This is a genomic window from Synechococcus sp. KORDI-100 (assembly GCF_000737535.1).
In the GTDB taxonomy this organism is placed as follows: domain Bacteria; phylum Cyanobacteriota; class Cyanobacteriia; order PCC-6307; family Cyanobiaceae; genus Parasynechococcus.
Genome location: NZ_CP006269.1, coordinates 511,354 through 957,468, shown reverse-complemented (window position 1 = coordinate 957,468; position 446,115 = coordinate 511,354). Strand labels below are relative to the sequence as shown.

Here is a 446,115-nt window from a genome sequence, read left to right as displayed (position 1 = left end):
CCAAAAAAGCCCCGGCCAAGCGCAGCACGGCGAAGAGCGCTGCGAAAAAGACCTCTGCTTCCAAGAACGCTGCTTCTAAGGCAGCGTCGACGAAGACAGCCGCAACAAAATCGGCCACAAAAGCCAAAACAGCGTCCAAGAGCAAAGCCGCTGCGGTGACCCCCGCCACAACACCGGCCTTGAGTGCTGAGGAAAAGGCCAAGGCAGCAATCGCCGAGAAAGAGGCGAAGGCCAAAGCACTGGCCAGCATCAAGATCGGGCCGAAGGGGGTCTACACCGAAGATTCGATTCGGGTTTATCTGCAGGAAATCGGCCGCATTCGTTTGCTGCGACCCGACGAAGAGATCGAACTGGCCCGCAAGATCGCAGACCTTCTGCATCTCGAAGAGCTCGCCGCCCAGTTCGAAAGCGACAACGGAAAATATCCGGACACCAAGGAATGGGCCGCTCTGGTGGAGATGCCCCTGATCCGCTTCAGACGACGGCTGATGCTGGGTCGCCGGGCCAAGGAAAAGATGGTCCAGTCGAACCTTCGCCTGGTGGTGTCGATCGCCAAGAAGTACATGAACCGGGGCCTGAGCTTCCAGGATCTGATTCAGGAAGGCAGCCTCGGCCTGATTCGCGCTGCGGAGAAATTCGATCACGAAAAGGGATACAAGTTCTCCACCTACGCCACATGGTGGATCCGTCAGGCCATCACCCGTGCGATTGCCGACCAAAGCCGCACGATCCGACTTCCCGTTCACCTCTACGAGACGATCTCGAGGATCAAGAAAACCACCAAGGTTCTCAGCCAGGAATTCGGCCGCAAGCCAACGGAGGAGGAAATCGCCGAATCGATGGAGATGACCATCGAAAAACTGCGCTTCATCGCCAAGAGTGCCCAGCTGCCGATTTCCCTGGAAACGCCGATCGGCAAGGAAGAGGATTCACGGCTTGGCGACTTCATTGAAGCCGACATCGAAAATCCCGAGCAGGATGTGGCCAAGAACCTGCTTCGAGAAGACCTCGAAGGTGTTCTGGCAACCCTGAGCCCTCGCGAAAGGGATGTGCTGCGTCTGCGCTACGGCCTGGACGACGGTCGCATGAAGACCCTTGAGGAAATCGGCCAGATCTTCGATGTGACCCGCGAGCGCATCCGCCAGATCGAAGCCAAAGCCCTGCGCAAGCTTCGCCACCCCAACCGCAACGGCGTGCTCAAGGAATACATCAAGTAAACAATCAAATGTCTGGCAGGTAATTCATCCTATGCTGCACTCCTCTTATCATTGATTTGATCAAAGGAGTGCATTTATTTGAGGAGCTGAATCAGCATGCGGGCCTGAAATTCCCTGCGTTTGAAACAACAGCTGCGAAGCATTGGTCCGAAAAAGTATTTTTTTGGCATCCCCCAGCTAGGGGATGCCAAATCGCATAGCGATAGCGACACTGGAAGGTATTGCCAAATACATAGGTCCCAATGGCGACGCCTTTCACTTATACCGATCAGCTCGTTGGCAAGTCCCCGGTTAGAAGCAGGAACAGAGGTCCTTTGCTGCGGGACGAGGAATTGGAAGGGACATCAGGTGATGACCAACTGGAAGGGATTGGTGGCGATGACCTGATTGATGCAGGCGGTGGCTCAGATGAGGTCAGTGCAGGAGCTGGAAATGATTTCGTCGATGCCGGCAAGGGCGACGACACCATCAATGGGGGAAAGGGTGATGACGAAATTGAAGGTGACGCTGGAGACGACACACTCAACGGCAGGCGCGGAGATGATTTCATCACCGCCGATATCGGCAATGATCAACTGGATGGCGGAAAGGGAGATGACACCCTCGAAGCAGGCAAGGGAAACGACACACTTAATGGTGGAAAGGGTGATGACCTGCTCCTTGGAGGCAAAGGGGGAGATGTGTATGTGCTCTCCAGCGGTGACGACACGATTCAGGGCTACACCAAGGGTGACCAGATTGTGCTGTCCGATGAACTGGTCGATGCGGGCATCACCATTGATGATATCAAGCTCAAGGAAGACGCCAATGGTGCACGATTAACGTTCAACAAAAATGGCGTATCGGGAAATACGCTCGTCACAGAATCAAAGCTCGATCCCAGCATTAGCACCTTTGCGCAAGAAAGAGAAACCGATCCATTCAACCGCCCAGATTGGATTATTGAGCCAGACAAAGTCGAAAAAGAGGGCGATATTTATACATTCACTTTTACTACCAAGACAAATAAAAATTATGAGCCAAAAGACATTATCGATCCACACGCTAGCCCTCCACTTGCAGCAGAATTCGGAAGGGTTTTTGTTGGAAGCACTGACTTGCTGAGTGCTAATTACGATTTCAAAGACGCAGAAGTTTGGCAAGGAGCAGGACAAGACCAAAAATGGGCTGAAGCAGATGCTTTCTGGAATCAGTACGAATTCGTAGGCCTCGAGAAACAAGATCACATTAAAGATGAAGAATATTTTACGAACAAGAGTGGAGATCAGGAAGGTAGCTGGATTACCGATAACGTTTGGCGCGACCGGTTGATGCACAGAAGCACATATACAAAATGGTATGAGGCTGAAGTTCTAAAAGATATAGCCCGCCCATTCACGCCAAATACAACTTGGAGCGTCAGCTTAAAACCGAAAAAAGGCACCAAGGCGACCGGTGATATATCAATGCAAATGGTATTAAGAGACAGGAGCTTTAAATCAAAATCAGACCCACCAGTTTATCGACTCTACGAAAGCGAAGCGCAATCAACAGAAGGGGGTTGCGTTGATCTTGACCAAGACGTCAAAACTCCTGATTACTTCATCATCGAAGGGGGAATAGACAAAAGATACCAAGCCACGAAATTCGAGGCCGTTTTTGATAGCGGAGACTCGATTCCCGTCTGCGGCAAACAAATGTTTGAAGGGACTGACTTCGCTGATTCAATCAGCGGGGCTAAATCCAATGATGAAATCGTAAGCAAAAAGGGCGACGATACAATTTACGGAGGAGGTGGAAGCGATAATTTACATCTTGATGACAGCAACGGCAGCGTAGAGACAGTTGTTATCAATAAAGGTGACGGCGGACAAACAGGAATCAACAATTTCAATAATACGGGGAACGGAGATGATTTCCCACTGGATCGAGTGCGCTGGGAAGGCAAAAGCTACACATTCAATGATTTCGTTATAACGTCTGGCCTAAAAACCGAGTCCGCCGACGACGGCAGAAGCACTAAAGTAATTATAAGAAATGGTGTCCACTATCTTTTCAGACGGGTAAAGTATGACCCCACACTTTCAGACCCATACGCTAACTTAATTAAGCACACTTATCTCGATAAAAACAATAATGACACAACCATCAAGTCCGATGATTCAGAAATCGAAATCAGCAACAGCGATGAAAAAAATAATGTAATAGCTAAAGTCAAAGAAACATCAAACGGAAACTACAATGGTCAATATGTCGAGCTACTCAACAAGAACAAAAAAGCAGAATTCAAACCAGAAGGGGATCCATCAGAATTCGAGAACAACCTCCATTTAGTGGGCGGCAGCGAAGACGACGTCTTGGAGGGTGGCAAAAAGGGTGACACACTCATTGGAGATGGTGGTGATGATGAACTAACAGGCCGAGCTGGCAAAGACTCCCTGATTGGTGGCAATGGTGATGACCTGATCAAAGGACAGGGTGAAGGTGATGAATTGGCGGGTGGCAATGGCAACGACACGCTTGAGGGAGGATCCGGCTACGACACGCTTGAAGGCGGTGAGGGTCATGATGAACTGGACGGAGGCTCCTACAACGACACCCTTGAAGGCAATGATGGAAACGACACCCTCGATGGTGGTTCAGGTAATGACTCGTTGATTGGTGGACAGGGGAAAGACAAGCTCAATGGAGGGCTGGGAAATGATTATTACGACGGTGGTGGTGGATCCGACGTCTTTATCCTGAGCGAAGGCACGGATGTCATCAAGTCCTTCAAAGGATCACAGGGAGATACGATCACAGAATTTCCAAGCGAAGGAAAAATTGTTGAATTCATCAGAGCCAACGAATTAGAGGAACGACCTGAAGGACTAGATCAGAACTATCAATGGACTGATTCATCAGCACTGGTCCGATTCACCTTGTCGGATGACAAGGACGCAGAAATACACACCACATACATTCTTGATTTTGACCGGGACGATGACTTGGCCTGGGATACCGACATCAACATCAACACATTGGTAGCACCAGGCCTCATCGCGGCATGGGAAGGCTCGATTGCACCTGATGGTTGGTTCTTCCTGAACGGTGAAACCAAAACATTCGATGACAGTAAATATCCCTTACTGGCTGATAATCTTGACAGTAACAAATTACCAGACTTTAGTGGCAGATTTTTGGTTCAGCAGGGTTACACCGATGAGCTGCAGGCTGCGACCACGGAAAAAGATAAGCCTGCAGCCCTCGGTGCGGAACTACCCTATCTAACAGCTTTACCGAAAGGGCTCAATAAGACAGACACCGATAGCCACAGTTTTACTTACGGTAACAAGAATCAAACAAGAGGAAATGGCGGCAATAAAACTGACAGAAACGGTGCACAGCCACCAGATTCAAAGTACCGAGAAAAACAAAGCACACTCTCTGGCAGCCACAATCACAATCTTGAGTATTCAGGTGGTGATCAATCAACCCATCCAAAAGCCCGGGCCGTCAATTGGATCATCAAACACGACTATACAAATGAAAGACGAAACGAAATCATCCCTGAAGGGATCATCTTTGCTCGAGCACGGCACTCCACTGATCCAGGCTGGACGTCAGTATTCACCGACGATGTCTATCTGGTTGGCAGTGGAGAATCTGTTGGGAGCAAGGTAAGTTTTGAATTTGGTGAAACAATCAACAGCAGAACAGCAGATCCCAGAAATCCTTTTCAACTCAAAGGAGAAGACAAGGATCACTCGCATGGTGTTAGGGATGGTCACGGAGTACATGGAACCAGTGGTGGCAAAGCTTTATGGGGGGGAAAAACTGGCAAACCCCCTTATACCAAATACACAGATGACCACACGCATGAGATTCCACATAGTAGCCAGCAAAATGAAACTCACCCGGACAGTGTGAATGTTGAATGGGTTAAATTCAATGGAAAAAGGCAGAACAACAATGGGATTGAGCAGTTACTCCCCGATGGAATCGTTGCTGCATGGTTGAGCGATAAGGTGACCGAACCTTGGGCGTCGCGGTCAGACTGGGCAGGCCGCTATCTGCGAGGCACAGATGAAGGGCTTGGTGAATTGAATAAATACTCAACTAAAAATGTATGGAATTTTGAGGTCAAAGGCTCAGGAAGTCATCAGCATGGTGTTGGAGACGCAACAGGGTCTTCAGGCCATACGGGGGATTCTTATGATCCGGATGGCTCAGATTGGCAATCGACAGCTCATGACCATTTCCATGAAATCACGGGCGGAGATCGAACAACACGGCCAGACTCCGTGGTGGTCGAATGGATCGAACTGCAAGATGAAATCGTTCTAGATCTGTGCAACAACATCACTGAAGAGCCAGAACTAACTGGAACACTAAAGATTGAACCACTGTTGATTTCATACAGCAATGAAAACAACACCGGCGAGACCGTACGTGTTGGTGGATCGTCGCTCCTAGAAAAATACAGGTATGACCTCTCAAGCGACGATATACCCGTCACTGATTGCCCAAACCTCCCAACAGATGTTGCTTACAACATCTCAGCTGGATCCGGCCATGATGTGATTGAGGGTGGAACGGGATCCGATACATTGCGCGGCAATGCCGGCAATGACGTTATTCAAGGCCATCAAGGAGATAATACATTAATTGGCAATTCAGGCGAAGACGAATTGTATGCCGGCACCGGAAAAGATCGGATGGATGGAGGTGCAGACGATGATCATCTTTGGGGGTCTAAAGAAGAAGCAGGACAATCAAATACCTTCGTGATCAGTGAAGGCGATGATGTCTTCTTTGACTTCAACCTTGACTCGGACTTCGTTGAATTCGATGGCAGGGCAAGAGATCTGCGCTTTGCTCCAACAAGCTATGGCGACGATATTGAAAGCACCCTGATCACCAGGCTCGATGGCAAGGGCACGACCACCCTTGTTGGCATCTCAGTCGAAAACTTCCTTGGCCACAAGCCTTACCCACCCATCATCCTCCCGATTGATCCCGACGGACCAAAGGATGAAAACGGCAATCTCAAGCCGATCAAACAACCCATCTTCCGGCCTGGGGCTGGGGACGACGACACCGATGTCGACAATCTGCTGATCATTGGCACGAATGGCTCGGATCAACCAGAGTCGGATGCTCAATATCCGCGCAATACACAATTCGTTGGCGACAACAGAGACAACATCCTGCTCGGCCTTACAAAATCCGACGAACTCTTAGGCCGAGGAGGCAAGGATGTTCTCATCGGCGGGGAAGGTGGTGACCGCATGGATGGTGGCAAAGGAAACGATCAACTCCTCGGCAGCCAAGATGTCCATCAAGACACCTATGTCATCAGTGAAGGCGATGATGTCTTCTTTGACTTCAACCTTGACTCGGACTTCGTTGAATTCGATGGCAGGGCAAGAGATCTGCGCTTTGCTCCAACAAGCTATGGCGACGATATTGAAAGCACCCTGATCACCAGGCTCGATGGCAAGGGCACGACCACCCTTGTTGGCATCTCAGTCGAAAACTTCCTTGGCCACAAGCCTTACCCACCCATCATCCTCCCGATTGATCCCGACGGACCAAAGGATGAAAACGGCAATCTCAAGCCGATCAAACAACCCATCTTCCGGCCTGGGGCTGGGGACGACGACACCGATGTCGACAATCTGCTGATCATTGGCACGAATGGCTCGGATCAACCAGAGTCGGATGCTCAATATCCGCGCAATACAAAATTCGTTGGCGACAACAGAGACAACATCCTGCTCGGCCTTACAAAATCCGACGAACTCTTAGGCCGAGGAGGCAAGGATGTTCTCATCGGCGGGGAAGGTGGTGACCGCATGGATGGTGGCAAAGGAAACGATCAACTCCTCGGCAGCCAAGATGTCCATCAAGACACCTATGTCATCAGTGAAGGCGATGATGTCTTCTTTGACTTCAACCTTGACTCGGACTTCGTTGAATTCGATGGATCCCTTGATCAGCTTGAATACAAAGATGTTCTGTTTAAATATCAAAATAACGAAACACCTGCTGTTCCAAGCACAGTTATTTCCGTCATCTCTGGTGATCTAAAAGGGAATTCCGCAACCGTTGTTGGCATCACAAAAGAAAAGTTCGTCGATCCAAAACCACCGATTATTGATCCTGACGGCAATGAGCTCTTTCCGATCACTGACGGTGGCGGAAACGGCGGTGGTAATGGAAGCGGCTCCGGTGGGGGCGATGGCTCCGGCTCTGGTTCCGGCGGCGGTGGCAACAGCTTCCCCGGCGACCAAAATCAAGGCGGCGGGGATGATTCCACCATTGATGGTGAACCCATCCAGCCAGAAACTGGAGATGGCAATTCAGAAGACGACAACAGACTCCGTGTGATTGATGTCGAGAAGAAGCCTGCCAAGAGCACTTTCGATGACGTCATAAAGGGCACCAAAACAAACGAGACATTCAAGGGCAACAAGCAGAACGACAAACTCACCGGCAGACGCGGAGACGACACCCTGGTTGGAAAAGGCGGAGCTGATTACCTCTACGGAGGTCAAGATGCCGACAAACTTCGCGGCAGAAAGGGAGCTGACAATCTCCAGGGTCATAGTGGCCCAGACAACCTCAAAGGCGGGAAAGGCAACGACGTTCTCTATGGAGCAAAAGGCGGGGACACCCTCACTGGCGGCAGAGGCAGCGATGTCTTTGTCCTCTCTCCAGGAAAGGATGTGGTGACCGACTTCAACATCAACCAAGACGGCATCGGTCTGGTCAATGCTCTGGAGCTGACCTTCACGCAACAAGGGGATGACCTACGCATCGAGGGCAACGACAAGGTGAACACCTTGCTGTTGAACATTGATAAGGACGCGTTTCTCGCCAACTTCCCGGGCAATCTCCAGATTGTTCCCGCTGTGGAAGTGGATGTGTTTTAAGGAAGAACGCAACGAAAAACGGGGGATGCTTGTTGCTGCCCCCCTTCATGGGTCCATACACTCACAATCTGAACAACATGCTTTGGGTCTAAAGCCCAGGCTTGGCAAGGAATGAACTATTGCTTCTGAGGCTGCTACTTGAAGGAGCAGCCTCAAATTCATACCCACTCAAAATCACACCCTTGAGAACACATGGTTCAACAAGGGTGAGCGAAGGGTTGCGCTGAACGCATCAACAGTGCGCTTCAGCTCGTGGCACAGCTGCAACCACAGGATCCACTGCCATGACAGGGCTCATCGTTGGGATGCCCCTGCGCACAGGCATCGGAACAGAACTTTTGGCCATTGAGAACCACAGCAGCGGATTGCTCAACAACACAGGTGCAGGACGTGCAAGCACACTTGTCCATTTGTTTTAAACGTGAACTAACAGAATTTTAGCGCATTTCAAACCGTCGATACACCAGTGATGTGGCCAATTGTTGCCTGCCAATACAAACGAAGGGAATGATTCTCATTCTTTTTGTTGTTGATTTTTTGCCTTCATGTGGAAGCAGACGTTATGAACAACTGGCTTTAAATCGCCGTGCGCAAGGATCACCAATGCTCTCCATGCAAACCATTCTCTGCTTGCTATGGATCCGCTGACAACAATCCACTCGCCTCACATTGCTGCCTTGAGACTGCTAAAAATTAAAGCCATGCAAGAATGATCTCCACAAAACCAATCAACTTCAATCAGGAACGATCCAAGAACCGAGCGTTCAGGGAACACTCACGCTCAGGCCAATGTTGACAACAGCACCGGCAGAAGAGACCATAAAAAAGGCACACTAACGATTGATTCCAATGCTGACCGGATCTGATCTTCTTGCGAAAGTGAAAGACCTGGGAGACGTTTCCAAGTCTGATCTTGTCAAGGCCTGCGGCTATGTCTCCACCAAAAAAGACGGAGGTGAGCGCCTGAATTTCACCGCCTTCTACGAAGCACTTCTTGAAGCCAAAGGAGTCAACCTTGCCGTAGGCGGCGCCGCTGGCGTCGGCAAAGGTGGACGCAAACTCAGCTACACAGCCAAGGTGCAAGGCAACGGCAATCTCCTTGTTGGCAAGGCCTATACGTCAATGCTGGAGCTGAATCCCGGCGATGAATTCACGATCAAACTGGGTAAAAAAGCGATCCGCCTTATTCCTGCTGGCGAGACAGAAGAAGGAGACGAGTGACGCCACTCTGCTGAACAGTTACCCCACTGAACAGCTACCCCGCTGAACAGCCATTCCTATCAGCAGACTTCACGCTGAGCAGCCAGGCGACGCCATGTCGCTCGGCCGCTCAGCGTTTGTTCGTAGAAATGAGATCTTTATCGCTCCGTCTTCTGGCCGCACGGACCCGCAGCAGCAGCCAGACGATCGACAACCTCTGAACGACCAGTCAGCACGGTCCATCGAGATTCAGGGTCGACTGATCGAAACAGTGCAGTCTTCTTGTCAGGAGATCCTTGGTGGCAAGACAACCCGCTGGGGAGATTTCAAAGGGTCAAGCCAAGGAAACCGCTTGTGACTGCTGGCATTTCGAGATCGCAGAAGCCTTGCAACGGAGAGGAGACGCGCAAGGCTTCTCAGGGTTAGTCATGTGAGACGGGCAAGGGAGTGAGGTGGCAGCTCAACAGCTGACCAAATCAGCGCTGCGGCGTCTTGCCGGCCCAGGCGTGGTGGGTATAAAGCGTCAGGTGCAGACAAAAAAACCGCCCCCATATGCAGGGCGGTGATTCAAGCCAAAGCAATCCCCATCACCCGGCTGTCTGCACCAGATCTTGATCTGATGCTGAAATACTACACATAACCCCCTAGATATGGGGTGAACGAACAGTCACTTAAGACTGCGGTTAAGCAACGTAAAGATCGTGATCTGTGTTACGGCAACGCTGCATGTAGTGGCTAGGGGCTTTAAATTTGAGAACCCCATCATCCGGCCCGCTCTACAGGCGGGCTTTTTTTTTGCGCCTCCCCACATGTGGTGGCTGGTCAGGCACTGATCAGGGTTTCCTATTGCTGACTGGCGTCATGCTCCAGGAATCGACTGAATCGTCATGACGATTGGCAGCAGGGCCATGGCAAGGAAGCTGTAGGCGATGAGGGTTCCGGTGAGACGCTGGTTCATTGGATGACGTTCGCTGACCAAAGTCTCCAGTTAGACGATGAAACAAACATCCCCCGGCAGAGGGAAACCTTCGTCAGAGCTGATGCCGATGACCACAGCCGCCATTGTTCGTCAGGAGGCGTCCAACCCAGCGATCTCTGAATCCAGCCAATCAACAGACCATCAAGACATCATCTGATCAACCAATCTCCGATCAAGACACGATGCAATCAAGACAGGCTGTCATTGATCGTCTCATCGTCGGGCGATAACTTGACCAATCGAAGGGAGTGAGTGCATCCCAGACGCGCTGGAACAACAACAATGGTTGATGATGCCATCTATTGGGTCGACATCATTGAATTGGGGACGCGTCTACAAGATCACTTTGGCCTGACCGTTCGAGAGCACCCTTACTTTGATGTGGTTGATGGTGTGCACGCCGCCAATAGTTATCACTACACGGGTGAAGCCATCGATGTTCAGGATTGGAGAGAGGATGTCCTGAAGGGCGTCCACTGGAGAGAACGCACGCGACACTTCAAAGACGTTCTCACCGGGATCGGCGCCGAGGTCTACGGTCCTGGCGATCCAGGCCACGACACCCACGTGCACCTGGCAGCGGAGCAGGGCCTGTTTCAGTTCAACCCCTGCCAGTTCCACATCATCTTCTGCAGCGAAACCGATGGCCAGCGCTTCACCTTCAGCCGCAAGGATCAACGCCGCACCCTCAAGGATCTGTTCATACCGAAACAGATGTGCAGCAACTGATCACGACAGCATCTGATCAAGACAGCGGCTGATCACGACCGTGCCTGATCACAACAAACCGCGCCGCCAGGAGGGGCTTGCGTTGGTTTGTTCCATGTAAGTACATGTTTCACTTCCCTGAAGCGTGATTGGCTCCTATAAGAGCGGTGAGGGAATTGAGACGCCCTCCTCACACGGAAGAGATCAAACCCTGATCGCAGATCAGGGTTTTTTTATGACCAAGCGCATGGAGATGGTCATCCCTTTGACGTTTCCACCTCAAAGCTGTCGGTGAACTCCTGGAAAGCGCGCTTCAGACGTTCCACAGGTGTCTCCTCAAGAGGACATTCCTGCGCCGTCATCTCCGAATACGCCTGCACGAGCCTGGCATCAGGCTCAAGAACCGACGCAAGGGCCGTTTTGAACAACACCACATTGCGTTGTCTGGTGAGTCCAACCAGATAGGGCTCAAGAGTCCAGTTGGCTGTCTGCCCATCAGCCTGAGAGTCGTTCAACACCACACGACGTGGACGGATGAGCTGATAGGCAGGATCACCGTCGCGATCCGTGGTGTTCCTCAGGCGAGCCATCAACAGATCACCACTGGTTAATAGCAGCAGGCGGATGCTGCCCTCGGCCATCAAGGGGAGAAAATCGTCCCGCGACGATGGGGTTGAATCCGTCTCAGCCAGTGAGGCGGAATGACGGACTCCATTGACAACTGGACCCGGCATGGCCAATCACTTCGTTGGGAAGATGTTAAGCAGTGTTGAAAAGTCTCGACCCAACCTGAACACGAATCTGCTCGGGAATCGCGTCGCACCTGACTGCGTAGGCTTGCCTGCTGAATCGCGAGCCCCATGCCCCTCACCCATCTGCGGATCGCTTCTCGACGCAGTCAGCTGGCGATGGTGCAGACCAACTGGGTGAAGGCAGAGCTGGAACAAGCCCATCCGGATCTCACCATCAGCGTTGAAGCAATGGCGACCCAGGGAGACAAGATCCTGGATGTGGCCCTGGCCAAGATCGGTGACAAAGGGCTGTTCACCAAAGAACTGGAAGCACAGATGCTGGTCGGGCGGGCTGACATCGCCGTCCACTCCCTCAAGGATCTACCCACCAACCTTCCGGAGGGATTGATGCTTGGGTGCATCACCGAGCGGGAAGACCCTGCCGATGCCCTGGTGGTGAATGCCAAGAACAGCGATCACAAACTCGACACTCTCCCTGAAGGGTCGGTTGTGGGCACAAGCTCCCTGAGGCGACTGGCCCAGCTCCGGCATCACTATCCGCACCTGATCTTCAAAGATGTGCGCGGCAATGTGATCACCCGTCTCGAAAAGCTCGATGCCGGGGAATACGACTGCCTGATCCTCGCCGCCGCCGGTCTTGGACGTCTTGGCTTCTCCGATCGCATCCACCAACTGATTCCCGGCGATATCTCACTCCATGCCGTCGGCCAAGGAGCCCTGGGGATCGAATGCGTCGAAGACAAGCCCGACGTGATGGAGGCCATCAGGACGCTGGAGCACACGCCAACATCCCAGCGCTGCCTGGCGGAACGGGCCTTTCTGCGCGAACTCGAAGGTGGCTGCCAGGTCCCCATCGGCGTTAACACGTCGTTCGAAGCCGACGACCTGGTGCTGACGGGAATGGTGGCGAGCCTGGACGGCAAACGTCTGATCCGCAACCAGAGCCGCGGATCACGGACCAATCCGGAAGCGATCGGCATCGACCTGGCCAACCAGCTGAAAAGTCAGGGCGCCGGTGAGATCCTTCAGGAGATCTTCCAGGAGATGCGGCCTGAGGCCTGATCAGCCGCGAATCTCAAGCGTGGTGCCCACATCCACGGCATCGAACAACTTGTGAACGTGCTGATTCAACATGCGCACGCAGCCAAGACTGACCGCAGCACGGATCTGAACCCAGTGGGGCCATGGCGTCCCATGAATCCCGAACTCTCCGCGCCCGTTGCGGTGAAAGGCCATGTAGCGATCCCCGATCGGACTCGATGGACCGCTCAGCTCCTTGCGCTGACCTGATTTGTTGGACACATAAACAGGATTGACCTTCTTGTTCAGGATCGAGAATTCGCCGACCGGCGTTGGCGTCTTGGGATCACCGATCGCCACTGGCCAAGGCCCAAGCCGCTGCCCGCCACGGATCACACTGATCTGCCTTTTCCGCAGATCCAGCACGATGCGGGAGCTCGTCGGCGACGACCGAACCGCCACCTCGGCGGCCTGAACAGGCTGCTGCGCTGGGTAGATCACGGACAGGGAGAGCGCCGCGAGACCACCGATCAAACCAAGATTCATGAGACGCATAAGACCCTTTGGTCTCAACTTATGCATCGCCCGAAGGAAAAGCAGCTGTTTTGCGTCTCAGCCGTCCACTCTTAAGACTCTCTCCGTTTCATGTCTTTATTAAATGACTCCGATACATGGCACCGTCTCGTCTCTGTATCTCGTCTTTCCGTCTCGCCCCCGGTTCTCATCTCAGTCTCATCCCGGTCCGATCGCTCCGTGCCATCCCGCGGGGGCTCCGCTAAATCCATGAATCACTGGGGGTACGCTCGCTGATGCCAAGCAAGCCCGGTAAGGGTCTGGGCATGCCAGCAGCGTCAGCACAAAGCTCCTCACCTCCGGCTTTGGCCCTGCCAACGCTTCTGGAAGGAGACGAGAGGGTCCTGGCCACCGAAGCCCTGTCCTTCCCCTTCAAGGATCTGATCAGAAGCAAGCGCTGCTTTCTTCGGGCGGCATGGACCCTGAACCGCCAGGGGGTGGTTGTGCTGAGAGGTGCTGCATCAGCGGATCTGGTCGCCGCACTGAACCGTCAGGTCGCCCAGATTCTTGAGGATGCCTCCCAGCCGGAACGCTCAGGGATCGATGAGATCGCCTACCTGAATCTGCCCAGCCGCCGGGTCCTGAAGGGATACAACACCTTCGTGGACGCCGATCGGCCCGTGATCAACTATCGCGTTCAGCGACCGGATGGTCGCAGCGGCAGTGATGCAGGGATGGTCGACATCTTTCATCCCGAACGGCTCTCCTCGGCGATGAACGACCTGGTTCAGTCCTGCCTGCATGAACCACAGGTGCGACGGCTGGTGATGGCCTCCTGTCTCACGCCGGTGCGGGTCAAGTGCCGCAATCTTTACGTCAATCGTGGCGTCCAGGACACCCGCGGGTATCACTGCGACGGCCGCTCCCTGAAGTTCAAGTCGTTTGTGTTTCTCTCCCAGGTCGGCAGTCTCGACATCGGCCCTTATTGCTATGTGCCCAGCTCTCACCGAGAGAGGCGCAGCTGGAAACGCAGCCGTGCATTCAACGAACAACACGGCATTGGAACCTACGAGTTCAGCCAGCTGGATGACACCACGGCCCTACCCCTGTTCGCGTCCCCAGGAGACATGGTGATCTCCTCCCAACGAGGAGCTCACCGGGGCCACCCCCAGCATCCCGATGCCAGCAGAAGCGTGCTGGTGAACATGTACCAGCGCTGACCCCCAGAGACGCTTCCCTCGGAAACCTCCGCTCCCGATCAATCAACCAAGATTGGGTCGATCTCCTTGAGATAGCGAGCTTCGCAGCTCTTGATGATCTCAACCGCCTTGTCTGGACCGAAGAAGCCATTGACGGTGCAGGTCCCAGGCTTTTTGAGGTCCTTGTAATGCTCCCAGTAATAGGTGGTTTCCTTCTTCCAGTGCTCGCCGAGATCTTCGAAGCTCTTGATGTGATCGACACGCTTGTCGTCCGCCAGAACAGCGATCACCTTGTCGTCCACCTCACCGCCATCGTCGAAGGTCATCACACCGATGATGCGCGCTTCAACAATCGATCCAGGGACGAGGGGCTCGGTCACATTGACGATCTCGATGTCGAGGGGATCACCGTCCTCGTCCCAGGTGCGAGGGATGCATCCGTAGGCAAAGGGATAAGCCAGGGATGAGTAGCCAACCCGATCCAGTTTGAGATGACCGGTTTCGGTGATCAGCTCGTACTTGTTGATGGTGTTGGAGTTGAGCTCCACAATCGTGTTGAGACGAAGCTCCGCTTCATCAGCGAAGGCCGGAAGCACGTGCAGCAGGTTGGGCATGCTGCGGCTGGGAGCCTGCTCGAGATTGGCCATGAATGGCGGTCGATTGCGCCGGGATCTTACGCGGCGGCCGCCATGGCTTGCCTGAAGCAGTGATCTGGCCGTCAGGCCAGGGGCGATGCGGTGTTGGTTGAGAGGGCCTCCAGCTTCGACTCGAGGTAGCGCAGGAAGGGTTCACTGCTGAGGGGATGACCACTCACCTGCCGGACCAGCCCCTCCGCATTGAGAGCCCGTCCGACGGAATGGACTCGCGTTCTCAACCAGTCCAGCAGGAGCTGAACATCACCCGATTCGATGTGCTGCTCCGGGGCACCGATCTCCGCAGTCATCGCTTCACTCAATTGAGCACTGATGAGATGTCCCAGCAGATACGAGGGGAAGTAGCCAAACAGTCCCTCGGACCAATGCACATCCTGAAGACAGCCCTCGGCGTCGTCGCCAGGGGACACACCCAGCAGCTGCTGGTAGCGATCCCCCCATTCACGGGGCAGATCCTCCACAGGCAAGCCCTCCTCAAGCAGGGCGATCTCAAGATCCGTGCGAATCATGATGTGGAGGCCATAACTCAGCTCATCCGCTTCAACGCGGTTGAGACCCGGCGCCAGGGGATTGAGGTCTCGCCAGAAATCATCGGCACTTTTGAAGGGCGCTCCCTGTTCTGAGAATCGGCCCCACCACTGCTTGGCAAAGGCAAAACTGCGCGCCACTCGGTTTTCCCAGAAGAGCGACTGGCTTTCATGAACCGCCATTGATGTGGCCTGTCCAAGCGGCCAGGCAAACCACTGATGGGTCTGATTCGGCAGCCCCTGTTCATAAAGGGAGTGGCCCCACTCATGGGCTGTCGCCAGAAAACAGGAGAGGGGTTGCCCCTTCACGATTCTGGTGGTGAGTCGGTAGTCGGAGGGCCCGAGCGTGATCGAAAACGGATGGGGGGACTGGGCCACGCAACTGATGGCCGGATCCTGTCCCCATGAGGTCAACAGCTCCTGGCACAGTCTGTGTTGGCCGTTCTCGGACAAATCCCAGCCAAGCCTGCGGGGACGCGGGGAACTCGTTGCCAAGGCGACCAGCTCCGGCAGACGACGTCGCAACGGAGCCAACAGGTCCCTGAGTCTCGGCAGGGTCAGATCAGGCTCGAACGGTTGCGCCAATGTTTCCCAGCAACTGCGTGGCTCCGCCAGCTGAGCTGCCTGGTCCTGGCGCAGCTTGATCATCCGCTCCAATGCCGGAGCAAACAGGGAGAAATCAGAGGATCGGCGAGCCTGCTGCCAGAGGTTGTACCCCTCCGACTTGGCCATCGCCAAGGCTGCGACCAGCGCAGGGTCAAGGGCCCGCTGCCTGCGCAGATCCTGCTCCAGAAGATCAAGATTTCGGCCGCGATCGCTGGTGGCCTCCGTCTCTGAGGAGTCCGTCCACTCCTGCCGGGCAGCGTGAATCAACTCCGCGTAATGGTCTGCGCTTTGACGGGCATGGAGCTGGGTGGCCAAAAGTGACAGCTGTTCACCTCTCCACACCGATCCGCCACTTGGCATCCGGGTGTTCTGGTCCCAGTAGAGGGCGCTCTGGATCGAACCGAGAAGCTGCGTTTCCCTGAGATACGACCCCAGGCGATCCCAAGCCGAAGACGCGGCTTTCATCTGAACTACCGATTCGCCAAACGTTAACGAGACGCCTGCTCGGACGATCTGTCCCCGGCGGAATCAGGCTCGCCTTGATTCTCCCTGAGGCGCTTCAACCAGCGGCTGTAGGCCACGGTGCGTTCCTGATCGGTCCCATCGGTCACACGGTCGGAAAATCCTTCGAACGGAGGATGGGATTGGTTCTGCACAGTGAAGACGGATGCCTCTTCACCAGTGTGGGCACAACGATCCTGTGAATCAATGGTGGCCACATCAAGAGCGGCTGCTTCAAGGGGAGCTGTTCTCCACGGTCTTGCATTGCTGGCGATCCCGGCAGAGCGTGTCGAGATCCGGGCGCCCTGTGATCTGGAGCCTCCGATCAGCCCAGAGTCCATACACCGCATCAACCAGCGGAGCGATCAACGGCAGGCGCGTCGGGCGATAAATCCAGCCAAGACCGATCAATCGATAGGCCTCTCGAAAAACAGCAACGTCGCGGAGCACGGCGCCGGACCCATCGATGGCATGAATCCTGCCCATGGCTTGCCGATAGCCGATGCCGCCATGGGCCATCGGGTCGTAATCCGAGGCGTCGATATCCACAAACGCGAGTCGTTGATCGCGATCACGGGATCGGAGAAAACGAACCTCCCGAACGCACAGCGGGCAGCCACCGTCGTACAGCAGGGTGAGATCCGGAGTAACCATCAAGCTCGAATTCCTGCATCAAGACCTCTGCCTAGGTTGATGGAACCAGGCCTGGAACCGTGGCAGATCAACTGACAATGATCCGGCACGAGCTGGACGTTCCGACGCGCGGCAAAGGGTTCACGCGGCTGGACCCGATGATCAACCGGTGGTTGACCGGTACGGGCATCGGCGAGGGTGCTCTGCATCTCACCTGCCTCCACACCAGCGCCAGTCTCACGATCAACGAAAACGCTGATCCAAGGGTGTTGGAGGATCTGGCGAACTGGATGGATCGGGTCGTCCCCCGGGACCATCCCTACCGGCATCGCGATGAAGGTCCGGACGATATGCCGGCGCACATTCGCACTGCGTTAACGGCTCAGACGATGACGCTGAGCCTCGCCAGAGGGCAGCTGTGGCTTGGCACCTGGCAGGCTCTCTATCTCTGGGAACACCGGGATGCACCTCACCAACGCCGCATCGCCTGTCAACTGATTGGTGAGCAGGATTCAGCTGCTCAACAGGCCACCCAATTGAACGAGGACATCCTGAAGCGCCATGACCCTGAGGCGTGGGCCCGCGATGGAGGCGTGGAGACCGAGGTTGATCTGATGGTGGATCGACTGCACGACATCACATCGGATTGACTCCCCGGGGATCAAGGAGTTCGGCCGGCTTCTGGATAAAGATCGAGGTTGGGAAGGGCATCACAATGTTTTCTCTCTCCACAAAGTGAGAAGATCATGGTTGATCCGATCCACAGCCTTCAGAAAAAGGCCATAGGTGCGATGAAAGGCTCGGAAATCAAAAATAAAGTCGTAGCTGTAGTCAGAGATTTTCAGCAATTCGCAACTGCCAAAGGTGATCTGCTCATCAAGACAAACAAGCTGTTTGATCTGCTCAGGAACGGTCCTCCGCACAGCTTCTGGGGTCTGATAAGCCACACGCAAGACGATTCTGGACATCAGAACCTGAGCGATGATCTGCTTAAAACGAACAAAAATCTTTTTGCGCGTTTCCAGATAATCCTCCCACGTTAAAAAATCCCCATAGCCAAAACCAATGATCGTCAATTCATCTCCGTTCACCTGTTCAACATCGACTCGCGTATCAGATAAATCACCCGAACCCTCCAGGTACCTGTTAATGAAGAAGAGCAGTTGATTCACCTGAGCAGACGTCAGCGAAACACCAATCGGAACACGGATTTCAACACCCTGACGATGTTCGTAACCCGTCAGCAGTTGACGGTCTGAATAATTAACGATGATCGAATCATCTGCAATTGAGTTTGGAATAGCAACCGTACTTGTCAGTGTTTGAATCTCAATCGAACGCAACCCAATTTTGGTGACATATCCCAGATAGTCACCAATCCTGCAGAACTCACCAACACGCAGCGGGCGGTCCGTTTGAATCGAAAAACCCGCAAAAAGATTGCTGAGCAACTTGGACGCACCAAGCGCGATCGCCAGACCAGGCACGGACGACAACGCAAGCACAAGGCTGCCGGGGAGACCGAGCTGAATTAACATTCGGTACACAAGGAAAAGCGTCACGATGCCGTAATAGCCCGGCAGATAGGCTGGACACGACTACCCCAACGTTTCAGCTTGATCGACGAATCACTACCACGTACACGCAGCAAAGTTTCCGCACCCGATTTACCAAGTGCCTCAAAAAAGTAAAACGCGAGCAGACAAGCAGAGAGGCACCAAGCCACGTAAAAGAAGTACGTGGCAAAGACCAGAGGAACACCAGTGAAATTCAAATAGTCGTCAACAAAAACCTTGGAGATTGTCGTCAGCGGAAGAATCGGCAGAACATATAAAACACGGGTCCAAGCCACTTCATCATCCTTCCAGACACCATCAAGCCGCTCTTGAGCGGAAATTGTTGTCAGGATTGCAGCTCGATTCACATGGCTTGCAATCAATCTCGAAACCAGAAGGAAAACGATAACGATGTAGAGAGCAAATGTGAGTGTTGCAAATACAATCTGAAAAGCCGTCTGACCTGCAAAAACATCAACCTCGATGAATTCATGAACCCAGTCAGGCAGATTGAGATACCACTTCGGCGGCACAAGATGCCATGGCGTTCTAATGAAATTGCGATAAAAATCTGGGGTTGCGAATGGAACTCCTTTAAATGTTTCAGCTTTAGACTCGATTTCCTTGTACATCTTTGCCGCACTGGCAACCGTTGAAGGGCTGAAATACCAGTCATTTCCTTCCTGCTCAGCATCACTCGCCAACACGATTCCTGTACTTGGGAGGCGCCAGGTCAACACGTCACGCCTCACCAGACCTTGATTCATCAAACGCACACCTTCCTCATCCGGAATTTCAATCGGACGGCGGCTACTGGAAAACACATAATCCAAAACCAATTTTAGTTGTATGGCGGCCTCATCAACAAGATCATCTCTTACACTTTCTGGAAAATCCGAACCATTCAAGGCTTTAATAGCAAGCCCAAACAGGACATCAACATTTCGAATTCGGGTCTTCATTTCAGGTGTCCAACCGAAACCCGGGTCTTGCTTGGCGTCTCTGCGGATCGACTCGATTTCAGACCCAATACTCGCCATCACGGCGTAAAAATTCAACAGGGTTTCCTTGGGAGCACGATCTTCGACATGACCGATTGGTGAGTCGTCCCAGAAGAGAGCCAGACGCTGAAGCTCGTCATAAAACGGCTGGTCTTCAATCTTGATGATCGGATTGAGGACCTCCCCTTCGATACCAATGATGGTTGTTTTTTGAACCTCAGGGGTTTCTAATGAATTCACTTCATTGGTCTCGTCCTGATCTGTTCCATCCGCTTCATCTTGAACAAGATCGACCGTTTCCTCAACAGGTTGATCCTGCGCACCAGCATCGATTGAGATGGCCAGGGTGAACACAAGGCTGAGCAGACAGGCGGTGAAAAAGCAAAGAAAGCGTCGCAATGCTGTTGTCACCGATGGGAGCAAGAGATGTGTCCACATTTTCCCAGAGAGAGGACAACACAATGGGATGCGTCCCCGGTTTCACGTCCCATGGCCACCCTGCTCACAACGGATCAGCGACAGCAGCTCACGACAACGCTGCCGCTTTGGACGCTGAGCGACGATCGACTGAGACGTGATCTCGAGTTCCGTGATTTTGTCGAGGCTTTCGGGTTCATGAGCCAGGTGGCTCTCCTGGCTGAATCGCGCGGGCACCATCCCAACTGGAGCAACGTCTACAACCGCATCTCGATCGAACTCACCACCCACGACCTTGGAGGCCTGAGCGACCTTGATGCCGGCCTGGCTGCCGCCATCGATGCCTTGCTGCCAGCATGAGCTGAGTGGGATCACTGTTATGACCTCAGCCACCGCATCAGCCGGTGTCCCCGTCACCATCCTCACCGGCTTTCTTGGGGCTGGGAAAACCACCCTTCTGAACCACATCCTCAGCAATCAGGACGGCGTCAAGACCGCAGTGCTGGTGAATGAATTCGGCGAGATCGGCATCGATAACGAGCTGGTGGTGACCACCGCTGAAGACATGGTGGAGTTGAGCAACGGCTGCATCTGCTGCTCGATCAACGACGAGCTGATGGAAACGGTGGAGCGAGTGATCTCACGTCCAGAACAACTGGACTACATCGTGGTGGAGACCACGGGGCTTGCCGATCCCCTGCCGGTGGCCATGACCTTTCTGGGCAGCGAACTGCGGGAGCAGACGCGACTGGATTCGATCATCACCCTCATCGATGCCGAAAACTTCGATCAGGCCGTGCTGGACACGCAGGTGGGTCGGGCTCAGGTGATTTACGGCGACATACTGTTGCTGAACAAGGTGGACCTGGTCCCCCCTGAACGCCTCAAGGCTGTTGAGCAGGAGCTTCGCGATGTGAAGAACGACGCCCGCATCCTGCACTCGGTGAAAGGTGATGTTCCCCTGCCCCTGCTGCTCAGCGTTGGCTTGTTCGAATCAGACAAGGTGGCCGACTCTCCGCAGAGCCCCGACCACGACCACGGCCACGATCACGCGCACAGCCACGACCACGACCACGACCGTGACCACAGCCACGATCACGCGCACGGACACAGCCATGACCACGGGCACGGGCACAGCCACGACCATGGACTCAGCCACGACCATGGACACAGCCACGACCATGGACACAGCCACGATCACGGACATAGCCATGACCACGGGCACGGGCACAGCAACGACCATGGGCACCAACACAGTGACCATCTGGCCGTGGATGGCTTCACCTCTCTCTCCTTCAGCAGTGATGGGCCGTTTGCGCTGAGGCGATTTCAGAATTTTCTGGACAACGAGCTGCCGGCAGAGGTGTTCCGGGCCAAAGGGATTCTCTGGTTCGAGGAAAGCGAACGACGCCATGTGTTCCATCTGGCTGGCAAGCGCTTTTCCATTGACGACAGCGATTGGACCGGCGCGCGAAAGAACCAGCTTGTGCTGATCGGACGTGACCTTGATCACAACACCCTTCGACAGCAGCTTCAGGCCTGCGTTGCCCCGACAAGCTGACTATGTTGATGCGATGGTGATCGGATCCATGGCTGAAACACTCGCGCTCCTTGCTCTTGTGATGGCCGCCAGCCTCTTGATCTGGCTTCTGGAGGATTCCGATGACGACAATTCCGGCGGTGGTCTTCGTGAACCCGTCCTGATCCCGATTCCTGTGCGAGACCAGCCCCGTCGCTGATCGTGTGACTCAACAATCGCAAGCCCCCTGCTGATCCAGGGAGTTTTTTGTTGGTCCAGAACCCGGGGGCTGCCTGAAATCCTCTTCTGAAAAAAATGTCGCCGGCGCTGGAGAATCTGTCCCTCTGGTCCTGATCAGTCAGTTCGCCGCAACGACTCCAAAACCCGATCCTCCCTTCACGGACGCCAGAGCTGTTCCGTCCAGGAATTGCTGATCCAGAAGCAGCAGCGCTGCTGTATTCGCCCCGGCAAGGCGCAGACGCTTGCAGACAAAGCGGGCTTCTGCTTCCTCCTGCACCTGTTCCTCAACAAACCAATCGAGCATGGCTGTGGCACTGCGTTCATTGAGCTGTTCAGCAAGGCTGTAAAGCCTGTCAATGGAGGCCGTGACACCCTTTTCCAAGCTGGCAACAACATCAAACAGGTCCTTCACGGATGGCCAGCTCCGTTCCGGCGCTTCAACAGTGGGTAACTCAACTTGCTGATCACTGTCAACTAGAAATGCGATCATTCGATATGCATGACCGCGCTCTTCATTGCTCTTATTCAATATATAAGTGGAAAAACCAATCAGATCATTTTCGCGCAGCCAAATTGGCATCGCGAGATATGTGTGGCTGGCCTGAAATTCAGATGCCAAATGATCATTGATCGCACGCGTGAGATCTTTCATGAACAAAGGGGAAAATCAATGAATGGGTGATTCAAGAATCCAGAGCGGTTAAAAACCAATCTTTCTCAAGTCAATTCGTTGGGGTAATAACTTGACTGAGGCGTCGTCTTTTAAAGCCACGCGACAACGAGCGTGGGGCAGATAATCCTGTTCCAATGGACACCTGGCACGCAGAAGCAAGTCACCAAGTCGGATTCTGTATTCCCAGAGGTCACCGAGAAACTCTCGCCCGAGCACACTGGCCTGAGCTCCTGGTTCAGCAACCAGACCAATGGCCTGCGGATCAACCAGCACGCAGGATTCATCGGGCCAATCCTGCTGAAGCGCCTCAAGCTGAGCACGATTCCTGAAACTGCCGAGAGCACAAGAAAGCTCTCCTTTCCTGGGGGGCTGCACAGGAATGACATTGCTCTGCAGGACAAACGAGCCCACAAAAGCGGTTGCCGGGTCGCGCACAATCTCCTGGGGGGACGCGCATTGATGAAGGGAGCCGTCACGCATCACGGCCACGCGATCACAGATCGCCAGGGCTTCCCCTGGATCGTGGGTCACGATGACGCCGCTCGCACCGCAGGCCTGCAACACTCCGCTGAGTTCGCCGCGAAGGCGTAGACGCACCTCAACATCCAGGCTGGAAAAAGGTTCGTCGAGCAACACAACCCTTGGCGAGGGGGCCAAGGCCCTGGCCAGGGCCAGGCGTTGACGCTGCCCACCGGAAAGCTGATGGGGAAAGCGCTTCTCGAGCCCTTGAATCCCAAGCAGCTCAAACAGCCAGGACACACGGCTGGTGTCGGCACCCCTCACCAAACCGAAACAGGCGTTCTGCCAAGCCGTCAGGTGAGGGAAGAGGGCATAGTCCTGAAAGACCATGCCCACACCACGTCGCTCGGGTGGAACCAGTCGCCCTGCACCAGCCACCGGAGCCCCGTGCATGAGAATGGTCCCCTTGGCAGGATGTTCAAAACCTGCAATACAGCGCAGAAGGGTCGTTTTTCCGCAACCCGATGGCCCCAGAAGGCCGAGAAGCTCTCCTTCGGCGATATCAAGATCGATGCCCCTGAGTGACCAGACATCACCCGATCCGGGGTATCGGTGCCAGATCGACTGAAGCGCGACAGGATTCACCACCAGCAACGATTAATTGAGTCAGTACGGTGAATCATGAAAAGGAACGGTCCGGACGACCGCATCAATTGAGTTGATGCGATGTGCGATTTAAACCTTGACCGATTGTTGATCATCGACCTTCATTGATATGACATCTTTTAACTGTCAATCGACATTGATCGTGCCATTCAAGTAGACCTCATCTGAGCTCCCTAAAACAGCGTCGGAGCACCCCCGAATTTGTTCTCAAGCCGGTTTCGTTATGCGCTTCAGTGCAACCCGGCCGTTATCGATTGCGAGCCAGCGGCGACAACACGCTCACGCTTTTCCTGAAAAAAATCTTCCGACGGATCCACTGCCCTGGGACCCTGGTTCAAGCGGTTTCCTGACGGTGAAAACAAGTTTTTACGATACGAATGACTTTGCTCAGAGGCATCACTTTTGCCAGGCAAAGAAACAGAGTCAGCACCGCCTTACCCGGCGTCGAGCCATATTTCATCGACTAACGACAACATCAATTGGCATCAAATCATGCCAGATCAGATGCTGATCACCACTCCCTGAGTTGCTGTATAGAATCCGAAAAACAATTGACCGGTCGAGCTGAATGGCGATAACTCCTCTGATACGTTCCGGCAACAGAACTGTTCTTGTTGTTCTTTCCGCGTCAATCGCCCTTCTGGCAATCTGGCCTCTATTAAGTTTAATCAGTGAGGCCATTCAAGCCTCTGAAGGAAACGTTCTTCAACTCAGTGCTGATGGCGGCGAACAGATTCTTGGCACCCTTCAGCTTCTGATCGGCAGTGCCCTCGTCGGCACGGTGATCGGAGCGGCCAACGGCTGGCTTCTCAGCAACTGTCGTTTCCCTGGCCGCCGCTGGCTACGCATCGCCCAGCTGATCCCCCTGGCAACCCCCGCTTATCTGCTCTCGGCCACGTTGATCGACCTGGGCAGTCGCAGCGGATTTCTCATCCACGGCATCGGCTGGGGCATCACCGTGATGGCGCTCAGTACTTATCCCTACGTGTTTCTGTTGAGCACCGAAAGCTTCTCCGTCAGTGGTCGCCGCCAGCTTGAAGCCTGCCGAAGCCTCGGCGTTGGGCCGTGGCAAGCCTTCCGTCGCGTTGCCTTGCCGATTGCCCTGCCAGCCATCGGTGCGGGGATCGCCCTGATGGGAATGGAAATCGTGAACGAACTTGGAGCCGTCGAACTGCTGGGTATTCCGAGTCTTTCCGCCGGAATTCTCGAGGCCTGGCAGGCGGAAGGGAATCCCGCTGGAGCGATTGCACTGGCGCTGGTCACCCTGGTCATTGTGCTCGGTCTCGTCGCAGCCGAACGTCAGCTGCGTCAACGCAGCCGTCGTTGGAGCGACGGTGTTGGCGGAGGGGATGCAACGGCCTGGAACCTGAGCGGTCCTCGGGCCTTATCCGCGCAGCTTCTCGCTCTGCTTCCGCCCGCCCTGAGTCTCGGCATCCCTCTCTGCTGGGGCGCTCTGAACCTCGATCAGCTCAGCCAGCCTCAGGGAGACGATCTGTTTGTCATGGTCCTACGGACCTTTCTGCTCGGGCTTGCCGCAGCTCTGCTCGCCGTCCTGGCATCACTGATTCTTGCCCTGGCGAAACGCTGGATCGAGGCTGGCTGGCTGAAAGGCCTCACCTTCCTGGCCGGGATGGGCTACGCCATTCCAGGCACCGTGCTGGCCTTGGCTCTGCTGTTTGCCAACGCACCATGGCAGTTCAGTCCGATTGTTCTTCTGCTCTGGGGATACAGCGACCGATTTCTGGCCGTCTCCAAAGGTGGAATTGATGCCGCCTTGGAGCGCATCAATCCGTCATTGGATGAGGCTGCAACCGGCATGGGACTGAACTGGCTTCAGGTTCTTCAGAACGTGCATCTCCCCCTGCTGCGGGGTCCGATGACCGTTGGGCTGTTGTTGGTGTTCGTCGACACGGTGAAGGAACTGCCGCTCACGTTCGCGCTGCGCCCCTTCGATTTCGACACCCTGTCCGTGCGGGTCTATCAGTACGCCGGCGATGAACGGCTCGCCGAAGCTCTGCTGCCGGCCCTGATGATCCTGGTGCTGGGCCTGCTGGCATCGATGGCGCTGGTGCCAAGCCTCGATCAGGCCTCCAGCAAGGACTGACCGCTGCTGCGACGGATCGCCACCACACCGGAGCGGGGCGGCCGATCGGGCGCCTGGGCTGGCCAGTTGGAGCCAAGCGGGAGCCGGCGCAGTTGCTGAAAGACGTTGCCCTCACGATCCACCAGGTCATGAGCCTGGAACTCCTCATCGCCCTGCTGGCGAGATCCATGCAGCTCACCGGGATGCTGAATCGCAAGGAAGACTGTCTCCTCCGGGCGATCCAGACAGACGCCGGTGACCTCACACTCCATGGGACCGATGGCAAAACAGGCTGCCGACTCCTCCGAGTCAACCTGACGCGGTACAAACCAGCAGCTGTTGTTGCCGAACACATCCCCCGCTGACCCTTTCATCGAGCGATCCGTGACAACCCAGAGATTTCCTTTCGAGTCGACAGCCACATTGTCGGGATTGGTGAACCCCAGACCACCGGCCCAGGGGGTGCCCCCAGTCGCTGCCATCCTCCAGCGGAAACCGTTCTCACCCTGGTCGCTGAGACGCATCACCCAGCCGTTGGGCCAGCTGGACTGACCCTCCGGCCCCTGAAACACAGCAGGATCAGCACCTCCGGTGCTTCCCGGCGAACCGGACGTGAAGGCAATCAACAGATCACCACTGATGGGGTCGATCTTGGTGTCTTCCGGACGGGCGGTCGGAGTCGCCCCGATGGCGCTGGCCGCCAGGTGGGCATCCACCAAAATCGCCCCCTGCAACGCATCCCCATCGCCCCGATAAAGGCTGGCAAGGGTTGGGTAACGCTCGCGGTAAGCCTGAACGGACGCATCGTCGCGGAACAGCTCGGCAACGGCCTGCAGGCGATCGCTGTTGGGAAGCTCCACGGGGCAGGCGAGGTCCGCTTGATCAAACCGGCTTGGCAGGAATGGATCCACCGCGGTGTCTGGGCGCAGCGGCAGCCAAGTGCCCGTGCCATCGGCCTGGAAGCGGGCCACCTGCAGCTCACCGTCCTCCAGAAGACGGGAATTGGCCTTGTCCTTCACATCCGTGACCGTCTTGCTGCTGACGAAGCGGTAGAGATGGCCACCGCGTCTGTCGCAGCCGGAATACACCAGCAGGGGTTGGCCCGCTTCCGCACGCACCGCCACCGCCTCATGGCGAAACCGTCCCAGCGCCGTGTGCTTGACCGCCTGCTGATCGGGGGCGTCCGGATCGACTTCCACCATCCAGCCGTACTTGTTCCCCGCCAGGCCATAGACATTGCCGAGCCCGTACAACTTGCGCTCTCGGCAGAGGAAGGGACGCTGCCCGGGAGGGACAGAACTGCCGTCAGCGAACACGGGCTCCGGCACCTGGGACTGGAAATTTTCCTCCGCGCTGAGCACCGTGCCCCAGGGGGTGGTGCCGCCGCCGCAGTTGGCGAAGGTGCCGATCACCGCGCTGCCCAGTCCGTCGTTGTAACCCAGACGGCTGGCCGCCTCAAACACCTTGGTGGCCGGCCCTGTCGAACACAGCCGATCGGCCGGATGGTTGAGGCCGGCGATGCCATCGATGCGCCGGTCCTGGGGGCCGTTGGCGCGCACCCAGTGGCCCTTGCCATCGCGTTTCAAGGTCATCACACCAATCCCGAGATCGGTCATCGCCTGATCAGCGACGGCACGGATCTGCCCCAGACGGGGGTCCGTGGCGGCCAGGGCCGTGCAATCGATCACGCCATCCACTGGCGCCAAGGACCGCACCAGAGCTGTGTAAGGGAGAGGCTGACCCACCACCTCCTGAAAGCCATCCACCCAGGGCTTCGGGCTGATGTATTCGAAGTTCACGGTCATCGATGCCCGGTTCGCATCGTGCTGCACAAAGCCGAGGTGATCGTTGTTGAACCCGAAACGACTGCTGCCCAGGGCATCCCCCCATGCCGCGAGGAGATCGGAACGGAACCCCTCCGGCACGACAAGCCGGTCCTCAACAGTCATCTCGCGGTAGGTGGTCTGCTGTTGAGCTGCCGTCAGGCCATCACTGTTCACCGGCAGGGGAACGCGCACCGGTTGAAAGGGGAAAGCGCTGCTGTTTGGCGAAGCAGCGGACGCGCGGGCTGAAGAGCTACCCCCGGCCTTGGCCGCAAGCAAACCCACGCCCCCAAAGCCGAGCATGGACAGAACAGAGCGGCGGCGCAGCGTCATCGCATCAGTCAGGGCAGGCGTCAGTGCGGCGCGGAGCCATCACTGCGATCCAGCTTGACTGGAGTGGGTTGAAGTTGTCGTCACTCGCCAATACCAACGTAGTGCGTCCATCGCTCAACTGAGGACCAACAGCCAGGGCCTCCCAGTTGTCTGCAGGCAGACCGGCAGCCAGCAGATCCCACCCCAACACCGGCTTCAGAGGTGGAGCCGACCTGTCGGGGTAAGGAAGCAGAAGCAGCGTGGCGGACCAGGAGATCGGCGGCTGATAGCCGCGGATCAGACCCAGCACGTGATGGGAGGCAGGCAGTGCCAGGAGCTCGGTCAGCCCGTCGTTTTCTCCAACAGACGAGAGATCCATTGATCCACTCAGCCCCACGGCTCCATGGTGGCCGATCCGTGCGATCGGCACCGCCGCGGGGTCATCGCTCTGCAGCAATGGCCGTTCAGCGGCCAGCAGCAGCTCCGTCGGGCTCAGTGCCGTGAGCGATTCCGGTCCCTTGTTGACCGCCAGTCCCCGTCCCGGTGAGGCCTGCCAGCTGTCTGGAAGTGGAATGGTCTGCTGCTGCCGCCCCGTCGCCAGATCGATGCGGATCAATCTGGCCGGGCGTTCCGGCGTGCGTTGCCCCTCGCTGGCAATCCAGGCATTGTTCCCGTCCAGCACCAGACCTTCACCGTCAAATCCCTCCGGCAACGGTTGACCCGACCGATCTCGCAACTGCAAGCGCGGACCAGGCGTGAGCTTGGTCTGGGTTCCCCGAAGCAGCTTGGCCAGCCCGCCCCAGGGGATCAGATGTCCACGAGGTGAATCACTGAGCAACCAGAGACGATCCTGCCGGGGCTGGTACGCGGCAGCTGAGAAACCGCCGATCGGGCGTCCGTCCCTGGCTTCGCGGGGGAGGGCTTCCGTGCGGATCAAGTCCCAGCCGGCATCCAGCGGGCAGGGCAGCGGCAGATCCAGCGGCATCATGATCGGAAGACCTTGGTCCGGTTCAGTCTGCGTTCAAGATCCGTTGACACATTGATTTTCACAATCAGCACAGGGATTTAAACCATCGAAGCAAGCGATCTCGCCGTTGAATGTGCATGTCACCAGTAAGAGATTCGCTGATGGATCGGGCCTGGTCAGGCGTTGCAAGCGGCAATCCCGGTGCCTGATCGCAACGAGGAGCTGTTGCCAGCAGATGGTTTTCAGAGCGACTAAAACGAGCCCCTAAAGGGGGCTTAATATGGTTAACTCTGAGTAAAGACAATAAGTGGCAGACTTGGCTTCGATTCACGATCAACTTGAGGATTCTCTTCAGGACAACAATCAATTTCTTGTCGCCTCGCGATTAAGACGGGAACGAATCCTCTTTATCGGCATTCTGGCGTCGTGGATCACAGGATTGGTGGGCAGTGCCCTAATCATTATTTTGATCGCCAATGTGCTGACGATCAGCCAGGCGGGCTGGGGAACCACCTCCTGGGTTCAGCTGATGCAGGGTGTCCTTGGCGCTGTTCTTCTGGCCAGCTCTTTGAAGGGTTTGATCATCAAACTTGTTGCGTCGATCGACACAGCGAAATCCGGGCGGTTACGCATTTTTCTTGTTCCACTGCTGATCTGGCCAATCTTCTTGATTTATCGATTTCAGCTCTCCGATTTCAAAAGTTATCTCAGGCGAATTTCGGAGGGAAGCCTTGTGGAATGGCTGGGATTTGTTCTTTTTCTTGGCTCAAGCTTTCTGCTGTTCAAAGTGGCCTCCGAGGTTCGCGGACAGCGCTTGAGATTTCTGACTCAAGCTGGTGGATTTGGCCTTTTTCTGTTGGCCATGGAAGAAATGAGCTGGGGCCAGATGATTTTCAACTGGACGTCGCCAGAGGTGATGGATCAACACAACATGCAGCAGGAGACAAACTTCCATAACCTCTCTTTTCTGCATTACCACACCTGGACGATTGCCGCCTGCGTCTTCACCCTCCTGACCTTCACTGCCGTCATCGGATTCCTCTTAAGGCGCAATGGAACTCTGCGCCTGGGATCCATCGCCGACCTCCTGCTGCCGATCGGCTGCACAGCCAGTTATTTCGCCATTGCCGCATTGATGTACTGGGGTGTCGTGCTTGAAAAGCAAGGAATTGATTTGGTTTATTTCCATACTCGCGAACAGGAAATCGCCGAATTTCTGTTTGCCGTCGGCGTCTTCATACACGTTGTTTATCTGTTCCTCGACCTGCCGATGTCATCGCTCAAAACCCAACAATCAAGGCTGGAACAATCTCTTTAAGGCAAGCCTTATGGACGGGGGCTGAGGCGTCGCAGCAAGGCCCCATCCACAACCAGCGCGCCCCCGGCCAGCAGGTCCGCCAACGTTGAGATGACCCTGTAACTCAGCACCACCGCCAGCAGCGGTGCCTCCGCGACCGAACTGCCCAGCCGCAATAACAGCGTGGCTTCAAACACCCCGAGACCTCCAGGGGCCCCTGGCACCACCAGACCAACGGCGTAGGCCAGCGAAAAGGACGCCAGCCAGATGAACCAGGCCGGATCCGGCAGCCTGAACGCAAAGACGCAGCAATAAAAACCGAGGAAACGGCAGGCCACGAAGGCCAATTGCCAAGCCATCGGTGTCCATGGATACCCGCCGCGACCACTGCCGTAGGTCTCGATCTCAAGGCTTCCCCCGCCCTTGCTCTCGAACTGGCGGGCCTTGATGCGTTCAAGACGTTGCAGGATCGGTTCCCGCCAGCGCGGCACCATCAGGAGAGCGGGCAATGGCGCCACCAACAGCAATCCGTTCTGCCAGCCGCCAACAACGATCATCAGCACAGACGCTGCCGCGATCAGCAGCGGGTCCAGGATCACCGCTGCCAGCGCCGGTCCTGCCCCGATCTGGGATCGCAGGACACGCAACCGCTCAACAAGGTGCCAGATGCCGCCGGGCAGGTACTTGAGCAGATTGCTTCGCACGAATAAGGGAATCACGTCCAGCTGCGCTGGACGATGACCGAGCCAATCCAGCAACAGACGCCAGGCGGCTCCGTTCACGAGAATGCTGATCCAGCTGATCCCGAGACCCAGCAACAACCACCACCAGCCCCGAGCATCCAGGGTCTGCTCCCTGAGCTGACCGCCCTGTTGCACCAGGGCGATTCCGATCAGTACCAGGCTGGCGAGGGTGATCCACAACTTTGGCTGGCGCAGCCAGCGCATCACCAGTCCCACGACTCCTCGGTTTCAAAGGGCACGGACGCAGCGGCCAAACGCAACTCCTCGATGGAACATCCACTCGTTCGGCTCAGGCGTTGAAGATCATCCGCTTCTGGTTTCACACTGCAGCGGCCATCGGGTCGACGCATCTGCTTGGCGCGCAGGGTTCCCCAGGGCGTTTTGAGTGTTCCAGACCGGCGTGGCAAGACCCAGCGCCCCTGCTGCCGTTCGCGCAGGCCAAGACTGGATCCTGTCGCCAGCCAGACCTGGCGAAGCGATTCCGCCTTCTCGGGGCTGACCAACGCTGTCACCGCGTGGGCGGCCCGTCCCTTCTTCATCTGCAGAGGAACAACCGCGGCATCCAACGCACCAGCTTCTCTTAACCGTGTGAGCAACCAGGCCAGATCCTCCGGGGATGCGTCATCGATCCAGGCTTCCTGAACCACGAGTGGTTGCCACCGCAACCCGGATGGCACCTCCGCATCAACCTGCAAACGAGAGATTCGCAGCAGGTTGGGACGATCGAGGTCGCGATGTCCGAGGCCCACGCCAACCGCAAGGGGAACAAAGGTCGAGGGAGGGGCGAACCGCTCAGCCAAGGTCGCCATCATTGCCAGACCGGTGGGCGTTGTCAGCTCTCCAGGGGGGAATCCTTCCGAATGCTTGAGCGGAACAGCATGACGGCGGGCTAGTTCCATTACGGCGGGAGCAGGAACCGGCAAGACACCGTGGGCTGTCGGCACGGATCCATGCCCCATCGGTGGCGGGGTGCAGCTCACGATGGCCGGCTGAAGATGGCGCACGGCAGCGCAGACGCCGACCACATCCACCAGGGCATCGATGGCGCCGACTTCATGAAAATGCACGGCTTCAGCCTCACAGCCATGAACGGCAGCCTCGGCATCGGCCAGGGCACCAAACACCCTCAGCACCTGCGTCTGCAGCTCCCGATCCAGGTCCGCGTCCTGAATCTGACGGCGGATTTCAGCCCAGTGCCTTGCCGGCGGATCCGGCTCCAGGCCCTGGACGACGACGCGCCGTCCCCGCAGGCCACCACTGCGCGCCTCGAGAGCATCAAGCCGGTAGCGACCGTCGAGACCGAGGGCAATCAAGGGGCGCTCGATCACCTCCAGGGGCACCCCGAGATCGATGAGACCAGCCAGCAGCATGTCCCCAGCGAGACCGGTCGGACAATCAACGTGCAGTTCCACCGTCACCCGTCGTTCGTCATCGCATCAGTCGCGGCGCAAGGCTGAGCAATTCGCCGGCCTTGGTCTCAAGGTCCTGGTGACGGCGTTTCAGCTGCTGTTCAATCTCACGACGAGCACGCCGTTGTTCCCTCTGAGCGGTGGCCACATCGTGACCAGACAGACCCCAGAGACGTCCCAGGAGAGCTCGGTCATCAGCACCTCCGCGAGCGATGCCGTAAACGACCGTTTCGGCAGCAATGCCAGCCTGCAAGACCCGGCTCCAGCGGCGCAGGTCCTCGAGAGGCATGCGAACACTGTCCGGAACGGTGAATTCAGTCGCTCCGCTGCTGCGCAAACCAGCCTGAAGACAGGCCAAGGTGCCCACCATCACGCGCTGGACAGGGAGCTGCTCATCCTCAGCGATCAGGAGATGGCCGGCTTCATGAACAGCGATGCGTCGCAACCTGGCCTCGCCTCCGGGCAGCGCCTCGGCCAGAACATGACCTCCCATGCCCTGACAGGTGGCTGCATCGACACTCAAGGCAACCAATCCCCCTCCGACGAGGATCACAATCCAGGCGGGGGAGATTCCGATTGCCGGTCCGAAGGCTCCCAGACCGGTGACCACCGCAACGGCGACACCCGCTCTGAGCGCCCCTGTGGAGCCTTGCCCCTCCTCCATCAGACGCCGGCGCGGCCGCTTCTCTGGATGGATGGACCGCGTCCGGTGGCCTGACGGCCTCGACCGCCCTTGGATTTGCCTCCACGCGTCGGCATCGGAGCGATCACTTCAAATCGCTCCAGATGCAGGGCCTGGCCCTGACGGCGAAGCTCAAGGCTGACGAAGTGACGCAGGTGCTCGAGAGGCACAGTCCCTTTCGCCTGAATCTTGAATGGCAGCGGACGGCTGCCATCAGCCCTGGGTTGCTGGCGAATTTTCACCACCAGTTCGCCCGTTTCGGGCTTCGTGTAAATCAACTCTCCCCTGACGGAGAAGAAGTCGTCTCCTTCCGTGAGGCTGTCTTCCGCGCCGGCCTGATCAGGCGAAAGGGTGCTGGGCTCCCAGATCCCGGCAATTTGAAGGTGGAGATGCTCACTTTCGCGACAACGGGGGTAAACCACCCAGAGGTGGGGTTCATTCATGGCCAGATGTCGGCGCATCAGCGTGAGCACCCTCCCCAGCACAACGGTTTCGAGCTCGTTGCCATCAGCATCCAGCAGGATGCCGCGGGTGAGTTGATCGTCTTCCTTGGCCTTGTAGACGCCCCTGACGACACCAATAGCCCGGTATTGCAGCGGCTCAGTGACCGGGGGGATTGGATGATCGCGCATCGATTACTGGGCGGTGAAGTATCCCGCCAAACCATTCTAGCCGCGGCAAGGCAACCTCTACAGACTGGCTCGCAAGCTTTAAGCAGCGATGCCAGGACGACGGTTGGCCACGATCACCCTTCTGGCAGCAGGAGCCGGGCTCCTGGCATCACTGCCCTTGTGGATGCCAACCGCGACGGGAAAGAGCCAGGGAACCGACGGCGATTCAAGGGTCATCGAACTCATCCGTGAGGGACGCAAGAAAGATCTTGGTGATTCAGAGCGCCGGGAACTGCTCGAACGCCTGTTGGCATCGGGCCGGCAACGGGACTCCCAACGGTTTCTGGAAGCCTCAGCCGAAGCGCCATGGTCACGTCAGCAGCGTCTGCTGCTGATCGATTTGCAGCGTCGTAACGGTGATCTCAAGGCCGCATCTGAGGGGATGAAGCGACTGCAGCGGCTTCATCCATCCCACCCTGACGTGCTCAGCCAGCAGGGTCTGTTGACCCTCAAGACCGCTTCCCCTGAAGCGGCGCTGAACGTGATGGAACAACGCCTGAAGGCCGCCAGCGCCGATCAACGCATCAACCTTGGTTTGCTTCTGGCTGATGCGCAGCTCAGAAGCGGAAAGAAGGCCGCCGCGGTGGCGACGTATCAGGACCTCGCCAAAACCAATCAACAGGACACACGTTCTTTGATTGCCCACGCTCTCCTTGCACAGGAGATGGGAGATCACAAGACGCTGATGGGATTGCTGAACGAGGCCCGACGGCGGGAGGAGCTGGCTGGCCGACCGACGGATCGCATTGAAGAACTGGCAGCCAGCTGGGGGGTATCCGCCGCCCGACTCAGGGTGCTGGAGCCGAAACAGGGGCCATCTCAAACGCCTTGAGAGCAGCGTCCACCGCGTCCGACGGCGGTGTGGCGTCGTCCATCATTCCCGACTGACGCAGTCGGTTGATCAGGTCCATCGGGTTGGTGGCATCGAGCACGTCGGAGTTGTCTCCTGTCCCGTAGATCGCACGCTCCTCCCGGTTCTGAAACGGAGCTTCAACCTGAGCTGAAACACCAGTGGCCAGGCTGGGAATCACGACCACTGCAGCAAGGGTGGACAACACCAGACGGCAGACCATCGACCATTTCATGGGGGAGCTGAATGCTAAGCGTCATTGGCTGATGGGTTAAGTCCATGCGGATTGCCTCGTGGAATGTGAATTCGGTGCGGACCCGACTGGAGCATGTCCTGGCCTGGCTGGCATCCGAGCAACCCGATCTGCTCTGCCTGCAGGAAACCAAGGTGGACGATCCGGTCTTTCCGCTGAAACGGTTCGAGGAACTCGGTTGGCATGTCAGCGTTCATGGACAGAAGGCCTACAACGGTGTGGCCCTTGTGAGCCGGACACCGCTGGAGGATGTGCGCTGTGGCTTCCAGGCTGAGTTGCCGGACGATGCGGAAGCCAAGCGACTGGGAGAGCAGAAGCGCGTGATCAGCGCATGCCTCGATGGCGTGAGAGTTCTCAATCTGTATGTCCCCAACGGATCCTCCGTGGGGTCGGAGAAGTACCGCTACAAGCTCGATTGGCTCAGCTGTCTGCAGCGTTCATTGGCGGCGATCGCCGAACGGGATGAGCCGCTCTGTGTGGTGGGGGATTTCAACATCGCACCCGAGGCCAGAGACATCCATGACCCCGAGCGTCTGACAGGGGGGATCATGGCCACGGACGCCGAACGCGAGGCTCTCGACCTGGCCATGAATGGCCGGCTTCACGACGTCTTCCGGCTGTTCGAGTCCGAGACAGGCCACTGGAGCTGGTGGGACTACCGCACTGGGGCCTGGGATCGCGATCAGGGCTGGCGGATCGACCATATCTACCTGTGCGACGAGTTACTGAACCGGGCTCGCAGTTGCTCGATCCACAAGGATGAACGGGGCAGGAACCAGCCGAGCGACCATGCCCCGGTGAGCGTTGACCTGGACTGGCCCCCTGCCGAAGAAGACCTGGACGACGACCCATTGTTTTGAATCGCAACGATCTGATCCCATCGGCTGTTGTCTCAGAGGCTGTCGTCTCAAAGGCTGTTGTCTCAGAACAGATCCACACCGCTGGGCAGGGTCACCGATCGCCTGGCTGATTCTCCACAGGTTTTCGGTGTCGGCAGCACCTTGCCGGGATTCGCCCGCTGATCCGGGTCGAAAGCACGGCGCAGCAAGGCCATGGTTTCAAGATCGTCGGGGGCAAACATCCAATCGAGATAACAGCGTTTATCAGCCCCGATGCCGTGCTCTCCGCTGATGCTGCCACCAACGGCCAGACACTCCTGAAGAATCGCTGCTCCGAGCGCCTTGACGCGGCTTTCCACCTTCGGCTCCGACGCCGAATAAAGAATCAGGGGGTGGAGATTGCCGTCGCCGGCGTGGAACACATTCGCCACAGGCAGCCCGTGTTCGCGGCTGAGCCGCTCAATGGCCGTTAGAACGGCTGGGAGACTGCTTCTCGGCACCACGCCGTCCTGCACGTAGTACGTGGGCGTGATCTTTCCGACGGCGGAGAAGGCGGACTTGCGTCCTTTCCAGAGGACCGCGCATTCGGTGGGATCCTCCGCTCTGCGCAGCCCCCTGGCCCCGGCCACCTGGCACAAGCGCTCAGCCTGAACCGCTGAAGCCTGGACTTCCTCCTTCTGGCCATCCAGCTCGATCAGAAGAACCGCTGCCGCATCGCGCGGGTATTCGTCGTACCCGAAGAAATCGTTGACCGCGTTGATGGTCACGTTGTCCATGATCTCCATACCGGAGGGCAGGAGACCGGCAGCCGTCACCGCCCGCACCGCTTCACCGGCGGCCTCCATCGTGGAGAAATCGGCCAGAAGAACATTCACGCAGTCCGGGGCTCTGAGAAGTCGAAGCGTGATCGCCGTGGCGATCCCAAGCGTTCCTTCGCTGCCGATGAACGCCCCGCGCAGGTCCAGTTCCGGAACTTCCGCAAGGGAGCCTGCCAGGGTCGTGACGGTTCCATCGGGCAGAACCACTTCAAGGCCCAGCACGTGGTTGCTGGTAACCCCGTATTTCAGGCAGTGCACGCCACCGGAGTTCTCGGCGACGTTGCCGCCGATGCTGCAGACCACCTGACTGGACGGATCCGGGGCGTAATAAAACCCCTCACCGGCGACGGCACGGGTCACCCAGCTGTTGATCACGCCTGGCTGCACCGTGACGCAGTGGTTGTCCAGATCGACCTGCAACACCCGACGCATCCGACTGGTGACCACCAACAGCGCCTGCTCATCGACCAGCGCCCCTCCCGACAGGCCGGTGCCACTGCCGCGCGCCACGAACGGCACGTTGTGCTGGTGGCAGAGACGAAGGGCGACCGCCACCTGCTCCGTTGTCTCCGGCAACACCGCCAGAGGCGGGCAATGACGCTCCAGGGTCAATCCGTCACAGTCGTAACTGAACAACTCCTGGCGCCTCGAGAGTACCGATTTGACAGGTAGCTGGCGGCGCAAATCCCTTTCCAGAGCTGACCAGTCGTGGGACACGCGGGAGTGCTTGCTGCCCACACGCTAAGGAGTGACCCTGTACCTCGAGACACACTTCAGGCGCATCGGGTCATTCTTGGGTCAGGATGTTGCACGGTTTGCAACTGCCCTTTGGCGTCGGTCACCGTGACAAGTCCCGCGTTGAACACCAGCCGCTCTGAGGCCATCTTCAGTGCCGCCCAGGCCCTGATGCCCGGTGGAGTGAGCTCTCCAGTGCGGGCATTCAAGTCGGTTGGTGGTCAGCCGATCGTGTTCGATCGAGTCAAGGGGCCCTACGCCTGGGACGTCGATGGAAACAAATACGTCGATTACATCGGCAGCTGGGGACCGGCCATCTGCGGCCATGCCCACCCGGAGGTGACCAGCGCTCTTCAGGAAGCGATCGAGAAAGGCACCAGCTTCGGAGCACCCTGCGGCCTCGAGAACACCCTGGCCGAAATGGTGATTGATGCCGTTCCCAGTGTGGAGATGGTGCGTTTCGTCAACAGCGGAACCGAAGCCTGCATGGCGGTGCTGCGCCTGATGCGCGCGTTCACAGGGCGCGACAAGGTGATCAAGTTCGAAGGCTGTTATCACGGCCATGCCGACATGTTCCTGGTGAAGGCGGGGTCCGGTGTGGCAACCCTCGGGCTGCCGGACTCCCCCGGCGTCCCCCGCAGCACCACCTCCAACACGCTGACGGCCCCTTACAACGACCTCGAGTCGGTGAAGCAGCTGTTCGCCGAAAACCCTGGAGCGATCGCCGGCGTCATCCTGGAGCCCATCGTCGGCAATGCGGGCTTCATCACGCCGGAGCCAGGCTTCCTGGAAGGGCTGCGCGAGCTCACCAAAGAAAACGGCGCCCTGCTGGTCTTCGACGAAGTGATGACCGGCTTCAGGATCAGTTACGGCGGAGCACAGGCCCATTTCGGCGTCACCCCTGATCTCACCACCATGGGCAAGGTGATCGGAGGCGGGCTGCCGGTCGGCGCCTATGGAGGCCGCCGGGAGATCATGGAGATGGTCGCCCCCGCAGGGCCGATGTACCAGGCGGGGACGTTGAGCGGGAATCCCCTGGCGATGACCGCCGGAATCAAGACACTGGAGCTGCTGAAGCAACCCGGCACCTACGAAAAGCTGGCTGCCACCACCGAAACGCTGATCAACGGCATTCTCGAGATCGGTCGCGAAGCCGGGCTCCCCATCACGGGCGGCAGCGTGAGCGCCATGTTCGGCTTCTTCCTTTGCGAAGGACCTGTCCGCAACTTCGAGGAAGCCAAGTCCACCGATGCCGAGCGATTCGGCAGGCTTCACCGCGCCATGCTGGAGAGAGGCGTGTATCTCGCTCCCAGCGCGTTTGAGGCTGGCTTCACCTCCCTGGCCCATTCGGAGGCAGACATCGAAACAACGCTGAACGCCTTCCGCGAAAGCTTCGCTGCCATCGCCTGAGATCCGCATGTTGCTGCTGGCTGTTGCGTCGACACCACCACCAGCGCTGCTCTGCACGATCAAAACGGTGGAGAGTCACTGGCAACCCCGGCCGATCCGTTCCGTGCGCGTGCTGGAAGGGATGCAGTTCCGCCTGCAACCCGGACCACCGATCACCGTTGAGCCCCGTTATGTGATCGACAGCCGCTTGACGCTGCTGGCAGACGAACCACAGGCTCCGGTTCTGACCCGGCAACCGGATGGCAGCATCAACTACAGCTGGTCCTTTGAGGCCCCCCTTGGTGCCATCTCCAGCGATCCGGACAACCCGGTCACGATCAACGATTCGCTGGCCACGATCGAGGGACGCCTGACCATCCAGTCGGACAGACGATTCACCCTTGTGAATCTCTCCAGCGTCAGCGCTCGCAACGGAGGGTCGGTTCTGACGCGCCTTCGTGAAGAGGCCTCCGGCCGTTGTGATGAGCAGCGCTGAGCCCCTTCTCCCAATGGCAAGGCGCGCAGCCTTGAAAGCCCATGCTCCCTACTCGCGGTTTCGGGTGGGCGCCGCCGTTCGTTGCTCCAACGGAGAGATCGTCGAGGGATGCAACGTTGAGAATGCCAGCTATGGGCTGAGCATCTGCGCTGAACGCGTCGCCTTGTTCAACGCTGTCGCCCGTGGTCTGCGACCCGAGGAACTGGCTTTGAGCTGCCTTGACGCTCCTGCCGATGGTCCCGCTGGGCTGCGCATGCCCTGCGGGGCCTGCCGCCAGGTGATGCAGGAACTCCTGCCTGCTCAGGCGACAATTCACATCGACGGGGTTGGTTCACGCCGTTTGGCCGAGTTGCTACCAGATGCGTTTTCGCTAGTTGAAGAAGACAATTGTCAATAACGTCAGCACAAATTCCTTTGATGGCTGATGAACTGGCGACTGTTGCCCTGGATCATCGTGCTGATCGCGTCCCCAGGCCTGGCGCAGACGGACGCCGCCGACCCATGCCTGCAAGCGGCGGATTACAAGGGCTGCCGGGAGTACCACTCGGGAGGGCCCGTTCAGGGCAAGGTTGAGGTCGCCGCGCCAAGTGATCACAACTACAACCCTCGCTCTGTGCGCCAGCTGAAAATACGCGGCAGCTATGGGCGCTACCTGACGTTCACGGGCACAACGCTGAATGCGTACTCCGGGACACCTGCCAGCTACAACCCTGGTTCGCCAGGACGCAGGGTCTGCACAACCACCACGACACCCAACGGCCTCTACAAGACGACAAGCTGCCAGCAGGTTGGTTACGTGGCTCCCAGCTACAGAGCGGGGACACCGGGAGGAGTCGAGCGACGCAGTTTCCGGTATCAGCTCGACTGCAAAGATCTCACCTTCGACAGAAAGGGCGATTTCAGCGGATTCGGAAACAAAGGCTGGATGGCTGTGGGTGAAGACCCGACGGCCCAGGCGGTCGCCGATCGCTACTGCCCGATCATCGACAGTGTTGCCAAGCCCTTTGACATGGATGAGGACACCTGAGGGCTCAACTCCTGAAGATGGTTCGGCGGATCTAGCCCTTGGCCCAGAGGGCGAGAGCTTTTCTGGGATCCGACAGGGATTCGATGCTGTCGTAAAAGAAGTCCTGCCAGCCCTCGGACGGCAGACCGGCGAACAGCATCAGGTTCAGCGGATACTGCTCCGAATCGGTGCAGCGCCGGAAGTCGTCGCGAAACAGGAAGGTGGGTTTGCCCAGGGCGATCGCCGCGCCGAGCTCCACCATCACCCCTTCATCCGGCGGCGTCCCGTTCACGATGGCGAGAAGAGCATCGGCGTCGCGAACGTCCTGCAGGTCGCGTTTGGCCACCTCGCAGGCCCATCCGGGCTGGGACAGATCCACCTGGCCATTGCGAACGAATGGTTCCCACACCTCAAGCCCCAGACCCTCAAGTGCAGCGATGAACTCGGGCAGCAGCAAGCGTTTCCACTGCTCCGAGAATCCGTAAGGCGAGGCGAGATAGATCGTTGACCGTGCCATCAGTCCAGCCCGCGAGAGGCTCGAAACCGCTGTTCATCGGCACGGGCTCTCTGAAGGTTTTCCCAGGGAAACACCAGCCACTCCTGACTGTTGGTGACGTCAACAGCCTCCCACCAGGTTGGGGGGCTCTTGCTGACCCAAACAGCAAAGGCTGCATCGGGCCACTGCTGACGCAGGGCCGCGAGGGTCTGCCCCGTTTCGAACACCTCATCAACGATCAGACAACCGGATTCCGGAGCCATCAGCAGGGGCAACTCCAGGGCATGGCTAAGGGCCACAGCGAGGCACAATCCGCCACGGGGAACGCCGTAGACGCCAGGAAAGCGGCGACCTTGAAATCGTTCTGCGAAGGCGGAGACGACACCATCAAACTGCTGCCAGGTGAGCTCCCGCATCACTGGAGAATGACTGATTCACCCGGAAGGTACCGGATGCCGAATGAGATCCCCCCTCAGGAACAGCTGCGCAAGTGGTTCCGCAGTCACCTGCTGGGACGGGAGCTGGAACTGCAGGATCTCTATGAACTCCCACAGGGCGATCTCGACCTTCTGATGGCGGAGACGGCTGAAATCCGATCCGATCCCGACAATCGAGCCCGCAGTCACGGGCGTTGGTGCACAGCCGGCTACGTCCTTGAACTGGCCAGAATCATCGATCGCCGCCGCAGCGCTGAGTCCTGAGCGACAGGCATCCACAGATCACAATCAATCAACATTGCATCACCTGGCAATGATCATCATCGTGATGGCATCGAATATCAAGATCGAGAAACAAGCTCGATCAGCCAGATATCAAGCGGCCTTGAGATAAATTTTGCGCCCGGCTTCATCGAGGCGATAACGCCCCCCACGCGGTCCGATGTGAATCGTTTCAGAATCAACAACCTTCAGACGCCCACGATCATTGATCTCATCGTTGACTGGATCTGAGCTATCGGGCACTTGAATGCCAGCCTGATCAGCACTGTTATCGGTGACAGACGTCTTTGCCAGGCCAGCAGTGAAGTTGACGCCTGGCTTAAAGAGATTCAGCCCAGTTCTCAAAAATAAAAATGTCGCTATGCGCATCGAAACCGAGAATCTTATTGATTCATTATGGGGGGCTGTCAAGAAGACACGGCTCAATGTCTACAGCTTTAAAGAGACATGATCTCCAGATGTTGAGCCATACCCATGAAACCAAGCACAAGCAGTGCAACGGCGACAAACGAAAGTCCGATGGCCACATCGTTGTGCCTTTTGCGTTCTGAATAGCTGCGCATCGCTCTGATGGAGAGGAACAGAAACATAAGGGAAATGGACGTTTTTCCTTCAAGAAAACATAAATCTTGCAACTCCCACACCAAACTTCATCTCATTGTGTTGGCATCCCCCATGGGAGCCCTGAGCAGCCAAGCGCCCATTCAGCTGCCCCATTCAGCTGCCCCATCCCACTGGAATGACTAGAACTGAGCAAGCACTAGGACGCTTTCATGCGCTTGACAGCCTGTCTGGCAGCGACGCTTCTCTTCGCAGCCAATGCCTCTGCCCATCAGGGCACAGCCAGTGCACAAGGACCGACTGAAGAGTTCGCCACTGCCCAGGCGATGCGTCTTGTCCCCAAGGGCGCAACGATCACTGACACGAGCTGCACGAGCATTGATGTGGGCTTTGAAAGCCGCTACAAATGCACATTAACTTACGATAATACAAGCAAAGATTAGGCCTAAAAGTTACTTCGCAGCGAATCTGATCTGATCTGGCATCAGAAACAGGTATCAAATCCAAGTCAAGCTGTAATCAGCAGCGCACCTGTTTAGCGGTAATTTTCAAACTGCAATGGCACATCCAATTCATCTTCCTTGCTTTTCACCAGTTGAATTGCAGCCTGGAGATCATCCTTGCTCTTGCCAGTGATCCGTACACTTTCGCCTTGGATTGACACGGTGACTTTCTTCAGCTCATCCCGAACCAATTTGCTGAGCTTCTTGGCAATCTCCTGACTGAGCCCCTTGCGCAACTTCACAACCTGCTTCACCCGGTTGCCGCCAACGCTTTCGGGATCTTGAAAATCAAAGATCTTCAACGACAGATTGCGCTTCGTGGCCTTGGTTCTCAATACATCCTCCACAGCCTGAAGGGTCATATCGCTTGCCGTGGTGATCGAAAGCTCGGTTTCTTCCAGGTCCAACTCAGTGTTGGAATCCTTGAGGTCATATCGATTGCCAACTTCTCGACGCACCTGATCAAGGGTATTGACGAGCTCCTGCCGGTCGAAATCGGAGACCACATCAAAAGAATAGGTATTGGAAGCCACTCCTTGGTCCTCACGGGGTTGCTTGGTCCAACCTACCCAGGCAGCTCTTCCATGCCACAACCAGCAGCAAGCACCATCACCCCAACAACACAACGAGCTGGAAGAACGGCGCTGGAATGGCAGAGGACGAACAGAAACACATGGACATACCGTTCAGAGGCGATGGATCAATGAGCCAGACCAACCATCCTGAACATTGCAGACACGAATCTCCGCGTGCCTCACAACAAGGCAACAAACAAACCGGTGATCAAGATAATTTCAATCGATAACAAGCAAGGTTCAAAGAAGACTGGATCATCGCACTTCGCTACCCCTGTCAGAACCGTGACGAGGAATATCATGCCAAAAAGAGTCCATGATCATGCAGTATTTCAACCAATGATTGATGCCAAAAACCGATCATTGTTTATCTCGAAACTCTTAACGCCAGCCCACGACGTCTCGACGTCAAGATGACTGCTGATGTCCGATGGTCTGTAACAGCGACACCCACTCGCCAAAGGACCCAGCATCAGTGATATTCACCCGGATGATCGGGTTTCACCACAGTGACCTGGCCCACTGTCTTCCCACTGAATCTCAACAGTTCGTCGCCGCTGAACTCGAAACCCTGTCTCAACGCAATCTTGGCAACATCATCAGCCGTTGATGCCGCCAAGACGGTTTGCTTGAGGTCATCGTCCTGTTGCATTTTCAGGATGAACGCCTTGAGCTGATCGAGAGCCATCGCAATGGTGCACAGGGTCGTTACTTTGCCGCGAACGCCCTGAACGCGTGAACCCTGCAGGCAGCATTCAGGGCATACCAACATTGAGGTGTTCTCAGTCGCTCGCGTTTGTTCGAGTCTTCAGCTTAGAAAGGCGCCGCTTCAAGCCCTCGCCATGTCGCTGTTGCAGCTGTTCACAGCCACGGATGCCGCCCCTTTCTCCTGGTCCCTGGTGTTGTCTGGCGGAACAGTGATCGCCAGCATCATTCCCCTCGGCGCCGCACGCTCGGCTGCCAACTTCGAAATGAAGGACATGGCGGCACCCCGCGCGATGTTCGAACGCTTTCCAGCCTGGGGCAAACGGGCCAGCTGGGCTCACCAGAACAGCTTCGAGGCCTTCACCCTGCAGGCTCCAGCGGCATTACTGGCTCTGATCGCTGCGCAGCAAACCGGTCCGTTGCCCGCCATGGCCGTTGTCGCAGCCTTCGCCCATCCTGTGCTGCGGCTTGCCTATATCGCCGCCTACGTCGGCAATGTGCCTCCAGCTCGTGGGCTGTGCTGGGCCACAGGGCTTCTTTGCAGCGGCATTTTGTATTCAGAAGGCCTGAAAGCGCTGCTTGGCAGCTGAACCAGCAGCCCATCCCTAGGTTTGAAATCAGCGCTTTCGCAACGGGATGACTCGCAAGCATCGAGGCAGGCTGAGGTGGCTGATCGCTATTGCAGCGTTCAACGTCTCGATGGTGCTGGCAGGGTCGGCGCAGGCATCGGTCGCCCTCTTCACTCCGCTTCAACAGCAGATCGAGACCCTTCGACAGGAGCACGACATTCCCGGTGCATCCATCGCCGTGATCCAAAACGGCCGGATTGCCTGGGCGCGGGGGTTTGGCCTGGCGGATCTGGCCAGCGGTCGACCGGTCACGGCCGACACCCTGTTTCAGGCCCAGTCGATCACCAAGACCCTCACAGCCCTGGCCACGGTGAAGCTCCTTGCCGCCGAGGAGATCGCTCTGGATGAACCCGTCAACCGTTACCTGTCGGGTTGGACGATCCCAGAGAACGACTTCACCAAAAAGGTGCCGGTGAGTTTCCGCATGCTGCTGAACCACACCGGCGGTTTGAGCAATCCCTACCCCGACGGCTGCTGCGGGCCTGGAGAACCACTGCCGACCCTGCAGCAGGTGTTGCGAGGTTTGCCTCCCGCGACGAACAAACCCCTCACCGTTGAACGGATTCCAGGAACAAGCTTCAACTACTGCAACGGCTGCTACACGGTGCTGCAGCCGGCCTTGGAATCCATCAGCCAGCAATCCTTCCCCAGCTTGATGCAGGAGTTGGTGTTCACACCGGCCGGCATGGACAACACCAGCTTTGACAACACCTTTTTTCTCAACGACACCAGCACGATCGCCATCCCCCATGACGTTGATGGGAAGCCCCACGGGCGAGCACCGATGCGGCATCCCATCCTCTCCACCGGTTTGATGTGGAGCACAGCAAGCGATCTGGCCCGATTCAATCTCGCCTTCACGAAAGCGCTGAACTCCGGCCACCCGCTGATCGATCAGCAGTTGGCTGAACAGTTGAGTATCCCAAGCTCCACCGCTGAACGAAGCTTGGGGTTTGAACTCGGCAACCGCGACGCAGACGCCAAAGCAAGGGGCGGTTACCTCTTCCACTCAGGAACGGGCAACGGCGCCGTCAGCCTTTCCATCATCAGTCTTGATGGCAATCACGGGGCTGTGTTCTTAATCAACAAAGGGCCAAACCCCTGGCTGACGACAAATATTCCTCAGTACGCCTTCATCAAAAGCAGCCTAAAGGTGATTAATACCCAAGGGAATTGGCCTGATTAATGCAATGAACAGGAGAACGGCGCGTTAACACGATCAAGCTCTAATATCTGATCTAATTTGTTATGATTGTGCATCAAATTAAATAGCCTGATCAGGATCTAGCAATGCCGAAATCGCCAACATTGGCTCATGAATATGGACAACCCCCAAACAAATTCCCTGAAGATCTTTGATCTATTGGCACATCAGCACACACTCAAGAGGTCAACATTTTGATTGATCAATGAGCCATCATCTTGTATCCGTCATCGATGACGCCTGATTGTTTTTTGTCTTGTGATCAATTACTCAATTCTGAGTACAGCAGCTTGGCTGAAAGTGCGAGCACTCCAGATCAGACCCAGGATCGATTGTGCACACCCTGAGTGATCAGTCGAAATACAACAAACTCACCACCTTGCCCATATCTTCCGCTGTTCGCGCACTCGCTAGCAACGTTTCACTGTCGTGAAACGCAAGGCAGATCAACTGATCGCAACGGTTGATGATCTCCTGATTGCAGAGGCTGCTGGCCATCGGCAACGGCAGATCATCCTGTTCTGGTTTATCAATCAGGTGAAGCACCCTTTCAAGCAGGTCTCTGATCTCACACGGTTGGCGATCGAGGCTCTGGGGAAGCAACACTGTGAGCTTGGAGGGGTCCACCTCAAGCACGCCACGGATCACGGCGGCATTCACGCCCTGCGAACCCGATGTGATCAGGGAGTGGCCTTCCTGCACCAGGGAGCGGGCCACCAGCTCAATCAGATGAATCGCCACCACCGGGACGTGACGGCTACCAAGAATCGCGATCCGCCGCTGTCCCTTGTCCTGCAGCAAGGCCAGCTCTTGCGCGAGCGTATCGACCCGATCAAGGGCTGGGAGATCCAGAGACTGACCCAATCACTACCCATCGGCCCTCCCAGGAAACTAGCAGCGCTTAACCGGAATGAACCGTGAGGTTGAGGGCTTCGAACAGTCGATCGAGATGACAGTGTTCCTCCACCAGCCGGAAGGCATAGGTGGCCTTCACCGCTTCATGCAGGCGAACGTGACCGAAGGCCTGCTCGATCACCTCAACGGTGGCCAGCGTGTCGTGTTCCACCTTCAGCAACGGGACGTCGAGCTCTTCGGCACGACTGATCAACTGGGGCAGTGGCTCACCCGCGCCTGTGAGGATCAGGCACTGGGTGGACGCCTCCAGGGCCGCCAGTTGGATGTCGGTGCGATCAGCACCTGTCACCACCGCCATGTTGCGGCGACGCCGGAAAAACTCCATGGCGGAATTCACATTCATCGCTCCGATGCTCAGCGTCTCCACCAGCAACTCCTCCCGATCCGCGCAGCAGATCACCCGCGCATCCAGACGCCTCACCAGTTCCCCCACAGTGACGCTGCGCAGCAGCGGTGATCGCGGCATCACACCAAACACCTTGAGGCCGAGATTCTCAAGAGCAGGAACCACCTGACGTTCGAGGCTTTCCACCTCATCAGGGGTCACGGCATTCAGCACCACCCCCACCAGACGATCCCCCAGGATCTGCTTCGCAGACAGCAGGGCATCCACACTGCAGCTGTCCTGCCACAAATGCACCAGCACCACCTTGGCTTCAAGCCCTTCAGCCAGTTGCGGCAGGCTGAGCCCGAACAAGAGGCCTTCCTGAAGGCTGCCCGCACACTCCAGCAGGGTGAGGCCGTCCGAGGCCGACACTTCAGTCGTGAGCCAGTCAAACCCCTCTCCCGCGTCCAGCAGGCCTTGCCCCAGACGCTGGTTCGCCGTTGTGGGCGAGAGCAAATGCAGGGACGGGATCAAACGATCCGCAGCCATTCCCAGGGTCTCGCCCACGAAGCGGACGTCGTCATCGATCAAGGGCTGCGGCAGGGGTCCCTTGTTGGGATCCCACTCCAGGCTGGTCGCCAGCGGCTTGCCGAAACGGAACGGCAAACCTGACTGGATCAGCTGCTGAGCAATGCCAAGAACCAATGCGGACTTGCCACTGAAGGGCTCGCAGGATCCGATCAGCAGGGTCGTTCCCATGAACAGCCAATGGTTGGTCCTTAGTGGGGGAATCTAGTGGCCGGCAGCCGCTTCGTTCAGACCTCAACGGCGGGATCCGCACCAAGCAGCAGCCATTGCCAGAACCCATCCGGCAGGTCAACGCTGCCATGCTCCTCCTCACGGCAGTCCATCAGCCAACTCACAAGCTGATGGGTCACCAGCTCAAAGTCGTAGAGCAGATCCGGTCGCTCGGGGAAGCGCAGGTTGCACCGTGTGGTCTCCAATGGAGAGCGGACGGCCAGCCAGCTGAGGGTGTAGGGGTGACCAAGCCCTCCCTCCACCGAACGGAACCCTTGCAGCTGTTGCTGGTTCAGGAGCTGCAGCGCAGCAAGGAGCTCAACTTCACGGGCAACGCCTCCGCAATAGGGCGCGAACAGAGCCCGCAGTGCTGCGTCTGAGAGAGGTGGCAACGCCCGAGACCGTCGTTCCCCAAGGATGCCCCAAGCTGAAGCCATGGCCCAGACCCCTTCTCCCCCTGGCCCCTGGAGTGGCCGACGCATCGGCATCACCGGCGCTCGTGGAAGCCTCGGTCGTTCCTTGAGCCAGTCATTTCGTCAGCAGGGCGCCGATGTGACCGGCCTGACCCACAGCGAACCTCCCCAGCACGTCTCCGCAGATGGTCCTGATCGCTGGGTGCGCTGGTCCTGCGGTGAGGAAGCACAACTGGAATCCTGCCTGGCGGAACTGGACATTCTCGTGATCAATCACGGCATCAACCCGCAAGGGAATCAGACACCGGAGGATGTTGATCGTGCTCTGGAAATCAACGCCTTGAGCAGCTGGCGGCTCATGCAGCGTTTTGAACGGCTCGTCGCCCAGGCTTCCGACGACAGACCCCGCGAGCTCTGGGTCAATACGTCAGAGGCTGAAATTCAACCGGCCATCAGCCCTGTCTACGAGCTCAGCAAGCGGCTGATCGGTCAACTCGTGAGTTTGCGCGGCGCCAATCTCACCCCGGAACAACGGCGCAGACTGCGCATCCGCAAGCTTGTTTTGGGTCCGTTTCGCTCGGACCTCAATCCGATTGGCGTGATGACGGCAGGTTTTGTCGCCAGACAGATTCTCGTGATGGCCCGGCTGAACCTGTCCCTGATCATCGTGACGCCCAATCCGCTGACCTACCTCTTGATGCCTCTCAATGAACTGGGCCGCTGGACTTACAGCAAAGCGCTCAATCGCCGCGATCGGTGAGAATTTCACATCCATCGCTGGTCACCAGCACCGTGTGTTCCCACTGAGCGGACAGGGATCCATCCCTCGTCACCACCGTCCAGCGGTCGTTGAGGGTTCTGCACGCCTTGCTGCCGGCATTGAGAATCGGTTCGATCGCCAGGGTCATGCCGGGACGCAGGGTGACGTTTGGGAGTTCATCGGTCCGGAAGTTGAAGACTGAAGGCTCCTCGTGGAGATTGCGACCGACACCGTGACCGGTGTAGTCCTCCACCACACTGAACCCATTGGCCTTGACGTGATCTTCAACGGCACCGGCAATGTCGAGAAGCGTGTTGCCGGCTTTCACCTGAGCCAGGCCGGCCATCAGTGATTCGCGAGCCACACGGCTGAGCGTCTGCGCTAGATCACTGGCTTCGCCGACACAGATGGTGACGCAGCTGTCGCCGTGGTAACCCTCGAAGTAAGCACCGGTGTCGACCTTCAAGAGGTCCCCCTTGTGAATCACCCGCTTCTTGTTGGGGATTCCGTGAACGACCTCGTGATTGATGCTGGCGCAGATGCTGGCGGGGAATCCGTGGTATCCCTTGAAACTTGGCGTGGCACCCATTTCACGGATGCGACGTTCTGCGTAGGCATCGAGCTCACCGGTGGTCTGACCCGGCTCGACCATGGACATGATTTCCCGCAGCACAGTGGCGACGATCGCACTGGCCTGGCGCATGATCTTGACCTCCCGCGCCGACTTGATCTCGACACCACGACGCTTCTGAATGCGTGGACCTGTGGCTGTGGCCTGGGACGCCTTAGTCGTGGCCAGAAGTTCAGAGAACAGATTCATGAGCCACTCCTTACAAGCTCAAGCTATCAAGTTCGTATAGAAGAATGCCGCCCCATGTCTTTGTTTGCGAAGGCACGAGAGCTGCACTGGCGGATCGCCCCATTTGTTCTGCTGCCACTGCTGGTGACGGTCAGCACCGGCGTCAGCTACCGGCTTGCCAAGGACTGGTTCGGCTTCAGCAGAGATCAGGTCCACTGGCTCATGGTGGTGCATGAGGGAGAGTGGCTGGGACCAACCATTGAACCGATTGTCGTTTTGTTCAATGCGATCGGGTTGCTCTGGATGCTGACCACGGGAACAACGCTGCTGATTCAGCGTTGGCGTCGGCGGGTACAATGATTGTTTGGCGATACAACGCGGAGCTGGGATGGCAGCCGACCCCACGGACACGACGGTGACGACAGACACCCCAGAGGAGACAACGGAAGCCACAGCGGTTGCGACGGCAACGCCCTCGCCGAAGAAGCTGTCTGCCGAAGAGCTGATCAAAGGATTTGAAGCGGAGCAGCTCAAGAGCGAACTGCCTGAGATCTACGTGGGAGACACCGTTCGGGTGGGCGTTCGCATCAGTGAAGGAAACAAAGAGCGGGTTCAGCCCTACGAAGGTGTGGTGATCTCGAAACGCCACGGAGGGCTGAACGAGACCATCACCGTGCGCCGCATCTTCCAGGGCATCGGCGTGGAGCGGGTGTTCATGCTTCACAGCCCCCAGGTGGCATCGATCAAAGTTGAACGGCGCGGTAAAGTACGTAGGGCGAAGCTTTTTTATCTGCGGGAACGGGTGGGCAAGGCCACCCGCGTGAAGCAGCGCTTCGATCGCTGAGGTTTCGACCTCGTTCAATCCATTTGCCATCACGAATTGTGATGGTGGGGGTTCATCGCCTTGCGCCGTTAGTTCAGTTGGTAGAACGCAGGTCTCCAAAACCTGATGTCGGGGGTTCGAGTCCTCCACGGCGCGTCCGATGAGCCCTTGTGCAGTTTCCCGGTTCTCAGCATGGAGTTGGATCTACAACCTGGTGATGTTGTGAAGGTGCTGGAGTCAGCCGCTCTCGGCTGGGTCCGCGCCCGCGTCATCCGTGTCAAGTCAGGTGGTCGTGTGGTCGTGCAAAGCGATCAAGGTCGGGAATTTACCGCCCGGGGCAATCAGGTTCGCCTGATCGAGCCTGCCGGGTTCCGTCCCTGACGGAGCACCCTGAAAATCGTTCATATTCCCCGTCCCGTTGACAGTGTCAACGGGACGTTTTTGCTGCAGACAAGCAAGGATTGGCCTGATCGATGCGTCGTGTCGATTGGTTGACGGCGGGCATGGCAAGAGTCGATACTGCCTCTGTCGCACAGGCGACACAGAAAGACTTCACCGGGCGAGTTCCGTCGTCGAGGTCGCTCTGGGACCGTAGTTCAATTGGTTAGAGCACCGCCCTGTCACGGCGGAAGTTGCGGGTTCGAGCCCCGTCGGTCCCGTTCTCACCCCTGAATCAAGGCCATGGTGCGTGTTCGTCTGGCCCCAAGCCCTACGGGTACGTTGCACATCGGCACAGCGCGAACAGCGGTGTTCAATTGGCTCTTCGCCCGCCATCAGAAGGGCGCTTTTCTACTGCGCATCGAGGACACGGACAAAGAGCGGTCCAAGCCGGAATTCACCCAGAACATCCTCGAAGGACTGCAATGGCTGGGCATCGACTGGGACGAAGAACCCGTCATTCAGAGCGAGCGTCTCCAGCAGCATCAAGCCGCCATTCGGGGTCTCTTGAAGAGCGGCCTGGCCTACCGCTGTTACGCCAGCGAAGAGGAGCTCGAGGCGATGCGGAGCAGCCAGAAGGCCGCCAACCAGGCGCCCCGTTACGACAATCGTCACAGGCATCTCAGCCCTGAGCAGGAAGCGGCCTTTCAGGCGGAAGGTCGCCAGGCCGTGGTTCGCTTCCGCATCGCAGACGATGCCGACATCCGGTGGAATGACCTGGTCCGTGGTCCGATGAGCTGGCGCGGTGCCGACCTCGGTGGCGACATGGTGATTGCACGACGGGCCCCGGCGGATCAAATCGGCGACCCGCTCTACAACCTGGTCGTCGTCGTCGACGATGCCGCCATGGCGATCAGCCATGTGATCCGAGGCGAAGATCACATCGCCAACACAGCGAAACAACTTCTGCTGTACGACGCGCTTGGCCTGCCGACGCCTCAGTTCGCCCATGCGCCCTTGATCCTCAACGGCGAGGGCCGAAAGCTGTCAAAACGCGATGGGGTCACCTCCATCAATGACTTCCGCGCCATGGGGTACACCGCGGCAGCGATTGCCAACTACATGACGCTGCTGGGCTGGTCTGTGCCTGAGGGCATGAACGAACGCTTCAGCCTCGGCGAGGCCGCCGAGGTGTTCAGCTTCGATCGCGTCAACAAGGCCGGTGCCCGCTTTGACTGGGACAAGCTCAATTGGCTCAACGGTCAGGTTCTCCACGACCTGACGCCGGAGCAACTGCTTCAGGACCTTCTGCCGCTCTGGCTGGCCAATGACTGGACCCCACCGGACCTGGACGGGTGGACCCTTGAGCTTTGCGCCTTACTGGGCCCATCGCTCACGCTTCTGAAGGACGGCGTCGAACAGGCGCGTCCCTTTTTCGAGCTGCCGCCGCTTGAGGATGACGGCGTCAAGCAACTGGATCTCGAAGGAGCCAGACCAGCCATTCACGCCCTTGCAGAAACGCTCGAAACAGCCGCCTGGGATGGCGTGGACAGGGACCGTGCCCAGCAGCTTCTGGGCGATTCCGCAAAGGCTGCGGGCGTGAAGAAAGGGATGATCATGAAATCCCTGCGGGCTGCTCTGCTCGGTCGGATGCAGGGCCCCGACCTGCTCACGACCTGGGGCTTACTGGCTCGGATCGGGGAGGACCTGCCCAGGCTGCGTCGCTGTCTCAACGGACGCTGAGTCGGGTTCATCCGGCGATTCAATCAAGCCAAGAACACGCGCCAGCGGTTGAGCCGTAAGCCCTTGCAAGCCGACAGTCATCAAGATCGTCAGGAACACCAGACCCTGAAGGCGGCCAGCACCGAGGATGCCGGCCTGCTCGAGACGGATCGAAAAGAGAGAGGCCACGGAGGCGGTGACAATTCCGCGTGGAGCGAGCCATCCCATGAACACACGCTGGCGCAGATCAAGGGGGAGTCCCGTTGTGGCGATGCCGACGGCGATCGGTCGAACCAGCAACATCAGGGCAAGGACACAACTGACCCCACCCCACCCCAGCGGGCTGAGTTCAGCCCAGGACACATCAGCCGCCAGGAGAGGAAACAGCATGGTGATCGCCAACTGAGCCAGCTCCTGAATCAAGCCATCGAGGTCTGCCGTGTGCTGATTGCGTCGCCGTCCCACCACAAGACCAGCAGCCACGGACGCAGGAAGGGCTGATTCCGGCAGGAGCCACTCACTGATCCCATACATCAGAAACAACATGCCGAGACTGAGCTGCAGCGGTAAACCGCTGGCAGCCTGATCAGACTCCAGTCGCCGCAGGAGCTCCGACAGCAGCCAACCGACGCTGGCTCCGATCAGGGTGCCGCCCCCAAGACGAGACAACAGGCCGAAGGCGAGTTCTCTCCAACCATGCAGATCGCCAAGCACCAGTTCCAGCAGAAGCAGCGCCAGAACAGCCCCCACGGGCTCCAGGACCAACCCTTCGGCCTCGAGCACATCACCCAACGGGGGAGCCAGCCGGATCTGTCGGACGAGGGGAGTGACCACGGTTGGCCCCGTGGCCAGCACGATGGCGCTGTAAACCGCGGCGACTGACCAGTTCAGGCCGGCCAACCAGTGAGCGGCCAGCAGTCCTGCACCAAGTGAGATCAACAGGCGCAGGATGGCGATGCGCTGAACCGTGGTTTTGATCGTGTCTCCCGGAAGGCGAAGGTTCAGCCCGCCATCGAACAGAACCAGACTGACCAGCAGCCCCACCACCGTGCCGAGACCGGAGCCAAGGTCCAGGGGTTCGACCAGCCCAAGCCCTGAACGGCCGATCAGGAGCCCGGACAACAGCAGCAGGACAACCCCCGGCAGGCTCGAGACCGCCGCCAACAGCCGAGCGGATGCCCCGGCGAAGACGGTCACACCCCAGAGCAGACCCAGCCGCTCAGGCGTCATCGACGGATGAGAACTGAGGTTCCACGCGCACGCCGATCACCGCCTCAGGACGAACAACCAGGTACTCACCCTCGAGATCGCTGATCGGCACATTCACAAAGCCCCCTTGTCCCTCAGCGTTGACGATGCCCTGGTACCACTCCTGAAACATCTCCAGCTTCGGGAAATGAACCTGCTCGGTCTGCCCCCCGACAAGGTGAAGATGCACCGCATAGCGGCGTGGTGTGCGTGGCATCAGCGTTGAAGGAGAGCCTGTGGGGTTCCCTCAGGATGGCCGATCGATTCGGCTCCTGCCCAAATGAAGGGGCGAAGCGTCCGGTCAGCCGGTGCATAGAGGGGATGTCGTGGCTGACCCGACCTTGTCAGGCCGATGCAGAGCGGTGAGGAGGCAGCGGGGCAACGGCGTTGGCGTTCCCTGCGGAGCAGGTCCAGCCATGCCAACACCTCTTGATCGCGGCCCCGGCAGGAGCCGGATCCCCCCCAGCCGCACCAGAGGTCGATCGACGCCTGGCTCGCCCAGCGGCCGCACCAGCCTTTCAGCTCGAGATCGTTGGCTGCTCCGATCGGGTCCTGAACACGTCTCAGAACAGCAGGAGAGGCTGAAATTCGTGCGAACAGATTGAGCACCACCAGCGCGCTGTACCCCCAGCCGCGGCCGAAACCGATCAGTCGTCGCAGGGTCGGGTCGTCTCTTCGATCATCGGCAGCGGAGGGATTGAGACCGATGAACAGCAATGTTCCATGTCCGCCAGGCCAGCTCCGACGAAGCCACCAGCGGTAATGGCCATCTGCGCTGAATCCGGCATCAGATCCAGCTTCAGACACCGAGATGCTTACAGGAGAGATCCAGGATTCTGCTGCTGGCCTGGCCATCGCCGAAAGGATTGACTGCACGGGACATGGCTGAATAGGCCGCCGAATCCTCGAGGAGTCGCGAGGCTTCAGAGGATATCTCTGTGGGGTCGGTGCCCACCAGTCGAGCCGTCCCAGCCTCAACAGCTTCAGGACGTTCTGTGGTGCGGCGGAGCACAAGAACCGGTTTCCCGAGAGCCGGAGCCTCCTCCTGCAGGCCACCGGAGTCGGTGAGAAGCAATGTGCACCCCTTCATCGCCGCCACAAGACGGTCGTAATCGAGAGGTTCGGTCAGCACCACACGAGGATGCTCGCCAAGGAGTGCCTGCAGCGGTTCGCGCACGGTCGGATTCCGATGCAGCGGCAGCAAAAGCGCCGTGTCTGGGAAACGGTCAAGAACCCGCAGCATGCCCTCTGCGATGTCCTTGAGCCGATCACCCCAGTTCTCACGACGATGCACCGTGGCGAGAATCACCCGTTGGTTCTGCCAGTCGAGACCGTCGAAGTGGATCTCCGGGGCCGTCTCAGCCATCAACAACAGGGCATCGATCACCGTATTGCCCGTCACGGACACCTGACCAACCACGCCGGAGGCATGGAGGTTGGCCTCAGCCTTGGTGGTCGGAGCGAAATGCAGGGTTGCGATCTGAGAAATCAGGCGTCGATTGGCTTCCTCCGGGAACGGATCGAGAAGATTGTCGGTGCGCAGGCCTGCTTCGACGTGACCGACGGGGATCTGCTCGTAAAACGCCGCCAACCCTGCTGCAAACGCTGTTGTCGTATCCCCCTGCACCAGCACCAGCTGCGGCGGATAGGCCTGGAAGTCTTCCCTTAAACCATTCAACGCGGCGCAGGTCACATGGGTCAGGGTCTGGCGGGGGGCCATGAGACCGAGATCACGATCGGCCTCGAGGTTGAACAGAGACATGACCTGAGCGACCATCTCCCGGTGTTGTCCTGTCAGCACGACACGGGTCCGCAACGCCTGGCAGGCCTGAAAAGTGCGGATCACGGGAGCCAGCTTGATCGCCTCAGGTCGTGTTCCCAAAACGATCGTGACGCGCGGCTGATCGGCCATGAGGAAGCTGGAATCACCGGATCTTACGGGCGTTTTCAGGCATCCTGAAGAGATCAGACGCAGTGTTGCCTTGGCCCAGCCGGTCTTCCCTCCAAGCTTCCCGCCTCGACCTGCTGCACCCCCAGGTCGAGCAACAGCTTCCCCACCATCACCGCCAGGATCACAGCCACAGACAGTCCGGCAGACATCGGCTGCGGGGTCAGGTGAAGGGTCAGGTGACTCGTCACCGAGCCTCGAACAGATCGTGCGCCTCGCCCACGACGAAGGTCACTCCGATGTGCATCTGGGTGTTGGAGAAACCCCCCGTTACCGGGCAAGGGGAGAAATGCTGAGAACCGAATGGCCCATCACCGACCAGGACGTTTTCCAGAACTGGCTCAGGGAGATTCTTTCTCCTCAGCAGATTGATGAATTCTTCCGGGAGAAGGAGTTCGATGGTTCCCATGCCTTCCCGTTTGTGCGCATCCGGATCAATCTGCTGGATTCACTGCGGGGGCCCGCCATGGTCCTGCGGCTCATCCCCCAGACGATCCTGACGATGGAGCAGCTGAATCTCCCTGATGTGCTCAGGGAGCTGGCTGCGCGACCCAAGGGCCTGATTCTGGTCACCGGTCCGACCGGATCCGGCAAGAGCACCACCCTGGCGGCGATGATCGATTGGATCAACCGCAATGAAACGCGCCACATCCTCACGATTGAGGACCCGGTTGAATTCGTTCATGAGAGCAAGAACTCTCTGATCCGGCACCGGGAGGTGGGGATGCACACCTTGAAATTCCACAACGCGCTGAGGGCAGCTTTGCGCGAGGACCCGGACGTGATTCTGGTGGGAGAGATCCGAGACCAGGAAACCCTGTCCACGGCTCTGGAGGCCGCGCAGACAGGTCACCTTGTCTTTGGAACCCTGCACACCAATTCGGCGGTGAAAACGGTGGAACGGGTGCTGGGCATGTTCCCGCCCGAAGAACAGGAGAGCGTGCGGCGTTCGTTATCTGAATCGCTTCTGGGCGTGATCGCACAGGGCCTGATCCGCACCACGGATGGCAAGCGCGCTGCGTACCACGACATTCTGATCAACACCGACGCCTGCAAGGACTACATCCAGCGTGGAGCCCTTGATGAGGTGGAGGAAATCATGGAACGCAGCAGTTTCGATGGCATGGTCACCAGCAATCAGTCGCTGCAAGCCCTCGTCGAAGCGGGTCGTGTGGAGGCTGAAAACGCCGTTTCCGCAAGCCTCAAGCCAAACGAGCTGGCGCAGGCCTTGCGTGGTCGCAGCTGATGATCAACTGCCGCTGAACACCCGGACCAGAAGCACTACGGCGAGACCGACCGACAATCCGATCATGGCGAGACGGCCGTTCCAGATCTCCGCCTGGGGAGTGAATCCCCGTTTCCAGGAATTGAGTTCGTCTGAACCGACGGGTTCAACGAGATTGGTGTCAGTTTGTCCTGAGGGCTCAGCCATAGCGATGGACATGCCGTTGAGCGGAGCCACCATACGCAGCGAATTTCAAAACGGAGGTGGCGTTTTGTACAAGTCATCGGCCTGATCGAGAGACCAGCGGGGGGCCACCCCGATCTCCAGGGAGCTGGCGGTCACCGTTCTGGCCAATCGTGTGAGCGCCGCAGCGCCGATCATGGCCGCGTTGTCAGTGCAGAACTTCAAAGGTGCAATCGTCACTCCCAGATTGAGAGCCTCGGCCTGCTCTGTCACCAGAGATCTAAGGCGACGATTGGCCGCAACGCCACCCACCATCACCAGCTGATCCAGACCCTGATCACGGGCACATCGAAGCGAACGCTCGACCAGCACCTCAGCCACCACCTGTTCAAAACTGGCTGCCAGATCAGCGAGCGGCAACTCGGATTGATCGGAACGAAGTTTCTCAACCGTTCTCAGCATGGCGGTCTTGAGACCGCTGAAAGAAAAGTCGTAGGGATAGAAGCCACCCTCGGGGCGGGAGACCCGACCCTTCGGCAACGGGAAGCGCTGGGGATCCCCCGATTCAGCCGCCGTCTGGATCGCTGGACCGCCGGGGTAACCCAGCCCCAGCAGCCGGGCAACCTTGTCAAATGCTTCACCAGCCGCATCATCGTGGCTGCGGCCGAGCCTCAGCATCCCTCCGGAACGATCGACCCGGATGAGTTCCGTGTGTCCACCACTGACGAGAAGAACGAGGTAGGGAGCTTCGGGCGATCGATCAGCAAGTTGGACGGAAGCCAGATGACCTTCGAGGTGATGCACGCCGATGAACGGTCGCCCGTGCAAAGCCGCAAGGCTGCGGCCGGTCACAGAAGCCACCATGAGCGCTCCCGCCAGGCCCGGGGCCACCGTGGCCGCAACGGCATCGAGATCACCAACGGTGACACCGGTCTCCGCCAGCACTGTCTCCACCAACACCGGTAGAGCTTCCACGTGGCGACGGGACGCAATCTCCGGCACCACACCTCCCCAGCGGGCGTGCTCCTCAACCTGAGAAGCAATCCGAGAGGAGAGAACCTGGCAATCGCCATCCCGCGACGCAACAACGGCGGCGGCGGACTCGTCACAACTTGTTTCGAGGGCCAGCACCAACGCCATCGTGGTCAGGACCCTCCCCTACTGTCCGTCAGTGGACATCCTGCCCTTCCAGGGCATTTTTCAACAGGAATCGATCCGATGCGTCGTCTTTTCGCCATTGTGCTTTCGGCCCTGCTGGTGTTCGGCTTTGCCCCCATCGCCAAGGCGGATGTGGCGGGTCTGACGCCCTGCTCTGAAAGCGCCCGCTTCCAGCAGCGAGCCGCTGCAGCCAACACGCCTCAGGCCAAAGCCCGTTTCGAGATGTACAGCCAGGCATCCTGTGGTGACGACGGCCTGCCCCATCTGATCGTTGACGGCCGCTGGAGCCATGCCGGCGACTTCGTCCTGCCGGGCATCATGTTTCTTTATGTCGCCGGATGCATCGGTTGGGCCGGCAGGGAATATCTCAAGGCAACCCGTGGCAAGAACGCTGCCATGAATGAGATCCAGATCGACACATCGATCGCCCTGAAGAGCGTTCTCGCCTCAGCCACCTGGCCCCTCGCCGCCTTCGGGGAATTCACCAGCGGCAAGCTCGTGGAAAGCGACGACAAAGTGACGGTTTCCCCCCGCTGACCCTTCCATTCTTCAGCTCCCACACACCTTTCACCCATGAAGAAATTCCTCACAACGGCTCCCGTCGTCGCCGCTATCTGGTTCACCCTCACCGCCGGAATCATGATCGAGTGGAACCGGTTCTTTCCCGATCTCCTGTTTCACCCCTTGGGCTGATCAGATCTCAGAATTTTCGAAGCCCCGCAAGGGGCTTTTTTCATGGGCCGTTCCGAAAGGATTCAAACCAGCCCCATGAGCGTCTCCAGTTCAGCGAGCGCTCGTTCGATGTTGTCGTTCACGACAACAGCATCGAATTCCTCCTGAGCCTGAAGTTCCTGTTGAGCCCGCTGCAACCTTCGCTGGATGGCCTCGTCCGCATCGGTTCCTCGTCCCCGAATGCGGCGTTCGAGCTCCTCGAAACTTGGCGGTGCCAGAAAGATCTGAAAACCATTCGAAAAACTGCGGCGCACCTGACGGGCACCTTCCAGCTCGATCTCGAGCAGCACTGGACGGCCATTGCTGAGATGCTCCTCCACCGGCTGGCGGGGTGTGCCGTACCGGTTTCCTGCGAATTCGGCCCATTCAAGTAGTCCCCCCGCTTTCACCAGCTGGTCGAACTGCTCATGGCTGTGAAAGAAATAGCTTTGACCCTCCAGCTCGCCATCGCGAGGCGCACGGGTGGTTGCTGAGACCGACAACCAGATCGTTGGATGCCGCTCCAGGAGCTGCTTCACAAGGGTCCCCTTTCCGACGCCGCTGGGACCGGTGATCACGGTGAGCCGTCCGCTGTTGGCAGCCATCCAGGCCTGAGTCGGGGACAGCAGAGTAGGAAGGGGACGGCCCGGCGGATCTGAGCGACGCAGAGATGACCTCAGCAACGCTTCAGATGATGGATCTCACCACGCTCCGGGCGGTGCTGAATGACCTGACGCCCTCCCTGTTGCCGGGTCGTTTTGAAAAGGCCCAGCAGCCTGACCCACTGACCCTGCAACTCGGCTTCCGAACCTTGCACAACATGGTCTGGCTGGAGCTGAGCTGGCAGGCCGATGCGCCCCGTCTGGTGCAGATCCAGCCACCGGCTCGTCAGGGGTCCGGCAGCACCCTGGCGCAGCAGCTCCAGCACAGCCTGCGACAGATGGCCCTGGTGGGCATCCAGCAGTGCGGATTCGAACGCGTGGTGGACTTTCAGTTCAGTGCCCGACCTGGTGAGTCCATCCAGCGCTCCGTTGTCCTCGAGCTGATGGGGCGCCACAGCAACGTGATGCTTCTCGATGACCAACGGCGTGTGGTCACGATCGGACGACAGGTGCGTGATCACCAGTCACGCATCCGACCGATCGGTACCGGTGATGCCTACGTCCCGCCACCGCCATTGCGGGGCCTTCCACCGCATGCCGAGGAATCCCTGGATGCTTGGCGGCGCCGGCTCACGCTGGTACCGGTCTCTCTCAAAACAGCGCTGCAGCAGTGTTATCAGGGGATCAGCCCACCGCTGGTGGAGCAGTTGGCCGGACCGCTTGGCCGGGAACCGGTTCAGGAGATCTCCACGGACCAGTGGCAGCAGCTGCATCAGCGCTGGACGAGTTGGCTGCGGTGCCTGAGAGACAACACCTATGCGCTTCAGGTTGAGCCGAACAACCGCTACAGGGTCTGGGGACCATCAGCCGAGCCAACCCAAGCTGATGATCAGATCGCCGATCAACAGAATCTGGCGCTCGCACTGGGTGCCTGGTACCGAGAGCGGCTTGAGCAGAAGTCCCTGATTCAACGCCGCAGGGATGTGGAGCAGCGGCTGACTCGTTGGAGCCGCAAAGAGCGGACTGCCCTTGATGAGCAGCAGTCACGCTTGGCCGGGACCGCCGACAGCGCTGCTCTTCAAGAGAAAGCAGATGCGCTGCTCTGCCTTCAGGCTCCCAGCCGAGACCAGGTGCAGGAGGCTCAGAAGCTGTACCAACGGGCCCGCAAGCTGCGGCGATCGGTCGCCGTTCTGAATGAACGGATCCAGCACCACGAACAACGACTCCAGCTCATCGAAGCCAGCGAAGTCTTCATCGACGATCTGGCCACATCGCACTGGGAAGATCTGCCCCCGCGGCTGCTTGCGTTGGAGGATCTCTGCAGCGAATTGGACGACCTGCTCAATCCCCGGTCAAGACGGCAGGACGCGCGAAAAAAACAGTCCGGTGTCCCGCAACCCCTGGAGCTCACCGGCCCAGGCGGATTGCTGCTTCAGGTTGGCCGCAACCACCGTCAGAACGACTGGATCAGCCTGCGCCAGGCTCGTAGTGGCGACCTCTGGTTCCATGCGCAGGAATGCCCTGGCAGCCATGTGGTGCTGAAGTCCTCCAATGGACTGCCGGAGGAGGTCGATCTGCAGTTCGCAAGCGATCTCGCGGCCCACTTCAGTCGAGCTCGCGGCAATCGCCGCGTCCCCGTGGTGATGGTGCCTACCGACCGGCTCCAGAGGATTCCAGGTGCCGCACCAGGAACGGTTCGACACCGTGGTGGCACGATTCGCTGGGGTGAACCCGGCCGAGCCGAAGAGCGTCTGACAGCCCGCAGACTCCTAGCCTGACGTCTGGGATGGAACTCCCTCCAGCCCGGCTTTCTCGCCCGTGTCCGACCAGCCCGACGGCCCAGTCCTGAAACCTCCCCCTCCGATCCGTATCGGAGCTGATGGCGACACAGACCTGCCCAATGAGGTCGAGATGCCTCTGGTGGATCATCTGGAAGAACTTCGTCAGAGAGTGCTCGGCAGCTTGCTGGCGGTTGTCGTCAGTGCCTTGATCTGCCTGCTGGCGGTGAAGCCCCTGGTTCGGCTGTTGGAAGCGCCTGCCGACGGCATTCATTTTCTGCAACTGGCTCCAGGTGAGTTTCTCTTCGTGTCCCTGAAAGTGGCCGGTTATGCCGGTCTCACCCTGGCTTTGCCCTACGTGCTGTACCAGGCGCTCGCCTTCGTGCTGCCGGGCCTGACGCGACGGGAGGGGCGGCTGATCGCACCTGCCGTCGCTGGATCAGCCATTCTCTTTTTCGCAGGCCTGGCCTTTGCCTGGTGGGCACTCGTACCGGCCGCTCTCGGATTTTTGGTGAGTTACGGCGCCGATGTGGTGGAGCCGCTGTGGTCGATTGAGCGCTACCTCGACTTCGTCCTGCTGTTGATGGTGGCGACCGGCCTGGCTTTTCAGCTGCCCGTTCTGCAACTGCTGCTGGGGGTTCTGGGTCTGGTGCGCTGGCGCACCATGCTGGGCGCCTGGCGATGGGTGGTCCTCAGCGCAGCCCTGGCCGGGGCCGTGCTGACACCCTCCACGGATCCGATCACCATGCTGCTGCTGGCTGGCGCCATCACCGCCCTCTTTCTGGTTGGGATCGGGCTTGTCGCTCTGGCTGAAAGCATCAGACCAGAAACTCCCTGAGAAGCGTTTGTGCTTCAGGACCCTGGGCCTGCAATTGCAGACTCAAGGCCTTCCCAAGCCGTGGTTTGTCCCTGGTTGAGTCGAGCCACTGACGTACATCCGTCGCCAAACCAAGACGATTCACAACATCCAGCACTTCGGCCAGATGCTCCCGGTACGTGTTTTCGTCCATCGGGAACGACTGTTGCTCCAGATATGCCCACATCACCTGCAGGTAAAGACGCTGGCGACGAACCACCAGCTGGAGGTCGTAAGTCGCCTTCCAGCGCCGTCTTAGACAGGCAATGACCTCCTCGACGGCAAGGGGTTGGTCTGCTGGTTTGTTTGATTCCTCAAGCACAGATTTCGTGGAGCAGGACCAGCAAAACGCCAGTCGTTGTAAAGCGTGACAGGCAGTTAAGCGTCCATAATGGACGTCGATACGTGCTGGATGACCGTCCGCCATGACCCAACTTTCCTCGAGCGATGTGCCCGGAATGGGTCGTCGGCAGTTCATGAACCTGCTGACCTTCGGCTCGGTGACCGGAGTCGCCCTCGGCGCCCTTTACCCAGTGGTGAACTACTTCATCCCGCCCCGGGCTGCCGGATCGGGTGGCGGCACCAGCGCGAAAGATGAACTCGGCAATCCCGTCACGGCCAGTGGATGGCTCTCCACCCATGCCGACGGCGACCGCAGCCTGGTGCAGGGTCTTAAAGGCGACCCGACGTACCTGATCGTCGAAGGTGATGACGCCATCGGCAGTTACGGAATCAACGCCATCTGCACACACCTCGGCTGTGTCGTGCCCTGGAACAGTGGAGCCAACAAATTCATGTGTCCCTGTCACGGCAGCCAGTACGACGCCACCGGGAAGGTGGTCCGGGGACCGGCACCTCTTTCGCTAGCACTGGCGAATGTCAGCGTCGAGAACGACAACGTGTTCGTCAGCCAGTGGACGGACACCGACTTCCGCACCGGCGACAAACCCTGGTGGGCCTGATCTTTTCTTCCACGTCTGATTCCCTCATCCCCCGTTCCATGCGTCGTCACCTCTCCCTCCTGCTCGGATCTCTGGTTCTCGGCCTTGCTGTCCTGATTGCGCCTGCGGCCAGCTGGGCCTATCCCTTCTGGGCCCAGCAGAACTACGAAAGTCCCCGTGAGGCCACAGGCAAGATCGTCTGTGCGAACTGTCACCTCGCTCAGAAGCTCACGCAGGCGGAAGTCCCCCAAGCGGTGCTTCCGGACAGTGTCTTCAAAGCGAGCGTCAAGATTCCCTACGAAGACGGACTCCAGGAAATCGGGGCAGACGGCAGCGACGTACCCCTCCAGGTGGGTGCTGTCGTGATGCTTCCTGACGGATTCACCCTGGCACCTCAGGACCGCTGGACCGACGAGATCCGCGAAGAGACCGAGGGTGTCTACTTCAGCCAGTACAGCGACGACCAACCCAACATTCTTCTGGTGGGACCGATCCCAGGTGATCAACACCAGGAGATCGTCTTTCCTGTTCTCTCGCCCGATCCGGCCACCGACAGCAACATTCATTTCGGCAAATATCAGATCCACGTCGGCGGCAACCGCGGCCGTGGCCAGGTGTACCCCACGGGAGAGAAAAGCAACAACACCGCCTTCACAGCAGCCGCCAGCGGCACTGTTTCCGCGATTGAGGATGGGGAGAACGGCGCAAAGCTGGTCACCATCAACACCACCGAAGGTGACAGCACAACTGAAACGGTGCCCGTCGGCCCTGCTCTGCTCGTGAATGTTGGCGACAGCGTTGAAGCTGGTGCACCCCTGACCAATGATCCAAACGTGGGCGGTTTCGGCCAGGTTGATGCCGAAGTGGTTCTCCAGAATCCAGTGCGGATCTACGGTTTGCTGGCCTTCTTCGCTGCAGTGGCTCTGGCTCAGATCATGTTGGTTCTGAAGAAGAAACAGGTGGAGAAAGTTCAGGCAGCCGAGGGTTTCTGAGGCAATGTTCACCTCCCCGGGCCCTGAGCTGATTCAGCTCGGGCCCTTCACGTTGCGCTGGTACGGACTGCTCATTGCTGCTGCGGTTCTGATCGGACTCAACATTTCAAGCCGCCTCGCTCGCAGCCGCGACCTGGACAACGGTCTGATCAGCGATCTGCTTCCCATTCTGATTCTCGCGTCGGTGCTTGGCGCACGTGCTTACTACGTCGCCTTTGAATGGCGAAATTATTCCGACAACTGGATCAAGGCTCTAGCCATCTGGGAGGGGGGCATCGCCATCCATGGCGCTCTGATTGCAGGCACACTCACCCTGATCCTGTTTTGTCGCTGGAGGCGTCAGTCCTTCTGGGATCTTCTCGATGTTCTGGTGCCTTCCCTGGCCCTGGGTCAGGCAATAGGGCGCTGGGGAAATTTCTTCAACTCCGAAGCCTTCGGAGTCCCAACGGACCTCCCTTGGAAGCTGTTCATTCCATACCAGAACAGGCCTGTGATCTACGCCAATGCAGAGTTTTTCCACCCGACGTTCCTTTATGAATCCATCTGGAACCTTGCACTGTTTCTGCTGTTGATTGTGTTGTTCCGCAGGGGAGAGCAGGGAAAAATGACGCTCCCCTCCGGTGCTCTCGCCTGCACGTATCTGCTTGGATACAGCCTCGGTCGAATTTGGATCGAAGGGTTGAGGATCGATCCGCTCTGTCTTGGAGCGCTACCCCCAGCCTGTGAAGGAGGCCTGCGCATCGCCCAGTTGGTGAGCGGGCTGCTGATGCTGGCCGGAGTCGCCGGTCTTCTCTGGCTGTATGCCCGTCACCAGGACCTGCCTGATCCGGCAGGGGTTCGTTGAGCAGCCCTGTTTGCTTCGTTGGAGCCGGGCCCGGAGCGCCTGATCTGCTGACCTTGCGTGCGGCTGATCGACTCCGGCATGCCGATCGACTGATCTGGACGGATTCACTCGTCAGCCCGGCAATCGCAGAACTCGTTCCAGCCAAGTGTGAACGGATCAGGACCAGTCATCTGACGCTGGAAGACGTTCTTCCGCTTCTCATCGAGGGGTACAGAACGGGCCTTCGCGTCGTCCGGCTGCACGATGGCGATCCAGCGCTCTACAGCGCCATCAACGAGCAGATCTGCACCCTGAACGATGAGGGCATCCCCTTGGAGGTGGTTCCCGGGGTCAGCGCCTATCAAGCCGCGGCTGCCGCACTCGAGCGGGAACTCACCGTTCCAGGTGTGGTTCAGACCATTGTGCTCAGCCGAGCTGGTGGTCGAACCGGCGTCCCCGAGCGCGAGCAGCTGGAACGGTTGGCATCCATTGGAGCAAGTCTTTGTCTGTACCTCAGTGCTCGGCATGTGGAAGAGGTCCAGCAGATGCTTCTGCATCACTATCCCGATGACACGCCGGTCGCCATCGGGCACCGGGTGAGCTGGCCTGATCAATGGCTCACGATCGTTCCACTCAGGGAGATGGCTCAGACGAGTCGTGAACGCAGTCTCATCAGAACCACCCTCTACATCATCAGTCCGGCACTGGTGCCAGGCCCTGAGCGTTCACGTCTCTATTCACCGGACCATGTTCACCTGTTTCGACCAAACCGATGAGATGACGTGGTCTAACATTCAGCCGTTCGGGCGATTAGCACAGTGGTAGCGCACTTCCTTCACACGGAAGGGGTCACTGGTTCGAATCCAGTATCGCCCATCTGAAGAGTTTTCCTGGGGGGAAGATTCAAGCTGCTGGGCTAAAATTTTCTGTCAATAGCCTGAAAAACAGTTATTTTCATCGCAATTACGCTCCTGCGAACCGAAGGCGTTCATGGCTCCCCAGAACCATTCAGAGGATTCTGGGACGACACTTCCCTCTGAGAGCGGTCTGGCCCAGGTTGGCCAACTGATCAGGGCCCAGCGGCAGGCACGTGGACTTTCGGCCGAGCAACTGGCGGCCACCATGCACATGGGTGTCGAGCAGCTGACGGCCCTGGAACTCGGCGATGAGGATCGACTTCCCGAGCCGGTGTTCATCAAGGCGATGGTCCGCAGACTGGCGAGCCATCTGCGGATGAATGCCGACGATCTCGTCAAGAAACTTGGTCCCACAGCCTCGATCTCATCCCAGATCAGGGACCCGCTCACTGCGGCTCCGTGGCCTGCGCCGGTGTCAACGCCAAACCGACAGCGACGCTCTGTGTTGTTGCTGGTTCCAATTCTGCTGCTTCTCGGGGGGGGAGCTGGATACACCCTCTGGCAGGTCAAGCTCAGCGATGCCGATCAACCTGTTCCGCCTTCGGAGGTTCCAAGCAGCAAGCCGGTGACAGAGGACAGCACTGCCATCCAGCCAACTGCCGATCAAGACCCTCCAGCCGCACCCGAGACGATCACTGTTGAAATCAGCAGCGCTGAGCCGAGCTGGATCGCACTCCGTCGCGGCGGGACCGTTGAGTTTCAGGGGACCCTGGACGAACCGATCACGATCGATGACCCTGAAAACGTCGAGATCTATGCCGGTCGACCCGATCTGGTCATGGTCAACGTGTCAGATCAGGAACCGAGACGCATCAGCACGATTGATGATGTCCGCTGGCACGAACTCATCCCTGAACGCTGACGACCAGCCTGACCCCTGAGGCCTCGCGAATCACCTCTGCGCAATTGTCAAGGCTCCACTGCTCGAGGCTGAGGTTCTGGTTCAGTCGCTCGGGAACCAGCTCCAAGCGAAGCTCAGTCGGAGTGGTTTCAGCGCGCACGAAAGCGACGACGGGTTCCGGGCGGCGATCCATCGCCGCAGCCAGTCTCAGCAGGAGCGCCATCTCGTTGACGAGGCGTCGATTCTCGCGTGTGTCCAATGCCTGCCAGGACTCATGACGTTTCTTGGGCAGGCTGCGGCGGTGATAGCGAGCAATGGCCGCAACCATCAGGTGTTCCGCCTCGGAATAGCCCAGCAATTCCCCATGACGAATCAGATACCAGGAGTGCTTGTGATAAGCACTGAGGTTGATGTGCTGACCGCAGGCGTGCAGCATCGCTGCTGCCCAGAGCAGCTCACGGCCCTGACCTGGGTCTTGGTGCATCACCCCGCGGGTTTGGTCGTAAAGGCTCAGAGCATGGGATGCCACGCGCTCGGCACGGGTCTGGTTCACCGCAAAGCGCTGGACCTGATGAATCACTGTGCGCTGACGAATGCTGCTCTGGAAGCTGAACCGATCCTCCAGAAATCCATGGCGCAACATCCAGTCGACAATCAACCCCTCGCGAAGCGCCCGTTCGCTGAGAACCAGCTCCTCGGCTCCCAGCATCTGCATCGTGGTCTGCAGAATCAACGCTCCAGGGACGATGATCTCAGCCCTGCGCTCGTTGATGGGAGCGAGTTGTCGGCGCTGCTCCGGTGACATCCCCACCAGCTTTTCAACGACGCGATCAAGCCGCTGACGCGACATCCGGTAGCCATGCAGCTTGAGAGGGGGGCGATCGTCCTCACTGGCGGCCAGGGCACCGATGGCCATGGCCGTTCCACTGGTGGCGACCAACACCGGAACTTCACCCGGCTGGATCCGGCGACGCACCTTGTCGACGGCAGGTTCCAGAGAGCCTTGGATGAAGGCCTGCAGAAAAGCCCGTCCCCGGGGCGGAATCGGATCATCCTTGACGAAATCTCGCTGCAGACGCACCGCACCAACCCTTGTACTGGTGAGGGCTCTGGCATCGCGACCGTCCGCGAGAATCAGTTCGGTGGAGCCGCCACCGATGTCCAGCAGAAGATGGGGGCGGTTGCCGAAGGGCATGCCGGAGAGCACGCCCAGATAGATCAGTCGAGCTTCCTCGGAACCGCTGACAAGATCCACCTCGATTCCAAGACCATCTTTGATCTGCTGCAGATAGTCGCGGCCGTTGGACGCCTCGCGGACAGCACTGGTGGCGGCGGTCACGAGTTGCTCGACCTGGTGGCTGGTGGCCAGGTCCCTGAACCGCCTGAGGGTGTCATAGCCACGCTGCATCGCAGCCTCGGTGAGTTCCCCTGTGTCGGGGTCACGTTCACCGAGGCGCGTCGTGGACTTCTCGGCCTGGATGATCCGGAATGTCCGCAACGCGGTGTCAACCGAAGCCACAAGCAGGTGGGTCGAGTTCGTGCCGATATCGATGGCAGCGACCCGACGCAGTTGATCGCGTTGAACCCCCTCGATGTTGGCGTCAGGGGATGGCCGAGCTGGACGGGCAGGGTCAGAGGCCTGCGCTGTGGTCTCCGCATCCAGCATGGACAGCCCCCAGCCATCTGCGAGCCACTCTGACACCCGCATCCGGAGCTGGGAGGCCATGACTAGGGTTCTTCAAACCTCTGACGCTGTGACCAGTCCTTTTCGCCGGCAGGCCATGGGGCCCTGGGTCGAGCTGCTGCGCTGGAACAAGCCCACAGGTCGACTCATTCTTCTGATTCCGGCGGGCTGGGCTCTGTGGCTGAGCCCCTCGGCACCTCCCCACCTGCTCCTGATCCTGCAGATCATGGTTGGAGGTCTGGCCGTCAGTGGCGCCGGCTGCATTGCCAATGACCTCTGGGATCGGCGCATCGATGGTCGCGTTGAGCGCACCAGGTTGCGTCCTCTCGCCAGGGGCGCCATCAGGGTCCGCACTGCCTTGGCAATGCTGATCGCCTTGCTGGTGATCAGCCTGCTTGTGGTGCTCAGTCTTCCTGTGGACAGCCTGCGGCTTTGTCTCGCACTGGCGCTCATGGCTCTTCCACCCGTCCTTCTCTACCCGTCAGCCAAACGCTGGTGTCCCTTTCCGCAGGCCGTGCTGGCCCTCTGCTGGGGGTTTGCCGTACTGATCCCCTGGGCAGCAGCGGAAACACAGATCAGCTTCAGCTGGGGACTGTTCAGCACCTGGCTTGCCACCATGATCTGGACCTTCGGCTTCGACACGGTCTACGCGATGGCTGACCGTCGCGACGATGCGGCCCTCGGCCTGAGGAGCAGTGCCCTCACCCTCGGAGAAGCCGCTGTGACGACCGTGAGACTCAGTTACGGGGCCGTGAGTGTGCTGCTTGGCATCGCAGCGATGAGCGCCGGCATGAACTGGAGCGTCTGGCCGTTCTGGCTTGCGGCCAGTGTGCTGATGCAGCTCAGCTGCAGCCCCCTGGAGGGCGAGCAGGCCTCGATGGCTCTCTTCGGTCGACATTTCAGTCGACAGGTGCAGCTCGGCAGCCTGCTTCTGCTGGGCTTTGTCCTGGGTCGCCTCGCCTGATGAAGCCGCTGATCCCAGCCCCAGCGCTGACCAAAGGCGCCACCGTGGCCACCGTGGCAGCCAGCTCCGCCATCCCCGACAACGAACGTCTGCTGCAGGGGCTGGCTGTGCTGGAGAGCTGGGGGTTGATCTGCCTGGGTTCCGACGTCGTTGGACGACACTGGGGCTACCTGGCCGGCAGCGATGCTGACCGCCGCAGCGATCTTCTGACACCGGAATCGGCAGCGCTTTTCGCCTGTGCCAGGGGTGGCTGGGGAGCAGCTCGCCTGCTGGAGTCGGATCTTCCCTGGCGGCCAGGTTGGCTGCTTGGTTTCTCCGATGTCACGGCTCTGCTCTGGAGCCGTCTTGCCGCCGGGTATGACGGAGGCATCCATGGACCTCTGCTCACGACCCTGGCAGCGGAACCGGATTGGAGCCAGGAACGTCTGCGTCAACTCCTGTTCGGCGAACCCGTCAGTGACCTCAACGGAGTCGGGCTCGGCGGAGGCCAGTCAACCGGTCCTCTGGTGGTTGCCAATCTGACTGTGGCCACCCATCTCCTGGGATCCGGCCACGTTCCCGATCTCAAGGGAGCACTTCTCATCCTGGAAGACGTTGGTGAAGCTCCCTATCGCATCGATCGCATGCTCACGCACTGGCGACTCTGTGGAGCCCTGAAGGGTCTGGCCGGAATCGGTTTCGGACAATTCCTGGATTGCTGTGACGAGGACCGTCCGCAGAACTGGTGTTTTAGCCTTGATCAGGTGTTGAAGGAACGCACCGACGACCTGGGCATCCCAAGGGTCCTGAACCTGCCCATTGGCCATGGCGCCGGCAATGCAGCCCTGCCGATGGGACGGCTGGCGCGCCTCGACGGAGACACGGGCCAACTCAGCCTGGTCGCCTGAGAGCCAGCACGGCTTCGGCAACGGTGAGATCGAATGGCGTCGTCACTTTGATGTTGGAAGGCCCCGCATCGAGCACGCGGACCGGCCAGCCGAGTCGTTCGTAAAGCGAAGCATCGTCGGTGACACTCCAACCCTGGTTCAGGGCCTCGGCATGGCCCTGGCGGAGTTGGTTGACCACAAAGCCCTGGGGCGTCTGAGCGGCCCACAGCTCAGATCGCAGCGGGGTCTCCACGATCAGGCCATCAGCATCCACCCTCTTGATCGTGTCGGTGACGGGTGTGGCCGCAATGAGGGCAGCACCCTGCTCGAGGGCTGCGGCACAGCGATCGAACAGATCAGGCTCCGCCAGACAACGAGCTCCGTCATGGATCAGAACGTGGTTGGCCTGCGGAGGCAGAGCATCGAGACCACGCAGCACGGATTCCTGGCGGGTGTCACCTCCCTGAATCCACACGACGGTTTTCTGGGCGTTCTCGACCAGCGAGAGAATCGCGGGGCGATCCACCTCCTGCCCGACCAGTCCGATCCAGGAGATCCGCTCTGCCCTCAGCGCCGCCTCAAGTGTCCAGGCGATCAGCGGACGGCCGGCAAGCGGCAGCAGCAATTTGTTGCGATCCGCTCCCATACGCCGACCGCTGCCGGCGGCGGCGATCAACAGATGCACAAGCGACTCCTGCCGCAGGCAGGGGGATACGACCTCCATAAAATCAGTTGAAACGCTTTCGGGGGGCGGTCTGATGCGAGTTCTTGCCCTCAGCCCGGGGCCGCTATCGGATCAATTGGTTCGCATGCCGGCCCTCGCGAGCCTCTGCCGCACGCTGGGAGCCAGCCTCCAGGTGGCCTGTTCCCCGGCCTGCCGGGAAGCCTGGATGCTGCTTCCAGCCCTGGACAAACTGATCCCGATCGACTTTGACAACGATCCAGCCCTGGCCGACTGGGCCAATCTGCTTGGATCGATCCGAGAACCCGATTTCCAGATCTGCCTGAATTTCGTCGAAGGACGCCAGGTGAACCTGATGCTCTCGATGAGCCGCATCATGACCAGGATCGGACGCACGGGTTTCTCCTCCACCGAGCGCGTCGTCGATGGACCTGGCTGGTCGGCCCAACGCCTGGCCCCCTGGCTGGAGCCGCTTGGGGTGTCCCTTGATGCAGATGCTTTCCGACTCACCCTTCCGCAGCCGGTGCTCGATCAGGTTCGCTCAGACCATCCCGAAGGAGATGGTCCATTGCTGCTGATGGCTCCCCAGGGAGGCGCCACCGATTGGCCGGAGGAACACTGGATCGAACTGCCGAGCGCCATCCAAACGCGCCTCGCCACCCTGCGCTGCGACCGACTCCCGGCGGGTCTGCCCCTGATCCGCAGAGCCGCTGCCGTGGCCTGTGCGGATGTCGTGCTGACCAGTTGTCCGATTACCCAGATTTTGACGGTGTTCAGCGGCACCCCCCTTGTCGCTCTCGGTGCCGAACCAGGCCTGCTGCCTGAAAGGAGCGACTTGCGCTGCCTCGGAACTGCTTCAGAGCTGACGACGCTTCAAGAGGATGAGGTGCTCAAAGCCCTCGGCTTCTGAGTCCAACGATGTCGCGGCCATGGCGAAAGAATCAGGCGAGGCGACATCTCCAGACCCTGACAGCGCCGTGGCGCGGACCCTTTGCCGCCATGACCGCCGTGATCGTCGCCGGCGCAGCAGGATACCGCATCACGGAAGGATGGGACTGGGGGGACTGCCTCTGGATGGTGCTGATCACAATCAGCACCATCGGTTATGGCGAGATCGAACCGCTCTCGCCGCAGGGACGGCTGGTCACGGTCCTGATCGTGATTGGAGGACTGCTGGTGGTGCAGTTATCGATCCAACGCGTTCTGGGGCTGACAGAATCGGGATACTTCAGGCGTCTGAGGGAACTCCGTTTCCAGCGAACGCTGATGCGCATGCGTGATCACGTCATCCTTTGCGGATATGGCCGCATGGGCCAGGAGATCGCAGCACAGCTTCAGAAGGAGGCGATTCCACTGGTCGTGATCGAAACCGATCCAGACCGTCGTGATGTGGCGGAAACCAGAGGTTTGAACGTGGTGCATGCCGACGCCACCATGGACGACACCCTGCTTGATGCGGGTCTGGAGCAGTGCCGGAGCCTCGTTGCGGCACTGCCCGGGGATGCCTCCAATCTCTATGTGATTCTGAGTGCCAGGGATCTGCGACCTGACTGCCGGCTGATCGCCCGAGCCAACAGTGCCGAAGCATCATCCAAGCTGAGATTGGCCGGTGCCAGCGTTGTGGTCAGCCCCTACGTGGCCGGCGGCCGTGTGATGGCCGCATCGGCGCTGCGTCCGCTGGCGGTCAATTTCATGGAACTCCTGGCGGGATCCGACTATGAAATCGAGGAATTTCAGCTCAGCAGCGATCCACGGCAGCTGACGACCGTTCATCACCGATCGCTTCAGGAACTGGAACTGGGAAGCCGCAGTGGCGCCATGGTTCTTGCGATTCGGGATGGTGAACGTTTGATCGCCAATCCCAGCAGCGATGTGCAGCTCGGTCCAGGACAACTGCTGATTGTGCTGGGAAGCAAGGAGCAACTCGCCGTCTTTCAGGGCCTGCTGGGTGAGGCGGTGATCACCGTCGACAACATGCCTGCATGAACGCTCTTTGAGGATGGAACTGCGGATCCCTACGATCCTGCGAGCTCAAAGCTCTTCATGACCACCCCTGCTTCGATCGCCGGTCAGACCGCACTGGTGACGGGAGGCGGACGGGGCATCGGCCGCGCCGTCGCGCTTGCGTTGGCAGACGCAGGGGCTGAAGTGGTGGTGAACTATTCCAGTTCCGCAGGAGCCGCTGAAGAGGTCGTCGGCCTGATCAGGGAGGGAGGCGGCAAGGCCTACGCGCTGCAGGCGAATGTGTCGCTCGAAGACGACGTGGAAACCCTGTTCAAAACCGTGCTGGAGCGCAGCGGTCGACTGGATGTTCTCGTGAACAACGCCGGGATCACGCGGGACGGCCTGCTGATGCGCATGAAAACCAGCGACTGGCAGGCGGTGATTGATCTCAACCTCACAGGGGTGTTCCTGTGCAGTCGTGCCGTCGCACGTCCGATGCTCAAGCAGAAAAGTGGTCGAATCATCAACATCACATCGGTGGTGGGCCTGATGGGGAATGCCGGCCAAGCGAACTACGCAGCGGCCAAGGCGGGGGTTGTTGGACTGACCCGCAGCACGGCCAAGGAACTGGCCAGCCGCGGCATCACGGTGAATGCGGTGGCCCCCGGTTTCATCGCCACCGATATGACCAAAGGTCTGGATGCCGACGCCATTCTTCGTGACATCCCCCTGGGAACCTTCGGGACGCAGGAGCAGGTTGCTGGAGCCGTGCGTTTTCTGGCCGCCGATCCAGCCGCGGCCTACATCACTGGACAGGTGCTGCAGGTCGATGGCGGAATGGTGATGGCCTGAGCACTACAGCTCAAGCGGCTGCGCCAACTCATCGCGAAGACGGCGGATGCGCTGCAGCAACCTCAACCTTCGGCTTCGTGCCGTTGCCGTCAGAAAAATCCTGAGGGGGACATAGACGAGCGCCATCGATGCGGCGAGGCCAGCCATCAGAACAAAAAACAGCGCACCGGAGTCGGCCATGCCTCGACGTTAATCAGCCAGTGCTGGCACGGCATCACCCGGATCAGGGCCATTCGGCTTTCCCCACCATCAACGCTCTCCACGACGGCCTGTCCGCTGTGGGACATTGATCAATGGCGGATCCGAGACCATGGCCAAACTTCTTTCCTTTTCCGACGACTCCCGCAGCTCCCTCGAACGTGGTGTCGATGCCCTCGCAGACGCCGTTCGCGTCACCATCGGCCCCCGAGGCCGCAATGTGGTTCTCGAAAAGAAATTCGGCGCTCCTGACATCGTCAATGACGGCGACACGATCGCCAGAGAGATCGAACTCGACGACCCGTTCGAGAACCTTGGCGCCAAGCTGATTCAGCAGGTGGCTTCCAAAACCAAGGACAAGGCTGGAGATGGGACCACAACGGCCACCGTTCTGGCCCAGGCGATGGTCCGCGAAGGCCTGCGCAACACCGCAGCCGGCGCCAGCCCTGTGGAGCTCCGCCGTGGCATGGAAAAAGCGGTTGCGCAGGTGATCAGCAACCTGGCAGAACGGAGTCAGAGTGTGGCTGGTGACGCCATCAGACAGGTTGCCACCGTCAGCTCAGGAGGCGATGAGGAAGTCGGCGCCATGGTGGCCGAAGCCATGGATCGCGTCAGCGTCGATGGCGTCATCACGGTGGAGGAATCCAAGTCTCTGGCGACCGAACTGGAAGTCACCGAAGGGATGGCCTTTGATCGCGGCTACAGCTCCCCTTACTTCGTCACAGACGGTGACCGTCAGATCTGTGAATTCGACAATCCCCTGATCCTGCTCACGGATCGCAAGATCAGTTCCGTCGCTGATCTGGTCCCTGTTCTTGAAGAGGTACAGAACGGTGGATCACCCCTGTTGATCCTTGCTGAAGAAGTGGAAGGGGAAGCCCTCGCCACCCTCGTTGTGAACAAGAACAGAGGCGTACTTCAGGTTGCAGCGGTGAGAGCGCCATCGTTCGGGGAACGCCGCAAGGCCGCTCTGGCAGACATCGCAATCCTGACGGGAGGCACGGTGATCAGCGAAGACCGGGCCATGACCCTCGACAAGGTGACCCTGGCTGATCTGGGCAAGGCACGGCGCATCACGATCAGCAAGGAGAGCACCACGATCGTCGCCAATGACGACCATCGCAGTGCCGTTGCAGATCGCGTTGCCTCCATCAAGCGGGAGCTGGATGCAACCGATTCCGACTACGACAAGGAAAAGCTGAACGAGCGGATTGCCAAATTGGCTGGTGGCGTCGCCGTCATCAAGGTTGGGGCTCCCACGGAGACCGAACTCAAGAACAGGAAATTACGGATCGAAGATGCCCTGAATGCCACCCGCGCCGCCGTTGAGGAAGGCATCGTCGCTGGCGGCGGCAGCACCCTTCTGCAGCTGTCCGACAGCCTCGACACTCTGGCGGCAAGCCTCAGTGGCGAATTGCGCACCGGGGTCGAGATTGTCCAGAGGGCGCTGACGGCCCCTGTCCATCAAATTGCCGCTAATGCCGGACGCAATGGTGATGTTGTGATCGCCGAGATGCGCTCCACCGGACAGGGTTTCAATGCCATGACCGGCACGTTCGAAGACCTGCTGGCCTCAGGAATCGTGGACGCCGCCAAGGTGGTTCGTCTCGCTGTTCAGGATGCCGTGTCCATTGCTGCCCTGCTGATCACAACGGAAGTGGTGATCGCTGACAAACCCGAACCTCCGGCAGCCCCGGGACCGGACGGTGGCGGAGACCCCATGGGCGGCATGGGGGGTATGGGTGGCATGGGCATGCCTGGAATGGGCGGCATGGGAGGCATGGGCATGCCTGGAATGGGCGGCATGGGAGGTATGGGCATGCCCGGAATGATGTGATCAGCAAGCCATGCCCTGGCAATAGGCGGCCACCTGCAGATCCACTCCGGTGATCGCCGTTCCGACGACAACGTTGTCCGCTCCGGCCTCAAGGGCGGAGCGGGCAGCCTGCGGCGTTGCGATACCGCCTTCACAGATCAGACGGACGGATGGCTTCAGCTTTTGACGAAAACTCGGAAGCAGGGTGAGTCCCGGCGGACTGCAATCTGACGTCTCTTCCGTGTAGCCGAACAGCGTGGTTCCAACCCACTCGCAACCCAGTTCAGCAGCCTGCAAACCGTTCTCGACGGAATCGACATCGGCCATCAGCGGAGCCCGCAATTCGTCGCGGCATCGCTGAATCAGATCCTCGAGACGTTGGCCATCCGGCCGGAAACGGGACGTCGCATCAACGGCTACCACGTCGGCACCAGCGGACCAGACTGCTTGAATCTCGCGCCAGCCCGGCGTGATGTACACCGAGCTGTCGGGGAAGGTTCGCTTCCACAGTCCGATGATCAAAGCGTCTGGGCAGCGCCGGCGCACAGCTCCGATGTGTTCCGGACTCTCAAGACGAACACCCACAGCACCATTGCGCAAGGACGCCTCGGCCATCGCTGCGATGACCTCGGGGTCGCGCATTGGTGAACCTGGAGGTGCTTGAACGGAGACGATCAGTCCTCCATCCAGGTCTTCGGCTGTCATCAGCATCGTGGATCAGGATGCTTTGGGAAGCTGGTCGTCAGCGCCGGGAAGCCAGCGACGCAGCGAGCGGGGCGTGCTGATCGGTGGAGCTGGGATGGAAACCGCAGCAGGGATCGAACGAACCGGTTCAAAGGGCCGCGACGACATGGGCTCGGGCGATGGATCGGCTGCAGATGAATCATCCATGGACCGTTCGAGCTCTCCCTCTTCAAGCGTTGACTCGTCCAGCACGGGCTCTGTCGCACTGGGATCCTCCAACTTGAGCTGATCATGCTCCAGAGCATCGAGCTTGAGATGATCAAGCCCAGACGTTTCGTTCTCGGGCTGTTCAAACTCGGGCTGTTCAATCTGAGGCTCATCAATCGCGGGCTGATCGCTCACGGGCAGGTCATCGCTCAGAGCCTCCTCAGTCGCAACATCCGCGGTCGCCACCTCCGTGATCTCCAGATCAACTGTCCCCACATCCACTGTCCCCACATCCGCAGTCTCCGTCTCCGCGGTGTCCACCTCCGCGATCGGCTCGTCTGCCATCAATGGCGTTGGCACTGAGAGAACTGGCATCGAGTCGACCCCGTAGCGATGGGCCCACTGACTCCGCAAGAGGAGCAATCGCCGAGCATCGCCGTGCCGATCAGCCTCCTCAATCAAGCTGGCGAGAGCATTCCGTCGAGACGAGGGTTGCTGAAACGGGGAAGTCGGCACGGATTCAGGAGAGCTTTCGGTTGAGCAGAGGACGGATCAGGAGAAACAATCCGACTGTGAGCACCATCAGGACCGTCAGACAGTGAAAACCGGTGAGCTGTCCGTAAGGAGCCTCCAGCAGGACTGACGAGAGATCAACTGGACCGCTGTAAGCAGCCCGGATGGGTTCTATCGCGAAGGTAAGTGGATTCAGTGATGCAAGCCAGCCCAACCAGGACGGCATGAAGGACAGGGGTGCCAGGGCCGTGCTGGCGAACAGCAACGGCAGGTTGGCCACGAAAATGACAGCGATGAGCTCGATATGACCCGGCAGGGCAAAGGCCAGCCCGAGGCTCAAGGCAGTGACAGCGAACACCAGCAACAACAGGCTGAAGACCACGAGAGCGAGACCTCCTGTCCCTGGCCAGCCGTAACCGAGAATAGCTGCCGTTCCCATGATCGCCAGACTCTGCAGCAGGCTGATCACCGTGATGTAGATCACTGAGGCCAGCACGATCGAACTGCGACTTCGAAGTGGCGCCACCAGCAACCGGTTGAGGAATCCAAATTCACGGTCGAACATCACCGGCAGCCCGGCATTGAGAGCACCGCTGAATGCCGTGAACACGATCACTCCGGCGCCGAGGAAACGGCCGTAACTCAATCCGCCTGGCAACAGGCCGTCCGGAGCCTTCGCAAACAATGCGCTGAACAGAATCAGCCAGATCAATGGCTGCAGGATTCCTGCCACCAGGGTGGACGGTCGGCGAGCAAGCTGCAGGAACAGACGTCGGGTCAGGGCCAGGGTTTCCTGACTGAGTTCCGAGAGGGCACTGGGTGCCTTGGGAGCGACTGGGGCTTGAAGGCTCGGCGTGGTCATCGATCAGGCAGCACGGGTTGGAAGGTGGGCAACAAACATGTTCAACGCATCGACTGGCGCCGTTCCTGCTTGACGTCGCGCTGTCCTGCAGTGGCGAGTTCCGCATCCATTAGCGTGCGGCCCGTGGCCTGCAGGTACACATCATCAAGGCTTGGCCGGCTCTGTGCGAGAGCGAACACAGAGAGGCCTTCGTGCGCCAGACGATCACGCAGACGGGCGATGACAGGGTCGTCCTCGATCACAAGATTGAGGGAGTAGCCCTGGGCACGATTGATCACAACCTGACGAACCCCGTCGACCTGCTCGAGCAGGTCCCGAACCAGGAAAGCCTCCTCCTGGTTGCTGAACTCCCGGACCCGCAAGGTGACACGGTCACCCCCGAGGCGCCGTTTGAGCTCATCGGGCGCACCCTCGGCGATCACGCAGCCGTCATCAATGATGGCCATGCGATCGGCAAGGGCCTCAACCTCCTCGAGGTAATGACTGCTCAGCAGCACACTGGTGCCTTCTGAGACCAGTCGTTGAAGCAGCTCCCAGATGGCAGTCCGACTCTCGATATCCAGCCCGACAGTGGGCTCATCAAGAACGAGCAGTTTGGGTTGATGCAGAAGTCCGGCTGCCAGATCCAAACGCCTGCGCATGCCTCCGGAATAGGTGCCACAACGACGATCGATCCAGTCACCCATCCCAAGGCGGTCGATGAGATCAACGATGCGGGAATCGCGATCGATTGACCTCAGGTGGTGAAGATCGCCTTGAAGTTGGAGCAGCTCTCGACCGGTGAGAATCTTGTCGATCGCCACCTCCTGAGCCACGTAGCCAAGCATCTGTCTGACAGCTCTCGGCTGCTCAAGGGCATCGACACCAGCTACCAGAACCTTTCCGCTGTCGGGTGCCAGAAGGGTGGCCAGGATTCTGAGCATTGTTGTCTTACCGGCCCCGTTGGGGCCGAGCAGACCGAACAGACAACCCTCAGGAACCTTCAGAGAGAGATCCCGAAGAGCGACGACAGCGCCATAGGACTTGTGGATCTGACGCAGTTCAATCAACGCCATTGCGATGTTGTCGTCTGGTAATTCTGTCTGGGAAGTCGACTTTAAGAAGGCTCAACCGGTCTGCAGTTGGGTCACCAGCGACCAGACCTGCTGGTCAAAAAGACTGGCCTGGGACGTTCGACTGAGCACCAGCAACAGACAGATCCCGAACAGGTAAAGAATCGACCAGCGAAACAGACCTTTGGCGCCGGGCAGGCTGTCCGGATCTGACCCCAACCGATTCACCATCTGCAGAAGGCGTCCGTTGAACGGCAGCAACATCATTCCGTAGAAGATCCCCCCCGAAGGCAGGGCCCAGATGCCGAAACCGCTGAGGAGGACGGTGGCCCAGCCATACCGGTGAATGGCCCGTGCCGTGACGACGGGTCCCTTGACGACCGGAAGCATCGGGATGCCGACGGATCGATAATCCTCCTTAAGCAGCAGGGCCAGAGCCCAGAAGTGGGCTGGGGTCCAGACCATCACAAGAGCGAAGAGCCACCAGCCACCGAGGCCGATGTGCCCCGTGGCGGCAGCAGCGCCAACCAGGGGGGGGATGGCTCCTGCAACACCACCGATCACGATGTTCTGAGGCGTGCGCGGTTTGAGCAGTGCTGTGTACAGGAGGACATAGCTGCAAAGACCAAGCAGGGAGAGTCCGGCGGCGAGACAGTTCACCCCGCTGACGAGCAGCATGGCCGCCGTCAACGTGCAGGCGATCGCACCGATGAAGGCACTGGTTGGCGAGAGACGACCCGACGGCAGGGCCCGGCCGCTTGTTCTCGCCATGCGGGCATCAAGATCCTGTTCCCACAGGCAATTGAGGACACCGGCAGCAGCTGAAGCCAGCGCACCACCACCCAAGGTGCAGACGAGACGGGGAGAGGACAGGGGCCATCCCTCCGTCAGCGCCATCCCCCCGAGCGTTGTGGCGAGCAACAGGGGAATCAGACGAGGCTTGGCCACCTCAAGCCAGGGAGGGAGCTTGACCCTCTTGCGTGATGGAACCACCTCCTCACGGGTAGGCGTGGCAGAAACAGAGACCGAACTAGCCATGACAAGGCTCCATGGGGGTGTCGTCGAGGACGACGGGAAGAGGGGAAGTTGACGTCTGTGGACGCCTGGCCACCAGGGCGGCGAGCAGGGCGACGAGCAGAGCAGCCACCAATTGATGGGCGACGGTGACGCCGGGCTGAGACAGACCCAGGCGCATGGTCAACACACCCAATGCCACCTGGGCGCTGACAAGCAGGCTCAGGCCGAGCAGAAAGGGCCACTGACGGCGACTCCAACCCCCAGCGATCAGTGCCGTGACCACGAACAGAAGCACCAGAGATGCAACAGGAGTTGCCATCGAGCGATGCCACAGCAACCAGCGGCAGTTTTCACCGTCGAAAAGGCACCGCTGAGCGGCCCAGGACGTCGCCATCCGTGCTCCCAGCAGGCTCTGACTGACAACACCAACCAGGGCGAAACCGGAGAAGAGACGCCACCAGAGGGGGGAGTCATCCGCGGAGGGTTGAAGCAACCGCTGAGTCAGTCCACTCATCAGCACGACGAGGGTGAGAGCCAGGGCCAAATGAGCCGTCACGATGCCGGATGGCAACAACTGCAGGACGGTCAGAGCTCCAAGACCTCCCTGCAGTGCGACGAGACAGACCAGCCCCGTGCAGAGCCAGGGGAGCCATTGGGGAAGGAGACGTCTCCAGACAACCGAAGCAGTCGCCATCACGAGCAAGGCAACACCAACGACGAAGGCATCCAAACGGTGAAACCACTCCAGGAAAACCTGGACATTCATCTGCCGTCCCGGCAGCAGGGTGCCATAACAGAGGGGCCAGTCCGGACATGCCAGACCCGCCTCCATGACGCGAGTGGCACCACCGATCACCACAAGGGCAATCAAGGCAACCACGAGATGAGCAGACAGAAGGGCCAGACGCCGCCGAACTGGAGACGTGGATGAAACAGTCATCGAGGCATCTCCGCCCGGGGTGATTCCCGGAGCGTTAATCGGACCGTAGCGATTGCCTCCTAAGCGGCACGTTGTATGGACGACTGCAACATCCTGAAAAGAGAATTAATCCACTTTTGCTGACACGTGTTCAGTCAAATCAAGCGGAAATGGATCAAATCAGACGATTTTCAGGCGGCCTTAACAATCGCACCATGGAGTTCACAACCAGGCTCCATAGGCTGAACGCAGTCAGGGATGAAGGAATTGCAGATCCCTTCAGCAATCATCACTCTTGTCATCGGCATGGTCCTTGTCCTTGGCGGGATGTGGATTGGCCAGAACATCAATCTTCTGCCGATTGATGCCAGCGTGAATGCTCCGATCTACGACGAACTTTTTCAGGTTTTGTTCACGATTGGGGCCATTCTTTTCATCGGCATCATCGGACTGTTGGTGTTCAGCCTGGTGCGTTTCAGACGTCGACCGGGGCAGCTCGGCGATGGCATCGCCATCGAAGGCAATCTTCCGCTGGAAATTTTCTGGACAGCCGTTCCCGCCGTTGTCGTTCTGTTCGTCGGCCTTTACAGCTACGACATCTACGACCGGATGGGCGGCATGGTTCCCCTTGCCCATGACCACTCCGCAGGGATGACCGAGGCCGGGATGGCAGAGGAACGGATTTGGGGAGGAATCAGTTCGGGCACCGTCGATGCCGGCGTTGTCGATGCCTTGCCGATCGAGGTGACAGCCATGCAGTTCGCCTTTCTGTTCCATTACCCCGATGGAGACATCACAGCCGGAGAGTTGCACGTTCCCGCCGGCCGCCCGGTCACGCTCCGACTGGAGGCCAAGGACGTGATCCATGCGTTTTGGGTCCCGGAATTTCGTCTTAAGCAGGACGTCATCCCCGGCCAACCAACGCAACTGAGCTTCACGCCAACCCGCCCGGGGCGTTACCCGATCGTCTGCGCTGAGCTCTGCGGTCCGTATCACGGCGGCATGAGATCCACCGTGGTTGTCGATGAACCGGACGCCTGGGACGCCTGGTTCAGCAGCAATGCCAAACCAGACCTGGCGACAGAGATGGCCACCTCCGAAACAGCCAACGCCGAAACAGCCCCAACCAACACCTGAGATGACTGTCGCCCTCCATCCAGACACCGGAACCGAACGTTCGCCAAGGCTTCAGCCAACAGGTTGGCTGAGGTATTTCAGTTTCAGCGTCGATCACAAGGTGATTGGCTTGCAGTACTTGGTCTGTGGATTTCTCTTCTATCTGATCGGCGGAGCTTTGGCAGGCGCGATCAGAACCGAGCTGGCCAGCCCCGTCGCCGATTTCATGGCGCGTGATGTTTACAACCAGGTCCTCACGCTTCACGGCACGGTGATGATTTTTCTCTGGATCGTCCCGGTTGTTAATGGTGCTTTCGGGAACTATTTGATCCCTTTCTATGTCGGAGCGAGGGATATGGCATTCCCTCGATTGAATGCGGTGGCCTTCTGGCTGATTCCACCGGCCGGACTGCTTTTGATCAGCAGTTATTTCATCACTGGGGCTGCTCAATCAGGCTGGACCGCCTATCCGCCGTTGAGCATCACAACACCAGCGACAGGGCAGATCATCTGGATTCTGAGTGTTCTGCTTCTTGGTGGAAGTTCCATCTTCGGTGGAATCAATTTCATCGCAACAATCCTGAAACTTCGGCGACCAGGCTTGAAACTGATGCAGTTGCCGATGTATTGCTGGGCCATGTTGGGCACCAGTCTTCTGGTGGTGCTGTCAACGCCGGTTCTGGCAGGCACTCTGGTGCTTCTGAGCTTCGACATCGTTGCCCACACAGGATTTTTCAATCCCACCCTCGGCGGCAATGTTGTTGTCTATCAGCACCTGTTCTGGTTTTACTCGCACCCTGCGGTTTACATCATGGTTCTGCCGGCCTTCGGGCTGGTCAGTGAGATCCTGCCCATTCATGCCAGGAAGCCTCTGTTCGGCTACACCACCATGGTTTATTCGATCATGGCCATTGTCGTTCTGGGCCTGATCGTCTGGGCTCACCACATGTTCACCAGTGGAACGCCTCCCTGGATGCGCCTGTTCTTCACAATCGCCACTGCCTTCATCGCCGTGCCGACCGGCATCAAGTTCTTCAACTGGCTGGCAACCCTCTGGGGTGGTCGGATCAGCCTCAACAGCGCAGTGCTGTTTTCCTGTGGCTTCATCGTTAATTTCGTGCTCGGTGGAATCACAGGAGTCGCTCTGGCTCAGGTTCCGTTCGACATTCATGTCCACGACACCTACTTCGTGGTGGCCCACTTTCACTACATCGTCTTCGGAGGGTCGGTGTTCGTGATCTTTGCGTCCATCTACCACTGGTATCCGAAGTTCACGGGACGGATGCTCAATGAGGACCTCGGGCGTCTTCACTTCGCACTGACGTTTATCGGTTTCAACCTTTGCTTCGGCCCCCAGCACTGGCTGGGCCTGAACGGAATGCCAAGGCGGGTTGCGGAATACGACCCCCAGTTCGCCCTGATCAATCAGATCAGTTCCGTGGGCGCCCTGCTGATGGCGATCAGCACCCTTCCCTTCCTCTGGAACGTGGTGCACAGCGCTTTCAAAGGGCAACCGGCCGGAGACAACCCCTGGAATGCCTTGACGCCGGAATGGCTGACCAGCTCCCCACCCCCCGTGGAGAACTGGATCGGCGAAGCCCCCTTGGTTGAAGAGCCCTACTGCTACGGCGTCTCCCCAGATCAGTTCGACCTTGCTGCCACAAGCGGCAGTGACCTTTGGAGCAGCGGAAAATGACAACCACCATCTCCGTCAACCATGAAGGCGAGTCCCAAGGCGATGGTCAGTTGGACCATCACCAGCACGGGCATGAGGAGCATGCCGACCACCGCATGTTCGGGTTGGCAACCTTTCTGATTGCCGATGGCATGACCTTTGCGGGTTTCTTCGCTGCCTATCTCACCTTCAAAGCGGTGAATCCTCTGCCTGCCGGGGCCATCTACGAGCTGGAACTGCCCCTGCCCATCCTCAACACCGTCCTCCTGCTGGTCAGCAGTGCCACCTTCCATCGGGCAGGCAAGGCACTGCATCTCGGGAACAACCCGCTTTGCCGCAAGTGGCTGCTGGTCTCAGCAGGTCTGGGCATCGCGTTTCTGGTGAGTCAGATGGTCGAGTACTTCACCCTTCCGTTCGGCCTCACCGACAACCTCTACGCCAGCACATTCTTTGCCGCCACAGGGTTTCATGGCCTTCACGTCACCCTCGGCGCCCTGATGATCCTGATCGTTTGGTGGCAGGCCAGGCCTGACGGGGGTCGCGTCAGCCGGAGCAATGCCTTCCCCCTCGAAGCAGCTGAGCTCTATTGGCACTTCGTCGACGGCATCTGGGTGATCCTGTTTGTGATCCTTTATCTGCTCTGATCCCTTGCCAGCATTGAGAAGCGACGCCAGAATTCAGTTGAATCAGTTGTCAAAATGCTGATCGGCAAGGAATTACTCGACAAAGCCAGATCTCTGAGCAACAGGCCAGAGGACGAAATTGCTCGTGGCTGCGGCTACGTCGGCCCCAGTGGCCGGGTGCTGCGCAAGAGTTTCTATCGAGCCCTTGTGGAAGCGAAGGGGTACAAGGTTCCCTCCAGCAACGGCGGCAGCAATGGAACCCGAGGGCGTCAGGCCGAGTTCCGCACAAGGGTGCACGGAAACGGCAACCTTTTAATCGGCCACGCCTACACCCGTCGTCTCGGATTGGAACCGGGCCAGGAATTCAAGATTGAACTCCATCGTGATTCCGGCTCGATCTGGCTTCTTCCCGTTGAGCAGGAGTCTGCCGAGCCCAGCAGTCAGCCGGTCGAATCGGACGGTTAGGGCGGATTCACTGCCAACCATGGGCACTCAGCCAATCCGCTGACAGCGGTGGATTCACCGGTGCTGACGACTGCTCGCTCGGATCGTCTGCGCCGCTTTGAATCAAGCGTTCGGCATAGCGGGCCAACTGATCGGCTTCAAGATTGACGCGATCCCCAACGGCGCGATGGCTCAGCGTCGTGATGCTCCAGGTGTGGGGAATCACAGCCAGGGTGAAATGGGATCCGTCCGCTGCGCAACGGGCCACCGTGAGACTGATGCCATCGACGGCGATGCTGGCCTTATCGCAGATGTAGCGCCCGAAGCCGGGATCATCCCAGCGCAGCTCCAGCTCCCAGGACTGGGGGAGAGCATCGATCGCCATCACCTGCGCACAGGCATCGACGTGGCCACTGACGAGATGACCACCAAGACGATCACTGAGGCGCAGGGCTGGCTCAAGATTGACGGCCCCGCCTCGCTCCGCCTTGGCTCCCAGGGTGGTTCGTTTGAGGGTCTCCTCACTGACATCAGCGCGAAATCCGTCGCCGCAGAGTTCAGCCACCGTGAGGCAGACCCCATCGACGGCGACGCTGTCACCAAGCGCCAGAGGAGCGAATGGAGCGCATCCTTCGATCACCAGACCGCCGGACCGCCGCTGCAGTCGTCCGATGGCCTGAACCAGTCCTGTGAACATGCCAGCCTCGCCCGCGCCATGGCCTCTGGCCATAATCGGACAGGGCCGACGCATCGCCATGGTTGAAATGAGCGTGGCTGGAATTGCCCTCGATGCGGCAAGTCGCACGCCGATCGTTCTGCTGAGAGATCCCTCAGGCCGACGCCAGGTACCGATCTGGATCGATCAGGCCCAGGCACACAACATCATGGCGGGGCTGCAGGGCACCGAATCCCCCCGACCGCTGAGCCATGACTTGATGGCAGCACTGTTGGAGGCTGGAGGGCTGGAATTGCGACGCGTGATCGTTCATGCCATCGAGGACAGCACGTTTCATGCGGTGTTGAAACTCCAGGAGATCACAGATGAGGAGAGTGAGACGAACGTGGATGAGCCGAGCTCAGAGGCAGACCAGGAGCTGATCGAAGTCGATGCCCGCCCGAGTGACGCCATTGCCCTTGCCGTGCGAACAGGCAGCGGCATCTGGATGCTGGAGAGAGTGGTGGCAGAGGCCTCCATCCCAGTTGATGCTGAAGCGGATGCGGAAGACCAAAGCGCCTTCAACCGGTTCGTCGACGACCTCAGCCCTGCGGCCCTCGTGCGCCACCTTCGTCACCGAGGAGCCAACGAGTCCGGTGGCAACCAATCCATCGACGACAAAACCAACGACGACGATTCCAGGGACAGCGATTCCAAGGACGGCGAATCATCGGCGGACAAACCGTGAGACGACCGTTCGGCAACGGACGCTCGGTCAGTTTGTTCAGCCTGGGCACCATGCGCGCCCTTGCCTCTCCAGACCAGATGCTCTCGGTCCTCAGGGCCGCTCACGATGCCGGCATCAACCACCTCGAAACCGCTCCGGCCTACGGCCCGTCGGAACGGTTCCTGGGGCAGGCACTGGAGCGACTTGAGGAGGAGGGACTGGACCCCGCAGAGGGCTGGGTCATCACCAGCAAACTGCTGCCGGGAATCTCCTTGGACGAAGGCCAACGACAACTGAAGGCGATCCTTCAGCGGCTCGGCCGCAGCAAACTCGACAACCTCGCCGTCCACGGGCTCAATCGGCCCGAACACCTCGAATGGGCCCTGCATGGGGAAGGCGCAGCACTTCTGGACTGGTCCGTGCGAAGCGGACTGGTGGAGCAGATTGGATTCAGCAGCCACGGCAGCCAGGAGCTGATTGGCGAGGCCATCGCATCGGAACGCTTCGGTTTCTGCAATCTGCACCTGCATTTGCTGGACCCTCAGCGCCTGCCATTGGCCCGCCGAGCCCTTGAGAGAGGAATGGGCGTTCTGGCGATCTCACCCGCCGACAAGGGCGGACGACTTCAGGACCCCAGCCCGACGCTCGTGGAGGACTGCACGCCAATCCAACCCCTGCGGCTCGCCTACCGGTTCCTGCTGGCCGCAGGCATCAGCACCCTGTCGGTCGGCGCCGGAGATCCCACTGATCTCGTCCTGGCCAGTCAGCTCAGAGCGGCCTGCGAACCGCTCGGTCCCGAGGAGGAGAACGCCCTCAGCCGACTGATGCAGCAGCGCGCTGCGCGACTGGGCGACGACCAGTGTCACCAGTGCCGGGAGTGCCTTCCCTGTCCGCAGCAGTTGCCCATCCCGGATCTCCTGCGCCTCCGCAATCTTGCCGTTGGCCACGACCTGATCGGTTTCTGCCAGGAGCGGTACAACCTGATCGGGCGTGCGGGGCACTGGTGGGAGGAGATCGATGCCGACGCTTGCCGCCGGTGCGGCGACTGCCTGCCGCGCTGCCCCCATCAACTCGCCATTCCGGACCTTCTGCGCGATACCCATCAGCGCTTGAAAGCTGCACCCCGCCGTCGCTTGTGGGGCTGAAGCTACGGAGCTGACGCCTGCCAACGCCGGCTGAGGGAGGTGCGCTGCTGTTGCGTCAATGGCGGCAGAGACCAGCAACGGGACCAGACCTCCATCGGTGGCAGCAGCAGGTCCCGCCAGCGGGTCGGGAGACCTGATCGCAACTGAGGGACATCCAATGACTTCAGTGGCGGACGCCAGCCGGAGCCGACCAGGCGACCGAGCATCGGCAGGCTCCAGGCCGTCTCCACCCAGGCCTGGGGCAACGGTTCACGGGTTTCGGCGGGACGCATGAGCAGCGTCCAGTGCAGAGGAGCACCCTGAGTGGGAAGAACAGCGCTCAAACGCGGATCACGGCGCAGCAATCTCATGCAGCGCTGGAGGGGCGTGACCAGAACCCGGGCCTGGTCCTTGAGCAGCCAGTTGATGCCCTGACGATCGTCATAGGTGAGAACTTGACGCCGCAACCTCTCCAACGCATCCGGTGCCTCAATGCGATCGGCGAGCTCGATCACAAGCCGCGGACTCCGAGGCAACACCACATGGCCGGTCAGAGCCCTGTCCAGCAAGACATCCCAGCTGTCGACGGAGGCGGAGTTCCAGGAATCACTCCCCCGGAACAGCATCACCCAGGGACTGACGCCGACGGGCAGAAGTTGTGCTGCCCTGGCAGCGCCCTGCAGCTGCAAAAAACGAGCAGCGATCTGATCCAGCTGGGACTGCAGAGCTGCCGCCTGAACCGGCTGCAGCCGATCCTGCGGAAGGCTGGACAGCCATCCATCCGTCAAGGCGATCAGATCCACGGAATCCTGCTCAGCCTTCTCCAGAGGCGTGATCGAGTCCTCCGGCTCTAGCGGCAGAAACTGCCAGGGAGACGGCAGTGCTTTTTGCCAGCGACCCGGCACCGTCTCCGGCGCAGCCAGCAGCTTCGGCGGTGCCATTCCCTGGCGGCAGCCTGCCAGCAAAGCCAGGCCTGCTGCTCCTCCGAAGTGCAGAAGTAGATGACGGCGGCTGAGAGGCATGGCTCCGCTCATGCCCCAGACCCTACGGGTGCGTTCAGCAGGCGATCCATCGCGCGATCACAGCTCTGCTGCAGCTGGTCTGTTGAAAACCCCTGCAATTGGGCCAGCAGCAGCAAGGCCCCGGCGCCCACCCCCTCCTTCACATATCCCCGCTCAAAGTCCCTCAGCTGCTGATGACGACTGCGACTGAACCGAACACCACTGGCCATGGCCGCCAGGGGCACGGCACAACGGTCGCCGGCAAGCGCAACAAGCCGGCTGAACATGGAGCCCACGGGCGGAACAACCGACTCTTCAGCCAGCCAGGCGGTGGTTCCGATCAAGACCCGCTGCGACAGGCGCTGGCGAAGCAGCAACGGCAGCGCGCTGAGCGCCAGGGTGAGCACAGCAACCATCTGACTTCCCCCGCCGAGGAGAACGGGCTGGTCCGCCTCGGCAGCCCCGCACAGCAGGCCTGCCGCCACGGCTTGAAAGGGATCGCCAACGGCAGCCAGCACGGCACGTGCTGATGGATCCGGCGGCAGCTGAGCCTGGCGCAGTCCGGCCTCCACCAGTTGCTGCTTGAGAGCCTGTGGCGGTTGCCTGGCACTGCCGCTGACGAGCTCGCCAACCTGCAGCCCCAGGGCGGTGAGGACCGCCAACGCCGTTGTCGTGCCCCCTGGAACACACTCGGCCAGCACCAGAGGACGGCGCAGTCCTCGTCCAAGCTGTTCCCCCTGGCTCCAGAGCCTTTCCACACGGGACGGAGCCATCGCCTGGCCTCCGGAAAGACAGGCCGCCGGGCCCTGGCTGATCGATTCCAGGCGCAGGTGCGGGAAGTCTGGTTCGTGGGGAAGGCCGAGGGCGACCAGCCGAGGGTTCAGCCGGAGGCACTCCACGGCCACGCGACTGAGAAGCGCGGGGGAGACTCCGGCCGGAAGAGGCGGCAAAGCCCAGCGACGTCTGGCCTCTGGCCCCCGCAGCAGAAGTTCCGCATCGGCCAGTGCCGTCAAGCGCCGGGATGATGTCGTCGCCCCGGCGGCCGAGATTCCCTGCCGTTCCGCTGTACGCGTACCAGCCAGAAGCACCAGCAGATCAGACGTGAATCCAGGCTGCTGCCAGGGCTTCAGCCATGCGGCGAGTTCAGACGTTTCCGCTGGTCGTCCTACCCACTGGCATCCCTCGGGGAGGTCGATGGGATCAGAGTGGATCAAGCGCAACAAGGCCCTGCAGCACCCTTGGGGGCTCCGGCAGGGACGAACCGAGACGGGGAAAGATCCAGTACGCCAGGGCGTGGAGTGACAGCACATAGATGACTTCCTGCACAACCACCAGCCCCAGAGCCATCAGCTGAACCTCGAAGAGGTCCGGCGAGAGGGGGAGATTGAGCAGGGAGACGAGGCGATCGAGCAGTCCGGCCCCGGCTCGGGTGATCAGCACCCAGAGGTTTTCACCCACCAGTAACGAAAGCACCACGAGTCGGACGAGGAAACCGAACGTGCCCAGAACAATTCCGACCCCCCAGCTGATCCACCAACTGAACTTCTGGATCCAACTCCAGCCCAACCACAACGACAGCAATCCATAGGGGAACAGCAGGAGCGGGCCTCGAACCGGACCCATCAGCGCTGTCAGCAGCAGCACAGCGAGCAGCAGGCCCTCCGCACCCGCACGGCCGCCGCGCCGGAGTTGGAGCAGGGCCAGCGGCAAGGGAAGGGACAGGCGGAACAGGGCCCCGCCAACCGGCAGGTAGTAGAGCGCCAACCAGATCAGACCGGTGGTGGCGGCGAGATAAGCACCCTCCACAAGCCGCAGAGCCTGCTGCCGACTGAGGGGAGCTGGCTCATGGTTCATGGCTTGTTCCGCTCGATCTGCTCGATCTGCTCGACGGCGAAGGGAACGCCCGCTTCTCTCAGAGCGCGGGTCACCGCCTCGGCGGGCGAGGCAGGATCAGCCTCGGACAAGCGAATGGTGATTCGATAAGGCTCCTTCGGCAGATCTGAGGGTGGCAATGTCCCGGCCTTCTGTGGCTCCGGAGTGCTGTCTTTGCTGGTGATGTCACCAGCCTCATCATCCTCGGGCCTGGGGGCATCGGAACGATCCTCCTGAGTAACGGCTTTCCCGTTTGGGGCACCGGCAGAAGAGGAAGGATCGGAGTCCGCTTTCGATGACGGTTCTGATTTGGATTCCCCTGTCTTGTCCCGATCTGAATCGGACGCGGCAGGAGGCTGGGTCTCCATCCTGAGGTCGGCTGAATCCGAGCCTGACTGCCGCGGTTGGGACCTGCCCTTCGGCGCGGTGGCTGCCGCTGGGCTTGGAGCTCTCTCAGCAGGCTGATCGAAGCTGCGCTCCAGTTGCTGAGCCACCGGATTGCCGGCACATCCCTGCACCATCAGCAGCGGCAGGATCAGCCGCAGCAGGTTCCGCATCAGTTGTCGGCCGGCCTGATCACCCTCACCGCGCCAGCCCTGGGCTTCCCGGTTCTCGTCGTCCCTGGAAGCTTGCGGGTTTTGGGCTGCGGCTCAGCCCCTTTTTTGGCCGCAGGCTTGCGTCCTGCTGACTTCTTCGTGGTCGATGCGGCTTTACGGGTGCTGCCTTTTTTCGAGGCCGCCTTGGCACCGAGCAGTTCTACGGCCTCCTCGAGGCTGATGTCATCGGCCGTCTTGCCCTCGGGAAGGGAGGCATTGACCTTGCCCTGCTTCACATAAAGCCCGTAAGGCCCGTCATAGACCTGGATGGTTTCCCCACTGCCCTCAGGCTTTCCGAGATCTTTGAGGGCCGTTCGACCACCCCGCCCGCGCTTCGGCATGGCCAGCAGCTCGAGGGCTCGGCTGAGACCGATGGCCAGCACATCATCCTCTCCTTTCAGAGAGCGATAGTCCTTGTCCCCCTTGCCCTTGTCCCAGACCACATAGGGACCGAAACGTCCCAGTCCGGCCTGCACGCGCCCACCATCGGGATGGTCACCGAGGAGGCGGGGGAGCCTCAGAAGGCCGAGGGCATCGTCAAGACTCAGATCCTCCGGCTTGGAACCCTTGGGCAGGGATGCCCGCTTCGGCTTTGGATTCTCATCACTGACCTGGCCACGCTGGACATAGTGGCCGTACTGACCGAACAGCAGATAGATCAGATCCCCGGTCTCGGGATCCTCCCCCAGAGCTTCCGGACCATCCGCCTTGTGCTTCAGGATCAGCTCAGCTTGCTCTTCATCGAGATCAGCTGGGGTGATTTCTCGTGGAAGGGTGGCCTTGATCAGTTCCTCTTCTCCGTCATCACTGACGCGCTTCGCTTCCAGGTAGGCACCGAACCGTCCGATACGGACAACGCTTGTGAGCCCTTCGAGGTCGATCGTGCGTGAGGCGCCGGGGTCAATGTCACCTTCCCTCTGCTGCACCTGATTCTCAAGGCCTTCATCGCCCTTGAAGAAACCCTCGAGGTAGGGAAGCCACTGCACCTTGCCGTGAGAGATCTCATCGAGGGTGGTCTCCATCCGAGCGGTGAAGCTGGTGTCGACGAGATCCGGGAAATGCTCCTCCAGAAGGGCTGTCACCGCAAAGGCCGTGAAACTCGGCGTCAGGGCATTGCCCTGGAGGGTGGAATAGCCGCGATCAACAATCGTTCCGATGATGGAGGCATAGGTCGATGGACGGCCGATCCCCTCCTTCTCAAGCATTTTCACCAGCGACGCCTCGCTGAACCGGGCCGGCGGCTGGGTCTGGTGCCCAAGCGGTTCAACCTGTTTCGGCGTCGGCCCATCACCGACTGCGAGGGTTGGCAGCAGCACTTCCTGCCCCTCAAGAGCTGCATCGGGATCGTCGCTGCCTTCGACGTAGGCGCGGAAAAATCCCGGGAAGTCGATGCGCTTGCCGCTGGCGCGGAAGGCCGCCCCTGCAGCACTCAAATCGACGGAGAGCATCGTCAACCTGGCTTCGGCCATCTGACTGGCCACCGTGCGTTTCCAGATCAGCTCGTACACCGCGAGATCACGGCCGTCGAGACCGGTATCCCCCGGCGTGCGGAAGCTCTCCCCTGCCGGGCGAATGGCTTCATGGGCCTCCTGGGCATTGCGCGCTTTGGTGCTGTACTGCCGCGGCCCCTTGCTGAGGTAATCCTTGCCATAGAGGTCTTCAACGCAGCGACGAGAAGCGCTGATCGCCTGATCGGAGAGATGCACCGAATCGGTGCGCATGTAGGTGATGAAACCGCGCTCATAGAGACCCTGCGCACAACGCATGGTTTCGCGAGCCGAGAGGCGGAGCTTGCGGTTGGCCTCCTGCTGGAGAGTGCTGGTGGTGAAAGGAGGAACCGGCTTGCGAATCGTGGGCTTCTCTTCCACCGAATCCACCGTCCAGGCACTGGAGGTGACCTTTTCAGCCAGTGCACGGGCCTCCTGCTCACTCAGCAGGCGTACGTCACTGCCTGATTTGAGACCACCGGTGCTTTCGTCGAAATCGCTGCCACTGGCGATGCGACGGCCGTCCACGTGGGTAAGTTTCGCTTCGAAGCCACTTCCAGCAAGTTCAAGCTGCGCCTTGAGATCCCAGTAGCTGCCGCTGCGGAACGCGCGTCTGGACCGTTCCCTCTGAACCAGAAGTCGAACGGCAACCGATTGCACCCGACCAGCCGACAGCCCCCAGGCCACCTTTTTCCACAGCAGCGGCGAGAGGGTGTACCCCACGAGACGATCCAGAATCCGCCTGGTCTCCTGGGCATGCACCAACTCCATGTCGAGCTCACGGGTCTGATCCAGTGCCTTGCCGATCGCCTCCTTGGTGATCTCGTGAAACACCATCCGCTTGACCGGCACCTTGGGGGAGAGCAACTGCAGCAGATGCCAGCTGATGCTCTCCCCTTCGCGGTCCTCGTCCGTGGCGAGCAGCAGCTGTTCGGCTCCCTTGAGGGCGTCCTTCAGCTCGCGGACGATCTTTTTCTTGTCCTTCGGGACTACATAGAGGGGCTCGAAATCGGCCTCGGTGTTCACGCCGAGATTCGCCCATTTCTGACCTTTGGCAGAAGCGGGGATCTCACTGGCGTTGTTGGGCAGATCGCGAACATGACCCATCGACGCCTCAACCTGGAACCCCTTCGGCAGGAAGCCGCGGATGGTTCGGGCCTTCGTGGGGCTTTCAACGATGACGAGGGTGTGCGCCAAAGGTGCCGGCCTTGATCCTTGTTCCCTCTTTATCGCATCGACCATCGCACCCTGCATCACCATCGCCATTGAATGGCGCGGCTAAAGTCCTGAACCAGGACGTTCGATCCGCAGCCTGCCATGCCCGAGATGGGTGCCCTCCTGTTCGCCACCCAAGCCATGGCTGCCCCAGGTGAACTCCTCAATCTGTCCCTAAATGCCACGGCGGTGCTCCCGGAAGCGGCCGTGCTGTTCGCCATGATCGCCACGTTGCTGGTGGACCTTGCCGGCGAGCAGGTTGCAGCCCGCTGGGTTCCTCCGATCTGCTATCTGGGCCTCGGAGGCTCATTGCTTCTGCTGGCTCTCCAATGGAATGGGCCACTGGAGCCTGCATTCCTGGGTGCCTTTCTGGCCGACAACCTGGCGGTTGCCTTTCGGGCCGTCATTGCCCTGTCCACCCTTCTTTCGCTGCTGATCAGCTGGCGTTACGCCGAGCAGAGCGGCACGCCCGTCGGCGAATACGCCGCCATCCTGCTGGCAGCCACCCTCGGGGCGATGCTGCTCTGCGGCGCCACCGATCTGGTGAGCGTGTTCATCTCTCTGGAGACCCTTTCGGTCGCGAGCTACCTGCTGTCGGGCTACATGAAACGCGATGCCAGAAGCTCAGAGGCGGCGCTCAAGTACCTGCTTGTCGGCTCGGCAGCAGCCGCTGTCTTTTTGTATGGCTCATCCCTGCTCTACGGATTGAGCGGCAGCACCAGTCTGGAAACCATCGGTGCAGCTCTTCAAACCAGCACCACCCCGCTGGCCGCCCTGGCTCTCGTATTCGTTCTCGCAACCGTGGCCTTCAAGATCGCTGCTGTCCCATTCCACCAGTGGACTCCAGACGTTTACGAGGGATCACCCACCCCTGTGGTCGCCTTCCTCTCCGTGGGTTCAAAAGCCGCAGGTTTCGCCCTGGCCCTGAGGATTCTGGTGGGCTGCTTCGGTGCATTCGATGGCCAGTGGAAGCTTCTCTTCACCGTGCTTGCCGTGCTGAGCATGACGCTGGGCAACGTCGTGGCCCTGGCTCAAACCTCGATGAAACGGATGCTGGCTTACAGCTCCATCGGTCAGGCCGGCTTCGTGATGATCGGCATGGTCTGCGGCACGGAGGACGGCTTCGCGGCAATGGTGCTTTACATGGCCGCCTACCTGTTCATGAATCTTGGGGCCTTCGCCTGCATCATCCTGTTCTCGATTCGCACGGGAAGCGACCGGATTTCAGATTATGCAGGTCTCTATCAGAAGGATCCTCTGATCACCCTCGGGCTCAGTCTCTGCCTGCTCTCACTTGGTGGGATTCCCCCGATGCTGGGGTTCTTCGGAAAGATCTACCTCTTCTTCGCAGGCTGGGCCGATCACCAGTATCTGCTGGTGGTGGTCGGCCTGATCACCTCGGTGGTCTCGATCTATTACTACATCTCTGTGATCAAGATGATGGTGGTGAAGGAGCCCCAGGAGGCGTCCGACGTCGTCAAGAACTATCCGGAGGTGCGCTGGTCCCTCCTCGGCATGCAGCCGCTGCGGACCGCTCTGATCGGATGTGTTGTGGTTACCGCTGTCGGTGGAATCCTCTCCAACCCTCTGTTCCAGTGGGCCAATGCGGCCGTCAGCGGAACACCTCTGCTCCAGCAGGCCATCGCCTCGAGTGGTTTGAGCGGTCTTGGCTGATCCTCTGAAGAACACCTCCGGCCGAGCTGTCGCCGAACTGATCGGCATCAGCAAGGTTTACGGCCAGGGAGATCTCACCGTCAAAGCTCTCGATCAGCTTGATCTGATCGTTCGGGAAGGGGATTACATGGCCGTAATGGGGGCCTCCGGGTCCGGCAAGAGCACCGCGATGAACATCCTTGGCTGTCTCGACCGCCCAAGCAGTGGCTGCTATCGACTGAACGGCGTGGCGGTGGAGCAGCTCGACGATGACGCCCTCGCCGACCTGCGCAACCATTCCCTTGGTTTCGTGTTTCAGCAGTTTCATCTGCTCCCCCAGGCAACGGCCCTTGAAAACGTGATGCTGCCGATGATCTACGCAGGCGTTCCGCTTGAAGAGCGGAGCCATCGAGCCCGTGAAGCGTTGATTCGAGTCGGTCTCGGGCAACGGCTCGACAACCGACCCAACCAGCTCTCTGGAGGACAGCAACAACGGGTTGCCATTGCTCGGGCCATCATCAATCGTCCTTCCCTGTTGCTGGCGGACGAACCCACCGGCGCCCTCGACTCCAACACCACAGCGGAAGTGCTGGATCTGTTCGACGACCTGCATGGCCAGGGCATCACACTGGTAATGGTCACCCACGAAGATGATGTCGCCGCTCGAGCCCGCCAGCTGGCACGCTTTCAGGACGGACGGATTGTCGAGATGCTGAGCACCAGACAGCCTCTGAAACTGTCCTGAAGGGAGGTTTGATGCAAGACGTGGGGCGGGAGATCACGGTGGCAGTTGTGGAGGACAACCCACGCATCCGCGAACTGCTGCAGGAGGAAATCAGCGACGAAGGACACCGTTTCCTGTCGTTCGGGACGGCGGAGGAGTTCCTCAAGGCCATCCAGGACAACGACCTGACGGTAGATCTCGTCCTCCTCGATGTGATGCTGCCTGGTATGGACGGGCTGAGCTGCCTGCGCCATCTAAAGCAGAACAACAGGCCCAACCACCATGATCAGGCTCCGAAGATTGTCATCGTGACTGCCCTCAACGACGAGGACAAACGCCGCCAGGCCATGGCGGATGGGGCCGAGGATTATGTCCTCAAACCGGATCTTTTCCTTCGTCTCCCTGAGCTGCTGAGGGCAACGGCTTCGCTGTGAAGGGCATGGTGAGGGTCACAGATGTCACGGTCAGGGATGGTTCGTCGGGGTCAGACCGCTGGTCGAGCTGCAGCGAGCCTCCCCAGGCCTGAACCAGCCTGTCCACGATCGCCAGGCCCAGTCCCGCCCCTTCGGCATTGGTCTCACTGCGCCGGCCGGGCGAACGCACGAAGGGCAACAGCCAGGCGTCAAGCGTGGTGCGCCCCACTGTTTCCCCGAACCCGGAACTCGAGATCTGAAGTGTGTAGCTGTCGCTGTTGCCAGGGCCAGGGCAGCCAATCGTCATCAGGATCTGTCCAGCGTCGGCACCGTGCTGAATCGCATTCTCGACCAATTGGTCCAGAACAATCGCCAGGGCATTGGCATCAATCCGGACAAGATCTGCCGAAGACAGGCCACCCCACGCAATCGACAATCGCTGTTGACAGGCGTCGGGAATGCCGTCAAACCACTGCCGAAGAACGGGCAGGAGAGGCTGCTCCCGGACTCCGAGCCAATCGGGATCCACCTCCAGCTGGGTCATCAACGACAGATGCTCGAGAAGGCGGTGAATCCGCAGAGTTTCTTCCTCGGCACGAATCAGATGTCGATGGGCAGGCTGATGTGGATCGCTGTCGCGTCTGAGGCGCTTGAGGCTTCCCGAAATGATCGTGAGCGGCGTTCTCAGTTCATGGCTGAGGTCCGTCATGAAGCGCTGTTGCTGCAGCAAGGCCTTCTGCTCAGGACTGAGATCACGAATGGTGATCAGCAGGTGATCCTTGGCGTGCAGGATGGCGACCGGTTGCCATCGCACCTGCAGGGCTGACGTCCGGATCCCTGCGGCAAGCGACAGGTCCAGGCGTTCCTCTCCTTCCCTGAGCGGCAAAGGCTGGGATGGGTGAAGCGGATGGTCGTGCTGAATCGACGGACCATCCGGCAGGTGAAGCGTCACCAGGTCATCAAGGCAACGATTCATCACCTGAATGGGAAGACCATCCACCAGCAGTGACGCTGAGGCCTGGTTGGCCCAGTGAACCCGGCGATCGCCATCGATGATCAACATCGATTCCACAGCCGCATCAAAAGCAACCTGCAACATTCCGAGGGACTGTCTCAGCTGTTCAACCAGAGCTGGTTCAGAGGCAGGTTCTGAAGCGGGAGACGGGGAGTTCACGACTAGGAGTTCACGACAGGGGTCGCAAGGTCGCCGCAAAGGACCAGCTGCCGTCCGCATGCTTTTCGGCAACGATGAAATGCTCGCTTTCAATCGCCCGACCATCAGCGCAGTAGGTCGCCAGCTTCAGTGGATGATTCAGCACCCTGGAGACCTCTGTGAGCTTGAAACGGGCGAATCCGGCATGGTGAGAATCGCGGAAGGACGGCGGCAGAATCAGCCCGAGCGACTGACCCAGGAGATCGTCGTCCGACCATCCGTAAATTTCCCGGAAGCGTTGATTGAGCTCCATCACCAATCCATTGGAGTCGGCACGCACAAAGGGAAGATCCTGTTGTTCACGCAGTCGACCGATCGCTTCAACCGACCAGGATTGAGACATCTCACGCCTCCTCACATCACTTCCGAGACTAGAAACGGCTGGGACGTCTGCCTTGCTGCTGCCTAAGCTGCGAACAGGTTTAACGTCTTGATGGCTTCTGGGTCGCAGCCACGCCTCCGCGTTCTCGTGGTGGACGACGAAGCGAAACTGACCGAACTTCTCAGGCTTGAGCTTGATGTCGAGGGTTACGACGTTTACGTCGCCAGTGACGGAGCGGGCGGACTGATCCGATCCCGTACGGAACCCTTGCCGGATCTGATCATCCTGGATTGGAATCTGCCGGATTTCAGTGGAATCGATATCTGCCAGCGCATCCGGGCAGGAGGGGTGACAACACCGATCCTGATGCTCACCGGCCACGACGAGATCACCGATCGGGTGAAAGCCCTCGATGCCGGGGTGGATGACTATCTGATCAAGCCGTTTTCCATCGACGAGCTGATGGCACGGCTGAGGGCCATGCGCCGTCGTGCCGAATCCTTTTCCGCAGCGTCGGGACCGGATGGTCAACCAGAGCGTCTGCAGGTGGCCGACCTGACGATGGACACCCGCACAAGAGATGTCTCCCGGGCAGGGCGAACCATTCACTTGTCCGTCAAGGAATATGAGTTGTTGAACTTTTTGATGCGCGGCGCCGGCAGGGTTCTGGAGCGCTCGGAAATCATGCGCGGAGTCTGGGGGGAGAATTTCTACGGAGACGACAACCTGCTCGACGTCTACATCCGCTATCTGCGACAGAAGATCGAGGACAAAACCACATCACCTCTGATTCACACCATCCGTGGTGTTGGATTCATCCTGAGGGAGGAGTCGGCCTGACATCGTCAGGACGTTCCAGGGAACGGAGCAGCTGGGCCATCAGGACTGAGACGGGATCATCTCCCTCGGCTTTCATGGTGTCGATCAGGGGAGCCATGTCCAGCTCCTGAGCGTCGATGGCGACCCATCCATCACCCTGAGGGCGACGCAACTCGAAATGCAGGTGAGGGCCGGTGCTCAGACCCGTGCTGCCGACACGGCCGATCACCTCACCCTGCTGCACCGTCTGTCCAGCTTTCACATAGATCTCTGAAAGATGGCCGTACAACGTCCGACGCTTGGGACTGTCGTGCTCCAGCACCACCGTGATCCCGTAGCCCCCTGCCAAACCGCTGCTCACGACGGTCCCCGACAGTGATGCAACGACGGGAGCGCCCTCTGGTGCTGCGAAGTCGCGGCCGGCATGCATCAGCCAGGTGCCGACCACGGGGTGCAGACGCCAGCCGAATCCACTGCTGGTGAACGCTTCGCCCACCACCGGAAACAGCAGCTTGCGGTCTCCATTGCCCAGCTTTGGCAGTGGCCTCGGTGTGACCGAGAAGACCGACTGCAAGCTAAAACTGCTGTCCGACCCGATCAGCGCTGAGACGGGGACGGTCAACGGTGATGTTTTGGGACTGGATCCAGCGAAGGAATCGACCTGGCCTGGCATTCCTTCCACCTCAACCCTGGGGGTTCGGCGTCCTGGTCTCATCTGCCGCACAACGCCGGAGGAACACTCCTTACGGGACAGGGCGCCCTCCTGGCAGGCCAGCTGAACAGAGGGAACATCCACTGGGCGGACCAGGGCGTCGCGGCCATTCAGATCCCGTTCCTGGGGCGTGATCACCCGATCCGCCTCAAGTTTCTCCAGATCCTGGGGCGTCAGACCCAGTGTTTTCAGTTGTTGCACCTCAAGCTGCTTGAGCCTGTCGTCAAAACGCTCCGGAGGTTGGGCAGGCTGCAGCTGGCTCTGGCCGGGATCAATGGGCGCCAGGGGAACAGCCAGCAACCAGGTCAGCGACAACCAGCGCAGCACGTTGCAAAACGAAATCCAGTGGACTAAAGCACAAATCCACCCGCTCAGGGCCATCGACGCCAGCAGCACGTGCGGGAGCCATGACGCAACCGCAGAGCACCGTCCGGAGCCAGGCCTTCGATCGTCCAGATGCTGCCGTCATCTGGATCCTGAATTCGATCGCTCCAGAGACGTTGTTCAATCTCAGCGAGACACCAACTGCCGTCGCTGGCGCGGCGCTGACAACGGTCGAAGGCCAGCAGCAGTTCAGCGCCCCAGTGGTCGACCCCGTGGTGCGCTGGTCCCAGCAATTGCTTCAGCGCAATGCCTTCGGGTGGAACGGGATTGGCCACATTCATCCCGAAACCGATCCGAACCTGACGCAGCTGCGACCCGCGATGCACCAGGCGCGGCAGCACTCCAGCCAGCTTGCGTCCCTCGACCAGCAGGTCATTCGGCCATTTGATCCGCACGGGCAAGCCCCGCTGCTCCAGGCATTCCGCCATGGCTGCCACCACGGAGAGTCCGAACAATCCGGCACTGGCAACGGGGCGTCCCCCCCAGGGCAGGGCTGCACTGACCCAGAGCCCGCCCGGTGGGGCCAGCCAGACCCGACCGCGCTGCCCGGTGGCCTTTCTCTGATGCACAGCCACGACGGCACGGGAATGATCCTGCGCAGCTGATTGCTGCAGCCAGCGGGCGAGCAGAGGTTCCGTGCTGGCACAGACGGGAACCCGGCGAAGCAGCCAGGGCTCAGCCTCCTCCCCGGCCAGTCGTCGATAGCAGGCCATCAACCCGCCGCCGCCGGAGCAGGGCTCAGGCCAGTGCATCCTGCGCGTCGACGAGGCGCGTCACCGCCTGCTGAAGCTCCGATAAAGGTCGCACCAGCGCCATTCGCAGCCAGCCACGACCAGCGGCCCCGAAACCGGAACCAGGTGTCAACGCCACACCGCTGCGCTCAAGAAGTTCCGAGGCGCAGCGCTCATCACTCCAGCCAAGCTCCAAAGCCCGCACCGGCATCGGCATCCAGATGTACATGCCGACCTCCGGCTGCGGCACTCGCCAACCGTGGGCTTGGAACGCGGAAACGACCCCGTCGCGTCGCTCGCGATAGGTGTCCCGCAGCTGCGCGGGCCAGTGCTGACAGGCCTCAAGAGCACAGATGGCTCCCTGCTGGAGAGCAAGGGATTGATTGAAATCCACCACGCCTTTCAGCTGTCGCAGCGCAGTGATCAGGGGCTCGGCTCCAACCGCGAAAGCGAGCCTGAACCCTCCCAGACACCAACCCTTCGACAAGGAGAAAAATTCGATCCCTCGCTGGCGCCAGCCTGGACTGTGCAACAGGGTTGGAGCCTGTCCATCGAGGGCGAGGTCCACGTAGGGATTGTCGTTGGCAATCACCGCGTCATGGCGACAGCCCAGAGCCATGATCTGATCCAGCAGAGCCTGATTTCCGACCCGGGCCGTGGGGTTGTGGGGATAGCCGAGGACGAACAACTTGATGCGTTCCCAGGCACTGAGGGGCAGGCGATCTAGTTGTGGCAGCCATGCCGTGTCGTGATCGAGACGCAGGCTGATGACCTCCGCGCCCGCGAGGACAAGACCGCCGCGATGGGATGGATAGCTGGGATCAAGCATCAACGCCGCATCGCCGGGATTGAGGATCGCCAGTGGCAGATGCGCCGTTCCCTCCTGAGAGCCGATCAACAGCTGCACCTCTCGGTCAGGATCGACCTCGACGTCAAATCGGCGCTGACACCAGGCAGCAACGGCCTGACGGAATGGTGCTGTACCGGCGTGGAGGCAGTACGAGGATGTGCCTGGACGATGCATCGCTTCGGCCATCGCCTGCAGAACCCGGTCCGGCGGTGGCAGATCAGAGGAACCGAGCGATAGATCGATCAGCCCGGGACCATGGCCGTGCTGCGCGCTGCATCGGTAAAGACGCTTGCGCTCGTCGGTTCGGGCGAAAACCCCATTCCCGAGAGCCTCGAGACGGTTAGAGATGCGCATCCAGGAAGGCCTGAAGCTGAGGCTTCGCAATGGCCCCTTCATGGCGGGCCAGCTCCTCACCATCCCGGAACAGCATCAGGGTGGGAATCCCCTGCACCTGGTAACGATCACGGGTTGAGGGATTGCCATCCACCTCAAGCTTTCCCACCGAAAGCCGATCGGTGTAGGTCTCTGCAGCCCAGTCCATCAGGGGGGCAATCAACCTGCAGGGCCCGCACCAGGACGCCCAGAAATCAACCAGAACAGTGCCTGAGGCCGTTAGCACCTCCTGCTCGAATCCAGAGTCAGTGAAATCGGAGACGGCTCCAGCCAAGGGACTTGCAATCAGACCCCTTGATCCTATGGAGTTCCCCGACCTCTGATGAGCGGATTCAGAGCTTGTCGATGGATCTCTTGAGATCCTCAAGATCTGCGTCAACCTCCTCCACCTTGACGGCTTTGACCTCTTCAGAGCTCTCGGCGGCCGGAAGAGCGACGGCTTCTGGCCCGCCTTTCAGCTGTTGTCGCAGGGCATCAAGCTCATCGTCGACATCGCTCCCCCCCTCCAAGGCCGCGAACTGACTCTCCAGATCGGCTCCCGCCAGTTCCGCGGCGGCCTGTCCCGTGGCCTCCATCTGCTCAACCTTGTCCTCCATGCGCTCAAACGCGGCCATGGCGGAATCGGTTCCGATGTTGCCGACGGCGCTCTGAAGCTGCTGCTGAGCCTTCGCCGCCTGGGCGCGGGCCTTCAGCATGTCCTTCTTGGTCTTGGCCTGGGCGATCTTGCCCTCCAGAGAAACCAGGCTTTTCTTCAGGGTTTCCACCTGACCGTCCTGGGCCTGAACCTGTGCCGTCAGAGACGTCGCCGTCTCCTGAAATGTCTTGCGACGGGTGAGCGCCTCTCTGGCTAAATCCTCCTCACCTTTCTTCAGGGCAAGTTCAGCCCGCTCGTACCAGGTTTTGGACTGACTCTCAGCCTGTTCAGCCTGATTGCGCAAGCGCTTCTGACTGGCGATCGCCAGAGCCACCGCCTGACGAAGCTTGACCAGATCGGACTGCATGTCCGCGACGGACTGGTCGAGAATCTTGGCTGGATCCTCCATGCTGCTGACAGCGGCATTGGCGTTGGCTCGAACCAGTCGGCCAAGCCGGTCGAAGAAGCCCATGAACGGAACAGCGGATCCAGGCTGAGGGTAGCGAGATCCAGGCGATTCACCCCTACGCTCACACCATGGCCGTGGCTCCAGATCCCCAGCGTCGACGTCTGAAGGGGCTTGAAATCCTCCAGCCGGCACCACCGACTAATGCATCCGCGCTGAGTGACTGCCTTGACGACCTCAGTCGCCAATGGCGCCGAGATGGCGGCCTGGCAGGGCTCTGGCAGGACTGGCCGAGAATCGCCGGAGAGCAGCTGGCACCCCACTGCAGGCCTTTGACTCTGCAACGGGGCGTGCTCACGGTGGGCGCGAGTCATCCCCAGTGGCGTCAAGCCCTCCAATACAACCGTCTGCAACTGCTGGCCGCCATGAAGGCGGCCGGCCACCCCGTCCGCGATCTCCGCGTCCAACAGCATCACAGCCGCGTTCAGGAAACCCTTGAGAGCGAAGCCTCGATCTGGGCCAGGCACCCGAGCCGCTGCGACGTCCACGGCATGGGGCAGTGCCCCCGTTGCGGCCGCCCCGCTCCGAACGGTGAGATCAATCTCTGGGAGGTCTGCGGCTTCTGTCACCGCCAGAGGTTCTCTGCATGAGTCTGATCCTGCCGAAGTGGAAACTGATTTTTCTCCACATCCCGAAGTGCGCTGGACAGTCCATTGAGTCGGCCTTCGGAATCCCTCACGAACACAGCCATCACAAACGACATGACCTGCCGGAGGACTGGCGCGACTATCTGCGCTTCACCTTTGTCCGTCATCCTGTCAGCCGGTTCCTGTCGGCTTGCAACTACAACCTGCGGGTTGCGCTGAGAACCGAACGACAGCTGCGTCGGTTGTCGGAGGCAGACCTCAGCCCGACCAAGCGCTATCGCCTGCATCTGCTTGAGGCGCAGCCATCCCTGAGCGAGATGGTGGACGACCTGCATCAGGGTCGCCTGCGCAAATTAACAATCTTCCAACCGCAGGCCCTCTGGCTGCGAGCAGGCCTGCCCCAGTTCATCGGCAGGGTGGAACGATTTGAGCAGGATTGGCGCCACCTGTTGCAGCTGATCGATCCTCAGGGACGGATCACCGGGCCAGCACCGCACACCAATCGATCGCCTTCACGACTCAGCGCAAACGAACTGTCGAAACGCGAACTCCGACGGATCAGGTCGTACTACCGCGATGACTTCCGCATGACCGGCTACGGGAAGACGCCCCCCCAGGACTAAGATCAGAAGCGTTCCGGCCGTGGATCGCGCCAGTCAGGATCGACGCCTTCGCTGCGGAGGTCACCCGCACGAGCCTCCAGGCGGCGACGGTCAACCCGCCACAGCGAATAGATCCCGAACTCCCCCAGAATCTGCGGTTGCATGTTGCTCCAGTGATCCTGGCGGGCTGTTCCGCCATCGATCAGCACCAGCACGGTCGGTGAAGCCTCATCATCAGAAAGAGGCCTGCCCTGCCAGCCACGTCTGCGTTCGTGGGCCAGACGATCGGAGAGATTGACCAGGGCACCTTCGGAGCGCCCCTCGTACAGCACCACATCTCCTGTGTGGAAATGCAGGGATGGTTTCATCGCTCCCACCATGGCCAGGGGCTCCCCTGGCTGGCGTTGAAGCTCCATCTGGACTGCCGCGTCACGGACAGGCCGCTGCCGCAGCTGATCACCCAGCTCCGCGATCGGAATCAGGGCGTTCAGATGAAACAGCAGCAGAGAGGCCTGCATGGTGAGCAGGCGAACGAGGCCGGTGCGACGCCAGAGAAGGCAGCAGAGCAGACCCGCCAGGGTGAACCAGGCTCCAGCGCGAAGCACAAAGCCACTGGCAAGAAGGTCCACCGACAGCGTCGGCATCTCGGGGTCATTGATCAAGGGGATCCATTGAGCAGAGCCCCAGAACCCCGCCGCCAGAACAAGGGTCAGGAGGGCTGTGGCGGCCCAGGCGATGGTCCGGCCTCCCTGGCGCCCGTGAAGTGCAGCGGTGATCAGAAGCGCGGCTGCCGGGGTGGCTGGAAGCCAGTAGCTGGGAAGCTTGGTGGCGGCGGAGGTGAACAGCAGCAACACGGCCATCAGCCAGCACCAGGCGAACTGCTGCAAGGACTGATCCGGCTCCGGCCGCAGACGAGGCTGCTCGACGATGGAGACCAGGAGCAGGGGAGTGAACGGCAGGGCCGCGATCAACATCACCGGTCCAAAAAACCACCAGGGCTGAAGGTGGTCGTTGACCACGGAGGTGAAGCGCTGGAGATTGTGATATCCGAAAAAGCTGTCCCAGAAGGGTTGCCCCTCCACCAGCAGTTCAGCGGCATACCAGGGCAGGCTGATCAGAGCCGTGATCACGAGTCCTGGCAGTGGCCGGAGCCGCCCCCATGCCGTCCGGAGGTCCCGACGCAGGGCGCAGAACAGAAGCAACGTCAGACCCGAGAGGACGACGGCGACCGGCCCCTTGGCCAGAACAGCAAGGCCGAGCACGACCCATGCGGTCCACCAGCGGGTCCGCCGAGGGTCGGCAAAGCGGCGCCACTGGAACAGCAGACTGAGGCCAAGCAGGGCACAGAGCAGGGCATCGCTCACCGCCGTTCGGCTCCAGACGAGCACCAGTGGGGACAGGCCAAAACTGAGGGACCCTGCCACCGCTGTCCAGGCGGGCCTTGGATCCTCGGGACGTGGCCAGCGCAGCAGGGTGTCTGCCAAGGCCAGCATCATCACGATGCTGGACAACGCCGATGGCAACCGCGCTGCCCAGCTGCCAAGGGGATCCCAGACCGAGGAGCCAGGCAAGGCATAGCCCAGCGCCATCAGCCAGTAGATCAGGGGAGGCTTGTCGTAACGGGGCAGCCCGTTCACCCTCGGCGTCAGCCAGTCCCCGCTGTCGACCATGCCGCGGCCGGCCGCAGCGAACAGGGGCGGGGTCTCATCGGTCACCCCGGTGGCACCAAGCCTCCACAGACACAGCAGAACACCACAGAACAGAACCAGCCCCAGCACCCATCGCCGCTGACGGCCGCTCACCTCCACCGCTGAGTCCTCACTGCATCGCGGTGATGTTGCCATCCGCTGCCAGACCAGCGCGGATCCAGGCTTCCACACGACCGCTGAAGACATCCTGGGAGGCATGGCGTTCGGCCCAGTGACGGCAGGCGTAACGGTCGATTTCGCCGCAGCGGCGGATCGATTCAGCCAAAGCCGAAACGTCATCGGGAGGAACCAAGAGACCGTTCTCACCAGGCACGATCAATTCACCTGGGCCGCCGCGGTCGTAGGCAATCACCGGCACACCGCAAGCCATCGCCTCCACCACCACATTCCCGTAGGCCTCATTCCATTTCGGCGTGTTGATCAGAGCCCTGCAGGCGCCAAGGTCCCGCTGCAGATCCTCCGTCGACAGAAACCCCCGCCATTCAATGGTTCCCGGTGGAACAGCTGATTCGACGGCGGCCGCATAGACCTCATCTTCACGCAGACCCCAGACGAGGAGACGATCGCCCAAGGCCGCGGCCGCTGCTGCGGCATCTTCCAGACCCTTTTCCGGTGCGATGCGGCCCGCCCATCCCAGGGGGCCGTTCTCCGCGGGTTGGAAGCGATAAGCCTGCAGATCGAAGCCGTTGCCGACCACACAGGGGAGATTTGGAAGCGTGAAATCAGACGCCTGACGCGCGGTGTGAAAGGCCAGACGCCTCTGATCCCAGCGGCCCAGTGCCTCAATCGCCTCCCCCATCACCGTCGTGACAGCGCCCATGCTGATCAGGTGGAACAACGGCTGCTGAATGTGAGGGGTGATCCACAGCGGCAACCAGTCGTATCCGAAATTCAACAGAGCATCAGCCTTGTCAGCCCGCTGCAAAGCGACATCCAGCAGGCGGGGCAACACCGCATTCCTGGGAATTTCCACCGATGCAGCCTCGGAGGCGTGTTGCCAACTCGGTTGATCAACGCCGTCAACCTCAAGCAGCTCCACCGCATCGCAACCCTGGGGCCGTTCGGACCCGCGTGGAGCAACCAGCGTCAGCTGGTGCTGCCTTCCAACCAGGCCCTGAACCAGCGAGCGCAAGGTGAGTTCCACACCTCCGCCCCGACCGCTTCCGAGAGCACCGATCGGGGTGCTGATCAGCACCAGCCTCAGGCTTGAGTCCTTCATCCCTCCACCCTGCCGTCCGGCTCCCACAACCTCCGCCGCTGACTCACACAGACCACCGAGAGCAGCACCATCAGCACCCCAACCCACTGCACGGACGTCAGGCGTTCGCCGAGAAGCCATCCGCCGGTGGCCAGCGCAAAGACCGGAGTAAGAAAACCGAGGCTGCTGAAACTCGTGAGATCGCGGCGGTTCGCGAACCAGAAGAACAGGCCATAGGCCAGGGCACTGCCCAGAAGGCTCGCAAACGCCATCCGAAGCCAATCCATTGCATCCCAGGCAGGCAGGCTGAAATGGCGATCCAGTGCTGCGATCAGCAGTAGCGGCAGTCCACCCAGGATCATGTGCCAACCGGTGGCCGCGATCGGATCGCTGTAACGGCAGGCAAAACGAATCAGAACCGTGCCGAGAGCCATGGCGAGGGCGGCCAGAAGCATCGTGACCTCCCCGGGTTGAAACACTTCAATCACCGCTGGCAGATCCCGCAGGAGCCACCAGTGCCCGAGCAGTTCTGCCGGAACACCCAGGCAGAGAATTCCTGCAAAGCCGAGTCCGAGACCGACCCATCCCACCGGATTGATCGAGTCGGCGAACAAGGCGCGAGCCAACAGGGCCACGATCAGGGGCTGGCAGTCGATCAACACCGACCCGAGGCCTGCACCAGTGCCAGAAAGGCCATGGGCAAGAAGTCCCTGGAACAGGCAGGCATCCACCAGGGTGAACAGGGCAAACCAGCCGAGATCCCTGCTGTCGATGAACAGGCTGCGACCACTGCAGGCCACCCAGACGATCAGAGCGACCCCGGCAGGGAGCAGCCGCAGAGCAGCAACCAGCCAGCTGCCGCCCGATTCGAGCAGCGGTGCCATCGCCGTCATGGCAGTCCCCCAGAGAGCGAAGGGGAGCAGCATCAGCAGCCAGAGGCGGACGGAGGCCATGGCAGGGCGCATCAGGGCCTTTTTTAAGATCCGGCGTACAAGTGATGTGAGACATGGTCTGGCCCTGGCGCCGTAAATCCCGCCGTCGAATGGCGCGTGTCGTTCTGGAGGGACCGATCAGTGGCAGCACCCGCCAACGGGTGCTGAAAGCGCTCAAGGAAGTGGAAGAACGGGAATTCCCAGCCCTGTTGCTGCGGATTGATTCCCCCGGCGGAACCGTCGGAGACAGCCAGGAGATTCATGCCGCCTTGATGCGTCTGCGCGAGACGGGATGCCGGGTGGTGGCCAGCTTCGGCAATATTTCGGCCTCCGGCGGTGTCTACATCGGCGTTGCGGCCGAGAAAATCGTGTCAAATCCAGGCACGATCACCGGGTCGATCGGCGTCATCCTGCGCGGCAACGACCTGTCCCGACTGTTTGAGCGGATCGGAATCCGCTTCGACACCGTCAAAAGCGGACTCTTCAAGGACATCCTCTCGCCTGACCGACCCCTCAGCGACGCCGAACGCGAGCTCCTGCAACAGCTGATCGACAGCAGCTACAGCCAGTTCGTTGGCGTCGTTTCAGAGGGTCGCGGTCTGAGCGCCGACACCGTGCGAACGTTCGCTGACGGACGGGTCTTCAGCGGAGAGCAAGCCCTCGATCTCGGACTCGTCGATGAACTTGGGGATGAGGAGCATGCCCGCCGTCTGGCTGCCCGACTGGCTGACCTCGATGAGGACAACGCCAAGCTCGTGACGCTCGGGAAAAGCAAGCGCAGGTTGAGCAATCTGCTTCCGGGTTCCCGTCTTCTGAAGCCACTGCTGGAGCGTTTGAACCTCGAGCTCATGGGCAGCGGTCAGGTTCTCTGGCTGTACCGGCCATGACCGGCTCTGATCTGAAACTGATCGGTCTGCGGGGAGCAACCACCTGCCCTGTCAACTCGGTGGCAGCGATCGAGAGCGCTGTGGCGTGCCTCATCGATGCGCTGATGGAGCACAACGGGCTGAATCCGGACCAGATCGTGTCGCTGACGTTTTCCGTCACTGCCGATCTCGATGCCTGCTTCCCGGCCGCGGTCGCCCGTCGTCGGCAGGGCTGGGATGCCGTTGCCCTGCTCGATTGTCAACAGATGGCTGTCAGCGGAGACCTGCCTCGGTGCATCCGACTGCTTGCCCACGTCTGGATGCCCTCCGATCGGGATCCGGCCCACCCCTATCTAGAAGAGGCCCGCCTGCTTCGCCCAGACAGACTCAGTCACAACTGACAGCTGGCTGGCCGGCCCAAGCCCAAGCCTTCCAGGCATTGGTCTCAGGAGAATCCCTACAACTGAATTTATGGTGATGATCCGGTCCTTTCTGCTCAAGAGCTCCGTCGCGGTTGTCGGTGGCCTGATACTGGTTGGAGGCCTGACAGGCCTTGACTCCAGGCCGGCCATCGCCCAGGGCACCTCAGGTCTGATGGAATTCCGCTGGGACTCCGACAGGGACTACCGCAGGCTGTACTACTACCAGACCTCAACCATCCCGAATGAACGCGCTGAGTGGTACCTGACCCTGAGAGAAAAGGATCGCAAGACCGCCATCCTGAAGCTGACGGTGACAGTGCCGGATTACTTCGATTCCAAGCTGAAGCCCCGCCGCATGGCGCTTTGCAGGGTCACCAAAGGCAGCATGCTCAGTCGCACCAAATGCATCGAGGAAATTCCGGCGACCATCGAAGTGAACGACAACCAGACCGCCATCGAAGTCTTTCCGGACCAACCCGTTCCCATCGATGGCGATTACGCGCTGCTGATCAAGATGTTCAATCCCCAGGGAAAGCGGATGTACCAGTTCAACGCTCTAGTCCAGGCCCCGGGAGACGTCCCGATGTCCGGTTACAGGGGTAGCTGGCTTGTCGACATGGACTGACTGGTAGGTTCATTAGTTCTGATCGGCCGGACGCCACGACGCAGCAATGACCAAACGAACCCTCGGAGGAACAAGCAGGAAGCGCAAACGGGTATCCGGATTCCGTGTTCGCATGCGCTCGCACACTGGCCGCCGTGTGATCCGCACCCGGCGCAAACGGGGTCGGTCACGACTGGCCGTCTGACGTCAGTCAGTGCGTCCGCTCCCCCGTCCCGACAGCACAACCCATGGCGCTGCCCACTGCGATGCGACTGAGGGGGCAGCGTTGCTTCCAACATCTTCATCGCAGGGCACGCCGTCACCACGGTCACTGGATGGTGCTGCGGACGCTGGACGGCGACGTGTCCTTGCTCAGGCCCGAGCTGCGCCACCAACCGGCCCGATGCTGCCGCTGCGCCGTGGTGATCAGCAGCAAGGTGCACAAGCGTGCTGTCCGCCGCAATCGACTGCGGCGTCTTTTCCATTCCTATCTGAGAACTCGCCTGGAGCAGCGTGTTGACCTGGCAGGTCGCTGGCTTCTGATCAGCCTTCGACCGGGCGCATCCGACGCCGAGGAATCACAGTTGCTGGAAGAATGCGACAGTCTGCTGAAATCCGCCGGTCTGGAGTGATGACATCCACCTCCGCTGAACAGGTTCACTACGAGGGAGGTCCTGCCCGTGGTGACCTGATCTTCAACCTGCTGCTCGGCTTCACATTGATCGCCCTGCCATTCACCGTGGGTGCGATCGTGCGAGCGATCTGGCTGCGTTTCTGTATCACCAGTCGCAGGGTCTCCGTCAGTGGTGGCTGGCTGGGCCGGGACAAGACCCAGGTCGTCTACAGCCAGATCAAGGAGGTTCGCAGCGTGCCTCGAGGATTCGGCGCCTGGGGCGACATGGTTCTGGTGCTCAGTGATGGTGCTCGGCTGGAATTGCGTTCCGTGCCCAGGTTTCGTGATGTTGAGACCTACATCCTCGAACGCATAGCTGAACGCCAGTCCACCCCCGAGCAGAAGCCGGTTGAAGGCTTCGCCGCCTGAGTCCACCTTTATTGCACACTGGCGTTAGACCGCCTCCAAACCAACGGGAGCTTCCACGTGATCGGATACATCTCCGACAACCTACTCATCCCGATCCTGGACTTTTTCTACGGATTGGTTCCGAGTTATGGCCTGGCGATCGTGGCTCTCACGCTCGTGATCAGAGTCGCTCTGTATCCACTAAGCGCCGGCTCGATCCGCAGTGCCCGGAGGATGAGGATCGCCCAGCCGGTGATTCAGAAACGTCAGGCGGAGATCAAAAGCCGTTACGCCGACAACATTCAGAAGCAGCAGCAGGAGCTCGGGAAGGTGATGAAGGAGTTCGGGAGCCCCCTGGCGGGCTGCCTTCCCCTCCTGGTGCAGATGCCCATCCTGTTTGCTCTGTTCGCCACCCTGCGGGGCTCACCGTTCGCCGATGTGCCTTACACCATCAACGTCAAGGTGCTTCCAGCGGAACAGATTGCAACGGTTGAACCGAAGCCGTTCAACAGTGCCAGCCATTCCATCTTCATCGGCGAAACCGATCACGTGCCCGTGATCGCCAGCCTGCCCCGCGGCAACAAGATCGGTGTCGGCGACAGTGCCAGCATCAGCCTGCACACCAAGGACGGCCGTTCGTTCGCGGATGTCCTTCAAGGTGCAGAGGATCCAGCACGGTTCGCACCAACCTGGAGTCTGAGCAAGGGGGATGACGTCCTCAGCGTCAGCTCTGATGGAACCATCACCGCACTGGCCCCGGGTGATGCCACGGTTGAAGCCAAGATTCCAGGCTTGGCGGCAAGAAGCGGATTCCTGTTCATCAAGGCTCTCGGGCAGGTCGGTTTCTATGCCGATGGTGCGATCAACTGGGACATCGCCATCCTGGTGGGTTCCTTCGGCTTGACTTTGTTCCTCTCCCAACTCCTTTCTGGAATGGGAATGCCTGCCAACCCGCAGCAGGCTACGGCCAACAAGATCACCCCCTTCATGATCACCGGGATGTTCCTGTTTTTCCCCCTGCCGGCAGGCGTCCTGCTCTACATGGTGATTGCCAACATCTTCCAGGCCCTGCAGACCTTCATCCTCACGAGGGAGGCTCTGCCGGAGAACCTGCAGACCATTCTCGACCAGCAACTGGCGCAGCAGACCGTGACAGCCACCGCCACGGCAGCGGGCAGCGTGAGTGATTCCCGGCTCCCCTTCGAACCCAAAGGCGGAAAATGATCGAGGGCCTGGAGCCTGTTGCCCTTCAGGAACTGAGAGCCCTTGCTGCTCCTCGCACCTGGTCCGTCGAGGGCCAGCTCGAGTCGTTGAAATCCCTCACGCCGGTGAGGGGCGAACTCACCGCTGAACATCGTGGCAACGTCCTCTCCGTTGAGGGAGAGCTCTCCACGATCATCACGCTGACCTGTGATCGATGTCTCGGCCAGTTCAATCAACAGCTCATCTGCCAGCCATCGGAACTGATCTGGCTCGGCGACGCGCCACCCTCCGACGGACAACTTCAGGAATCCGAGGACATCTCGGCGATGGAGGGGCTTGTGGAATGTCTCGATCCACGCGGACGTTTTGACCCAGAGCAATGGGTGTTCGAGCAGCTGAGTCTTCAATTGCCTGTGGTGAACCACTGCGGCAGCCACTGCCCCGGTCCCCCGCTGCCAAGGGAATCCGGCGGCGACCACACCAGCGGCGGCGAACCGAGCGATCCGCGCTGGCAGGCACTGCGGAACTTTCAACGCCGATGAGCAGCGTCACCTGGACCGCTCAGCTCGATCTGCTGATCCGTTCCCGCACTCCACTGATCTGGATCCGCAGCAGCGAGGAAAGTCGCGTCGAAACCCTGATGTTGCAGGCGACCAAACGCCTGCAGAGACGTCTGGCGCAATGGGACTTCATCGAGGGACTGACCGGCGTTCTCAATGCTGATGGCCTGGGCGCGCGCCAGCCGATGGCCGTGCTGCAGTGGCTCCAGCAGCTGGAGGAGAGCAGCCCCACCGTGCTGCTTGTCAAAGACTTCCACCGGTTCTGCGATGACCCAGGCATCGCCAGGATGCTGCGGAACCTCAGCACCCATCTCCGCAGCACCCCCCACACCCTGGTGCTGTGCAGTGGCAGCTGGAGTCCACCGGCAGACCTCGAGGAAGCCATCACGTTGCTCGATCTGCCGTTACCGGAGGCCGAGGATCTGCGTCAGCTGCTCAACAGCATCGCGGCGGGGAGCGGAGCACCACTGGAGCCCTCCGTTCTGGAGGAGCTCACGCAAGCCTGCAGCGGCCTCAGTGAACTGCGCGTCCGCCAGGTGGCAGCAAGGGCCCTGGCACGCCGTGGATGCCTGGGGGCAGACGATCTGATCGAGGTGCTGGATGAAAAACGCCAGACCATCGCTCGCAGCGAAGTGCTCGAGTTCTGCGACTCTGAAAACGGCACGGAAGCGATCGGAGGCCTCGATGCGCTGAAAGCCTGGCTGGAACAACGGCATCGGGCCTTCTCAGAGGATGCACGCCGTTTCGGATTGCCCCTGCCTCGCGGGGTGCTTCTGGTGGGCCCTCAGGGAACAGGCAAGTCGCTGACGGCCAAGGCGATTGCAGGAAGCTGGTCCATGCCGCTGCTGCGGCTGGACGTTGGTCGTCTCTTCGCTGGATTGGTGGGTGCCAGCGAAGCAAGGACACGGGAGACCATCCAACGCGCAGAAGCGATGGCTCCCTGTGTGCTCTGGATCGATGAGATCGACAAAGGCTTCGGCGGTGACGGTCGCAGCGACGGCGGCACCAGCCAACGGGTCCTGGCCAGCGTGCTCACCTGGATGGCTGAGAAATCATCCCCGGTGTTCGTGGTGGCGACGGCGAATGGAATCGAACGACTGCCACCCGAACTGCTGCGCAAGGGGCGCTTCGACGAAATCTTTCTCCTGGATCTCCCCAGCGGCGAGGAACGCCGCAGCATCCTGGATCTGCATCTCGGACGCCGCCGTCCTGGTTTGTCGCTGCCGCTGGACACCGTCGTGAGCCGCAGCGACGGTTTCTCGGGCGCGGAATTGGAGCAGACGGTGATCGAAGCGATGCACCTGGCCTTCGCCGAGCGACGCGAGCTGATGGAAACCGATCTCATCCGTGCCGCATCACAGCTCATTCCGCTGTCCCGCACGGCAAGTGAACAGCTGAACATGCTCAAGCAATGGGCCTCAGAGGGTCGAGCCAGGCCCGCTTCCATTGCGACACGTAACGAACCCTGACGCGTCGTAACGAAGCCGGCCCTGCCGGAAGCCCCGTTCAGAGCCTTTCTCTACGGTCCGACCAGAAGACAAAAGCTCTTGGACCGTCGCAACGAACTCACCAGCCAGCTGTGTGTGGCCTGCCTGGGAGCCGGCGTGATCACAACCGTGGCCGTGGCCCAGGGCCAGAACCCCATCACCGCTCTCGGCATCACCGTGTTCTCCGCAGTGGCGGCTGTCATGGTCGGACAGGTGCTCTGATCGGGCTGCCATAGGCTGCCGGCGCCGATACCGCCGGACCTGTGCTCGACCAGCGCCTTGTGCGTGACAACCCTGAAGCGATCACCAGTGCACTGGGACGTCGCGGCAAGGCCGTCGATTTGACACGACTGCAACTGATCGCTCAGCAGCAACGCGATCTCGAGGAGACAAGAAGCGCTCTGCAGGCGGACGGAAACCGCATTGGCAAGGAGGTTGGCAAGCGCATCCAGGGCGGAGCCGATCCCAAGGGTGATGAGGTTGCCGCCTTACGCCGGGAGGGCAACACCATCAAACAACGGGTGGCCGTGCTGGAGGAGGAGGAGAAGCAGCTGTCGAACCAGCTTCGCGACCAGCTGCTCACCTATCCCAACCTTCCCGCTGAGGACTGTCCGGATGGGAAGGACGAAACCAACAACGTCGAGCTCCGTCGCTGGGGAACACCTCTTGAGAAGACGGGACTCGAAGAGCATTGGCAGATCGCAGAACGACTCGGACTGTTTGAGACCGAACGGTCGGTCCGCATCGCCCAGAGCCGCTTCGTCACTCTGATGGGGCAGGGAGCGCGGCTGGAGCGAGCCCTGATCAATTTCATGCTGGATCTGCACACCAGCAAGGGCTATCGCGAAGTCTTGCCGCCGGTGTTAGTCAACTCCGCCAGCCTCACCGGTTCCGGCCAGCTCCCAAAATTTGCCGAGGAAAGCTTTCGCTGTGCTGAAGACGATCTGTGGCTGACGCCGACAGCTGAAGTCCCCGTCACCTCGCTTCATCGCGATGAAATCATTCCGGTCGATCAGCTTCCATTGCGCTACGCCGCCTACAGCCCATGTTTCCGCCGGGAAGCGGGCAGCTATGGCCGCGACACCCGAGGCTTGATTCGTCTGCACCAGTTCAACAAGGTGGAGCTCTACTGGTTTGTTCATCCCGACCAGTCGGCTGACGCCCATGAGCAGATCACCGCTGATGCCGAAGCGGTTCTTCAGGCTCTCGAGCTGCCCTACCGGGTGCTGGATCTCTGCACCGGCGATCTGGGTTTCTCGGCTCAACGCACCTACGACCTTGAAGTCTGGCTGCCGGGTGCTGGGGCCTATCGGGAGATTTCGAGCTGCAGCGTCTGCGGAGACTTCCAGGCGCGACGCTCGTCGATTCGCACCAAGGAAGGGAAAAGCACCCGATTGGTGCACACCTTGAACGGCAGTGGACTGGCCGTCGGGCGCACGATGGCAGCGCTACTGGAAACGGGTCAGCAGCCGGATGGCAGTGTTCGGCTGCCCCAGGCCCTCATTCCCTACGTCGGCTGCGAGCGATTGCAGCCACAATGACCTGATTCGAGGGATGACGCCGGCATGAACGTGTTCGCGGCTATTGCGGTGCTCGCCTTCCTGATCGTGGTTCATGAAGCCGGGCACTTCTTCGCTGCCACGCTCCAGGGAATCCGTGTGAACGGCTTCTCCATCGGTTTCGGCCCTGCACTGATCAAGCGTCAACGGCGGGGGGTGACGTACGCGATCCGACTGTTACCGCTCGGGGGGTTTGTCTCCTTCCCCGATGACGACGAGGACAGTGCCATTCCTGCCGATGATCCCGATCTGATGCGCAATCGTCCGATTTCCCAGCGGGCGCTTGTGATCTCAGCGGGCGTGCTGGCCAATCTGCTGCTGGCGCTTGTGGTGCTGTTCGGTCAGACCGCGCTTGTGGGATTGCCGGCCGAGCCGGATCCTGGCGTTCTGATTATCGATGTTCAGAAAGGAGGAGCAGCAGACCTGGCCGGCCTCAGGCCCGGCGACAAAATCCTGGCGATTGGAAGCGAACAGCTCGGCACGGGCCAGGCCGGTGTTCAGGCCATGGTTGATGAAATCAAAGCGGCTCCCGGAGACGTTCTCAGCATCAATCGGCAGCGCGGCCAGAGCGAGGAGACCATCAGCCTGCAACCGCTCAATGAGGGAGGGGCTGGACGAATCGGAGCCCAGCTTCAGGCCAATGTGAACGGGCGAAGCCGGCCGGCCAACGGTCCCGTTGAGGTGATCACCCATACCGTCTCGGAATTCCGCCAGCTCCTGCAGCAGACCCTGATGGGTTACGGGGGGCTGATCCGTGATTTCCGAGGCCACGCCGGTCAGTTGAGCGGACCGGTAAAAATTGTTGAGATCGGCGCCCAATTGAGCGAGCAGGGAGGCTCGGGATTGGTGTTTTTCATGGCTCTGATCTCCATCAATCTGGCTGTTCTCAACGCCTTTCCGGTGCCGCTCCTGGATGGCGGACAGATGTTCCTGCTGATGCTCGAGGGACTGCGAGGACGTCCTGTCCCGGAGCGTTGGCAGCTGGCTTACCTGCAGTCGGGCTTTCTGTTGATCGTTGGCCTCACCGTCGTTCTGATCGTGCGGGACACCAGTCAACTTCCCCTGGTACAACAGCTGATCACCCGATAGGGCTCTGGGCTTTGAACTGTATAGTTGGTTATTGATTTTTCAGCGATTCAGCTGCATGGCCAAGAAGTCGATGATCGCCCGCGATGTGAAGCGCAAGAAGCTCGTGGAGCGATATGCGGCCAAGCGTGCAGCACTGATGAAGGCCCTGCATGCCGCTGGTGATCCCATGGAACGCCTTGAGATTCACCGCAAGATTCAGGCGCTGCCGCGCAACAGTGCACCCAACCGTGTTCGCAACCGCTGCTGGGCCACCGGCAAACCCCGCGGCGTCTACAGAGACTTCGGGCTCTGCCGGAATCAGCTGAGGGAGAGGGCTCACAAGGGTGAACTTCCCGGCGTGGTGAAGTCCAGCTGGTGATCAGCTGGGTTCAAGGCCATCGGAGGAACTTCGTGGTGGGCGAGCGCGATGACGGCACCCACCGATGTTGAAACCCACGAAATGGCAAACTAACAATTGACAAAAGGACATAAGCCGTCGTGCAAGGACAAACCCAGTCGATCTCGTTTGACGGACGTGAGATTCGACTGACCACCGGGCGATTTGCCCCCCAGGCGGGAGGCTCCGTCTTGGTTGAGTGCGGAGACACCTCCGTCCTCGTGACCTCCACCCGTTCAGGCGGACGGGAAGGCATCGATTTTCTACCTCTCATTTGCGACTACGAGGAGCGTCTCTACGCAGCGGGACGAATTCCAGGCAGCTACCAACGTCGGGAGAGCCGCCCCCCCGAGCGCGCCACCCTCACGGCGCGTCTGATTGACCGGCCGATGCGCCCACTGTTTCCGGGCTGGTTGCGGGACGACCTGCAGGTTGTCGCCACCTGCCTGTCTCTGGATGAGCGGGTGCCTGCCGATGTGCTCGCCGTGACGGGAGCCTCGATTGCCACCCTGCTGGCGAAGATTCCGTTCAACGGCCCGATGGCTGCGGTGCGTGTAGGCCTGCTCGGTGACGATTTCGTGCTGAATCCCAGCTACAGGGAAATCGAGCGGGGTGATCTGGATCTTGTTGTCGCCGGAACACCTGATGGTGTGGTGATGGTGGAGGCGGGAGCCAACCAGTTGCCGGAAGGCGATGTCATTGAAGCCATCGACTTCGGCTATGAAGCGATCTGCGAACTGATCAAGGCGCAACAGACCCTGCTGAAGGACCTTGGCATCGAACAGGTGAAACTCGAGGCACCTGAGGAGGACAAAACGCTGCCGACCTTCCTGAGCAAACAGTGCACCAAAGGCATCAGCGAGGTGCTCAAGAAATTCGATCAGAGCAAGGACCAGCGCGACAAGGCCCTTGAGACCGTCAAGAGTGCTGCGGCAGAAGCCATCTCAGCGCTGAAAGAGGACGATGCCGTGCGCAAGGCCGTCGCCTCCAATTCCAAGTTGCTGGGCAACAGCTTCAAGGCCCTCACCAAGAGCCTGATGCGGCAGCAGATCCTCAAGGATGGGAAGCGCGTTGATGGCCGCGGCCTCGACGAAGTGCGCCAGATCAGTGCCATGGCTGGTGTTCTGCCGCGGCGGGTGCATGGATCCGGCCTGTTCCAACGGGGCCTGACCCAGGTGCTCTCCACAGCCACGCTGGGAACACCGAGTGATGCCCAGGAGATGGATGACCTCCATCCCAACACCGAAAAGATTTATCTGCACCACTACAACTTCCCCCCCTATTCCGTCGGCGAGACACGCCCGATGCGTTCACCCGGACGCCGCGAAATCGGCCATGGAGCCCTGGCCGAGCGCGCGATTCTTCCTGTCCTGCCCGAGAAAGACACTTTCCCCTACGTGGTGCGTGTGGTGAGCGAAGTGCTCAGTTCCAACGGCTCAACCTCCATGGGTTCGGTCTGCGGCAGCACTCTCTCGCTGATGGACGCCGGTGTTCCGCTCAAGGCACCGGTGAGCGGCGCTGCAATGGGACTGATCAAGGAAGGCAAGGAGGTTCGCATCCTCACGGACATCCAGGGGATCGAGGATTTCCTCGGCGACATGGATTTCAAAGTGGCTGGAACCGAGAAGGGGATCACCGCCCTTCAGATGGACATGAAGATCACAGGTCTGTCGGTGAGAACAGTCGCTGAGGCGGTGAATCAGGCCCGTCCTGCCCGTCTCCATATTCTTGAGAAGATGCTGGAAGCGATCGCTGCTCCGCGCGATGTGCTCTCTCCCCATGCACCGCGTCTGCTGAGCTTCCGAATCGATCCTGAGCTGATTGGCACCGTGATCGGTCCCGGCGGTCGCACGATCAAGGGCATCACCGAACGCACCAACACCAAGATCGACATCGAGGACAGCGGCATAGTCACGATCGCCTCCCACGACGGAGCGGCCGCAGAAGAGGCGCAGCGGATCATCGAGGGCTTGACGCGCAAGGTGAACGAGGGCGAACTGTTCACCGGGTCGATCACCCGCATCATTCCGATCGGCGCCTTTGTGGAGATTCTTCCTGGCAAGGAGGGCATGATCCACATTTCGCAGCTCTCGGAAGCGCGCGTCGAGAAGGTCGACGATGTGGTGAAGGTCGGCGATGAGGTCACCGTGCGCGTGCGCGAAATCGACAATCGCGGACGCATCAATCTCACCCTCCGCGGCGTCCCTCAGAACGGCGAGAGTGGTGAGCTTGAGCCGGTACCAACGCCTGTGGCCCCCCTGAACTGATCAGACGGGAAAACCGGGATCAATGCTGGCCATAGCCCGCGCCGCACACTCACCGAGTGCAGCGTGGGCCTTGCCATGGCTGGCGATCAGGCAGCCCGCTTGGCGCACATCGCCTGTGTTGTAAGTGAGTTCCTTCAGATTGGCGTGGGTGAATCGGCCTCCAGCCGCCAGCAACACCGCTTCAGGCGCCGCCATATCCCAGTCCTTCGGAGCACTGCGACCGGAGAGTGAGATGTAGAGGTCCGTTTCACCTCGAAGGATCGTGGCGACCTTGCAACCCACGCTTCCAACCGCCCGCGAGCCACCAAGCTGAAGCGCTGAGATCAGTGCTTCCAGGCGCTCATCCCGATGACTGCGACTGGCGACAAGAATCAGATCAGACAGATCTGAACGCTGACTGAAGCGAACCGGAGAACGCTGCCCCGTTCGGTCCTCACACCAGGCAGCTTCCCCGACCACACCGATCCACAATTCATCCGCTTCAGGCAAGAGCACCACACCCAACACAGGCCGTTGCCCCTTCACGAGGGCGAGATGAACGGCGTACTCACCGGTGCCTTGCAGAAAATCCTTGGTGCCATCGAGAGGATCGAGAATCCACAGCCATTCAGCCTCGAGTGGCACCCCCTCGGTGAGCTGCTCTTTTGCTGTTTCCTCGCTGAGCAAAGTCCAGTCAGCATCTGGGAATGCGCTGCTCAGACCATCGAGCAACCAACGATTCACGGCCAGATCAGCGGCAGACACCGGACCATCTCCTCCATCTTCAACACGCAGGGCCTTTGGAAAGCCATGGGGAGGTTGGTCGCCTCTGGCGTAGGCGCGAAGAATGTCTGCGGCACCCCAGCTCAGCCGTCTCAACTCGGCCAGGAGCCCATCCATGGAAACGCCGGCAGGCAGAAGGGCAGAGCTGGGCATGATCGAGGTCTAAGGCGCTGACATTGTGATGCAATGCAGCGACCGGAATCCTTCGAAGTTCAATCCCGGCGCAGCCAGGGTGACGCGTTACCGAACCAGTCTCCAAGGTCGCCGCGGTACTGATCTCCCTCCTCCTCCGAGCCAAGATCAAGGTCGTCGAGGAAACCATCGAGACCCTTTGAGGGCGCCTGTTGCAACTGCATCCGTCGAGCTCGATTGACCCAGCTGTTCACCGTGCGGTCGTGCTCAGCGAATTTGTTGACGTAGATCCGATCCTGAAGACTGACGGATTGACCTTGGGCCACACGTCGAAGGATGTCCTGAATCCTGAGGCGTGTCGCTGTGGTGAGCATGGGCCAACCGCTTTGACCAGTCATAGAGAGCTTTGGCCAGGTCAACGTGACCGTTCACACCATTCAACGTTGCCTGTCAGGAGGCAGGCACCCTGCAATCAGGAGGTGGCCTGCTCCACAGCCCAGGCCGTCGCTGCCTTTTGCTTGAAATAGAGTTCGACAAGTTGCTTGGCCAGATCCTTAAGCTCCTGCAAATCGCCGGTCTGATCAATCACACCCTGAAGACGCTGCTTCTCGAACTGCTGATGGAGAGCGATTTCCACGGAATGATCACCAATTGATCAAACCGTAACGAATCTTTGCAAGGGCGTCGGTGGCCTTTGATGCCGGTTTGCAAACGATTGGCCAGATCCCTTGCGGGACCTAAAGTCCAGCCATTGGGACCGGGACAATGCAGCGGCCGGAGCCAGCACCTGGAACGCTGTACTTGGTCGGGACTCCGATTGGCAATCTCGGCGATCTCTCTCCAAGAGCCAGAGAACTGCTCCGCCAGGTTGACGTGATCGCCTGCGAGGACACACGCCATAGCGGTCAACTGCTTGGCAGCCTGGGGGCCAAGGGGCGAAAGCTCAGTTTCCACCAGCACAACACCCGAAGCCGACTGCCGCAGCTGGTCGAGCTTCTGAAACAACCGCTCAGCCTTGCTCTGATCAGTGATGCCGGATTGCCTGGGATCAGTGATCCCGGCGAAGCACTGGTGACAGCAGCACGCGCCGAGGGCCACGAGGTGATCTGCATCCCGGGTCCTTGTGCGGCCACAACAGCTCTGGTCAGCAGCGGTCTCCCCAGCGGACGGTTTTGCTTTGAGGGTTTTCTGCCGACAAAGGGGCGGGAGCGTCAGCAAAGGCTTGCAGAGATCGCCAAGGAAACCCGCACCACCGTGATCTATGAAGCGCCACACCGCCTGCTGGCCCTCCTGGATGCCATTGCATCCCAGTGCGGCGAGGACCGGCCCCTACTGGTCGCCAGAGAACTAACCAAGCGATACGAGCAGCACATCGGCCCAACGGTGGGTGCCGCAAGGAGGCACTTTCGTGAGCACGCGCCCCAGGGGGAATGCACTCTTGTTCTCGGGGGAGCTCCGTCACAGGCCATCATTCAGCCCAGCGAAGCGGAACTGCTGCGTCGGCTTGAAGAACACATCGAAGCCGGAGCCAGCGCCAGCGTTGCTGCACGACAATTGGCGGAAGAGACCGGCACCTCCCGCCGCGAGCTGTACGCCCTTCTGCATCGGCGCACGCCACACTGATCCCACTGCTGGCTCCTGAATGCTTCTTCGCCTGCGCCTGCTGATGCTGAGCTTCGGGGGAGGACTGCTGTTTCTCCTGCTGCTTTGTCTGGGTGCACAGAACCTCAGCGACCGCCACAGCATCCAGGTCGGGGCCTCGCGGTCCGTTCCACTGCCGAGCGGATTTCTTGTGGGAGTGTCGTTTGTCCTCGGGGTGATCAGCGGCGGAACAACGGCAGCGGTCCTGCTTCCGGATCAACGCGACTGAGCTGCTTCAAACCTCTGAATCAATCGCAATCAGGGTTCCTTCCATCACCAGCCGGGTGATCCCCCTGGCCAGCAGGTAGGAACTGGTGCGTTCAAACACGCTGGTATCCGGAACCTTGATCACCCGCTGACTGCGGCCGCACTGGCGTTTTGCCGTTCGGGGACTGCTGTAAAGACAGAGGCCTTGGCGCTGTTGCTCCGTTTCATCAAGCGGCCCCAGTTCCAGGAAATCGCTCAATGGCTTGGCATCGAGTTCCACCACCTTGTCCACCAACATGTAAACGCAGGTGGGGAGCAGACCAGCCGTTAAGGGCAGCGGCTCAAGCCGGCGGTTGTCGGTGAGGTTTCCAACATCTGCCAGGGGGACAAGCTCGTGAAACGTCTCGAAATCGGAGCTGGAGCTGTCGTGGTCGTCTGAATCCTCGTCGGGTTCATCGCCGAAGTCTTCAGCGTCATCCAGGGCGAGGGTCCCCGGGTCCTCACCCTCATCTCCCGCGTCAAGGTTAGAGGCAGGAACCGACGTCGAATCAGCGGATACGTCGTCCTGCAGACATGCCGCAGGCTCTGACACGGCTGGCTTGGATTTCAGGCGACTGGCCTTGAGTGCCTGGTAGGCGTCTGCAGGGAGCAAGGCCTTGACGGTCCGACTCACCGTGTTGGGACTGCAGGAGTAAGCAACAGCCAGCGCCGCTGTCGATTCACCAGCCTTGTAACGGCCAACCAGCTCCTGCTTCTCGGGATCTGTGAGACGCCTTGGAGCCATTGATGGGTGCCGCATAGCTTCTTACATTAAAAAGTAGCTCCAGCCCTCAAGCCAGCCGTCAAACCTGGCGGCTGCGAAACTGGAACGGTGCTCCCTTAGCTCAGCTGGATAGAGCAACTGCCTTCTAAGCAGTCGGTCGATGGTTCGAATCCATCAGGGGGCGTTGACGTTTTGGGGGTCAGTTGGTCGGACGTGACGGGCTGGAGGATTCCCCGCTGTTTTGGGTTGACGGACTCTTGGTTCTGTCGCACCGAGGAAGCTGGCTGGGCACTGGGGGAAGGGTGAACGAGCGACCCGTCTTGGTTTCGTTGCAACGGTTCACCACAGCCGAAACCGTCGGTTGGAGCTGCTGTCCTCACCCGTAGGAGTGCCTATCAACGAGGAATGCTGTCCGTTGATACAGCTGTTCTCAACCTGAGAAAGCTAAGACTATTTAGTAGACGCCACTGCTGTCTTGCCTGCTCAATTTCCCAGCGATGCTGAGCAGGTACCAAACCCGACTTTTCGGCTTCAAAACGACGAACAGCTGGACAGGTTCATCTGGCAGCGGGTGGCCTGGCTTCTGATGGAAGACAAGGACGAGGAAGCCGACGCTTTACTTCAGGAGTTTGAATTGACGCTCCCTTGGGATGACCCACTGAGCTGATTGATCTCCTGACTTCACCGGCATCGTTTCTGATTTACCCCAACGTTTCAGCTGCTCAAGCAATGCTGGCAATATTTTTCCTGCGTCCGGAGCGCGCAAGAGTCTTCCATGGCATGTTGCAGCGCCTCCCGAATCTTTGCAGGAGAAGAACACCGCTGCACAAGAGCAACCAGTATGCACCACCTGCTTAAAACTGCTGCAATCTCACATAATTAGACAACATCAACATTGTCTCTTTATGACTGCCGAATGTCTTTTGATGTTCAATCTGAGCCTTCTTTTAAGCCATTCACCTTCAATCCCCAGCCTTCAATCAGCAATCTATTTTAATTGACAATAAACATTCGTCAGCTTAAACAACAGCAATCATGGTATTCGGGGCACAACTTGCTATGGCCACCTAAACATCCGAAATAAATTGTCTCGCCAGACATCACTTGGGGCCTGTGCAAATGCCCTGCAGGTCCTTAAAAATGATACAAAAATTTCAGACATGCCTCATCCCCTCTACACCCGTCCGAACTGTTAAATAAAAACCAACTTGTCCAGCACTCTTGCGCACACAGGCAGCAGCGAGAAGACGCTTCAATGAGAATGACAATTACTTACGATTTTGACTTAGTGTTTCTTCTAGGGAATTTAAACCTAGGTAGTTTATCTCTCGACACATATTAATTGACAAATTTATTTTTAAGAGCTAAATGCTTCTCACTCGCTTGAATCTGATGTACGCAATCAGCAACGAAGGGCGGTATGAATCGATTACTGAACGATGGGATGCACTGGAAGATTACTTCGTTTACATCTCTGAATGCGATCTCAATGACATGACCTGTGCCACACACTACATGGTGAAACATCTGCATATTGAGGATGGCTCTGATCTTGTAGTCGATCCTTTTTCTAAGTAAAGCCACTTCCCAGGTCATGGCAGGATAGTTTCACGCGAGATACAACAATTGTTCTCTTTGTTGAACTCAAACGATTTGTTCGTGTGTCTTGTTTCGGTCAGTTGCTGATGGTGAAGTGTTGCTGACGATGACGTGTTGCTGATGTGAAGGGTGTCTGTGGGTGTCTGCCCCACCAGAGAGGAAAAGCCGAATTGTTGATCAGGGACCTCCAGCGTCATTGCCAGCGCTCGCTCTGTCTTCCATGACGTCCATCAACAACGTGTGCAGCTCGACGCAGGACTTGTCCTCCTCAGGATCTGATGGCAGCTCGCCTGACTGAAGCGCTCTGCATTTGTCCATCAGCTGTTTCATCCCGGTGGCTCTGATGGTGCCGCCAGGTTCAATGCCAAACACCTCTTCATCAGAAGGCCAGACAAGATTCTTCGCGTCAGGCTTCTGTGACCAGGCAGCCAGCAGGGCAAGGGCAACAAGTGATGGATGCTTTCATTTGATCTCTTCCAAGCGGGCGACGTCGACGGCATCCTCATGAACGAGACAGAAGCTCTGCACGATTTTCTCAGCGACATCACCGACCAGATCACCGAGGGCTTCCAGTATTCAGACGAACAGCCGTTCGATGCAGCCTGGTTTCAACTCCAGTGGAACCTCATCGGTACCGCCCCATCAAGACTCATTTTGACCGGGCAGTTTTCAGCAGCTTTCTCCAGAATTCTTCGTGCCTTGGAATCGATGTGAGGGGGCAGCTCAATCCAAACCTCGAGCAGGGCGATCCTGCGGGGGGCCTTTGAGGTCATGACCTTCTCGACCCGGGCTACGCATCCCTTGAGATCCCAGCCATGGCTTTCAGCAACGATCCCCATGATCGTCAGGATGCAGGTGTTGAGTGCTGTCGCAACAAGGTCGGTGGGTGAAAAGCGCTCACCCTTCCCTTGGTTATCGGTTGGGGCATCTGTTTCCAGGACTGAACCTGACGGGGAGTGAACCGAGCTACAGCGCAGTTGCCCGCTGTAGCTGCTGCTGATTGATGTCACGTCGCTCAGAAAACTCACCAACAGGTTGGCAACAGCCAAGCCGATGGCCCAAATCAGCCTTGTTCCTCTCTGAACGCCAGGACTGTTTTCCCTACACGGATTGCATCCATCGCAGCGCATGTGTCGCGGCATGACCCTTTGCAGGACGAAGATGCAGCTCGACCATCTCCGGTGACTTGATCAGCTCACGCTCCAACATGATTCAGCGAGTAGCGAGCATGAGCAGCTAGGGGAGGGTTTCGTGGGCATGAATCAGATGTGAATGCCATGAGTGTTATCCGCTCTGCTCAGGCAATCAAAAACCCCGCCATTGCTGACGGGGAATGCCTTGAAAGAGTCGAAATCAGACAGCGTCAGATGTCAGCACTGATCTCTTACCCATCTAGCAGCGTCCGTATCCCCAAGCTCTGCTGCTTTTCACCAATCCCTGCAGGCGTCTTTCAGATTACCTAATTCTTCTAATACAATGCCGCGGTTGGTGTAAGACTGAGAGGCAATAAAAGATTCGGATTGGAGTTCAATTGCTTTTGTATAATCAACAATAGCTCCTTGCAGATCTTTTAATTCATACTTGGGACTGCCACGGTTGCTGTAAGCATAAGCGTCACCAGGATCGATTTCAATTGCCTTTGCATAATCAGTAATAGCTCCTTGATAATCCTTTCATCTCTCCCTGGCAGCTCCACGATTGTTATAGAACAGAGCATAATTCGGGTCGTACTCAATTGCTTTTGTGTAATCAGAAATGGCACCTTGCAAATCTCCACGGTCCGATTTTGCGACACCTGAATCGAAAAAAGCGCCAGCACTTTGTGCATAGGCTATCTGAGTTGACAGCAACCCTGTACTAATTCCAACAGCAGGTGTCAGCCCAACCAGCAACGGACGTCCTATCGGCAAGAACAGCGCTAAGGCAGCAGCAAGTGCAGTTGTGACGCGAGGCATCCTGAGGGCTGCATGGATGTTTCATCTCTAGCTCTGATTAGCCAGCCCTGTCTGTATCTGATCTGCAAATACAGAAACCCTGCTATAGAATTGTTCTACGCCCAAGCACACTCGATAATAGGCTTCACAAAATTACGTCATTTTTATGAGGTCAATACTTAGAACTGCTCTACTCATCGGTGCATTACTTCTTTCAGCCCTTGACGTTCCTGTGAATGCACAATTATCGAAACAAGATGTAACTCAAACTTGGCATCGAGGTGCATTCCATTGGGATGATAAAAAACAATTTGCCTCTTACAAGTTTCTGGGAAAAGGGTCTGAATTTGCAGTCGCTTTTATCTATTCAGGTAGTGATATTAGATGGGATCTGCGTATGCCCTCTCTTAGTATTCTTGATTGCAAGACTGTAGAGTCTATCGGTGGGTGGATTGTGCCTGAGAGTACCCAAGAACAGCTTCTTAAAGACTCTAGTGAGTTTGCTAAACAAGTGAATCAATTCGCAGCTGACTTCTGTGCCACACACAAATCTCTCTATCCAGACGCTGCTATCTACAAGGGCATAGAGATGTAGCAGTCATGAGCCTTAAACAAAAGACCCGCTATGTCCCAGTTCTTTGAATCTACCCAACATAAAACCCTATGAAACTCATTCCACTCATCGGTGCACTCTTTCTTTCAACAGCACCAGTTCAGGCTTCTAAGACGCCTGAGGAGATAACGAAACCCTGTGGTACCTCTAAAGCAGCAATGGAAGCTTGCTTTGGAAGTGGGTTCTTCTATTCTGCGCTTAGTGGGTACACACTCCTTTGTGACCTAAGGGATACGGGTGAAATAACACCAAAGGTATTTGCTGAAAGAGAAATTAGAAGTAGAAAAGCGCCAGAAGAAGAATTTGAAAAAGTTATGTGGAATGAAGGGGTTAAGATTGTGCTATTAGACTATCCGAATTGCCCAATTAAACCTGTTCCTTAGCTATCAATCAAAAAGCTCTACAACAAGCGACGAAGATTTACCGTTTAATGGGATTTATTGAAGCAATAAAAAGCCCCTTTCAATGCAAGGGCTTTGAGGGCGTAGGCTACAATTAGGCGTTGTAATATCATTGTAACAAGACCAGAAGGGTTATTAACAGAAAGAAGTGCACAAGAAGCAGCTACCCGTATCTCCCCAAACTCCGCCAGCTGCACTTTCCAGCTCCTCGTCTGACAATTGTACCGTTGCCGATTGCCTTAATTGAATATCTTCTGCGGTTATTGCAATTCCAGCTTCTTTCGCAATCTCCAGAACAGCATCTATATCTGCAGCTCAATTGAGGTTTTCCTGAAGGCTGGTGTCAGCTTTAACCTTCTCTAGAAAGGCTTTGAGTTGCTCTTCTGACATTGTGGATCATGGACGCCTACGAGTTCATAGCAAGATCAGCCATCAGGTGGTATTCCATGTGGCACAGAGCAGTTGACAACAAAACATCGACATCGCTCATGATCTTAGAAGTAAGCGGCAGATATGAAGGCAAGGATCAATGATGGAACAATAGCGAGTATCCACAACAGCATTCCAATCACTATAGAAGCAGCTTTTGAATACTCTTTCACATTTCCCATTGCCGCTAAATAGCGAAGGTATGGATACATACTGGCGTAAAAGAAGCAAGTTAAAAACGATGCAACATTCGTATTAGTGCCCAACCAAATGCTTAAAGCTGTCGAAAAAAAACTGAATACTGCAACAAAATAAAAAAACGACCACTCTTTGATTTGAGCGCAGACCGCCCAGGGAAAGAAGAACGCAATCCATGAAAATCCCGCTGGACCTGACAAAGAGAAAAGTCCACCAAAGATGTTTACCGACTCTCCGGAGGATTTCTTCAAATCCGGGTAATAGCCCCACTTTCGTTCAAGTGTGTAGCCGCTGCTTATCAATGCATCAATCCGATCAAGCCTGGCTTGCATTTGCGAGGAAATTGCCACTGCTTAGAAAAATTTTGATCAACAATAGCTGTCCAATTGATTGCCTATGCAGCATGTGGTCAGATCGCCTTCCTGTCTAATTTCAAACCCAAAAAAAAATTTGCGAGTGCGCCCTTAGCTGCTGCATCCACATCTGCAATCGTCACATAGGGGGCTGGTCTGGTGCCTGCCTCTGCCCTGCGTGTTGGTTGCATGACGTGCCAACACTTCAGCTACGGAGTGGATCAGCACTGCGACACCCTTCTCGGCTGCACCATCCGCCAGAAGCAACTGGCGCAAGGCGATCACCTCACTTAGAAGTGCAAGCTTTGGGCGCCGACCTGGCAGAAAGAGATGGGGTGGGCTCCTGAGGCGAGTTAGAAACTTGGTGCGGTCCCTTGATTTGGAACATCGAAATCAGAATTGCTTTTCTCTTTCAGCTCCTCTAATGAAATCGTCAGCTCATTGCCAGGCTTGGCAGAAACGCCCTTCAAGGGCTTTGGTTTCGCATCCCAGTCATGCCCTTGCTGATCCGACAGCCAGTTCCAGTTCTGAAGTTTCCGTTGATACTGGCCAAAAACTATCAGGACGCCTCATCAATTTTAGCTCTGGGCTCCTGCCTGGCAGAAAACAATGGGGTGGGCGACGGAAGCTGGATGATCACAATCACCGCCTGCGTCTTCGCTGACGTTGTTGTCGCAACTGGCGGAGCGCCACTTATTGGAAATGGATTGGGTTCCAGAAATTGGGCGGGAGAGGAGACTCTCATCGAAAGTTCAGATCACTTACCTACATGAACCACAAAGGCTCACCCCCAAGTGCCAAGCAATCAGCCTGTCTTTCTCCGCTTCAGTCAGAAACGGGGCAATCCAATCCAGCAGTAGCTCTTCCACGGCTGGCTTACCGAGGTCCTGGACCCCGCCACATAGCCATCGCTAGAAGGTGTCAGGATCATTAGCCCTCAGCGGTGAGACAAGTTCATTCAGCAGGAATAGGGCAATGCGGGTTCCGAGGGTCATGGGTCAAACGTGACTATCTGAAGTGTTACCCCTCAGCTCAACCAATACCCCCGTTAGCGAAAAGTGTGGCAATAGACAATCCACAAACTGAACTAAGAAATCACTGTAATACGAGCCGACAAAGAATTTATTTGAAAACACATGAGTATTAGGGAACATCTATCTCAGGACGGGCCGCAAGCGAACCATCAAGAAATTAACAACTTGACTGACCTTTAGAGAAAAAAGTGATTTGCCCCGTGGGGACGGCATTGCTGCTGTCAAAAAGATTAGAAAGCTCCATAAAATTGCTATCCGATGGGTAGACATTGGATAGCTGGGTTACCGAATAGAGATCCTCTTCCCAATAGGAGTGCTGGCTATATACACTCTGAGGCGATTTAAATTGCTCTTTTGGATAAAATATAATATTGCAATCAGAATCTAGGATTGCATTTCCAAGCGACTCATTTAATTGCATCATATCCGCCATAAGGAGCGCGGAGCTTGTCTTTTTATTCCAACCATCTAATTTGCTGGCTTTTGCAGAATTTTTATACTCTAAAAGTCCTCGCTTAGACGAGTTATTTTGTCCCCATATCTTGTGGGCACCATTCTTGTTGACTTGAAAATATTTTATGGTGTCATCATGTCCATGCTCTTCGGAGACATCAATGTAACCTTTTATTTTTCGCTTGTCTGAGGTTTGCAGGATCCATTCACCAAGAAATTTCATTAAACCAAAAAATACTTTTATCAAATTAGCATTCATTATGAGTAAAAACACCAAACAAATGCAGTATCAGGCGTTTTTCAAGTAAATCTCTGACACCATGCGTTCGCCAAGGGTCTTTGGTCAGACGTGACTGCCTGAAGTGTTCCCCGCTTTGCTCAGGAAATAAAAACCCCGCCATTGATGGCGGGACTGATCAAGCTGCTGATTTAATCAACATACACCTTTTCTATCTTGTTCCTGTTCACCACCTTGTTGGCCTTCCGCCTCAAGACGATAATTTCAAGCAATACCCCATTGATGTACCCCATCCAGGTGGACATCGACCGTCTTTCTGTTGTCTTGCAGGCCTAGCTCCATTCATTGGCCTGCACTCACTCATCACGATGTGATAGCCGCCTGGGCATCCAGATTGTGTCCTTTCGATTGGCTTAACCTCTTGAGAATTAGCAGAAGCAGCAGAAAGCAAAAGTGCTCCAAAAAGTACTGCTGAGGAAATTGCGGCGATAGCTGTGCTGGGCTCCAGTATGAAGTCAATCAACTGGTCAGCTTGCTTTGAGTCCGTCTGTGATTCCTGATAAGCAGCAATCTGTTCTTTGGTGTCATTGTTATGACTGTGGTCGTGATCGCGCTCCTTTGCCATGACGATTAATACATGATGAGAATTTCTAGCTAAGTTTCAATGATCGAATTGGAGGACAGTGACGCTTTAGGTATTGTTATTCGATCAGCGCATCAAAAACACCGCCATTGCTGACGGGGTGAATATGCAACGTAGTAGTGATCTATAGGCTTCACACTACATCAAGCGAATCAGCAAATACGATGCCAGGATCAGGCGTGCTTCCAGGCATTCCAACACTGAAGAAGTCAACTTTCTCGGATCCACTGGGATTCATGGACAGCGAATTGAAAGGCATTCGCAAACATGGGGTGCAATCATCGTAATCCCAGCGGATCTTGCCTGACGATCCTTCCAGTCGATCACGAAGACCATCCCCCCAAGCCGATCCTCTGAAAATCAATTCGTCTTTCGAGAAGCGACCATTTCCGTCAAGATCTGAATAAAGCTTGGCAACAACCGCATCCCCACCCTTTCTACTTTTTAGGCGAAGCTTCCCGGCACTACCTTTGTAGGGCTCATCTCCACGCTTAAATATAAATTCTCCATCGTCATATGTGCCTCGCCCTTTTTTGCTAAGATCGAGATCGAAATTCATTTCTGGAAGCATCTGCTGAGAGTGTTTCGTCATGGCTTTGATAGAGATTGATGAACTTGAAATATCTACATTTCAACACTGACTTACCGACGGGTATTACCCTGTGATTCAGATCACACAATAAGATGACTTTGATTAGGGCCTTTCAGCGCATAAGAATATCGCCATTACTGACGGCATGATATTTGTATTTTTGTGGGAGATCGATCGGCACAAGAAAACTTCCCCGCCTTTTCTGCGCGTGCTTTGCATAACTTTAAGACGCTCAATCATGCAGCATCAGGCTTCCCGACACATGAATCAACAACAGGACTCACTGTCATACCGTCCTGAGCGCTAAAAATATAATTTCTGCCATTGCAACTAGCATTCTCATGTACTGCTTATTTCCACAAAGAACCAAGCTTGCCTGTTGATGGCATGAAACGCGCTCGCTATCGGATAGCACGGCACATGTGCCCGCCCCTTCATCCCATTTAGTAACACATCGATCAGTATCGCCATTGAACGACGATGGACCAATAATTGAATGGTTGCTAACGTCCTTCAACCGCACAGGAGGCTGAAGCCTTCGCTCATTTTGACCTTGTCATGACATTACATCTCATGAGTTCAGAGCTTCATAGGGTGTGCAATAACTCTGGAAGTTGGGGCTGAGCTCCAAGGAACGGCTTTCTGTTCCGATATTAGATTCAGGGGCTTCAAAGGTGTATTTGACGGTCACGATGGCGCTGTCTTCATCAAATTCGTAGCTGGTTTGGATATCAGTTTCGCGCGTTCCTGGGTTATCAAACGCTGTAAATAACTGGGTGCTGTTCGCTCCTGGGTTAGACCTCCAGTTGCCATTGTTCATGGCACCTTGCTGAGCCAGAGCTGTGGCCAGGTATTCAGCTGGCTTTCTGCAAGCACGGGTGAGACCGTTGTCGCCATCCCGGTGTGCAAGAGGGATGCGGTCGTAGGTGAGTAGGGAGTCAGCTTGCTGGACGAGTTGGATATGGTTTTCGATTGATTCCTCAACTTTCCGACGTTCTGCCAGGTTGCTGCTACCCGCGATGGCCGACACGCTCATGCGTCCAACGGCAGTCATCACAAGGGTCAGCAGAACACCAGCGATCAGCGTTTCGATCAGTGTGAATCCCTTCGACCCTTTTTGGTTTTGACGTGTTTGGAAGTGGGATTTCAGTAATTTCAACGTCGCTCACCTCCTGAGGTGATTTAAGGGATTTCGGCTCTTTTGCCTCTCCCACAACATCGTCCTTATCGCCTCAGCTTCCATCACCCATGCGGGTGGTCTTGCTCGCTGCTCACTCCCCCAAGCAAGGGCTCAATTCATTCAGGTGCGGGTAACCCCTACCAATGCCATCCGAGATGGCTGGCCAGACTTCAACAATGCCCCGGTTCCGCCCCGATCACAACGATCAACCTGTGAGGGCAGGGGGTGAGGGTTGGCTGGTGAACGCCGATCAGCACAAGGTTGTTCAGTTCAAACCCGATACATCGACGACGACGGCCCAGTGGGTGATCCTGCGAACGTTTCATTGGCGACCACCCGACTATCCAATCCCCCAGTCGAGGCGATGGATGCTTCGGCACAACGCCATCGAGGCATGGGAGACGATGCTGAAAACAGGTTGGGAACGCTGTTCACCACCTGTGAGATGACGTAGACCAGCACGACTGAGGTCGTGGGGGGTTCAATGCGATTGATCGATCTCAGCAATCCAACTGGACAGACGCTCGTTGATGCCGTCATGGAGATCATCTCCAGTGTTTTTGGCTGACTTCAGAAATTCGGCGAGCCTGCCTTTCAAGGCCTGATTCTTCTGATCCAATGCATCTGACTGCTCCTCGGCAAACACCTGAGCGGTTCTGATCTTGTCAGCGATGGCGTCAACACCCCCATCCAGAGATCCCTTGAGGCTGGCCGCCAGCTGTTTGATTCGATCCTGCTTCTGAAGAGCCATCTCAACGATCCATCTCCTTGTTTCATAGCTATAGAACCACCACCAGCGTCAACACATCGGGGCAGCATTTGCACATCTAGATCGACATCTCGACTGGGCTGAAGAGCATTGATCGCTTCAAGCAGGGAGGAGTTCATTCACAATCTCAATCTCTCGACGAGGTATCACACAAGCAACCCCGTCGGCGATGGCGGATTTTTTATAACCTGGTGATAACGGGCAACACTCCAATCAATCACATCTGAAGCATGTTCTGAAATGATCTGCCAGACAACATTGAACACTGGAATTTTAAAAAGAAATTCGCAAAATAATGGAGCTTTGCCTTATTCATTCAAGACGCCGTGATTGTCACAGGAACTGGATAGTTCCTGCCTATCGCCCTGATACCGAGTTCAATCTTGCCTCTGACGATCCACTGGGCAAACGTATTACTGTTCGGCCCCGGCCAGTATCTATATTTATGAATAAATGGATAGATCTGCGGAGATGATTCAACTTTTTCGACGATCGAGCAAGCGTCTTCACCGATCCATTGTTGAATGACTCGAGATGGCCCATTTCCAACGCCTTGATAGGGAGTCAAGAGGTTCTTGTGAAGATGCCCCCAGCAGGATTCGTTCTGGTGAGCGTGTTGCCACACTTCCCATCGATCACATCGATGAGGATGGCTGCCTTCAGCTGTATGAAACACCAGCAGCCAGTAGTGGTCAGCAATGATTCCGGGAAGACTGGGAATCTTTGCTGCACGAAGCTCGACCTTGATCATTTCTTGCCGTACAACCGCAACAGCTTCTCGCGCTGCTGTTGTTGAAGCAGCTCTTCAGGATCAAGGACAGGGCAACGCTGCAGCTTCAACACCTGTTGAAAGGTCTTCAGAAAACTCAGAACAGTCATCAAAATCGACTCCTTACTGACGCAAGAGCAGCATCACGTCCTGCAAACGCAGTTCCACAGGATCAACGGCGGCTTCAGTCTCGGGGATTCACTTCAGTTCAAGAGTATCTGAGATAACGACCTGAGCATGCAGCAGTTCGTCGCAACAGGGATCGCCTTGGCCACTGCACAAGTCGTCTACTGATTTCCTGAAGCAGAACAACGTTTCCCGCGATCGCTCAGGCAGGAGACAAGGGTTATGCCAGCTGTCGGGCTCTGTCCATCATTTGGCCATTTGATGAATCCCAGAGATCTCTTTTAAAGCCCTTTGTCGTTGGCAGCGAAGAACAGGGCCAGCATGGATCTTGATGACCAGATCGCAGTTCAGCACTGCCTTTTGGCGCCATGAAAAAGAGGGTGGAATCTTCTGCACTGCAACGTCGGATTGCTGGATCCGATCGTTCAATTCCAGATCATGTTGAACAGCATCTCGTCATGCTGGTCTTGAAACCTGATGACATCGTCATTGCCGGGGAGCATCCCCAAACAAGGTGATGCCCTTCAGATCTGAACGGACATCGACCATCAAGCCTGTATCGACGAAAGCCAGATGAGTCTTCTGACGGATAGTCCTGGTTGCATCGTCGCCCTATCAAGGGGCAAGTCGCCACAAAATCATGGACACGATGTTCTTCGTTGGCATGAACGTTGCCCTTCTCGGTTTGCTTGTCTATGGACTCGTTTCAGCCAAGGAAAAGATCAAAGCTGGGCGCAAAGAGATCATCTGATCAAACCCGACTGGCTGCTGTGGCCTCGTCAATCGGAGGTCTTGAGAATGAGCGCCCATGCAAAGGGCTGCATAGCATCGCCCCTGGCATGGGATCAGGCCTTGTGAGTCACCACTGATCCCGACACTGGATCGGTCACACCAAGATCTGGAGATAACTCCTCAAAGAATTCACGGACCCTGTTCAGATGTTCAATCATGACTGGACGGGCAGCGACCAGCTTCTCTTCGCTTTCCCACAGACCGACAAAGCAGTAGCTGCGCTCTCCTGTCTTTGCCCAGTAGGCATCCAACATCCCCTCAGGGTTAACCCATTGCTTTGTTTCTGCGATAAACTTGTCTTCGCAACCCTCCTTGCAGCGCACTCGGACATTGTTGAGGTAGGTGGCAGCCACAAGAGGAAAGCATGTCAAGTCATTATCACAGAGCGCATTGTGTTGTGATGTAAGCCTCAGCCTGTTTAAACCCTGCTGTATCCGAGCCTGGTTTCAAAAATTTTGAGCGGCAGGCCAAATGACTCCATTAGCTTGCGACACTCATCGCCGACAGTGCCATAGACCTCAACACTGAAACTATCTCCAAACTCGGCATGCTTCTTTAGGTACTCCTGAACAGGAGGGTTGGAGACATGGGCGCTGAACGCCTCATCATTGGCGTAGACCTCTGACCAAACAAACGCTTGGGGATCGTCCGGATCCTGATCAAATGTGTGATGAACCATGCCAGGTTCAGAAGCCTGAACTGCTGCATCAGTAACACGGGCAAGTTCAAGATACTCATCTACACAACCTGGCTTGACATGGATTCGCGCCAGCAACATGAAGGGGGTGGTTTTGTCAAAACTGGCCATCTGGTCATCAGCAATGCATGAGTTTTTCATAAATCCAGCCAAACAAACGTTCACAAAACAGCCTTTGCCCATGGGCTGTTGGCGCATCTGGTTTTGACCTGAACAACCTTCGGTTGATCGGCGTTGGTTTGCCATCCTCCAACCTTGATCGTGGTGGCGGCCAGTATTGGTATCCATGCGTTTCCTGGGATGCCTCGCGCCAGGACGACCATGATCAACGGTCTGGCATGAGGGCTTGGTGGGTCACGGACATGAAATGAGCCCTGCTGTCGTAGTTAGCGGTGATCGTCTGCAGCTCACCGTCACCAACCAGCCAGATCACTCGGATGGAGAAAGCCTGCCCTGGAACAATGCGTACAGGACAGCGCAGGATGATTCCATCCGGAAAGAAGTGATTGGATTGGTCCTTGTCCATCCACTGCCAACCGGAGCGTTGCAGGGGAACGCGGGAAAGGTCGGGGTTGATCTGACGCTGCTCTCCGATCCATCGACCAAGAGGATTCCAGGGCTCCACTTGGGTCACGGTTGCGCTCCAGCTTTTTCCCGGCTGGGTTCCACGCTCCTCACGGATGCTGGCGGTTCGCAGCAGTTCACCATCCTTCCCGTAGAGCACTCCGACGCTGTGGCGAATCTCGCCGCGCTTGAGAAAGAGCTCAAACGGTGCGAATGCGTTGGCACGGAGAGTGGGGATCAACCAGGCCGCTGAGCCGTTCTCGAGGGCAAAACCACGCATGGATTCGCTGGCGGGATGGGCAAATCCGTCCGCTTGACTGTGATCAGCAATGTTGTATGTCCACTCTTTGCGAATCGAACGTCCATCTGAATACTCGTAGTGGTTGGTTTGAACAACCTCTGTTTGGGCTGCATTTGCCGTAAAGAGACGTGAGCTAGAGAAGGTCTCCTTGACCTCGCCGGAGGGGGAATAGCGGGTCCAGCGTCCTCTCCAATCCCCAAGATGATGCCGCCAGAACGCTTGCCAATTGCGATCGGAGCGAGTTTCGGAAGGGACAATCTGCTCCAGCGCTGTCGACTTTTCTCGACTCGAGGCGGGATCGACGAAGGCGACGCCAAGCAAGAGCGCACAAGGCCCCAGAACTTTTAGACAACGCACCATAAAAATCAATTGAACCCCCACTTGCTAACCACGGACAAATCACTGGTGAGGGCAATGATTTGTAGATATTAAACAAACAATGGGGAAACAAACAAAGTGGTTGTATAAAAATGACCAGGGCTGAAAGGACAACCATGGTTAGACCAGCAAGACGTCAGGGCGACGAAGCTGCAGGCGCAAGTGGTTGAAACTCACGGATACCGCAAGGGAAAGACAGGGCAATTTGACGGTGCTGATCAAACTGGGCACAAAACCTCACATGCATTCCCCATCAGCAATGGCGAGGTTTGACTGACCAAGTGGTCAGCCGCACGAAACATCAGTCAATGACTGTCCTCACCCCCAACACTGAAGTCAGACACCCTCCATGCAGGCTGGAGATCTCAAGCCTTTCGCAACAAGGTTCAACCTGATGACGAATTGCGTGCACATCTCAGAACGGCAACCACCATGTCCAGGGGTGAGGACTTGTCAATCCTTCAGAAGAAATTCAATGGATGTCATTTGAATCAGAGGAATAACAAGGCTCGGAATTTCAGCCGTCGACGGTGTTTTATCTAGGAAGCTGGAGGACAGGTCGAGGGTCAAAGGATGTTGTTTTTTAAGCCCGTTGGTAACACTCCTCGAACACTCCTCGAACACTCGTCATCACAAGATCCTTATGGTGTTTCAATCACAACGATCAATCGATAGAGCAACGTCAAAGTTCCTACTTTTTACAGACAGTCAGGTTTGCTTCAATGTGATTGCTGTTGGCTTGACAATCGAGATCATCAAAGAGAAAGGGAATTCATCCATGATTCCCATCGTCCATGCTCCGCCTGACAAGCACTTGAGTCAGCCATAGAAGGCCGAGAAATCCAGCGGCGACAAGAAGCAGGGCCAAGGGGCGACCGTCTGGATAGATCGCTAACGCTACTGACTCAAGCCCATGGGGCCTGATCAGATCGTCCATTGCCCTTGCCCCGCATGGGAGCCTCGGAGATGCGTTCGCGGCGCTCTCCCATGGGCATGGCCACAGCCCTGCTGCACGTTCGCCATCCCACTTCAACCAGACGTGGTCCAAGCACGCCTCTTTCACATTCGGTCGTTTCCACCCAAAAGGCAATGAGCACGACAGCTGATTGCCAGCTGCACCGGGCCTGCCGAAAGTAGAGGCATCGAGATCGGAGGTGCCCATGACGGCCGACACTCCACCTGAGCAAAACCGAGAAGTCGCCTGACTTTTTGGTCCCTGTTCCAACAGTTTCCACCCAAACGTGGGCTTTCGTCTGTGACGACACTGCTGGTCGTCAGATCAGTCGATTCTCCTCAGCACCGTTGCCAGGTGCCCCGCAGGAGACCAGCCCAACACCTGGACGTCATGGCCCCAGGCACCGCAAAGTCCGACACTTCGCCTATCCGCCAGCAATGGCATGCGGCATGCCCCCTGTTCCGTCATCACGGGGGGTGTCGGAAACGCTCAAAACAAGCGCCCAAGGCCGTCTTTCCAAAGGGAAGGGCGGCCTTTCTGATGGGCAAGAACGCTCTCAGGTCCTGAGCCCAACCAATTCACAAAAACCCCCGCCGAAGGCAGGGGTTCCAAAAACGCATCCCGGGAGTGTGTCCTTGTTTCCACCCCGTGTGGCGCTATTCCTCACGACTCAACTTTGCCCCCTCAGCGGCAGAGAGCCAACTCTCTCGGGTTCGCCTTGCCGATTGGCACTCAACCGCAATCGCATCTGCAGTTCGCCCATGCAGTCACCTTTGCATCATCCTAACGTTTTTAAGTGTATCATTTAAACGGCGATTGCCGTGGTAAAACTGATAAAAATTATTGTGGCTTTTTAATGATTGTTTTCCAATAATTAGCACAATCATTTGCAGCAAAGTCGACAACCCGCCGAATTACCTACCTGTCCGCTTCAGAGGCTGCATCGCGAGACCCTTGAATAAGGGGGTTGAGTTCAGCCAGCTGAAAGCCGTCCACAGAGACCGCCTCGCACATCCCCATCATTTCAGAGGCAAAACCGGGCTTGGCGCAGACATATGGATCATTGCCGCAGACTTTCTGAACCCTTTGCTGCAAACTCTAAGCAAAGACAGGAGACACCGACAAGAACAGAACACTTGCGATCACAAAGAACTGCACGATCTTGTTCAACGATGTCTTGAGCACAACTTATATTTCAAAGCCACCCAGGCAAGCGGCGTAAAGGAAAAGGATTTAAAAATAAATGTTGAACTTTTAAAGCCAGAGAACCATACAATCAGAGCAAATAATAATCAAAAAAATAACTGTAATCTACCAACTAATGCGGGTGGCAAACATCATCGGTGCCATGATCTGCTGAAGCACAAAAGAGGCACCGATAACGACAAGGACACGTCACAAGGTCTCGATCTTGATGGGGAGACTGATGTGGTGTGGTGCGGTGACAACGCGGAACTTGCAGCACCATCAGACCACTTGTTCATTGAATCATGACGCATGGGGACAAAAGTCATCCGGCACCCGAGACACGAAGATGAGTTTGCACTCACGGGCACTTTTCTTGCGGCATCAAGCAACATTTGATCGATGCTGACAACAACTCCGGAGCCAAAGTGATCAAAGGGAAACGCACCATTGCGGTTCTCTCAGCCGGTGGCCCCCAGAACCCATCGGTGGCTGGACTGCAACTGGCCCTCATCCATTGCCGGAGCGAGGGCCAGCCCCAGCTCCTGATCGATCAATCAGCGCCTGTGCGTCTATTGACACTGGACGTCAGATCAAGTTCAGCTGTGAGAACATACCCCTAAATTTGTTTGATCCGATGGCGAAGGGTTATTGGAATGTTGCCGGATCCATCACGAATCCCGCAGGCATGGGACCCTACCTGCAGGCTGTCGAGCCCTACCTGGCCAAATGTGGTGCTCGTTTCCTCTGCCGAGATCTCAACACCGATGTACGCGAGGGGAATCCTGGCCACCTCACAGTGATCATTGAATTTGAATCCTTGGCTGCTGCCATTGCTGCCTACGAAGCTCCTGAGTATCAAGACTTGATCAAATTGCGGCAGCCACACACAAACGTTTCCCTCTCCATCCTCGAAGAAGGAGACCACGCCGGCTCCTGATCAATGCTCCGAACCTGCCAGGAGCACAACCATCAGACAGCTGAAAGACAGACCAGCCAAATGTGACCACCATCTCAGTGATTCCCATTCCCGGTAGCCGTCATGGATCAGGACTGTCTTGATTCAACACATCACTTGTCGGCCTCGGAAATCAGACAATTCAGCTGTTTTGATTTGTCCCTGATTCACAAAATCTGGCCAGGGATGTACTGAGAGCGGTGCAATACGTTACTGGAGAGCTTTCTCGAGGAACTCAACCTTTCGTTCCAGCTCATCAGCCCGATGGCGCAGATCCAGCTCTCTATCATAGGCCTCATGATCCAACCGCTGACGACCACCGTTCATCATTTCCGTATAGCTCAGAGCTCTGGGCTTGCCTGAATCAGTCATCGAGAAGCCTTAGGTGAAGAAAACGTTTGGCCAGCACAAACCCGTTCGTCGTGTTGTTGCTGACAACATTCAGTGTTACCGAAGAGAATCAGAAAGGCAACACATTCGAGACGCAACCACACCGACAAGCAACATGACAGCGTGGACAACACCCATCCATCCCAACGGCTGTTAGGAATCGAGCGGCAGATCCGTCAAGAAGAACTAACCTCGGGAAGCTGATGATCAAAGCTTTTGAGCGACAAACCACCATTCACCTACCTCGTTACCCTTGCCTACGGAGACCCTAAGTCACCGACACTGGCCACAGTGGTATTCGTTAGCGAACATCGTGGAGAGGAGCCCAAGACGGTTGCCAAGGCATTGATGACAAGTGCTAAAAACACATCAACTCAGAGGCCATACTTTCAGTGGTCAACGTTGAAACGGCAGGGCAACAAAGCATTGTCCACTGAAGAGTTTGCAATATTGATTGAAGCAGCCAGTCAAGGACGCATTGGTGTCGGACGGGTGACTCCACTGAAACTCGAATAACAATTGATCAACAGGTTCAGACCAAAGTCGCCATAATTACTCCTTTAAGTTTTTGAGTGAAGATTCCGTTTGGAGAACCACAACCATTTGAGGAAGACAACGCCAGGCTTCACAGTCCTCGCCTCAAACGATGGCTGTACCAGCGATTGAGAAGCTTGGCACAAAAGCAGCGCATTCAGGATGCAAGAGCTTTACGACAAGAGTTTGAAATTCATGAGCCATGAGAGCGATCAGCGATCGTACGCCAACCACTGATCAAGACATCAAGCGCACCGACCCAAATCCAGGCACAATCTCAATCAGCGAAGGAATAGGGCGCAATTTTGATAAGAAACGAAGAACGATTCACCATCACAGAATGAGATAATTATGCCATTTAATCTCATTACACCGATCAACCCAAATTCAAATATCATCAATGAGTTGCATACAACAGATCATTTATGAACTGCCTTAATCTATCTTTTCGGCCCATTCAACTGTATTGCCTAATGCTGAACACAACGATTTGTTCTCACCAAATCCTCTAGCCCGCCAACGTTGATTAACCATATTATTGTTCACCAGTAACGGCTTTTGAAAACCGGCGGCGCTAAATTATTAAACCATATTCAGTAGACCATGTCACTCAGGAATTACTTAAATCATGATGCCGTCCAACATGTCGGCATCAATGTTGACGACATGGAAATTTCAAAGAAATTCTATGGTGAAATCCTTGGGGGCGTTTTCGTCGCTGAAATCAAGGGGATCACTGGCGAAGAATGGACAACGATTTTGAATGGTAACGTCGAAACCGCACCACAGCTCGGAAGCGGAGACGCATTGGACGTTTGCTTCTATTCATTTGGGAATACAGCTGTTGAATTACTGAGGTATTACGATAAAGAGTCTGGAAAAACTCACGACTTACACCCTTGCACCGATGCAATGAAACAGGGCGTTGGTGGTAAGCACATTTCGTTCAATCTGGCAGAGGATATCGATACTAAGGAGTTTTTTGTAAAACTCTTGGAGCAGGCCAAAGGCATGGAATTTGTTTCCCTAAATAAAGAAGATTTACATCATCTTGGACCGGATGGGGATCTTGGTGGATGGAATTGCTTCTTCATGTCTGGCCCAAGTGGTGAACGTGTTGAATTCAATCAGATCGCCAGTGGAAGCAATGCGGCACTCAATATGAAAAAAGCATCCGATCTGTTCAGATCTTCGGCAGACCAAAATGGTTGACGGTCGCAAAACACATTTAACATTCAACATGCATTTTATTGTTAACCTAATCCAATGTTCTGGCTACGTATTTTAAACCTTTTTCAGCCAGCTCAACTCCCTTAGGGACATGCTCTTAACAAGCAACAAACTGAATTTTTGACCACACCGATCTCTCCAGGCTTTGCGTTAATTCGACCCGGTTCGATAACAACGAGTTGACTGATCCGATCTTTTAAGCTGAAGTTATGGATGTCGATCAGAACAGTTTGCCTGCATCTGAATTAATTCCTCGAAGAAATATAGTCTCCTCAAAAAAATTTTCTTGTTCACCGAATTAACCAATCATGGGGTTGAGGGGTAACAGTGCGAAACTTTAAAAAATCTCATTTGGTTGATCGTGATGGATCTCGCCAGAGATTCACTGTATTGTTCAGAGGATCTCTACAGTGCATCGAGAAGAAATACGATGATCTCAAAACTCATTGGAGCTACGACGGTATCGCTCCTGTTCTTGTTCCCAGGTCCGGCACTTGCCTCACCGGATCCCATCATTGAGGAACTCGTAAGTGTCAACAAAACCCTTGGAGGCAGAACAGTCGTTTATCCAAAGGGTACCCCTGAAATGCGCGTTTACCGAGTCACGCTCGACCCCGGAGCAAAAATTCCACTGCATACACATCCTTCGCCGGTGGTTGTGTATCTCCAACAGGGAACCCTCACCAATATTCGGGTTGTCGACGGAGTCGAAGTCTTTGACACCATTGAAGCGAACAGTGGTTTTCTGGAGGGATCTCCACAAGAACCGCACTACATCATCAATAATGGAACGAAGCCCGCGATTTCAATTGTTACGTTTGCCTCAGTTGAAGGAATGCCCAACATGATTAAAGTCGATTAAAATTAGCTCCAGATCCCGCTACAAAGTTACAATTGATCAATCCTTTGAATAACGACAAAATATCGATATTCCTTGATGATCTAAAAAGACGACACAACGTTTGATTTCACAACCACCCAGAGGATTAAAACGTTTCAAATGATTCACTTTTAAGTTGGGCGAACCGCTCAATGTTTTGGCGTCAGGAATTAGGTGATAGGTGATGCATAATCAAAAAATCAGAAATCAGATAATCAAGCTATCGACCGATAAACGATGACAAGCAACTTTTCAGAGCCTCCTTTTGTGACGGAGATCCTAAAATCAGAGAATGGCTGTTATCTGGTTTGTGTATCAGACGGAATTTGTACGGAGTTCCCTGACCGATGGGAGGCAGAAGAACACATAAGAAATCTCGAAAAGGCTGGACTGCCGACCAAACGATGGACTCACCATCCGTCGTGGTAGGCACTTTTTGATCCAATCAACCCGTTGAATCAACCGACGTGGCTCTTATTCTCGAAGCCGCGAGGGTTCAGCAGACTTGCGTCAATGTCTGCTTCTGGATGAAGTTTCAGCACCATCCAGAGCAACATGGCCGCACAGTCCCTGTCGTCTGTTCCGTAGTCGTATTTCCAGTCCTTCACCAAGGCCACAAGCTCGCGCTGAGCATTGGTGATGAATTCATCAGTCCATTCCTGCATTGCCATCACCTCGTGGGTGATCAGAGGCTGGGATAGGCATTGGCAACACCCCAAAGAACCAAACCTGTGATGGAAGCAAACACCACGGCTGTCCAAGCTGCCAGGGTTGGGTTGTTGCTGTTCCCTTGGGGAAACGGAAGTCTGCGTGCCATGAGACATATGTCTTGAACTCTTCCGTAATGGCTCAGGTGACCATCAAAGTTCCACTGATGTTGGTGACTCCTGACGAAATCGCGACGATCAACTGCGACAGCGACCTGGTGAAACGCTCAGCACATGGTTAAAAAGTAGGAATTGCAGCATGGATCTGATGACCATCAGCATTGCTTCAGCACAACCGATTGGTGCCGTCATCAACGACGGCGTTCATCAACCCTTCCGTGCCTCAGCCTGTTCCATCAAGGCTCTCGACTACGACGAATCCCAGATGAGAGACAGCGACAGTTACCGACGTCAGCAACGCGCAGAGCTGGAATACGACTGCTGAGCCTGGAATCGCGAGCAACCAAGCCCTGTCAGTAGAACCACTTCTGCCGATTGGCAAGCTGATCAAGTTCTTGACGCATCGCGGCAACCTCTTCGCGAAGCAAGCGAACTTGTTCCCTCAGATCGCCAATATCCTGACTGTCGTCGGCATCGCTGAATTCTGTTGGCTTCGGAAGCGTTGACATAAGAACGCAATCACTCAATCTTTGAACAATGGCTGTGCGTAGACATCACGTGGATCATTGCTCAGCGGTCCCAGTCTGGATTCAGAAGCCCTCAGCTCGAACGAGCTGACCATTGCTGATCGCGTAAACATCCTTCATCACCAGCTGCGACGGGAGCCATGAAAACAATGAACAACAGTGCGCATGCATTCAGTCGCAGAAGCATCTCTGAATACGCCAGTCAAGAACCGTGGTCAACATCCGAGTTGGGCATCAAGTCACTGATCTTGGGCATCGGGTCTGGCTTGCCATCAGCAATGGCACGTGCACGTCGATAGAACCAACTATCGGTGGCTCCATCCGCCTCCATTGTTTCTGCAAGAAGCTTCCAGTTTGACAGTTCCTGAGGATCCATCATGTGAAAAGGGAGGACGTTGAGTGGGAAGGATCAGACCAGTTGAGCCATTTGATCCGTTCGTATTGTCACCATTCCTGGGCTCACCATGAATTCACCGTCGTCCGAGAACATCTTCCCAACTGATCAAGGGAAGACCTGACTTGGACTGGGGCACATGGCGTTTGGCAGGACGGACATTGCAACGATGATCAGCAACAGCCGGCTGTTGCACCCGATCGGGTGACTTTCTGGAACTTTTTTTCATGACCTCGAGTTGGACCGTTATGGGCTTTCAGCTGCCTGACCTGACTGACGTCAGGCCTACTGCTTAGGTTCACTATGTCACATTCCGGCCCGGAGCACAGGAGCGGTTATCCGTCCACCCTCACACGTTGTGGCTGGAGGTCCCCACTCGAGCAACCATCACTCGTCAAGGATCGTCATTCCACTGGCCTGCTCTTCAAGATGTTCCGCACGCTCCAGCACAGCCTTCAGCACCTCTTCAGCCTGAGGTTGAAGATCGAGTTGTTCGATCGTGTAGGCCACATCGCGCGAGGCAGTCAGGATCGCTGGGGACACCTGCTCCAAGGGAATGCCTTGATTTGAAGCCCGGCGACGGCGTCGGGCTGACTGCTGTTTCGCATCCTTCGCCATGACGTCAAACTCCCTGAACACAGTCTGCAACCCACCGATCAACCAGGATGTTGGCCGTGAACCACATCAGCTCATGGACATCGGGTTAAAACTCGCTGGATGGATCGATGGTGGTGCTGAAATCGCGGAACAGCAGACTTTGTTCATCAATCTGGGCGTTTTTCACAAGACCAACCTGAGCATCTTCAACATAAATCTTTGTGTGATTCGAATGTGCACGTAAATCAACATTTTCCCTGTCAATGCCTTGATCAAAAACCAGCTGATCGTCGCCCTTCTGGAAGTCCATGATCTTCACAAAAGACCCAGGCTCGGCATCGATCCAAAATTCATCATTGTCACTACCACCGATGGAACGATTCTTGCGACCAGCTCCTGCAAAAAGGATGTCCTGGCCTCTGCCACCTTTGAGTGTGTTGTTAGCGGCATTGCCAATCAAAACGTCCGCTTTTTTTCCTCCAGTGGCATTTTCAATCACGCAACCGCCAGAGGTTGACTCGAGCGTCTTACCGTCCCAGTCGTGGGCAATGGTGAACCCACCGAAGACACCCTTCACTCGGCTGACATAGCCACCGGCACTTTCAGATTGATCAAGAGTGGCATTGCGAAGATCAATCCTGACAGGTTTTTTGGACCTTGACCCATCAATACGATCAATCCCACCGGTATCCCAGATACTTTCCCAACCAATGCCCTCCTCATTTCTCTGAGGTAATCGATAAACATTGTCATTACCTGCGGCCTTATCATTGATGCCGTATAGCCATTGCAATGCAGCTACATCAAGAGCACCGGGTATTTGCAGGAAGCCGTAACCCTCAATTTTCTCTGGCACTAAACCATTTTGAGCCTTCTTGTCGACGTAACTGAGTTGCGTCCAGGGGTGAGCGTTTTGGCCATAGTCCCCAGCATCCTTGTACTGATCTGACGAAGCTTTGAGGCCGGGAAAACGTGGCTGTCCTCTTAAACCTTTGTCGTGAGGATGTTTCAGGCCGACGGCATGGGAGAGCTCATGTAAGAACGTAATGCCATAGAAACTTCCAGGCGCGATTGAATGTTTAAAACTACCATCATTATTTTGATACGCAGACCAATTGATAGCAACTAATCCTTCATCAGAATCACTTCCTGGAGTGTATGCAAAGCCATAGCTCCCTTCAGAGCTTTTACTATCCATATTGTAAAACCATATCTCGACATCGTCATCGTTATCATCTCCACGATCCTCAAACTCAAGCCCACTAACTTTGGCAATGCTTGCCATCGCATCGACCATGAGTTCGCGCTCTTGATCACTCCAGCCCCAGGAGGGATAACCACCGAATTCTCCTTTGGGTTGATCGCTTGTATCGCTGATGAAGGTGTAACCAACCGCAGGATTATCTTTCGTTGTTCCCCAGCGATAACCATCGGTCAATCCATCAATCCACGGGTTACCGGACGAGGGAACACGAATCGGCTTTGGATACGACATCAACTCTTACTCAACCAGGCTGCGCTACTGACCGCCGTAGAAACGGCAGAAACTGAGCATATCCAGCTCAGACACTCCAACGAATTGCTTTGTCTTCTCCCAGGCCCGTTGTTCCCGATCGCCACCATCCGCTGCACCCCAGTACTCCGCACACAACATTCTGATCCTGTTGTTTCACTGCTGCCGTAGATCCATACGCACCAGCACGACAGCCATGATCACGACACCGAACGCGAGAACCATTTGGCACCAGTGGCTTCGACGATCACTTCGATGGGCCATCCCCAGGTTTTTGGATTCCTTCGGTGTAGCGAAGGGTTCGATGCGATGACACCACAGACGAAACGACACCAATGCGGTGTCAGCCGCGACATCATTTGGGTGGATGACCCAACGTTTCGATGCAGACACCTCGACCGATCAACGACCCTGGCAATGGTCTGGTGCTCCTCGTGGCGGTGGTCCTCAGCGCCCTCTTGCTGCTGGGACAATCGCTCTTCATCGTCCCGGCTGGGAAGGTGGCGGTCATCACCACCCTGGGCAAGGTGAGTGGCGGGTCGCGACTTCCAGGACTGAATCTGAAAATTCCCTTCGTTCAATCGGTTTATCCCTTTGACGTGCGCACCCAGGTGAGACCGGAGGAGTTCGCAACACTCACCAAGGATTTGCAAGTCATTGAGGCGACCGCAACGGTGAAATATGCGGTCAGGCCAGGAGAGGCAGGACGGATCTACCGAACGATCGCCAGCAACGATCGCGACATCTACCCGCGCATCATTCAGCCCTCTCTTCTGAAGGCACTGAAATCGGTTTTCTCTCAGTACGAACTAGTGACAATCGCCACCGAGTGGAACGACATTTCCGCGCTGGTGGAGCGGACAGTGGCTGACGAACTCAACAAGTTCGACTACGTGGAGGTGCGCGGACTTGACCTCACCGGCCTGCAGATTGCTGAGGAATATCGAGCTGCCATTGAGCAGAAACAGATTGCAGAACAGCAGCTGTTGAGAGCACAAACCGAAGTCAAGATTGCTGAACAGGAAGCACTCCGATACGAGACCCTCAATCGCAGCCTCGATGATCAGGTTCTGTTCAAACTGTTCCTTGATAAGTGGGATGGGCAGACAGAAGTTGTGCCGGCCCTGCCAGGCAACGCCGGGGGTGTCCCCCCGGTGATTGTGGGGCGACGCAATTGATCAGGGAATGACTCCGGTTCCCGACCCGAGCCACAGACTCAAAAAAGGCCAACGGCTGGACGAGCTCCATCGCAGTTACGACTCCGATGCCGAGCTCAACCAACCCTTTGTGATCCTGACCCTTGGGGCGTGTTTGATCGCCACCATGGGACTGTTGGCTGACAACGCCGCAGTTGTGATCGGGGCCATGGTGGTCGCGCCGTGGATCATGCCACTGCGAACAGGGGTGTTTGCCATCTTGATCGGTGACTGGCCGTTGCTGGGTCGTGCCCTACGAACACTGGGCCTGGCCGTGCTGATCACGACAGTCCTGTCTCTTTTCATGGGACTGCTCGCTGGAATGCGGGGATTGATCAGCGCGTCTGGATACGGATATTTCACTCCAGAAATTCTTGGCCGTGCGACACCGACGCTTCTGGATCTGGTCATCGCACTCGTCGCAGGAGCCCTGGCCACCTACGCCAAATTGAAAGAAAGCGTGGTGAGCTCACTCGCAGGAACAGCCATCGCTGTTGCACTTGTCCCGCCGGTCTGTGCAATGGGGCTGATGGCTGCCGGAGGGGACATCAAGGATGCCGCAGGTGCGGGCCTGCTCTTCGTCGCCAATCTTCTCGGAATTCTGGTGGGAGGCATTCTGATGTTGGCGACCCTTGAGCCTTATTTCCGCAGCACACTCATCAACAATCGCCGCACACAACTCCCTCTTGTCGTGGCGATCGGCTTTGTCATTGCCATCACCATTCCTCTTTACCAAGGATCCGAGTTGATGCGCCAAGACGTCAAGCGAATAATCCTGACCCAGAGAATTCAGGAGACCGTCGTTGACTTTCTACAGAACAAAACACTCACCTTCGGAAGTAACGACGAATCCCTGATCGTCGACGACATCAAATTCGTCTGGACACCCTCAGAAAAGAAATCGGTCATCGACATTGTGGTACGGGTAACAGACCCAGACACCCCAAGCTTTAAGCAGGTTGAAGCAGTTGAGACATTGGTCAACAACCAGATCGGTCGCCCTCTTGGATTGAGTTTTCAGATCAAAGTTCAACGCATTGCAATTTCAATTATTGAAGGCAGCGACATGCCCGTCTTACCAAAAGGAGAGCCAGATATCGACATTCTCGACGAGGATCTCAACATGATCAAAGAGAGTCTTGAACAACTTGAGGAATCCAGCCAGGATTTCAATGAAAGCACTAAAATAAACCCAGGAGTTTTACAACTGGCCCAACCGCAGCAGCCGTGAATAATTGCGTTTCCTTCTACATCATCATTTGCGAGTAAGAATCACCCAAATAGAATGAATGACGGCAATTGGCCATAGACCAAAAAGTAAAGGAAAGCCCAATCCTCCAACGGCGAATAAATAGATCACAAGATTGATCCAAAAAGGAGCTGTAAAGCCCACCTGGGTGAACACCCCGAGCGGTGGGATAAACAAAGCAATAATGATGCGGAAGATATCGCCAAACGTCATTGACGCAGGATTTGGATGCTCTCCAGTGGTAGCGAAATCGCTGAACGCAGCAACAAACTCAGAAAAACAGGTCAACCCAACCAGCTGGCCACCCCACGAGTGACCAGAAGCCATGGATGTGTTCGTTTACAAACGGTTGAACAGATCGTGTTCTTCCCTGCCTTGCTATGGGTAAGAAGAACTTTTTGAACAGTCATGTCGTCCGCTCAATACGTCAAAGGCATGCAGGAAATGCGGTCTCACTTCGGAGATGCAGCTGACAAGTGGATAGGCGCTATTCATGACATCTATCCTGAATTTGCCAAAGTCAATGTTGAGTTTCCTTTTGGCGAGCTTTATCGAAGAGATGTCGTCGACGACAAAACGCGCGAACTTTGCACTGTTGCCGCTTTAACAGTCCAGGGGTTTGCGTTGCCAGAACTCAAGGTTCATGTCAAAGGTGCTCTCAACACAGGCAGCAGCCGAGCTGAGATTCTTGAAATCATCACCCAGATGATTGCCTACTGTGGCTTTCCTGCTGCAACCAACGCTCTGCTGGCCACGAAGGAAGCATTCGATGAGCTTGATGCAGCCAGCTGAATCGCGGCTGAGCAAGCCTGGCGGTGGTGAACCCTGAGTGATGGCGCCGCCGAGAGCAGACCAACAAAAAGCCCTCGCCGTGAGGCGAGGGCTTTCCGATTCAGTTGATCTGAATCGTTTTTGCTGTTCTAAAGCGAACAGGTTGATTCCAGATCAACCGATTGCAGGTGCCTGCAGAGCCACAGGGGTGGACTCAGCGGCAGCCAGGTCGAGGGGGAAGTTGTGAGCGTTGCGCTCGTGCATCACTTCCATGCCGAGGTTGGCGCGGTTCAGCACATCAGCCCAGGTGTTCAGGACGCGGCCCTGACCATCAAGGATGGACTGGTTGAAGTTGAAACCGTTCAGGTTGAAGGCCATGGTGGACACGCCGAGGGCGGTGAACCAGATGCCCACAACCGGCCAGGCAGCCAGGAAGAAGTGGAGGCTGCGGCTGTTGTTGAAGGATGCGTATTGGAAGATCAGGCGACCGAAGTAACCGTGGGCAGCCACGATGTTGTAGGTCTCTTCCTCTTGGCCGAACTTGTAGCCGTAGTTCTGGGACTCGGTCTCGGTGGTTTCACGCACCAGGGATGAGGTCACCAGTGAACCGTGCATGGCGGAGAACAGGGATCCACCGAAGACACCTGCGACGCCCATCATGTGGAAGGGGTGCATCAGGATGTTGTGCTCGGCCTGGAACACCAGCATGAAGTTGAAGGTGCCAGAGATGCCCAGGGGCATGCCGTCAGAGAAGGAACCCTGACCGAAGGGGTACACCAGGAACACGGCGGAGGCAGCAGCCACAGGAGCGCTGTAGGCAACGCAGATCCAGGGGCGCATGCCGAGGCGGTAGGAGAGTTCCCACTCGCGGCCCATGTAGCAGAAGATGCCGATCAGGAAGTGGAAGACAACCAGCTGGTAGGGGCCGCCGTTGTACAGCCACTCATCGAGGGAAGCAGCTTCCCAGATGGGGTAGAAGTGCAGGCCGATGGCGTTGGAGGACGGAACAACAGCACCGGAGATGATGTTGTTGCCGTAGATCAGAGAACCAGCGACAGGCTCACGGATGCCGTCAATGTCGACCGGAGGTGCGGCGACGAAGGCAACGATGAAGCAGATGGTGGCAGCCAGCAGGGTGGGAATCATCAGCACACCGAACCAACCGACGTACAGACGGTTGTTGGTGGAGGTGACCCACTCGCAGAAGGCTTGCCAGCTGGTAGCGCCGGAGCGCTGCTGGAGGGTGGTGGTCATGAGAACGGAAAGAAATGTTCCCGGAGGAACGGTTTAAGGAAGGGCAGGGATGCCCTGCCTCGTGCCAATGTAAAGGAAGTTTGCGCTGTGTGTTGGGACATTGCGCGATCAACCGTCACAACCAAATCAGTCCATTGAGACTCACAGGAAGATTTAAGATTCTCCGGTTGACCCGGGAGTGTCGTGGTTCTCATTCGCTGGCTGCAAGCTGGCCGCAGGCTCGAGGAAACCGTTCCCCTGTGCCGTGCCCGTCACCGTCGCCATGAACTGGAGGCACAGGGTGCCGTTGTGTACTGGAGCGAGAGACTGGTCCCAGCAGGCTGAAGCTGGGACCCTGACGCAAGACCATCCAGGATCATGCGTTCCAGCGTTGCCTCCTTCGTTCGTATCGGATTGACAGCACTCTTCGTCACCTGGCTCAGCGCCTGCGCTCAGACTTTCAAGCAACCAGGTCCTGACGAATCAAACGCCTCGCTCCAAGCCGACATGGAGCGCCTGCAGCTGCGCATCGACGCGCTCGAGAGGGATTTGAAGGAAAAACTCCCGGATCCCCCGGCAACCAACGACAAAACGCCGGCCGGACCGATCGATTCCCTGACACTGCAACTGGGAACCAACGACGACCGTCTTCGCCTGTACTGGAAGGATGGCCAGACAAGCAATCTCGAATGCAGCCAGGAAGGCGAGGGACGCTGGGCCTGCGGTTAGGGCAGCACCGTCCAGCGAGAAGGATCCTGTCATCACTGTGTCAGCAGACTGACGCCGCAGACCGAACAATCCGACCCAGATTGGGTAATCCCGCGGCTCTTCCAATGCGCTCGACTCAGGCCCTGCTGTTCAGCCTTGGAGTGGCGATCACCGGTTCGGTGGCGATGGCCCAGTCGCTCCAATACCCGTTCGCACAGACCAAAGCCGCCAATCAGGCTCGGATGCGAGCTGAGCGACTCAACGGGGGCCTCAGTCGCTATCGGGCTGATCGCTGCATGTATGTCCTTCGGGGTGAGGGCTGCCTGGTCTCCAACACCGAATCCGGTTTCGTGTTCCGATTTCAGGGTGGTGCGCCGGGATGGCAGCAGCAGACTCCTCCACAACCAACGGTGCTCACCGAAATACGCGTCAGCGCAGATGGCGATCGAATCCTGGACGTCCCTTACAACGGACCGCTGCTAACAGACACACAGGACAACATTCCCTCGACATCGCAAGACCCATGACGATGCGCCATCTACCGCTGCTCCTGGCACTGGCTGGACCCCCCCTTGCCATCGGCCTGAACCCTTCGCTGCCGGTCCTGGCCCAGGTGGGTGACGCACAACAGCGTGCCGTGAATGTGGCCCGCATGCGCGCTGAACGGATGAACGGCGGACTCAGCAATTACCGCGCCGCCAAGTGCATGTACAACACCAGCGCTGGAGGTGGCGAATGCCTTGTGAGCCTCGATGATGGCTACACATTCGTGATTCCAGGCGGATCACCCGGATGGCAGGAGATGGATCAGAGCCCAACGGTGGAAACAGAACTGATCATTTCCGCCGATGGACGCTCGGTTCTTGCGGAGGTCTACAACGGCATCCCGCGATGATCAGCTCCCGATCAGCTGCTCCAGAGCTGGCCGCCATGTCGGCTCGACTGGCCAAACCTCGCGTGCGGTAAGACTCAACGCGATGCCCTTTTCGGCATAAGCCGCCTCATTGATGAAAACGGCAGCCGACGCTTCTGGAGGCAGGGCCACGGGCAGATCGCCACCTGAGGCGGTTTGGAACAGTAACGCGGTGGATGGCGACGGCAGCCAGTTTCTGCCGAGGACAGCGGGATTCACCAGCGCCGCAGGTTGCCCCCCCTGATGGCGAGGCAGGTCCCGACTGCTGAGATGGCGGAACACCACCAACTGGCGAGGAAGTCGACCGAGACCATGCCGGATCTCTGAGAGGGCTGACAGGCATGCCTCAACAGCGAGTCGGGTTTGACGCACGATGCGCGCATCGAGAAGTGACTGAGACACAGGACCGACTTCAATCACCAACCCACAGGGCCAGCGCTCCACCAGAAAACCGGTCTGAGCGGCATCCGCTTCGTGCAGATAGACCGGCAGTCCCAGTTTTCCCTGCACCATCGCCGCCAGTGCCAGATCAGCTGGGCGCCGCCCGTAGAGAACAAGGCAGGAGCCCATCGCCGCTGTTGTGCTGTGCAGATCGAGGGCAACGCAACAAGACTGTTGTCCGCTGGGCCCGTAGCGCTGCACCAACTCACGGGCCCGAACCGTTTCATGGTCCTGTTCGTTTGGATCATCCAACCGTTCCTGCTGGAAGCTGCGGTTGAGATCCCGATCGATGTAGCGACGGTTGGCGTTCCGGGCCGCAGGATTGCCAATCACGCGCTGCAATCCCAGACCGTGATGATCCAGAAGGGCGGGTTGCTGCTGCCATTGCTCAAGCAACCAGGCTGCATTCACCTCGTTGCCGTGGGTGGCGGCGATCAGAAGAACGTCAGAAGCCGTCATTCAGGAACCCGGACGTGGCATGACGCAACGCTGGCACGACAGGGGTATGAGCGCAGAGACTGAATCAAAAGGGCAATGCAATGCCGATCCCGCCAATCATCGTGATGGCAGCCCGGGCTGGTTGGCACGGTCAGTGGACTTTGCTGATGGGTGGGCTGGGTCCAAGCGATGGGGAGGGCAACTACCAACGACCGGTCAGCGACCACCTGCAAGCTGTCCTGCCGGAACAGCCGCCACTTATCGAACGGCCAGGGGAGCGTCTGCCCCGCCTGATCGTGGGTCGCAGCTGTCCCTGGGCCCATCGCACCTGGCTCGTTCATCGACTCCGGGGGCTCGAGGACAGCCTCAAGCTGTTGATTGCGACGGCTGATCACAAGGCTGGGCGCTGGCGGCTCGAACCGGCCTGGCTTGACAACTCCAGCCTGCTCGAGCTCTATCGGCACTGCGGAGCACCTCCCTCGTACCGCGCCACCGTGCCGGTGCTGGTGGATCCGGAGGGACCACGGATTCTTGGTAATGAAAGCGCACAGCTTGTGGAGCTGTTGAACCGCTGGCCTGCCTCGCAGGAGGCTCCCGATCTGGCACCCCCCGCCCTGACGGAATCGATTCTGTCCTGGCAGACCCTGTTGCAGCCGGCCTTGAATGACGGTGTCTACCGCTGCGGGTTCGCCAGGAATCAGGCGGCCTACGACCGTGCCGAAACGGCTCTCACCCATGCTCTCGACCAGGTGGAACAGCATCTGAGCCAGCGAGGGCCATGGCTCTGCGGAGAGCACCTCAGCCTTGCCGATGTTTGCCTGTTTCCGACGTTGATCCGCTGGGAATCGGTCTATTCGCCCCTCTTCGGCTGCAACCGTCCTCTCTGGCTCTACCCCAGCATCTGGGATTGGCGACGGCGCTTCTTTGCCCTGCCCGGGGTGGCCGACAGTTGTGATGCTGAAGCCTGGCGCCGTGATTATTTCGGAGCTCTGTTCCCACTGAATCCTGGGGGAATCGTTCCGGCAGGGCCAGATCTGAGCACACTGGTGAACAGCCCCATGCCGCAGTGATGACGACGGCCGATCCTCAGTTTGATGGCGTCTACGGCCCGTACACCATCACAGACGACGATCGTCTTGAGGTGCAGCGATACCGATTGGCTCTCCTGGCCTGCGGCCTGTCCATGAGTGCCGGTTTGCTGCAGTGGTGGCTGATCGGCGGTTCCTGGGCCTGGCTCTGGCTGTTGCCGTTGACGCTCGGCCTTGGCCTGGCCCTGCAGTGGATTCACATCTACTTGAAACCCCTGCACCAGGCTCTGAAGCTGCTCTTGCTGCTCGGCTGCATCGGTTGGCTGGCACTGCTGGTCACATCCGGGCCCAGGCAAGCGCTCAGCAGCTTGGCCTCCCAGCCCCTTTGGATCCTGGCTGTTGGCCCCCAGTTCGCCGCTCTGACGGGCATCGGCTTCAAGGAATTCTTCTGTTTCCAGCGCCTCGAGGCGATCGGACTCACCCTGCTGCTGCCGATCGCGCTGTTGGGACGGCTGACAACCCTGATGGGCTCAGAGCTCTGTCTCGCGCTGATGGGTCTGGCGTCCCTGCTGTTGGTTGTGATGGCGATGCGCAAGTTCGGCATCGATGCTGCAGCCGATGTCGGAGACAAAAGCGTGTTTGCTTATCTGGAGGGTCAACTGGCCAGCGGCACCCCGTGAGTCTGATCAGCCTGGTGGGAGCCGCCAAGGACTTCGGCATCCGCACCCTGTTCTCCGATCTGAATCTTCATATCGGAGAGCGTGAACGCCTGGGACTGATCGGACCGAATGGAGCCGGCAAATCGACATTGCTGAAGGTGCTGGCTGGCAGTGAGCCGCTGGGAGAGGGCGAACGGCGCTGCTCGCCACGCCTGCGCGTGGTGCTCGTCAGCCAGGACAGCCGCATCACGCCGGGCCTCACAGTGCTGGAACAGGTTCTGGAGGGCTGCGGTGCCAAACGCGACCTCCTGGTGCGGTTCAGCGCCCTGAGTGAAGCGATCGCAGAGCATCCGGACGATGAAACCCTGCTGGCCGAGCTGGGGCAGCTCAGCCAGCGCATGGACGACGAAGAGGCCTGGAGCCTGGAGCAACAGTGCCGCGAAGTTCTCCAGAGGCTTGGAATCAGCGACCTGCAACGCCCTGTGGAGGCCCTCTCCGGTGGGTATCGAAAGAGGGTCAGCCTGGCGTCGGCACTGGTCGCATGTCCGGATGTGCTGCTTCTGGATGAACCCACAAACCATCTGGATGCGGCCGCCGTGGAGTGGCTGCAGAGTTGGCTGGACCGGTACCCAGGCGCGCTCGTTCTGGTGACGCACGATCGCTACGTGCTGGATCGGGTCACACAGCGGATGGTTGAAGTGGACCGCGGCCAGGCACGGACCTACGAAGGCAACTACAGCAGCTACCTGCAGCGAAAAGCGGAGCAGGATGCCTCGGAAGTCGCTTCAGCAGCCAAGTTCAAGGGAGTTCTGCGTCGGGAATTGGCCTGGTTGCGGCAGGGCCCCAAAGCGCGAAGCACCAAGCAGAAGGCAAGACTTCAACGGATCGAGGCCATGCGGGAGCAGAAGCCCAGGGTGGCGAAGGGGGCGCTTGCGATGGCCAGCGTCAGCCGTCGCATCGGCAAGCTTGTGATCGAAGCGGAAGGCCTCGGCGTGACCACCAGCGGAGAGCCGACGGGCCGCCAGCTGCTCGACGACTTCAGCTACAGCTTCAGTCCTGAGGATCGTGTGGGAATCATCGGGCCGAATGGCAGCGGGAAATCAACGCTGCTGGATCTGATCGCCGGCCGGCGCACAGCCACCCATGGGTCGTTGCGCCTTGGTGAGACGGTTCACATCGGCTACCTCGATCAGCACACCGACGTGTTCACCGAAGGCAAAGGTCTTGAACGCAAGGTGATCGAGTTTGTTGAGGAGGCCGCAAGCCGGATCGACCTCGGCAGCGAACAACTCACCGCCTCACAGCTTCTGGAACGTTTTTTGTTTCCCCCGGCGCAGCAACACAGTCCACTGTCCAAGTTGTCGGGAGGGGAGCGACGAAGGCTGACGCTCTGCCGGATGTTGGTCCAGGCGCCGAACGTGTTGCTGCTGGACGAGCCCACCAACGATTTGGATGTCCAGACCCTCAGCGTGCTGGAGGACTTTCTTGAAGACTTTCGCGGTTGCGTGATCGTGGTCTCTCACGATCGTTATTTCCTCGACCGCACCGTTGACCGCCTGTTCTGTTTCGAACGTGGGCGTTTGCTCCGTTTCGAAGGCAACTACAGCGAATTCCTCGAACAGCAGCGAGAACGGGAGCGTCGGCAGACCGCGCAGAAACCGGAAGCAAGCCGGAAAAACCCCTCAGACAAAGCCACCACAACAGGACCGCGTCGGCGCTCGTTTAAGGAATCCAAGGAACTGGAACAACTCGATCAGCAGCTGCCGAAACTGGAGCAGCGACGCCTTTCGCTGGAGCAACAGCTGTCTCAGAGCGATGGCGACATGACTGAACTGAGCGTTGAGCTGGCGACGTTGATCCGTGCGATCGGAGACGCAGAGGAGCGCTGGCTGGACCTGAGCGAACTCGCTCCCTGAGGCTGCCGACAACCGCCATGCGAGCGCGGCCAGGCGACCACGTTGGCCTCAGGGAATGTTGCATTCGGAACCATCGCTGTTCGACCCGGCAGACCGCCGTAATGTGTGTCCAGGCCGTGGCGTGTTTCCATGAAATCCATCGACGAGCACATCCAGAAGGACAAATCCGAACTGGAGGCGGCGAAAGCCGCTGGTGACGACGCCAAGGTGCGCCACTTCGAAAAGGAACTCCACTCGCTCGAGGAGTACAAGGAGCATCATCCTGGCGACAGCCACGATCCGACTTCACTCGAATTGCACTGCGAAGCGAATCCGGATGCTGATGAATGCCGGGTTTACGACGACTGATCAACCAAATCGAACGCTGACTTGAACGACAGCTGACTCAAAAGTCGTCGTTGTAGTCGCTCGGACTTCCGGTGAGGCTGCACACGACAGCCTCTTCATTTTTCATCGCCTTCACATCAGCGATCGGACGACCCATGCGCCGAAGAACGGCAATCTCCTCTTGGGTTTGGCATCGAGCGATGACCGTTCCCTTGTCGTCGAAGCAGGTATAGAAGGTCATGACGGGAGGGGTTTGAACGGTTGTTCTGTTCCCCCGTTATGGCGAGACATTTCCCAACTCACAAGCAACGGTGTGCAGCCTGCAACCGACCATCACACCCCAAGGGCTGACCAGACCTGATCAAGCAGGGAATCAAGACCTCGACCCATGACGGCAGAGATCGTGATGGGGACTCGCCCGCTTGTGGCCTCCAGGTCGGCAACCACGCGCTGCAACTGATCATCAGACGCCAGTTCCTGCTTGTTCAGAACCAGCAGTCTTGGGCGATCCACCAGGCCATGGCCATAGGCACGGAGTTCCTTCTCCACCACCCTCAAGTCACCAACTGGATCCTCGGCTCCGGCATCCACAAGATGAATCAGCAAGCGCGTCCGCTCGATGTGCCGGAGAAAGTCGTGGCCGAGCCCAGCACCCTGAGCAGCTCCTGCAATCAAACCCGGAATGTCTGCAAAGACGGTGCCATCACCGCTGGGACGTCGAACCACTCCCAGATTGGGAATCAGCGTGGTGAATGGATAGTCCGCGATCTTGGGACGTGCGGCTGAAAGCACGGCAATCAGTGTGCTCTTGCCGGCATTGGGCAGACCGATGATGCCGACCTCGGCCAGCAGTTTGAGCTCGAGCTGCAGAGGCCATTCCTCACCATCCCTGCCCTCGGTGAACTTTTCCGGAGCCCGGTTTCTGTTGCTGAGGTAGTGGGCGTTCCCTAGCCCTCCGCGTCCACCAAAGGCCACCGTGAGTTGCTGACCAGGCTCAAGCAGATCTCCCAGAAGAATTCCGGTGGTGAGATGACGTGCCTCCGTGCCGCAGGGGACCTTCACAACCAGCTGACGACCGGAAGCCCCCGTGCACTTGTTGGGGCCGCCACGCCGACCATCGTCGGCAGCGAACAATCGTTTGTATTTGAAATCCAGGAGGGTCTGCAGATTCGAATCCGCCTGCAGCACCACATGTCCACCATGACCTCCGTCCCCACCGGAGGGACCACCGGCAGGCACATACTTTTCACGCCGGAAGGCGGCGATGCCGTCACCGCCACGCCCTCCCCGAACTGTGATCCGCGCCTGGTCGATGAACTGCACGGCACCACCGGGTGGCCTGAGTCTCCAACTTAAACTCAGGCCGATGCAGTTCTTCGGTTGGCCGGCGTCCGTTTCGAAGCTCTGAGCAAAACGTTCCCCGGACGGCGAGGTGACAAGCCAGTCGACGTGATTCGTCAGCTGGATCTCAGCATCGAAGACGGAGAATTCCTGGTGCTCGTCGGACCGTCCGGCTGTGGCAAAAGCACCCTGCTACGCCTTCTGGCCGGATTAGACCAACCAAGCTCTGGAGAGATCTGGATCGGCCAGCAGCCTGTGAGCCGACTGCGGCCGGCACGCCGGAACGTGGCCATGGTGTTCCAGAGTTACGCCCTTTATCCCCATCTCAGTGTTGGGGACAACCTCAGTTTCGGGTTACGCCGAAGTCAGCGCCGAAGCCTGACTCAACACATCCAGGATCAACTGCATCGAGCCAGCCGCTCCTTGCCGCCGTCGATGCGCGTTCGGTCACCACGAGAACGGCAGATCGAAAAGCGGGTGGCGAATGTGGCCGAAGCTCTTGAACTATCGGCATTGCTGAATCGGCTGCCCAAGGAACTCTCCGGTGGTCAGAAACAACGGGTTGCTCTCGGCCGCGCCATGGCCCGCCAGCCATCGGTGTTCCTGATGGACGAACCGCTCAGCAATTTGGACGCCAAGCTGCGCAACAGCACACGCGCCCGCATCGTTGAACTTCAGCGCCAGCTGGGAACCACCACGGTTTACGTAACCCACGACCAGGTGGAGGCGATGACCATGGGCCATCGCATTGCAGTTCTGAACCAGGGAAGACTTCAGCAGCTTGGAACACCGATGGAGCTTTACCGCTGGCCCTCCAACCTCTTTGTGGCTCAGTTCATTGGAAGTCCACCGATGACCCTGTTGCCCGTTCGGGTCGGCAGCGGCGCCTGCTTACTCCTGGGAGACCATCGCCTGTCCGTCGAAGGCCCCCTTGCCGATGTGCTTCCGTCTCTTGAGAATCAAAACCTCACGGCCGGCCTGCGACCGGAAAGCTGGCGTTTGGCTCCAGCCACGAACCGCAATCTTCCGGCGCTCGTGAGCCACAGCGAGGTGCTGGGCAATGAACAACTGCTGACCTGCAAATTGTCGGAAGGCGATCATCTGGTTCAGGTCCGCGCTGATCCTGATCTGGAGATCACAGCTGGGCAGCGCCTGCATCTGGATCCAGATCCGAGCGGGTGGCGTTTGTTTGATCGCGATGGCGAGGCAATCAGACTTCCCCGCCAGCCTGCCTCCGAGCCTGGGCCCAAACTCCCTGTCATTGATTAAGCCGAAGCAGGTCTGGCAGGAGCCTTCCTGCCAAGGGTTGTGTTGCCGTGGCATCTGATGCTGAGGCATTCGTCGCCATCTCCCCCTGTCCACTGATCTCCTTCAGTGAGCTGCTGATGCAGGTTGCGCTGAAGGCGATCACCACCAGGGACAACGTGCTGATCAGTTGCAGAAGAATCGGCAGGTGGACATTCACCATGTCGCGCACTGTCTTTTTGCCGTCCATGCAAGGTTGTTCATCGCTTTGACGTCCTTAACCAGAGACGCATCACTTGACCCATGCCATCGCCTGGGTCCACAAGCGTTTCGGAGGCAGTGCCAGCGATCCTCGACCTTTTGATGCGCCGGCCCAGTGGTGGGGCCCTTGGATCAACAACAGACACGCTCGCCAGTGGCCTGTGAACTCGAGTTCATTTGTTCGTGACGGCATTGAGGCTGTGGTGTTCTTCCCAAAATTTGCAGAGATCGAATGGAAACAATTCTCTGCAGTATGTGATCACATGACCAACCCTTTGGCGGCCTCACATTGCTGAGAAAGAAACACCCAGATTGGTGACGTGTGATCAAAGTTTTGTCGGGAGATGGATCGGCACAATCAAACCGCCCTGCCTTCCCCAGATGGGTTTTGTATGGCTTTCAGCCGCCTGCCCAAGCGGCATCAGGCTTCCCGACGTTGACGCAGGATTAGTGATGCATTAACCCTGCACAGTTCGATCCACCACGGCCGTTGAATCAGCGGGAATCAAGGCTGGCATCTGGGTTTCGATGGCCAGGAATGACCCTGCTGCCAACAGCGAGCCAGCGACAGCACCAAGGTAGACTCCTGCGAATCCTTGAACAACATCGTGCATGAATTGAAGGGGGATTGAGAAGCTCTCGCTTCAGATATGCACACTGTCGCGTTGATTGATCGTCTCTAAATCCCCCATTCGGGGGGAATCCAATGAGAGCCCGCTGAAGAGTTGATCAGCGAATCCTTTATGTCATCCAGATCACACTGCAACCCGGTCCGCCGTCACCCTGATCCGCATCCGTGACCCGCTCGACATAGGGCACCGTCTCGAGCCAAGCACGCAGACCTCGCTTGAGCTTTCCCGTACCAATGCCGTGGATGACCCAGACCGGGCCATCGGCACCTCGGAGATGGTCCTCCACAGCAGCCTCGGCTTCGTGAACCCGCAACCCGCGAACATCAACCGTGTTGCGAGCCGTGCGGACCTGAGCTCCACCGCCACCACCACTGCCACCGCGGCGGCTCTGAACCTTCACCACCAGTTGAGGCGGAGGAGCGGGCTTGCGACCATCCAGACTCTCCACAGCGCTCAGCTCCACCGTGCTGCGCATGACACCGCAACGCACGATTAGCTGCAGACCGTCATCGGAGATCTCAAGAACGTCAGCAGCTTTGCCGAGAGCCAGCAGCCGGATGCGATCTCCCACCTGGGGACGCCAGCCTGGATGCTGGCGTCGCTCCGGTTCCGGGCGATGACGATCCTTGAGCTTTCGCAGCCGCTGACCTGCCTGCCGAGCCGTTTCGCCGTCGGCCCGTCCATCCCGTAGCCGTCGGATCAGGGATCGCACCTCCTTCTGCCCGTCCCGAATCGACTGTTCAAGCCTCTGACGACCCTTTTCCTGCCGCTCGACCGATTGCTGCTTCTGCTTCTGCCAGCGTTGCAGGAGTTCATCGTGGAGAAGTTCCGTGCGGGCGAGAAGAGCCGCAGCATCTTCGGCAGCCGACTGCTGCCGCATCCTCTGCTCCTCCAAACCGCGGATCACACTGTTCACCTCGCCGTCGCCAGCCGGAGCCAACAGCTCCTGCGCCTGAGCCAGCACCTGCTGATCGAGGCCAAGCCGGCTGGCAATCGCCAGAGCGTTGCTGCGACCCGGAATGCCCCACAGCAACTCATACGTAGGCGACAAGGTTTCGGCATCGAAGGCCACGGAAGCGTTTTCGAAGCGGCTGTCGCTGTATTTGAGCGCCTTGAGCTCACCGAAATGGGTGGTCGCCACCGTGAGCCTGGCCCGATTTGCCAAGGCCTTAAGCAGCGCTGTTGCCAGAGCTGTCCCTTCGCTTGGGTCGGTTCCGGCGCCAACCTCGTCGAGGAGCACAAGCGCCGGTGCCGGCCCCTTCTGCAAGGCATCGAGGATGCGACCGATTCGCTTCACATGACCACTGAATGTGGACAGGCTCTGCTGCAGGGACTGCTCGTCGCCGATGTCCGCCAGCACCTGAGCACACCAGGGCAGGGCTGGCTGGCCGGAACAGGGAAGCAGCATGCCTGCACGGGCCATCAGAGCTGCCAGACCGATGCTTTTCAACGTGACGGTTTTGCCACCTGTGTTCGGGCCGGTAATCGCCACAACGCGCATGTTCTGGCTGACCTCGATTGAAATCGGAACAACCGCCGGCCCCTCAGACCGCTTCTCCTGCCAAACCAGGAGCGGATGACGCAGATGATCAAGGCGAAACGGTGCCTCGGGCTGCTCATTCAGGATCGGCACAGCAGCCCCGAGCCAACGGCCGTAACGACCTCGGGCGAGGGCCAGGTCGAGACGTTGCAACACAGCGCTCACAACATTGAGCGGCTCCTGATGCTGAGCGACCTCCTGACTGAGCTCGCTCAGCACCCGCTGCTCTTCCTCTCGGATGCGCCCTTCCAGATCAACCAACCTGTTGCCGATGTTGAGCACGGAGCGCGGTTCCACAAACAGGGTGCTGCCGGAGGCCGAGCTGTCATGGACCTGCCCTGGAACCCGACCGACAGCGCCGGCCTTCACCGCCAGTACAGGCCGTCCATGCCGTTGTGCAATCACCGTGTCCTGCAGGATCGGTGCCAGCTGCCGCATCAGCTCCTGCAGTTTGTCCCGACGTTCCTGGCGGCCCTCGTTCCACTGCCGCCGTAACCCTGCCAGACGATCACTGGCTCGATCCGCCACGCGACCACCCTCCTCCAGGACGAACTTGAGGCGCTGTTCCAGCTCCGGCAGGGTCACCATCGTTCCAACCAGAGCGGTGGAGACCGGACGCAACTCAGGATCCACGACCTGTCTGCGCAGACGCCTTGCCGTGGCGAGGGTCTCAGCCACCGCCAGCAGATCCTCTCCGGAGGCGACTCCCCCCTTACTGCAACGCAACACGACAGGCCGCAGATCCCTCACGCCACGGAAACTGAGGCCTCCCTCCTGGAGTTCGTCCAAGGTCAGCAGTTCCACGGTCTCGGACAACGCCGTGCGACTGCTGTTCAGATCGTCCGGGAGTTGAAGGTTGCGCGCCGCCTCGCGCCCCATCGCTGTGGCAGCGAAGGTCGAAAGGTGCTCGCAGAGCAGCGGCCATTCCAGGAGCTCAAGGGTTTCCCGCAGCGCCCGGTTCAGGACGACAACGGTTTCAGCTGCAGTTGGACGGGATTCCACCGGGAGGTTCATACAGCATTTCCAACCAGTTGCCGTCGGGGTCCTTGAGATAAAAGGATGCCGTTCCGTCGCGGTGATCGTGGACGGCACCCACGAACACTCCTGCCTCTTTCAGGCGGGCGTGCACCACATCCACCTCATCACGATTGCGAAAGTGAAAGGCGAAGTGCGGACCGGCGGCTTTGTAATCCGGGCCCAGAAGGGCCAGACCATCCCGTCCGGGGCCCGCTTCCAGGTAACACCAATCCTCCGCTTCCCAGACCAGGCGCATTCCAAGGCCGGTGTAGAACTCCACCGCACGGGGAACGTCGTCGACACGGATGGCGACGTGGCCTAATCGATCAACCGTTGCCATCGAGCATCAGGCGTTGCGGAGGGATTCCATTCTGGGGAGCTGAGATCCGAAACGGCTTATCCGTCGCGAAGCCATGTGGCTGCATCGCAGGCGTGATAAGTGAGGATCAGGTCAGCGCCGGCGCGCTTGAAGCTGAGCAAGGTCTCAAGGACCACAGCCCGTTCATCAATCCAGCCCCGCTCGGCAGCCGCCTTCACCATGGAGTACTCACCACTCACGTTGTAAGCAGCGATTGGGAGCTCCGATTCCTCCCGCAATCTGTGGATGATGTCGAGGTAGGCCAGGCCAGGCTTCACCATCATGATGTCGGCGCCTTCCTGCTCATCGAGCTGGGCTTCAGTGATGGCTTCACGGGCGTTGGCCGGATCCATCTGATACGTGTCCTTGTTTTTGGGGATCGGCTTGCTGCCTGCAGCACGGGGGGCGGAGTCCAGTGCCTCACGGAATGGTCCGTAGTAAGCGGAGGAGTATTTGGCGGTGTAACTGATGATCCCGACGTGCTCGAAACCGTCATCGTCGAGGGCCTCCCGTAGAGCACCCACGCGCCCGTCCATCATGTCGCTCGGCCCGATCAGGTCAGCCCCCGCTGCTGCCTGAACAACGGCCTGTTTGCAGAGCTGATCGATCGTTTCATCATTCAGCACAACCCCTCGTTCACTGACGATGCCGTCGTGCCCATCACAGGAGTAAGGATCAAGCGCGACATCCGTCATGATCGCCATCTCCGGCAGCTGGCTCTTGAGCTGGCGGATGGCCCGGGGGATCAAGCCGTTTTCGTTGAAGCATTCCGCACCGTCTTCGCTCTTGAGGCCTTCGGCCACCTTCGGGAACAGAACCACACAACGAACACCGAGATCCCAGGCCCGCTTCACCTCCCCTGTCAGCTCCGCAAGGCTCCAGCGGTTGGCACCGGGCATCGCACCGATGGGCTCAACTTCGGCTCCTTCGTGCACAAACAGGGGATAGATGAAGTCGGCAGCCGAGAGACTGGTTTCACGCACCATCGCCCTGAGGGCAGGGGTGCGACGCAGACGGCGGGGGCGGTAAGTGAGCTCCATCAATCCCAAGAACCAGCTGTCGATCGTAGATCTGGCACCGGTTTGATCTGGCGCTGTGAGAGGGGATTCAAAGAGCGGCGGACCGCATCCAGGCCTGACGGGGGTCCTCAGAACGGCTCTGACGCAACTGTTCCAGCAGCTGCTGTTCCGCAGCCGACCAGCTTTTGGGGAAGGCAAGGGTGAGCGTGAGAAGCAGATCACCACGGCCGGTACGGCTTGGCCAGCCCTTTCCTTTCAAACGAAGGCTGCGGCCTGGTGCTGTTCCGGCGGGAACATTCACCTGGGCCTCACCGTCTGGCGTCATCACGCTGACGGTTCCACCCAGCGCCAGTTCATCGATGCTTACCGGTAAGTCGGCACGCAACTGATCGCCATCGAGTCGCCAGACAGGATGGGACTGGACGTTGAGATTGAGGTACAGATCGCCGCGGCGGCCTGTCCCTGGCTGCAGGTTCCCCTTTTCCTTGAGACGCAGCTTTGAACCGTTGCGCACACCCGCCGGAATCCTGACCTGGACCCGCTCGTCATTGACGGACAAGGTGCGTTCCGTGCCCCGGAAGGCTTCGGAAAAACTGACGCTCACCGTCGCTTCAGCATCGAGATTCACCGGCGCCCGCGAGGCCTGCCCACCCCGCGGGAAACCACCACCTTGAAAACCCGATCCCCCACCAGGACCGCCGAAGCGCCCCAACAGGTCATTGATGAAGTCGTCGAAATTGCCGTAGCGACCGAAGTCAACATCCATGCCAGGAACACCTCCCCCGCCCATGCCGCCTGCCTGGTTCCAGTACTGGCCGAACTGCTCGTACTTACGGCGCTTCTCAGGATCGGAAAGCACCTCGTATGCCTCGCTGACCTCCTTGAACTTCGCCTCGGCTGCCTTGTCGCCGGGATTGACATCCGGGTGGTACTGCCTCGCCAGCTTGCGAAATGCTCGTTTGATCGCCCCGGCATCAGCGCTGCGTTCAACGCCGAGAACCTGGAAATAGTCCTTGTATCCGCTGCCGGCCATGGCCTCCGTTCAACCACTCGGCGTTCGTCTTGCAGTGTCCCAGTCCGTCGCGCACCCGTGTGGATTCGCCATGGAGGGAAGCCCGAACGTGCATCTCCCACCTAGCTTCAGTCCACAACGCACGAGCCGGGATGAGGCTGATCACACCAGCAGCATTGCTTCTCGGACTCAGCCTGGGCGGTGTCATCTCTGTCTCCGCTGGCTGGAAGGGAACAATTGGGGAACCCCTGCGGGATTCGAGTGTGGAGGCCATCAAGCTGGCCGATCATCTCCGCAGCATTGGAGCGACGTTTTACGGGGCCTGGACCTGTCCGGCTTGTTTCCGCCAGATGAACCTGTTCGGTAAGCAAGCCGGCGCTGAGGTTCCCTACATCGAATGCCGCAAGCCAAAGCAGCTTCCTGAACAAGCCGCCGAATGCACAACCGCGAAAATTCGTGCCTACCCCACCTGGGTGATGCCTGACGGATCCCGTCGGGAAGGCATCCAATCTCTGGCGGACCTGGCCAGTTGGAGCGGCCTTCGTTGAGATGCCGCTGATCCACGGCCTTCACGGGCGCAATCTTCGTGGCGACTTGCTGGGTGGCATCACAGCAGCTGTGGTGGCTTTGCCACTCGCCCTCGCCTTCGGTAATGCGGCCCTGGGACCAGGAGGTGCGATCTACGGGCTCTATGGCGCCATCGTCGCCGGATTTCTGGCGGCACTCTTCGGAGGGACTCCATCGCAGGTGAGCGGGCCCACAGGCCCGATGAGTGTCACCGTCGCTGGAGTGGTCTCCAGCCTGGCTGCCGTTGGCGTTTCAACAGACCTGAATGCTGGTGAGCTGCTGCCATTGGTGATGGCGGCCGTTGTCCTGGGCGGATTGTTTGAAGCGCTTCTTGGGGTTCTGCGGCTGGGGAGATACATCACCCTTGTTCCGTATTCGGTTGTATCCGGATTCATGTCCGGCATCGGATTCATCATTCTTGTCTTACAGATCGGGCCCTTTCTCGGCATCAGCACCCGCGGAGGGGTGCTGTCGTCACTGCAAGGGTTGATCGAGGGATTTCAACCCAACCCAGCTGCAATTGCCGTGGGGTTGATGACCCTGGCCGTGGTCTTTTTAACTCCGGCACGGATCAGACAGTGGTTGCCATCACCACTGCTGGCGTTGTTGCTGGTCACCCCTCTGTCGTTGGTGCTGTTCAACGACGAACGATTGCAATCGATGGGCCTGGAAGCGATTAACAGGATTGGCGATATCCCCGAAGCAGGGCTGCGAATTCAAATCCCTAATTTCACCCAATACCTTCCAGAACTGATCCGAGCCGGCGTGGTGCTGGCCCTGCTCGGAGCCATTGATTCCCTGCTCACATCGCTTGTTGCCGACAACATCACTCAGACCAGACACGACTCAAATCGTGAACTGATCGGACAGGGAATCGCCAATGCAGCAGCGGGGTTCCTTTCAGGGCTGCCAGGGGCTGGAGCCACGATGCGCACCGTCATCAACATTAAATCGGGGGGGCAAACCCCCCTTTCAGGGATGACGCACTCACTGGCTCTGCTGGTTGTTCTGCTGGGAGCAGGACCGCTGGCCAGTGAAATTCCAACAGCTCTGCTCGCTGGAATTCTGATCAAAGTTGGGCTCGACATTATCGATTGGGGATTCTTACTGCGAGCCCACCGATTATCAGGGAAAACAGCTGTGCTGATGTACAGCGTACTGATAATGACTGTCTTCTGGGACTTGATATGGGGCGTTCTGATCGGCATGTTTATTGCCAATTTACTGACTGTTGACTCCATCACTCAGGTTCAGCTTGAAAACATCGAAGCTGATAATCCCCTAGACCAGAATAGCTCAGCTCAGCTTACAAATGATCTCAACGAGGAAGAGCAGTTTCAGTTCAATCAATGCCATGGCGGCGTGATGCTCTTCAGCCTGCGAGGACCCCTCAGCTTCGGCGCAGCCAAGGGAATTTCAGACCGAATGGGATTAGTTGAAAACTATAAAGTTCTAATCTTAGACATCAGCAATGTCCCTCATTTAGGGGTCACAGCCACACTTGCCATCGAGCGAATGGTTCAAGAAGCCAAAACCAGTGATCGCCAGGCCTACGTAACGGGCGCAACCGGAAAAGTGGAAAGAAGACTAAAACAGTTCGGTGTCGGGAACCTCCTGCCAAGCCGTCTCGAAGCGCTACAGCAGGCCAACCTTTTGATCAACACCAGTCAAAAATAACAGCACAGGCCTGGCAACTTCTCAACAATATTTTCACAATGGCAATTGCAAAACCGTAGCTAGCATTCAGATATCCGAATAGACCAGTAGCGTTATGTCGAAAAACTTAGAGCAAGCCAAGCGACTATTTTCGGCAGGAGAATCTATGCAAGTCGAACGCTTTGCCGCACACTTTTCTGATGAATGTCTGTACAAATTCGCCAATAACTCAGCCGCACATACGCCACAGGAAATCATCGACGACTCCAAAGAATTTTTAAAGCGTGTTTCATCTGTAGAGCACAATATCGTCAATCATCACGAATCCGGAGGCCGACTATACCTTCAGATGGAAATCAGCTACACATGTGCCAATGGAGCACAACACACGCTGCCATGCTGCGATGCACTGGAATTCGATGAAAACGGCAAAGTTAAAGAGCTCAGAATTTTTATGGACATCAGTCCTGTCTACAACGAGCCACTTCCATCAGACAGACAAGACGACACAGGCTCAGGCATCAGCCATGAAGATATCAGAAAAAAAGTAGCTGAAATGTATTCAGCACTCAAAAAAGAAGATTGGAAACTGTTTGAAAGTTTCTTTGGCGAGGATGTGGTTTACAAGGTTGGTGCCAACGATCCAGTCGTCGGGCCAGGCAAAATATCAAAAACACTTCAATACATCTACAAAATACTGAAATTAACGACTCATAATCAGCGCGGTCTCTGGAAAGCAGACGACGATACCGTGATCATCGAAATGGACGCCAATTACGTCAATAAATTAACAGAAAAATTCGTCCAGGTCCCATGCACAGATATTTACCGTTTTGAAAACGGAAAAATTGTCGAATGGCGAGTATATCCAGACGCCTCACAAACAGGTTTCACCAGTTGGTTTAACAAATAAATAGCTGCTGAAGAGATGACTTCAGCAGCAATACTGAATTAATTGCTAATTATTTAGCCTTCCAGCTTATTCGTCAACATCAGAGAACCGATATCATCACGAATCTGATTGAGAGCTCCCAATTCGGCAACCAACTGGGCGACAGATGATCCACGTTGACCAGCAAGCGTCATCTGGTGATCCCGAACAAACGTCGCTGCAAATCGCTCGGCACAAGGCTTGATCATGTCGATCATCAAAGCCCCGTCGGTGAGGGCTTGGGTGAATTCCTTGGAAGCAAAGAAACTCTCACGATCTAAACCATTCGCAAACGAAATCTCAAAAGCGGCGTGATAGTCCTTGCCATCTTTTTCAACGTGTTCGACACCTTGTGCGTCTGGGCGAGACAGATCAATCGCATCAAACAGGTGATAACGCAGTTGAACAACTTCAGGACGCTTAGAGATGGCATGAATTAAAGTTTCCCTAACATAATCTCTGAAGTCTTCAACGGAAACAGCATCCTCCTTACGCAGAAGAATGTGATAACGCATTTCAGACAACGGACCATTGGGATAGGGCTCTGACAAACGGCTTAAAACGGTGCGTGTATTTCCCATTGAGGTTGTGTAGCCAATGGCTTTGCTGAATATATTATGTTCGTCATCCATTAAAATTGCTGAGGCTGTAAACCAAGTAGCACGATCCTCAACCGTCGAAAATGTTAACTCAGCAATTCCAAGAAATTGGTCAGCTGGATCTGTATTGATCGTTATGTTCTTGATCTCAGGGAAAATGCCCCCGTCATAGGCAGACAAGTGATACTGCCAGTACTCCATCTGACCAGGAAGACGAGCACAAACAGGACCATGAACATCACGCCAGTAGTTGTCAAATTGCTCAAGAGAAATACCGTTGCGGATCCAGAGGGGAACATAAAAAACCACCTCCTCGCGAGCGTCAGCAAAGGCCATGATTAGAGAGCAACACATATCCATGATAAATGCGATGGAAAAAATTGAGCAATTGGGTCGTGCGCCAATACGTGCAATTCATGACAAAAGCACTGCAAAATAATAAAAACTCTCTAGATTTCAGAAGTTTCAAGATTCCATCGAAAATGAAACGAATAATTGCATTTCTATCAACCACACAGTTTTTAGGACTACTCGCCATACCACAGGGTTACGCCAACCAATCCCAGAACGGTTTTTTGGCCCAAACTTACTCCGATCCCTCAGAGCAAACGACCTTTGACTCTCTGGAATATGGAGATGAAACATTTCAAGAAACAAGTGATCAGCTTGCAGCGATCAGACGAGACTTCGATGGTCGCTCACAGCCATATACCTTGGATCAAGCAATCTCCTATGCCATCGCTAATAACCCCACAATTCAGGCGGCTTATCGTTCGGTTCAATCAAAACAGTGGAGTGCTATAAGTGATAAGCGCTTATGGTGGCCAACAGCATCCGGAGCAGGTCCATATGGAGACGTCAATATCGTTCCCACTTGGCCGACGATTGGTCAACGCTACACATCCTCTAAAGCTCGTGCATACACGACAGTTGAAACAACGGACGGCAAAACATACTTAGAAAAAACAAAAGCAAATGAGTACACCATTATCGATACTTTTGTTCCTGCAGTAGCTGGTCGATGGACATTTTTTGATATGCCCCGAGGAGCTGTTATCAACAGTTCAACTGAGGCTGCGAAAGCAGAAGAATTACTTTTTAATATGACCGTACGAGACACAGTACTCGCTGTCCAGGAAGGATACTTTGCCCTTTACAGTGAAATCAAATTTTTGGATGGGTTAGAACTCGATTATCGTGCAAACGTTGAGCAACTCTCCCAAGCACAAGCAAAATACAATGCAGATCCAACGTTGATCAACCAAAATGCTGTCCAACAGTCGAAAGCAACGTTATATGCTCAGCTAGAGCAACTCATCAGTATGCACGTCAAGCTGATTCGTGCTGGAGCAAACATGGCAAAGGCAATGGGTTTGCCGATTGGAACATTAATCAAACCATCTGATGATTTTCAGATGCGACCTCTGGGAAGTTGGGACATGGAACTAATGCCAACTATTGAACATGCTCTTGCTCATCGTGAAGAAATTCTGGCTGCTCAAACAATAGCGAAATCCCAGAGCTATCTGGCGACATCATTCAGTTATTCTTACCTTCCAAAGTTATCACTCTATGGCTACGTGGATTACAATTCCCAAAACGGGATATACGGTGCATCAGATGCTAAAAAGAATAATAAGACCTGGAGCTGGGGTCCAAGTGCAAACATTGGATTGATCTTTAGTTGGAATTTTGACGGGACAGTCAACGATGCAAAGTCTCGTAGTGCAAAGTATGCATCTAAACAGTCACTCGCCAAAGCGCAAGCTTCGAGAGATATGGTTGCCTCTCAAACGGCGACAGCATTCGCTGAATATACAACTGCCAAAATGAGTTTAGACACCTCCAAGGCAGCATTGATCAACGCAAAGAAGGCAAGAGATACCAGTAAAATTCTGTACCAACAAAATTTAATCGACGCTACAGCGTTCACAGCAGCAGCAAATGCTGTATCACTAGCGTCGGAGGCTTATACAAAATCAATTTTCGTATATAACAATTCTTTAGCAAAGCTTTATCGCTACACATCAATCTGGCCAGTTGGGGTTTCAAAGATGCTCGATGAAGCTGTCAAAACCCTAAAAGAAGGTTAATTCAAAGACCTTTGCGAGCATGTATTGATTCACTGACATACAGACGCCTGCACGGAGAGTTCGCATTGCTTCAGCCTGATTAGTATTGGTATGAATCAGTTTGAACATCATGGAGCTCTATTCTCCGGACACCAATGAATCTCCCTCAGCATTGGGGCATATGCTGCAGGGGATTCAGCATTTCGGGATGACCACTCCCGATTTAAAGAAGTCACTTACTTTTTACATTGACATTCTCGGAGGCCGACTGGCTGTTGGAGGAGACGGTTTCTATGGTTCAGAAATGCATAATCTACTGTTCCAATTGGATGAAATGAACAGCAAAGACGGTGAACACTCGCCTGAGTACTACGGAGTTCCTGATCTCCGCAGCGGTAAAGATAATCTGGACGTTCGTTTCATTCAATTCGGCAACACCAATCTGGAGCTACTTCATTTCCGCGGCGCAGAAGCGGAAGGTGGTCCATATGCACCCAACATCTTTAAATCAATTACGTCATGTGTTGGCTTTGGCAATGTTCCACACCTGTCATTTCACGTTAAATCAGACGTCGATATGACAGAATTCGCGAATAAGTTGGTTGAAGAATCTCATAAAAAAGGTTTAACAGAAGTGGCCATCAACCGTAAAATTGATGTTGAATCAAGAGATGACCTGGATAAAGCACCTGCCAGTTATGCAATGACTGAATTCCCGGGATCTTTTGAGGGCTGGGCGTTGATCTACGCCAAGGGGCCTAATGGCGAACAACTGGAATTCAATCAAGTAAGGTCTGTCTGTCGTGAAAACTTTATCAAGGCCATGGAGCAATACAACAAGCTGAACAAAACCGCACATACCTGGCCGCAAGGTTGATCACGGCGTTGATTCGCATCTTTTGATTAAGTCCACAAGACAAGCAACATAGGGGTGGGACATCTCCCACCTTTTTTTGGGCACTAGCAACAAAAAGCCCATAGTCAGAAGAGCGATAGAAACTCTTTAGACGGAACCTGATCGTTTCTGTTTTTTGGTGAGCAGAGGCAAACATATGGTCCAGATCAGTTGCCGTGAATACCTTAGAAGTAGTGCCTAAAACATTCAGGATGGCTCTCAAGGATTTCTACACCATTGGGCAATCCCTTTTCGACTCTTGGAGCCCAGGATATGGTGACGGTTATCTGAAAGTCTTACCTCATCCAGACGTAACGATCCCATACACCAGTGCCTGGCAGGAATGGCAAAAAGGACAGGCCGATTATAAAAACGGAAACTATACGTACGAAGACCCCAATGGATTGTATTACTCGTCCTGGGGACCAGAGAGCGACGTTGTTGAGCTTGAGCTCAACCTCTCTGCATTCAATGAACTGTTCATTCCTGGTTTAGGAAAGCTCATTGCGGATAACACAAGCAATGATTCCTCCTACGATGATAATTTTCAATTTTATAACGGCGGCACAGGAAGCTCTCAGGGGCCGTTAATCGTCGTTGATCCTGGTGACACGATTAAAGTACGACTCATCAATGACCTACCAGAAGATTCGGCATCAATCTACTTTGACGATACGAATCTGCATACCCACGGCCTTCACGTTTCTGCGCAAGGAAACAGCGACAACGTACTGGTAACCATTGATTCAGGCACCAGCTGGGATACAGAAATCAAAGTTCCTGATGATCACTTTGTAGGACCAGACTGGTATCACCCGCATCTTCACGGAGCCACAAATGTTCAGGTCTCAAAAGGCTTGGCTGGCCCTCTTCTCATTCAGCCCTCAACAGAAGAAACCGACGACTTAGATAATTTCAACCCGGTGACAGATCCAGTTTACTGGATGAGTTTGCAGACTTTTGGGCTCAACCAAGAGGAGCGTGCTGCATCTCCCACTGATCCTGTAAACCAAGATCCAGATGGAACCTCTTATCGCGTCGCTACCCCTGCGGAAGTAGTCAGCACCGATGCTGAAGGAAATGCAACATACAACGTGTCAGAAGCGGACTATATCGCTTACAACTACATGCCAAATAACTATGACCCGCAACTTGTAGCATCCAACCCCGTTGCCTTTGGCCCTTACTATGGATTTGGGATGAATGGCGCACCCATTGAAAACATTATCCATACTGTTAACGGCCAATACAATCCAACAATTGATGCCAAAGTTGGTGAATGGAACCTGTTTGGCTTCCTCAACTTCGCAGTCAATTCACATCATGTGATTCAGCTTGTTCGTGAGCATGAAGATGAATTAAGCCTCGAAGAATTCCAACTCGTCGCCGTCGACGGAGATGTTTCGGGCGCTGCGGAGGAAGGGCTTTCCGAACAAACTGAAACGCCCGCCATCGCACCCGGTGCGCGGATGACGTTGCAACATGCGTTCACCAAACCAGGCAAATATTACTTCCTCAGCAACGGCACCAATGAAATCTTGGGTGACCTCGCGCCCGAGATATCAAATACGGATTCCACATCAACTGTCAGCGAAGATGTTGGAGAATCGACATATTACGGCTTTAACGACGGTCACCTTGTCTGGGGACCTCAGGTGTTGGCAACGGTCAACGTTACAGGTGAAGAGATTGATGAGCGGCCCGCAGCACCAGAACCTTGGAATTACATCACAAAAGAGCAAGAAGAAATCGACGCTTGGATGACAACAACGACCAAAAAACTTGAGAAGGGAAAACTTAAAACACGCGAATTTGTCTGGGCAGCCATGCCTGATGAGTATTACATGTTTGGTGATAATGGAGTGGGCAGCTATCCGCCAAGTGATAACGATCCAGCTGATTTTGAAGGTGCTTACCGTATTAATGGACGATATTTCGGCCACACGCCCCAAGAACAAACTGTCGTGGCCATGCCGATGCTTGGGACCACAGAAGAATGGACCATTAACAATGAATCGTATGGGAAAGTAGGCCAATGGGGAGAATGGCACCCTTTCCACATCCACCAAAATGATTTCATCGTTACTGAGATCAACGGTTTAACGACAGACCAGATTACGGCGTATCCAAGCAATCAACTCGCTGACACTGTGTTGCTTGGAGGTGCTTATATCGATGGTACGCAAACTGCAGATAATCCCTATGGCCAAGCAGCAGCGTCTGATACCGAGAATGTTCAGCCATTTTCAACAAAAATCCGGATGCGCTTTGAGGATTTCCCGGGCGCCTACGTCAATCACTGTCACATCCTCTTTCATGAGGATGCCGGTATGATGCAAGCCGTGAAGGTTATCCTGAATACCGATTCAACTTTTATAGCGAGTGATCAAGCACGAAACAGCGTCAGCCTAAGACTTGGCAGCGATACACGACAGCAATACCAGCTAACTCCTTACGCAGACGAAGAAGATAACAAGAACATTAATGTCGCGATTGGAGATATTAACTATGGAAAGTTTTTTGGCAACGCTGCTTTAGACAATGACGTCAATTATCCCAGCGGAACCAAAGGATCTAGTGATAACATTACGGACATTGTTACGATCCAAAATTCAACAAGTGGTGATTACACCATTCGTGTGTTTGATGGAGATGCCGTAAAGCAGGCAGCTACGGGTCATTACAAGTTTGCCGGCTTTGCGCCAGTCGCTGAAGACGATATGACGAAGACGGTGATTAATGAAGAAGCAAACCTGTCACAACTCACATTAGAAAGTGATGTGTACTGGAAGAAGAAAACAGACAACCCTGATAATCACAAAGGGACCGGTGGGCCCGGTACATGGGGCATCAATACATTTAAAGGGACGACATATCTCGAAGATGTTTTCAACGATGATGGCAGCTACGCCGGCTGGAATGCCAACACAGATCCCAGTGAAATCACGGGCGCCGATGGCGAAACCATCCCAAGTAGCTATCCAGAAGGCAGCTTTGTCTTTGCAACAGAGGATGGTCAAGACTCTTTAATTACAAGCGAGTCGCATGGTGTTGATGATGTTGATTCTGACGGAGATGGTGAAGAGCTGTACACCGTGATTGATGGCACGGGGCGATTCGAAGGTGCGAAAGGCGAAGTTTTTGGCTCAGAAAGCTTCTACGGTGGCGCGGATATTACGTTCGCAACGAATCCTGAATCAACAATCCAAGCCGAACCACAACTCACCATTGACGGGACGGACGATGTTTACATCCTGAAGGACATTACTCCCTTCCAAGACATTGAGATCGCAAACGACAGTGAAACCTCCATTGCGGTTGGTGATATCGACGGTGACGGCTTTGCCGACGTTATCGCTGGAATCGGCGGTCCAATGATGAAGCCTGTGATCGAAATGTATAGCGGGGCTGACTATTCACTGATGGGACGTATTTATCCATTCCAAGGTAAAGGGAAAACCACGATCAACATCGCAGCCGGTGATATTAATAGCGACAATTTTGTTGACCTTATTGTCGGACAGGGTGATGGTGGCAGTGGATATGTGCATGGCTTTAGCGGACGAAGCATCTTTGAAGTCATCCAAAACGATCAAGGCGCGGACATTGGTGATAGCGCCGTCCAAGATGTGGATCGAATGGACGGCAAAGCGATGCATGCAGCAACGGAACTCTTTGAGGATGATTTTCAGCCATTTGGCGACTACAGCGGAAACGTTGACGTATCGTCTGGATACATTAATCCAAGACCTGAAAATCTGCAAACACAAGATGAAGTTGATAACCAAGTGATTCAATCCAGCTTTGCGAATCTCATCGCTGTAAAAACGGACGCAAACTCAACAAGGAAAGATCCAGCAATCAAAAGTTTTTACTACACCGGTGGCAGTGGCCATGAATCACATACAAGCAAAAGCATGTCCAGCATGAAATCAAGCGCTGATATCCCAACACTTGAATCAAGCCTCAATATCAACGAACAACTGAAAAGCATTAACGGCACGTTCTTTGATCATTCCTCTAAACCTGATGAACGAGGTAACGGGGGTTTAATGGGAGAGACAATCGATGGGCGGGATTTCATCTTCTACATCGACTCAGATACTTTCCAGAAAGGCACAAACCAGGTCTTTAGAGCACGTCGAACAACGCTCACTCACGGCGAGAGATTCAATGGATCAAACGACGATAATAATCTCGAAGGAACACCAGGGATTGATACGATCACTGGAGGCCAGGGCAATGATTCGTTAGAAGGAAAACAAGGCGGAGATGTTATCGGCGGAGGCAAGGGTGATGATATCCTTCGAGGAAATCAGGGTGAAGATCGGCTCAACGGAGGGGCAGGAGAGAACACCTTGGAAGGTGGGCGAGGTTATGATACTTTCGTGATTAAAAATAAAAAAGGAAACAATACAATTTCTGATCTGGATATTGAACAGGATATGATCGAAGTCCCTAACGACAAATACACCATCACAGCCCAAGGGGACGACAGCGTATTAACCCTAAAAAATGGAGCGACGAGCTTGATCGTCGACATTAATTCACAAGAATTGATCGATAGCGATGTCATTCAATCCATTTGATGGCAGCCGTCGGTCAGGGTATCAAAACAGTTCTCGGCCTCCCAAAACTCTCCATGTCAATCCAGTGCTATAGGGAAATTAAGGGACAGGTCTTCAACATTTATGGCGCCCTGATTGGCAACATCTGAACCAACTCCAAAAGACAGATTCAACTCAATCATTTTTCTGATCAGAAATGACGTCACTTGCGACTGCCCCCATCACGACGACGTTAGGTGGTTATCCACTGGAACCAACCGGCACTGCGTTGCGCCGCTGGTCTGGCTCCTCCCATCCGTTTGGAGCATCAGTGACGGAATCGGGGGTGAACTTTGCGCTCTACAGCGCAAACGCAACGGCAGTGACCCTCTTGCTGTTTAACAGCCCAGAAGATGCTGACCCGGTTCGAGTGATCGAACTCGATTCCCAGAAAAATCACAGTTTCAATATCTGGCATGTGTTCATTGAAGGCGCCCGCCATGGGATGGGTTATGCCTATCGCGTCGATGGCCCCCACGAACCATGGAATGGTCACCGCTTTGACCCCGAGAAGGTTCTGATTGACCCATACGCCAAGGCCAACAATCTCTCGCGGTGGAAACGAGGTGACGCCTGTTTCCCCGGAGACAACCTTCACACCAGCATGCGCAGCGTAATCATCGATATCGATGATTACGACTGGGAAGGTGATCGACCACTTCAGACTCCCATGGCGCAGTCTGTGATCTATGAAATGCATGTGGGTGGATTCACCAAAAGTCCAACCAGTGGAGTCAAAAACCCAGGAACATTTCTAGGCCTAATCGAAAAAATTCCTTATCTCAAGCAATTAGGCGTCACGGCTGTTGAACTACTGCCGCCTCTCTGCTTCGACCATACCGATGTGCTGCGTGAGCACGACGGTAAAAAACTGGTGAATTACTGGGGATACAGCACCGTTGGTTATTTTGCACCTCACCAGGCTTACTGCGTCTCCAACAACGATGGACAACACATCAAGGAATTCAGAGATATGGTCAAAGCCCTGCACAAAGCAGGGATTGAGGTAATTCTGGATGTGGTCTTCAACCACACTGATGAAGGGAATCATCAGGGGCCGACATTCTGTTTCAAGGGAATTGATAATTCAACCTACTACTACCTCACCGGAGTTGATGGATCGAGGGAGTTCTATTACGACTACACAGGCTGTGGTAACACCTTCAACTGCAATCATCCCGTCGGAGAAAAACTGATTCTGGACTCTCTTCGTTTCTGGGTGGAAGAGATGCATGTTGATGGCTTCCGTTTTGATGAAGGATCTGTACTCAGTCGAGGCGAGTCGGGTGCACCGATGGAACATCCGCCAGTGATCTGGGCCATTGAACTGGATGATGTGCTCGCAAAAAGCAAGGTTATTGCTGAGGCCTGGGATGCCGCAGGGCTTTATCAAATCGGCTATTTCCCTGGAGCTCGCTGGGCTGAGTGGAATGGCAAGTACCGCGACGCGATCCGCGGTTTCGTCAAAGGTGACCCCGGTCTGATCAGTGAAGTTGCATCAAGAATTACTGGAAGCTCCGATCTCTATCAATGGCACCGCGAAGAACCGGTGAACAGCATCAACTTCATCACAGCCCACGATGGTTTCACCCTCTATGACTTAACTGCCTACAACGAAAAGCACAATTGGGCCAACGGTGAAGGCAATAATGACGGAATCAACGATAATGTGAGCTGGAATTGCGGGGTTGAGGGAGAGACAGAAGACCAATGGATTAACGATCTACGTGCACGACAGGTTAAGAACTTCGCCACCATCATGATGATTTCCATGGGTGTGCCAATGATTGTCGCAGGCGATGAATTCAAGCGCAGCCAAGGAGGAAATAACAATACATATTGCCACGACAATGAGATCAATTGGTTCAATTGGGACAAAATAAACTCTCCAGATAGTCAGGAGATGATCCGCTTTTGGTCGAAACTGATTGAAAAGCGATTGAAGTTCAAAAACCATTTTAGTGGCCGTTACTTTGCTGGAAAAACTAACCGCTTTAACATCAGTGATATTCACTGGCATGGTCCAGTTGTGAATCAACCAGGATGGAATGATCCACAGGCTCGCTGCTTGGCCTTCACCTTGGGAGATACTGCAGATGATACGGACGGCACCAATAATATTCACGTGATGATGAACATGTACTGGGATGCCATCGACTTTGAGATCCCTCAGTTCGAAGGACTTAATTGGTACAGAACGATCGATACATCGTTGCGCTCTCCTGAAGACATCGTTGACTATGACCAGCAGGTCAAAATCAACGATGGGCGATACGTAGTAACAGGGCGAAGCATTGTGGTTCTTTTTTCTCGAGAAACCACATGACTTCATCCTGACACTCTAAATTTCTTTTCTCTGATATTTCTCCCACGCATCTCCACTTCCAATGACCACCTCCAATCAACTCAACTTTCCTTTCTCCGACCTAGTTGCAGGCTACATCCGCAGCGTTTCCTACCCGGAGATTTTCGACTGCAAGGGAATGGTCGAGCTGGAAACATCTGACGGTCGCATCTATTCAGTCAAGATTACTGACGCTTGTTACGCCGAAATCGTTCGCAACCTTGGCGAACCTTTCCAGGTTGCTCCTGACATAAAGCAGATACTCGTTGAGGATCGCTTCGTTCACGCCTACGGAATTTTTTATCCCGAGGAAAGCGGGCTGAAGTTTGAAGCCAAACACATGCTCCTGTTTGGTCAAACGAAGGATGATCTACGAATTGAGGAGCAGAACTGGTGGATTCATCAGATCCAGCAATTGTTGAACTTCTATCTGGAATCCCAATTCTCCGTGGAAGAAGGGGAAACCATCGACTTCAAGAACTTCCGCACCGACCTCAGCGCCGAAGGCGACAAACAGGATGGGGTTCAGAACCTGGATACCATCTCCCGCCTGATCTACGGCTTTGCCACGGCTTACATGATCACCGGTGATGAGCGTGCCCTGGAGGCGTCCATCAACGGGACAGAGTACATGCAACGCCATTTCCGTCATCAAAACAAATCCGAAGGGATCTGCTACTGGTACAGCCAAATTGACATCCAAAGTGATGGCTCACTGCGTAAGTACATGGGCTCCACGGCTGGGGGAGATGAAGGAGGTAATGCCATTCCCTGCTACGAGCAGATCTATGCACTGGCTGGTCCCACCCAGACCTATCGCCTGACAGGATCGCCAACCATCCGGACGGATATTGACGACACCATTTCCTTCCTGAACCGCTACTACAAGGACCATGGTCCATACGGCGGTTATTACTCTCACGTGGATCCGGTCACGTTCGACCCCAAGGCGGATTCACTGGGTGTGAACAAGGCCAAGAAGAACTGGAACTCCGTTGGCGACCACGCACCGGCTTATCTGATCAATCTCTACCTGGCGACGGGTGAGCAGGGCTACGCCACATTCCTTGAGGACACCTTCGACACCATCTGCGATCACTTCCCGGATTACGGCTACAGCCCGTTCATGAACGAGAAGTTCTTCGACGACTGGACCCATGATCTCAAGTGGGGCATCCACCAGGCCCGTTGCGTTGTGGGTCACAACCTCAAGGTGGCCTGGAACCTGACCCGGATGCAGAGCCTGATGCCGAAGGACAGCTACAAAACCTTCGCCCATCAGATTGCTGATGCTATTCCCCCTGCCGGTTGCGATAACCAGCGCGGTGGTTGGTACGACATGATGGAGCGGACGCTCAAAGATGGCGAAGAGCACTATCGCCGTGTTTGGCACGACCGCAAGGCCTGGTGGCAGCAGGAACAAGGAATCCTTGCGTATTACATCATGGCTGGCGTTTATGACGACAAGCCTGAATATCTGCGCTTCGCCCGAGAAGGCAGCGCCTTCTACAACGGCTGGTTCCTTGACTATGAGCAAGGCGGTGTTTACTTCAACGTTCTTGCCAACGGTCAGCCCTATTCACTCGGATCCGAGCGCGGTAAGGGAAGCCACTCCATGGCTGGTTATCACTCCTTCGAACTCTGTTTCCTGGCAGCGATCTACTCCAACCTGCTCGTGAACAAGATGCCGATGGACTTCTTCTTCAAGCCAGAGCCCCATGCTTGGCCGGACAACAAGCTGCGTGTCGCTCCAGACCTGCTGCCCCCTGGCAGCATCGAGCTTGCAGAAGTCTGGATTGACGACAAGAATTACACCGACTTTGATCGTGAAAAACTGATCGTCAACCTGCCTGAAACAGACAAAGCCGTGAGAGTTCGCGTGCGCATTGAACCAGCAGGGCTTGGATTCAGTGCCGGACTGACCAATTACGAAAACTCCATTGGCACCTTCACACTGGATGGTGATCTAACCAAGTGCAAACTTCCCTTCCTGAAGCGCGCCGTCGAACGCGTTCCCGGCATGAATGGGATGATCCTCGACATGTCCAATCTCAAGTCGGTTGATGACACCGGCTGGAATTACCTGTTGTTCACCAAGCAGCAGCGCGGTGCGAACTTCAGTCTGCAACTCAAGGGTTTGAACCCCGAGATCACGCAGGGGCTCAAGGATGCAGAGCTCGACGAAGAGTTTGCAGTGATTGGCTGATTGTCAGCAACCACTCAGGGGCAGCCACCTCCGGTGGTTGGCCCCTTTTTTTGCCGTACGACCATGACAGCAGCCGGCCAAGATCACAACCGTGCAGGCGTGGAGGCTGCCATGCGAGGAGATCTTGGCTCCGCAGAGCGGGCCTTTCGGCGAGCTCTTCAGGAGAACCCCAACAATCCTGGCGTCTTCCTGAATATCACCAGGCTTTTGCAGATGCAGAAGCGCGACCGAGAGCTGATCCAGCTGTTTGAAACAAGTTTTTCGAAACGCGATCCAGCGATTCTCCCTGATCCGTTGAAAAGCATGTTGGCTCAATCAGCCTTCCGGATCTCTGATTACCGCATGGTGATTCGATTGCTGAAGGATCTCGAAACCAGCCAATTGCAACGGCCCGACGTCTCGCTTCCTCTCAGCGAGGCCTACCTCCGGGCAGGGCAACTCTCGGATGCCAAAACACTGCTTCAGCAAGCGCTTCGTGCCAACCCCAATGACCCATCCCTGATCACAAATCTGGCCATTGTGCAGATGGAGCAGGGTGATTACGCAACAGCAGAAACGCTGTATCAACAGGTGATCCAACAACATCCCCAGCAATTTCTGGGTCACTACAATCTCGGGCGCTTTTTTCAAACCCTGGGGCGAGTTGATGAAGCACGCCAAGCCTTTCTTGTCTGCCAGCAACTTGTGCCCCACGCGCCAGAGGCAAAAAAGGCACTGCAAGAACTCGATGCCAGTTCCCAACATGGCGCGTCAGCAACCCTGAATCCTTTGGAGGCCTGCTATGCGGCGATCGAATCCCAACATTGGCAGCTCGCCTCTGATCGACTGAAGCAATATCGAAAAACGATTGATCACATTCGTTGGACGGCAGCCATCTGTGAATTGCCGTCAAAATGGCAAGCTGAATTTGGTGATCCAGCAGGCTTTAGCCCAACCCATTTGGTTCAAACATCACAACTTTTCGATCAGCATGATGTGGTGTTGAAAACCTTGGTCGAAGAGATCCGAACACTCGACAGCTTGGTTTGGAACCGGGCAGGGAAACCAACCCGAGACGGGTTTCAAACCCACGAAATGCTTGCCGGAGCTCAAACCGCGTGCGTACTGGCACTGAACAAAAGCTTGAAAATGGCTCTTGACGGCTATTTGTCAAAACAGCTGTCCTTTCCAATCCCGCTCGAACCGGATCCTGAATCGATCAGCGGCTGGGCTGTGATCCTGAAACAAGGGGGATATCAGAAACGCCATATCCACCCGGAAGCCAAGATCAGTGGTGTGCTTTATCTCTGCGTCGACAAGATCACATCATCGGATGACTCTCCTGATGGCAACCTGATGTTCTCAACACCATCTCCATTGAAGATCACGCCGAAGGCTGGCAGGGTTGTGTTGTTTCCGAGCTTTCTTCCCCACGAAACGATTCCTCAGACCAGTATATCTGAAGAACGCATCTGTATCGCTTTTAATTTTTCCTAGCATGCTATGACAAGGGGCCTTTATCTATGAGGCCCCTTGAATTCATATTTTTGTTGGTAATTTAAACCATTTAATTTAGTCTGTCTTGAGTTCAGGCGTTAGTTAGGATTAACTTCAACAAATCATCTGATGCGAATACATCACGAGTAAAGGTGAGTTGCTCGCTCTTGTAATAGCAACCACCGCGATGTCCGCGACGCACCCAGCAAACACTACCCTTCGCAATCTGCTCATGGGTCTCATCATCGAAGCAGATCCACTCGAAGTGAGTGAACTCACCCCAGAATTGCACGATCGGCCAACACATCGTGACACCAGGCTGAGCAATGATGGCCCACCAATGTTTTTCGCGCTGGGCCTGCTCTTTGATGCCATGATAGGGCCCATCTTGGCAGTGATAAACAAGATCAGGACGATATTCTTTTGTTAGAAGATCGCCTCGTCCCTGGCGAAGTGCTTCGCAGTGGGTTGGCCAGAATTCACGGTTCTCAGCTTCGATCTGTTCCAACGTGTAATCCGGGCCAATGGCTGGCAGTTCAGCTTCTTGGAGATTGCCAATCTCTTCAGACCGCTGGATTAATTTGACCTGGTGATCTTTTTCGACAAGACCGGGCCGGGAATAATCCGCCGACAGCCCTTCGTAGTAGTTTTGACGTGCCATTGTGCGTTGAGAAAAGGTGCAAGTTGAACAGCCAACAACCTTGGCCGTGATCGAAGCGTTGACAGAACGTCAGTTAAGGCAACATCTGCCACCAAGAACGTCATCTTAAACAGCGTAGCCACAGCTGCCGGAATACCAATTAAGAAGCCATAAAAATGAGTTGGGCGAATCTGGCCTGGACTACCAAAAAAATTTGGCGAGAAAATAAAAAAAATAACAGCCTTAGCTTGTCCTGTTATCAGGTCGCTTTAGCATTCATTGGCAGGGGTCTTGTCATTCAAAGGCCGATGCAGCATCTCTCGCAATTCGACTCTCATGTTGCTCAGCGCACACGGTAATTCGAAGGGAAAAATCGGCGTCTTCATTGAAGACCACTTCGATATGACTGAATATCGACTGTTCAACAGACGATTCCCTGCTGCCGGATACGATATTCAATATATATCCAACCTCTGGGGAAATCCCACACTTCAATTCGGTTCCAATCCAGACAATGGCTGGGTTGAAGAACATTTGACCGTATCGAAAGACGTAAAAGATGTAAATCCCAGTGATTATGTTGGATTTTTATTGATTGGTGCCTACGCCACCGATCGTCTTCGTTACACTGTTAAACCTGAGAAAGGCAAACCAAATGATGCTCCTGCTGTTGAATTGATGAGAAAGATCTTTGCGACGCCAGGCGTGAAGGTTGGAACGATTTGCCACTCGCTCTGGCTGTTATGTGCCGACCGCACATTGCTGGAGGGCAAAAAAGTGACTTGCGCTCACAACATTCTCTGCGATGTTGAAAACGCAGGTGGCCTTGTTCAGTATGGTGATGACGGAACAGTCGGCAGTGTGGTGGATGGCGACCTGATCACTGCCAAACACCCTGCCTTTACTGACGAGCTGATTGATATTTACCTTAAGGAGATCGAGAAATCCTGATTGAGCGTATTGGCTGAATGGAATTTATGCAGAAGGAAATTTATCTTTGTACTTTTCCTTGAGTTCATTCAGCCGACCAAAGGCTCCTGCAGCTTTGTTGAAACCGCAGTAAACACATGTCCAAAGCAACAGTTCCTCAAGCTCTGCAAATGTGGTTCCCTGTTTGAGAGCCATGGTGACATGGGCCTCAAAAGGTACACCCGGGCCATGGAACGATTGATTGTCTACATCCAAAGCGACCGCCAGCAAAGCCTTTGTTTTCTGATCAATAAGAGGCTTCCCCCATGCCTCGGCCGCGACGCGAACGCAAAAATCTCCGAACGCAGGATTAACGGCGGATAACGCATTACACAGATCATCATCTCCGGTAACAGCGTTGTCGTGCAGATCCATCAGGAGAATGCTTGTTGGTTTAATCTAGACTACCCCGCGGAAGCCGGGTCAAGCATCAACACTTTGTATCGACGCGGCATTTTGTTCCTTTGGTGCCAATGATTCAGGCAAGGGCCGGTTGAAACTTCGGGTTACCGTGTTCTCTCTGATAAGCGGTTATGCCCTCGGGATGCCAAACCCCCGGTGAATTCAATTTTTTGTCCTTGATTGGAATATTCATCAACTCACGGACTTCATCAATTGGAAGATCTTTGTAATCGAAGTAATCGATTCCATACATCACATCACGATTACAAATCCGGCCGCGACGAATCGCATCAGCAAGGCGCTCTGGCATTCCTGGGATCTCGAGATGTCCGCAGTCTGCATTGAGAACTCCTCCTCCCCAGGACTCAAGCCGGCCTGTTTCAAACAGACTGACAATGGCCACAAGAAAAGAAAAACCATTGACATCTGGAATGGCAGAGCCAATGAAGGAAAAGACTTCCAGCTCCCCTTCAATCGTTGTGCTGTAGTCCGCAAGCAGGTGTATCCAATCGTGCTGAGCGATGGTGGGATTCACACTGCCCCGCTGGCCAGTGAACACGAACCCGCGCCCCATGTAGTACTCCCAGATTTCACGGCCCAGGGATCCGGAGGCACAGTGCTCCAGTCCCTGCCATTGAGCCAACAGCTCTGGATCGTCTTCATTCTCTTCAAACGGATCCAGCAATGTTTTATTGCAACGCATCATCTCACCACCCTTTCGAACCAATGCAGGATTACCGAGGTAACCCTTTCGGTGCAGATCAGACGCTGCAATGGCGTATGAACCTTGGCTGTAATTTCTTGCTACTTGGATGAATTTATCATCAACATTTAAAACCGCAGCCGCAAAACGCAATGTCGCCGTTGCCTTCAATGGCAGTGGATCCAGAACAAGCTCAACCAGGGTGAAAAGCTGAAACAAGCGTTGCCGAATCGTCATCGGAACATCCTGAATCTCAATTTGAAGTGCATCCAGTGAGGACTCATCAATATGAGCATCTTCGAGTTGCATTTCAATGCCAAGCAACGCGCTGCCAATGGCATGGATCAACGCCAATTGCGTTAACCCGGAAGGTCGTTCTAAATCGGAATGACGAGTGAGAAGATAAAGACTGCGAAGGACCAGCTCCCTTTGTCTGAATGTCAGAGTTTTGAAATCTGGATCGAGATGATTCACAACCTTGTCAATGTTCTGAATAAAAAATCAGTCTGGAACGACGATTCCTACTGAATGCATCCTGACATCTTCGGGTCTGCTGAGCTGGCCGGTCAACGCCAATGTCTCCACCTCCGCAAGTTCTTTTAAGCGGCTGAAAATCTGATCTCGTGGCCAACGGGTTTCAGCCAACGTCCAATACAACCCAAAATGTCGTGCCTCACTGGTGAGGAGATTGCCGTAGAGCTCTCTGAGTTGTGGATCGGAGCTGTGTTCAGCCAACAGAGCCATGCGCTCGTGACTCCGCGCCTCAATCAAGCCGGCCACGAGAAACGAATCGAGCATCCGCTCCGGTTCTCCCTTGCGGATGCTCCGAGCGAGTTCAGCGCCGTAAGCCGGCGCCGGGAGGGGTTCCAGATAACGGCCTTTGGACTGAAGCACCGTCAGGACCTGCTCGAAATGCTCCAGTTCTTCCCGCGCAAGGGGACTGAGCGCCTCTCCCAGCCCTGGTTCGCAGAGGTAGCGGAACATCATCTGAACCGCTGCCCCAGCAGCCTTGCGCTCGCAATGCGCATGGTCAATCAGCACTTCGATGGGATGAGCGTTGGCCTGATCCAGCCAGCTCTGACTCGTGGCGGATGCCAGCCAGCGAATCGATGCCGTGGACTTCTCCGGGGTCGCTGTCGTGGTCATGGCCTGCCGTTGCGCAGATGGTGCAACAGCCCCTGCAGGGCGAGGGAATAGCTCTGCGCTGCGAAACCGCTTACCACTCCAACAGCACCGGCCGCCAGAAACGACTGATGGCGAAAGGGTTCACGGGCATGGGTGTTGCTCAGATGCAACTCCACGTAGGGGATCGCCACCCCTGAGAGTGCATCACGCAGGGCGATGGAGGTGTGGGTGTAAGCCCCTGCATTGATCAGGATTCCCTGGGTCACTCCCATCGCCGCCTGGACCCTCTCCACAAGCGCACCCTCGAAATTGCTTTGAAAACACTCCAGCTGAGCACCCTCACGTTCCGCCTCCGACTGCAAGGCCGTCTCGATCGAGGCCAAGGTGGTCTGTCCGTAGATGTCAGGTTCCCGTTGCCCCAGCAGATTCAGATTGGGGCCATTGAGAAGCAGCAGGTGCACGGACCGTGTCCCGAATCACATCAATTGTCGTATTGATCCTGCCGATCTCGTCAGCTGGTAAGTTCTTCGGGTGTGGTTCGGGTCGGTGCCCGAGTGGTTAATGGGGGCGGACTGTAAATCCGCTGGCTCTGCCTACGTTGGTTCAAATCCAACCCGGCCCACCTTCCACATGCCCTTGTAGCTCAGCGGTAGAGCACTCCCTTGGTAAGGGAGAGGTCACGAGTTCAAGTCTCGTCAAGGGCTTCATCACTCATCAGCAGCACCGCAGATTGAGTTCCAACAGCCCCGGACGGCGTCAGCGATGATCCGGAGGACCAAAGAATCCTGATCGTGGAAGACCCCGAGGAGATCGGAAGCTCTTGGCTGCGGCTGCGGTTGATCCACACCTGAACGGAACCGGAACGACCGACCAGTCCGTCATCACCGAAGCAGCTCCATTGCATTGAGCCATCACTCAGGACTGGATGCTCCCGCCGCAACACGGCCAGATCCTTCAGGTAAGGCCGAAGATCCGCTGTCCAGGGCTGGTCCCATGGGTAGGCCTCGCGACAGCCGGGCTCCGGTCCACTGGACTGCTCGGTCGTCGGACCACCGGCCAGACCGCTCTCCGTGCCGTAATAGACGCAGGGAGCACCGGGTTGCAGAAAGAGCATCAGGAGCGCCAGCTTGAGCGCCTCGACATCACCATCGAGGGTGTGGAGAGCCCTGGGGACATCGTGGCTGTCCAGCAGGTTCATCTGAGAGCGATTCACCTTGGGCCGGTACCAGCCCGCCGTGGTGGTCCAGATTGAAATCAGCTCTTCGCCAGAGAGCGGGTTCAGCGGGTACTCACGATTGCGATATCCCTGCCGCAACCGCTCACCAGCAGCCCAGCACAGACTGCTCCACCCCAGTCGGTAGTTCATCACACCATCAAAGTGCTCTCCATTGAGCCAGGCGCGGGCATCCCCCCAGATCTCTCCAACGATCCATGCATCCGGGTTGACATCTCTGACCACCTCCCTGAACGCCACCCAGAAATCAGCTGGAACCTCGGCCGGCACATCGAGACGCCAGCCGTCGATTCCCCGCTCCAGCCAGTGGCGACCCACCGACAGCAGATGCTCACGGACGGCGGGGTTGGCGTGGTTGAACTTCGGCAGATCCGGCAGCGACCACCAACACTCATACCCACAGTCCTCACCCTCTGCTGGGTAGGGCTTCAGCGGCAACTGATTCACATGAAACCAGTCTCGATACGGCGAACGCGCTCCGTTCTCAACCAGATGGTGGAACGCCCAGAAACCGCGTCCGCAGTGATTGAACACGCCATCGAGCACCAGACGCATCCCACGCCCGTGCACAGCGGCGATCAGGGCATCGAGGGCCGCATTGCCCCCCAGCAATGGATCCACCTCGAGATAGTTGAAGGCGTGATAGCGATGGTTTGCGGCTGAGCTGAAGATCGGCGTGAGATAAAGGCAACTGACGCCCATCGCCTGCAGCGACTCCAGCGCCTCGATCACTCCATAGAGATCCCCACCCTGAAAGCCCTCGTCGCGTGGATCGGTTCCCCAGGGCTGGAGCGGCAGATCGCGCTGAGCGTCAACCATCCCGCTACGGCGAAAACGGTCCGGAAAGATCTGGTAGATCACAGCGTCCGACACCCAGGCCGGAGGATCACTGAAGGCCGTTACTGCCGCCACACCTTTTCACTCTGCAGCCCTCTCGCTAGCAGGGAAGAAAACAACCGGCCATGGCGGACCAGCCTCTTCTCCTCGCTCTGGACCAGGGAACCAGCAGTTCTCGAGCCGCTGTCTTCACCGCGGCCGGTGAGCTTGTGGCGAGCGCCTGTTCGCCGCTGCCGATTCAATACCCGGCGGACGGCTGGGTGGAACAGCATCCGGACGCGATCTGGAGCAGTCAACGCCAGGCTCTGATTGATCTGCACGATGGGCTGAGCGACGACCAGCGCCGGGCGGTCGTGAGCTGTGGCATCACGAATCAACGCGAAACGACGGTGCTTTGGAGGCGCAGCAATGGCCAGCCCTGTGGGCCGGCCCTGGTCTGGCAGGACGGCCGCACCACCGAGATCTGCCGCCAGTGGAAGGAGGCCGGATTCGAAAAGGACTGGCGGGAACGCACCGGCCTGCTGCTCGACCCCTACTTCAGCGCCAGCAAGATCCACTGGATGCTGTCGCATGACGAGGATGCCGCCGCGGCCGCGGTCAGCGATGACCTCTGCTTCGGCACGGTGGAGAGCTGGCTGCTGTGGAAGCTCACTGGAGGCCAGCGCCATGGATCGGACGTCAGCAATGCCAGCCGGACCTTGCTGATGGATCTCAAGCAGCGCTGCTGGGTGGAGACGTTCTGCGAGCGGACCGGCCTGCCGTTCAGCGCTTTGCCGGAGTTGCTGCCCTGTCGCGGACAGTTCGGAAACATTGCCGGCGGACTTCCGTTCGCAGGATTGCCGATCCAGGCCTTGCTCGGCGACCAGCAGGCCGCGACGCTTGGGCAGCTCTGTCTGAAACCCGGCGAAGCGAAATGCACCTACGGCACTGGAGCCTTCCTGGTGATCAACACGGGCGACAACATCCGCCGATGCGATTCAGGCCTGCTCAGCACACTGGGATGGACTGATGAGCGCGGCACGCCCACCTATTGCCTCGAAGGCAGCCTCTTCAATGCCGGCACCGTTGTGCAGTGGCTGCGGGATGGTCTCGGGATCATCGAGTCTGCCGCTGAGGTCAATCGCCTGGCAGGGCAGGTGTCCGATTCCGGTGGCGTGATGCTGGTGCCGGCATTCACCGGCTGGGGCACGCCCCACTGGGATCCGCTGGCCCGCGGAATGATGATTGGTCTGACCAGGGACAGCAGCAGCAGCCATATCGCCCGAGCTGCCCTTGAGGGCATCGCGCTCTCGGTCGCAACCTTGGTGGACCTTGCGGAGAGCGCCATTGGAGCCGAACTCGGTGAACTGGCGGTCGATGGCGGTGCTGCGGCCTCAGACCCCCTGCTGCAGGCACAGGCCGACTGCACAGGGCTGACTGTCAGACGGGCGGCCAATCTGGAAAGCACTGCCCGCGGCGTTGCCCTGTTCGCTGGTGTGCAGGCGGGTGTTGTCACAGACATCGACGAGCTCGTGCGGCGTCGGGGTGATGGAGCCAGCCTGTTTGAGCCGCAGATCGACACACGCCAACGCGCCCGTTGGCGTGAGCGCTGGAATGACGCCGTGACCCGCAGTCTGGGATGGCATGGCTGAGCAACCCTTCGATCTGCTGGTGATCGGCGCCGGAGCCAGCGGCGCCAGCGTGGCCTACGAGGCCTCCCGTCGTGGTCTTTCGGTGGCACTTCTGGAGGGAGGGGACATCGGTGGCGGGACCAGTTGCCGAAGCACGAAGCTGCTGCACGGCGGGGTCCGCTATCTGGAACTGGCGTTCAAGACCCTGGACCTGGCCCAGCTCAAGCTGGTGCGGGAAGCGCTGCTGGAACGAGGGCATTGGCTCCAGCAGGCTCCGTTTCTGGCCCATCGCCTGGAACTGGCCTTGCCCACGGACCATGTTCTGGGCCAGGCCTACTACCGGCTTGGACTCGGGCTCTATGACGCGCTCTCCGGGCGCCAGGGCATCGGCTCCAGCCGCTTGCTGTCGCGGGCCAAGCTGCAGCAGGCCATGCCGCTGCTGCGGCCTTGTTCAGGTGCTGTCGCCTACAGCGATGGTCAGTTCAACGACGCACGACTCAATCTGCTCCTGGCGCTGACCGCCGAACGGGCTGGGGTGGTTCTGCACAACCACTGCCGTGTCATCGCTCTGGAGAAGAACCTTGACGGACGCTTGTGCGCCGCCGTCAGCGAGGACTCATCCGGTCAGCGACGCCGCTGGTCGGCGCGGGTGATCGTGAATGCCACCGGCATTCATGCCGATGCCATCCGGCAGATGGCGGATCCCGACGTGACGCCACGGATGCTCACCAGCCGCGGAACTCACCTCGTGGTGAAGGAGCAGCTCTGCCCGGGCGGTCTCGGTTTGCTGGTGCCATCCACCGATGACGGCCGGGTGCTGTTCATGTTGCCCTTCTTCGGCAGAACTCTGGTGGGAACCACGGATGAGGCCTGTCCTCAGGAGGAGGCCACCACGCCTTCGGAGAGCGAAGAGCGCTATCTGCTGGAGTACGTGAAGCGCTGGTTCCCCAGCGCTTCAGCGATCAACGTGACGAGTCGATGGGCTGGCGGGCGACCCTTGCTGAAGCCTGCCGGAGAAGGACTCGACAGCAGCCGTGTGGTGCGGGAACACGACTTGGAGACCCTGCCCTGTGGTTTGGTCAGTGTGATGGGAGGGAAATGGACCACCTGCCGGCCGATGGCACTCGACACCCTCGCCGCCGTGGAAGCACAACTCGACCGCCCCATGCCGGCGGCCTGTCCCCTGCCACTGCAGGGGGCGGCAGGGAATCACGCCGGCACCCTCGCCGGCCTGGAGGCGCAGCGCCAACGGCTGAAACGGGTGCTCCCGGATGGTCAGCTGCAGAACCAACAGATCCTCCATCTAGAGGGCCACCACGGCCTGAATGCCCTGCCCCTGATCGAAGCCGCCGACGCCTCGGAGCGCGAGCCTCTCAGCGATGTGATTCCGCTCTGTCTGGCGGAGGTGCGTCATGCCGTTCAACACGAGCACGCTCGCAGCCGGGAGGATGTGCTCGCCCGTCGCTGCCGGCTGGCGATGGTCGATGCTGCTGAGGCCGAACGGCTTCAGCCCTTCGTCGATCAGGTGCTGGATCAGACGGATGGCTCGCCAGCCGTTGCTTTCGGCGGCTGAGAAGACGTTTCCGACCCTTCTACCTCCACCTCGCCGATCAACCACCAGTTGAAGCCATAGGGCTGGAGATACACATACCAATCGTCATGGGCGATGGGGAACTCGCAGCCCCACATCACTTCACGGGTGCGCTGACCTTGCCAATCCGACAGGTCGAGACCGACTGCAGCACCCGCTGCCGTGAAATTTCCTGCCACGAGAACGGTCATCGCCTCGGTGGAGCGCACGTAGGCGATCACCCCCGGGTGGGCGCAGGACAGCAACCGGAAGCTGCCGGACTGCAGCGCCGGCAGCAGCCTCCGGCAAATGAGCATGCGGCGATGCCAGTTCAGCAGCGACCCGGGCAACTGTTTCTGAACTTCGACATTGAGCACGCGGTAGTCGTATCCGGGCGCTGTGATCGGCGGCAGAACGAGCAGCGGATCGGGGGCTGCCGAAAAACCACCGTTCCGAGCTGGCGTCCAGGCCATGGGGGTGCGGTTGGGATCGCGATCCCGGAGTCCAGGCCAATCCCCCATCCCGAGTTCGTCGCCGTAATAGAGACAGGGCATCCCCGGCAAGCTGTACAGAAGTCCATGCAGAAGCCGGTTGGCACGCGGGTCGCCGTTGAGCAGGGGGGCGAGCCGGCGGTTGATTCCCCAGTTCAGCCAGTGCCCCTGCCCCTGAGGCAAGCCGACACGGATGGTCTGGATGACCTCCTGCGGGATCAGGTGTCCATCCCCGAGCCAAAGCTCATCGTGGTTGCGCAGGGGCAGCGCCCAGCCACAGCCCTCCACGACGTCCTGCGCGTCCTGCAGACAGTTTCCAAGGGCGCGGGTGCTGCCACTGGCCACCGCTGCAAACAGGTGGGCGGTGAGAACGAAATTGAAGGCCCCATGCAGTTCATCCTTGGCCAGGTAGGGCGCTGCCTCCTGCACCGGTTGAATCGCCTCCCCAAGCAGCAACACGTCTCGACCGTGGTCATCGACCCGCTGGCGCAGACGCTTCAGGAAGGCATGGGTCTCCGGCAATCCCTCACAGCGGGTCCCCTCCTCCTCACAGAGAAAGGGAACAGCATCGAGTCGGAAGCCGTCCACCCCACGGTCCAGCCAGAAATCGACGACCTCCAGCATCGTCTCCTGCACCCATGGATTGGCGTAGTTGAGATCGGGCTGATGACGCAGGAAGCGGTGCAGGTAGTACTGCTCTGCAACCGGATCCCACTCCCAGTTGGACGACTCGAAATGTCGGAAGAGGACTGGCGCATCGCTGTAGCGCTGGGGATCGTCACTCCAGACGTAGACATTGCGCTCAGGGCTGTCCTTCGGAGCCCAGCGCGCTCGCTGGAACCATGGATGGAGATCACTGGTGTGATTGAGAACCAGGTCGAGGATGACGCGCATCCCCTGGCCATGAGCCGCCGTGAGAAAGCGATGGAACGATGCCAGATCACCCAGATCCGGATGAATGCCTGTGAAATCGGTGATGTCATATCCCCCATCCCGCAGGGGTGATGGATAGACAGGCGTCAGCCAGAGGGTCTTCACACCGAGCCAGCGCAGATAGGGCAAACGTCCGCTCAGGCCCTTGAAATCGCCGATACCATCTCCATTGCCGTCGGCGTAGCTGCGCACGATCAGCTGATAGATGACTGTTCCTGACCACCAGGGCTGGACAGCGGCCATCACCCGGAGACTGCTGCACCACTGCTAGACCCGTCAGGCCTTTTCGTCAGCCCTGTGTCCCTGTCGACCTCCCACCTAGAGCAGATGCGTGATCTGGTCGGTCGCGGTCAGACCCGGTCTCACCCCTGGCGCGTTGAGCAGCTGAGGCGGCTGAGAGAGCTGGTGGAATCCCATGAACAGGAGGTTCTCGAAGCCCTGGCAGCAGACCTTGGCAAGCCCTCAACGGAAGCCTTCTTCGAAGTGGTAGCCCTGCTTCAGGAGCTGAAGCTGACCGAGAAGAACCTGCGCCGCTGGATGCGTCCAAAACCCATCCCGGTGCCCCTGGCTCAGCGACCGGGGAAAGCGGCCGTTGTCCCGGAGCCACTGGGCTGTGTGCTGATCATCGGCCCCTGGAACTATCCCTTCTCTCTGACGCTTCAACCCCTGATCAGCGCACTGGCAGCCGGCAATACCGCGGTTCTCAAACCCTCAGAACATGCACCTGCCGTGGCAGCCCTGATCGCCAGGCTGATCCCGCTCCACTTCGAGACGGATGTGGTGAGGGTGGAGCTCGGAGACGGCCGCGTGGCATCCGAGCTGGTGTCGATGCCCTTCGATCACATCTTCTTCACCGGCGGCGGTGCCATCGGTCGCAAAGTGCTGGAAGGCGCCGCCGCCAACCTCACCCCGGTGACCCTGGAACTCGGAGGCAAAAGTCCCGCCATCGTGCTGGCGGGGGCCGACCCCGAGGTCACCGCCAGACGACTGATCTGGGGGAAGGGGCTCAATGCAGGCCAGACCTGCATCGCCCCAGATCACCTGCTTGTCTCCGAGGATCAGCGGGACGGGTTGCTGAAGGCTCTTGGAGCAGCACGGGCGGAGATGTACGGGGACAATCCACTGCAATCAAATCAGCTCGGGAAGATCGTGAACGAGCGCCAGTTTTCGCGGCTGGAGGCACTGCTGGAGGGAGCAAGGGCCCAGGGCCGGATCCTGCTGGGAGGAGAAGTCGACCGTGAGCAGCGACGCATCGCCCCCACCGTGATTCGGGTTGATGATCGGGACGATCCACTGATGACGGATGAGCTGTTCGGGCCCCTGCTGCCGATGTTGAACCTCGGGGACCTCGATGCTGCCCTCGCTGCCATCCGTCGCGAACCAAAGCCACTGGCTCTCTACGTCTTCGGGGGGAGTGATGCCCAGCAGAAGCTGGTGCTGGGCTGCACCAGTTCGGGTGGTGTTTGCATCAACGATGTCGTGATGCAGGCGGGCATCCCCGACATGCCCTTCGGCGGTGTCGGTGGCAGTGGAATGGGGAGCTATCACGGCCGGAGCGGCTTTGACACGTTCAGCCATCAGAAAGCTGTGCTTCGACGACCTTTTCGATTTGATTTCAAAGTGAGATATCCCCCTTACAAACTTGATCTGAATGTTCTGCGGCGCCTGGCGGGCTGAATTGATCAGGACGCATACTTCCCTGCCGCAGCAGTCGGTCTAGAACACTGGCGCATTCTGAAATTCGTCCTACATTCGACTGAGCAATCGGACAAGAATGCGTTTACCCAGTCTCGCCGTCCTTGCTCTGACGGCTCTCCTCCCGCTTCAAAGTGTCGCTGGAACGATCACCGTCAAACCGGGTGAAACGTTGTCTGATATCGCCGCCAGATACAACATTTCCTTAACGAAGCTGATGCGGATGAACGACATCAGCAACCCCGACCATGTCGAAATCGGCAGCAGGCTCACCGTTCCTGGCTCCACCGTTCAAGCAGGCTCCGGTCGCCATCTGGTCAGCTCGGGTGAAACCCTGTCCGGCATCGCCAGCCGTTACAACGTCAGCCCTCGCGATCTCATGGCCCTGAACGGATTGGCCGATGCCAACCATGTGGAACTGGGTCAGACCCTGACACTGCCATCCAGCGCGGTTGTGCCGGCAAAGCGTCCGAAACCTGCACCGATCACCGTGGTGGCAGGCGCCAGTGAACACACGGTGGCCAAAGGGCAGACGCTCACCCAGATCGCACGCGCTTACGAAATTCCCGTCGCCAGCTTGATCAACATCAACCAACTGGAGGATCCCAACAAAGTCGAGATCGGCACTCGGCTGTATCTGAAAGCTCCTGCCAGCGCCTCCAGCACTGCCACTACAACTACCCCTGCCCAGGTCAGCACCAGTGCTCCAACGGCACAGGCCCAGCCCAAGTCCGACGTCAAGGTGGTGACGACGACCGAGCCGACACCACAGCCAAAAGCGGCTCCAAAGGCGACGGCATCGACTGGCTCCACCGTCACCGTGATCGCCAAAAAAGCAGATTGGAGGGCCTACGGCCCGCTGCAGATCGACTGGGCGAACTGGCAATCGATGGATGGTGCTCACGTGGCCCCAACGCTCAACCCTCAGGGCCAGGCTCTCTACCTCGCCATCAATTGCTCTGCAGGCAAGATGAATGTCACAGGGGCGGACGGAGCCTGGAAGACCTGGTCTGCGCCACAGTCCGGCTTTGAGAAAGATCTGATGAAGGATCGCTGTCAGCCCAAGGCCTGAGATTCAGGCGGCGTAATCGAGGGGCCATGGATCGTCGAGGTAGCGACGCCCGCTGTCCCTCAGATACAGCCGCTGCACGCCGTCGTTGCTTTCCCGAATCAGCTCGTCCTGCACGAGGCGTCTCGCCAACCAGGTCCAGCGCTCGCTGCGGCCTGGTTCCATGAGCTGCAGTTGTTCTCCAAGGCGGCGGATATCCGTTCCATCCTGATCAGCCAGATGGGAGAGCAGGGTGTGCACCTGTGCAGACCAGTCACGGCGTTTGGGGCTTGTCAGGCAGCGATCACAGCGGCCGCAGGGGCCAACCAACTCCCCGACGGCCAGGAGCAAGGCCTGTTCACGACACATCTCCCCTTCCGCCACCGCCTCCATCCGCCGCAATTGCTGTTGAGACAAATCCAGACGGTGCCGTTCATCCGTGGACTCACATCGGCGACTGGCGGACTGCATGGCCCATCCCAGGCTGGTGCGATCACCAGGAGAGAAGAGCACCAGGCAGGACGCAGGACATCCGTCCCTTCCAGCGCGGCCTGATTCCTGCAGGTAACCCTCAGGTGTCGCCGGAAGATCCAGGTGCAGGACAAGGCCGACATCGCTGCGGTCGACACCCATCCCGAACGCCACCGTGGCCACCAGAACGGGACGCTCCTCCTCGAGGAATTTGTTGAGGGCGGCCTGACGTTCCGCCGGCTCCAATCCGGCGTGATAGGGCGTGGCAGGCACGTTGACGTCCTGCAGACGCTCCGCCCAGCGCTCGACGGATCGACGCGTTCGGGCGTAGATCAGAGACGCACCGCGTGAGGTCTCGAGAGCCTCGAGAACGGCGGGCATCGGATCCCGGGGACGTCGCCGCATGGCGTACGTGAGATTGGTCCGCCTGGCGGAACTGACCTGGACCAGAGGTGCACGCAGATCCAGAAGCCGGATGATGTCGGCTCGAACCCGTGGAGCCGCGGTCGCGCTGAGGGCGAGCATCGGGACACCTGGGCAGAGCCCCCGGATCCGACCCAACCGGCGGTAGTCGGGCCTGAAATCATGGCCCCAGGCGCTGATGCAGTGGGCTTCATCCACAGCGAGGGCCACCAAACGACCTGAGCGGGCATGGTCTTCAAGAACTCCCCGGGTCGCCTCACCCTGGAGTCGCTCAGGCGCAACATAAAGAAGACGCAGACGGTCTTCCTGAAGATCCATCCGAGCCTGCTGTCGGCGTTGCGGGTCCAGGCCGGAGTGCAGGCAGGCTGCAGCGATGCCGCGTCGCTGCAGCTGCAGAACCTGATCTTCCATCAGGGCCACCAGAGGCGAGATCACCACAACCAGCCCCTCGCGAATCAAGGCAGGGAGCTGGTAGCAGAGGGACTTTCCTCCACCGGTCGGCAAAACAGCGAGCGCGTCGCGTCCGCTGAGAACAGCCTCAACGACCGGACGCTGTCCCGGACGGAATGCGGACCAGCCGAAATGGCGATGGAGCGACTGTTCCAGGGGATCCACGATCCACCACCAGTAGTGGACTCATTCTATCGAACACCAGATGTGGAGTCAGGGCAGGGGAGGTGGTTCCAACTGGTCCGGAGCTTCCTCCACGAGCTGAAGCCGCACCCGTCGCCCCCCCGCAAGGTCTCCCAGGGACACCCGCATGGTGGATCCACTCAGGGACTGCATCGCATCCAGAACATCCCGGAGGTAGGGCGTGCTGCTTCCGCTCTCCACCCACAGGCGCTCCTGTAGTCCACCAAGCCGACGCCAGGATGTGTGCAGCTTGAGAACAGCAGCTTCCAGGGCCTGGGCCTGACCCACCGCATCCGCCAGCAGTCCCAGAGCATCCAGACGCTGGGCCTCCTGCATCGCCTTCTCCAGGTCCAGCTCGCCCTGCTGGAACGCCCGCACAGCGACGCCGGCTTCGGTGGCCTTGGTGATCCAGCGTGCCGTGCTCGTGACGTCCTTGATCCGATCCAGTTCCGGCTCCTCTTTCAACACCCTGCGAAGGTCGTCCTGCTGGGGTTCGGGAAGTTTCGCCAGCTCTCTCACCAACGGCGCAACCGCTCTTGGGGGCAGCAGGTTGTCCTGGGTGCGCTGACGAATCTCCTCCGGCAGCAGTGGGCTGGTTGCAGCTGTGAATTCATCGGAGAGACGACGCACCTGTTTACGGGTGATCTCCTGACCCTCATTGGCGGCCTCGGAAATCATCAACTGGACCTCTGGCGCAGCCTGGGCGGTTTCCAGGAAGGCACGTTTTGAAAATTGGTTGACGCTGCTCTGCTCAAGCGTGCCTCCTCCAACCAAATCATCGGCGGACTCAGCCAGTTGAATCAGGCCATAGGCCCGCGTTTTGCTGATTTCACGTTCTCGCAACCACTGCAGGAATCCGGCGCCACGTCCTTCTCCCCCACGTTTCTCGCGATCACGGACCGCTCGCAGAATGCGACCCCGCCAGATCTCGGTCTGGAGATCAAAGCGGTCGCACACGGCCCAGGCCTGCTCCAGCCTGGCCAGAAATTCCATCGTGCTGATGTCATCCCGTTCCGGATCGGGAAGATCCAGCTGCAGCATGGGTTGGTCGGGTGCAACAGAGCTGGTCAACGAGTTGAACGGCGGCGACAGGGACGACATTCTGTGACGCTGTCCGTCTATGGCGATGGCGGAGCGATACGCTCCCGAATGCAACCTTCCTTGCCCAGCGATGGCCATCTCCCGCGGCGCAAAGGTGCGCATCAAGCGTCCCGAGTCCTACTGGTTCAACGAAGTCGGAACTGTGGCTTCCATCGACACCTCTGGCATCCGGTATCCGGTGGTGGTTCGATTCGAGAAGGTCAACTACAACGGCCTCGACGGCACAGATGGCGGCGTCAACACCAACAACTTTGCTGAAGCCGAGCTGGAGCCGGCCTAAGGCTTTTGCCCGAACTTCCTGAGGTCGAGACGGTCCGCCGGGGACTGGCGGACCGTCTCAAGTCATTTGTTGTGTCCGAAGTTGAGGTCTGCCGGGCGCGGGCAATCGCAAGCCCGGATGATCCTGACTTGTTTCGGCACGCCCTCAGAGGCTCCCTGATCGGAGACTGGACGCGAAGGGGCAAATATCTGATGGCAGCGCTTCAGCCGGATCGAGGCATCTGGGGCGTTCACCTCAGGATGACCGGTCAGTTCCAGTGGCATGACCAAGCGCGCGACGCCTGTCCTCATACACGCGTGCGCTTCTGGAATCCTGAAGGAGCTGAACTGCGTTTCGTGGACGTGCGGAGTTTTGGCGAGATGTGGTGGGTTCCGCCAGGCGAACCGGTCGAAACGGTGATCAAGGGCCTCAGGCAACTGGGGCCGGAACCCTTCAGTGAGGCCTTCACGGCTCCCTATCTCAAGCGCAGGCTGAAAGGGTCGGCGCGGCCGATCAAAAGTGCGCTGCTCGACCAGAGTCTTGTGGCTGGCGTCGGCAACATCTACGCCGATGAAAGTCTTTTTATGGCTGGAATCCGACCGCTCACTCCAGCCGGTCACCTCTCTCTGACGCGGCTCGAGACACTCAAACGCTGCCTGGTTGAGGTGCTGAACGCCAGCATCGGCGCTGGAGGCACCACATTCAGCGACTTCCGTGATCTGGAGGGCGTCAACGGCAATTATGGAGGGCAGGCCTGGGTTTACCGCCGTGGAGGGGAACCCTGCCGTCGTTGCGGCACACCGCTGAAACGGGACAAGCTGTCCGGACGCAGCACCCACTGGTGCAGCGACTGCCAAACCTGAAGAGTTGCTTCCACTGCCGAAAACCATTGACATGACTAGGTTCGGCAGATCAGGCCTGGGAAGGGGTCCATGCCGGCACGGTTCACGCAGCAAAACCAGAGGTTCCGACCCAGCTCCAAAGAAGACCAGGTGGTGGAGAAGGCGAAGGAGCACTTTGAACGCACCCTTGTCGCGATCCGGGGTGAGCTAGCGGGCAGCGTCGCAGCACTGGAGCATCCGAACCACGACGAAGCACTCAACTACGGCGAAATCTTTCTGCGGGACAACGTGCCCGTGATGATCTACCTCCTGCTGCAGAACCGCTTCCCGGTGGTGAAGCAGTTTCTCAGCGTCTGCCTTGATCTGCAGAGCACCACGGTGCAGACGCGAGGCGTGTTTCCAACCAGCTTCGTGGAAGAGGAGGGCGAGCTGATTGCCGATTACGGCCAGCGCTCCATCGGACGGATCACGTCGGTGGACGCCAGCCTCTGGTGGCCGATTCTCTGCTGGATCTACGTCAAACGCAGCGGAGACAAGGCCTTCGGCAGCAGTCAGCGGGTGCAGCGAGGGTTGCAGCTCCTTCTGGATCTTGTGCTGCATCCCAGCTTTGAAGGCACTCCTGTGCTGTTCGTGCCGGACTGCGCCTTCATGATTGATCGTCCCATGGATGTCTGGGGAGCGCCGTTGGAGGTGGAGGTTCTCCTCTTCGCTGCGCTACGCAGTTGCATCGAACTGATGGAACTGCACCGCCGCCAAGAGAACAGCGCCCTGCTCGATCAGCGGCTCAGGCTCAGCCGCCAGTGGATGCACGACCTGCGCCAGTACCTGCTCAAGCACTACTGGGTCACGAGCAAGACCATGCAGGTGCTGAGGCGCCGGCCAACGGAACAGTACGGAGAGAACCAGTACCAGAACGAATTCAATGTGCAGCCCCAGGTGATTCCCGACTGGCTTCAGGACTGGTTGGACAACCGAGGTGGTTACATGATCGGCAACATGCGGACCGGCCGCCCAGATTTCCGCTTTTACAGCCTTGGAAATTCTTTGGCGTCCCTGTTCGGCTTGCTGACAGCCCCACAGCAGCGGGCTCTGTTTCGCCTCGTTCAACACAACCGCAACGACCTCATGGCACAGATGCCGATGCGGATCTGTCACCCACCGATGGACGACAACGAATGGCAGAACAAAACAGGATCAGATCCAAAAAACTGGCCATGGAGCTACCACAACGGTGGACATTGGCCAAGTCTGCTGTGGTTTTTTGGGGCCTCAGTCCTGTTGCACGAACGGCTGAATCCGCATGCCGATGTTCTTTTGATGGGTCAGATGAACATCTTGATCGAGGAGTGTTACTGGAGCCATCTCAATCAATTGCCCCGCCAACAGTGGGCCGAATATTTCGATGGCCCAACAGGAACCTGGATGGGACAACAGTCAAGGACCTATCAAACCTGGACGATTGTTGGCTTCCTGCTGATGCATCATTTCCTGAGAGTGAACCCAGATGATGTGCTGATGCTTCATCTGGATCCAGGGAATGAACTTGCTGTCTAAATAAAATACCTCCAGAATTGAATTCTGAAGGTTGAACGTGATGGATTAACTGACTATAAATTCGATTTCTGTGTAAGTCAGAATAGACCAAGTGTTAGTGATTTATCGATGGGGAGAGCTGCTCCAATTCCCAGGTAAATCGTTGTGATTGTCCCAAACAGAAACACAACCATGGCGACGGGACGTCGAAATGGGTTCTGGAATTTGTTGAAGCTTTCAATGAAGGGAACCAGCATCAAACCGAGGGGAACCAGTGTTTGCAGCGCAATTCCCAGAAGCTTGTTGGGGACAACACGAAGAATCTGGAAGACAGGGTAGAGATACCACTCGGGAAGAATTTCCAGCGGGGTTGCGAAAGGATCTGCCTTGTCGCCCAGCATGGCAGGATCCAGAACCGCAAGCCCAACGATGCACGCAATGGTGCCGAGAATGACGACTGGGAAGATATAAAGAAGGTCGTTGGGCCAGGCTGGCTCACCGTAGTAGTTGTGACCCATTCCCTTGGCGAGCTTGGCTCGCATCTTCGGGTCACTGAGATCTGGCTTTTTGAGAATGTGCATGATTCAGACGTGTGTTGAGTGAAGGTTAGGAGTAGAGATCACAACGGACCAGAAATGCCTTGCTTACGGATCATCAGGAAGTGCATCAGCATGAACACCGCGAGCAGCCAGGGCATCACAAAGGTGTGAAGGCTGTAGAAGCGGGTCAGGGTGGACTGTCCGACGCTTTCACCACCGCGGAGAAGTTCAACCATGAAATCCCCGACAACTGGAATGGCTGCGGGGACGCCAGAAACAATCTTGACGGCCCAGTAACCGACCTGATCCCAGGGGAGTGAATATCCGGTCACACCGAAGGAGACGGTGATCACAGCCATCGTGACGCCGGTCACCCAGGTGAGCTCACGGGGTCTCTTGAAACCTCCCGTCAGATAAACCCTGAAGACGTGGAGGATCAGCATCAGAACCATCATCGATGCGCTCCAGCGGTGCACGGAGCGGATGAGCCAGCCGAAGCTGACGTCAGTCATCAGGTACTGGACAGAGGTATAGGCCTCAGCAACGGTGGGCTTGTAATAGAACGTCATTGCAAACCCGGTCGCAAACTGGATCAGGAAGCAGACCAAGGTGATCCCGCCCAGGCAATAGAAAATATTGACGTGGGGGGGCACGTACTTGGAGCTGATGTCATCAGCGATGTCCTGAATTTCCAGACGTTCCTGGAACCAGTCGTAAACCGGAGATGAGTTCGCCATGCACAAGCGGGCTCGGGTTGCGAAAGTCTACTGAGCACGTTTCGGACAATGCGCTGGGAGGAACGCTATGTATCCGTTTATTAACGAATATTCAAAACCACTGCGCCGTCTGGGATGTGCGGCTGTCCGAACGCTGATCGCAGTCACGTTGCTGCTGATCATCAGCCTCACGCCAGGGGGCAAGGCCGTCAACGCCCTCAGTGACGCCCAGCAACTTGTGGTCGACAGCTGGCGTTTGGTCAATCAGGGCTATCTCGATCCGGTGCAACTGGATCATGTGCGCTGGCGTCGACAACGGCAAAAAGCCCTCGAGAAGTCGATCGTGAGCAGCGAAGACGCCTACAGAGCCATCGAAACGATGCTCGCCGTCCTGGAGGACCCCTACACGCGCCTGCTCAGACCTGACGACTATGCAGCCTTGAAAGACAGCACCAGCGGCAACCTCAGCGGCGTGGGGTTGCAACTGGGGCCCGGTGAGGCGACCGGGGAGGTCGTTGTGATTTCCGCCCTCGAGGGCTCACCGGCAGCCGATGCAGACATGAGCAGTGGAACCAGGATTCTCGCGGTGGACCACCAACCCGTTGAACCGCTCGGACTGGAGGGAACGGCTGAGGCCCTGCGCGGTGATGTCGGAACCCAGGTCGTGCTCACGATCCAGGGTGTGGATGGCCTGGAACAGGAACTTGATCTCGAACGCCGCCATGTGGATCTGCGCCCGGTCCGTACGCGACGCCTGCGCAATGACTCCCACACCCTGGGCTACATCCGCATCACCCAATTCACAGAAGGGGTGCCGGAGCAGGTCCTGGAAGCTCTGCAGGAACTGCAGGCGAAGGATGTTGAAGGGCTCGTGCTCGATCTCCGCAACAATTCCGGTGGGCTGGTGAGTTCAGGGCTGGCGGTGGCCGATGACTTCCTCAGCGGGGCGGCCATCGTCGAGACCCGCGATCGCGAGGGCATCAACGACACCATCCGGGCCAACGTGGGAACCGTTTTCGACGGTCCGATGCTCACGCTCGTGAACGGTGGAACCGCCAGCGCCAGTGAGATCCTGGCTGGCGCCCTCCAGGACAACGGTCGATCGTCCCTGATGGGCAGCCGGACGTTCGGCAAAGGACTGATCCAAACCCTCACCAACCTCAGTGACGGCAGCGGTCTTGCCGTCACGGTCGCGGGCTACGTCACGCCCAGCGGTCGGGACATCCAGGGCGAAGGCATCGAGCCTGAGCGGATCCTCGACGGACCAGAACCCCTCAACCCCGGTGCAGAGGGTGATCGCTGGATCACAGAAGCCGTGAATTGGATGGAGTCGCAGCTGGAGACGAAGCAAAACAGCAGCGAGGCATGAGCCAGCGCACGTATCACGATCCACTCCACGGCGGAATCGGCATGAACGCCGACGACCCGGCGGAGCGGATGGTGATCGCCCTCGTGGACTCACCCGCTTTCCAGAGATTGCGGCGAATCCGACAACTCGGCCCTGCTTTCCTCACATTCCACGGGGCCGAATCCAGTCGCTTCACCCATTCCCTGGGGGTGTTCCACCTCGCCAGGCGTGCCTTCCTTCAATTGCGCGGGGGTGATCCCGGACTGGAGCAACTTCAGGGAATTCTCTATGCCGCGGCCCTGCTGCATGACATCGGCCACGGCCCTCTGAGCCATACAGGGGAGGAGATGTTCGGCTATCACCATGAGGCCTGGTCAGCCCGGGTGATTCGCGAGCACCCAGGCATTCGGGATCCCCTTGAGCGCTTCGCCGAGGGAACGGCCGAGTCCGTCGCGGATCTGCTGGAGCACGGACAGACGCAACGACCTGTGATCAAGACGTTGGTCAGCAGCCAGTTGGACTGTGACCGACTCGATTATCTGCTCCGGGACAGCTACAGCACCGGGACTCGCTACGGACAACTGGATCTCGACCGGATCCTGGCCGGCATCACCCTGGCTCCCGACGGCGATCTGGCCATCCACCCCAAGGGACTGACGGCAGTGGAGCACTACCTGGTCGTGCGCAACCTGATGTACCGCAGCGTGTACAACCATCGACTCAACGTGGTGTGCAACTGGCTGCTGGAACGACTCGTGCAGACAGCCCGACGTCTTGGACCGAAGCAGGTCTGGGCGGATGACGTCATGCATCACTGGCTCTGGACAACGGACGAGATGACGTTGAAGATTTTTCTGGCCAACGATGATCTGCGCACGGGATATCACCTGCAGCGTTGGCAAGAGGAGGGGCGTGAACCACTGGCCGATCTCTGCAGCCGCTTTCTGGATCGTCGCCTGTTGAAAGCCATCGCCGTGGAACATCTCAGTAGCGAGAACCAGCTCACAGCCCTGGCCATCGCGAATCGGTTATCCGAGGAGATCGGCTTTGATGCCACCCTCTGCTGCGGTCTGCGGCATCAGGAACTGCGCGGGTACCACCCCTATCGCGGTGGCCTCAGGCTCTGGGATGGTTGTGATCTCCTGGCTCTTGAAAAGGCCTCACCCCTGGTCAGCAGCCTCGTCACGCCGGCAGCAACCGCATGGCTGATTCATCCCGGCGAGATCCATCAGGACCTTCTTCTTGCCATGGACCGGGAAGGACTCTGACCGTTGAATGGGGGAGAAGCGCCGTTGACAAGGCCGATGCAGACCCTTCGACTGCCTGATCGGCACGTTCAGCACTGGTTCGATGCTCTGCCTGCTCAGTTACAGAGCCTCAAGGCTGGAACCATTCAGATCGAATGTGGTGACTGGCAGTTGAATTGCAGCGACCTTCAGAGACTTCTGAACGTTTTGGCCGAGCACGAAATCAGCCTCGACATGCTATCCGCCCTGATGCCAGAGACCGTGGTCAGTGCCAACGCCCTGGGGTTGCCGGCCCGCCTGATCGATGGGTTGACGCTGCCCCCAACGGCGCCAGATCCCGACGGCTCATCGCCCCAGAAACTGCTGTTTCATCAAGGCACCCTGCGATCCGGAGATCACCTGCGGGGTGACGGGGACATTCTTGTGCTGGGGGATGTGAACCCTGGCGCCACGCTCTCCGCTGCAGGGCATGTGATGGTTTGGGGCCGCCTCAGAGGCATTGCCCATGCAGGTCGGGAGGGCGATCGCAACACGAGGATCGTCGCTCTCCAGTTACGACCACTCCAGCTGCGCATTGCTGACATCGTCGCCAGGGGGCCCGAAGACGTTCCCCAGCTCGGCCTGGCTGAACAGGCCCGCCTCGATGGAGACGACATCGTGATCGAGCCGGCGCCAGCCGAACGACTCGGCGACCGTTGAGTCGTTGCTTGTCAGCTGAAGGGGTCTGATTATCCTGGCCAGACCAAGGTGAGACTCCGTTGTCGACGTCCCGAACAATCCTGATCTGTTCCGGCAAGGGCGGCGTCGGCAAAACCACCACCACAGCGAATCTCGGCATTGCGCTCGCGCGTCTTGGCCGCAGCACGGTGGTTCTCGATGCCGACTTCGGCCTTCGCAATCTCGATCTGTTGCTGGGTCTGGAGAATCGAATTGTCTACACGGCCCAGGAGGTTCTGGCCGAATCCTGCCGACTCGAACAGGCCCTTGTGAAGCACAAGCAGGAGCCGAATCTCGCCCTCCTGCCAGCTGGGAACCCCCGCATGCTCGAGTGGCTCACCCCCAAGGACATGCAGGCCATCGTCTCGCTGCTCGAGGCCAAATTCGATTACGTGCTGATCGACTGTCCGGCCGGTATTGAAGATGGGTTCAAGAACGCCGCCTCTGCAGCCAGAGAGGCGCTGGTCGTCACCACCCCAGAGGTGGCTGCAGTCCGGGACGCTGACCGCGTGATCGGCCTGCTCGGCACCCAGGGGGTCAGCCCGGTTCAGCTGGTGCTCAACCGCGTGCGTCCCAAGATGATGTCGACCCAGGAGATGCTCTCCGTCGACGACGTCACCGACATCCTGGCGCTACCCCTCCTGGGCCTTGTGTTCGAAGATGAACAGGTGATCGTGAGCACGAACCGCGGGGAACCTCTCACTCTTGGAGGAAGCTCATCGCCGGCTGCGCAGGCCTACAACAACGTCGCCCGACGGCTCCAGGGGGAAGACATCCCTCTCATGGATCCGGCCAAAGCCCGTCGTGGACTGCGTGCCAAGGTGCGCCAGCTGATGCAAACCAAGATCTTCTGAACCGATGACGTTGAAGGATCTGATCGACAAATTGCTTGGCCGTCAGCCCAGCAGCGCCAGCACCGCCAAGGAGCGGCTTCAGCTCGTTCTGGCCCATGACAGAAGTGATCTCAATCCGGAACTGCTCGAGCAGATGCGGAGGGAAATTCTTGAAGTGGTGGCCCGCTACGTCGAGATTGACGTGGAGGAAGGGGACGTGAGCCTTGAGACCGAGGACCGGGTGACTGCACTTGTGGCCAACCTTCCGATCCGCCGCACGATCGGCACATCGTCCTGAGGGGAACACTCTGAGCAGTTGTTGCTCAGCCATGCCTGCAAGCAGTCCACTCACAGCGGCCGAGGAACGCGTCAGTGCCCTGTTGCTCGAGGGGTTGAGCAACCGTTCCATCGCCACACGACTGGTGATCAGCCATCGCACGGTGGAAACGCACATCAGCAGAGCACTCGCCAAGACAGGTTGCAACAACAGGGTGGAGCTGGCGCTGTGGATGCTTACGATGCGTTCGACGCCGGCTTAGCTCAGCGGTAGAGCAGCGCTTTTGTAAAGCGAAGGTCATCGGTTCAAATCCGTTAGCCGGCTTTTGACATCAGACCCGCGGCTTCTGCTCTGTTGAGGTCGCGAAGATCCACACCAGCAGCAGAAGGCCAACACCACCGATGAACTGAAGCTCCAGAAACGGCGTGAGCAAAACCTCCAGAGGTTTGATGACCCAGTGGAGAAGAGTCATGAACAGAAGACAGAGGCCGATGAGGGTGATCACGCAGCAGAACCGTTCTCAAAGCATCACAGCACCCTGTCGTAAGACCTGCCAGGAACCATCTCCGCACCAACTCGCCACTGTGCTCGCTAGACCGGACGGCTTGGGCCAGGGTTGGGGGCCAAGCTGCGGCACGCCTGGAAACATGGCGGCCGCCTCATCCGCTGAGCCTGCGGCCGGCTGTCCGGAGAGATTGGCACTGCTGGTGGCCAGCGGACCCACGAGCCTGAGCAGCTCACGGGTGGGTCCACAGGCTGGGATCCTGATACCCAGGCTGCAGCCTCCTGGATTCAGCAGGTCGACGACGCGGCCCCGGGCCGGCAGGACAAGCGTCAGGGCCCCGGGCCAGAAACGCTCGGCCAATGACCGTGCATCCGCATGGGAACGCTCCTCCACAAACCCCAGGAGGCCATCGACATCCCCTCCCATCAGGATCAGGGGCTTGTCGGCCGGCCGCCGTTTCAACGTCCAGATCTGGCCGGCGTCATCCGGTCGCACCGCCAGTCCCACAACCGTGTCGGTTGGAATCACAGCCGCCCGGCCTGACTGAAGCAGTGACGCCAGAGAGGCGGCCTCCAACACCGGGGGGGGCATGGTCATCCCGGTGCCTCCTGAAGGGGACGCCGACCGATGGCAAAGCGCTGGATGCGTCCAAGATCAGCTGCCGCTGTGAGCTGTTCAAGCCCGGCGCTCCTCATCAGCTGAAGGACGGCGTCGCTCTGGTCGTGGTGATGCTCGATCAGTAACCAACCGCCAGGGGCCAGGGCATCCTGAGCCGATCCAACAATGCTGCGGACGCAACCCAGGCCATCCGCACCACCATCAAGAGCAAGCCTGGGCTCGTGGTCGCGGACCGTTGGAGCAAGGGTGTCGATCACGCTGCTGGGGATGTAAGGGGGGTTGCTCAACACCAGGTCGAACTGACCCCACCAGGGCTTCAACGGGTCCCACCAGTGGCCCTGGTGCAAGCGACAGTTGTGGTCTGGCGACAGGCGCATCAGGTTGCGACAGGCCAACGCCAACGCCGCCTCGCAAGCATCAACGGCATGACCTGCCGCCCCTGGGTAGGCACGGGCCAGGCTGACGGCGATCGCCCCGGACCCGGTGCCGAGATCCGCCCATCGCAGCACGGATGTGTCGATGGGGAGGTTGATGGCGAGGTCCAGCAATTGCTCCGTCTCCTGGCGGGGGATGAGAGCGGCCTCGCTCACCTCGAGAAGCAGATCCCTCCAGGGGCACAGACCCACCAGGTGTTGCAGCGGTTGATGCTCTCGAAGGTGACGCTGCCAAAGGGCCTCAAGCTGAGACAGGGAAACCCGCAAAGCCACGGACCGGTCGCTGTCCACAAGCAGTTTTTGCAGATCGGACCAGGCCAGGCCTCCAGCAAGATCGAGCAGCCAGTCGAGATCCACGGACCGTCCACCGCTCTGAAGCTGACGACGTCGCCAGGCAAGAAGTTGCCCGCCTTCGGTGATCTGGACGGTCCTCATCCCAGGATCGGACGCCAGCGAAGTCCAGATTCACACAGCACACGACCTTCGAGTTCAAGGGCCAGCAGGTTCTTGGCCAGGCTTGCAGCTGGTCGGTTCAGAACGCGACTGAGCTCCTCGAGAGACGCCCCATGTCCCATGGCCTCGAGAAGCATCTGATCACAGCGGCTCACAGCTGGGCGATCCGACATAACTGCTGATGGGGCTGGCAGGGGTCCAGCCCCGAGGTGATCGATGAGCTGCTGTGGAGACAGCAGCGGGGCAGCCTTGCCGAGCAGCAACGCGTTGCTACCCCTGACAGACCAGCGCCCGGCATCACCGGGAACGGCCCAGACAGGACATTGCTGCTCAGCCGCGCATCGGGCCGTGATCAGAGCTCCGCTTCGCTCTGGACACTCCACAACGACCACGGCAGAGGAGAGGGCCACCAGCAAACGGTTTCGGGCTGCGAAGTGACCGCGACGGACCGGCGCTGCTTGCGGTTGCTCGCTCAGCAGCAAACCCCTCTCCCCAATGGATGCCTGCAGCCTGTTGTGGTGGCTTGGGTAGACCCGGTCGAGAGAGGTCCCAAGCACCGCGATCGGACATCCGCCTGCATCCAGACAGGCGCGATGGGCGGCAGCATCGATGCCCTCAGCCAGACCGCTCAGCACAGGCCAGCCAGCCTGCACCAGGGAGCGACTGAGTTCAGCTGCGGCGCGAAGACCATGGGGCGATGCCGATCGGGTGCCAACCACGGCAACACAGCGTTGCTGGGCGATCAACGCCAAGGGCTCCGGACGGCCCTGATGGAACAATGCCAGTGGTGGCCTCTGCAATGCACTGAGGAACGCTGGCCAGCCCTGATCACCCGGAAGAATGGCGTTGCCAGGAACGCTCAGGTCGGGCGCGACCCCTCGACGCCGGCGGAAGCGATCGACTTGCTTCAGCAGAGACTCGGGCCAGGCGAGCTCCTGCTGCAACCGATCGACAGGCCAAGTCCAGAGTTCATCGAGACCAACGCCATGCTCGAGAGCCATGGCCTCGAGCATCCCCATTCGTGCCGCGCCGATGCCGGGACAACGACTCCATAGCCACCACCAGCCCCGCGTAATTTGGTACAGATGTACTACTTCAATCTATTGGTTCACCTGCCGGGCCAAGAATCAAGCGCTGCATGACAGCGATCAACTCCGGCGGAGGACGCCTGAGAACGCGGCCCTCAGCAGCCAGCATCACCAAGTCGACGGCCGCTTCCGCGACCAGGTCGCGATTGCACATCAAGCGGAAGGACCAGGGCCAGCGGACGCCGCGCTGGGAGCCACAGACGCTTTCAATATCAATGATGTCGCCATGTCTCAGGCTGCGCCGGTAGTCGATCTGAAGCGACACCACCGGCATCTCAATCCCACCGGCCGCGATCTCTCCGTACTGGGCACCGGCCAGGGCTAGAGCCTCGACGCGTGCCTCCTCCAGCCAGGCGACATACGTGCCGTGCCAGACCACGCCTGCATGGTCGGTGTGCTGCGGCAGAACACGCTTTGAGAGGCGCCAGGGATTTGGCGTAACGCTCTCCCTCAGCTTGCTGTTCATTCAGGATCAGGCCCATAGGCTTCCGCAAAGACTGCCGCACTGCCGTGTTCAGAAACCTGCTGGTTGCCGACTCAGGGACAGGGCATGTCGAGGAGATGGTGCGGATGCTGCAGGACATCCCGAGTTTCGGGCGAGCCAAGGTCAATCTCCTGCATGTCGTTCAGGAACAGAGCAAATCCCAGGCGGATGATCACCGCAGCAACGCTGAACAGCTGCTGAATAGCGCTATCGAAAGGATGGCCCTGAATCCGAACGGGGTGAACAGCTTGGTTCGCGAGGGCGATCCCAAGCAAACCGTCCTGAATGTTGCTGAGGAGCTCAGCTGCGACCTGATCGTGATGGGTTCGCGAGGACTAGGACGACTTCAGTCCATTCTCGCCAACAGCACCAGCCAGTACGTGTTTCAGCTGTCCACCCGTCCGATGCTGCTGGTGCGTGATGACCTCTACGTCCGCCACGTCAATCGGGTGATGGTCACCGTCGACGGCACTGGTGTTGGGGACGACGCCGTGCGGGTGGCCTGCGAACTGGTTCGGGACATTCCCGGCGGAATCCTGACCGGCGTCCATGTCAGCCGTCAGGACATCACACCGACTCGCGGCGGACGAACCAAGGCGGACGAGGTTCTCGACGCAGCCGTGCAGCGGGCTCGAAGTTTTGGCATCGTCTTGAAAACTTTTCACGCAACCGGTGCCGATATCGGCCGCGAGGTCTGTCGTGCAGCACAGGACACCCAGGCGGATCTGGTTGTGATCGCCTCTCAGGACCGTCGACCGCTTGTGGCCAGAGGTCTCGTCGACCTGGACAAGCTGCTGGGAGGTTCAGTGAGCGATTACATCAGAGTTCATGCTCCTGCACCTGTTCTCCTGGTCCGTGAGGCTGAACAGAACTGACCTCAGCCCTGCTCTCTGCTGTTGGTCTGGATGTAGAGAATCAGCAAAAAGATCCCCGGAACCAGGATGAAGAGAAGGCTGGCGACGAATCCGAGATCGTTGGTTTCCATGGCCGCTGGGACGAGCCACGCGAAGGTATCACCGACACGTGTCGATCAGCCCACCGGGCTCAGTCCTCTTCACCGGCGGTAGCAGCTTCTGGATCCTCGTCCTGCTCCTCAATGGCTGCGGCAGGCCAGGCTGTCGGACCCACAGGAAGAGCTGCTTGGCGTGCTGCTGTCAAACGGGCTTCCGCGTTGGGGAGGCGCACCTGTGGGCGGGTGAGGATCAGCACCGAACGCTCCACGAGAGCCTGACAAGCCAAACGCCAGTCCTGCGGTCGTCGGCGGAGCTTGTTGTCTTCAACGACGGTTCGGGCGGTCAGGGCATCGTTTTTCTCCTCGTCAACCACGGACACGAAACAGGTGATGCATTGTCCGCAGCCCCCGCAGTTGCCCAGCTGACCCTTCAGGCCATAGAGCTCGATCCCTTCCCGCAGTGCAACGTCTCTGAGATTTTCTCCGGGGTAGCACTCAACATCGCGACCCTCGCGCACGAATCGAATGACGGGCATGCAGGACGGTTAAACGGGCACCACTATGAGTGGAAGGATTGCGTTTTGTGAATAAGGGGCTTCTGAAATCCGTGTCACGGCACGTTTCGTCCCGCGACCGAAGCCGACGAAGCACAGCTGATAACCCTTACCATCGCTTGGTCTGGCTGCCGATGCAGCCTTGTTCCTCAAACCTGTCCCATGGGATTGCCCTGGTATCGGGTGCACACCGTCGTTATCAACGATCCGGGCCGACTTCTGGCCGTGCACCTCATGCATACAGCCCTGGTCGCCGGCTGGGCCGGCTCCATGGCCCTCTACGAACTTGCCATCTTTGACCCCTCAGATCCGGTTCTGAATCCGATGTGGCGTCAGGGGATGTTCGTCATGCCCTTCATGTCCCGACTCGGGGTCACAGGCAGCTGGGGCGGCTGGAGCATCACAGGAGAAACAGGTGTCGATCCTGGTTTCTGGAGCTTTGAAGGGGTCGCAGCAGCCCACATCATTTTCAGTGGCCTTCTGATGCTGGCCGCGATCTGGCACTGGACCTACTGGGATCTCGAAATCTGGCAGGACCCGCGCACCGGGGAGCCAGCCCTTGATCTTCCCAAGATTTTCGGGATTCACCTCCTTCTTGCAGGCCTGGGATGCTTCGGCTTCGGAGCCTTCCACCTCACAGGTGTTTTCGGTCCCGGGATGTGGATCTCAGACCCATACGGAATCACCGGACATCTTGAACCTGTTCAACCCGCTTGGGGACCAGAGGGTTTTAACCCCTTTAATCCGGGAGGAATCGTTGCCCACCACATCGCTGCAGGCATCGTCGGAATCATCGCGGGAATCTTCCACATCACGACCCGACCCCCCGAGAGGCTCTACAAAGCCCTCCGGATGGGAAACATCGAAACCGTCCTGGCCAGTGCCATCGCAGCTGTTTTCTTCGCTGCCTTCATCGTGGCTGGAACCATGTGGTACGGCTCCGCTGCCACACCGGTTGAGCTGTTCGGACCGACTCGTTATCAGTGGGACCAGAGCTATTTCAAAACCGAAATCAACCGTCGCGTTCAAACGGCGATGGACGATGGAGCAACACGGGAGGAAGCCTACGCAGCCATTCCTGAAAAACTTGCCTTCTATGACTACGTCGGTAACAGCCCTGCGAAGGGCGGTCTGTTCCGGGTCGGACCGATGGTGAATGGTGATGGCCTTCCCACGTCGTGGCTTGGTCACATCGTGTTCACAGATCGCGATGGCAGAGAGCTCCAGGTTCGTCGTCTTCCGAACTTCTTCGAAAACTTCCCTGTTGTCCTCGAAGATGAGCAGGGAATTGTCCGCGCCGACATCCCCTTCCGTCGTGCTGAAGCGAAGTACTCCTTCGAGCAGCAGGGTGTGACGGCTCAGGTGTTTGGAGGAGCCCTCGATGGTCAAACATTCAGCGACCCAGCTGACGTGAAGCGTCTGGCTCGTAAATCTCAGCTCGGCGAGGCCTTCGACTTCGACAGAGAGACTTACAACTCCGACGGTGTCTTCAGGAGTTCACCCCGAGGTTGGTTCACCTTCGGTCACGCAACCTTTGCATTGCTGTTCTTCTTCGGACACATCTGGCACGGTGCCCGAACCCTGTATCGCGATGTGTTCGCGGGTATTGACCCCGATCTTGGCGATCAGGTTGAGTTCGGCCTCTTCGCCAAGCTCGGTGACCAAACCACCCGCCGTCTTCCCGATGGTTACGTTCCCCCCGCGGGAACTCCACTCAAATAATCGCCCTACAGGAGTCTTCCGATGGAAAGCTTCGCTTACATCCTCATCCTCACCTTCGCGATCGCGACTTTGTTTTTCGCAATCGCCTTCCGAGATCCTCCAAAGATCGGTAAATAGGTGTCCCCAAAAACCCTGCCGCGGCAGGGTTTTTTCATTTCCTGCCGAGACCTCGTCGCAGGCTGATCTCGATCTGGATCCGTGAAACGGCCAGTCTCATTACAGCGGCAAGCATCCTGGCGAATCAAAGCTGAGACTGATGTCGTGAAGGCCCTTCTCAAGACTCAAAACACTGTCTACAGTTGGTGCACCTTCAAGGTTGAACAGGGCGTGCAGTGCCCCTCCTGCCAGAACACCGATAGTCGTGTGCTCGAATCACGCGCAGCTGATTCCGGTCGCAGTGTGCGGCGACGCCGAGAATGTCTCAACTGCGAGTTCCGGTTCACCACCTACGAGCGGGTGGAAACCGTTCCAATCACCGTTGTCAAACGCGATGGCAGCCGTGAGATCTTCAGTCGCAGCAAGCTTCTGCACGGTCTGAACAGAGCGTGTGAAAAAACCGGTCTCGACGCTTCCCGGCTCGAAACGATGGTTGAAGAGCTGGAACTGCAGCTGCAGCAACGCAGCGGACGGGATGTCAGCAGCGCCGAGATTGGCGAACTGGTGCTGGCTCAGCTCAAGGTGATGAGTGAAGTGGCCTACATCCGTTTCGCCTCGGTGTATCGACAGTTCCGCGGCATCAGCGATTTCATTTCGACTCTGGAAACCATGAATCGGGACGAGACGCACCTCGCGGCCGTCGGCTGACGTCCGAAGGCTGAAGTCCAGTCTGTAAGATCGTGAATTCTCCGTGGATCGTCGGCGGGCGAACCATGGACATTCTCGTACTGCCCTCCCGAGGCAGACCGCCATACCCCCATGTCCGCGACGCCCACCGAAGAGCAGGTTCAGGAAACTCCAGCAGCTGAAGCGACAAACGCCTCTGTGACCACTGAGACATCAGCGGATCAGAGCTCTGCCGTCGACGACGCTGAACAGGCATTCGGCGAGGACGATCTGAGCATCCCTGAGGACGTCCCAAGTGCGGATGACCCAAGCAGCAGAGCCACAAGCCGAAGCCTTGATGATGCCGGGTTCACCCTGGATGAATTTGCTGCTCTTCTAAGCAAGTACGACTACAACTTCAAGCCAGGCGACATCGTTAACGGCACCGTGTTCGCCCTCGAATCCAAGGGCGCCATGATCGATATCGGTGCCAAGACCGCGGCTTTCATGCCACTGCAGGAGGTGTCGATCAACCGGGTCGAAGGGCTCGGTGACGTCCTGCAGCCCGGTGAAATCCGTGAGTTCTTCATCATGAGTGAGGAGAACGAGGACGGTCAACTCGCCCTGTCGGTTCGCCGGATCGAATACCAACGCGCCTGGGAGCGGGTCCGACAACTTCAGAAAGAAGACGCCACGATTTATTCAGAGGTCTTTGCCACCAACCGTGGTGGTGCACTGGTGAGGGTTGAAGGACTGAGAGGCTTCATTCCCGGCTCTCACATCAGCACCCGCAAGCCGAAGGAAGAGCTGGTTGCAGACTTCCTGCCGCTGAAGTTCCTGGAAGTGGATGAGGAGCGCAATCGCCTGGTGCTCAGCCATCGGAGGGCGCTGGTCGAACGCAAGATGAATCGCCTCGAGGTGGGAGAAGTGGTCATCGGAACCGTTCGAGGCATCAAGCCCTACGGCGCTTTCATTGATATCGGCGGTGTGAGCGGCCTGCTTCACATTTCAGAGATCAGCCATGAACACATCGAAACGCCGCACTCGGTGCTGAACGTCAACGATCAGATGAAGGTGATGATCATCGATCTCGATGCGGAACGGGGAAGGATTTCGCTCTCCACCAAAGCGCTGGAACCCGAACCGGGCGACATGCTGACCGATCCGCAGAAGGTCTTCGACAACGCCGAGGAAATGGCCGCTCGCTACAAGAAGATGTTGCTGGAGCAGGCTGAGGAAGGCGAGGAAGGCCTTGGAGTGATGATGGTCTGAGACAGCCAGCGATGGCTGAACTGCTGTTGAAGGGTCAGCCCATCGGACGGGTGAAAGGGGTGCTGTTCGATAAGGACGGCACCCTTTCGCGCAGTGAGCCTCACCTGCTGAAGCTTGCGGACGATCGAATTTCGCAAGCACTGCAGATCTGGAAAACATTGGGGAGGGCAGCACTCTCGGAAGATGCCTTGCGGCAACAACTGCGCGATGCGTTCGGCCGACGGGACAACGGTCTCGATCCAGCGGGAACCCTGGCTGTTGCGGCACGGCGTGACAATCTCACCTCGATGGCAACCGTGCTCTGTCTTCAGGGTTGCAGCTGGCCGGAAGCCAGCCGGATCGCATCAGACAGTTTCGACGCAAGCGATCAATCTCCATCAGGCTTGCCGACGATCAGTGAGCTGTTGCCAGGCGTCGATGGCCTGATCGAAGCCCTTAATCAGGCAGCGGTCACGATGGCCGTGATCAGCAATGACACCAGGGACGGGATTGATCAGTTCTTGTCTCACCACGACCTGCACAAGCGGATCAGCGGCCTCTGGAGTGCCGACGACGCACCGTCGAAACCTGATCCCGGCGCCGTGCAGGCGCTCTGCGCGCAGTGTGATCTGCAACCGAAGGACTGTGCCCTGATTGGCGATGCGGAAACGGATCTGACGATGGCCACCGCGGCTGGCATCGGCGTTGTGCTCGGTTTCCGTGGCGGCTGGGCCGTGCCCCCACACCTGCCAAGCGCCGATCATCTTTTTGAACGATGGGCAGATCTGAATGTGAAAGCCTCCGCGTAAAGTCCGCCGAACTGATTGATCGCATCCATGAGCCGCCACGTGTTCACGTCTGAGTCGGTCACGGAGGGACATCCAGACAAGATCTGCGATCAGGTCAGTGACGCCGTGCTCGATGCACTCCTGGCTCAGGATCCCTCAAGCCGGGTCGCCTGCGAGACCGTGGTGAACACAGGTCTTTGCATGATCACGGGCGAGGTGACGTCCAAAGCCCAGGTGGATTTCATCCATCTGGTTCGCAATGTGATCCGGGAGATTGGCTACAGCGGCGCCAGAGCCGGAGGATTCGATGCCAACAGTTGCGCTGTGCTGGTGGCCCTGGATCAGCAATCGCCGGATATTGCCCAAGGGGTCGATGAAGCCGATGACCATGAAGGTGATCCCCTCGACCGTGTCGGAGCCGGAGATCAGGGAATCATGTTCGGCTATGCCTGCAATGAGACTCCGGAGCTGATGCCGCTGCCAATCAGCCTGGCTCACCGTCTCTCCAAACGTCTGGCCGAGGTTCGCCATGCCGGCACCCTCGACTACCTGCTGCCTGACGGGAAAACCCAGGTCAGCGTCGTCTACGAGGACGACCGACCCGTCGCCATCGACACCATCCTGATCTCCACCCAGCACACCGCCGAGGTGGCCGGCATCAGTGACGAGCAAGGGATCCGGGATCGCATCACAGAGGATCTTTGGACCCATGTCGTGGAACCTGCCACTGCCGATCTCGCCCTCAAGCCCAACCGGGCTGACACAAGGTATCTGGTGAACCCCACCGGAAAATTTGTGGTGGGGGGCCCCCAGGGCGACGCAGGCCTGACCGGCCGCAAGATCATCGTTGACACCTATGGCGGTTACGCCCGTCATGGCGGAGGGGCCTTCTCCGGCAAGGACCCAACCAAGGTGGACCGTTCAGCGGCTTACGCAGCTCGTTACGTGGCCAAATGCCTTGTGGCATCAGGGCTTGCAGAGCGCGCCGAAGTGCAGCTGAGTTACGCCATTGGCGTGGCGCGACCCGTCTCGATCCTGGTCGAGTCCTTCGGTACAGGGAAGGTCTCCAATGCGGAACTCACCGAACTTGTGCAGGAGCACTTCGACCTGCGTCCCGGCGCCATAATCGAAAGCTTCGGCCTGCGAACCCTCCCCCAGCAAAGGGGAGGTCGGTTCTACCAAAACACCGCCGCTTACGGGCACTTCGGACGGAATGATCTCAAGGCCCCCTGGGAAGATGTTGCCGACAAGAGCGCGGAGCTCCTGCAGGCTGAAGCGAGCCGCTTGAAGCAAGGCGTCACCGTCTGAACCCGATGGGTGAGAGCCCGCTGGTACTGGGCATCGACCTCGGGACCAGCGGCATCAGGGTTGCCGTGCTTGATCGGCAGACAACGATTCTGCACAGCCAATCCTCGCGCTATCGAACGGGTCTGACGCAACCGGAAGACTGGCAGCAGGGATGCCGGGAGCTCATCCGGGCCATCCCGGAGTGCATGCGCTCCAGACTCGTAGCCCTCGCAGTGGATGGCACATCGGGCACCCTGTTGGCCTGCGAGGCCAATGGAACCCCGATTAGCCGAGCTCTCCGGTACTCCGAAGCCTTTCCAGCCCACACGGAACAACTTCAACAGCTCGTTCCAGAAGGAGGGCCAGCCGCCAGCTCGAGCAGCAGCCTGGCTCGAGGCCTGCGGCTGATGGAACAGTACGGCCAAGATCTGCTGCTTCGGCATCAGGCGGACTGGCTGAACGGTTGGCTTCTCAACGACTGGCGATGGGGAGAGGAAGGCAACAACGTGCGGCTGGGATGGGATCTCGAGCGCAACGCCTGGCTGCCTGGACTGATCGACCAGGCATGGGGGCAAGCCCTGCCCCAGATCTGTCCCAGCGGATCAAGGCTCGGGCTCATTGACGCTGAACGTGCCAATGAGCTGGATCTGCCGCATCAGCTTCAAGTCATCGCTGGGACAACGGATTCCAATGCAGCCGTTCTGGCGGCGGATCCCGGAGACGACGATGGCATCACCGTGTTGGGGACCACGTTGGTGATGAAGCGCTTCACCGATCGACCCATCCGGGGACCGGGGATCACCCTACACCGGGTGGGTGGACGCTGGCTCTGTGGAGGGGCTTCCAACGCCGGCGGTGGCGTGCTCAGCAAGCTGTTTGATCCCAGTGTTCTCCAGGAACTCAGCCGTCAGATTGACCCGGAGTCCGACAGTGGCCTGTGCCTGCGGCCATACCCTGGCCCTGGAGAGCGCTTTCCCGTCGACAATCCCAACCTTCAACCCGTTCTGGAGCCACGACCAGTCAGCGACGCGCTTTATCTCCACGGATTGCTTGAAGGGTTGGCGGAGATCGAACAACAGGGCTGGCGTTGCCTGACTGAACTGGGTGCCCCGGCCCCAAGACGGGTGATCAGCCTGGGCGGAGGTGCCCGCAATCCGCAGTGGAGACGTCTTCGCGAACGTCGTCTGAAGATTCCGGTCGTGAGTTGCTTCCGTCCGCCGGCAGCCGGCGCCGCACGTTTGGCACTCGATGCCGTCGCCAGGTAAGAATTCATCCATCCCTGGAGCGCCATGCCCAACAAGTTGCGCGATGGTCTGGCCATCGGCCTGTTCGTCATCCTTGCCGGCTATGTGACGTTCAGCGGCATCCGGCTGGGCTTGCTGCTCCTGGAACGCTTCGGCTGACCCAATCACTGCCAGAGTTTGCACAGGAACCGTTTCCGTCATGCCAGCTGATCCCCTAACCGCCGACGTCAGCACTCGGATCTGCCGACACATGAATAACGATCACGCTGAGGCGGTCTTGGCCTACGCGCGTCACTACGGGGGCATCACAGCCCCGACCAACGCACGCATGGTGGCCGTCACCCCCGACGACATGGAGCTGGAGGTTGATGGCGAGAGCGTTCGCATTCGCTTCGATCACAGCCTCACCGACAGCGAAGATGCCCATCGCACGCTGGTCACGATGCTTCGGGCCATGCCGAACGACAAGGACTGAGGGGAATCCTGTTGAGGAACGGCGAGCGCACCCTTGCTGAATGGCATTCTCAAGGCTGCCCGCAGCCTTCTGGTTGAACCCAGCTGCCCGTTCTGCCGGCAACCCGTCGATGCCTTTGCGAGCGGCCTGCCCTGCCCGGACTGTCGCCGACGACTGGGGGTTCCTTCAGCCGTGCTGAAAGGGGAGGACCCGCTGCCGTGGCAAGCCCTCGCCCACTATTCCGGAGCAGTCCGAACATTTGTCAACAGGCAGCGCAAGGCCCCCGAACCCTCTCGGCTGAATGGCCTGGTTCAGCTTCTGGCTGATCGCTGCACTGTCGAGAAGGATGCGGTGCTGGTGCCGATACCAAGCTGGCGTCGCCAACAACGACGGTCTTTTGCTGACCTGATTGCAACCGGCCTGGGGATGGAGCATCGACCGATCCTGCGGCGGACCCGTGCTGGCGTTGGTCAGCACAACCTGAATCGCCAGCAGCGGCTCGCCAATCTTCGGGGAGTCTTCAGTGTCGACAACACGGGTGTCGCGCACAACAACGATCGCATCATCTGGCTTGTCGACGACATTCTCACCACCGGTGGGACAGCCATGGCGGCCCGTTCAGCTCTCGAGGCATCCGGCCATCGCGTCGCAGGCCTGATCTGTCTTGCCCGCACCCCATCCCCATGCCGTGATTTAAGATATCGCCGTCGCCAAGGCGACACGCCGGGATAGCTCAGTTGGTAGAGCAGGCGACTGAAAATCGCCGTGTCCCCAGTTCAAATCTGGGTCCTGGCATCACCCTGATGCCGAATGTCCTGTGTCCTTCATCCCCCCCGATGCGGCGACCGACAGGCTGTTCAACAACGCCGATAGTTTCGCGATGGTCTTTGACCGCACGTGGAAACAACTTCGAGGCGGAAACAACTCGAAGGTGAGCCAGGGAGACCATCTGGAGACCGTGTTGGCTGCGATGGCCGATCACCCGTTTCTGATCAGTTCACCCGACATGGCGAGGCAGGTGGCTGGATTTCGCATACGCCTTCTGGAGCTGGATTGATCAGGCGGATAGCAGATCAATTTGGGGATCATCGACGTATTCGGTGTCATCACTGATCGCCTCGTCCTCAACACGTTCGTCCTCGGACGCATCCGGGGATGGAGATGTCTCCGGTTCGGGACCATCCGAGAGATCCACGGCATGAAGGGGGGTCACCTCGCTCGGATTCAGACGGTCCAGCAGCATCCGAACCTTTTCTTCGCTCGCGGAAAGCAGATCACTGGCGTCATCACTCACGGCAGCGGTCGCCGCATCAGCGACCTGTTGCCCCTCGACTTCGGACAGCCTGGCGTCCAGCTCCATCAACCGATCGGCCAGGGTCTCCACCACTTCACTGAGGCTCAGCAGCTGGGTGCACAGCTGCTGCTCAAACTCGGTGCGCGGGGAGGTGGTGGTCACCGGGCTGGCCTCGAATGGAGAGATTTCGCTGATGGTATCGATGCTGTGCCTTGTGTCCACGGCAGTGATGCACACAACGGCTGCCCTAAATTCCCAGGTGCTCTCGAGCGATTGAGATGTCCAGGCTGAAGACAGCACTGAAGATCAGCGCCTGGATCGCTGTGTTCGTTGTCGTCGTCGTTTACCTCCAGCGCTACGGCATCGCGCCGCTTCAAAACGCTGTCAATGAAATGGGGTTCTGGGCTCCCCTGGGGCTGTTTGTCCTGCGTGGAATCAGCATCATTCTTCCGGCTCTGCCGAGTTCCGTTTACTCGCTCCTGGCGGGGTCCCTTCTGGGCTTCAAGGTTGGATACATGACCATCATCCTCTCGGATCTGGTGTTCTGCAGTTCGGCCTTTTACATCGCTCGCCGCTGGGGGCGCGGCCCTGTCAGCCGTCTTGTGGGTGCCGGCGCCATGGAAAAGATCGACGGGTTCAGCAAGAACCAGCTGGAAGGCAACTTCTTCCTGATGACCGGACTGCTCATGACAGGCCTGTTCGATTTCCTCAGCTACGCCATCGGTATCAGCCGAACCCACTGGAGGATCTTTGCGCCGGCCCTTCTGATCAGCGTGCTGATCAGTGATTCGATTCTTGTTGCCGTTGGAGCGGGAGTCACGAAGGGCGCCAGTGTGTCGCTGGGCATTGCGTTACTCGCGATGTTTGCTCTTGCCACCTTCACCGGCCTGTTGAAGAAGAGATCCTCAGTCGCATCCTCCAAGGAGTCCACATAAACAACGCCATCGATCCCTAGCCAGCCATCAGGTTGCGAGCTCCAGGCCTTCGTGGCTGATGCCCCGGAAGAAACAGCACCAGTTGCAGACAGATGCATGTCGATTCCCACGAACCGGCGACTGGGGCCCAGAAATTCCGGGACACTGGATAGACCCTATTTTCGTGGCGTTTCTTGATGAGCCCACTGGCTGATCCGAGAATTGCTGCACTGCAGGAGCAGGCCGGCAGCAGAGGTGAGCTGGATCTACCCGTAGGAGAAGGTTGTTTTCGGATCAATCTGCTCGATGAAAACATCGAGCTCTGGCGGGAGACCTTTGATCAACACACCACGCCGGCCAATCTTCTGCTTGCGTGCGAGAAGAGCAGCGGCGATCTCAAGGACACGCGTCTGACCTGGGTCGTTGGCTCAGCCATCCGCACGGCAACAGCCTCCAGCCCCGATGCCGTCGCTCGGCTGTTATCGCAACTGGGTATTTCACCAGAACTCACGGAGGCTGCCGTCGACCGATGCCCGGGGCTCGGCAAGGATCTGGTGTGGGCCTTTTATCTGGAGCGCCACGGCTGGTTGATTGCTACACCGGTTGCCGGGATCAGCTCTTGATCCACCAATACACCGACATCAAAACCCTGGCCCAAAACGCCCGGGTTCAGGGACTCAGCACCAACCGTGCGCTGTCGCAGACCACACGCGCTTTGATCGACAAAGCCGACCTGGCTCAACGCCTGCTGACCCATGGGGAGCTGGAGAGCATTTGCCATGCATCCGGAATCAACCCCAGCATCCCCAGCCATCTGGGGGAGAGGGCGGATCAATTGGTGAACCAGGCAAGGGCCCACCTGCTGGAATCACAGCCGCAACTGGTTCAGCCGGGCGGGGCCCTGTTCCCTCAGGAGAGGGCTGAGGCCTGCTGGCGGGATTGCTGGAACTTTCTCCGCGTGATCACGTACGCGGTGGCCTGCAATCACAGCACGTTCACAAACCCGGGAGGCATGGACGCACTGCGGGAGCTTTACAGGCGGATGAACGTGCCGACAGAGGGGATGAAAATCGCCCTAGAGCAGCTGAAAGAGCTTGCCCTGGAGGGGGTTTCACAGACAGGCGAGCAGCAGTTGATTCGTGACTGCTTCCAGCACCTCGGCGCCCAGCTCAACAAATCTGCAGTTAAGAGCTGATAAGAGGCAGACCGGGAACCAGACGAGCCGAAGCAAGATCTGCGGCAAGTATTTTTACCTACGGCGTACTCCATGGCCATCCCGCTCCTTCAATACCCGCTCAGCTCCCAGAACGGCCGTGTCAGCAATCTTGCCGGCGACGAGAGCACCGTTCGTAGCCAGCTCTATCCCTCCGCAGCCGCTGGGGACGACACCAACCGCATCGCCATGGATGCGCTGATTGAACAGGCCTACCTCCAGGTGTTCTTCCATGCCATGCGCAGTGATCGTGAGCCGTTCCTGGAATCACAACTCCGCAGCGGCAACATCACCGTCCGGGATTTCATCCGCGGACTGCTGCTCTCCATGCGATTCAAGCAGGGCTACTACCAGTGCAGCTCGAACTACCGCATGGTGGATCAGGTTGTCGGGCGGGTTCTCGGCCGCCCTGTCCATGGCGATGCCGAACGCCGAGCATGGTCGATCGTGATTGGAGAGAAGGGCTTCACGGCCTTCGTCGACACCTTGCTGGACAGCACGGAGTACATGCATTGCTTCGGGTATGACCTGGTTCCGCAGCAGCGGTCGCGCGTTCTACCCGGTCGAGCCCTGGGTGAAACTCCGATCTATCAGCAATTTCCGCGCTACGGAGCTGACTGGCGGAATTCTCTGAAGGATCGGGCTCCCAGCCCGAACAAAATGGAGCTCCTTGTTGCATCCCCGCCGCAGACCTCGGCTGCCTGGATCAATGGCCAGCCTCCGGCCTGGGCTCTCAAAGCCTGGCTGACCCTTGCAGCCATAGGTGGTTTTGAACTGGGACGCGTGCTGCTCACGATTGCAAGTGAGATGCTGCACACCTGAGACATTTCAGGCTGACCAGGGGGTGTGACATAGGTTCGACCCATGCACACCCATTCATGATCGATGGCCCAGGCCGGCCAGGAGCGTCTTCAACGGTTCTGCGGTTTGCTCGCTGGACGGCACAGCAATCAGCAGCAGGCCTTTGATAATCCTCCCTTCTTCGCCCACATCATTCTCAAGTACAGGGCGTTGCCCCAGTTTGATCAGCCAACGCTGCTGCTTGAGCAGGGATATGCCGTCGATCCCAGCCAGCCCTATCGGGTTCGAATTCTGCGTCCAACACTGCAGGGTGAAACGTCCATCCGCGTGATCAACTTCCGCTTGCATGAACTTCAGCGTTTTCAGGGCGCCTCTGATGATCGGATGATCCGCGATACGATCGCAGAAACAGCGTTCGGCGTCCTTGAGGGCTGCGCCTACGACGTCACCCCAAGCGGCCATTCAACCTTTGCGGGGACCACTGAACCAGGCTGTCGCTGCATCGTGCATCGCAATGGTGTCGACACCTATCTGAAGAGTCGTTTTCAACTCAGTCCGGAGGGGATGACCACCTTGGATCGGGGCTATGACCTGACGACACATCAACGGGTCTGGGGGTCAGTCGCTGGGGAGTTCACCTTTCAGCGCGAGGAAGACTGGTCTGATGAAATCCCACCACACTGGTGGCGGTAAGCAGTTTTTTTGTAAAGAAGTAATGAGGAACGCGCCATGAAATCCTTAAAAATGTATTTTTATTGGAGATCTTTTATGTTGATTCATGCCAGAGCAGTCGAGTGCATGGTCCCAGGGCAACCCTCCCGCAACATTCGAAAAACTCTGGCGCGGCTTGATTCTCGTTGCAGCAATTCACCTGGGCGGCATGGCCATCAACCTGATCGCTCAGATGCTCGGCTACAACGGGCTTGATGGAATACCTGCCAAATTCCTTGGGCTGTAATTCAGCTTATTTAGACCCCTTCAGATCTTCAGAAAAATACTTTTGTCCTGAGCGAAAGTCCCTTTCTTCCTGCTGCATTTCAACATTGCAAGTCGATTGCGAATAGTGCGCCAATGTAGGAAATCCATTCGGCTTTAAGCGCGGGCACAACTGATCGACCTCTTCGCGATCAGGACAAAAATAAACGCCGTACCATCGATTAATAAATCGACCCTTTATTTCATCGGAGAATGCAAACCCATAATGTTCTGCAATTTTCAGAATTTGCTCAGGCTCAGCAGTCGAGAGCTTTGCTTTCATCTCATCCGAACGGTTAGCGTCACGAATGAACCTTCTTAACTCGCTCTTACTCATGCGGGACGTCACAATGAACAACGCCGAGCATAAAACATAGCGACAAACAATTTTGCGACGAAAAGAAATCTACAAATTACTCAATACTCACTTCACATTGTTAACAATTGATTGAAATGGCGCAGTGACAGAGAACGCCAGGCAAATCGCCTGGTTACAACCCTGTATAGTACTTTTTTTACGAATAATCAGACTTGCTAGAGAATTGGGTAGCTCCTGAGCAACAACAACCGCTTTTTCTTGATCGAGATGGGAGCGAAGGCATCGATGCAAGGGGCGCCTCCTGGAGAAATGCAGACCTGAAAGAAGCCAATTTGAGCCAGGCAAAGCTCTGTCGTGTTGATCTGAGGGGGGCTGATCTCAGCAATGCCAACTTGGAGGGTGCTGATCTTCGACTCGCCAGATTTGACTGGGCCACGCGCTGGCCACGTGAATTCAACCATGTATCTACCGGAGCCGTTGGTCCCGGAGCCAGGCTGAATGGTCAGTTTTTCAATGGCGCAGACCTCCGAGGACTCGACCTCAGAGGTGCCAGTTTTTTGGGGGCCTACCTCAGTGGTGCTGATCTGAGCGGTTCCGTTCTGAATGACGTGTCATTTGTTGGTGCTGACCTTCGAAACGCCAGCTTTAAAGGAGCCTGCTGCAAACGAGCACGCTTCGGCACTTCACAGCTGGATCTGGCCGATTTTCGCGGCGCCGACCTTGAAAACGCGGATTTTGAAACCGCCGATTCAATCAAGGGTGCGGATTTTTCCTACTGCAAGAATTTCGAAACGATGACCACGATCTTGCTGACGCGACCGTCAGATCAGCTCGATCATTGGAACCCGATCACACGGCAGACAACACGCGTGAGCCTTCAAAATCTTCAAGGCTGATAATCGAACGTCTCAAGCCTGGAACCCCTGCCGTGGCTCAAGGCAGTGCGGGTTGAGGTTTGTAAAGACCGCCGTATACATGACGACACTTGCCCGATCATGGTACGGCGATAAGTGGATCCTGTCCATGCCATTCGGTCCGGCCTCGCTCCTTGGGGTAGAAAGCTTCGATACCGATGCAGTGGTTGAACTTCTGCCGGGAGATGATGATCTCAAAAAAGCTGAGATCATTCGCGCAACCTACCGCCAGGTGCTAGGCAATGCCTACGTCATGGACAGTGAGCGAGATCTCATCACTGAATCGCAATTTAAATTGGGCGAATTAAGCGTTCGAGAACTAGTTCGCAAGCTCGCCAAAAGCGACCTCTACAGAACAAGATTTTTCGATAGCTGTTCACGCTATCGCTACATTGAACTTACCTTTCGTCATTTACTCGGGCGGGCGCCAACAGATTATGAGGAAATGAGGGGTCACTCCGACACACTCGACTCTGCTGGATTTGAGAAAGACATCGACACGTTTATTGACTCGAAAGAATACCAAGACACCTTTGGAGAGTGGATCGTTCCCTATCAACGTGGGTGGAAAACCGAATCCTGCGGAACGATGCAGGAATTCACGTGGAATTTTCAGCTGTTACGAGGCAACAGCAGTAGCAGTCTCAAGGGTGATCTGTCGGGTAAAGCCTCAAAGCTGGGAGGAGCGGCATACCAAAATCGTCCTCTCCCAGTCGTTCGGCCATCATCTGAAGAGAGCACCGGTTGGAGCTTTCGTCCAGCAGCCAATCTCCAGGAAGCCCCTACTCGGCTTGGCGTCGGGGCAGGGTCTGAAGGGAAGACTTTTCGTGTTGAAGTGACTGGCTACAGGTCAAACAACTTGAAACGAATCTCTCGCTACGTGAAGTCAAACAGGGTCTATTACGTGCCCTTCGACAAGTTATCTGAACAATTCATTCGCATCCACCGCGAAGGCGGCAAAATCTCCAGCATTACTCCCATCAGTTGATGATCTGACTGTTCGTCAAGACATCCAACCATTCTCATCCACACCACACTTTCACCATGTCAATCAGTAAGCCAGCCTCAAGCGGATTCGGTGCCACCAGCAAGTGGTCAAGCCCTGTTTCTTTTAATCGTGGAGGGACAACACAGAACAAGCCAGCACTGACAAACAGCGAATTCCTGCGTCAGTCCTGCGCCAAAATGAATATCGCCATCGGACCTCGCACTCACGAAAACTGCCCTCATGGTGTGATTCAAGAGCTGTACAGTCCGAACGACAGCGCAGCACTTGAGCAGGCGATCACTGCTGGATACCGTCAGGTCTATGGCAATGCTCACGTGATGGATTTTGAGCGTTCCGTTGAGCTTGAAGCTCAGCTCTGCAACGGAGACTTAAATGTCCGCGACTTCATCCGTGGCTTAGCCAAGAGCAGCTTCTACAAAAAAAGATTTTTTGAGGGAGTTGCACCACAGAGGGGAATCGAACTGAACACAAAACACCTGCTTGGACGTCCTCCCCAGAGCCAATCTGAGATGTCTCGTCTCATCGGCATTCTCAATGACGGAGGCCACGATGCCGTTGTCGATGCCCTGGTTGACTCAGCAGAATATGCAGAGGTGTTTGGCGAAGACATCATCCCTTACGCCCGTGCTTGGAACTCGCCAGCGGATCTCTCGACCGCTTGCTTCCCCAATATGGCGGCACTTGAGAGAAGTTTCGCAATCAGTGACAGTGCAGTTGGTGCCCGCAGCATCCTGCAGGGCAACCTGGCCAAGAACACAACGCAGAGAATCAACACGCCAAGCCAGGTGACAGGTGGAACCACCTCACTGACAGGCATCTATGCGCGTGCCGCGTTTGCAGCGAAGAAACCTGGAGTGACCTCTGGCAAAGATGCTGCTCCAATTCGCAACGACGCCTACGTGAACTTCGGCCTCGGACAAAGAGAGCAGGAAGTTTTCCAGCGCTGCCCCGGTGATAGCTCTGACCAGATCAATGCTCTGATCAGAGCCTGCTATCGCCAGGTCATGGGTAATCCCCATCTGATGGAGTTTGAGCGCTCCATGTCAGCTGAGAGCCGTTATTGCGATGGTTACCTCAGTACCCGCGAATTCGTACGTGCCATTGGTAATTCAGCTGAGTACAAGCGTCGCTTCTTTGAAACCAACGCTCCTTATCGATTCATCGAACTGAACTTCAAACACTTCCTTGGGCGAGCACCAAAATCTCAACAGGAAGTCAGTGAACATATTCAAATCCTCGCCGATCAGGGGTACGAAGCTGAAATCAGCAGCTACGTCGATTCTTCGGAGTATCAAGAAGTGTTTGGAGAAGACACCATTCCTTATATGCGTATCCTCAGCGAAAATGGTCGTTCACAGGTTGCATTTAACCGCCATTTATCCCTGGCAGAAGGTTTCGCAGCCAGCGACACTGTCTTAACAGGTTCTGCCCTTGTGAACTCAGTCGCAACAGGGATGGTTCCAAGCGGCTGGTCGAACACAACAAGTCGGATCAATCGCAACAGTGCACAGTCAGGATCACCAGATCCGACAACAAAGAGGTTCCGTATTGTTGTTAGCGCTCAAACCCGGAATGCAAGGCAGCGCACTGCTAACAACACCTATTTGGTGACCGGAAAGGACATGAGTTCCCAGATGAAATACATTCACGCTCGCGGCGGAAAAATTGTTTCAATCACAGAAGTGATGTGATAACTGTTGTGTTATTTCCGAAAATATTTTGGAAATACGTTTGATTGACCTCAATTCTCTCATCAATGATTACCCAAGCAACGACAGCCAATCTCGACCCAGGACACTCCCGAGAGGTTCTCGATGCCGCCTACCGGCAGGTATTTGGCAACATGCATCTCATGGAATTGGATGTCCTTCCTTCAGTCGATGCACTATTCATGAATGGTGACCTCACTGTCCAAGGCTTAATCACAGCTCTGGCACAGTCTGAAACTTACCGCAGAATATTCCTGGAGAAAAACAGCCCCTATCGATTTGTAGAACTCAACTTCAAACACTTATTGGGACGATCCCCTAACGATCAAGCCGAAGTCATGGAGCACGTTCGCCTGATGGCGGATGAAGGATTTAATGCCGAAATAGCCAGTTACACCTATAGCGACGAATACCTGAAGGCCTTCGGCGTTGATCAGGTTCCATTTCTTAGGAATAAGCAAACAATCGTTGGTTCCACAACACTTGCATACAACCGAGCCAATGCAGTTGACCCGGGGGATGCGGGATTTGACGGTGTCTCACGTTCAAGATTGTTGAACAGTCTCGCCACCGGAGAAACACCTGATCTTGTTGGTCGCAAAAGCGTCGGCATTGGTTCGACCCTCACTGTTCTGTGGAAATCTCGGAGACAACTTGGCGTCAATCGCCGAGTGGCTCAACGATCTGTGGTCAGCCAGACATCATTGTCAGCTACGGTCAAAAGCATCCACCAGCAAGGTGGTCAAATCGTTTCCATCACAACGAATAGTTAAAACGCCAAAAATAAAACTTTAAAAAACCTAAAATTCAATCGAAATCACCACCAACCATGGCCATCGTTCGCGCCCCCGGACGCAACCACTACAACCGATTATTCAACGAATCAATTCAGGAAGTTCCTGCTTCGATGTCCATGATGATCGATTCAATGGTCAACATGGTTCAGATATCAAGGAAAGCAGAACTCGACACAAGCCAACGAGATTCATCGCATGACAATTGAGCAATTTGTTGCTCAAAGCATTGGCGACTGGAAATCAATGCGGAGCGGACATTCGCTTGCTTTTCAAATTTTTGAAGATGTCGTTAGCGAAATCAGTATCATCTCTATAAAGAAAGATGACCCTCGCGTTTTAAAATTACTGAATAAAACAGGGATCAGCTCTGAAGGTATATGCCCTTTTTTTATGCAATGGGAGGCTGATAGCGATTGGGAGCCAGACAATCCAGGGGAAGTTTCCAAAGGCGAGTGCCTTCTTATTCCTATTCCAGTAGATAATTCAACAGGCCGCTTGATTCGTAGCATTGGCTATGCAGAATCAGAAGAAGCAATTTCTACCTATCACATACTCGATGATGGTACATTCACATTAAAAACGCAATATGGTCAATCAATCGCTGAAGAAAGGATATGGTTTGTCTCAGACAACGTTCGATGCCGCTCCTCGATCATTCGCACGTCCGAGGGCGCGGGAATTCTTCAAGCATCATTTGCCTCCGAAGTAAGGCGACTTGCCGTCTAAGATAATGTCGTGATATCCACCGTTGATGCATTCGCTCTTAAAATTTGCGCGGATACTCGCCGGGCATTTCAGCAATTATCAGCAAGCACAACATAATCCAAAAGATTTTGCGCGCATAAATATTTACTTCCGACCACTTCCTTTCAAGATTTTTGGTAAGCCATCTTTGTATTCGGAGCAGAGTTATGACCACGATCCGTGGAATCCTTATCGCCAAGGCATGCACAACCTGAAACAAGAAGGAGATATCTTTATTGTTGAAAATTTTGGATATCAACAACAGCATCGTATTGCTGGTGCTGGTCGTCATCCGGATTTACTGAATAAGATCCAACCCGAACAAATTGAGGCACGTTGTGGCTGTGCAATGCACTTCAGAGAAGTCAAGGAAGGATATTATGAAGGTTCAGTTGAACCAGGCAAGAAGTGTCTTGTGCCACGGGATGGAAAATTGACCTATCTTGTTAGCGAAGTAGAACTTAGCTCACAATCTTGGAACAGTCGTGACAGGGGATATGATCTGGAGACGGATATTCAATGCTGGGGAAGTGAACATGGCTTACTTCGTTTTCAACGCATTAAAGAGCTGAATGATTGCATCAACGAAGACTGGATGAAACAAGAAAACGGTGTGACGAGATGAACAGAAAAGATGCAGAAAAGCATCTCAAGGGTTGGATTAGGACACAACATCTGATTTGCTTTGATCGTGATTTCATCTTTGAGACCGTTGACCAATCGCATTTAGAGCGATTTGAACGATGCCTCGTTGTTCTTGGCGGACAAGTAAGGAGTGTTGAAGCAGTCGGAAATTGGCCGATGGGATTGGGTCGAGCATTTAAAATTCTGCGTACAAAAGCTTCGGTCCCAAGACCCGGTGGTGAAAAAATCGTTGAATATTGGGCAAAGCATGGTTCGTCTGAAACACGCTACTCAGACATTAATCGATGATTATTCAAACCAACCCAGCCAAGTAGGCTTGGAGAAATCAGTATGCTGACTCCACTTTTTGAGCAAAGTCATAGAATCAATCGCGAAACCATGAACATTCGCAATTTCCAAAATTTCAGTATCATTTCTCGCTTCACGAATCTTCTGTTGGAGACTTTGATCCTGGCGGGCAAGCGCTATAAAATTCTCTAAAAGCTTATCTTTGTCGTCAACACCACTGTCAGTCATCAAAGCTGAGGGTGTCTCCACGGAAACCATCGCACTGTCTTGATTGGCACCATCCATAAGCAAAGCCCGCCATGGGGCAATCTGACGGAAGGCCCAGGACCAATGATCATTTTTTGTTGTCCATATCATCTCCAAATCTTGATCGGTGAGTTGGAGCTGATCCAGCCAACAGAAACGAATCCATTCACTCAAACTAAAATTAAAGCCCTGACTTACAGCAAATTGAACAATGGCATGATGACTTGAAAGCTCTTTTAATCCGGTCGCAAGTTCATGCTCAGTCTCGATGCATTTAACGAAACGCTGGAGCTCGGTTGGTGACATTCTTCAGCAGCTCTCAATCCACAACGCGAAGTTAGCACTTTTGCATATCAACTGGAGTACGAGTGGACCGCCAGGGCAGCGCAGGAGTCTCCACGGAATGGCATCATGAAGATGACCTGAATCAACGGTTATTTTGGCTTTTCTCGTCGCTTGATCGAGAGGTATCAACGCCAACCCAGTAATTGATGAATCCACGGAATCAACAAATTGCTTGAGCTGATCAAGATCAGAGATCGTTTGAAGAGATTGAACACTGGCAGGATCCTTCCCACAAGACGCAATGAATTCTGAGAGCGCGGCCTCAGCTTCAACAGACGCAGGCATTGTCCAGAATCATCATCGCTTGGATCTTACTATCAGGATGGATCAATCATCCAGGGGCCTTCGCTTTCATAACATTGAGCCAGGGACATTCACCCTTGACGAAACAAATCTCAATTCAGCAAGCATCGGCTACGATCATTCAGAATAATTGAAGTTAAAATGGCCGAAAGGTTTGACTCGCTATTCGCCGGCATCAGCGAAGAAAGCGCACTTCAGCAAATAAAGTTGTCCGCCTCGCAGCTCGATAACCCAGTTTCAAAATACATGGCTGCAACGCGTCTTGGAGCTTGTCATTCCGAAGAATCTCTCCAGGCCTTGATCGGATGCTTGAATCTCACAATCGATGATTTATATGAACGAATCACACGGCGTAAAGCCATCGAGGCACTTGGCAGACGACGTGATACACGTGCATTGCCACATTTGCTGAATTGCCTGATCGGAGAAGACGAAATCGCCATCATTGATGCCGTCGATGCCATCATCAAAATCAATGGTGTATTAACTCCCCAACAGAGCAACTCTCTTTCGGAAGCTCTCGATGGTTCTGATAATCGCAAGCGCGTGATCATCCAGGCTCACACCAGGCTTGGATTAAACAACGCCGTCGATGCGATCCGCGATCTAATCAATCACGACAATCCCCTCGTCTCCGGCGCTGCACGAAGCTATTTCGCAAAGCGACACGGTGAGACAGATCTATTGCCCCAACTCGTTGAGCAACTTCACAGTGACGCACCGGGCCAACGTCGCGCTGCTGTGATTGATCTTGGGGACAGCGGTGATCGCAAACAAGTCCACAACCTTATTCAATGTCCAGTATCGATGCCGCTGCGGGCCAAAAGTGTACTGGAATTAATACCTGAATTAGAATACGACAAAGAAAATGCTGAAGAGAGGGATTTATTCCGCCAATTGTTAATAGACGATCCAAATAACCTTGCGCTGAAGGAGGAACATACCTGCCCTGACTCAGCAGAAGCGATCGAGAATTATCTCCAACACCGCGATGAAGCGAAGCAATATGGTGCTGCAAAGCGTCTTCTGACAACGACGCGAGAGACAGCCAGCAGGATTATTGAAACCCTCCATGAAAAACTTGGCAGCGACTATGTCATTCACTACTACCTCACAATGTGCGCTGGCCTGATGGCTCTATCCGAGCACGAAAAACTGATCGTCACATCGTTGCACGAAACAATTCCGCAGTACACGAAATCTCGCGTTGCAGCAACTTGGGGCTGTTTGAGGCTTGAACTAAGCGCGGAGAAGAATTTCTTAATGGAACTTAATGACACCGCTCGCTGGGTACCACTGAAATGGGCCTGCCGAAGAGTTGTTGAGGAACTGTCATAATCTTGGGGCCAGGCTCGCTTTGATTTTCTTCTGGAAACTTAAAGTGAACTTGTGTATAGATCATGAGAAGTGAAAGGGGAGTTTCTTTCGCCGCTTGTAATCTCGTCTCCGATGCCGACTGCATCTTCCTCCCCTAATACGCATTGGTTTTCCTATGCTCGACGCATTTTCTCGGAAAGCTGTCTCAGCTGATTCCAGCGGCAGCTTCATCGGATCTTCTGAGCTCGCCGATCTGAAGGCTTTCATCTCTGATGGCAACAAGCGACTCGACGCTGTTAACGCCATCACCTCCAACGCCAGCTGCATGGTGTCTGACGCTGTGGCTGGTATCTGCTGCGAGAACAGCGGTCTGACTGCTCCTAACGGTGGCGTGTACACCAACCGCAAGATGGCTGCCTGCCTGCGTGATGGTGAGATCGTTCTGCGTTATGTGTCCTATGCCCTGCTGGCCGGCGACGCATCCGTTCTGCAGGATCGCTGCCTGAACGGTCTTCGTGAGACCTATGCAGCTCTGGGTGTTCCCACCGGCTCCGCTGCCCGTGCCGTGGCGATCATGAAGGCATCCGCCACCACGATGATCACCAACACCAACAACACCACAGAGCCCAAGCGCAAAATGGCTGTCACCCAGGGTGACTGCTCTGCTCTGTCTGCCGAAGCATCGAGCTACTTCGACATGGTGATCAGCGCCATCAGCTGAGCCAAAACGGTTTTTCTCAACCCACCTTCACTGCATTTTCATGAAGTCTGTACTCACCACTGTCATCGGCTCCGCTGACAGCGCATCCCGTTTCCCCTCCAGCTCCGATCTGGAAGCCGTCCAGGGTTCAATCCAGCGTGCTGCTGCCCGCCTCGAAGCTGCAGAAAAGCTTGCAAGCAACTACGACGCAGTTGCTCAGGAAGCTGTTGACGCTGTTTATCAACAGTTCCCCAACGGCGCCACCGGACGTCAGCCCCGTCGCTGCGCCACCGAAGGTAAGGACAAGTGCAAGCGCGACTTCGTCCACTATCTGCGTCTGATCAACTACTGCCTCGTCACCGGCGGCACTGGTCCTCTCGATGAGCTCGCCATCAATGGTCAGCGTGAGGTCTACAAGGCTCTCAGCATCGACGCCGGCACCTACATCGCTGGTTTCACCTACATCCGCAACCGCGGCTGTGCCCCTCGCGACATGAGCTCCCAAGCTCTTGTTGAGTACACCGGTCTGCTCGACTATGTGATCAACTCCCTGGGCTGATCCAACAATCCCTATCAGGATTAAGGGCGGGATCTACCCGCCCTTTTTTTTATCCAATTGAGCTGCCCATTCATCACGTTACGGCGACCAACTAGTTCTTAAGTATTATTATTTTTTAGTTCAAAAACATCATTCGCACTACTAACGAAGAAAATCAGAATAATATATTGACGCTCATTTTTTGTGTTCATGCCACTCACCTTGTTGAACCCTCAAGAGGAGCCAAGCAGCGAACACACCAAGACGAACTCACCTTTCCAACCACAATCAACATGCTGAAAATCGAAAGTCGCTCCAAAAAATTTCTCGTTGAGGCGCGCAGGCATGAACCTGTTGGCTATGCAACCTCTCCATCCACCTCTTCAGGTGCAGCATTAACGATTGCAGAGTTCAATCGGCAGGCCTGCTCCAACATGGCAATCGCCATTGGCCCCCGTAAGTACGGTGAATGCCCGCACCGACCCCTCTTTGACGAGTTCAATCCCAGTGACCGTGAAGCCCTTGATGCGGTGATCACTGCTGCCTACAGGCAGGTATTTGGCAATAAAAATCCAACCTTGAACCAGCGATGTGATTCACTGGAAGCCCGCTTGCTCAATGGTGAAATCTGCGTCCGCGACTTTGTCGCCGGTCTGGCTACATCCCAGTTTTACAAAGACCAGTATTTCCACAACGTTTCACCACAGCGTGGTATTGAACTCAATTTCAAGCATCTCCTTGGACGCCCGCCACTCAATCATGCGGAGGTAAGCAAATACATTGCAATCCTGGCAGAACATGGATTTGAGGCGGTCATCCATGCGCTGACTGATTCTGCTGAATACACCGAAGTCTTCGGCAGCGACATTGTTCCTTATCCTCGGGCGCTCGGATCATTGGCTGGAATGACAACGGCCAGCTTCAACAACATGGTGGATCTCGAAGCCAGCCGTGTTGTCAGTGACAATGCCCTGGGTTCTCGCAGCAGAATCTACAGCCAGCTCAACGCTCGTATGTTGAACAAAACCACCATCACCACTGGCAGTGTCAGCGTGACCTTGCCGACTCAGCAATTCAAAGGCCACAACCCCCCCAAATTAGAAAAGCCTGTGGTGTTCCGTGCCTGGGGTTGCAAATAAATCACTCCCTCAACTGATTTGAAAGCACGATTGGTGCAGCGCTGCGAAGATTTTGCAGCGCTTTTTTCATGCCAACACGCGCGAGAGCTTTTTTCGGACATATGCGTGAGCCGCAGAAAGATGACCCTCTGCACCAAGATGTTGGTGCAGAATCAGCAGTTCCCGCTCTGGCAACTGCTCAGCAACCATAAGAGCCGCATACTGCAGCTGCCAGGAACTGTTGGAAGACTCCAGGATTTCAATCAGGAAGTGAGAGGATAACTGCTTAGACGAAAGATTCAACAATGACAACAACGCCGCAGGCCTTGATTTACTGAACTGCGGCCTTAAATTATCAACAGCCTCCAACAACAATTTTTCCAATATCGAAATAGTGTCATCGGGCCAAGAAGAGACAAGCCCGATCAGGCGCACGAAGAAATAATGGGCCCCATAATCGTTGAACGCTCGATCATTCCATTGCTGCAAAAGCAAAGGCCCCAACTTCGATCCATCAACACCACTCAAATACAACAGACATTGATAACAGCGAGCAAAATCGTTGGAAAACAATCCTTCCAAACACTCACTGATCGACATCTCCATATCAAGAGTTTGTCTCAGCAGAAGTGAGTCGGGCGAATCGGTAAGGATTTGATCCAGCACGTCTAGAAGATTCCATTTCGCCGTCAAGGACGTCTCCAGAGGGGGCAAGACTGCCTGAACGAAGCGCAGGCGGAAAACAGGAGAAACTGGAGATTTGAGGATGGAGTCCAACAGCTCAATCCCCCCGCAATCGGCTAAATCTTCAATCACCATCTGACGATCCATCTGACTCACCGAGAACAACAACGGTTCGAGGGCATCAAGATATCCGCGATCACCTGTGAGTCTGCACAAAGCAGATCCAGCGGCCGTCCTCACAGAATCGGTCGGTGATTTCAGGCATTGTTGGATGACATCAACTGCTTCTTGAACATCAAGACCAGCCAAGCACTGAATAATGATGCGCTGATTCGCCTGATTCTCAACCAGGAGGTCCATCAGCCGTTGATGGACGTCGGGGTCATTGCTGCCAATCTGAAGAAGGCTCCAGACGGCATTTTCAACAAGATAAGGATCAGAATCGTCAAGACATCGTGCTAAAACTGGTAAGGCCCTGGAGCAGCCCAAGCGACCCAATATCTCAAGTGACTTTCGTCTTGCCAAGCGAATTGCTTGAGTATCAGACTCATTACTTGCAATGTTCAGAAGTGCATCTTCTGTCCGATCACCTGGAAAATTTAGAAGGTGACACACCGCCATGTAGTAATCGCTAGATAAATCCAAGTCTTCCTCAGGAGTTGCAAGAATCCCTAAAGCTTTTTCGAAGGATAAACTCGGGTGAATATTATCAAACTGTCCTGCCATAAAAAACCAAAAATCAATTAACGAGGAGCGTCGTGAATTTCGAAGATTGCATCAGCAGGGCGACCTGACTTCAAGCCTTCCCAATTAATACTTCCCAAGAATTCAGAGGGCCGGTCTGTTTCCACAACATCCACACCCCAGGACCCTGTTTGCAATAACGAATTCGACATAGCAACCCCATCTTTGCGTCCACCAAGAGCCAGAATCGTGAAATCGGTCTGAACGCCGTTACTCTCGCGAAAACGTCGCCAGGCTTGAAGCAGCGTTTGAGCGAGTGATTCAGGATCGAGATCAGAATCAACCCGAACTTTCCAATGTGGATGCTGCAAAGCACTAACGTTCACTCCCTGCATTCCCTGATCACTTAAGCCATTGGCCAGTTCCGATGCCGACATGACAGGCAGCGATTGAGAAGCCACCTGAGGATTATGGGACAACACGAACTGAGTCATTCGGGGACGATCCTGGCTCAATCATGAAGGATAATGGATCAGGTACAGCCCCGCGTAAAAGGGAAGCAGGCACGTCGTCTATGGATGATCAGAATCTCGAGCTCAGTACTGAGGAGGCACAATCATTGGCGAAGACGCTTCAACAGCAGTTGAGTGATGGGTGTCTTGTGAACTCGGATCAGGAATCAATTAGCCGAATGATTGCCGGTCTTGGTGATAACCGAGGCAAACTACGTTTGACGTTTGCCAAAAGCCTTGGTTTAGTCGGGGAGGCAGCCTTGCCGGCTTTGTGCTCTGCATTGAGAAACCACTCGAATGTGATTGTTCGCAGGGCCGCAGCCAAAACTCTCAACATCATTGGCAGCGCCGATGCACTCCCTTATCTCTATGAAGCATTTATCGAAGATGAGGATCCAGTTGTGCAGGGGTCTTCAGCCGGCGCCATGGCCACCATCGGACCACCAGCGATCGAGACCATTCTGAGCATACTGAATAACCCAAACTGCACGCCATTTCAGATCGGTCTCGCCAACCTAGGCCTGTCTTTCATTGGATCAAAAGCACCTGAAGCCTTGCGTGACGCTGCTCGATCAGAGCATGCTGAAGTAAGGGTTGCTGCGATCTCAGCGTTAGGAGATCAAATACAATCGCTGCAAGACTTAGAAGCGAAAGAGTTATTAGTATCAGCTCTCAAGGACGTCAATCAAGAAGTTCGGGCTGAAGCAGCAACACTCCTGGGCAAGCTTCAGGATCCGGAAGAGGCAACACCACTTCTATGCTCTTCTCTGGAAGACACCTGCCCTCAAGTCAGAAAAAATGCCGCCTTGTCGCTGATGAAACTTGAGGCAGAGGATGCGCTAAAAGCCTTGAATCAAGCTCTAGAACTAGAGCAAAACAACGATGTAAAGGCAGTTTTTGCTGTTGCCATCAATCAGATTGACAGATAAATTCAATTCTTCGGTTTATTCATCTGAGAACGTTCCAAGGAAGACTTGGCGATTTCACTGATAATCGGATCAAGGGTAGTATCGTTGATCAGATTTTCAAGCGCCTGATTGGCATCAATATTGTTGATTTCACCTAAGGCCATGATGGCAGATATCGCGTGAGCAGTGTTATCGCCACGCGAAACATTTAAAAGTAATGGCAGAGCTTCTGCTCGGGTTGCGCTCTGCTTACCCACCTGTGCAATTGCCATCACAGCCGACTGAGAAACGACAGGATCATCATCCGATAATCCATCCTCCAGAACCTTCATCGCATTATCGGTAAACACCTGATCAGGATGTTTAGCAGAGACTTGTACAAATGCCTTGATGCAGCAAGCGCGCACAGTAGGATTCTTGCTGGAACGGTATTTATTACATAATGGACCGAGAGCGTCCAATCCAAACAGGCCCAACGCCTTAACAGCAGCTCTGTAAATCGCTGGGTCAGGATTCTCAATTAAATCAATCAAACGTGGCATGGATTCCGCTGGATAGTGATCGACCATCACCCAAGACGCTTGCTCCTGAATCCTGGGACTTGGATGAGTCGTCAGATCATCAAACAATTCGTCCAGCGATGGGATTTCGGCATTGTGCATTCGTGTTCAGCTCCAGAAGGTCGGTCCGGATGAGTCGTCGTCAAACATGAATTCCATCAAAAAGGGGGCTCAAAGAGCCCCCTTGATCACAAGAAAATCTTGCCAGAATCAAGCTCAGGAAAGAGCATTGATTAGATAATCAAGATAGCTCTTGAACTCGTTGAGGGCTTGTGCGCTCATGTCACGAGGAGCGCAGGCGCGATCACGGGTATAGGTGAGAGCCTCCACGTAAGCGGACGTGGGAAGCGCAAGGTTCCTGTAGACCTCACGGGCACCTGCAATTCCCCACTCATCCAGAGGGCCGGTACCACCCACAACCAGGCAGTAGTTGATAAGGCGCATGTAGTGACCCAGATCGCGGTAGCACTTGTCCACCTTGACCTGGTTCTCTCCAGCCTCACCCGGCTGCTTCAGGTAGGAATATTTGTTGAAGCAGGCATCGCCGGCTTCCTTGGTGACAGCATCAAGACCAGCGGCAAGCTTTTCAGCAGCCTCTAGGCGAGCAGCTGCACGCTGGATGTTGCCCTGAACGGCCTCGAGATCGTTCTGAGAAGGGAAGCGACCAGCTGCATCAGCAGCGGTCACAACGGTGGTGACGACGGATTTCATCGATCAGATCCTGAAAAGTTGGTTGATGGAATGAACGAATTGACTCAGCCGATGGCGCTGATCACACGGTCGAAGTAGGAAGCAGCCTCGGCGACCAGAGCAGAACAGTCACCAACGGTGGTTTCCATCTTGCGGAACTTGGTACCACCGTTCTCAGGGGTATTGGTCTGACCGATCAGGGCGGTTGCTGCAGACTTCATGATGGCGACGGCACGAGCTGCTGACTGCGTCGGAACGCCCAGCGCGATGTAGGTCTCCTTCAGACCGTTCAGGCAACGATCGTCGAGCACGGAAGCATCCCCGGCGAGCAGGGCATAGGAGACGTAGCGGAGCACGATCTCACCATCACGCAGGCAGGCAGCCATGCGGCGGGTGGGATAGCAGTTGCCGCCAGCCTGAATGAGACCGGTGTTCTCACAGATCATGCCGGTCACTGCATCAGTCACGATGCAATAAGCGTTGGAGGTGATGGCATTCACGGCGTCGAGACGCTTATTGCCATCAGCCACATACTGACGGAGAGCGGCGATGTCAGCGCTACCGACAGCTGCGGTTTTGGCGTCGGCGCTGACAACGGAACGGGAAAATGCGTCGAGCATTGGGGAGCCAGACAGTGAAGGGGAACGGCTTCTGGGTTGAGCCTGGACCCGCCTTGACTCACCGTGCCATTCGAGGAATGAACGGTTAGAGGAGGCTGGAGGCCTGGCACCACAGGCGAAGCGCCTAAAAACAGTAAGGGGTGCTTCTGAGCTGGCAGGCCCGTATCGCGACATCACGCAACGGTTCGTCACCTAGAGCAGCGATGCCCTCTCCAGGGAAGGTCCATGCTGGATGATGTGGCCATCTTGCGAGACAAGACGATGGAACCAAGCCTTGAGGAACTTCAGGACTCGATCGAACAACTCACCGCCTACAGGGAGCGGCTCGAGGGCGACGTCAAAGCGATGGGTCAGAAACTGCGGATGCCCCAGAAAAAGATCCAGGCGGCTGTGGATGATCACGCCGAATTGCAGCGCCTCGGGGAAATCCTTGAGCAGCTAACCCAGCAGCGCGACGCCATGACATAGATGTCCTGAAGCAAGACACCTGGAAACATCACGGTCGACCCATGTTCCAACCGATGACAATGGCTGATTTCTTCGAAGCGAGTCGAGGAACTTGGCTGAATCGACGTTCAATCCATCATCTCGACCATCAAGACGACGAAGCAGCAGATTCTAACCTGGTGATCGAGCCATTCGCTGCTGATGATCCTGCGGTCGAGAAGGTTTGCCGCACCCTCAAGATGAACGCCTCTCAAGCCACTGGCGGTGCCCGTTTTTGGTGGGAAAGCAACCTCAAGCATGGTGTCCGCAATGAGGACTATGCCGCCGTTGTGGTGGACATCCCATCGGCTGACAACAGCTTGCTTGGTCTGCTGGTGAGGGATGTTGGATACGTTGAAAAACAGCCCGTTCTCAGCACCTATCAGTTTGCGGACGATGGCGTCCTCACGATCACGACGCGATACGACACGAACGTCGGCATTGAACGCTGTTGGTTCGTCACCGATCAGGTGCGGATGCGTGTGAGTTCAGTTCAGTACATGGGGGGAGTGTCGATGACCACCTATTGCACCGAGTTGCGATGTCACGAGGAGGATGACATCCAGAGACTTGCTGAATCTGCCGAAGCTCTTGCAGCTCAAACCGAGGTGGGAGCAGTGATCTGAATGTTTGATCCGTTTCTCGAGCAGCTGAATCAAGGATTGCTGGCCCATGGGGGGGAGCAAGTGGCCGCACCAGGAGATTTCGCCGAAAAACGGTCAAGCGAGCGCAACAGCCTGATCCGAAGCTGGCTCTGGTCGGTTCCAGGATTCCGACGCTGGCGCGTCACGCGGCTGGATGCCGGGGACAGCCTTCAGGTGCTCAACTCGGTGGCGTACCCAGCACTGGATAACGAACAGCCAATCCTCGGTATCGACCTGCTCTGGTTCGGTGCCAGGCAGAAACTGGTCGCTGTTCTGGACTTCCAACCTCTGATTCAGGACGAGGCCTACCTTGCCAGACATTTTCAGGGACTCAGACAGCTGCACGCCCGCTATCCCGATCTGAGTGGTGAAGAGACGATGCGGTCTTTTGATCCAAACAAATACTTCTCCCCATGGTTGTTGTTCTGTCGCGGGGGAGCCGAAGAGGCCTCGGGCTCACTTCCCGCAGCCTTTGACCTCTTTATGCAGTGTTACTGGGAGCTGACGGACAAGGCCCCAAGCGGTGACCAGACGATGGCGGCCGAGCGGATTCAACAGCTCCAGATCGACTACGACCGCTACAGCGCTGAACGCGATCCGGCCCATGGCTTGTTCACCAGTCACTTCGGGAAGGACTGGTCCGATCGCTTCCTCCATCAGTTCCTCTTTCCTGCAACGGTCTGATGTCCTCGTTTCGCAGTTCGAGCACTGACCCGGTCTGCCTGGCCGGCTGGGCCTGGCAACCCTTTCTTGATGACGCGGTTGAGGCCTTGAAGCCACTCAGTGTGGAGCCCTACCCCGTTCCAGATCGGTTTCTGCAACGGGAGGACCAGAGCGGATCCAAGGCCAATCCCTTCACCGTGACCACGGCGACATGGGCCTGCAAAACCGAGAAATACCGCCAGGTGCGGGCCGCTTGTGTGAATGCAGGCCGAGCGGCATCGGTTCTCAACTTTGTGATCAACCCGTCAAGCCGGTTTGATCTTCCTTTTTTCGGTGGAGATCTTGTGACTCTGCCCTCAGGACATCTGCTCGCCCTGGATCTACAGCCGGCGGACAAGGACGATCCCGATCACACGCAACCGGTCTGGGATCGCCTGATGCCGATTTTTGAACGTTGGCGTCAGGAACTCCCCGATGGAGGACCGATTCCAGAAGAAGCTCAGCCCTTTTTCTCACCGGCCTTTCTCTGGACACGACTCCCGCTCGGAGAGGAAGGAGATCAGATCATCGAATCCGTCGTTCGCCCTGCTTTCAATGACTACCTCAAGCTCTACTTTGAACTCAGCGCAGAAGCGGAGGCCGTTCCTGCAGAGCGGCAGCAGCATCTCCTAGCGGGGCAACAGCGCTACACCGCCTACAGAGCTGAGAAGGATCCTGCCCGGGGCATGCTGACGCGATTTCATGGAAGCGAGTGGACTGAGGCCTATATCCACAGCGTGCTTTTTGATCTCTAGAAATCAGCTCACTGATGGCGGTCAGCGAAATGCTTAGTGCAGCAACGGATTAAACATTATGAACAGGTATCGGGAGCGCCTCGAAGCCTTCGCGAGAATCATCCCGACCCGACGGGACTCTCCTTAGGATGTCCCCTCCGGTGTCTGTGACACCCATTTAGACGCTGCCCAAAGGAGTTCCAAATGTTCGACGCCTTCACAAAGGTTGTCGCCCAGGCCGATGCCAGGGGACAGTTCATCAGCACCAGTGAGATTGATGCTCTCGCCTCGGTGGTTTCCGACAGCAACAAGCGTCTTGACGCCGTGAACCGCATCTCAAGCAACGCCTCCACCATCGTTGCCAACGCCGCCCGTGAGCTGTTCGCTCAACAGCCTGCGTTGATTGCTCCCGGCGGAAATGCCTACACCTCCCGACGCATGGCTGCCTGCCTTCGGGACATGGAAATCATCCTCCGTTACGTCACCTATTCCGTGTTCACAGGTGACGCTTCAGTGATGGAAGATCGCTGCCTCAACGGTCTTCGCGAGACCTATCTGGCCCTTGGAACTCCTGGAGCCTCCGTGGCCGCTGGCGTGAACCTGATGAAGAGCGCTGCTCTTGATCTCGTCAACGACCGCGCCGGCATCACCGCTGGAGACTGCGCCTCACTCAGCAGCGAAATCGGCACCTATTTCGATCGCGCCGCCGCCTCCGTGGCCTGAACCAGGTTCTGAGCCTTTAACGACACACCACATTTCCCCGTTTCTTCATGAAAACCCCTCTCACCGAGGCTGTCGCAGCTGCTGATTCCCAGGGTCGCTTTCTGAGCAATACCGAGATCCAGGGTGCTTCCGGCCGTTTCACCCGGGCCCAGGCAAGTCTCGAAGCCGCCAAGGTCCTCACCAGCAAAGCCGATTCCCTTGTGGCAGGTGCAGCGCAAGCCGTCTACACGAAGTTCCCCTACACCACCCAAATGCAGGGCGCGAACTACGCTGCCGATGCACGTGGCAAGGAGAAGTGCTCCCGTGACGTCAGCTACTACCTGCGGATGATCACGTATTGCCTGGTCGCCGGTGGAACAGGTCCGATGGACGATTATCTAATCGCCGGCCTGGCTGAAATTAACCGCACCTTCGAGCTTTCCCCATCCTGGTATGTGGAAGCCCTTAAGCACATCAAAGGCAACCACGGCCTCAGTGGTGATGCCGCAACAGAAGCCAACAGCTACATCGATTACGCCATCAACGCTCTGATCTGAGCATTCTTAACTCAGATTCAAATTAAAAAAGCAAGCTCCCTGGTTCGAACTAGGGAGCTTTTTTATTCTTAAAAAAGCCGGTCGATTGACCGGCTCGTAAAAGATTTATTGAACGATTACTTAAGCACGAGCTACTTTTGCGTAACTGAAATTGTTGTAACTCACGGGAACACTTGCTTTGGCATACTTGTCAAAGAAGTTAGGGCTGATGGTTGGAGCCATGGCCTTGGTGTAAACATAATTCGGATTGGCTGATGTCTTGATGCGGCCGAGAGAGGCAACTCTCCCCATAATCAAACTTCTATTGCCAAGTGAACGATCGCTAGAAGCAGATGGGTGATGAAGCTCAACCATCGATGAGAAGGTGGAGGTATAGGCTCCTGCCGCTGATTTAAAAGCTCGGACGTAAGGTACGGTGTTATCTCCAAAAACCTCAGCGTATTCAGCTGAACCGGTGAGGTGATCGATCAATGCATCAAAACCTTGATCAGCGAGTAAAGAAATACTCCTCGACATCTCCGCTTGATCGACAGGAGGACGACCGAAAAGATGCTTGTAGTTCAACTCAATTCCACGCTGCGGTGAAACCTGGTGAAAGAAATTCCTTTTATAAAATTCAGATTTAGCAAGGCCTGCCACAAACTCCCTAACGCTGATGTCCCCTTGACGCAGACGTGCTTCCAACTCTGTGCAACGCTCATTCAGTGTTGGTGGCACATTGCCGAAAACCTGCTTGTAGGCAGCGGTGATCACAGCATCCAAAGACGACGTGTCCAATGACGTCAATTCGCCAAAAACGCTGCCAAAAGGGCAGTCCTCGTGAATTCTTGGACCGATGCCAATGGACATCTTGCTGCAGCTTTTCAGCTTGAATTCAGCAACTGTCACAGCTGGCTTTTTCGTTTTTGAGAAGCGACTCTGATAGGAACGTGAAACCTGACCTCCCGCTTCTGCGACGAAATCAAGAGCTCGAGATTGCGTGCTTGACATGAATTCAGGTTGAAAAAGGCAATGGATCAATTCGTGGGGGCAAGTGAAGGTGACCGCTCTTGAGCTTCCCCTGATCTGCCTCGAGAGATCAACGCGATTGCGAAGAGCTAAAAATGTCACCATTTCAAATGCGATCTCATGTTCTCACGCAGTGGAAGGACCGCGGCACACGGAACAAGGATTGACGCCTGTCTTAACAGATCAGCTTCGGCACCCAATCTTGTCATCTAAAATCCAAGTACGACTTGCGTTTGCAACCCGGTCTTTTGAGCCTGATCAACTCCGAGCAATCAGCACTTGCTGCCCTTGAGAGTAACGATCCCTCAATTCGTTACCACGCAGCCTGGTGGCTCGGTAAAAATCGCGCAAAAAACTCTGTTCCCGCACTCATTCGCTGTCTCCATGACAGAGGCGAGGAAACATCGACGGGCGGCTTCCCCTTAAGACGCCAAGCAGCCCGATCCCTGGGTCTTATCGGCGACAAAAGCTGCATAGGCGAACTTGTCAAGACATTAGCAACAAGCAACGACATCCAATTGCACGAAGCAAGTATTCGCTCTCTCATCAACCTTGGCTCACAAAAATGTGTCGACCCCCTTATTAATTACTTCAACTCCAATGTACGCGAAAAACCCACTGAAGCCTTAATTGAAGCTTTCACTCGCTTTCAGGTATGGAGCGTACAGGATCAAATAAGGCCTTATTTTCTCGATGATTCTGCTCGAATACAGGGTGCTGCGAGCGCCTATTTTTTCGCTTGCACAAGTAACAAAGATTATCTGAAAAAGATCCTTTCTTTGCTGAATCACGACAATCCATTTGCCCGACAAGCAGCAGCATTTGACTTGGCTCGAGTCGCCACGCTGGACGAAGGATTGGCCATCCAAAATGCAACTCTTCCGAACACTATAAAAATGCATGCGATCAAAGAAATTTTAACTCGATCAATGACACAAAATTGCGTAGATTTTCGCAATAAATCCGAGTCATTGTCACGCCAAGAACAGGAGTGGATGACAACGTTGGACCAACTGGTCGCCGAAACAATGAGTGGACATCTGTTGAATCAGGAAAATCCTATCGCCCCCTCACCAGATCGTTCAAAAGAGAAGAACTCTATCCCATTCATTCTTGACGATGCCGTAACACTTCTAAAAAGCCGTTCACTCCATGATCGAGAGTATGGCGTGAAACTCTTAAGTGATTTGTCTCATCAAAGTCCAGACATCGTTCTCACGCTCCACCAAAAAGAAACTGACCAGGATGTGATCATGGGCCTGATCAAAGTCATGGCATCGACGGGATGCTCTGAGTATGCAACGGTGCTCATGGAAGCTATTGGGCTTGAAATTGCCAATCATTGCCAAGGCAACATCCGCAGGGTTGCCGCTTGCGGTCTTGGACGCATCGGATCGGAGACAGCAGAACCTCTTGTATGTAGCCAAATCGTCAGCAAATTGACCTGGACGATTGTTCATCCAGAAGATTGGGGATTGCGATACGGTGCCGCTGCAGCTCTGGATCAGATTGCAAATCATGAGGCGCAAGAATCCTTAAACCATGCCTATGAGATTGAAAACGACTTTGTCGTTAAAACGCGGATCGGACTAGCTCTCTTCAGAACGAAACCTGCCCATGTCAATCACGTCACGCAAGGTTCAATGTCATGAAGGTTTTGTTCGTCTGCCTTGGCAATATCTGCCGATCACCAGCTGCAGAAGGTGTGTTTCTTCACCTGCTCGCTGAGCGGGGCCTCAGCAAGGATTTCGTCGTGGATTCAGCCGGCACAGGGAGCTGGCATGTCGGCAATCCAGCGGATCGGCGCATGCAGGCAGCTGCGAACCGTCGAGGCATTCAGCTGCCAAGTCGCGCTCGACAGATCACTCTGGATGACCTGAGCGAGTTTGATCTGGTCCTGACCATGGACCAGTCCAATCTGGACGCGGTCAGGAGCTTGGCGGCGGAAGCAGGCGATCGTGCAACAGCGGCGATCGAACCGATGCTCACGTACGCCAGCACGTTCACTGAAACCGACGTGCCCGACCCCTACTACGGCGGCGACGCGGGATTCGAGCATGTGCTGGACCTGCTTGAGGATGCCTGTTCGACGTTGCTCGACAAGCTCAGTGCTCAGGAGTAGGCCAGGCCTCCTCAGCGACCCGAGCTCGAAACAGCTGTACCAGTGCATCGATCACCGCATCGATCGCCATACCGTCAGTCACCAGTTCGACAGCATCGGAGGCCTTCACGAGAGGAGCCTCCTCTCGGGTGCTGTCCTTCCGATCACGCTCAGCGATCTGAGCCTCAAGTTCGCTGCGGATCGGGGCGGCAAACCCACGCTGCTCCAGATCCATGGCCCGCCGTCGTGCCCTCTCGCTGACCGTGGCGGTCAGAAAAACCTTGAGGTCGGCATCGGGAAAAACGGCTGTCCCGATATCGCGGCCCTCGGCCACAAGCCCACCTTCGGCGCCCATGGCTTTCTGCTGCTCCGTGAGTGACTTTCTCACACAACGATGCGCTGCCACGGCGGACACAGCAGCCGTCACCTCCGGTGAGCGGATCGCATCGCTGACGTCTTCCCCATTCACCAGGACCTGCTGGCGACCACCAGGCAACGAGCGCAGAGCAAGGTTGAAATCGACCAGCAGAGACGCAATCGCGGCAACATCCTCCGGATTCACCTGGCGCTGTTGCACCAACCAGGTGACCGCGCGATACATCGCGCCCGTGTCGAGGTAGGTGAGCCCGAGCCGCTCTGCGAAGGCGCGGGTCACCGTGCTCTTGCCAGCCCCTGCAGGTCCATCAATGGCGACAAGAGGAGCTCGGCTCATCAGAAAGACGTGATCGATCAAACGGGTGTTTCCACAGCGCACGGCCGCTGCGAGCAGCGAAATCGCAGTCTCCTGTCCGCAGGGCTGCAGGCTGGTTGGAGTCACCCTTTCTACATACTCGACCTCGAGCCCAGCGGCGATGAGAACCTTCCGAACATCGGCCGCATCGTCTTTGAAATCCGCCGCTTGGAGCGCACGGGGCAACGCGACGGCTCGTTCGCGGTTCTCCGGGGAGAGATATCGATTCCGCGAACTCATGGCAAGGCCATCGGCCTCTCGCACCGTTGGCACCCCAAGCACCGTGACCGGAAGGTTCATGTCTTCCACAAGACGCCGAAGAATGACCAGCTGCTGCCAGTCCTTCTCGCCCAACACCAGACGCTGCGGCTTCACCAGCGCCAGAAGACGCGCCACAACGGTGGCAACACCATCAAAATGCCCCGGGCGCACACGCCCACAGAGATTGGATTGCAAGAGGGCTGGAACCGTCAGGCCAACACTGTCTTCAGGGCCGTCCGGGAAGACGTCGCCGATGTCGGGAGCCCAGACGGCGTCGACTCCTGCGGACTCCGCAAGGGCAAGATCCGATTGCAGAGTCCGCGGATAACGGTCGTAGTCCTCGTTCGGACCGAATTGCAGTGGGTTGACGAACAGACTGAGGAGGGTTGAGCCAGCGGAGCTGGATCGGGCCACCTCCATCAGGCGGACATGCCCCTGATGGAGCCCACCCATGGTGGGAATGAGCGTGAGAGGAGCACGCTCTCCCTGCAACCAGGCACGAAGCTCCTGTGCTGTTCGAAGCAGGACTGAGGTCAGCGCAACACCTCGAGACGCACCTGAGCGATCCCGGATGCCGTCAGGCCGAGACTGCTGGCAGCGCCATGGCCGAGATCAATGACGCGATGCCCTACGAAGGGACCTCGATCATTGATTCGAATCACCGCCGAACGGCCATTCCAGAGGTTGGTCACTCGGACTTTCGTCCCGAAGGGCAATGTGCGGTGGGCTGCCGTCATGGTGCCGGGACGGTAGATCTCACCGTTGGCCGTGCGATTGCCGTAAAAGCCCGGGCCATACCAACTGGCCTCTCCCGTGATGACCTGCACCACGTCTGGCACAACCTTGACCCTCGGCGCAGGCGGAGCAGGCGCCAGCTCAGGAGATTCGATGACCTCCTCAGGAGTCAGGGTGGCTTTGATGGCGTCAGCGCCCGTGGCCGGTTCCGCCGTCCCAGGTTCCGAGGCGGTTGGAGCTGAGGTCTGAATCCCTGACTGAACCGAATCCATGGCGGCTGGCTCTGCCGGTGACGCTGTTTCAAGGTCCGATGTTTCAGCCAGAGGGTTCGTTAGGTCACGTGCCTCAAGGTCGCCAGCGACAACTGGGTAGAGGGCTGGGCTGGCGGAAACGGTCCCGCAGAGACCGAGAAGGATGAGCAGATTGCGCAAAACCAACGATTCAGGCCTAAATCGCTTTCGTTGGGCAGCGACATCCTGAACCTCTACGTGTCAAACAGCCTTAAAACCGTAAGCAAAATGACTCATGTGACGTTGATCTCACCCCCTCGTTCAACAACCGCTTCCAGCGCCTGAATCTCTCCCGAAAGCCTGGGACCACAGCTGTCTGTCGTGCGGCCACAGGGGCTCAATGATAAGCCGGGCTGATAGCAGATAAAAGCGCCACTAATTTCCGCCAAGACGGTTGTCGCACCGTCATGGAACACATGGCGGTGCAGGATCGAGGCAGGACGACCAGAAGCCATGGATTACAAAGCTGCCGGCGTGGATGTTCAGGCCGGACGGGACTTTGTTGAACGGATCCGTGGTTCGGTGGACTCCACGCGACGCCCCGAGGTGCTGGGTGGACTCGGGGGGTTTGGAGGCATCATGCGGCTTCCGGAGGGGATGCGCCAGCCACTGCTCATCGCTGGAACCGATGGGGTGGGAACCAAACTCGAACTGGCTCAGATGCATCAACAACACCGCGGAGTCGGTATTGATCTGGTCGCGATGTGTGTGAACGACGTGATCACATCAGGGGCCTCGCCCCTGTTCTTTCTGGATTACATGGCCACAGGAGCGCTGACGCCATCAGCCATGGCGGAGGTTGTCGAGGGAATCGCCGATGGCTGCCGCCAGAGCGGATGCACCCTGCTTGGCGGGGAGACAGCCGAAATGCCCGGGTTCTACCCAGCCGGTCGCTACGACCTGGCGGGATTCTGTGTCGCCGTGGTGGAGGAATCGGAGCTGATCGACTCGCAACGCGTTCAGCCCGGTGATCGCATCATCGGCATCGCCAGCAATGGGGTTCACAGCAATGGTTTCAGCCTGGTGCGGAGCGTGCTGAACAGCGCCGAAGCAACAGCGGACACCACATATGGATCCGAGGGCCGACGTCTGATTGACGATCTCCTCTGCCCCACCCGTCTCTACCCATCACTGGTGAAATGCCTCCTGGACGGCGACATCGAGGTTCATGGCATGGCTCACATCACAGGAGGCGGACTTCCAGAAAACCTCCCGCGCTGTCTGCCGGAGGGCACCGCGGCCGTGATTGATCCCTCAAGCTGGCCACGACCGGCACTCTTCAACTGGCTTCAGAGCAACGGGGCGATTCCCGAGCAGGACATGTGGCAGACCTTCAATCTCGGCATCGGCTTCTGCCTCGTGCTTCCGGACCATCAGGCGAGCAGCGCGATGGCGATTTGTCAGAGCAGCGGTTTCCAGAGCTGGGCGATCGGTGAGGTGTCAACCGGTCCCGATCGCAGCACGCCCCAGTTGATCGGGATCCCAGCGTGATTGCTTCACTGTCAATCAAGATCGGGTAAAGCAGGCATCAGGCCTGGTGGATGACCTAAGTTTTATTCAGCACATCGGATCCTGATCCGATAGCAGCGTCGATACATCAGGTCTATTCCGATGCCTTTTGATAAATCACAGCGCATAACCCGCCGGCGTTCGTCTGCGGGTCCCACTCCCCCCCGTCGCCCGATTCCCACAGCGCACGATCGGGGCATCGGACATCGACAGGGGCCTCGCCCGACGTTTCTGACCCTGAGAGATCACGGGAAGGTCTTTGTCGCTGACATGCCCTACCTCTCCGATGGGCAACTCTCACATATCGGCAAGGAAGCCGAAGAAGTGTTGATGAGCCTGGAGCGACGGATCGCTGATCTGGAGCAGGATCCCAATCAGCCGACGCAGGATCGCGACACCCTGATCAAGGCTTCAACCAAGCGTGATGTGACCCGTCGCTTCATCCGTGCCATCCAGGACGAGCAGGAGCAGCGACGCAACAACCCTGCCCTGCGCCGTGCAGCAGGAGAGTCGTTACCCAGGACCTTCCTCGAGGTCGCACGTCATCGCCTCCCCGGCACAACATTCGACTCATTGCTCCAGGAAGCGCTCGCCGCCTGCGAACAGGGGCAGAAACCTCAGCAGGAAACTCCTAAACCTGAAAAGGTGGTTCCTCTTCGACAGGATGCCAGTCTCCCGGTTGTGGTCAGTCCAGACCCCGAGGACAATGCCGCCGGGGCATGACCGGGTTTCAGCAACTTTGAAAAGGATTGGACGGCATCCTTTCGGTACAACGCTGCCTGGCGTCGTCCAGTCGTCGTAGCTCCTCAGACGTCAGCGACCAGCTCAGGGCCGCGGCCACATCACGAGCTTGTTCCGGACTCCGCAGACCAGGAATCGGGATTGTTCCATGGGCTCGGCACCAGTTCAGAGCCACCTGCACCATCGAGGCCTGATGTCCGATGGCGATCTCTTCGATCAGGCGTCGCAACGGCAGGCTGGCCGGAAGGAGTCGATGGAACAGACCGCGACGCAGAGGGGTTGAAGGAACCGGGTTGGCATCGGGTGCCTGCCCAAGAATTCCGAACGCCAGCGGGCTGTAGGCCAGAACCTCGATCTGAAGCTCCGAACAGAGATGCAGCAGCTGATCGAGGCGTTGATCTCCTGGAGCCAGCAGGGAATACTGCAGCTGCACGCTGCGCAAGACCACACCACGGTCCTGCAGTCGGTTGTGCATCCAGGCCAGGCGTGTCGGACCGACATTGGACACCCCAAGCTCCTGCACCTTGCCCTCAAGAACCAGATCCGCCATGCCATCGAGCAGGGCAGACTCCTGCCAGGGGGCATAGCGGGCCGTGCTCCAGTGCAACTGAACCCGTTGAAGATGACCCTGCAGTCGGGTGCAGCTGGCCCGAAACGCTCGATCAAACCCCCGGCGACCAAGCCTCCACGGAAAGGGAGCCAGCTTGGTTGCGATCACAAGATCGGTCTTCTGTGATGGCGGCAGAGCTGCAATGAACCGACCGAGAAGGGTCTCGCTGCGCCCGTTCAGCCGACCTGTGCCATAGGAATCGGCTGTGTCCACCAGTCTCAGGCCACCCTTGACGGCCTCACGGAACGTCTGGGACAGACGGTCGTCGTCCCGTTGGGGGTCATACCCCCAGACCAGTTGATTCCCCCAGGCCCAGGTGCCGAATCCGATCCCGTTCAACCGGAACACGCTGCTACGGGCCATGATCGTGCCATCTTCGGCATTCGTATATGCCCGGCAGACCAACAACCCAAGCCTCCGCTGATGCCTCAGCAGGGCTGTCTGCGGAAGCAGCAGAGACCTCCAACAACGAGAAAGTTCTTTGTCAACATTGCCAGCGCACGGCGACGAACGGCATCCGATGCCTCGGAATGTGCGTGGCTGACAGTGATTACTGATGGAGCGACTGCTCAGGATCTCGTTTGTTCTCACGATGCTGCTTCCGCTTCCCATATCGAGGACAGCAACGGCCCAGACATCGAGGCCGACCCAGGACTCCAACTTCGGCAACTTTGAGGTCAACGTGAGCCGTTGCACCATGAATCGCCATGGAACCGTTCAGAGCTGTTCCCGTGTGCAGCTGACACAGCGCGGGCCCTCTGGGTTGCGGATCCGTTTCTCAGGCCCCGGAGAGGAACCCGGATCCAGTACCAGGGTGACCTTCATCGCCAGCCATCCCCCCGGCGAACCGGCACTGTCCTGCGACAAAGGCCACTGCAAACCGTCGATTCCGGCATGGTCAGCCAGGGTGATCAGTGGCTCCACCGCGCAGTTCGATGTGAGGGGACTGCCGAACAACCTTCCCAAGGCCCAGTCGATGCGTGGTACCTGCAGACTTTCTGAGAAGCAGATCTCCTGCCAGAGTCAGTCGCGCAGTGGTTGGACCCTGAGCGCGGAAGCCAGGCTCTGAGATGCAATCGAAGGCGGCACCCAGATTCGAACTGGGGATAAAGGATTTGCAATCCTCTGCCTTACCACTTGGCCATGCCGCCAGAGGGGAACCTCAGTCCCCATCAGGGGATCGTATCAGCCACGTCAGGACCACCCTTCTGGTGCTCTGCAACGGACATGGCGAGGATCTGATCGCACTCAGAGTGCTTGAGGCGATCCACCGGCTCTGCCCTCAGCTGTCTCTGGAAGTGCTGCCCCTGGTGGGACAGGGTCAGGCCTTTGATGCGCCCGTCGAAAGCGGCTGGCTGGAGAGAATCGGACCGTCAGCGACCCTGCCCAGCGGAGGCTTCAGCAACCAGAGCCTCAAAGGCCTGGTCTCCGATCTCTCGGCTGGCCTGCCTCTGCTCAGCTGGCGGCAGTGGAGGCTATGCAGACGACTGGCTCGCCAGAACAGGGTGATGCTGGCCATTGGTGACCTGCTACCGCTTCTGTTGGCACGCAGCAGTGGAGCACGCTTCGGGTTCATTGGAACCCCGAAGAGCGATTACACCTGGCGCAGTGGCCCTGGGCAGGCCCTCAGCGATCTGTATCACCGCCTGAAAGGCACTGAATGGGATCCCTGGGAATGGACCCTGATGAGCTCACGGCACTGCCGTTTGGTGGCCATGAGAGACCGACTGACCGCTCGGGGGCTGCAGCGTCACGGGGTTGCAGCCGTCGCACCAGGGAACCCGATGATGGATGGCCTCCGTCGAGAGTCGCCTCCTGCCGCCTTGGAGCGTTGCCGGCGGATCCTGATGCTCTGCGGCAGTCGGATGCCGGAGGCCGGCAACAATTTCCGGCGACTGCTGGCAGCAGCCCGTCCACTCGAGACGTCATCAACGCCTGTGGCACTGCTCGCGGCCGTGGGATCTCAACCGCCTCTTGAGGTTCTCGAACGGCTCTTGCAGCAAGACGGCTACCGCAGAAGCCTGCCGCCGTCCGACGAGCTGGGAGCCGCTGCCTGCTGGGTCAGAGGACCTCTGCTGGTGCTGATCGGGCAGCGCTGCTTCGATCGCTGGGCGGGCTGGGCGGAAGCCGGCTTGACAACAGCCGGTACGGCGACGGAGCAGCTCGTGGGACTCGGCATACCAGCCGTATCCCTCCCTGGCCCTGGCCCCCAGTTCAAAAAAGGTTTTGCCAGACGTCAGAGTCGTCTTCTCGGAGGAGCCGTCTACCCCTGCAGGGACGCCACCGAGCTCGCAGGCAGGCTCGAACGCCTGCTCAGCGACGACGACCTTGCTGAGCGTCTTGGCCGAATCGGGCAACAACGGATGGGACCTGCGGGGGGGAGCCAACGGCTTGCGAGGCTGGTCCTCAAGCAACTCTGCGGGAACTTTTGATGGCTGCAATCCAGGATCACGCCTATGTGAAACTCTGCGCCCAGCTGGCCAGCGAATTAGGAATCAGTCTGGCCAGTGCGCGTCGCCAGGTCGATCAGATGGCAGCGCGTGAGGGAACCCGCGACAACGAGCGCAGGCGCAACCTCGCCGCAACCTTGCTGGAAGAGGCGAAACGCGATGGCGATGCAGCAAGACAACGTCTCAATTCCCTGCTCAGCAACAGCGAAGGAGATGGCAATTTCCTGCTGGAGGACTGACTCAACCAACCCCTCGCCAGCACTCGAAACTAATGCTCGAACGTCTGGTGAAACCGCAGACGATCCAGTTCGGCGACAACGGGAATGCAGCTGAAGCAGCGACACGCCAGATCCCAGCGCCCCTCTCTGCGCAGCATCTCTTCGAGCCTGCGGCGTGCCGGAAGCAGGTAGCGAACGTCGTTGGCCGCGTAGGCGAGCTGGGTGTCGGACAGTTGATCGACCCGACCCCAATCACTGCTCTGAGCACCCTTATCCAGTTCCACGCCGACCAGCTCCATCACCAGGTCCTTCAGACCATGCCTCGGGGTGTAGGTGCGAGCTAAACGGCTGCCGACCTTGGTGCAGAACAGAGGATTCACCGCGATACCAAGCCCGCTGGCCAGGGCCGCCACATCGAAGCGGGCGTAATGGAAAACCTTTTCCACCTCCGCAGCCTCCATCACGCTTCTGAGCCTCGGCGCCTCGGATTGACCGAGAGCGATGCGGATGCAGGCCACACGATCGTTTTCATCGGCAATCTGCACCAAGCAGAGCCGGTCGCGCCCATGAACCAGGCCCATCGCCTCGGTATCAACCGCCAGGGCAGACACGCCCAGATACCGCTCGGTCCAGAGCGGATCCAGATCGCCATCGAAGACTGCGAACTCAGCGGCAGCGGGCAACGACTCAGCCATGGGGAAGCTTGAACAGATCAATCGCGGCCAGTGTGCCCGCCAGAACGACCACAAAAATCGAAATTCCCTCTTGAATCTCAAAATGAGATCGACTTTCATGGAAAAAGCGACACAGCCGCTTTGTTCTCCCGACGAAAGCCCTCGCGCAACAGCCTTGCGGATATCCAGCAGTATTTCCGTCAGCCGCCACCACAGTTCCTCGATCTGGAACTTGCGGTCTGCTGGGTTCTCGAATGCCTCCTGAAGGATGACAACTATCCCTCCGGACTCCTGCAGAAACTGACCCGTGAAGAGCCCCAGCTGAGGCTCTCTGAAACCGTGCTTCAACAGGCGCTGGAATTCCTGGAGGAACAGGGATCGATCACCACCTACACCCAGCGGTGCCCAAGCCGGGGTCGTCCAAGACGGATGCTCCACCTGCTCCCGACAGCCCGCAATGATGCCGAGAAACTGATGTCGCCCTGGCACAGCTGGCTCGATTCGCACCGCCTCGTGCTCACCTGAACCGTTTCTGAGGAGGCAGTGGAATAGGTTCCTGCCAACGCCGCCTAGGCGAGATGCCCGCAGGATTTCAATCCACCCTCCTACTGACGGTGCTGCTGGCCATCGGGCTGGTCTTCTTCCTGCGGGCAGCCAGCAAAGACCGAACCACCGTTGTTGACGTGAGCTCTCCGAAACCACCTCTCGAGGTGCTGGAGACGCTCACACAATGGCTTGAGAAGCGCGGCTGGAGCCGGACTGGAGGCGATGCCGAACGGCAGGTGCTGCGCTTCCGCGGCCAGGTGGCGGCCAGTCGCCCGTTGGCAGTGTTGCTGTCTGTTCTTGCGGCCATCGGAGGCGCCTGCTTCGGACTGGTGCTTCAGCAGCTCATCCCCCAATGGCATGGCTGGCCGTTGCTTCTGATCGGCCTTGGTCCCCTGGCCGGTCTCGTTTATGACAAGCGGGCCGCGCGCTCCGAAGACCTCGAACTTCGCCTCCTCGAAGGGGGCGACGACACGCTCAAGGCAGGCAGCATCCTGCGACTGCGAGCTCATCGCGACGAGCTGATCGCCATTGAGCTCGAACTCTCGGAGTCTCTCGAGCTCGCCAGTGATGGCTCACTGCTTTCATCACCGATCTAATCCATGGCTTTGCCCGGTTGGATCCGACGTCGTCGGATCTCCCTCACGATCTCCCTGACGACACTCTCGCTGCTCTTGCTCGCCAAAGCCGCAGAACCACCCCGGAACTGGCTGCAGGATCCACCGGAACGCAAAGAACCCGTCATCGCCAGTTGTCCAGCTATCAGCAACCCCGACCCTCTGATGGGTCCACGCACCCGCATGCCCGGTCGATGGAGGGGGCTCGCCCCGGTCAGCCCCGATCTTCCGATCGTTGTCATGGCAGGCCATGCCGATTCCCAGAACATGGATGGATCCGGCACCCCTGGCTACGCGGTTGATGTGCTGAAGCAGCGCCCGATGGATGGCCGGATGCGCGACGAGCTGTACTGGAACTTCAAGGTGCAGCAGCAGATTGTGCAGCTGGGACGGCAACGGGGCCTGAACATCAGCGGCTATACACCACCGTCACTGACCATCCGCAATCACAGGGATCCATCCACCAACTGGGCCCAAGCCAAAATGCGGTCGGAACGTGGGGATTACATCCTTGAGATCCACTTCGATGCCTACAGCCCCTATGGCTTCGGCTCCGGTCTGATTCCAGCGATCAACCGCAACCTCAACGTGGTGGATGAAAGCCTTGCCAAAGCCTTTGGCAGGTTTCCCAGAGATTTCCGTGGTGGCCTCGGTGGACCTCGCCGCGGCATCGGCATCCTTGAAATCGGCATGCTTCAGGGAGAACTCGAGACCCAACTCAGAGACCCGATCAGAAGCGCGGAGACCATCCAGTGCCTGGCCAGCCGCGTGGTGGATGCTCTGGTCAGGGGTGTCGGTCGCAGCTGATCATGTTCAGCTGCCTTGCCTTGAGGTTTCAATAGACGGCGTGATGCGGTCGGCAACGATCATCAAGGGAATGATCTCCAAGCCAGTCCTGCGGTTTGGTGAACAGCTCTGTGAGCAGCGCTTCCCTTGAGCCGGGCTCAGCCTTGTAGCCGTACTCCCAACGGACGAGGGGGGGCAGCGACATCAGGATCGACTCAGTGCGACCGTTCGTCTGCAGCCCAAAGATCGTTCCCCGATCCCAGACGAGGTTGAATTCCACATAACGACCGCGTCGATACAGCTGAAACTCCCGCTCCCGATCGCCATAGGGAAGCGAGTGCCGTTTCTCAACGATCGGGCGGTATGAGGGCAGAAACGCTCGGCCACAGGCCTGACCGAGCGAGAACAGTTGCTCCCAGCCAAGGGGTCGCGGTCCGAGTTCGGTCGCCATCGCAGCTGCAGGCCCGCTGCCGTCCTGACCCTTGTAGAGGACACCATTGGAATCCTGGTAGTCGTAGAAGATCCCACCGACGCCACGGGTCTCGCCTCGGTGCTTGAGGAAGAAATATTCGTCGCACCATGGCTTGAACACCTTGTGGAGATCAGGATGCACCGAATCACAGGCAGCCTGATGCGTGCGGTGGAAATGACGTGCATCCTCCAGAAATGGGTAGTAGGGAGTGAGGTCGGCTCCACCTCCGAACCACCACACCGGACCGGCTTCGAAGTAGCGGTAATTGAGATGAACGGTGGGGATATACGGACTGCGGGGATGCAGGACCATGGACGTCCCGGTTGCGAACCAGTGATGTCCCTTGGCTTCAGGACGTTGTTTCAGGATTGAAGGGGGGAGCTCCTGGCCCTGCACCTCGGAGAAATTGACGCCTCCCTGTTCAAAGATCCGGCCATCCCGCATGACCCGGGAGCGTCCACCCCCACCCTCTGGACGCTCCCAGCTCTCTTCCGTGAAGCGGCTCTCTCCATCGAGAGCTTCAAGACCGGAACAGATCTCGTCCTGAAGACCCAGCACCATGCTGCGGGCACGCTCTCTCGAGTCGCGTGGAGGACTCTCCAGTACAGGCTGGGAAGGGCTTGCAGCCTGCTTCCCGGCAGGGCCGAGGACGCGTCGAAGCAGGCTGCGGACCATGGGAGGCAACGGTTGGTGATCTGAGCACCTAAACAGGTCAGGTGAGACCCCGACAAGGACCCGTCAGGGACTGTCATGGGCGCCGCCTCTAGGATCCGAGTCGCAACACCACGCGAGATGGTTACGGCGGAGCAGGCGCGGAGCTGCCTCGAACAGGTGAAGGACGCCGGAAGTGGTCGCTCCGCCCTCGAGCTGGGATGGATCGATCAGGTCCGGGTCGCCCCTCCGAGAGTGGTCTTCCGGCTCTCACTTCCCGGATTCGCCCAGAGCCAGCGTGAGCGGATCGCCGCCGAAGCCAAAGACCTGCTGAGGACTCTGGACGGCATCAACGACATCCAGATCGAACTTGGACAGCCTCCCAGTCAAGGCGGCATCGGCCAGGCGGGCCATGGACAACAGGCCGAACGCCAGGGGATTCCAGGCGTTCGTCAGGTCATCGCCGTCAGCAGTGGCAAAGGCGGCGTCGGCAAGAGCACTGTCGCGGTGAATCTGGCTTGCGCATTGGCCCGGCAGGGCAAAACTGTCGGCCTGCTCGACGCCGACATCTACGGCCCCAATGCCCCAACCATGTTGGGAGTTGCTGACCAGACGCCGGAGGTGATCGGCAGCGGGGAGGGTCAACGCATCATCCCGATCAGCAGCTGCGGGGTTGCCATGGTGTCCATGGGCCTGCTGATTGATGAGCACCAGCCTGTGATCTGGCGTGGCCCGATGCTCAACGGAATCATTCGCCAGTTTCTCTATCAGGCGGAATGGGGAGATCGGGATGTCCTGGTTGTGGACCTTCCACCTGGAACCGGGGATGCTCAGTTGTCATTGGCCCAGGCGGTCCCCATGGCCGGCGTCGTGATCGTGACGACCCCCCAGCAGGTCTCGCTCCAGGATGCCCGCCGCGGTCTGGCCATGTTCCGTCAGCTCGACATCCCTGTTCTTGGGGTGGTTGAAAACATGAGCACGTTCATCCCCCCCGATCAACCTGACAAGCGATACGCCCTGTTCGGCAGCGGCGGCGGCCAACGCCTGGCGGATGAATACGACGTCCCCCTGCTGACCCAGATCCCGATGGAAATGCCGGTCCAGGAGGGTGGGGATTCAGGACGACCGATTATTCTCAGCCGCAGCGAATCCGCCAGTGCGGCTGCGTTCCGGGCTCTGGCAGACAGCGTGCTGCAACAGGCAGACACCAGGGCCTGATGTACTCCAGCCGCAAGAGTCGGAGACGACGGCGGGAGTGGGTTCTCTGGGGTGTCCCACTGGCCATGGTGGCGGTCGCGGGGCTGCTCATCGCCAGCACCCAGCGACAGGCCGATTACGCCGACTGGTACCACCACTGGATCACCGCCGCTGCCGGTGTGTTGATCGCGCTGGTGCTGGAACGGCTGCCGTTGAACCGGTTGAAACCGTTTCTGATCCCCATTTATGGACTGACGCTGATCAGCCTGGTGGCGGTCAAGGTGATTGGAACCACCGCCCTGGGAGCCCAGCGCTGGATCAGCATTGGAGGGGTGAACGTGCAGCCGTCGGAATTCGCGAAAATCGCCGCGATTCTTCTTGTCGCTGCTGTTCTGTCGCGCCATCCGGTCGAACGACCGGTTGATCTGATGCGCCCCCTTGGCGTGATCTCGATCCCATGGTTGCTGGTGTTCATCCAGCCCGATCTCGGCACGTCGCTGGTGTTCGGTGCCCTGATGCTCACCATGCTCTATTGGTCAGGAATGCCCATCGAATGGGTTGTTCTGCTGCTGTCACCTCTCCTGACAGCACTTTTCGCAGGTTTGCTTCCCTGGGCCATGGCCATCTGGATCCCACTGATGGCTCTCCTGGCTTACCGATCGCTTCCCTGGAAGCGTCTCGCCGCGGCGGTCACGGTGCTGGTGCACGGAAGCATGGCCTTCGTGACGCCGTGGCTGTGGATGCACGGGCTGAAGGATTACCAGAGGGATCGCCTGGTGTTGTTTCTGGATCCATCCAAAGATCCACTCGGAGGCGGCTATCACCTGCTTCAGAGCACGGTGGGGATCGGATCCGGCGGTTTGTTCGGCACGGGCCTGATGCAGGGTCAGCTGACCAAACTGCGGTTCATTCCTGAGCAGCACACGGATTTCATCTTCAGCGCACTGGGGGAGGAGACCGGCTTCATCGGATGCATCCTTGTGGTGCTGGGTTTCGCACTGCTGATGGCCCGACTCCTGCAGGTGGCCCGTCATGCCCGCTCCGATTTCGAGGCCCTGGTGGTGATCGGAATCGGCACGATGGTCATGTTCCAAGTGGTGGTGAACATCTTCATGACCATCGGGCTGGGACCGGTGACCGGCATCCCCCTCCCCTTTCTGAGCTATGGACGTTCGGCGATGGTGGTCAACTTCATCGCCCTTGGTCTCTGTCTGTCGGTTGTCCGTCAGAGCCGAGGGCTGAGCCCTGGACGACGGTGAGCGGGACAGGCCTGCATTTCGAGGAGCTGAGGCAGCGCCTGGCCGCCGAGCGGCCGACGGGCCGCTGTGACGAAGCATCCGTGCGCCGGCTTTGGTGGGCAGCCCTGGAGACACTGCAACAGGATCTGCTCATTCCTGAGGATGTGCAGAGTGGACTCTGGCTAGCGGCTCCCCTGCCCGCTCTCTATGAACCCCAGTTGCTGGGTTGCCTGCACGGGTGGGTCTGGGCACCGGAGGAGCTGGGGCAACTCCTCCCCGTCGCAGCGGCTCTGCCTGGAACCGGTTCTGCGGTGGCCCATCCCTCAGGCCGCAGCTACAGACGCCTGGCTCTGCATCCGGACGACTGCCGTGACCCACTGCTGATCCTGATCACTCCCCAGCTTCAACTGGCACTGGCACTCCAGGGATTGGAAGGCAGGCGTCAGCTGCTGATCAGCAGTGATCCCACCACACTTGGGGACATCCTGGCTCTGATCGGGCGTCAGCTGCAGGAGCAGGACCCCGCCATGGCGGACCAGCTTCAGGACGACCTGAGACAGCTCGGACCGCTCCACACCGATGAAACGTTGCCGCAGCGTTTCTGGCCCCAGCTGGCGGAGAGGCTCACCACGATGGCCCCCAGCATCACGCTTCAAACACCCACAAGTTCCTCGCAACGTGAATCCGATCCGCAGGACGACCTGGGGCTGCTGGAGGCACTCAGCCATGAAGTCCGCACCCCCCTTGCAACGATCCGCACCCTGGTCCGCTCCCTGGTCCGACGTCGAGATCTCCCAGCGGTGGTGATGAAACGGCTGCGCCAGATCGATGTGGAATGCAGCGAACAGATCGACCGCTTCGGCCTGATCTTTCATGCCGCCGAGTTGCAGAGGCAACCGCAGCCATCCAATTTGGCCCGCACCGATCTGGCCCAGATTCTTGAGTCTCTTGAGCCTGCCTGGACCAACCAGTTGGAACGTCGCGGCATCCAGCTCAAACTCAATTTGGAAGCTGGGCTTCCACTGGTTCTCAGTGATCCACGGCGACTCGAGCCAATGCTAGGTGGCCTGATCGACCGGGCCAGTCGGGGACTTCCATCCGGCAGCGGGTTGACATTGCTGCTCAGTGCAGCCGGCGCACGCCTCAAGCTTCAGATGCTTGTCAATCCGCCGAGTCGCGAGGGGGCCCCACCCGAACGGACGGGACAGGAGCACTCGCAGACGGAACAGGTCGGCGCGGTCCTGAGCTGGGATCCCAGCACCGGCAGCCTCCAGCTGAGCCAGCAGGCAACCCGCCGGCTGCTGGCCAGCCTCGGGGGCCGCTACCGCGAACGGGAAGACCGAAATCTCACCGTGTTTTTTCCAGTTGCAACCGAGACTGGATGAAGGGGTGTGACGGTTGTGATCACTCCATGGATCACGGCCTGATCGCAGTGCTACTTTCCAGCCGTAATGGCCCGTCAGGAGTCCTGCAGCCCATGACAGCATCGGCGTTGAACGGTCAACTTCCTCAGTACATCGGCAGCACTGGCGGCCTTCTGAATTCCGCGGAAACCGAAGAGAAATACGCGATCACCTGGAACAGTGCCAGCGCCCAGGCCTTCGAGCTGCCCACCGGGGGGGCGGCGATGATGAATGAAGGCGACAACATCATGTACTTCGCTCGCAAGGAGCAGTGCCTGGCTCTGGGTACCCAGCTGAGAACCAAGTTCAAGCCCCGGATCGAGAACTACAAGATCTACCGGATCTTCCCTGGCGGAGACACCGAGTTCCTGCATCCAGCCGATGGCGTCTTCCCTGAGAAGGTCAACGAAGGACGCGCCATGGTGGGTCACAACCCCCGTCGCATCGGCCAGAACGTCAATCCAGCCAATATCAAGTTCAGCGGCCGCAACACGTACGACGCCTGAATCCAGAATCCTCAGCGTTCCCTTTGAACGCTGGTGAAGCTGGCAGGATGCGCGCATGTTCAATCCTGATCGCGGAGCCTTTCGCGAGGCTGCTGCAGCTGGCGCCAACCTTATTCCGCTGGCGGAAAGCTGGCCGGCCGACCTGGAGACTCCTCTCACCACATGGATCAAGGTGGGAGCGGACCAGCCTCCAGGCGTCCTGCTCGAGTCGGTAGAAGGCGGGGAAACCCTTGGACGCTGGAGCGTTGTGGCCTGCGATCCGCTCTGGACCGCATCGGCACGAGGCAGCCACCTGACAAGACGGTGGCGCGATGGCGATCAGGACACGTTTCAGGGGAACCCTCTGGAGGCACTCCAGCAGTGCCTCAGCGGCTATCGCTGCGCCAACTTGCCTGGGCTTCCGCCATTGGGGCAGCTCTACGGGATCTGGGGTTATGAACTGATCCAATGGATCGAGGCAACGGTGCCGGTCCATCCCCGAGCGGCTGGCGATCCCCCCGATGGCATCTGGATGCTGATGGATGCCGTCCTGATTTTTGATCAGGTCAAGCGTCTGATCACCGCTGTCGCCTATGCCGACATCGAACGGGCTGAAAGCGAGGAGATCGCCTGGTCTGCCGCCCTGAGCAGAATCCACGACCTGCGTCGGCGCATGAATGCTCCGCTGCCCTCCGTCGCACCGCTGCCATGGACTCCCGCCACCTCGGAAGTCAGCGATGTGCGAAGCAATCGCAGCCGCGCAGACTTTGAATCATCCGTCCACACAGCCCGCGAACACATCGCAGCCGGTGACGTGTTCCAGCTCGTGATCAGTCAGAGACTGGAAACCACCGTGCCTCAGCAACCCCTTGAGCTCTACAGGAGCCTGAGGATGGTGAATCCGTCGCCGTACATGGCGTTCTTCGATTTCGGAGACTGGCAGCTGATCGGCTCCAGCCCAGAAGTGATGGTGCACGCGGAACCAGCCGCTGAAGGGATCCGTGCCAGCCTTCGACCAATCGCAGGCACTCGACCCCGAGGGCGCACGGCCTCGGAAGACAGGGAACTGGAGATCGATCTGCTGGCGGACCCAAAGGAACGTGCCGAGCACGTGATGCTCGTTGACCTGGGCCGTAACGATCTTGGCCGCGTTTGCCGACCGGGAAGTGTCAAAGTCAGTGATCTCATGGTCATCGAGCGGTACTCCCACGTGATGCACATCGTGAGCGAGGTGGAAGGCCAACTGACCGCCGACAACAACGTCTGGAGCCTCTTGAATGCGGCCTTCCCGGCCGGCACCGTGAGCGGGGCTCCAAAAATCCGGGCGATGCAATTGATCCACGAGCTTGAACCCGATGCCCGTGGTCCCTATTCCGGCGTTTATGGATCCGTCGATCTCTGCGGTGCGTTGAATACCGCCATCACCATCCGCACCATGGTGGTTCAGCCGGGGGCTGAAGGAGGCAGCAGCGTCAAGGTGCAGGCCGGCGCTGGAATTGTTGCGGACTCAACCCCGACTGCCGAATACGAGGAGACCCTCAACAAGGCACGCGGCATGCTCACGGCACTGGCCTGTCTCAATCCTCCGGGTTCATGAGGCCTGCCTTGCTGCTCAAGGGCTTCGAGGTGGAGTTGTTCACCGGCAAGCCTTCCGGAGAGAACGTCGGTGTGGCCTCAGAGGTCGCCCGACAGCTTCCGGGTTTCGTCACAGAGCCGGACAGGCGGAATCTGGAATACATCACCGAACCCGAAGCGTCCTACGACCGGCTCGAGGAAGCCCTGCTGCGACCTCGCCGAACCCTCAGACAATGGCTGGCTCCCTTGGGCCTGACTCTGCTGCCCGGCAGCACCCTCAGTCTCGGCGACAGCGATCGGTTCGAACGCTCCGATCCGACCAACCCGTATCACTCGCTAATTGAGTCGACCTACGGAACCAGAGTTGTGACGGCGAGCGTTCACATCAACCTCGGCCTCACGGATCCGGAGCTGCTGTTCGCAGCGGTGAGGCTGATTCGTTGCGAAGCCGCCCTGCTGCTGGCCCTCAGCGCAAGCTCACCGTTCATCGGTGGGCAACTCAGCGGTCAGCACTCTCAGCGTTGGAGGCAGTTTCCGCTGACCCCGGAACACGTTCCGCTGTTCATCAACCATCGTCATTACATCGACTGGGTTGAGGAGCAGCTGGCGACCGGCGCGATGCGGAATGAGCGCCATCTCTGGACCTCCGTGCGCCCGAATGGACCTGATCGTCCCCACTCCCTGAACCGACTGGAGCTGCGCATCTGCGATCTCGTTACCGACCCTGCCGATCTCATCGCGATCACCGTTTTTTTGGAATTGCGCGTGATGGCGCTGATCGAGCAGCAATCACGCCTGGATCCTCTCTGCAGCAGCGAACTGTCGCTGGACGATCTGGCCGCACTTGCCGACCAAAATGACGCGGCAGCATCCCGGATCAGCCTCGAGGCCAGCCTGAATCACTGGCAGGACGGGCGATCGATCCGTTGCCGCGACTGGATCATGCAGCTGCTCGAGAGCATGGAACCCACGGCTGAACGCTTCGGTCTCCTGGAGCGGCTGCAACCGATCAGAACCCTTCTGAAGCATGGAAACCAGGCCATGCGTTGGTTGGATGTGCACGCCCAGGGCCATTCCATCAGTGCACTGCTGAGCGATGGAGCGATCGCGATGGAACAGCAGGAACTGGTGATTCACGGCGAAAGCGCCGCTTTGGGATGATCATGACCAAAGAAGAGAACCGCGGAGCGTCGATGCAACAGCCCACCGTCCACGCTCCCGGAGGCGAACTGCTTAGGGCTGACGGTGTGGTCGCCGGAAATGGTGGGCTGCTGCAACAGCGTCTGGAATTAATTGAGGATCTCTGGCAGACCGTTCTCCGCAGTGAATGTCCTTCTGAACAGAGCGAACGGGTTCTTCGCCTGAAGCAACTCAGTGACCCCGTGGCTCTGGATGGCCGAGACGGCAACAGCACCAGTGAGGCGATTGTCGATCTCATCAAGGCCATGGATCTGGCTGAAGCCATCGCGGCTGCCAGGGCCTTCTCGCTGTACTTCCAGCTGATCAACATTGTCGAACAGCGGATCGAGGAGGACGGCTATCTCGACAGCCTTCTCCCATCGCGAAACCAAACGCAGAGCCATAACCACCCCTTCGATCCGTTTGCTCCCCCTCTGGCCAGCCAGACCGACCCTGCCACCTTCGGGGAACTGTTCGAGAGGCTGCGTCGCCTGAATGTTCCACCTGCCCAGATCGAGAGCCTGCTGCAGGAACTGGATATCCGCCTGGTCTTCACGGCGCATCCCACCGAGATCGTCCGCCACACCGTTCGTCGCAAGCAACGCAGGGTGGCGAATCTGCTGCAGCGGCTGCAATCCGATTCTCTGCTGAACAGCCAGGACGAGGAGGTCCTGCGCGATCAACTGGAGGAGGAGATCCGCCTCTGGTGGCGGACCGACGAACTGCACCAGTTCAAGCCGACCGTGCTGGACGAAGTCGATTCAACGCTGCATCACTTCCAGCAGGTGCTGTTCGATGCCATGCCCCAGATGCGGCGGCGGCTCACATCAGCCCTGAGTCGGCACTACCCGGATGTGAGATTTCCGCAGGCATCCTTCTGCACCTTTGGATCCTGGGTCGGATCAGATCGGGATGGCAATCCCTCCGTCACCCCGGAAATCACCTGGCAAACCGCTTGCTACCAGCGTCAGCTGATGCTGGAGCGCTATGTCCGCTCAGTACAGGATCTGCGCAGCCAGCTCAGCATTTCGATGCAGTGGAGCCAGGTGGCTCCTGAGCTGCTGGAATCCCTGGAGATGGATCGGCTGCGCTTCCCTGACATCTACGAAGACCGTGCAGCCCGTTACCGACTGGAGCCCTACCGGCTGAAGTTGAGCTACGTGCTCGAGCGCTTGCAGCTCACCCTGCTGCGGAACAACCAGCTGTCTGAAGCTGGCTGGCAGACCCCTCAGGAGGTGGCGGCACAGGGCATCGACCGGCTGCAGGTCGGAGAGACCCTGCATTACATGGCGGTGGACGAGTTCCGCAGCGATCTCGAGCTGATCCGCAACAGCCTGGTCAGCACAGCGCTGAGTTGTGAACAGCTGGACACCCTGCTGAACCAGGTGCACATCTTCGGGTTCTCCCTGGCCAGTCTCGATATTCGGCAGGAGAGCACCCGTCACAGCGACGCCATCGATGAACTGACTCGCTATCTGGAGCTGCCCAAGCCCTACGGCGAAATGGACGAGGGCGAACGGGTCGAGTGGCTGCATCGCGAACTGCAGACCCGACGGCCCCTGATTCCCACAGGAGTCGACTGGTCAGCCGCAACGGCCGAGACCATGGCGGTCTTCCGCATGCTGCGGCGTCTGCAGCAGGAATTCGGACAGCGCATCTGCAACTCCTACGTGATCTCGATGAGTCACACGGGTTCTGACCTCCTGGAAGTGCTGCTGCTCGCGAAACAAGCCGGTCTGGTGGATCCGACGGCCCGCCATTCCTCACTGCTGGTTGTCCCCCTGTTCGAGACCGTCGAAGACCTGCAGCGGGCTCCAGAGGTGATGAAGGAGCTGTTCGAATCACTCCTTTACAGGCAACTGCTTCCCCTCGTCGGGGGGCAGCGTCAGCCTCTCCAGGAGCTCATGCTGGGGTACTCGGACAGCAACAAAGACTCAGGCTTCCTGTCCAGCAACTGGGAAATTCACCAGGCCCAGATGGCTCTGCAGGAGCTGGCCAGCCGCCATGGCGTTGCGCTGCGGCTGTTCCATGGACGAGGCGGATCCGTGAGCAGAGGCGGCGGACCGGCCTATCAGGCCATCCTGGCCCAGCCGAGCGGAACGCTCCAGGGACGCATCAAGATCACCGAGCAGGGCGAGGTGCTGGCATCGAAGTACAGCCTGCCCGAACTGGCGCTTTACAACCTGGAAACCATGACCACCGCTGTGGTGCAAAACAGCCTGGTCACCAATCAGCTGGATGCGACGCCGAGCTGGAACCAACTCATGACCCGCCTGGCAGGTCATTCGCGCGAGCACTACCGCGCTCTTGTCCATGACAACCCAGATCTGGTCCCCTTCTTCCAGCAGGTCACCCCGATCGAGGAAATCAGCAAATTGCAGATTTCCAGTCGCCCGGCTCGGCGCAAGACAGGTGCCAAGGATCTCTCCAGTCTGAGGGCCATTCCATGGGTGTTCGGCTGGACCCAGAGCCGTTTTCTACTGCCCAGCTGGTTTGGCGTCGGCACCGCACTCGCAGCGGAGGTCAAGGATGACCCTGAACAGCTGGATCTGCTCAGGCGCCTGCATCAGCGATGGCCATTCTTCCGAATGCTGATCTCAAAGGTGGAGATGACGCTCTCGAAGGTCGACCTGGACCTGGCCCACCACTACATGACCAGCCTGGGGGCACCGGACAACCGGGAATCCTTTGAGCGGATCTTCCGAACCATTGCGGATGAATACGAGCTGACGCGGTCCCTGGTGCTCGCCATCACCGGCCAGTCGCGACTGCTTGGCGCTGACCAAGCGCTGCAACTCTCGGTCGATCTTCGCAACCGGACGATCGTTCCCCTCGGTTTCCTGCAGGTGGCCCTTCTGAAACGGCTGCGGGATCAGAACAGACAACCCCCCATGAGTGAGGCCCCCGGCGTGGAGGAGGACCGACGCACCTACAGCCGCAGCGAACTGCTGCGCGGAGCACTCCTCACATTAAACGGCATCGCTGCCGGCATGCGAAACACAGGCTGAGGTTCCCTTGATGCTCCCTTTTCTTCACCAATCAGCCCCACCCAAGCTGCCGAACGGATATCGGTTGGAGAGCTCAATCGCGCCCTCTCCGGAATCAATCAACACCCTGTTAGCGGCCTGCCAGGAAACCACCCATGCCGAGGACGACTGGCTGCGCGCCCTCGACAACAGCCTCTGGCAACTGAGTGTGCTCGATGAAAGCAGTGGGGAACTGGTGGGTTTCGTCAGGGCCACCAGTGATCTGGCCCTCAATGCCAACCTCTGGAATCTCTGTGCCAAGCCCGGACCGGATCAGGCGCAGCTGCTCAGCGTGCTCGTCCACAGATCGCTGAACATGCTGCGCAGGGATCTACCGGGCTGCAGCCTGTCGGTGTCCGCTCCGAAGATGGCTGTTGCCGCTCTTGAGACCCACGGCTTTGTGATCGATCCAAGCGGAATTCGCGCGATGGGACTGCCTTTGAAGACAGCCCGCAAGCCGGAATGAAACACGAGCATGGAGGGACTCGAACCCCCGACCCTCAGAACCGGAATCTGATGCTCTATCCAACTGAGCTACATGCCCACTGAACGGCCCGGAGCCGCAGCGGAAGATCGACCTAGGCCGACCAGTTACAGGTACCTTACCCACACGCTGCTCAGAGACCCATCCGGCTTAAAAGGCTGACGCTGCGGGGGTTTCGTAACCAGACAAACCTGCAGCTGGAACTGACGCATCCCAGGCTGCTGGTGATCGGGTCCAACGGGATTGGAAAGTCAAACCTGCTGGAGGCCGTGGAACTGCTGGGCACACTGCGGTCCCATCGCTGCAGCCAGGACAGGGATCTCATCCAGTGGACCGCAGCCCAGGCCACGCTGCGCGCCGAGCTCAGGGAAGGGGACTGCCTGGAACTGGAACTGCGTCGCAGTGGCGGACGCCAGGCCCGCCGTAACGGAAAACTGCTGAGCCGTCAGTTGGATCTGATCGGACCTCTGCGCTGCATCGGCTTCAGTGCTCTCGATCTCGAACTGGTTCGAGGGGAGCCAGCCCTCAGGCGCCAGTGGCTGGATCGCGTGGTGCTGCAGCTGGAGCCGATCTACGCCGATCTGATCAGCCGCTTCAGTCGACTGCTGCGTCAACGCAGTCAGCTGTGGAAACGCATCGCCACGATGAGCGACCAAGAACGCGCCGGACTGCTGGATGCCATTGACCTGCAGATGGCTCTTGTGAGCACACGCATCCACCGGCGACGGCAACGAGCCCTGCGTCGCCTGGAGCCATTGGCGCGTCAGTGGCAGGCCCATCTCAGTCGAGGGACCGAAGCGCTGGAGCTGCGATATCGACCCGGCAGCACCCTCGAGGCGGACGAGGCTGAAGAACCATGGCGGTTGGCCATCGAAGAGCAGCTGAAACAGCAACGACCCGATGAGGAGCGGCTGGGCAGCTGCAGGGTGGGTCCTCACCGTGATGAGATCGAGCTGATGCTGAGTGGATCTCCGGCGCGCCGATTCGGTTCGGCAGGGCAGCAGCGGACGCTGGTGCTGGCGCTCAAGCTGGCGGAACTTGAGCTTGTGACGGAGCTCTGCGGCGAACCGCCATTGCTTCTGCTGGACGATGTTCTGGCCGAACTCGACCCCACCCGACAGCAGCTTTTGCTCGAAGCAGTCGGGACGTCACACCAGTGTCTGGTCAGCGCCACCCACCTCGAAGCCTTCGATGGTGGCTGGCGTCAGAATGCTCAGATTCTGGTGGAATCCGATCTGAACAATGCTCTGAACGTCGGATAGCCTTTGAGGCCATTTTGCGCCGACGCCTGATGAAGCAGAGCCTGTCTGACCTGCATCCCAACCCGGGATGGGGTGACAACAAACCCGAGAGACCCGAGCCAACCGCACCATCCGGCGCCACCGACATGGTGGGCAAACACTGCATCCTCGAGCTCTACGACTGCGACCAGTCAAGACTCGACGACGAAGCTTTCCTGAGAACCGCCATCACGACCGCTGCAAAGCGTGCTGGCGCCACTCTCCTCAACCTCATCACCCACCGGTTCGAGCCCCAGGGCGTCACAGGCTTGGCTCTCCTGGCCGAATCCCACATCTCGATTCACACCTGGCCTGAAAACGGCTACGCCGCCGTTGATGTGTTCACCTGTGGTGACCACACCATGCCTGAACAGGCGTGCCGTGTCATGAGCGAGGAACTGCGGGCAGGCCGCCACGCACTCAGAAGTTTCCTGCGCGAAACACCTGCCGCGTTGGCAACGGAACTTCGAACACCGAGCCCGGTGTCCCTGTCGATCTGAATGGCCTGAAACCGGTCAGCGGCGATTGAGTTTGCCGCTGACCAGACCTTCCAGATCAACACTCACTGAGGTGAATCCCAGCGCCATCAGCTCCGTGACCAGTGGCTCTTGTTCTGTCAGGGCGACCAGGCTGGCGATCTGATCGCGCGGAATCTCAATCCGCGCCGCCAATCCCTGACTGCGGACCCTGATGTGGTGGAAACCCCGTTGGATGAGCCATGCCTCAGCAGCGCCGACCCGCCTCAGACGTTCAGCCGTGATCGTCTCTCCATAGGGGAACCGCGACGCGAGACATGGCTGGGCAGGTTTGTCCCACCAGGGAAAACCCAGCGCTTCTGAAAGTTGGCGAATCGTGGCCTTGTCGATCTCCAATTCCGCCAGAGGAGAACGAACACCCGCCTCGCGTGCGGCCTTGATTCCAGGGCGGTGATCACCAAGATCGTCGAGATTGACACCATCGACCACCAAACCACCCTCAGCAGCCGCAATCACCTCACTGAGGTGGGCGTGCAGTTCCTGTTTGCAGGCATAGCAGCGGTCCTGCGGGTTACTGCTGTACCCGGGATCATCCAGTTCGCGGGTTCTGCACTCCTGATGGCGGATTCCGATCCAACCGGCCTGGGTTCTGGCCTCCTGCAACAGGTGGGGGGCCAGCGCTGGAGAGACTCCAGTCACGGCCAGAGCCCGTTCACCCTGCTGCTCGTGAGCAATCGCTGCCACCAAGGTGCTGTCGACGCCGCCGGAGTAGGCGACACAGATCAACGGGGTGTCGGCTCGCCCCTGCCTGAACCACTGCCTGAGCCGCGCAAGCTGATCAGCCGCCCGAGCTGGCAACGTTTCCTGCAGCCGGAACATCAACGGGACAACCTGAACGATCTAGGTAGGCTCCAACCGTAAGAGCTGCGTCCATGCCCCGCCGCATCGGCATCAATACCGCGGCAGACAGCCGAGAACGCAGCCAGGGACAGCTGCACGTCTATGACGGAGAGGGCAAGGGCAAAAGCCAGGCTGCCCTCGGCGTTGTGCTGCGAACTATTGGTCTGGGCATTTGTGAACAGCGGCGAACACGGGTTCTGCTGCTCCGTTTTCTGAAAGGGCCTGGTCGTGCCTACGACGAGGATGCGGCGATCGAAGCCCTGCAGCAGGGGTTTCCCCATCTGATCGATCAACTGCGCACAGGCCGGGCCGACCATTTCACGGCGGAGGAATCCACCCGTTTTGACCGGGAGGAGGCCGAGAGGGGTTGGGTGATCGCCAAGGGGGCCATCGCCAGCGCCCTTTATTCCGTTGTCGTTCTCGACGAACTGAATCCGGTGCTGGATCTCGGACTGCTGGACATTGACGACGTGGTCCAAACCCTGGCGAATCGTCCGGAAGGCATGGAGATCATCGTCACCGGCCGTGCCGCTCCAGCCCCCTTGATTCAGGAGGCAGACCTCCACTCCGAAATGCGAGCCCATCGTCGTCCTGGCCTTGATGACGACCGTGTGATCCCGTTGAGCATGAGCAGCGGGATTGAGATTTACACGGGCGAAGGGAAGGGCAAATCAACAAGTGCTCTGGGAAAGGCATTGCAAGCCATCGGGCGAGGCATCAGCCAGGACAAAAGCCACAGAGTGCTAATCCTGCAGTGGCTGAAAGGAGGAACGGGCTACACCGAGGACGCGGCCATCGCTGCTCTTCGGGAAAGTTATCCGCACCTGGTGGATCACCTGCGCTCCGGGCGGGACGCCATCGTCTGGCGCGGCCAGCAGGAACCGATCGATTACGTGGAGGCGGAACGAGCCTGGGAGATCGCTCGGGCTGCCATCTCCAGCGGTCTTTACAAAACAGTGATTCTTGATGAACTCAACCCGACCGTGGATCTTGAGCTGCTGCCGGTGGAACCGATTGTTCAGACCCTTCTACGAAAACCATTGGAAACGGAGGTGATCATCACCGGTCGGTGCAAGACGCCGCCCGCTTACTTCGACCTCGCCAGCATTCACTCCGAGATGGTGTGCCACAAGCATTACGCCGAACAGGGCGTCGATCTCAAACGCGGCGTGGACTACTGACCTCTGTCAGTAGCGGGCCATCGAGGGATCGATGAGCTGTGCCCAGGCATCGATGCCTCCATCGACGTTGACGGCCGCAACGCCCTGGTCCCCCAGGATCTGGACTGCGCGTGCCGAGCGCCCACCGAGCTTGCAGTGCACATAGAGACGCTTCCCCTGCGCCAGCGATCGCACCTGATCGAGCGAATCTCCGTTTTCGATGGACGACAGGGGAATGAGATGGCTTCCAGCAATCGACGCCACCGCTGCTTCCGAAGGGTTCCGCACATCGATGAGGACCACATCATCAGAGCCGGCCTCCAGCAACGCATTGAGATCGCTGACACTGATGCTGTCCATCGCAGACGACTCCGGGCGGCAGAACTGGCGGTAGTCAATCAGGTTCTCGATCGGCGGACGGTCTTGATCCACCGTCAGAGTCAACTCGCGGAAACGCATCGACAGAGCATCCACAACGAGCAGGCGACCATCGAGGCAGCGTCCGATCCCCGTGATCAGCTTGATGGCCTCGCTGGCCTGGATCAAACCGATCAGCCCTGGCATCACGCCCATCACACCAGCCTCAGCGCAGGAGGGAACCTCCCCAGGCGGCGGGGGCTCCGCCAGCAGATCTCTGTAGTTGGGACTGTCAACCGTTCGATTGAACACACTGACCTGACCGTGAAACCGCTGCACCGAGCCATAGATCAGGGGCTTGCCGAGCAGCACACAGGCGTCGTTCACCAGGAAGCGGGTCGGGAAGTTGTCGGTTCCGTCGCAGACAAGGTCGTAGGGAGCGATCAGATCCAGGGCGTTGTCAACCGAGAGCATCAGCTCATGGACGTCAACGCTGCAATCGGGATTGAGATCTGCAAGCCGGCTGGCAGCGGATTGGGCCTTGGAGCGGCCCAACCAGCGTTCCCCATGAATCACCTGTCGCTGAAGGTTGGAGAGCTCCACAACATCACCGTCCACGATGCCGATCCGACCAACACCGGCAGCAGCGAGATAAAGCAGCAGTGGCGAGCCGAGTCCTCCACAGCCAACGCACAGAACGGAGGCGTCTCGAAGCCGTTTCTGACCGTCGGCTCCCACCTCGGGAAGCATCAGATGACGGGAGTAGCGCTCCCGTTCATCGGGAGACAGATCGTTGCCAGCACTCGGGGGCGTGATCACGAGCAGGCCTCCTGGCATTGACGAGTGTCCCAGACCTCCACGGGAATCGAGGTCACCCGACGCTCCCCATCCAGCCACCAGGCGAGTGGGGAGCCATCGCGATCCGTGATCAGCATCAGTCCATCGGAGAGCCCAAGTCGTCGGTCTTTGTCCGATGGAATCGCCGCTGCTGCCGGATGGGAATGGGCCACGGCAAGCACTTGCAGGCCTCTGCCACGGCCCCAGCGCTGAGCCGCCAGCTGCTCCATCGGATTCACGGCGAAGCATGACGTCCGTTCCGCGGGCGGCCACCACACGTTGCAGCAGGGCCAGACCGTGTTCACCAACCAACGCGATTGCATCGGGACGGGGCCCAGCAACAGCGCGCATCCTTCATCCGGGGATCTGGCTCCGAAGGTGTGATCAAGAAGCGTGAGGCATTGATGATCCAGGCACAGCAGCGATGGCACAAACGGCATCTCGCCGATACGCTCTGCAAACCGTGCAAGTGAGCCCCTCGACCCCATGAGTGAAGCCACCACTGAAGTGAAGGATGCCGCTGAAACTCAGGTTTCGGCAGTCGACAGCGGAACTGGGGCCCCTGAGGCGGGCACATCGTTCGCAGAGCGATACAGCGATGTGCTCGGAAAAGTGAACGAGACCCTGGACCAGGTGGATTGGAATCAGATGGGGCGGATTGGAAAGATCGTCGGCATCTTCGCGGCCGTCATCGTTGCCCAGATCCTGATCAAGGGCATTCTCGACACCATCAATCTTCTGCCGGTGGTTCCTGGTCTGCTGGAACTTCTGGGGGTTGTCGTTGTCGGTCAATGGAGCTGGAAAAACCTCACCACCAGCGACAAACGCAATGCCCTGATCAAAAAGGTCCAAACCCTGCGTCAGGAGTATCTCGGTTGACTTCAATGATCACATCAGCCGCCTGACAAGGCTTCTGAGACAAGCCTTCGATTGGTCGATGTAGCCGCCGCCAAAAAGGTTGGCGTGATTGAGCAGGTGATAGAAGTTGTAAATCTCGATGCGATCTTGTGACCCCGGTTCGGCCGTCATCACTGCGTTGTAGGCCCGGTAAAAGTCCCTGGAGAAACCTCCGAAAAGGCGTGTCATCGCCAGATCCACTTCGTGGTGAGCCCACCATGCGGCTGGATCGAATAGGGTGCCACGGCCGTCCGAAAGAGCACCTGCATTGCCACCCCAGAGATCCCCATGAACCAGTGATGGAGTGATCGAAAGACGATTCAGATGGGTGGCGAGCGCCTCAAGAAACGCCTGACAATCCTCCAGCTTCAGGCCCCATGAGCATCCAAGCTTCAGCTGCGGGAGCAATCGCAGCTCGATGAAGGCATCGCCCCATCGATCACGCCATCCCCCTGGCTGGGGGCCAGACCCGATGTAACCGTCTCGATGCCAGCCGTAACCGCGGGAATCGGCAGCCAATGACGAGCTCTGATGAAGCAAGGCCAAGCCACGACCGAGGGCCGTCTGATCCATCGCGCTCAACTGCAGCCAAGGCAAGAGCAGAACGGCGTGAACCGCCATCCGGCTAATGCCGAGAGGGCGGGGAACCACCAGCAACTCCCGAGGGGCATGGTCATGCAAGGCGTCGAGAGCATCCGCCTCGACCTCGAACAGATCCATCGCCTGTGGCGGTCCGCTCTTGGCGAACACGATGCGTCCACCACCCAGGGTCAAACGCCAGGCCCGATGAATGCAGCCACCACTCACGGGGTGCACCGACTCCAGGGTTTCGCCGGCGAGGAGACCGTTGGGAGCCACCAGGGCCTCTCTCAGGCTTGAATCCATCCGCAGAGAGCCCCGGCTGTTGCCAGCATGCCGCGGTGATTGCGAAGCGCTTGAGTCAACCCGGTGTGATTGTGATCGGCGGTGGTATTGCCGGTCTGACCGCAGCTGCGCTGCTCGCCAGGCAGGGTGTTCCCGTCACCCTGCTGGAAGCCCACCATCAGCCGGGTGGATGTGCTGGCACCTTTCGGCGCGGACCGTGGATCTTTGATGTCGGAGCGACCCAAGTGGCAGGCCTGGAGCCTGGAGGCAGCCATGAACGGGTCTTCCGTCATCTGGGCATCCAGATCCCGGAGGCCGAGATCCTTGATCCAGGTTGCGAGGTGGATCTTGCTGATGGCTCGGAACCGATCCGCCTGTGGCACGACCCTGAGCAATGGGCCCTTGAACGCGAGCGTCAGTTCCCTGGAAGTGAGCGGTTCTGGAAGGCCTGCCTCACCATCCACCAGAGCAACTGGGCCTTTGCAGCGCGCGATCCGATCGTCACGCCTCGCAATGGATGGGACCTGCAACAGCTCCTCGGTGCCCTTCGCGCGGGAACCGTTGCCTCAGGCCTCCTGACGGGGCTGACCATGGCCGACCTCCAGAACCTTTGTGGCTGCGCCGGTGACCAACGGCTGCGCCACTTTCTTGATCTGCAGCTGAAGCTCTATTCCCAGGAACCGGCCCACCGCACAGCAGCGCTCTACGGCGCCACCGTGCTGCAGATGGCTCAAGCACCCCTTGGCCTCTGGCACCTGCATGGCTCCATGCAGATCCTGAGCGACCGACTCGTCGCTGCAATGCAACGACACAACGGCCACCTGGCGCTGCGTCATCGCGTGATGGCCATCCACCGATGCCCAAAAGGCTGGAGGCTGACGGTCGACAGCCCTGGAGGGACACAACAACTGGAGGCTGAGGACGTGATCAGCAGCCTGCCGCCGCAGTGTCTGGCAGCGCTGATGCCCGAAGACCTGCCAGCGGGATACCGCCGACGACTGGACCAGTTACCAAAACCAAGCGGTGCACTGGTGTTTTACGGCGTCGTGAAACGAGATGCCCTGCCGAATGACTGTCCAGGCCATCTACAGCGAAGCTGTGATGATCCAGGGCCCCTGTTCGTCTCCGTCAGTCGCGATGGCGATGGGCGTGCCCCCCTCGGCCAGGCCACCTTGATCGCCAGCGTGTTCACACCAACCTCGGATTGGTGCCAGCTGGAGGAAGAGGCCTATCAGCGACGCAAAGGAACGATGCTGGAGACGATTCGCTCGCAGCTGAACCAGTGGCTCGGCCTTGATCCGTCCGCATGGCTGCATGGCGAACTCGCGACTCCTCGAGGCTTTGCAGGCTGGACCGGTCGGCCCCAGGGCATCGTTGGCGGACTTGGCCAACATCCCAATCATTTCGGACCCTTCGGGTTGGCAGGACGGACACCCATGGACGGGCTCTGGCTCTGCGGGGACAGCCTCCATCCCGGAGAGGGGACAGCGGGAGTGACACTTTCAGCCCTGAATGCCTGTCGTCAGCTGATGGCGAAGCGCGGCGCGCCCTTCACGTTGGCCTGACCGATCGGTCGCCCAAAAACGATGGTCTCAAGGCCTGGGTACGTTCCAGCTCCTGACGGAGCTGTTGCCAGTTCTGATTGAGAACAGCCTCCTCCAGCTGTTCCAGGCTCCAGCGATAGGCGGCAAGCCCCCGCAGAACAGCGTCCGTGTTGCCGGAAGCCATCGCCACTCCCAGGGCCGGATTGCCACCACCAACACGGCTGGTGTCCTCAAAACCGCTGGACGCCAGATCCATGGCCAACTGACGCACGCCTGGATCGCGCTCATCCCCAACGGCACGGAGCAGCGCGGCACTGACCAGAACGGGCAGATGGGAGATCAGGGCGACCGCCTGATCATGCTGGCTGGCGGCAGCCGTTTTCCAGAGACTTCCGAGACCGCAGGCCAGTGCCTCCACGCTCGCGAGAGCGTCTGAATCCGTTGACTCATCTGGGGTGGCGATCCATGGCCGCCCCCTGAAGAGATCCCGTCGACCGGCTTCAACGCCCGACTGTTCCGTCCCCGCCATGGGATGACTGGCGACGAAACGGGGGTGACATCGACGCCAGACCGCCAGAACAGGTGCTTTCACGGAGGCCACATCGGTGACCACAGCCTCCTTGGGCAACGCATCAACGAGAACGGGGTCTGGCTTGAGCAGTAGAGGAATCGGCAGGGCCAGAATCACCAGATCGCAGCTGGCGAGGCAGGCAGGGTCAGTGCTGACGGCACTCGCCAGCTCCCGTTCGATAGCCCGCTCGGCGGTTTCGGAGCGGTGCACCAGACCCTGAACCCAGCAGCCTCTGGCCTGAAGATCCAGTCCGAGTGAACCGCCGATCAGACCAAGGCCGACGACCCCCACCCTCTGTTGTGCCGCCATGGCTGTCCCCTCGGCTGCCGTCATGTTGCTCGATGGATTGCAATGCACCGTTTGCATCGACAACTGTGTTTAAGGTGCCCCGATGCTGGAAGCGCAGGCCCACCTCCAACTCAAGTCGCTGTTGCGACAAGGGGCCTGCGACTGGCCCCACCATCTGACCTTGAGTCGTTTGGTGGGGCGCAGCCTGCGCCGTCGCGATCGAACGCTGATCCATCTGGCCCCAAGCCACCAGGAACACTGGTGGCTTGGTCTGCTGGTTCCGCTTTGCCTGGAGGTGCGTGACACCGTTCTGGTGCTCAACGAAAGGCAACGTCATCGACTGCTGCAGGTCGAACTGCCTCGACTCCGGGAGCTCGGCTTTCGCCTGCCCTGCTGGGAGGGTGACTCCCCGCCAACGCAGGAGGGGCTCTGGCTGCTCAACACCGAAGAGCTCGTGCGAGCCTGGCGCCACAACAAGCTGGGGACCAGACAACTGCTCCTGCCACAGGTGGAGCAGTTCAGCCATCAGCTGCGACGCAGCCTGGCCATCCGCATCCAAACCGGCGACTGGGAACATCTGCGTCGCGCCCACCCCGCGGTTGATGGCGCCCTGATGCAGTTGCACGACCGCATTGGCCGACGACTGTTCAGTGAGGCCCCGCGGGTGGATGCTCAGATGCGCCTCAGCGGTGGAGAGCCCCAGGCACTCAGAGATCTGCTGCGCTTGATCGGTCCCTGCCCTGAACCCTGGTCTGCATGGCTGGCAGCGGACCCGACGCAATGGGGCAGCTGGGCGGAACTGGACCACAAACTTCTCCAGTGGAGCTGGTGTCTTGAACCGCTGGAGCCACTGGCGTTGCTTCAGGGATTGCTGCGCGACCGCCCCGCCCTGATGCTGAATACCGGTGGTGAGAGCAGTTCCCTCGACAGGGAGCTCGAGGAGGCTGATTTCAATCCTGACGTCAGCGCCTGTCTGCGGGAGCCGGATCTGGATGAATCCTTGTCAGTGTTCGCCCCCAGACGTCAACCGCTCCCCAACACTGAGATCTATGCGGAACATCTGCTTGAACAGAGCCGGCGCCTGATCCTCGGGCGCTCAGGACTGACTGTGCTGCTCCTCGATGATCAGAACCTGCGAAGACCCCTGACCAGCTCACTGGCGGCTGAATTCGGCACCCGCGTCGTCGAGGAGGCCACCGCCCCCGAGCCGAATGGGGTGATCAGTGCCCGGTGGACCTGGTGGCTGGAGCACCAGAACCAACTCCCCCAACCAGAGCAGATCATCATTGCCCTGTTGCCGATCGCAAGCCTCGAGAACCCTTTGACCTCGGCGCGGGTGGAACAGCTGAAGCAGCGCGGACAGGACTGGTTCCGCAGCCTCCTGCTGCCGGAGGCTCTCAGCCTGCTCCCTGCAGCCACCTCGTCTCTGCGACGGAACGGCGGTCGTCTAGCGATCCTGGATGGACGGGTGCGCGGTCGTGGATGGGGTGAACAGGTGCTGCAATGTCTTCAACCCTGGGTCGCCCTGCATCGACTTCTGCCGGACTGACAGGTCAGAGGGCTCGGACGTCCTTAGGCTTGGCGCCCAACGCCGGGCCACCGCATGGGAGAAGCACGTCGTCGAGCTGCCCAGGGACTGCCACCACGGCTTCAGAAGCCGACAAAGCAAACAGATGATTCTCCTCGGGTCGTGCCCTGGCTGCCGCTGAGCCAAAACCAGACGAGACAGTTCGTGGACATCACCACGCGAGGGGCCTGGATTGGCATTGCCCTGTTGGTGGTGTTCTGGATCACGGTCCGCTTCATCGGACCCGCCGCAGGTTGGTGGACGCTGACGGACACGCCCTGAGCGCCACAATTCTGTAGAAAACCTTTAGCGTTGGAAATATCCGTAGAAGTGGCATGTTTCCACGCCTTGCCGAGCACTATCGGTCCGTCGTTCAGGATCTGGTGATGAGTCTCCAGGCCCTGGCCGAAGGCCTGCAGAGCAAGGGAATCTCCGCCAGCTGTTATGTCTGCGGGGATGGCCGTGATGGACACGGAGCCTCCTTCGTGGCAGACCTCGGAGACGCCCATATGGTCCGGTTCCTGGTCTCTGACTTCGGCATCAGCTGGGTCGAATCAAGAAATGGACGCGAGCTTGTGAAACTCGAAGGTGCCGAGGCGATCCAGGAGCTTCAACGAATTGCCCAGATGCTGCACCAGAACCAAAAATCCGAGCAAGCACAATCAGCTCACTCGGATATGGCGATCGTCCGGACGATCTGAACCTGTCAAGCCGCTTTGGCCGGCTTGATCGACGCTGACTTCTCGGCAGTGCTGCGGGCAGCAGCAGCTGCGAGCGGCCGCATTGAGTTTGAAGTGACTTCAGATCCTTCCGTCAGCTTCTGACGAACAAGCTGTTCCACTGTCGAGGCAATCTCAGGATTCTGTTCCAGCCACGTGATCGTGTTGTCCCGGCCCTGCCCGATGTTGTCGCCTTCGTAGCTGTACCAAGCGCCTTTGCGGATCACCACACCCGTCTCTTCCGCCAGATCCAGAAGACAGCCAACGGTGCTGATGCCCCGACCAAACAGGATGTCGAACTCCGCAATCCGGAACGGAGGCGCCACCTTGTTCTTGGCCACCTTCACCTTCGCCCGGATCCCGAACTCCTCGGTACCGCGCTTCAGCGTTTGAATGCGACGGATATCAAGTCTCACCGAGGCATAGAACTTCAAAGCGTTTCCACCGGTGGTGGTTTCAGGGTTGCCGTAGGTGACGCCGATCTTCAAACGCAGCTGATTGAGGAAAATCACCGTGCAACCCGATTTACCGATGTTGCCGGTGATCTTGCGCATGGCCTGACTCATCAGACGCGCCTGGCTCCCGACAGCCAGATCTCCCATCTCTCCCTCGATCTCCGCCCTGGGCGTGAGAGCCGCCACGGAGTCGACAACAACAATGTCGACAGCCGCCGAACGGACGAGCTGATCGACAATTTCGAGGGCCATCTCACCCGTATCGGGCTGGGAGACCAGCAGGTTCTCAACGTCCACACCCAGCGAGGCGGCATAGACGGGGTCGAGAGCGTGCTCAGCATCGACGAAAGCAGCCACACCGCCTCGTTTCTGCACCTCCGCAATGGCATGCAGCGTGAGCGTGGTTTTACCGGAACTTTCCGGGCCGTAAATCTCGACGACCCTGCCCTTCGGGTAACCACCACCAAGGGCCAGATCCAGCGTCAGAGCCCCGGTGGAGATGGTCTCAACCCGCATGCGGGATGCATCACCCAGACGCATGATCGATCCCTTGCCGAAATTGCGCTCGATCTGACCGAGCACCAGATTCAGGGCTTTGTCACGCTCGCCGGGACGCCCTTCATGGGGACGGAGATCGGAACCGGAAGCGTTGGATTTCATCTCTGCAGGCATAAAAACGACCTGAAGCTAAAGAACGAGAGATCCAATGCCACGGAAGCGTCGAATCGTCTCAGGTAGTACAAGCGTACGCTACCGAATCAGGGCCAGTCCGCCAAGGGGGCCGCGAGATCAATCGGCTGCAGAAGGTGAATGCCCTTTGGCAGATCACGGCGATCCATTGGCCTGAGATACCCCCAGCTCACGAGCAGGCAGGGCAGATGTTCCAGGCCCGGGGTCGCAAGCACGGTCTCGAGGGTGGCGCGACGGTCTTCAACAAAAGCCCGCAGGGGACGCTCCCGCTGCAACGCAAGCAACACCTCGGGCTTGGAGCCGGATTCACGACCGTCAAGCCGCCATGGCTGAAGCCCCATTGATGCCAGCAGTTCAGCTGTGAATGCCTGGCTCTTGGTCGTCAGGACCGCCCAGTCGGCTCCTTCAGAGGCGAGAGAGGACAACCGATCAACCATGCCCGGACAGGGCTGATGCAGAGCCAGCCAGGCGTCCCGATCGGTTCGCACCGCCTGTTGACGGGTCCGGTCGAGAGCATCCTGCAGCTGTTCGGCCTGCCATCCACGCCGCTGTATCGCCTGCCGCTGCATCGCGTCGTAATCACGGATCCAGGCCTCCGGCTCCAGCTCAGCCATTTCGGCGGCAAGCAGGACCATCTCCCAGCCGTGATGTACCCATGGCCGCAATTGCCGGAACGCCGCGGGAACATTCAAGGCGGAGGGCAACAGGGGCTCCTCCTCGGCAAGCAGAGTGCGCGCCGCCATGCTTGCGCTCCACCAGTACTCAGCCATGCCATCGACGATGACCCCGTCGAAATCGAAGACGAGCAGTGGACGGTCAGTCATGACGGAAAAACTGGGCCGCTAGGATTCGAACCTAGGAATGGCGGGACCAAAACCCGCTGCCTTACCACTTGGCGACGGCCCAATGATCCGGGCGGCTCCACGATCGGACGGCGCTCCGGCTTCTGAATAGTTACCCACAGCGGCGCCACCTTCGTCAATTGCCCGAGTCCGCCCCTCCAGCTGTCAGGGCGGGAACACCCTGAGGCGGCACGTCTCCTCATGCCCGAAGACATCGCTGCGCAGCCGGTAACGGCTGACGAGGTCGGCCTGCATCTGCCGCACCCGCTCGCTGCGTGGAAGCAGCTCCACAGGCCGCCCCTCAGGCATGACGACCTGCTCCACGGCCAACCGGCATTCCTCCAGGCCGGCCAGCTCATCGTCATGGTCATCTGGGGGGACCGGCTCCAACTCCGGTGAATCGGCACGGCGCGACAGAAGTCGCTCGAGCGCACGCTCGATCTGCGCGAGTGTGTCGGATTTGATGACCAGGATCGGGACGCGAAGGTCCCTGGCCTGACGGCGGACCCGCGGTTCCCGTCCCAGCCCCTGGCGAACACTCAGAACCACATCGGCCTCACCGAGATCCTCGACCACCTGAACAGGCCAGCAACGACGCCTGATCGCCTGATCCACGTTCGCAACGGATAGACCACAACAGAACACCTGCAGATCGTCACTTGAAACGACATCCAACGAGCTGGACGCGGGACTCGGTGGCGACCCCTCAGCACGGGAGCCATCGGGGGGCGGCATCGGCACCGCAGCCAGCACAGGGCGTCTTGGCCGGTTGGGCGCCGGAGGATCCACCAACTGCACGGAACCATCCACGGTCAGCTCACGTTCCTGAGCCAGGGGCAACTGACCGCGCAGCAACAGGTCCACCGTGGCGGCCACGTTTGTGTGGACGGCCCAGCGGTGACGACTGTGCATTTCCACCGCCAAGGGAAAGGTCGGTTCTGCGGCACGCTCCAGCACGGTCTTCTGACTGCGACGTCGCCGGGCTTCATCGTCACCGAGGGTGACCGACTGAATACCACCGACGAGGTCGCTGAGGGTGGGGTTCTTGATCAGATTGGCCAGGGCGTTGCCGTGGGCCGTGGCCACCAGCATCACCCCGCGTTCAGCAATGGTTCTGGCGGCCTGCGCCTCAAGTTCGGTTCCGATTTCATCGATGACGATGACCTCGGGCATGTGATTTTCAACCGCCTCGATCATCACCTGGTGCTGGAGCTCCGGACGGCCGACCTGCATCCGCCGCGACCGACCGATGGCCGGATGCGGGATGTCCCCATCACCGGCGATTTCGTTGCTGGTGTCGATCACTACAACGCGGCGGTGCAGCTCATCGGCGAGGACCCTGGCAATCTCTCGAAGTGCTGTGGTCTTTCCAACGCCTGGACGCCCCATCAGCAGGAGCGACTGCCCCGTATCGAGAAGATCCCGCACCATGGCGACGGTGCCGAACACGGCCCTCCCAACCCGGCAGGTGAGACCGACCACTTCACCCTGACGATTCCGGATGGCACTGATGCGATGCAGGGTGCGCTCAATCCCAGCCCTGTTATCGGCTCCGAAACGGCCAAGCCTGGACACAACAGCCTGAAGATCCTCCCGAGTCAGAGCTGCATCGTGCAATTCCAGAGCACGGCCCGGATAACGGGCCTCCGGTCGACGCCCCAGGTCGAGAACGACCTCCAGCAGCTGGTCACGTCGCTCCAGTGGCTTCAAAGCCACCTGGACAGGGTCAGGCAAGAGATCGAGAAGACGATCCAGGTCATCAGTGATTCGCTCTGTCGTCATGAATCCAGACCCCATCCGCCTTCTAGCAGTTGAGGGGCGACGAGGGGCGATCCAGCCATGGCTGGATCAGTGCTCTGGCCTGCTGAACAGCCGCAGCCCACCCTTCCGGCCATGCCCTGAGGGGAACTCCGCGGAGTTGTGCCCCGTCCAGCAGCGGCATCAGCAGACGCCTGGCAACGCCTCCAAAGGCGATACCGGCTGGTCGCTCACCCGGAGAAAGATGGTCGAGCGTGCTGGCATTGGTGCCGCCCGCAAGCTGCAGTGGCCCCGGTGGTGCCAACGGTCGCATGGCTCTCCAGAGCTGGACCGCTGAGCGGGCCGTGCCCGCCCCGACATCACCGCTCATCGGACGGCCATCGAGCTGCCAGAGCGGGCGAAAGCCAAAACGGCGAAGGCTTCGATATCGCTGCCAGAGCTCCTGGCTCAGTTGCCGGGTCGTCCAGCCATGTCCTTCAAGGCCGCAACTCACCGCTAGCCGCCTAAGGGGAACATCCGCTGTCGCCAACGCCCCCACCACATCCATGAACGCCTCATGTCGTCCAGGCGCCGTATGAATCTCGACGGCATCAGGGCAGAGTTCTGCGATCAGCCCACTGATATCAGCCAGGCTGACCTTGTGGTCATGGTCCTCAATCAATCCCTGGGGACATGCCGGAAGGCAGCGTCCACACCCATAACAGCGCTGAGCGTCAACAGCTCCCACGGCCCTGATCGCATCAGCAGGACAAACCGTCTGGCATGGCCTCGGGCAATCCAACGGGCATTTCGAAGCGTCGAACCATGCCTTGCGGAAATGAACATCCCGACCGTCGCTGAGGCTCACCATCAACCAGGGGGTGCTCAGGCCTTTTCGCGACAGCCAGTCGAAACCGGCTCTGGCCGCTTCGACGACGGCGGGGTCCGCAGCCACATCGATGCAATGAACGCCTGCAGCCCCGAACACGGTGCAGAGATCGGTGATGGCCGGCAGATCCTGATTGCTGGCACCGCAGATCAATTTCACCCAATGGCCCTGTGCAAGAGCCGTCTCGGGACTCAACGCTCCAGAAGATCGCCCATCGGCTGCCATCGCAAGCTCCTTGCTCCTCCCATCTCAACAACGATGCGGAGACGCGGCTCCCGTCGGCAGAGATCGCAGAGCGACAACAGCTCGGATCTCGAGAGCACCTGTCCCTCAAGGAGCCACAACGCGACGGGCGCATCACCGTCGAAGAGGTCTCCCAGCATCGGGACCACCTGCTGCACCTCTCCCACAGCCGCACCTCGACCGACACTCTGATGTCCGAGATGCGGTGGTCGAATACCGTGTTTCTGGGTCAGGAACACCTCCGGATCGCCCAGTCCCCGAGCTGAAAGGATGCGGGTGCGATAACCGGCTCCGCGCAAACGACGCAGCAAGCGGGTTTCAGCGCCTCCTTCCAGTGGGGCATGGACGGCCAAACAGCCGTTCGCTTCGAGGTCTCGTCGAAATCCTCGGCCGGTCAGAAGCAGCGGCATGGCTGGACAGGGGATAGCAGGAGTCTGGCAGGAGCTGGACCGCCAGCAGAAGCGGGTCGGCAGTCCTGTATGTTTTTTGTTTGTTCCATAGTTCTGTGCCCGTCCGCTAGCCGGGCCTCCAGACGGTGGAACAGATTCGGCGATTGCGCCGGATCTCCAGGCCAGTGCGGCTCCCCCCGGGAGACGCCGGGAAACTGAAACGGATGCCATTCGGCCTCCGTCCTTCAAGTCCCAGCCTTGCTGAATCGCCCGCTAGCCCCATCGAAAACGTTGTTCTGAACTTTCCAGAACGACTTTTCGTTCAAGTCTGCGTTCAAACGATCAGCACGCCAAACCCTGTCCGGGTAACCGGAGAGCGGTTGTCCAGCTGGCGCTTATCTCCTCCCATGTCCATCGGCATCCTTGGGAAGAAGCTGGGAATGTCCCAGTTCTTCGACGAGCAGGGAAAAGCCGTCCCGGTCACCTTGATCGAGGCGGGCCCCTGCCGGATCACCCAACTCAAGAGCAACGACACCGACGGTTATGCCGCGGTACAGATCGGCTTCGGCGACACACGCGAGAAGTTGATCAACCGCCCTGCGAAGGGCCACCTGTCCAAATCCGGCGATGAGCTGCTGCGTCATCTGCGCGAGTACCGCGTCGATGCCGTTGACGGCTTGGAACTCGGTGGAGCGATCACCGTCGGTGATTTCGAGACCGGTCAGAAAGTCGACGTCAGCGGCGACACCATGGGCCGGGGCTTTGCGGGCTATCAGAAACGTCATGGTTTCAGCCGCGGTCCGATGACTCACGGTTCCAAGAATCACCGCGAGCCAGGTTCCACAGGCGCCGGTACGACTCCAGGTCGGATCTACCCGGGCAAACGCATGGCTGGCCGCTTCGGCGGCAAGAAGATCACCACCCGTGGGCTGACAATCCTGAAGATTGACAGTGACCGCAATCTTCTTGTGGTCAAGGGTTCCGTTCCCGGAAAACCCGGCTCCCTGCTCAACATCCGGCCTGCCAAGCGCGTGGGCGCCAACCCTGACAAAGGAGGTCAGTGATGGCTAGCTGCATTGTTCACGACTGGCAGGGCAAGGAGGCCGGCAAGGCAACTCTGGACCTGAACGTGGCGAAGGAGACCACGGCTGTCGATCTGATGCACAGGGCGGTGCTCCGTCAGCAGGCGCACAGCCGCCAGGGGACAGCCAGCACGCTCACCCGCTCGGAAGTGCGTGGTGGAGGCCGCAAGCCCTACAAACAGAAGGGCACTGGACGGGCCCGACAGGGTTCCATCCGCACACCCCTCCGTCCTGGCGGCGGCATCATTTTCGGGCCCAAACCAAGGACATACTCCCTTGCGATGAATCGCAAGGAACGCCGTCTCGCTCTGAGAACGGCACTGATGTCACGCCTTGAGGACGTCAAAGTCGTCAAGGACTTCGGTGCAGCGATCGAGGTTCCGAAAACCCGCGAGATCACCGACGCCCTGGGCCGTCTCGGCATTGCCGCGAACGCCAAGGTGCTGATTGTGTTGAAGACTCCCAGCGAGGTGATCCGCCGCTCGGTGCGCAACCTCGAGAAGGTGAAGCTGATCGCTGCTGATCAGCTCAACGTCTTCGACCTGCTCCACGCCAACACCCTGGTGCTGGGCGAGGACGCGCTTGCAACCATCCAGGAGGTCTACGGAAATGACTGAGCGTTTCCAAGGACGCCTGGCGGATGTCATCCGCCGGCCGCTGATCACCGAGAAGGCCACCCGGGCCCTCGAGTTCAACCAGTACACCTTCGAAGTTGACCATCGTGCCGCCAAGCCGGACATCAAGGCCGCCATCGAACAGATGTTTGATGTGAAGGTCACCGGCGTCAGCACCATGAACCCTCCCCGTCGCAGCCGCCGGATGGGTCGTTTCGCCGGTAAGCGCGCCCAGGTCAAAAAAGCCGTGGTGCGCTTGGCGGAGGGCAGCTCGATCCAACTCTTCCCTGAGTCCTGAGGGGTCTGATTCGTCATGGCAATCCGTAACTACCGCCCCTACACCCCCGGAACCCGAACCCGGGTGGTCACCGACTTCAGTGAAGTCACCGGTCGCAAGCCGGAAAGGACCCTGGTGGTGTCCAAACATCGCCGCAAGGGTCGGAACAACCGCGGCGTGATCACATGCCGCCATCGCGGTGGCGGTCACAAACGCCTCTATCGCCTGGTGGATTTCCGCCGCAATAAACACGGCATTCCAGCCAAGGTGGCGGCCATCCACTACGACCCGCACCGCAACGCTCGCCTGGCGCTGCTCTTCTACGCCGATGGCGAGAAGCGCTACATCCTGGCGCCGGCCGGCATTGAAATCGGCCAGACCGTTGTCTCCGGTCCCAATGCTCCGATTGAGAACGGCAATGCCATGCCGCTCTCATCGGTGCCCCTGGGATCCAGCGTCCATTGCGTCGAGCTGTATGCCGGTCGCGGAGGACAGATGGTGCGCACTGCCGGGGCCAGCGCCCAGGTGATGGCGAAAGAGGGCGACTACGTCGCTCTGAAACTGCCCTCCACCGAGGTGCGTCTGATCCGCCGAGAGTGCTACGCCACCCTTGGCGAGGTCGGCAACTCCGAGGTGAGGAACACCAGCCTTGGCAAGGCGGGGCGCCGCCGCTGGCTGGGGCGCCGTCCCCAGGTTCGAGGCAGTGTGATGAACCCCTGCGATCACCCCCATGGTGGTGGTGAGGGTCGGGCACCGATCGGTCGATCAGGTCCGGTCACCCCTTGGGGCAAACCCGCCCTCGGTCTCAAGACCCGTAAGCGGAACAAGCCCAGCAACCGATACGTGCTCCGGAAACGTCGCAAGACGTCCAAGCGGAGCCGTGGCGGACGTGATTCCTGATGCCAACCATCGTTTTGCCGCTTGCTTAATCCGCTATGGGACGTTCACTCAAAAAAGGGCCATTCATCGCTGACAGCCTTCTTCGCAAGGTTGAAAAGCAGAACGAGAACGACGACAAGTCCGTGATCAAAACCTGGTCCCGGGCCTCGACGATCCTGCCGATGATGATTGGCCACACCATTGCCGTTCACAACGGCAAAACCCACATCCCGGTGTTCATCACCGAGCAGATGGTGGGTCACAAGCTGGGGGAGTTCGCTCCGACCAGAACCTTCAAGGGTCACATCAAAGACAAGAAAGGAGGCCGCTGACGCCATGACCACGTCAACCACGGCGGCCCCTGATGCCGCAACAGCCAAGGCCCACGGACGCTTTATCCGTGGCTCCGTGTCGAAAGTACGGCGTGTCCTTGATCAGATCCGCGGTCGCACTTATCGCGACGCGCTGATCATGCTCGAGTTCATGCCCTACCGCTCCACGGGTCCGATCACCAAGGTCCTTCGCTCAGCGGTGGCCAATGCCGAGCACAACCTCGGACTTGATCCGGCGTCACTGGTCATCTCCAGTGCAAGTGCCGACATGGGGCCCTCCATGAAGCGCTACCGGCCGCGGGCTCAGGGTCGCGCTTACCAGATCAAAAAGCAGACCTGCCACATCAGCATCGCTGTGGCAGCTCAGACCGACTCCTGACCCCCGAGGACACTGACCCATGGGACACAAAATCAACCCAACCGGTCTGCGCCTGGGCATCACCCAGGAACACCGGTCACGCTGGTATGCCCCCAGCAAGAGCTATCCGGCCCTCCTTCAGGAGGACGATCGGATCCGCAAGTTCATCCACAAGAAGTACGGTTCCGCCGGCATCAGTGATGTGCTGATCGCCCGCAAGGCTGATCAGCTTGAAGTGGAGTTGAAAACGGCCCGTCCTGGCGTTCTGGTTGGACGTCAGGGCAGTGGCATTGAGGAACTCCGCTCCGGCATTCAGAAAACGGTCGGCGACCACAGCCGCCAGGTGCGGATCAATGTGGTCGAAGTGGAACGCGTCGACGGCGATGCGTTTCTGCTTGCGGAGTACATCGCACAGCAGCTGGAAAAACGTGTGGCTTTCCGCCGCACCATCCGCATGGCGGTGCAGCGCGCCCAGCGCGCTGGGGTCCTGGGTCTCAAGATTCAGGTCTCCGGCCGCCTCAATGGTGCCGAAATCGCCCGTACTGAATGGACCCGCGAAGGCCGGGTTCCCTTGCACACCCTCAGGGCGGACATCGACTACGCCACCAAAGTGGCCAGTACCACCTACGGGGTGCTGGGCATCAAGGTCTGGGTGTTCAAGGGTGAAGTGCTGGGCGATGAAGCCCCGCCAATGCCGGTGGGGGCATCACCCCGCCGCCGGGCCAGCCGTCGGCCCCAACAGTTCGAAGACCGCTCCAACGAGGGGTGAACAGGAGGCCTGAACCATGCTGAGTCCAAAACGCGTCAAATTCCGCAAAATGCAGCGGGGCCGCATGCGCGGCATCGCCACCCGGGGCAACACCATCGCTTTCGGGCAGTTCGCATTGCAGGCCCAGGAGTGTGGCTGGATCACCTCGCGCCAGATCGAGGCCAGCCGCCGGGCCATGACCCGCTATGTCAAGCGGGGCGGGAAGATCTGGATCCGGATCTTCCCGGACAAATCGATCACCATGCGCGCTGCCGAAACCCGGATGGGTTCCGGTAAGGGCAACCCTGAATTCTGGGTGGCGGTGATCAAGCCCGGAAGGATCCTCTTCGAGATGGGCGGCGAGGAGATCACTCCGGAGATCGCCCGGGCAGCCATGCGCCTCGCGCAGTACAAGCTTCCCGTGAAAACCAAGTTCATCCAGCTGGATGAATCTGAGCAGAAAGCTAGAGCCGACGCCCCGGCTGCTGCTGAAGCCGTCACCGTGGAGTCCTGACCATGGCCCGTCCCAACGCCACCGATGTGCGCAAGCTGTCCGATTCGGACATCACGGAACAGATCGACGGCCTGCGCCGCGAGCTGTTCCAGCTCCGCTTCCAGCAGGCCACTCGCCAGCTCGGTAACACGCACCGTTTCAAAGAGGCCCGCATCAAGCTGGCCCAGCTGCTGACGGTGCAATCGGAGCGCCAGCGCTCCACTGCGTCCTGATCCTCAAGGAGAACCACCCATGGCACTCAAAGAAAGGGTCGGCACCGTCGTCAGCGACAAGATGGAAAAAACGGTGGTGGTCGCGGTGGAAAGCCGCTTCCCCCATCCCATCTATCAGAAAACGGTCAGCCGAACCACGCGCTACAAAGCTCACGACGAAGGCAACAGCTGCCGCGTCGGCGACCGGGTCCGCATCACCGAAACCCGCCCGATGAGCCGTCACAAGCGCTGGGCCATCGCCGAGGTCCTGAGTCACAGCCCCAAGGCTGAAGCTCGGGCCAAGGAGGTGAGCCAGTGATTCAACAGGAAAGTTTCTTGACTGTCGCTGACAACAGCGGCGCCAAGCGCATTCAATGCATTCGGGTATTGGGCACCAATCGCCGCTATGCCCATGTCGGCGATGTCATCGTCGCTGCCGTGAAGGATGCGATGCCCAACATGGGCGTCAAAAAATCGGATGTTGTGAAAGCCGTGGTGGTCCGCACCAAGGCAACCCTGCGTCGCGACACCGGGAATTCCATCCGGTTCGACGACAACGCAGCGGTGATCATCAATGACGACAAGAACCCGAAAGGCACCCGCGTCTTCGGACCGGTGGCCCGTGAACTGCGTGATCGCAACTTCACGAAAATCGTGTCCCTCGCTCCGGAGGTGATCTGACCATGGCGACCGCAACTCCCAAGGCCCAGTCCACCGATCGCATCAAGATGCGCATCCGCAAGGGCGACACCGTTCAGGTGATCGCCGGCAAAGACAAGGGAAAAACCGGTGAAGTCCTCCGGACACTTCCCAAGGAGAACCGCCTGATCGTGGAGGGCGTCAACATGCGCACCCGCCACGAAAAGCCCACCCAGGAGGGCGAGAGCGGACGAATCGTCACGGAGGAAGCTGCTCTGCATGCCTCCAACGTGATGCTTTATTCCACCTCCAAAAAGGTGGCCAGCCGCGTCGAAATCGTCGTTGAAAAAGACGGCAGCAAAAAGCGACGGCTCAAGAAAACCGGCGAACTGATCGACTGATCAACCCATGCCGTCCGGCGTCGTTCGCCTGACTTCTGACCACGACCAGAAGCACTCCATCCCCCGACATGTCACTGAAAAAGCGCTACCGGGAGACCATTCAGCCCAAGTTGCAGAAAGATCTCTCCCTCAAGAACATCCACGAAGTCCCGAAGGTCCTCAAGGTCACCGTCAACCGGGGTCTTGGTGAAGCCGCCCAGAACGCCAAGTCTCTTGAAGCTTCTGTCGGTGAGCTGGCCCAGATCACTGGCCAAAAGGTCGTGGTCACCCGTGCCAAAAAGGCCATCGCCGGCTTCAAGATCCGCCAGGGCATGCCGATCGGCTGTGCCGTCACCCTGCGCGGTGATCGGATGTATGCCTTCCTGGAGCGCCTGATCAATCTGGCCCTTCCCAGAATCCGTGACTTCCGCGGCGTCAGCCCGAAGAGTTTCGACGGGCGTGGCAACTACACCCTCGGCGTCAGGGAACAACTGATCTTCCCTGAGATCTCCTTCGACAAGATCGATGCCATCAGGGGCATGGACATCACCATCGTGACCACTGCCCGTAACGACGAAGAGGGCCGGGCCCTCCTCCGCGAGATGGGAATGCCGTTCCGCAGCAACTGAGCCCTCCCCGTCGACACCTATGGCCAACCACGACCCCATTTCCGACATGCTCACCCGCATTCGCAATGCGAGTGAGAAGCGTCATGAACGCACCAAGATTCCCGCTTCAAGGATGACCCGCAGCATCGCCAAGGTGCTGCAACAAGAGGGCTTCATCTCTGAAATCAGCGAGGAAGGCGAAGGCGTGCGCACCCAGCTGGTGCTCGCCCTGAAGTACAGCGGCAAGCATCGCCTGCCCACAATCCGCTCGATGCAGCGGGTGAGCAAGCCAGGCCTGCGCATCTACAAGAACACCCGTGGCCTGCCCAAGGTCCTCGGGGGTCTCGGTGTCGCCATCATCTCCACATCCAAGGGAGTGATGAGCGACCGAGATGCCCGGCGCGAGGGCGTCGGCGGCGAAGTGCTCTGTTACGTCTACTGATCCGGAGCTGAACCATGTCACGTATCGGCAAAAACCCGGTCCCTGTCCCCGACAAGGTCACCGTGTCTCTCGACGGTCTCACCATCAAGGTGAAAGGCCCCAAGGGAGAACTGCAACGGACGCTCCCGGATGGTGTGAGCGTCAGCCAGGTGGACAACACCATTGTGGTGAAGCCCTCCACCGATAAGCGCTTCTCGCGCGAACGCCACGGCCTCTGCCGCACCCTGGTCGCCAACATGGTCGAAGGGGTGAGCAAGGGCTACAGCAAAAGTCTCGAGATCGTCGGAGTCGGCTCCCGCGCCCAGGTCAAGGGCAAGAAGCTTGTGGTCAGCGCCGGGTACAGCCATCCGGTCGAGGTGGACCCCCCTGAAGGCATCACGTTCGCGGTTGAAAACAACACGAAGGTGACCGTCTCAGGCACAGACAAGGAGCTGGTCGGCAATGAAGCCGCCAAAGTCCGTTCCATTCGTCCACCCGAGCCCTACAAGGGCAAGGGCATCCGATACGAGGGCGAGCGCATCCTGCGCAAGGCGGGCAAGTCCGGCAAGAAATAACCCTTGTCCTGACGTTCCTCCGCTTCTCCCACCATGTCTTCCTTATCACGCAAACAACAGACGCAGAAACGCCACCGCCGGCTGCGTCGCGATCTCAGTGGAACCGCCTCCAGACCTCGCCTGGCGGTCTTCCGCTCGAACAACCACATCTATGCCCAGCTCATCGACGATGAGGCTCAGAGCACTCTCTGCTCCGCCTCCACCGTCGACAAGGAGCTGCGTGCCGGCCTCAAAACCAATGGCAGCTGTTGCGATGCCTCCGTTGCCGTGGGCGAACTCGTCGCCAAACGCGCCATCGCCAAAGGCATCCAGCAGGTGGTCTTCGACCGTGGCGGCAACCTTTACCACGGCCGAATCAAGGCCCTTGCCAACGCCGCCCGGGAAGCGGGCCTTCAGTTCTGATCCCTGCTCTCACCATGACCGATTCCTCTTCGCAAACAAACCCCAACGCCGTTCCAGGCGCTGCTGATGTTCCTGCCGCCGCCGAAGGGCAGCAGCAGGAGCAGCGCCGTGGAGGCCGCGGCGAACGCCGTGGTCGCCGCGGTGATCGCCGCGGCCAGGAGCGTGATTCCGAATGGCAGGAGCGTGTGGTTCAGATCCGACGCGTCTCCAAGACCGTGAAGGGCGGCAAGAAGATGAGCTTTCGAGCCATCGTTGTTGTCGGCAATGAGAAGGGCCAGGTCGGCGTCGGCGTCGGCAAGGCTGGCGATGTCATTGGTGCTGTCCGCAAGGGTGTCGCCGATGGCAAGAAGCACCTCGTGAAGGTCCCCCTCACCCGTCACAACTCGATTCCAACGCTGTCCAACGGACGCGATGGTGCCGCCAGCGTGTTGATCCGCCCCGCCGCTCCAGGTACGGGCGTGATCGCAGGCGGTTCGATCCGCACCGTGCTGGAACTGGCCGGCATCAAGAACGTCCTGGCCAAGCGCCTCGGCAGCAAAACCCCCCTGAACAACGCCCGGGCTGCCATGGTGGCCCTCTCGCTGCTCCGCACTCACAAGGAGACAGCCAAGGAACGGGGAATCTCCCTCGAGCAGATCTACTCCTGATTCGCGATGACTCTCCGACTCGACTCCCTCAAAGCCAACAAGGGCGCCCGACGCCGCAAACTGCGCAAGGGCCGTGGCATTGCCGCTGGCCAAGGTGCCAGCTGCGGCTTCGGCATGCGCGGCCAGAAGTCACGCTCCGGACGCCCGACCCGACCAGGGTTCGAAGGTGGCCAGATGCCGCTGTACCGCCGGGTACCGAAGCTGAAGCACTTCCCGTTGGTGAACCCCAAGCACTTCACCGTGCTGAATGTTTCAGCTCTCAACGACATCAAGGATGGAAGCACCGTCAATCTCGACTCTCTGGTCAAAGACGGTGTGGTCACCAGTCCCAAGCACCCCCTCAAGATCCTTGGCGACGGCGAGCTCACAGCCAAGAAACTGACGGTTCAGGCCGCCGCTTTCACCGCCTCCGCCCGCAGCAAGATCGAGGCCGCCGGTGGTACCTGCGAAACTCTCGACTGAAACCAGTGGTCCGACCACTGTTCAGCACTAGGGTCTGAGCCGTCCGTCGGATCGCGATCCACGGGCGGCTTCGCTGCTTTCAGCCCAACTCTTTCTTTCCGGACATGCTCGTCAGTCGGGGACGTAACCCCAACGCCTCTGAGGTGATCAACCAGCTGGTCACCAACCCTGGGTTGCGCAACCGGGTGCTCACCACCCTTGGCCTCCTGCTGCTCGTGAGGCTTGGGATCTACATCCCGATTCCTGGAATTGATCGCGAAGCCTTCCGCAGCTTCATTGATCAGGGTGGGTCCCTGATCGGCTTTCTGGACATCTTCACCGGGGGAGGCATTTCCACCCTTGGCGTTTTCGCTCTGGGAATCCTTCCCTTCATCAACGCATCGATCATCCTTCAGCTCCTCACAGCTGCCTTACCGCAACTTGAGGATCTCCAGAAGAACGAGGGTGAGGCCGGCCGACGCAAGATCGCCCAGATCACCCGGTATGTCGCTCTGGGCTGGGGACTGATCCAAAGCGTGGTGTTTGCCATGATCCTGCGCCAGTACGCCCTCGAAAGCCTCAGTGAGGTGGTGTTCGTGGTGCAGACAGCGCTCTGCCTGGTGACGGGATCGATAGTCGTGATGTGGCTGAGTGAGGTGATCACCGAGCGCGGCATCGGTCAGGGAGCGTCGCTGGTCATCTTTCTGAACATCGTTTCCACCCTGCCAACCGCGCTCGGCTCGACGATCGAGAAGGCCCAGACAGGGGACCGCAGTGATGTCCTGGGGATCGTCGTGCTGGTGCTGGTCTTCCTGGCCACCATCATCGGCATCATCTTTGTTCAGGAAGGTGCGCGCCGGCTGCCGATCGTCAGTGCCAAACGCCAGGTGGGAGGTGCTGGAGTTCTGCCAACGCGCCAGAGCTACCTGCCCCTGAAACTCAATGCGGGTGGTGTGATGCCGATCATTTTCGCCTCGGCTCTCATCTTTCTCCCGGTCACGATTGCCAATTTCACGAAAAGCGAGCTGCTGATCCGCTTTGCCAGCACCCTCAATCCCAGCGCCTCAAATCCCTGGCCTTATGCCCTGGCCTTCTTTGCCTTGATTCTGGGTTTTTCCTACTTCTATGCCTCGTTGACGGTGAACCCCACCGACATCGCGTCCAACCTGAAGAAAGGCGGTGTGGCGATCCCAGGCGTCCGGCCTGGCAGTGCTACCGCGAATTACCTCTCAGGCGTTCAGAACAGGCTCACCTTGCTGGGAGGCCTGTTTCTCGGTGCGGTGGCGATCATTCCTGCAGCAGTGGAGAGAGCCACCAATGTGCAGACCTTCCAGGGCCTCGGAGCCACCTCCCTGCTCATCCTTGTCGGCGTTGCCATCGACACGGCCAAGCAGGTGCAGACCTATGTCATCTCCCAGCGTTATGAGGGCTTGGTGCGCCAGTAACCGCTGAAGACACGGCCCTGAACGACCCCACCATTCCCGCCTTTCGAACCACCCGACATGAAATCCCGACTCCTTTTTCTCGGACCCCCTGGAGCCGGCAAAGGCACCCAGGCCGCACGGCTCTGTGAGGCCCATGGCATCAAACATCTCTCCACAGGCGATCTTTTGCGATCCGAAGTGGCGGCGGGGACCGCGCTGGGTCAGGAGGCGGAAGCCGTGATGAATCGTGGTGAGCTGGTGAGCGATGCCCTTGTGCTGGCAATTGTCGAAAGTCAGATGAATGCTCTGAACGGGGGGGGCTGGCTGCTGGATGGCTTTCCGAGAACCGTTCCCCAGGCCGAAGCCCTCGACAAGCTGCTCTCAGAGCTTCAGCAGCCGATCGACGCCGTTGTGTTGCTTGAACTCGTTGATGCTGTGTTGATTGAACGTCTGCTGGCCCGCGGCCGCGCCGATGACACCGAAGCCGTGATCCGCAACCGACTTGAGGTCTACCGCGAGAAAACGGCCCCATTGATCGAGTTCTATGCAGCCAAGGGGCTGCTCACCTCAATCGATGCCAAGGGCAGCATGGAGGCCATCGCAGAACGGCTTGAGACAAGCCTGAGTTAACCCGCGTGGTAGTGTTGCCGTTTGGAAAATTGGAGAGCCACGCCTCATGAAGGTGCGAGCCTCAGTCAAGAAAATGTGCGACAAGTGCCGGGTGATTCGCCGGCATGGTCGGGTGATGGTGATCTGCACCAACCCGAAGCACAAACAGCGTCAGGGCTGAAACCAGGCTGTCAGGCCCTCCCGTGATTTCAGGTCTCACACTGAGATCACCCCAATCCCCGGCCTCCATCAGGGAGGTCATTGTTCTCTCTCGATTGAAACTCCTTGGCACGGATCGCCGGCGTTGACATTCCCCGCGACAAGCGGATTGAAGTCGCCCTCACGTACATCTATGGCATCGGTCCGACCCGTGCCAAAACGATCCTGTCCAAGACAGGGGTCAACCCCGATACCAGGGTCAAGGATCTCGAGGACGGTGATGTCCAGAAACTGCGTGGAGCCACCGAGGGCTACACCATCGAAGGTGACCTGCGCCGTCAGGAGGGGATGGCCCTGAAGCGACTTCAGGACATCGGCTGCCTGCGGGGTCGCCGGCATCGGATGAGCCTGCCGGTCCGCGGCCAGCGCACCCGCACCAATGCGCGTACACGACGGGGTGCCCGCAAGACCGTCGCCGGTAAGAAGAAATAACTCTCACCTGTTCCCCAAGCCCCCGAGCATTTCCGGCCCATGGCCAAACCAGCCAAAAAATCAGGTCCCAAGAAGGCCAAGCGCAACGTCCCCAACGGCGTTGCTCACATCCAGAGCACGTTCAACAACACGATCGTGTCGATCACCGACACGTCCGGTGAGGTGATTTCCTGGTCCTCCGCAGGGGCCAGCGGCTTCAAGGGAGCTCGCAAGGGAACTCCATTCGCCGCTCAGACCGCCGCTGAAGCGGCGGCACGCCGCGCCCTCGATCAGGGCATGCGCCAGATCGAAGTGCTGGTGCGTGGTCCGGGCTCCGGCCGTGAAACCGCGATCCGCGCCCTTCAGGTGGCCGGACTGGAGATCACCCTGATCCGGGATGTCACTCCTCTGCCTCACAACGGTTGCCGTCGGCCCAAGCGCCGCCGCGTCTGAACCGACCTGCTTCCCGCTCCCGCTCCTTACTCCCGCATCAGACCGTGCTGCAGTATCAGATCGATCGCATCGAGCATCAGGTAGCCGAAGATCGCGCCCAGACCGGCGTATTCTTGATTGGTCCGCTTGAGCGAGGCCAGGCCACCACGCTTGGCAATTCCCTGCGCCGCGTCCTGATGGGAGGACTTGAAGGCAGCGCCGTGACGGCCATCCGCATTGCTGGCGTCAATCACGAATACGCGACGATTCCCGGGGTTCGGGAGGACGTCCTGGACATCCTGCTGAACTGCAAGCAGCTGTCTGTGAACAGCCGCTCCTCCGAACTGGAGATCGGACGACTCGTGATTGCCGGACCTGCCGAAGTGAAGGCCAAGGATCTTCAGTTCTCGTCCCAGGTCCAGGTGGTCGATGGAGATCGGCCGATCGCCACCGTGGCCGACGGCCACAGCATTGAACTTGAGGTTCATGTCGAGCGCGGCGTCGGTTACCGACCGGTTGATCGCAACAATGAAGATCTCAGTGCGATCGACCTCCTGCAGATCGACGCCGTGTTCATGCCGGTGCGTCGGGTGAACTTCAACATCGATGAAACCGCCGTCGCCGAGGGCGGTTCTGCTCGTGAACGGCTTCGTATGGAGATCGTCACGGATGGATCCATCACGCCGGACGATGCCTTGGCGCAGTCGGCGAATCAGCTGATTGAGCTCTTCCAGCCACTGGCCACGGTGACCCTCGTGGAAGAGCCTGGAATCGAGCCGGAACCCTCCACGGAGGCTCAGATCCCTCTCGAGGAGCTGAACCTTTCGGTGCGTGCCTACAACTGCCTGAAGCGAGCTCAGGTGAACTCCGTCTCCGACCTGATGGGCTTCAGCTACGAAGACCTGCTGGAGATCAAGAACTTCGGCTCCAAATCAGCGGACGAGGTGATCGAGGCCCTCGAGCGCATCGGCATCTCGATTCCTCAGAGCCGCACCACCGCCTGATTGCCCACCATTCCTTCGTCCTGATCCCGTTCCCTTCAAGCCATGCGTCACCAATGCCGAGTCCCCCAGCTAGGTCGTCCCGCTGATCAGCGCAAGGCCATGTTGCGGGCCCTGACCACCCAGCTCATCCGTGAAGGGCGCGTCACCACGACCAAAGCTCGGGCCAAGGCACTTCGTGACGAAGCTGAACGGATGATCAGCCTGGCCAAGGACGGCAGCCTGTCCTCCCGCCGCAGGGCTCTCGGCTACATCTACGACAAGCAGCTGGTGCATGCGCTGTTTGACAAGGCACCTGATCGTTATGCCGATCGCCGTGGTGGTTACACCCGCATCACGCGCACGGTGCGGAGACGGGGTGACAACGCTGAGATGGCGATCATCGAGCTGGTCTGAAGCCAGACGACGATCGCGTCTTCCCGACGTTGAGTGCACGGCCTCTCGTCTGATGGTTCAGAGGTTCCGATGCTTCGCAGGATCGCCCTGAGCCTTCAGTACGACGGGGCTGATTTCTGCGGATGGCAGCGGCAGCGCAATGGTCGCAGTGTCCAGGCGGTTCTTGAGGACGCGATCCAGCAGCTGGATCCTCATCGACCGATTCAAAGTTTCGCCGCTGGCCGCACCGATGCCGGCGTTCACGCTGCTGGTCAGGTCGTGCACTTCGATTGCAGCGGGCCGATTCCTGCTGAAAAATGGGCTCCTGCACTGAATGGACGCCTGCCGGGATCGATCCGGGTGCGCGAATCCGTTGCCAGGCCCGATGACTGGCATGCCTGCTACGACGCGATCTACCGCCGCTATCGCTACGTCATCTACAACGGACGACGACCCAATCTGTTCCTGAGCCCGTGGACGTGGCATCGCTATCACCACCGTCTTGATGAACAGCGCATGCGACGCGCCCTGGGTGGACTTCTGGGTCTCCACGACTTCAGCGCGTTCATGCGCGCCGGCAGCCGCCGCGCCCATGCCCGAACCACCGTGCAGGAGATTCAGCTTGATCGTCGCGGCGACCTGGTGGTTGTCGAGATCCAGGCCAGTGGTTTTCTGTACGGCATGGTGCGCCTGTTGATGGCGCAACTGGTCGCCGTGGGAGAGCACCGCCAGACCGTGGCTGAATTTGAGGAGCGTTGGCAGCAGCGACGTCGCAGCGAAGTGAGGGAAGCAGCCCCGGCCAGGGGACTCTGCCTGCTGCGTGCCGGGTACCGAGAGCCGATCTTCAGTCAATCCAGCTGGTACGACAGCCAGCCCCAGTTCCTTCTGAACCAACATGACCCACCGCCTGACCCTCCTCCGCTGCAGGAGAGCCGATGATCAGCATCGAGCAGCGGAAGGCCTTTGAGTAGGGGGTATCGACGAAGGAGTAAGCTCTTTGTTTGATCCCTTTCTAGGTCCGACCTTTTGGACCTGGTGTCCTGCCCAGCCTCTGCGCCCGCGCGGAAGCATTCCCGATCCGGCCTGCCGGTTTGATGAACAAGACCTCCCTCCCCCCCATCGATTCGATCGAACGCCAGTGGTATCTGGTGGATGCCGAGAATCAGACCCTTGGCCGTCTGGCCACAGAAGTGGCTGCCGTGCTGCGCGGTAAGAACAATCCCAACTTCACACCACACCTGGACACCGGTGACTTCGTAGTGGTGGTGAATGCCGACAAGGTGAGGGTGAGCGGGAAAAAACCTCAGCAAAAGCTCTATCGCCGCCATTCGGGACGCCCCGGAGGCATGAAAACGGAGACGTTCTCGGCATTGCAGGAACGAATCCCGGAACGGATTGTGGAGAAAGCCATCAAAGGCATGCTTCCCCACAACGCGCTTGGACGCCAGATGTTCCGCAAGCTGAAGGTTTACAAGGGCAGCGAGCATCCCCATGCCGCCCAGAAACCCCAGCCTCTTCAGCTCAACCCCTCCGCTTCCGCCCGATGAGCAGCAATTCCGTCGTCTACTGGGGAACCGGTCGCCGCAAGACGTCCGTCGCCCGAGTCCGCCTGGTTCCCGGCAGTGGAACCATCACCATCAACGGTCGTCCCGGTGATAACTACCTGAACTACAACCCGGCCTACATCGCCGCTGTGAAAGCTCCCCTCGAAACCCTCGGGCTGAGCACGGAGTACGACGTGCTGGTGAATGTGCGCGGCGGTGGACTCACCGGGCAGGCCGGAGCGATCAAACAGGGTGCTGCCCGTGCCCTCTGTGAACTCTCCGCAGACAACCGCAAACCTCTGAAGACGGAAGGTCACCTCAGCCGTGATCCACGCGCCAAGGAACGTCGCAAGTACGGTTTGAAGAAAGCCCGTAAGGCCCCTCAGTTCTCCAAACGCTGAGTTTCAGCATTTCCATCGCATAGGTTTCATTTTCATGCCCAAGCCCGACATCCACCCCACCTGGTATCCCGATGCCAAGGTGATCTGCAACGGTGAAGTGGTGATGACCACAGGGTCAACTCAGCCCGAAATCCACGTCGACGTCTGGAGTGGCAATCACCCATTCTTCACAGGCACCCAGAAGATCCTCGACACCGAGGGACGGGTGGATCGTTTCATGAGGAAATACGGCATGGGCACCAAGAAGAAAGGTGGCGACAAGGCCAAGGCCGATGCCGAGGCCAAGGCAGACGCCAAGTACTGAGCCTGAGCCCGGGGCATGGACGCCTCGACCCTTCTCTCCAGACTGGAGACCGCCACTGACAGCTTCCGCAACCTTGAACGGCAGCTCGCCGATCCGGATGTGGCAGCTGATCCAAAGCGATTGGAGACCATCGCTCGTGAGAGGGCGCGACTCGAACCCCTGGTGCTGGATTTCGAAGCTCTGCAGACCCTGGAGCGAGAACAGAGTGATGCCCGCCAGCTCCTCAAGGACAGTCGCGGCGATCAGGACATGGAGGCTCTCGCCCAGGAGGAACTGCAGGATTTGGAACATCGCCGCAGCGATCTGATCGAGCGGCTGACCCTGGCGCTGTTGCCGCGTGATCCACGCGATGAACGCAGTGTGATGCTGGAAATTCGTGCAGGGGCTGGTGGCGATGAGGCCTGTCTCTGGGCGGGCGATCTGGCGCGTATGTATGACCGTTACAGCCAGAAACTGGGTTGGACTGTTCAACCTGTCAGTGCGACGGAAGCGGATCTGGGTGGCTTTCGCGAACTGATCCTCTCCGTGAAGGGGGACAGCGTGTACAGCCAGCTGAAGTTTGAAGCCGGCGTCCATCGGGTCCAGCGCGTTCCAGCAACCGAATCCCAGGGCAGGGTTCACACCTCGACGGCCACCGTCGCTGTCATGCCTGAAGCCGATGCCGTGGAAGTCCAGCTCGACCCGAAGGATCTCGAAATCAGTACCGCCCGCTCCGGCGGCGCCGGCGGGCAGAACGTGAACAAGGTTGAAACCGCCGTGGACTTGCTGCACAAGCCCACGGGGATCCGGGTGTTCTGCACCCAGGAACGGTCACAACTGCAGAACCGCGAACGCGCCCTTGAGATTCTGCGCGCGAAATTGCTGGAACGAGAACTGGCAGCGGCTGCTGAGCGAGAGAGCAGCGATCGCAGAGCCCAGGTGGGAAGCGGCGATCGCAGCGAGAAGATCCGCACCTACAACTACAAAGACAACCGCACCACGGATCACCGGCTCGGCCGAAATTTTGCGCTCGATCCTGTGCTGGAGGGCCAGCTCGAGGATCTGATCGGTGCCTGCATCGCCGAGGAGCAACGACGGAAGCTGGAAGCCCTGGGAACGCAGGATCAGGACTGACCTGTCCTGATCAGGCTCCAATCACGTATTTGGCCCATTCACTGTGCTTTCCGGAGTGAATCTGGCGCGTGGCTTCGAAACTGAGACTGCTCAGCGGGCGCCGCGGCTCCCGCCTCAACGGCATGCCAGCTTCCTTCGGTGTCCGATTGCCTTTGCGCACATTGCAACTGAGGCATGCGGCGGTGACGTTCTCCCAGGTGTCGTCGCCACCTCGGCTGCGAGGGATCACATGATCTATCGAGAGCTGCTTGTCTCGACAGCCGCAGTACTGGCAGGAATGACCATCCCTGTGAAAGACGTTTCGACGCGTCAGAGGCAGTTGCCGAAACGGAACGCGCACGTACTGACGAAGACGAATGACCGTTGGTAGCAAAGTGCCCTGACGAATCTCGTGGGTGGGGTCTTGCTCGAGACTTTCAGCCTTGCCTTTGATCATCATCACCATGGCGCGTCGCCAGGTTGTGATGTTCAATGGCTCGTAGGACGCATTGAGAACGAGAACCTGGCCCATGCCAGCTCCCTGATTAAATGTCATGTTAACGAGCACACCAGGTCTTTCTCGGTAACGCCGAGCACCGAACACCCATGTCAGAGCTGAGTCGCGCTGCGACAGATGGGTCCAGGGATGCGAGCAAGGCCATCGATCCCCGACAGCGAGCTTGGGTGGAGGTTGCCCCAAAAGCGATTGAGGCCAATGCCGCGGCTCTCAAGCAACACCTCGCCGATGGCAGCGATCTGATGGCCGTGGTGAAAGCGGATGGCTACGGCCATGGCGCGATCACGGTGGCCAAGGCTGCCCTCAACGGCGGCGCCACCAGTCTCGGGATCGCCACGCTTGAGGAGGGCATTGAACTGCGCCGCGCCGGACTGAAAGCACCGATGCTGTTGCTCGGCAACCTCACGCAGGCCGATGAGCTGCGAAGTTGCCTGCACTGGGAACTGATGCCGACCTTGAGCAGCATGCGCGAAGCGCTCCTCTGTCAGAACCTGGCTGACGGAAGCGGACGCCGCTTTCCCGTTCAGCTCAAGCTGGATACGGGCATGTCTCGCCTGGGCTGTGACTGGCAGGACGGGCCGAGACTGGTTGAGGCGATCCGTCATCTTGAGAATCTGGAGCTTTGCGGCCTGTACAGCCACCTGGCCTGCGCCGACAGTGATCACGAAGGCGGAGACGCCTCGGTGACCGCCCTGCAACAGCGCCGGTTTCAGGAGGTTCTCGATCAGTTGCCTGGCCATGGGAAGGGCTTTTGCCGCCACCTCGCCAACTCGGCGGGGACGCTGCTGAACCGGACCCTGCATCACGACATGGTGCGGGTGGGACTGGCGCTCTACGGACACTCTCCGGCGAAACATCTTGATGGTGTGATCTCTCTGCAGCCGGCCCTGGCGGTTCGGGCCCGCGTGACCTTGATTCGCACGATCCCTGCTGGGGTCGGCGTGAGCTACGGACACCGTTTTGTGAGCCAGCGACCGACCCGGCTTGCAGTGGTGGGCATCGGCTACGCCGACGGCGTTCTGCGCTCCCTCAGCGGAAAAATTCATGCGTTGCACGGGACACAGCGACTGCCTCAGGTCGGCGCGATCACCATGGACCAGGTGCTGTTGGATGCCACCGAAGCCCCATCCCTGGAACCAGGCAGCACCGTGACGCTGCTCGGCCGTGACGGAGACGCAGAGATCAGTCCTCAGGACTGGAGCGAACGCTGTGGCTCCATCCCCTGGGAGATCCTCTGCGGATTCAAGCAACGACTCCCGCGCGTCGAAGTCTGAATCGCAGAAGGCTGTTGCTCACAGAAGGCTGTTGATCGCGCCAGCTCTTGATACTGTGGGTTGGCCACTGGAGAGGTGGCTGAGTGGTTGAAAGCGGCTCCCTGCTAAGGAGTTACAGGAGGCAACTTCTGTCGAGGGTTCGAATCCCTCCCTCTCCGTTCCAAAAGCTGCCCTGTAGGTCTTCCCCTTTCGGGCTTGCTTTTTGATGTCTGCATCGGTCCGAAGCTGACAACAGAGAGACCCAAGACCATCCAGACGTCAGCGTTACTGACGCCGGCTTCCACGCCTCTTGGAGCCCCCAATTCATTGATGGCATCGCTGAAAAGTGCTGGGCACAATGCCTTCACGTTGTCCCGACAAGACAGTGATTGCCTTAAGACAACAGGTCTTCCGATGGCTTGAACAGGATTCAGGCAACACAACGTGCACGGGCCTGAACCAGGCCATTCGCTTTCTGATTGCTTTTTCAATCATCGTGGCCGTCCTGGCGACCGAGCCTGTTGTCCGCGCTGAGTACATCGATCTGCTGACCGTTCTCGATACCATTATTGCAATACTTTTCTTGATTGAATATCTCTCTAGGCTCTGGATTGCACCCTTAAGATGCGAAGCACGCCCAGGAATTCGCGGGGTGATCGACTATGCCGTGACACCCATGGCGTTACTCGACCTGCTCGCCATTGCACCGACCATCCTGGGGATTGTCAGTCCCGAACTCTACCTGCTCAGAGTGTTCCGCCTGGTTCGCATTGCCCGGATCGGCAGATCAAAAAATCTTCAAAAAAGCATCAAGTATTTCAACCGAATCATCACATCAAAAAAAGAGGAATTGCAAATCTCAGCCATCTATTCAGGCATCGTGATCTGCATCAGCAGCGTGATGATGTACATCGTCGAAGGTCACATTCAGCAAGAGCAATTCGGATCGATACCCAGATGTCTGTGGTGGTCTTTGATCACGGTCACAACCGTCGGCTACGGCGATGTGGTACCCACCACACCGGCAGGGCGCCTGGTCGCCTCATTGACCGCTATCTGCGGGATCGCTGTGATTGCGATTCCCATCGGCATCATTTCTGCAGGCTTCACCGAAGCCTGGAGCCGGGAACAGGCAACTGAGGATTAAGCAAGCCCCAGCTCAAACTCAAACCAAAAGTCAACAGCGAGCACCCCATCCTTTGCAGGACACATGAAGCAGGGACGTGTTCAAGCCTGAAGAGATCCCACTCAACTCAACTCAACTCAACTCAACTCAACTCAACTCAACCCATCATCCAGAGGCGATGACAACCTGGAGCAACGGCACTATTCAAAGACATCAAATCAGAAACATCGAAGCGTTCCCAATCAGGCGTTGAATCTGATTCATTGTCATGATCTTGCGTTCAGGCAATGGGAGACAGCATCACTGTTTCAACCTCATGAAGCCCCGGAGGGTTGAAAGTTCCCCAGAGCGCGGGCCAGCGCAGGCATCAACTGTTCATCGCGGGAGCGATCCGGACCTGAACTGAACGCAACCAGCAGCATCGGCGGCTGATCACCGTGCTGCCACCAGGCCGCATCGTGCCGGGCCTGACTCATCCAGCCGGCCTTGCTCCAGAGCGTCGTGCCCTCTGCCAGTCCTTCCCCGAGAAAGCCGTCCACCTGGTTCTCCGGATCGGCCTTGCGCTGTTCCGGATCCAGTGAGCGATCCAACAGGTCCCGGAGCCGCCGGCAGGCCGGCGGAGAAACAACAGCACCGGTCATCACCGCCTCAAGCATCCTGGCCGTGGCCTGGGTGGACAGGGCATTGCGGTTCCTGTTGTCCGCTCCGTAGAACTGCTTCTCACGGCCATAGGGCCCATCTCCCCAGGTTTTCTGGCAGCAGTTGACCCCATCAAGCTCCGGCCAGCCGAGGCTGGCCAGCCAGTCGTTCACCAGCTGCCGCTGGCGCTGCCAGAGCTGCCAGGCGTTTCCCTGCAAGGCAGGGCCACTCGAGGTGCCGGTCAGCAGGTCCATCACCAGGCCGGTGGCGTCATTGCTGGAGTCACCGATCATGTCCCGCAACGCACGCTGCAGCTCCTCGCCATCGGGAATCAGATCCTGCTGAAGCCAGCGCTCGGCGGCAACGGCATAGAACAGTTTCACCACGCTGGCTGGATAGAGCTGGCGGTCCTGGTTCCAGCCAGCTCCATGACCCTGGCCGGCCTCAGGAATGGGATCCTCATAACGGATCCAGGTCAGTGCCAGGCTGTTGCGCAGGCCTGGACGCCCGTCAGCCGACAGCTCATCCAGGAGCGTCTCAAGTCGTGACGCCATCTCTGGATCAGGACGGTAGAACGCCATGACGACTGCGACTGACCATGGCGACCCTAGGAACCCCCTGTGCGTCCGACAGCCTGATTCCAGAGAGCCTGTGGCAGCTGGAGCACGATGTGAACGGCTACGCCCGCAGCCATGGCCAGGGCCTGGCCACCCAGGCACAGCAGGGCCGTCGGCTGCGGCTTCTTGAGGTGCGGCAACCCCGTCTCCGCGTGGAACTTCTGGAGGACGGGTACCACTGCTGGATGGATCCGGAGGACCTCATCGGCAAGGCCCATGGCTGCTCGCCATGGCGCCCCCCGGCGTTCGATCGCCAGACGATCACGGAGCGACTGCCGGCGATCCTGACCTGGAGCGAAGCCACGCAGACGATGCCGAATGTCTACACGTGGGGGGGCACGCTGCGCCCGAATCTCGACTGCTCGGGGCTGATGCAACTGGCCTTCGCCAGCCAGGGCATCTGGATCCCCAGGGATGCCTATCAACAGGAACGATTCTGCAGTGCCGTGGCCGTGAGTCCCGACAATCTGCAGCTGCTGCTGCCGGGGGATTTGATCTTCTTCGGATCACAAAGGCGATGCACCCACGTCGGCCTGTATCTCGGGAATGGACGCTATCGCCACAGCTCCGGCCGGGAGCATGGCCGCAACGGCATCGGAGTGGACAGCCTTCACAGCAGGGACGATCACCCCGTCGCCAGCCATTACCGAGCGCAGTTGCGTGGCGCCGGTCGGGTGATGCGCAGCCATGACGGATGCCATCTGGACTGACCCCCCCTGGCTGAACTCCCCCGTTGGTCAACGCTCCGGCTTGAAGCTGTCGGAGATCTGGGCGAGGTAGGACTCCGGACCACTCAGGGCCGTCTGACCGGGGACCGGTAGATCGGGGAGTTCAAGATTGGCCTGGCGTCCCTCCAGAGCGGCCTGCAACGACTCGATCATCTGGGTGTTGCCGGTGTTCTTCACCGCTTCGAGGGCCTTGCGAAGGCGCTGCTCACGGGTTTCCTCGATCGCATCGGTGGTGGCTGGTGGGGCCAAAACCGGAGTGCTGGCCCGCACGGAATCGAGCTGGCTGGCGAGGTTGTCCCAGAGCAGAGCCATGGTCGATCAAGGAATCAGTGGCCCACCCTTACCGCAGGTCTGCTGAGGAGATTGGGATCCAGGCCCCCGTCGCAGAACTTCGTTGGAAAGAAGCCGCTTAAGTTGCTGGCCGTGTTTCGTCCGTCGTTGATGACCTCCCACCTGGATCTGTCGGTGGTGGTGCCTCTCTACAACGAGGAGGAAAGTCTCCCCCATCTGGTGGAGCAGCTGCTGCAGGCTCTGCGTCCCAGCGGTGAACGCTTCGAGCTGGTGCTGGTCAACGATGGCTCGAGCGACGGCACCGCCAGGGTGCTGGAACAACTCAGTGGCGAAGTTCCGGAACTGGTGGCCGTGCTGCTCCGCAAAAACTATGGGCAAACCGCCGCCATGGCAGCCGGTTTCGACGCAGCCTCCGGGGAGGTGATCGTCAGCCTCGACGGAGACCTGCAGAACGATCCCTCCGATATCCCAATGCTGCTGAGCAAACTCAGGGAGGGGTACGACCTTGTGAGCGGCTGGCGGCACCAGCGTCAGGACGCGGCGATCCAACGCAAGCTCCCCTCCAAGATCGCCAACCGACTGATCGGACGCGTCACCGGTGTTCGCCTGCACGATTACGGCTGTTCCCTCAAGGCCTACCGGCGGGAAGTGCTGGCAGACATGCGCCTCTATGGCGAACTGCACCGCTTCCTGCCGGCACTGGCCTTCATCGAGGGAGCCCGCATCACCGAAGTGAAGGTGAACCATCGGGCCCGCCAGTTCGGCAGCAGCAAATACGGGATCGACCGAACCTTCCGCGTGTTGATGGACCTGCTCACGGTGTGGTTCATGAAGCGCTTTCTCACCCGGCCGATGTACGTGTTCGGCTTTGGCGGACTGCTCGCGATCGTGACCAGCCTGATCGCGAGCTCATACCTGCTGGTGATCAAGCTGATGGGGCAAGACATCGGCAACAGGCCCCTGCTGACCCTGGCTGTGGTGATGGGTCTGGCGGGCATTCAACTGTTCTGTTTCGGCCTGCTCGGTGAACTTCTGATCCGCACCTATCACGAAAGCCAGGACCGTCCGATCTATCGGGTCCGGGCGACGTTGCGCGGCGGCCGGGCGGGCTGATCAGGCAGGCGTCGCGTTGCTCCTCGCTGGGGGGCCATGGCGGCAGCGGCAGCCTCCACCACACGGCTGTCGCTGTCGCGCAGGGCGCGCCGCAACAGAGGAAGCACAGTCGCTGAACCCCAGCGCGCCGCGATCCGCACAGCCTCCAGACGCTCGTCCGGCCCGGCGTTCATGGCCAGTCGCAGAAGGGTCTTGAGCTCCAGGCACTCACGCTCCGTCCTCGGGGGCTGCCAGGCATCAGGCGGTGCGGGTCCATCGGCGACAGCGGTTTCAGGCTCGAGAACCACTCGCGACAATTGCACCCTGTTCAGTTGAGCCACACCGCTGGCATCGGTGCTGCGCAGCATCGGCCGTCCCGAACGGCCTCGCCACCACACCACGACCACCAGGAGAACAGCGGCGCCTGGGAGGAGAACGTTCTGCATCTGGGTTGAACTTTTATGTCGCCGATCCGGCTGAGGAGAAGCCGTCAGATCAGTGATCCCTACAGTACCGGCGAAGCTTTTGGCCTCGACATGACTGGAGATTTCGCCGCTGCATGGCTGCCCGCGATTTTCGTCCCCATCACCGGAATCGTTTTCCCCGCAGTGTTCATCGTCCTCGTCGGTCGAGTGATCACCGCTGCCGAGTGACCGCAGGCTGCGGATCGCCATTAACCATCAGCACTTCACGACAATGACTGTCACTCCCGTGTCCGACCCCTGCGTCGGCAATCTCGCCACCCCGGTGAACAGCGGTTACTTCATCAAGGGTCTGATCAACAATCTGCCTTTCTACCGCCAGGGCATTTCACCGAATTTCCGCGGTCTCGAAACCGGTGCGGCCTTCGGCTACCTGCTCTTCGGACCGTTCACCATCTGCGGGCCGCTGCGCAACACTGATTACCAGCAGACCGCGGGTCTTCTGGCAGCCATCGGTGCGGTTCACATCCTCACACTGCTGTTCCTGCTGTACAACCAGCCCGGCAAGCAGCCCAACATCCCGCCTGCTGATGCCACCGTTGGCAACCCACCTGCCGACCTGTTCACCCGCACCGGCTGGGCTGATTTCACCAGTGGTTTCTGGCTCGGCGGCTGTGGCGGAGCCGTGTTCGCCTGGTTCCTCTGCAGCACTGTGCACGTCCAGGATCTGTTCAAGATCGCCTCAGGCGTCTGGAGTGTCGGCTGAGACCGAGACAGCCCTGCCTTACTGACATCAAGGCTGAAGCAGAACCCCTGGGTGACGTCAAACGTCACCCAGGGGTTTTTCGTTGCCAGGATTCAGCTGCCAGCTGCGTGCCTCGGTGCGGTCGCTTTCCCAACCGTTTCTGCGCAGACCGGTGCTCACCATCGTCTGCAGCCTGCTGATCCTGCTGGCGGGCTTCACAGCCATGCTGGGACTTGGACTGGAGGACATGCCCCAGCTCGCCCCAACACGGGTGAACGTGAGAGCCACCTTTCCGGCTGCCTCTCCCGAGGTCGTGGAACAGAGCGTCACAGCCGTGCTGGAACGGCAGCTGAACGGGTTGGAGGGCGTCGAGAGCATCACCTCAAGCAGCCGTCAGGGTGGCGCCAGCGTGAGCCTGCGGTTCAGCGAGGGAGACCCTGAACTGAATGCGATCAAGGTTCAGAACGAAGTGAATCTGGCGACCCGACGCCTGCCCCAGTCGGTCTCGCGCCAGGGGCTGCAGGTCAGCCGCTCCTCCGACGACCTGCTGATGATCCTCGGTTTCAGCCATGACCAGGGGCTCTACAACGCGACCTATCTGCGCGGCTGGATCGATCAGACCGTGCGCAATGCCTTGCTCACGATTCCAGGCGTTGGAAGGGTCTTCATTTTCGGAGGAGACGACCTGGCCTTCCGCCTCTGGCTGGATGCCGACCGCCTGGAAGAGGCGAATCTGACGATCAACAACGTCACCCAGGCCCTGGCCGAACAAAACGTGCTCGCCGCAATCGGCAACCTGGGAGCCTCCCCCGCACCTGAGGGGCAGCTGATCAGCTTGCCCGTCGATGCCGAGGGGCGACTGCGGAGTGTGAACGACCTGGAAAACCTCGTGGTGAAAAGCCTCGGAGACGGCGGGACGCTGCGACTGCGGGACATCGGCAGGGTTGAGCTGGGCCAGAGCCGCTACGGCAGCGCAGCCATCAATCTGCAGGGGCAACGCTCCATGGGCATTGGCATCTACCAACGGGACGGCGCCAATGCCATTGAGGTCAGCCGGAGGGTGATGGCCCTGCTGAAGGAACGCGAAGCCAGCTACCCACCTGGCGTGGAGATGCAGGTGATCACGGATGTGGCCGACACGGTGCGCGACAACCTGACGCTCACCTTCTCGGCTTTGCGGGATGCGGTGCTGCTTGTGCTGATGGTGCTGCTGCTGTTTCTGGGGCGCTGGCGCCTCGCCATGATTCCCGGCATCGCCGTGCCGGTCGCCCTGGTGGGCAGCCTGATGGTGGTGCGCCTCAGCGGATCGGAGCTGAACACCCTAATCCTCTTCGGCCTGGTGCTGGCCACGGGAATCGTGGTGGACGACGCCATCGTGGTGAGCGAAGACATCTCCGGACGCATCGAGCGTGGAGATGAACCCCAGCAAGCCGCGGAAGATGCGATGGCGGAGCTGGCCGGTGCCGTGGTGGCCACCTCGCTTGTGCTGGCGGCCGTGTTCCTGCCGGTGCTGTTGATACCAGGCTCGATCGGGCGCCTGTATCGACCGATTGCCCTGGCGATCAGCGGGGCCATCCTGTTCTCGACGCTGAATGCCCTGAGCTTCACCCCGATGTCCTGCGCCAGGGTGCTGAAACGGGGCAGCGGTCGTCTGCCCGGCGTGCTGCGTCGGGTCTCCAGTGCACTGCGCCGCGGCATGGGAGCACTGCAGCAGCGTTACGCGATGCTGCTGGAGCGCTGGCTCCATCGCAGTCGATGGGTGGCCGTGCTGCTGGTGACAGGACTGCTGTTGACCGGAATCGGGCTTGTCAGCATGCCGACGGCCTTCATCCCCAACGAAGATCAAGGCCAGATCCGGGGCTATTTCAGCCTGCCGGAGGGCGCCAGCCTGGAACGCACCAGCCGGGTGATGGAGCAGATCCGCGCCGTGATTGCCAGGGAACCTCTGATCCGGACCGGAAATTTCTATGCCGGCTTCTCCTTCGGCCAGAGCGGTGAAGACAAGGGCGCCTTTTTTCTCAGGCTCCAGCCCAAACGGGAACGTCCCGGCCAGGACCAGAGCAGTGAAGCTGTCAAACGACGGCTGAGTTCAGCGCTTCGCTCCAACATCGACAACGCCAGGGTGGTGGTGACAACACCCCCCACGGTGCAGGGTTTCAGCAGCGAATCGGCTCTCTCGATGGAGCTGCTCGACCGAAGTGGTGGACGGCTCAGTCTCCAGGACTTCGAATCCGTGGTCCAACGCTTCATCAGCACGGCGGAACAGAGCGAAGCCTTCGAACGGGTCAGCACCCGATTCGATGCCAGTTCGCCACGCTGGCGACTGGAACTGGATCGTGAGCTCATGGCCGCTCTCGATCTGGATGTGGCCAGCACCCTTCAGAACATCGGCACCGCCATCGGTGGCCGTTATGTCGATGACACCTACGAAGGCGGAGAGATCCGACGGATCTACGTGCAGCTTGACGGCGGCGAACGGGCAGGTCCTCAGGACCTAACCGGGTTGAAGGTACGCACTCGCAACGGCGATCTGGTGTCTGTGGCGTCTGTGGCCACCCTGACGCGGGAGGAGGGAGCCAACAGCATCCCCCATTACAACCTCAACCGCTCAATCTCCGTCACAGCTGTCCCCAACAGTGGTGTGAGCTCGGGTCAGGCCATTGAGCTACTGGAGCAGGCCGGCGACACGGTGGGGGGTAACAACATCAGCCTGACCTTCACCGGACTGGCCCAGGAGGAACGTCAGGCTGCGGATGTGACCTGGATCCTGTTCAGCCTCGGGGTGGTGGTGATCTATCTGCTGCTGGCCGGTCTCTACGAGAGTTTCATCGACCCACTGATCATCCTGCTGACGGTGCCGATCGCGTTGATGGGCGCCTTGATCGGCCTGAAGCTGCGTGGTTTGCCGCTGGATGTCTACGGCCAGATGGGTCTTCTGGTTCTAGTGAGCCTCGCGGCGAAAAACGGCATCCTGATCGTGGAATTTGCCAATCAGCGATTGGCCGCTGGATTGGAGCTACGCGAAGCCATCCATGGTGCAGCGGTGAGCCGGATGCGACCGATCCTGCTGACGGCCATCACCTCGCTCTCCGGTTTCCTGCCCTTTTTACTGGCTACCGGGACGGGCTCTGCCAAACAGATCAGCATTGGCACGGTGGTGTTCAGCGGCCTGCTGGTGTCGTCGTTGCTGTCCTTGTTTGTGGTACCCGCCGTGTATCTGATCCTGAAGCGCTCGCGGAGGGCCACAGCTTGAGACGAGAACTGATCCTCCATGCAGGCACGCACAAAACGGCGTCCACCTATATCCAGGCCCGGCTGAAACGGAATCGCGATCGCCTGTCAGCCCATGGAATCGTCTACGCCTTCCCTGAGGGAGACACCACCTTTAAACGGCTCAGCAAGGCGATCGGCAATCGCGATTGGTCGGTCTGGCATGACTACCTGAGACAGACGATCCAACCTGACCACCACCTGCTGATCAGTGCTGAGCAGCTTGGATCGCGACTCACGGAGCGTCGTGTGATCGCACGCCTCGGCCGAATCGCACGACTGCATGGACTGCAATTACGCGTGGTGATCTTCATCCGCTCGCAGCTGGATTACATCAACTCCCGCTACGCCTACTCCCTCAAGCGCTTTTATCACACCGAACCCTTCGAGAGCTTTGTCAGCGCCGCCCTGCAGGGGAGACTGCCCTCCTCTGAAGCCTTTTCAGGTGAGCATCGGCAACGCCAGGACGTCTTTGATTTCTGGAACTACTTCCGCCACCTGCGTCGCGCCCGCCGCAAGGGGCTGTCGGTCAACTTCATCCCTTTCCGGCAGACCGTGTCCGACCCCTTTGATCAGCTGTTGTTGGAACTCGGCCTATCGCCAAGCAGCGGTTGGACAAGCAGCCCGGAACGATCAAAAAACCGCAGTCCTGGAATCCGCGGCATTCACCTGGCTCGGGAGCTGGGTCTGCGTCTGCAACAGGCAGGCATTGCAGCCCGGCGCATTCAAAACTCCTCCTCGGTGATCACAAAGGAAGAAGCATTCCGTGGCTGGGATGATCCGCCGTACTGGGGGTTCACACCCGAACTAGCGATGTTGGTAAGGAGTCATTTCAAGCGCAACAACCAGCGCTTTGCCCGTGAGATCTGGGGGCGTGCCTGGCACAAGGTCTATCAGCAGGATGCAGCTCTGCTGAACCGGGAGCGATGCGAATACAAGCCAGGCAGGCGCGAACAGGAGCGCATGATGCGCATCGCCGATCACCTGTTCAACAGACTTCGTCGACGGCTCCAGCCAAGACCACTGCATGGCTGGCGTGAACCACTGGAGCGGCTCAGCTTCAACCTGATTGACACGATCTCGTTTCGATCAAGACACCTGAGAGTGTTGAGATCACGCCGGGCCTGATCCAGGCATGGCATCAAAACTGGTGATTGGTGCCTGGGTCAGCCCAGAAGACCTTCAGGGTGAGGATTGATGTGGAGAATTTGATGCCACCCTCTTTGTTGGCTCGCTGATAGGTGATGTTCTGCTTGCGGGCGGGGAACTCAAATTCCAACGGTGAGCGATTGCCCGGGTAGAGAATCACGTAGGCATTGCCCTGGTACTGACTGAACTGGCAACGGGCAGCTTGCTGGGTCTTTTTGATCACCGGCGACTTGATCTGGAGATGACAGAACACCTGCCGCGTCTCGGAATGGGCCGAGGACGCCAACGTGGAAGAGGTGAGCAGCAAAGCAACGTAGATCCAGATCGAGGAGCGACGCATCAAAAGCAAGGGTCAACGCTTCATCGATAGCGACTGGGGCCTCAGGCCACCAGCTTCTGCAGCACCTGCTGATGCGACGCCAGCAAGGATCCACTGTCGTTGTAGTGACGGATCAATCGTTCCAAATGCTTCGGGGAGGCCAGCCACCATGCCTCAACGCTGAAACCAGAACGCTGCGTCACCGGAGAGGGGGCGATGAAACCACCACCATCGGGAAGGCAACGCAGCGTGGTGAGATCAGAGAGCGTGAGCCGCAGTGAGCAGGCCGACTCCTGCATGTCCGAAGTCCCGCTCTCTGCCGTGATCACAGCTTCGTGCCCCTGCCAACACCCTGTCAGCAATTCGGGCTGGAGAGGAGGAAGCTGACCAGCCTGGCTGCCAGCACGCATTTCGCTGATCAGCACCGGATGGTCGAAGCGTCCCGAGCCATCCCAGAGCAACACCTGGCGATGACGCCGATCGCCGAGCAGGAAGCAGAACTCGGCGTAGAACCGGATGAAGGGAGCCAGCTGAAGGGATCCGCGGCAGAAGCTTCCCGTCGGGAAAAAGGTGAGCTGCTGATCCGGCTGATAGAAGCTCTGACGGATCTGCTTGACCGGTTCACCGCCATAGGGATTCTCAGCTGGCGAAGGATTGTCAGGCCAGAACAGCAGGCTGAGGTTGACCGGAACACCCGATGCTGCTGGCTCAAGCGTGAGGATCGAGGGTTGACGCCGTTTGAGCTGAAGCCCGCTGTCGTAGGTGTTGAAGCTGCCATACCATTCGCCGACGTTTCGCAGCAAAAGCGTCCATTGATCCAGCATCCACCCATCGCAACGCCGGAACGCTAGGCAGCGGAACCGCCAACGGAGCTGATCCAGAAATCAACGTTTTTCAGGTCGCAACTGGCAAAACATGCTGAAACGTCGCAGCCTTTGCTAGAGAAGGGATTGTCATATTGACTACGCATTCATGGGCTACCACGGCTACGTCCCCGATGAAGTCACAGATGGCTTGGACAACGTGAAAGACGAACTGAATGAAGGTAAAGACAATGTCTAAGACGAACTGAATGACGGCAAAGACACCGTCACCGACGCTCTCGATGACGGCAAAGACAAACTTGATAACGTGATTGATATCGATGTCGATGACTATATTCCCAGCAACATCCAGAAGAAACTAGGCGACGGCGCAGAAACCATCGCGAGAATGATGAGGGATGGCTATGACAATCTCGATGTCAAAGGCAATTACATCTATCCCTGGACCGACAAAGTCCTTGACTATGCAGACTTCAATGTTGTTGTTCCAAGGACAAACCAAAAAACTGTCAAAGGGACAAAAAAAGATGACCTGATGAGTGGCCACTGGGAAAGCCACGTCTACGTGGGTGGCAATGGCAATGACAGAATCTTCACCTGGTACGGGAAAGACACGTTAAAAGGAGAAGGTGGTAGCGATCACCTCTATGTTGATGGAGACGACTGCACGATGATCGGCGGCAGCGGCAAAGATTATTTCTATCTTGATGACGGCGGCACTGCTCTGATCAAGGACTATGAGAAAAAAGATGTGATCCGGGTTGATGGATACGGCAAAGGCAACATCAAGGTCATTAATAAAAAGGGTGATTCATTGATCAAAGCCGGCAAGCACACACTCGCCAAAGTTGTCGACACGAAGCTCAGCAAGAAAGACCTTCAGTACCACGGAGGATCAAAGAATTACGATCTCGACGAGCCATTTACCGTTGAAGATGACCATGACCATGACCATGACCACTCCGGCCATGATCATCGTTCCATCGACCCGGCTGACAGCGGCTCGCTGACGGACGTGCTTCTCGGCGCCGTCTGAACGCTCTGCCGAATCACCCTTATCTCTTTCTAGAGCCCCCTTCAAAGGGGGCTTTTTCATGGGCGTTCATGCGCGCAACGTTCTCTCACCAAACTGACTGTCCTTCAACCGAGCTGATTTCATCGACTGAACAGTTCGTCGTCTGAACTGATCGTCGTCTGAACTGTCCTGAGACAAGTCTGCCTTTCACGGCTCAACCAGATACAACCTGAGAATCGAACAATAAAAAACCTCGCCCGTTTGTCGGGCGAGGTGGTTAACGAAGAACGACTTGGGAGTGAACCGTTGATCCACTTCTGAATCAACGGTTCAGAGATGCATCAACCGAACTTGCCTGATGTGGATGCGATCAGGAAGGCCGCATAGGTGAGGACGTAACCCACAGAGAAGTGGGCCAGACCAACCACACGAGCCTGAACAATCGACAGAGCCACAGGCTTATCGCGCCAGCCCATCATGTTGGCGATGGGGCTGCGCTGGTGAGCCCAGACAATGGTCTCGATCAGTTCCTGCCAGTAACCCCGCCAGGAGATCAGGAACATGAAACCGGTAGCCCACACCAGGTGGCCGAACAGGAACATCCAGGCCCAGACGGCCAGGTTGTTGCTGCCGAACGGGTTGTAGCCGTTGATCAGCTGGGAGGAGTTGAGCCAGAGGTAATCGCGGAACCAGCCCATTAGATAGGTGCTGGATTCGTTGAACTGAGCCACGTTGCCGGACCAGATCGCCAGATGCTTCCAGTGCCAGTAGAAGGTGACCCAACCCACGGTGTTCAGAGCCCAGAAGACAGCCAGATAGAAGGCGTCCCAGGCCGAGATGTCGCAGGTACCGCCACGGCCGGGGCCGTCGCAGGGGAAAGAGTATCCAAAGTCCTTCTTGTCGGGCATCAGCTTGGAGCCACGGGCATCCAGCGCACCCTTCACAAGGATCAGGGTGGTGGTGTGCAGACCCAGCGCAATGGCGTGGTGCACCAGGAAGTCTCCAGGGCCGATCGGCAGGAAGACATCGGTGTTGCCGTTGATGGCATCCAGCCAGTAGTGCTCACCAGGGATGTTTTGGGAGGCCAGGCTGGCGGAGCTTTGTGCGTTGGAGAGCAGCACATCGAAGCCGTAGATCGCCTTGCCGGAAGCGGCTTGGACAAACTGGGCGAAGACGGGCTCAACCAGGATCTGCTTCTCAGGCGTTCCGAAGGCCACGACCACGTCGTTGTGAACGTAAAGGCCGAGGGTGTGGAAGCCGAGGAACAGTGACACCCAGCTCAGGTGGCTGATGATCGCTTCCTTGTGCTCGAGCATCCTGGCCAGGACGTTGTCCTTGTTGGCTTCGGGGTCGTAGTCACGGATGAAGAAGATCGCACCGTGGGCGAAGGCACCGCACATCAGCGCAATGGCGATGTACTGGTGGTGGGTATACAGAGCGGCCTGGGTTGTGTAGTCCTTCGCGATGAAGGCATACGACGGCATCGAATACATGTGCTGCGCCACCAGGCTGGTGACCACGCCCAGGGAGGCGAGAGCCAGGCCGAGCTGAAAGTGCAGACTGTTGTTGATCGTGTCGTACAGACCCTTGTGGCCAGCGCCCAGATCCCCGGGGGTTCCCTTGGGCGGGTTGTGGGCTTCGAGAATCTCGCGGATCGAGTGGCCGATGCCGAAGTTGGTCCGGTACATGTGGCCGGCGATCACGAAGATGCAACCGATGGCCAAATGGTGGTGGGCAATGTCGGTAAGCCAGAGCGCTTCACTTTGGGGATGGAATCCACCAAGGAAGGTGAGGATCGCGGTACCAGCGCCTTCGGAACTGCCGAACACCTGATTCAGGGAATCCGGGTTCTCGGCGTACACACCCCAGTTGCCGGTGAAGAAGGGCCCCAGACCGGCGGGGTGGGGAAGCACATTGATGAAGTTGTCCCAACCGACGTGCTGACCGCGGGCTTCGGGGATCGCCACGTGAACCAGGTGACCGGCCCAGGCGATGGAGCTGAAGCCGAACAAAACGGCAAGGTGGTGGTTCAGGCGTGATTCAGCGTTTTTAAACCAGGCCAGAGAAGGACGGAACTTGGGCTGCAGATGCAGCCAGCCGGCGAACAGAGCCCAGGCCGACAGGATCATCATGAAGATGGAACCCTGGTACAGCTCGGCGTTGGTGCGCATGCCGATCGTGTACCACCAGTGGTACAGACCGGAGAACGCGATGTTCACCGGGGAGGAAGCACCCGCCTGGGTGAAGGCGTCAATGGCGCCTTGACCGAAGTGGGGATCCCAGATTGCGTGAGCGATGGGCTTCACATGCAGGGGGTCGGCAACCCACTGCTCGAAGTTGCCCTGCCAGGCGATGTGGAACAGGTTTCCCGAAACCCACAGGCCGATGATCGCGAGGTGTCCGAAATGGGTGGAGAAGAGCTTCTGATAAAGACGCTCTTCCGTCATTCCGTCATGGCTCTCGAAGTCGTGAGCCGTGGCGATCCCGTACCAGATGCGGCGGGTTGTCGGGTCCTGAGCCAGACCCTGGCTGAACGAAGGAAATTTCGTTGCCATTAGAGGGAAAGGTCAGTGAGGTCAGCCGACCACAAGAATGTGGGCGTGGAAGAAGGCCCACGTGGTCGCAATTCCGCCCAGTAAGTAGTGGGCAACACCCACGGCACGGCCCTGGATGATGGAAAGCGCACGGGGCTGGATGGCAGGAGCCACCTTCAGCTTGTTGTGAGCCCAGACGATGGACTCGATCAGCTCCTGCCAGTAGCCGCGGCCGCTGAACAGGAACATCAGGCTGAATGCCCAGATGAAGTGGGCACCGAGAAACATCAGGCCATAGGCACTGGTGTTGGAGCCGTAGCTGTTGATCACCTGGACGGCCTGGGCCCACAGGTAGTCACGCAGCCAGCCATTGATGGTGATGGCGCTCTGGGCAAAGTTGCCATTGGTGATGTGCGCGACGGAACCGTCGGCATTCACCGTCCCCCAGATGTCGCTCTGCATCTTCCAGCTGAAGTGGAAGATCACGATCGACAGGGAGTTGTACATCCAGAACAGTCCCAGGAACACGTGGTCCCAGGCAGACACCTGGCAGGTACCGCCACGGCCAGGGCCGTCGCAGGAGAACCGGAAGCCCAGGTTGGCTTTGTCTGGGATCAGGCGGGAGCTGCGGGCGTAGAGCACACCCTTCAGCAGGATCAGCACCGTCACGTGAATCGTGAAGGCGTGGATGTGGTGCACCATGAAGTCGGCGGTGCCGAGAGGCATGGGTGCAGCTGCCACCTTGCCGCCAACGGCGACAACCGAGCCGTTGAACACTTCGCTCACGCCGGCAAGAGCGTTTGGAGCGGTGCTGCCGGCTGCCGCAGCATGTGCGTTCTGGATCCACTGGGCGAAAATCGGTTGGATTGAAATCGCCGAATCGCTGAACATGTCCTGGGGACGGCCCAGGGCACGCATCGTGTCGTTGTGGATGTAAAGGCCGAAGCTATGGGCTCCGAGCCAGATGCAAACCCAGTTGAGGTGACTGATGATGGCGTCGCGGGCCTTGAGCACCCGATCAAGCACGTTGTCGATGTGCTTGGCGGGGTCGTAGTCGCGAACCATGGCGATAGCCGCATGTGCAGCGCCACCAACGATCAGGAATCCACCGATCCATATGTGGTGGGTGAAGAGACCAATCTGGGTTGGATAGTCAATGGCCATATACGCGTAGGGAGGCATCGCGTACATGTGCTGGGCCACGATGATGCTCAACGAGCCGAGCATCGCCAGATTGAGGCCAAGCTGGGCGTGCCAGGAGGTCGTCAGGAATTCATAGAGACCGTCGTGACCATTGGGAGCCGGGAATAGCAGGGGATCACCCTTCTGCCCTTCGTGAATCTCCTTGATCGAGTGACCGATTCCCCAGTTCGTCCGGTACATGTGCCCGGCGACTATGAACAAAACGGCGATCGCCACATGGTGATGGGCGATGTCGGTCATCCAGAGACTGCCGGTGACAGGGTTCAAACCACCCTTGAAGGTGAGGAAGTCGCTGTATGCAGCCCAGTTACCAGAGAAGAAAGCTCCAATCCCGGCACCAAATCCGGGGTAGAGCTGTGCAATCAGGTCCTGATTGAAGAACTCGTGCGGCAGGGGGATGTCCGCCACTGTGGCGATGGTTTTGCCATCGAGCACCAGCGGCTGACCGGCGTCGATCGCATCCATCAGCTTGCTGACGGGAGCGGAGACATGGATGAGGTGACCTGCCCAGGACAGAGAACCAAGACCCAGCAGACCTGCCAAGTGGTGGTTCAGCATTGACTCAACGTTTTGGAACCACTCCAGCTTCGGCGCAGCCTTGTGGTAGTGGAATACACCGGCGTTGAGCATGAGGCCGGCCATCACCAGGGCACCGATGGCCAGAGCCATGAGCTGGGTTTCGCTGGTGATGCCCCATCCACGCCAGACGTGGAACAGGCCTGAGGTGATCTGAATGCCTTGGAAGCCGGCACCCATATCGCCATTAAGAATTTCCTGGCCGAAGATCGGCCACACCACCTGAGCACTGGGCTTCACGTGGGTGGGATCAGCAAGCCATCCGGAGTAGTTGGAGAAGCGGGCGCCATGGAAGAAAGCACCGCTCAACCAGATGAAAATGACGGCCAGATGGCCGAAGTGCGCGGAGAAGATCCGCCGAGAAACCTCCTGGAGGTCGCTCGTGTGAGCGTCAAAGTCGTGAGCGTTGGCGTGGAGGTTCCAAATCCATGAAGTGGTTTTGGGACCTTTGGCAAGGGATCGGTCGAAATGTCCGGGTTTACCGAACAATTCAAAGGTCGCTGGATTGTCGACCTTTTCAACCTGATTCTTCGCACTGCTCCCACGCTCTGGTGGGCTGATGGTCATCGAGTCGTTCCTCGAGGGGACGGGATCGAGGTGATGGGACACCCCTCCGACGGGCCTGAGCCCGACGGGGCCCCGACAGCTCACCACGAATGGCAGGACTGCCGGGCGCCAGCTCGAGAAGAGGTCAAGACCTCATCTGCAAGCTGGTGCTTGGGCCCCGAGAAGGGGACCACTCGTGAAATCATAGATGCGAGAGATGACGTTCTTGGCCTCACAGTTACAAAGGTTCAATCCCCTCCTGCGCCTGTCAGCGACTGGCGTCTGCAGAAGGTTCGCACTCAGCGGGAGGAAACAATCTTCAAATGCTGACTAATACAATTGCAGCGATTTTTTCTTCTTGAGTGTCAACAACTGACCGGCACAGCTGTCGCGATCAAAATGAATGGATTCTCCGATGCCCGATGGCACGACTCGCACTGAGGCATTGGCTCGGAAGCATGCTGGCGGCAGCCCTATTCCTGCTCGCTGTATCACCCGCCATCGCCTTGCCGGACTGGATTCCGCACAAGGCCAGCCAGCCTCAGCAGACCACTGCCAGATCTGGTTCTGGGCTTCAGGAAGTGGCACCTCCGGGCGGGGTTCAGGAACTGCGAAGATCCCTCGACAAACACCATCCCAGACTGCGACTTCTCTCTCCAGACGATGGCGCCGTGGTGAACGCGGAACCGTTGACTCTGGAGTTGGAGATTTCCGACTGGCCGTTGCTTCAGGACGACGATCTGGGCTTCGGGCCCCATGTGGTGGTGCAGATCGATGATCAGCCTCCCCGGCGACTGGCCGAGTCCGAGAACGGTTTGCTTCGGGTGTCCTTGGCTGAGCTGAACCCGGGCAGCCACCGCTTCAGTGCCTGGGCCGCCTACCCCTGGGGCGAAGCGGTGACGGCCCCTGGGGCGGCAATCTCCTGGACGCTGCACCGCTGGCAAGCTCTCGCTGGAACCCAACCGGGTCCGGACGCTCCCTGGCTGGTTCCCATTGTTCCGACGAGCTGGCGCAGCGGCCAACCGCTGCTGCTCAACTGGCTGATCTGGAATGCCCCACTCCAGAACCTGCGGGACGGCGACCAACGCTGGAAACTGCGTTTGAGCCTTGACGGCAACAGCGTGCTGGTTGACCAGCAGGAAGCAATCTGGCTGAAAGGCCCGAGTCACTCAGACGGTGTAACCGTGCAAATGGAGCTGCTTGATGGCCTTGGCGAACCGTTGTCCCCTGTGTTCAACAACCGCGTGTTTCACATTGGCAGCCGGTCCGGTGAACGGGCGGCATGGACCAGGAACCACCTGCGTGATCAGGATCTGACGATTCTGAGTGGAACACCACCAGCCAAGTCTCCCGTTCAACGTCCCGATCCAGAGCCGATGGCGGCCATGACGGATCAAGCCGAGCCGGCAGCAGACAGCACTGAACGCGTCGTTTCCTCAGCCTCTGAATCAGAGGGATCAGCTGTGGCAGATTCTGCGGAAACAGAGGCCGCAGAGACAACAACCCCGGACTCCGACCCCGTGATTGTTGACGTCAAGCAAGAGGACGCCGTCCCTGAAATCAGCTCCGAAGCCAACAGCAATGGCAAAACCAACAGCAATGCCGAACAGGATCCGAAGCCCTCGGTCGGACCTGAGACCGAATCCAGGCCCGACCTTCAGACAAGCGACCTCCCGGTGATGTCTGAGCAGGCTGGGCCGACGATCGATTCTCGTGCCGATCGGGAGCCGCTTCTGATTCCGCAATCCAGCCTGGGAGGATCAGCACGAGAATTCCTCGAGCTGAACTGAGCAGTATTCCAGTGCCCTCTCCTGGCAGACGTCTCGGTCTTGCCCTGTCATCGTCAGGCCAGACGCTGCTGCAGCGTCTCCACCAACGTGGACATCTCAACGAACTGGTTGAGCGCGGAGGTGACAGTTCCGCCTGGTTCAAGACCAACTGGCAACCAGGGATTGTCCTGATCGTGGTCGGGGCCGTCGGCGCTGTCACGCGACTGATCGCAGCGCAGATCCGCGGCAAACAGCATGATCCAGCCGTGCTTGTGCTGGATCCGCAGGGTCGCTGGTGCATTCCTTTGCTGGGCGGTCACAGCGGCGGCGCGGAGCAGTTGGCACGGGAGATCGCAACCGACCTCGGTGGTGCGGCCGTGCTGACGGGCGCCTGCTCCAGCGAACGGCGGTTACCCCTGGACTGCCTTGGCGAACGCTGGGGGTGGCGGCGGGGTGGCCGTGTCGAAGCCTGGCGCGACCTGATGCAGGCACAGGCACGGGGAGAACAGGCCGCATTCAGCCAAAGGAGTGGCAACCGGACATGGCATCAGGGCTGCGATCAAGCACTGCTTTGCGACACAACGCTGCCCTCAACCACCGACTCAGCCGTTCAGCTCAGCATTGGTCCTCAGTCGGCGGCGCCCTGTCGCTGGCATCCCGCCAGCCTCTGGGTTGGGGTGGGGTGTGAGCGCCGAACGAGCCGCAACCTGGTGGAACGCGCCATCGAAGAAAGCCTCAGGGACGCCGGCCTTGCCCAGGACGCGGTTGCAGGGCTGGCCAGCGCCGATCGAAAAAAGGACGAAGCAGCCCTGCTTCAGATCTGCAGGGATCAAGCCTGGCCGATGCGGACGTTCGGCTCTGAACAACTGAACAACGTGTCTGTCCCGAACCCTTCTCAACAGGTTTTCGCCGAGATGGGAACCGCCTCCGTTGCAGAAGCTGCTGCCCTGCTGGCTGCTGGCAATGGCAGCCAGCTGCACCAGACCAAACGCATCTTTCACGCCGAGGGGGAGGAACGGGGAGCCGTCACGGTGGCCATTGCCGAAGCAAAGGTTCCATTCGCCCCCCAGCGGGGCGAACTGCACCTGATCGGGAGTGGACCAGGCGATCCATCTCTCCTGAGCTTCGATGCTCGTCAGGCACTGGAGCGGTGCGTCGCCTGGGTGGGCTACAGCCTTTATCTCGACCTCCTGGAGCCGTTGCGAAGCCGGGAACAAATCCGTCTCGAGGGCCAGCTCACGCGTGAATGGGATCGCTGCGCAGAAGCCCTGGCCTTGGCCCAGCAGGGAGCACGGGTGGCACTGATCTCATCCGGAGACAGTGGCATCTACGGAATGGCTGGATTGGCGATGGAATTGTGGTTGCAACAGCCTCCCGATCAGAGACCAAGTTTCACAGTGCATCCAGGCATCTCCGCCCTGCAGCTGGCGGCAGCCAGGGCCGGGGCGCCACTGATGCATGACTTCTGCACCATCAGCCTCAGCGATCGCCTGACGCCCTGGAGCGTGATTGAACAACGACTCCAGGCTGCAGCCGCGGGAGATTTTGTCGTTGCGCTCTACAACCCCCGCTCCAGGGACCGTGACTGGCAATTGGGCCGCGCCCGGGAGCTGTTGCTCGAACAACGATCGGAGTCGACGCCCGTGGTCCTGGCTCGGCAACTCGGGCGTCATAACGAACAGATCAAGCACACCAGCCTCAGGGATCTGCAACCCAGCAGCGTGGACATGCTGACCGTGATCCTGATCGGCAACAGCAGCACTTATTCAACAGATGGACACATGGTGACCCCTAGGGGATATCCAGGCGCGACGCTGAACTAACCGAAACGCTCCATCGATAACCCGAAACACCAACAACACAGAACAGAGATCAGAACAACAGGCCCCCGTCATCATTCCGCCCGGGGACAAGTCAAAGACGTCAGCTTTTGAGTAGCAATCATCACCCCAATCCGTAGAACTTCAACAACCAAATCTTGTTTGATCGAGCAATCTTGCATCATTATCCCCACAAAAAATGGCAGCGACGCCAAGCAATCCATCAAAGGTGAGGCTGCAAAAACTCACCAAACTAAGAGATTGGTGCATGGGCAGAATCTCATTTCTCTCCTTAAGAGGGTCGGACCTCGATGCACAGGCCATCACGAACGAGCATCTTGAAATACTCAGATCTGTTGATTCCGAATCAACTCTTTGGCTGAAGGTCGAGGAGAGGAATTGAATCCACCCTTGGCGGATTCACTGGAGAGACGCAAGCCGAAGAAAGCCGTCGTGACGACCGCAAGAAGAGCGACGATTGAAAGTCGAGCTGATAACATCGACAACAATTAAGAAGACGGATCAAGGCGCATAGATATGAATACAGACTCTTCTTTTCTGAGCCAATCAATCCTCACTTATGCACGTATCAAATGTTACGGGCAGCCAGCCCAATGAGCACAACAGCACCAAAAATCAGACGCTCATCAAGCAATGTGAGCCTCAGAAAGACTCAATCACTGGTTCTTTCAAAACCTTCAGAGCACCAATGGATTGATATCGAGATCAAAGAAGGGCTTCTAAGAATTTCGACGCATCAAGAGCTTGAGCAGGGAGATATCACCATGGCGATCATGTCACCCCTTGAATGTGGAAAGTTTCGCTATCCGAAATCCTGCCAACTAATGATCGAAGCACTCGCAGACACCAACCTCGTGATCTGCTTCAATGCGGAATATCATCATCATGACGACGACTTTTTGAATGATTGGCTTCTAGCTCTTCATTTTGTGCGCAATCCCGCGAAGGCTGACGAACGCCTCCTGGCACTACTCAGATTACTTTCCGAACGCTTTGGAAAGAGAACAACCGAAGGATTTCAACTAGAGTTTCTGTTGCCTCACTCACGCATCGCAGAAATGATCGGGGCCACACGGTCAACGGTCAGTCGAACTTTAAGTGCCATGAGAAAGTCCCGCCTAATCGCTGTAGACGAACTTCGCGAAACGCTGGTTATTTATATACAAGATTAATCCCTTCCACACCGACAAGAACCACCTTTCCATTTGGAGCATTTCGACTTTTTACAGCCCTTCTTCTTTTGCATTAACACGGTGACTACAAGCTTCGAATCGGCAAGCGCCATCTGCGATGTTTAATCCATCCAAAATTAGCACCTCAGGACAATCGAGACAAATTCGGTCATTCTTCTTTAATTAAGACCTGACCAAGCCCGATGCCACATGTAAAAAAAATCACCCTGCAAGCCAACATAAAGCAATGGCAAAAGGATGACATGATGCTAAAAAACTGCAGTTGTCCTGATGGATAACTCACACCAACCTGTCGGGCCAACCTCTGGCTGGCCTGATTTTCCGAATTGGGCCGATCGCAAGTATAAAAAGTCACGTCCATCAAGATCGTTTTATGTAGTTGAAACTACTTTTCTCTCCACAATAAAAAAGCCCACTCTCGGGCATTTCCTGTGTGAGGAATCTCATGAAGCTTTTCCAGCAACTGCTGGTGGCTCCCGCTGCTCTGGGCCTTCTGGCCCCTTTGGCTGTTGTCAACAGTCCTGCAGCCCATGCCGCTGAGCTGAAGATCAACAGCGTGTCCGACTACACGGACGTCGCCGACAGCGAAGAGCAGGTCACCAGCATCACCCAGTTCTCTGACGTCTACCCGACCGACTGGGCCTACCAGGCTCTCGCCAGCCTGATCGAGCGTTACGGCTGTGTTGCCGGTTATCCCAACGGCACCTTCGGCGGCAACCGGGCCATGACCCGTTATGAGGCAGCTGCCCTTCTCAACGCCTGTCTCGACCGCATCACTGAGGTCACCGACGAACTGCGTCGCCTGATCAAGGAATTCGAAAGAGAACTCGCCATCATCCGCGGCCGCGTCGATGGCCTCGAGGCCCGCGTCGGTGAACTGGAAGCCACCCAGTTCTCCACCACTACCAAACTGAAAGGACAGGCAGACTTCTTCACTGGCGGAATTAAGTATGCCGATCGCGATGAATGCAATGAAGAAGAGCCCGGTGAATGCACCAGCGACGCCTTTAACTTCTCTTACAGGCTCACACTTAACCTGAACACCTCGTTCACTGGAAAAGATCTTCTGTATACCCGTTTAAGAGCGGGGAACATGGATAACCAGTGGACACAAACTGATTCCTATCTTGCAGACGCCAAAAAAGGTGACAGCACGCTGAAGGTTGACAAACTCTGGTACACCTTCCCATTTGGTTCTGGATTCAAAGCCACCGTTGGTGCTCTGATCGAGAACTACTACATGATCGAGACGCCAACGCGTTACAAGCCAATCTTGAAAGCCTTCAAGCTCGGTGGCTATGGAGCAGTGCTTGGTGCCAGCACCGGCCAGGGTTTTGGTGTGCAGTGGCGGCAGCAAGTTTCACCTGGTGAACCTGCCTTGAATATCGCAGCCAACTATGTTGCCGACGGAGGAGATGGCGCCAAGGGCGATTCGAAGGAAGGCTTATTCGGTGAAAACACTGATGCTTACTTTCTGAGCCAGATCGGTTACGGAAATCGGCAGTGGCACATATCAGCTCTGTATGCCTTGAAGAACGCTGGTCAAAAAGAGGTCTGCGTCACCGACGAGGCAGGTTTGGAAAGCTGCAGCATTTCCTCTGGCGCCAAAGCGGCGATGGGATATTCCACTCCCCGTGCCAAGGATCTTGGTCATCCTCTGAGCGCCGTTGGCCTGCGTGGTTACTGGTCTCCAATCGACAGCGGCTGGATTCCCTCCATCAGTGCTGGTATCGACTTCGGTTTTGCTGATGGTCAGTTCGACGGCAACGCTGAAGCCGTCAAAGGCTGGATGGTTGGCCTGAACTGGAAAGATGCGTTCATGGATGGCAACAAACTTGGAGTGGGCTTCGGCTCCTATTCAAGCTATGCCACATCGGTGAAGGGTCAGGGGTGGCCTGATGACGAGAACTTCGCTGTTGAGGTCTATTACGACTTCCGAGTCACAGACAACATCCAAGTGACGCCTGCGATTTTCTGGGTGGATGACGCCTATGGACAGGAGCAACTCCCTGGTCAGAACAAATTTGGTGGACTTGTCAAAACCACCTTCAAATTCTGATCAGTCAAGAGCTGATTCGAACCAACAGACGCAAGGGAGCATCACCGATGCTCCCTTTTTTTCGACGACGATTGGTTGGCATCAAAAAAGCCACCTCTGGAGGCGGCTTTAAAACATGATGAGTAAGTGATTCACCAACAATTCTCGCCTTCTCCAATGGGCACACAAACATCTTCTTGTTCGGCCTTTTCCTCTAGAGCGGTAGCGTCGGCATCGAGTGTGCTTTTCTCGTCAACACCTTGATCAGTATTCCACTCCTTCAACCCGCCGGCATCCTGGGAGTAGGCAGACTGAACTGATCCTGTGGCCACAATCAGCGACGACGCCGCCAGAAAAATCGAGACAGGAGACAGCCTTGCCATTATGAGTTATGTAAAATTCAATTATTATTCAACTCCTTCCAGACGCATGCAAAAATGATTCCGTTCCAAGTAACAAATGGCACAACTTCAGCCTGATAAGCGCCTGACGGCGTTCACATACGACTGATAAATCAGATCTAGCTCATCAGAACGACCATGTTTCGCCAGGAGTGATCGAGCGCCTGCCTCAAGATTAAACAACAACAAGCGGTCTTCACTGGATCGCACATAACTCTCGATCCAACCAACGCAGGCTAAACGCGTGCCCTGGGCAATTGGACGAACGCAGTGGAGAGCGGTGCTTGGATAAAGGAAGATATGGCCTGGCGGCAAACGAACATCATGACTGTCCTGTGACGACTGTATCGATAAGTCTCCGCCTTGATAATGATCTAAATTAGACAAGAAAATGGTGAAAGACAGATCCCTTCTCCCATGTTTTGAAAACGGATTGTCAACATGCCAGCCATAACCATCCCCTTCTTCACACTTGGAAAACATAACCGAATGCACGCGTTTTACAAGAGAAAAGCTTTTAACCAAGGGGCTCGCGACCAATCTCCTGGTCACAAGATCAATCCCAGACATCGCTTCTGAGGACTCAGGGTCAAGTTGTTTGTTCTGTTTAACAGCAGACGCAAATTCGCCTGCTGTTAAGCTGCCATCTCGCCAGAGCGTTGGGTCACGACTCAACAGGTCAACAAGGGTAACAACATCATTCCTTTCAAGCAGAGGCGTTGATAAGTAGTCCATTCCCAACACTGATCCCGAGCCAAGAGTAAACGAGCCTGGAACGTGACATTTTATACTGCCTGATAGGGCAATTAGCACAGCCAACAAGCGCTGTCTGTTTACAGTTCAATAAACCTTCTTGTCTTCAATGAACAAGGCGATCATCAGCACAGTTGCGATTGGTGCCTTATGCATTCCTTTCGCTAGTGCCCAAGCCTTTGCCAAGGAAGTTCGCGTTTACTCAGGACGTCACTACAACACCGACAGAGAGGCGTTCAAAGCCTTTAGCCAATCAACAGGGATTAAGGTAAGACTGATTGAAGCAACTGGCATCTCGCTGGTGGAGCGATTGAAGCGCGAAGGCGCAAATTCTCAAGCTGATGTAATTCTTCTGGTTGATGCCGCAAGAATCAATAACGCTGCAAACGCAGGATTATTGGCACCAGTGCAATCAAGCCTCCTCAACAAGGAAGTACCGAAACAATATCGAGATCCCGGCAACCGTTGGTTTGGCCTAACACGACGTGTTCGTGCCATCATCGTCAATCCCAAAATCGTTAGTCCCGGATCGATCAAAACATATGCTGATTTAGCCAATCCAAAATTCAAGGGGAAACTCTGTCTTAGAAAACGGAAAAATGTGTACAATCAGTCGCTTGTTGCTGATCAAATTGTACTGAAAGGGCGCAACAAGGCGTCGCAATGGGTCAAGGGAATGGTGGAAAATGTCGAACAACCATTTTTCGGAGGTGACAGTTCACTGATTCGAGCCGTCGGCCAAGGTAAATGCGGCATTGGAGTGGTTAATCATTACTACCTGGCAAGAATGCAAGCAGGAAAGTCGGGTTCAAAAGACCAGACTCTAACCAAAAATATTAAATTGATCATGCCAAATCCAGCACACGTGAACATCAGTGCTGCGGGAGTCGCGAAGTCTGCCAAAAATAAAAAAGAAGCCATCCGCTTGATCGAGTTTTTAGCATCTCCAAAAGGGAGTGCTCAACTGGCTGGTCCTACCTTCGAGTACCCTCTTAGGGGGTACGGGTCTGCTTCTCAACTGAAAGCATTTGGCACGTTCAAGCCAGATAATGTTTCAATCAGCGCACTTGGTGTAAACCAAAAATTAGCCATCCAAATCATGGCAGCAAATGGCTGGAAGTAAGAAAGAGTCTTGAGTAATGAGATTGAGAATGCCTATCATTAGACACCTTGCAATATAACGAGATTGAGAATGCCTATCATTAAAGGAGGGGAAAATCGCACGATCTTCCCCTCACTTTGTGGTCGGATCTGTATGGTCAGTGCATCATGTCTTTAAAAGGGTGAGCGCATCATGACGTCAACGTCCAACATCAGCCAAGCGGACAGCAGCGTTCGCATGGGTCCCTTCGGCAGAGCGGTTGCCGAAGCCATGGACCCTGAACTACTGGCGGCTTTTCAGCAACACCTCAACATGGAGCGACATGCCCATGCCGCTTATTTTGCTGCTGCCATTTGGTTTGCTGAACGGGAGCTGAGAGGATTCGCCCGCTATTTCAGAGCAGAATCACAGAGTGAGCATGATCATGCTGCTCAATTTGGCGAATATCTGATCGCCAGAGGGCAAACCGTCGAACTGCATCCATTGGAGGCGCCTCGCCAAACCTGGACCACTGCGGAGGAGATTATGAAAAGCTCTTTCCTCATGGAAGCTGATGTCACCACATCGCTGCATCAGCTTTATGCCTTGGCAGAGAGTGCCAGCGACGTTCGTACAACAGTTTTTCTGGATCCGATGATTGACAAACAGATTCAAGCTGAAAATGAATTCGCTCATTTGTTGGGAAGAGTGCGGTTCGCTGACCAACAGCCTTCAGCAATCCTCATCATTGACAATGAGCTGGACGAAGGACGTCATCAGCCCGCTACATTGCAAAACGGCTGAAGACCGATCAGGTTTGATGGACCAAGAAGGATGGGCGGTCCCGCTCATCCTTCTTGGCTTGATGAATGATGAAGGTCTTAGTACCACTGATGTCGGTAATAAATCATTCAATCAAATGATCAAAACATACAGTTTGGCCTGACATTCAGGAAACAGCATAATTTTAGCGTCGAAACAAACACGTATTCCGATAGGCTCAAATCAGTAGCCACATTGCTGCATGCCCGGCTCATTACCAGCAATTAACTACCCCATTACGACTCAAAATTCTCGGGTTAATTCATATCAACTAGATCGAGACGATTTCAATCAAGCCGACAAAGACGACGGCATACAGGACGTGATCAATAAGTGCTATAGACAGATCTATTTTCATGCAATGGCCTGCGACAGAGAGCCTTATTTAGAATCACAACTACAAAATCGAAGTATTACTGTTCGAGATTTTGTTCGAGGATTGTTACTCTCAGAGAGATTTTACCGTGGCTACATACAGTGCAATAGCAACAAACGTCTCGCAAAGCAGGTTATCGGTCGAGTGTTCGGACGCTATTCCTACAATGACGATGAGCTTAGGGCGTGTTCAATTTTAATTGCATCCAAGGGATTTGCTTATTTTGTAGATACCCTTCTCAACTCAGACGAATACATCAATCGATTTGGATATGACAGTGTGCCATTTCAAGTCAAGAGAGTGCTGCCAGGAAGGAGCACTGGCTCAACTCCCATTAATCAAGTCCTCCCAAGGTATTCAGATGACTGGAAACAAACTCTGATCAACCGAATGATGCTGATGTCAATCAGCGATCACGCAAGGTTTAATCAGAATAAAACTAAAATCGCATCCTTGATCTATGAGAAACCGAAAGGAAAATCACTGATTGCATGGATAGCAGGACTTTTCGTGAGTGGTGGCGTAATCTTGTGGCTGACCATAACCATTGCTACAACAATGTTTACCATCCGCTGATCAAAAACGGTGATCAGCGCACATCATGACAACGAATACTGGGTCTTTGATCATCTACATCCATGCCGACATATGTGAGGATTGCCCACTATCAAATTAACGAGTAATATGGTTTACAATATGATCAATATGACAACAAATTGAGGGGCATTAAATGCACCATGCGTGACAACAAAAAGAGCAAAAATAGATGTCAATGCAAACAAATGAATGACTGTAATATTGAAAATACTGAAATCAACTCGAGTGGAGTGCTTGCTCACTGGTTTTTCCTAATAGGCAACCACAACTGCCTTCTGAACAGAAAGCTGAGCGGAAGGACGCGAAAAACCATGCAGCTGTGTTTCAGAAGCGGTAGCGACTTGATGATCGTTCTGACGCCCTTTGAGAAACAACCATTGGAATCCGGCTGCACAACCAAGAATCAGACCAAAGCAGGAAATACATCCTGTCAGACCTACAAGTGCGTTAAGAAAAGACGGCGTCGCTCGATTGCTCCAATGATTTAATCAACATGGACTTCCTAGACTTAATTGCATAGCATTTAATATCTCTCATGATTGATTTTGGAGAAATAAAGAGATGCTCACTAATCGATTGATATGTCCACCCTTGCTTTCTTAATGCCACCGCAATCCGAAGTCGCTTTGAGCGCCATCCATGGGCAGGACCGAGATATCTGGAAATTCGTTGGTTTGACTGAGTCATTCATCTTTAGTTTTGAATAGCCTAACAGCCAAGCTAATTTGCATGAGATCATTAAAGACAATCTGGGCCCTCGATCGAGACAAAGTCTGTAAAATAAAAAACAACCAATGGTAATCATTTGATCCACATCTCTATCAACCCAGCACGAACGAAAAGAGAGTTTGACTTAATCTCCCCCATTGAGAGCCCTGTTGAATGGCTTACTTTCATGTTCAACTGAATACACCAGATGGGATTCAGGAATTTGAATGCCCTGACGATGAATACATTCTGGAAGCAGCTGAAAATGCTGGCATCGATATGACGTACTCATGCAGAGCAGGTGCCTGTAGCTCCTGCGCTGCAAAAATCATCGATGGCACACTCGATCAAAGAGATCAGAGCTTTCTTGATCATCAGCAAATGCAATCGGGTTACGCATTACTCTGTGTCGCCTATGCGACGTCACAACTGGTGCTTAGGACCAACTGTGAAGAAGAGATATGGTGAGCTGATCAAGATGGCAATTCAAGGATTTTTGATGAGCATCGAGCCATTCCTCAAGTCATCAGGTGCAAAAGCCAACGACCATCAATACAGCACTACGAGCCAGAGGAACTGATCCTTGGTAACAAATTACACAAAAAGGATTATCAAACAAAACGAGCACACATTGGCGTAATAAATGATCTTATGAGGCAATGATTATTTATCACTCGCAAAAAGTAGTGTGAACCAAAAAGAGAAATAGACGGCCAAAAACATTAGGTTTTTTATGCCCCACGCAAACTTTCATGCAATCCTACGGGAACCCATCGGTCTCTTATGACTGGTGGGCAGGCAACTCGGGAGTTGCCAAACGTTCAGGTTCATTCATTGCAGCCCATGCCGCCCATGCTGGCCTGATCATGTTTTGGGCTGGAGCATTCACTCTTTTTGAACTAGCCCGCTACGACCTTGCCATTCCCATGGGAGATCAAGGTCTGATTCTGCTTCCACATCTCGCCTCCCTCGGCTTAGGTCTTGGAGAGGCGGGAACAATCGTGAATACGGAACCTTATATCGCTATTGCAGCTTTTCATCTGGTGTCCTCAGCAGTGCTGGGAGCAGCTGGAATCTGGCACACCTTAAGAGCTCCAAAGGATCTTTCCGAAGCGGAAGGACGCGCCAACCGTTTCCACTTTGAATGGGACGATCCCAAAAAACTGACTTTCATCCTTGGCCATCACCTCATTTTTCTTGGTCTGGGCGTGATTGCTTTTGTGGAATGGGCCAAACGACATGGGATCTATGACACAGCGATTGGAGCTGTAAGAAAAGTCGAGCCAACGATAGATTTGGGCATGGTCTGGGGTTATCAGACCCATTTCCTCACGATCAACAGTCTGGAAGATGTGATGGGCGGCCATGCCGTTCTGGCATTCATTCTCACCATCGGCGGCGTCTGGCACATTGTCACGACACCCTTTGGACCCTTCAAAAAGGTGTTGATTTATTCTGGTGAGGCCATCCTGTCCTATTCCCTCGCTGGAATCGCCCTGATGGGCTTTGTGACGAGTATTTGGTGTGCACAAAATACAACGATTTATCCAGTTGAATTTTATGGGGAGGCACTCAAACTCAATTTTGCTTTTTCACCCTATTTCAGTGACACCGCATCGGTTATTGGTGGTGGTCATACGGCAAGGGCATGGCTTGCCAACACACACTTTTACTTAGCCTTCTTCTTCCTTCAAGGTCATTTCTGGCACGCACTGAGAAGCATGGGCTTCAACTTCAAAAGCGTCTCCCAGGCGTTCGAATCCATGGATACAGCAAAAATTAGCTGAGGTCCAAGTTGAAGCTCGTTGACGCCCCCCTCTTGAGGGGGGCTTTTGATGCATATCAATACCAAAAGAACAGGCTCATCGAATCTTCAATCAAATTCTAATTCAAATTCAATCCTGAAGATGATCCTGCTTGCCTGCAACGGGGCCACGAAGATCGACGGTGGCGGATTGAAGTTTAAAATGATGAATGGTGACCAGATGAAGCTGATCTAGCTTCTCAAACCAATGATCCCATGTCGATGCTCCTTCAGAACGATATTGGATCTGACCTGACAGTGATGTCATTCGATGGCTAATTTTTTTCAGCATAGACAAGCCTCAAACTATATGAGTTAAAAAAACACACAAAAGCACTCGTCAACGAACAGCTTTAGGCAACATTTTTTACCCTTGTACGGGAGTGTCAATGCAAAAGTAAGATTGACAATCAATTAAAAGCTGATGGCACAGGCCAGCGCAGAGGAAAGTGTTTCAGACGTTGTTTCAATTTATCTAAATGCTGTAACTTTCAGAAGAATATCAATCCTTGCCCTACAACAACTTGAGGCTTTAAAAGCGGCTGCAGATGATTGTGACAAACGCTTGATTCAAAGCATCGATCGCATGGTGAAGGCTAAAAGCATCACGCTTGTAGCATTGGAATCATCAAATCAGCAGACTCCGACGTGTAGCATTTAATGCCTATTCATGTCTCAAGTGGAGACATATCGGTTCGCCGCCAGCGGAGAATTAAGAAAATCCTCTCCAGATGCTTGCACCTGAAATTTTATGGCTTGATCTCCAACCAAGCCTCTATTGCTTCAACTGCAGACTCAGTCGCTTGTTAACAGAACGTAGGACTGTAAGGCGTTGGTCGTTTCAACATGATCCTGATGAAGCCTGCACCATCTCACTGGTTCACGATCTTCTGCGCCAAACGATTATCAACTCAGGCCAATATCCTCACCTCGTTGCACATGGATTCAGTGGCATCGTTGCATCTCTATTTGCAAGCCAACATCCAGAGCTTATTCAATCCTTGACATTGCTTTCCGTTGACACAACAACGGCCAATCAATGGACATCTCATTACCATGCGATGCGAAATCAACTGCCATGCTCTCGATCTCGACTCTTAGAACATTTAACCTCTCTCCTTTTTGAAAGTGAAGAACCACGAATTTATTCCGCGTTGGCCAAAATCATGGCCAAATGTCTTGATACGAACTTTGTGACTAGCTCCTTAGTCACCCATGAACTGAATCGCTCACTGACGATCTCTTCTGTTCCAACATTAGTCATCAATGGAGAAAACGACTTTGTTGTAGACCGCCATGCCCAAGAGCGTTGGACATCAAAACTGAAACCTGGCGACCGTTATTTGTCAGTTCCCAACAGTCGCCACTTTTTTCACTTCCATCATCCAGAAACTGTTGTTCAGGGGATAGATGCATTTCTGGATATGGTCCCAATAACGTCAAGCCTCGAATGGTCGTCTAAACATCTTATTTCTAATCAATCCAATCATTCATAATGGCAGACTCTTCAATTTACGACGTTGTAATTATTGGCGGCGGTCCTGCAGGATGCAGTTGTGCTCTCTATACATCAAGGTCATCTTTAAAGACTTGTATCTTAGATAAAAATCCAAATGTGGGCGCATTAGCAATCACGCACAAAATTGCAAACTATCCAGGCTTTCATCAAGACGTGTCAGGTTTTGATCTACTTAAAGCGATGAGAGAACAGGCAATTTCCTATGGTTGCGACTATCTTCAAGCTCAGGTTTACGGTGTTGACCTTACAAGTGAGATTAAAACTGTTTACACACCTGAAGGAGAGTTTCGGGGAAGAACACTGGTTTTGGCTACCGGTGCGATGGGCCGTACGTCAACTCTCCCCGGCGAATCGGAATTCCTTGGTCGCGGGGTCAGTTATTGCGCAACCTGCGATGCTGCTTTTTATAAGGGGGAAGATGTTGCTGTCTATGGCTCAAACCAAGAGGCTGTAGACGAAGCTCTCGTCCTTACTAAATTTGCAACAACAGTTCATTGGATCACCAACACAAAGCCCAAAAAATCGATCATTGGAGCTGAAAAGTTATTAACCTCTTCCAATGTCAGACATTGGGAACGAACACGCCTCATTTCGATTTGCGGGAACGTAGAAGGTGTTGAAAAGATTGAAATTAAGTCAGCGTCGGAGAACAACCCTATCCACTTAAATATTTCGGGAATATTTGTCTACGCAACTGGCACACTCCCCATTACTGATTTCCTTCACGGTCAAGTGCCTGTGAATTCCGATGGAGGTATCAAGGTCAGCGACAATATGGAAACAGAAGCTCAGGGGGTTTGGGCGATCGGTGATATCCGAAACACACCGTATAAACAAGCCGTCGTTGCTTGCTCGGACGGCTGTATTGCTGCAATGTCCATCGATAAATTTCTGAATCAACGCAAAGACATTCGTGTGGACTGGGTGCATCAATAGAGAAAGCACCAATTCTGGCGCTTTCTCTATTCTGAAATCAAGCCTCAGAACTAATTTGTTGAACCCAAGCTTTTAACCGTTGATCGGTTAATTCCGATTCATTATCCTCATCAATCGCGAGACCACAAAATTTTCCATCAATGACACTCTTTGATTCATCAAAATCATAGCCCTCGGTTGAGACTTTGCCGATCAGCTTTGCACCTGACTGCAGGAAAGCCGTGTAAAGCTCTTCCATTGCGTCGCAGAAATAATCTGAATACCCAGAAGAATCACCAAGGCCAACGATCGCTACAGGCTTACCTGCAAAATCAAGGCTGGGGATCTCTTGAACATAGTCGTCCCATGCAGTTCCAGAACGAGCTTCATCAGCTCCAGTATTCCAGGTTGGAATGCAGCAGATCAATCCCTCTGCCGCTGCGAGCTCATCGGCTGAGCCAATGTTGTCGACATCTTTTGCTTCTACTCCTGGTAGAAGCTCCTTAAGACGATCAGCAACATCCTCAGTTTTTCCTGTAGACGTTGCAAAGAAAATGGTGAAGGCCATGGCAATGCTGTTACCTAATAAATTTTCTCTCCATCAATCGCGAATATCCTGATCCATGATCAAGAGGCCTGTAGCTCTTATCTATTCTGCTTGAAAATATGGTTTTCATTCAAGATTATTTGATTGATCTGGAGTGATTTTTGCTACTTAGTAATCATGGTTAGTCCGTTCGCTTGCCACTGATGAGTCCAGGATGGTTGCAGATCTGAGTACAGCACTCGAAGGTTTGCCGAAACTCGGATAAGGCCTGATCAAAGCCTGCTTCCCTAACACGCGCCAACCATCTTTGTCGTTCATCAGAGTTGGATTCAATATGTTCAACAAACCGTTCCAACATTTTTTTGCCTGCTAACACCACTGTCCACGTCTATTCAAATGAACGATAGAACAGTCACCATAAACTTGGCAAAGAAAGAGACCAGCCCTTGTTATCACAGATACAAAGTGTGGTTAATAAGATCATATCCTTTAATCTACAAACAACAGATAAAAACCCTCTCATAACATTAGAGAGGGTTCTTGAGCCTTGGACGGGACGTTTCGAATCTAACCAAATTTAAATTGATGTGAGAGCAGATGGTTATCAAAACCCCTCCACCCTCTGTCGACCATCACGACAAAAGGTGGCTGGTCATGGGGCTGCCGATCCCGTCCAAGGACGACTTCAGTATTATCGGCAAGCCCGTTCAAAAAGAAGAATTGAATGAGTAATTTTCGTGTATCCAATGAACAACGAAGCTAGATCCAATGACCATTTCAAATTCTTCTTGATAAGACGATCTCTCAGCATTCTGTGAGGCATAGAAAGCTGAGATTTAAGGATGATCGCCTCCGAGAGATCGGTTGTCGCTCCTTCTCTCGAATTGGTTCCCGGATGTGAACCAATTCAATTATTGATGAGAATCTTCGAATGATGCGTACGATCTGGTCTCCACCCAAAGCACTGATGTTTCACATCAATGTTGTTGATTTAATCAGGAGAACGGCACTTGAAGAACAGGTGCACGAGACGTGAGCGTTCGTGCTCTGTTGAGTTGCTCCTTGAGCAATTGTAGTTGTACAGAATGACAGCAAACCTCGACTTCAAGTCTTGTATGGATGCGCTCAATCTTCTGACAACGACGTTGCCAGATCTGCTGCTCATGGTGGAGCCGCTGACGCAATGACCGACTTCCGCAGCGTGGATATGCCCGATGCAATGCATCAAGGCGACGGCGAATCCAGGCAACCTCTCGAAGAAGCGTTCCAACAACGGTGTCCGACATGGTCTTCACCCTGGTCAGAAACTCAGCGGAGAACTGTCGATCAGCTCAGGAGAAAAGCGCATCGTGAGATCGGCACCACTCATCTCGAGCAGATCTGCCTGACGCCATTTCGAGAGCAATCGTGTTGTGGTGACCCGAGTGGCTCCAATCAGTTCCCCGAAGCGATCATGGGTCAGACGAAAGGGCAACTGGAAGGCATCGCTGCAACGAAGACCCAGGCGATTCACCAAAAGCGCCAGCAAGGCGTGCAGACGTTGCTCCGCCTGACCGAGATGACGAACGCGCAGCAGCTGAAGGGTCCATTCGTTCACAGCATCCATCCCCAGCTCATCGGCGCCGACGGCATCACGCCGGAACTTGAGAGCCGTCAGTGCTTCAACACAAGCGCCATCACTGCATAACCGATCGGTCCGCAACCGATCTCCCGACTGCAGGAACGCCAACGTCATCCCCTCGGTCTCCTCACAGGGGCAGTAAACCCTGCAGATGCCCTCCATCACTTCCAGAACGGTTGCCTGGCCACGACCAGCCGGGTCGAGAAGAACGGTTTGCAGCCTCGGCATCGCCATCGGCGCAACCGGATCATCCGGCAGGAAGCGATAGGCGGACACGGTCACGACACCTGAAATTGAGAATTACTTGCAAGAGTACTGAGTTGCTCCTAAAAATGCAAGTCATTCTCAATAGCAATAACGGGTCGTACAACGTCTGATTTCGGTGTCAAACCATCACCTCGACCTGTTGTGGCTGGGCGTCATCGGTGTGCGATGTCGACCATCTGGTGGGACGGCTCTCCGGGCTGCCCGCCTGTTGGTTTCTGCAAGGAAAAATCACTACATTTTCAAAACCTCTGAGACCAGTTGTGCGGAAAGGCATCGCCTCACTGTTGGGTGCATCCGCGGCCTGCGCTCTCCTTGCTGCAGGGCCCGTCGTTGCGGTCGAACCGATCACAGGACTGCATCAATTCAGTGATGTCAGGCCGACGGACTGGGCCTACCAAGCCCTCAGCCAACTGGTTGATCGCTATTGCTGCGTCGCGGGCTTCAGCGATGGCCGTTTTCTGGGTGAGCATGCAATCACGCGCTACGAAGCCGCCGCACTGCTGAACGCCTGCCTGAACGAGATCAGCCTGGTCACCGACGAGCTGCAGAGTCTGATCAAGGAATTTGAAAACGAGCTCGCTCTGATTCGCGGACGCGTGGATGGTTTGGAAGCTGACCTGGAGGAACTGGAAGCCAGTCAGTTCTCCACCACCACCACCTTGCGTGGGCAGGCCTATGTGGTGGTCAACGCCAATGCCTTCAAGGGCTCGGCGGGGACGCTCAGACGTGAGGCCAACAGGATTCTCGGCTCCGCCAATGTGCTGTTTGATCTTGAACTGGATCTCGCGACCAGCTTCAGCGGAAAAGACCTGCTGCTGACCAAGCTGCGCACCGGCAGCTTCAGCGCCAACAACAGCCTCAGTGGTGTCCCCACCAATCAGTCGGCGCTGAACATCGCATATTCCTCCAACGATGCAGGCACCCCGGTCCTCTCCGTCGACAAGCTCTTCTATCAGTTTCCGCTTGGATCAAGCCTCAGCTTCACAGTGGGCCCCAACGTGGGTCAGGACGACATGTTCGGGATGTACCCAAGCCTGTATGGCGATGACGCAATCCTGAACGTCTCGGCACTGGCTGGTGCCCCCCTGGCTTACAACCAGAACCAAGGGGCCGGCGCCGGAATCATCTGGTCCGGGGAAGGTGGCTTCAGCCTGACGGCCAGCTATGTCGCCATCAACGGCAACAGCGACAACACTCAGCAGGGTGGCATCGCCACATCCTCAGCCGGAGGGACGGCCACCGTTCAGGCGGGTTATCAGAACGGGCCCTGGGCCTTGGCTGTCGTGTACTCAGGACTGCAGAACGGCAACTGGCTCGAGCCCTACGGCACACCCCTACTGAACGACAGCCTGCAAAACAACAGCGGCTTTACCCATGCTTTAGGGCTGGGGGGCTCCTGGCAGCCAGCAGACAGCGGTTGGATTCCCTCGATCAGTGCCGGCTGGGGGATCAACTCAACCTCCTATGACCCAGGCGTGCAGCGGGACGGCCTGGCGGAGATCAGCCAGTCATGGACCGTGGCACTGCAGTGGGATGAAGTGTTTCTTCAGGGCAACAAGGCAGGCATGGCTGTGGGGCAGCCGGTGTTCGCCACCAGCCTTTATGGAGATGACACCCCGGACGATGGCAATTACGTGTGGGAATGGTGGTATCAGTTTCAGGTGACAGACAACATCAGCATCACACCGGCGCTGTTTTACCTCTCACGTCCGCTTGGCCAGGAAACTCCTGGTGGACGACGTTTTCAGCAACTGGGCGGACTGGTGATGACCTCCTTCAGTTTCTGAGTTCGCAGAGGTCTCGATCGAAGCGGTGCCAATCGAACTGGAAGAACCCGAGCCTCGGGTGGCGTTGTTTCCCGACCACTCCTCTTCATTCAGGCCATCAAAGTTGCTGATCAGCTGACAGATGGATCGATCCAAAACAGTTGATCACTCGACAACACGGATTGAGCCGGTCTTTCGAAGCAGGGGAGCTGCAGAGAAGCGAGCGATCAATCAAACCAAGGAGTTCGTTTCAAGGATTCAAACAAAGATGTCCAGACCAATCCTTTGAACGATTGACGAGCCAAGACCATCAATCGGGATGACAGGATTCGAACCTGCGGCCCCTTCGTCCCGAACGAAGTGCGCTACCAAGCTGCGCTACATCCCGTTGAATTCATCGTAGGAGACAACCCACAACGGGCGATGAATCCCTTGCAACACCTAGGGTCAAGCATTGATTCGGTTCTGCCGTGCTCAAACCCGAGTGGTTGCGCGTCAAAGCCCCGCAGCGGGAACGTATCGGTGCAGTCTCCGATCTGCTGCTCGACCTGAATCTCAACACGGTCTGCCAGGAGGCCAGTTGTCCCAACATCGGTGAATGCTTCGCCGGAGGAACCGCCACCTTTCTGATCATGGGGCCCGGCTGCACCCGCGCCTGCCCCTACTGCGATATCGATTTCGACAAGAGCGTTCGGGCGCTGGACCCGACGGAACCCATACGTGTTGGAGAGGCGGTGGCGCGCCTTGGCCTGAAGCATGTGGTGATCACCTCGGTGAACCGCGATGACCTTGAGGACGGCGGAGCCTCCCAGTTCGTGGCCTGCATCGAGCAGGTGAAGCAGCGTTCACCACTGACGACGATCGAGCTGCTGATTCCTGACTTCTGCGGCAACTGGGAGGCCCTGACCACCGTGATGGACGCCGCCCCCCATGTGCTTAACCACAACATCGAAACGGTGCCGCGCCTGTATCGGCTGGCACGGCCCCAAGGCATCTACAAGCGATCCCTGGAGCTGCTGCATCGGGTCCGTCAGGGCTGGCCGAAGGCTTACAGCAAATCAGGACTGATGGTGGGGCTCGGCGAAACCGACGAGGAGGTGATCGAGGTGCTGCACGATCTGCGCGCCCATCAGGTGGACATCGTGACCATCGGTCAGTACCTCTCCCCTGGCCCGAAGCACCTGGCCGTGGATCGTTTCGTCACACCCGGACAATTCGACCACTACCGCCACATCGGCGAACAAGACCTGAACTTCCTGCAGGTGGTGAGCACTCCCCTAACCCGCAGCAGTTATCACGCCGGCGAGGTGCAACGACTCATGGCCAGCCATCCCCGCTGACAGGGATCCATTCCTGCAACGTCCAGCTCACCAGCTCGGACTGAATCATCGGGTCCTGCTCCACCCACGCCAGCGCCTCGGCGTAGGAATCCGCCTCGAAGATCAGCAGGCCACCGCCACCAGGCCGATGCTCTGCATCCACCAGGTATCCGCTGCGGATCTTCCGTCCCGCAGCAACCTGCTGCTCGACCCAGGCCCGGTGCGCCTCGAGACATGGGCGCCGCTGGGCCATGGGCAGAGAAGCCGTTTCAGATGTGAACGTTTCGTGCTTGACGAACCAGGCCACCAGATCAGTGCAGAACCGTTGAGGCGGACCGGATCAGGCAGCAACCGCCAGCTTTTCGGTGAGGCCCATGGCCTCCCGTTCGCTCGGGGGAACCAGCAGTTTGAAGCGTCCCTTCGCCGCGGCCCAGTCAGCCAGCAAAGCCGATGCCTTGCTACTGCCTGTCGCCGCCAGATGGGATTCGAGCAGACCTTTGAGCAGGGCTTCCTGCTCAGCCGTGGTGATGCAGCAGACCTCGACGATCTCTGGATTCACGCGCGGCTGCACGCGATCGCCTTCATCCAGCAGGAAGGTGACACCACCCGTCATGCCGGCGCCGATATTGCGACCCGTACTGCCCAGAACCACCACCACACCACCGGTCATGTATTCGCAGCAATGGTCGCCGGCACCTTCAACAACAGCCCTGGCGCCGCTGTTGCGGACACCGAAGCGTTCACCGGCACGGCCAAGGGCGAAGAGCTCACCTCCGGTCGCGCCATAAAGGCAGGTGTTGCCCAGAATTACCTGCTCGCCGGGATCAACGCACTGATCCGATGGCACAACGCTGATGCGACCGCTGTTCATGCCTTTACCGACGTAGTCGTTGGCCTCGCCTTCGAGTCGCACATTCATTCCCTGGACCAGGAATGCACCGAAGCTCTGTCCTGCCGCACCGAGGAAGGTGAGATCCAGCTGTCCGGCAAATCCACGATTGCCGTGACGCTGCGCGATCTCTCCGGCAAGCCGGGCACAGACACTGCGGTCGGTGTTGATGATCTCGATCGTGCGGCTGTGGCGGCCATGGGTGTCAACCGCATGGATCAGCTCGGCATCCGCCAGCAGCCCGTCCTCAAGGATCGGCCCATTGCTATGGGCATCGGCAGCGTGACGCAGCCAGGAACGATCCTCGGCCCCCTCGATCGGCGCCAGCAGACTCGACAGATCAACACATCTGGTTTTGGCCAGCTCGACGCTGCGGGGCTGCAGCAGCTCGCTGCGACCGATGAGATCCTCCAGTCGAGCCACCCCCAGCAGGCTGAGCAGCTGGCGCACTTCCTCAGCGATGTACCAGAAAAAATTCACCACGTGGTCGGGGACTCCGGTGAAGCGCTTGCGCAACGCTTCCTTCTGGGTCGCCACCCCAACTGGGCAATTGTTGGTGTGGCAAACGCGGGCCATGATGCAACCCTCGGCGATCATCGCGACGGAACCGAACCCGTATTCCTCGGCGCCGAGCAAAGCGGCGATGACCACGTCCCAGCCCGTCTTGAGGCCGCCATCAGCGCGCAGCAGCACCCGGTTCCGCAGCCCGTTCTCCACCAGGCTGCGGTGCACTTCCGTCAGCCCCAGCTCCCAGGGACTGCCGGCATGCTTGATCGAACTCAGCGGAGACGCACCGGTACCGCCGTCATGACCGGAGATCTGGATCACATCGGCATTGGCCTTGGCGACACCGGCAGCGATCGTGCCGATCCCGATCTCGGCCACCAGCTTCACACTCACAGGAGCCTTGGGATGCACCTGGTGCAGATCGTGGATCAATTGCGCCAGATCCTCGATGGAATAGATGTCGTGATGAGGCGGAGGCGAAATCAGCGCCACGCCGGGCTTGCTGTTGCGAAGCCAGGCGATGTACTCATCCACCTTCGGCCCCGGCAGCTGCCCGCCCTCTCCAGGCTTGGCCCCCTGGGCCACCTTGATCTCCAGCTGTCTGCCGCTGCGCAAGTACTCGGCTGTGACGCCGAAGCGTCCCGACGCCACCTGCTTGATCGCTGAACAGGCCGTATCTCCATTGCGGAGGCCGCCGATGCTGGGGAATGACGATGAACGCCCATCGGCATCGACATCGTCCAGGGTCTGGAATCGTGCGGGATCCTCACCGCCCTCGCCGCTGTTGCTCTTGCCGCCGATGCGATTCATCGCCACCGCCAGCACCTCATGGGCTTCCCTCGACAGGGCCCCGAGGCTCATGCCACCGGTGCAGAAGCGCCGGCAGAGGCTCTCGACGGACTCCACCTGATCCAGCGGCAGTGGGGAGGCGGCAAGCTTGAACTCCAACAGGTCCCGCAGGGCGGTGACCGGCCGGTTCTTCAACAGAATTTTGTAGGTGGAGAAGTGGTCGTAACCGGGGCCGGATTTGACAGCCGCATGCAGGGCCTTGGCCATCTCCGGGCTGTTGAGATGGAACTCGCCACCGGTGCGGTACTGCACAAATCCCATGAACTCGAGTTTGCTGCGGTTCAACTCGGGGAAAGCCTTGGCATGCAGGGTGAGGGTCTCGTTGGCAAGCTCAACCAGGGTCATACCCGCCACACGGCTGGTGGTTCCGGTAAAGGCGATGTCGATGACATCCGCACCCAGACCGATCGCTTCGAAGATCTGGGCTCCGTGATAGCTGGCGAGCAGAGAGATGCCGATCTTCGAAAGAATCTTGCGCAGTCCGTTCTCCAATGAGAGGCGCACATTCGCCTGGACCTTGTCTGCGTCTAGCTGCGGCAGCTTGCCCTGCTCGATCCGCTTCTGGGTCTTGGGATGGGACAACCAGTGCCGAGTGGTTTCCCAGGTGAGCCAGGGGCAGACAGCGCTGGCGCCGTAGCCAATCAGGCAGGCGACATGGTGGGTGCTCCAGCACTGGGCGGTCTCGAGGACGAGTGAACAGTGCAGCCGCAGTCTCTGACGCAGCAGATGGTGATGAACAGCGCCCACCGACAGCAACGCCGGCATCGCCACGGTGGTGGCATTCAAGTCCGATGGCTGACCGGCCTGATCGACGCGATCGGAGAGCACCAGCACCTGAACACCGTTGCGCACCGCCTGCTCCGCCATGTCGCACAGCGCTTGAAGGGCTGACTGCAGGCCCCCCGCGCAGGCTTCGACAGCAACCTGTGTGGACAGCGTTCGCACGGGCAGACCCTGCTGGCGGATCGCCGCCAGCTCGGCCTCATTCATCACCGGGCTGTCCAGATGGATCAAGGCCGCAGCTGCCGCCTGCGGCTTCAGGGCAGGGCGGCGCTCTCCCAGATGCATCTCCAGGCTCATCACCAGCTTCTCCCGCAAGGGATCGATGGGCGGGTTGGTGACCTGAGCGAAGCGCTGCTTGAAGTAGTCGTAGAGGAGATGCGGACGATCCGAAAGAACCGCCAGGGGGATGTCATCCCCCATGCAGTAGGTGGGCTCCTTGCCAAGCCCAGCCATGTCCTCGATCACAAGATCGAGGTCCTCGGCCGTGAATCCCATGGCGGTCTGCAGCCTGAGCAGATCGAATTCGCTGAGGGCACACTCCTGATTCCAGGGTTGCGCCGCCACGGAACGTCGATGCTGCGCAAGCCAGTCGCTGTAAGGAAAGCGCGCGGCGGCATCCTCTTTGACCGCCCAGTTATCGAGCAGCTGACCACTCTCCAGATCGACAGCCAACATCTGCCCAGGTCCAAGCCGGCCTTTGCGGACAACGGTCTTCCCGCTGAGATCAACGACGCCCGTCTCAGAGCCCATGATCACGAAGCCGTCAGACGTGGCACACCAGCGAGCCGGACGCAGTCCATTGCGATCGAGCGTGGCTCCGACACGCTTGCCATCGGCGAAGACCAGGAGCGCAGGACCGTCCCAGGGTTCCTGGATACCGGCGTTGAACTCGTACATCGCCGTCACATCAGGGCGATTGTCAAGTTCGGGCTGGTTGCGAAATGCCTCAGGCACCAGGGTGATCAGGCTGTCGGTGATCGATCGACCACTCCTCACCATCAATTCCAGGGTGGCGTCGAGGTTGGCGGAATCGCTGAAGGCTTCGTTGACCACCGGATTGAGATCGCCGGCTGCATCACCCCAGACCTCCTCGAGACTGGCTTCAGACGCCTTCGCCCAGTTGAGATTGCCGAGGAGCGTGTTGATCTCTCCGTTGTGACCGAGCATCCGCATCGGCTGTGCCAGAGGCCATCGGGGCAACGTGTTCGTGCTGAAGCGACGGTGATACACCGCAAAACTCACTTCAAAGCGAGGGTCACGAAGATCGGCGTAGTAGCGGGCGAGCACCTCGGACCGCACCATGCCCTTGTAGACAACCGTGCGACTGCTGAGCGACGCCACGTAGAAGTTCCTGGATGCCTCAAAGCCCCAGGCGTGCCTTGCCCTGGAGCCAATCCTGCGGCGAAGACGCAGCAGCGCAGCTTCGAATGCATCTCCTTCCTGGCCGCCACCGACGAGCCATTGCTCGATGACTGGAGCGGTCTCGCGTGCCAGTGGTCCCAGCACATCGGGATCCACGGGGACCACACGCCAGCCTTCCGACGTCAGACCAAGGCTGCGGGCCTCCTCCTCACAGAACCGGCGGGCTTCATCGCGACGCTCTGCTTCAGCAGGTAGAAAAATCATGCCAAGGCCGCGGGCGGCATTGGCTTCCGGCCAGATGGATTTGAGGTAAGACCAGGGTATTTCGCAGAGCACACCGGCTCCATCTCCGGAGTCGCCATCCCCTCCGCATCCACCGCGGTGCTCCATGCAGCCAAGCCCCCGCAGCGCCTGGCTCAGAACCCAATGGCTGGCTTCGCCTGACAACTGCGCCAGAAACCCGACTCCACAGGCATCCTTCTCACCCGCGACAGACTCCGGTGCGACGGAGTCGCAAAGAGGCCACGATGCAGCAACGGAATGGATGGAGTCGGGCATGAACATCAACCGGACGGACGCATGAGCTGCAGCGTCAGCGCCTGCAGAAATCATCTCTCTTCCCAATCCTAGGCAGGCGGCACTCCCTTATCGACTTTCATCATGCTTCTGATCGCTCAGCTGCCTCCACCGCTGCCCGAGCTTCGTTCCAGCGAGGTGATCAGCGGTGATCGCATGTCGATCGAGGGGCAACGTCTCGATGCATCCTGGGCCTGGCAGGGGCGCAGTTCGTCGCGACCGGATCGCCTCTGGTTGCCACTGAACGTTTTGGAAGCCCGTCTGGGCTTCCGGCGCAGCAGAGCTGGCGGCAATGAGCAGCTGGAGTGGTACGGACAACGCCAGGAACTTCAGTCGTTCCCAGCCAGAACACTCGGGGATGAAGTTGGGCTGGAGGTTGCGTCATGGCTGAACAGCCTCGGCGTGACCCTGCGGCGTCAGAGGGACAATCTCAGCCTGGAGCTGCCGACAGCACGGCTGCAGCAACTGAGGCAGGGCAAAGGCAGCATGGCCGCACGGTTGGTGCTGGACATCGATCAACCGGTCTTCGTGCAGCGCCGTGGCAACGATCTGCTGCTGAATCTGCGCAGTGATCGACGTCAGCAGAACACGCTGCGCAGTCTCGGGCTGATGCCGAGGCAGGTCGGCTCTGTGCTGACGCTGCGCGGACAGGCCACCAACCTTCAAAGCCTGACCCTGGCCGGTCCCTGGCGCGTCGTGCTGGACGGGATCAAGCCGGCGACTGCCTCTGGACGACCCACGCGAAGCCAGGGTTTGGCCCTCTCGGACCCGGCGATCACGGCCCTGATCCGTCGCGGCCTCATCGTCGAACGCCGCACCATCCGTGTTGGCGTGAAACCTCTCGAGATCCTGCGGGCCGGGGGAGATCTGCCACGGCTGGGTCTGAGCCTGACGCCCCTCGCGATGGCAGGCAGCCAGCAGGGCCTGCGTTTCCTGCCCCAGCTCTCACAGCCCGCAGGGGCACTGGTGGCCGTCAATGGTGGATTTTTCAACCGCATCAAACAGCTTCCGCTTGGCGCCTTGCGTCGGAATGGGCTGTGGCTGTCGGGTCCGATCCTGAACCGGGGTGTGATCGCCTGGGGCGCCAACCACCCACTGGCTTTCGGACGTCTGCGACTGGATCAGGCACTCCAGGTCGACAACGGTCGCCGCTGGGGGCTCGGGTTCCTCAACAGCGGCTACGTCCAGAAAGGTCTGAGCCGCTACACATCGGCCTGGGGCCCGTTCTATCGCTCACTCAGCGGCCGGGAACAGGCGATCCTGATTCGCGCAGGCCGCGTGATCGCTCAGTACGACAACAATCAGCTCAGCCGTGGGGTTCCATTACCTCAGGGATCAGATCTCGTTGTTGCCCGTGGCGGAGCACCCTTGCCGGCAGGGACAGGAGAACGGGCAAGGGTGGAGATGCGCTCGAGCAACAAGCTCGGCGAGATGCCGAATGTGCTCGGCGGCGGACCCCTTCTGATCCAAGGCGGGCAGGTTGTTCTCAACGGTCGAGCCGAAGGATTCAGCCCTGGCTTCCTGAGCCAGACAGCACCACGCACCGTGATCGGCCAGGGGAAAGGGGGAATCTGGATGCTGGCCATCCGAGGCGTTGGCAGCAGTCCCACCCTGCTTGAGACAAGCCTCGCCATGCAGCAACTCGGCATGCGTGATGCTCTCAACCTCGACGGTGGAAGCTCGACGACCCTCGTCGCGGCGGGCCGCTCGTTGATCAACGGAAGTGGCAGCCCGCCCAGGATCCACAACGGGCTGGGACTGGTGCCGCAGAGAGCCCTGCCATTGTGGTGAACGGTCCCTGCAGAATCTGATGGCTGCCAATCTGCGTCTGACCGCAAGCGCAGCGGCGGAGTTGGCTCGTCAGGCTGCCGTGGCCGGCACGCCTGGCCAGATGCATCTGGATCTGACTCCGGGGGACTGTGCTGAGCACGTGATTCGCATCCGACCCGGGCATCTGGCCGGCATCGCCATCGCGAGGGCTGACGGTGTCACGCTGCATGCTCCTGAAAATCAGCTGGGTCAGCTGCAGGGCCTCTGCCTCGACTACCGCGGCGATCTCAGCGGCGGTGGCTTTCTGATCCGAAGTGGAGCTGGGATCGAACCCTGTGCCTGCGGAAGCGCCTTCAGTCGAACCTGAGGGGTCAGCGACCCAGTAAAGTGACGGATTGTCGAATCTGGTCGGGGCGTCCGACCGCTTACCGACCCTCGATGCCAACCATCCAACAGCTGATCCGCTCGGAGCGCTCACGCCTCAAGGCCAAGACCAAGTCCCCTGCCCTGAAGGCCTGTCCGGAGCGACGCGGTGTTTGCACCCGCGTTTACACCTCCACGCCGAAGAAACCCAACTCGGCGTTGCGCAAAGTGGCTCGTGTGCGACTCACCTCCGGCTTCGAGGTCACCGCATACATCGGCGGCATCGGCCACAACCTGCAGGAACACTCCGTCGTGCTGATCCGTGGTGGACGTGTCAAGGATCTTCCCGGCGTTCGATATCACATCATTCGCGGCACCCTGGACACCGCTGGCGTCAAGGACCGTCGTCAGTCCCGCTCCAAATACGGTGCCAAAGCTCCGAAGGAGTAATTTCCGCAGCCAATAAGACCTTCACCATCCATTCCGCTCACAAAGACCTGACCCTCCATGTCCCGCCGCAACGCCGCTGAAAAACGCCCGGTTCTGCCCGATCCCCAGTTCAACAGCCGACTCGCCACGATGATGGTGGCCCGGTTGATGAAGCACGGAAAGAAATCCACGGCCCAGCGGATCCTTTCGGATGCCTTCGGACTGATCAACGAGCGCACGGGAGGTGATCCTCTCGAGCTGTTTGAAACCGCCGTCAAAAACGCCACACCCCTCGTCGAGGTGCGCGCCCGCCGTGTGGGTGGCGCGACTTATCAGGTTCCGATGGAAGTGCGTCAGGAACGCGGCACCGCCATGGCACTGCGCTGGCTCGTCAGTTTCTCCCGCTCACGCAACGGTCGCAGCATGGCTCACAAGCTCGCTGGTGAACTGATGGATGCCGCCAACGAGTCCGGCAGCGCTGTCCGCAAGCGCGAGGAAACGCACAAGATGGCCGAAGCCAACAAGGCGTTCGCCCATTACCGCTATTAGAGATCGAATACCAGCGCGACACGTCTGAAAGACACGTCTGGCCTGTAGAGTCTCACCCGCCTTTTAACGCCCCACCCCGGAGATTTTCCTGTGGACCGCGCCTTTCCCCTGGAACGCGTCAGAAATATCGGAATCGCCGCTCATATCGATGCCGGCAAAACCACCACGACCGAACGGATTCTGTTCTACTCGGGCGTGGTTCACAAGATCGGTGAAGTCCACGACGGTGCGGCTGTAACCGACTGGATGGCCCAGGAACGCGAGCGCGGCATCACCATCACTGCTGCGGCCATTTCCACGAGCTGGGAAGACCATCGGATCAACATCATTGATACCCCCGGTCACGTGGACTTCACCATCGAGGTGGAGCGTTCCATGCGTGTGCTCGACGGCGTAATTGCTGTGTTCTGCGCTGTGGGTGGTGTGCAGCCTCAGTCGGAGACCGTCTGGCGTCAGGCCGATCGGTACTCAGTGCCGCGCATGGTGTTCGTCAACAAGATGGACCGCACCGGAGCCGATTTCCTCAAGGTTCACGAGCAGATCACCAGTCGTCTCAAGGCCAACGCCGTACCGATCCAGCTCCCCATTGGAGCAGAGGGTGAACTCAGCGGCATCATCGATCTCGTCGGCAACAAGGCCTACATCTATAAAAATGATCTCGGCACGGATATCGAGGAAACCGATATCCCAGCAGACATGGCAGATGAAGCGGCCGAATGGCGCGGCAAGTTGATGGAGGCTGTCGCAGAAACCGACGAGGAGCTGATTGAAAAGTTTCTCGAGTGTGGTGAACTCTCTGTGCAGGAGCTCAAGGACGGGATCCGTGAAGGCGTTCTCAAGCACGGCCTTGTTCCCATGCTCTGCGGCTCAGCCTTCAAGAACAAAGGTGTTCAACTGGTTCTTGATGCGGTGATTGACTACCTGCCGGCGCCCGTTGATGTTCCCCCGATTCAGGGTGTTCTGCCGAATGGCAAGGAAGCGGTCCGCCCCTCCGACGACAGCGCTCCTTTCAGTGCACTGGCGTTCAAGGTGATGGCTGACCCCTACGGAAAACTCACCTTCGTCCGCATGTACTCGGGTGTGCTCGAAAAAGGCAGCTACGTCCTCAACTCCACCAAGGATGCCAAGGAGCGCATTTCCCGTCTTGTGGTGCTCAAGGCCGATGATCGCGAGGAAGTCGATGCCCTGCGCGCCGGAGATCTCGGAGCCGTACTGGGTCTGAAGAACACCACCACAGGTGACACGCTCTGCACACCGGACGACCCGATCGTCCTCGAGACCCTGTTCGTTCCGGAGCCGGTGATCTCTGTGGCTGTGGAGCCAAAGACCAAAGGGGACATGGAGAAACTCTCCAAAGCCCTGGTGTCTCTAGCTGAAGAGGATCCCACATTCCGGGTGCGCACCGACCAAGAGACCGGCCAGACCGTGATTGCCGGCATGGGGGAACTTCACCTCGAAATCCTCGTGGACCGAATGCTCCGAGAGTTCAAGGTGGAAGCCAACATCGGCGCACCTCAGGTGTCCTACAGGGAAACCATCCGTGGTTCCGCCGGTGGTGAAGGAAAATTCTCCCGTCAGACGGGAGGCAAGGGCCAGTACGGCCACGTGGTCATCGAGATGGAGCCCGGTGAACCGGGCTCAGGTTTCGAATTCGTCAACAAAATCGTTGGCGGTGTTGTTCCGAAGGAATACATCAAGCCTGCTGAACAGGGCATGAAGGAGACCTGCGAATCCGGCGTGATCGCTGGGTTCCCTCTCATCGATGTCAAGTGCACGATGGTTGATGGCTCCTACCACGATGTGGACTCCTCGGAGATGGCGTTCAAGATCGCTGGCTCCATGGCCTTCAAGGACGGCGTCAAGAAGTGCAATCCAGTGCTGCTCGAGCCGATGATGAAAGTCGAAGTCGAGGTCCCCGAGGATTTCCTCGGTTCGATCATCGGCGACCTGTCGTCCCGACGGGGACAGGTTGAGGGGCAGTCTGTTGAAGACGGCACCTCAAAAATCTCAGCCAAGGTGCCCCTGGCTGAGATGTTCGGTTACGCCACCGAGCTCCGTTCCATGACCCAGGGCCGGGGCATTTTCTCAATGGAATTCGACAACTACGCCGAAGTTCCTCGCAATGTGGCTGAAGCCATCATCTCCAAGAATCAGGGCAATTCCTGATCTCTAAACTCTTCCAAATTTCACCCTCGATTCTTTAACCACCAATGGCACGCGAGAAGTTCGAAAGGAACAAGCCCCACGTCAACATCGGCACAATCGGTCACGTTGACCACGGCAAAACCACCCTCACCGCCGCGATCACCAACGTGCTCGCCAAGAAAGGTCAGGCCCAGGCCCAGGATTACGGCGACATCGACGGTGCTCCCGAGGAGCGCGAGCGCGGGATCACCATCAACACGGCCCACGTTGAATACGAGACCGATAACCGTCACTATGCCCACGTGGACTGCCCCGGCCACGCGGACTACGTGAAAAACATGATCACCGGTGCCGCCCAGATGGACGGAGCCATCCTGGTCTGCGCAGCCACCGACGGACCGATGGCCCAGACCAAGGAGCATATCCTGCTGGCCAAGCAGGTCGGCGTTCCCGCCCTGGTTGTCGCACTGAACAAGTGCGACATGGTGGACGACGAGGAGATCATCGAATTGGTGGAGATGGAGGTGCGTGAGCTGCTCGACAGCTACGACTTCCCTGGCGATGAGATCCCCGTGGTTCAGGTCTCCGGCCTCAAGGCGCTGGAAGGTGAGGCCGCCTGGGAAGCGAAGATCGAAGAGTTGATGGCTGCTGTCGACTCCAACATCCCCGAGCCTGAGCGCGAGGTCGACAAGCCTTTCCTCATGGCCGTCGAGGATGTCTTCTCCATCACCGGACGCGGCACAGTGGCCACCGGCCGAATCGAGCGCGGCATCGTCAAAGTTGGCGAGGAGATCGAAATCGTCGGCATCAAGGACACCCGCAAAACCACCGTCACCGGTGTGGAAATGTTCCGCAAGCTGCTCGACGAGGGCATGGCTGGCGACAACGTTGGTCTGCTGCTGCGCGGCATCCAGAAGGAAGAGATCGAGCGTGGCATGGTCCTGGTGAAGCCAGGCTCCATCACCCCACACACCAAGTTCGAAGGTGAGGTGTACGTGCTCAAGAAGGAGGAAGGCGGACGTCACACCCCCTTCTTCGCCGGCTATCGGCCGCAGTTCTACATCCGCACGACGGATGTGACCGGCCAGATCACCGCCTTCACCGCCGACGATGGCTCCTCAGTGGAAATGGTGATGCCCGGAGACCGCATCAAGATGTCCGGCGAATTGATCTGCCCCGTCGCCATCGAGCAGGGCATGCGTTTTGCCATCCGTGAGGGCGGTCGCACCATCGGTGCCGGCGTGGTGACCAAAATCGTCGAATGATCCCCCGAACGTGATCGTTCAAGGGATGGTGCGGGCTGCGGCCACACCATCCCTTAAATTTCTTTCAGAACCTCGACAACCGTTTCCGCGCCCTTCAGGGCCTGAACCTGCATCCCCATGTCCACTGCAATCGCTCAGCAGAAAATCCGCATTCGCCTCAAGGCGTTTGATCGCCGCATGCTGGATCTTTCCTGCGAAAAAATCATCGAAACGGCCGACAACACCGCTGCAACGGCGATCGGTCCGATCCCCCTCCCCACGAAACGCAAGATCTACTGCGTTCTGCGCTCACCCCACGTGGACAAGGACTCCAGGGAGCACTTTGAAACCCGGACCCACCGTCGCATCATCGATATCTACAGCCCGTCGGCGAAAACCATCGACGCACTGATGAAGCTGGATCTCCCAAGTGGTGTGGACATCGAGGTGAAGCTTTGATCCCGTCGGAACACGTTCTGCGTTCCTAGGATCTAAGCAATAGTCCTGGCAGGCGTCCGTGATCGATTACTCCGTCAGGGAATTGCCTCTCTTTCCCCTGCCGGACGTCGTTCTTTTCCCGCAACAACTCCTGCCGCTTCACATCTTTGAATCGCGTTATCGGATGATGCTCCAGACGGTTCTGGAGTCCGACAAACGCTTCGGAGTCGTGCGCGTCGACCCGGAAACCCGTGAAATGGCAGAGATTGGATGCTGTGCTGAAGTCCTGCAGCACCAAACCACCGAAGACGGGCGCAGTTACATCGTCACCCTGGGGCAGCAGCGCTTCCGCGTGCTCAATGTCACTCGAGAAGCGCCGTTTCGCAGTGCCATGGTGAGTTGGCTGGAAGACGACCAGGTCAGCCATCACGAGGGCCTCAATGACCTGCGCGACACCGTTCGCGATGTCTTGAAGGATGTGGTCACATTGACCTCAAAACTGCAGGGTCGCGAGGTGACCCTGCCTGAGGATCTCCCTGATCTACCGAGGGAACTGTCCTTCTGGATCGGAGCCCATCTCGATCACAACGCCGCATCTGAACAGCAGGCCCTGCTCGAACTCACCGACACCTTCGAGCGTCTGCAACGCCAGTTCGACATGCTCGACAACACACGTCGTCAACTGGCGGCCCGAACGGTGCTGAAGGACACCTTCGGCAACGTTGATGGCCGGGACGCCAGCGACAGCCGGGATAACTGATGATTCTGGGTGCTGTTCTTGTGGCAGGCGGCCTCCTGGTCGCAGCAGCCTTGCTCTGGTTGCGGCGGGACCGGCGTTATCAGTCGTCCGAGAGCGTTGCGGAGGCCTACGACGCCTGGACCGATGACCGGCTGCTCGAGCGCCTCTGGGGTGAACACGTCCATCTCGGCCACTACGGAAACCCTCCAGGCGCTCGCGATTTTCGCCGCGCCAAGGAAGCATTCGTCCACGAACTGGTTCGCTGGAGCGGTCTGGACCAGCTGCCGGCAGGCTCGACATTGCTTGATGTCGGCTGCGGGATCGGAGGAAGCGCTCGCATCCTGGCTCGCGACTACGGCTTTGATGTCCTGGGCATCAGCATCAGTCCTGCTCAGGTGCAGCGAGCCACGGAGCTCACACCGGACGGACTGACCTGTCGTTTCGCAGTGATGGATGCCCTGGCTCTCGATTGCCAGGACCGGAGCTTCGATGCTGTCTGGAGCGTCGAAGCGGGACCGCACATGCCCGACAAGCAACGCTATGCCGATGAATTGCTCAGGGTGCTGCGCCCAGGAGGGTGTCTCGCCGTTGCGGATTGGAATCGACGCGATCCCAGCGATGGCGCGATGAGTCGCAAGGAGCGTTGGGTGATGCGCCAGCTTCTCAACCAATGGGCCCATCCTGAATTCGCCAGCATCAAGGGGTTTCAAACCAATCTCGACGTCAGCACTTACCACCTGTCGGCTGTCGAGACAGCTGACTGGACCGAGTCCACCCTGCCGTCATGGATCGAATCGATCGCCGAGGGGATCAAGCGACCTGGGGCCGTTCTCGGGCTTGGACCGTTCGCTGTGCTTCAAGGTCTGCGGGAGACGCCTACCCTGCTTCTGATGCATTGGGCGTTCGCATCTGGGTTGATGCAATTCGGTGTGTTCCGACTGAAACGCTGAATCCTCAGGCGTCGTTCAACGTGCTGCTCGGATAAGCACCGAAATGGGCCAGATGCTCACAAATCGGTTTCAGATCCGTCAACAAATCCTGCAGCGCGGACGAGGGCTCCGCGATGAGATCCACATCCACAAAGAAAACGTATTCACCGAGTTCGCGTTTGGAAGGCCGCGATTCAATCCTGCTCATGTTCAGGCTCTGACGCGCCAGACAGCCGAGGGCTTCCAGAAGAGCCCCCGGTGCGTTGCGCCGCAGAGAGAACGCCAGGCTCGCCACGTCCCCGCTGTGACGACGTTCACCGCGTTGCAGCAACAGAAAACGGGTGCGATTGCCAGGCACGTCGTTCACAGGAAACGCCAGCTCGTCAAGGTCATGCTCCGCTCCTGCCTGTCGAGACGCGATTGCGGCTCGGAAGCGGCTTCCAGCCACCATCCTGGCGGCTTCTGCCGTTGACGATGTCGGCAACTGAAGCGCTGCTGGCAGATGGTCCGCCAGCCAGCCACTGCATTGCGCAAGGGCCTGAGGGTGTGACAGCACCTCCGTGATCCCACTCAAAGTTCCATGACTCAGCAGGGCATGGCGAATCGGCAGCACAAGGGCCCGTCGGATGCAGAGTTCACGATGGGTCCAGAGGGCATCAAGGATCGCCGTGACACCCCCTTCAACGGAATTCTCAACAGGAACCACAGCAGCGCTGCAGTCTCCGGACGCCAACTGATCCACAACGGAGCGCAGTCCTTTGCAGGGAACGAACTCAGGTTCTGAGATCCGCTCAAGCTCGATGAGAGCGGCGGCGGCCTGTTCTCCATAGGTCCCCGCCGGACCAAGAAAGGCGATGCGTGTCGGCATCAGAGGTGGGACCTGGACTGGATAGGATCATGCCCCGTCAGGCGATGTCCATGCCTCTGGCTTTCGATGCCAGTCAGCATCTTGATCTGCCTGTGCAGCGGCATGCCGAGCGACTGGCCGACTATCTGAGGCAGGAGGAGAGGCTCCTGGCAGCCCTGCTCGACGAGCGGCAGCTGACGCGGCTGGGGCCTGGTGAATACCGCTACCTCGTCACCAACCTGCAGGTCTTTCAGTTGCAGGTCAAACCGATCGTGTCATTGCAGATCGAGCACGGCGACAGGTCGCTGCTGATGCGTGCTGTGGATTGTGAGCTCGAAGGTCTCGGACTGGTTGATGATTTCCAACTGACGCTCGAAGCCAACCTGAACGCCACCGATCGTGGCCTCGTCGGCGATGCCAACCTGGCGGTGCGCGTCAGTCAGCCGCCGCTGCTCCGGCTGATCCCGAAACGCATGCTGGAAACCACCGGTGAGTCCCTTCTGAGCGGAATCCTGGTCGGCATCAAGGCCCGTGTCGGGCAGCAGCTGATGACCGATTTCCGCCGCTGGTGCCGATCAGCAAGGCCCGATCAGCAGGCGCTTGAGGAAACTACAGCGGTGCAGAGCAGTGGGGCCTGAGGCCAACAGCGCCTGGCGATGAACAACCGTGCCGTAGCCAGCATGACGCTCCAGTCCGTAGCCGGGAAATCGCTGCGACAGGCGCCGAATCAGAGCATCCCTTGCCTGCTTGGCCATCACGCTTGCCGCCGCAATCGCTGCTGAGCGGGAATCCCCTGCCACCAGTGTTTCCTGTGAGCCAGGCCAGAGACGCAAGGGCAAGGAACCGTCGACGAGCACCAGTTCAGGCGGTCGATCCAGTCGCTGCAGGGCTCGCAGCATGGCCAATTCGGTTGCGCAACGGATCCCCTGGCGATCGATTTCACGGGCCGATGCCTGGCCGAGGGCCGCGTCCATGCAGACCTCGTTGATCAGGGGGAGCAACTGCTCGCGCCGCTTGGCACTCAGCTTCTTGCTGTCGGTCAGACCAGCCTTGAGCAGGCGCTCGGCGGAGGGATGGTCCAGCACGACTGCCGCCGCAAACACAGGACCAAAAAGACTCCCCCGTCCCACTTCATCCACACCGGCGACACCAGGGCCTGCCGGCACTCCCTCCATGGACATTGTTTTGATCAGCTGGACACCACCGCTGATGAGCGGCGGCGGCGGCGGCGCGGCTCATCGGGCTCCTCTGGGGGGGTTTGAACCGCCAGGGATGGCTCAGCGCCACTGGCCGAGGGGGCTGGATCGGTCACAGTCGTGTCGGAGTCCACGGGCGTGAGTGGGAGCGGTGTGATTTCCACCATCAACGGCGTGTCCGACTCAGCCTCTTCCACCGTTGCTGCCGAGGACTCAGCCGAGCCAAGACCGGAGGCTCCCTGTCCCGATCCATTGCGGCCAGCACCGCGGCCGCCCCGTCCACGCCGCCGCCGGCGGCCAGCGCTCGCGGCAAGTTGTTGTCTGGCTTCGTCGAGGACGGCCTCGGCATCCTCTCCTGGCCGCACCACCCGAACCATGACGTTGTCCGACTCCGGAGGCGTCTCCAGCAGCAGGGAGGGGTTGAGACCCAGCCAGCCATAGAGCTCCTGCTGCTCTGGTGTCATCGACACCGCCACAAGCTCAGGATCGGAGCGTCGCGAGGGCACGGCCGCCGTGGCCTCCTCCTGCGTGTCGTCAGAGCCGTTGGCCTCGACCGGAGCGACTCCCGTCGATGTGCCGGAAGCGGCGATGACCGGCTCAGCCCCACCACGACCGCGACCACCACGGCGGCGGCGACTGCCATTCGTTGCCTCGGCAGGGGAGAGAACCTCAGCCCGTGCAGACGCCACGGAACGCACCAGCCCCGCAGCCGTCGCCAGCGGCTGCAGCAGATCCTTCCCGGGCAGAACAGCCACATGTCCAAGACCACCACAGCTCGGGCAGGCACGACCGAACAACTCGTAGATGTTCTGTCCCTGGCGTTTGCGCGTGAGTTCAACCAAGCCAAGCTCGGTGAGTTGGGCAATCTGGGGCCGAGCCGCGTCATCTCGAACAGCACTGGTGAAGTGCTCCAGCACCTGCAGCTGATCCCGACGGGAGTCCATATCGATGAAATCGATGATGATCACTCCACCGATGTTGCGAAGCTTCAGCTGGCGAGCGATTTCAATCGCGGCTTCGCAGTTGGTCCAGAGAACTGTTTCCCGGGCATTGGCCGAACGCGTGAACGACCCTGAATTGACATCGATGACCGTTAGAGCCTCAGTGGGCTCGATGATCACGTAGCCGCCGGAAGGCAGATCAACCCTGGGCTTCAGGGCATTGCGGATGGCGTCGTTGATCTTGAAGTGCTCCAGCACTTCGTCGGACTCGTTGTGAGCCTCCACCTGCACATCGGCTCCATCAGGGCCAAGAAAACCTGTAACCCTGGCCGTTGCAGCGGGATCATCAACGATGACCCGGGCCAGATCAGGGCCCATGTGGTCCCTGAGGACCCGATGGATGAAATCCTCATCGCGATTGAGCAGAACCGGAGGAACCGCCGTGTCCGCAGCCTGCTGAATGCCCTCCCACTGGCGCAGCAGTGCTTCGAGATCATCAATCAAAAGATCCTCACTGATCCCGTCCGCTTCCGTACGGATCAGCAGACCGGCAGCGGGAGGCTTAATCAGAACACCGAGAGCCCGGAGCCTGTTGCGCTCAGCCTCCGAAGCAATCCGCCGCGAGATATTCACCCCCTGGCCATGGGGCTGCAGCACCAGGTAGCGACCAGGCAAGGCCAGGTTCCCAGTGAGGCGTGGCCCCTTGGTCCCGGTGGGCTCCTTCATCACCTGAACCAGAACCTTCTGACGAGGCTCGAGGAGTTCCGTGATGCCCGCCGACGCCTTCTTGAGCCGCAGTGGGCCTAGATCCGTGACATGGATAAAGCCGTTTTTTTCGCTTTCACCGATGTTGACGAAGGCGGCGTCGATTCCAGGGAGAACGTTCTCAACGGTCCCGAGATAGACGTCGCCAATCTGATAACGACCCTGGGCAACAATCAGCTCATCGACGCGGTCATCGGAGAGCACCGCTGCGATTCGCAACTGCTCCGCGATGACGATGTGTTGGGGCATGGAATGTCAGGACTGGAGCCCAAATGAGCTCAGATCCGATCGGAGACCTTCCGGCCTTCCGCCTCGGGTGTTGGTTGAACGAACAGAGGTCTTGAGGACCGAAAGAGTGCGGAGTGAAAAACTCCTTTGAAGCCGGGGCTCTGCTGAGATCAGTCAGCCGCACGGTTTTGTCGCAGGTTCCGTTGTTGATTCGGAACGGATGGGAGTTTCAGGAACGACTGAACCGTTTCCTGATGTCCGACGAGGACCCTAGCACCGGGCCAGCCGCAGCTCCTCGCGGCACAGCCCTTGAAGGCTCAGAGGATCACCGATCTCTTCAGTCAGCCAGTGCTGGATCTGCATGGGGCGCAGACTGCGTCCCATGGGATCTACCTCCGCCTCCAGGCGAAGGCTGATGGAAGGGCCCTTTGGCTCTGAAGACGGGCGCAGGCTGATCAGCAATGGGCGGCAATCCCTCTCGCGGGGGCGTCCCTTCTTATCGGTGTCATGCCAGATCAACGTCGGGGCAGCATTGATCGCCGCAACAGCAGCGGACCAGTCCGGAGAGATGCCACCCTCGGCAACCAGGTCGAAGGTCCAGACCGCTGCCTCAATCTCCTGGGACAGACTGCGGCCGTTGACCGGCACCAGCTCGACCTGGAGCAGATGCATGTCGGTTGGAAGCAGTGGCTGCAGTGTCTGAAGCAGGTGATCGGGATTCAGCGGTTGGCTGAATTCCAGATCCATCCATTCACCATGGGCGTTGGCCCCAAGAGGCAGAGCCAGCGCGATCTGAATCCTTGGCAGCGGATGAAAGCCGCCGGTGAAGCTGATCGGCAGACCACTGCGCCGCAGCGCTCGCTCCAGCATCCTCACAAGATCCAGATGGCTGAGCAGGGGCATCGAACCGACCTTGGCGAAACGGATTCTCACCCGACAAGCACGCAGACTCGGAGGCGCCTTCGTCGCCACCTGGGTTGGAATCGGAGGAGCGGGAACCACCACGTTGTGGCCAAGATCCGGACCACAGACCCCGCAACTGCTGCATCCATCAAAGGAACAGTCAGGCACCACGGCTGCCGCCAGTGCCCGCTTGAGATCATCCGCCAGCCAGCGTTTGTCGATGCCGGTGTCGATGTGATCCCAGGGGAGAGGTTGGCGGCAGAACGCCTCGAGATCCTCCCGGTCAAGAGCTGCCACCGCGCTCCAGCCCCCCAATTCCATCTGGCGGTAGCGGCCTTCAAGCCCTGCCTCAGCGATCGCCCCGGTCCATGCTTCATAGGTTCGATCGAGTGCTTCAAACCAGGCATCCATGCCCGCACCGGCCCGCCAGGCCGCCTCGATCACCGGCGCCAGTCGTCGGTCGCTGCGACCGACGAAGTCCTCCATGGCCGAGAGGCGGACATCGGTGAAATTCACCTTCAGTCCTCGCAGTGCCTTGAAGGCATGGCGCAGCAGGCCCTGGCGTCTCACAAATTCATCGGTGGAGACGCTGTGCCATTGAAAGGGCGTGTGGGGTTTGGGCGTGAAATTGCTGATCGTGATGTTCAGATTCAGCCGCCCCAGGTCGCGGCAGCGCTGCTGCAACATCACGCAGGTCTCGACGATGCCGAGCACATCGGCATCGGTCTCTCCCGGCAGACCGATCATGAAGTAGAGCTTCACCTTGCGGTAGCCGTTCTGCATGGCCGTACGGATGCCGTTCAGGAGATCGTCATCGGTCAGCCCCTTGTTGACGATGTCTCGCAGACGCTGGGTCCCAGCTTCAGGCGCAAAGGTGAGACCCGCCTGACGGGTACCGCCGAGGATGTGGGCAATGTCATCGTCGAAGCGATCCACCCGCTGGCTGGGAAGCTGCAGCGTGACGTTCTGATCGGCCAGACGGTTGCGCAGTTCAACCCCAACGGCCGGCAGGGCCAGATAGTCGCTGCAACTCAGTGAAAGAAGTGAGAAATCGCTGTAGCCGGTTTGCTTCATGCCGGCCTCCACGGCCTCGATCACCGCTTCCGGCTCCACGTCCCGGGCTGGACGGGTGAGCATGCCGGGCTGGCAGAACCGACAACCACGGGTACAGCCACGTCGGATTTCCACCGTGAGCCGGTCATGCACGGTTTCCACATGGGGCACCAATCCCATGGCGTAATGGGGCATTGGCGTGGCCACCCGGCGCAACACCCGTGGGGGAAGCTCAGGATGCATCGGCCGGAGCGTGACACCGTCCTCCCCGGGGGCATACAGAGACGGCACATACACCCCAGGGACATGGGCCAGATCCCGCAGCAGCTCTGATCGACTCAGGGCATCGGCCTTGGCCTGCGCCACCACCAATCCAATCTCAGGCAGCAGCTCCTCACCATCACCGAGGGCGATGAAATCGAAGAACGCGGCATAGGGTTCCGGATTGCTCGTGGCGGTGGGGCCACCCGCAAAGATCAACGGTGGAGCTGCCGGATCAACCAGAGGCAGATCTCCACGATCGGCCGCCAAGATCCGAACACGACAGAGATCCAGCATCTCGAGGATGTTGGTGGCACCGAGCTCGTAGCTGAGGCTGAAGCCGAGGAGATCAAAGGATGGAAGTGGGCGACGGCTTTCCACAGCGAACAGCGGCTGTTGCCGCTCCCGAAGCCGGGACGCGAGATCGGAGCCAGGCAGATAGGCACGATCACACAACTGCCCCGGCACGGCATTGAGGATCGAGTAAAGGATGATGTGGCCGAGGTTGCTGGAGCCGACCTCGTAGATCTCGGGATAGGTGAGGGCCCAGCGCACCTTGGAGCGCAACCAGTCTCTCGGGACAACACCGAGTTCGTGGCCCATGTAGCGAGCTGGTTTCTTGATGCCAACGTCCACCAGCTCATCGAAATCGATGGGTGCATCGATGGCGTTAGCGATCACGGCAGGCGAGACGGCGCATTTCTGCATCGTATGGAGCGGCCGGCGCGCCAGGATGCATGGGCAGAAACCCTTCGGTTCCGTGGTTCAGGTCAACGGCAATTACCTCAAACTCAAAGCTGGCTATCTGTTCCCTGAAATCGGCAGACGGGTGAAAGCCTTCAGCACGGCCCACCCCGACGCCGCCCTGATCCGGCTGGGCATCGGTGACGTGACTGAACCACTGCCGCAGGCGTGTCGTGATGCCATGAAGCTCGCGATCGACGCGATGGGGACGGCCGAAGGCTTCCACGGCTATGGCCCGGAGCAGGGTTACGCCTGGCTGAGAGAGGCGATTGCCACGCATGACTTCCAGTCCCGCGGTTGCGAGATCAGCGCCGATGAGATCTTCGTCTCTGATGGCTCCAAGTGCGACAGCAGCAACATCCTCGACATCCTTGGAGAGGGCAACCGAATCGCCGTCACTGACCCCGTTTATCCGGTGTACGTCGACAGCAATGTGATGGCCGGCCGGACCGGCCAGGCCGGCGGCGAGGGCCGCTACGCCGGTCTGAGTTATCTGCCGATCAGTGCCGACAACGGCTTCACCGCCGAGATCCCCAGTGAGCCTGTGGATCTGATCTACCTCTGCTTCCCGAACAACCCAACGGGTGCCGTTGCCTCGAAGCAGCAACTGACAGCCTGGGTGGATTACGCCCGCAGGAACGGCTCTTTAATTCTCTTCGATGCCGCCTACGAGGCGTTCATTCAGGATCCGGAGCTTCCTCGCTCGATCTATGAGATCGATGGAGCGCGTGATTGCGCCATCGAATTCCGCTCCTTCTCCAAGAACGCAGGATTCACAGGCACCCGCTGCGCCTTCACCGTGGTGCCCAAGGGGCTGAAAGGAAAGGCAGCCAACGCGGAGGAGGTGGGACTCTGGGGTCTCTGGAACCGCCGCCAGAGCACAAAATTCAACGGCGTCAGTTACATCATCCAGCGCGGCGCCGAAGCGGTGTACTCCGCTGCCGGACAGCAGGAGGTCAAAGGGCTGGTGAGCTTCTACATGGAGAACGCCGCCATCATTCGCAAGCAACTCAGCAGCGCCGGACTCACCGTCTACGGCGGCGAACACGCTCCTTACGTCTGGATCAAGACTCCGGACGGCATGGACTCCTGGGGATTCTTCGATCATCTGCTCAACAAGGCCAATGTCGTCGGCACCCCGGGCAGCGGATTCGGGGCCGCAGGTGAGGGCTACTTCCGACTGTCCGCGTTCAACAGCCGTGCCAATGTTGACGACGCCATGGCAAGGATCCTGGAGCTCTGAACCGGACCAGACCCAGCAGCCTTTAGATTTGCTACAGAACTGTTCCATGGCCATGGCGGTTGACACTCCCGTCCGCAACCCGGGTGGCGCTGCGGTGCTGGAGAAAGCGCCCGAGCGGGTGCGCAAGCGGTCACCGCGTTACAAGGTGCTGCTTCATAACGATCCTGTGAACACCATGGAATATGTGGTGGGCACCCTCTGCGAAGTGGTGCCTCAGCTGTCCGAGCAGGATGCGATGGCCGTGATGCTGGAAGCCCACAACACCGGCGTCGGCCTCGTGATCGTTTGTGATCTGGAGCCGGCCGAGTTTTACTGCGAAACCCTCAAATCCAAAGGGCTCACCAGCACGATTGAACCTGAGGAATGAAGCCTCGCTGGCGCGGCGCATTCCTCTATCCGACCGTTCTCGTAGGGCTGTTTCTGGGGCTGCAGGGGATCCTCGGCCTTGCCGGTGTTCCCCTCAACCAACAGCCGGCCATTGCCGCTGTTCCCAGCCTGGCGGCCCTGATGCTCAGTTTGCCCTGGCGCTTGAGGCGCGCATGGGGGGAAGCCAGACCCTGGCGGCGCCTGGGTGTGCGGGCCAGCTGGCCGGCATTGCTGACGAGTTTGCTGCAGGGCCTGCTGCTGGCTGCAGCCTTGCTGTTGCTCATCGTGGTGACACTGCTGGTCGCTGGAGCCCAGTGGGAATGGCAACTGACGCCGCCTCTGCTGCTGAATGGCCTGGCTCTCGGCCTTGGCGTTGGCTTCACTGAAGAACTGCTCTTCCGCGGCTGGTTGCTCGGGGAGCTGACCCTGCTGCTCGGGCATGGCCGCGCGCTCTGGCTGCAGGCGCTCCTGTTCAGCCTGGTGCACACACGCTTTGATTTGCCGCCCGCTGAACTCCTGCCGCTGTTGGGAGGACTGCTGTTATTCGGCGTGGTTCTCGCACAACTGCGACAGGGCGATCATGGAGTGCTCTGGGGGGCGATCGGGCTTCATGGCGGAGCCGTCGGCGGCTGGTTCCTGCTCAGCCAGGGACTTCTCAACCTCAGCGGCACAGGTCCTGCCTGGTTGCTGAACACCGCCAATCCGATCGGTGGGCTGATGGGCTGGGCTGGGCTGGGCCTGCTGCTGGCTGTCTTGAGAGCTCGACCGGTCAATCAATGCACTGCGGTCGCCAGTGCAGCACGACCTGACACCGGAGCCCGCAGGGATTCCTGAAGAGGGGCAACGCCGTAATCCCTCTCCAGCAAAGCCATCACCGTCCTGCCGAAGTCAGCGGGGTTCCGATCAAAGGCCTCAAGGCAGACCCGACCAAAGGTGCTGCCCATGGGCTCGGGATTCCACAGAAGCTTGCGTGCGGTCCAGGGCATCATGCTCATCGGGTTGTATCCGGGCTTGATCAACCCCTGGTCGAATCCGTACTGCTCGAGATGGGTATGGGGTTGCAGACCGATGAAGAAGATGGCCGGCTCAACCAAATCGGCGCCGAAGATCGTCTCCAATTCGCGGTGATAGGCCACGGTCTGGCGGATCGTTTCTGGCCGCTCATCGATCACGTTGAAGGAGTAGTTGACTGAGACGTGATCGCGGAAGCCCGCCTCGGCAAGCATGCGGCAGCTGTCGAGAACCGTGCGCAGGTTGTAGCCCATGCGCATCTTCCGAACCAACTCCTGAGAGCCTGAGGTGATGCCGATTTCGAAATAGCTCATACCGGTGTCGACCATGAGCTGCGCGAGTTCCGGATCGAGGTTGTCGGCTCGGATGTAGGCAGCCCATCGAATTCCGGTCAGCCCCTCGGCCTTGATCGCTCGAAGCAGCTCCTTGGCGTCCTCGATGTATCGACGGGCGGGGATGAACTGGGCATCCGTGAACCAGAAGCCACGCACGCCGCGGTCGTAGAGCTGACGCATCTCCTTGACCACCTCCTGCACGGGATTGAGGCGAACCTGTTTGCCCTCCACCACCGTGTAGACGCAGTAACAACAGTTGTGAGGGCAACCTCGCTTGGTCTGAACCCCCACATAGAAATCGCCACCTTCGAGGTACCAGTCAAGCTGGGGCCAGATCGAGGAGATATATGAGTAATTACAGGCGGTTTTCGGGCGACTTTCTGGCTGCTCATGGATCAGGCCTGGGCGTGGCGGCTCTCCGACAACAAAACAACGTTCACTCTCGAGAGACTGACCCTGCAGCAACTTCTCCAGCAGCGGCTCACCCTCACCGACGGAGACGATGGTCCCCTTCGGCAGCGAACGGCCGAGTTGTTCGTAAAAGACACTGACGGCACCACCACCCAGGACAGCGCGAGCCTGAGATTGAAAAATGCGCGCCCGTTTGAGACCCTGGCGCACCAGCCGTTGATTGCGTCGCAGTTCGCCGTAGTGACTGGTCATCAGGCGGAGACCACCAAGCGCTCCGTGAAGACGCTTCAGGGGGTTGGCTGAATAAAAAACCTCAAAGGAGTTCTGAAGAGGATTGCCACCGCGCCCGTCCACGGGCGCATAAATCTGGATATCGCGCCAGGAAAACACCAGCAGCGTGGGGCGGAACTGGTCGATCGTGTCGAGTAGCACACGCTGCACGTCAAGCATGGGCAAGGCAGCCAGATCGAGGATGCGCTGTGGCAGTCCCGGGAAACATTTATGGAGATGGTCCGCCAAATAAATCGGACCAATCGGAAAGATTGGGTTGCAGGGCAACCGCACAAACAGCACCCGTTCCTGATCTGGTGACAAGGCAACGGCCACAGGGCTTGCGAGACGCTAACAAGCTCACCGGCACACAGTGCTCAATCCTTCTTCACAACAGCTTCATAAAGCAAAGGTCACACAGCGCAAACTTCCTTTACATTGGCACGAGGCAGGGCATCCCTGCCCTTCCTTAAACCGTTCCTCCGGGAACATTTCTTTCCGTTCTCATGACCACCACCCTCCAGCAGCGCTCCGGCGCTACCAGCTGGCAAGCCTTCTGCGAGTGGGTCACCTCCACCAACAACCGTCTGTACGTCGGTTGGTTCGGTGTGCTGATGATTCCCACCCTGCTGGCTGCCACCATCTGCTTCATCGTTGCCTTCGTCGCCGCACCTCCGGTCGACATTGACGGCATCCGTGAGCCTGTCGCTGGTTCTCTGATCTACGGCAACAACATCATCTCCGGTGCTGTTGTTCCGTCCTCCAACGCCATCGGCCTGCACTTCTACCCCATCTGGGAAGCTGCTTCCCTCGATGAGTGGCTGTACAACGGCGGCCCCTACCAGCTGGTTGTCTTCCACTTCCTGATCGGCATCTTCTGCTACATGGGCCGCGAGTGGGAACTCTCCTACCGCCTCGGCATGCGCCCCTGGATCTGCGTTGCCTACAGCGCTCCTGTGGCTGCTGCCTCCGCCGTGTTCCTGGTGTACCCCTTCGGTCAGGGTTCCTTCTCTGACGGCATGCCCCTGGGCATCTCTGGCACCTTCAACTTCATGCTGGTGTTCCAGGCCGAGCACAACATCCTGATGCACCCCTTCCACATGATGGGCGTCGCAGGTGTCTTCGGTGGATCCCTGTTCTCCGCCATGCACGGTTCACTGGTGACCTCATCCCTGGTGCGTGAAACCACCGAGACCGAGTCCCAGAACTACGGCTACAAGTTCGGCCAAGAGGAAGAGACCTACAACATCGTGGCTGCCCACGGTTACTTCGGTCGCCTGATCTTCCAATACGCATCCTTCAACAACAGCCGCAGCCTCCACTTCTTCCTGGCTGCCTGGCCGGTTGTGGGCATCTGGTTCACCGCCCTCGGCGTGTCCACCATGGCCTTCAACCTGAACGGTTTCAACTTCAACCAGTCCATCCTTGATGGTCAGGGCCGCGTCCTGAACACCTGGGCTGATGTGCTGAACCGCGCCAACCTCGGCATGGAAGTGATGCACGAGCGCAACGCTCACAACTTCCCCCTCGACCTGGCTGCCGCTGAGTCCACCCCTGTGGCTCTGCAGGCACCTGCAATCGGTTGATCTGGAATCAACCTGTTCGCTTTAGAACAGCAAAAACGATTCAGATCAACTGAATCGGAAAGCCCTCGCCTCACGGCGAGGGCTTTTTGTTGGTCTGCTCTCGGCGGCGCCATCACTCAGGGTTCACCGGCACATCAGTCACTCCAGCCAACAGAGCAGACAAGTGGACTTATCCCACACAGTCCAAGGCCTGTGTCTTGACAAGAAGAACGATGGGGACGCCTATCTCCAGGTTGAGTTCCCGCTTCGCTTCCAGGGTTATTTTTGCCCAGACAATGCTGCCGATATCAACGCCGACAAGCACATGGGACGCTTGTTCAACGAAGCGCACAACATCACCATGGAGGTGATTTCTTGTGCTGATATTCATCAAAGGATCTTTAGCGAGAACAACATCGTTAGCAAAAAATTGGATATACATTTTATCGCCAAGATGATCATGGAAGCCTGGTAATTGAATTTTTTGACCAAAAACGATCGCAAACATAAAACCATCATGCTTTTCAAAAGAATCAATTTTGAGCCAATTCATCGGCCCCTTAGCCGACTTCCAAATGTCAGGGCCATAGGCTTCAATCGTGCTGGACGTTAACCCCGAAGACAACACTCGACCTTGGTCTACAACAATTGTGTGGCTCGAAAAGCGCTGAACCAATGACTGGTTATGGCTGATAAAGATTGCCGGAATATTCCACTCTTCAATAATTCTGTCCAGATACTTGAGAATCGAATCCCTCAATCGATCATCAAGACTGGCCAAGGGTTCATCCATCAACAGGGCTTCCGGACCGCTGAGCAACGTTCGACCGATGGCAACCCTCTGGCACTCACCACCAGACAACGTCTTGGGATAACGCCCTAAGAGATGACCAATTTCCAGCACATCACAGACACGCTCGACATCAGAGCGCACCGAGGCAGTCCTGCCACCATGAAATCCATACAACAAATTATTCTCGACATTCAAATGCGGAAACAGTAGATGATCCTGAAAAATAACACCAATCCTTCTTTGATGAATTGGCACATTAATCCTCGAAGAGTGATCAAATAGAACGCGATCATTCAAAACAATCGTCCCCTGCTCAGGAACCCTGAGCCCCGCAATCATCGCCAAAATTGTTGTCTTTCCACTTCCAGAGGAGCCAAAAATAGATGTGATTTTACTGTCGATAGCAAAATCAACATCAAGGGTAAAACCTGATGCGTAGCGATGCTTAAAGCTGACCTCAAGTATGCTCATATTTCCCGCTTTGTCGCTCAAGCAGCTCTCCTAAAATCAAGGATAGCGATGACAGCAAAACAGCAATCAACACAAGAGGCCAACCACTTTCAATACCACCAATGGTGTTCGACAAGCTATAAATCGCCAGGGGAATGGTTCTTGTTTGTCCTGGAATATCTCCTGCAATCATGATCGTCGCACCAAACTCACCAATACTTCGAGCAAATGCCAAGAGGCAGCCAGCAATGATGCCATTGGCAGAAAGAGGCAACGAAATACGGAGGAATGTTCTCCAGGGTGGAACTCCAAGGGTCTGAGACACCAGTTCCAGGCGTGGATCAATGGAGAGGAAGGCACTACGGATCGACCGAACCATCAAGGGATAGCTGACCACTGCTGAGGCCAGAGCAGCTCCAAACCAGTTGAACGAGAGCCTGAGGTGGAATGTTGTTTCAAGGAAAGAACCAACCGGCCCTTTGGGCCCCAGAACAACCAGCAGACAATATCCAGTCACCACAGGAGGAAGGACCAGGGGGAGATCAATGAGATTTTGCAAAATAAATTTTCCCCTGAAACGATGTTTAGCCAGGAGATAACCGAATGCAATGGCACTGGGAAGGCTGACAAGAACTGCTGTCAGCGCCACCTGCAGACTGAGACGGACTGCTGTGACATCGATGGCCAAGATAATCATGACTTTCCTTTCACCAAGAAGCCATGTTTTTCAAAAACTTCAAGGGCAGCATCGGACCTTAAATAATCATAAAAAAGGTTCGAATATAACTTGCTGTCTGAGCGATCCAAAAGAAGCATTGGATAGCTAATCGGACTCAACGACGCATGCTCAATCTCAAAACTGATTTGCGTGTCAGGTGAAATCAGTTCATCTGTTGAATACACAAAACCAACATCAGCTCCCCCATTCTCAACGTGGGCCAAGGTATGGCGAACGTCGCTACCAAAAATAAATTTGTGCTTGAGTTGGTCCCATAAGCCCTTGGCAACCAGGATTTCCTTCGCGTAGATTCCCGCGGGCACACCCTCAGGGTCTGCGATCGCAATCCGTTGAATACTCGGATCCAGAAGATCCGCCAGTCTGAGGGGCGGATTCGATGCATCACGATGCGTGATCACAACCAATTGATTACCGAGCCAGTCCCGTCGCTGCAGAACCGCTTGACGTTGCTCAACAGCGTTGGCCCAATCTTGATTGGCAGAAATAAACAGATCAGCCTCTGCTCCGTGGATGATCTGCCTGGCAAGCGTTGACGATCCTGCGTAATTAATGGTTAGTTCAACGCCGTTATCCCGCTCAAATTTCTCTTCAATCTCCGAAAGCGAGTTGGTTAAACTTGAAGCAGCAAAAATAAGTAAATTAACCTGCCCCGCGTCGGTGGCTATAACACTTCCGGTGCTGACAAAAGCCAGCGTCGCCACGATCAAGAACCGCAGAACATATGGGGACGACTGCCAATGAGCCGTGAAATATTTTACCATTTCAGATTCTCCGGAGACTTAAACTCTTCCAAGCAAGCCAATAAAAACTGATTGACATCAGCGACAATGCGATGAACGCTTGACTTCATTGAAATGTAGCTCTACTGGATGCGAACGATTCGATTTCGCTATTCATTTAAAATTGCAGGCCGCAAACAAATAGCTATGCTACATAAAAAAACCATGAAAAACTTTCTTCATTCGCATTTAGCATCTTTTTACCTGTCGCAACGGTCTACATTGTGTTGTTTGAAATTCTATCTGGCGAGTCATCGCTGACGCTTGTCTTTGGCAGCCCTTTGTGGCACACATTTCTACTCCTGGTTTTGACGCTCTTGCTTTTAAGTAGTCTCGAAGGATCACAAATCGCGATCATCAGCTTGTCCGATCGAAATACTGATCAATTAATAGGTGTGAAGAATGAGTCTCCAAAAGCTTGTTCCAGGATGCGTTTGATCTGCAGCAAAATTCGATCGCAACAATATCTTGCCGGTCGTCAGTTTTTTGTCATTTTAACCGTCTTTGTCATTGCACAAATGACGTCGTTCCCTCGTATGGAAGCCCTACCGTTTACAAATTATCCAGTATCACAATTGCCAGATTGGATCAACTTGATTTGCTTTCAATTTGGATTCCTAGGTGCCCTTCCTGTCCTTTGGACAGCCCAACTCATTCCTCAGTATTTCGCGAATCGACATCCCGATATGTTCCTCAACTTCCCTGGCAATTTTTTAGTTGTACGGCTTTGTCTGCTCATTGAATCGATAGGACCCACGAAACCTGCCAACTGGATGTGCGATGTCTTGCTGAAAGCCGTGGAGGATGACAATCCATAGCAGATCAGGAGCTGACCTGTTCCTCCCTTGGATCATGACGATCAATCGTTGATCCAGCCATCCAGGCTCTGCTCAGGCAGGCTCTGCTCAGGAACCTCGTCACATGACCGACAACCTGACGACGCTGATCGCCACGTGGAACCTTTCCCCTCATCCAGAGGGTGGTTGGTGTCGAGAAGTTCAGCGCAGCGGCATCTCCGTCCGGCGCCCCGACGGAGAACAGCGAAGCGCCATCACCACCGTGTTGTTCCTGCTTGGACCGGAGGATCTCAGTCGCTGGCACTGTGTGCATGGAGGCGACGAAATCTGGACCTTCATCAGCGGGGCCCCACTGAGCCTTTTCCTGCACGGCGACCAGGACACCATCTCGCGTGAAATCACCGTGGGCCTCAACAATCCGGTGGTTGTCGTTGAGGCCGGTGTCTGGATGGCCGCACGCAGCCAGGGGAGCCACAGCCTGGTGAGCTGTTGTGTCGGACCGGGTTTCAGCTTCGAGGATTTTGAAATGCTGCAGGACCGACCCATTGCGAGTCGTCCGAAAGGCATCCGTGAGGACCTGCTCTGACGAACCAAGTCACCCACAAAACTGTGCTCTTCGTAACAGGCGGAGCGACAGAGCGCTGTCAGAACGTGGGCTCTTCGACGTCCATGGATGAACGGCGCAGAGTTCATCGTGAAAACCCTTGAAGCCCACGGGATCACCCACGTGTTCGGGATTCCAGGAGCCAAGGTCGACAGCGTTTTCATCGCCCTTCTCGATTCGCCGATCGAGCTTGTTCTCTGCAGACATGAGCAGAACGCGGCATTCATGGCACAGGCGATGGGGCGCATGACCGGGACGATCGGCGTCTGCATCGCCACATCAGGGCCCGGCGTCACCAATCTCGTGACGGGGCTCGCAACCGCGACAACGGAAGGCGATCCAGTCCTCGCGATTGGAGGGGAAGTCTCCACAGACGACCGTTACAAGCACTGCCATCAATCACTGGATGCCATCTCGCTGATGGAGCCAGTGACCAAATACGCCAAAACGGCGCTGAATGCCCACGATCTGCCCGAGGTGCTCGGCAATGCCATCAGGGCCGCTGAATGCGGTCGACGCGGCGCCGCCTTTCTGGGATTGCCCAAGGACATCGGCCTGGGTGAAATCAGCGACTGCGAACCCTCCGCTCGCTGGGGACAGTCGATTCGCCTGGGATCAGCCTCCTCCGACCTCATCGCCGAAGCCAACAGGCGAATCAGGCAGCTGAAACAGCCGATGCTGCTGCTCGGACTGCAGACATCCGATCCTTCCTGCTCCGAGGCGTTGATGCGCTTCGTGCGCAACAGCGGTCTTCCCTATGCCAGCACGTTCCAGGCCGCCGGTCGCTGGGTGGCTCCGGAGCAGTTTGTCGGACGTCTTGGCCTGTTTCGCAATCAACCGGCGGATCGGCTTCTGGACGCATCAGACGGGGTGATCTGCATCGGATTCGATCCCGTTGAGTACGACGCGTCCATCTGGAACAGCGACAACAACCGCTCCTTGATCAGCGTTGATGTCGCGCCACCCGATCAGGACCGCGCCTTTCTGCCCGACGTCGAGCTGGTGGGAGATCTGTCGGACACCCTTCAGGCATTGAGCGCCGCCGGTGCTGCAGATATCAACCCTGAATTCCTGGCCCTGGCAACTGCATCGGCGGCAGAGCTCACCAGCACCGCTGCCGAAGGCGCCAGCATGACGGGCATGCCGATGCATCCCCTTCGCGTGGTGCATGAGCTGCATCAACTGGTGACGCCGGAAACGACGGTGGCTCTCGACGTTGGTTCCCACTACATCTGGATGAATCGCTACCTGCCCACGGAGCACGCCAGGCAGGTGCTGGTGAGCAACGGCCAGCAGACCCTTGGCGTTGCCCTTCCATGGGCCATCGCCGCCAATCTGGCTCACCCCAATCAACCTGTGATCGCCGTCTGTGGCGACGGGGGATTCCTGTTCACGGCCACGGAGCTTGAAACCGCGGTCCGTATCGGCTGCAGATTCGTTCTGCTGATCTGGGACAGCCAGTCGTACGACATGGTGGAATTTCAGGAGCAGGCTCACTACGGACGCGTTTCCGGCATCAAACTGAGCTATTACGACGCCGTGAAATTCGCTGAATCCTTCGGCTGCAAGGGGTACGTCGTGACGGATTCAGAAACGTTCAGAGAGGTCTTGCAGGACGCCCTGCAACAGACGGTTCCAGCGGTGATTCAGATCCCCATTGACTACTCGGACAACATCAAATTGATGCAGAACATCCATCAGTCGTTCATCCACTGATTCATCCCTTCACCGTGACGCTGATTCAGGACTCGTCATGCAAGGCTGAGATCCGTCCGTCGGACCTTGCGTCAGACAGGGTTTGATCCCATGCGCTACGCCAATCTGTCCTGGCAGGCGGAGAAAGCCCGCCTGGCCAGTGCCGCAGGGGATCTGCGCAGCATGACCGAGGCCGCCAACAAGATGGAGCGATGCGGTTACTACAAGGAGGCCTGGAAGACCTTCCACAGCATCGCCGCACTGCAGGGCCCGACAGGCAGACGACCGTGGAGAGGGCCGCGCGATCACGTCAAATTCCTTGTGCTCGAGGGGCGCAGACGCGATCTCGGCGATGAGCTGCGACTGGTCCACCTCGTGGCCAGAGCCGCCGAGGATGTCGGCCAGCTGATCGTTCAAACCGAGGCGCGCCTGGTTCCGTTGTTCCAGCGCAGTTATCCGGCCGTGCATTTCATCAGCACAGCGGACGTGGTGCCCCAGGGCAACGAATCCGCCTGGACCACCTACGAGCAACTGGCCTTTTTCTATGCCCGACACGAGGAGATGATCAGCAGCGGCTTCCTGCCGCTAAAAGCGCCGCCCCCATCGGACAAACCCCGAGGCGGACTTGGGATTTCCTGGTACTCGAAAGCGATGTACAAATGTCTTCCATCGCTCGAGGACTGGGCGGGGCTTCTCAGGGGCGTCCAGGGACGGGTGCAGTCCTTGCAGTATCAGGAGGGGCGTGCCGGGCTGGCCGAGTTGGTCAAGGCCAGTGGACGTCCGGTGAAGGCGGCTCGCCGGGTGGATCAGTTCAAGGACCTGGATGGCTTCGCCGGCCAGGTGTTCTCTGTTCGACGTGTGCTGACGATCAGCAACACGACGGCACACATGGCGGGAGCCCTTGGAATTCCCTGTGTCGTCGTGCTGGATAAGGAGAGCGTCACGACCTGGCCAGACCATGGCGATCGGTCGCCTTTCTATCCCAACACCCGGCTGATCCGGCGCTGCTCCGATGGTTGGGCTCCCACCCTTGAAAAGGCTCTGGAACTGCTGTTGCAGATCCGTGCCGATCAGGCTCAGGTCCCGGCAAGCACGGCCATGCGATGAAACGACTGCGCCATGGTTTGGCAGGCCTGCAGCAACGCCGCCGCAATGACAGAGACACGGCCTTGTTTCTCCGGCAAGCCATGCGCCTGCTGCATTTCAATCGAATCGAGGGCGACTACGCGGAGTTTGGATGCCAGCGCTTTCTCACCTTTTGGATGGCCTGGAGAGCCCTGCAGGCCCAACCGAAGGAACGCAGGATCTGGGCCTTCGGACGCTTCGATCGCATCGCTGCAGCAGAGACAGCGCGGGATCTTCATCCCCGCTGGCAGCCAGACACGCCCGTGCTGTCGAAAAAATCCTTCGAGAAACGCTGCAACTGGGCGGGAATCGGTCGCGGGCAACGCGACGTGGTGAGGTGGAGCCCGCAGGAGCCTGAGACGATGCACCCCGTCCCGGAGCGGCTTGCCTTTGCCTTCATCAGCAGCCACTCCTTCAGTGATGTTCGAGCCATCCTGCGCTGGCTGCAGCCCCAGCTTTCCTGCGGTTTGCTCCTGGCCTTCGAGTACTACCACTGCGGAACACGCTTCGATTGCTCCGGTGCCCGCAACGCCTTGAAGGATCTGCAGTCCCTGCGGCCGGACCTTGGATTTGATCCTTATCGGCCCTTCGGACTGGCGGGTCAGTCCTTCATTGTTGAAGACGCCTGACAGCTCGGCTACGTAGGCTCCAACGAGCGAAGGACGGTCATGGGCAGCAGCTTCGGTGATCTCTTCCGGGTCAGCACCTTCGGCGAATCCCACGGCGGTGGTGTCGGCGTGATCGTCGAAGGGTGTCCGCCTCGGCTGACTCTGGATCTCGATGCGGTGCAGGCGGACCTCGATCGACGACGGCCAGGACAAAGCCACATCACCACTCCGCGCAAGGAGGCGGATCGGGTGGAGGTGTTGAGCGGACTGATTGACGACACCACGCTCGGTACGCCGATCGCGATGCTGGTCCGCAACAAGGACCAACGTCCCGGCGACTACAAGGAGATGGCCGTGGCCTTCCGGCCATCCCATGCGGACGCCACCTACCAGGCCAAGTACGGCATCCAGGCCAGAAGTGGTGGCGGCCGCGCCTCAGCCCGAGAGACGATCGGACGTGTGGCGGCAGGGGCCATCGCCAAGCAGCTGTTGCACAAAGCTTCCGGCACCGCGGTTCTGGCCTGGGTGAAACGGATCCACACGCTTGAGGCCTCCATCGATGCTGCAACCGTCACACCAGAGGCGATCGAGTCGAACATCGTTCGTTGCCCGGATGCAGGCATGGCTCAGCAGATGATCGAGCGCATCGAGTCGATCGGACGCGATGGCGATTCCTGCGGTGGGGTGATTGAGTGCGTCGTCCGTCACCCTGCCATCGGATTGGGCATGCCGGTGTTCGACAAGCTGGAGGCGGATCTGGCCAAGGCCGTGATGTCGTTGCCCGCGACCAAGGGCTTCGAAATCGGATCCGGGTTCGATGGCACGTTGCTCAGAGGCAGCGAACACAATGACGCCTTCCTTCCCAGTGAAGACGGACGGTTGCGCACGGCGACCAACAACTCCGGAGGCATCCAGGGAGGAATCAGCAACGGTGAGCCGATCGTGCTGCGCGTGGCATTCAAACCAACAGCGACGATTCGCAAAGAGCAACAGACCATCGACTCTGATGGAAACGCCACAACCCTCGCTGCCAAGGGGCGGCACGACCCCTGCGTTTTACCGAGAGCCGTGCCGATGGTGGAGGCGATGGTCGCCCTTGTTCTGGCCGACCACCTGCTGAAACAGCAGGGGCAGTGCAGTCTCTGGTAAGCCTCAGCTGATGGCTGCCGGCGCTTTGCCATTGCTGCTGGCCGTAGCCGCCTCCGTTGCAGCAGCGGACACGGAGCTGCGCGTCCGGGTGCGACGTGCTGGTTTCTGAGCCGCCACCTTTTTCTTCACGGTGCGACGGGCCCGCGTTCCTGCAACACGATTGCCATTGGTGGCCTTGCTGCTGGCCTTGCTGCTGGACCGGCTGCTGCTGCGGCTGCGATGGCTGAGGACCAGTGCCCATTCCTCGTCTGACAACGTCGACGGCTTGCTGCCGTGGGCATAGGCCAGCTTGGCTGCTTTTTCGATGTCCTTGATCAGATTGGTCCAGGACGTCGCGAAGCGTTTGTCGGACTGGGATTTGGCACCACTTTCAACGAGTGTTTCCACCACGCCGGATGCCGACACTTTCTTGCGACGTCGATTGAAGATCTCCTTCTGCAGCTGGGCGATGAGAGCATCAGCTTTATCGCTGAGCTTGATGGTGAGCTGCGACATGGTGTCGGCAATAGCTATCTCATCTGTAGCACTTTGGTCTCACGGCAACCAGTGAGCGTCGTCAGGTTTTGGATGTCAACTGTCTCAGCCAGTGGACCAAAGCAGGATCAACGCCTTCGGATTTCATGGCACTGCGGCCAAGGGCCACGGCACCATGGCCGCTGGACAACCAGGCGGAGACGTCCTTGAACGCAAGGCCTCCAGCGGCGATCACAAAGGGAAGCGTCCCGAGCGGGGCCCGCAGTCGACCCCAGTAGTGACAGCCCAGATCGGCAGCAGGAAACAACTTCACGATCCGGTATCCAGCACCGATCGCCTGCATCACTTCGCTTGGACTGAACACGCCGGGGACCAGCAACTGGCCCTGGCGCCTGGCGGTCTGCTGGAGCTCCGGATTCCACACCGGAGCCATTGAATAGGACAGGTCAAGCGAACGGATCTGGTCGAGAGCCTCCGGATGGACAACTGAAGCGGCACCGAGCAAAAAATTGGGACATCGCTGCTTCAGGGATTTGATGAATCCCATCCAGCCCGGGTGTTCACTCCAGGCCACCTCAACATGCCGTAGTCCCGAGGCGTGGAGGGGTTCGAGACATTGAATCAACGTGCTGTCACCAGAAGCAGCACTGAGATCAATGTCCTGAGGTCGCACCACCAGAAGCACTGGCTGGGAGGACAACGTTGCAATCAGGTTGTCCTGTTGGTGCCGCCAGTGCTTGTCAGCTGGGACTGTCAGACGTACTCGGCAACGCGAACGTCGCGGTTGATCAGCAATTCCTGCAGCTCTTCAGCGTCCACCGTTTCCTTCTCAACCAGAAGGTCCGCGAGCTCATCAAGAACCAGACGATTGTCGACAAGAACCTTGGTGGCACGCTTGTAAGCCACATCAACGAGGTCGTAGACCTCCTGATCAATCGTTGAAGCTGTGTCCTCGGAGAAATCGCGCTCGGCGGCAATATCCCGACCGAGGAACATTCCACCTTGGGATCTGCCGAGAGCCACAGGACCGAGTTTGTCACTCATGCCGAATCGCGTAATCATCTGACGCGCCACCTGGGCAACCTGCTGGAGGTCATTGGAGGCCCCGGTCGTCACTTCGTCCTCGCCGTAGATGATTTCCTCGGCGACACGGCCACCAAGGGCTACCGCCATCTGGTTCTGGAGGTAGGCACGTGAGTACAGACCCGACTCCATCCTTTCCTCACTGGGGGTGAAGAACGTGAGACCTCCGGCATTGCCGCGGGGAATGATCGAGATCTTCTGGACGGGGTCGTAGTCGGGCATCAGGGCACCCACGAGGGCATGGCCTGCTTCGTGGTAAGCCACGAGACGCTTCTTGCGCTCGCTGATTACCGCGTCCTTTTTCTCAGGACCCACCATGATCCGCTCGATCGCATCGCTGATCTCGTCGTTACTCACCTCGGTGAGTTCACGACGCGCCGCAAGAATGGCAGCTTCATTCAGAAGGTTGGCAAGGTCTGCTCCGGTATAACCCGGTGTCCGGCGGGCCACCTTGTCGAGGTCGACATCCTTGGCAAGGGTCTTGCCACGGGCATGAACTCCAAGGATCTGAAGACGACCGGCGTAATCAGGACGGTCAACGGTCACCTGACGGTCGAAGCGGCCGGGACGCAACAGGGCTGCATCAAGAACATCAGGCCGGTTCGTGGCCGCAATGATGATGATGCCGGTATTGCCCTCGAAACCGTCCATTTCGGTGAGCAACTGGTTGAGGGTCTGCTCCCGCTCATCATTTCCACCACCGAGGCCAGCACCCCGCTGGCGTCCAACGGCATCGATCTCGTCGATGAAGATGATGCAGGGGGCGTTCTTCTTGGCCTGCTCGAACAGGTCACGAACCCTGCTGGCTCCGACGCCCACGAACATCTCGACGAATTCAGAACCTGAAATCGAGAAGAAAGGGACTCCAGCCTCGCCGGCAACAGCCTTGGCGAGGAGAGTTTTGCCCGTTCCTGGAGGACCAACAAGCAGACAGCCTTTCGGAATCTTGGCGCCGACGGCCGTGAAACGATCCGGGTTCTTGAGGAAGTCGACCACCTCAGTGAGTTCGAGCTTGGCTCCTTCAATCCCGGCGACATCCGTAAACGTGACCTGGGTCGATGGCTCCATCTGAACTCTGGCTTTGCTTTTGCCGAAATTCATGGCCGGGTTGCCGCCGCCGCCGCCCTGGGCACGGCGGAACAGGAAGAACAATCCGCCAAGCAGAAGCAGGGGGAAGATCAGGCTGCTTGCTGCTTGTTGCCAGGCGCTGGGCTGACGGGTGGGCTGAACGGCAATGTCAACGTTGTGCTGGGTGAGCAGCCCGAGCAGCTCCTTGTCCGGTGCGAGGTTGACTTCGGCACGCCGTCCGTCGTTCTCGACCACCTGGGCAGTCCCGCGATCCGGCGAGATCAGCACCCGACTGACCTGATCCTCCTGGACGGCCTCGACAAAGTCGCTGTAACGCAGGGTACGAGCTGTTGTCGCAGGGTTGGGACGATCCAGGAAGGCCGTCCCGACAACGACCACAACCACCACGAGTAGGACGTAGAGGCCAATGTTCCGCCAGCGCTTGTTCAAGGCAATCCCGTCAGAAGTGAAGGAATGTTAATGCTCTCCTGAGAGATCATGCGGAACGAAGGACATCCACAACGCTTCGGAAGGCGAACCATTCAGGAATCTCCTCCCCGTTGCGCAGCATTTTGCGGAATTGAGTGCCGCTGAGTTTCTTCACATGCAACCCACGAGCCTCGGCATGTTCCGCCGTGACGTAACCCTCCTCTTCCGTGTAGACGAGATTGAGTGACGGCACGGTCTCCATCGTGAGCTCCGGAGCGCACTCCTTGGCGAAGTTCTGAGCGTCGTAGGGACCGTAGAAGTCGTCGCCGCTGAGAGATGACTTACAGCCGGCCATGTCCCGGCCGATGATGAAGTGGGTGCAGCCGTAGTTCCGGCGAATGATCATGTGCTGCAGGGCCTCACGGGGACCTGCCATGTGCATGGCATATGGCAGGTAAGCCCAGCGAATCCGATCGTTGTTGACCTCGCCAGCCAGACGCTCATAGGTCTGGAAGCGAACGGATCCGGGAATGTCGTCCTGCTGGGTCGGTCCGCAGGTTGGATGGACGAGAACCACAGCGTTCTCGCTCACGTTCTGGGCATGCAATGCCCGGGTGAACAGCTCGTAGTGCGCCCGATGAATCGGGTTACGGCACTGGAACGCCACGACATCCTCACCGGCAGGGAGACCTGCGCGCACCTCAGCAGGGGTTTTGCATGGGAACACCCGCTCAGGGAGCTCCAGGCCCTGGAGACTGCCGCCCAGGTAGAAGCGCTTTCGCTCCATTGAGATCATGCGCACCGCGGGGTGTTCCAGCGATGTGGTGCCGTAGCAGCCCTTGGCTTCCAGCACCTTGTTCGGTTCCCACTTGTCCTCAACGTCGAGGACAGCCAGATCCTGGCCCTTGTAGGTGAGCAGAATCCGATCGCCAACCGACACATCCTCTCGATCGGTGTCCATCACGATCGGCAGACCGAACAGCTGACCGGCCGCCGTGCGATGCCCAGCAACGACGGCGTCGTAATCCTCCTGATGCATGAAGCCGCGCAGCGGCGAGAAGCCGCCAATCACGAGCAGCTCGACGTCACAGGCGTTGCGGTCGGAACATTCAAGGGTCGTGGTGGCGCTCGATTTGACCGCCTCGCGTTCCGATGGAGACACCATCAGATCCACAAGAGTGCCTCCGTACGGAGCGATCACGCCTGAGTCCTGCGTGGACGGAGTAGCGCTGACGGTCATGGCGTGGGGATCGTTGGGGCGAGATTCTCCCAGATGAAGTAATCGAGCACAAAAAAAGGGGCCCGCAGGCCCCTGGATCGGGTTGAGGCAGGCTGCAGCCGTCAGAGGGTTTCAAGACGTCCGTAGAGCTCGCCGCTGATTTTGATGTCGACCACTTCCCGGCCACCCATGTCGGAGTCAGAGGGCTGGATAGCGCTGAAGACGCCAGCGAACTCACCGGTCTCCGGATCGACCTTCGTGATCGACAGGCTCATGGTGCCGACACCGTCGATGTAGCGCTTGTTGTTGTCCTTCTCGAGCTGCTCGTCATCACCGCCCAGTGCCACCAGGCCCTGGGCGTACTGAACGCCTGTGGTGAGGGCGCGGCCCTTCGGGTCGATGAAATTGCTGGTGCGGTAGCTCGGAGTGCGGTACTTGCCTTCGAAATCGGTACTGGTTGTGATGGCAGCACCCTCGGCCGTGGCATCCAGCGATTTGCTTGAGAAGGTGAAGGGGAATTCCTCACCACCAGGCACCAGAACGGTGATGGGCTGGAAGTCGATACCGCCCTTCTCCTTGAACTGGAGACCTTCTTCGGTCACCGTCAGGTCGCCATAGACCTCGTCGAGGCTTGAGGTGAAACGCGTCAGGATCTTGCCTTCAACGAACTCTGCGACCTGGCGGCGATTGGTGGGTTCCTCCTTGGCGTACACCTGAAGCGGATGCATGCAGAGGTCGCGCAGCTCGTACTGACCACCCACGGTGAGAGGAATGGAGCCCCGTGCCGAGTCAGCGATGGTGGGGCAATCATTGGCCTTGCCGGTGTTGCGAATGTCGTCGTAGGTCACATTCGACCCGGCACGCTGAACAGCTTCACTGTCGCCGCTGCAAGCGGTGGTAACGAAAGCGAGGCAGAGAGCCAGCACAGCGGCCAGCAGAGAGCGAATGCGCATGAGTTAAGGAGCCAGAAGGCTGTTGAGGGCGATCGTGCCGATCCAGGTGGGATCCTACAGCTGCTAAACCGTCTCCACGGCTGGCCTTTTGCAGCTCTCAACAACTGGTTGGCGTTGCCAGACCTTCTGCGAGGGCGTCGAGGAGATCGTGGGCCAACGCCAATTTCGACGTCAGCGGCACGCGTTGCTGGAGTCCATCACCCAGGAGCCAACCACTGGCGTTGTCCTCACCAAAACCCTCTCCAACGCGGTCAATCGGATTGACCATCAGCAGATCGCATCCCTTGCGAAGACGCTTCTCGCCTCCACGCAGCAACAACTCCTCGTCGGATCCCGTCAGTGCGGCAAAACCGAGAATCCGCTGTCCTGGAGGCCTGCGATTCACCAGACCCTCGAGGAGATCAGGCACCGGTTCCCAGCCTTGCTCCAGAAGCTGGGGCAGGTCCGACTTGGGCGGTTTTGACAGGAGTCCTCCTCCTGAGCGTCTGAGATCAGCCACCGCCGCCACCATGGCAAGGGCTGACGCCTGCTCCTGCCTGCGGTGAAGGGCCTGCTGCATCTGATCAGCCGATTCCACAGACTCACAGTCGAGACCCTCCAGCCAGGCCTGAGGAACCTGCAGAGGTCCATGAATCAGTTCAACCTCGGCGCCGCGCACCCGGGCGACCTGGGCCAACAGCACACCCATGCGCCCGCTGCTGCGATTGCTGATCAGGCGCGCTTGATCGATCGATTCAAGGGTCGATCCGGCGCTGACCAGCAGGCGGCGGCCCAACCAGCTGCGATCGATGCTGAGTTCACCCTCGTGACGACTGAACAGGACAGCGGCAGCGAGTTCGATCTGAATCGGATCAGCCATACGCCCATCGCCATGTCTGTCACAGGCCAGCAGTCCAGCCGTCGGCGAGAGAGGGATGACACCCGGCAACCGTTGGATCGATTGCCAGTTGGCCTGCACGGCAGGGTGCTTCCACATCGCCGTGTTCATGGCGGCGGCTGCCAGCACCGGCCGTTCACAGGCCAGCAGGGTGCTGGCCAGCAGACCATCCGCGAGACCCAGCGACCAGCGGCCAAGGGTGGTGGCACTCAAAGGTGCCACCACCATCAACTCCGCCCATTCAGCGAGTTCGATGTGAAGCGGGCGGGAACGGCCGGGGTCCCATTGATCCTGGTCCCGGTAACAGCGATGTCGGCTGAGGGTGGCCATCGCCACAGGACTCACCAGGTGTTCGGCACTCGGGGTGAGAAGACAGCGCACCTCGGCACCGGCTTGCACCAGACCGCTCACCAGCAGGGGAGTCTTGACCGCAGCGATGCTGCCACTGGCCGCCACAAGAATGCGACGTCCCCTCAGAGCGCCGTCATCAGTCCTCATCAAACGGTTCCTGATCAACAAGGTGCAGGTAGGGCCTGGTCAGCTCGGGGCGATGAATGGCAAGTGCTCTGAGCAGATGCCAGTCAGACAGTCCGGCGAACGGCGTTGGGTAGTCGTCGTCATCAAGACGTCGGGCCAATTCAGCCATGGAGTCTTCGTCGAAAGCCGCCAGGCGTTCGGGCGTGATCGGATCGCTGGAACCGGACGATGGATGGGAGCTGGTCTGCATCAGCGGGAACCAATCTCTCCATTCTCGCTGCGGCGCTGACAGCTAGTTTTCCGGCAAGGGGAATTAGCTCAGCTGGTAGAGCGCTGCGATCGCACCGCAGAGGTCAGGGGTTCGACTCCCCTATTCTCCATCTCGATCGATAACGGGTCGGGAGATGACATTTCGATCCCCGATTCGGAGACGGCTCTCCTTGCTTGTCATGCTTGCCGGTGTCGTGCTGCTCAGTGTCTTGGCACGACCTGCTGCACTGATCACCTTCGCCCTCGTGGCCCTGGCCGGTGGCCTCACCATCCCGCAATCACCGCAGCGCTGACACATCATGGGGTAAAAGGGGAGAGTGAAGTTCCCTGTTATCGATGTCGCAGTCGAAGCGTGAGCAGGTCGTCAGCCACCTGCGCTACATCCGCCAGGAGCTGCGTGAAATGCACCAGGGCGTCATGGAAGACGGACTCCTTCCCGAGGCTGGGGAAGTTCGGGGCGTGATGGCTCAGATGGAAGCCCTCCTGGAACTCCTGGAGGGCAAGTCGTCCCGAAAGGCGAAAGCGGAATCGAGCTGAGTGCCCCCGGGGCGGGTTGCCAAACCAATCAAGGCAGGCTTTGCTTCGCCAGTCCCCATCATCCGGCTCGGGATCATCCCGGGCTTTTTTATTGGCATCCCCCATCTGTAGGGTTTCTAACCTGCATAACCACCAAGTCTGGTGTAAACATGGTTCGGCAGGGCACGGCCGGGTGATGGGGATCACCGAAAAGCTTCCCTGCCTCTTTCCCATCAAAAGACGCTGATTGATGGTGATCCGACTTCAATCCACGCGTCTTCAAACCAACGTCGGAGAAGCGAATTCCAGGCTTGAGCGCTGGATCACCAATCCCTGGCGAAAACTTTCCTTGCAACTGATCGCCCTGCTGATCGGCTTTCTGATTGGAAGCGTGATCACATCCGTTGCCGGCGTTCTCGGGCAGATGGATCCGGTTGTAGCGCTGATTGTGGTGATGGGCTGCGAGCTCACTGTGCGCGTGCGACGAAGCTGGACCAAACGGGGGCCTGTTCCTGTCGTTCTTCATCTGCTGGACCTGAGCAGAATCGGCTTTCTTTACGGGCTCTTCCTTGAGGCCTTCAAGCTGATTTGATCACGTTCTGAACGTCACCGGACACAGACAAATCGGAATGTGATTCATAGCCTGTTGAGACACTGCGTTGATTGGACGCGCCATGGCCGGCGACCATTTCTTTCTCGAGCTCGAACCCCCTGAAGAGCATCTGCGTCGTGCCCCCCACGTGGTGATCGTCGGCGGCGGTTTCGCCGGCGTTCATGCCTGCAAGGCTCTCAAGAAAGCGAATGTCCGCATCAGCCTGATCGACAAACGCAACTTCAATCTCTTCCAACCGCTGCTTTATCAGGTTTCAACAGGCTTGGTCTCGCGCGGGGATGTTGCCACCCCTCTGCGGGAACTGGTTGGTGTTCAACGCAACGTGCAGGTGCTGCTGGGGGAAGTGACCCAGGTGAATCCGGAAGGCAAACAGATCGTCTTTAACGGCAAGGCGCTCAGCTACGACTACCTCGTGCTGGCCACAGGATCAGGCAGCACCTTCTTCGGCCATGAGGACTGGCGGACCTTCGCTCCGCCGATGAAGATTCTCGAACACGCCGAGGAGATCCGGCGCCGGCTGCTGATGGCGATGGAGCAAGCCGAACAGACTCCGGATCCAGAGGCGCGGGAATTTCTTCAGACGGTGGTGATCGTTGGTGCTGGACCGAGCGGCTGCGAAATGGCAGGAGCCGTCTCGGAGCTCATGCGCTGGGCGATGGAGAACGCCTTCAAGCAGCTCGATCCGAACAAGACTCGAATCGTGATGGTGGACCCTGGCGACCGCGTGCTGCGGGCCATGCCGGAGATGCTCTCCAAGGCAGCTCTGAAATCCCTGCAGAGCGACGGCGTCGAATTCCTGCCGAAGGGTCGCGTGCAGACCATGCGTCCCGGCGAGGTGATCGTTGGCACCCCGGATGGAGACGTTCGAATCCAGGCAGCCACGGTGATCTGGACAGCTGGTGTGCGCGCTTCCCATCTGGGCACAAAACTCAGCGAAACCACCGGATGCGAGGTGGACCGGGGAGGTCGTGTTGTGGTGGAACCGGATTTCTCGATTCCAAACCATCCTGAGATTCGCGTCGCCGGGGACCTGAGCAGCTACAGCCACACCAGCAACGGCAAACCTCTGCCTGGCATGGCTGCACCCGCCAAGCAAGCGGGGACCTTCATCGGCAAGGACATCGCCGCCATCGTCGCTGAACGTTCACGCCCAACCTTCGATTACTTCGATTTCGGCAGCATGGCGGTTCTGGATCGAGCAACGGCCATTGCCGATCTGCGGGGCTTGAAGTTTGCCGGAGGTATCGGCTGGCTGCTCTGGGCGTTCGTTCACCTGGTGCTGATTCCTGGATGGGAAAACAGGATTTCCCTGTCGATCAAATGGATCTTTGCGCTGTTCACCCAACAACGCGCCTCGATGTTGCTGACCGGCATGCCCAGTCAGCATCTCGCCCTTGACGCCGCCGACGCCCACTTCCCGATGCAGGCCGGAGAAGGACCATCCATCGCTTCACCCGATGCCGCTCTGAGTGCAGCCATGGACTACTACTCCCATCAACTCACGGGGCATCCGCAACCTCAGGAACTACTGGACACCAGCGATGGCTCAGCCGCTGATTCAGCAGCAGCCATCAAATAAAGAAGAGCCATCCTGATTGGGACGCCGTTGCGGACCTGCTCTTCCACAAGGCAGATCGAGGGATCATCGAGCACATCACTGGCCATTTCCACACCTCGGTTCACAGGGCCGGGGTGCAACACCGGCACGCTCTTGCCACAGAGCTGCAGACGGTCCCGACTCAGGCCGTAGTCGCGGTGGTAGCGATAGAGATCCGTGAGCCGCTGCTGGCTCATGCGTTCCTTCTGCAGGCGCAGGGTCATCACGGCGTCCGCCCCGGGAAGTGCCTTGTCTAGCCGTCTCTTCACCACGATCCGACCACGCTTCTCGATGGGATCGGAAGGCTGCCCCGGTGGAGGCCCATCCACGAAACTCTCAAAAGCCTGCGGCAACAAACTCGGCGGGCCGCAAAGCACAACATCCGCACCACAGGCCGTTAGGGCCCAGAGATTGGAACGCGCCACCCGCGAATGCAGGATGTCTCCAACAATCACGATTCTTTTACCCTCAAGGACCCCAGGTCGGGGTTGGGCAGGGTCGAACTGGCGAGCCAGGGTGTAGAGATCGAGCAATCCCTGACTGGGATGACTGTGCAAACCGTCACCGCCATTGAGGATTACTGTGCGGTCTCCGGACTGCTCGAGTGCTGCCGCCAGTTGCTGCGGCACCCCTGTGGAACGGTGCCGAACCACCAGCACATCGGCCCCCATGGCGACATAGGTGCGTGCCGTATCGAGCACACTCTCCCCTTTGCTCAGGGAACTGCTCGACGGAGAGAAACTCTGCACATCCGCGGACAGACGTTTGGCCGCCAGCTCAAAGCTGCTGCGGGTTCGTGTACTCGGCTCAAAGAACAGGTTGGCCACCAATCGTCCCTGCAAGGCAGGTAGTCGACGCACGCCGGTGACGGGAAGAGAGCGGAAACGCTGCGCCAGCTCCAACACAGCGGCGTAGTCCTGCCACGAGAAGGCGGCCAGATCAAGGATATGGCGATGATTCCAGCCGCTCATTTCACTTCAAGATCTGCTGGACACAAGGCATCTGCAGGGGTTGGCTTGCGATCACCTTTGGCGCGCCGGCTGACACTGCGGCTGCTCTTGAGATACCAACGCAGAGGCAACTCTTCTCCCTGGGAGATTCCGATCCGCGTCGTGGTCACAAGTGTGGGGCAGGCGAGGGACGCCGGCCTAGGAGCCAGCCACACATCATTCTCACCAGTAACGGCGAGAGTGTCATGTTGTCGGTCCAAACCAAAACGACGCGCCAGCAAACCAGGCCCTGCTGCGATCCTTTCCGGTTCCTCAGGCAGGGCGACTGCTCTGAGCAACACACCATTGGCCCAGTTTTCTCGATCGGTCACCACATTCACGCAGTGGTGGATGCCATAGCTCACATACACATAAAAGCGCCCTGGTTCACCGAACAGGGTTTCGTTCTGCGGTGAGCGGCGCCGGTAACCGTGGCAGGCGGGTTCGTCCTGGGAATACGCCTCCGTTTCCACAATCACGCCCCAGAGCAGGCGTCCATCGCCCTGACGTTTCACCAACCTGCAGCCCACCAAGTCTGGTCCCACCACCTCTGCAGGACGGCAGAAGAAGGATTTGGGTAAAGCGGAGAAATCCTTGGCGAGCACTACCAACAGCACATTTCGGCTCAATCCTTTCGCAATCAAAGACTGACGGCTGTTGCACCTCAGCGTGATGTGAAACGAAGAGCCCTGCGGAAGCTGGCGTGGTGAGCGGAGCATGGCATAGGCGGCTCTTGGATTTTGATTTCATGTTTTGACCTTGCAGGGGACATTTGTTTCGGAAGTGGCGCAACAGCCCATGGTGATGACAGTCCGTCGTCGCTTGGCCAGGCTTGAACCAGCCTGGATGTGACACAGCCATGAGCAGCAGCCTCCAGGCCCGGCGCGATGGAGTGTTCCTGGTGCTTGCCGGCCTGTTTCTCGGCACCCTGGGGATGCTCAACATCCTTGGCCTGACACGCTTTCTGCAATTGGGGACGATCGGAAGTTGGCCGATCGTTGTCGCTGTTGGAGCTCTCCCGTATCCGATCACCTTCTTGTGCACCGATCTGATCAGTGAGCTCTGGGGTGAACAGAAAGCCAATCAACTGGTGTGGGTGGGTCTTCTTCTCAATGGTTGGGTGTTTCTGATCCTGTGGTTAGGGGGACTGCTGCCGGCCATGCCGGGGAGCTCAGAGACCACCTTCCGCACGATTCAAGCTCTGAGCTTCGGATCGATTGGAGCCTCAATGGTGGCGTATCTCACCGCCCAGTTCGTCGATGTGCGGCTGTTCCACTTCTGGAAAGCACTCACAAACGGCGAGGCTCTCTGGCTGCGCAACAACGGCTCCACGCTGGTGAGTCAGCTCGTGGACACCAGCGCCGTCGTGCTGATCAGCCATTACGGGGCCCACGTGCTGCCGGTGCGAGTCGACGATCCTGTGCTTCCGCAGCTGGCCAGCTTCATCGCCAGCGGCTATCTGTTCAAAGTGCTGGCCGCCTTGGCTGACACCCTGCCCTTCATCTGGCTCACAGGTTGGTTGCGTCGATGGCTGAATGTCCCGGGAGATGGCGCGGAACTGTCAGCGGAATCCACCTGATGGGCTGCAAGAAGGTTGTAAGTCCGCCAAGCTGACGTCATCAACGTGCTCAGCATGGACGCCGCTCTCTCCGGCTTCAATCTCGGAACCGTGCTGCTCGGCAGCATCGTGCTCTTCCCACTCGCCTGCCTCTTCTTCGGAACACGCGGCGGCTACTACAACACTGATCAATACGACGGCAACGGTACGGCTCACTGATCGAGGCCGAGCCGAGCGATCATCAAACCAATGCCAAGCCAGCGATGACCGCCAGCTACCCAGGCCCCGCCAATACACCTGAAGACATCCGGCTTGCCCTGCGCAGCTGGCCCGAGGTGGAGGCCTACCTCGAGACCTGCAAAGGCGTGATCATCCCGCTTGGATCCACCGAACAACACGGACCAACGGGGGCGATTGGCACCGACGCCCTCACCGCCGAGGCCATCGCCCTTGAGGTCGGTCGTCGGACCGGTGTTCTTGTGACACCAGCTCAAGCCTTCGGCATGGCTGAGCATCACCTTGGCTTCGCGGGAACCATGAGCCTTCAACCCGCCACCTTGCTGGCTGTGCTGCACGATCTTGTTCTCTCCCTGGCCCGCCATGGCTTTGAGCGGGTGTTTGTGATCAACGGTCACGGCGGCAACATCGCCACCACCCGAGCAGCGTTCGCCCAGGCCCATGGCACGGCCGCCAGCCGCGACCTGCCCGTGGCTTCAAAGCTGCGCTGCCGTCTGTCCAACTGGTTCATGGCCGGACCGGTGATGCGTGAAGCCCGCGATCTCTATGGCGACAAGGAAGGCCATCACGCCACCCCCAGCGAGATCGCCGTGACTCTTCAGCTGGAGCCCACTCTGATCAGCAAGCAGCGTCCCTTACCGGATCCAGCTCCCGCGGGACCGATTCATGGCCCGGACGATTTCCGCCGGCGACATCCGGATGGACGCATGGGATCACACCCCTCGTTAGCGACAGCGGAACAGGGAGCCTCATTGATCGAGACCGCCGCCTCGGCTTTGAGCGAGGATCTCTGCAGTTTTCTCAGCGAGGCATGAGCCGCATCACTGCCGATGACGTCCGCAAGGTGGCGAAGCTGGCGCGCCTCGACCTGCCGGAGGAGAAGATCACCACCTTCACCGGGCAGCTGGAATCGATCCTGGATTACGTCAGCCAGCTCGAGGCCGTCGACACCACCGATGTGCCCGCCACCACCCGCGCTGTGGAAGTGGTGAATGTCACCCGGGAAGACGGCGTCACCCCGACTCAAGTGCGCGAAGAGATTCTCAATCAAGCCCCTCAACGGGAGCAGGATTTCTACCGCGTTCCCAAGATCCTTGCCGATCAATAAGCAGGACCATCAGCAATGAAGTCTGGCCGGATGAGAAGAGAATCAATCATCAATCCCAGACTCATTTCAAACAGTGGATGGCCTTAGAAGACAATCAAACCACCATGAGCACCTTGACCGAGACGACCAAGACAAAAACGATTGCCCAAAACGAGCACAATTCAATGCCTTATAAGAACAGCTAGAATGTCTAAAGATATTGAATGAAATAGACAATTAATACCTTTAATTTGATCAATCAGTAGTTGGCATATCAGCTAGCATCAAGTTCCTGCTGATGGGGTAACTTTTTACTGGGTCGGATTAACGCCATACTCCTTCATTCTGAACGTTCTGGATCAGGATCTAAGCCTTGCGGGACTGACCGCCGTTCGCTGCAAAAGAGCAATCCAGCCACGTCGCAGCCGCGCTCCAGGCAACACTTTGGCAACCCGTCGCATGCGACTTCTCCGGGCTTTATGGCTGCGAACCCCGACAAGAATGTCATACAGAAAATTAAAGCCGTCGGAGCGCGTTTCAAAAATTCCAAGACGTTGGGGCGATCCCTTGGAATCGAGCAACGGCTTTGTTGCTTCATAGGCTGGCTTGTACTCAAACCAGGGAATCGAGGGCCAAAGGTGATGCACAAGGTGATAATTCTGACCCATGATCAACCAATTCATCACACGGCCTGGATAAACCCGAGCATTCCGCCAGCGGCTTCTTGAAAGAAATGGACGATGGGGGAGGTAGTCGAAAAACAAACCAAGAGTGACGCCCACCATCAGAGCAGGTGCAAACCAGCAATTGAAAATGAACGGGAGAAAATCAAAGCGCGCAGCAGCGAGAACAATCGCCACAAAAACGCTGCGCTCAAAACCCCATTGCAGCAATTCCCAGCGCTTCCAGAGCCGTCGCTGAAAGAAAAACCACTCGTGGTAGAAAAATCGAGGCGCAATCAGCCAGAGGGGACCGAAGGTGCTGACGATGTGATCAGGATCGTTTTTCGGATCATTCACATTGGCGTGGTGCTGGAGATGCACCCGTGTGAACACAGGAAAACTGAATCCCAGCAACAATGCGGAGCCATGGCCCATCGCCTGATTCAGCCAACGGTTGGGATGGGCAGCGTTGTGGCAGGCGTCGTGGATGACGGTTCCCTCAAGATGCAGAGCCAAAAAGCCTGAGACCAAAAGCAGGGGGAGGGGCCAACCGCCAACGAACCAGCCCCAGATGGTGACCCCGGCCAGGACATATCCCCCGATGAACAATCCAACCGTTGGATTCCATGCATCCGGGGGGTCAATGAAACCGCTCAGCACAGAACGCAGCGACTCCATCGCCAGACGCGGCTGCTGAGCCGATGCAGGTGCCTGGGTCATCTGGTCAGGAGCCAACAATTCCGAAACAATCCGTTGCCAAGTTAGGGAAGGAGATGCCCACCGGGGGACTTGAACCCCCACAGCCATGGCCACTGGTACCTAAAACCAGCGCGTCTACCAATTCCGCCAGGTGGGCACTGATCCGACTTTAGGGATCGGATCACAATGGAATCAATCTCGAGGAGGTGGCGATGCTGGCCACGCTTAGCGGCGATGTCTGCCTGCTGTTCGGCCTGGCGCTGCTGTTGTTACCCCTGCTGGCGGTCGAGCTGAGTCGTCCTCGCGATGGGGTTTGGGGTGCCGTGGTGCTGCTGCTCGGCCTCGTGCTGGTGACAAGCAGTGACCGTTTGCGGGGCGCTCCGATGCTGGCTGTGCTCTGCGGAAGCCTGCTGGTCAGCCGCCTCAGCGCCGAAGTGGGCCAGGCCCGCTGGAGGGCTCTCGACGATGACGAGCGGCAGCGACTTGGATCTCCTGAGTACTGGCTGACAGGTCTCAAGCAGCTGGGCGCTGCAGTAACGAGCCTGACCCAGGGATTGAGCGGAGCCGCCAAACAACTCAAACCCGCTGCCAAGACAGGCGTGTCTGGGAAGAAATGGGTGCGTCCTGACACCAACACCGCCAACGAGCTGCCGTCGTCCGACGCAACAGAAACAATTGCCACGGCAACGGACATGGCTGATCAGAACAGCGAGGCGGCCAATCTCCCCGAGACAATGCCAGTGGCTGAGCCGGAAACCGTGGCTGAGCCGGAAACCGTGGCTGAGCCGGAAACCGTGGCTGAGCCGGAAACCGTGGCTGAGCCGGAAACCGTGGCTGAGCCGGAAACCGTGGCTGAGCCGGAAACCGTGGCTGAGCCGGAAACCGTGGCTGAGCCGGAAACCGTGGCTGAGCAAGAGACAGCGGAGGAGCCAAAACCTGCAGCTGAATCGACCGCAATCGCAGATCCAGAATCAGTGGCTGACGCAAAAGCAGTCGCTGGGCCTGAAGACTGATAATCCCCAAGTCACATCAAGGCCCCTGTGAGCAAGCAGACGCGAGACGCCGCGGAGCAACGTCCCTCCTACAAGGACACGCTCAACCTGCTGCAGACAGGCTTCGGCATGCGTGCCAACGCAATCAAACGAGAACCTGAACTTCAGTCCTTCTGGAAGGACAACGGACTTGATTTCAGGCTGGGCCTGAACAACAGCGGTGAGGTGTTTACGCTGCACGACGGCCCGCCCTACGCCAATGGGGCACTGCACATGGGCCATGCACTCAACAAAGTGCTGAAGGATGTGATCAACAAGTTCCAGGTGCTGCGTGGACGCCGTGTGCGCTATGTGCCGGGCTGGGACTGCCACGGCCTGCCGATCGAACTGAAGGTGCTGCAGTCGATGGATCAGGAGCAGCGCAAGGCCCTGACCCCGATCAAGCTGCGCAAAAAGGCTGCCGCCTACGCGCGCAAGCAGGTGGATGGCCAGATGAAAGGCTTTCAGCGCTGGGGCATCTGGGCCGACTGGGAGCAGCCCTATCTCACCCTGCAGAAGGAGTACGAATCCGCCCAGATCCGGGTATTCGGGGACATGGTGCTCAAGGGGCACATCTACCGGGGCCTGAAGCCGGTGCACTGGAGCCCCAGCTCACGCACAGCACTGGCCGAGGCCGAACTGGAGTACCCGGACGGCCACACCAGTCCAAGCGTCTACGCCGCCTTTCCGGCGGTGGAGCTGCCGGCACTCCTAAGGGATGCGCTCGAGAGTGATGGCCTTGAGCTACCCACCGAGGCGGACGCCCTCGGCGAAGCGCTGCAGGTGGCGATCTGGACGACAACACCCTGGACCCTGCCCGCCAACCTGGCCGTGTCCGTGAACGACCGCCTGGAGTACGCCTTTGCTGATGACGGCAGCGGTCGGCTCCTGCTGGTTGCTGCTGAGCTGGTCGAGGCACTCACCACAACGCTGAACCTTCCACTCACCGTTCGAACAACAGTGAAAGGAGCCCTGCTGGCTGGTCTGATCTACCGCCACCCGCTGCTGGATCGCACCAGTCCAGTGGTGATCGGCGGTGACTACATCACCACCGAATCCGGCACGGGCCTTGTGCACACCGCGCCTGGCCACGGCGTCGACGATTTCCATACGGGCCAGAAGAACGACCTGCCGGTGCTCTGCCCAGTGGACGAAGCCGGCACCCTCACCGACGAAGCCGGGCCGTTTGCCGGCCTGAACGTGCTCAAGGATGCCAACCCCGCCATCATCGAGGCGCTCGTTGCCGCCGGTGCCTTGCTCAAGCAGGAGGCCTATGGCCACCGCTACCCCTACGACTGGCGCACCAAGAAACCCACGATCTTCCGAGCCACAGAGCAGTGGTTCGCCTCCGTGGAAGGGTTCCGCCAACAGGCACTTGATGCAATCAGCCAGGTGGAGTGGACCCCCGCCTCCGGTCGCAACCGGATCGAATCAATGGTGAAGGAGCGCGGCGACTGGTGCATCTCCCGTCAGCGCACCTGGGGCGTGCCGATCCCAGTCTTCTATCACCGCAGCAACAGCGAGGTGCTGCTGAACGCCGACACCCTGGATCACATCCAGGGACTGATTGCCGAACACGGTGCCGACATCTGGTGGGAAAAGGACGAAACGGATCTGCTGCCGCCCGCCTATGCCGACCAGGCCGACCAGTGGCGCAAGGGCACCGACACCATGGATGTGTGGTTCGACTCCGGCTCGAGCTGGGCCGCTGTCGCCAGTCAGCGTGACAACCTCAGCTATCCCGCCGACCTCTACCTGGAGGGATCCGACCAGCACCGCGGCTGGTTCCAGAGCTCCCTGCTCACCTCGGTCGCCGTCAATGGCCACGCCCCTTACAAACGGGTGCTCACCCATGGCTTCGCCCTGGATGAAAAAGGCCGAAAGATGAGTAAATCCCTCGGCAACGTGGTCGACCCGATGGTGATCATCGAGGGGGGCAAGAACCAGAAGCAGGAACCGCCCTACGGCGCCGATGTGCTGCGGCTCTGGGTGAGCTCGGTGGACTACTCCGCCGACGTGCCGATCGGAGCAGGGATCCTGCGCCAGCTTGCGGATGTCTACCGCAAGGTGCGCAACACCAGCCGCTACCTGCTGGGCAACCTGCACGACTTCAATCCTGCAACCGACGCCATCCAGGTCGCGGAACTGCCGTTGCTCGACCGCTGGATGCTGCAGCGAACAGCCGAGGTGATGGACGACATCACAGAGGCCTTTGAAAGCTTCGAGTTCTTCCGCTTCTTCCAGCTGCTGCAGAACTTCTGCGTCACCGATCTGTCGAACTTTTATCTCGACATTGCCAAGGATCGTCTCTACGTCAGCGCACCAGCAGATCCGCGGCGGCGCAGCTGTCAGACCGTCATGGCCCTGATCATTGAGCGCCTCGCTGGTCTGATCGCTCCGGTGCTTTGCCACATGGCAGAAGACATCTGGCAGAACCTTCCCTACCCCGTGGAGGAGACGTCCGTGTTCAGACGCGGCTGGCCATCGGTCCCGGAGAACTGGCGCGACCCCAGCCTGATCGAACCGATGCAGCAACTTCGACTGCTTCGGACCTCGGTCAACCGGGTGATGGAAGGCTGCCGTAGCCGACAGGAACTCGGAGCCTCCCTGGAGGCCGCGGTGCGAATCGAAGCCCGTGATCCAGGGCTTCAGTCAGCCTTGGCCTGGCTGAGCGATCATGGCCACAGCGATGTGGATGGCCTGCGCGACTGGTTGCTGGTGTCCCAGCTGCAACTGGGGGGTGAACCCTGGGCGGAGGTGCTGGCCAGTGACCAGGAGGACAGCGCTCTGATCGAAGTCGCCCGAGCCCGCGGCAGCAAATGTGAACGCTGCTGGCACTACGAGAATGATCTGGGTCAGCATCCAGAACATCCTCATCTCTGTGGCCGCTGTGTTGCAGTGCTGGAGCGCCGGGTTCACCAGATGGCCTGAGCCAGCAACTGCTCCGGCGTCATCGGCCCGAGCAGAACCTTGACCTGAGAGGGCTGAAGCGGTCCCTCAAGGAGCTCGGCGTTGTCGAGCACCACCGGCATCCGCAGCACGGGCGCATCAGGATCAAACGATGTGGGATGGGTGGTGCTGCTGCTGAATCCCCGGAAAATCAGTAGTTCGCACGGTTCGTCGTCGACCGTGCCGGTAAGACGCACGACACGATTGGGAGATTGACGACTGCGCTCCTCCAGCGCCCGCAGCAGATCCGTCAGCGTTGTGGTCATCGCTTCTTAAAACCCGCCGGCCACCCGACCCTGGCGTGGCAGACGCACAAGCAGCCATTGAAGAAGTCCCGCCAGATACGCCACTAGTGCGACATAGCCGATGAAGGCGGCAACGGCCTCCGTCCACTGACCGCCGAACACGAAGTCAAAAACTGTTTCCACCACACCGTGAACCCCCTGCGGAGCCTCCAACCAGGCCTTGCAGTCGCTCGTCGTGCCCTGCTGCATGCAGCCAAGAGCCGTGGCATTCATGGCGGCACACACCAGGGCGAACCCACTCAGAGCCCATCGCCACAACCGCACACAGAGAGAGAGGGGCCGCCAGGGCGGCAGATCCTCCAGTTCTTCGTTGAGATCGACCCAGAACCAAACCGAAACGAGCATCAGCAGCGGAGCCACCATTGCCGTCAGGTATCCCAGAGGCCGCTGATCGGTCAGCAACAGCATGCTGATCCCCATCAGGCTCGCCACTTTCCAGTACAGCGACAGCAGACGCACCACCGAGGCCTCACGGCGCATAGATGACCAGATCAGGAGCACAAGCGGAAGTCCCAGCGCGAAGACGGCTGCCAGTCGATAGGTCAACCAGACCAGCGCGCGATAGGACAGCTCGTTCACTCAGTCGGTACAAGTTGGCGTCATTATCAACGCCCCCTCCGCCGTCAAGGTTGATAGGGTCCCACTCATGGCGTCGTTCTCCCCCCTCGACTGGTTCCGGGCGGCATCGGCGACGCCGATCTGTCGGACCGCCCTGTCCTCAAGACCCTCCCTGGATGAGGCCGTTCAGGACGTTGTCACCAGTTTTGGTCGTCACAGCGAAGCGGATCTTGCCCTGGTTTTCGTCGACACGAGCTACGCCAGCGATCTTCCTCGTTTGCTGCCGCTGCTTCGCCAGCGCCTGAAGGCCAGCAAGTGGCTTGGATGCGCCGGTGGCGGGGTGATCGGCACCACTGAACGCGGGGTCGCCACCGAGCTCGAGCAAACCCCAGCCCTGAGTGTGTCATTGCTCAACCTGCCGGGTGCTGAGATCCAGACGCAGGCCCTGAACACCAACGCCCTCCCCGATCTGGACGGACCAGCTTTGCGGTGGCAGGAATGGACGGGGATTGATCCAGACCATTGCCGCAGCCAGATCGTGCTGATTGATCCCACCAGCAGCGGCATCAATGATCTGATCAGCGGTCTGGACTATGCCTACCCCGATGCGGTTCGCATCGGCGGGATCGCAGGACCACACAACGCTCCCCACGGATCACTGCTCATCGATGATGGTGTCGTCGCCGGCGCTGTGGTCTGCTCCATCGGAGGGGACTGGACGATGGATGCCGTGGTGGCCCAGGGGTGTCGTCCAATCGGCCCGGTGTTCGCCATCGAGCAGGTTCAGCGCAATGTTCTGCTGGAACTGAGCGAAGGCGACCGCAGGGCGAGCCCCGTGGCCTGCCTGCAACGGGTGCTGGCAGATCTGAATGAACAGGAGCGCGAGAAGGTTCGCCACTCGCTGTTCCTCGGCATCGAACGCCGTGAACTCAAACTCGGTCCGGACGGCACCAACACAGCTACAGGGGCGTTTCTGGTTCGCAATTTGATCGGTGTGGATCCCAGCAATGGCGCCGTTGCCGTGGCTGAACGGGTTCGCCCGGGCCAGAACGTGCAGTTCCATCTGCGGGAAGCCGATGCCTCCCGGCAGGAGGCCCTGCAGCTCCTGCGTTCGGCGGCCGATCACCCCGCTCCGGCCCAGTTCGGCTTGCTGATGGCCTGCCTCGGACGAGGCAACGGCCTGTTCGGAGCCCCCAACGGTGATGTCTCGCTGGCCAGGCAGGTGATGCCGGAACTTCCGGTTGCCGGAACCTTCTGCAATGGCGAAATCGGACCGGTTGGCGGAGCAACCCATCTGCACGGCTACACAGCCTGCTGGGGTCTGCTCCGGCACGATCCGTCCTGAACAAGAAGCCTTGCGTCAGCACGTCAATCCGCTCAGTCGCTTCTTTCAGCTGCCGCTGCAGCTACCAGCGCCCTGCGACCTGTTCGAGAAACCCCTGCAGCCGATCCATCTCGACATCGGCTGCGCCAGAGGCCGCTGTCTGCTGGGTCTGGCGCAACGGAATCCGCACTGGAACCACCTCGGCGTCGAGATCCGCCGGCCACTGGTGATCTCCGCGGACCGTGACGCTCTGGCAAGCGGGCTCGGCAACGTCCGCGTGCTGTTCTGCAACGCCAACATCAGCCTCGAAGGATGGATGGCATCCTTGCCGCCCGATCAACTGCAACGGGTCTCGATTCAGTTCCCTGACCCATGGTTCAAGCGGCGCCACCGCAAACGGAGGGTGCTTCAACCGGCTCTGCTGCTGGCCATCGCAGCTGCTCTGCAGCCAGGCCGTGAGTTTTTCATCCAGAGCGATGTGCTTGAGGTGATCACTCCGATGGTGAATCTCACCGAACTCTGCGGCTGTTTCAGTCGACCGGCAGGCGATGCAAGACCATGGCGCGCCGACAATCCCTTGCAGGTGCCAACGGAACGGGAGAGCTACACATCCGAACAGCAGCTTCCTGTGTACCGGGTGCTGTATCAACGCAATCACAAGGAACGACCAGACCTGTCCGAGCTGGAACGTCGCTGGCAGGCGATTGATAATCCCGCAGAAACCGTCAGCCCCTAACCCTGAGCGATGGCCGTTCCACTGCTGCTGCGCTGGCAGGGAGTGCTGCACCCTAACCCCGATGTTGTTCGCCGTCTTGAGTGGCTCGCTGGAGGACTCCTGACACTCCTGCTCGCCGGCCTCCCCTTCTTCACGCGTGCCGGTCTGACGCTGCTGATCGCTGCGACAGGGGGCCTCTGGCTGCTGTGGTCACTGGTCTCCCCACCTGATCGCATTCGTCCCATCGGGGGCTGGCTCCTGCTGTTTCTCGGCATCGCCGCTCTAGCCACAGGCTTCTCCCCGGTGCCATCCGCCGCGGCCAAAGGCTTGATCAAATTGCTGGGGTACCTGGGGGTTTACGGCCTGGCCAGCAAACTGCTGCTGTGCAACAGCCGCTGGTGGGATCGATTGCTGGCTGGTCTGCTGTGCGGAGGCCTTGCCAGCAGTGTGCTGGCCTTGCGACAGCTGTACGGCAACTCTGAAGAGCTGGCCCGCTGGGCAGATCCGAATTCGATCACTGAGGGAACCATCCGCATCTACGGACCCCTGGGAAATCCGAATCTGCTGGCGGGCTATCTGCTCGCCCTGCTGCCGCTCGCTGCCCTCGCCGTGCTGCGCTGGCAGGGGTGGGGGCGCCGGGTGTTTGCCATCTCCACCCTGGGGCTGGCGGGAAGCTCGATCGTGCTCACCTACAGCCGAGGTGGCTGGGTCGGTCTGATGGTGGGCATGGCGGTGCTGATTCTGCTGCTGCTACTGCGCAGCACCCGTGAATGGCCAGCCCTATGGCGACGACTGGTTCCTCTGCTGATCCTGCTGCTGGGAGCAGCGTTATTGGCCATCGCCGTCACCAAACTGGAACCGATCCGCACCCGTGTGAGCAGCCTGCTGGCGGGACGAGGTGACAGCTCCAACAATTTCCGAATCAACGTCTGGCTGGCATCCATTGAAATGATCCAGGACCGTCCCTGGATCGGAATCGGCCCTGGCAACAATGCGTTCAACAGCATCTACCCGCTGTACCAGCAGCCCAAGTTCAACGCCCTCAGCGCCTATTCATTACCCCTGGAAATCCTGGTTGAAACAGGCATCGCTGGGCTGATCGCCTGTCTGGGATTGCTTCAGAGCAGCGTTCGCCTGGGACTCCAGGGCTTGCGCATCAATGAACCTGCCGCAGGCACTGCCCTTGCCAGCCTGGCGGCGATCGCCGGTCTGCTGGGGCAGGGCATCGCCGACACCATTTTCTTCCGTCCGGAAGTGCAGATCATCGGTTGGTTCTGCCTGGCGACGCTGACGAGCCTTCCCTCAGACGAGAGGACAAGCCTGTGCTGATCGCCGGATTCGACGCAGGTCAGACAGGCACCCGCTGCCGAATCAGCCGCAGCGAGCTTGGGCAGCTGCACCGTCTCGGCTCAGGCGCGGGGCCCGGTGTCAGCCATCTCGATGCCCAGCAGGGGGAACAACGGTTCCGACGTGCAGTGCAGGACAGCGTTTCAGCAGCTCTTGTCTCCGCTGGAGTGAATCGCGACGATCTCCTTGCCGCCGCAATCGGCGCCAGCGGCATCGAGCAGGGAACCGAGCTGCAAGGGCGCGCTGCCGCCCTGCTGGCGGAGGAACTGGGACTGCCGCAGTCGCAGGTTGTCGCGACGGGGGATGAACGCACCGCCCTGCGCGGAGCCTTCCCTGAGCAGGCCGGGATCGTGCTGATCAGCGGCACGGGCATGATCTGCGTTGGCCGTGATGGCTCTGGCAGAGAACATCGCTGCGCGGGTTGGGGATGGTTGCTGGATGGCGCCGGCTCTGCCTTTGACATCGGCCATCAGGGCCTGCAGCTCAGCTTGCGGATGGCCGATGGTCGACTTGCAGACCATTCATTCCGACAACGGCTGTGGCAGGAGCTGGGATGTGACAGCAGCGCCGCCATCAAGGCGTGCGTCGTTCAGCAGGAGTTCGGCCCCGCCGCGTTCGCCAGGCTGGCGCCACTGGTGGCGGCGGCTGCCGCTGAGGGCCTGGACCCTGCGCAGCAGATTCTCAACCGCTCAGCAGCCTCGCTGGCTGAAGCCTTCAAGGGTGTTGCCACTGCCCTGAACCTGAATCGACCGAACGTCGTTGGTCATGGTGGTGCGTTTGCCCACCTGCCACCGTTCCGGGCTGCCGTGGAGAACGCTGTGGCACAGGCCATTCCAGCGGCATCCTGGTGTGATCCCCACGGTGATGCCTGTGATGGAGCGCTGCACCTGGCTCTGGACAGGCTCAGGCCGCGTTGAGGTGCTGATCGGCCACGGATGCCAGTCGGGTGGTCCAGGTCTCCACATCCTGCGGATCCGCGGCTTCCACCATCACCCGCAGCACTGGCTCGGTTCCGCTGGCTCTCACCAGCACCCGGCCGCTCTCCCCCATCGCATCCTCAGCGGTCCGCAAGGCATCGACGAGCGGGGAGCAGCTGGTCCAACCCTTGCGACGACCCCGATCGGGAACCGTCACATTGACCAGTCTCTGAGGGAAGGCCTCAAAGCTGCGATTCAGCCAGTCACAGAGGCTGATTCCCTGGTCGTGGCAGAGGGTGGCAAGCTGCAGCGCCGTGAGCAAGCCGTCTCCACACAAGCCATGGGACGCGGCAAGGATGTGACCGGATTGCTCGCCACCGAGGGCTGCTCCGCTCGACACCATCGCAGCGTGCACGTGCTGGTCTCCGACCGGGGTGCGCTCAAGCAGGCCGCCACGCCGCTGCCAGGCACGCTCGAATCCGAGGTTGGACATCACCGTCGCCACAAGCCGCTGATCCGGAAGAGCCTGACGCTCCTGCAGCACGGATCCCCACAGGAACAGCACGTGGTCGCCGTCCACGACGCGACCGCGACCATCGACCGCAAGCATGCGGTCAGCATCGCCATCGAAGGCGAAGCCCATCGCAGCACCGCGCTCCACAACGGCCTGCCGAAGCGGCTCAAGCTGCGTGGAACCGCAGTCGACATTGATGCGCTGCCCATCGGGCTCACCGTGCAGAACGGTTAGGTCGGCCCCCAGGGCCTGAAACACCTCCGCTCCGCAGGCTGTGGCGGACCCCCAGCAGAGATCCAGAACGATGGGGACGCCATCAAGGCGGTGGTTGCCGACGGAGGCGATGAGGCAGTCGCGATAAAACGACAGCAGATCATGGCGCTGAAGCGATGGACCACAGCAGAGATCAGGGGTTCCGGTGGCGTCCAGATCGCCGCGAAGCCCCTGTTCGATCAAGGCCTGATGCTGAGCATCAAGCTTGGCGCCATCGGCACCGAACACCTTGATTCCGTTGTCCTGCGGCGGGTTATGGCTGGCAGACACCATCAGGCCACCCGACGCGCCCAGCTGACGGATCAGCAGGGGAACCGCAGGGGTGGGGCAGAGGCCAAGCGTCCAGACCTCGCGGCCAGCCGCCGTGAGTCCGGCCGTCAGGGCTGAAGCCAGCATCGAGCCGCTGCTACGGGAATCCATCCCGATCAGGATCACACCATCCTTTGGCAGGATCCGCCCACACCAATATCCAATCTGAAGGCAGAGCGCAGGGGTGAGGACCTCGCCCACCCTGCCGCGGATGCCATCGGTTCCAAACCCTGGAACAGCAGCCCCAAGTGACGGGCCGATCGGAGACAGAACTCCTTGAACCATGGGTCTCATTCGTGGACTGCAGCTTAAAAGCCTTGCCCCGTCTGAGAAACCCGCAGGGGACAGGTCACGCTCCGCCCGTTCACTGGACCCTGATGCATGCCCCGAGTCATCGCCAGCGATGGGGAAACCAGCAGAGACGGATCAGCTCAAGACCCGCCCAGGCGAAGAGAACCGCCACGATCCAGCCCGGCCAGCCCTGCAGTGGCCACAGCCAGCGCAGGCCCCAGACCAGCAATGCGATGCCGACCAGCACAAGCGCCCGCCAGCGCTGCCAGCGGCCAGGACGGGCAACGGATCGATTGGACGACATCGCCGGGCCCAATGGCGGAGGACGACCAGAATGCCAGCAGTTCAGACCGACACGTGCCAGCGGGTTCTCGACGAGGTGCTGTGCTGTTGCTCGGGACCGCTGCCGGCGCCCTCACGGTGACATGGTTCGGTCAGCAGTGGATCCAGCAATGGTATCGAGCGAACACGGCATCCTCGACAACCGAGAGCAGACAGCTCTGGAGGCGCTACCGCTGGTCGATCGATCCGCAACAGCGCCGTGACGCCGCCCTGAGGATGGCGGCCCGGGAACGGGATGACGCGACTGGGATGGCCAGGCTCCTGGCTGGACAGGGCTGGGGGAACGCTCCCCTCGCCTCCATTTCACTGGAACTAGCGGCGGAAACCGCCGCAGACCTCGGCCGGCAAAAACAGGCGACGGATCTCTGGCGCAGCCTCCTCAAACGTTTTCCAGAGTCTGCGTCCTCCGCCTGGGCTCGACGGCGACTAGGTGCCGCCGAGCCCGACCTTCTGTTTGAGCTTCTGGAGCGTCAACCCCGTCATCCCGCAGCCCTGTCGGCAGCGGAAGCCATTGATCCGGAGCAGACCAAGGGGCATCAAGGGGCGCTTCACCTCGCCCGTTGGGGAGTGACCTGGCCGGGAGCGGCCGGCCGTCTTCGTGATGCCTGCGAGGACCAGGGCCAGTGGGCGCCTGATGACAACGCTCGCCAGCACCTAGCGCGTGGATTGGCCCAGCTTGGCGACGCCGACGCGGCCGAAGACTGCCTGCCGGAGGGAGCCTCTGATCCAGAGACAGCGCTGGCGATCGGCAGGACACTGCTGCGAGGCAACCGTGAACAAGGCAGTCGCGGAGAACGGCTTCTGCTGAACCTCACCAGAGAGCACCCGAGGCACCCAAGCAGCCTCGAGGCAGCAAAACTGCTCAGCGATCCTCTCGTTCCAAAGGCGGAGATTCTCAACGCCCTGCCGTCGACGCTCGCCCAGTCGTCCCCAGCGGTGGCCGCAGGTCGCGTCCGGCTGGAGCAGGGATGGGATGCGGATCGGGTGATCGAACAGTGGCCGGATGACCCTGCGATCTGGCAGCTGCAGTGGGATCTCTCACGGGATGCCCTGCTGGCCGGTCAGTGGGAGAGAGCCAACACCCTGTTGACCAAACTGTCCAGCGGGACCCTGCCCCAACCCCTGGAAGCCCGGCGCCTGTTCTGGCTTGGTTTCAGCGCTGATCGCCTGGGCGAGACAACAAACGCCAGATCCCATTGGCAGGAGCTGATCGAGCAGCAGCCGGCTGGGTATTACAGCTGGCTTGCGGAACGGCGTCTCCACCGGACTCCGTTGCCCAACCTGCAACGTCCTGACCTTGAGTGGGCGGAGAGCAGCCAGCCGGCAGAGGGAGCCGTAGATCTTGACCCACTCAACAGTGGCGATGACCTGGTGAACCAGCTCTGGGACCTCGGCCTCATGGACAAGGCCTGGGACCAGTGGCTCACGCGCAGAGAAACAGGACAGGAGCCCTCCTATCCGGATCAACTCGTCGAGGGGCGCCTGCGCATCGCCGTTGGAGATCCATGGATGGGTTTGGACCAGCTGTTCAGAGTCAGCCTGCGCTGGCGCCACCCCAATTGCGAGGAGGCCGAACGTCTGCAACGCAACCAGTCACCACGGTTGTTCAGCGCTCTGTTCCAGTCCGCTGCCAGGGACGAGAACGTGTCGTCGAACCTGCTGTACGGGATCAGCAAACAGGAATCGCGCTTCACCCCTGACGTGCGATCCGTCGTCGGCGCCGCCGGCCTGATGCAACTGATGCCGGCCACCGCCGCTGAGCTGGCAGGCCGACCGCTTGAGGCTCATGAACTCGATGACCCTGAACTGAATATCAACCTTGGTGCTGCCTACCTGAAACAGCTGTTGGAGCAATGGCAAGGTCACCCATTGCTGGCAATCGCAAGTTACAACGCAGGGCCTGGAACCGTCGAAGGCTGGCGAAACGACGAGCTCGACACAGCACCGGAACTCTGGGTGGAACGAATTCCCTATCCGGAAACCCGCTACTACACAAAAAAAGTGATGGACAACCTGTTGCGTTACGCCGACCTGAGCTCAGGCGTCTGCGAACAAAACGGGGCTGGGTAGAGCATGGCCAACCAGCAATCCGCTGATCACCAGGATGAACAACAGACATCCGGTTATGGCAGAGGGTGGGCTGACTCCGATACGACTGAGATCCAGACGCGCCAGCAGAATTGAGGTGGCCATGATCAGGATGTCCGACAGCAAGTTCAACCGCAGCACGTAGATGCCGAGCGTGATCACCAGCAGCAGGGTGATCACCAGGCTGATGACGCGACTGGCTGCCATCAGCATGGAGACCTGTCGCATCAGCAGATCGGGCATGGTGCAGATCACCACGACAGCCAGGACCTGGGTGACCTCAACGGTCCAAAACAGCTGGGCACTGATGTTTCGGGTGTTTTCCAGATGCAGCTGCAGCAGCGTCCAGTGGTTTCCCATCAGGACCGCGACACCGAACAGCAGCAGCAGCAACGGAGCCCTCAGCGGCAGAACGAGACAGCGCAGAATGACCATGGTTGGACGCTAGCCGCGCCCACCGATCAGGCCTGTCAGAGTGCTGACAACGCAGTGCTTTTGATGACCGGCAGCACGCCTCAGCCGTTGCTGGGCCAGGCCCAGAAATTGCTTCTACTGGCCGTCGCCCTTGGCCTGGCCGTGACACTGGTTGCCGTGCGCGGTGGATTTCAGAGTGAATCGCCTCTCGAACAGCTGGCACGGCGATCCCTGGAACCGGATGTCGCCCTGAACAACGGCCGCCCGACGGTGATCGAGTTCTATGCGGACTGGTGCCAGGCCTGCCGCGCCATGGCCCCCGCCATGCTCTCCCTGGAACAGAGCACCCAAGGCAAGCTGGACATCGTGATGGTGAATGTCGACAATCCGCGCTGGCAGGACCTCGTGGACCGTTACGACGTCAACGGCATCCCGCAGCTTGATCTGTTTGGCCCCGATGGCATGCAGCGAGGGCGCTCCATCGGCCTGCGGCAGCCGGAGGATCTCATGGCAATCAGTGAAGCTCTGATCCTGGAGAAGGAGCTGCCAGGCCTGCAGGGGATCGGCAGCCTCAGCCCGGTTCCTGGCAATGAACTTGCAACAACCGGACCAACCACCGGCCCTCGAAGCCACGGCTGATGAGCAGGGCTGGCTGCTGGTCGCCATGATCACGCCAACGCCGTATCGGTAACTCCATGGATCGTTTCCGGGTCGATCTGATCGCTGCAACTCCTCATCCACAGCGGTGCGTCTATGCCGCGATGCATCAGGACTACAGCGAGGGGTTTGTCGCCGGGGATCGCGAGAACTGGCCCGATGAACAACGCGCGGGCGAGATCTGCGTCAAACGACTGCTCTCTGGAGAGCGTGGCCACTACGGCCCCCTCGAACATGCCCAGATCGTGTTGAACGTGGGCTGGTTCCCCCACTCGGTGATGCAGCAGGCCCGCACCCACAGGGTGGGCGTCAGCTTCGACGTCCAATCGATGCGATACACCGGCGAACGCATCTGTCGGGCCGCCGATGGTGCACTTGACCTCGAGGAGGTGTTCTATCTGCGGCCGGTCGGCGACTACAGCGATCGGCAAGGCAAAAAATATGCCTACACCCAGGATCAGAGACAGCTGGATCTGAAGCACTGTCAAGCCGCCGCCGAGCGTTATCGCGATCTGTTGCGAGCGGGTTTTGCTGAGGAGCACGCCCGGGGCATCCTGCCGTTCGACTACCGCCAGCACTTCGTTGTGAGCTTCAGCCTGAGGGCGTTTCTGCACTTCATGGATCTACGCGCCAAGCTCGACGCCCAGCTTGAGATTCGTCAGCTCTGCGATCTGATGTGGCCTCATTTGCTCACCTGGGCGCCGCAGTTCGCCGAGTGGTATGAGAAAAGTCGGCTGCACAGGGCGCGGCTTGCGCCGTAAGGAGAGTTCAACTGAGAGAACCTTCTTCGCAAGCCCCCACGCAATGTCATGCAACGCATCGAGGCCGAGAAGCGGCAATCACTCTCTTCTGAGTAATAGTTTTCATTTGTGTCCATATAAAATTTTCTATGGACACAAATGAAGCAGTCTTCGATAGGCAATAAAAACCTACTGGGACCGTTAATCGTCAATCTCCACTGACAGGAATCATGCACTCATAAATTCATCAAAAAATAATTACTCCAGCGAAAGAGATACATCTGGAATTAACTCCTGCTATGGCTTACAACAACATTCAAGATAATATTTCACGCATTGATTGATCGTTTTTGTTTTGAAACTTAGGGAGATATTGATTTGGATAGCAATGGAATATCAACAAGATTAGTTCAGCTTTGATGTGATCAAACCCTGGCGAGGGTGACCTTTTCCGGTTGATGCTGGTACTTCCCTGCTCGGTCGCTGTACGTCGTGTCGCAGGGATCCCCTTCGAAAAACAGCAACTGACAGATGCCCTCACTGGCATAAATACGACAGTCGGCTCCGGAGCTGTTACTGAACTCCAGGGTGAGATGTCCCTCCCAACTCGCTTCTGCGGGAGTGGTGTTCACAATGATCCCGAGGCGGGCATAGGTGCTCTTGCCGAGGCAGATCACCGTGATGTTCGGCGGAACCTGGAGTTTCTCCAGGGCCACTCCCAATCCATAGGAATGGGCCGGAAGGATGAAGTACTGACCATCCTCGTCCTGATGCAGAGGGGTGGGCTCCAGGTTGGCCGGATTGAACCGCTTCGGGTTCATCACGGTCCCTGGAACGTGCCGGAAAATCATGAATTCCTGCGGAGACAACCTGAGGTCGTAGCCGTAGGACGAGCAACCGAAACTGAGAACGGGGCGCTCGCGGTTCTTGGGATCCAGATGACGCACCAACCCCTTCTGAAAAGGACTGATCATCCCTTGGGCGGCTTGCTCAGTGATCCAGCGATCGCTTTTCAGCATCAGAAACCTCGTCGCAATTCAGTCACCTGGTCGGCCATGGACATCACGCTGGCGGGAATGGCAGGTCCGGTGATGATCACATCCATCGAGCCGGGCCGCTGCTCAAGAGCGTCAATCAACTCCTGCTCATCGAGATAACCCAACGCCACCGCAAGTCCTGGTTCATCAAGCACCAGTTGATCGAGATCGCCTTGCATCAGGTGGTGACGGCAGGTGTGCCACACCTCTGCCACTGCCGGCCTGGCCTGCTCAAGACCAGCTTCCGACAGGCAGGCCTCAACGTCTGGCCGCAACCAGGCCAGCCCCCCACAGAGATTGACGCAACCGGCAGGACCCTGCTGGACACCACCCTTGAGGAATTGTGCGATCAACACCCGACTTCCGAGCCCCGCTGCACGCACCGCCTGACTGAAGACCGTTGAAAAACTGCCCCGATAGGGAGCGGTATGCACCTGCAGCTGACCTTCAGCCTCGACAAGATGCAGTGGAGCCCTCGAGGGAACCGACGGCAGGGGAAGCAAACCGGCTTGATCAAGGACCAGCGAGTCCTGGCTGGGGAGCTCCGCCGATTGAGTGCGCGTGGATTTCAGGCTGGCGGTCATCACGGTGATGGTCAACCGGACACCCCGGAAGACCTTGAATGTAGCGGCGAGTTCATGAGGATCAAGCCCATTGACACTACCTGTGGTGTGCTGTCCAATCATTCCATGAGTGATCAATTCGCTTCTCGCCGAGACGGCCGCGACATCAACGACTTGAGACCCTTCAGCGTCAGCTGGAACCCCATGGGATTCGCACTCAGCTCACTGATCGTTCAGACGGGCCAAACCTCAGTGCTGTGCAGTGTCTGCCTGGAGGACAAGGTGCCCCGCTGGCGTCAGGGAGAGGGGCTGGGCTGGATTTCAGCCGAGTACCGGCTCCTGCCCGGCTCCACGCCTGAACGCCAGCCAAGAGAACTCATGAAACTGTCGGGTCGCACGCAGGAGATCCAACGCTTGATTGCCCGAAGTCTGCGAGCCGTCATGGACATGCAGGCCCTTGGCGAACGCAGTCTGCTGATCGACTGCGATGTGATCCAGGCCGATGCCGGCACCAGAACGGCGGCGGTCACAGGAGCCTGGCTTGCCCTGCGTCACGCGACAGACGTTCTGCTGGATCGTGGCCTGCTCGAACGCGACCCACTGATCAATCAGGTCGCTGCTGTGTCCGTTGGCCTGGTCGATGGAACGGCCCTGCTCGACCTGGACTACAGCGAAGACAGTCGAGCGGAGGTGGACCTGAATGTGGTGATGGCGTCTGATCGACGACTGCTTGAAATCCAGGGGACAGCCGAACGGGCTCCATTCAGCCGCGAGCAACTGAATCAACTCCTTGATCTCGCCGAACCCGGCCTGCAGAGCCTGTTCTCCGCCCAAACAGAGGCCTACATCCGCTCCAGAGCCTGAAGCACCGGGAAGACGGCAGACAAATAGTAATGACTGTTACAGGATGAACCTTCGTCGATCCTTAGCTTCCTGAGAGGAAGATTGATCCAAGCGGCGAAACCATGAATGCAGCCAGCAGTGGTTTCACTCGCTACTCCCCAACCGTGCCTCCATCAGCATTGGCGTCGCAGGCTCCCTCGAGCCGCTCCTTGCTCGATGTGATCCGTGATCTCGATGGTGCCAGCAGCGAACTGGTGGAACGCAATAAGACAATCTTTTTCCCAGGTGATCCAGCGGAGCGCGTCTACCTGATCCGCCGTGGAGCGGTTCGCCTGTCCCGCGTCTATGAATCAGGTGAAGAAATCACCGTGGCTCTTCTTCGAGAAAACAGCCTGTTCGGGGTGCTCTCGCTGCTGACGGGACATCGATCCGACCGCTTTTATCACGCTGTCGCCTTCACCCGCGTTGAGATGGTGACCGCCCCCGCAGCCTCCGTTCGCGCTGCAATCGAAGCGGACACCGCCGTTGGCCTGCGACTGCTGCAGGGACTGTCCAGTCGGATCCTTCAGACGGAAACGATGATTGAGACCCTCACGCACCGCGACATGTCCTCCCGTCTGGTGAGTTTCCTGCTGGTGCTTTGCCGAGATTTCGGTGTCCCTGATGACCTCGGCATCACGATCGACCTTCGCCTCTCTCACCAGGCGATCGCTGAAGCGATCGGATCCACCCGCGTCACGATCACCCGCCTGCTGGGAGACTTGCGCCAATCAGGATTGGTGCAGATTGATCGCAAGAAGATCACCGTGCTGGATCCAATCGCTCTGGCCAAGCGGTTCAGCTGAACAGGTCATGCCTGCAGGGAGTAGCCAGTGAGCGGCTGGCTGCTCGTCCTGTCGTTGCTCATCCTCGGTGGAGTGCTCTCGACCCTTGGCGATCGTTTGGGAAGCCGGGTTGGCAAAGCTAGGCTGAGCTTATTCAATATGCGACCTCGGCGTACAGCCGTTGTCATCACGGTTCTCACCGGCAGCCTGATCAGTGCCCTCTCCCTTGGCCTGATGCTGCTGGTGAGTCGCCAACTACGCGTCGGCTTGTTCGAACTCGACGCGCTGCAGCAGAAGCTCAATGAGAGCCGACAGCAACTGAAAGTCAATCTGGCGGAACTCGAACAAAACAGAATCGCCCTTGCCTCTGCCGAAAAGGATCGACGGACGGCCCGAGCTGAAACTCAGGAGGTGGAGAGGAAGCTTGAGGAAGCCAAGCAGCGGGCCGGTCGGCTGCGTGAAGAACTCGCACCACTGCAGGCCCAACGTCAGACCCTGGAAGCTGAACGCGATCGGCTCAGTCAAGACATCGCAGCTCGTGACGCCGATATTCGACGCACCGAAACAGAGCTCGCGGCCGTCCGCAATCGCATCAGCGCTGGAGAGACTGAACTGAAACAGCTGGAACGCAATCTGATCGCCTTGCGGCGTGGGGATGTTGCTCTCAGCAGTGGACAGACCCTGGCCACTGCCACCGTGCGTCTGGATGATCCCAGCCAGGCCAAGCAGGTGATCGATCGCCTGCTGCAGGAGGCGAATCTGACGGCTTATGGGCGGGTTCTGCCGGGCAACAAACCAGACAAACAGATCATTCTTGTCCCCCGCAGTGATGTGGAGAGGCTCCGCAAAATGATCAGCAAACCTGGAACCTGGGTGGTGTCGATGCGCTCCGCCACAAACGTTCTCAGGGGAGAGGCCATCGTTTACGCCATTCCTGATGTCCGCCCCAATCGCACGGTTGCCCGTCAGGGAGAAGTGCTGGCCAGCGCCACTCTGGACGCGACAAAGCGGACTCCAGACACCATCCGAACCAGCATGAACCTTCTGCTGGCCTCCGCTTTCGCCGAGGTGAGGCGGAGGGGCTCGCTGACGGAGGGGCTGCAGTTCGATGCCAACGCCCTCAACCAGTTAGGCCAGTCACTGGTGAATCGTGACTCCGGATCGGTCAATCTCCAGGTGGTGGCGGCGCACACCAGCGAAAGCGTTGACCCGGTCCAGGTGTTGATCCAACTCGCACCATGACAAGGGTGATCGGATTCGATCCCGGCCGCAGCAAGTGTGGCCTGGTCCTGGTCAGGGCTGACGCAGCCCAGGTGCTCGACAGCGATGTGCTGGTGCCTGAGGCTGTGCTCAACACGCTGGACCAATGGAGTCAGGGTGGCAATCTGCCGATGATCGTGATGGGCGATGGAACAGGGAGCGACGCCTGGAAGACACCATTGCAAAAGCTCACCACGGTGGTCCAGGTCAACGAACGCGGAACAACCTTGAAAGCACGACAGCGGTACTGGCAGCTGTGGCCACCCAGAGGCCTGTGGCGACTCGTACCCGAGGGACTGAGAGTGCCACCGGCCGAGCTCGATGCAGTTGCAGCTCTTGTGATGGTGGAGGCTTATCTGAAGCTGACCTGTTCATGGCAGGTGAGCCCACCGATCAAAAACGTGCGCGGACGGTGAAGACGTAATCGCCACCAGGTTCCAGTCGGTAGTCAGCCCGGACCAGGAAACGACGCAGAGCGTCCTGAATCAAAGCCCGTCCAAGCGAGGGTTCAACGGTGAGTTCCCCACGATCGAAAAACCAGCTGAACTGCCACTGAAAACCACCGGCAGCCACTTCTCCTTCGAGACATTGATCCAGAAAACACTGCCTCAGAACCCTGAGATGGGCTGTCGTTGCCGGTAGGGCCGTCATCGCTGCTCAGCGTGTCGCTCAGGACGAAACGCATTGATGCTGTTTCCAGCACGTTCGATGCCAAGTCGCTGGATCAGCGGCAATCCATCGAGCACTTCGTTCAGCACCTGTTTGACCGTGTCCTGTTCGTCCTTGCCGAAATGACCGAGCACATGGGAGACGGTTCGAGCTTTGCGTTCCACTGGAGTTTCGGCCGGGGCACCGATCCCAATCCGCAGCCTTGGAAACATTTCGGTGCTGAGATGTTGGATCGTGCTGCGCAGACCGTTATGACCGCCGGCACTGCCCTTCGCTCTCAAACGCAGGCGACCAAGCGGAAGATCCATGTCGTCCACGAGAACCAGCAGCTGATCCGGAAGCAGATCGAACCAGTCGAGCGCCGCTCGAATCGAACGACCACTGTCATTCATGAAGGTCTGGGGCATCAACAAACGCAGTCGCTGATCACCGATGCCGACATCAGCGGTGAGACCGTGCAATTTGGATTGCTGGCGGAACTGAAGTCCATTCCTTTCCGCCAGCTGCTCCAGAGCCATGAAGCCGATGTTGTGGCGTGTTCCGTGATATTTCGCGCCGGGGTTTCCCAGACCCACGACCAACCTCAGCCGATTGGACATGAACTGAAGCTCAACTGTCTGCTGATGATTGCTCCGATGCTTCGGACGTCTCTGCGTCGATGGCCTCGGGGTCGGCCATGGCTTTGTTGATTTCGCGCTCGAATTCCTTCGATGCGGACTGAAATCCCTTCAACGTTTTTCCAAGAGTTCGTCCCAGTTCCGGAAGACGCTTGGGACCAAACACCAACAGGGCAACGGCGCCGATGACCGCCATTTCAGGAAGACCGACGCCGAAGATATTCATGAAGTGCGGTCAGCCAAGACCGTTCCAGTTGACGTTGATCCCCTCAAGAATCAGCGACTTGTTGTACAGCTGCAGGATCACCAGAAGGAAGACCAGGAAGAGGACCATGAAAATCCCCATCACAGGGGTCGTTCCCCAACCGGGCACCACCTTGCCGTACTCGGAGTTAAGAGGGCGGAGGAGGTCTCCCAGACGGGTGCGCTGAGCCATGGCGACGCTTGGTCTCGGGTCGAGTGAAGTGCCGATACTGTAGGGGCCGACTCCGGTAAAGGGTCGATCCTGTCGAGAGATGTGATGGAAACCACCTCCCCTGCCCTTTCCGTGGCCATCGGCGTGCTTGCCGCGCTGCTGGGCCTCACCGGTTTCGGTGTGTATCAGGCCTTTGGCCCGCCATCGAAGGGACTGGATGACCCCTTCGATGATCACGACGACTGAGTCAGGATCAACTCCGTTAATTCGCCGGGTTTCATCGTCACAGCGTCCGAATCCAGATCTTCACTGGCCCGTCTGAGCCGCCATCCGGATCCCGGGTTCCAGACACAGCGTCTCGGGCCAGGATTCAATAGGCGCATTCGGCGGCATTCCTGGTCGTGATGGAAGCTCACGGGGACAAGTTCCCTTGGCAGCGCTGGTAGCCATTCCGTTGTTTCAGCGGCGTTGAGAGGCCCCCACCAACCCGGCTCCCTGAACGAGATCGCCGCTTGCGGAACACCGGCTGATGCCCAGTCCGCAACGATCGGCATCAAGGCAAGCCGTTGCCGTTGCCAGCCCTGATCAGCACCTGGGTCCGGCCAGGTGGGTCCACGCAGCAGCGACACCCCCATGCGTTCCGGAGTTCCATCAACGCCCTGCGGGCCATCGAGCAACAGGGCCAGCCCACCACCGGGAGCACCACTCTGTGATGCCAGCCAGGAGATCACCGGCACCTCCCAGCGTGAGCGTTCTCGGTCCGTCTCAGCCTTGGCAGGGCGTTCGAGCACCCCACCACTGGTATCTGCCGCGAAGCGAACAGCCGATCGAGCAAGGGACAGCTCGAGTCGCAGCAGTTCATGACGCTGCTGCCATTCGACACTGCAGATCACTTCGAGCCAGGGGCAATCAGCCCGAAGGCGCAGATCAAGCCTGAGGGCACTGAGACCGATCCGATAACGCAGCACGGCATGGGTCAGGAGTGGACCGGTCTCGAGAAACTCCAGTCCCGACGAGCACTCCACCGGCAATGGATGCTCGCGGTAGTCCTCCGCCAGGTCCCAGGCATCCCAGAACTCCCCCCGATCGGCGAATCGACTGAGCTGCAATGGTCCCGACAGTTGCTCCACGCCCAGGGCATCCCGAAGTTGGAGAAGACCTTGATCGGAGAGATCGAAGGCCAGCCGACCGTTGCTGATTCGCCAGATGCCGTTCGGCAGCGCATCAACCTCAACGGGGTTTCGGACCTTCGCCGGCTTGCCCTGATCGATCGCAAGGCGATCGAAGGCCTGAGCCGAGAGGCCCCTCTGTTCCGGGAGCTGCACCCAGACGCCACCGCCGGCAGCGGTCTGCTGCGGCAGCACAACCGTGGCGGTTCGCCAGTGGCCCTTGGGCAAGCGCAGCAGCGGCGACCATCGCGCCAGCGGTTGCAACGCCAACCATGCCCAGCGATCAACACGCTCTAATGGCTGAACGGCGGGGGACAAACGGGAGAACAGACGCTGGATGCCTCGATCGCGCGAAGCCCTTGCCTGTCTGCGTGCCCCACGCCAGACCGGCTCGGCTTGCTCAAACACCTCAGGGATCGAGGTTCCGGGAAGGATGTCGTGGAATTGCTGGAACAGAAGGGGGCGCCAATCGGCAGTCCCTGACCCATCGGAGGCTTGCGGCACAAGAAAGCCGAGAACGTCCACCTCGCGCAGCAAGCGTTCCAGGCTGCGGTTGTGACGCTTCTGATCAACGCGACTGGTGGCGCAACCGCGATGCAATTCGAGATACAGCTCGTCTCGCCAGACCGGGAGCCTGGCCGACAGCGGCTCGAGTGAAGCGAGAAAAGCGCGAACCGTGCCGGACTGGCAGGGAAGAGATTGCGGCGAATCCCTCCAGAGCTCGAATTGGTCGAGCATCTCCTGGGTTGGGCCGCCACCATGGTCCCCGACACCGGGAATCCACAGAGCCTTGGACAACCCTGTCGCCCGGCACCACGTGCGTTGCTCCTGGAGCATGTCGAGCGGGTCGGCACGTCGACCGATCGGCGGCAACATCAGGCTCAGGACCTGATCCCCTCCACGACTGCGCCATCGAAACAGTCGATGCGGGAAGGGATGATCGGCATTCCAGGCCAATTTGTGCGTACAGAACCATTGAATGCCGGTTCGTGCCGCCACCGCTGGCAACCCGGCGCCGAACCCGAAACTGTCCGGCAGCCAGGCCAGGTTGTGCGTCCATTCCGGAAAGATGTCAGCACTGAAGTCCTGCCCAAGCTGGAACTGCTGCCAGAGAGACGCGGTGCTCACCAGAACGCAATCGGTTTCCACCCAGGGGCCGTTGATCGGCTCCCATCGCCCGGATCGGCTGGCCGCGCATACGGCATCGAACAAGCCGGGACGGTGCCGCTGCAACCAGGCGTAGAGAGCTGGCGTTGAGTGCGCGAAACGCAAGTTCGGGTTGGCAGCCATCAGCTCCAGGGCCGATCGGAAGGTGCGTTCAGCCGCCAGCCAGGTGTCAGCGACGGGCCAAAGCCATGCCAGATCAAGGTGCGCATGGCCGATCCAGTGAATGCTGCCTTGAAGAGGAGCTCCTCGCTGCAGCTGGCCAATCACGGCGGCACCGGCCTCGGCTGTCGCTGGATCGAGCTGCTCCCAGGCAGGGGGGAGGTCTCCCCCTGACTCCAGATGCAGCATCAACGTCTCCGGCAGGAGAGCTTGATCGACGTCATGGCCAGGCTCCCTTGGCTCGAGACAGAGCGCACTGATGATCAGTGCGCCGTCGTCATGCCCCGGGCTGCGGAGTTCCAGTTGAAGCTGAAGCTCAGCCCCTTCCCGGCAGCGGTCGGGCACCAGCCAGCGGCAGGTTGTATCGAAGAGGTCGCCTTCATGCACCAGGGTTCCATCAACCCAGAGACGCATCGCTTCTGCCCACCAGCTGAGCAGAAGTCGTGCCTGACTCGCCTCCGACGCTCGCCAGCCATCTGGCCAGCGCAAGGTCTGCTCCAAACGAAGCGTCTGACGACCACGTGGCCAGACCAGAAGACCCCGTTCCGCCCAGTCTGGACGGTGGATCCGCCCCCATGAGTCCAACTCGAAGGGGGTGTCCTTGGGACGGTCACAACGGCGCCAACCAGCCCTGAGATCGCAGCGCGAGCGACCTCGAAACGTTTCAATCCAATCCGATCGCCTGGCCTGCAGGGGGTCCCACCCGTTGGAAACGCTGTTGTGCCCCATAGGATGATGTCGCTCTCACAGACGCCGGTCGGTCTCCATGCTCGCCCTCAAGATCTCCGTTTACTCGGTCGTCTTCTTTTTCATCGGCATCTTCGTCTTCGGCTTCCTGGCGAGCGATCCAAGCCGCACACCGAGCCGCAAGGATCTCGAAGACTGATTTTCGGTTCCTGCGGACCGCGCCACGCACTGGTCTGATTGCCGCTTCAAGGTTGATTTGAAGTGTCAGGATCTCAGGCCGCAGCAGGCATCCATTGGCGGAGACCCGCCTTGTTATGAAATACGCCGGCTGGTTCCTGGCAGGGATCACCTCGATCGGTTGTCTGCCAATGGCTGCCGAGCCACTGGAGGTTGAACCGGATTCTGTTGAGCAGCCTGCTGGAGCTCCACAGCCGCCAGGGAACGTTCAGCTTGAAGCTGATCGCCAGTTTTACGACCAGCGTCGGGGCGTCACCATCGCCGAAGGCAATGTTCGGGTGGTGTTCGGAAACGCCGTCCTTCGCGCCGACCGAATTGAATTTGATTCAGGATTCCGCAGCCTGTTCGCCCGTGGTTCCGTCAGGCTGAAACGCGGTAAGCAGTACTTCCAGGCCTCTGCCTTTCGCTACAACCTCTTCCAGAACGAGGGAGAACTGGACGACGTTTACGGGGTTGTCGATCTTGAGTCTCTGTCCGGCAATTTTCTGCAGTCGACGGTGCAGACCATGGATCAGGACGACCTGGACCAGGACGACCTGGATCAGGAGGTGCTGAATGAGGAGGTGCTGAATGATGGCGATCTGGAGGTCGACGGCCAGGCCGACGACAACCGTGAGAGCACGGATTCCGCTCTGGCGAGCCGCCTCAGGTCTGATCTCCCGGCGGATGAGGACGTGAATCAGGGCATGGCCTGTCCCCCTGAACTACCAGCCCCTCCCGACTGGAACCCTGAACCATGGGCTCTGACCGCCTGGGGGGGCCAGTCGATCGATTCAAATTTCGGCGACACCTTCCTGTTCAATGGTCGGATGCGTCCGGAATATCTGCTGGGCCTTGGCTTGCAGAAACGGATCCTGCGCGCCGGACCGCTGTCGCTCGAACTGGAGGCCGATCTGTTCGGCCACAAAGCCGGACGGCAACCGGGTGGCGAATTCAATCAGACAACTCCCTTTCAGGACTTACCCGCTCAAACCTTCGGTGAAGGAATCCTCGGGATCGGAGCGAGGGTCTGGGTTCAGCCCTGGCTGAATTTCGGCTTCATCGAAGGAATCAGTTACAACACCGACTACAGCCTTTATGAAAAAACCTTCCGCGAGAACTACACCCAACTGCTGAACTACCTCGGCTTTGAAGTGGAAGCGGCGGTGTCATCCGATCTCTCACTGGTCGGCCGCATCCACCACCGATCCGGCGCCTTTGGTACCTACGGCGGTGTAACGGAAGGAAGCAACGCCTACCTCCTGGGGCTGCGTTACCGCTGGGGTGAGGAAGCTGCAGAGCCGGAGTCAGCCGTCATGCCTCCACCACTCGGCTGCCCTGATCCTGATCGTGGGGATCGCGTCCAACCCACCTCGCTCTCCGATCGCCTTGAGGATGTTGCACTTGGCGATGGCGGGCAGCCCCGGAGCCCTGCCTTTCCTGAACAGCAACCCGCTCAACCCGGGGTGGATCCTGCCGTTCAGCAGGCCCTCCGGACTCAAGCCATCGCCGAGATTGACCAACGCGTCAGCGATGTGACCTTCCAGGGAACGCTGAAACTGGAACGACGCAGCGGCGTTCCGCTGATGCGAATCAATTCGAACGTCAGGGATGAGAATCGTTTCGGGGTGGTGAGGGTCCCCGAGCTGAAGCGACTGGGGGGAACCCAGCTCATCGATGGAACAATCAGCCGTTGGCGAATTCAGGCTTCACGGGTACGGATCACGCCTGAAGGCTGGACAGCAGATCGCATGGGATTCACCAATGACCCATTCACCCCGGCTCAGACGCGGATTGATGCTGAAGGGGTGATTGCCAGAGAGCAACCGAACGGCGCCATCCTGATCACGGCGAGACGGAACAGGCTTCTGGTCGAGGATCGACTCCCAGTCCCTGTGAGCCGTCGTCAACTGATCGATCAGGAAGAAGAAATTGAAAACCGCTGGGTTCTGGGAATCGACAACAAGGACAGAGACGGCTTGTTCGTCGGTCGCAACCTCAGACCGATCGAGCTCGGATCAGACACCGAACTCACCGTGCAACCACAACTTCTCATCCAGCGCGCCATCGACGGGAAAGGCGATGGGGTTGGAGACCTGTTGGGCCTTGAAGCTCAGCTGTTGGGTCGATACGGCGACTATCGACTGAAGGCGAATGCCGACATCAGCACCTTCCATCCCAGCAACTTCATCAACGGCAGTCGCTACTGGGGAAGCTTCGGCCGCAACCTCAACATCGGCGGGCTTGGGTTGTTGAAGACCGAGTTGTTCGGCACCTATCGCTACAGGTCCTGGAATGGATCTCTCGGAGAAACCGATATCGACGCGGCCTATGGCCTGTATGGGGAGCAGCGCGGTGAGTGGATGCAGGGTGAGTCAAGCCATCGCTATCTGGTACGTGGCGCTTTCGGCGATTACTACGCGGAGCGCTACTCCAGCAACAGAATGCTGCGGGCCGGGCGGGGAAGTCTGTTCGGATCTCTGACGAGCCGTTTCCCACTGGTCAGTGGAGAGACAGCGGAGCTCAGCCCCCAGGCGGCGTATCGCTACACACCGGAGCCGATCGTCCCCGGGATCACGCTCAACACCAACATCAACAGCACGCTCGCTGTCTACGGAACTGGGGATTATCAGAAGTCCCTGAGTTTCAGTGGAGGACCCACGCTGACGCTCGGAACATTCAGCAAACCCTTTATGGATTTCACCCAGTTCACGGTGATTGGTGGCGGGACCCTACTTGGTGGTGCCAGCCCCTTTGAATTCGACCGGGTGGTGGATTTCGGAACTCTCGGGCTGGGAATCACACAGCAGATCGCCGGGCCACTGGTCATCAGCACGGGAGTCAAACTCAATGTCGACCCCGGGTCGCAGTACTACGGCGATGTGATGAACTCCAACATCGAATTCCGCTGGCAAAGACGCAGCTACGACATCGGCGTGTACTTCAATCCCTATGAAGGAATCGGTGGTGTTCGCTTCCGACTGAACGACTTTGATTTCGATGGCACCGGTGTGCCGTTCGTTCCCTACAACCCCATGAGGGTTGACGACAGAAACGACGGCCTTCCACTCTGATCAATCAGCGCCGCCGTAGATCAGGTTGCTGCCTGTGAGGTTGGCCCCGACATAGCGAATTCCATCGGTCTGGACTCCGGGTGAATAGGCATTGATCACCAAGGCGTCGCTGAGGTCGGCATGGGAAAGATCCACATTGCTGAGATCGGCATTGGTGAGGTTGGCGCCCCGTAGGTCGACACGGCTCATCAGCGCTCCAGTGAGGTCTGCACCCTCGAGATTGGCGAGGCGCAGATCCGCTCCACGCAGATCGGCCCCACGAAGATCAACCCCGATCAGATGCGCTGATCGCAGATCAACATTCCTGAGATCACAAGCCCGGCAAGCACCCTCCTCGATCAAACGAGCCCGCATCGACAGCTGCACTGGCTCGATGACCAGAGGCACAGGCGCCGCAGCTGCCACAGCAGCTGTCAGTGGAGCCAGCAGACCCGCCAGAAAGACCGCGGGCCGCACAGTCAACTGAGCCATCGGACAATCACGCGGTCGCCTATCTCTTTCATAGACCCACGCGTCCAATCCGGCAGCCCCTGCCGATCATTCAGGCCGGAAGGAAGTCGTTGAGATAGGGAAGCCGCGCCATCAGAGCCTTCAGCTCTGCACTGTTCTCCACGAGCTGCGATGTGGCATCCCAGCGACCACTTCGAAGCATCTCGTGCGGCCCGGCGTCCATGGCGACATCCCAGTCAGCACCGCTGGATGTAAGACGCAGCGACGACAGATCAAGACACCAGGACCGGTCCGGTGCGGCGAGCACAGCCTGCTGAATCGCCTCAATCGTTTCCGCATTTGCAGTGACGCAAGGGATCCCGAGTGCCAGACAGTTTCCAAAAAAGATTTCAGCGAAACTGACCCCGACCACGGCCCGGACACCCCATCGCATCAGAGCCTGGGGCGCATGTTCACGGCTGGAGCCGCAACCGAAGTTGCTGTTCACCACGAGGATCGTGGCCCCTTGAAACTCGGAGCGGTCGAACGGATGCTCTCCGTTGAGCTCGGCTCGATCATCGGCAAACACCTGATCACCCAGCGCATCGAAGCTCACGCATTTGAGAAAACGCGCCGGAATGATCCGGTCCGTGTCGATATCCTCGCCCTGCAAAACAAGTGCTCGTCCATCCACCTGTGGGATGGAACCGTTTGGAAACGTGCTCATGCCTTGACGGGATTCACAGACAGACGGCGGACGTCGATGACGTGGCCATGGACGGCAGCGGCAGCCACCATGGCGGGGCTCATCAACAGGGTTCTGCCGCTGGCTGATCCCTGACGCCCTTTGAAATTGCGGTTGCTGGAGCTGGCGCTGATCTGGCGACCTTCCAGTCGGTCGGGATTCATCGCCAGACACATGGAGCAACCTGGCTCCCTCCATTCAAAGCCGGCCGCACGAAACACCTGATCGAGACCTTCGGCTTCCGCATCCCGGGCCACCTGTTCCGATCCAGGAACGACAAACGCCTTGATTCCCGAGGCCACATGCCGACCATGGGCGACGGCGGCGGCGGCGCGAAGATCACTGAGACGCCCATTGGTGCAGCTGCCGATGAAGCAGACATCAACAGGCACGCCGGCAATGGCCGTTCCAGGATGCAAATCCATGTATCGGTAAGCCTCCTCGGCGATCGGGCGTTCGCCGGGGTCCAGCGCCTCCAACGCTGGAATGTGCTCGTCGATCCCCAGACCCTGGCCCGGGGTGATTCCCCACGTGACGGTGGGAGCAATCATCGCGGCGTCGAAGACCACTTCGTCATCCAAAACGGCATCGCCATCGCTGGCCAGTCCACGCCACCAATCGACCGCGCGCTGCCACGACTCACCCGAGGGGGCGTGAACGCGACCCTTCAGGTAATCAAAGGTGACCTCATCCGGATTGACGTAGCCACAGCGGGCACCACCTTCGATCGCCATGTTGCAGACCGTCATTCGCTCCTCCATGGACAGAGCCTCGATGGCCGACCCAGCGAATTCGTAGGCATAGCCAACACCACCTTTGACGCCGAGCACTCGGATCACTTGGAGGATCAGATCCTTCGCACTCACGCCATCCGCCAACTGCCCATCAACGCGGATGCGACGGACCCGCAGCTTGTTCATTGCCAGGGTCTGACTGGCGAGCACATCGCGAACCTGACTGGTGCCGATTCCGAAGGCAATGGCTCCGAAAGCGCCATGGGTGGATGTATGGGAATCTCCACAGGCAATCGTCATCCCCGGCTGGGTCAGTCCCAGCTCGGGTGCAATCACGTGCACGATCCCCTGGCGGCCACTGCCGATGCCGTTCAGCTGGATGCCGTACTCCTGGCAGTTGCGCTCCAGGGTGCTGAGCATTTCCTCCGCCAAAGGATCAGCGAACGGGCGCGACTGAGAGGTGGTCGGAACAATGTGATCCACCGTTGCGACCGTTCGTTCAGGGCAGCGAACGGTCAATCCCTTGTCCCTGAGTGCGGCAAACGCCTGAGGACTGGTGACCTCATGAATCAAGTGCAGCCCGACAAACAGTTGTGTTGATCCTCCGGGCAGATCGCCCACACGATGAAGATTCCAAACCTTGTCGTAGAGGGTGCCTGTACTCAACAGCGCCAGTGCGGCAGTCGAAAACCCTAGCTCTGAGAGTTCGAACGCCTGGCCAGCAGGCGCAGCCTGAGCCGATCCAGACCGCGAATCACACTGAGCTGCTGCACCGCGTCACGTCCGCGACGCGCTCCGAAACGTTCCGCTGCAGCCACGCAGCCATCAGGACCGGCCACCGCCAGATGCACCAGACCAACCGGTTTGTCGTCGGAGCCTCCGCCGGGGCCAGCGACGCCGCTCACGGCAATAGCCCAGTCACTGCCGACGATCTTGCGAACCCCTTCGGCCATTTCTGTGACGACGGGATCCGAAACGGCGCCGTGGGTCTCGATCAGCGTGGGGTTCACAGACAGGAGCCCTTGCTTCACAGCATTGCTGTAGGCGATCACCCCTCCGAGAAAGACATCCGAGCATCCCGGCACGGCGGAGATGGCAGCGCCGAGCCCACCACCGGTGCACGACTCCGCCACTGCCAGCGTTTCACCCGCATCGCGCAGAAGCCGCAGCACAACCGACGCCAGACTGTCGTCATCGCGGCCATAGCAGTGGTGGCCCGCACGGCGAAGCAACTCAGATTCGACCGGATCGAGCAGCGACTCCGCCTCAACGGAATCAGCCGCACAAGCCGTGATCCGCAGCTTCACGTCACCGAGTGAGGCATAGGGAGCAACCGTTGGGTTGCTGCCCTCGAGCAGATCCGTCACCTGTTCAGCCAGGTTGGATTCCCCGATCCCGGTGAAGCGCAGTTGACGGCTGGCGAAGACGCCAGCGGCTCCTCCATTGGCGCGCAACCAGGGTTCAGCCGTTGCCGACCACATGGCCCGCATTTCCGAGGGCACCCCTGGAAACGTGATGATCGTGAAACCCGGTCGCGGGGTCCAGATCATTCCCGGCGCAGATCCCAGTGGGTTGGGAAGCACCTCTGCGCCTCGTGGCAACAACGCCTGGCGGCGGTTGCTTTCGGCGACGGTCCTGCCACCGGAGCCCAGCTTCTCCTGGATCTCGCGCCACAATTCCGGACGCTCGTCCAAGGGCGTGTTGAAAGCGGCGGCCAGGCTCGCCGTGGTGAGATCGTCCGGAGTAGGCCCCAAACCGCCAGTGGTAATCATGATGCTGCTGCGACCCGCAGACTCCAACACCGCCAACTTGAGTCGTTCCTCGTTATCTCCGACGACGGTCTGGCGATAGTGGGGCAGGCCGATCGAGGCCAACCGCTCAGAAATCCAGCGTGCGTTCCCATTGAGGATGCTGCCCAACAGCAGCTCCGTGCCGACGCAGAGAATCTCGACACCGCGTTCAGCCATGACGATCGCCGCAGGAGGCGATCCCTGTCGGGTCTGAGGTCGACGAAGGAGCTGTTTCTCGAAACGCCAGTTCCGTCTGCAGCTGACGGCGGCTGATCACCACGGTTGCCACCAGAATGGCCGTGGCGAGGGCCAACCAGAGAAAACGCATCTCAGCATTGGCCACCACCAGGGCGAGAGCTGCAAGCCACTGGGTGAAGACGTAGATCAACAGCACGGTGCGGCGATGGCTGAACCCAGCCCGCAACAGCCTGTGGTGAAGATGGCGTCGATCCGGATGAAACGGTGAACGCCCCTCACGCAACCGACCCATGATCACGGCGGACATATCCGCCAGTGGCAGGGAAAGGATGAGCAGGGGCAACAGCAGGCTGACGGTGGTCAGCCCCTTCGCGGGACCAACGATGCTGACTGCCGCCAATGAGAAGCCAAGGAAATAGGAGCCACCATCGCCCATGAAGATGCGCGCTGGATTGAAGTTGTGTCTGAGGAATCCCAGGCAGGAGCCTGCGAGCGCTGCCGCAAGGAACCCTGCAGCAACCTGGTGCAGTGAAAAACTCACCGACACCAGGCCAACAGCAGCGATCCCTGCCACACCGGCGGCCAGACCATCCAGTCCATCGAGCCAGTTGATGGCATTGGTGATACCGACAAGCCAGATCACCGTGGCGATCAGACTGAGACTGTCCGGCAACACGATCGGGGTGCCGCTGGCACTGAACCAGGGGAGATCAATCGCACCGATGCGAACCCCTTCACTCCAGATCACACTGGACACCAGCACCTGCCCTGCCAGCCTTGGCCAGGGAGACAGGGCAAACAGGTCGTCGGCGAGACCGATCAGGAAAAAACAGAGGGAGCCAGCCAGGGTGCTCCAGATCAATTGATCCCGTTCCGGAGCGAGAAGTCCAAAACCGCCCATCAGCCAGATCGCCGTCAGGGCGAAACCAAATCCGAGGACCATCGCGACACCGCCGAGACGGACCATCGGTGTGCTGTGCTGCTTGCGGGGGTCAGGTTTATCGGTCAGACCCAGACGCATCCCGGTCGAGCGAACAACGGGAACGAGGGATGTCGTGACGGCAGCAGCCAACAGGAAGCTCACCGAGGCAACCGCAACCGGGCTGGAGGCGAGGGACACAGAAGCTCCTGAAGCGGTCAGGCCCTCAGGTCATGAAGGCTGCACCGATCCTAGGAAGTCCCCCGGCTCGGAACCAAGCTCAACTGGTCCAGTCAGGTAAGCGCTGGTTGCTTCTCTCTCGAGTAGAGCGGGAAGCGACGACAAAGGGCTTCAACCCTGGCCAGGCACTGCAACTGCACGGCGTCGTCCTCGGGATGATGCAGCCGATCAGCGATCACATCCGCTACGTCCCGGAAGGCAGCTTTGTCGAATCCTCGAGTGGTCAGGGCAGCCGTTCCCAGGCGCAATCCACTCGTGACGAACGGGGATTCGGGATCAAAGGGCACCGTGTTCTTGTTGGCCGTGATGTGCACATCACTGACCAGCAGATCAGCAACCTTGCCGGTCATCCCGATCGAACGCAGGTCCAGAAGCACCACATGGTTGTCGGTGCCTCCGCTCACCACATCAATGCCGCGCTCAATGAGACGCTCCGCCAGGGCTGCCGCGTTTGCGACCACCTCCCGGCTGTAGGTCTTGAACTCGGGCCTGAGCGCCTCCCCAAACGCCACGGCTTTGGCAGCAATGACATGTTCAAGGGGCCCGCCCTGGCTTCCAGGGAACACCGCCTTGTCGAACTTCCGCGCAAACTCCGCGTCACGGCAGAGGATGAGACCACCACGAGGGCCCCGCAGCGTCTTGTGGGTGGTTGTGGTCACCACATCACAATGCGGAACGGGGCTGGGATGGACACCTGCAGCCACGAGGCCGGCAATGTGTGCCATGTCCGCTAAAAGAAACGCTCCGACCTCATCGGCGATGGCCCGGAATGCCGCAAAGTCGATGATGCGCGGGTATGCGGAATAACCGCAGACGATGAGTTTCGGCTTGTGCTCCAGGGCAAGCTGCCGAATCGCCTCCATATCCAGACGCTGCGTCGTTCTGTCGACGCCGTACTGGACGACGTTGAACCACTTTCCGCTGACGTTGACAGGCGAGCCATGGGTGAGGTGCCCGCCATGGGACAGATCCAATCCCATGATCGTGTCTCCAGGCTGGAGCAACGCCAGAAAAACAGCGAAATTGGCCTGGGCTCCGCTGTGGGGTTGAACGTTGGCCCAGGCAGCGCCGAAGAGCTGTTTGGCGCGGTCTATCGCCAGCTCTTCAATGGCATCAACGTGTTCGCAGCCACCGTAATAACGCTTGTGGGGAAGGCCTTCGGCGTATTTATTCGTCAGAACGGACCCTTGAGCTTCCATCACCGCTCTGGACGCGAAATTCTCGCTGGCGATCAGCTCGAGGTGTGTTTCCTGCCGCAATCGCTCCTGCTCGATCAGTTCTGCGATGGCTTGATCTGAAGAGGCGAGGTCGGTATTGATCGCTGTGACTTGCAGCTCATTCATGGCGAGTCGTCTATCCGTGATCCGATCGTAAGGAACGGTTTCCGTCCGTCCGTGAAGGAAATGAGCAAAAAAAACTGCCCGCAGGGCAGTTGAAAAGCGCGCCTGGAGAGATTCGAACTCCCGACCCTCTGATCCGTAGTCAGATGCTCTAATCCGCTGAGCTACAAGCGCCTGCGTCTGTCCATCAGACCCCATCGAGGGCACCTCCGTCAACTGAAGCTGATCGGACGCCACAATCAGCATTGCGTCACCGACCATCGCCATGCCGATCCGCTGGTACGGACCCGCTGATCCCGATGATCCCACCTACCGGCATTTCGAACGTGTGGTGAATCTCACCGTTCATGCCATGGTTTTCGCAGCCCTGAACAGTGGTCTCTGGTTTGTTCAGGAAATGCGTCATCCCTGGCAGGGATTGCAATGGATCACAGGTCTCTGGCTGGCAGCGCTTGTCCTGCATCTGATCGTGGTGATCGCCCAACGTCCGAACCCCACAGCGGATGCGTCGGACAGCTGAGGCAGCATGACTGCGGACCCGATCCCCTGAGATGTCCCTTCCCGCTGCCGACCTGCAGGATCTGCAGGCCACTCTTGCCGACCGGCTCTTCATCCAGATCAGCGGATGGCACCTCTATCTTGGAGATGCCGAGCTGGCTGGTCCCCTGGCGATCGAATGCAGTGCTCGCATCGATCAAGGTGCTTCCGTCGCCGCCAGGCAGGCCATCGAAGCGGTCAAGGTCTCGCTTGCCGGGGGAGCCACTCACCTGCCCCTCGCCAGACTTTTGCCGCCGGCACAGCTTCGTGAACTCGAGGAAATTCTCGAGCCTTACTGCCGATAAGGTTGCAGTCCTCCGGGACTGGTGATGTGCTGATCATTGAAGTCACCAACCCGAGAGAGGTGGTGCGACAGCGCATCGGATCCCTTGGTGAGCGTTTGATCGGCAGGGTCGTCGACCCGGAAGCGCAGGTTGAGAAAGCACTGATTCAGGAACTTGAAACGGCGTTCCGCGAATTCGGCATCGAAGCCCGGATCGTCTCCGTTCAGGGACCTCAGCTGATCGGACGGCAGCAGTTGGAATTGCCGATCCAGGTGCGAGAAGACCGGGAAGTCCGGCTCAATGAGTACTGATCCTGCGGCGCAGCGCCCGCCCGAGATCGGAGACCTCAGGGACTCCAAAGGTCGAACCCAGCAGTCCGAACAGAACGAGTCCAAGCAGGCCTGGCAGGGCCACCTGCAGGGCCTGGCCAACAAGAGCAGCGGACCAGGCCACAGTCCCCTGGAACCACCAGGCCGGCAGAGCGGCGAGCAGACCCGCAACGCAAAGCTTGACGGCATCGACGGCCCAAACCGTCAGGGGCAAAATCACGAGCCTGCGCTGCAAAGCCACCAGCAAAGCCGCACAGGTGATCACATTGATCGCCACGGTGGCCAAGACAAGTCCAGGCGCTCCAAAGCTGAATGGGAGCTGATCGCCCCAGGGCGAGGGACCGCCCACAAGCAACCAATCGAAGACGACGTTGAGGCCGATGCCGGCCAGCGAGAGGCGGAATGGCGTGGTTCCATCGCCAAGCGCGTAAAACACCCGCACGAGCACATCTCTCGCGAGATACGCCGGCATGCCCAGGCCATAGGCCATTAGCAAGCCCGTGACAAGGCGTACGGCCTCATTGTCGAAGGCACCCCGGGCGTAGACCAGCACCACCACAGGGGCTCCAAGGGCGATGAACAGACCTCCAAGCGGCACCATCGAGGTGATCGACAGCATGAGGCCCTGGCGAATCCGCGCGACGAGCTCAGGCCGATCCTCCAGCGCCGTCAGCCTTGAAAATGTTGGCAACAACGGCACCAGCAGGGCATTGGAAATCAGTCCCAGCGGCGTCTGCACAAGCAGATTGGCGTAACCGAGTCCAGCTGCGGCACCGGCGATCCCGGATGCGAAGAACAAATCGGTGAACACATTGATCTGCAGCATCCCCGACGACAACGTGGCCGGTCCCATCACCCGCCAGACCTCCCTTACTCCGGGATGACGCCAGTCCCAAACCAACTGAAAACGGGCCAGACCCTGCCGGATCAAGGCCGGCAACTGAATCAACCACTGGAACAGCGCCCCCATCAGGGTGGCTGCGGCCAGCACCGCTCCGCCCAGCAGGGCATTGACGGGCAGGGCGATTCCATCACCCAGCTGCCACCAGAGCAGTCCAACGCCCATGATCAAGGCAAGGCTTGACATCAAGGGAGAGACGGCCGGAATCCAGAACTCATCGGCTGCATTGAGGGATCCGAAGCCAAGACCGATGAGACCGGCCAGCAATGCCATCGGAGCCATCACCTGCAGCTGCACAACAGCGATGCGATGCAATTCGCTGTTCAATCCTGGGCCAACCAGCGTGATCATTGGGTCCGCAGCAAGAACCAGAACAGCGGTGACGCCCAACAGCAGGGCACTGACGCTGGTGTTCAGAGCCGCGAGGATGTGAGCACCTTCTGCACGCGGTCGACGACTCAGCACGCTCACCATGGCGCTGTGGAAGGGCCCGTTGATTCCGCCGAGCAGGATGAGCAGAAAACCCGGCAACACGTAGGCATAGTTGTAGGCGTCGTATGCCGCGCCGACACCGAAGGCGGCGGCGATCACCAACTGACGAATCAGTCCACCAAACTTGCTCAGCAGCGTTCCAAGGGTGACGACCAGGGCAATGCCCTTGAGTGATCGCGCCATCCGAGCCCATTGAGGATCCGCGCATTTTGGGCTTGTTCAGGGGCACCATGGACGAATCCCAGCTAGCGCCATGACCGGCCCCGCCTCCGAGAGCAAACCGTTGCTCAGTTTTGAGCCGCTTGTGGAAGGGGTTCTGATCAACCGCTACAAGCGCTTCCTGGCCGATGTGGAACTGAGCAACGGTCAACAGATCACAGCCCACTGCGCCAACACAGGACCAATGACCGGTGTTTTGATCCCAGGCCAGAGGGTTCGACTCAGACATGCCCCGTCTCCGAAGCGAAAGCTGGCCTGGACCTGGGAGCAGGCGGAAGTTCCCGGAGTTGACGGGACACCCTGCTGGGTGGGCATCAACACCGCCTTACCGAACCGCCTGATCCGTGCCGCGATCGAAGCGGGCCATCTCGATCAGCAGCTGGGTCCCATTGCCGGGATTCGCCCTGAGGTTCCCTACGGCGTGAAGCGGCGCAGCAGGATTGATCTGCTCCTCACCCCCGCGGAGAGCAACCCCGACCCACGTGCGATCTATCTGGAGGTGAAAAACACCACCTGGACCGACGGAACGACCGCCCTGTTTCCCGACACGGTGACCGAACGCGGCCAGAAACATCTCTTGGAAATGATGGGCGTCCTGCCAGAGGCAAGGGCGGTTCTTGTTCCCTGCCTCAGCCGTGCGGATGTGAAAGCCTTTGCTCCGGGCGATGCCGCTGATCCCCGTTACGGAGAGCTGTTCAGGGAAGCTGTGAAGACGGGCGTGGAGGTGCTGCCCTGCTGCTTCCGTTACGGGCTGAACTCGATTCGCTGGGAGTCCCTGCGGCCGTTGATACAAGTTTCAAGTTCTGTATCAATTAGAACATGAACACTGGCGGACCGTCGCCACCGTGGAGGGGTAAGCAGGGATTCAAGGCCTTGCTCGTTTAGCAGTTCTGCCCCCTTCGTTCATGACAACTGCCACTCAGGCGCCGCCGGTCCGGCGTCGAAAAACACTTCAAGAAGCCAGTCTTCTCGAGGGTCCGATGATGCTGCTCAAAAGCATCAGAGGTTTCAGCTCCCATCGCTCCCTGGTCTGGCTCGCATGCGTCCCGGTCGCCCTGTTGGGTCTGGGAATCTTCACTTTCGCTGCCAAAGCCGAAGAACTGCCGGAACTCAATGCAGCCTTTCTGGCCAACAATCTCTGGCTGCTGGTTGCCACGATTCTGGTGATCTTCATGAATGCCGGCTTCGCCATGGTGGAAGCCGGAATGTGCCGGCAGAAAAACGCCGTCAATATTCTGTCCAAGAACCTGTTCGTCTTCGCCCTTGCGGTGACCGCCTACTGGGTTATCGGCTATTCACTGATGTACGGCGACGGTGATAACGGCTGGATCTATTTCGGCGGTCTGTTCTTCGATCCGACCGTCAGCGCTGAAACGATCAGCGATGCAGGCCTGGTCCCCAGTGTTGACTTCCTCTTCCAGGCGGCCTTCGCCGGAACGGCAGCCACGATCGTGTCCGGCCTCGTCGCCGAGCGGATCAAGTTCGGTGAGTTCGTGCTCTTCGCTCTCGTTCTCACAGCGTTCATCTACCCCATTGCCGGTAGCTGGAAATGGAACGGTGGCTGGCTCGATTCACTCGGTTTCATCGATTTCGCCGGTTCGTCCATCGTGCACTCCGTTGGAGCCTGGGCCGGCCTGGTTGGCGCCATGCTGCTTGGACCCAGGATCGGGAAATACACGAATGGATCCGTTCAGGCCATTCCCGGCCACAACATGTCCATTGCCACCCTCGGTGCCCTGATCCTCTGGATCGGCTGGTATGGCTTCAACCCTGGTTCCCAGCTGGCCATGGACCAATGGGTTGCCTACGTCGCTGTGACCACAACGCTTGGTGCAGCCGGTGGTGCCATCGGAGCCACGGTGATCTCCACAATCACCTCGAAGAAGCCTGATCTCACCATGATCATCAACGGCATCCTGGCTGGCCTGGTCAGCGTGACCGCCGGTTGTGGTGATCTTACCTTCGGTGGCGCCTGGGTCGCCGGTCTGGTGGGCGGCATCATTGTCGTCTTCGCAGTTGCCGCTCTCGATTCCGCCGGAATCGATGATCCTGTTGGAGCCTTCTCAGTCCACGGCGTCTGTGGTGTCTGGGGAACTCTGGTGATCGGCCTCTGGGGCAAAGCCATCCAGGGAGACGGTGCCGGTCTCGGCCTGTTCAACGGCGGCGGCATCGCACAGCTCGGCAAGCAGGCTCTCGGAGCAGGCGCCTACGCCATCTGGACGATTGTGACCTGCTACATCGCCTGGCAGATCATCGGTGCTCTCTTCGGTGGCATCCGCGTCACCGAGGACGAAGAGATCGAAGGTCTCGATATCGGCGAACACGGAATGGAGGCCTACGCAGGCTTCTCCACAACCAACAACTGATTCAGACCACAGACGTTTGTCTGTATCCGCGCCCGGCTCATCAGAGCCGGGCTTTTTGATGCAATGCAGTCGCCGGAACCCCCATAGAGTCGTGTCAAACAGCGCAAGCCATGGACACCCACGCCTTCAAGCGCTCCTTACACCATTCCGAGCGTTACAACCGACGTGGCTTCGGGCGCGCCGAGGAGGTTGCGGAAAGCCTGGAGCAGGCCTACCAGAGCGGTCTGATCGGCACAATCCGGGACAACGGTTACAAGCTGAGCCACGGCCGCCTGAACGTCCGCCTGGCTGAAGCGTTTGGCTTCTGCTGGGGTGTGGAGCGCGCTGTGGCCATGGCCTACGAAACGCGCCGCCACTATCCGGACGAAAAGATTTGGATCACCAATGAGATCATCCACAACCCGTCCGTCAACGACCACCTGCGTGAAATGGATGTGCAGTTCATCCCTGTTGACCAGGGAGTGAAGGATTTCTCCGGAGTCAGCTCAGGGGACGTTGTGATTCTTCCTGCCTTCGGGGCCACCGTGCAGGAGATGCAGCTGCTCAACGAGCGCGGCTGTCACATCGTCGACACCACCTGTCCTTGGGTGTCGAAGGTCTGGACCACGGTGGAAAAGCACAAGAAACATGCCTTCACCTCGATCATTCACGGCAAGGTGAAGCATGAAGAGACTCTGGCGACCAGCTCCTTCGCCGGAACGTATCTCGTGGTGCTCGATCTGGAAGAAGCCCAGCTCGTTGCCGACTACATCCTCGGTCGTGGAGACCGCGAGAGCTTCATGGCGCGTTTTGCGCGGGCCAGTTCCCCCGGCTTCGATCCGGATCGGGATCTTCAGCACCTTGGTGTCGCCAACCAGACCACGATGCTCAAGAGCGAAACCGAGGAAATCGGGCGCCTGTTTGAACGCACCATGCTGAGGAAGTACGGACCCAGCCAGCTGAACGAGCACTTCCTCGCCTTCAACACGATCTGCGATGCAACGCAGGAGCGCCAGGACGCGATGTTCTCGCTGGTGGATGAACCGCTGGATTTGATGGTGGTGATCGGTGGTTTCAACTCCTCCAACACCACCCACCTCCAGGAAATCGCGATCAGTCGTGGGATCCGTTCCTTCCACATCGACACGCCTGATCGGATCAGCGAAAGCAACCGGATCCACCACAAACCACTGGGTGAAGAGCTGACGACCGAGTCCAACTTCCTACCGCAAGGGCCGGTGTCCGTGGGAATCACGTCCGGCGCCTCCACCCCGGATCGCGCTGTTGAGGAAGTGATCGAGAAACTGATGCGTCTCAGCGAAACCTGAGCTTTACAATCGCTTCACATTTACCGCCGGTTCAGCCGCCTTTCTGCCGCCAGTTTCCGTTCCTCGCCACTTTTGTCGCGCAACGACATCGACCACCTGCGCCATGGATCAGACCCTCAGATCCGTTGCTATCGGAGCACATTCTCCGACCAGATGGAGATGCTTGCCCCCACGTCGGTTGTGGCCGACTACCTCGACCACCACGAAGACTGGTTTGAACGCTGCGCGGCTCCCATGCAGGTGCATGCCGTCGACCACCAGTCCTACGGGCTGACACTCGGACGGTTCGGCAATTTCGGGTTCGAGGTTGAACCCACGATCGGACTGCGACTGCTTCCCGTACAGCAACGGGTGTATCGCATCGAAACCATTGATCTCAACGAGGACGGCACAGAGGGGGAAAGCCCGGCTCTGAACGATCACTACGACGTCGATTTTCGCGCGCGCATGGAACTGAAGCCCTGGGCCTCTCAGGAATCCATCGATGCGTCCCTGGCAACGGCTGTCAGCTGGGATCTCGATCTTTCGGTCTGGATCCGGCTTCCCCGTGTGATCACAATGCTCCCCGACAGCCTCGTGCAGTCCAGCGGCGACCACCTTCTCAAGCAGATCGTGCGCCAGATCTCACGGCGACTGACCTGGAAAGTCCAGGAGGACTTCCATGCCAATCGCGGTCTCCAGTGCCCGCCACGACGACGGGCGGCCTTCTGAATCCCTCAGCGATTCGACCAGATCTTGTTGACGATCTCCATGCCGCTGACGGCTTGCCAGAGAAACAGGGTGAGTACACCCATGTTCAGTCCCACATGAGCCTTTCTGGCAATCAAATTGCCCTGTTGCATCAAGGGAGAAAGAGAAGCCGCGACAGCGATCATGCCGGTCATGGCAAGGCCCACGAGCAGGTGTGGACCCACGAACAGTTTGCCGTTGTTGAGGTAGGTGACGGCCATGCCTCCAAGGGTCCCAACACTCATCACAGCCAGAAACAATGATCCCCAGCGGTAGTGCCGCTGGGCAAATTTTCCGGGGATCAGCTCTTTTCGTTGTTCTGGGGTCCCCGTCCGTGTCTTCTTGGCTTTGATCCCCAGATACAGGGCCCAGCCTCCAACGGCCAGCAGAGCCCACTCCGTCAAGGGGTGAAAGAAGTTGAAGCTGAAGGGGAGCGTGGCCAGCATCGAACGACGGGGGAGCGACCCGACGAGGCTAGGGGTCGACGGTCCCAATCTGTGTCAATGCAGGAAGTGGCGTCGACCCGTGAGCAACATGGCCATTCCGAGTTCATCGCAGGCTTTGATCGATTCGGCATCCCGCAAACTGCCCCCAGGGTGGATGACAGCGCTGATGCCATGGGATGCCGCCAGACGGACGGTGTCATCGAAGGGAAAGAAGCCATCACTGGCCAGAACCGCCCCCTTGGCCTGATCGGCGGCAGCCTCCAGGGCGATCCGTGCAGAGCCCACGCGATTCATCTGGCCAGCTCCAACACCCAGGCTCTGGCCATCGCGCGCAACGACGATGGCGTTGGAACGCACGTGACGTACCAGACGCCAGGCAAATTCAAGGTCCTGTCGTTCCTGGGGTGAAGGCGGCCGTTCGGTCGCCACCGTCCAGGCATCGGAATCGCAAGGCCGATCGTCAAGATCCTGCACCAGCAGTCCACCGAGGATGCTGCGCACATTATCCGGACCGGCCGCGTCGATCGCAGCTGGCGCAAGCTCCAGCAAACGGAGATTGGGCTTCGCCGCAAGGATTTCACGCGCCTCCGGACTGAAGCCCGGGGCCACCACGCACTCCAGAAACAGACTGGTGAGTTCACGGGCAGCTGCGGCCTCCACACAACCATTGATGGCAACAATCCCCCCGAACGCACTGATGCGATCTCCATCAAGCGCCCGGGTCAACGCCGCCGGCAGAGCATCAGCGACAGCGACACCACAGGGATTGGTGTGCTTCACGACAACGGCTGCCGGTTGCCTCGCCGGGTGTTCGCCGTCGCTGCCGTAACCGAACTCCCTCACCGAGGCCAGGGCGGCTTCCAGATCAAGCAAATTATTGGTGCTGAGCTCCTTTCCCTGCAGCTGGATCGCACCACCCCAGCCCTGTTTTGGCTGACTGAACCAACGGGCCTTCTGGTGCGGATTCTCACCGTACCGCAACGTTTGCCTGAGGGGGACGGCCGTCAGCCAGGGGCTCCCGGGTCGCGGACTCTGATCAGCCATCCAGTTGCTGATCGCTGTGTCGTAGGCAGCGGTGTGCTGAAAAGCCTCGAGTGCCAGACGTCTGCGCAGATCAACCGGGACGCCGTCGCTGGTCTCCGCAAGGGCTGCCAGAACGACGTTGTATTGCTCCGGGCTGGTGAGCACAGTCACATCCGCGTGATTTTTGGCAGCGGCGCGCACCATGGCCGGACCGCCGATGTCAATGTTCTCGATGGCCTCGTCCCAGCTGACATCGGCTTTGGCGATCGTCTCCCGAAAGGGGTAGAGATTGACCACGACAAGATCGATGGCGACGATTCCCTGCTGGTCGAGATCGGCTCGGTGCTCCGGGTCTTCTCGCTTCGCCAGGATTCCGCCATGGACGCGCGGATGAAGGGTTTTGACACGACCACCAAGGATTTCCGGTGCGCCGGTGTGGTCGGAGACGCGGGTCACAGGAAGTCCAGCGGCCTCGAGAACCTTGGCGGTGCCTCCACTTGAAAGGAGCTGATAGCCATGGCGCCGATGCAGAGCCTCGGCGAGAGGCACAAGGCCGGTCTTGTCCGAAACACTCAAGAGAGCGAAAGGAGCCATGAATCCCGCGGGAACATGATGCTGAGCCAACCTACGCATCAGCGCTCTAGGCCCCAGTGATGCCACGTCTGGTTCTTCTGCACGGATGGGGAGCTAATGCCGATGATCTGCAACCTCTCGGGGAGGTACTCCAGGAGCGTCACCCCGATCCCCTCGATGTTGTGGCTCTCGATGCACCGGAACCTCACCCTGAACCGCCAGGACGTCAGTGGTACAGCCTCTTCCCAGCCCAGTGGCAGGAGGTGCCAGCCGCGGTGGACTCCCTCAGAACGCGACTGATCCAGCTGGACGGAGGTGAACAGGCTCTGGCCAGCACGGTTCTGTTCGGGTTTTCCCAGGGAGGAGCCATGGCCCTCCACGTCGGTTGCTCTCTTGACCTCGCAGGGGTGATCTCATGCAGCGGTTACCCCCATCCGGGATGGGCACCACCGGCAGCACATCCCCCTGTACTGCTGCTGCATGGCGAGCAGGATTCCATCGTTCCATTCATGGCGATGGATGCGATCTGGAATCGGCTGAATCCGTCTCGCCGTCAGAAGCAAGTCTTCCGCGATGGTCACACCATTCCTCAGGACGTGATGCCTTCCCTAAGCCACAGCCTGAGGCAGATGCTGGATCAATGCAGCAGCGGCTGATCAGACGAACGCGTACTCGTACTCCTCCATCTCTTCCCAATCGTCCGCAGCCAGATCGAGCCCTTCAAAGAGCTTGTCCTCGCCAACCGAATCAACGATCACACGAAGGGATGGAAACAGAAAGTGGTTTTCCTCGGCGTACTGAGCGCTGAACAAACCTTTCTCTCCCCAGAAGAATCGATCGGTCGTGTGCTCGTTGCGTCGGACATTCAGCAGGGCAGGCGGAACCAGCGCTCCTTCGGCAATGAAGCGTCGAGCCGCCGTAACGGGCTTGTAGTCACCGGTTTCAAGGTGATGCGTCGGCACATGGGCCAGGACGCGCTGCCCGGCAAGACGGCGACGACTGATGCGCTTGCGCTTCTTGGACATGACTGAACTCCGGGAAGGGGGCTTTAAAAGGAAGACAAAGCTGAACAACCATCCTGTGACTGGCACAGGGAGCTGCACCGATCAATTGAGATGGACTGGGCGACGCATGGACGTCAGAGGACCGCGTCACAAGATGACTGCAGCCGTGCAGCAGCCATCGGAACACCAGCAACCCAGCTAGGCCGGAGCCGGAAACAGCAGGGGACTCTTCAACCTCTGCTGTAACCTCGGTCGCATAGAAATTGCAACCTTTACAAGGTCTGGCGGGCAGCCGCTCTTGTGAGCTTAGCCTCGGTCAGTCCTCAAATCTTAAGACTTTTCCTAGATTTTTCAAGCCCCCCTGGGTGGTCCACCTCCTCCTGTCATCCGCACACCCGTCTCGATGCCGTTGACAGACCGATTTCTCGGGTTTTCGGACAGGTTGCTATCTGCACTCTGTCAAGACACAAATCTGCGACAGCTGGCCCTTTATCTCAGCCGTCCTGAAAACAATCCAGGCCCTGCGCTGGAACTGGTTCGACAGTGGCCAGTGGGTGAACGCCAACTGCCTGCGGTCGAACGTGATCATGCTCTTCGAGTGCCATCTCGGGATCGACGCTGGTACCCACTCCAGGACGGCTCGCTCATCCTCGGTGCACTGCGCGCCGAGATCCCCTCTGAAGCCGATTGGAGTCCTGCACTGGACGAGCGACTCCGCAGCAGTGCTGTTGCGATCAGCCATGCACTGACACTCGACCTTGAATGCCTGCAGCTGCGAGAGGCCCTCGTCGACCAGCGTCGCCAGACGCAGACGCTGGTGCACCAGCTGCGCAATCCGCTCTCCGCCCTGCGCACCTATGCCCAGCTGCTGCTTCGGCGACTGGAACCGGACAGCCAGCACCGGGAACTGGTGGAGGGCATGCTGAGCGAGCAAAGCCAGCTCGGCCAATACATCAATGCCCTCGATGGCCTCAACCAGGACGTTCTGCCGGCAAGTCCTGATCCCGGCAGTCCACTTCTGCTTCCACCGGGGCTGTCGTCCAACACCGTTTGCCTGCAGGAACGGCTGCGCCCGCTGATCGATCGCGCTGCCGCCACCGCCTCACTTCAGGGCCGCCCCTGGCATGGTCCGCCGCGGTGGCCGGCATGGTCCACCGACCTCTCCACGCCAGGCACCGATGCCATCGTGGAGATCGTCGCCAATCTGCTCGAGAACGCCTTCCGCTACAGCCCAGCGGGCCAGTCGATTGGGCTGAACCTCCTGGACGATGGGTTGGCAGTCTGGGACAGCGGACCTCCGATCCAGGAGGCCGATCGGGAGCGGATCTTCCAACGGGGATTCCGCGGTGCAGCGGGGCAGGAGCGTTCCGGAACGGGGCTTGGCCTGGCCTTGGCACGGGATTTGGCGGAGCAGCACGCCGGGGCCCTTGATCTGCTCACCCAACCCTCGTGCCTCGTGCCCGACCTGCCCAGCCAAGGCAACGCCTTTCGACTCAGATGGCCGTCGCCAGCAACGCAGACATCAACAGGATGAAGGCTTCGGTGAGCACCACCGTCGCTCCGTAGGAATCTCCGGTGTGTCCGCCGAGTCGTCGTCCCAGCCATTCAGGGACCAGCAGAGCCACCAGCGTCCCCATCACCAGGGGAAGGGCACCCGCCATTGGCAGCAGCAGTGCCAGAAGTGGCAACAGCGGCAAGAGATCCCAGCCAGGACTTGCGTGCTCACGGTGAAATGCGGCAGAGCCGTCTTGACGCAGGTAGTCGAAGTGAGCCATCGCCCAGAGCGGCGCAGCGCGAGCTCCGATCGCGGCGAGGAGCAGGGCCACCGGTGCCTGGGGACCCAGCTGAATCAGGGCCCCCATCTCAATCAGCAGCACCATGGCCAGAGCCAGAACTCCGCTGGCACCGACGCGACTGTCCTCCATCGCCTCCAGACGCCGCGAACGGCCGGCCGCAAGCCCATCCGCCGTATCCATCAGGCCATCGTGATGCAGTCCGCCGCTGAACCAGATTCCGAAGGCCAGGAGCAGTGGTGCCACGGCAATGGACGGCCAGCCCAGGAAGATCAGGACCCACCAGAAGCCAACTTGAATGGCACCAAGCGTTAACCCGATCCAGGGCGCAAAGCGAGCGATCCTTCGAAAGCTCGGCTCCACCCAGGGCAGACCGGGAAGCACGGAATAGAAGACCCAGGCCCCGGCGAAATCGGCCAACCAAGGTGGTGATTTCCCAGCGATTGACCTGCTGCGTCGCCCTCCAAACCTACGGGTGAGGGCTCAAGGCAACATGGAATGCCGTTCGCCGACCAGGATGCAACTGGCCATCATCGGCGCCGCCGGTCATTGCGGCCGTCAACTGGCTGTTCAGCTTTTGGATCGCCATCTGATTCCTTCGGAAGGACTCTTGCAGCTGGTGGGACACCGGGGCGGCGGCAGCGAGGTCAGCCTTTGGTCGTTGCGAGCTGATCTCAGCGATGCGTTCTGCGACAACGCCCCAGCAATCGATGTCGTTCTCGATCCCGAGGAAATTCGAGCCGACGTTGTGGTGATGCTGGCCGGGCGCACACTGAGCAGCAATCCCGGCGAAAACGCAGACCGGGCAAGGCTTGGACGGGACAACCTCACATTGTTCCAGCACTATGCCGATGTCCTGGCGGGACAACCCGGGGAACCCCCGGTTGTGATCGTGCAGTCGAACCCGGTCGAACTGGGTGTTCGAATCTTTGCCGAGGCGCTGGGGCGCCACCGGGTGATCGGCGCCGGTGCCTGGTCAGACACCCTTCGGTTCCGAGCAGAACTCGCACGCGACCTATCGATCCGTCGGACGCATCTGCAGGCCTGGGCCCTTGGACAACACGGCGACCATCTGATCCCCTGTCGCAGTCAGATCAATGCCTGGGGAATCACCGCAACCAGATTGCGCGAGCTGCAAAACCAGCTGAAAGAAGCCGGCAGGGCCACGGACTATGGCGAGCGCCTTCGTCACCAGCGCCGTGAACTCCTGCAGCATCTGCAGAACGAGGCGTGGAGCGACGCCAACGCCCTGATCTCGTCCTGCCCCGCGGATCTGCGCACCGGACTCAGGCCTTTCCTGACGCATTTCACCAGCGCAGGTCACACGACAGAAGTGATGACGGCCCACGCGGTGGCGGATCTTGTGGCCTGCCTCGCCGAAGCCCGAAGTCAGGTTGTCGCTGCTCAGGTGCTGCTGGATGGTGAATGGCCAGGGTGCCATGAGGTGCTGGGAGTGCCCGTGCTGCTCGGCAGCAACGGATGGACCCAGGTCTGCCCTCTGGAGCTCGATGCCGACGAACATGAGGCGATGCATCAGGCGGCCAAGGCCATCAGCGTTGCCATTGCAGCTGCTCACGAGGCGTGACCGTAGGGTCAACAAAACGGTGATCAACCGTGTTCAGCTTTGAAATCAGCGCGCACTGCCCCCGCAGTGCAGCTCGTTGCGGCTGTTTTCAGACCCCGCATGGACCGGTTCACACACCGCGTTTCATGCCCGTGGGCACCCTGGCCACCGTGAAAGGCATCAGCACGGAACAACTGCTGAGCACCGGTGCCGAAATGGTGCTTTCAAACACCTACCACCTCCATCTGCAGCCAGGGGAAGACGTTGTGGCTGCTGCTGGAGGACTCCACCAGTTCATGGGTTGGCGACAGCCGATGCTGACGGACTCGGGTGGCTTTCAAGTCTTCAGCCTGGGAGACCTGAACCGAATCGATGATCGCGGCGTGGTGTTTCGAAACCCTCGCGATGGCCGCATGATCGACATGACGCCGGAACACGCCATTGCCATTCAGATGGCCCTGGGAGCTGATGTTGTGATGGCCTTTGACCAATGCCCGCCCTACCCGGCCACCGAAAACGACGTGGACGACGCCTGCAGACGCACCCATGCCTGGCTTGAACGCTGCGTCAGCAGCCACACCCGGAGAGACCAGGCTCTGTTCGGAATCGTTCAGGGGGGTTGTTTTCCTCATCTACGCCGTGAAAGCGCCAGGACCGTCGCGGATTTCGATCTGCCAGGCATTGCGATCGGAGGAGTCAGCGTCGGGGAACCGGTGGAGGACATGCACCGAATCGTGCGCGATGTGACCCCGCTGCTGCCCGACGATCGACCGCGCTATCTGATGGGGATCGGCACCCTGCGAGAGATGGCCATTGCTGTGGCCAACGGCATCGATCTCTTCGACTGTGTGATTCCAACACGGCTGGGCCGCCATGGCACAGCGCTGGTGGGGGGGGAACGATGGAATCTGCGCAATGCCCGTTTCCGGCATGACCACACACCCCTTGACCCATCATGTCCCTGCATCGCCTGTCAGGGGCACACCAGGGCCTACCTGCACCATCTGATCCGCAGTGATGAGCTCCTGGGTCTGACGTTGCTGAGCCTTCACAACATCACCCATCTGATCCGGTTCACGACCGCCATGGGGCGCGCGATCCGTGATGGCTGCTTTTCAGAGGATTTCGCTCCCTGGGAACAGGACTCGCCGGCCCATCACACGTGGTAGCGTCCCAATCTCGCCCGTTTGTCACCAGGGATGGCTGCCTACACCTTCGATCTGCTGGCTCAGCTACCGGAGGCTTACCAGGCCTTCGCTCCCCTGATCGACATCCTGCCGTTGATCCCTGTGTTTTTCCTGTTGCTGGCCTTTGTCTGGCAGGCCTCCGTCGGTTTCCGCTGATCAGCGATTAGCGCTCACCTCTGCTGATCACCTCCCAGACGAACTGGGGAAGTGACAGCATCCGCCGCCAGCGGCTGGGCTCCTGGATCAGCCTGTAAAGCCATTCGATCTGAAACCGTCCCATCCAGCTCGGAGCTCTGTTTTTCACCCCAGCCCAGACGTCAAAGCTGCCTCCGACTCCCATCCAGAGCCCTGCGACCCCGGAACCGATGGTTTCAGACCAGAGTTCCTGACGGGGAACACCCAGAGCGATCAAGATGAGATCAGGTTGAAGACCAAGAAGTTGCGATTCCAGCCCAGGCCACGCCTCGGCCGGTTGGTATCCATGTACGGTCATCACCAGATTCAGACCCGGAAGCTGATCAGGCAGTGTCTGCTGAAGGGTGCTCATCACATCAGGTGACGCACCAATAAGCGCAACGCGCCATTGATGGGCAGCTGCGTAGCCCAGAAGCGTCCAGGCCAGCTCAATCCCTGGACTCCGCACAACTTTCACGCCCTGACGGGACAGCGCCCAGACCACCCCGGCCCCATCAGGGATCACCAGATCCGCTGAGCCAATGGCTGCACAGAGCTCTGGATTGGCCCGAGCCGTCATGGTCATCTCAGCATTCAGGGTGACGATGCGACCGCCGCCGCGGGCATGCAATCCCAACGCAGCGGCTCGGACATCCCGACAGGCATCGACCGGGATGCCGAGAACCCTGCAGCGCCGGCGATCGTCAGGGGTCGTAGAGACAAAGTCCATGGCCGAAGGCTGAGATGGAGAATTTAGGGGTGGTGTCGCATGAGGTCATGGTTCTGTTCTCAACGGCAACCGCCATGGACGACGCACGGGCCGCGGAGCTTCTCAGGCAACTCGACAGCTCCATCGAACGTGTCGTCCTGAACCGACAGGACCCGATCAGCGGACTGCTGCCAGCAAGCACAGCCCACACGGTGCATGGCAACTACGGCGATGCGTGGGTCCGGGACTGCGTCTATTCCATTCAGTGCGTCTGGGCTCTGGCGATCGCCCATCGACGACGCTTCGGAGAACGCTGCAGTCGAGCCTGGGAACTGGAAGAACGGGTGTTGGCCCTGATGCGGGGATTGCTCAGAGCCATGATGCGCCAGGCCGCCAAGGTCGAACGGTTCAAGCACAGCCTTGATCCTCTTGACGCGCTGCATGCGAAGTACGACAGCCGCAGTGGAGATCCTGTGGTGGCTGACAACGCCTGGGGGCATCTTCAGCTCGATGCCACCTCGTTGTTTCTGCTGCAGCTGGCCCAGCTGACCCGCGGAGGGCTACCGGTGGTCCGCAGCCGGGACGAAGCTGACTTTCTGCAGAACCTGGTGCATTACATCTCCAGGGCTTACCGCACCCGCGATTACGGCATCTGGGAACGGGGAGACAAGGCCAATCACGGGCAACCCGAACGCAACGCCAGCTCGATCGGCATGGCGAAAGCCGCTCTCGAGGCCCTTGAAGATCTTGATCTGTTCGGGCCCCATGGCGATGGCAGCGTCCGACTGCTGATCCCCCAGGGAGCGGTCGTCCGGTTGAGACGGGCCCTGGAAAGCCTGCTGCCGAGAGAATCCGCCAGCAAGGAAGCCGACAGTGCCTGTCTGTCGGTGATCGGCTATCCCGCCTGGGCTGTGGAGGATGCCGAGCTGATCGAACGCACGGTCAAGCGCATCCGGCGTGACCTGGGCGGCTCCTTCGGATACAAGCGCTTCCTGCGGGATGGTCATCAGACCGCGATCGAGGACGTCAGCCGTCTCCATTACGAACCGGAGGAACTGATGCGTTTTGCAGGGATTGAATCGGAGTGGCCCCTGTTTCTTGCCTTCGAACTGGTGACGGCTTGCTGCGAAGGGCGCTGGAGCGATGCCCGTCAATGGCACGACCGACTCACTCCCCTGGCCGTCCCACTGGATGGAGAGCGTCTGTTTCCCGAGCTATACCGCGTTCCCGATGATGCTGTGGATCTTGAACGCCAGACACCTGGCAGTCAGAGGCGTGAGGCCAACAGCAACATCCCCCTGATCTGGACCCAGAGCCTCGCCTGGGTCGGGGAGATGCTGCTGGAGGGATTGGTCACTCCGAACGACCTCGATCCCTGCGAACGGCGGCAACCGACAAGGCTCGGTGCTGATTCCGTGCTGGTGGCGATGGCACCGGAGACCGCATCGATTCAGCACGCACTGATCGCCGCTGGACTGCCGGTCGACAGCCACGAGTCGATCACGGTGCTGCCCTCCGGACGGCTGAACCGACAACTGCGCCATATCGGCGAGAACATGCGACTCGCCCTCAGTGGCCATCCCTCTCAACGGATCGAAACCGAGGACACAGCTCGTTTCTACCGCTGCGACGGTCGCTCGCTCTGTTTCACCGCAGCCGTTCTCGAAGACACGATCAGCTACCTGGCGGACGATCCTCGCCAGCTGGTGGAAACCGTGGTCGATGAGCTGCACCTGTTGCAGCGTCATTGGCGAGGTCATGGCCTGCCACTTCTTGTGATCCCGATCGGAGCCGAGGCGTTTCAACTCCATCCCGAGGCCTTCATCGCCCTGGGGCGAACCCTGCTGAGCGGCCTGATTGAAGGGATTCCGGTGCAGTTCAACCGGGTGTCCGAACTGGCGAATCAGGGGCGTTGGCACACGCTTCCGGTGACCGAATCAGACAGCCTGAGCGGACCAGAGCCACCCTCCCAAAAGACGCCAAGACTGAGAGATGCCACAGATCTAGCTGATCTGACAGCGGCACAGGAACAAGAGCTCGATGACACGCCCGTCGAGCAACTGCATCAGCGCTTGTGGGCCAGCTCATCGCTCCATGAGCAGGCAGACGTGCTGGAGCTGCTGCAGCGCCGTCTCGGCGCCCAGGCGATCGAGACGGGACCGGATGGGCGACCTGTCGACCTGCTGCTGCTGCTCGATGAGGTTTATCACCACGGACTGCGGTGCCAGGACTGGAGTGTGGTGCGTCGCTGCGCGGGAGCCATGGGCATGGTGCACCCCCAACTGGAGGATGCCCTCACAGACCTGCTGGTGCGTCAGAAGCAGGTGGTCGTCGGGCGCAACTACACGGCAGACTCACGCCTGATCACACCGCAGTCGAGCGCATCGATCGCCGCGCTGATTGCTCGCACCAGCGGGACGGACGCCAGGGAGCGCATGCTGGAGCAGGAGCTCCTGCTGGCCCTCGATGCGATCGCAAGACGGGAGCCAGGACTGCTGAAGGGCAGCCTGACCCTGCAGCTTGGGCAACTGCTGCTGCTGCTGACCTCGGAACTGGCTCTTGAACGTAACCTCAGTCAGGACGAGGCTTTTGAAGCGGTCTGCAGCGAACCCCCCCATGCGATCCGGACCCGACTCCGGGGCGTGCTCACCGACATGGACCATGCCAGGGCTGCCTTGCAGAGGGGCGAGCAACTGCATCTGAGTGGCCGGGTTCAGTGGAAGGTGCCGCCACCACTGGAGGAACGACCCGGTGGTGACAACTGGCTGCAACACCGCATTCGCCTGGGGACCCTGCAACGGGTGCCGCGTGATTTCTATGCAGGGATCTGGTCGCTCCTGCAGCATTGCCGCGGCCTGGTCATCGGGGACAAGCTGGAACGACGCAACCGGCTCAACAGTGCTCTGGTCCTGGAAAAAACAGCGGGCGAACGCAATTTCGCGAGCCAGGTGGACCACCTTCTCAGCCGCATTGAAGCCCCCGAATATCGGCAGCTGTGTTGTGAATGTCTTCTCTCCTTGATGGCCTTCGTCGAAACCAACCCCGATGTGCGGGTTGATGACGACCTCGCCCTCGACGTTGTGATCGGTCACGCGGTTCGGGTGGGGTGGCAGCAGAACCACCCGGAGCTTGATCACAAACAGTACGGACGGCACAAAACATCAGCCTGGGAGCTGTTCTATCGAGCCTCGCCGGCGGATTGCCGCCGTTGGCAGATCACTGCCTTGCGCCAGCTGGCTGAACAGAAGGGCCTGGTCAGATCGGTGCCGTAAGCGGAGCTCCCATCGCGGAATGTTCCACAGCCTGCTCAATCAGATCCGCCAGCCGCAGCGCCCTTGACGCTTGCTCACCATCCACGGCAGGCGTTTCGCGACCACGGACGCACTGAAGGAAATGCTCCAGCTCGGCGTACAA

Annotated in this window: 493 protein-coding genes, 16 tRNA genes and 2 pseudogenes (2 of these 511 cut by a window edge); 302 read left to right on the top strand and 209 right to left on the bottom strand. The window is 58.3% G+C overall.

Annotated elements, in window-relative coordinates; all coding sequences use genetic code 11:
* Positions 1-1,217, top strand: the 3' portion of a protein-coding gene (gene rpoD, locus KR100_RS04795) for an RNA polymerase sigma factor RpoD (RefSeq protein WP_038543627.1). 88 nt of this gene lie to the left of the window's left edge; 1,217 of the gene's 1,305 nt are visible here — the last part of the coding sequence; the start codon falls outside the window, past its left edge; it ends in the stop codon at positions 1,215-1,217.
* Positions 1,218-1,459: 242 nt separating this feature from the next.
* Positions 1,460-8,113, top strand: a complete 6,654-nt coding sequence (locus KR100_RS15645) for a tail fiber protein (RefSeq protein WP_038543625.1) — start codon at positions 1,460-1,462, stop codon at positions 8,111-8,113.
* Between the two features lie 245 nt (positions 8,114-8,358).
* Here KR100_RS15645 and KR100_RS14850 read toward each other — a convergent pair whose 3' ends face one another.
* Positions 8,359-8,523: a conjugal transfer protein TrbI gene (locus KR100_RS14850; RefSeq protein ID WP_071839843.1), complete on the bottom strand. Its 165-nt coding sequence runs from the start codon at positions 8,521-8,523 to the stop codon at positions 8,359-8,361.
* 439 nt (positions 8,524-8,962) lie between these two features.
* On the opposite strand from KR100_RS14850, the gene KR100_RS04785 reads away from it, so the two are divergent.
* Both KR100_RS04785 and KR100_RS04775 read left to right on the top strand, forming a co-directional pair.
* Positions 8,963-9,334 (top strand): AbrB family transcriptional regulator, encoded by a 372-nt coding sequence (locus KR100_RS04785; RefSeq protein ID WP_038543623.1) that lies wholly within the window; start codon positions 8,963-8,965, stop codon positions 9,332-9,334.
* 1,351 nt (positions 9,335-10,685) lie between these two features.
* On the top strand, positions 10,686-11,021 hold the full coding sequence (locus tag KR100_RS04775) for a hypothetical protein (protein ID WP_162176482.1): 336 nt from the start codon (positions 10,686-10,688) through the stop codon (positions 11,019-11,021).
* Between the two features lie 236 nt (positions 11,022-11,257).
* On the opposite strand, the gene KR100_RS04770 is transcribed toward KR100_RS04775, so the two are convergent.
* Positions 11,258-11,734 carry a DUF6561 domain-containing protein gene (locus KR100_RS04770; RefSeq protein WP_038543617.1) on the bottom strand — a complete coding sequence of 159 codons (477 nt, stop codon included), beginning with the start codon at positions 11,732-11,734 and terminating at the stop codon, positions 11,258-11,260.
* Between the two features lie 126 nt (positions 11,735-11,860).
* On the opposite strand from KR100_RS04770, the gene hemC reads away from it, so the two are divergent.
* Complete coding sequence (gene hemC / locus KR100_RS04765; RefSeq protein ID WP_038543615.1) at positions 11,861-12,814, top strand: hydroxymethylbilane synthase; 954 nt, start codon at positions 11,861-11,863, stop codon at positions 12,812-12,814.
* On the opposite strand, the gene KR100_RS04760 is transcribed toward hemC, so the two are convergent.
* The gene (locus KR100_RS04760) at positions 12,815-13,318 is read right to left on the bottom strand and encodes a L,D-transpeptidase (protein WP_239420408.1); all 504 of its coding nucleotides are present in this window, start codon (positions 13,316-13,318) and stop codon (positions 12,815-12,817) included.
* 263 nt (positions 13,319-13,581) lie between these two features.
* Between KR100_RS04760 and KR100_RS04755 the strand changes: the two genes are divergently transcribed.
* Positions 13,582-14,505: a phytanoyl-CoA dioxygenase family protein gene (locus tag KR100_RS04755; protein ID WP_239420407.1), complete on the top strand. Its 924-nt coding sequence runs from the start codon at positions 13,582-13,584 to the stop codon at positions 14,503-14,505.
* Positions 14,506-14,543: 38 nt separating this feature from the next.
* Here the strand turns inward: KR100_RS04755 and KR100_RS04750 are convergent, their stop codons facing one another.
* The 4 genes from KR100_RS04750 to KR100_RS04735 form a co-directional block, all read right to left on the bottom strand.
* Positions 14,544-15,131: an inorganic diphosphatase gene (locus KR100_RS04750; RefSeq protein WP_038543609.1), complete on the bottom strand. Its 588-nt coding sequence runs from the start codon at positions 15,129-15,131 to the stop codon at positions 14,544-14,546.
* Between the two features lie 71 nt (positions 15,132-15,202).
* A complete protein-coding gene (locus tag KR100_RS04745; RefSeq protein WP_038543607.1) occupies positions 15,203-16,735 on the bottom strand; it encodes a carboxypeptidase M32 in 1,533 nt (510 codons plus the stop codon).
* A 23-nt stretch (positions 16,736-16,758) separates the two neighbouring features.
* A complete protein-coding gene (locus tag KR100_RS04740) occupies positions 16,759-16,989 on the bottom strand; it encodes a hypothetical protein (RefSeq protein ID WP_038543605.1) in 231 nt (76 codons plus the stop codon).
* Positions 16,990-17,005: 16 nt separating this feature from the next.
* Positions 17,006-17,425, bottom strand: a complete 420-nt coding sequence (locus tag KR100_RS04735; RefSeq protein WP_038543603.1) for a thiol-disulfide oxidoreductase DCC family protein — start codon at positions 17,423-17,425, stop codon at positions 17,006-17,008.
* Between the two features lie 77 nt (positions 17,426-17,502).
* Between KR100_RS04735 and KR100_RS04730 the strand changes: the two genes are divergently transcribed.
* Positions 17,503-18,054 carry a secondary thiamine-phosphate synthase enzyme YjbQ gene (locus KR100_RS04730; protein ID WP_038547966.1) on the top strand — a complete coding sequence of 184 codons (552 nt, stop codon included), beginning with the start codon at positions 17,503-17,505 and terminating at the stop codon, positions 18,052-18,054.
* A 60-nt stretch (positions 18,055-18,114) separates the two neighbouring features.
* Here the strand turns inward: KR100_RS04730 and KR100_RS14375 are convergent, their stop codons facing one another.
* Both KR100_RS14375 and KR100_RS14370 read right to left on the bottom strand, forming a co-directional pair.
* A complete protein-coding gene (locus KR100_RS14375) occupies positions 18,115-18,966 on the bottom strand; it encodes a mechanosensitive ion channel family protein (RefSeq protein WP_156097913.1) in 852 nt (283 codons plus the stop codon).
* Positions 18,963-20,372: a hypothetical protein gene (locus tag KR100_RS14370; RefSeq protein WP_162176481.1), complete on the bottom strand. Its 1,410-nt coding sequence runs from the start codon at positions 20,370-20,372 to the stop codon at positions 18,963-18,965. The genes KR100_RS14375 and KR100_RS14370 overlap by 4 nt, the downstream gene beginning before the upstream one ends.
* Positions 20,373-20,450: 78 nt before the next feature.
* Between KR100_RS14370 and KR100_RS04720 the strand changes: the two genes are divergently transcribed.
* Genes KR100_RS04720 through KR100_RS16490 form a run of 3 tightly spaced genes read left to right on the top strand, consistent with a single transcriptional unit; the run spans position 20,451 to position 22,117 of the window.
* On the top strand, positions 20,451-20,738 hold the full coding sequence (locus KR100_RS04720) for a 4a-hydroxytetrahydrobiopterin dehydratase (protein WP_038543601.1): 288 nt from the start codon (positions 20,451-20,453) through the stop codon (positions 20,736-20,738).
* Positions 20,739-20,757: 19 nt separating this feature from the next.
* Positions 20,758-21,939 (top strand): GTP-binding protein, encoded by a 1,182-nt coding sequence (locus KR100_RS04715; RefSeq protein ID WP_038543599.1) that lies wholly within the window; start codon positions 20,758-20,760, stop codon positions 21,937-21,939.
* A 28-nt stretch (positions 21,940-21,967) separates the two neighbouring features.
* Positions 21,968-22,117, top strand: coding sequence for a hypothetical protein (locus tag KR100_RS16490; protein ID WP_204207782.1), 150 nt, complete (start codon positions 21,968-21,970; stop codon positions 22,115-22,117).
* A gap of 138 nt (positions 22,118-22,255) precedes the next feature.
* On the opposite strand, the gene KR100_RS04705 is transcribed toward KR100_RS16490, so the two are convergent.
* Positions 22,256-22,789: a ferritin gene (locus KR100_RS04705; protein WP_038543595.1), complete on the bottom strand. Its 534-nt coding sequence runs from the start codon at positions 22,787-22,789 to the stop codon at positions 22,256-22,258.
* A 48-nt stretch (positions 22,790-22,837) separates the two neighbouring features.
* Positions 22,838-23,917, bottom strand: coding sequence for an ABC transporter ATP-binding protein (locus tag KR100_RS04700; protein WP_369793824.1), 1,080 nt, complete (start codon positions 23,915-23,917; stop codon positions 22,838-22,840).
* A 586-nt stretch (positions 23,918-24,503) separates the two neighbouring features.
* Here KR100_RS04700 and KR100_RS04695 point away from each other — a divergent pair.
* Positions 24,504-26,039 (top strand): iron ABC transporter permease, encoded by a 1,536-nt coding sequence (locus KR100_RS04695; RefSeq protein ID WP_038543593.1) that lies wholly within the window; start codon positions 24,504-24,506, stop codon positions 26,037-26,039.
* On the opposite strand, the gene KR100_RS04690 is transcribed toward KR100_RS04695, so the two are convergent.
* Both KR100_RS04690 and KR100_RS04685 read right to left on the bottom strand, forming a co-directional pair.
* Positions 26,018-28,174, bottom strand: a complete 2,157-nt coding sequence (locus KR100_RS04690) for a PhoX family phosphatase (RefSeq protein ID WP_038543591.1) — start codon at positions 28,172-28,174, stop codon at positions 26,018-26,020. The genes KR100_RS04695 and KR100_RS04690 overlap by 22 nt on opposite strands.
* Positions 28,175-28,178: 4 nt before the next feature.
* The gene (locus KR100_RS04685; protein ID WP_038543589.1) at positions 28,179-29,141 is read right to left on the bottom strand and encodes an esterase-like activity of phytase family protein; all 963 of its coding nucleotides are present in this window, start codon (positions 29,139-29,141) and stop codon (positions 28,179-28,181) included.
* Between the two features lie 712 nt (positions 29,142-29,853).
* Here KR100_RS04685 and KR100_RS04680 point away from each other — a divergent pair.
* Positions 29,854-30,438, top strand: coding sequence for a hypothetical protein (locus KR100_RS04680; RefSeq protein ID WP_162176480.1), 585 nt, complete (start codon positions 29,854-29,856; stop codon positions 30,436-30,438).
* A gap of 8 nt (positions 30,439-30,446) precedes the next feature.
* On the opposite strand, the gene KR100_RS04675 is transcribed toward KR100_RS04680, so the two are convergent.
* The 4 genes from KR100_RS04675 to KR100_RS04660 are packed head-to-tail and all read right to left on the bottom strand — an operon-like array spanning position 30,447 to position 33,883.
* The gene (locus tag KR100_RS04675; protein ID WP_204207805.1) at positions 30,447-31,364 is read right to left on the bottom strand and encodes a lysylphosphatidylglycerol synthase domain-containing protein; all 918 of its coding nucleotides are present in this window, start codon (positions 31,362-31,364) and stop codon (positions 30,447-30,449) included.
* Positions 31,364-32,572: a nickel pincer cofactor biosynthesis protein LarC gene (larC, locus tag KR100_RS04670; protein ID WP_038547955.1), complete on the bottom strand. Its 1,209-nt coding sequence runs from the start codon at positions 32,570-32,572 to the stop codon at positions 31,364-31,366. Before larC ends, KR100_RS04675 begins: the two co-directional genes overlap by 1 nt.
* Positions 32,573-32,588: 16 nt before the next feature.
* The gene (locus KR100_RS04665; protein ID WP_038543587.1) at positions 32,589-33,236 is read right to left on the bottom strand and encodes a hypothetical protein; all 648 of its coding nucleotides are present in this window, start codon (positions 33,234-33,236) and stop codon (positions 32,589-32,591) included.
* Positions 33,233-33,883, bottom strand: a complete 651-nt coding sequence (locus KR100_RS04660) for a hypothetical protein (protein ID WP_038543586.1) — start codon at positions 33,881-33,883, stop codon at positions 33,233-33,235. Before KR100_RS04660 ends, KR100_RS04665 begins: the two co-directional genes overlap by 4 nt.
* 88 nt (positions 33,884-33,971) lie before the next feature.
* On the opposite strand from KR100_RS04660, the gene KR100_RS04655 reads away from it, so the two are divergent.
* Complete coding sequence (locus KR100_RS04655; protein WP_038543584.1) at positions 33,972-34,754, top strand: lipopolysaccharide assembly protein LapB; 783 nt, start codon at positions 33,972-33,974, stop codon at positions 34,752-34,754.
* Here the strand turns inward: KR100_RS04655 and KR100_RS04650 are convergent.
* The gene (locus tag KR100_RS04650) at positions 34,711-35,007 is read right to left on the bottom strand and encodes a hypothetical protein (protein ID WP_239420406.1); all 297 of its coding nucleotides are present in this window, start codon (positions 35,005-35,007) and stop codon (positions 34,711-34,713) included. The genes KR100_RS04655 and KR100_RS04650 overlap by 44 nt on opposite strands.
* Before the next feature lie 44 nt (positions 35,008-35,051).
* On the opposite strand from KR100_RS04650, the gene xth reads away from it, so the two are divergent.
* The gene (gene xth, locus KR100_RS04645) at positions 35,052-35,885 is read left to right on the top strand and encodes an exodeoxyribonuclease III (RefSeq protein WP_038543582.1); all 834 of its coding nucleotides are present in this window, start codon (positions 35,052-35,054) and stop codon (positions 35,883-35,885) included.
* 62 nt (positions 35,886-35,947) lie between these two features.
* Here the strand turns inward: xth and KR100_RS04640 are convergent, their stop codons facing one another.
* On the bottom strand, positions 35,948-37,399 hold the full coding sequence (locus KR100_RS04640; protein WP_038547950.1) for an FAD-linked oxidase C-terminal domain-containing protein: 1,452 nt from the start codon (positions 37,397-37,399) through the stop codon (positions 35,948-35,950).
* A 126-nt stretch (positions 37,400-37,525) separates the two neighbouring features.
* On the opposite strand from KR100_RS04640, the gene hemL reads away from it, so the two are divergent.
* The 4 genes from hemL to KR100_RS04620 are packed head-to-tail and all read left to right on the top strand — an operon-like array spanning position 37,526 to position 40,329.
* Complete coding sequence (gene hemL, locus KR100_RS04635; RefSeq protein ID WP_038547947.1) at positions 37,526-38,827, top strand: glutamate-1-semialdehyde 2,1-aminomutase; 1,302 nt, start codon at positions 37,526-37,528, stop codon at positions 38,825-38,827.
* Between the two features lie 7 nt (positions 38,828-38,834).
* Positions 38,835-39,302 (top strand): hypothetical protein, encoded by a 468-nt coding sequence (locus tag KR100_RS04630; protein ID WP_038543580.1) that lies wholly within the window; start codon positions 38,835-38,837, stop codon positions 39,300-39,302.
* The gene (locus KR100_RS04625) at positions 39,289-39,699 is read left to right on the top strand and encodes a cytidine deaminase (RefSeq protein WP_038543578.1); all 411 of its coding nucleotides are present in this window, start codon (positions 39,289-39,291) and stop codon (positions 39,697-39,699) included. Before KR100_RS04630 ends, KR100_RS04625 begins: the two co-directional genes overlap by 14 nt.
* A 27-nt stretch (positions 39,700-39,726) precedes the next feature.
* Complete coding sequence (locus tag KR100_RS04620) at positions 39,727-40,329, top strand: hypothetical protein (protein ID WP_038543577.1); 603 nt, start codon at positions 39,727-39,729, stop codon at positions 40,327-40,329.
* Positions 40,330-40,360: 31 nt separating this feature from the next.
* Here the strand turns inward: KR100_RS04620 and KR100_RS04615 are convergent, their stop codons facing one another.
* Positions 40,361-40,825, bottom strand: a complete 465-nt coding sequence (locus KR100_RS04615; protein WP_038543575.1) for a nucleoside 2-deoxyribosyltransferase — start codon at positions 40,823-40,825, stop codon at positions 40,361-40,363.
* Positions 40,825-41,220 carry a phosphoribosyltransferase gene (locus KR100_RS04610; protein WP_038543573.1) on the bottom strand — a complete coding sequence of 132 codons (396 nt, stop codon included), beginning with the start codon at positions 41,218-41,220 and terminating at the stop codon, positions 40,825-40,827. Before KR100_RS04610 ends, KR100_RS04615 begins: the two co-directional genes overlap by 1 nt.
* A gap of 36 nt (positions 41,221-41,256) precedes the next feature.
* Between KR100_RS04610 and KR100_RS04605 the strand changes: the two genes are divergently transcribed.
* On the top strand, positions 41,257-41,505 hold the full coding sequence (locus KR100_RS04605; protein ID WP_038543570.1) for a hypothetical protein: 249 nt from the start codon (positions 41,257-41,259) through the stop codon (positions 41,503-41,505).
* Positions 41,506-41,616: 111 nt separating this feature from the next.
* Here KR100_RS04605 and KR100_RS04600 read toward each other — a convergent pair whose 3' ends face one another.
* The 3 genes from KR100_RS04600 to KR100_RS04585 all read right to left on the bottom strand — a co-directional run bounded on the left by KR100_RS04600 (position 41,617) and on the right by KR100_RS04585 (position 43,850).
* Positions 41,617-41,934, bottom strand: coding sequence for a hypothetical protein (locus tag KR100_RS04600; protein WP_162176479.1), 318 nt, complete (start codon positions 41,932-41,934; stop codon positions 41,617-41,619).
* A 685-nt stretch (positions 41,935-42,619) separates the two neighbouring features.
* Positions 42,620-43,120, bottom strand: a complete 501-nt coding sequence (locus tag KR100_RS04590; RefSeq protein WP_038543564.1) for a YajQ family cyclic di-GMP-binding protein — start codon at positions 43,118-43,120, stop codon at positions 42,620-42,622.
* 514 nt (positions 43,121-43,634) lie between these two features.
* Positions 43,635-43,850: a Nif11-like leader peptide family natural product precursor gene (locus tag KR100_RS04585; protein ID WP_038547945.1), complete on the bottom strand. Its 216-nt coding sequence runs from the start codon at positions 43,848-43,850 to the stop codon at positions 43,635-43,637.
* Between the two features lie 154 nt (positions 43,851-44,004).
* Between KR100_RS04585 and KR100_RS04580 the strand changes: the two genes are divergently transcribed.
* Positions 44,005-44,457: an MAPEG family protein gene (locus KR100_RS04580; protein ID WP_038543562.1), complete on the top strand. Its 453-nt coding sequence runs from the start codon at positions 44,005-44,007 to the stop codon at positions 44,455-44,457.
* Between the two features lie 46 nt (positions 44,458-44,503).
* A complete protein-coding gene (locus KR100_RS04575; protein ID WP_239420404.1) occupies positions 44,504-45,682 on the top strand; it encodes a serine hydrolase in 1,179 nt (392 codons plus the stop codon).
* Between the two features lie 369 nt (positions 45,683-46,051).
* On the opposite strand, the gene KR100_RS04570 is transcribed toward KR100_RS04575, so the two are convergent.
* Genes KR100_RS04570 through ebsA form a run of 3 tightly spaced genes read right to left on the bottom strand, consistent with a single transcriptional unit; the run spans position 46,052 to position 48,175 of the window.
* A complete protein-coding gene (locus KR100_RS04570; RefSeq protein WP_038543561.1) occupies positions 46,052-46,564 on the bottom strand; it encodes a DNA recombination-mediator protein A in 513 nt (170 codons plus the stop codon).
* 37 nt (positions 46,565-46,601) lie between these two features.
* Positions 46,602-47,699: a phosphotransacetylase family protein gene (locus KR100_RS04565; RefSeq protein WP_038543559.1), complete on the bottom strand. Its 1,098-nt coding sequence runs from the start codon at positions 47,697-47,699 to the stop codon at positions 46,602-46,604.
* A gap of 56 nt (positions 47,700-47,755) precedes the next feature.
* Positions 47,756-48,175: a type IV pilus biogenesis protein EbsA gene (gene ebsA / locus KR100_RS04560; protein ID WP_051847316.1), complete on the bottom strand. Its 420-nt coding sequence runs from the start codon at positions 48,173-48,175 to the stop codon at positions 47,756-47,758.
* Here ebsA and KR100_RS04555 point away from each other — a divergent pair.
* Positions 48,156-48,911, top strand: a complete 756-nt coding sequence (locus KR100_RS04555) for an SDR family oxidoreductase (protein ID WP_038543555.1) — start codon at positions 48,156-48,158, stop codon at positions 48,909-48,911. The genes ebsA and KR100_RS04555 overlap by 20 nt on opposite strands.
* Here KR100_RS04555 and map read toward each other — a convergent pair.
* Entirely contained in the window at positions 48,892-49,731 is an 840-nt protein-coding gene (map, locus tag KR100_RS04550) for a type I methionyl aminopeptidase (protein WP_038543553.1), read from the bottom strand. The genes KR100_RS04555 and map overlap by 20 nt on opposite strands.
* A 54-nt stretch (positions 49,732-49,785) precedes the next feature.
* Here map and KR100_RS04545 point away from each other — a divergent pair, with 54 nt between their 5' ends.
* From KR100_RS04545 to gltX, 6 genes are all read left to right on the top strand, one after another.
* Positions 49,786-50,070, top strand: coding sequence for a hypothetical protein (locus tag KR100_RS04545; protein ID WP_038543550.1), 285 nt, complete (start codon positions 49,786-49,788; stop codon positions 50,068-50,070).
* 28 nt (positions 50,071-50,098) lie between these two features.
* Positions 50,099-50,554 carry a 50S ribosomal protein L19 gene (rplS, locus tag KR100_RS04540; protein WP_038543548.1) on the top strand — a complete coding sequence of 152 codons (456 nt, stop codon included), beginning with the start codon at positions 50,099-50,101 and terminating at the stop codon, positions 50,552-50,554.
* A gap of 62 nt (positions 50,555-50,616) precedes the next feature.
* Positions 50,617-50,689, top strand: a tRNA-Trp gene (locus KR100_RS04535).
* A 36-nt stretch (positions 50,690-50,725) separates the two neighbouring features.
* Positions 50,726-50,914: a hyperconserved protein Hcp gene (locus tag KR100_RS04530; RefSeq protein ID WP_006043540.1), complete on the top strand. Its 189-nt coding sequence runs from the start codon at positions 50,726-50,728 to the stop codon at positions 50,912-50,914.
* A gap of 204 nt (positions 50,915-51,118) precedes the next feature.
* Positions 51,119-51,192 (top strand) — tRNA-Asp (locus KR100_RS04525).
* A gap of 22 nt (positions 51,193-51,214) precedes the next feature.
* On the top strand, positions 51,215-52,654 hold the full coding sequence (gene gltX / locus KR100_RS04520; protein ID WP_038543545.1) for a glutamate--tRNA ligase: 1,440 nt from the start codon (positions 51,215-51,217) through the stop codon (positions 52,652-52,654).
* Here the strand turns inward: gltX and KR100_RS04515 are convergent.
* The 4 genes from KR100_RS04515 to wecB are packed head-to-tail and all read right to left on the bottom strand — an operon-like array spanning position 52,595 to position 55,793.
* The gene (locus KR100_RS04515; protein WP_038543543.1) at positions 52,595-53,863 is read right to left on the bottom strand and encodes a sodium:proton antiporter; all 1,269 of its coding nucleotides are present in this window, start codon (positions 53,861-53,863) and stop codon (positions 52,595-52,597) included. The two genes, gltX and KR100_RS04515, sit on opposite strands and share 60 nt — an antisense overlap.
* Positions 53,853-54,098, bottom strand: coding sequence for a hypothetical protein (locus KR100_RS04510; RefSeq protein ID WP_028951397.1), 246 nt, complete (start codon positions 54,096-54,098; stop codon positions 53,853-53,855). The genes KR100_RS04515 and KR100_RS04510 overlap by 11 nt, the downstream gene beginning before the upstream one ends.
* Positions 54,098-54,688 (bottom strand): DUF1643 domain-containing protein, encoded by a 591-nt coding sequence (locus tag KR100_RS04505; RefSeq protein ID WP_239420403.1) that lies wholly within the window; start codon positions 54,686-54,688, stop codon positions 54,098-54,100. The genes KR100_RS04510 and KR100_RS04505 overlap by 1 nt, the downstream gene beginning before the upstream one ends.
* A complete protein-coding gene (wecB, locus tag KR100_RS04500) occupies positions 54,681-55,793 on the bottom strand; it encodes a non-hydrolyzing UDP-N-acetylglucosamine 2-epimerase (protein ID WP_038543538.1) in 1,113 nt (370 codons plus the stop codon). Before wecB ends, KR100_RS04505 begins: the two co-directional genes overlap by 8 nt.
* Positions 55,794-55,863: 70 nt before the next feature.
* On the opposite strand from wecB, the gene KR100_RS04495 reads away from it, so the two are divergent.
* Positions 55,864-57,075, top strand: coding sequence for a type IV pilus twitching motility protein PilT (locus tag KR100_RS04495; RefSeq protein WP_038547938.1), 1,212 nt, complete (start codon positions 55,864-55,866; stop codon positions 57,073-57,075).
* A gap of 3 nt (positions 57,076-57,078) precedes the next feature.
* On the opposite strand, the gene KR100_RS04490 is transcribed toward KR100_RS04495, so the two are convergent.
* Together KR100_RS04490 and tsaD are read right to left on the bottom strand one after the other, a co-directional pair.
* Entirely contained in the window at positions 57,079-57,261 is a 183-nt protein-coding gene (locus KR100_RS04490) for a chlorophyll a/b-binding protein (RefSeq protein WP_038543536.1), read from the bottom strand.
* Between the two features lie 45 nt (positions 57,262-57,306).
* Positions 57,307-58,377 carry a tRNA (adenosine(37)-N6)-threonylcarbamoyltransferase complex transferase subunit TsaD gene (gene tsaD, locus KR100_RS04485; protein ID WP_038543533.1) on the bottom strand — a complete coding sequence of 357 codons (1,071 nt, stop codon included), beginning with the start codon at positions 58,375-58,377 and terminating at the stop codon, positions 57,307-57,309.
* 78 nt (positions 58,378-58,455) lie between these two features.
* On the opposite strand from tsaD, the gene KR100_RS04480 reads away from it, so the two are divergent.
* Together KR100_RS04480 and psaJ are read left to right on the top strand one after the other, a co-directional pair.
* The gene (locus tag KR100_RS04480) at positions 58,456-58,932 is read left to right on the top strand and encodes a photosystem I reaction center subunit III (protein WP_038543531.1); all 477 of its coding nucleotides are present in this window, start codon (positions 58,456-58,458) and stop codon (positions 58,930-58,932) included.
* 36 nt (positions 58,933-58,968) lie between these two features.
* Positions 58,969-59,088 carry a photosystem I reaction center subunit IX gene (gene psaJ / locus KR100_RS04475; protein ID WP_038543529.1) on the top strand — a complete coding sequence of 40 codons (120 nt, stop codon included), beginning with the start codon at positions 58,969-58,971 and terminating at the stop codon, positions 59,086-59,088.
* 62 nt (positions 59,089-59,150) lie between these two features.
* Here the strand turns inward: psaJ and gmk are convergent, their stop codons facing one another.
* The gene (gene gmk, locus KR100_RS04470; RefSeq protein WP_038543526.1) at positions 59,151-59,711 is read right to left on the bottom strand and encodes a guanylate kinase; all 561 of its coding nucleotides are present in this window, start codon (positions 59,709-59,711) and stop codon (positions 59,151-59,153) included.
* 65 nt (positions 59,712-59,776) lie between these two features.
* Between gmk and KR100_RS04465 the strand changes: the two genes are divergently transcribed.
* The gene (locus tag KR100_RS04465) at positions 59,777-61,486 is read left to right on the top strand and encodes an NFACT family protein (protein WP_038543525.1); all 1,710 of its coding nucleotides are present in this window, start codon (positions 59,777-59,779) and stop codon (positions 61,484-61,486) included.
* 133 nt (positions 61,487-61,619) lie between these two features.
* Positions 61,620-62,324, top strand: a complete 705-nt coding sequence (gene tatC, locus KR100_RS04460; RefSeq protein WP_038547937.1) for a twin-arginine translocase subunit TatC — start codon at positions 61,620-61,622, stop codon at positions 62,322-62,324.
* On the opposite strand, the gene KR100_RS04455 is transcribed toward tatC, so the two are convergent.
* Positions 62,305-62,664 (bottom strand): DUF3067 family protein, encoded by a 360-nt coding sequence (locus tag KR100_RS04455; protein ID WP_051847315.1) that lies wholly within the window; start codon positions 62,662-62,664, stop codon positions 62,305-62,307. The genes tatC and KR100_RS04455 overlap by 20 nt on opposite strands.
* A gap of 103 nt (positions 62,665-62,767) precedes the next feature.
* Here KR100_RS04455 and petC point away from each other — a divergent pair, with 103 nt between their 5' ends.
* The 6 genes from petC (at position 62,768) to KR100_RS04425 (ending at position 66,877) form a co-directional block, all read left to right on the top strand.
* A complete protein-coding gene (petC, locus tag KR100_RS04450; protein ID WP_038543523.1) occupies positions 62,768-63,304 on the top strand; it encodes a cytochrome b6-f complex iron-sulfur subunit in 537 nt (178 codons plus the stop codon).
* A gap of 38 nt (positions 63,305-63,342) precedes the next feature.
* On the top strand, positions 63,343-64,275 hold the full coding sequence (gene petA / locus KR100_RS04445; protein WP_038543521.1) for a cytochrome f: 933 nt from the start codon (positions 63,343-63,345) through the stop codon (positions 64,273-64,275).
* Positions 64,276-64,279: 4 nt separating this feature from the next.
* Positions 64,280-65,119, top strand: coding sequence for a prolipoprotein diacylglyceryl transferase (gene lgt / locus KR100_RS04440; protein ID WP_038543519.1), 840 nt, complete (start codon positions 64,280-64,282; stop codon positions 65,117-65,119).
* Positions 65,116-65,874: a precorrin-4 C(11)-methyltransferase gene (cobM, locus tag KR100_RS04435; RefSeq protein WP_038543517.1), complete on the top strand. Its 759-nt coding sequence runs from the start codon at positions 65,116-65,118 to the stop codon at positions 65,872-65,874. The genes lgt and cobM overlap by 4 nt, the downstream gene beginning before the upstream one ends.
* A gap of 28 nt (positions 65,875-65,902) precedes the next feature.
* A tRNA-Val gene (locus KR100_RS04430) sits at positions 65,903-65,974 on the top strand.
* 114 nt (positions 65,975-66,088) lie between these two features.
* Positions 66,089-66,877, top strand: a complete 789-nt coding sequence (locus KR100_RS04425) for a RodZ family helix-turn-helix domain-containing protein (protein ID WP_051847314.1) — start codon at positions 66,089-66,091, stop codon at positions 66,875-66,877.
* Here the strand turns inward: KR100_RS04425 and KR100_RS04420 are convergent.
* Positions 66,861-68,522 carry a Ppx/GppA phosphatase family protein gene (locus KR100_RS04420; RefSeq protein WP_038547929.1) on the bottom strand — a complete coding sequence of 554 codons (1,662 nt, stop codon included), beginning with the start codon at positions 68,520-68,522 and terminating at the stop codon, positions 66,861-66,863. The two genes, KR100_RS04425 and KR100_RS04420, sit on opposite strands and share 17 nt — an antisense overlap.
* 58 nt (positions 68,523-68,580) lie before the next feature.
* Here KR100_RS04420 and KR100_RS04415 point away from each other — a divergent pair, with 58 nt between their 5' ends.
* Both KR100_RS04415 and KR100_RS04410 read left to right on the top strand, forming a co-directional pair.
* A complete protein-coding gene (locus KR100_RS04415; RefSeq protein WP_051847313.1) occupies positions 68,581-69,504 on the top strand; it encodes a 4-hydroxybenzoate polyprenyltransferase in 924 nt (307 codons plus the stop codon).
* Positions 69,504-70,391 carry an LD-carboxypeptidase gene (locus KR100_RS04410; protein ID WP_038543515.1) on the top strand — a complete coding sequence of 296 codons (888 nt, stop codon included), beginning with the start codon at positions 69,504-69,506 and terminating at the stop codon, positions 70,389-70,391. Before KR100_RS04415 ends, KR100_RS04410 begins: the two co-directional genes overlap by 1 nt.
* On the opposite strand, the gene ispD is transcribed toward KR100_RS04410, so the two are convergent.
* On the bottom strand, positions 70,375-71,055 hold the full coding sequence (gene ispD, locus KR100_RS04405) for a 2-C-methyl-D-erythritol 4-phosphate cytidylyltransferase (protein ID WP_038547924.1): 681 nt from the start codon (positions 71,053-71,055) through the stop codon (positions 70,375-70,377). The two genes, KR100_RS04410 and ispD, sit on opposite strands and share 17 nt — an antisense overlap.
* A gap of 73 nt (positions 71,056-71,128) precedes the next feature.
* Here ispD and KR100_RS04400 point away from each other — a divergent pair, with 73 nt between their 5' ends.
* Genes KR100_RS04400 through fabG form a run of 3 tightly spaced genes read left to right on the top strand, consistent with a single transcriptional unit; the run spans position 71,129 to position 73,848 of the window.
* A complete protein-coding gene (locus tag KR100_RS04400) occupies positions 71,129-71,962 on the top strand; it encodes a glycosyltransferase family 9 protein (protein ID WP_038543513.1) in 834 nt (277 codons plus the stop codon).
* Between the two features lie 8 nt (positions 71,963-71,970).
* Positions 71,971-73,038 carry a TrkA family potassium uptake protein gene (locus tag KR100_RS04395; protein WP_038543511.1) on the top strand — a complete coding sequence of 356 codons (1,068 nt, stop codon included), beginning with the start codon at positions 71,971-71,973 and terminating at the stop codon, positions 73,036-73,038.
* A 57-nt stretch (positions 73,039-73,095) separates the two neighbouring features.
* A complete protein-coding gene (gene fabG / locus KR100_RS04390) occupies positions 73,096-73,848 on the top strand; it encodes a 3-oxoacyl-[acyl-carrier-protein] reductase (protein ID WP_038543509.1) in 753 nt (250 codons plus the stop codon).
* A 3-nt stretch (positions 73,849-73,851) separates the two neighbouring features.
* Here the strand turns inward: fabG and KR100_RS16485 are convergent, their stop codons facing one another.
* Together KR100_RS16485 and KR100_RS16290 are read right to left on the bottom strand one after the other, a co-directional pair.
* Positions 73,852-74,028, bottom strand: coding sequence for a hypothetical protein (locus tag KR100_RS16485; protein ID WP_156097907.1), 177 nt, complete (start codon positions 74,026-74,028; stop codon positions 73,852-73,854).
* A complete protein-coding gene (locus KR100_RS16290) occupies positions 73,995-74,135 on the bottom strand; it encodes a hypothetical protein (RefSeq protein WP_162176478.1) in 141 nt (46 codons plus the stop codon). The genes KR100_RS16485 and KR100_RS16290 overlap by 34 nt, the downstream gene beginning before the upstream one ends.
* Positions 74,136-74,158: 23 nt before the next feature.
* Between KR100_RS16290 and groL the strand changes: the two genes are divergently transcribed.
* On the top strand, positions 74,159-75,883 hold the full coding sequence (gene groL, locus KR100_RS04385; protein WP_038547921.1) for a chaperonin GroEL: 1,725 nt from the start codon (positions 74,159-74,161) through the stop codon (positions 75,881-75,883).
* Here the strand turns inward: groL and KR100_RS04380 are convergent, their stop codons facing one another.
* Genes KR100_RS04380 through KR100_RS04355 form a run of 6 tightly spaced genes read right to left on the bottom strand, consistent with a single transcriptional unit; the run spans position 75,884 to position 81,137 of the window.
* Entirely contained in the window at positions 75,884-76,573 is a 690-nt protein-coding gene (locus KR100_RS04380; RefSeq protein ID WP_038543507.1) for an N-acetylmannosamine-6-phosphate 2-epimerase, read from the bottom strand.
* Positions 76,574-76,579: 6 nt separating this feature from the next.
* Positions 76,580-77,269: a hypothetical protein gene (locus KR100_RS04375; protein ID WP_156097906.1), complete on the bottom strand. Its 690-nt coding sequence runs from the start codon at positions 77,267-77,269 to the stop codon at positions 76,580-76,582.
* A gap of 4 nt (positions 77,270-77,273) precedes the next feature.
* The gene (locus tag KR100_RS04370) at positions 77,274-78,128 is read right to left on the bottom strand and encodes an ABC transporter permease (protein WP_038543503.1); all 855 of its coding nucleotides are present in this window, start codon (positions 78,126-78,128) and stop codon (positions 77,274-77,276) included.
* Between the two features lie 41 nt (positions 78,129-78,169).
* Positions 78,170-79,183, bottom strand: coding sequence for an ATP-binding cassette domain-containing protein (locus KR100_RS04365; protein ID WP_038543502.1), 1,014 nt, complete (start codon positions 79,181-79,183; stop codon positions 78,170-78,172).
* 51 nt (positions 79,184-79,234) lie between these two features.
* The gene (locus tag KR100_RS04360) at positions 79,235-80,218 is read right to left on the bottom strand and encodes a heme o synthase (protein ID WP_038543500.1); all 984 of its coding nucleotides are present in this window, start codon (positions 80,216-80,218) and stop codon (positions 79,235-79,237) included.
* Positions 80,211-81,137: a heme A synthase gene (locus tag KR100_RS04355; protein WP_038543498.1), complete on the bottom strand. Its 927-nt coding sequence runs from the start codon at positions 81,135-81,137 to the stop codon at positions 80,211-80,213. The genes KR100_RS04360 and KR100_RS04355 overlap by 8 nt, the downstream gene beginning before the upstream one ends.
* Before the next feature lie 246 nt (positions 81,138-81,383).
* Here KR100_RS04355 and KR100_RS04350 point away from each other — a divergent pair, with 246 nt between their 5' ends.
* The 4 genes from KR100_RS04350 to KR100_RS04335 are packed head-to-tail and all read left to right on the top strand — an operon-like array spanning position 81,384 to position 84,995.
* A complete protein-coding gene (locus KR100_RS04350; protein ID WP_051847609.1) occupies positions 81,384-82,253 on the top strand; it encodes a cytochrome c oxidase subunit II in 870 nt (289 codons plus the stop codon).
* 1 nt (position 82,254) lies between these two features.
* Positions 82,255-83,928 (top strand): cytochrome c oxidase subunit I, encoded by a 1,674-nt coding sequence (gene ctaD, locus KR100_RS04345; protein WP_038543496.1) that lies wholly within the window; start codon positions 82,255-82,257, stop codon positions 83,926-83,928.
* Complete coding sequence (locus KR100_RS04340) at positions 83,925-84,551, top strand: cytochrome c oxidase subunit 3 (RefSeq protein ID WP_038543494.1); 627 nt, start codon at positions 83,925-83,927, stop codon at positions 84,549-84,551. Before ctaD ends, KR100_RS04340 begins: the two co-directional genes overlap by 4 nt.
* 54 nt (positions 84,552-84,605) lie before the next feature.
* On the top strand, positions 84,606-84,995 hold the full coding sequence (locus KR100_RS04335; protein WP_038543492.1) for an AbrB family transcriptional regulator: 390 nt from the start codon (positions 84,606-84,608) through the stop codon (positions 84,993-84,995).
* Between the two features lie 7 nt (positions 84,996-85,002).
* On the opposite strand, the gene KR100_RS04330 is transcribed toward KR100_RS04335, so the two are convergent.
* Positions 85,003-85,671 (bottom strand): riboflavin synthase, encoded by a 669-nt coding sequence (locus KR100_RS04330; RefSeq protein WP_038547915.1) that lies wholly within the window; start codon positions 85,669-85,671, stop codon positions 85,003-85,005.
* A gap of 58 nt (positions 85,672-85,729) precedes the next feature.
* Between KR100_RS04330 and KR100_RS04325 the strand changes: the two genes are divergently transcribed.
* Together KR100_RS04325 and KR100_RS04320 are read left to right on the top strand one after the other, a co-directional pair.
* Entirely contained in the window at positions 85,730-86,377 is a 648-nt protein-coding gene (locus KR100_RS04325; protein ID WP_051847606.1) for a bifunctional nuclease family protein, read from the top strand.
* 50 nt (positions 86,378-86,427) lie between these two features.
* Positions 86,428-87,501: an aldo/keto reductase gene (locus tag KR100_RS04320; RefSeq protein ID WP_051847605.1), complete on the top strand. Its 1,074-nt coding sequence runs from the start codon at positions 86,428-86,430 to the stop codon at positions 87,499-87,501.
* A gap of 2 nt (positions 87,502-87,503) precedes the next feature.
* Here the strand turns inward: KR100_RS04320 and KR100_RS04315 are convergent, their stop codons facing one another.
* From KR100_RS04315 to topA, 5 genes are read right to left on the bottom strand one after another with little or no spacing between them, the layout of a single operon-like run.
* On the bottom strand, positions 87,504-88,514 hold the full coding sequence (locus KR100_RS04315; RefSeq protein WP_038543489.1) for an ABC transporter substrate-binding protein: 1,011 nt from the start codon (positions 88,512-88,514) through the stop codon (positions 87,504-87,506).
* Entirely contained in the window at positions 88,511-89,704 is a 1,194-nt protein-coding gene (locus KR100_RS04310) for a nicotinate-nucleotide--dimethylbenzimidazole phosphoribosyltransferase (protein WP_038543487.1), read from the bottom strand. Before KR100_RS04310 ends, KR100_RS04315 begins: the two co-directional genes overlap by 4 nt.
* On the bottom strand, positions 89,682-90,335 hold the full coding sequence (locus KR100_RS04305) for a DUF2232 domain-containing protein (protein WP_038543485.1): 654 nt from the start codon (positions 90,333-90,335) through the stop codon (positions 89,682-89,684). Before KR100_RS04305 ends, KR100_RS04310 begins: the two co-directional genes overlap by 23 nt.
* On the bottom strand, positions 90,332-90,910 hold the full coding sequence (locus tag KR100_RS04300) for a hypothetical protein (protein WP_051847312.1): 579 nt from the start codon (positions 90,908-90,910) through the stop codon (positions 90,332-90,334). The genes KR100_RS04305 and KR100_RS04300 overlap by 4 nt, the downstream gene beginning before the upstream one ends.
* A complete protein-coding gene (gene topA / locus KR100_RS04295; RefSeq protein ID WP_038547907.1) occupies positions 90,910-93,633 on the bottom strand; it encodes a type I DNA topoisomerase in 2,724 nt (907 codons plus the stop codon). Before topA ends, KR100_RS04300 begins: the two co-directional genes overlap by 1 nt.
* A 120-nt stretch (positions 93,634-93,753) precedes the next feature.
* Here topA and KR100_RS04290 point away from each other — a divergent pair, with 120 nt between their 5' ends.
* Genes KR100_RS04290 through KR100_RS04280 form a run of 3 tightly spaced genes read left to right on the top strand, consistent with a single transcriptional unit; the run spans position 93,754 to position 96,462 of the window.
* Positions 93,754-95,325, top strand: a complete 1,572-nt coding sequence (locus KR100_RS04290) for an NAD(P)H-quinone oxidoreductase subunit N (RefSeq protein WP_038543483.1) — start codon at positions 93,754-93,756, stop codon at positions 95,323-95,325.
* The gene (locus KR100_RS04285; RefSeq protein WP_038543481.1) at positions 95,318-96,049 is read left to right on the top strand and encodes an ABC transporter ATP-binding protein; all 732 of its coding nucleotides are present in this window, start codon (positions 95,318-95,320) and stop codon (positions 96,047-96,049) included. Before KR100_RS04290 ends, KR100_RS04285 begins: the two co-directional genes overlap by 8 nt.
* A gap of 11 nt (positions 96,050-96,060) precedes the next feature.
* A complete protein-coding gene (locus tag KR100_RS04280; RefSeq protein WP_038543479.1) occupies positions 96,061-96,462 on the top strand; it encodes a response regulator in 402 nt (133 codons plus the stop codon).
* Here KR100_RS04280 and KR100_RS04275 read toward each other — a convergent pair.
* Positions 96,404-97,615, bottom strand: a complete 1,212-nt coding sequence (locus tag KR100_RS04275; RefSeq protein WP_038543477.1) for a cell wall metabolism sensor histidine kinase WalK — start codon at positions 97,613-97,615, stop codon at positions 96,404-96,406. The genes KR100_RS04280 and KR100_RS04275 overlap by 59 nt on opposite strands.
* Positions 97,616-97,625: 10 nt before the next feature.
* The gene (locus KR100_RS04270; protein ID WP_038543475.1) at positions 97,626-97,997 is read right to left on the bottom strand and encodes a PAS domain S-box protein; all 372 of its coding nucleotides are present in this window, start codon (positions 97,995-97,997) and stop codon (positions 97,626-97,628) included.
* Between the two features lie 90 nt (positions 97,998-98,087).
* On the opposite strand from KR100_RS04270, the gene KR100_RS04265 reads away from it, so the two are divergent.
* Entirely contained in the window at positions 98,088-98,816 is a 729-nt protein-coding gene (locus KR100_RS04265; RefSeq protein ID WP_038543473.1) for a response regulator transcription factor, read from the top strand.
* Here the strand turns inward: KR100_RS04265 and KR100_RS04260 are convergent.
* Genes KR100_RS04260 through KR100_RS04240 form a run of 5 tightly spaced genes read right to left on the bottom strand, consistent with a single transcriptional unit; the run spans position 98,791 to position 102,971 of the window.
* A complete protein-coding gene (locus KR100_RS04260; protein ID WP_038547905.1) occupies positions 98,791-99,834 on the bottom strand; it encodes a M23 family metallopeptidase in 1,044 nt (347 codons plus the stop codon). The genes KR100_RS04265 and KR100_RS04260 overlap by 26 nt on opposite strands.
* A 44-nt stretch (positions 99,835-99,878) precedes the next feature.
* Positions 99,879-100,643 carry a biotin--[acetyl-CoA-carboxylase] ligase gene (locus KR100_RS04255; RefSeq protein WP_038543471.1) on the bottom strand — a complete coding sequence of 255 codons (765 nt, stop codon included), beginning with the start codon at positions 100,641-100,643 and terminating at the stop codon, positions 99,879-99,881.
* Positions 100,630-101,826: an aminotransferase class I/II-fold pyridoxal phosphate-dependent enzyme gene (locus KR100_RS04250; protein WP_038543469.1), complete on the bottom strand. Its 1,197-nt coding sequence runs from the start codon at positions 101,824-101,826 to the stop codon at positions 100,630-100,632. The genes KR100_RS04255 and KR100_RS04250 overlap by 14 nt, the downstream gene beginning before the upstream one ends.
* Entirely contained in the window at positions 101,813-102,139 is a 327-nt protein-coding gene (gene trxA, locus KR100_RS04245; protein ID WP_038543467.1) for a thioredoxin, read from the bottom strand. Before trxA ends, KR100_RS04250 begins: the two co-directional genes overlap by 14 nt.
* Before the next feature lie 58 nt (positions 102,140-102,197).
* The gene (locus tag KR100_RS04240) at positions 102,198-102,971 is read right to left on the bottom strand and encodes a PspA/IM30 family protein (RefSeq protein WP_038543465.1); all 774 of its coding nucleotides are present in this window, start codon (positions 102,969-102,971) and stop codon (positions 102,198-102,200) included.
* A gap of 65 nt (positions 102,972-103,036) precedes the next feature.
* Between KR100_RS04240 and KR100_RS04235 the strand changes: the two genes are divergently transcribed.
* Positions 103,037-103,555, top strand: coding sequence for a DUF721 domain-containing protein (locus KR100_RS04235; RefSeq protein ID WP_038543463.1), 519 nt, complete (start codon positions 103,037-103,039; stop codon positions 103,553-103,555).
* Entirely contained in the window at positions 103,552-104,175 is a 624-nt protein-coding gene (locus tag KR100_RS04230) for a sulfotransferase family 2 domain-containing protein (protein WP_038543461.1), read from the top strand. The genes KR100_RS04235 and KR100_RS04230 overlap by 4 nt, the downstream gene beginning before the upstream one ends.
* Positions 104,176-104,177: 2 nt before the next feature.
* Here KR100_RS04230 and KR100_RS04225 read toward each other — a convergent pair whose 3' ends face one another.
* From KR100_RS04225 to KR100_RS04215, 3 genes are read right to left on the bottom strand one after another with little or no spacing between them, the layout of a single operon-like run.
* Positions 104,178-105,998 carry a glycosyltransferase family 39 protein gene (locus KR100_RS04225; protein WP_038547903.1) on the bottom strand — a complete coding sequence of 607 codons (1,821 nt, stop codon included), beginning with the start codon at positions 105,996-105,998 and terminating at the stop codon, positions 104,178-104,180.
* A complete protein-coding gene (locus tag KR100_RS04220) occupies positions 105,973-107,082 on the bottom strand; it encodes a glycosyltransferase family 4 protein (RefSeq protein WP_038547900.1) in 1,110 nt (369 codons plus the stop codon). Before KR100_RS04220 ends, KR100_RS04225 begins: the two co-directional genes overlap by 26 nt.
* Positions 107,079-108,014: a DMT family transporter gene (locus KR100_RS04215; RefSeq protein WP_038543459.1), complete on the bottom strand. Its 936-nt coding sequence runs from the start codon at positions 108,012-108,014 to the stop codon at positions 107,079-107,081. The genes KR100_RS04220 and KR100_RS04215 overlap by 4 nt, the downstream gene beginning before the upstream one ends.
* A 53-nt stretch (positions 108,015-108,067) precedes the next feature.
* Between KR100_RS04215 and sppA the strand changes: the two genes are divergently transcribed.
* The 14 genes from sppA (at position 108,068) to KR100_RS04155 (ending at position 119,447) form a co-directional block, all read left to right on the top strand.
* A complete protein-coding gene (gene sppA / locus KR100_RS04210) occupies positions 108,068-108,880 on the top strand; it encodes a signal peptide peptidase SppA (RefSeq protein WP_038543456.1) in 813 nt (270 codons plus the stop codon).
* On the top strand, positions 108,877-109,260 hold the full coding sequence (gene aroH / locus KR100_RS04205; protein ID WP_038543454.1) for a chorismate mutase: 384 nt from the start codon (positions 108,877-108,879) through the stop codon (positions 109,258-109,260). The genes sppA and aroH overlap by 4 nt, the downstream gene beginning before the upstream one ends.
* A gap of 76 nt (positions 109,261-109,336) precedes the next feature.
* Positions 109,337-109,906 carry a DUF2808 domain-containing protein gene (locus tag KR100_RS04200; protein WP_038547897.1) on the top strand — a complete coding sequence of 190 codons (570 nt, stop codon included), beginning with the start codon at positions 109,337-109,339 and terminating at the stop codon, positions 109,904-109,906.
* Between the two features lie 46 nt (positions 109,907-109,952).
* Positions 109,953-110,090, top strand: a complete 138-nt coding sequence (gene rpmH / locus KR100_RS14845; protein ID WP_011128745.1) for a 50S ribosomal protein L34 — start codon at positions 109,953-109,955, stop codon at positions 110,088-110,090.
* Positions 110,091-110,133: 43 nt separating this feature from the next.
* Positions 110,134-110,517 (top strand): ribonuclease P protein component, encoded by a 384-nt coding sequence (locus tag KR100_RS04195; protein WP_038543452.1) that lies wholly within the window; start codon positions 110,134-110,136, stop codon positions 110,515-110,517.
* The gene (locus KR100_RS04190) at positions 110,517-110,927 is read left to right on the top strand and encodes a PH domain-containing protein (protein WP_038543450.1); all 411 of its coding nucleotides are present in this window, start codon (positions 110,517-110,519) and stop codon (positions 110,925-110,927) included. The genes KR100_RS04195 and KR100_RS04190 overlap by 1 nt, the downstream gene beginning before the upstream one ends.
* Before the next feature lie 57 nt (positions 110,928-110,984).
* Positions 110,985-112,130 carry a membrane protein insertase YidC gene (yidC, locus tag KR100_RS04185; protein ID WP_038543448.1) on the top strand — a complete coding sequence of 382 codons (1,146 nt, stop codon included), beginning with the start codon at positions 110,985-110,987 and terminating at the stop codon, positions 112,128-112,130.
* A complete protein-coding gene (locus KR100_RS04180) occupies positions 112,127-112,651 on the top strand; it encodes a DUF177 domain-containing protein (RefSeq protein WP_038543445.1) in 525 nt (174 codons plus the stop codon). The genes yidC and KR100_RS04180 overlap by 4 nt, the downstream gene beginning before the upstream one ends.
* Positions 112,648-114,138 carry an AAA family ATPase gene (locus KR100_RS04175; RefSeq protein WP_038543443.1) on the top strand — a complete coding sequence of 497 codons (1,491 nt, stop codon included), beginning with the start codon at positions 112,648-112,650 and terminating at the stop codon, positions 114,136-114,138. Before KR100_RS04180 ends, KR100_RS04175 begins: the two co-directional genes overlap by 4 nt.
* 78 nt (positions 114,139-114,216) lie before the next feature.
* Positions 114,217-114,378: a hypothetical protein gene (locus KR100_RS16480; protein ID WP_204207779.1), complete on the top strand. Its 162-nt coding sequence runs from the start codon at positions 114,217-114,219 to the stop codon at positions 114,376-114,378.
* 41 nt (positions 114,379-114,419) lie between these two features.
* The gene (serS, locus tag KR100_RS04170) at positions 114,420-115,697 is read left to right on the top strand and encodes a serine--tRNA ligase (RefSeq protein WP_038543441.1); all 1,278 of its coding nucleotides are present in this window, start codon (positions 114,420-114,422) and stop codon (positions 115,695-115,697) included.
* 24 nt (positions 115,698-115,721) lie between these two features.
* Positions 115,722-116,804 carry an RIP metalloprotease gene (locus KR100_RS04165; protein ID WP_038543439.1) on the top strand — a complete coding sequence of 361 codons (1,083 nt, stop codon included), beginning with the start codon at positions 115,722-115,724 and terminating at the stop codon, positions 116,802-116,804.
* A 55-nt stretch (positions 116,805-116,859) separates the two neighbouring features.
* On the top strand, positions 116,860-117,162 hold the full coding sequence (gene rpsN / locus KR100_RS04160) for a 30S ribosomal protein S14 (RefSeq protein ID WP_038543437.1): 303 nt from the start codon (positions 116,860-116,862) through the stop codon (positions 117,160-117,162).
* Between the two features lie 119 nt (positions 117,163-117,281).
* Positions 117,282-119,447 (top strand): polyribonucleotide nucleotidyltransferase, encoded by a 2,166-nt coding sequence (locus tag KR100_RS04155; protein WP_038543435.1) that lies wholly within the window; start codon positions 117,282-117,284, stop codon positions 119,445-119,447.
* Here KR100_RS04155 and KR100_RS04150 read toward each other — a convergent pair whose 3' ends face one another.
* The 3 genes from KR100_RS04150 to KR100_RS16475 form a co-directional block, all read right to left on the bottom strand.
* Complete coding sequence (locus tag KR100_RS04150) at positions 119,448-120,362, bottom strand: 3'(2'),5'-bisphosphate nucleotidase CysQ (RefSeq protein WP_369793820.1); 915 nt, start codon at positions 120,360-120,362, stop codon at positions 119,448-119,450.
* Between the two features lie 59 nt (positions 120,363-120,421).
* Positions 120,422-120,739 (bottom strand): hypothetical protein, encoded by a 318-nt coding sequence (locus KR100_RS04145; RefSeq protein WP_369793819.1) that lies wholly within the window; start codon positions 120,737-120,739, stop codon positions 120,422-120,424.
* Positions 120,740-120,813: 74 nt separating this feature from the next.
* On the bottom strand, positions 120,814-120,978 hold the full coding sequence (locus KR100_RS16475) for a hypothetical protein (protein ID WP_204207777.1): 165 nt from the start codon (positions 120,976-120,978) through the stop codon (positions 120,814-120,816).
* Between the two features lie 128 nt (positions 120,979-121,106).
* On the opposite strand from KR100_RS16475, the gene rsmI reads away from it, so the two are divergent.
* Positions 121,107-121,964: a 16S rRNA (cytidine(1402)-2'-O)-methyltransferase gene (gene rsmI, locus KR100_RS04140; RefSeq protein ID WP_038543431.1), complete on the top strand. Its 858-nt coding sequence runs from the start codon at positions 121,107-121,109 to the stop codon at positions 121,962-121,964.
* Between the two features lie 19 nt (positions 121,965-121,983).
* On the top strand, positions 121,984-122,211 hold the full coding sequence (locus tag KR100_RS04135; protein ID WP_038543429.1) for a hypothetical protein: 228 nt from the start codon (positions 121,984-121,986) through the stop codon (positions 122,209-122,211).
* Positions 122,212-122,217: 6 nt separating this feature from the next.
* Here the strand turns inward: KR100_RS04135 and KR100_RS04130 are convergent, their stop codons facing one another.
* Positions 122,218-122,973 (bottom strand): helix-turn-helix domain-containing protein, encoded by a 756-nt coding sequence (locus tag KR100_RS04130; protein WP_038543427.1) that lies wholly within the window; start codon positions 122,971-122,973, stop codon positions 122,218-122,220.
* Between the two features lie 89 nt (positions 122,974-123,062).
* Between KR100_RS04130 and KR100_RS04125 the strand changes: the two genes are divergently transcribed.
* A tRNA-Arg gene (locus tag KR100_RS04125) sits at positions 123,063-123,136 on the top strand.
* Positions 123,137-124,728: 1,592 nt separating this feature from the next.
* On the opposite strand, the gene KR100_RS04110 is transcribed toward KR100_RS04125, so the two are convergent.
* Entirely contained in the window at positions 124,729-124,923 is a 195-nt protein-coding gene (locus KR100_RS04110; RefSeq protein WP_038543420.1) for a hypothetical protein, read from the bottom strand.
* Between the two features lie 84 nt (positions 124,924-125,007).
* Here KR100_RS04110 and KR100_RS16285 point away from each other — a divergent pair, with 84 nt between their 5' ends.
* Positions 125,008-125,265 carry a hypothetical protein gene (locus KR100_RS16285; RefSeq protein ID WP_162176435.1) on the top strand — a complete coding sequence of 86 codons (258 nt, stop codon included), beginning with the start codon at positions 125,008-125,010 and terminating at the stop codon, positions 125,263-125,265.
* On the opposite strand, the gene KR100_RS04105 is transcribed toward KR100_RS16285, so the two are convergent.
* From KR100_RS04105 to KR100_RS16700, 3 genes and pseudogenes are all read right to left on the bottom strand, one after another.
* Positions 125,160-125,681 carry an OsmC family protein gene (locus tag KR100_RS04105; RefSeq protein WP_369793837.1) on the bottom strand — a complete coding sequence of 174 codons (522 nt, stop codon included), beginning with the start codon at positions 125,679-125,681 and terminating at the stop codon, positions 125,160-125,162. The two genes, KR100_RS16285 and KR100_RS04105, sit on opposite strands and share 106 nt — an antisense overlap.
* Before the next feature lie 297 nt (positions 125,682-125,978).
* A pseudogene (locus KR100_RS16705) lies at positions 125,979-126,209 on the bottom strand (hypothetical protein); the annotation flags it as partial.
* 15 nt (positions 126,210-126,224) lie between these two features.
* Entirely contained in the window at positions 126,225-126,506 is a 282-nt protein-coding gene (locus KR100_RS16700) for a tetratricopeptide repeat protein (protein WP_071839839.1), read from the bottom strand.
* Between the two features lie 145 nt (positions 126,507-126,651).
* Between KR100_RS16700 and KR100_RS04095 the strand changes: the two genes are divergently transcribed.
* A complete protein-coding gene (locus KR100_RS04095; RefSeq protein WP_156097904.1) occupies positions 126,652-127,080 on the top strand; it encodes a hypothetical protein in 429 nt (142 codons plus the stop codon).
* 68 nt (positions 127,081-127,148) lie between these two features.
* Complete coding sequence (locus tag KR100_RS15630; protein WP_156097903.1) at positions 127,149-127,481, top strand: hypothetical protein; 333 nt, start codon at positions 127,149-127,151, stop codon at positions 127,479-127,481.
* Positions 127,482-127,634: 153 nt separating this feature from the next.
* Here KR100_RS15630 and KR100_RS14825 read toward each other — a convergent pair.
* Together KR100_RS14825 and KR100_RS04090 are read right to left on the bottom strand one after the other, a co-directional pair.
* Positions 127,635-127,889, bottom strand: a pseudogene (locus KR100_RS14825) (Nif11-like leader peptide family natural product precursor).
* 104 nt (positions 127,890-127,993) lie between these two features.
* Positions 127,994-128,476, bottom strand: coding sequence for a hypothetical protein (locus tag KR100_RS04090; protein WP_156097902.1), 483 nt, complete (start codon positions 128,474-128,476; stop codon positions 127,994-127,996).
* 162 nt (positions 128,477-128,638) lie between these two features.
* Between KR100_RS04090 and KR100_RS16895 the strand changes: the two genes are divergently transcribed.
* Together KR100_RS16895 and KR100_RS15625 are read left to right on the top strand one after the other, a co-directional pair.
* On the top strand, positions 128,639-128,773 hold the full coding sequence (locus KR100_RS16895; RefSeq protein WP_255347508.1) for a hypothetical protein: 135 nt from the start codon (positions 128,639-128,641) through the stop codon (positions 128,771-128,773).
* 200 nt (positions 128,774-128,973) lie between these two features.
* Positions 128,974-129,252 (top strand): hypothetical protein, encoded by a 279-nt coding sequence (locus KR100_RS15625; protein WP_038543411.1) that lies wholly within the window; start codon positions 128,974-128,976, stop codon positions 129,250-129,252.
* A 418-nt stretch (positions 129,253-129,670) separates the two neighbouring features.
* Here the strand turns inward: KR100_RS15625 and KR100_RS04080 are convergent, their stop codons facing one another.
* From KR100_RS04080 to KR100_RS04070, 4 genes are all read right to left on the bottom strand, one after another.
* Positions 129,671-130,240 (bottom strand): hypothetical protein, encoded by a 570-nt coding sequence (locus KR100_RS04080; protein WP_156097901.1) that lies wholly within the window; start codon positions 130,238-130,240, stop codon positions 129,671-129,673.
* 214 nt (positions 130,241-130,454) lie between these two features.
* Positions 130,455-130,829, bottom strand: a complete 375-nt coding sequence (locus KR100_RS15620; protein ID WP_156097900.1) for a hypothetical protein — start codon at positions 130,827-130,829, stop codon at positions 130,455-130,457.
* Positions 130,830-130,980: 151 nt separating this feature from the next.
* Positions 130,981-131,439, bottom strand: a complete 459-nt coding sequence (locus KR100_RS04075; protein ID WP_038543407.1) for a hypothetical protein — start codon at positions 131,437-131,439, stop codon at positions 130,981-130,983.
* A 571-nt stretch (positions 131,440-132,010) separates the two neighbouring features.
* The gene (locus KR100_RS04070; RefSeq protein ID WP_038543404.1) at positions 132,011-132,598 is read right to left on the bottom strand and encodes a prepilin-type N-terminal cleavage/methylation domain-containing protein; all 588 of its coding nucleotides are present in this window, start codon (positions 132,596-132,598) and stop codon (positions 132,011-132,013) included.
* Positions 132,599-132,795: 197 nt separating this feature from the next.
* Between KR100_RS04070 and KR100_RS04065 the strand changes: the two genes are divergently transcribed.
* Positions 132,796-133,068 (top strand): DUF1651 domain-containing protein, encoded by a 273-nt coding sequence (locus KR100_RS04065; protein ID WP_038543403.1) that lies wholly within the window; start codon positions 132,796-132,798, stop codon positions 133,066-133,068.
* 32 nt (positions 133,069-133,100) lie between these two features.
* Here the strand turns inward: KR100_RS04065 and KR100_RS04060 are convergent, their stop codons facing one another.
* The 7 genes from KR100_RS04060 to KR100_RS04040 form a co-directional block, all read right to left on the bottom strand.
* A complete protein-coding gene (locus KR100_RS04060; RefSeq protein WP_038543400.1) occupies positions 133,101-133,370 on the bottom strand; it encodes a hypothetical protein in 270 nt (89 codons plus the stop codon).
* A gap of 334 nt (positions 133,371-133,704) precedes the next feature.
* Entirely contained in the window at positions 133,705-134,139 is a 435-nt protein-coding gene (locus KR100_RS14810) for a DUF3750 domain-containing protein (RefSeq protein ID WP_071839838.1), read from the bottom strand.
* Positions 134,136-134,267, bottom strand: a complete 132-nt coding sequence (locus KR100_RS16890; protein WP_255347493.1) for a hypothetical protein — start codon at positions 134,265-134,267, stop codon at positions 134,136-134,138. Before KR100_RS16890 ends, KR100_RS14810 begins: the two co-directional genes overlap by 4 nt.
* 861 nt (positions 134,268-135,128) lie before the next feature.
* Positions 135,129-135,428 (bottom strand): hypothetical protein, encoded by a 300-nt coding sequence (locus KR100_RS04055; protein ID WP_038543398.1) that lies wholly within the window; start codon positions 135,426-135,428, stop codon positions 135,129-135,131.
* Positions 135,429-135,493: 65 nt separating this feature from the next.
* Positions 135,494-135,883 (bottom strand): putative quinol monooxygenase, encoded by a 390-nt coding sequence (locus KR100_RS04050; protein WP_038547888.1) that lies wholly within the window; start codon positions 135,881-135,883, stop codon positions 135,494-135,496.
* Positions 135,884-136,097: 214 nt separating this feature from the next.
* Positions 136,098-136,958 carry a DUF3598 family protein gene (locus KR100_RS04045; protein WP_051847311.1) on the bottom strand — a complete coding sequence of 287 codons (861 nt, stop codon included), beginning with the start codon at positions 136,956-136,958 and terminating at the stop codon, positions 136,098-136,100.
* A 962-nt stretch (positions 136,959-137,920) separates the two neighbouring features.
* Positions 137,921-138,112 (bottom strand): hypothetical protein, encoded by a 192-nt coding sequence (locus KR100_RS04040; protein WP_038543395.1) that lies wholly within the window; start codon positions 138,110-138,112, stop codon positions 137,921-137,923.
* An 812-nt stretch (positions 138,113-138,924) separates the two neighbouring features.
* Here KR100_RS04040 and KR100_RS04035 point away from each other — a divergent pair.
* Positions 138,925-139,464: a hypothetical protein gene (locus KR100_RS04035; RefSeq protein WP_038543393.1), complete on the top strand. Its 540-nt coding sequence runs from the start codon at positions 138,925-138,927 to the stop codon at positions 139,462-139,464.
* Positions 139,465-139,792: 328 nt separating this feature from the next.
* On the top strand, positions 139,793-140,095 hold the full coding sequence (locus KR100_RS04025; RefSeq protein ID WP_038547882.1) for a DUF1330 domain-containing protein: 303 nt from the start codon (positions 139,793-139,795) through the stop codon (positions 140,093-140,095).
* Between the two features lie 228 nt (positions 140,096-140,323).
* Here KR100_RS04025 and KR100_RS16470 read toward each other — a convergent pair whose 3' ends face one another.
* Entirely contained in the window at positions 140,324-140,485 is a 162-nt protein-coding gene (locus tag KR100_RS16470) for a hypothetical protein (protein ID WP_204207776.1), read from the bottom strand.
* 234 nt (positions 140,486-140,719) lie between these two features.
* Here KR100_RS16470 and KR100_RS14805 point away from each other — a divergent pair, with 234 nt between their 5' ends.
* From KR100_RS14805 to KR100_RS04015, 3 genes are all read left to right on the top strand, one after another.
* Positions 140,720-141,019, top strand: a complete 300-nt coding sequence (locus tag KR100_RS14805; RefSeq protein WP_071839836.1) for a hypothetical protein — start codon at positions 140,720-140,722, stop codon at positions 141,017-141,019.
* 621 nt (positions 141,020-141,640) lie between these two features.
* A complete protein-coding gene (locus tag KR100_RS04020; protein WP_038543388.1) occupies positions 141,641-142,249 on the top strand; it encodes a VOC family protein in 609 nt (202 codons plus the stop codon).
* Positions 142,250-142,631: 382 nt separating this feature from the next.
* On the top strand, positions 142,632-143,129 hold the full coding sequence (locus KR100_RS04015; RefSeq protein WP_239420400.1) for a cupin domain-containing protein: 498 nt from the start codon (positions 142,632-142,634) through the stop codon (positions 143,127-143,129).
* 476 nt (positions 143,130-143,605) lie between these two features.
* On the opposite strand, the gene KR100_RS04010 is transcribed toward KR100_RS04015, so the two are convergent.
* Positions 143,606-143,812 (bottom strand): hypothetical protein, encoded by a 207-nt coding sequence (locus KR100_RS04010; RefSeq protein WP_038543384.1) that lies wholly within the window; start codon positions 143,810-143,812, stop codon positions 143,606-143,608.
* 20 nt (positions 143,813-143,832) lie between these two features.
* Positions 143,833-143,964 carry a hypothetical protein gene (locus KR100_RS16885; RefSeq protein ID WP_255347492.1) on the bottom strand — a complete coding sequence of 44 codons (132 nt, stop codon included), beginning with the start codon at positions 143,962-143,964 and terminating at the stop codon, positions 143,833-143,835.
* A gap of 158 nt (positions 143,965-144,122) precedes the next feature.
* Here KR100_RS16885 and KR100_RS16465 point away from each other — a divergent pair, with 158 nt between their 5' ends.
* A complete protein-coding gene (locus tag KR100_RS16465) occupies positions 144,123-144,299 on the top strand; it encodes a hypothetical protein (RefSeq protein WP_204207775.1) in 177 nt (58 codons plus the stop codon).
* A gap of 28 nt (positions 144,300-144,327) precedes the next feature.
* Here the strand turns inward: KR100_RS16465 and KR100_RS15615 are convergent, their stop codons facing one another.
* The 4 genes from KR100_RS15615 to KR100_RS15610 form a co-directional block, all read right to left on the bottom strand.
* Positions 144,328-144,483: a hypothetical protein gene (locus KR100_RS15615; RefSeq protein ID WP_156097899.1), complete on the bottom strand. Its 156-nt coding sequence runs from the start codon at positions 144,481-144,483 to the stop codon at positions 144,328-144,330.
* A gap of 799 nt (positions 144,484-145,282) precedes the next feature.
* Positions 145,283-145,513: a hypothetical protein gene (locus KR100_RS04000; RefSeq protein WP_038547879.1), complete on the bottom strand. Its 231-nt coding sequence runs from the start codon at positions 145,511-145,513 to the stop codon at positions 145,283-145,285.
* Positions 145,514-145,598: 85 nt separating this feature from the next.
* Positions 145,599-146,987, bottom strand: a complete 1,389-nt coding sequence (locus KR100_RS03995; RefSeq protein ID WP_081858858.1) for a M10 family metallopeptidase C-terminal domain-containing protein — start codon at positions 146,985-146,987, stop codon at positions 145,599-145,601.
* Positions 146,988-147,161: 174 nt separating this feature from the next.
* Positions 147,162-147,338 (bottom strand): hypothetical protein, encoded by a 177-nt coding sequence (locus KR100_RS15610; RefSeq protein WP_156097898.1) that lies wholly within the window; start codon positions 147,336-147,338, stop codon positions 147,162-147,164.
* A 50-nt stretch (positions 147,339-147,388) separates the two neighbouring features.
* Here KR100_RS15610 and KR100_RS03985 point away from each other — a divergent pair, with 50 nt between their 5' ends.
* On the top strand, positions 147,389-148,183 hold the full coding sequence (locus KR100_RS03985; protein WP_038543377.1) for a prohibitin family protein: 795 nt from the start codon (positions 147,389-147,391) through the stop codon (positions 148,181-148,183).
* Positions 148,184-148,258: 75 nt separating this feature from the next.
* On the opposite strand, the gene KR100_RS16695 is transcribed toward KR100_RS03985, so the two are convergent.
* The gene (locus KR100_RS16695) at positions 148,259-148,420 is read right to left on the bottom strand and encodes a hypothetical protein (RefSeq protein ID WP_239420473.1); all 162 of its coding nucleotides are present in this window, start codon (positions 148,418-148,420) and stop codon (positions 148,259-148,261) included.
* On the opposite strand from KR100_RS16695, the gene KR100_RS03980 reads away from it, so the two are divergent.
* Positions 148,371-149,432, top strand: a complete 1,062-nt coding sequence (locus tag KR100_RS03980) for a DUF389 domain-containing protein (RefSeq protein ID WP_369793836.1) — start codon at positions 148,371-148,373, stop codon at positions 149,430-149,432. The genes KR100_RS16695 and KR100_RS03980 overlap by 50 nt on opposite strands.
* Positions 149,433-149,456: 24 nt before the next feature.
* On the opposite strand, the gene KR100_RS16690 is transcribed toward KR100_RS03980, so the two are convergent.
* A complete protein-coding gene (locus tag KR100_RS16690; RefSeq protein WP_239420399.1) occupies positions 149,457-149,777 on the bottom strand; it encodes a YqaE/Pmp3 family membrane protein in 321 nt (106 codons plus the stop codon).
* Between the two features lie 81 nt (positions 149,778-149,858).
* On the opposite strand from KR100_RS16690, the gene KR100_RS03970 reads away from it, so the two are divergent.
* Entirely contained in the window at positions 149,859-150,242 is a 384-nt protein-coding gene (locus tag KR100_RS03970; RefSeq protein ID WP_038543374.1) for a carboxymuconolactone decarboxylase family protein, read from the top strand.
* Between the two features lie 153 nt (positions 150,243-150,395).
* Here the strand turns inward: KR100_RS03970 and psbA (KR100_RS03965) are convergent, their stop codons facing one another.
* Positions 150,396-151,475 carry a photosystem II q(b) protein gene (psbA, locus tag KR100_RS03965; protein WP_038543017.1) on the bottom strand — a complete coding sequence of 360 codons (1,080 nt, stop codon included), beginning with the start codon at positions 151,473-151,475 and terminating at the stop codon, positions 150,396-150,398.
* Positions 151,476-151,658: 183 nt separating this feature from the next.
* Between psbA (KR100_RS03965) and KR100_RS16460 the strand changes: the two genes are divergently transcribed.
* From KR100_RS16460 to KR100_RS03950, 4 genes are all read left to right on the top strand, one after another.
* A complete protein-coding gene (locus tag KR100_RS16460; protein WP_204207774.1) occupies positions 151,659-151,799 on the top strand; it encodes a hypothetical protein in 141 nt (46 codons plus the stop codon).
* Positions 151,800-151,832: 33 nt separating this feature from the next.
* The gene (locus KR100_RS03960; RefSeq protein ID WP_051847309.1) at positions 151,833-152,183 is read left to right on the top strand and encodes a hypothetical protein; all 351 of its coding nucleotides are present in this window, start codon (positions 151,833-151,835) and stop codon (positions 152,181-152,183) included.
* 104 nt (positions 152,184-152,287) lie between these two features.
* Complete coding sequence (locus KR100_RS03955) at positions 152,288-152,689, top strand: hypothetical protein (RefSeq protein ID WP_051847308.1); 402 nt, start codon at positions 152,288-152,290, stop codon at positions 152,687-152,689.
* Entirely contained in the window at positions 152,686-153,057 is a 372-nt protein-coding gene (locus tag KR100_RS03950) for a hypothetical protein (protein ID WP_038543371.1), read from the top strand. Before KR100_RS03955 ends, KR100_RS03950 begins: the two co-directional genes overlap by 4 nt.
* On the opposite strand, the gene KR100_RS03945 is transcribed toward KR100_RS03950, so the two are convergent.
* Complete coding sequence (locus tag KR100_RS03945; protein WP_038543368.1) at positions 153,058-153,975, bottom strand: aspartoacylase; 918 nt, start codon at positions 153,973-153,975, stop codon at positions 153,058-153,060.
* A gap of 80 nt (positions 153,976-154,055) precedes the next feature.
* Here KR100_RS03945 and KR100_RS03940 point away from each other — a divergent pair, with 80 nt between their 5' ends.
* The 4 genes from KR100_RS03940 (at position 154,056) to KR100_RS03925 (ending at position 157,905) form a co-directional block, all read left to right on the top strand.
* Positions 154,056-155,024, top strand: coding sequence for a glutathione S-transferase C-terminal domain-containing protein (locus tag KR100_RS03940; RefSeq protein WP_038543365.1), 969 nt, complete (start codon positions 154,056-154,058; stop codon positions 155,022-155,024).
* Entirely contained in the window at positions 155,024-155,662 is a 639-nt protein-coding gene (locus tag KR100_RS03935; protein WP_038543363.1) for a DUF2301 domain-containing membrane protein, read from the top strand. Before KR100_RS03940 ends, KR100_RS03935 begins: the two co-directional genes overlap by 1 nt.
* Positions 155,659-157,557 (top strand): ABC-F family ATP-binding cassette domain-containing protein, encoded by a 1,899-nt coding sequence (locus tag KR100_RS03930; RefSeq protein ID WP_038543360.1) that lies wholly within the window; start codon positions 155,659-155,661, stop codon positions 157,555-157,557. Before KR100_RS03935 ends, KR100_RS03930 begins: the two co-directional genes overlap by 4 nt.
* Before the next feature lie 129 nt (positions 157,558-157,686).
* Entirely contained in the window at positions 157,687-157,905 is a 219-nt protein-coding gene (locus KR100_RS03925; RefSeq protein ID WP_038543357.1) for a CP12 domain-containing protein, read from the top strand.
* Between the two features lie 37 nt (positions 157,906-157,942).
* Here the strand turns inward: KR100_RS03925 and KR100_RS03920 are convergent, their stop codons facing one another.
* Together KR100_RS03920 and cgtA are read right to left on the bottom strand one after the other, a co-directional pair.
* Positions 157,943-158,125 carry a hypothetical protein gene (locus KR100_RS03920; RefSeq protein ID WP_038543355.1) on the bottom strand — a complete coding sequence of 61 codons (183 nt, stop codon included), beginning with the start codon at positions 158,123-158,125 and terminating at the stop codon, positions 157,943-157,945.
* A gap of 92 nt (positions 158,126-158,217) precedes the next feature.
* Complete coding sequence (gene cgtA / locus KR100_RS03915; RefSeq protein WP_038543352.1) at positions 158,218-159,207, bottom strand: Obg family GTPase CgtA; 990 nt, start codon at positions 159,205-159,207, stop codon at positions 158,218-158,220.
* Positions 159,208-159,264: 57 nt separating this feature from the next.
* On the opposite strand from cgtA, the gene KR100_RS03910 reads away from it, so the two are divergent.
* Positions 159,265-160,494, top strand: coding sequence for an ABC transporter ATP-binding protein (locus tag KR100_RS03910; protein WP_038543350.1), 1,230 nt, complete (start codon positions 159,265-159,267; stop codon positions 160,492-160,494).
* Here the strand turns inward: KR100_RS03910 and KR100_RS03905 are convergent.
* Positions 160,484-160,720 carry a hypothetical protein gene (locus tag KR100_RS03905; protein ID WP_038543348.1) on the bottom strand — a complete coding sequence of 79 codons (237 nt, stop codon included), beginning with the start codon at positions 160,718-160,720 and terminating at the stop codon, positions 160,484-160,486. The two genes, KR100_RS03910 and KR100_RS03905, sit on opposite strands and share 11 nt — an antisense overlap.
* A 53-nt stretch (positions 160,721-160,773) precedes the next feature.
* Between KR100_RS03905 and KR100_RS16880 the strand changes: the two genes are divergently transcribed.
* Positions 160,774-160,896 (top strand): hypothetical protein, encoded by a 123-nt coding sequence (locus KR100_RS16880; RefSeq protein WP_255347491.1) that lies wholly within the window; start codon positions 160,774-160,776, stop codon positions 160,894-160,896.
* A 576-nt stretch (positions 160,897-161,472) separates the two neighbouring features.
* Here the strand turns inward: KR100_RS16880 and KR100_RS03900 are convergent.
* The 4 genes from KR100_RS03900 to KR100_RS03885 form a co-directional block, all read right to left on the bottom strand.
* Positions 161,473-163,917: an endonuclease MutS2 gene (locus tag KR100_RS03900; protein ID WP_051847307.1), complete on the bottom strand. Its 2,445-nt coding sequence runs from the start codon at positions 163,915-163,917 to the stop codon at positions 161,473-161,475.
* Positions 163,880-164,260 (bottom strand): VOC family protein, encoded by a 381-nt coding sequence (locus tag KR100_RS03895; RefSeq protein WP_038543346.1) that lies wholly within the window; start codon positions 164,258-164,260, stop codon positions 163,880-163,882. The genes KR100_RS03900 and KR100_RS03895 overlap by 38 nt, the downstream gene beginning before the upstream one ends.
* A 56-nt stretch (positions 164,261-164,316) precedes the next feature.
* Positions 164,317-165,318, bottom strand: coding sequence for a porphobilinogen synthase (hemB, locus tag KR100_RS03890; RefSeq protein WP_038547861.1), 1,002 nt, complete (start codon positions 165,316-165,318; stop codon positions 164,317-164,319).
* Between the two features lie 67 nt (positions 165,319-165,385).
* On the bottom strand, positions 165,386-166,330 hold the full coding sequence (locus KR100_RS03885) for a DnaJ C-terminal domain-containing protein (protein ID WP_038543344.1): 945 nt from the start codon (positions 166,328-166,330) through the stop codon (positions 165,386-165,388).
* Between the two features lie 131 nt (positions 166,331-166,461).
* On the opposite strand from KR100_RS03885, the gene KR100_RS03880 reads away from it, so the two are divergent.
* From KR100_RS03880 to KR100_RS14365, 3 genes are all read left to right on the top strand, one after another.
* The gene (locus KR100_RS03880; RefSeq protein ID WP_038543343.1) at positions 166,462-166,857 is read left to right on the top strand and encodes a hypothetical protein; all 396 of its coding nucleotides are present in this window, start codon (positions 166,462-166,464) and stop codon (positions 166,855-166,857) included.
* A 1-nt stretch (position 166,858) separates the two neighbouring features.
* Positions 166,859-168,553 (top strand): SulP family inorganic anion transporter, encoded by a 1,695-nt coding sequence (locus tag KR100_RS03875; protein ID WP_038543341.1) that lies wholly within the window; start codon positions 166,859-166,861, stop codon positions 168,551-168,553.
* 94 nt (positions 168,554-168,647) lie between these two features.
* Positions 168,648-169,445, top strand: a complete 798-nt coding sequence (locus KR100_RS14365; protein ID WP_051847306.1) for a nuclear transport factor 2 family protein — start codon at positions 168,648-168,650, stop codon at positions 169,443-169,445.
* Between the two features lie 53 nt (positions 169,446-169,498).
* Here KR100_RS14365 and KR100_RS03865 read toward each other — a convergent pair whose 3' ends face one another.
* Positions 169,499-170,398, bottom strand: coding sequence for an EthD domain-containing protein (locus tag KR100_RS03865; protein WP_081858857.1), 900 nt, complete (start codon positions 170,396-170,398; stop codon positions 169,499-169,501).
* Positions 170,399-170,478: 80 nt separating this feature from the next.
* On the opposite strand from KR100_RS03865, the gene KR100_RS03860 reads away from it, so the two are divergent.
* The 6 genes from KR100_RS03860 to KR100_RS03835 all read left to right on the top strand — a co-directional run bounded on the left by KR100_RS03860 (position 170,479) and on the right by KR100_RS03835 (position 183,662).
* Entirely contained in the window at positions 170,479-172,155 is a 1,677-nt protein-coding gene (locus KR100_RS03860) for a TolC family protein (RefSeq protein WP_162176475.1), read from the top strand.
* A gap of 109 nt (positions 172,156-172,264) precedes the next feature.
* Positions 172,265-173,011, top strand: a complete 747-nt coding sequence (locus KR100_RS03855; protein WP_051847305.1) for a VOC family protein — start codon at positions 172,265-172,267, stop codon at positions 173,009-173,011.
* 230 nt (positions 173,012-173,241) lie between these two features.
* Complete coding sequence (locus tag KR100_RS14360; RefSeq protein ID WP_162176474.1) at positions 173,242-177,618, top strand: multicopper oxidase domain-containing protein; 4,377 nt, start codon at positions 173,242-173,244, stop codon at positions 177,616-177,618.
* A gap of 175 nt (positions 177,619-177,793) precedes the next feature.
* On the top strand, positions 177,794-179,962 hold the full coding sequence (gene glgX / locus KR100_RS03845) for a glycogen debranching protein GlgX (RefSeq protein ID WP_081858856.1): 2,169 nt from the start codon (positions 177,794-177,796) through the stop codon (positions 179,960-179,962).
* A gap of 61 nt (positions 179,963-180,023) precedes the next feature.
* Positions 180,024-182,186 (top strand): AGE family epimerase/isomerase, encoded by a 2,163-nt coding sequence (locus KR100_RS03840; protein WP_038543335.1) that lies wholly within the window; start codon positions 180,024-180,026, stop codon positions 182,184-182,186.
* A 63-nt stretch (positions 182,187-182,249) separates the two neighbouring features.
* Positions 182,250-183,662 carry a tetratricopeptide repeat protein gene (locus KR100_RS03835; RefSeq protein WP_038543333.1) on the top strand — a complete coding sequence of 471 codons (1,413 nt, stop codon included), beginning with the start codon at positions 182,250-182,252 and terminating at the stop codon, positions 183,660-183,662.
* A gap of 91 nt (positions 183,663-183,753) precedes the next feature.
* Here KR100_RS03835 and KR100_RS03830 read toward each other — a convergent pair whose 3' ends face one another.
* Positions 183,754-184,323 carry a hypothetical protein gene (locus KR100_RS03830; RefSeq protein WP_038543331.1) on the bottom strand — a complete coding sequence of 190 codons (570 nt, stop codon included), beginning with the start codon at positions 184,321-184,323 and terminating at the stop codon, positions 183,754-183,756.
* A gap of 315 nt (positions 184,324-184,638) precedes the next feature.
* On the opposite strand from KR100_RS03830, the gene KR100_RS03825 reads away from it, so the two are divergent.
* Positions 184,639-185,253 carry a DJ-1/PfpI family protein gene (locus tag KR100_RS03825; RefSeq protein WP_038543329.1) on the top strand — a complete coding sequence of 205 codons (615 nt, stop codon included), beginning with the start codon at positions 184,639-184,641 and terminating at the stop codon, positions 185,251-185,253.
* A gap of 24 nt (positions 185,254-185,277) precedes the next feature.
* Here KR100_RS03825 and KR100_RS03820 read toward each other — a convergent pair whose 3' ends face one another.
* The 4 genes from KR100_RS03820 to aroQ form a co-directional block, all read right to left on the bottom strand.
* Positions 185,278-185,646: a carboxymuconolactone decarboxylase family protein gene (locus KR100_RS03820; RefSeq protein WP_038543326.1), complete on the bottom strand. Its 369-nt coding sequence runs from the start codon at positions 185,644-185,646 to the stop codon at positions 185,278-185,280.
* 103 nt (positions 185,647-185,749) lie between these two features.
* Positions 185,750-186,850: a hypothetical protein gene (locus tag KR100_RS03815; protein WP_156097896.1), complete on the bottom strand. Its 1,101-nt coding sequence runs from the start codon at positions 186,848-186,850 to the stop codon at positions 185,750-185,752.
* Between the two features lie 27 nt (positions 186,851-186,877).
* Entirely contained in the window at positions 186,878-187,522 is a 645-nt protein-coding gene (locus KR100_RS03810) for a tRNA-(ms[2]io[6]A)-hydroxylase (protein WP_038543320.1), read from the bottom strand.
* Positions 187,519-187,962, bottom strand: coding sequence for a type II 3-dehydroquinate dehydratase (gene aroQ, locus KR100_RS03805; RefSeq protein ID WP_038543319.1), 444 nt, complete (start codon positions 187,960-187,962; stop codon positions 187,519-187,521). Before aroQ ends, KR100_RS03810 begins: the two co-directional genes overlap by 4 nt.
* A gap of 79 nt (positions 187,963-188,041) precedes the next feature.
* Between aroQ and KR100_RS03800 the strand changes: the two genes are divergently transcribed.
* Positions 188,042-188,123: transfer RNA gene (locus KR100_RS03800), tRNA-Tyr, on the top strand.
* Positions 188,124-188,133: 10 nt separating this feature from the next.
* Positions 188,134-188,205, top strand: a tRNA-Thr gene (locus KR100_RS03795).
* Here KR100_RS03795 and KR100_RS14355 read toward each other — a convergent pair.
* Positions 188,187-189,647, bottom strand: a complete 1,461-nt coding sequence (locus tag KR100_RS14355) for a glycoside hydrolase family 13 protein (RefSeq protein ID WP_051847603.1) — start codon at positions 189,645-189,647, stop codon at positions 188,187-188,189. The genes KR100_RS03795 and KR100_RS14355 overlap by 19 nt on opposite strands.
* 50 nt (positions 189,648-189,697) lie before the next feature.
* On the opposite strand from KR100_RS14355, the gene glpK reads away from it, so the two are divergent.
* Together glpK and KR100_RS03775 are read left to right on the top strand one after the other, a co-directional pair.
* Positions 189,698-191,203 (top strand): glycerol kinase GlpK, encoded by a 1,506-nt coding sequence (gene glpK / locus KR100_RS03780; protein WP_038543313.1) that lies wholly within the window; start codon positions 189,698-189,700, stop codon positions 191,201-191,203.
* A complete protein-coding gene (locus KR100_RS03775; RefSeq protein WP_038543312.1) occupies positions 191,196-192,755 on the top strand; it encodes a glycerol-3-phosphate dehydrogenase/oxidase in 1,560 nt (519 codons plus the stop codon). The genes glpK and KR100_RS03775 overlap by 8 nt, the downstream gene beginning before the upstream one ends.
* Here the strand turns inward: KR100_RS03775 and KR100_RS03770 are convergent.
* The gene (locus tag KR100_RS03770; protein ID WP_038543310.1) at positions 192,716-194,419 is read right to left on the bottom strand and encodes an alpha-amylase family protein; all 1,704 of its coding nucleotides are present in this window, start codon (positions 194,417-194,419) and stop codon (positions 192,716-192,718) included. The genes KR100_RS03775 and KR100_RS03770 overlap by 40 nt on opposite strands.
* 84 nt (positions 194,420-194,503) lie before the next feature.
* Between KR100_RS03770 and KR100_RS03765 the strand changes: the two genes are divergently transcribed.
* Together KR100_RS03765 and KR100_RS03760 are read left to right on the top strand one after the other, a co-directional pair.
* On the top strand, positions 194,504-195,853 hold the full coding sequence (locus KR100_RS03765) for an aldehyde dehydrogenase family protein (RefSeq protein WP_204207773.1): 1,350 nt from the start codon (positions 194,504-194,506) through the stop codon (positions 195,851-195,853).
* Positions 195,854-195,950: 97 nt separating this feature from the next.
* Positions 195,951-196,943 carry a LysM domain-containing protein gene (locus tag KR100_RS03760; protein WP_038543304.1) on the top strand — a complete coding sequence of 331 codons (993 nt, stop codon included), beginning with the start codon at positions 195,951-195,953 and terminating at the stop codon, positions 196,941-196,943.
* Positions 196,944-196,946: 3 nt separating this feature from the next.
* Here KR100_RS03760 and KR100_RS03755 read toward each other — a convergent pair whose 3' ends face one another.
* Together KR100_RS03755 and KR100_RS03750 are read right to left on the bottom strand one after the other, a co-directional pair.
* Positions 196,947-198,428, bottom strand: coding sequence for an ATP-dependent DNA helicase RecQ (locus KR100_RS03755; RefSeq protein WP_038543302.1), 1,482 nt, complete (start codon positions 198,426-198,428; stop codon positions 196,947-196,949).
* 48 nt (positions 198,429-198,476) lie between these two features.
* Positions 198,477-199,517: a hypothetical protein gene (locus tag KR100_RS03750; protein WP_038543301.1), complete on the bottom strand. Its 1,041-nt coding sequence runs from the start codon at positions 199,515-199,517 to the stop codon at positions 198,477-198,479.
* A 100-nt stretch (positions 199,518-199,617) separates the two neighbouring features.
* On the opposite strand from KR100_RS03750, the gene KR100_RS03745 reads away from it, so the two are divergent.
* From KR100_RS03745 to KR100_RS03735, 3 genes are all read left to right on the top strand, one after another.
* On the top strand, positions 199,618-199,827 hold the full coding sequence (locus KR100_RS03745) for a photosystem I reaction center subunit IV (RefSeq protein ID WP_038547847.1): 210 nt from the start codon (positions 199,618-199,620) through the stop codon (positions 199,825-199,827).
* A 5-nt stretch (positions 199,828-199,832) separates the two neighbouring features.
* The gene (locus KR100_RS03740) at positions 199,833-200,669 is read left to right on the top strand and encodes a DNA-formamidopyrimidine glycosylase (RefSeq protein WP_038543299.1); all 837 of its coding nucleotides are present in this window, start codon (positions 199,833-199,835) and stop codon (positions 200,667-200,669) included.
* 69 nt (positions 200,670-200,738) lie between these two features.
* Positions 200,739-202,202 carry a glycoside hydrolase 100 family protein gene (locus KR100_RS03735; RefSeq protein ID WP_038543297.1) on the top strand — a complete coding sequence of 488 codons (1,464 nt, stop codon included), beginning with the start codon at positions 200,739-200,741 and terminating at the stop codon, positions 202,200-202,202.
* A gap of 77 nt (positions 202,203-202,279) precedes the next feature.
* Here the strand turns inward: KR100_RS03735 and petD are convergent, their stop codons facing one another.
* Positions 202,280-202,762 (bottom strand): cytochrome b6-f complex subunit IV, encoded by a 483-nt coding sequence (gene petD, locus KR100_RS03730; protein ID WP_028953729.1) that lies wholly within the window; start codon positions 202,760-202,762, stop codon positions 202,280-202,282.
* 38 nt (positions 202,763-202,800) lie between these two features.
* Entirely contained in the window at positions 202,801-203,457 is a 657-nt protein-coding gene (petB, locus tag KR100_RS03725; protein ID WP_007100534.1) for a cytochrome b6, read from the bottom strand.
* 67 nt (positions 203,458-203,524) lie between these two features.
* On the opposite strand from petB, the gene ctpZ reads away from it, so the two are divergent.
* The 7 genes from ctpZ (at position 203,525) to KR100_RS03695 (ending at position 208,182) form a co-directional block, all read left to right on the top strand.
* Positions 203,525-204,805, top strand: coding sequence for a carboxyl-terminal processing protease CtpZ (ctpZ, locus tag KR100_RS03720; protein ID WP_038543294.1), 1,281 nt, complete (start codon positions 203,525-203,527; stop codon positions 204,803-204,805).
* Positions 204,802-206,052 carry an HD domain-containing protein gene (locus tag KR100_RS03715; protein WP_038543292.1) on the top strand — a complete coding sequence of 417 codons (1,251 nt, stop codon included), beginning with the start codon at positions 204,802-204,804 and terminating at the stop codon, positions 206,050-206,052. The genes ctpZ and KR100_RS03715 overlap by 4 nt, the downstream gene beginning before the upstream one ends.
* A gap of 36 nt (positions 206,053-206,088) precedes the next feature.
* Entirely contained in the window at positions 206,089-206,730 is a 642-nt protein-coding gene (gene minC / locus KR100_RS03710) for a septum site-determining protein MinC (protein WP_038543290.1), read from the top strand.
* A gap of 59 nt (positions 206,731-206,789) precedes the next feature.
* Positions 206,790-207,602, top strand: coding sequence for a septum site-determining protein MinD (minD, locus tag KR100_RS03705; protein ID WP_038543288.1), 813 nt, complete (start codon positions 206,790-206,792; stop codon positions 207,600-207,602).
* Between the two features lie 4 nt (positions 207,603-207,606).
* Entirely contained in the window at positions 207,607-207,879 is a 273-nt protein-coding gene (gene minE / locus KR100_RS03700; RefSeq protein ID WP_038543285.1) for a cell division topological specificity factor MinE, read from the top strand.
* 31 nt (positions 207,880-207,910) lie between these two features.
* Positions 207,911-208,120, top strand: coding sequence for a response regulator transcription factor (locus KR100_RS14795; RefSeq protein ID WP_071839835.1), 210 nt, complete (start codon positions 207,911-207,913; stop codon positions 208,118-208,120).
* Positions 208,111-208,182: transfer RNA gene (locus tag KR100_RS03695), tRNA-Thr, on the top strand. Before KR100_RS14795 ends, KR100_RS03695 begins: the two co-directional genes overlap by 10 nt.
* Positions 208,183-208,189: 7 nt before the next feature.
* On the opposite strand, the gene KR100_RS16455 is transcribed toward KR100_RS03695, so the two are convergent.
* The 5 genes from KR100_RS16455 to KR100_RS03675 all read right to left on the bottom strand — a co-directional run bounded on the left by KR100_RS16455 (position 208,190) and on the right by KR100_RS03675 (position 211,422).
* Positions 208,190-208,363, bottom strand: a complete 174-nt coding sequence (locus KR100_RS16455) for a hypothetical protein (protein WP_204207772.1) — start codon at positions 208,361-208,363, stop codon at positions 208,190-208,192.
* A gap of 15 nt (positions 208,364-208,378) precedes the next feature.
* Positions 208,379-208,960, bottom strand: a complete 582-nt coding sequence (locus KR100_RS03690; protein ID WP_038543283.1) for an L-threonylcarbamoyladenylate synthase — start codon at positions 208,958-208,960, stop codon at positions 208,379-208,381.
* Positions 208,957-209,850, bottom strand: coding sequence for a peptide chain release factor N(5)-glutamine methyltransferase (gene prmC, locus KR100_RS03685; RefSeq protein ID WP_156097895.1), 894 nt, complete (start codon positions 209,848-209,850; stop codon positions 208,957-208,959). Before prmC ends, KR100_RS03690 begins: the two co-directional genes overlap by 4 nt.
* Positions 209,847-210,887: a DNA-processing protein DprA gene (gene dprA / locus KR100_RS03680; protein ID WP_051847303.1), complete on the bottom strand. Its 1,041-nt coding sequence runs from the start codon at positions 210,885-210,887 to the stop codon at positions 209,847-209,849. Before dprA ends, prmC begins: the two co-directional genes overlap by 4 nt.
* 76 nt (positions 210,888-210,963) lie before the next feature.
* A complete protein-coding gene (locus tag KR100_RS03675; protein WP_038543275.1) occupies positions 210,964-211,422 on the bottom strand; it encodes a thioesterase family protein in 459 nt (152 codons plus the stop codon).
* A 44-nt stretch (positions 211,423-211,466) separates the two neighbouring features.
* Here KR100_RS03675 and KR100_RS03670 point away from each other — a divergent pair, with 44 nt between their 5' ends.
* Entirely contained in the window at positions 211,467-212,315 is an 849-nt protein-coding gene (locus tag KR100_RS03670) for a universal stress protein (RefSeq protein ID WP_038543273.1), read from the top strand.
* 2 nt (positions 212,316-212,317) lie between these two features.
* Here the strand turns inward: KR100_RS03670 and psbM are convergent, their stop codons facing one another.
* Together psbM and KR100_RS03660 are read right to left on the bottom strand one after the other, a co-directional pair.
* A complete protein-coding gene (gene psbM / locus KR100_RS03665; RefSeq protein WP_038543271.1) occupies positions 212,318-212,425 on the bottom strand; it encodes a photosystem II reaction center protein PsbM in 108 nt (35 codons plus the stop codon).
* Between the two features lie 59 nt (positions 212,426-212,484).
* Complete coding sequence (locus KR100_RS03660; RefSeq protein ID WP_038543269.1) at positions 212,485-212,928, bottom strand: 2Fe-2S iron-sulfur cluster-binding protein; 444 nt, start codon at positions 212,926-212,928, stop codon at positions 212,485-212,487.
* 180 nt (positions 212,929-213,108) lie between these two features.
* On the opposite strand from KR100_RS03660, the gene psbB reads away from it, so the two are divergent.
* The 11 genes from psbB to KR100_RS03610 all read left to right on the top strand — a co-directional run bounded on the left by psbB (position 213,109) and on the right by KR100_RS03610 (position 221,511).
* Positions 213,109-214,668 (top strand): photosystem II chlorophyll-binding protein CP47, encoded by a 1,560-nt coding sequence (gene psbB, locus KR100_RS03655; protein ID WP_038543267.1) that lies wholly within the window; start codon positions 213,109-213,111, stop codon positions 214,666-214,668.
* A gap of 21 nt (positions 214,669-214,689) precedes the next feature.
* The gene (locus KR100_RS14790; RefSeq protein ID WP_071839834.1) at positions 214,690-214,785 is read left to right on the top strand and encodes a photosystem II reaction center protein T; all 96 of its coding nucleotides are present in this window, start codon (positions 214,690-214,692) and stop codon (positions 214,783-214,785) included.
* A gap of 210 nt (positions 214,786-214,995) precedes the next feature.
* The gene (nrdR, locus tag KR100_RS03650) at positions 214,996-215,472 is read left to right on the top strand and encodes a transcriptional regulator NrdR (RefSeq protein WP_038547845.1); all 477 of its coding nucleotides are present in this window, start codon (positions 214,996-214,998) and stop codon (positions 215,470-215,472) included.
* 111 nt (positions 215,473-215,583) lie between these two features.
* Positions 215,584-216,702, top strand: coding sequence for a 30S ribosomal protein S1 (locus KR100_RS03645; RefSeq protein WP_038543265.1), 1,119 nt, complete (start codon positions 215,584-215,586; stop codon positions 216,700-216,702).
* 11 nt (positions 216,703-216,713) lie between these two features.
* Positions 216,714-217,490 carry an HAD family hydrolase gene (locus KR100_RS03640; protein ID WP_038543263.1) on the top strand — a complete coding sequence of 259 codons (777 nt, stop codon included), beginning with the start codon at positions 216,714-216,716 and terminating at the stop codon, positions 217,488-217,490.
* 27 nt (positions 217,491-217,517) lie between these two features.
* Positions 217,518-218,777: a methionine adenosyltransferase gene (gene metK, locus KR100_RS03635; protein ID WP_038543261.1), complete on the top strand. Its 1,260-nt coding sequence runs from the start codon at positions 217,518-217,520 to the stop codon at positions 218,775-218,777.
* 5 nt (positions 218,778-218,782) lie between these two features.
* Entirely contained in the window at positions 218,783-220,021 is a 1,239-nt protein-coding gene (locus tag KR100_RS03630; protein WP_038543258.1) for an FGGY-family carbohydrate kinase, read from the top strand.
* 178 nt (positions 220,022-220,199) lie between these two features.
* Positions 220,200-220,475: a DUF2470 domain-containing protein gene (locus KR100_RS03625; RefSeq protein WP_038543256.1), complete on the top strand. Its 276-nt coding sequence runs from the start codon at positions 220,200-220,202 to the stop codon at positions 220,473-220,475.
* A gap of 33 nt (positions 220,476-220,508) precedes the next feature.
* Complete coding sequence (locus KR100_RS14785; protein WP_071839833.1) at positions 220,509-221,186, top strand: ComF family protein; 678 nt, start codon at positions 220,509-220,511, stop codon at positions 221,184-221,186.
* Positions 221,177-221,249: transfer RNA gene (locus KR100_RS03615), tRNA-Phe, on the top strand. The genes KR100_RS14785 and KR100_RS03615 overlap by 10 nt, the downstream gene beginning before the upstream one ends.
* Before the next feature lie 22 nt (positions 221,250-221,271).
* Positions 221,272-221,511, top strand: a complete 240-nt coding sequence (locus tag KR100_RS03610) for a hypothetical protein (RefSeq protein ID WP_038547843.1) — start codon at positions 221,272-221,274, stop codon at positions 221,509-221,511.
* Here the strand turns inward: KR100_RS03610 and KR100_RS03605 are convergent, their stop codons facing one another.
* Positions 221,512-221,910: a hypothetical protein gene (locus KR100_RS03605; RefSeq protein ID WP_038547841.1), complete on the bottom strand. Its 399-nt coding sequence runs from the start codon at positions 221,908-221,910 to the stop codon at positions 221,512-221,514.
* Between the two features lie 116 nt (positions 221,911-222,026).
* On the opposite strand from KR100_RS03605, the gene KR100_RS03600 reads away from it, so the two are divergent.
* The 6 genes from KR100_RS03600 (at position 222,027) to KR100_RS03575 (ending at position 225,634) form a co-directional block, all read left to right on the top strand.
* Positions 222,027-222,683 carry a TVP38/TMEM64 family protein gene (locus KR100_RS03600; protein ID WP_038543252.1) on the top strand — a complete coding sequence of 219 codons (657 nt, stop codon included), beginning with the start codon at positions 222,027-222,029 and terminating at the stop codon, positions 222,681-222,683.
* A 176-nt stretch (positions 222,684-222,859) separates the two neighbouring features.
* Positions 222,860-223,285, top strand: a complete 426-nt coding sequence (locus KR100_RS03595; RefSeq protein WP_038543250.1) for a hypothetical protein — start codon at positions 222,860-222,862, stop codon at positions 223,283-223,285.
* Complete coding sequence (locus KR100_RS03590) at positions 223,282-223,857, top strand: phycobilisome polypeptide (RefSeq protein ID WP_156097894.1); 576 nt, start codon at positions 223,282-223,284, stop codon at positions 223,855-223,857. Before KR100_RS03595 ends, KR100_RS03590 begins: the two co-directional genes overlap by 4 nt.
* A gap of 72 nt (positions 223,858-223,929) precedes the next feature.
* On the top strand, positions 223,930-224,697 hold the full coding sequence (locus KR100_RS03585; RefSeq protein WP_038543248.1) for a phycobilisome rod-core linker polypeptide: 768 nt from the start codon (positions 223,930-223,932) through the stop codon (positions 224,695-224,697).
* Positions 224,698-224,760: 63 nt separating this feature from the next.
* Positions 224,761-225,369 (top strand): chromophore lyase CpcT/CpeT, encoded by a 609-nt coding sequence (locus tag KR100_RS03580; RefSeq protein WP_051847302.1) that lies wholly within the window; start codon positions 224,761-224,763, stop codon positions 225,367-225,369.
* 85 nt (positions 225,370-225,454) lie between these two features.
* The gene (locus tag KR100_RS03575) at positions 225,455-225,634 is read left to right on the top strand and encodes a hypothetical protein (protein ID WP_038543246.1); all 180 of its coding nucleotides are present in this window, start codon (positions 225,455-225,457) and stop codon (positions 225,632-225,634) included.
* Positions 225,635-225,640: 6 nt separating this feature from the next.
* Here KR100_RS03575 and KR100_RS03570 read toward each other — a convergent pair whose 3' ends face one another.
* Complete coding sequence (locus tag KR100_RS03570; RefSeq protein WP_038543244.1) at positions 225,641-225,988, bottom strand: Nif11-like leader peptide family natural product precursor; 348 nt, start codon at positions 225,986-225,988, stop codon at positions 225,641-225,643.
* 194 nt (positions 225,989-226,182) lie between these two features.
* Here KR100_RS03570 and KR100_RS03565 point away from each other — a divergent pair, with 194 nt between their 5' ends.
* The 8 genes from KR100_RS03565 to KR100_RS14775 all read left to right on the top strand — a co-directional run bounded on the left by KR100_RS03565 (position 226,183) and on the right by KR100_RS14775 (position 232,076).
* A complete protein-coding gene (locus KR100_RS03565; protein ID WP_038543242.1) occupies positions 226,183-226,866 on the top strand; it encodes a pentapeptide repeat-containing protein in 684 nt (227 codons plus the stop codon).
* Between the two features lie 127 nt (positions 226,867-226,993).
* On the top strand, positions 226,994-227,872 hold the full coding sequence (locus KR100_RS03560; protein WP_038547834.1) for a phycobilisome linker polypeptide: 879 nt from the start codon (positions 226,994-226,996) through the stop codon (positions 227,870-227,872).
* A 56-nt stretch (positions 227,873-227,928) separates the two neighbouring features.
* Positions 227,929-229,584, top strand: a complete 1,656-nt coding sequence (locus tag KR100_RS03555) for a phycobilisome rod-core linker polypeptide (protein WP_038543240.1) — start codon at positions 227,929-227,931, stop codon at positions 229,582-229,584.
* A gap of 65 nt (positions 229,585-229,649) precedes the next feature.
* On the top strand, positions 229,650-230,375 hold the full coding sequence (locus tag KR100_RS03550) for a phycobilisome rod-core linker polypeptide (RefSeq protein WP_038543238.1): 726 nt from the start codon (positions 229,650-229,652) through the stop codon (positions 230,373-230,375).
* 56 nt (positions 230,376-230,431) lie between these two features.
* Positions 230,432-230,605 carry a hypothetical protein gene (locus KR100_RS15605; RefSeq protein WP_156097893.1) on the top strand — a complete coding sequence of 58 codons (174 nt, stop codon included), beginning with the start codon at positions 230,432-230,434 and terminating at the stop codon, positions 230,603-230,605.
* A complete protein-coding gene (locus KR100_RS03545; RefSeq protein WP_038543236.1) occupies positions 230,595-231,125 on the top strand; it encodes a phycobiliprotein lyase in 531 nt (176 codons plus the stop codon). Before KR100_RS15605 ends, KR100_RS03545 begins: the two co-directional genes overlap by 11 nt.
* 25 nt (positions 231,126-231,150) lie before the next feature.
* Positions 231,151-231,768: a chromophore lyase CpcT/CpeT gene (locus KR100_RS14780; protein ID WP_071839832.1), complete on the top strand. Its 618-nt coding sequence runs from the start codon at positions 231,151-231,153 to the stop codon at positions 231,766-231,768.
* The gene (locus tag KR100_RS14775) at positions 231,765-232,076 is read left to right on the top strand and encodes a CpeR family transcriptional regulator (protein ID WP_071839831.1); all 312 of its coding nucleotides are present in this window, start codon (positions 231,765-231,767) and stop codon (positions 232,074-232,076) included. Before KR100_RS14780 ends, KR100_RS14775 begins: the two co-directional genes overlap by 4 nt.
* On the opposite strand, the gene KR100_RS16685 is transcribed toward KR100_RS14775, so the two are convergent.
* Positions 232,077-232,628, bottom strand: coding sequence for a Nif11-like leader peptide family natural product precursor (locus tag KR100_RS16685; protein ID WP_071839830.1), 552 nt, complete (start codon positions 232,626-232,628; stop codon positions 232,077-232,079).
* A gap of 3 nt (positions 232,629-232,631) precedes the next feature.
* Positions 232,632-232,952, bottom strand: coding sequence for a hypothetical protein (locus tag KR100_RS14765; protein WP_071839829.1), 321 nt, complete (start codon positions 232,950-232,952; stop codon positions 232,632-232,634).
* Between the two features lie 159 nt (positions 232,953-233,111).
* Between KR100_RS14765 and KR100_RS03525 the strand changes: the two genes are divergently transcribed.
* The 4 genes from KR100_RS03525 (at position 233,112) to KR100_RS03510 (ending at position 236,664) form a co-directional block, all read left to right on the top strand.
* On the top strand, positions 233,112-234,308 hold the full coding sequence (locus KR100_RS03525; protein ID WP_038543232.1) for a HEAT repeat domain-containing protein: 1,197 nt from the start codon (positions 233,112-233,114) through the stop codon (positions 234,306-234,308).
* 154 nt (positions 234,309-234,462) lie between these two features.
* A complete protein-coding gene (locus tag KR100_RS03520) occupies positions 234,463-235,008 on the top strand; it encodes a bleomycin hydrolase (RefSeq protein WP_038543230.1) in 546 nt (181 codons plus the stop codon).
* Between the two features lie 40 nt (positions 235,009-235,048).
* Positions 235,049-235,546 (top strand): class 2 C-phycoerythrin subunit alpha, encoded by a 498-nt coding sequence (gene mpeA / locus KR100_RS03515; RefSeq protein ID WP_038543228.1) that lies wholly within the window; start codon positions 235,049-235,051, stop codon positions 235,544-235,546.
* Between the two features lie 272 nt (positions 235,547-235,818).
* On the top strand, positions 235,819-236,664 hold the full coding sequence (locus tag KR100_RS03510; RefSeq protein ID WP_038547824.1) for a phycobilisome rod-core linker polypeptide: 846 nt from the start codon (positions 235,819-235,821) through the stop codon (positions 236,662-236,664).
* Between the two features lie 66 nt (positions 236,665-236,730).
* Here the strand turns inward: KR100_RS03510 and KR100_RS14760 are convergent, their stop codons facing one another.
* On the bottom strand, positions 236,731-238,053 hold the full coding sequence (locus tag KR100_RS14760; RefSeq protein ID WP_038543226.1) for a HEAT repeat domain-containing protein: 1,323 nt from the start codon (positions 238,051-238,053) through the stop codon (positions 236,731-236,733).
* 17 nt (positions 238,054-238,070) lie between these two features.
* Positions 238,071-238,505 carry a DUF2656 family protein gene (locus KR100_RS03500; protein ID WP_038547822.1) on the bottom strand — a complete coding sequence of 145 codons (435 nt, stop codon included), beginning with the start codon at positions 238,503-238,505 and terminating at the stop codon, positions 238,071-238,073.
* Between the two features lie 80 nt (positions 238,506-238,585).
* Here KR100_RS03500 and KR100_RS03495 point away from each other — a divergent pair, with 80 nt between their 5' ends.
* A complete protein-coding gene (locus KR100_RS03495; RefSeq protein WP_038547819.1) occupies positions 238,586-239,452 on the top strand; it encodes a HEAT repeat domain-containing protein in 867 nt (288 codons plus the stop codon).
* 2 nt (positions 239,453-239,454) lie between these two features.
* On the opposite strand, the gene KR100_RS03490 is transcribed toward KR100_RS03495, so the two are convergent.
* From KR100_RS03490 to cpeB, 3 genes are all read right to left on the bottom strand, one after another.
* Positions 239,455-240,093 (bottom strand): HEAT repeat domain-containing protein, encoded by a 639-nt coding sequence (locus KR100_RS03490; RefSeq protein WP_038543224.1) that lies wholly within the window; start codon positions 240,091-240,093, stop codon positions 239,455-239,457.
* Between the two features lie 114 nt (positions 240,094-240,207).
* Positions 240,208-240,702 (bottom strand): class 1 C-phycoerythrin subunit alpha, encoded by a 495-nt coding sequence (cpeA, locus tag KR100_RS03485; RefSeq protein WP_038543222.1) that lies wholly within the window; start codon positions 240,700-240,702, stop codon positions 240,208-240,210.
* A 44-nt stretch (positions 240,703-240,746) separates the two neighbouring features.
* Positions 240,747-241,301 carry a class 1 C-phycoerythrin subunit beta gene (gene cpeB, locus KR100_RS03480; RefSeq protein WP_028953685.1) on the bottom strand — a complete coding sequence of 185 codons (555 nt, stop codon included), beginning with the start codon at positions 241,299-241,301 and terminating at the stop codon, positions 240,747-240,749.
* A gap of 261 nt (positions 241,302-241,562) precedes the next feature.
* On the opposite strand from cpeB, the gene KR100_RS03475 reads away from it, so the two are divergent.
* From KR100_RS03475 to cpcA, 6 genes are all read left to right on the top strand, one after another.
* Entirely contained in the window at positions 241,563-241,769 is a 207-nt protein-coding gene (locus tag KR100_RS03475) for a hypothetical protein (RefSeq protein WP_038547817.1), read from the top strand.
* 59 nt (positions 241,770-241,828) lie between these two features.
* A complete protein-coding gene (locus KR100_RS03470) occupies positions 241,829-242,413 on the top strand; it encodes a phycobiliprotein lyase (RefSeq protein ID WP_156097892.1) in 585 nt (194 codons plus the stop codon).
* A complete protein-coding gene (locus KR100_RS03465) occupies positions 242,414-243,115 on the top strand; it encodes a 15,16-dihydrobiliverdin:ferredoxin oxidoreductase (protein WP_038543216.1) in 702 nt (233 codons plus the stop codon).
* A complete protein-coding gene (locus tag KR100_RS03460; RefSeq protein WP_038543214.1) occupies positions 243,115-243,888 on the top strand; it encodes a phycoerythrobilin:ferredoxin oxidoreductase in 774 nt (257 codons plus the stop codon). The genes KR100_RS03465 and KR100_RS03460 overlap by 1 nt, the downstream gene beginning before the upstream one ends.
* Positions 243,889-244,071: 183 nt before the next feature.
* Positions 244,072-244,590: a phycocyanin subunit beta gene (locus KR100_RS03455; RefSeq protein ID WP_038543212.1), complete on the top strand. Its 519-nt coding sequence runs from the start codon at positions 244,072-244,074 to the stop codon at positions 244,588-244,590.
* Positions 244,591-244,637: 47 nt separating this feature from the next.
* Positions 244,638-245,126 carry a phycocyanin subunit alpha gene (cpcA, locus tag KR100_RS03450; protein ID WP_038543210.1) on the top strand — a complete coding sequence of 163 codons (489 nt, stop codon included), beginning with the start codon at positions 244,638-244,640 and terminating at the stop codon, positions 245,124-245,126.
* 120 nt (positions 245,127-245,246) lie between these two features.
* Here cpcA and KR100_RS03445 read toward each other — a convergent pair whose 3' ends face one another.
* Positions 245,247-246,116: a phycobilisome rod-core linker polypeptide gene (locus tag KR100_RS03445; RefSeq protein ID WP_051847299.1), complete on the bottom strand. Its 870-nt coding sequence runs from the start codon at positions 246,114-246,116 to the stop codon at positions 245,247-245,249.
* Between the two features lie 245 nt (positions 246,117-246,361).
* Between KR100_RS03445 and KR100_RS03440 the strand changes: the two genes are divergently transcribed.
* Entirely contained in the window at positions 246,362-247,786 is a 1,425-nt protein-coding gene (locus KR100_RS03440; protein WP_204207771.1) for a HEAT repeat domain-containing protein, read from the top strand.
* Positions 247,783-248,256, top strand: coding sequence for a low molecular weight protein-tyrosine-phosphatase (locus tag KR100_RS03435; RefSeq protein WP_038543206.1), 474 nt, complete (start codon positions 247,783-247,785; stop codon positions 248,254-248,256). Before KR100_RS03440 ends, KR100_RS03435 begins: the two co-directional genes overlap by 4 nt.
* On the opposite strand, the gene KR100_RS03430 is transcribed toward KR100_RS03435, so the two are convergent.
* Positions 248,240-249,751 carry a bifunctional pantoate--beta-alanine ligase/(d)CMP kinase gene (locus tag KR100_RS03430; protein WP_071839828.1) on the bottom strand — a complete coding sequence of 504 codons (1,512 nt, stop codon included), beginning with the start codon at positions 249,749-249,751 and terminating at the stop codon, positions 248,240-248,242. The two genes, KR100_RS03435 and KR100_RS03430, sit on opposite strands and share 17 nt — an antisense overlap.
* Before the next feature lie 8 nt (positions 249,752-249,759).
* The gene (locus tag KR100_RS03425; protein ID WP_038543205.1) at positions 249,760-250,392 is read right to left on the bottom strand and encodes a septal ring lytic transglycosylase RlpA family protein; all 633 of its coding nucleotides are present in this window, start codon (positions 250,390-250,392) and stop codon (positions 249,760-249,762) included.
* A gap of 312 nt (positions 250,393-250,704) precedes the next feature.
* Between KR100_RS03425 and purM the strand changes: the two genes are divergently transcribed.
* On the top strand, positions 250,705-251,742 hold the full coding sequence (purM, locus tag KR100_RS03420; RefSeq protein ID WP_038543203.1) for a phosphoribosylformylglycinamidine cyclo-ligase: 1,038 nt from the start codon (positions 250,705-250,707) through the stop codon (positions 251,740-251,742).
* A 120-nt stretch (positions 251,743-251,862) separates the two neighbouring features.
* The gene (locus tag KR100_RS03415) at positions 251,863-252,483 is read left to right on the top strand and encodes a hypothetical protein (RefSeq protein ID WP_038543201.1); all 621 of its coding nucleotides are present in this window, start codon (positions 251,863-251,865) and stop codon (positions 252,481-252,483) included.
* Positions 252,484-252,490: 7 nt separating this feature from the next.
* Here KR100_RS03415 and KR100_RS03410 read toward each other — a convergent pair whose 3' ends face one another.
* Positions 252,491-253,474, bottom strand: a complete 984-nt coding sequence (locus tag KR100_RS03410) for an aldo/keto reductase (RefSeq protein WP_204207769.1) — start codon at positions 253,472-253,474, stop codon at positions 252,491-252,493.
* Positions 253,475-253,500: 26 nt separating this feature from the next.
* Here KR100_RS03410 and KR100_RS15595 point away from each other — a divergent pair, with 26 nt between their 5' ends.
* Together KR100_RS15595 and KR100_RS03405 are read left to right on the top strand one after the other, a co-directional pair.
* The gene (locus KR100_RS15595) at positions 253,501-253,668 is read left to right on the top strand and encodes a hypothetical protein (RefSeq protein ID WP_156097889.1); all 168 of its coding nucleotides are present in this window, start codon (positions 253,501-253,503) and stop codon (positions 253,666-253,668) included.
* Entirely contained in the window at positions 253,668-254,180 is a 513-nt protein-coding gene (locus KR100_RS03405) for a hypothetical protein (RefSeq protein WP_071839827.1), read from the top strand. Before KR100_RS15595 ends, KR100_RS03405 begins: the two co-directional genes overlap by 1 nt.
* Before the next feature lie 11 nt (positions 254,181-254,191).
* Here KR100_RS03405 and KR100_RS03400 read toward each other — a convergent pair.
* Positions 254,192-254,262 (bottom strand) — tRNA-Cys (locus KR100_RS03400).
* A gap of 60 nt (positions 254,263-254,322) precedes the next feature.
* Between KR100_RS03400 and KR100_RS03395 the strand changes: the two genes are divergently transcribed.
* Together KR100_RS03395 and KR100_RS03390 are read left to right on the top strand one after the other, a co-directional pair.
* Positions 254,323-255,543 carry a lipid-A-disaccharide synthase-related protein gene (locus KR100_RS03395; protein ID WP_239420395.1) on the top strand — a complete coding sequence of 407 codons (1,221 nt, stop codon included), beginning with the start codon at positions 254,323-254,325 and terminating at the stop codon, positions 255,541-255,543.
* A complete protein-coding gene (locus KR100_RS03390) occupies positions 255,543-255,800 on the top strand; it encodes a hypothetical protein (protein WP_038543198.1) in 258 nt (85 codons plus the stop codon). The genes KR100_RS03395 and KR100_RS03390 overlap by 1 nt, the downstream gene beginning before the upstream one ends.
* Positions 255,801-255,829: 29 nt before the next feature.
* Here KR100_RS03390 and KR100_RS03385 read toward each other — a convergent pair whose 3' ends face one another.
* Entirely contained in the window at positions 255,830-256,474 is a 645-nt protein-coding gene (locus tag KR100_RS03385) for a ribonuclease D (protein ID WP_038543196.1), read from the bottom strand.
* A gap of 120 nt (positions 256,475-256,594) precedes the next feature.
* Here KR100_RS03385 and KR100_RS03380 point away from each other — a divergent pair, with 120 nt between their 5' ends.
* Genes KR100_RS03380 through KR100_RS03370 form a run of 3 tightly spaced genes read left to right on the top strand, consistent with a single transcriptional unit; the run spans position 256,595 to position 258,420 of the window.
* Positions 256,595-256,978 carry a helix-turn-helix transcriptional regulator gene (locus KR100_RS03380; RefSeq protein WP_038547801.1) on the top strand — a complete coding sequence of 128 codons (384 nt, stop codon included), beginning with the start codon at positions 256,595-256,597 and terminating at the stop codon, positions 256,976-256,978.
* 53 nt (positions 256,979-257,031) lie between these two features.
* Positions 257,032-257,595: a cofactor assembly of complex C subunit B gene (locus KR100_RS03375; RefSeq protein ID WP_038543194.1), complete on the top strand. Its 564-nt coding sequence runs from the start codon at positions 257,032-257,034 to the stop codon at positions 257,593-257,595.
* Positions 257,596-257,598: 3 nt separating this feature from the next.
* On the top strand, positions 257,599-258,420 hold the full coding sequence (locus KR100_RS03370) for a hypothetical protein (RefSeq protein WP_038543192.1): 822 nt from the start codon (positions 257,599-257,601) through the stop codon (positions 258,418-258,420).
* Positions 258,421-258,448: 28 nt separating this feature from the next.
* Here the strand turns inward: KR100_RS03370 and hemF are convergent, their stop codons facing one another.
* Positions 258,449-259,546, bottom strand: coding sequence for an oxygen-dependent coproporphyrinogen oxidase (hemF, locus tag KR100_RS03365; protein WP_038543189.1), 1,098 nt, complete (start codon positions 259,544-259,546; stop codon positions 258,449-258,451).
* A 117-nt stretch (positions 259,547-259,663) separates the two neighbouring features.
* On the opposite strand from hemF, the gene KR100_RS03360 reads away from it, so the two are divergent.
* From KR100_RS03360 to KR100_RS03325, 8 genes are all read left to right on the top strand, one after another.
* On the top strand, positions 259,664-260,740 hold the full coding sequence (locus KR100_RS03360) for an Mrp/NBP35 family ATP-binding protein (RefSeq protein ID WP_038543187.1): 1,077 nt from the start codon (positions 259,664-259,666) through the stop codon (positions 260,738-260,740).
* A complete protein-coding gene (rodA, locus tag KR100_RS03355; RefSeq protein ID WP_038543185.1) occupies positions 260,740-261,978 on the top strand; it encodes a rod shape-determining protein RodA in 1,239 nt (412 codons plus the stop codon). The genes KR100_RS03360 and rodA overlap by 1 nt, the downstream gene beginning before the upstream one ends.
* Positions 261,975-263,342: a sensor histidine kinase KdpD gene (locus KR100_RS03350; protein ID WP_239420394.1), complete on the top strand. Its 1,368-nt coding sequence runs from the start codon at positions 261,975-261,977 to the stop codon at positions 263,340-263,342. The genes rodA and KR100_RS03350 overlap by 4 nt, the downstream gene beginning before the upstream one ends.
* A 92-nt stretch (positions 263,343-263,434) precedes the next feature.
* Positions 263,435-263,866: a photosystem I reaction center subunit II PsaD gene (locus KR100_RS03345; RefSeq protein ID WP_038547798.1), complete on the top strand. Its 432-nt coding sequence runs from the start codon at positions 263,435-263,437 to the stop codon at positions 263,864-263,866.
* 55 nt (positions 263,867-263,921) lie between these two features.
* Positions 263,922-265,442 (top strand): anthranilate synthase component I family protein, encoded by a 1,521-nt coding sequence (locus tag KR100_RS03340; RefSeq protein WP_038543183.1) that lies wholly within the window; start codon positions 263,922-263,924, stop codon positions 265,440-265,442.
* Complete coding sequence (gene gshA / locus KR100_RS03335) at positions 265,439-266,581, top strand: glutamate--cysteine ligase (protein ID WP_038543181.1); 1,143 nt, start codon at positions 265,439-265,441, stop codon at positions 266,579-266,581. The genes KR100_RS03340 and gshA overlap by 4 nt, the downstream gene beginning before the upstream one ends.
* The gene (gene ppc / locus KR100_RS03330; protein WP_204207767.1) at positions 266,578-269,607 is read left to right on the top strand and encodes a phosphoenolpyruvate carboxylase; all 3,030 of its coding nucleotides are present in this window, start codon (positions 266,578-266,580) and stop codon (positions 269,605-269,607) included. The genes gshA and ppc overlap by 4 nt, the downstream gene beginning before the upstream one ends.
* 10 nt (positions 269,608-269,617) lie before the next feature.
* Entirely contained in the window at positions 269,618-270,091 is a 474-nt protein-coding gene (locus KR100_RS03325; protein ID WP_038543179.1) for a GNAT family acetyltransferase, read from the top strand.
* 4 nt (positions 270,092-270,095) lie between these two features.
* On the opposite strand, the gene KR100_RS03320 is transcribed toward KR100_RS03325, so the two are convergent.
* Positions 270,096-270,169 (bottom strand) — tRNA-Arg (locus tag KR100_RS03320).
* 98 nt (positions 270,170-270,267) lie between these two features.
* On the opposite strand from KR100_RS03320, the gene recF reads away from it, so the two are divergent.
* Both recF and speD read left to right on the top strand, forming a co-directional pair.
* Positions 270,268-271,371 (top strand): DNA replication/repair protein RecF, encoded by a 1,104-nt coding sequence (recF, locus tag KR100_RS03315; protein WP_071839826.1) that lies wholly within the window; start codon positions 270,268-270,270, stop codon positions 271,369-271,371.
* Between the two features lie 29 nt (positions 271,372-271,400).
* Positions 271,401-271,889, top strand: a complete 489-nt coding sequence (gene speD, locus KR100_RS03310; RefSeq protein ID WP_038547793.1) for an adenosylmethionine decarboxylase — start codon at positions 271,401-271,403, stop codon at positions 271,887-271,889.
* Positions 271,890-271,904: 15 nt separating this feature from the next.
* Here the strand turns inward: speD and larE are convergent, their stop codons facing one another.
* Positions 271,905-272,744: an ATP-dependent sacrificial sulfur transferase LarE gene (gene larE, locus KR100_RS03305; protein WP_038543175.1), complete on the bottom strand. Its 840-nt coding sequence runs from the start codon at positions 272,742-272,744 to the stop codon at positions 271,905-271,907.
* A 53-nt stretch (positions 272,745-272,797) separates the two neighbouring features.
* Here larE and KR100_RS03300 point away from each other — a divergent pair, with 53 nt between their 5' ends.
* Positions 272,798-273,946, top strand: coding sequence for a cob(I)yrinic acid a,c-diamide adenosyltransferase (locus tag KR100_RS03300; RefSeq protein WP_038543173.1), 1,149 nt, complete (start codon positions 272,798-272,800; stop codon positions 273,944-273,946).
* A gap of 6 nt (positions 273,947-273,952) precedes the next feature.
* On the opposite strand, the gene moeB is transcribed toward KR100_RS03300, so the two are convergent.
* Together moeB and KR100_RS03290 are read right to left on the bottom strand one after the other, a co-directional pair.
* Positions 273,953-275,119, bottom strand: coding sequence for a molybdopterin-synthase adenylyltransferase MoeB (moeB, locus tag KR100_RS03295; RefSeq protein ID WP_051847298.1), 1,167 nt, complete (start codon positions 275,117-275,119; stop codon positions 273,953-273,955).
* A complete protein-coding gene (locus tag KR100_RS03290; protein WP_162176473.1) occupies positions 275,098-275,559 on the bottom strand; it encodes a M67 family metallopeptidase in 462 nt (153 codons plus the stop codon). Before KR100_RS03290 ends, moeB begins: the two co-directional genes overlap by 22 nt.
* A 46-nt stretch (positions 275,560-275,605) precedes the next feature.
* On the opposite strand from KR100_RS03290, the gene KR100_RS03285 reads away from it, so the two are divergent.
* Positions 275,606-275,998: a CAAD domain-containing protein gene (locus tag KR100_RS03285; RefSeq protein WP_038543169.1), complete on the top strand. Its 393-nt coding sequence runs from the start codon at positions 275,606-275,608 to the stop codon at positions 275,996-275,998.
* Positions 275,999-276,007: 9 nt separating this feature from the next.
* On the opposite strand, the gene KR100_RS03280 is transcribed toward KR100_RS03285, so the two are convergent.
* Positions 276,008-276,901, bottom strand: coding sequence for a fructosamine kinase family protein (locus tag KR100_RS03280; protein WP_038543167.1), 894 nt, complete (start codon positions 276,899-276,901; stop codon positions 276,008-276,010).
* Between the two features lie 50 nt (positions 276,902-276,951).
* On the opposite strand from KR100_RS03280, the gene crtD reads away from it, so the two are divergent.
* Positions 276,952-278,445, top strand: a complete 1,494-nt coding sequence (gene crtD, locus KR100_RS03275; protein ID WP_038547788.1) for a C-3',4' desaturase CrtD — start codon at positions 276,952-276,954, stop codon at positions 278,443-278,445.
* Here crtD and KR100_RS03270 read toward each other — a convergent pair.
* Entirely contained in the window at positions 278,432-279,328 is an 897-nt protein-coding gene (locus KR100_RS03270) for a prephenate/arogenate dehydrogenase (protein WP_038547785.1), read from the bottom strand. The two genes, crtD and KR100_RS03270, sit on opposite strands and share 14 nt — an antisense overlap.
* A 58-nt stretch (positions 279,329-279,386) precedes the next feature.
* Here KR100_RS03270 and KR100_RS03265 point away from each other — a divergent pair, with 58 nt between their 5' ends.
* The 3 genes from KR100_RS03265 to KR100_RS03255 are packed head-to-tail and all read left to right on the top strand — an operon-like array spanning position 279,387 to position 281,551.
* Positions 279,387-280,832, top strand: coding sequence for a helicase (locus KR100_RS03265; protein ID WP_038543165.1), 1,446 nt, complete (start codon positions 279,387-279,389; stop codon positions 280,830-280,832).
* 54 nt (positions 280,833-280,886) lie between these two features.
* A complete protein-coding gene (locus KR100_RS03260; RefSeq protein WP_038543162.1) occupies positions 280,887-281,132 on the top strand; it encodes a DUF2839 domain-containing protein in 246 nt (81 codons plus the stop codon).
* 53 nt (positions 281,133-281,185) lie between these two features.
* Entirely contained in the window at positions 281,186-281,551 is a 366-nt protein-coding gene (locus tag KR100_RS03255) for a DUF1815 family protein (protein WP_051847297.1), read from the top strand.
* Positions 281,552-281,556: 5 nt separating this feature from the next.
* Here KR100_RS03255 and recA read toward each other — a convergent pair whose 3' ends face one another.
* The 6 genes from recA to KR100_RS03225 form a co-directional block, all read right to left on the bottom strand.
* Positions 281,557-282,696 (bottom strand): recombinase RecA, encoded by a 1,140-nt coding sequence (gene recA, locus KR100_RS03250; RefSeq protein WP_038543160.1) that lies wholly within the window; start codon positions 282,694-282,696, stop codon positions 281,557-281,559.
* Between the two features lie 86 nt (positions 282,697-282,782).
* Positions 282,783-283,538 (bottom strand): HAD family hydrolase, encoded by a 756-nt coding sequence (locus tag KR100_RS03245; protein ID WP_038543158.1) that lies wholly within the window; start codon positions 283,536-283,538, stop codon positions 282,783-282,785.
* 10 nt (positions 283,539-283,548) lie between these two features.
* Positions 283,549-283,620 (bottom strand) — tRNA-Gln (locus KR100_RS03240).
* Positions 283,621-283,721: 101 nt separating this feature from the next.
* Positions 283,722-285,338, bottom strand: a complete 1,617-nt coding sequence (locus KR100_RS03235) for an AAA family ATPase (RefSeq protein ID WP_038543157.1) — start codon at positions 285,336-285,338, stop codon at positions 283,722-283,724.
* A 22-nt stretch (positions 285,339-285,360) separates the two neighbouring features.
* Positions 285,361-286,407 (bottom strand): LdpA C-terminal domain-containing domain, encoded by a 1,047-nt coding sequence (locus tag KR100_RS03230; protein WP_038543154.1) that lies wholly within the window; start codon positions 286,405-286,407, stop codon positions 285,361-285,363.
* Positions 286,374-286,835 (bottom strand): NAD(P)H-quinone oxidoreductase subunit N, encoded by a 462-nt coding sequence (locus KR100_RS03225; protein ID WP_038543152.1) that lies wholly within the window; start codon positions 286,833-286,835, stop codon positions 286,374-286,376. The genes KR100_RS03230 and KR100_RS03225 overlap by 34 nt, the downstream gene beginning before the upstream one ends.
* Before the next feature lie 386 nt (positions 286,836-287,221).
* Between KR100_RS03225 and rplC the strand changes: the two genes are divergently transcribed.
* From rplC to prfA, 30 genes are all read left to right on the top strand, one after another.
* Positions 287,222-287,878 carry a 50S ribosomal protein L3 gene (gene rplC / locus KR100_RS03220; protein ID WP_038543150.1) on the top strand — a complete coding sequence of 219 codons (657 nt, stop codon included), beginning with the start codon at positions 287,222-287,224 and terminating at the stop codon, positions 287,876-287,878.
* Positions 287,878-288,513, top strand: coding sequence for a 50S ribosomal protein L4 (rplD, locus tag KR100_RS03215; protein ID WP_038543148.1), 636 nt, complete (start codon positions 287,878-287,880; stop codon positions 288,511-288,513). Before rplC ends, rplD begins: the two co-directional genes overlap by 1 nt.
* Complete coding sequence (locus KR100_RS03210) at positions 288,506-288,808, top strand: 50S ribosomal protein L23 (protein WP_028953635.1); 303 nt, start codon at positions 288,506-288,508, stop codon at positions 288,806-288,808. Before rplD ends, KR100_RS03210 begins: the two co-directional genes overlap by 8 nt.
* A 15-nt stretch (positions 288,809-288,823) precedes the next feature.
* Positions 288,824-289,687: a 50S ribosomal protein L2 gene (gene rplB / locus KR100_RS03205; RefSeq protein WP_038543146.1), complete on the top strand. Its 864-nt coding sequence runs from the start codon at positions 288,824-288,826 to the stop codon at positions 289,685-289,687.
* Positions 289,688-289,722: 35 nt separating this feature from the next.
* Positions 289,723-289,998, top strand: coding sequence for a 30S ribosomal protein S19 (rpsS, locus tag KR100_RS03200; RefSeq protein ID WP_028953633.1), 276 nt, complete (start codon positions 289,723-289,725; stop codon positions 289,996-289,998).
* Between the two features lie 4 nt (positions 289,999-290,002).
* Positions 290,003-290,377 (top strand): 50S ribosomal protein L22, encoded by a 375-nt coding sequence (gene rplV / locus KR100_RS03195; protein WP_038543143.1) that lies wholly within the window; start codon positions 290,003-290,005, stop codon positions 290,375-290,377.
* Positions 290,378-290,396: 19 nt separating this feature from the next.
* Positions 290,397-291,125: a 30S ribosomal protein S3 gene (rpsC, locus tag KR100_RS03190; protein WP_038543141.1), complete on the top strand. Its 729-nt coding sequence runs from the start codon at positions 290,397-290,399 to the stop codon at positions 291,123-291,125.
* A gap of 16 nt (positions 291,126-291,141) precedes the next feature.
* Complete coding sequence (gene rplP, locus KR100_RS03185; RefSeq protein ID WP_038543140.1) at positions 291,142-291,618, top strand: 50S ribosomal protein L16; 477 nt, start codon at positions 291,142-291,144, stop codon at positions 291,616-291,618.
* A 2-nt stretch (positions 291,619-291,620) separates the two neighbouring features.
* Positions 291,621-291,830, top strand: coding sequence for a 50S ribosomal protein L29 (rpmC, locus tag KR100_RS03180; protein WP_038543138.1), 210 nt, complete (start codon positions 291,621-291,623; stop codon positions 291,828-291,830).
* Between the two features lie 19 nt (positions 291,831-291,849).
* Positions 291,850-292,128, top strand: a complete 279-nt coding sequence (rpsQ, locus tag KR100_RS03175; RefSeq protein ID WP_038543136.1) for a 30S ribosomal protein S17 — start codon at positions 291,850-291,852, stop codon at positions 292,126-292,128.
* Positions 292,125-292,490, top strand: a complete 366-nt coding sequence (gene rplN, locus KR100_RS03170; RefSeq protein WP_038543134.1) for a 50S ribosomal protein L14 — start codon at positions 292,125-292,127, stop codon at positions 292,488-292,490. The genes rpsQ and rplN overlap by 4 nt, the downstream gene beginning before the upstream one ends.
* Positions 292,491-292,492: 2 nt before the next feature.
* Positions 292,493-292,849: a 50S ribosomal protein L24 gene (gene rplX, locus KR100_RS03165; RefSeq protein WP_038543132.1), complete on the top strand. Its 357-nt coding sequence runs from the start codon at positions 292,493-292,495 to the stop codon at positions 292,847-292,849.
* A 68-nt stretch (positions 292,850-292,917) separates the two neighbouring features.
* Positions 292,918-293,457, top strand: a complete 540-nt coding sequence (rplE, locus tag KR100_RS03160) for a 50S ribosomal protein L5 (RefSeq protein WP_038543129.1) — start codon at positions 292,918-292,920, stop codon at positions 293,455-293,457.
* 19 nt (positions 293,458-293,476) lie between these two features.
* Positions 293,477-293,878 carry a 30S ribosomal protein S8 gene (gene rpsH / locus KR100_RS03155; RefSeq protein ID WP_038543128.1) on the top strand — a complete coding sequence of 134 codons (402 nt, stop codon included), beginning with the start codon at positions 293,477-293,479 and terminating at the stop codon, positions 293,876-293,878.
* Positions 293,879-293,892: 14 nt separating this feature from the next.
* Positions 293,893-294,432, top strand: a complete 540-nt coding sequence (gene rplF, locus KR100_RS15270; RefSeq protein WP_038543126.1) for a 50S ribosomal protein L6 — start codon at positions 293,893-293,895, stop codon at positions 294,430-294,432.
* 33 nt (positions 294,433-294,465) lie between these two features.
* Positions 294,466-294,834: a 50S ribosomal protein L18 gene (gene rplR, locus KR100_RS15265; protein WP_038543125.1), complete on the top strand. Its 369-nt coding sequence runs from the start codon at positions 294,466-294,468 to the stop codon at positions 294,832-294,834.
* Between the two features lie 14 nt (positions 294,835-294,848).
* The gene (gene rpsE / locus KR100_RS03140) at positions 294,849-295,481 is read left to right on the top strand and encodes a 30S ribosomal protein S5 (protein ID WP_038543122.1); all 633 of its coding nucleotides are present in this window, start codon (positions 294,849-294,851) and stop codon (positions 295,479-295,481) included.
* A gap of 6 nt (positions 295,482-295,487) precedes the next feature.
* Entirely contained in the window at positions 295,488-295,943 is a 456-nt protein-coding gene (rplO, locus tag KR100_RS03135; RefSeq protein ID WP_038543120.1) for a 50S ribosomal protein L15, read from the top strand.
* A 104-nt stretch (positions 295,944-296,047) separates the two neighbouring features.
* Positions 296,048-297,367 carry a preprotein translocase subunit SecY gene (gene secY / locus KR100_RS03130; RefSeq protein WP_038543118.1) on the top strand — a complete coding sequence of 440 codons (1,320 nt, stop codon included), beginning with the start codon at positions 296,048-296,050 and terminating at the stop codon, positions 297,365-297,367.
* Between the two features lie 57 nt (positions 297,368-297,424).
* Positions 297,425-297,976 (top strand): adenylate kinase, encoded by a 552-nt coding sequence (locus KR100_RS03125; RefSeq protein ID WP_038543115.1) that lies wholly within the window; start codon positions 297,425-297,427, stop codon positions 297,974-297,976.
* A gap of 46 nt (positions 297,977-298,022) precedes the next feature.
* Complete coding sequence (rpmJ, locus tag KR100_RS14750; RefSeq protein ID WP_006173336.1) at positions 298,023-298,136, top strand: 50S ribosomal protein L36; 114 nt, start codon at positions 298,023-298,025, stop codon at positions 298,134-298,136.
* A gap of 104 nt (positions 298,137-298,240) precedes the next feature.
* Positions 298,241-298,606, top strand: coding sequence for a 30S ribosomal protein S13 (gene rpsM / locus KR100_RS03115; RefSeq protein ID WP_038543112.1), 366 nt, complete (start codon positions 298,241-298,243; stop codon positions 298,604-298,606).
* A 39-nt stretch (positions 298,607-298,645) separates the two neighbouring features.
* Complete coding sequence (rpsK, locus tag KR100_RS03110; protein ID WP_028953616.1) at positions 298,646-299,038, top strand: 30S ribosomal protein S11; 393 nt, start codon at positions 298,646-298,648, stop codon at positions 299,036-299,038.
* A gap of 44 nt (positions 299,039-299,082) precedes the next feature.
* Positions 299,083-300,021, top strand: a complete 939-nt coding sequence (locus KR100_RS03105; RefSeq protein ID WP_038543109.1) for a DNA-directed RNA polymerase subunit alpha — start codon at positions 299,083-299,085, stop codon at positions 300,019-300,021.
* 42 nt (positions 300,022-300,063) lie between these two features.
* The gene (gene rplQ, locus KR100_RS03100; protein WP_028953614.1) at positions 300,064-300,414 is read left to right on the top strand and encodes a 50S ribosomal protein L17; all 351 of its coding nucleotides are present in this window, start codon (positions 300,064-300,066) and stop codon (positions 300,412-300,414) included.
* 69 nt (positions 300,415-300,483) lie between these two features.
* Positions 300,484-301,332 (top strand): tRNA pseudouridine(38-40) synthase TruA, encoded by an 849-nt coding sequence (gene truA / locus KR100_RS03095; RefSeq protein ID WP_051847599.1) that lies wholly within the window; start codon positions 300,484-300,486, stop codon positions 301,330-301,332.
* Positions 301,333-301,487: 155 nt separating this feature from the next.
* The gene (gene rplM / locus KR100_RS03090) at positions 301,488-301,940 is read left to right on the top strand and encodes a 50S ribosomal protein L13 (RefSeq protein WP_038543105.1); all 453 of its coding nucleotides are present in this window, start codon (positions 301,488-301,490) and stop codon (positions 301,938-301,940) included.
* The gene (gene rpsI, locus KR100_RS03085) at positions 301,937-302,338 is read left to right on the top strand and encodes a 30S ribosomal protein S9 (protein ID WP_038543103.1); all 402 of its coding nucleotides are present in this window, start codon (positions 301,937-301,939) and stop codon (positions 302,336-302,338) included. Before rplM ends, rpsI begins: the two co-directional genes overlap by 4 nt.
* Before the next feature lie 34 nt (positions 302,339-302,372).
* Positions 302,373-302,642, top strand: a complete 270-nt coding sequence (gene rpmE / locus KR100_RS03080; RefSeq protein ID WP_038543100.1) for a 50S ribosomal protein L31 — start codon at positions 302,373-302,375, stop codon at positions 302,640-302,642.
* Between the two features lie 15 nt (positions 302,643-302,657).
* Positions 302,658-303,755 (top strand): peptide chain release factor 1, encoded by a 1,098-nt coding sequence (gene prfA / locus KR100_RS03075; protein WP_038543099.1) that lies wholly within the window; start codon positions 302,658-302,660, stop codon positions 303,753-303,755.
* Between the two features lie 10 nt (positions 303,756-303,765).
* On the opposite strand, the gene KR100_RS03070 is transcribed toward prfA, so the two are convergent.
* Positions 303,766-304,266: an HNH endonuclease gene (locus KR100_RS03070; protein ID WP_038543097.1), complete on the bottom strand. Its 501-nt coding sequence runs from the start codon at positions 304,264-304,266 to the stop codon at positions 303,766-303,768.
* Between the two features lie 74 nt (positions 304,267-304,340).
* Between KR100_RS03070 and alr the strand changes: the two genes are divergently transcribed.
* The 3 genes from alr to KR100_RS03055 all read left to right on the top strand — a co-directional run bounded on the left by alr (position 304,341) and on the right by KR100_RS03055 (position 306,651).
* Entirely contained in the window at positions 304,341-305,525 is a 1,185-nt protein-coding gene (gene alr / locus KR100_RS03065) for an alanine racemase (RefSeq protein WP_051847296.1), read from the top strand.
* 69 nt (positions 305,526-305,594) lie between these two features.
* Positions 305,595-305,683, top strand: a tRNA-Ser gene (locus KR100_RS03060).
* Between the two features lie 275 nt (positions 305,684-305,958).
* Entirely contained in the window at positions 305,959-306,651 is a 693-nt protein-coding gene (locus KR100_RS03055) for an ion transporter (RefSeq protein WP_369793835.1), read from the top strand.
* A 293-nt stretch (positions 306,652-306,944) separates the two neighbouring features.
* Here the strand turns inward: KR100_RS03055 and KR100_RS03050 are convergent, their stop codons facing one another.
* A complete protein-coding gene (locus KR100_RS03050; protein ID WP_038543094.1) occupies positions 306,945-307,850 on the bottom strand; it encodes a serine hydrolase in 906 nt (301 codons plus the stop codon).
* Positions 307,851-307,867: 17 nt separating this feature from the next.
* Here KR100_RS03050 and KR100_RS03045 point away from each other — a divergent pair, with 17 nt between their 5' ends.
* Positions 307,868-308,596 (top strand): C40 family peptidase, encoded by a 729-nt coding sequence (locus KR100_RS03045; RefSeq protein ID WP_038543092.1) that lies wholly within the window; start codon positions 307,868-307,870, stop codon positions 308,594-308,596.
* Between the two features lie 27 nt (positions 308,597-308,623).
* Here KR100_RS03045 and KR100_RS03040 read toward each other — a convergent pair whose 3' ends face one another.
* The gene (locus tag KR100_RS03040) at positions 308,624-308,926 is read right to left on the bottom strand and encodes a hypothetical protein (protein WP_038543089.1); all 303 of its coding nucleotides are present in this window, start codon (positions 308,924-308,926) and stop codon (positions 308,624-308,626) included.
* Between the two features lie 129 nt (positions 308,927-309,055).
* Here KR100_RS03040 and KR100_RS03035 point away from each other — a divergent pair, with 129 nt between their 5' ends.
* Positions 309,056-310,018: a glycosyltransferase family 2 protein gene (locus tag KR100_RS03035; protein WP_038547773.1), complete on the top strand. Its 963-nt coding sequence runs from the start codon at positions 309,056-309,058 to the stop codon at positions 310,016-310,018.
* Here KR100_RS03035 and KR100_RS17005 read toward each other — a convergent pair.
* Positions 309,976-310,191, bottom strand: coding sequence for a HEAT repeat domain-containing protein (locus tag KR100_RS17005; protein WP_369793834.1), 216 nt, complete (start codon positions 310,189-310,191; stop codon positions 309,976-309,978). The two genes, KR100_RS03035 and KR100_RS17005, sit on opposite strands and share 43 nt — an antisense overlap.
* Positions 310,192-310,533: 342 nt before the next feature.
* Between KR100_RS17005 and KR100_RS14745 the strand changes: the two genes are divergently transcribed.
* From KR100_RS14745 to KR100_RS03015, 4 genes are all read left to right on the top strand, one after another.
* Positions 310,534-310,650, top strand: a complete 117-nt coding sequence (locus KR100_RS14745; protein WP_006851672.1) for a photosystem I reaction center subunit VIII — start codon at positions 310,534-310,536, stop codon at positions 310,648-310,650.
* A gap of 43 nt (positions 310,651-310,693) precedes the next feature.
* Positions 310,694-311,185: a photosystem I reaction center protein subunit XI gene (locus KR100_RS03025; protein ID WP_038543086.1), complete on the top strand. Its 492-nt coding sequence runs from the start codon at positions 310,694-310,696 to the stop codon at positions 311,183-311,185.
* 115 nt (positions 311,186-311,300) lie between these two features.
* Positions 311,301-314,417 (top strand): efflux RND transporter permease subunit, encoded by a 3,117-nt coding sequence (locus KR100_RS03020; protein WP_038547768.1) that lies wholly within the window; start codon positions 311,301-311,303, stop codon positions 314,415-314,417.
* Positions 314,414-315,562 carry a hypothetical protein gene (locus tag KR100_RS03015; protein WP_038543084.1) on the top strand — a complete coding sequence of 383 codons (1,149 nt, stop codon included), beginning with the start codon at positions 314,414-314,416 and terminating at the stop codon, positions 315,560-315,562. Before KR100_RS03020 ends, KR100_RS03015 begins: the two co-directional genes overlap by 4 nt.
* 13 nt (positions 315,563-315,575) lie before the next feature.
* On the opposite strand, the gene KR100_RS14340 is transcribed toward KR100_RS03015, so the two are convergent.
* Together KR100_RS14340 and KR100_RS03005 are read right to left on the bottom strand one after the other, a co-directional pair.
* Positions 315,576-315,923 carry a hypothetical protein gene (locus tag KR100_RS14340; protein WP_051847294.1) on the bottom strand — a complete coding sequence of 116 codons (348 nt, stop codon included), beginning with the start codon at positions 315,921-315,923 and terminating at the stop codon, positions 315,576-315,578.
* Positions 315,924-315,964: 41 nt separating this feature from the next.
* Positions 315,965-316,726, bottom strand: coding sequence for a DUF3598 family protein (locus tag KR100_RS03005; protein ID WP_051847293.1), 762 nt, complete (start codon positions 316,724-316,726; stop codon positions 315,965-315,967).
* 307 nt (positions 316,727-317,033) lie between these two features.
* On the opposite strand from KR100_RS03005, the gene KR100_RS03000 reads away from it, so the two are divergent.
* Positions 317,034-317,762, top strand: coding sequence for a hypothetical protein (locus KR100_RS03000; RefSeq protein ID WP_038543081.1), 729 nt, complete (start codon positions 317,034-317,036; stop codon positions 317,760-317,762).
* 320 nt (positions 317,763-318,082) lie between these two features.
* Here the strand turns inward: KR100_RS03000 and psaB are convergent, their stop codons facing one another.
* Both psaB and psaA read right to left on the bottom strand, forming a co-directional pair.
* A complete protein-coding gene (gene psaB, locus KR100_RS02995) occupies positions 318,083-320,296 on the bottom strand; it encodes a photosystem I core protein PsaB (RefSeq protein WP_038543079.1) in 2,214 nt (737 codons plus the stop codon).
* A 21-nt stretch (positions 320,297-320,317) separates the two neighbouring features.
* Complete coding sequence (gene psaA, locus KR100_RS02990; protein WP_038543077.1) at positions 320,318-322,621, bottom strand: photosystem I core protein PsaA; 2,304 nt, start codon at positions 322,619-322,621, stop codon at positions 320,318-320,320.
* 401 nt (positions 322,622-323,022) lie between these two features.
* On the opposite strand from psaA, the gene KR100_RS02985 reads away from it, so the two are divergent.
* The 4 genes from KR100_RS02985 (at position 323,023) to KR100_RS02965 (ending at position 329,462) form a co-directional block, all read left to right on the top strand.
* Positions 323,023-324,390, top strand: coding sequence for a hypothetical protein (locus tag KR100_RS02985; protein ID WP_038543075.1), 1,368 nt, complete (start codon positions 323,023-323,025; stop codon positions 324,388-324,390).
* A gap of 167 nt (positions 324,391-324,557) precedes the next feature.
* Positions 324,558-326,192, top strand: a complete 1,635-nt coding sequence (gene cobJ, locus KR100_RS02980) for a precorrin-3B C(17)-methyltransferase (RefSeq protein WP_369793833.1) — start codon at positions 324,558-324,560, stop codon at positions 326,190-326,192.
* A gap of 611 nt (positions 326,193-326,803) precedes the next feature.
* Positions 326,804-327,382 (top strand): helix-turn-helix domain-containing protein, encoded by a 579-nt coding sequence (locus KR100_RS02970; RefSeq protein ID WP_162176472.1) that lies wholly within the window; start codon positions 326,804-326,806, stop codon positions 327,380-327,382.
* A gap of 466 nt (positions 327,383-327,848) precedes the next feature.
* Positions 327,849-329,462 carry an iron uptake porin gene (locus tag KR100_RS02965; protein ID WP_038543071.1) on the top strand — a complete coding sequence of 538 codons (1,614 nt, stop codon included), beginning with the start codon at positions 327,849-327,851 and terminating at the stop codon, positions 329,460-329,462.
* A 131-nt stretch (positions 329,463-329,593) separates the two neighbouring features.
* Here KR100_RS02965 and KR100_RS02960 read toward each other — a convergent pair whose 3' ends face one another.
* Positions 329,594-329,824, bottom strand: coding sequence for a hypothetical protein (locus KR100_RS02960; RefSeq protein WP_038543069.1), 231 nt, complete (start codon positions 329,822-329,824; stop codon positions 329,594-329,596).
* Between the two features lie 87 nt (positions 329,825-329,911).
* The gene (locus tag KR100_RS14740) at positions 329,912-330,577 is read right to left on the bottom strand and encodes a Fe2+-dependent dioxygenase (protein WP_071839824.1); all 666 of its coding nucleotides are present in this window, start codon (positions 330,575-330,577) and stop codon (positions 329,912-329,914) included.
* A gap of 127 nt (positions 330,578-330,704) precedes the next feature.
* On the opposite strand from KR100_RS14740, the gene KR100_RS02955 reads away from it, so the two are divergent.
* The 5 genes from KR100_RS02955 to KR100_RS02935 all read left to right on the top strand — a co-directional run bounded on the left by KR100_RS02955 (position 330,705) and on the right by KR100_RS02935 (position 335,966).
* The gene (locus KR100_RS02955) at positions 330,705-331,718 is read left to right on the top strand and encodes an extracellular solute-binding protein (protein WP_038543067.1); all 1,014 of its coding nucleotides are present in this window, start codon (positions 330,705-330,707) and stop codon (positions 331,716-331,718) included.
* 171 nt (positions 331,719-331,889) lie between these two features.
* On the top strand, positions 331,890-332,480 hold the full coding sequence (locus KR100_RS02950) for a ferritin (RefSeq protein ID WP_038543065.1): 591 nt from the start codon (positions 331,890-331,892) through the stop codon (positions 332,478-332,480).
* Positions 332,481-332,700: 220 nt separating this feature from the next.
* Entirely contained in the window at positions 332,701-333,450 is a 750-nt protein-coding gene (locus tag KR100_RS02945; protein WP_038543063.1) for a phycobilisome rod-core linker polypeptide, read from the top strand.
* A 903-nt stretch (positions 333,451-334,353) separates the two neighbouring features.
* Positions 334,354-334,647 carry a 2Fe-2S iron-sulfur cluster-binding protein gene (locus KR100_RS14735; protein ID WP_071839823.1) on the top strand — a complete coding sequence of 98 codons (294 nt, stop codon included), beginning with the start codon at positions 334,354-334,356 and terminating at the stop codon, positions 334,645-334,647.
* Between the two features lie 284 nt (positions 334,648-334,931).
* Entirely contained in the window at positions 334,932-335,966 is a 1,035-nt protein-coding gene (locus tag KR100_RS02935; RefSeq protein WP_038543060.1) for a chlorophyll a/b binding light-harvesting protein, read from the top strand.
* A gap of 108 nt (positions 335,967-336,074) precedes the next feature.
* Here the strand turns inward: KR100_RS02935 and KR100_RS15590 are convergent, their stop codons facing one another.
* The gene (locus KR100_RS15590; protein ID WP_156097886.1) at positions 336,075-336,281 is read right to left on the bottom strand and encodes a hypothetical protein; all 207 of its coding nucleotides are present in this window, start codon (positions 336,279-336,281) and stop codon (positions 336,075-336,077) included.
* Between the two features lie 126 nt (positions 336,282-336,407).
* Here KR100_RS15590 and KR100_RS15585 point away from each other — a divergent pair, with 126 nt between their 5' ends.
* The 3 genes from KR100_RS15585 (at position 336,408) to KR100_RS02930 (ending at position 338,438) form a co-directional block, all read left to right on the top strand.
* Positions 336,408-336,644, top strand: coding sequence for a hypothetical protein (locus KR100_RS15585; RefSeq protein WP_156097885.1), 237 nt, complete (start codon positions 336,408-336,410; stop codon positions 336,642-336,644).
* Between the two features lie 70 nt (positions 336,645-336,714).
* Positions 336,715-337,479 (top strand): alpha/beta fold hydrolase, encoded by a 765-nt coding sequence (locus tag KR100_RS15580; RefSeq protein ID WP_071839822.1) that lies wholly within the window; start codon positions 336,715-336,717, stop codon positions 337,477-337,479.
* Positions 337,479-338,438, top strand: a complete 960-nt coding sequence (locus KR100_RS02930) for an NAD(P)/FAD-dependent oxidoreductase (protein WP_038543057.1) — start codon at positions 337,479-337,481, stop codon at positions 338,436-338,438. Before KR100_RS15580 ends, KR100_RS02930 begins: the two co-directional genes overlap by 1 nt.
* A gap of 37 nt (positions 338,439-338,475) precedes the next feature.
* On the opposite strand, the gene fldA is transcribed toward KR100_RS02930, so the two are convergent.
* A complete protein-coding gene (fldA, locus tag KR100_RS02925) occupies positions 338,476-338,985 on the bottom strand; it encodes a flavodoxin FldA (protein ID WP_038543055.1) in 510 nt (169 codons plus the stop codon).
* A 576-nt stretch (positions 338,986-339,561) separates the two neighbouring features.
* Here fldA and KR100_RS16875 point away from each other — a divergent pair.
* A complete protein-coding gene (locus tag KR100_RS16875; protein WP_255347490.1) occupies positions 339,562-339,696 on the top strand; it encodes a hypothetical protein in 135 nt (44 codons plus the stop codon).
* Positions 339,697-340,264: 568 nt separating this feature from the next.
* On the opposite strand, the gene KR100_RS02920 is transcribed toward KR100_RS16875, so the two are convergent.
* On the bottom strand, positions 340,265-340,813 hold the full coding sequence (locus KR100_RS02920) for a Crp/Fnr family transcriptional regulator (protein ID WP_038547760.1): 549 nt from the start codon (positions 340,811-340,813) through the stop codon (positions 340,265-340,267).
* Between the two features lie 299 nt (positions 340,814-341,112).
* On the opposite strand from KR100_RS02920, the gene KR100_RS02915 reads away from it, so the two are divergent.
* Positions 341,113-342,639: an iron uptake porin gene (locus tag KR100_RS02915; RefSeq protein WP_239420391.1), complete on the top strand. Its 1,527-nt coding sequence runs from the start codon at positions 341,113-341,115 to the stop codon at positions 342,637-342,639.
* Between the two features lie 293 nt (positions 342,640-342,932).
* Here KR100_RS02915 and KR100_RS02910 read toward each other — a convergent pair.
* Positions 342,933-343,006 (bottom strand) — tRNA-Pro (locus tag KR100_RS02910).
* Between the two features lie 82 nt (positions 343,007-343,088).
* Here KR100_RS02910 and lipA point away from each other — a divergent pair.
* Entirely contained in the window at positions 343,089-343,958 is an 870-nt protein-coding gene (gene lipA, locus KR100_RS02905; protein WP_038543053.1) for a lipoyl synthase, read from the top strand.
* On the opposite strand, the gene KR100_RS02900 is transcribed toward lipA, so the two are convergent.
* Both KR100_RS02900 and gltB read right to left on the bottom strand, forming a co-directional pair.
* The gene (locus KR100_RS02900; protein WP_038543051.1) at positions 343,936-344,244 is read right to left on the bottom strand and encodes a YciI family protein; all 309 of its coding nucleotides are present in this window, start codon (positions 344,242-344,244) and stop codon (positions 343,936-343,938) included. The two genes, lipA and KR100_RS02900, sit on opposite strands and share 23 nt — an antisense overlap.
* Positions 344,245-344,277: 33 nt before the next feature.
* Complete coding sequence (gltB, locus tag KR100_RS02895; protein WP_038547754.1) at positions 344,278-348,885, bottom strand: glutamate synthase large subunit; 4,608 nt, start codon at positions 348,883-348,885, stop codon at positions 344,278-344,280.
* 102 nt (positions 348,886-348,987) lie between these two features.
* Here gltB and KR100_RS02890 point away from each other — a divergent pair, with 102 nt between their 5' ends.
* The 9 genes from KR100_RS02890 (at position 348,988) to KR100_RS02850 (ending at position 357,530) form a co-directional block, all read left to right on the top strand.
* Positions 348,988-350,694, top strand: a complete 1,707-nt coding sequence (locus KR100_RS02890; protein WP_038543049.1) for a phosphodiester glycosidase family protein — start codon at positions 348,988-348,990, stop codon at positions 350,692-350,694.
* Positions 350,695-350,713: 19 nt separating this feature from the next.
* Entirely contained in the window at positions 350,714-351,040 is a 327-nt protein-coding gene (locus tag KR100_RS02885; protein ID WP_038543048.1) for an AIR synthase, read from the top strand.
* Between the two features lie 71 nt (positions 351,041-351,111).
* Positions 351,112-351,486 (top strand): 30S ribosomal protein S12, encoded by a 375-nt coding sequence (gene rpsL, locus KR100_RS02880; protein ID WP_038543046.1) that lies wholly within the window; start codon positions 351,112-351,114, stop codon positions 351,484-351,486.
* A 57-nt stretch (positions 351,487-351,543) separates the two neighbouring features.
* Entirely contained in the window at positions 351,544-352,014 is a 471-nt protein-coding gene (gene rpsG / locus KR100_RS02875; protein ID WP_038543044.1) for a 30S ribosomal protein S7, read from the top strand.
* A 90-nt stretch (positions 352,015-352,104) separates the two neighbouring features.
* On the top strand, positions 352,105-354,180 hold the full coding sequence (fusA, locus tag KR100_RS02870; protein ID WP_038543042.1) for an elongation factor G: 2,076 nt from the start codon (positions 352,105-352,107) through the stop codon (positions 354,178-354,180).
* 44 nt (positions 354,181-354,224) lie between these two features.
* Positions 354,225-355,424, top strand: a complete 1,200-nt coding sequence (gene tuf, locus KR100_RS02865) for an elongation factor Tu (RefSeq protein WP_038543040.1) — start codon at positions 354,225-354,227, stop codon at positions 355,422-355,424.
* Between the two features lie 117 nt (positions 355,425-355,541).
* Positions 355,542-355,862, top strand: a complete 321-nt coding sequence (gene rpsJ, locus KR100_RS02860; protein WP_011363346.1) for a 30S ribosomal protein S10 — start codon at positions 355,542-355,544, stop codon at positions 355,860-355,862.
* Positions 355,863-355,920: 58 nt separating this feature from the next.
* Complete coding sequence (locus KR100_RS02855; protein WP_038543035.1) at positions 355,921-356,601, top strand: LON peptidase substrate-binding domain-containing protein; 681 nt, start codon at positions 355,921-355,923, stop codon at positions 356,599-356,601.
* Positions 356,601-357,530, top strand: coding sequence for a methyltransferase domain-containing protein (locus KR100_RS02850; RefSeq protein WP_051847291.1), 930 nt, complete (start codon positions 356,601-356,603; stop codon positions 357,528-357,530). The genes KR100_RS02855 and KR100_RS02850 overlap by 1 nt, the downstream gene beginning before the upstream one ends.
* Positions 357,531-357,534: 4 nt before the next feature.
* On the opposite strand, the gene pheA is transcribed toward KR100_RS02850, so the two are convergent.
* On the bottom strand, positions 357,535-358,377 hold the full coding sequence (gene pheA / locus KR100_RS02845) for a prephenate dehydratase (protein ID WP_038543033.1): 843 nt from the start codon (positions 358,375-358,377) through the stop codon (positions 357,535-357,537).
* A 50-nt stretch (positions 358,378-358,427) separates the two neighbouring features.
* Here pheA and KR100_RS02840 point away from each other — a divergent pair, with 50 nt between their 5' ends.
* A complete protein-coding gene (locus tag KR100_RS02840; RefSeq protein ID WP_071839975.1) occupies positions 358,428-358,994 on the top strand; it encodes a DUF1997 domain-containing protein in 567 nt (188 codons plus the stop codon).
* Here KR100_RS02840 and KR100_RS02835 read toward each other — a convergent pair.
* The 3 genes from KR100_RS02835 to KR100_RS02825 all read right to left on the bottom strand — a co-directional run bounded on the left by KR100_RS02835 (position 358,932) and on the right by KR100_RS02825 (position 364,411).
* Positions 358,932-359,537, bottom strand: coding sequence for a ribonuclease HII (locus tag KR100_RS02835; RefSeq protein ID WP_239420390.1), 606 nt, complete (start codon positions 359,535-359,537; stop codon positions 358,932-358,934). The two genes, KR100_RS02840 and KR100_RS02835, sit on opposite strands and share 63 nt — an antisense overlap.
* A gap of 8 nt (positions 359,538-359,545) precedes the next feature.
* Entirely contained in the window at positions 359,546-361,507 is a 1,962-nt protein-coding gene (locus KR100_RS02830; RefSeq protein ID WP_038543025.1) for an Rne/Rng family ribonuclease, read from the bottom strand.
* 249 nt (positions 361,508-361,756) lie between these two features.
* Positions 361,757-364,411: a TIGR03960 family B12-binding radical SAM protein gene (locus tag KR100_RS02825; RefSeq protein ID WP_051847290.1), complete on the bottom strand. Its 2,655-nt coding sequence runs from the start codon at positions 364,409-364,411 to the stop codon at positions 361,757-361,759.
* A 52-nt stretch (positions 364,412-364,463) separates the two neighbouring features.
* Between KR100_RS02825 and KR100_RS02820 the strand changes: the two genes are divergently transcribed.
* Genes KR100_RS02820 through KR100_RS02810 form a run of 3 tightly spaced genes read left to right on the top strand, consistent with a single transcriptional unit; the run spans position 364,464 to position 366,890 of the window.
* Positions 364,464-365,690: an LL-diaminopimelate aminotransferase gene (locus KR100_RS02820; protein ID WP_038547744.1), complete on the top strand. Its 1,227-nt coding sequence runs from the start codon at positions 364,464-364,466 to the stop codon at positions 365,688-365,690.
* Positions 365,691-365,736: 46 nt separating this feature from the next.
* Positions 365,737-366,057 carry an ATP-dependent Clp protease adapter ClpS gene (gene clpS / locus KR100_RS02815; protein ID WP_038543023.1) on the top strand — a complete coding sequence of 107 codons (321 nt, stop codon included), beginning with the start codon at positions 365,737-365,739 and terminating at the stop codon, positions 366,055-366,057.
* On the top strand, positions 366,054-366,890 hold the full coding sequence (locus tag KR100_RS02810; protein WP_038543021.1) for a type II CAAX prenyl endopeptidase Rce1 family protein: 837 nt from the start codon (positions 366,054-366,056) through the stop codon (positions 366,888-366,890). Before clpS ends, KR100_RS02810 begins: the two co-directional genes overlap by 4 nt.
* Here KR100_RS02810 and KR100_RS02805 read toward each other — a convergent pair.
* Positions 366,830-368,407, bottom strand: a complete 1,578-nt coding sequence (locus KR100_RS02805) for a photosystem II high light acclimation radical SAM protein (protein WP_239420389.1) — start codon at positions 368,405-368,407, stop codon at positions 366,830-366,832. The two genes, KR100_RS02810 and KR100_RS02805, sit on opposite strands and share 61 nt — an antisense overlap.
* 182 nt (positions 368,408-368,589) lie before the next feature.
* Between KR100_RS02805 and psbA (KR100_RS02800) the strand changes: the two genes are divergently transcribed.
* A complete protein-coding gene (gene psbA, locus KR100_RS02800; RefSeq protein ID WP_038543017.1) occupies positions 368,590-369,669 on the top strand; it encodes a photosystem II q(b) protein in 1,080 nt (359 codons plus the stop codon).
* A 169-nt stretch (positions 369,670-369,838) separates the two neighbouring features.
* Here the strand turns inward: psbA (KR100_RS02800) and modC are convergent, their stop codons facing one another.
* Genes modC through modA form a run of 3 tightly spaced genes read right to left on the bottom strand, consistent with a single transcriptional unit; the run spans position 369,839 to position 372,331 of the window.
* A complete protein-coding gene (gene modC / locus KR100_RS02795; RefSeq protein ID WP_156097884.1) occupies positions 369,839-370,933 on the bottom strand; it encodes a molybdenum ABC transporter ATP-binding protein in 1,095 nt (364 codons plus the stop codon).
* Entirely contained in the window at positions 370,899-371,579 is a 681-nt protein-coding gene (gene modB, locus KR100_RS02790; protein ID WP_239420388.1) for a molybdate ABC transporter permease subunit, read from the bottom strand. Before modB ends, modC begins: the two co-directional genes overlap by 35 nt.
* Positions 371,580-371,584: 5 nt before the next feature.
* On the bottom strand, positions 371,585-372,331 hold the full coding sequence (gene modA / locus KR100_RS02785) for a molybdate ABC transporter substrate-binding protein (RefSeq protein WP_162176471.1): 747 nt from the start codon (positions 372,329-372,331) through the stop codon (positions 371,585-371,587).
* Positions 372,332-372,636: 305 nt separating this feature from the next.
* Here modA and KR100_RS02780 point away from each other — a divergent pair, with 305 nt between their 5' ends.
* From KR100_RS02780 to aroC, 6 genes are all read left to right on the top strand, one after another.
* Positions 372,637-373,227, top strand: coding sequence for a hypothetical protein (locus KR100_RS02780; RefSeq protein ID WP_162176470.1), 591 nt, complete (start codon positions 372,637-372,639; stop codon positions 373,225-373,227).
* A gap of 103 nt (positions 373,228-373,330) precedes the next feature.
* Positions 373,331-373,792: a cupin domain-containing protein gene (locus KR100_RS02775; RefSeq protein ID WP_038543008.1), complete on the top strand. Its 462-nt coding sequence runs from the start codon at positions 373,331-373,333 to the stop codon at positions 373,790-373,792.
* 87 nt (positions 373,793-373,879) lie between these two features.
* Entirely contained in the window at positions 373,880-375,526 is a 1,647-nt protein-coding gene (gene alsS, locus KR100_RS02770; protein WP_038543006.1) for an acetolactate synthase AlsS, read from the top strand.
* A 66-nt stretch (positions 375,527-375,592) separates the two neighbouring features.
* Positions 375,593-376,612: a hypothetical protein gene (locus tag KR100_RS02765; RefSeq protein ID WP_156097882.1), complete on the top strand. Its 1,020-nt coding sequence runs from the start codon at positions 375,593-375,595 to the stop codon at positions 376,610-376,612.
* Entirely contained in the window at positions 376,609-377,259 is a 651-nt protein-coding gene (locus KR100_RS02760; RefSeq protein WP_038543002.1) for a hypothetical protein, read from the top strand. Before KR100_RS02765 ends, KR100_RS02760 begins: the two co-directional genes overlap by 4 nt.
* A gap of 39 nt (positions 377,260-377,298) precedes the next feature.
* Positions 377,299-378,387 carry a chorismate synthase gene (gene aroC / locus KR100_RS02755; protein WP_038543000.1) on the top strand — a complete coding sequence of 363 codons (1,089 nt, stop codon included), beginning with the start codon at positions 377,299-377,301 and terminating at the stop codon, positions 378,385-378,387.
* Positions 378,388-378,390: 3 nt separating this feature from the next.
* On the opposite strand, the gene KR100_RS02750 is transcribed toward aroC, so the two are convergent.
* From KR100_RS02750 to KR100_RS02720, 7 genes are all read right to left on the bottom strand, one after another.
* Positions 378,391-378,882 carry a hypothetical protein gene (locus KR100_RS02750; protein ID WP_038542998.1) on the bottom strand — a complete coding sequence of 164 codons (492 nt, stop codon included), beginning with the start codon at positions 378,880-378,882 and terminating at the stop codon, positions 378,391-378,393.
* A gap of 61 nt (positions 378,883-378,943) precedes the next feature.
* Positions 378,944-379,561 carry a bifunctional 4-hydroxy-2-oxoglutarate aldolase/2-dehydro-3-deoxy-phosphogluconate aldolase gene (locus tag KR100_RS02745; protein ID WP_239420387.1) on the bottom strand — a complete coding sequence of 206 codons (618 nt, stop codon included), beginning with the start codon at positions 379,559-379,561 and terminating at the stop codon, positions 378,944-378,946.
* Between the two features lie 53 nt (positions 379,562-379,614).
* Positions 379,615-381,462: an ATP-dependent zinc metalloprotease FtsH gene (gene ftsH / locus KR100_RS02740; protein WP_038542994.1), complete on the bottom strand. Its 1,848-nt coding sequence runs from the start codon at positions 381,460-381,462 to the stop codon at positions 379,615-379,617.
* A 46-nt stretch (positions 381,463-381,508) separates the two neighbouring features.
* Entirely contained in the window at positions 381,509-382,681 is a 1,173-nt protein-coding gene (sat, locus tag KR100_RS02735; protein WP_038542992.1) for a sulfate adenylyltransferase, read from the bottom strand.
* A gap of 101 nt (positions 382,682-382,782) precedes the next feature.
* The gene (locus KR100_RS02730; protein ID WP_038542990.1) at positions 382,783-383,613 is read right to left on the bottom strand and encodes a photosystem II manganese-stabilizing polypeptide; all 831 of its coding nucleotides are present in this window, start codon (positions 383,611-383,613) and stop codon (positions 382,783-382,785) included.
* 97 nt (positions 383,614-383,710) lie between these two features.
* Positions 383,711-384,988 (bottom strand): bifunctional phosphopantothenoylcysteine decarboxylase/phosphopantothenate--cysteine ligase CoaBC, encoded by a 1,278-nt coding sequence (coaBC, locus tag KR100_RS02725; protein ID WP_038542988.1) that lies wholly within the window; start codon positions 384,986-384,988, stop codon positions 383,711-383,713.
* Entirely contained in the window at positions 384,978-385,217 is a 240-nt protein-coding gene (locus tag KR100_RS02720; protein ID WP_038542986.1) for a DUF2555 domain-containing protein, read from the bottom strand. The genes coaBC and KR100_RS02720 overlap by 11 nt, the downstream gene beginning before the upstream one ends.
* A 57-nt stretch (positions 385,218-385,274) precedes the next feature.
* On the opposite strand from KR100_RS02720, the gene KR100_RS02715 reads away from it, so the two are divergent.
* The 5 genes from KR100_RS02715 to KR100_RS02700 all read left to right on the top strand — a co-directional run bounded on the left by KR100_RS02715 (position 385,275) and on the right by KR100_RS02700 (position 387,945).
* Positions 385,275-385,347, top strand: a tRNA-Ala gene (locus KR100_RS02715).
* A 24-nt stretch (positions 385,348-385,371) separates the two neighbouring features.
* Complete coding sequence (locus KR100_RS16450; RefSeq protein WP_204207764.1) at positions 385,372-385,530, top strand: hypothetical protein; 159 nt, start codon at positions 385,372-385,374, stop codon at positions 385,528-385,530.
* Positions 385,531-385,573: 43 nt separating this feature from the next.
* Entirely contained in the window at positions 385,574-385,774 is a 201-nt protein-coding gene (locus KR100_RS02710) for a hypothetical protein (RefSeq protein WP_028953540.1), read from the top strand.
* Positions 385,775-386,003: 229 nt separating this feature from the next.
* Positions 386,004-386,345 carry a DUF565 domain-containing protein gene (locus KR100_RS02705; protein ID WP_038542984.1) on the top strand — a complete coding sequence of 114 codons (342 nt, stop codon included), beginning with the start codon at positions 386,004-386,006 and terminating at the stop codon, positions 386,343-386,345.
* 82 nt (positions 386,346-386,427) lie between these two features.
* The gene (locus tag KR100_RS02700) at positions 386,428-387,945 is read left to right on the top strand and encodes an NAD(P)/FAD-dependent oxidoreductase (RefSeq protein WP_038542982.1); all 1,518 of its coding nucleotides are present in this window, start codon (positions 386,428-386,430) and stop codon (positions 387,943-387,945) included.
* Here the strand turns inward: KR100_RS02700 and KR100_RS02695 are convergent.
* Together KR100_RS02695 and KR100_RS02690 are read right to left on the bottom strand one after the other, a co-directional pair.
* Positions 387,885-388,934: an aspartate carbamoyltransferase catalytic subunit gene (locus tag KR100_RS02695; protein ID WP_038542979.1), complete on the bottom strand. Its 1,050-nt coding sequence runs from the start codon at positions 388,932-388,934 to the stop codon at positions 387,885-387,887. The genes KR100_RS02700 and KR100_RS02695 overlap by 61 nt on opposite strands.
* The gene (locus KR100_RS02690; RefSeq protein ID WP_081858848.1) at positions 388,931-389,671 is read right to left on the bottom strand and encodes a DNA-3-methyladenine glycosylase; all 741 of its coding nucleotides are present in this window, start codon (positions 389,669-389,671) and stop codon (positions 388,931-388,933) included. Before KR100_RS02690 ends, KR100_RS02695 begins: the two co-directional genes overlap by 4 nt.
* A gap of 140 nt (positions 389,672-389,811) precedes the next feature.
* Here KR100_RS02690 and KR100_RS02685 point away from each other — a divergent pair, with 140 nt between their 5' ends.
* The 4 genes from KR100_RS02685 to gatC are packed head-to-tail and all read left to right on the top strand — an operon-like array spanning position 389,812 to position 391,855.
* A complete protein-coding gene (locus KR100_RS02685; protein WP_081858847.1) occupies positions 389,812-390,531 on the top strand; it encodes a queuosine precursor transporter in 720 nt (239 codons plus the stop codon).
* Between the two features lie 45 nt (positions 390,532-390,576).
* Positions 390,577-390,729: a hypothetical protein gene (locus tag KR100_RS15575; RefSeq protein WP_156097881.1), complete on the top strand. Its 153-nt coding sequence runs from the start codon at positions 390,577-390,579 to the stop codon at positions 390,727-390,729.
* Positions 390,730-390,773: 44 nt separating this feature from the next.
* A complete protein-coding gene (locus KR100_RS02680; protein WP_038542978.1) occupies positions 390,774-391,562 on the top strand; it encodes a creatininase family protein in 789 nt (262 codons plus the stop codon).
* The gene (gene gatC / locus KR100_RS02675) at positions 391,559-391,855 is read left to right on the top strand and encodes an Asp-tRNA(Asn)/Glu-tRNA(Gln) amidotransferase subunit GatC (protein WP_038542975.1); all 297 of its coding nucleotides are present in this window, start codon (positions 391,559-391,561) and stop codon (positions 391,853-391,855) included. Before KR100_RS02680 ends, gatC begins: the two co-directional genes overlap by 4 nt.
* A gap of 338 nt (positions 391,856-392,193) precedes the next feature.
* On the opposite strand, the gene crtR is transcribed toward gatC, so the two are convergent.
* On the bottom strand, positions 392,194-393,216 hold the full coding sequence (crtR, locus tag KR100_RS02670; protein ID WP_038542974.1) for a beta-carotene hydroxylase: 1,023 nt from the start codon (positions 393,214-393,216) through the stop codon (positions 392,194-392,196).
* Positions 393,217-393,270: 54 nt separating this feature from the next.
* Positions 393,271-393,352: transfer RNA gene (locus KR100_RS02665), tRNA-Leu, on the bottom strand.
* A 55-nt stretch (positions 393,353-393,407) separates the two neighbouring features.
* On the opposite strand from KR100_RS02665, the gene KR100_RS16680 reads away from it, so the two are divergent.
* Positions 393,408-394,208, top strand: a complete 801-nt coding sequence (locus KR100_RS16680) for a Ycf66 family protein (protein WP_239420386.1) — start codon at positions 393,408-393,410, stop codon at positions 394,206-394,208.
* Positions 394,209-394,235: 27 nt separating this feature from the next.
* A complete protein-coding gene (gene ileS / locus KR100_RS02655) occupies positions 394,236-397,157 on the top strand; it encodes an isoleucine--tRNA ligase (protein ID WP_038542972.1) in 2,922 nt (973 codons plus the stop codon).
* On the opposite strand, the gene KR100_RS02650 is transcribed toward ileS, so the two are convergent.
* Positions 397,142-397,441 carry a hypothetical protein gene (locus KR100_RS02650; RefSeq protein ID WP_038542970.1) on the bottom strand — a complete coding sequence of 100 codons (300 nt, stop codon included), beginning with the start codon at positions 397,439-397,441 and terminating at the stop codon, positions 397,142-397,144. The genes ileS and KR100_RS02650 overlap by 16 nt on opposite strands.
* A 6-nt stretch (positions 397,442-397,447) precedes the next feature.
* Positions 397,448-398,059 carry a DUF3177 family protein gene (locus KR100_RS02645; RefSeq protein WP_038542968.1) on the bottom strand — a complete coding sequence of 204 codons (612 nt, stop codon included), beginning with the start codon at positions 398,057-398,059 and terminating at the stop codon, positions 397,448-397,450.
* 67 nt (positions 398,060-398,126) lie between these two features.
* Here KR100_RS02645 and KR100_RS02640 point away from each other — a divergent pair, with 67 nt between their 5' ends.
* Genes KR100_RS02640 through KR100_RS02625 form a run of 4 tightly spaced genes read left to right on the top strand, consistent with a single transcriptional unit; the run spans position 398,127 to position 402,341 of the window.
* Positions 398,127-399,383, top strand: a complete 1,257-nt coding sequence (locus tag KR100_RS02640) for an FIST N-terminal domain-containing protein (RefSeq protein ID WP_038542967.1) — start codon at positions 398,127-398,129, stop codon at positions 399,381-399,383.
* 10 nt (positions 399,384-399,393) lie between these two features.
* A complete protein-coding gene (gene trmB / locus KR100_RS02635; protein ID WP_038542965.1) occupies positions 399,394-400,098 on the top strand; it encodes a tRNA (guanosine(46)-N7)-methyltransferase TrmB in 705 nt (234 codons plus the stop codon).
* 9 nt (positions 400,099-400,107) lie between these two features.
* Positions 400,108-401,406 carry an IctB family putative bicarbonate transporter gene (locus KR100_RS02630; RefSeq protein WP_038542963.1) on the top strand — a complete coding sequence of 433 codons (1,299 nt, stop codon included), beginning with the start codon at positions 400,108-400,110 and terminating at the stop codon, positions 401,404-401,406.
* A complete protein-coding gene (locus KR100_RS02625; RefSeq protein WP_239420385.1) occupies positions 401,346-402,341 on the top strand; it encodes a BadF/BadG/BcrA/BcrD ATPase family protein in 996 nt (331 codons plus the stop codon). Before KR100_RS02630 ends, KR100_RS02625 begins: the two co-directional genes overlap by 61 nt.
* On the opposite strand, the gene glmM is transcribed toward KR100_RS02625, so the two are convergent.
* A complete protein-coding gene (gene glmM, locus KR100_RS02620) occupies positions 402,328-403,722 on the bottom strand; it encodes a phosphoglucosamine mutase (RefSeq protein WP_038542959.1) in 1,395 nt (464 codons plus the stop codon). The two genes, KR100_RS02625 and glmM, sit on opposite strands and share 14 nt — an antisense overlap.
* Positions 403,723-403,828: 106 nt before the next feature.
* Entirely contained in the window at positions 403,829-404,032 is a 204-nt protein-coding gene (locus tag KR100_RS02615; protein ID WP_038547730.1) for a hypothetical protein, read from the bottom strand.
* A 53-nt stretch (positions 404,033-404,085) separates the two neighbouring features.
* On the opposite strand from KR100_RS02615, the gene KR100_RS02610 reads away from it, so the two are divergent.
* Complete coding sequence (locus KR100_RS02610; protein ID WP_038547728.1) at positions 404,086-406,140, top strand: lytic transglycosylase domain-containing protein; 2,055 nt, start codon at positions 404,086-404,088, stop codon at positions 406,138-406,140.
* On the opposite strand, the gene KR100_RS02605 is transcribed toward KR100_RS02610, so the two are convergent.
* Entirely contained in the window at positions 406,108-406,593 is a 486-nt protein-coding gene (locus KR100_RS02605) for a hypothetical protein (protein WP_038542957.1), read from the bottom strand. The genes KR100_RS02610 and KR100_RS02605 overlap by 33 nt on opposite strands.
* A 63-nt stretch (positions 406,594-406,656) precedes the next feature.
* Here KR100_RS02605 and KR100_RS02600 point away from each other — a divergent pair, with 63 nt between their 5' ends.
* Positions 406,657-407,211, top strand: coding sequence for a thioredoxin domain-containing protein (locus KR100_RS02600; protein WP_038542955.1), 555 nt, complete (start codon positions 406,657-406,659; stop codon positions 407,209-407,211).
* 56 nt (positions 407,212-407,267) lie between these two features.
* Entirely contained in the window at positions 407,268-407,990 is a 723-nt protein-coding gene (gene thyX / locus KR100_RS02595; RefSeq protein ID WP_038542953.1) for an FAD-dependent thymidylate synthase, read from the top strand.
* Between the two features lie 404 nt (positions 407,991-408,394).
* Here thyX and dcd read toward each other — a convergent pair whose 3' ends face one another.
* Both dcd and KR100_RS02585 read right to left on the bottom strand, forming a co-directional pair.
* Positions 408,395-408,988, bottom strand: a complete 594-nt coding sequence (gene dcd / locus KR100_RS02590) for a dCTP deaminase (protein WP_038542951.1) — start codon at positions 408,986-408,988, stop codon at positions 408,395-408,397.
* A complete protein-coding gene (locus KR100_RS02585; RefSeq protein ID WP_038547727.1) occupies positions 408,988-409,590 on the bottom strand; it encodes a cob(I)yrinic acid a,c-diamide adenosyltransferase in 603 nt (200 codons plus the stop codon). The genes dcd and KR100_RS02585 overlap by 1 nt, the downstream gene beginning before the upstream one ends.
* A gap of 105 nt (positions 409,591-409,695) precedes the next feature.
* On the opposite strand from KR100_RS02585, the gene rph reads away from it, so the two are divergent.
* The 4 genes from rph (at position 409,696) to KR100_RS02565 (ending at position 412,912) form a co-directional block, all read left to right on the top strand.
* The gene (gene rph, locus KR100_RS02580) at positions 409,696-410,433 is read left to right on the top strand and encodes a ribonuclease PH (RefSeq protein ID WP_038547725.1); all 738 of its coding nucleotides are present in this window, start codon (positions 409,696-409,698) and stop codon (positions 410,431-410,433) included.
* A 101-nt stretch (positions 410,434-410,534) separates the two neighbouring features.
* Positions 410,535-411,257 carry a global nitrogen regulator NtcA gene (gene ntcA / locus KR100_RS02575; protein WP_038542949.1) on the top strand — a complete coding sequence of 241 codons (723 nt, stop codon included), beginning with the start codon at positions 410,535-410,537 and terminating at the stop codon, positions 411,255-411,257.
* Positions 411,258-411,284: 27 nt separating this feature from the next.
* A complete protein-coding gene (locus tag KR100_RS02570; protein WP_038542947.1) occupies positions 411,285-412,478 on the top strand; it encodes a DUF3084 domain-containing protein in 1,194 nt (397 codons plus the stop codon).
* Positions 412,475-412,912: a resolvase gene (locus KR100_RS02565; protein ID WP_038542945.1), complete on the top strand. Its 438-nt coding sequence runs from the start codon at positions 412,475-412,477 to the stop codon at positions 412,910-412,912. Before KR100_RS02570 ends, KR100_RS02565 begins: the two co-directional genes overlap by 4 nt.
* Here KR100_RS02565 and KR100_RS02560 read toward each other — a convergent pair.
* From KR100_RS02560 to psbH, 4 genes are read right to left on the bottom strand one after another with little or no spacing between them, the layout of a single operon-like run.
* Positions 412,890-413,147, bottom strand: coding sequence for a DUF3146 family protein (locus KR100_RS02560; protein WP_038542943.1), 258 nt, complete (start codon positions 413,145-413,147; stop codon positions 412,890-412,892). The genes KR100_RS02565 and KR100_RS02560 overlap by 23 nt on opposite strands.
* On the bottom strand, positions 413,144-413,764 hold the full coding sequence (gene pth / locus KR100_RS02555) for an aminoacyl-tRNA hydrolase (protein ID WP_038542942.1): 621 nt from the start codon (positions 413,762-413,764) through the stop codon (positions 413,144-413,146). Before pth ends, KR100_RS02560 begins: the two co-directional genes overlap by 4 nt.
* 10 nt (positions 413,765-413,774) lie before the next feature.
* Positions 413,775-414,008 carry a TatA/E family twin arginine-targeting protein translocase gene (locus tag KR100_RS02550; RefSeq protein WP_038542939.1) on the bottom strand — a complete coding sequence of 78 codons (234 nt, stop codon included), beginning with the start codon at positions 414,006-414,008 and terminating at the stop codon, positions 413,775-413,777.
* 9 nt (positions 414,009-414,017) lie between these two features.
* Entirely contained in the window at positions 414,018-414,218 is a 201-nt protein-coding gene (psbH, locus tag KR100_RS02545; RefSeq protein WP_006849996.1) for a photosystem II reaction center phosphoprotein PsbH, read from the bottom strand.
* Positions 414,219-414,302: 84 nt separating this feature from the next.
* Here psbH and psbN point away from each other — a divergent pair, with 84 nt between their 5' ends.
* Positions 414,303-414,443, top strand: a complete 141-nt coding sequence (psbN, locus tag KR100_RS02540; protein ID WP_038542937.1) for a photosystem II reaction center protein PsbN — start codon at positions 414,303-414,305, stop codon at positions 414,441-414,443.
* Here the strand turns inward: psbN and KR100_RS02535 are convergent.
* On the bottom strand, positions 414,431-417,421 hold the full coding sequence (locus KR100_RS02535; protein ID WP_038542935.1) for an alpha-mannosidase: 2,991 nt from the start codon (positions 417,419-417,421) through the stop codon (positions 414,431-414,433). The two genes, psbN and KR100_RS02535, sit on opposite strands and share 13 nt — an antisense overlap.
* A 37-nt stretch (positions 417,422-417,458) precedes the next feature.
* Between KR100_RS02535 and KR100_RS02530 the strand changes: the two genes are divergently transcribed.
* Positions 417,459-417,578 (top strand): photosystem II reaction center protein I, encoded by a 120-nt coding sequence (locus KR100_RS02530; RefSeq protein WP_006172424.1) that lies wholly within the window; start codon positions 417,459-417,461, stop codon positions 417,576-417,578.
* 115 nt (positions 417,579-417,693) lie between these two features.
* On the top strand, positions 417,694-420,669 hold the full coding sequence (locus tag KR100_RS02525) for a DUF3769 domain-containing protein (protein WP_239420384.1): 2,976 nt from the start codon (positions 417,694-417,696) through the stop codon (positions 420,667-420,669).
* Here KR100_RS02525 and KR100_RS02520 read toward each other — a convergent pair whose 3' ends face one another.
* The 7 genes from KR100_RS02520 to KR100_RS02490 form a co-directional block, all read right to left on the bottom strand.
* The gene (locus KR100_RS02520) at positions 420,670-421,140 is read right to left on the bottom strand and encodes a pentapeptide repeat-containing protein (RefSeq protein ID WP_038542932.1); all 471 of its coding nucleotides are present in this window, start codon (positions 421,138-421,140) and stop codon (positions 420,670-420,672) included.
* A gap of 70 nt (positions 421,141-421,210) precedes the next feature.
* Entirely contained in the window at positions 421,211-421,825 is a 615-nt protein-coding gene (locus KR100_RS02515; protein WP_038542929.1) for a 3-isopropylmalate dehydratase small subunit 2, read from the bottom strand.
* Positions 421,822-423,243, bottom strand: coding sequence for a 3-isopropylmalate dehydratase large subunit (gene leuC, locus KR100_RS02510; RefSeq protein WP_038542927.1), 1,422 nt, complete (start codon positions 423,241-423,243; stop codon positions 421,822-421,824). Before leuC ends, KR100_RS02515 begins: the two co-directional genes overlap by 4 nt.
* A gap of 26 nt (positions 423,244-423,269) precedes the next feature.
* On the bottom strand, positions 423,270-424,544 hold the full coding sequence (locus tag KR100_RS02505; protein ID WP_038542925.1) for a competence/damage-inducible protein A: 1,275 nt from the start codon (positions 424,542-424,544) through the stop codon (positions 423,270-423,272).
* Positions 424,537-425,685 carry an MraY family glycosyltransferase gene (locus KR100_RS02500; protein WP_038542923.1) on the bottom strand — a complete coding sequence of 383 codons (1,149 nt, stop codon included), beginning with the start codon at positions 425,683-425,685 and terminating at the stop codon, positions 424,537-424,539. Before KR100_RS02500 ends, KR100_RS02505 begins: the two co-directional genes overlap by 8 nt.
* A 92-nt stretch (positions 425,686-425,777) precedes the next feature.
* Positions 425,778-427,067 (bottom strand): serine hydroxymethyltransferase, encoded by a 1,290-nt coding sequence (gene glyA / locus KR100_RS02495; protein WP_038542921.1) that lies wholly within the window; start codon positions 427,065-427,067, stop codon positions 425,778-425,780.
* 97 nt (positions 427,068-427,164) lie between these two features.
* Positions 427,165-427,238, bottom strand: a tRNA-Arg gene (locus tag KR100_RS02490).
* Positions 427,239-427,329: 91 nt separating this feature from the next.
* On the opposite strand from KR100_RS02490, the gene KR100_RS02485 reads away from it, so the two are divergent.
* From KR100_RS02485 to KR100_RS02475, 3 genes are read left to right on the top strand one after another with little or no spacing between them, the layout of a single operon-like run.
* A complete protein-coding gene (locus KR100_RS02485; protein ID WP_038542919.1) occupies positions 427,330-427,584 on the top strand; it encodes a hypothetical protein in 255 nt (84 codons plus the stop codon).
* Positions 427,585-427,615: 31 nt separating this feature from the next.
* A complete protein-coding gene (locus KR100_RS02480) occupies positions 427,616-427,906 on the top strand; it encodes a DUF3181 family protein (RefSeq protein ID WP_038542917.1) in 291 nt (96 codons plus the stop codon).
* A gap of 26 nt (positions 427,907-427,932) precedes the next feature.
* Positions 427,933-428,196, top strand: a complete 264-nt coding sequence (locus KR100_RS02475; protein ID WP_038547721.1) for a hypothetical protein — start codon at positions 427,933-427,935, stop codon at positions 428,194-428,196.
* Here KR100_RS02475 and murJ read toward each other — a convergent pair.
* Positions 428,183-429,790: a murein biosynthesis integral membrane protein MurJ gene (gene murJ / locus KR100_RS02470; RefSeq protein WP_038542915.1), complete on the bottom strand. Its 1,608-nt coding sequence runs from the start codon at positions 429,788-429,790 to the stop codon at positions 428,183-428,185. The genes KR100_RS02475 and murJ overlap by 14 nt on opposite strands.
* A gap of 70 nt (positions 429,791-429,860) precedes the next feature.
* Between murJ and sfsA the strand changes: the two genes are divergently transcribed.
* The 4 genes from sfsA to KR100_RS02450 all read left to right on the top strand — a co-directional run bounded on the left by sfsA (position 429,861) and on the right by KR100_RS02450 (position 434,210).
* Positions 429,861-430,649, top strand: a complete 789-nt coding sequence (gene sfsA, locus KR100_RS02465; protein WP_038542913.1) for a DNA/RNA nuclease SfsA — start codon at positions 429,861-429,863, stop codon at positions 430,647-430,649.
* An 82-nt stretch (positions 430,650-430,731) separates the two neighbouring features.
* Positions 430,732-432,192, top strand: a complete 1,461-nt coding sequence (locus tag KR100_RS02460; protein WP_038542910.1) for an ammonium transporter — start codon at positions 430,732-430,734, stop codon at positions 432,190-432,192.
* 110 nt (positions 432,193-432,302) lie between these two features.
* Positions 432,303-433,499 carry a 4-hydroxy-3-methylbut-2-enyl diphosphate reductase gene (locus tag KR100_RS02455; protein WP_038542907.1) on the top strand — a complete coding sequence of 399 codons (1,197 nt, stop codon included), beginning with the start codon at positions 432,303-432,305 and terminating at the stop codon, positions 433,497-433,499.
* A gap of 159 nt (positions 433,500-433,658) precedes the next feature.
* A complete protein-coding gene (locus tag KR100_RS02450) occupies positions 433,659-434,210 on the top strand; it encodes a DUF1997 domain-containing protein (RefSeq protein ID WP_239420383.1) in 552 nt (183 codons plus the stop codon).
* A 5-nt stretch (positions 434,211-434,215) separates the two neighbouring features.
* On the opposite strand, the gene KR100_RS02445 is transcribed toward KR100_RS02450, so the two are convergent.
* Together KR100_RS02445 and purH are read right to left on the bottom strand one after the other, a co-directional pair.
* On the bottom strand, positions 434,216-434,674 hold the full coding sequence (locus KR100_RS02445) for a DUF4079 domain-containing protein (protein WP_038542905.1): 459 nt from the start codon (positions 434,672-434,674) through the stop codon (positions 434,216-434,218).
* A gap of 54 nt (positions 434,675-434,728) precedes the next feature.
* The gene (gene purH / locus KR100_RS02440; protein WP_038542904.1) at positions 434,729-436,291 is read right to left on the bottom strand and encodes a bifunctional phosphoribosylaminoimidazolecarboxamide formyltransferase/IMP cyclohydrolase; all 1,563 of its coding nucleotides are present in this window, start codon (positions 436,289-436,291) and stop codon (positions 434,729-434,731) included.
* A gap of 59 nt (positions 436,292-436,350) precedes the next feature.
* Here purH and KR100_RS02435 point away from each other — a divergent pair, with 59 nt between their 5' ends.
* Positions 436,351-436,926, top strand: a complete 576-nt coding sequence (locus KR100_RS02435; RefSeq protein WP_038542902.1) for an alpha/beta hydrolase — start codon at positions 436,351-436,353, stop codon at positions 436,924-436,926.
* On the opposite strand, the gene KR100_RS02430 is transcribed toward KR100_RS02435, so the two are convergent.
* Positions 436,927-437,295, bottom strand: a complete 369-nt coding sequence (locus KR100_RS02430) for a DUF3155 domain-containing protein (RefSeq protein ID WP_038542900.1) — start codon at positions 437,293-437,295, stop codon at positions 436,927-436,929.
* A 382-nt stretch (positions 437,296-437,677) separates the two neighbouring features.
* Here KR100_RS02430 and KR100_RS02425 point away from each other — a divergent pair, with 382 nt between their 5' ends.
* Complete coding sequence (locus KR100_RS02425; RefSeq protein WP_038542897.1) at positions 437,678-438,808, top strand: sensor histidine kinase KdpD; 1,131 nt, start codon at positions 437,678-437,680, stop codon at positions 438,806-438,808.
* Here the strand turns inward: KR100_RS02425 and cobS are convergent.
* Positions 438,768-439,487, bottom strand: a complete 720-nt coding sequence (cobS, locus tag KR100_RS02420; RefSeq protein WP_239420382.1) for an adenosylcobinamide-GDP ribazoletransferase — start codon at positions 439,485-439,487, stop codon at positions 438,768-438,770. The genes KR100_RS02425 and cobS overlap by 41 nt on opposite strands.
* A 97-nt stretch (positions 439,488-439,584) precedes the next feature.
* Between cobS and KR100_RS02415 the strand changes: the two genes are divergently transcribed.
* Genes KR100_RS02415 through KR100_RS02405 form a run of 3 tightly spaced genes read left to right on the top strand, consistent with a single transcriptional unit; the run spans position 439,585 to position 441,974 of the window.
* Positions 439,585-440,652 carry a hypothetical protein gene (locus tag KR100_RS02415; RefSeq protein ID WP_051847286.1) on the top strand — a complete coding sequence of 356 codons (1,068 nt, stop codon included), beginning with the start codon at positions 439,585-439,587 and terminating at the stop codon, positions 440,650-440,652.
* Positions 440,653-440,681: 29 nt separating this feature from the next.
* On the top strand, positions 440,682-441,800 hold the full coding sequence (tgt, locus tag KR100_RS02410; protein ID WP_038542893.1) for a tRNA guanosine(34) transglycosylase Tgt: 1,119 nt from the start codon (positions 440,682-440,684) through the stop codon (positions 441,798-441,800).
* A gap of 30 nt (positions 441,801-441,830) precedes the next feature.
* Complete coding sequence (locus KR100_RS02405; RefSeq protein ID WP_038542891.1) at positions 441,831-441,974, top strand: photosystem II reaction center protein K; 144 nt, start codon at positions 441,831-441,833, stop codon at positions 441,972-441,974.
* 7 nt (positions 441,975-441,981) lie between these two features.
* Here KR100_RS02405 and KR100_RS02400 read toward each other — a convergent pair whose 3' ends face one another.
* Positions 441,982-442,722, bottom strand: coding sequence for a WecB/TagA/CpsF family glycosyltransferase (locus tag KR100_RS02400; RefSeq protein ID WP_038542890.1), 741 nt, complete (start codon positions 442,720-442,722; stop codon positions 441,982-441,984).
* A gap of 47 nt (positions 442,723-442,769) precedes the next feature.
* On the opposite strand from KR100_RS02400, the gene KR100_RS02395 reads away from it, so the two are divergent.
* Positions 442,770-445,973, top strand: a complete 3,204-nt coding sequence (locus tag KR100_RS02395) for a glycoside hydrolase family 15 protein (RefSeq protein ID WP_038547713.1) — start codon at positions 442,770-442,772, stop codon at positions 445,971-445,973.
* On the opposite strand, the gene KR100_RS02390 is transcribed toward KR100_RS02395, so the two are convergent.
* Positions 445,957-446,115, bottom strand: the final stretch of a protein-coding gene (locus KR100_RS02390) for a Gfo/Idh/MocA family protein (RefSeq protein ID WP_038542889.1). 849 nt of this gene lie beyond the right edge of the window; only the last 159 of its 1,008 coding nucleotides appear in the window; its start codon lies beyond the right edge, outside the window; it ends in the stop codon at positions 445,957-445,959. The two genes, KR100_RS02395 and KR100_RS02390, sit on opposite strands and share 17 nt — an antisense overlap.

Excerpts from the sequence above, each read along its gene's own strand:
- KR100_RS15645 (WP_038543625.1), top strand. The coding sequence starts at position 1,460 with ATGGCGACGCCTTTCACTTATACCGATCAGCTCGTTGGCAAGTCCCCG.
- KR100_RS14850 (WP_071839843.1), bottom strand. The coding sequence starts at position 8,523 with ATGGACAAGTGTGCTTGCACGTCCTGCACCTGTGTTGTTGAGCAATCC.
- KR100_RS04785 (WP_038543623.1), top strand. The coding sequence starts at position 8,963 with ATGCTGACCGGATCTGATCTTCTTGCGAAAGTGAAAGACCTGGGAGAC.
- KR100_RS04770 (WP_038543617.1), bottom strand. The coding sequence starts at position 11,734 with ATGCCGGGTCCAGTTGTCAATGGAGTCCGTCATTCCGCCTCACTGGCT.
- hemC (WP_038543615.1), top strand. The coding sequence starts at position 11,861 with ATGCCCCTCACCCATCTGCGGATCGCTTCTCGACGCAGTCAGCTGGCG.
- KR100_RS04760 (WP_239420408.1), bottom strand. The coding sequence starts at position 13,318 with ATGAATCTTGGTTTGATCGGTGGTCTCGCGGCGCTCTCCCTGTCCGTG.
- KR100_RS04755 (WP_239420407.1), top strand. The coding sequence starts at position 13,582 with ATGCCAAGCAAGCCCGGTAAGGGTCTGGGCATGCCAGCAGCGTCAGCA.
- KR100_RS04750 (WP_038543609.1), bottom strand. The coding sequence starts at position 15,131 with ATGGCCAATCTCGAGCAGGCTCCCAGCCGCAGCATGCCCAACCTGCTG.
- KR100_RS04745 (WP_038543607.1), bottom strand. The coding sequence starts at position 16,735 with ATGAAAGCCGCGTCTTCGGCTTGGGATCGCCTGGGGTCGTATCTCAGG.
- KR100_RS04735 (WP_038543603.1), bottom strand. The coding sequence starts at position 17,425 with ATGGTTACTCCGGATCTCACCCTGCTGTACGACGGTGGCTGCCCGCTG.
- KR100_RS04730 (WP_038547966.1), top strand. The coding sequence starts at position 17,503 with ATGATCCGGCACGAGCTGGACGTTCCGACGCGCGGCAAAGGGTTCACG.
- KR100_RS04720 (WP_038543601.1), top strand. The coding sequence starts at position 20,451 with ATGGCCACCCTGCTCACAACGGATCAGCGACAGCAGCTCACGACAACG.
- KR100_RS04715 (WP_038543599.1), top strand. The coding sequence starts at position 20,758 with ATGACCTCAGCCACCGCATCAGCCGGTGTCCCCGTCACCATCCTCACC.
- KR100_RS16490 (WP_204207782.1), top strand. The coding sequence starts at position 21,968 with ATGGCTGAAACACTCGCGCTCCTTGCTCTTGTGATGGCCGCCAGCCTC.
- KR100_RS04705 (WP_038543595.1), bottom strand. The coding sequence starts at position 22,789 with ATGAAAGATCTCACGCGTGCGATCAATGATCATTTGGCATCTGAATTT.
- KR100_RS04695 (WP_038543593.1), top strand. The coding sequence starts at position 24,504 with ATGGCGATAACTCCTCTGATACGTTCCGGCAACAGAACTGTTCTTGTT.
- KR100_RS04690 (WP_038543591.1), bottom strand. The coding sequence starts at position 28,174 with ATGACGCTGCGCCGCCGCTCTGTTCTGTCCATGCTCGGCTTTGGGGGC.
- KR100_RS04685 (WP_038543589.1), bottom strand. The coding sequence starts at position 29,141 with ATGATGCCGCTGGATCTGCCGCTGCCCTGCCCGCTGGATGCCGGCTGG.
- KR100_RS04675 (WP_204207805.1), bottom strand. The coding sequence starts at position 31,364 with ATGCGCTGGCTGCGCCAGCCAAAGTTGTGGATCACCCTCGCCAGCCTG.
- KR100_RS04660 (WP_038543586.1), bottom strand. The coding sequence starts at position 33,883 with ATGCGCGATCATCCAATCCCCCCGGTCACTGAGCCGCTGCAATACCGG.
- KR100_RS04655 (WP_038543584.1), top strand. The coding sequence starts at position 33,972 with ATGCCAGGACGACGGTTGGCCACGATCACCCTTCTGGCAGCAGGAGCC.
- KR100_RS04650 (WP_239420406.1), bottom strand. The coding sequence starts at position 35,007 with ATGAAATGGTCGATGGTCTGCCGTCTGGTGTTGTCCACCCTTGCTGCA.
- xth (WP_038543582.1), top strand. The coding sequence starts at position 35,052 with ATGCGGATTGCCTCGTGGAATGTGAATTCGGTGCGGACCCGACTGGAG.
- KR100_RS04630 (WP_038543580.1), top strand. The coding sequence starts at position 38,835 with ATGTTGCTGCTGGCTGTTGCGTCGACACCACCACCAGCGCTGCTCTGC.
- KR100_RS04625 (WP_038543578.1), top strand. The coding sequence starts at position 39,289 with ATGAGCAGCGCTGAGCCCCTTCTCCCAATGGCAAGGCGCGCAGCCTTG.
- KR100_RS04620 (WP_038543577.1), top strand. The coding sequence starts at position 39,727 with ATGAACTGGCGACTGTTGCCCTGGATCATCGTGCTGATCGCGTCCCCA.
- KR100_RS04615 (WP_038543575.1), bottom strand. The coding sequence starts at position 40,825 with ATGGCACGGTCAACGATCTATCTCGCCTCGCCTTACGGATTCTCGGAG.
- KR100_RS04610 (WP_038543573.1), bottom strand. The coding sequence starts at position 41,220 with ATGCGGGAGCTCACCTGGCAGCAGTTTGATGGTGTCGTCTCCGCCTTC.
- KR100_RS04605 (WP_038543570.1), top strand. The coding sequence starts at position 41,257 with ATGCCGAATGAGATCCCCCCTCAGGAACAGCTGCGCAAGTGGTTCCGC.
- KR100_RS04585 (WP_038547945.1), bottom strand. The coding sequence starts at position 43,850 with ATGGCTCTCGATCAGCTCAAGGCGTTCATCCTGAAAATGCAACAGGAC.
- KR100_RS04580 (WP_038543562.1), top strand. The coding sequence starts at position 44,005 with ATGTCGCTGTTGCAGCTGTTCACAGCCACGGATGCCGCCCCTTTCTCC.
- KR100_RS04575 (WP_239420404.1), top strand. The coding sequence starts at position 44,504 with ATGACTCGCAAGCATCGAGGCAGGCTGAGGTGGCTGATCGCTATTGCA.
- KR100_RS04565 (WP_038543559.1), bottom strand. The coding sequence starts at position 47,699 with ATGGGAACGACCCTGCTGATCGGATCCTGCGAGCCCTTCAGTGGCAAG.
- KR100_RS04555 (WP_038543555.1), top strand. The coding sequence starts at position 48,156 with ATGCCCCAAGCTGAAGCCATGGCCCAGACCCCTTCTCCCCCTGGCCCC.
- ebsA (WP_051847316.1), bottom strand. The coding sequence starts at position 48,175 with ATGGCTTCAGCTTGGGGCATCCTTGGGGAACGACGGTCTCGGGCGTTG.
- map (WP_038543553.1), bottom strand. The coding sequence starts at position 49,731 with ATGAATCTGTTCTCTGAACTTCTGGCCACGACTAAGGCGTCCCAGGCC.
- KR100_RS04545 (WP_038543550.1), top strand. The coding sequence starts at position 49,786 with ATGTCTTTGTTTGCGAAGGCACGAGAGCTGCACTGGCGGATCGCCCCA.
- rplS (WP_038543548.1), top strand. The coding sequence starts at position 50,099 with ATGGCAGCCGACCCCACGGACACGACGGTGACGACAGACACCCCAGAG.
- KR100_RS04530 (WP_006043540.1), top strand. The coding sequence starts at position 50,726 with ATGGAGTTGGATCTACAACCTGGTGATGTTGTGAAGGTGCTGGAGTCA.
- gltX (WP_038543545.1), top strand. The coding sequence starts at position 51,215 with ATGGTGCGTGTTCGTCTGGCCCCAAGCCCTACGGGTACGTTGCACATC.
- KR100_RS04515 (WP_038543543.1), bottom strand. The coding sequence starts at position 53,863 with ATGACGCCTGAGCGGCTGGGTCTGCTCTGGGGTGTGACCGTCTTCGCC.
- KR100_RS04510 (WP_028951397.1), bottom strand. The coding sequence starts at position 54,098 with ATGCCACGCACACCACGCCGCTATGCGGTGCATCTTCACCTTGTCGGG.
- wecB (WP_038543538.1), bottom strand. The coding sequence starts at position 55,793 with ATGGCCGATCAGCCGCGCGTCACGATCGTTTTGGGAACACGACCTGAG.
- KR100_RS04490 (WP_038543536.1), bottom strand. The coding sequence starts at position 57,261 with ATGGCTGAGCCCTCAGGACAAACTGACACCAATCTCGTTGAACCCGTC.
- tsaD (WP_038543533.1), bottom strand. The coding sequence starts at position 58,377 with ATGGCGTTGGTGCTGGCCCTCGAAACAAGTTGTGACGAGTCCGCCGCC.
- KR100_RS04480 (WP_038543531.1), top strand. The coding sequence starts at position 58,456 with ATGCGTCGTCTTTTCGCCATTGTGCTTTCGGCCCTGCTGGTGTTCGGC.
- psaJ (WP_038543529.1), top strand. The coding sequence starts at position 58,969 with ATGAAGAAATTCCTCACAACGGCTCCCGTCGTCGCCGCTATCTGGTTC.
- gmk (WP_038543526.1), bottom strand. The coding sequence starts at position 59,711 with ATGGCTGCCAACAGCGGACGGCTCACCGTGATCACCGGTCCCAGCGGC.
- KR100_RS04465 (WP_038543525.1), top strand. The coding sequence starts at position 59,777 with ATGACCTCAGCAACGCTTCAGATGATGGATCTCACCACGCTCCGGGCG.
- tatC (WP_038547937.1), top strand. The coding sequence starts at position 61,620 with ATGCCTCTGGTGGATCATCTGGAAGAACTTCGTCAGAGAGTGCTCGGC.
- petC (WP_038543523.1), top strand. The coding sequence starts at position 62,768 with ATGACCCAACTTTCCTCGAGCGATGTGCCCGGAATGGGTCGTCGGCAG.
- petA (WP_038543521.1), top strand. The coding sequence starts at position 63,343 with ATGCGTCGTCACCTCTCCCTCCTGCTCGGATCTCTGGTTCTCGGCCTT.
- lgt (WP_038543519.1), top strand. The coding sequence starts at position 64,280 with ATGTTCACCTCCCCGGGCCCTGAGCTGATTCAGCTCGGGCCCTTCACG.
- KR100_RS04425 (WP_051847314.1), top strand. The coding sequence starts at position 66,089 with ATGGCTCCCCAGAACCATTCAGAGGATTCTGGGACGACACTTCCCTCT.
- KR100_RS04420 (WP_038547929.1), bottom strand. The coding sequence starts at position 68,522 with ATGCTGGATGCGGAGACCACAGCGCAGGCCTCTGACCCTGCCCGTCCA.
- KR100_RS04415 (WP_051847313.1), top strand. The coding sequence starts at position 68,581 with ATGACTAGGGTTCTTCAAACCTCTGACGCTGTGACCAGTCCTTTTCGC.
- KR100_RS04410 (WP_038543515.1), top strand. The coding sequence starts at position 69,504 with ATGAAGCCGCTGATCCCAGCCCCAGCGCTGACCAAAGGCGCCACCGTG.
- KR100_RS04400 (WP_038543513.1), top strand. The coding sequence starts at position 71,129 with ATGCGAGTTCTTGCCCTCAGCCCGGGGCCGCTATCGGATCAATTGGTT.
- KR100_RS04395 (WP_038543511.1), top strand. The coding sequence starts at position 71,971 with ATGTCGCGGCCATGGCGAAAGAATCAGGCGAGGCGACATCTCCAGACC.
- fabG (WP_038543509.1), top strand. The coding sequence starts at position 73,096 with ATGACCACCCCTGCTTCGATCGCCGGTCAGACCGCACTGGTGACGGGA.
- KR100_RS16485 (WP_156097907.1), bottom strand. The coding sequence starts at position 74,028 with ATGGCCGACTCCGGTGCGCTGTTTTTTGTTCTGATGGCTGGCCTCGCC.
- KR100_RS16290 (WP_162176478.1), bottom strand. The coding sequence starts at position 74,135 with ATGTCCCACAGCGGACAGGCCGTCGTGGAGAGCGTTGATGGTGGGGAA.
- groL (WP_038547921.1), top strand. The coding sequence starts at position 74,159 with ATGGCCAAACTTCTTTCCTTTTCCGACGACTCCCGCAGCTCCCTCGAA.
- KR100_RS04380 (WP_038543507.1), bottom strand. The coding sequence starts at position 76,573 with ATGCTGATGACAGCCGAAGACCTGGATGGAGGACTGATCGTCTCCGTT.
- KR100_RS04370 (WP_038543503.1), bottom strand. The coding sequence starts at position 78,128 with ATGACCACGCCGAGCCTTCAAGCCCCAGTCGCTCCCAAGGCACCCAGT.
- KR100_RS04365 (WP_038543502.1), bottom strand. The coding sequence starts at position 79,183 with ATGGCGTTGATTGAACTGCGTCAGATCCACAAGTCCTATGGCGCTGTC.
- KR100_RS04360 (WP_038543500.1), bottom strand. The coding sequence starts at position 80,218 with ATGGCTAGTTCGGTCTCTGTTTCTGCCACGCCTACCCGTGAGGAGGTG.
- KR100_RS04355 (WP_038543498.1), bottom strand. The coding sequence starts at position 81,137 with ATGACTGTTTCATCCACGTCTCCAGTTCGGCGGCGTCTGGCCCTTCTG.
- ctaD (WP_038543496.1), top strand. The coding sequence starts at position 82,255 with ATGACTGTCGCCCTCCATCCAGACACCGGAACCGAACGTTCGCCAAGG.
- KR100_RS04340 (WP_038543494.1), top strand. The coding sequence starts at position 83,925 with ATGACAACCACCATCTCCGTCAACCATGAAGGCGAGTCCCAAGGCGAT.
- KR100_RS04335 (WP_038543492.1), top strand. The coding sequence starts at position 84,606 with ATGCTGATCGGCAAGGAATTACTCGACAAAGCCAGATCTCTGAGCAAC.
- KR100_RS04330 (WP_038547915.1), bottom strand. The coding sequence starts at position 85,671 with ATGTTCACAGGACTGGTTCAGGCCATCGGACGACTGCAGCGGCGGTCC.
- KR100_RS04325 (WP_051847606.1), top strand. The coding sequence starts at position 85,730 with ATGGTTGAAATGAGCGTGGCTGGAATTGCCCTCGATGCGGCAAGTCGC.
- KR100_RS04320 (WP_051847605.1), top strand. The coding sequence starts at position 86,428 with ATGCGCGCCCTTGCCTCTCCAGACCAGATGCTCTCGGTCCTCAGGGCC.
- KR100_RS04315 (WP_038543489.1), bottom strand. The coding sequence starts at position 88,514 with ATGAGCGGAGCCATGCCTCTCAGCCGCCGTCATCTACTTCTGCACTTC.
- KR100_RS04305 (WP_038543485.1), bottom strand. The coding sequence starts at position 90,335 with ATGAACCATGAGCCAGCTCCCCTCAGTCGGCAGCAGGCTCTGCGGCTT.
- KR100_RS04300 (WP_051847312.1), bottom strand. The coding sequence starts at position 90,910 with ATGCGGAACCTGCTGCGGCTGATCCTGCCGCTGCTGATGGTGCAGGGA.
- KR100_RS04290 (WP_038543483.1), top strand. The coding sequence starts at position 93,754 with ATGCCCGAGATGGGTGCCCTCCTGTTCGCCACCCAAGCCATGGCTGCC.
- KR100_RS04280 (WP_038543479.1), top strand. The coding sequence starts at position 96,061 with ATGCAAGACGTGGGGCGGGAGATCACGGTGGCAGTTGTGGAGGACAAC.
- KR100_RS04270 (WP_038543475.1), bottom strand. The coding sequence starts at position 97,997 with ATGTCTCAATCCTGGTCGGTTGAAGCGATCGGTCGACTGCGTGAACAA.
- KR100_RS04265 (WP_038543473.1), top strand. The coding sequence starts at position 98,088 with ATGGCTTCTGGGTCGCAGCCACGCCTCCGCGTTCTCGTGGTGGACGAC.
- KR100_RS04255 (WP_038543471.1), bottom strand. The coding sequence starts at position 100,643 with ATGCACTGGCCTGAGCCCTGCTCCGGCGGCGGCGGGTTGATGGCCTGC.
- KR100_RS04250 (WP_038543469.1), bottom strand. The coding sequence starts at position 101,826 with ATGCGCATCTCTAACCGTCTCGAGGCTCTCGGGAATGGGGTTTTCGCC.
- KR100_RS04240 (WP_038543465.1), bottom strand. The coding sequence starts at position 102,971 with ATGGGCTTCTTCGACCGGCTTGGCCGACTGGTTCGAGCCAACGCCAAT.
- KR100_RS04235 (WP_038543463.1), top strand. The coding sequence starts at position 103,037 with ATGGCCGTGGCTCCAGATCCCCAGCGTCGACGTCTGAAGGGGCTTGAA.
- KR100_RS04230 (WP_038543461.1), top strand. The coding sequence starts at position 103,552 with ATGAGTCTGATCCTGCCGAAGTGGAAACTGATTTTTCTCCACATCCCG.
- KR100_RS04225 (WP_038547903.1), bottom strand. The coding sequence starts at position 105,998 with ATGGCAACATCACCGCGATGCAGTGAGGACTCAGCGGTGGAGGTGAGC.
- KR100_RS04220 (WP_038547900.1), bottom strand. The coding sequence starts at position 107,082 with ATGAAGGACTCAAGCCTGAGGCTGGTGCTGATCAGCACCCCGATCGGT.
- KR100_RS04215 (WP_038543459.1), bottom strand. The coding sequence starts at position 108,014 with ATGGCCTCCGTCCGCCTCTGGCTGCTGATGCTGCTCCCCTTCGCTCTC.
- sppA (WP_038543456.1), top strand. The coding sequence starts at position 108,068 with ATGGTCTGGCCCTGGCGCCGTAAATCCCGCCGTCGAATGGCGCGTGTC.
- aroH (WP_038543454.1), top strand. The coding sequence starts at position 108,877 with ATGACCGGCTCTGATCTGAAACTGATCGGTCTGCGGGGAGCAACCACC.
- KR100_RS04200 (WP_038547897.1), top strand. The coding sequence starts at position 109,337 with ATGATCCGGTCCTTTCTGCTCAAGAGCTCCGTCGCGGTTGTCGGTGGC.
- rpmH (WP_011128745.1), top strand. The coding sequence starts at position 109,953 with ATGACCAAACGAACCCTCGGAGGAACAAGCAGGAAGCGCAAACGGGTA.
- KR100_RS04195 (WP_038543452.1), top strand. The coding sequence starts at position 110,134 with ATGGCGCTGCCCACTGCGATGCGACTGAGGGGGCAGCGTTGCTTCCAA.
- KR100_RS04190 (WP_038543450.1), top strand. The coding sequence starts at position 110,517 with ATGACATCCACCTCCGCTGAACAGGTTCACTACGAGGGAGGTCCTGCC.
- KR100_RS04180 (WP_038543445.1), top strand. The coding sequence starts at position 112,127 with ATGATCGAGGGCCTGGAGCCTGTTGCCCTTCAGGAACTGAGAGCCCTT.
- KR100_RS04175 (WP_038543443.1), top strand. The coding sequence starts at position 112,648 with ATGAGCAGCGTCACCTGGACCGCTCAGCTCGATCTGCTGATCCGTTCC.
- KR100_RS04165 (WP_038543439.1), top strand. The coding sequence starts at position 115,722 with ATGAACGTGTTCGCGGCTATTGCGGTGCTCGCCTTCCTGATCGTGGTT.
- rpsN (WP_038543437.1), top strand. The coding sequence starts at position 116,860 with ATGGCCAAGAAGTCGATGATCGCCCGCGATGTGAAGCGCAAGAAGCTC.
- KR100_RS04150 (WP_369793820.1), bottom strand. The coding sequence starts at position 120,362 with ATGCCCAGCTCTGCCCTTCTGCCTGCCGGCGTTTCCATGGATGGGCTC.
- KR100_RS04145 (WP_369793819.1), bottom strand. The coding sequence starts at position 120,739 with ATGACTGGTCAAAGCGGTTGGCCCATGCTCACCACAGCGACACGCCTC.
- rsmI (WP_038543431.1), top strand. The coding sequence starts at position 121,107 with ATGCAGCGGCCGGAGCCAGCACCTGGAACGCTGTACTTGGTCGGGACT.
- KR100_RS04135 (WP_038543429.1), top strand. The coding sequence starts at position 121,984 with ATGCTTCTTCGCCTGCGCCTGCTGATGCTGAGCTTCGGGGGAGGACTG.
- KR100_RS04130 (WP_038543427.1), bottom strand. The coding sequence starts at position 122,973 with ATGGCTCCAAGGCGTCTCACAGATCCCGAGAAGCAGGAGCTGGTTGGC.
- KR100_RS16285 (WP_162176435.1), top strand. The coding sequence starts at position 125,008 with ATGCTTTCATTTGATCTCTTCCAAGCGGGCGACGTCGACGGCATCCTC.
- KR100_RS04105 (WP_369793837.1), bottom strand. The coding sequence starts at position 125,681 with ATGCGCTGCGATGGATGCAATCCGTGTAGGGAAAACAGTCCTGGCGTT.
- KR100_RS16700 (WP_071839839.1), bottom strand. The coding sequence starts at position 126,506 with ATGCCTCGCGTCACAACTGCACTTGCTGCTGCCTTAGCGCTGTTCTTG.
- KR100_RS04095 (WP_156097904.1), top strand. The coding sequence starts at position 126,652 with ATGAGGTCAATACTTAGAACTGCTCTACTCATCGGTGCATTACTTCTT.
- KR100_RS15630 (WP_156097903.1), top strand. The coding sequence starts at position 127,149 with ATGAAACTCATTCCACTCATCGGTGCACTCTTTCTTTCAACAGCACCA.
- KR100_RS15625 (WP_038543411.1), top strand. The coding sequence starts at position 128,974 with ATGCCCTTGCTGATCCGACAGCCAGTTCCAGTTCTGAAGTTTCCGTTG.
- KR100_RS15620 (WP_156097900.1), bottom strand. The coding sequence starts at position 130,829 with ATGGCAAAGGAGCGCGATCACGACCACAGTCATAACAATGACACCAAA.
- KR100_RS04075 (WP_038543407.1), bottom strand. The coding sequence starts at position 131,439 with ATGACGAAACACTCTCAGCAGATGCTTCCAGAAATGAATTTCGATCTC.
- KR100_RS04065 (WP_038543403.1), top strand. The coding sequence starts at position 132,796 with ATGCCCCGGTTCCGCCCCGATCACAACGATCAACCTGTGAGGGCAGGG.
- KR100_RS04060 (WP_038543400.1), bottom strand. The coding sequence starts at position 133,370 with ATGGCTCTTCAGAAGCAGGATCGAATCAAACAGCTGGCGGCCAGCCTC.
- KR100_RS14810 (WP_071839838.1), bottom strand. The coding sequence starts at position 134,139 with ATGATCAAGGTCGAGCTTCGTGCAGCAAAGATTCCCAGTCTTCCCGGA.
- KR100_RS16890 (WP_255347493.1), bottom strand. The coding sequence starts at position 134,267 with ATGACTGTTCTGAGTTTTCTGAAGACCTTTCAACAGGTGTTGAAGCTG.
- KR100_RS04050 (WP_038547888.1), bottom strand. The coding sequence starts at position 135,883 with ATGGCCAGTTTTGACAAAACCACCCCCTTCATGTTGCTGGCGCGAATC.
- KR100_RS04025 (WP_038547882.1), top strand. The coding sequence starts at position 139,793 with ATGGCGAAGGGTTATTGGAATGTTGCCGGATCCATCACGAATCCCGCA.
- KR100_RS16470 (WP_204207776.1), bottom strand. The coding sequence starts at position 140,485 with ATGACTGATTCAGGCAAGCCCAGAGCTCTGAGCTATACGGAAATGATG.
- KR100_RS04020 (WP_038543388.1), top strand. The coding sequence starts at position 141,641 with ATGTCACTCAGGAATTACTTAAATCATGATGCCGTCCAACATGTCGGC.
- KR100_RS04015 (WP_239420400.1), top strand. The coding sequence starts at position 142,632 with ATGGATCTCGCCAGAGATTCACTGTATTGTTCAGAGGATCTCTACAGT.
- KR100_RS04010 (WP_038543384.1), bottom strand. The coding sequence starts at position 143,812 with ATGCAGGAATGGACTGATGAATTCATCACCAATGCTCAGCGCGAGCTT.
- KR100_RS16885 (WP_255347492.1), bottom strand. The coding sequence starts at position 143,964 with ATGGCACGCAGACTTCCGTTTCCCCAAGGGAACAGCAACAACCCAACC.
- KR100_RS16465 (WP_204207775.1), top strand. The coding sequence starts at position 144,123 with ATGACCATCAGCATTGCTTCAGCACAACCGATTGGTGCCGTCATCAAC.
- KR100_RS15615 (WP_156097899.1), bottom strand. The coding sequence starts at position 144,483 with ATGTCAACGCTTCCGAAGCCAACAGAATTCAGCGATGCCGACGACAGT.
- KR100_RS04000 (WP_038547879.1), bottom strand. The coding sequence starts at position 145,513 with ATGGCGAAGGATGCGAAACAGCAGTCAGCCCGACGCCGTCGCCGGGCT.
- KR100_RS03995 (WP_081858858.1), bottom strand. The coding sequence starts at position 146,987 with ATGTCGTATCCAAAGCCGATTCGTGTTCCCTCGTCCGGTAACCCGTGG.
- KR100_RS03985 (WP_038543377.1), top strand. The coding sequence starts at position 147,389 with ATGCAGACACCTCGACCGATCAACGACCCTGGCAATGGTCTGGTGCTC.
- KR100_RS03980 (WP_369793836.1), top strand. The coding sequence starts at position 148,371 with ATGGTGGTCGCGCCGTGGATCATGCCACTGCGAACAGGGGTGTTTGCC.
- KR100_RS16695 (WP_239420473.1), bottom strand. The coding sequence starts at position 148,420 with ATGGCAAACACCCCTGTTCGCAGTGGCATGATCCACGGCGCGACCACC.
- KR100_RS16690 (WP_239420399.1), bottom strand. The coding sequence starts at position 149,777 with ATGGCTTCTGGTCACTCGTGGGGTGGCCAGCTGGTTGGGTTGACCTGT.
- KR100_RS03970 (WP_038543374.1), top strand. The coding sequence starts at position 149,859 with ATGTCGTCCGCTCAATACGTCAAAGGCATGCAGGAAATGCGGTCTCAC.
- psbA (WP_038543017.1), bottom strand. The coding sequence starts at position 151,475 with ATGACCACCACCCTCCAGCAGCGCTCCGGCGCTACCAGCTGGCAAGCC.
- KR100_RS03960 (WP_051847309.1), top strand. The coding sequence starts at position 151,833 with ATGCGTTCCAGCGTTGCCTCCTTCGTTCGTATCGGATTGACAGCACTC.
- KR100_RS03955 (WP_051847308.1), top strand. The coding sequence starts at position 152,288 with ATGCGCTCGACTCAGGCCCTGCTGTTCAGCCTTGGAGTGGCGATCACC.
- KR100_RS03950 (WP_038543371.1), top strand. The coding sequence starts at position 152,686 with ATGACGATGCGCCATCTACCGCTGCTCCTGGCACTGGCTGGACCCCCC.
- KR100_RS03945 (WP_038543368.1), bottom strand. The coding sequence starts at position 153,975 with ATGACGGCTTCTGACGTTCTTCTGATCGCCGCCACCCACGGCAACGAG.
- KR100_RS03940 (WP_038543365.1), top strand. The coding sequence starts at position 154,056 with ATGCCGATCCCGCCAATCATCGTGATGGCAGCCCGGGCTGGTTGGCAC.
- KR100_RS03935 (WP_038543363.1), top strand. The coding sequence starts at position 155,024 with ATGACGACGGCCGATCCTCAGTTTGATGGCGTCTACGGCCCGTACACC.
- KR100_RS03925 (WP_038543357.1), top strand. The coding sequence starts at position 157,687 with ATGAAATCCATCGACGAGCACATCCAGAAGGACAAATCCGAACTGGAG.
- KR100_RS03920 (WP_038543355.1), bottom strand. The coding sequence starts at position 158,125 with ATGACCTTCTATACCTGCTTCGACGACAAGGGAACGGTCATCGCTCGA.
- KR100_RS03905 (WP_038543348.1), bottom strand. The coding sequence starts at position 160,720 with ATGGACGGCAAAAAGACAGTGCGCGACATGGTGAATGTCCACCTGCCG.
- KR100_RS16880 (WP_255347491.1), top strand. The coding sequence starts at position 160,774 with ATGCCATCGCCTGGGTCCACAAGCGTTTCGGAGGCAGTGCCAGCGATC.
- KR100_RS03900 (WP_051847307.1), bottom strand. The coding sequence starts at position 163,917 with ATGAACCTCCCGGTGGAATCCCGTCCAACTGCAGCTGAAACCGTTGTC.
- KR100_RS03895 (WP_038543346.1), bottom strand. The coding sequence starts at position 164,260 with ATGGCAACGGTTGATCGATTAGGCCACGTCGCCATCCGTGTCGACGAC.
- hemB (WP_038547861.1), bottom strand. The coding sequence starts at position 165,318 with ATGGAGCTCACTTACCGCCCCCGCCGTCTGCGTCGCACCCCTGCCCTC.
- KR100_RS03885 (WP_038543344.1), bottom strand. The coding sequence starts at position 166,330 with ATGGCCGGCAGCGGATACAAGGACTATTTCCAGGTTCTCGGCGTTGAA.
- KR100_RS03880 (WP_038543343.1), top strand. The coding sequence starts at position 166,462 with ATGAGGCTGATCACACCAGCAGCATTGCTTCTCGGACTCAGCCTGGGC.
- KR100_RS03875 (WP_038543341.1), top strand. The coding sequence starts at position 166,859 with ATGCCGCTGATCCACGGCCTTCACGGGCGCAATCTTCGTGGCGACTTG.
- KR100_RS14365 (WP_051847306.1), top strand. The coding sequence starts at position 168,648 with ATGTCGAAAAACTTAGAGCAAGCCAAGCGACTATTTTCGGCAGGAGAA.
- KR100_RS03865 (WP_081858857.1), bottom strand. The coding sequence starts at position 170,398 with ATGGCCTTTGCTGACGCTCGCGAGGAGGTGGTTTTTTATGTTCCCCTC.
- KR100_RS03860 (WP_162176475.1), top strand. The coding sequence starts at position 170,479 with ATGACAAAAGCACTGCAAAATAATAAAAACTCTCTAGATTTCAGAAGT.
- KR100_RS03855 (WP_051847305.1), top strand. The coding sequence starts at position 172,265 with ATGGAGCTCTATTCTCCGGACACCAATGAATCTCCCTCAGCATTGGGG.
- KR100_RS14360 (WP_162176474.1), top strand. The coding sequence starts at position 173,242 with ATGGCTCTCAAGGATTTCTACACCATTGGGCAATCCCTTTTCGACTCT.
- glgX (WP_081858856.1), top strand. The coding sequence starts at position 177,794 with ATGACGTCACTTGCGACTGCCCCCATCACGACGACGTTAGGTGGTTAT.
- KR100_RS03840 (WP_038543335.1), top strand. The coding sequence starts at position 180,024 with ATGACCACCTCCAATCAACTCAACTTTCCTTTCTCCGACCTAGTTGCA.
- KR100_RS03835 (WP_038543333.1), top strand. The coding sequence starts at position 182,250 with ATGACAGCAGCCGGCCAAGATCACAACCGTGCAGGCGTGGAGGCTGCC.
- KR100_RS03830 (WP_038543331.1), bottom strand. The coding sequence starts at position 184,323 with ATGGCACGTCAAAACTACTACGAAGGGCTGTCGGCGGATTATTCCCGG.
- KR100_RS03825 (WP_038543329.1), top strand. The coding sequence starts at position 184,639 with ATGTTGCTCAGCGCACACGGTAATTCGAAGGGAAAAATCGGCGTCTTC.
- KR100_RS03820 (WP_038543326.1), bottom strand. The coding sequence starts at position 185,646 with ATGGATCTGCACGACAACGCTGTTACCGGAGATGATGATCTGTGTAAT.
- KR100_RS03810 (WP_038543320.1), bottom strand. The coding sequence starts at position 187,522 with ATGACCACGACAGCGACCCCGGAGAAGTCCACGGCATCGATTCGCTGG.
- glpK (WP_038543313.1), top strand. The coding sequence starts at position 189,698 with ATGGCGGACCAGCCTCTTCTCCTCGCTCTGGACCAGGGAACCAGCAGT.
- KR100_RS03775 (WP_038543312.1), top strand. The coding sequence starts at position 191,196 with ATGGCTGAGCAACCCTTCGATCTGCTGGTGATCGGCGCCGGAGCCAGC.
- KR100_RS03770 (WP_038543310.1), bottom strand. The coding sequence starts at position 194,419 with ATGGCCGCTGTCCAGCCCTGGTGGTCAGGAACAGTCATCTATCAGCTG.
- KR100_RS03765 (WP_204207773.1), top strand. The coding sequence starts at position 194,504 with ATGCGTGATCTGGTCGGTCGCGGTCAGACCCGGTCTCACCCCTGGCGC.
- KR100_RS03760 (WP_038543304.1), top strand. The coding sequence starts at position 195,951 with ATGCGTTTACCCAGTCTCGCCGTCCTTGCTCTGACGGCTCTCCTCCCG.
- KR100_RS03745 (WP_038547847.1), top strand. The coding sequence starts at position 199,618 with ATGGCCATCTCCCGCGGCGCAAAGGTGCGCATCAAGCGTCCCGAGTCC.
- KR100_RS03735 (WP_038543297.1), top strand. The coding sequence starts at position 200,739 with ATGCCGGCACGGTTCACGCAGCAAAACCAGAGGTTCCGACCCAGCTCC.
- petD (WP_028953729.1), bottom strand. The coding sequence starts at position 202,762 with ATGCACATTCTCAAAAAGCCAGATCTCAGTGACCCGAAGATGCGAGCC.
- petB (WP_007100534.1), bottom strand. The coding sequence starts at position 203,457 with ATGGCGAACTCATCTCCGGTTTACGACTGGTTCCAGGAACGTCTGGAA.
- ctpZ (WP_038543294.1), top strand. The coding sequence starts at position 203,525 with ATGTATCCGTTTATTAACGAATATTCAAAACCACTGCGCCGTCTGGGA.
- KR100_RS03715 (WP_038543292.1), top strand. The coding sequence starts at position 204,802 with ATGAGCCAGCGCACGTATCACGATCCACTCCACGGCGGAATCGGCATG.
- minC (WP_038543290.1), top strand. The coding sequence starts at position 206,089 with ATGCAGACCCTTCGACTGCCTGATCGGCACGTTCAGCACTGGTTCGAT.
- minE (WP_038543285.1), top strand. The coding sequence starts at position 207,607 with ATGACGTTGAAGGATCTGATCGACAAATTGCTTGGCCGTCAGCCCAGC.
- KR100_RS14795 (WP_071839835.1), top strand. The coding sequence starts at position 207,911 with ATGCCTGCAAGCAGTCCACTCACAGCGGCCGAGGAACGCGTCAGTGCC.
- KR100_RS03690 (WP_038543283.1), bottom strand. The coding sequence starts at position 208,960 with ATGACCATGCCCCCCCCGGTGTTGGAGGCCGCCTCTCTGGCGTCACTG.
- prmC (WP_156097895.1), bottom strand. The coding sequence starts at position 209,850 with ATGAGGACCGTCCAGATCACCGAAGGCGGGCAACTTCTTGCCTGGCGA.
- dprA (WP_051847303.1), bottom strand. The coding sequence starts at position 210,887 with ATGGGGATGCTCGAGGCCATGGCTCTCGAGCATGGCGTTGGTCTCGAT.
- KR100_RS03675 (WP_038543275.1), bottom strand. The coding sequence starts at position 211,422 with ATGAACAGCAAGCTGAGGGAGAGCGTTACGCCAAATCCCTGGCGCCTC.
- psbM (WP_038543271.1), bottom strand. The coding sequence starts at position 212,425 with ATGGAAACCAACGATCTCGGATTCGTCGCCAGCCTTCTCTTCATCCTG.
- KR100_RS03660 (WP_038543269.1), bottom strand. The coding sequence starts at position 212,928 with ATGCCCGTCATTCGATTCGTGCGCGAGGGTCGCGATGTTGAGTGCTAC.
- psbB (WP_038543267.1), top strand. The coding sequence starts at position 213,109 with ATGGGATTGCCCTGGTATCGGGTGCACACCGTCGTTATCAACGATCCG.
- KR100_RS14790 (WP_071839834.1), top strand. The coding sequence starts at position 214,690 with ATGGAAAGCTTCGCTTACATCCTCATCCTCACCTTCGCGATCGCGACT.
- KR100_RS03645 (WP_038543265.1), top strand. The coding sequence starts at position 215,584 with ATGTCCGCGACGCCCACCGAAGAGCAGGTTCAGGAAACTCCAGCAGCT.
- KR100_RS03640 (WP_038543263.1), top strand. The coding sequence starts at position 216,714 with ATGGCTGAACTGCTGTTGAAGGGTCAGCCCATCGGACGGGTGAAAGGG.
- metK (WP_038543261.1), top strand. The coding sequence starts at position 217,518 with ATGAGCCGCCACGTGTTCACGTCTGAGTCGGTCACGGAGGGACATCCA.
- KR100_RS03630 (WP_038543258.1), top strand. The coding sequence starts at position 218,783 with ATGGGTGAGAGCCCGCTGGTACTGGGCATCGACCTCGGGACCAGCGGC.
- KR100_RS03625 (WP_038543256.1), top strand. The coding sequence starts at position 220,200 with ATGCCAGCTGATCCCCTAACCGCCGACGTCAGCACTCGGATCTGCCGA.
- KR100_RS03600 (WP_038543252.1), top strand. The coding sequence starts at position 222,027 with ATGTCCAGGCTGAAGACAGCACTGAAGATCAGCGCCTGGATCGCTGTG.
- KR100_RS03595 (WP_038543250.1), top strand. The coding sequence starts at position 222,860 with ATGAGCCCACTGGCTGATCCGAGAATTGCTGCACTGCAGGAGCAGGCC.
- KR100_RS03585 (WP_038543248.1), top strand. The coding sequence starts at position 223,930 with ATGGCCATCCCGCTCCTTCAATACCCGCTCAGCTCCCAGAACGGCCGT.
- KR100_RS03580 (WP_051847302.1), top strand. The coding sequence starts at position 224,761 with ATGGCCCAGGCCGGCCAGGAGCGTCTTCAACGGTTCTGCGGTTTGCTC.
- KR100_RS03575 (WP_038543246.1), top strand. The coding sequence starts at position 225,455 with ATGCCAGAGCAGTCGAGTGCATGGTCCCAGGGCAACCCTCCCGCAACA.
- KR100_RS03570 (WP_038543244.1), bottom strand. The coding sequence starts at position 225,988 with ATGAGTAAGAGCGAGTTAAGAAGGTTCATTCGTGACGCTAACCGTTCG.
- KR100_RS03560 (WP_038547834.1), top strand. The coding sequence starts at position 226,994 with ATGCCATTCGGTCCGGCCTCGCTCCTTGGGGTAGAAAGCTTCGATACC.
- KR100_RS03555 (WP_038543240.1), top strand. The coding sequence starts at position 227,929 with ATGTCAATCAGTAAGCCAGCCTCAAGCGGATTCGGTGCCACCAGCAAG.
- KR100_RS03550 (WP_038543238.1), top strand. The coding sequence starts at position 229,650 with ATGATTACCCAAGCAACGACAGCCAATCTCGACCCAGGACACTCCCGA.
- KR100_RS15605 (WP_156097893.1), top strand. The coding sequence starts at position 230,432 with ATGGCCATCGTTCGCGCCCCCGGACGCAACCACTACAACCGATTATTC.
- KR100_RS03545 (WP_038543236.1), top strand. The coding sequence starts at position 230,595 with ATGACAATTGAGCAATTTGTTGCTCAAAGCATTGGCGACTGGAAATCA.
- KR100_RS14780 (WP_071839832.1), top strand. The coding sequence starts at position 231,151 with ATGCATTCGCTCTTAAAATTTGCGCGGATACTCGCCGGGCATTTCAGC.
- KR100_RS14775 (WP_071839831.1), top strand. The coding sequence starts at position 231,765 with ATGAACAGAAAAGATGCAGAAAAGCATCTCAAGGGTTGGATTAGGACA.
- KR100_RS16685 (WP_071839830.1), bottom strand. The coding sequence starts at position 232,628 with ATGTCACCAACCGAGCTCCAGCGTTTCGTTAAATGCATCGAGACTGAG.
- KR100_RS14765 (WP_071839829.1), bottom strand. The coding sequence starts at position 232,952 with ATGCCTGCGTCTGTTGAAGCTGAGGCCGCGCTCTCAGAATTCATTGCG.
- KR100_RS03525 (WP_038543232.1), top strand. The coding sequence starts at position 233,112 with ATGGCCGAAAGGTTTGACTCGCTATTCGCCGGCATCAGCGAAGAAAGC.
- KR100_RS03520 (WP_038543230.1), top strand. The coding sequence starts at position 234,463 with ATGCTCGACGCATTTTCTCGGAAAGCTGTCTCAGCTGATTCCAGCGGC.
- mpeA (WP_038543228.1), top strand. The coding sequence starts at position 235,049 with ATGAAGTCTGTACTCACCACTGTCATCGGCTCCGCTGACAGCGCATCC.
- KR100_RS03510 (WP_038547824.1), top strand. The coding sequence starts at position 235,819 with ATGCTGAAAATCGAAAGTCGCTCCAAAAAATTTCTCGTTGAGGCGCGC.
- KR100_RS14760 (WP_038543226.1), bottom strand. The coding sequence starts at position 238,053 with ATGGCAGGACAGTTTGATAATATTCACCCGAGTTTATCCTTCGAAAAA.
- KR100_RS03500 (WP_038547822.1), bottom strand. The coding sequence starts at position 238,505 with ATGACTCAGTTCGTGTTGTCCCATAATCCTCAGGTGGCTTCTCAATCG.
- KR100_RS03495 (WP_038547819.1), top strand. The coding sequence starts at position 238,586 with ATGGATGATCAGAATCTCGAGCTCAGTACTGAGGAGGCACAATCATTG.
- KR100_RS03490 (WP_038543224.1), bottom strand. The coding sequence starts at position 240,093 with ATGCACAATGCCGAAATCCCATCGCTGGACGAATTGTTTGATGATCTG.
- cpeA (WP_038543222.1), bottom strand. The coding sequence starts at position 240,702 with ATGAAATCCGTCGTCACCACCGTTGTGACCGCTGCTGATGCAGCTGGT.
- cpeB (WP_028953685.1), bottom strand. The coding sequence starts at position 241,301 with ATGCTCGACGCATTTTCCCGTTCCGTTGTCAGCGCCGACGCCAAAACC.
- KR100_RS03475 (WP_038547817.1), top strand. The coding sequence starts at position 241,563 with ATGGAACCAAGCCTTGAGGAACTTCAGGACTCGATCGAACAACTCACC.
- KR100_RS03470 (WP_156097892.1), top strand. The coding sequence starts at position 241,829 with ATGGCTGATTTCTTCGAAGCGAGTCGAGGAACTTGGCTGAATCGACGT.
- KR100_RS03465 (WP_038543216.1), top strand. The coding sequence starts at position 242,414 with ATGTTTGATCCGTTTCTCGAGCAGCTGAATCAAGGATTGCTGGCCCAT.
- KR100_RS03460 (WP_038543214.1), top strand. The coding sequence starts at position 243,115 with ATGTCCTCGTTTCGCAGTTCGAGCACTGACCCGGTCTGCCTGGCCGGC.
- KR100_RS03455 (WP_038543212.1), top strand. The coding sequence starts at position 244,072 with ATGTTCGACGCCTTCACAAAGGTTGTCGCCCAGGCCGATGCCAGGGGA.
- cpcA (WP_038543210.1), top strand. The coding sequence starts at position 244,638 with ATGAAAACCCCTCTCACCGAGGCTGTCGCAGCTGCTGATTCCCAGGGT.
- KR100_RS03445 (WP_051847299.1), bottom strand. The coding sequence starts at position 246,116 with ATGTCAAGCACGCAATCTCGAGCTCTTGATTTCGTCGCAGAAGCGGGA.
- KR100_RS03435 (WP_038543206.1), top strand. The coding sequence starts at position 247,783 with ATGAAGGTTTTGTTCGTCTGCCTTGGCAATATCTGCCGATCACCAGCT.
- purM (WP_038543203.1), top strand. The coding sequence starts at position 250,705 with ATGGATTACAAAGCTGCCGGCGTGGATGTTCAGGCCGGACGGGACTTT.
- KR100_RS03415 (WP_038543201.1), top strand. The coding sequence starts at position 251,863 with ATGCCTTTTGATAAATCACAGCGCATAACCCGCCGGCGTTCGTCTGCG.
- KR100_RS03410 (WP_204207769.1), bottom strand. The coding sequence starts at position 253,474 with ATGGCCCGTAGCAGCGTGTTCCGGTTGAACGGGATCGGATTCGGCACC.
- KR100_RS15595 (WP_156097889.1), top strand. The coding sequence starts at position 253,501 with ATGCCCGGCAGACCAACAACCCAAGCCTCCGCTGATGCCTCAGCAGGG.
- KR100_RS03405 (WP_071839827.1), top strand. The coding sequence starts at position 253,668 with ATGGAGCGACTGCTCAGGATCTCGTTTGTTCTCACGATGCTGCTTCCG.
- KR100_RS03390 (WP_038543198.1), top strand. The coding sequence starts at position 255,543 with ATGGCTGCAATCCAGGATCACGCCTATGTGAAACTCTGCGCCCAGCTG.
- KR100_RS03385 (WP_038543196.1), bottom strand. The coding sequence starts at position 256,474 with ATGGCTGAGTCGTTGCCCGCTGCCGCTGAGTTCGCAGTCTTCGATGGC.
- KR100_RS03375 (WP_038543194.1), top strand. The coding sequence starts at position 257,032 with ATGCCCGCAGGATTTCAATCCACCCTCCTACTGACGGTGCTGCTGGCC.
- KR100_RS03370 (WP_038543192.1), top strand. The coding sequence starts at position 257,599 with ATGGCTTTGCCCGGTTGGATCCGACGTCGTCGGATCTCCCTCACGATC.
- hemF (WP_038543189.1), bottom strand. The coding sequence starts at position 259,546 with ATGGTCCGCAGCCTGCTTCGACGCGTCCTCGGCCCTGCCGGGAAGCAG.
- KR100_RS03360 (WP_038543187.1), top strand. The coding sequence starts at position 259,664 with ATGGTTACGGCGGAGCAGGCGCGGAGCTGCCTCGAACAGGTGAAGGAC.
- rodA (WP_038543185.1), top strand. The coding sequence starts at position 260,740 with ATGTACTCCAGCCGCAAGAGTCGGAGACGACGGCGGGAGTGGGTTCTC.
- KR100_RS03345 (WP_038547798.1), top strand. The coding sequence starts at position 263,435 with ATGACAGCATCGGCGTTGAACGGTCAACTTCCTCAGTACATCGGCAGC.
- KR100_RS03340 (WP_038543183.1), top strand. The coding sequence starts at position 263,922 with ATGTTCAATCCTGATCGCGGAGCCTTTCGCGAGGCTGCTGCAGCTGGC.
- gshA (WP_038543181.1), top strand. The coding sequence starts at position 265,439 with ATGAGGCCTGCCTTGCTGCTCAAGGGCTTCGAGGTGGAGTTGTTCACC.
- ppc (WP_204207767.1), top strand. The coding sequence starts at position 266,578 with ATGATCATGACCAAAGAAGAGAACCGCGGAGCGTCGATGCAACAGCCC.
- KR100_RS03325 (WP_038543179.1), top strand. The coding sequence starts at position 269,618 with ATGCTCCCTTTTCTTCACCAATCAGCCCCACCCAAGCTGCCGAACGGA.
- speD (WP_038547793.1), top strand. The coding sequence starts at position 271,401 with ATGAAGCAGAGCCTGTCTGACCTGCATCCCAACCCGGGATGGGGTGAC.
- larE (WP_038543175.1), bottom strand. The coding sequence starts at position 272,744 with ATGTTCCGGCTGCAGGAAACGTTGCCAGCTCGGGCGGCTGATCAGCTT.
- KR100_RS03300 (WP_038543173.1), top strand. The coding sequence starts at position 272,798 with ATGCCCCGCCGCATCGGCATCAATACCGCGGCAGACAGCCGAGAACGC.
- moeB (WP_051847298.1), bottom strand. The coding sequence starts at position 275,119 with ATGCCAGGAGGCCTGCTCGTGATCACGCCCCCGAGTGCTGGCAACGAT.
- KR100_RS03290 (WP_162176473.1), bottom strand. The coding sequence starts at position 275,559 with ATGCCGTTTGTGCCATCGCTGCTGTGCCTGGATCATCAATGCCTCACG.
- KR100_RS03285 (WP_038543169.1), top strand. The coding sequence starts at position 275,606 with ATGAGTGAAGCCACCACTGAAGTGAAGGATGCCGCTGAAACTCAGGTT.
- KR100_RS03280 (WP_038543167.1), bottom strand. The coding sequence starts at position 276,901 with ATGGATTCAAGCCTGAGAGAGGCCCTGGTGGCTCCCAACGGTCTCCTC.
- KR100_RS03270 (WP_038547785.1), bottom strand. The coding sequence starts at position 279,328 with ATGACGGCAGCCGAGGGGACAGCCATGGCGGCACAACAGAGGGTGGGG.
- KR100_RS03265 (WP_038543165.1), top strand. The coding sequence starts at position 279,387 with ATGCTGGAAGCGCAGGCCCACCTCCAACTCAAGTCGCTGTTGCGACAA.
- KR100_RS03260 (WP_038543162.1), top strand. The coding sequence starts at position 280,887 with ATGGGAGAAGCACGTCGTCGAGCTGCCCAGGGACTGCCACCACGGCTT.
- KR100_RS03255 (WP_051847297.1), top strand. The coding sequence starts at position 281,186 with ATGTTTCCACGCCTTGCCGAGCACTATCGGTCCGTCGTTCAGGATCTG.
- recA (WP_038543160.1), bottom strand. The coding sequence starts at position 282,696 with ATGCCTGCAGAGATGAAATCCAACGCTTCCGGTTCCGATCTCCGTCCC.
- KR100_RS03245 (WP_038543158.1), bottom strand. The coding sequence starts at position 283,538 with ATGACTGACCGTCCACTGCTCGTCTTCGATTTCGACGGGGTCATCGTC.
- KR100_RS03235 (WP_038543157.1), bottom strand. The coding sequence starts at position 285,338 with ATGACGACAGAGCGAATCACTGATGACCTGGATCGTCTTCTCGATCTC.
- KR100_RS03230 (WP_038543154.1), bottom strand. The coding sequence starts at position 286,407 with ATGGCAGCCGATGGGCGATCTTCTGGAGCGTTGAGTCCCGAGACGGCT.
- KR100_RS03225 (WP_038543152.1), bottom strand. The coding sequence starts at position 286,835 with ATGCCGCTGCTTCTGACCGGCCGAGGATTTCGACGAGACCTCGAAGCG.
- rplC (WP_038543150.1), top strand. The coding sequence starts at position 287,222 with ATGTCCATCGGCATCCTTGGGAAGAAGCTGGGAATGTCCCAGTTCTTC.
- rplD (WP_038543148.1), top strand. The coding sequence starts at position 287,878 with ATGGCTAGCTGCATTGTTCACGACTGGCAGGGCAAGGAGGCCGGCAAG.
- KR100_RS03210 (WP_028953635.1), top strand. The coding sequence starts at position 288,506 with ATGACTGAGCGTTTCCAAGGACGCCTGGCGGATGTCATCCGCCGGCCG.
- rplB (WP_038543146.1), top strand. The coding sequence starts at position 288,824 with ATGGCAATCCGTAACTACCGCCCCTACACCCCCGGAACCCGAACCCGG.
- rpsS (WP_028953633.1), top strand. The coding sequence starts at position 289,723 with ATGGGACGTTCACTCAAAAAAGGGCCATTCATCGCTGACAGCCTTCTT.
- rplV (WP_038543143.1), top strand. The coding sequence starts at position 290,003 with ATGACCACGTCAACCACGGCGGCCCCTGATGCCGCAACAGCCAAGGCC.
- rpsC (WP_038543141.1), top strand. The coding sequence starts at position 290,397 with ATGGGACACAAAATCAACCCAACCGGTCTGCGCCTGGGCATCACCCAG.
- rplP (WP_038543140.1), top strand. The coding sequence starts at position 291,142 with ATGCTGAGTCCAAAACGCGTCAAATTCCGCAAAATGCAGCGGGGCCGC.
- rpmC (WP_038543138.1), top strand. The coding sequence starts at position 291,621 with ATGGCCCGTCCCAACGCCACCGATGTGCGCAAGCTGTCCGATTCGGAC.
- rpsQ (WP_038543136.1), top strand. The coding sequence starts at position 291,850 with ATGGCACTCAAAGAAAGGGTCGGCACCGTCGTCAGCGACAAGATGGAA.
- rplX (WP_038543132.1), top strand. The coding sequence starts at position 292,493 with ATGGCGACCGCAACTCCCAAGGCCCAGTCCACCGATCGCATCAAGATG.
- rplE (WP_038543129.1), top strand. The coding sequence starts at position 292,918 with ATGTCACTGAAAAAGCGCTACCGGGAGACCATTCAGCCCAAGTTGCAG.
- rpsH (WP_038543128.1), top strand. The coding sequence starts at position 293,477 with ATGGCCAACCACGACCCCATTTCCGACATGCTCACCCGCATTCGCAAT.
- rplF (WP_038543126.1), top strand. The coding sequence starts at position 293,893 with ATGTCACGTATCGGCAAAAACCCGGTCCCTGTCCCCGACAAGGTCACC.
- rplR (WP_038543125.1), top strand. The coding sequence starts at position 294,466 with ATGTCTTCCTTATCACGCAAACAACAGACGCAGAAACGCCACCGCCGG.
- rpsE (WP_038543122.1), top strand. The coding sequence starts at position 294,849 with ATGACCGATTCCTCTTCGCAAACAAACCCCAACGCCGTTCCAGGCGCT.
- rplO (WP_038543120.1), top strand. The coding sequence starts at position 295,488 with ATGACTCTCCGACTCGACTCCCTCAAAGCCAACAAGGGCGCCCGACGC.
- secY (WP_038543118.1), top strand. The coding sequence starts at position 296,048 with ATGCTCGTCAGTCGGGGACGTAACCCCAACGCCTCTGAGGTGATCAAC.
- KR100_RS03125 (WP_038543115.1), top strand. The coding sequence starts at position 297,425 with ATGAAATCCCGACTCCTTTTTCTCGGACCCCCTGGAGCCGGCAAAGGC.
- rpmJ (WP_006173336.1), top strand. The coding sequence starts at position 298,023 with ATGAAGGTGCGAGCCTCAGTCAAGAAAATGTGCGACAAGTGCCGGGTG.
- rpsK (WP_028953616.1), top strand. The coding sequence starts at position 298,646 with ATGGCCAAACCAGCCAAAAAATCAGGTCCCAAGAAGGCCAAGCGCAAC.
- rplQ (WP_028953614.1), top strand. The coding sequence starts at position 300,064 with ATGCGTCACCAATGCCGAGTCCCCCAGCTAGGTCGTCCCGCTGATCAG.
- truA (WP_051847599.1), top strand. The coding sequence starts at position 300,484 with ATGCTTCGCAGGATCGCCCTGAGCCTTCAGTACGACGGGGCTGATTTC.
- rplM (WP_038543105.1), top strand. The coding sequence starts at position 301,488 with ATGAACAAGACCTCCCTCCCCCCCATCGATTCGATCGAACGCCAGTGG.
- rpsI (WP_038543103.1), top strand. The coding sequence starts at position 301,937 with ATGAGCAGCAATTCCGTCGTCTACTGGGGAACCGGTCGCCGCAAGACG.
- rpmE (WP_038543100.1), top strand. The coding sequence starts at position 302,373 with ATGCCCAAGCCCGACATCCACCCCACCTGGTATCCCGATGCCAAGGTG.
- prfA (WP_038543099.1), top strand. The coding sequence starts at position 302,658 with ATGGACGCCTCGACCCTTCTCTCCAGACTGGAGACCGCCACTGACAGC.
- KR100_RS03070 (WP_038543097.1), bottom strand. The coding sequence starts at position 304,266 with ATGGGCCAGGTTCTCGTTCTCAATGCGTCCTACGAGCCATTGAACATC.
- alr (WP_051847296.1), top strand. The coding sequence starts at position 304,341 with ATGTCAGAGCTGAGTCGCGCTGCGACAGATGGGTCCAGGGATGCGAGC.
- KR100_RS03050 (WP_038543094.1), bottom strand. The coding sequence starts at position 307,850 with ATGGCGTTCTACCGTCCTGATCCAGAGATGGCGTCACGACTTGAGACG.
- KR100_RS03045 (WP_038543092.1), top strand. The coding sequence starts at position 307,868 with ATGGCGACCCTAGGAACCCCCTGTGCGTCCGACAGCCTGATTCCAGAG.
- KR100_RS03040 (WP_038543089.1), bottom strand. The coding sequence starts at position 308,926 with ATGGCTCTGCTCTGGGACAACCTCGCCAGCCAGCTCGATTCCGTGCGG.
- KR100_RS03035 (WP_038547773.1), top strand. The coding sequence starts at position 309,056 with ATGACCTCCCACCTGGATCTGTCGGTGGTGGTGCCTCTCTACAACGAG.
- KR100_RS17005 (WP_369793834.1), bottom strand. The coding sequence starts at position 310,191 with ATGAACGCCGGGCCGGACGAGCGTCTGGAGGCTGTGCGGATCGCGGCG.
- KR100_RS14745 (WP_006851672.1), top strand. The coding sequence starts at position 310,534 with ATGACTGGAGATTTCGCCGCTGCATGGCTGCCCGCGATTTTCGTCCCC.
- KR100_RS03025 (WP_038543086.1), top strand. The coding sequence starts at position 310,694 with ATGACTGTCACTCCCGTGTCCGACCCCTGCGTCGGCAATCTCGCCACC.
- KR100_RS14340 (WP_051847294.1), bottom strand. The coding sequence starts at position 315,923 with ATGCGTCGCTCCTCGATCTGGATCTACGTTGCTTTGCTGCTCACCTCT.
- KR100_RS03005 (WP_051847293.1), bottom strand. The coding sequence starts at position 316,726 with ATGCTGGATCAATGGACGCTTTTGCTGCGAAACGTCGGCGAATGGTAT.
- psaB (WP_038543079.1), bottom strand. The coding sequence starts at position 320,296 with ATGGCAACGAAATTTCCTTCGTTCAGCCAGGGTCTGGCTCAGGACCCG.
- psaA (WP_038543077.1), bottom strand. The coding sequence starts at position 322,621 with ATGACCATCAGCCCACCAGAGCGTGGGAGCAGTGCGAAGAATCAGGTT.
- KR100_RS02985 (WP_038543075.1), top strand. The coding sequence starts at position 323,023 with ATGGCACGACTCGCACTGAGGCATTGGCTCGGAAGCATGCTGGCGGCA.
- KR100_RS02970 (WP_162176472.1), top strand. The coding sequence starts at position 326,804 with ATGAGCACAACAGCACCAAAAATCAGACGCTCATCAAGCAATGTGAGC.
- KR100_RS02965 (WP_038543071.1), top strand. The coding sequence starts at position 327,849 with ATGAAGCTTTTCCAGCAACTGCTGGTGGCTCCCGCTGCTCTGGGCCTT.
- KR100_RS02960 (WP_038543069.1), bottom strand. The coding sequence starts at position 329,824 with ATGGCAAGGCTGTCTCCTGTCTCGATTTTTCTGGCGGCGTCGTCGCTG.
- KR100_RS14740 (WP_071839824.1), bottom strand. The coding sequence starts at position 330,577 with ATGGACTACTTATCAACGCCTCTGCTTGAAAGGAATGATGTTGTTACC.
- KR100_RS02955 (WP_038543067.1), top strand. The coding sequence starts at position 330,705 with ATGAACAAGGCGATCATCAGCACAGTTGCGATTGGTGCCTTATGCATT.
- KR100_RS02950 (WP_038543065.1), top strand. The coding sequence starts at position 331,890 with ATGACGTCAACGTCCAACATCAGCCAAGCGGACAGCAGCGTTCGCATG.
- KR100_RS02945 (WP_038543063.1), top strand. The coding sequence starts at position 332,701 with ATGCCCGGCTCATTACCAGCAATTAACTACCCCATTACGACTCAAAAT.
- KR100_RS14735 (WP_071839823.1), top strand. The coding sequence starts at position 334,354 with ATGGCTTACTTTCATGTTCAACTGAATACACCAGATGGGATTCAGGAA.
- KR100_RS02935 (WP_038543060.1), top strand. The coding sequence starts at position 334,932 with ATGCAATCCTACGGGAACCCATCGGTCTCTTATGACTGGTGGGCAGGC.
- KR100_RS15585 (WP_156097885.1), top strand. The coding sequence starts at position 336,408 with ATGGCACAGGCCAGCGCAGAGGAAAGTGTTTCAGACGTTGTTTCAATT.
- KR100_RS15580 (WP_071839822.1), top strand. The coding sequence starts at position 336,715 with ATGCTTGCACCTGAAATTTTATGGCTTGATCTCCAACCAAGCCTCTAT.
- KR100_RS02930 (WP_038543057.1), top strand. The coding sequence starts at position 337,479 with ATGGCAGACTCTTCAATTTACGACGTTGTAATTATTGGCGGCGGTCCT.
- fldA (WP_038543055.1), bottom strand. The coding sequence starts at position 338,985 with ATGGCCTTCACCATTTTCTTTGCAACGTCTACAGGAAAAACTGAGGAT.
- KR100_RS16875 (WP_255347490.1), top strand. The coding sequence starts at position 339,562 with ATGGTTATCAAAACCCCTCCACCCTCTGTCGACCATCACGACAAAAGG.
- KR100_RS02920 (WP_038547760.1), bottom strand. The coding sequence starts at position 340,813 with ATGCCGAGGCTGCAAACCGTTCTTCTCGACCCGGCTGGTCGTGGCCAG.
- gltB (WP_038547754.1), bottom strand. The coding sequence starts at position 348,885 with ATGCCCGACTCCATCCATTCCGTTGCTGCATCGTGGCCTCTTTGCGAC.
- KR100_RS02890 (WP_038543049.1), top strand. The coding sequence starts at position 348,988 with ATGCTTCTGATCGCTCAGCTGCCTCCACCGCTGCCCGAGCTTCGTTCC.
- KR100_RS02885 (WP_038543048.1), top strand. The coding sequence starts at position 350,714 with ATGGCTGCCAATCTGCGTCTGACCGCAAGCGCAGCGGCGGAGTTGGCT.
- rpsL (WP_038543046.1), top strand. The coding sequence starts at position 351,112 with ATGCCAACCATCCAACAGCTGATCCGCTCGGAGCGCTCACGCCTCAAG.
- rpsG (WP_038543044.1), top strand. The coding sequence starts at position 351,544 with ATGTCCCGCCGCAACGCCGCTGAAAAACGCCCGGTTCTGCCCGATCCC.
- tuf (WP_038543040.1), top strand. The coding sequence starts at position 354,225 with ATGGCACGCGAGAAGTTCGAAAGGAACAAGCCCCACGTCAACATCGGC.
- rpsJ (WP_011363346.1), top strand. The coding sequence starts at position 355,542 with ATGTCCACTGCAATCGCTCAGCAGAAAATCCGCATTCGCCTCAAGGCG.
- KR100_RS02850 (WP_051847291.1), top strand. The coding sequence starts at position 356,601 with ATGATTCTGGGTGCTGTTCTTGTGGCAGGCGGCCTCCTGGTCGCAGCA.
- pheA (WP_038543033.1), bottom strand. The coding sequence starts at position 358,377 with ATGCCGACACGCATCGCCTTTCTTGGTCCGGCGGGGACCTATGGAGAA.
- KR100_RS02840 (WP_071839975.1), top strand. The coding sequence starts at position 358,428 with ATGCCTCTGGCTTTCGATGCCAGTCAGCATCTTGATCTGCCTGTGCAG.
- KR100_RS02835 (WP_239420390.1), bottom strand. The coding sequence starts at position 359,537 with ATGTCCATGGAGGGAGTGCCGGCAGGCCCTGGTGTCGCCGGTGTGGAT.
- KR100_RS02830 (WP_038543025.1), bottom strand. The coding sequence starts at position 361,507 with ATGCCCCAACACATCGTCATCGCGGAGCAGTTGCGAATCGCAGCGGTG.
- KR100_RS02825 (WP_051847290.1), bottom strand. The coding sequence starts at position 364,411 with ATGCAGAAATGCGCCGTCTCGCCTGCCGTGATCGCTAACGCCATCGAT.
- clpS (WP_038543023.1), top strand. The coding sequence starts at position 365,737 with ATGGCCATGGCGGTTGACACTCCCGTCCGCAACCCGGGTGGCGCTGCG.
- KR100_RS02810 (WP_038543021.1), top strand. The coding sequence starts at position 366,054 with ATGAAGCCTCGCTGGCGCGGCGCATTCCTCTATCCGACCGTTCTCGTA.
- psbA (WP_038543017.1), top strand. The coding sequence starts at position 368,590 with ATGACCACCACCCTCCAGCAGCGCTCCGGCGCTACCAGCTGGCAAGCC.
- KR100_RS02775 (WP_038543008.1), top strand. The coding sequence starts at position 373,331 with ATGACCGACAACCTGACGACGCTGATCGCCACGTGGAACCTTTCCCCT.
- alsS (WP_038543006.1), top strand. The coding sequence starts at position 373,880 with ATGAACGGCGCAGAGTTCATCGTGAAAACCCTTGAAGCCCACGGGATC.
- KR100_RS02760 (WP_038543002.1), top strand. The coding sequence starts at position 376,609 with ATGAAACGACTGCGCCATGGTTTGGCAGGCCTGCAGCAACGCCGCCGC.
- aroC (WP_038543000.1), top strand. The coding sequence starts at position 377,299 with ATGGGCAGCAGCTTCGGTGATCTCTTCCGGGTCAGCACCTTCGGCGAA.
- KR100_RS02750 (WP_038542998.1), bottom strand. The coding sequence starts at position 378,882 with ATGTCGCAGCTCACCATCAAGCTCAGCGATAAAGCTGATGCTCTCATC.
- sat (WP_038542992.1), bottom strand. The coding sequence starts at position 382,681 with ATGACCGTCAGCGCTACTCCGTCCACGCAGGACTCAGGCGTGATCGCT.
- KR100_RS02730 (WP_038542990.1), bottom strand. The coding sequence starts at position 383,613 with ATGCGCATTCGCTCTCTGCTGGCCGCTGTGCTGGCTCTCTGCCTCGCT.
- coaBC (WP_038542988.1), bottom strand. The coding sequence starts at position 384,988 with ATGAGGACTGATGACGGCGCTCTGAGGGGACGTCGCATTCTTGTGGCG.
- KR100_RS02720 (WP_038542986.1), bottom strand. The coding sequence starts at position 385,217 with ATGCAGACCAGCTCCCATCCATCGTCCGGTTCCAGCGATCCGATCACG.
- KR100_RS16450 (WP_204207764.1), top strand. The coding sequence starts at position 385,372 with ATGACATTTCGATCCCCGATTCGGAGACGGCTCTCCTTGCTTGTCATG.
- KR100_RS02710 (WP_028953540.1), top strand. The coding sequence starts at position 385,574 with ATGTCGCAGTCGAAGCGTGAGCAGGTCGTCAGCCACCTGCGCTACATC.
- KR100_RS02705 (WP_038542984.1), top strand. The coding sequence starts at position 386,004 with ATGGTGATCCGACTTCAATCCACGCGTCTTCAAACCAACGTCGGAGAA.
- KR100_RS02700 (WP_038542982.1), top strand. The coding sequence starts at position 386,428 with ATGGCCGGCGACCATTTCTTTCTCGAGCTCGAACCCCCTGAAGAGCAT.
- KR100_RS02695 (WP_038542979.1), bottom strand. The coding sequence starts at position 388,934 with ATGAGCGGCTGGAATCATCGCCATATCCTTGATCTGGCCGCCTTCTCG.
- KR100_RS02690 (WP_081858848.1), bottom strand. The coding sequence starts at position 389,671 with ATGCTCCGCTCACCACGCCAGCTTCCGCAGGGCTCTTCGTTTCACATC.
- KR100_RS02685 (WP_081858847.1), top strand. The coding sequence starts at position 389,812 with ATGAGCAGCAGCCTCCAGGCCCGGCGCGATGGAGTGTTCCTGGTGCTT.
- KR100_RS02680 (WP_038542978.1), top strand. The coding sequence starts at position 390,774 with ATGACCGCCAGCTACCCAGGCCCCGCCAATACACCTGAAGACATCCGG.
- gatC (WP_038542975.1), top strand. The coding sequence starts at position 391,559 with ATGAGCCGCATCACTGCCGATGACGTCCGCAAGGTGGCGAAGCTGGCG.
- crtR (WP_038542974.1), bottom strand. The coding sequence starts at position 393,216 with ATGACCCAGGCACCTGCATCGGCTCAGCAGCCGCGTCTGGCGATGGAG.
- KR100_RS16680 (WP_239420386.1), top strand. The coding sequence starts at position 393,408 with ATGCTGGCCACGCTTAGCGGCGATGTCTGCCTGCTGTTCGGCCTGGCG.
- KR100_RS02650 (WP_038542970.1), bottom strand. The coding sequence starts at position 397,441 with ATGACCACAACGCTGACGGATCTGCTGCGGGCGCTGGAGGAGCGCAGT.
- KR100_RS02640 (WP_038542967.1), top strand. The coding sequence starts at position 398,127 with ATGGCGTCGTTCTCCCCCCTCGACTGGTTCCGGGCGGCATCGGCGACG.
- KR100_RS02630 (WP_038542963.1), top strand. The coding sequence starts at position 400,108 with ATGGCCGTTCCACTGCTGCTGCGCTGGCAGGGAGTGCTGCACCCTAAC.
- glmM (WP_038542959.1), bottom strand. The coding sequence starts at position 403,722 with ATGGTTCAAGGAGTTCTGTCTCCGATCGGCCCGTCACTTGGGGCTGCT.
- KR100_RS02615 (WP_038547730.1), bottom strand. The coding sequence starts at position 404,032 with ATGTCGTCCAATCGATCCGTTGCCCGTCCTGGCCGCTGGCAGCGCTGG.
- KR100_RS02605 (WP_038542957.1), bottom strand. The coding sequence starts at position 406,593 with ATGGTCATTCTGCGCTGTCTCGTTCTGCCGCTGAGGGCTCCGTTGCTG.
- KR100_RS02600 (WP_038542955.1), top strand. The coding sequence starts at position 406,657 with ATGACCGGCAGCACGCCTCAGCCGTTGCTGGGCCAGGCCCAGAAATTG.
- thyX (WP_038542953.1), top strand. The coding sequence starts at position 407,268 with ATGGATCGTTTCCGGGTCGATCTGATCGCTGCAACTCCTCATCCACAG.
- dcd (WP_038542951.1), bottom strand. The coding sequence starts at position 408,988 with ATGCTGAAAAGCGATCGCTGGATCACTGAGCAAGCCGCCCAAGGGATG.
- KR100_RS02585 (WP_038547727.1), bottom strand. The coding sequence starts at position 409,590 with ATGACCGCCAGCCTGAAATCCACGCGCACTCAATCGGCGGAGCTCCCC.
- rph (WP_038547725.1), top strand. The coding sequence starts at position 409,696 with ATGAGTGATCAATTCGCTTCTCGCCGAGACGGCCGCGACATCAACGAC.
- ntcA (WP_038542949.1), top strand. The coding sequence starts at position 410,535 with ATGAATGCAGCCAGCAGTGGTTTCACTCGCTACTCCCCAACCGTGCCT.
- KR100_RS02565 (WP_038542945.1), top strand. The coding sequence starts at position 412,475 with ATGACAAGGGTGATCGGATTCGATCCCGGCCGCAGCAAGTGTGGCCTG.
- KR100_RS02560 (WP_038542943.1), bottom strand. The coding sequence starts at position 413,147 with ATGACGGCCCTACCGGCAACGACAGCCCATCTCAGGGTTCTGAGGCAG.
- pth (WP_038542942.1), bottom strand. The coding sequence starts at position 413,764 with ATGTCCAATCGGCTGAGGTTGGTCGTGGGTCTGGGAAACCCCGGCGCG.
- KR100_RS02550 (WP_038542939.1), bottom strand. The coding sequence starts at position 414,008 with ATGAATATCTTCGGCGTCGGTCTTCCTGAAATGGCGGTCATCGGCGCC.
- psbH (WP_006849996.1), bottom strand. The coding sequence starts at position 414,218 with ATGGCTCAGCGCACCCGTCTGGGAGACCTCCTCCGCCCTCTTAACTCC.
- psbN (WP_038542937.1), top strand. The coding sequence starts at position 414,303 with ATGGAAACCACCTCCCCTGCCCTTTCCGTGGCCATCGGCGTGCTTGCC.
- KR100_RS02535 (WP_038542935.1), bottom strand. The coding sequence starts at position 417,421 with ATGGGGCACAACAGCGTTTCCAACGGGTGGGACCCCCTGCAGGCCAGG.
- KR100_RS02530 (WP_006172424.1), top strand. The coding sequence starts at position 417,459 with ATGCTCGCCCTCAAGATCTCCGTTTACTCGGTCGTCTTCTTTTTCATC.
- KR100_RS02525 (WP_239420384.1), top strand. The coding sequence starts at position 417,694 with ATGAAATACGCCGGCTGGTTCCTGGCAGGGATCACCTCGATCGGTTGT.
- KR100_RS02520 (WP_038542932.1), bottom strand. The coding sequence starts at position 421,140 with ATGGCTCAGTTGACTGTGCGGCCCGCGGTCTTTCTGGCGGGTCTGCTG.
- KR100_RS02515 (WP_038542929.1), bottom strand. The coding sequence starts at position 421,825 with ATGAGCACGTTTCCAAACGGTTCCATCCCACAGGTGGATGGACGAGCA.
- KR100_RS02505 (WP_038542925.1), bottom strand. The coding sequence starts at position 424,544 with ATGGCTGAACGCGGTGTCGAGATTCTCTGCGTCGGCACGGAGCTGCTG.
- glyA (WP_038542921.1), bottom strand. The coding sequence starts at position 427,067 with ATGAATGAGCTGCAAGTCACAGCGATCAATACCGACCTCGCCTCTTCA.
- KR100_RS02485 (WP_038542919.1), top strand. The coding sequence starts at position 427,330 with ATGCCGATCCGCTGGTACGGACCCGCTGATCCCGATGATCCCACCTAC.
- KR100_RS02480 (WP_038542917.1), top strand. The coding sequence starts at position 427,616 with ATGTCCCTTCCCGCTGCCGACCTGCAGGATCTGCAGGCCACTCTTGCC.
- murJ (WP_038542915.1), bottom strand. The coding sequence starts at position 429,790 with ATGGCGCGATCACTCAAGGGCATTGCCCTGGTCGTCACCCTTGGAACG.
- sfsA (WP_038542913.1), top strand. The coding sequence starts at position 429,861 with ATGACCGGCCCCGCCTCCGAGAGCAAACCGTTGCTCAGTTTTGAGCCG.
- KR100_RS02460 (WP_038542910.1), top strand. The coding sequence starts at position 430,732 with ATGACAACTGCCACTCAGGCGCCGCCGGTCCGGCGTCGAAAAACACTT.
- KR100_RS02455 (WP_038542907.1), top strand. The coding sequence starts at position 432,303 with ATGGACACCCACGCCTTCAAGCGCTCCTTACACCATTCCGAGCGTTAC.
- KR100_RS02450 (WP_239420383.1), top strand. The coding sequence starts at position 433,659 with ATGCTTGCCCCCACGTCGGTTGTGGCCGACTACCTCGACCACCACGAA.
- KR100_RS02445 (WP_038542905.1), bottom strand. The coding sequence starts at position 434,674 with ATGCTGGCCACGCTCCCCTTCAGCTTCAACTTCTTTCACCCCTTGACG.
- purH (WP_038542904.1), bottom strand. The coding sequence starts at position 436,291 with ATGGCTCCTTTCGCTCTCTTGAGTGTTTCGGACAAGACCGGCCTTGTG.
- KR100_RS02435 (WP_038542902.1), top strand. The coding sequence starts at position 436,351 with ATGCCACGTCTGGTTCTTCTGCACGGATGGGGAGCTAATGCCGATGAT.
- KR100_RS02430 (WP_038542900.1), bottom strand. The coding sequence starts at position 437,295 with ATGTCCAAGAAGCGCAAGCGCATCAGTCGTCGCCGTCTTGCCGGGCAG.
- KR100_RS02425 (WP_038542897.1), top strand. The coding sequence starts at position 437,678 with ATGCCGTTGACAGACCGATTTCTCGGGTTTTCGGACAGGTTGCTATCT.
- KR100_RS02415 (WP_051847286.1), top strand. The coding sequence starts at position 439,585 with ATGCAACTGGCCATCATCGGCGCCGCCGGTCATTGCGGCCGTCAACTG.
- KR100_RS02405 (WP_038542891.1), top strand. The coding sequence starts at position 441,831 with ATGGCTGCCTACACCTTCGATCTGCTGGCTCAGCTACCGGAGGCTTAC.
- KR100_RS02400 (WP_038542890.1), bottom strand. The coding sequence starts at position 442,722 with ATGGACTTTGTCTCTACGACCCCTGACGATCGCCGGCGCTGCAGGGTT.
- KR100_RS02395 (WP_038547713.1), top strand. The coding sequence starts at position 442,770 with ATGGTTCTGTTCTCAACGGCAACCGCCATGGACGACGCACGGGCCGCG.